Source organism: Pseudaquabacterium terrae (assembly GCF_013266755.1).
GTDB classification, from domain to species: domain Bacteria; phylum Pseudomonadota; class Gammaproteobacteria; order Burkholderiales; family Burkholderiaceae_C; genus Pseudaquabacterium; species Pseudaquabacterium terrae.
On sequence record NZ_JABRWJ010000004.1, the window covers coordinates 337,178 to 747,161 of the forward strand.

Consider the following 409,984-nt stretch of genomic DNA (forward strand, 5'->3'; position numbering starts at 1 on the left):
CGCTCGAGGGCGGTAACCCGCGCCACTGGTGGCTGCTGCGCTCGTCGCACGACCTCGGCGAACGGCTGGAGCTCGACCTCACCTGGCGCGGCGTCGCCGAGCGGCCGGCGAGCGGCGTGCCCTCGTACCACGCGCTCGCGCTGCGCCTGGGCTGGCAGGTGACGCCGGCGGTCGAGCTGTCGGTCGGCCTGCGCCAGCTGTCATCGGGCGGCCACGCCGAGTTCGGCGCGCTCGCCACGCGCGCGGAGTTCGAGCGCGATGCCTACCTGAAGGCGGAGTGGCGGTTCTGAATCCTTGGCCGCCTCATTCGCATGTCATGAGGCCGCGGCCAGCCGCCAGCGCGGCAGGCGCGCGGTGGTGATCGCGCGCAGCACCCATTCCGCCGGCCCGTAGGCGTGGCGCTGCAGCCACCAGCGGCTGAAGACGGCCTGCACCGCGATGATCGCCGGCACCAGCGCCAGCACGGCCGGTGGCGGCAGGCGATCGATCAGCCGCAGGCCGTAGCCGGTGAAGATGAGGCCGAGCACGACCGACTGGCCGAGGTAGTTGCTCAGCGCCATGCGGCCCAGCGGCGCCAGCCACTGCTCGATGCGCTGCCCGCGCGGGGTCTGGAACAGCGCCAGCGCCCCCGCCACGTAGGCGGCAGTGAGCAGCGGCCCGGTCAACAGGCTCAGGCCGAGTGCCACGAAGTCCGCGCCCAGGCCCGGCGCGGTGGTCCGGGCCCAGGCGTAGACCAGCGCGCCGGAGAGCCCGAGCGGCCAGCCGAAGATCACGATCCGGCGCACCGCCGGCCAGGCCAGCGCGGGCTGCGACAACACACCGCTGCGGCCCGCCGCAAAGCCGACCAGAAAGGCCGCCAGCGCGCCGGGCGCCTGCAACAGCAGCAGGGTCAGCGCCGACTGCCGCCACTGCGTCAGGTAGTAGCGCAGCGTGGCGGCCGCATCGCCGCCGAGGCCCGCCAGCCGGGTCCGCACGATGCTGTCGTCGGCCGGCAGCGCGACGCCGATCGCGACGATCGCGGCCCCCGCCAGCAACCACAGCATGGCGCTGGCGACGACCAGCGTCACGGCGATGCGCAGCGCGCGCCGCGGCGGCCAGTCGCGCCACGCCAGCAGCACGAGGCCGAGCAGGCCGTACAGCAGCAGGATGTCGCCGTCGAAGAGCAGCAGGCCGTGCAGCAGACCCAGCAGCAGCAGTCCGCCCTGGCGGCGCAGCAGACGCGGCTCGAACGCCGCACCGGCGCGCGCGGCCGCGCTCATCTGCAGCGTGAAGCTGACGCCGAACAGGAAGGCGAACAGCAGGTAGAACTTGGTCTCGAACAGCAGCGTGACCGAGAATCGCACCGCCTGGTCCAGCGGCGCGCCGAACGCGGGGTTCGGCGCGAAGGTGCCGAACCAGGAATCGGCGAAGGCGCCGATGTTGACCGCCAGGATGCCCAGCAGCGCGAAGCCGCGCAGCGCATCGACGTGGCGGAGTCGGTCAGGTTCTGGCGGGTCGTTCGGCAATGTGGGGCGCAGCCTACCAGCGCTCTCCGTAGCGCGCCTTCGTCGCGACGATGCAGGTGTCCTTCGTGTCGCCGGTCATCTGGCTGCACTTTTCCATCGCCAGCTTGTATTCGGCCTTCGCGCGGGCGGACTCGGCATCCTCGACGGCGACCGTCACGCGCTTGGCGAGCTTGACGTCGGCCTGCTCCTTGTCGCGCGCGGTCTTCGCTTCGCGCACGCACAGGGCCTTGGCATCGCCGGCGAGGTCGTCGCAGCGCTCCTTGGCGAGTTCATAACGCGCCTTGTACTGGGCCTCGAGCAGCCTGGTCTCGTCGCGCGCCGAGCCGGTGTAGTTGTATTCGAGCTGCGCCAGCGCGACCGCCTCGCGGCCCTTGGCCTGCTCGACGCAGATCTCGCGCGCGTTGCCGGTGAGCGCGCCGCACTTGTCGCGCTCGGCCTTGTAGGTCGCCTTGATATCGGTCTTTGCGCCGTCGTACGCACCACGCGTGAAGTTTGCCGCCTGTGCGGCACCGGCCAGGCCGAACAGCGCCGCCAGGCAGGACAGGGTCAACAATCGGTTCATGGAAAGCTCCTTGGAGCGCACGTGAGGAGCTTTCAGTGTTGAACCGCGCGCTCAGCGCGCAGTAGCAGCGACGGCCGTTTCCTGCTGTAGGCCCGGGCCTACAGTCGGCGGCGCCAGCAGCACGTGCACGCTGGCCGCCGGCAGCGTGGCGAGCTCGATGACCTCGTCGAGCGCAATCCGCCGCGCCTGCGGCTCCCGCGCCAGCGCGGCGCTGCAGGCGGCCTCGCCGTTGCAGACGATGAAGCGGTGCCAGCGCCCGGCCTCGTCGCGCAGCGCGACGCTGGCCTCGGGCCAGTGCGGCGGCAGGCACGGCGCGAAGCGCACGCGACCGTTGGCCGGCACCACGCCGCAGATCGATTCGACCGCCGCGCGCAGCAGCCAGCCGGCCGAGCCCGTGTACCAGCTCCAGCCGCCGCGGCCGCGATACGGCGGCTGGCTGTAGACGTCGCCGGCCATCACATAGGGTTCGATCGCATAGGCCGCCGCGCGGCCCGGGTCGGCGCTGCGATGCGCCGGGCTCAGGCCCGCGAAGACCTGCCACGCGGCCTCGGCCTGGCCGAGCCGGGCCAGCGCCATCAACGCCCACACCGCGCCGTGGTTGTACTGGCCGCCGTTCTCGCGCACGCCCGGCGGGTAGGACTGGATGTAGCCCGCCGGCGGCGCCGCTCGCTGCAGCGGCGGGTCGAGCAGGCGCGCCAAGCCGGCGTGCTCGTCGAACAGCAGCGCCTGCGCCGACGCCATCGCCTGCTGCGCGCGCTGCGGATCGCCGGCGCCGCTCAGCACGGCCCAGGCCTGCGCGATCAGGTCGATGCGGCACTCGCTGTTCGCCGCCGAGCCGAGCGGGCTGCCGTCGTCGAAGAAGCCGCGCCGGTACCACTGGCCGTCCCAGCCCGCGTCGTCGAGCGCGCGCTGCCAGCCTTCGCGTGCGCTGCGCCAGGAGGCGACGCGCGTCTCGTCGCCGCGCTCGGCGGCCAGCGGCGTGAAGGCCTCGATCACCATGCACAGGAACCAGCCCATCCACACCGATTCGCCGCGACCCTGGTCGCCGACGCGGTTCATGCCGTCGTTCCAGTCGCCGGTGCCGAAGAGGGGCAGGCCGTGCGCGCCGCTTTGCAGGCTGCGGTCGATGGCGCGGGCGCCGTGCTCGTACAGGCTCGCGGTGTCGGCGCTGACCTGCGGCGTCTCGTACAGGTCCTCGGCGCCTTCGGGCACCTGGCCGCCGACCAGGAAGGGCGCGCGCACGTCGAGCAGCGTGGCGTCGCCGCTGCGCTCGACGTACAGCGCGATCGCCAGCGGCAGCCACAGCCTATCGTCCGAAAAGTGCGTCCGCACGCCGGCGCCGCCGGGCTCGTGCCACCAGTGCTGCACGTCGCCGGCGGCGAACTGGCGTGCGGCGCAGGCGCGGATCTGCTGCGCCAGCAGCGCGGGCGCCCGTGTCACCAGCGCCATCGCGTCCTGCAGCTGGTCGCGGAAGCCGAAGGCGCCGCTGGCCTGGTAGTAGCCGGCGCGCGCCCACATCCGGCAGCCCAGCGTCTGGTAGCCGAGCCAGTGGTTGACCAGCGCGTCGAAGCGGTGGTCCGGCGTGCGCACGCGGATGCCGCCGAGCAGCGCCGGCCATTGAGCGCGCTGGCGCGCCAGGCGTTCCGCCGGGTCGACCGCGCAGGCCTCCTCGAGCAGCGCGTGCGCGGCCATCGGATGCGCGGCATGGCCGATCAGCAGCGTCAGCCGCGCTTCGCCGCCGGACGGCGGCGTCAGCAGGCAGCTGAGCGCGGCGCAGGGGTCGAGCCCGGTGCCGCCGCGCCGGCCGAGCCGCGCCGGCAGCATCATCCGCCCGGCCGGATCGAAGAACTCGCGCCGGTCGCAGGTCCAGTCCTCGGCCAGCGGGCGCACGGTCGGTCCATCGGCCGAATGTTCGTGGTCGGCATCGTCGGGCTGCGTCGGCCGCCACGCGACGAAGGCGGTGGCATTGCCGAAGCCGCCCAGGTGATCGAGCTGCGTTGCCTGCAGAGCAGTCATTGGCTCGGGCTCGGGCAGGCCGGCGCCCTGCGGGCCCAGCTGCAGCGCATCGCTGCGCGTCACGACCGACAGCCGCTCCGCCCGCGCACTGCCCATCTGCCACTCGAGCAGCGCCACCAGCCGCAGCCGTCGCGGCTTGCCGGCGCTGGCGCGCACCTGCACCTGCACCTGCTTGACCGCCTGCGCGACATCGACGCACCAGGTCAGCGTGATCTCCAGCCCGTCGATCGACTGCTGCATGCGCGTGAAGCCGATGCCGTGCGTGACCTGGCGTGCGCCACCACCGGCGGCCAGCGCGCGGCCGAGCGGCCAGACCTGGCCGCGATCGAGGTCGTGCAGCAGCAGCCACTCGGCGGCCGGGTCGGTCAGCGGATCGTTGGCCCAGCCGGTCAGCTGGTGCATGCGGCTGTTGCCGGCCCAGGTGTAGCCGCCGCCGGCCTCGGTCACCTGGCAGCCGAACTGCGCATTGGCCAGCACGTTGACCCAGGGCCGCGCCGGGTGCCGCGCGGCCTCGACGCCGAACGTGAAGTCCCCATGCTCGGCATCGAAGCGGCCTTCGGGCAGATGGCCGGCGGGTGCCGCGAGGCCGCTGGCCGCGGCCGCGGACACAGGCGGCGGCGGCGCATCGGCGGCCGACGGTGCCGGCAGCAGCGGCTGCACCGGCCAGCGCGGGATCGTGCTGCGCTGCAGGCGGTCGCGGCGGTAGTCGTCCTGCACGCGGTCGAGCTGCTGAGCCAGCGTGCGGCCGTCGGCCTGCAGGCGCAGCCGCGCCAGCGTCAGCAGCGTGTGGCGCTCGTCGGCGCTGAGCTCCTGGTCCTTCAGCACGTGCAGCGTCGCGCGGCGGTCGGCGGGGATGTGCTCGTCCTGCAGCGCCAGGTGACGCTCGCGCAGCACCTGCAGCTGCTGCTGCACCGGCGACAGGTAGGACGGCGGCTCGGCATTGATGACCACCAGGTCGAGCCCGAGGCCGGCAGCCGTCCACAGGCGCAGCGCCTTCTTCAGGCTCTGCACCATGCCAAGGCCCGGCTCGCCGATGATCGTGACCAGCAGGATCGGGCGGTCGCCCGAGATGCCTAACCGCCAAAGCAGGCGGCGATCGCAGCGCGGTGCGGCGGCGGTGGCGATGCGGTGGGCGGCCGGCAGGTCGCGCGTGCCGTGCGCGGTCAGCAGGGTGTTCAGCCGCAGCACGGCGATCCAGGTGTCGGCATCGAAGCCGAGCTCGCGCAGCCGGATGCCGGCCATCGTGTGCGACATGCTCGACGCGCGCTGCAGGTGGCTGGCCTGGCGGTACTTGTCGACCAGCGCGCCGAGCTGGTCCAGGTCGTGCGACGCGGCGGCGCAGAAGGTCAGCCGCGTCGTCGCACCGGGGTTGAGCTTCAGCCGCACCGAGATCATCGCCAGCGGATCGAGCCCGGTGTCCAGCGGCACGCCGGGCAGCGGCAGATTCGCATCGGCCGCGGCGTCGGCCGCGGCATCGTCACCGGCCGGGGCGGTCGCGGTGGCCACGGGGGGCGCGTCCGCTTCCGCCAGCACGCGACCGGGGAAGGTGCCGCGCGGCGCTGCTGCCTGGCCGTAGCGGCCGAGCCACGGGCCGCGGTCGGCGGCGGCCTCGACCCCCTCGACCGCGCCTTCGGCCAGCGCCAGGAAGAACACCGCCTGCACCACCGGCTCGTCGTGCAGGCGCGGGCGGCGGCGCAGGTACAGCGCATGCTCGGCCGCGTCCCAGCGCGCCTGCAGGAACAGGTTGGAGAACGCCGGATGCGCCTCGTCGCCGCGCTGCGGCGCCAGCGTCGGCTCGGCGGCCCAGGCCAGCGTCAGCGTGATCGGCTGCGAGCCGGCGTTGGTCAGCTCGACCTGGCGCATCTCGCAGTCGTCCTCCGGGCTGACCCAGACGGTGCAGCGTGAATGCAGGTCGGGCCACTGCGTGTCGAAGACGACGCGGTCCGGCTGCATCCGGCAGTGATAACGCGCATCCCGATCGGGTGCCGGATGGGCCGTCAGCGAATGCAGCGGCTTGCTGCGCCGCTGCACGAAGAAGAAGCTGCCGTGCGCGGGTCGCAGCAGGTCGTCGCGCCAGCGCGTCAGGCCGACGCCCTGCCAGCTGCTCCAGCCGCCGCCGTGGCTGCGCAACGCGACGGCGTGGCGGCCGTTGGTCAACAGCTGCGTCGCCGGCAGCGCATCGTCCAGCGGCTTGCTGTCCTGCATCAGGTGGGCGCTGCGCGGCCGCCGCGGCGGCGGCACCGGCGCCGGATCGGCGAGCACCGCGACCTCGCGCGGCGCGCGCTCGTGCAGCAGCGGCGCGACCGCGCGCAGGTGCGGATCGCTCATCGCCCAGCGGCGCGCGATGCCGCGCGTCAGCACGTCGGCGATGGCGATCAGGCCCATCGCCTGGTGGTGCGCCATGTACGCGTCCACCTCGACCATCGTGCTGCCGGCGGCCTGGCGCTGCGGCGTGTAGTCCAGCGCTTCGAGGAAGCCGAAGGCGCGCCGCGCGCCGAGCTGCTGCAGCGCCTGCAGGTTGGCGATCGCCGCCTGCGGCGCCACCAGCAGCGCGAGTGCGGTGGCGTAGGGCGCAATGACGCGTTCATCGTGCGGCGTGCGGCGCAGCGCGAGCCGCGGCACGCCTTGCGGGCCGTACTGGAAGGCCAGCGTGTGGTCCTGGCCGGCGATCGCCGATTCGGAGATGCCCCACGGCGTGCCACGTTCGCGCGCTTCGGCCATCTGCTCGGCGACCGCGCTGCGCGTGACCTGGTGCAGCACGCTGCCGACCGGTTCGTCCAGCACCAGCGAGGGCATCAGGTACTCGAACATCGAGCCCGACCAGGACTTCAGGCCGACCTCGGTGCCGTGGGCGAAGAACGGCCGCCCGAGCGCCGACCAATGCGCCGACGGCACGTCGCCCTTGGCGATCGCCACCAGGCTGGTCAGCCGCGCCTCGCTGGCCAGCAGGTCGTAGTGGTTGTCGTCGAGCTGCCCGGCATCGGCGCGGTAGCCGATGTGCAGCAGCTTGCGCTGCGGATCGAACAGCATCGCGTAGTCCGGCGCCAGCGCGAGGGTGCGCGCCCGCTCGGCCAGCGCCAGCAGCTGCGCGCGCAACGCAGCGCTGTCGGCCACCAGCAGGTCACGCAAGGCCGATTCGAGCGACGCCACATGGTCGTGCAGCCGCCACATCGAATCGTTGACGGCGCCGTCGGCGTCGCCGAGGCGCAGTTGATCGAGCTCGGCGCGCGCCTGCCGCACCTGCGCCTGCACGGCCTGCGCGCTGGCCTCGTCGATCGGCCAGTCGCGCGCATCGGCGCCCAGCGCCGCCACCGCGCGCAGCATCGGCGAGCCGGCCAGCACCGGCTGCAGCGCGGTCGCGCGCTGCGCCGAGCCGCGCAGAGCGGTGCGCAGCGCGGCGCTGTTGTCGGGCGCGGCGGCAGCTTCTTCGCAGGCCCGCGCCACCGCCAGCAGGTGCGCCGAGCAGTTGCCGCTGTCGACCGCCGAGACGTAGGCCGGCGGCAGCACGGCGAGCGTGCGGCTGTCGATCCAGTTGTAGAAGTGGCCGCGGTGGCGCGGCAGCCGCTCCAGCGTGTTCAGCGTCGCATCGATCCGCTCGGCCATCTCGACCGTGCCGATGAAGCCGAGCGTGCGCACGCAGGCGGTTGCCAGCAGGTACAGCCCGATGTTGGTCGGCGAGGTGCGGTGGGCGACCATCTGGGTCGGCACCATCTGCACGTTGTCCGGCGGCAGGTGGTTGTCCTCGACGCCGACGTGGCGCTCGTAGAAGCGCCAGCTGTCACGCGCCAGCCCCTGCAGGTATTGCCGCTCCTCCGGTTGCAGCGCCTCGTGCGGCGGCCGCGGCCGGCTGGCGAGCCAGGTCCACAGCGGCGACGCGGCCCACAATCCGAGCAGCGCACAGGCGGCCGGCCACTGCACCGGCGCGCCGGCCAGGTGCAGCAGCGCCAGGCCCAGCAGCAGCAGCGCCGCGGCCAGCGGCTCGCGCGCATGCGCCTGCAGCAGCGGGTCCAGCCGCGTGCGTGCCGCCGCCTGCGCATCGGCGGCGGTGGTCCACTGCAGCAGGTGGCGCCGGCTGACCCACTGGCGCCACAGCGCGCGGCCGATCGCATCGGCGTACATCATGCCCAGCTGCAGCAGCTGCGCGAGGTGCCAGCCGACGATGCCGGCGACGCGCACGACGTCGGCGCCGGCGCGATAGTAGAAGAGCTTCAGCGCGATGTCGTCGCGGCTCGGCGCCAGCCCGGCCAGCGCACCGAGCAGCGGCCCGGCGCCGAAGGCCGCGGCGACGATACCCAGCGTCCAGCCCAGCGGCAGCACGCCGCTGGCCAGCACCAGCAGCACCAGCGCCAGGCTCTGCGGCACGACCAGCGAGCGGCGCAGGTTGTCGATCATCTTCCAGCGGCTGATCAGCGGCATGTCGATCTCGCCGGCCGAGCGCAGGAACGGCAACAACTGCCAATCGCCACGGGTCCAGCGGTGCAGGCGTGCCGCTGCCGCGTCGGCATGCACCGGCGCATCCTCGACCACCGTGACGTCGCTCAGCCCCGCGCAGCGCGCGATGCAGCCTTCGAGCAGGTCGTGGCTCAGCACCTGGTTCTCGGGCAGCCGGCCGAGCAGCGTCCAGCGCAGCGCCTGCACGTTCAGCAGGCCCTTGCCGGTGAAGCTGCCTTCGCCGAAGACGTCCTGGTAGACCTCGGAGCTGGCGGCGCTGTAGGGGTCGATACCGCACTGGCCGCTGAAGATCGTGTGGTAGGCCGTGACGAAGCCGGGCGCCGGCAGCGGCGTGACGACGTGCGGCTGCAGGATGCCGTAGCCGGCGACGACGCGCCGCGTGCGCATGTCGATGCGCGGCCGGTTCAGCGGATGCGCGGCGACGCCGACCAGCGCGCGCAGCCGGCCCGGCGGCAGCACGGTGTCGCTGTCGAGCGTGACCACGTGCTGCACGCCGGCCGCCGGCAGCGACAGCGCACCGAGCGGCACGAAGGGCCGGAAGTCCGGCTCGGCCAGCGCACGCACCAGCTGCTCGAGCTTGCCGCGCTTGCGTTCCCAGCCGATGCAGCGCTGCTCGCACTCGCTCCACTGGCGTGTGCGGTGCAGCAGCAGGAAGCGCAGCGGTGCGCCGTCGGGCGCCGGGTGGCGCCGGTTCAGCGCCTCGATGGCCCGCTGCGCGGCTTCGAGCTGCGAGGCGTCGGTCGGCAGGCTCGCTTCATCGGCATCGGCCCAGTCGGTCAGCAGCGCGAACTGGGCCTCGGCCTCGGGATTGGCGAGGTAGTGCTGCTCGAGCTGCGCGACCAGCGCGGCCGCTGCGCGTTCGCTGCTCAGCAGCGAGGGGATCACCACCAGCACGCGTTCTTCGGCCGGAATGCCGCCGGCGAACGCCAGCCGCGGCAGCTTCTGCGGCTGCACCGATTCGCTGATCAGCCGATTGGTCAGCGCGACCACCGCCTCGCCGATCGGGCCGAGCAGCAGCAGCGCGGTCGCCAGCAGCAGCCAGCCGGACGCCGCCGGCGGCGCCAGCTGCACCAGCAATCCGGCGGTGATGGCGATCGCCAGCAGCGCCAGGCCCGGCAGGTAGACCGCGGTGGCCAGGCGCCGGAACGCGCGGCTGCCGCGGCGCGGCCACCAGCGCGGCTTCAGGCCCAGGCCGGCGCGCAGATCGTGCTCGCCGGCACCGCCCCACCAGTGCATCGGCGCCGCGCCGGGGTCGGCCGCGTCTTTCGTGCGTTGGGTCAGCTCGAGCAGGGTCTTGGCGACCGCGGTTTCGGACAAGCCCGATTCGCGCGCCAGGCGCTCGACGGCGTGCAGCGTTTCGTCCTGCGTGTCCTCGCGCTCGGCCGCATGCACCGGCGCCGACTGCAGGATCTGCATCACCGTGCTGGTGCGGGCGAACAGGCCACGCCAGTCGAGCCGGTCGACATGGCGCAGCGTGGTGATCGCGTTGCGGATGCTCTGCTGGTCCTCGGTGGCTTCGCTCTGCTGGCGCGACAGCGCGCCGGCCGGGTCGTGCAGCCGCAGCGCGAGCCAGGCGGTGAGCTCGCGGCACTGCGAAGGCGGCAGCTCGTCGCGGCGCTGCTCGATCGTCAGCAGGAAGGCATCGGCCACGCCACGTGCCGAGGCCAGCCGCTCCAGCCGCTCCAGCTGCAGCGTGTTGCGCGCGGTGTCCGGCTGGTCGACCCATTGGTGCGCGGCGTCCCGCGCGGCCTGCAGCGTCGCGCTGCGCTCGGCCAGCCGGCGCAGGTTCTCGACCAGCACGACGCGCAAGGTCGTCGGCAGCGCCCACAGCTCGGCCAGGGTCAGCGCGCGCTCGGACTGGTAGGCGCGCAGATAGGCCTCGAGCAGCTCGGCGTCGAAACCCGCATCAGTGTGCGCGACCCAGGCCCAGGCGACGCCGTAGACCCGCGGCAGCCCGGGCAGCGGCTCGTCGCGCAGGCGCGGCAGCAGGCGGAAGAAGTTACGCGGCAGGCCGCGCCGGATCGCGTGCAGCTGCTCGTCGATCAGCGCGGCGTTGTCCAGCAGCCAGAGCGCCGCAGGCCCGAGGTGGTGGCCTTCGCGGGCGTGGCGTTCGAGCAGTGCGCGGGCGCGCCGCAGCACCGCGATGTTGTCTTCGAGCCGCGGGAAGAAGCCGGCGCCGGCGGCCGAGCCCCGCACCACCTCGTGCGTGCGGGCGAGGCTGCGGCCATGCTGCTCGAAGCGCGCCAGGCCGAACAGCACCGAACGGATCGGCGGTTCGAGGCGCCCGGCCTGGGTCGACAGCAGGCCGAGGTCGTCCAGCCCCGCTGGGAGCGCCGGCGGCGACCCGGTCGCAGTCAATTGATCGCCCGCGCTAGATCCAGCCGCAGGCCGCGGACAACAGCAGCACGGCGGCGGCCACGGTGGTCACGAAGCGGGGCGCCATCTGCCGGTGCACGCGTTCGGCGACGAGGGCGGCGGAGAACCACCGCCCCTGGGCGGCGCGGCAATGCTGCAGGTGGCGCCGCAGCCCGGCGGCGTGCTCACGCAGCATGCGATTGGGGGTGATCAAGGGATTGTGAGGAAAGGTGTTGTTCACGGCATTCGCGCGGTTCGTAAGTTCGATGGAAGAGGCGCCGAGGGCGCGCCGCAGCGCGCCGGGGGAGGATGCCTGCCGGGTCAGCGCGACACCGGCTCCAGAGCGTCGACCGCCACCGCAGCCAGCTTGACGCTCCCGGCTTCGATGTCGGCCACATGCGGGGGCTGCAGGCTGGCAAACGCCAGCGAAGCCGTCGCGACCAGGGCGTAGAGCACGAGGGGCAGGCGTTTCATGGTGCGTTCCCGATGTTGTTGGTTCGTTGGGATTCACTCTACGGAAGCGGCGCCTCCCAGTCGTTCGGACGCGTGCGCGAGGGCCTGTGGGCCCTGTCCTACATCGGGAGCAATCTCGGGGCCCGCGATCAGCTCGCCGGCACGCCCGCCACGCGTTCCGCCAGGCGCCACAAGGCCAGCCGGTGCGCATCGACCAGCTGTTCGGCCTCCGGGCCGGCGCTGGCCACCGAGATGTCGGCCTGCTCGACCTTGGGCGCCTGCTGCCCACGCGGATCGACGATGGTCCAGCGTGCGCGCAGGCGCACCGTGCGGCGGTCGGGCGTCGCTTCGAAGGCCAGCAGCTCGACCCGCACCTGGCGCGTGATCACGATGCCCGGCGGCAGCGGATTGCTCCAGACGCGGTCGGCACCGAGCAGCGATGCCAGGTCGTGGCGCAGCAGGCGCGGTACCGCCTCGTGCAGCGGCTCGGCCCAGCGGTGGCCCGTCAGCGGGCGCAGGCCGGCGCTGCCCTGCGGCAGCAGCACCGCGTCGCGGTCCAGGTAGTCGGGCAGGTGCACCGGCCCCATCAGCTGCCAGGTCCAGCCCGAGGGCACGCTGACCGGGCCGACGTCGACCGGCGCGCTGACCGGCAGCCGGTACATGACATTCGGCGCCGCCGGCCGGCTGGTGCAGCCGCACAGGGCCAGGCCGACGGTCGCGGCGAGCAGCAGGGGGGTGGGCGGTTTCATCGGCGGTGACCTCCTCAGGACGGGCGCGACGCGCCGAGCGCCACGCTGGGCGCAGCACTGTCGTCGTCGCTGATATTGCGGCCTTCGCCGCGGCGCCCGCGCAGCAGCGACTGCGGGTTGCGTTCGAGCATCTCGGCCAGCTCGCGCACCGCGCGCGCGGCGCGCGACATGTCGTGCAGCGCGCGCCCGGCGTCCTGCACCAGCGCCCCGTCCTCGCCGGCGTGCTGGCGCAGCGCGGCGGCGGTGCGGGCGAGCTCGGCGGCCGCGCGGTGCAGGTCGCGCATCAGGGGCGAGTCCTCGGCGACCAGCGCGCCCACGCGATCCGACGTGCCCCTGATGCGATCGGCGGTATTGCCGACGCGCTCGGCCGCGCCGCCGACCAGGCCGAGCGCGCGCCGCGTCTCGGCCAGCGCGGCTTCGGCGGATTCGGCCATCGGCGCGATGCGCTGGTCGAGCCGGCCGGTGATGCGCTTGACGCTGGCGGTGATGTCGACGACGTTGTCCAGCGCCAGTTTCAGCTGCGGCCCGGCGACCACCGAACGCGCCGACGCGGCGATCGCCGACACGTCGTCGAGCAGCTGGCGCAGGTCCATGCCTTCGAGCTGGCCCTTGAGCGCCTGGATCGCGGTCGCGGTGGTCGGGATCTCGGTCGCGCCGCGCATGCCGCCGCGCAGATTGGCAGGGCGTTGCGGCCGCAGGTCGAGATCGACGTAGAGCTGGCCGGTCAGCAGGCTCTGCAACGACAGTTGCGCGCGCAGGCCGCGCGCGACCAGCGACGAAATGGTCTGGCTGCCGCGCGGCGCCGCCGGCCGCGCGCCGCTGGCCGCGGCGGCGCCGTTCTGGTCGAGACCGCGGATGATCTCCGGCTCGATCTCGGCGACGACCGGGATCCAGAAGTTGTCGGCCTTGGCGTCGTAGTCGAGGCCGATCGAGGTCACGCTGCCCAGCCGCACGCCTCGAAAGACCACCGGCGCGCCGACCTGCAGGCCGTAGATCGACCCGCTGAAGTGCATCACCGCGCGTTCCTTGCGGGTGAAGAAGCCGCCGCCGCCGGCGGCGATCACGCCGGCGATCACCAGCACGATGCCGCCGATCACGAAGGCGCCGATCAAGGTGGCGCTACCCTTCTTCGAGCTCATGCCGCCACCTCCTCGCGCTTCTCGGCCGGATGCGTGCGCCGGAGGAAGCGCTTGACCTCCTCGGGCCCCGACTCGAGCAGCGTCTGCGGTGCATCGAGGGCGGTCATCGTCTTGCGCTCGGCATCCAGGAACAGCGCGCGGTCGGCGACGGCGAAGATGCTCTCGAGCTCGTGGCTGACGAGCACGACGCTGCGCTGGTGCTCGTCGCGCAGGTTGACGATCAGCTCGTCGAGCAGCGCGGAGGTCAGCGGATCGAGCCCGGCGGAAGGCTCGTCGAGGTACAGCAGCGGCGGGTCGAGCGCCAGCGCGCGGGCGATCGCCGCGCGTTTCTTCTGCCCGCCGGACAAGGCCGACGGCTCGGCATCGAACTGCTCGGCCAGGCCGACCAGCGCCAGGCACTCGCGTGCGCGGGCGGCGCGGTCCTGCGTCTTTTGGGCGTCATCGGCGAAGAGCTCGAGCGGCAGCATGACGTTCTCGCCGACGGTCATCGAGCTCCACAGCGCGCCGGCCTGGAACATCACGCCGAAGCGGCGGCGCAGCAGCGCCTCGCGCTCGGGCGGGGCGCCGAGCAGGTCCTGCTCGCCGTCGGCGTCGATGTAGCGCACCGTGCCCGCCGCCGGCGCCAGCAGGCCGATCAGGTGGCGCAGCAGCGTGCTCTTGCCGCAGCCGCTGCCGCCGATGATCGCCAGCACCTCGCCGCGGCGCACGTCGAACGTCAGGTCGCGCTGGATCAGCTTGTCGCCGTAGGCCATCGTCAGGCCTTCGACGCGCACGAGAGTCGGCGCAGCGTCCATCACCAGCCCAGCCGCTGCAACGCGACGGTCAACAGCGACGCCGCGATCACGATCCAGACGATCGCCTGCACCACCGAGGTGGTGACCGCCGCGCCGACCGCCTGCGCGCTGCGCCCGGCATGCAGGCCCTGGCGGCAGCCGGCCAGCCCGACCAGCACGGCATACACCGTGCCCTTGCCGAGGCCGACGAGCACGTGGCGCATCTCGAGCGCCTTGATGCTCTTGTGCAGGTATTCGGTCGGCGCGACATCGAAGATGCCGACTGCCACCGCCCAGCCGGCGAGCATCGCGACGACCGCGGCGTACGCGGTCAGCAGCGGCGCGACCAGCGCGAGCGCCAGAACGCGCGGCAGCACCAGGTGCTGCATCGGGTCGACGCCGAGCGCGCGCAGCGCATCGATTTCTTCGTTGGCTTGCATGCTGCCCAGCTGTGCAGCAAATGCCGCGCCGATGCGGCCGGAGAGGATCACGCCGGTCATCAGCGCGGCGACTTCGCGCACCGCGCCGATCGTGACCAGGTCGGCGATGAAGGCCTGCGCGCCGAAGCGCTGCAGCTGCACCGCCCCCATGTACGCGAGGATCACGCCGATCAGTCCGCTGACCAGCGAGACGATAGGCACGCTGCGCGGCCCGGACTGGTCGAGTTGCCAGACCAGGTCGCGCCAGCGCATGTGGCGGGGGCCGCGGCCGCGCAGCCAGCGGCCGCTGGCGAGCAGCAGCTCGCCGAAGAACTCCAGGCTCAGGCGCGCGCCTGCGGCGTGCGCCGTGAACCAGACGCCGGCGCGATGGAGCATGCCATCGGCCGGCGCGGTTGCAGCAGTGGCAGCGGCGATCAGCCGCGCACTTCGAGCCGGTTGTCGACGCTCGTGACGCCCTTGACGGCGCTGGCGAGCTGCGTGGCGCGCTCGCGCGCCGCCGTCGTCGGTGCGGTGCCCTTCAGCGACACGGCGCCGTTGGCGGTGTCGACGTCGATGCGCAGCGCGCTCAGCGACGGGTCGCGTGCCAGTGCGGCGTTGACGCTGGCCGTGATGCTCGCATCGGCGACCTTGTCGGCAACGACTGCGCCGGCGTTCTCGACCTTCTGGGCGGCCTTGTCGGCAGCCGCCTCGATGTTCGCCTTGGCCTCGGCGCTCTCCTGCTTGACCTCGGCCTTGGCCTGCTCGGTCTTCTGCTCGGCCTTGGCGATCGTCGAGTCGATCTGCTGGCCGACCGTGCGCTGATCGTCCTGCTTGTTGCAGGCGACCAGGGCAAGCGCAGCGGCGGTGACGGCCAGCAGTTTCGTGGCGTGGATGGGGAGAAGGTGTGTCATGGTGAGTGCTCTTTCGTCGAGGGATGTAGGGCCCCCTGGGTTGGGGTTGCGCCTTTCGGCACTGGACGGGAAGCGAGCGGACTAGCCGCGTCGAATCCATGGACAGCCTAGGTGGCGCGATCGAGCGCCCGTATCGGTGCCGGGCGGGTTTGGCTGTCGGACGATGCCGACACGTCGTCGACCGTCAGCTCGAGCTCAGGCTCGGTCTCGATCGACACGGCGGGCATTGCCGCGACCGGCCGTGGCGGCGGCGCGGGGGGCGGCATCGGCGCCGCGGCGGTGGTCTGCGGCGCGGGCGCGGGGACGGGGGCAGGCGGGGTCACGGGCGCGGCCGCCGGCGCGCGCTCGCGATCGTTGACGCGACTCACCATCGTCATCAGGAAGCCCGCAATCATGGCCTGCGTCGATGGGCGCGACAGCTGTGCCATCAGCGAACGGCCGGCCCAACGCGGCAGCGCGCGCGCACGGCGGCGCAGGAAGGCCCAGCGCCACGGCGCGAGGGCCACCAGCGCGGCGCCCATGCCGGCGGCGATGGCGACGGTGGCGATCGGATGGCGGCGCACCAGCGGCAGCGCCGCGGCGCGCAGCTCCTCGGCGACCGCGACGGTCGGCTCGCGCCACGGCAGGTCGTGCCACCAGGACTCGACGCCGCCCAGCGCCATGCCGGCCAGCGGCGCCATGCGCAGCTTGCGGCGCAGGCTGCGCCACAGCGCGCGCAGCCGGCGTGGCAGCCACGCGTCGTGGTCCAGCAGGCCGGGTGAATCGTCATGCGGGGGCAGCAGCGCGGTGGCGAGGCGTGCGCGCGACGCAGCCAGGCGGACCAGTGCGCTCGAGACGCGCTCGGCGGGCGCAACGATGAGGTCGTCGCTCATTGCCGCCTCACGTCGCCAGCGCTTCGCGCAGCAAGGCCGTGTCGGCCGCGACCTGCTGGCGCAGCTGCACGAACTTCGGCGTCGAGGGCTTTGTGCGCATCCGCAGCCAGCAGCCCAGCGCGGCGATCAGCGGCACGGCCGGCACGGCCAGCAGCACCCAGGGCAGCGGCATCTCGCGCAACGGCAGGGCCGCGAGCAGCAGGGCCGCGACGCCGCTGAATATCAGCCCCAGCAGCGCCAGCAGCGCCGCCAGGCCGCCCAGCAGCGTGCGCTGGCGCAGCCCCTGCGCCGCTTCGGAGGCTTCGGCCGAGGCCAGCTCGGCATAGGCGGCAACGTGCTCGGCCAGGAGCTCTGGCTGCGTCGCCAGCAACTTCAACATCGGATGGACCATGGTGCCCCTCGTCATGTTCGTTCGTTGCTCGTGCGAACGCGCGACCGGAACTCGGCCGCGCGTTCTGGGTGCCCGCCCCGCAGGGGACCCGGGCAGTGCGCCTCGGTAGGAACCCCGGTGAACCGCGGCGGCGCACGGCCGCGGCCACGGATTCAAGCGCTCAGTGCGAGCGGCGCCGCATCGCCCAGCCGACGAGCAGCGCCACGGCGGCGCCGGTCGCCGCGGCGATCAGCACCGACTTGACCGGCTCGTCCTTGATGTAGCCGACGGTCTTGTCGCCGGCCTGGTGCGCGCGGTCGCGCACGCCGACGCTGGCTTCACGCGCGCGATCCATGCCACGGCGGGTCAGCTCCTCGACCTGGGCCGCAGCCGTCTTGAAGGCGTTGGGCACCGATTCGCGCAGGCGATCGACGTTCGACTGCAGCGAGTCGAGCGCCTCGTTGGCGACGCGCCGGGTGCTGCCGATGGCCTCGTCGGCGCCCTTGGCGGCGCCGGAAGCCAATTCGTCCATCGTGCCGGTGGACAGTGCGGTCTTGCTGATGGTCATGGCGGTTGTTCCTGTAGGTGGTTGCTTGGGGTGCCGGTTCTTCGACCGGCGCGTCAGGTCTTGCGGACCAGGCCCATCACGAAGGCCGCGACGGCCATGATCACGAAGACGAAGAACAGGATCTTGGCGATGCCGGCGGCGCCGGCGGCAATGCCACCGAAGCCGAACAGCGCCGCAATCAGCGCGATGACGAAAAAGACGATGGCGTAATGCAGCATCTCGGTCTCCTGGGTGGTGTCGCAGCGAGCGGTGCCACGATGGACTCGACTGTAGGCAGGCCTCCCCACACGGCCGGCAGGCACACACCGCTTGATGCTGTCGGCGGCATCGGTGCCGCGCTGTAGGAAGCGGCCTACGCGCTTTGCGCGGCCGCTGGCCTAGACTGTCCTGCACCCCTCGAGCCCAGGAGACCGCAATGATCCGGATCGCCATCGTCGACGACCACGCGATCGTTCGCGCCGGCCTGCGCCAGTACTTGTCCGAGCAGGTCGACCTGCGCGTCACCGGCGAAGCCGCCAACGGCCGCGAGGCGCTCGACCTGGTGCGCCAGGGCGAGGTCGACGTGATCGTGATGGACCTGTCGATGCCCGATCACGGCGGCGTCGATGCGCTGGCGGCGATCAAGGCGCGTGAACCCGACCTGCCGGTGCTGATCCTGAGCGGCTTTCCGGAAGCCCACTACGCGACGACGCTGCTGAAGCAGGGTGCGAGCGGCTACCTGAACAAGGAGTGCGATCCGGAGGAGATCGTCACCGCGATCCGCACCGTTTTCCGCGGCCGGCGCTACATCACGCCGGCGGTGGCCGAGCTGCTGGCCGACAGCCTGGCCGGCGACAAGGACAAGCTGCCGCACGAGCTGCTGTCCGAACGCGAGCTGCAGGTCTTCCTGCGGCTGGCCAAGGGCGAGACGATCGGCCACATGGCCGACAGCATGTCGCTGTCGATCAAGACCGTGAGCACCTACCGCACGCGGGTGATGGAGAAGCTCAAGCTCTCGTCGAACAGCGACCTGACCTACTACGCGCTGAAGAACGGGCTGATCCAGTAGCGTCTGAAAGACGCGGCCACCGGCTGCCCGAATGCGATCTCAGTGGCCGCCCGGCGTCGCCGGCTTCGCGGCGGCATTGCGCGTCTGCGCTTCCCACTGCCTGGCCGCCTCGACCAGCGTCGCGAAGGCCGCGCCGTCGTCCAGCAGCGCCTGCTTCACGTGCTTGTCCAGCGGCGCCTCGATGCCGGTCTCGTCGAGCGGCATGCGGTCGATGCGCAGCGATTTCAGCACGCGGGAGATCTCGGCCGCGGCGTGCGCCGGCGTCTGCAGCAGCACCAGGCGCTTGCTCTTGTGCGGGTTGTTCGGCACGTGGCACGAATCGCACTGGCCCTCGCGCAGCCGCAGCGCGAGCTTGCGGTAGGCGTCGTCGAGGTTCGCGAGGTGCGGGTTGTCGGCGGCGAACAGGCCGTCGAACAGCGTCATCTTCGGCTGCGTGCGGCCGGCCGCATCGGCCCACATCCAGCGGCCGTCGAAGTTCGTCGGCGCCGGCACCGGCGCGTGGCGCGCCAGCGCCGGCTGGCTTCCGTGCACGGTGAACTGCGCGGCGGTGATGCGCGACTTCAGCGGCTGCCACCACAGCAGCACCTCGTTGGCCGCCTGGTACATCGACCACTTCTCGGCCTCGTGCCAGAACGGGTACGGGAACAGCCCCGGCTGCAGCCGGTTGCGGAACGCCGTGCGCAGCCGGATGCGGTACATCTTCTCGTCGGCTACCCATTCGACGCTGTGCTCGCCGTTGAACATGAACAGCGGCAGGTACATGCCGGTCAGCGCATCGGGCGCGAACTGCGTCAGCGAGGCGTCGGCCAGGCGGATCTTGGGATCGCGCTGGCGGCCCCACAGCACACGCGCCTCGGGGCTGGCGCCGGTGAGCTGCTCGCGCAGCGCCGAGTCGCCGAAGAGCGCCTGGCGGCAGCCGTTCAGCGCGGCCTCGTCACCGGGCTCGGCCAGCGGGCAGCGCGCGGCGAATTCGTCGGCCAGCCGCTGCGCGATCTGGCGCACGCGCTGCGTCATCGCTTCGTCGGGTGCCGCTGCGGCCGGGTTCGCCGGCGCGATTGCGGGGCTCAGTGCGGAAGCAGCGAGCAACAGCGCGGCTGCGCCTCGCCGCAAGGGGCGCTTGCTGGGGGTCATGGGGTCCTCCCTCCGGAGTCTCTCTAACCGACGATGTGACCGTGGCGGTTGATCACCACCATGTCGACGTACTGCGATCCGTGCATGCCGTGCTCGGCGCCGAAGTTGACGCGGTAGCCGCCGAGGTCGGTCTGCAGCCGGGCCAGCGCATCGCGCATCGACGCGCGCGTCGGCTTGCCGCCGCGCTGCGCGGCGCGCGCGGCGTCCACCGCGACGCGGCCGGCGATGTAGCCCTCGAGCGTCGTGATGCCGAGCTTGGCGCCGCCGCCGAAGGCCGCGAGGTCCTGCCGGCATTGGTTGACGACCGCCAGTCCGAGCGCATTGGGCCGCGGCACGACCAGGCTCATCACGATGCTGCGGCCGGCCAGCGCGATGCCGTCGACCAGTTCCTGGCCGGCGAACGACGATGCGAAGCACATGCCGTTGAAGCCGGCCGCCGACAGCTCCTCGACCATGCGCAGGATCGGCCCGGCATTGGTCGTGAACATCAGGCCGTCGAGCTTCGCCGCGGCCAGTTGCTGCACCTGCGGCGCGAAGCTCTTGGCATTGCGGTCGACGCCCACCGTCACCGCCGGCTGCACGCGCGCGGCCTGCAGTGCCTGCTGCATCGCCTCGAGATTGGCCTTCGAGGTGTCCTGCAGGTGCACGTAGCCGACGCGCTTCATGCCGAAGTCGCGCACGTAGGCGACCATGCGGCGGTATTCGGTGTCGTAGCCGGCGCGCACGTGCGAGATGCCGGCCGCCGACGCAAGGCGGATGCCCATGTTGCCGCTGGCGGTGCCGAGCAGCGGAATCTGCGCGTTCTGCACCAGCGGGAGCGCGGCCTCGGCGATCGCGCCGCTGGTCAGGCCGACCAGCGCCGCCGCGCCGTCGTCGATCAGCTGCTTGACGTTGGCGACGCCGCGGTCGCGCACGCCGCCGTCGTCGAGCGTCTGCAACTCGAACTGCAGCGCGCGCGGGCCGTCGCGCTGGCTCTCGGCGCGGTTGGCGGCCTGCAGCGCGGCGAGGATGCCGGCGCGCACGTCCTGGCCGTAGCGCTGCTGTCCGCCGGACAGCGACGCCGATTGGCCCAGCCGCACGACGGCGCCGCCGCCGCTGCCCGTGAGGGTGGCCGCGTGCAGCGGACCGAGGGCCGCCAGGCCGGTGACACCGCCCAGGCCTGCCAGCAGCGAACGTCGAAACATCGTCATCGCGGCCTCCTGCTTCAACCGACCAGCCGGCCGTAACGGTCGACCGCGATCAGGTCGACGTAGCGCGAGCCGTGCGGCGTGCCGGCGAACTCGACGCGGTAGCCGCCCAAGTCGGCGCGCAGGCCGGCGATCACCTCGCGGAGGCGGCTGCGGCCGATGCTGCCGCTCTTGTGCGCGGCCAGCGACGCCTGCACGGCGGTGCGGCCGGCGATGTAACCCTCGAGCGTGGTGATGCCCATGCGCGCGCCGGCCACCTGCGCGATGTCGCGCTGGCATTGCGCGACGACGCTGACGCCCATGGCGGTCGGCCGCGGCACGACCATGCTCATCACGCAGCTCTGGCGCTTGGCGGTCAGCGCGTCGATCAGGTCCTGACCCGCAAAGGACGTGGCATAGAACAGCCCCGGGAACTTGGCCCGGTGCATGTGGTCGATGATCTTCGCGATCGGCGCGGCGTTGGCGGTGAACAGCACGCAATCGGGGCGCGCGGCGAGCAGCTCGTTGGCCGGGCCCTCGAACGAGGTGGCGTTGCGGTCGATCGTCAGCGACAGGGCCGGCTTCACGTTCATCGTCGCCAGCGCCAGCGTCATCGCCTGCAGGTTGGCCTGCGAGGTGTCGGCCAGCGTCACGATGGCCACGCGCGTCAGGCCGAAGTCCTTCGCGTAGCTGACCATGCGCATGTACTCGGCGTCGTAGCCGGCGCGCACGTGGTAGGCGGCGCCGGCCTTCGGCGAGCGGATGCCCATGTTGCCGCTGGCGGTGCCGAGCAGCGCGATCTGCGCATCCTCGATCACCGGCAGGCAGGCCTCGGCGCCGGCGCCGCTGGTCAGGCCGATGATCGCGGCCGCGCCCGACTCGGTCAGGTTCAGCACGTTCTGCAGGCAGCGGCTGCGCACGCCGCCATCGTCCAGCGTCTGCAGCTCGAAGCGCAGGCCGGTGCTGGCGGCGTTGGCATTGGCGGCAGCGAAGGCGGCGGCGATGCCGTCGCGCACGTCCTTGCCGTAGCTGGCCTGGCCGCCGGACAGCGACGCCGACTGGCCGAACTTGAGGGTCCGCGCCTCGGGTGCTGCGGCGGCGATGCCGCTGAAGCCCAACCCGGTCGAAACGCCCGCCAGTGCGGCGAGCCCGAATTGCCTGCGGTGCATGAAGCACCTCCCTCGCTGATGTCAACGCCAGCTCGGCGTGTGATCCGGTTTTCGACCGGCCGGCGAAAAGGCTTGAGGGTTCGCTAACCATTGGTTGACGTGGATACCGCCGGTTGCAGATTGCGTGGCTTTGATGTTGAAAACGCCGCCTTGGAACGGCGATCACCGGACGGCTCGTGAGGCGTTGGCGATGCGCCGGGTGCGGGGTTCTCGATCAACCGGCAACAACCTGTCACGAGTTGCGCCCACGCGAGTGCATCGCGCCGCGGGCGCAACCCCCAAGCTTGTCGGCCAGCGCAGCCGGCTGGGCGCCCGCGCGGTTTCTAGAATCCGCCCCGGCCGGACGCACACCGCTCGTCCCGCAAACCCCGGGGGAAGTTCGTCCAGATGAACCAGGCCTTCGCCGCCGTGATGGACCTGATGTCCAGCGGCTTCGACACCACGCGGCGTCTCTATCACCTGAAGGGTGATGGAGCGCTTGCGGAACTGCTGGTCGAAGCCTGGTGCCAGCGCGAGGCACTGAACACGCCGTGGCGCATGGAGTTGAGCGCGCTCGCCCTGCGCGCCGATCTCGACCTCGACGACATGCTCGGCCGCCGCCTCGACCTGCGCACCACGCTGTCCGACGGCGGCGAGCTGCTGCGCTCGGGCCTCGTCACCGAGGCCCGGGCCGAGGAATCCGACGGCGGTTTTGCGCGTTATCGACTGGTGATCGAGCCCTGGCTCGCGCTGCTGGCGCACAGCCGGCGCAGCCAGGTCTGGCAGGAGAAGACGCTGGTCGAGATCGTCGAGAGCGTCTTCGCGCGTTATGCCGCGCGCGCATCGTGGCGCTGGGCCGCTTGTGTCGACGCCCACCTCGCGGCCAGCGCCTTCGCCGGCAGCGGCGGGCTGCGCAGCTACTGCGTGCAGTACCGCGAGACCGATCTGCAGTTCGTGCAGCGGCTGCTGGCCGAGGAGGGCCTGGTCTACCGCTTCGAATTCGACGACGCGGCGCCGGACGGCCAGACGCTGGTGATCCTGGCCGACTCGGTCGACCCGGCGGCCTGCCCGGAGGATCGCTGCAGCGAAAGCGCACTCGGTGGCCAGGGCATCCGCTTCCACCGCGATGCGCAGGTCGAGGACCAGGACACGATCCAGGCGCTCGGCGCGCTGCGGCAACTGCCGGTGGCGCAGGCCACTGCCATGGCCTGGGATTACAAGGGCAAGCGGGTCGTGGCTGCCAGCGTGCCGACGCTGGGCAGCGTCGGCGGCGACAATGCGCCGCGGCTCGAGGCCTTCGACGCCGCGGGTGCCTACGCCTTCGCCACGGCGCCCCAAGCCGAGCGGGCCCAGGTGCTGGTGCAACAAGCCCACGAAGCGCGCCACAAGACCTGGCTCGGCCGCGGCACGGTGCGCTCGTTCAGCCCCGGCACGCACTTCACGCTGACCGAATCCGCGCTCGACGTGCTGGCCGCTCTCGCTGGCGACGCCGGCGCCGGCAAGCGCTTCCTGCTGCTCGACACGATCCACGCCGGCATCAACAACCTGCCCAAGGACGGCAACGCGCAGATCGTCAAGGCGCTGGGCGAAGGCGGCGCCGGGCTGCTGGCCGACTGGGTGCCCGACGAGGTGAAGCAGCAGGCGGCGGCTTCAGGCTATGGCAACGCCTTCGAGGCGATCCGCGCCGGCGTGCCGTGGCGGCCGCTGCTCGCCGATGACACCGGCCGGCGCCTGAATCCCAAGCCCACCGTCGACGGTCCGCTGGTTGCCACCGTCGTCGGCCCCGCGGGCCACGAGATCCACATGGATGCGCTGGGCCGCATCCGCATCTGCCACGACTTCCAGAGGCAACCGGGTCAGGGCCCCGACACCAGCGATTCGAGCACCTGGGTGCGCGTGCTTCAGCGCCACGCCGGCGCCGGCATGGGCCTGCAGTTCATCCCGCGCATCGGCCAGCAGGTGCTGGTCGACTTCGTCGACGGCGACATCGACCGGCCGCTGGTGATCGGCGCGCTGTACGACGGCCGCGGCGAGGCGGGCGTGCCGTTGACGCCGGGCGGCAAGCCGGGTGCGTCGGACAGCGCGGTCTTCGCGCAGTCCAGCGACCACCGGCCGAGCGCGCAAGGCAACCTGTCGGGCGGCCACGGTCCCGCGTGGCACGGCGCCAGCGCCGGCGATGCGACTCCAGACGGCGGCCAGCGCAACGCCGCCGCCTTGTCGGGCTGGAAGACGCAGGAGTTCGGCGCGATCGGCTTCAACCAGCTCGTCTTCGACGACAGCAACAGCCAGCTGCGCGTGCAGCTCGCGACGACGCAGCACGCCACGCAGTTGAACCTCGGCCACCTGATCCACCAGGCCGACAACCACCGCGGCAGCTTCCGCGGCTCAGGCTTCGAATTGCGCAGCGATGCCTACGGCGCGATCCGCGGCGGTGCGGGCGTCGCGCTCAGCACGTACGGCGAAGCGCTGCCGCAGCCGGCCGGCGACCTGGCCGCGGCGATCGCGCTGGCCAGGCAGCTGGAGCAATGCGGCGAGACGATGAGCAAGGCGGCGAAGCTGCACCAGACGGTGCAGATGGCCGCTCACATCGGCAGCCAGGCATCGGGCAAGAGCCTGGTCGACGACCAGGCCGCGCCGCTGGCGGCATTGCGCAAGATCCTCTCGGGCATGGTCGATCCGCAGGCGCTGGAACGCGCCAGCGCCGATGCCGCAGCGAAGAACATCGCCGCGGGCGACGGCAAGCTGCCCCACACCACCGACCCGGTGATCGCGATTGCCGCGAAGGCCGGGCTCGCGGTCACCGCGGGCCAGGACCTGCAGATGAGCGCCGGCGAAATCATTGCCACGATGAGCGGGCAGGACACGCACTGGGCCGCGGGCGGCAACGCCCGCCTGCACACCGGGCAAGCCATCGGCATGCTCGCCGGTGCGGTCGGGCCGGGCAAGGAAGCCGCCGGCAAGGGGCTGACTCTGATCGCGGCCAAGAAGGACATCGAGATCCAGGCGCAATCGGATCGTTTGCAGCTCGCCGCGCACCAGGACGTGCTGGTCGAGTCCGAGCGCGCACACGTTCATTTCGCGGCGGCGAAGAAGATCAGCCTGTCGGTCGCCGGCGGCGCCAACATCACGATCGAGGGAGGGAACATCGTCGTGCAGTGCCCGGGGACGATCACGGTGCTGGCGGGGCACAAGAGTTTTGTGGGGCCGAGCTCGGTGTCGTATCAGTTGCCGCGCATGCCCAAGGCACCGCTCGCGTTCAAGAGCCGCTACCCGTTCTCCAAATAGCAGACCGCTCGGGCGCCGAGCCCTCCGCGCAAGCCCTTCGATGATCATCAGTCCCCCCTTCCTGCTGCCGCGCAACGCCAACGAAACCGACGACCAGTGGCTGGAGCGATGCATGCCGGGCGGTCAGCCGGGCGACGGGGCGTTTCCGCTCAGCTTCAACCTCGGATGGCATGGGGGCATGCATCTGAGCGCGCCGGGCGACGGAACCACGCACGAGCCGGTGCGGGCGATCGCCGACGGCACGGTCGTCTACCGGCGCCTGCCGACGCCGTTGCCGCCCGGGCCGCTGCCGGAGGGGCATCCACTCGCCTATGGCGGCGGTTGGACCGACGATGGCGTCGTCGTCATCCGGCACGACACCGAAATCGGCGAAGGAGCCAACGCCAGCGTCCGCTACTTCTCGATCTACATGCACCTGCGCGAAATCGATGCACGGGTTTCCGATGCGGCTGGACGCAATGCGATCTATCGCAAGGACGTCATCGGCCAGGCAGGACAGATCAGTGGCGGAACCGACCCGCAGATCCACTTCGAAATCGTCTGCGACGACGACAACCTGCGCAAGCTCGTCGGGCGCGCGGCGGGCGATCTGCCGACCGCAGCCGACGGCCGCACCGACGCGGTCTACGGCGAGATGTACTTCCTGCTGCCGGCCGGAACGCCGGTGTTCGCCGATCGTCCGCTGCCGCAATTCGCCCAGGCGATGGTGCAGCCGCCGACGCCCGCGGGCCAGCCTCAGCCGGCGCCACAGCCGCTGCAGCCGGCGCATATCAGCACCGAGGTGCTGATCATCGGCATGCGCCATGCGGGTGGCAGCCGCCTCGGCGCCGGCGGAGGTCTCGGAGACGCCTGGTTCACGACGCAGCGCCTGGATGGCAGCACGATCGGTGCTGCATTGCAGGAACGGGATGCCGAATACGGCCTGTACAGCAGTGCCATGGCCATTCGGGATGCCTATCCCGCCAACGGGCGGCCCGCTCCGAGTGCGGTGGTCGAGATGCTTCGATTCGGGCGGGTGATGGGGCCCGACGCCCTGAATCCGGCAGACCTGCCGCATTGGCGCCAGGTTCGTCACGACGGCGGCGGCGTCGGCTGGGTGAACCTCAATGCCCCGGGCATCCGAAAGTTCAGCGATGCGGATTTCCCGCACTGGAAGCGCTGGACGCTGGTGGACGACAGCGCGGATCGCGACAGTCGCTGCGACTCGACGACGGTCCGAGGCTGGCTCGATGCCTCGGGTGACGGGCAAGTCGACCCCGCCGAGGCCATGTCGCGCTTGTCCGACGTGGACGTTGCGCCCCGCCTTGCCCGGACCATCTGCAAGACCGCCACCGAATGGAATGCCGCCACCGTCGAGCCGCGATGGGGCTGGTTGAGAACCCGCACCGTCGAGAATCCGCAACCGCTGTCCGATGAGGAATTCGCGGCACTGCGGGCCCACATCGGTGCGCTCGCCTTCTGGCCGGGGGGAATGGGTCTTCCGGAGGCGCACTGGCACTTCCAGCCGCGGGAATTCGTGCGATGGTTCAGGCGCTGCGGATGGATGAGCGTCAACGAGCAATTGCAGCTCATTCCGGTGAACATCATCCGGCAGTCCGGTGCCAACCACCACTGGGAACAGCCGGCACTCGGCCCGGCCCGGACCACGATGGCCACCTATGGCGTCGAATTGAACAAGGCGCTGCGCAAGTTCGTCATCGAAGGTCCGCAACGTCGAGCGGCGTTCTTCGGCAACGCGACTCAGGAGACGCGCTGGTGGGCGGACATGCGCGAGAGCGGGGGCGCCACGCCCAATCTGCACAATGGATGGTATGGACGCGGATTCCTGCAACTGACGAACCCGAATGGGAACTTGAACAACGGCAACAACAACTACTATCGATACTTCAAGTTCCGTGGTCGTGTGCCGGCGATTCCGGCGGGGCCGCAGGAGCTTGCCTGGCGCGACCAGGTCGCGACGAATGCGCACGACGCCGCACACAGCGCCGCGGCGTACTGGATCTGGCCGAGCGGACCCAAGAGCAGCTCCAACGAGTATGCCGACGCGAACGCCGTCAACGAGAGAAGAGCGGTGCAGATCGGCGGCACCACGCGCGTGTGGTATTTCAATGCCGGTTTCCGCCGCGCCGCCGCGTCGGTGAACCTGCCTGCGGCCATTCAGAATCCCAATCTCGGATTCAATGGTTTCGTCGACCGGTCCACCGCGTTCGTCAATGCACTCATGGTGCTGGATGATCGCCCGGCATTCCAGACTGCTGCGGGTGGCGTGACCTACGATCCTGAAGGATACGTGCGGAGGCGGCCGTGACGCGATGGTTGCCGCTGTGCAGCGTGTTCCTCGCGCTGGCCGTCGGATCCCCGCCCGCCGGGTCCGGCACCGAGGGCTCGCGGCGATCGGTGGCCGGGCCGTTCAGCTTCGAGGCGAGTCCGGGTTCGGCATCGGGAAACCTGCGGGTGCGCGTCGTGCGCGCGCCGGGAGCACAGGGGGTCTTCGATGACGATGTCTCGACAGGCGTCGAGGAGGAGGAGCTGCGTTCATGGCTGCGTCGACCCGGAGCGATCCGGCAGGCTGTGGCCGTGGCAGACAGTGATGCTGTCGTCGTGGATGACTACAACTTCGATGGTTGGCCGGACTTCAGCGTTCTGGCCTCCGTCGGCAACGTTCAGATCAATCGACACGTCTATCTCTACGATCCGGCGGCAAGCACTTTCAAGCTGCACGAGGCCCTCGGCGAAGTCGCCTGCCTGCGTGTGGATCGATCGAGAAAGCGGCTCGTGGGCGCCTGCTTCCACTCGAGTGCCGCCAACAACTGGACAACGGAGTACGCCTTCGTCGCGGGACGGCTTCGGCCGCTCGTGCGAAAGGGAACGGACTATCGTTCGCAGGGCGAGCGGACCTTGCTCTTTACCTTCCGCTCCACCTATTCCGGCTCCGACGAGTCGGTGACCGTGCTGTCCTGCGTCGAGGAGACGACGTCGTCGTCCGGCGCAGTCGTTCGTCGAAAGTTGGTCACCAGCGCCTGTGCGCAGTGAATCCATGCCGGACGCCATCACGCGCCGGCTGCCGCGGGCTCAATGTTCCGCCAGCTCCGCGCAGTAATCCAGCATCTCTTCCAGCTCCGCCGACTTGTCGAACACCCGCTCGGCGCCCATCGCCAGGCAGCGCCGGCGCATGTCGGGCGTCGCGTAGTTGCTCAGCACGACGAGCCGTGTCGCCGGGCACAGCTCGCGCGCTCGAGCGAGCACGCCCAGGCCGGTGCCGGACTTCAGGAAGATGTCGACGATCATCAGGTCGCATTCTTCGCCGGGCGTGCGCATCCATTGCACTGCGGCGGGCTCGTCCTCGGCGCTGCCGATGACTTCCACCGCGAGCATTTCCTCGAGCGTGGCGATCAGGTTCTGGCGGATCACCGCGTTGTCTTCGACGAGGAAGCAGCGCAGCGGGGCGTCGCCGGCGCCGGCGCCGTGCCGCGGTTCAATCATTTGCGGGCCGTTCATGGCTAGCCTCTCCTGGCTTTCGAAGGGTTCGGTGCGGGACGGGTGCTGGCGCTGAGTTGCTCGCTCAAGGCGCGGCAGCCGGCGATCGCGGAACGCGCGTCGTCGTCGCCGGCGTCGATCAGCGGCAGCAACCCGGCCAGCGGATTCAGCATGGCCAGCAGCACCGAGGGCACGAGCCGGCGCACCAGCGGGCCCTTCTCGAGGCTGACCTTCGGATCGGCGAACGTGCCGTCGATGTGCAGCGGCGTGCGCAGCGCGACCGGGCTCATGTCCTTGGGCTCGACGCGCGCGACGAGCGCCAGCCGCTCGGTGGCCAGCGACATCGCGCCGTCGCCGTAGATCGTCGAATCGGTCGTGTCGACGATCAATACCTTCGGATCGACGCGGCCGTCGGCGATGTGCAGGTCGGCGGCGCCGCAGGTCACCGGCAGCGGCTTGTCGCCGCGGATCATCACGCCCAGCGCCTGGGCGATGTCGATGCCGGCGCCTTCGACGACCAGGTGCGAGATCGTGCCGCGTGTCCAGTGCAGCACCGCGCGGCCGTCGGCCGAGGCCAGGAATTCGGCGGTGGAGCGGCCCTGGCCGCGCAGGTCGATGCGGCCGCCGAGCAGGCCCGTCACGTAGGGTGGCTGGCCTTCCTTGCGCGTCATGCGCAGCCAGCGTTCCATCACCAGCCCGCTGGCGACCAGGTTGGCCTGCCAGTCGGCGACGGACTTGCGGCCGTCGACCTGCAGCGTGCCGCGCAGGCGACCGGCGGCCCATTGCGCATCGATCTCCTGGATGCGCAGCACGCCGTCCTGCAGCACCAGCCGGCCGCGCAAAGGTTTCAGCGCAATGAGCTTGTCGCCGCCGGGCTCGAGCCGGTCGAGGTCGATGCGCACGTCGGCGTTCATCATCTTCAGCGACGGCAGGTCGAAGCTGCGGTCGGGCAGCACGCGGCCCTTGGCGCGCACGGCGGCCTTCACACCCGGCGTCGCGCCGACCGCCGGTCCGAGGTCCGCCAGCCACAGCAGCGGGCCGTTCAGCCGGCCGACCAGGCGCGGCAGCGCGTCGGGCGGGCGGTCGAAGTCGAATTCGCCCGCCAGGATGCTGCGGCCGACCTGCGCGCGGTGAACGACGCTGTGCCAGCGCGTGCCCTCGTGGCGCAGGTTGCCGTTCATCGAGAAGGCGCCGGTGGTCGGCAGCGTGATGCTGAAGGGCTTGCCGACCTCGGCCAGCGACGGGCCGGCCACCTCGTAGCTGCCGCTGAGCTTCAGCCGGCCGAGCAGGTCGCTGGCCAGGCCATCGAAGCGCAGGCGGCTGGGGCCGGCTTGCACCTGCAGTTGCACCGGCACCGGTGCGCTGTTCGGATCGGCCGACAGCCCGGCCAGCGCCGAGCCGGCGCGCAGGCTGACGCGCAGCGGATGGTCGTGGTAGCGACCCTCGCCGCGGCCGACCAGGCCGGCGCCCGTTGCCGACGCGCTCTCATCGAGCGAGGCCTGCGCATCGATCACCAGCTGCAGCGGGGCGTCGTTGAGGTACAGCGTGCCGTTGCGCAGCGTCAGGCGCTCGAAGTGAACGCCGTTGAACTTCGGTTGCACGTTGCCGTCGCGGGCCTGCTGCGGGCCGAAGTGCCAGCTCGCGGCGCCGTCCGCACGGCGTTCGAGTTGCAGCTGCAGCCGTTCGCTGGTCAACGATTCGACCTGCAGCGGCTCGCCCCTGCGCAGCGCCAGCAGGTCGCTCCAGCGCAGCCGCAGCTTCGCGTCGTGCGCCACCGTCATCGGCTGGCGCGTGCTCCACGGCGGGTTGTCGATCTGCAGCCGCTTCGCGTCGAGTCGCACGCTGCCGAGCAGCCGCAGCCGGAACGGATCCGGCGTTGCATCGCCCGGGGCGAAACTGACCGGTCGTTCCAGGCGCTTGGACAACCAGCGTTCGGCCGGTTGCTGCAGGAAGGGCCAGCCCGCCCATTCGCACCACGCCACGGCCGCCAGCAGCACCAGCGGCAGGGCGATCAAGGTCCAGAGCAGCGGGTGCTTCGGACGATGGAGATGCAGGCGGTGCATGGGTGAATGCTGACGCGTTTGATGGCTGGAACCCATCGGCGAGCAACGGTGCCGGCTGTGGGTCAGCTCCTACGCTGGCTGCTCTTGCTGCAAGGCGCGCCGGCAATGGCAAACCGTGCAGCCCGGGTGAGGACTGCACGGCAAGGTGGGGAGCGGCACGGGGTCGGACTCAGGGGCGGAAGGAGGAGTCGCGAACGCCGTTGCGCCAGCGTTCGAGCTGGCGTTCCGCTTCATCGCGGGCGATGCCGTAACGCTCCTGGATGCGGCCGCTGAGTTGTTCGCGCCGGCCGTCGATCATGTCGAGGTCATCGTCGGTGAGCTTGCCCCACTGCTCGCGGATCCGGCCTTTCAGCTGTTTCCAGTTGCCTTCGATGCGTTCCCAATTCATGACGATTCCTTTGGCTCGGCGCGCGCCACGCTGCGGCGTTCACAGCGTCACGGACGCACGGCGATCTCGTTCTTGACGCGCTTGACGCCCTTGACATCGCGCGCAATGCGCTCGGCATCGGACTTTTCGGTGGCGTTCTTCGCGAAGCCGGACAGCATGACCTCGCCGTTCAGCGTTTCGACCTTGATCGAGGCCGCGTCGACCGACTTGGCTTCGACGAACTTGGCCTTCACCTGCGTGGTGATCGCGGCGTCGTCGATGTACTCGCCGACGGTTTCCTGGCCACGCGTGACCGCGCAACCGGGCAGCACCAACAGTGCGGCAAGCGAGGTCGCAGCGGCGACAACGAGGGTACGTGCAAACATGGTCGACTCCTTCAGGGTGGTTGGTTCGGCGGCGAGCGTTGTCTGCAATTCCGCGGCTCGCAACCGTGGCTTCAGTCTAGGAATCGCGCAGGTGAGAGGCCCATCGGAGAAGCGTCCGCGTTGTTGTAGGACGGTTGCGCATGGCGACGTCGTGCGCTCATTAGGCCCCCTTGGCCCTGCGGGCCGTCCCCCACGGACACGAAGGGGCCGCTTCGCGTCCCTTGGGGAGCGAGCGCCTTCGGAGCGGCCGGGCGGCGCTCATCGCTTGTCACCGAAGTCACCACCAGTTTTCGAACAGCCGCGCCAATGTCTCCTTGGCGCGTTGCAGTGGCGAACGCCGGGCCCACGACTCCGGCGTGATCTTCTGAGAGGCTTCGAGGTCGCGCCGGAACATGCGCGTCATCGCGTCGCCGACGTCCTCGCCGATGACCACCGCATTGACTTCGTTGTTGCTGACGAAGCTGCGCCAGTCCATGTTGCTCGAGCCGACCGTCGAGACGACGCCGTCGATCACCGCGGTCTTCGCATGCAGCACCGCGTCCTGCAGCTCGAACAGCTTGACGCCCGAAGCGAGCAGCCGGTGGTAGTAGCTGCGGCCGGCGTGCAGCACCGGCGAGAAGTCGCTGACCGAGGGCAGCACCAGCTGCACGTCGACGCCGCGCTCGGCGGCCTCGCAGAGCGCGTCGATCATGTCGCGGCCGGGTGCGAAATAGGCCATCGTCAGGTACACGCTCTTCTGCGACGCGTCGATCGCCGTCAGCAGCAGGGCGTAGATGCGGTTGAACGGATCGGTCGGGCTCGACGGCACGACGCGCACCACCTGCCCGCCGGCCGCCTGCTGCGGCGGCCTGGCCTTCGCGGGCATCGGCTGCAGGCTCGGCAACGCGTCGCGGCAGTTCTGGTGGGCCCAGGTGTCGCGCACCAGGTCGTCGAAGGCGGCGGCAGCGGGCCCGCGCACCTGCACGGTGGTGTCGCGCCAGCCGTCCTCGTGCACCTGCTTGGAGCCCCGCTCGCGGCCGAACGAGCCGGACGAGTAGGTCGCGCTGATATTGATGCCGCCGGCGAACGCCACGCTGCGGTCGACGACCAGGATCTTGCGGTGGTCGCGGTGCGTGATGTCCCAGTAGCCCATGCGCCGCTTGGTCGGATTGATCGGGTTGAATTCGCACACCGCGACGCCGGCCTGGCCCAGCGTATCGAAGTAGCGCTGGTCGGTGCGTATCGAGCCGACCGCGTCGTAGATCAGCGCGACCTTGACACCCTGGGCCACCTTGCGCGCCAGCAGCGCCGACAGCCGTTGCGCGATGGCCGCGTCCTCGATGATGTAGCTCTCGAGCAGGACGGTCTGCTTCGCCGCGTCGATGGCCGCGAACATCGCCTCGAAGGTCTCCGGGCCGTCGATCAGCAGCTTGACCTCGTTGCCGGCGTACAGGTCGACCTCGCCGAAGGTCGACATCGCGGCCAGGTGGCGTTGCACCAGCGACGCGCTGCCCTGCTCACCGACGCGCCGCAGCAGCTGCTCCCGCTCGGCAGGCGCCAGCCGGCCGCGGTGGCCGATCACCGAGACTTCGCGTGCCATCGCCTGCATGGTCTGGGTCCGGTCATCGAGCACCAGCGGCATGTCGGCGCGCGGCAGCGGCGGCGCAATCGCGCAGGCGCCCAGGCTGGCCGCCAGCGCGCCGGCGGCCAGCCCGGCGTAAGGCGGGTGCGGCGGGTGGGGCAGCCTCGGCAGCCGCCTGAAACGGACGAAGCGCCCATCCATGTCGTGGTCCTAGCCGGCCGGGGCCGCGTCAATCAGATGTTGGAGGCGGGTCAGCATGGTCATCCCTTTCGTGGCGTGACGGCGCCTGTGGGTCGGGCTTTTCGAGGCTTTCGCGCCACTCTAGGAGGCACGGTCGCGGGGCTGCATCGGCCTCTGGCACGTCCACGTGTAGGACGATGTGCCGTGCGCTGCCGCTGTCGGAGTCGGCCGACACGGCCTCGGCGCTGCAACCGACCCGCGCGCGCGGCGCCCCGCCGACAGCTGCGCCGCCGGCGCCGGTCTAAGGTCGATGGACCACGCCGGCCCGCTGGCCGCATCAAAAGGAGTCGTGATGAATATTTCGAACACCCCTCGACGCGCGCTGGCCGCGCTGCTGCTGGGCGTTGTCGCGGTGGCCCCCGTCTGGTCCGCCGGCAAGCAGCGTTCGGCGAGCTCGGAGATCGAAGCCACCTTCCACCACGAGCGCGACAAGTGCATGAGTGGCCGTTCGCACCAGGACCGCGCCACCTGCCTGCGCGAAGCGCATGCCGCCTACGCCGAGGCCCGTGCGGGCAAGCTCGGCAGCACCGACGATGCCACGCTGCGCCGCAACGCGCTCGCGCGCTGCGAGCGCCAGCCGGCGGCCGAACGCCCCGCCTGCGAGCGGCTGGCGTCGGGTGAAGGTACCCGGGCCGGCAGCGTCGAGGGCGGCGGCGTGATCAAGGAACTGGTCACTCGCACGGTCGAGCCGCAACCGGCGACGACCACGCTGCGCTGAACGCACCCAGCGAACCCAGGCGCCGCGGCCGGATCAGGTCGCGGCGCTCTTTCGGCTCGCACGCGCCGCAGCCGACAACTCAAGCAATCAACTGGTCGCGCAGGCGCCGGATCTGGTCGTGGTTGCGCGTCACGCCTTCGAGGTGGCGGCGCACGGCCACGTGCACATCGGCAGGCAGCGGCTCGGCGATCGCATCGGCATAGCGGCGCAGGGCGATGTCTTCGCCGCGCTCGGCTTCCTCGAGGATCGCCTCGTCCTCGACGCTGGCCAGTCGCGCGCGCGCGGCGACCCAGCCGCGGTGCATCGCGCCGCTGATGCTGCCCTGGGTCTCGGGCTCGCCGCCGTACTGCCGCACCAGCGCCTGCAACTCCAGCGCGGCCTGCTGGCACTCGTCGGCGCGGCGCTGCAGCAGCGTGCGCAGGGTGGGTGAACGTGCTTGCTCGGCGCAGGTGCGAAAACCCAGCTCCCCGTCCTTGCTTGTCTCGATCAACGTGTTCAGCACGTCGATCAGCTCTTCGTTGTCCATGGCTCGCCCTTTGATCGCTTATGTAAAGCGCGTAGCAAGCGGGGTGCCCGCGCTGCGGCGCAGCAAGGCGAGCAATTGCCGCTCGGCGCGGCGCAGCGGCGGCGTCGCGCGCCCGACGGCGCCGACCCAGGGCGCCTCGAGCAGCGCGGCGCGGCGTTGTGCATCGGGCAGCGTTGCCGCGGCGAGCTCCAGCACGCGCGGATGGATGTAGGCCTTGCGGCAGACGGCGGCGGTGTTGCCGAGGCGGCGCGCCACCGCGGCGACGATCTCGGTGGCGCTGCGCGGCTGCGGCGCGCCAGCGGTTTCGCGCGCGCCGGCCTCGCAGGCCTGCAGCAGCAGCTCCAGCGCCTGCACGCTGGCATGCCAGGTGCGAAAGTCCTTGGCCGTGATACGCAGGCCGGCGGCCTCGGCCAGGTAGGCGTTGACCTCGGCCGAGCCGATGGGGTGCAACGTGCCGTCGGCTTCCTGGTACTGGAACAGCTCCTGCCCCGGCAGCTCGCGGCAGCGCCGCACCACGCGGGCAATGCGCGCGTCGTCGAGCTCGCACTCGTGCAGCACGCCACCCTTGCCGCGAAAGCGCAGGCGCAGCGCGCTGCCGGCGACGTCGGCGTGGCTGCTGCGCAGCGTCGTCAGGCCGTAGGAGCCGTTGTCGCGGGCATAGGCCTCGTTGCCGACGCGCAGGCAGGTCGTGTCGAGCAGCCGCACCAGTGTCGCCAGCACCACCTGGCGCGTCGGTGCGCCCCGCGCGGCGCGCAGGTCGCGCTGCACGCGGCGCCGCACGCGCGCCAGTGCCGGGCCGATGTGGCGCAGCTGGTCGAACTTGGTCGCCCCGCGCTCGGCCTGCCACAGCGGGTGGTAGCGGTACTGCTTGCGGCCGCGCGCATCGCGGCCTGTGGCCTGCAAATGGCCCTGCGGCAGCGGGCAGATCCACACCGCGGCATACGCGGGTGGCACCGCGAGGCGGCGGATGCGCTGCAGCGTGGGTGCGTCGCGCACCGGCGCACCCTGCGCATCGACATAGGCGAAACCCCGGCCGCGCCGTCGGCGGCGGATCCCCGGCACGCCGTCGTTGACCCACACCAGGCCGGCGGGCAGCTCGGTGCGATCGGGGCCGTTCGCCATGGCTCCGAAGTTGGCAAGGCCTGTGCCTGCCCGCAGCGGGCAGCGCGAACCCCGCGTCGCCGGCGCGCCATCCGGATTCGCCCCGGACTTGCCTTGCGTCACGCCCTGTTGCAGAGTCGGCGCATGCGGCGCAGAACCTTGCGCCGTTCCGCCGCGTGAACGAGGGACCATGGGCCATGCGCTGATCGTCGATGACGACGCGGATGCCGCGACGATGCTCGCGGCGCTGGTGGCTGACGAGCGCTTTTCGGTCGCCACCGCCCACTCGCTGGCCGAGGCGCGGCGCCAGATCGCCATGCATCCGCCCGACATCGTGCTGCTCGATCTGAAGCTGCCCGACGGCAGCGGCATGGAACTGTTCGACGACCCCCAGCTGACGCAGCGCTCGGAGATCGTGCTGGTCACCGGCCATGCGAGCCTGGAGTCGTCGATCCAGGCGCTGCGGCTCGGCGCGGCCGATTACCTGATCAAGCCGATCACGCTGAAACACCTGCGTGGCGTGCTGTCGCGGGTGACGCCGCCCGCCAAGCTGCGCGCCGAGGTCGACGACATGACGGCGGAGCTCGCGGCGACCGGCCATTTCGGCGGCTTGTGGGGTCGATCGGGTGTGATGCGGCGCGTCTACCAGCAGATCTCGCGCGTTGCCGGCACGGGGGTCACGGTGCTGATCACCGGCGAAAGCGGCACCGGCAAGGAAGTCGTCGCGCAGACGGTGCACGACCTGTCGCGGCGCCGCAAGCGGCCGTTCCTGGCCGTCAACTGCGGCGCGATCTCGCCCAACCTGATCGAGAGCGAGATCTTCGGCCACGAAAAAGGCAGCTTCACCGGCGCCGACCGCCAGCACCAGGGCTTCTTCGAGCGCGCCCACGGCGGCACGCTGTTCCTCGACGAGATCACCGAGATGCCGATGGAGCTGCAGGTCAAGCTGCTGCGCGTGCTGGAAACCGGCACCTACCTGCGCGTGGGCTCGACGACGACGCAGGAGGCCGACGTGCGGGTGATCGCGGCGAGCAACCGGCCGCCGCAGCAGGCGGTGGAGGCGGGCAAGCTGCGCGAGGACCTCCTGTACCGGCTCAACGTGTTCCCGATCGAGCTGCCGCCGCTGGCGCAGCGCGCGGAGGACATTCCGCTGCTGGCCGAGCACTTCCTGCAGCAGGTCAGCGAGCGCGAGGGGGAGCACAAGCGCTTCGCGCCGGCGGCGATCACCAAGCTGGTGGCCTACCGCTGGCCGGGCAACGTGCGCGAGCTGCGCAACGTCGTGCAGCGCGCCTACGTGATGGCCGAGGGCGCGGTGATCGACGACGACTGGCTGCCGAGCAACGGGCCGGGCAACGGCCCGCCGGTGTTCCGCAGCGCCGCCCCTGCCGACAGCCACACCGGCAGGCCGCCGGTCGAGGAGGCGCTCGCCGCCGAGCCCGGTGCACCGACCCACGCCCACGCGCCCCCGGCCGACGCGCTGGTGCTGCCGATGGGCACCACGCTCGCCGAGGCCGAGCGCCGGCTGATCCTGGCGACGCTGCGCCACCACCAGCACCACAAGGAGCGCACCGCGGCCGCGCTCGGCGTCAGCCTGAAGACGCTGTACAACCGCTTGAAGGAATATGCCGCCGACCCGGCGGCCGACGGCGAGGGCGCACCCCCCCAGGCATAACACTTGCCGCGTTGACAGGTCATCCCGCGCCGTGAGGGCGCGCCCACGAGGATCGCCTGTCATGACTGCCCCCATCGACACCCCCGAGCGCACCGCCGACAAGCAGCGCGAGATCCAGGACCGCCAGGAACGCCTTGACGGCGCGGCGCTGCTCGACAAGCCCGGTCGCGAAGCCGAGCTGCAGCCGCAGCCGCGCTTCGAAGCGCGCGAGTACCGCGGCAGCGACAAGCTCAAGGACCGTGTCGCGGTGATCACCGGCGGCGACTCCGGCATCGGCCGCGCGGTGGCCGTGCTGTTTGCACGTGAGGGCGCCGACGTCGCCATCGTCTACCTCGAGGAACACGACGACGCCCACGAGACGCAGCGCAGCGTCGAGGCCGAAGGCCGGCGCTGCATCCTGCTGCCCGGCGACGTCAAGAGCATGGCCTTCTGCCAGCAGGCGGTGGCCAAGACGATCGAGGCGTTCGGCCGGCTCGACGTCCTGGTGAACAACGCCGCCTTCCAGGAGCACGCCGAGTCGCTGGTCGAGCTCACCGACGACCGGCTCGACGAGACGATGCGCACCAACGTCTACGGCTACTTCCACATGGCGCAGGCGGCGCTGCCGCACCTGGGCCCGGGCGCGTCGATCATCAACACCGGCTCGGTGGTCGGGCTGCAGGGCAGCGCGCACCTGCTGGACTATGCGGCGACCAAGGGCGCGATCCATGCGTTCACGAAGGCGCTGGCGAGCAACCTGATCGAGCGCGGCATCCGTGTCAATGCCGTCGCGCCCGGACCGGTGTGGACGCCGCTGAACCCGGCCGACAAGCCGGCCGACAGGATCGAGGACTTCGGCAAGAAGACCGACATGAAGCGCGCCGCTCAGCCGGACGAGATCTCGCCGGCCTATGTGTTTCTGGCGGCACCGTCGTGCGCCGCGTACATCACCGGCATCGTCCTGCCGATCACCGGCAGCGTCGGCGCCATATGAGGGCCCGCTGCTCGGCCCGCTTCCCTTCGATGACGTCAGGCCCCCGGCTGCGCATGCGGCTTCTTCGTCGACGGCACGTCCGTCCCGTGGCTGCCGAGCACGGTGATCTCGCCGTCGCTCTCGAGCTGCGCGAGCTTGACGTCCTCGATCCGTTCGTAGCCCTTGGCGCGCAGCTTCGAGTCGAGCTCCTCGCGGGTGATCAGCTCGCGGCGCAGGTTCTGGCGCATCAGCTTGCCGTTCTGCACCAGCGGCATCGCCCGCGGCTCGACCAGCTTGCGCACGAACGCCGAGCGGTAGCTGGCCCAGTCGAACGCGTAGTTCCAGGCCGCGATCGTCGCCACCAGGATGATGCCGTCGGTGATGGTCTGGTAGCTGCCGGCCATCGCGTTCTGCGCCGCGTCGGCGATCAGCACCAGCAGCAGCACGTCGGCGATGGCGATCGAGCCGACGTCGCGCCGCAGCACGCAGCGGAACAGCAGGAACAGGAACCAGTACATCGCGGTGCCGCGCACGATCATCTCGAGGGGATTCGTCTCGATGCGAAACAGGTCGATCAAGGTGTCCATGCGGCGCTCCAGGCAAGCCGCGTGCCGCCGCCGGCGCCGCTGGAACCGGACGCCGACGACAGCTCGGTGGCCGGCGAGGAAGACCCCGGCAGCGCCGACGACCTGCCTTCGCTGCCACCGCCACCGCCCGCGCCGGCCCCCGCCAAGCCGGCCGCCCAGCCGCCCACCGCCTGAAACCTCGATGACGACCTTGACCACCACCGCGCAGCTGGCGCTGCTGAACCGGCTGATCGCCACCTGCAAGGACGGCGAGCACGACTACCGCTTCTGCGCCGAGCTCGCCCAGGCGCCGGTGCTGCGCACGCTGATGCAGCGCCGCGCCACCGAGTGCCGTGACGCGGCCGCCGAGCTTCAGCACGCGCTGCGTGCGCTCGGCGCCGTGGCCGCGGAGGACGGCACGCTCGGCGGCACGCTGCACCGCGCGTGGATCGGCCTGCGGCGCGTCTTCAGCCTCGAGCACGACTACGCGCTGATCGACGAATGCGAGCGCGACGACGCGCAGGCGCTGCAGCACTACCGCGCCGCGCTGCAGCGGCCGCTGCCCGAGGGCGTGCAGCCGATGGTGGTGGCGCAGTACGAGCGCACGGCGCGCGGCCACGCGCAGGCGCGCCTGCTGTGCGACCAGTTGCGCCACGGTGACTAGAGACGCGGAGCGGCTTGACACCCGGCAACGCGCCCGCCAGCCTCGGCCTGTCATGAACGACGGGCCCCAGCGCGTGCACGGCTTGCCGAATCGATGGTTCGACGGGTGGCGCCGCGCCGCGGCCTGGCGCGGTCTGACCGTGTCGCTGCGCAGTTACCTGGTCGCGCTGATGCTGCTGGCGACGGTGCCGATCGCGGCGCTGATGTCGCTGTTGATCCTCGACGACGTGCGCGCCGGCGATCGCCGGCTGCAGCAGGAGCTCGAGCGCCACGCCGGCGCGCTGGCGCTGGCGATCGAACGCGAGCTGGAGTCGTCGATCGAGTCGCTGCAGACGCTGGGCCAGACCGAGGCGCTGCGCCAGTGGGAGATGCGGCCGCTGCCGTCCGCCGGCGCCGACTGGGCGCGGCTGCGTTCGAGCTGGAGCCGGCTCGTCGTGCGGGCGCCGGGCGGACAGGCGCTCTACGACTCCGCCGGTCCGGACAGCGGGCCGCCCGGCGATCCGGCCGCGTTCGCGCGCGTGCTGCAGACCCGCACGGTGCAGGTCTCGCCGCTGCTGACCGAGCCGCGCACGGGCCGCCCGGCGACGCTGATCCTGGTGCCGGTGGTGACCGAGGGCCAGCCGCGCCAGGTGCTCACCGCGTGGATCGACGCCGCCCACTGGGTCGAGCTGCTGCAGCGCGCCGGCGCCCCGCCGGACGGCTACAGCGCGCTCTACGACAGCCGCCAGCAGCTGATCGCCAGCAGCGGGCAGGCCGCGGCCGCCCACGCGCCGCTGAGCGGCTGGGCCCGGCAGGCTTCCGGTGTGCAGCGCAGCCAGCAGGTCGATGGTGTCGCGCTGACCGCCTGGCAGCGCCTGCCGCTGGCCGACTGGGGCATCGTCGTCGGCCACGCCACCGCGGCCGCCGAAGCGGCGCAGCGCCGCACGATCCTGGCGACGGTGGCGACGGCGGCCGCCTGCCTGCTGCTGGGTGTCGCGCTGGCACTGGCGCTGGCGGGCCGCATCACGCGGCCGCTGCAGGCGCTGGCGCGCCGCGGCGCGCGCAGGCCGGCTGACGAGCCCTCCGGCCACTGGCCCGACAGCGGCTCGCATTCGCTGCTGCCGGTGCGCGAGATCACGCTGCTGACCGAGGCCGTGCAGCGCGCCGAGCAGGACCAGCAGCAGGCGCGGGCGCGGCTGCAGAACCAGGCCGACGAGTTCCAGACCCTGTTCGCCAGCAGCCCGATCGGGCTGGCACTGGCCCAGGACGCGCGCTGCGACGCGGTGCTGCACAACGCCGAGATGGAGCGGCTGCTCGGGCCGGCGCATGCGCCGGGCGAAGGCGCGGTGCGCGTGCTGCACCGCGGCGCGCCGCTGCAGCGCGCCGAGCTGCCGCTGCAGCGCGCCGCGGCCAGCGGCCAGCCGGTGGCGCCGGTGGAGCTCGAGCTGATCGACGCCGCGGGCGTGGCGCGCCACGCGATTGCCCAGGCGGTGCCGCTGCTCGATGCCGACGGCCGTCCGCGCGGCGCGATCGCGGCGCTGACCGACATCACCGCGCGCAAGGCCAGCGAGGCGCTGGTTGCCGATGCCGATCGCCGGCTGCGCGAGAACCTGCGCCTGATGGAGCTGGCGCAGGAGGCCGGCAACGTCGGCTTCTTCGTCTACCGCTTCGACTCGCACGAGGCCTCGTGGACGCCAGGCCATGCGCGGCTGTTTGCGCTCGACGACCCGTCGGGGCGCTCGATCGAGGTCTCGCTCGACGGATGGCTGCAGCGCATCCATGCCGACGACCGGGCGCCGCTGGAGCAGGCGCTGCGGCGCATGCTGGCGGCCACGCAGACGCAGGAGACGCTCGAATTCCGCGTCGTCGCCGGCAGCGCCGCGCCGCGCTGGCTGTCCTCGCGCATGCAGGCCAGCTACGACGCCGCGGGCCGGCCGCTGCAGGTCGTCGGCGTGACGGTCGACATCAGCGACCAGAAGGCCGCCGAGCAGGCCGCCGTCGCGCTCAACGAGCGTGAGCAGCGCGCCCGCCATGCTGCCGAAGCCGCGAACCGCGCCAAGGACGAGTTCCTCGCGATGTTCGGCCACGAGCTGCGCAACCCGCTGTCGGGCATCGCCTCGGCGATCGAGGTGCTGAACCAGGCGCCGAACGACTCGCCGCTGGCCGTCAGCGCGCGCGAGGTCATCGCCCGCCAGACACGCCACCTGACGCACCTGATGGACGACCTGCTCGACGTCGGCCGCGTCGTCTCCGGCAAGGTGCTGCTGACGCGCAAGGCCTTCGACCTGGCCGCGCTGGTGCAGCGCCTGGTCGACGGCCTGAAGATCACCGGCGAGGCGGCCGGCCACCAGCTGCACACCTCGCTCGAGACGGTGTGGGTCAAGGCCGATGCGACGCGCATCGCACAGGTGGCGAGCAACCTGCTGACCAACGCGCTGAAGTACACGCCGGCCGGCCGGTCGATCGACGTCATCGTGCAGGCGCAGCCGGCCTCAGGCGAACGCGGGCCGCAGGCGCTGCTGCAGGTGCGCGACGAGGGCGACGGCATCGCTTCGGAGCTGCTGCCGCACATCTTCGACCTCTTCGTGCAGGGCGAGCGCACGCTGGATCGGCGCGCCGGCGGGCTGGGGATCGGGCTGACGCTGGTGCGGCGCCTGGTCGAGCAGCACGGCGGCCGCGTGACTGCGGAGTCGTCGCCGCGGGGCAGCGTGTTCAGCGTCTGGCTCGACGCCGTGCCGGCGCACGCGGAAGCGCAGCCCGCAGGCCAGCTGCCAGCGCCGCAGCGACGCCGCGTGCTGATCATCGAGGACAACGCCGATGCCGCGAACTCGCTGCGCGCGCTGCTCGAGCTCGACGGCCACCAGGTCGAGATCGCCGTCGACGGGCCGGGCGGGCTGCAGGCGCTGCTGGCGCAGCGGCCGGACGCTGCGGTGGTCGACATCGGCCTGCCGGGGCTCAACGGCTTCGACCTGGCGCGCGAGAGCCGCGGCGCCGGCTATGCCGGAATGATGGTCGCGCTGACCGGCTACGGGCAGGGCACCGACATCAAGCGCGCGCTCAAGTCAGGCTTCGATGCGCACCTGGTCAAGCCGCTCGATGCGGAGCGGCTGCGGCGGCTGCTGGTCGAAGGCCCGGGGTTCGGTTGAAGTCCGCGGGCCGGTCATGTAGATGATGTGCAGCGTGGGCGGCGCGTACGGGGGCTCCTGGACGGGTGATGGCGGCTGCACGTCCGGCGGTTCGTCGACCGGCGCGTGGGCCGGATCGATGATCGCGGGCGGCGGTGGCGGTGCCGGCGGGATTTCGGGATTCGGGGTGCTCGGAACGGGCATTGATCGCACTTCCGGTCAGCGGCCGACGGCCTTTTCGAGCTGTTCCTTGCTCATCTTCGAGCGGCCCTTGACGCCCTTGTCCTTGGCTTCGGCGTAGAGCGGGTCACGCGTGCGGCCGGCCGCGCCGCTGTGCGAGCGCAGGCCGCCGCGACGCGCCGACGAGATGTCCTCGATCGACGTGCGGCTGGCTTCCTTGGCCTCGCCGTGGCGGGCGCGTTCCTTGTTGACGGTGCGGGCGGCGATCTCTTCGGCAGTGTCTTCGCTGCGGCCGCTCTTCTTCAGCCCTTGCTTGATGTGCTCGTACTGGCGTTCGCGCTTCGCGCTCCAGGTGTTCTGCGGCATGACGGAGGTCCTTTTCGGGGCTCGGGAGCCCGTGGGGACCCGGTCGGCGGCAAGCGACATGCCCGCCGGCAGGCCCTGCCTACGGTGATGTCGGACAGCACTGACACGCCAAAGTCCCCGGCTCCGGCTCGGCCGCGACGGGGTGCGGCCTAAGGTGCGCCCCAGACCCCTCACGACAGGAGGACTCCGATGAGTCACCGCACCAACCCGCACCGCAAGCCGGGATCGTCCGCCGCAGCCAACCCGCGCGCCGCCAAGTCCGAACGCAAGGACAAGCCGCAAGACAAGCCGGGCAAGCCGGGCGCGGGCAGCTCGCCCGCCCGCGAGGCCTCACGCGAAACGACGCCGCGCGCCAGCCCGTCGCCGCGCGACACCGCCGCCGGCAATGATTCGGACGCGCTGCAGGGCGAAGGCAACTACACCGCGGCGCGCCGCTACGACGAAGACGTGCGCGACTTCGTCTCCAGCGGTCGCGTCGAAGAGGCCGCTCGCGGCGCCGCGCCGCGCAACGCCGACGAGGAGCGCGCGATGGGCCAGGCCGAGGAGGCCGGCCGCGCGCATGCCAAGGAAGAGGACCCGAGCGTGCCGCGCGACTACCGGCGCTGACCAGACCCCCGGCCGGCAGCGCTTGCGGCAAGAACTGCCGGCCCGATACGAGAACCCCGCAAGAACCCCGCCGAATCGCTGCTTGTGCTTGGTACGAGCATTGCATTCGAGCCTGTTTGAGACGTTCCTCGATGCAACGTCTTTCCGAACCGGAGAACCCATGACCACCATGGACTTTCGCGTCGAACACCGGCAGCAGCAGACGCTGTCGCCCCGGCTGCAGCACGCGGTGCGCCTGCTGCAGATGTCGTCGCTCGATTTTGCGCAGGTCGTGCACGAAGTGCTCGGCCGCAACCCCTTCCTCGAAGACGAAGCGCTGATGTCGGACGGCTCGAACGGCACTGCCGCTGCGCCGGCCGATGAGACCGCTGGGGCGGACGCCGGGCTCGACGAGCGGATGGCGACCGCCGGTGCCGCCGACCAGGCGCTCGAGATGCCCGCCGGCGCCGCCGGCGAGGACGAGCGCGAGTCCTGGCAGGGCGATGGCAGCAGCCGGCTGCGCCGCGCCGACGACGGCGAGATGAGCGCGATGGAAATGCTCGCGTCGGAGCCGTCGCTGCAGGCCGAGCTGCATGCCCAGGTCGACCTGCTGCCGCTCGATTCGCGCGACCGGACGCTGGCCAAGTCGGTGATCGAGTCGCTCGACGACGACGGCTACCTGCGCACGCCGCTGGACGAGCTGGCGCGGCTGGTCGAGCTCGATCCGCCGGCCTCGCTGGCCGAGCTGCAGATCGCGCTGCGCCACGTGCAGGCGCTGGAGCCGGCCGGTGTCGCCGCGCGTGATGTCGCCGAATGCCTGAAGCTGCAGCTGCCGCTGATCGAATGCGAGGCGACGCGGCAGATCGCCGAAGTGATCGTCACCGAGCACCTGAGCGCATTGGCCTCGCGCGACATCAATGGCCTGGCGCGCGCGCTGAACCGCCCGGTGGCCGAGGTGGAGGCGGTGTGCGAGCGCATTCGCCGGCTCGACCCGCGCCCGGGCTGGCGCTGCGGTGCCTCGCAGGTGCAGTACGTCGTGCCCGACGTCATCGTCAAGAAGATTCGCGGCGACTGGACCGTGCAGCTGAACCCGGCCATCGTGCCGAAGGTGCGGCTCAACGAGTCGTATGCCGAGCTGTTCCAGCGCCACCGCTGCAGCGACCATGGCGAGCTGGCCGCCCACCTGCAGGAAGCGCGCTGGACGCTGCGCAATGTCGAGCAGCGCTTCGCGACCATCGTGCTGGTGGCGCAGGCGATCGTGCGGCGCCAGCAGCATTTCCTCGAGTTCGGCCCGATGGCGATGAAGCCGCTCGGGCTGCGCGAGATCGCCGACGAGGTGGGCCTGCACGAATCCACCGTTTCCCGGGTCACCAACAACAAGTTCATGACCACGCCGCTGGGCGTGTTCGAGTTGAAGTACTTCTTCTCGCGGGCGCTGGTGTGTCCGAGCGGCCACGCCTGTTCGGGCACCGCGATACGCGGCCTCATCAAGGACATGATCACCGCCGAGTCGTCGCACGATCCGCTGTCCGATGCAGAGATCGCGCGCCAGCTGGCCCGCCAGGGCTTGAAGGTCGCGCGCCGTACCGTCACCAAATACCGCCAGCTCCTGCGCATCGATGCCGTGGAGCGGCGCCGCAAACATGCTTGAAACCCGCACCCCCGTGATTCCGCACCAGGTCGAGCCCGGGCACGACCCTCATCCGCAGCCGCCGACCGATCCGGGCCACCGGCCCGATCCGCCGAAGAAGCACCCCGACACCGGCCCGCGCGAGCGGCCTGAAGGGCCGCGCAGCCAGGCCAAGAGCGGCCACGCCGTCTGAGTTGGCCTGATCAGGCCGCGGCGGCGCGCCGCACGTACAGGTTGTCCCACGCCTGCTGCTCGACCAGCGTGAAGCCGTGGCGCGCATAGAAGTGGTTCGAACGGCTGTCGCGCAGCGCGCCGACGTGCAGGTCGCGCTGCCGCGCATCGGCCTCGGCGAACAGGGCGGCGAGCACTGCGGCACCGAGGCCGGCGCCTTGCGCGTCAGGATGGATGTAGAGGTGGTCGAGCAGCCAGTGGCCGTCCGGCCGCTCGCGCAACACGACGAAGCCGACGCGGCCCTGCGCCGTGCGCACGTGCCGCGTGCAGCCGGCATCGAAGCGGTCGAGCAGGCGCCGGCGCGCGCGTTCGGGGTCGAAGCGGCCGAGGTGCTCGAGGCTCTCGCGCATCGCGGCCACCCGCAGCGCTGCCAGCGCGTCGGCATCGCCGGCGGCGGCGGGTTCGAACTCGAAAACGCTCACTTCGCCCACCGCGTCGCGGCGCCGGCGATGCGCCGCAGCAGCCACTTCGGCGTCGCGCGGCCGCCGATGGTCGCCGCGAGGTTGGCGGCGCCCGGCACCTTGATCACCTGGCCGCGCTGGCAGGCGCGCCAGCCGTCGCGCGCGACGCGCATCACGTCGCCGACGACGAAGCTCGGCAGCCGCGCCAGCGTCGGGTTGCCCTCGACGGCGCTGCTCAGCATGCCGGTGGCGGTGATGCCGGGGCACAGCGCGGTGATCGTGACGCCGCTGCCGGCCAGCTCCTCGGCCAGCGATTCGGTCAGCGACAGCACGAAGGCTTTCGTCGCCGCGTAGGTGGCCAGCGTCGGCACCGGCTGGAAGGCGGCGATCGACGCGACGTTGAGCACGCGGCCATGGCCGCGCTTGACCATCGGCGGCAGCAGCTCGGCGAGCAGGCCGGTCAGCGCGCCGATGTTCAGGTCGATCAGCGCCTGGTGGCGCTCGGCCTTGGTCTCGGCGAAGGGCGCGTTCTCGAGGATGCCGGCGTTGTTGACCAGCACGTCGACGCTGATGCGGCGGCGCTTCAGCTCGGCCACCAGCGCCGCCGCGGCGCCCGGGCGGCCGAGGTCGGCCGGCAGCACGCGCACCGGCACGCCGTGCTCGGCGCCGAGCTCATCGGCCAGCGCCTGCAGCTTGTCGGCGCTGCGCGCCACCAGCACCAGCGCGCAGCCGTCGGCCGCGGCGCAATGGGCGATCGCCTCGCCGATGCCGCCGGAAGCGCCGGTGATCAGCACCGTGTCTCGGCGCGGTTTGTCGGTGGTGGCCATGCTCGTCTCCTCCTCGGTCGAGGCGGGCAGGTTAACGCAGCGGCAGCACCACCCGCCACAGGCACGCCGCGCGCGCCGGATCGTCGGCATCGCTGACCAGGCAGGCCCACAGCCGCCGGCCATCGGCCTGCACCGCGATGCCTTCGATCTTGTCGTGGCCGGCGAGGCGCCACTGCGTCCCCAGCCGGCCCTGCGCATTCACGAGGCCGATCACCGAGCCGGCGCAGGCGCCATCGAGGTAGGGGTCGTCGGTGTCCTCGGCCGCCGCGGTGTAGGCCCAGCCGCCGCCGGGCAGCGCGGCGGCGTCGGTGAAGCCGAGCGCCAGGCCATCGAGCCGGCCGAGGTCGTAGCGCACCTCGTCGAGCGGGGCCAGCGTGTGAATGCGGCCGTCGAGCAGCGCGCGCAGGTCGTGCGCGCGGTAGTGCAGCGCGGCGTTCGGCGAGCCGGCCTGCGTGCCGCGCTGCAGCAGCACGAAGGATTCACCGAGCAGCAGCGCGCCTTCGAGGTTGAGGTCGGCGTAGCGTTCGCGCAGCGGTGCGATCAGGCCGGACAGGTCGATCACTTCGGCGGCACCGGCGGGCGCGCCCGCACGATCCAGGCGCAGCAGCGCGCCGCGTTCACGCTGCGGCCGCGAGCCCGAACCCCATGCCAGCAGTGCGCCGTGCGGCGCCGCGCCCCAGGGCGGCAGCTGCAGCAGCGCTTCGCAATCCGGCTTCACGCGCTTGCGCTCGGTGGCATCGGCCGGCAGTGCGCCCTCGAACAGCGGCAGCAGCCGGCCCGGCGCGCTGGCGTCGTCGAACACCGCCAGGTGGTGCTCGTCATCGGCGACGACGAAGACGCGGCCGGCATGGCAGACCAGCCCGCTGGCCGCGCTGACATGCGGCTGCGCGCGCGGATGCGTGGCGGCGTCGAGCGTCAGCGCGCGCAGCAGCTGCGGCTTCAGCGCGGCCGTGGCGCGCCGCTGATCAGCGCCCATCGCGGCGTTCGGTCGGGCGCGGAATCAGCGCCAGGATCACCAGCGCGATCAGCGTCGCGGCCACCGCGGTGGTGTCGCGGCCCATGCCGCAGGCAATGCCGATCGCCGCCGTCATCCACACGCCCGCCGCGGTGGTCAAGCCTTGCACCTGGTCCTGATCCTGGGCGGGCGGGCCCTCTCGTGACGCATGCTTGATGATCGCGCCGGCGCCGAGGAAGCCGATGCCGGTGACGATGCCCTGGACCACGCGGCTCAGGTCGGCCAGCGGCATGCCGGCCTGCAGCGGCACCAGCACCAGCATCGCCGCGCCGATCGCCACCAGCATGTGCGTGCGCACGCCGGCTGCCTTGCCTTGCCTTTCGCGCTCGTAGCCCAGCAGGCCGCCGAGCAGTGCCGCGAGCAGCAGGCGCACCAGCAGTTGCGTCAGGTGGGCGATGTCCGCCAGGTCGGAGAACTCGGATCGCAGGGTGGCGATCACCGTGTCGAAGACGGTCATGCAAGGCCTTTCGTGGCGCGGGGCGTGGCACGGCGCTTGCCGCGCCGTGAGTCTCGCGCAACCTTCGGGAGGCAACCGCCATGCCGCGCCCTCATGCACCGCCGCCCAGGGTGGCCGCGCCGCCTCCGGATCCCTTTCCGCCGCCCCCACCACCCCCCCCCCCCCCGCCTGAGCTGCGCGCCGCCGGGTCGAGCGCGTCGACCAGGTAGTCGACGAAGGCGCGCAGGCGCAGCGGCATGTGGCGCTGCGCCGGGTAGAGGATCGAGAACGGCCGCGAGCGCCCGCCGAAGGGCTGCAGCACTTCGACCAGCGTGCCCTGCCGCAGGTCTTGCTCGACGATGAAGCGGTAGGTCTGCGCCAGGCCGGCGCCGGCGCGTGCCAGCGTGCAGGTGCCGAGGATGTCATCGGTGCAGGTGGTGCCGCCCTGCGTCGCGGTCTCGACGTCGCGGCCGCCGTCGCGGAACTCCCAGGGCACCAACTGGCCCGAGCTCGGCAGCCGGAACTGGATGCAGTCGTGCTGCGCCAGGTCGTCCAGCGTTTGTGGCCGCCCCTGCCGGCGCAGGTAGGCGGGGCTGCCGACGACGACCAGGTCGGCATCCATCAGCTTGCGCGCGATCAGCCCCGAGTCCGGCTGCGCCCGTGCGCGGATCGCCATGTCCAGCCCCTCGGCGGTGAAGTCGACGTTGCGGTTGCTCAGCTGCACCTCGATCTGCAGCTTCGGATAACGCGCACGAAACGCGGGCAGCAGCGGCAGCACGCGGTAGTGGCCGAAGGTCGTCGGCAGGCTGATGCGCAGCAGGCCCGCCGGCTCGGCCTGCTGCCCGGTGAGCGCGCGCTCGGCGTCGAGCAGCTGGTTCAGCGCCTGCTTGCATTGCACGAAGTAGGCGAGGCCACCGTCGGTCAATCGCACCTTGCGCGTGCTGCGCACGAACAGGCGCACCTGCAGCCGCTCTTCCAGCCGGGCCATCGACCGGCTGACGGCCGCCGGCGTCAGCCCGGCCTGCCTGGCCGCGGCGGTGAAGCTCTCGAGCTCCGCCGACAGGCAGAACAGCTCGATGCTGCCCAGCATCACCTCGCCGAATTGCCGCGCCATGGATTACGCTGTGTAATTTCAGATGATAGATTGGTTCAGTTTATCAACATGAAGATCATCAATAAGCTGTCGCTCATCGACCCACCAGACCCCCAAGGACGCGGACATGAGCACCGACATCACGATCGTCTTCCACAGCGGCTACGGCCACACGCAGAAGGTGGCGCAGGCCATCGCCGAGGGCAGCGGCGGCACGCTGCTGGCCGTCGACCAGCAGGGCAACCTGCCCGCCGGCGGCTGGGCGCAGCTGGGCGCCTCGCGCGCCATCGTCTTCGGCTCGCCGACCTACATGGGCAACGTCAGCTGGCAGTTCAAGAAGTTCATCGACGCCAGCTCCGAGGTGTGGATGAAGCAGGGCTGGAAGAACAAGCTCGCCGCCGCCTTCACCAACAGCGCCGGCATCAACGGCGACAAGCTGTCTGCCCTGTACACCTTGTTCACGCTGTCGCAGCAGCAGGGCATGCTGTGGGTCGGCACCGGCATGATGCCGAGCAACAGCAAGGCCGCTGTGCGCAGCGATGTCAACTACCTGGCCGCGTTCTCCGGGCTGATGACGGCGACGCCGGCCGACGCGTCGACCGACGAGATGGTCGACGGCGACCTGGCAACGGCGCGCCTGTTCGGCGAGCGCATCGCGCAGGTCGTGCGCGGCATCACGCTCGGCTGAAAGACATGGACACGCCCACGACCGAATTCGACGCCGTCGCCGCGGTGATCCAGCTGTACTTCGACGGCCTGCATCACAGCGACACCGCGCGTCTGCGCCGCGTCTTTCATCCGCTGGCACGTTACTACTGCGCCACCGACGGCACGCTGCTGCACCTGTCGATGGACGAGTACTTTCCGGTCGTCGACCAGCGCCCGTCGCCGGCCAGCCGCGGCCTCGTGCGCAGCGATCGCCTCCTGGCAATCGAGTTCGCCGGGCCGGTGACGGCCTTCGTCAAGGCCGAGTGCTCGATCGCGCCGAAGGACTTCATCGACTTGCTGACGCTGGTCAAGCTCGACGGCCGCTGGCAGATCGTCGCCAAGGTCTTCCACTACACGCTCGACGCCGCGGGATGAGGCGGGCGGCGCTACAGCGTGCGCAGCTCCGACTTGACGTACCACGACCCGATCTGCACGCCGTTCCATTGCAGCGCCACATGCGGGCCTTGCACGGCCGGGCTGAGCGCCAGTGGCCTGAACAGGCCCACGCACTCGCCGCCCGCGTCGCGCACGCTGTCGTAGGCGACGCCCCAGCTGCCCAGCGCGCGCAACCGGGCACCCATCGCCTGCGATGCGGCGTAGCTGTCGGGGTCGTAGACCGCGGGCAGCTTCGAGACCAGCCCGCGCAGGTCGTGCAGCGGCTGCTTCACCGTCGCCTTGTAGCAGCGCATGTCGATCTCGATCGGCGGCTCGCGGGTGGCGGCGAGGAAGCGCGCCTGGTGAAAGCTGACCTCGCGCACCGCGGTCTCGAGCGACCTGCCGGCGTAGTACACGCCATGGCTGCCGTCGCTGAAGCGCGAGCCCATCGGGTTGAGGTGGGTGAACGCGGCCATGACTGCGCTGCTGCCGGGGCCGCTCATGCGCTCGCCGGGCGGCACCAGCGAGATTTCGCCCACCTCCTGGCGCAGGCGCGGATTGGTGAGGGCCTCGATGGCATAGACCACTTCCAGGTCCAACGGATCGGCCACGCGCTCGAACAGGCCGATCGGCGGAAAGCGGCTGGGAATGAGGCGGTGGGTGGCGCCCCAATCGAGCTCGACGACCGGTACGTTCTTCGGACTCAAGCGCCGCCGCCGCGCACGGCATCGAGGTACTGGCGCACCTGGAACAGATCGGCCACGCGGCCGCCGAGCATGCGCGCCAGCGCCGGGCTGCCACCGAACAGCGGCGCGTCGTTGGGCTTGCGCAGCCAGGCATCGGCGCGCTCAGGCACCGGGAACAGCACGTGCAAGGCGGAGTAGATGCCGAAGACGTAGCTCAGCCGTTCGAGCGTGGCGGCGTCGAGCCGGGCGGGGTAGTCGCCGGCGCGCCAGGCGTAGAGGGTGGAGCGCTGAACGCCGAGCAGGGTCTGCTCTTCGGCGGCCGTCAGCGCCCAGGCCTTGCTGATGTTGAAGAAGGTGCGCAAGGCGGCGCCGGCTGCAGCAGCGGAATCGAGGGCCGGGGGCCTGGCGGGGGCGTGGACAGCTTGCGGCATGCGTGGACTCTAGTCCACGAGTGGAATCGATTCAAGAATTTTCCGATTATGGACACGCCGGCAGGGGCAGCGCCGGTCTCGCCACGGCCAGGCGCTGCGCGAAGAAGCGGAGGATCTCGTCGCGCGCGGCGAGGGTCGGCTGGCCGGCTTCATCGACGAGGTGGGCGGTGACGACGCTGTGCGGAAAGTCGACGAACTGGCGGAAGAAGGGCGCGGTGTCCGGATTGGCCGCGTCGTCCGGCAGCACGCGCGCGACGAAGCGTGGGCCGAGCGCCTCGGAATAGGCGGCGAAACGCTGCGCGGTGCAGATGCGGTCGCCCTCGAATCGGTAGGCCAGCACCGTCAGGTCGTCGCGCTCGAGGCGCGCGCGCACGGCGGCCAGCTCGTCGGGCGGGCTTTCGAGGGCAGCGGGCTGGTCCAGCGGCAGCGAGGGCTGCGACAGCACCGGCGCCAGCACCGTGGGCTCGAGCATCATCGACAGCGCGAAGTTGCCGCTGAAGCACATGCCGATCGCGCCGACGCCGGGACCGCCGCACTCGCCGTGCGCGAAGCGCGCCAACGCGCGCAGCCACTGCGTCACCGGGCTGGCGCGGTCGGCCGCGAAGGCGCGGAACTCGGCGCTGACGCAGACCCGCTTGAACACCGCGCCGCCTTCGCCCGCCTGCGGCACCGCGCCGTCGCGACCGAACAGCGAGGGCATCCAGACGGTGAAGCCGGCATCGCGCACCCAGCGCGCGAAACGCGCGACCTGCGGGCTGATGCCGGGCATCTCGGTCATGACGATCACGCCCGGCCCGCGGCCGGCGACGTGCACGCGCTTGCTCACGCCGTCGAGCGTGATGTCGCGTGGCTCGAAATCGTCGAGCGGATCGTCCTGATTCATCGGGCGCTGCGGCATCGCGAGGACTCCTGTGCAGGGGGTTGGACGGCGCCGACTCTAGGCCGGTGCCGTCCGCCGATGAAGCGGCAGAAACGACTCGTTCCGGGCTGAATCGGACAGCTACCATCGCGCGATGAAGACCGTCTGGATCCTGGTGCCCGACGGCGTGATGGACTCGAGCCTGGCCATCACGCTCGACGTGCTGCGCACCGCGCAGGCGATCGCCGCGCGCACCCGGGGCGTGGGGCAGTTCCAGTTCCGCGTGCTCGGCGCGCGCGCGCAGGTGCGGACCGGTTGCGGGCTGCGGCTGCGCACCGACGCGACCTTTCGCCAGGCCGAACGCGAGGGCGCCACGCCGCAGTGGGTCATCGTGCCGGCGCTGGGCGAGTACGGTGCGCGGCTGGCCGCGCACCTGTCGCAGCCCGATGCGTTGCAGGCGCAGCGGCTGCTGCGCGCGCTGGCGGCGCGCAAGCTGCGCAGCCTGCGCATCGGCGCCTCGTGCGCATCGGTGTTCCTGCTCGCCGAGGCCGGCCTGCTGGCGCAGCGCAGCGCGACGACGACCTGGTGGCTGGCGGCGGACTTTCGCGCCCGTTATCCGGACGTCATCCTCGACGAGCGCCGCATGGTCGTGCCCGACGGCCCGCTCGTGACCGCCGGCTCGGCCTTCTCGCAGCTCGACCTGATGCTCGCGGTGCTCGGCGACCTGGTCGGCGTGCGCATCGCTGATCTGTGCGCGCGCTACCTGCTGATCGACCGCCGCCCGTCCCAGGCCCGCTACATGATCGCCGCGCACGCGCAGCAGCACGATCCGGTGATCGGCGCCGCCGAGCGCTGGATCGACGAGCACCTCACCGAGCCGATGACGGTGCGCGCGCTGGCGCAAGCCGCGGCGATGAGCGAGAAGACCTTCTCGCGCCGGGTGCAGGCGGCCACCGGCCTGTCGCCGATCAGGCTGATCCAGCGCCGCCGGCTGATGATGGCCACGCACCTGATCGAGACCACGAAGACGCCGATCGAGCAGGTCGCCGCGCAGGTCGGCTACCGCGACAGCACGACGCTGCGGCGGCTGATCCGGCGCGATCTGGACACCAGCCCGAGCGGGCTGCGGTAGGCCGCGCGGCGACACCGGTCCGTCACCTCAAGCCTTTTGAGGGAAGAGGAGTTTGTGTTGCACGCGCGACCTCTCGAACGCGTTGCTGGCCTGCATGTCTGCGATGACCTTGTCCAGGTTCTCGTAGTCGAAGGCAGCGGTCCAGTCATGAATCCACTGCATCGCATCGAGATAGGAACCTGGATTGCCTTCGCGCGTAAGGACGCGAAGGCAGTCCAGGTACTCTTCTCGAAAGAGTGTCGGGACGATGATTCGGCAGCTGCTGACGACCGAGAGTTCAGCGTTCATCACGAGCCGGGCAAGCCGTCCGTTGCCGTCGGTGAAGGGGTGGACCTCGGATACGAGGAACATCACCATCAGAGCTCTGGCCGTGCCTGCGGGCACGGTAGGCAGGAGCTTGGAGCCTTCGACCAACGTGCCACGTACCAATCGCGGCGCAACGAACTCGGTATTGCCGGCGCGATTGGCCAAGGTCTTGAACTCGCCGGGTCCGACCTCTGGTCTCGCCTTCATCTGGTCGGCATGTCGCTCGCGCAGTTGGTTCAGGACAGGTTCACCAGAGCCGAGCGTCTGGTTGGCCCAGCCGGCGTTCAGTGCTTGGCGGAACACGCCGATGATGTCGTGCGAATCCTTCGGCCGCTCGGTGATTGGCTTGCCTTCCAGGACGAAGCCGCGAGCCTCGTTGACATCGAACTCGGTGCCCTCTATGAAGTTGCTGAAGTACGACTCGAGGAAAGCGAAGTTCACGCGCCCCAGCTCGCTCTTCGTCACCGCTGCAGGCTGCTTCAGCGGCACGGAGCGAAGCTCTGCGGCCAACTTTTCAAACAACGCGAGGCGGTTGGCGTCGTAGGGGATGTTGGCCACCATCGCCTTGCCGGCGGGGGTGGACATCTCTGCCTTTCTCGTTCCCAGCACTGCACCGATGAGGCCATCGAGGATGGCGAGCTCGCGCTCCAGGCGCAGCGTCGGCGCAAGCGCACGGGCTTGGTCACGCAGGGTGTTGAGCGCCTCCGCGCCGCGCGCCTCACAAGTGACGATGAGACGCCTTTCGACTTCTGCTTTCCCAACAGACTTCATCACCTTGCCACGGGAGACGGTCAGGTTTTCCAGCAGGACCCGAGGTGTCGAGGGGAAGTACAGCTCCCTTCCCATCATGGGAGAGTCGCCTTGTGCAGGTCCGTGCCCATCGAGCAGCTGGACGGTCATGCCAGGCAGCTCGATCCTCTTGGTGTATGAGTACGTGAGGTACATCGTGCCGTCGCTTGGTACGCCGCCATGGAATGCGCTCCGGGGACCGATGACTGCCTTGGGGTACAGAGCGGCCAAGACGCGGATACGTTCGCGTGCAATCAGGGCCGGCCATGCCACCTCCGGAAGGCTCGTAGCCACCCCGGGGGCGATGCGTTTCAAGGAACCATCCCGCAACCGGCGTTGCGTCGCTCTGATCTCTGCCGGAGAGAGCTCCGCATACAAGAGGAGAGACGTGTCGGTTGTCGGCATTTTTTGAACTATGGGAATGTCGACCCGTGCGCTGTCGCTAAATTCTATTTTAGTTTGACATTTGTCGCTATATTTTTAAGATGCGCAAATTGCGGGGGTAGGCGGCGGCGAGTCTTCGTCGTCCTTTTTGATTGTTTGGCCTTGATGGATCGGTGAATTGTCGTCTCAAGTGTAGTTTTGATGGTGATTCGTCGTTAATTTTGTATTTTGTTTGGTTGCCGCCGCGGATCGAACTGGCAGATCACCGATCGAGCGGCGGCTCGGCAGGAGCGTCGCTTGGCACCAGCGCCGGCGCGCATCCCACCAGGATGCGCAGCAGCGCATCGGTGTCGACGGGCTTGACCAGGTGGTGGTCGAAGCCGGCCTGCCGCGCCGCTTCCTTGTCGGCGCGCTGGCCCCAGCCGGTGGCGGCGATCAGCGTCACCGCGGCGGTGCCGGCGTCGGCGCGCAGGCGGCGTGCGACGTCGTAGCCGTTGAGCCCGGGCATGCCGATGTCGAGGATCGCGACGTCCGGTGGTGCCGCCGTGGCGGCCTGCAGCGCGGCGGCGCCGTCGTGCACCACCGTGACCTCGTGCCCGAGGCCTTGCAGCCAGCGCTGCAGGCTGGCGGCGAAATCGACGTTGTCGTCGGCCAGCAGCAGCCGCAGCGGCTCGCCGGCGGCCGGCGGCGCGGTGAGCGCCAGCTGCGCCGCGGCGCTCTCGGCGCGCTTGAGCGGCAGCCGCACGCGCACCGTCGAGCCGTGGCCCAGGCCGGCGCTTTCCAGCGTGATCTCGCCGCCGTGCAGCTGCACCAGCTGGCGCGCCAGCGTCAGCCCGATGCCGAGGCCGGCGTTGCCGCGCTCGAGGCGCTTGTTGGCCTGCTCGAAGAGCTCGAAGACCCGCTGCTGCATCGCCGGCTCGACGCCGATGCCGGTGTCGCGCACGGCAACCTCGACCTCGCTGCCGCTCTCTTCGAGTGTTACGTCGATCTGCCCGCCGGCGGGCGTGTAGCGGCAGGCGTTGTTCAACAGGTTCGAGAACACCTGCGACAGCCGTGCCGCATCGCCATGCATCGTGCAGGGGTGCGGCGGCAGCTGCGCCGCGAGCCTCAGCTGGTGCTGGCGCGCCAGCGGCTCGGCCAGCTCGATCGCCGCGCGCAGCACGGCGACCAGGTCGATGCGCTCGGCATGCAGCGAGAGCTTGCCGGTCGTCACGCGCGAGACGTCGAGCAGGTCGTCGATCAGCCGCACCATCTGGCGCAGCTGGCGTTCGAGGATGGTGTGCGCCAGCTCGCGCGTCGCGGCGTCGGCGCTCGGGCTGCGCAGCAGCGCCGCGGCATTGGCGATCGGCGCCAGCGGGTTGCGCAGCTCGTGCGCCAGCGTCGCGAGGAATTCGTCCTTGCGCCGGTCGGCCTGCCGCAGCTCGGCCTCGGCGGCCTGGCGCTCGCCCATCTCGCGTTCGAGCTCGCCGGTGCGCTCGGCCACCTCGTCGAGCATCGCGTTGAAGGCCTGCACCAGCAGCGCGATGTCGCGCACCGGCGCGTCGGGCGCGCGCAAGGTCCAGTCGCGCCGCTCCATCACCTGCTGGGCCACCTCGGCGACTGCGGCCAGCGGCTCCGTGATGCCGCGCTGCAGGCGGCGGAACAGGGCCTGCGCGAGCAGCAGGCTGATGGCCATCACGCCGGCCAGGATCAGCGCCAGAGTCGTCGCCTTGGCCCAGACGTCATGCGCCGCGCGCAGGTAGACGCTGCCCACGCGCTCGCGCTCGTGCTCCACCGGATAGACGACCTCGATCGTCCTGCTCAGCAGGCGGTGTACGCCGGCGCCGCCCGCCTCGGGCTGCAGCGGCACCGGCTCGTCGGCCGATGCGGTGTAGGTGGCGAAGGGCCGGCCATCGGCGCCGAACACCGCGGCGGCGCGGATGCGCGGCTGCTGCTTCAGCAGCGCGAGGTTCTGCTGCGCCACGCGCGGGTCGTCGAAGACCAGCGCCGCGGCGCTGGTCTTGGCCACCAGGTCGGCCTGCGTCTGCAGGTCGTCGATGAAGGCGCGCCGGTAGGTGGTCATCTCGTACAGCAGCATCCCCGCCGCGCTGAGCACCAGCGCGACCGCGGTCGTGAGCATGGAGACGCGCGAGAACTGCCCGCGCAGCGTGGGGGACCTCATCGGTGCGCGATCCTGGCACGCCGCGCGCCTGGCTGACCAGCGCCGCGCGGCAAGCCCGTCATGGGCATGCGGCTTGCCGCGATGCCGATCGGACTCTTCGACCCGCTCACCGTGATGCCTGCCCCTCGTCCCCGCCTGCCCGTTGTCGCCGGGCTGCTCGTGCTGCTGCCCGCGCTCTGCGGCGCGGCGAGCGCGCCGGCCGCGCTGGCGCCGGCCGACCGCGAAGCCGCGCGCATCCTCGGCACGGCGTCGCCGCAGGTGCGGCTGGTCGACGCGCGCATCCGCGCACGCGCCGACAACGCCGGCCGGCCGTTCGCGATCATCGACAAGTCGCAGGCGCGGCTCTTCGTCTACGACGCCGGCGGCCGCCTGCAAGGCGTGGCGCCGGTGCTGCTGGGCCTGGCGCGCGGCGATCACTCGGTGCCCGGCATAGGAGAGCGGCCGATCGAGCGCGTGCGGCCGCACGAGCGCACGACGCCGGCCGGCCGCTTCGCCGCGCGGCCCGGCCGCAACGCGGGTGGCGAGGACGTGGTCTGGGTCGACTACGCGTCAGCGGTGTCGATGCACCGGCTGCGCGCCACCGATGCCAGCGAGCATCGGCCGCAGCGCCTGGCGACACCGTCGCCGGCCGACAACCGCATCTCCTACGGCTGCATCAACATGCCGCCCGCATTCTTCGACCACGTCGTGCGGCCGCTGTTCGCGCGCGGGCCCGCGGCCGGTGGCGTGGTCTACGTGCTGCCGGAGACGCGCACGCCGAACGCGGTGTTCCGCGAGCTGTTCGAGGCGCCGGATGCGGCGGGCCGCAGCAGCGCGGCGATCGATGCGCGCGCGGCAAGCCGCCTGCAGCTCGCACGCCGGGCGTCCTGAACGCCTGACTCCGGAAGCGCTGCGGGGCGCCCCGGTCGGGAGCGCCCCGCAACACCGCGTCATGGCGGGGTCAGTTGCGGTCCGCGCGCGGTTCCAGCGACGAATCGGTGGACGACGAGCCCATCGTGCTCGAGCTGGTGCTCGGGCTGGTCGATGAACTGGACGGGGTGGCGGCCGAGTCGGTCGACGGGCTCGAGCCGGTGCTGCCCATCGTGCCGGAGCTCGGGCTGGTGGTGCTCGGGCCGCCCGGCGTCGTTGCCGTCGTGCTCGGGCTCGTGCTGGTGGTCGAGCTCGGTGCCGGGGCGGCGGCCGACTCCGGCGCTGCCGCGGTCGAGCTGGTGCTCGGGGAGGCGCTCGTCGACGACGATTGCGAATAGACGGCGGCACCGCTCAGGCAGGCTGCTGCGGCGGCGATGCTCAACCAGGTGAAACGCTTGCTCATGTGTGAACTCCGGTGATTTGAGTAACTAACGAACCACGCGTCCCGAAAAAAGAGGCGCTGGTGATGCGTTGGCCGGCAATGCGCATGCCCATGGACGTTAGGAACCGTCACCGGAATCGGCCGCGTACTCCTTCAGGCGGTTGTAGAGCGTCTTCAAGCTGATGCCCAGCGCCGCCGCGGTACGCTCCTTGTGCTGCCGGTAGTGCTGCAGCGTTGCCATGATCAGCAGCCGCTCGGCATCGGCGAGCGACGTGCCGAGCGGCACGACGACGGCCGGGGCGTCGGCCGTCGCGTGGACCGCGGCCGGCAGGCCGGCGGCACCTTCAGCGAGTGGCGGCAGCAACGCAGCTTCGGCCTCGGGCTCTCGCTCGGCCAGCGGCCCGGGGAGAACCGGCATGTCGAGCGGCACCTCGGCAGGCATCACGGCAGGCATCGCAACGGGCGGCGCCGCGGCCCGCACCGTGCCGGGCGGATCGCTCGGCAGCCAGTCGTCGTCGATCACCGCGCTCTCAGCCATCACGTAGGCGCGTTGCACGACGTTGCGCAGCTCGCGCACGTTGCCCGGCCAGCGGTAGGCCACCAGCTTGGTGATCGCCGCCGGCGCGAAGCGCTTGCGCTCCCCCTCGCGCTCGCCGACCTGCTGCAGGAAGTGCTCGGCCAGCAGCGGAATGTCCTCCGCGCGCTGCGCCAGCGGCGGCAGCTCGATCGGGAACACGTTGAGCCGGTACAGCAGGTCCTCGCGCAGCTTGCCCGCCTCCACCGCCTGCTGCGGCGGCCGGTTGCTCGCCGCGATCACCCGCACGTCGGCCTCCTGCGTCGTCGTCGAGCCCACGCGCAGGTAGGTGCCGGTTTCCAGCACGCGCAGCAGCTTGACCTGCAGCTCCATCGGCATCTCGGTGATCTCGTCGAGGAACAGCGTGCCGCCGTGGGCGCGCTCGAAGAAGCCCTGGTGCTGGCGGTCGGCGCCGGTGAAGCTGCCCTTTTCGTGGCCGAAGATCTCGCTTTCGATCAGGTTGGGCGAGATCGCGCCGCAGTTGACGGCCAGGAACGGCCGCTTGCGCCGCCGCGACAGGTCGTGCACCGTCTGCGCGACGACTTCCTTGCCGGTGCCGCTTTCGCCGGTGATGAACACGGTGACGCCGGTGCCGGCGACGCGCGAGATCTGCTGGTAGACGCGGCGCATCGGCAGCGAGCGGCCCCACAGCGCACCGAAGTGGCCCTGCTTGGCAACCTCGGCCGTCAGCCCTTCGACCTCGGCCAGCAGCGCCGACGGCGGCGTCACCCGCGACAGCACGCCTTCGAGCTGCTTCAGGTGCACCGGCTTGACGAGGTAATCGGCCGCGCCGAGCCGCAGCGCCTGGATCGATGACTCGAGGCTGGCGTGGCCGGTGACCAGCACGATCTCCGAGCGCTGCGTCAGCTGCGTGTCGGCGAACAGATCCATGCCGCTGCCGTCGGGCAGCTTCAGGTCGAGCAGCACGATGTCGGGCGGATGCAGCAGGATTTGCCGCCGCGCTTCGCTCAGGTTGCGGGCGGTCGCGACGCTGAAGTTCTGGCCGGCGACCAGCGCGGCCAGCATCGTTGCGGCGTCGGCATCGTCGTCGACGATCAGCGCATGGCGCGTCGCCGGCGGCGGTGCAGCCTTCGCGGTTGGGCGGGAAGCGGTGGTAGGAGGTGACAAGGCGGACATTCGTTGGCGTCAATGGAATGGGCGGGACCGAGTGTCCTGGCCGGAGGGTCAGAGCCTACGCGGTCACCCTGGCTTGCGCGGCATTGCCATGCTGCAGAAACATTTGTTGCGGCTCGGCGTCCATTTGCAACGCGGCGCGCGCATTGCAGAAACACGACGGTTGCATTGCCCGTCGCGCCAGCGGCGCGCCGTGGCCCATGCCGGGCGCCCGTCGCGCGGGCGCTGGCGGCATTCCTAATGTCCGATCGGTGCGTCCTCGTCAGCGGGCTCGGTCTCGTCGGCCGCCTCGGCGGCCAACAACAGCTCCTCGGCCGGCGGTTCGCTGTCCGGTGCCGGGCGGGCGGGCAGTCCGGCCACGGCTTGCGAACGAGCCCAGGCGAGGACACGTTCGGCGGCTTGCAGTACTCGCGGATCCACTGCGATCTCCTTGGTCGATGGCTGCCCGGTGAACAGGCTTTGCAGCGCTGGCGGCAAGCGCTGTGCCCGCGCCGGGCACGCCGCTTGCCTCGTCGCGCCGCATGAACATCCCGCAGCGCCCCCCGACGTCGGCCAATCCGTATCGCCCGCAGGTGCTGCTCGAGCCACCGTGGCGGCTGGCGTACTGGACGCGCGTGCTCGACAGCGACGAAGACGAGCTGCGGCGTGTCGTCGACGAGGTCGGCTGCCAGGCGCAGCGCGTCTGCGCCCGGTTGTGGGAGCTGCGCCAGTCGGCGAGCTGATCGAACCGAGCCGCCGCTCAACCGACGACGCCCGACGCGGCCGAGCCCGGCAGCGCCGGGGGCCGCAGCCCGAGCGGCTTGTTTTCCGGCGCCGGCGAAGGTGCCGGGGGCAGGCCGGCCGGGCGATCGCAGCCGGCCATGACCAGCAAGGCCAGCGCGATCCAGCGCCGGCGCCATGCATCGTCAGCACGCATTGCAACCTCCGTACGGGACGCGGTCATCCGATGGAGCACGCGGCATGCCCGCGCCGCAGGACGGGCGCTGCAAACACTGCTGCAAAGCCTGCACCGGCGACGGCCTCGACCGAAGACCGCACGAACCGCGAGGCACACCGATTGCCGCAACGCGCCACGTTCATCCAGCAGGGGACCGACATGTCGATCCATCCGACGGGCGCGCAGCACACGGCGGCGCCCGATGCGCTGCGAGCGCTGCAGGCCGACCACCGCGAGATCGAGACGCTGTTCCAGCAGTACGCCGCACTGGTCAAGGCCGACGCGCCGGACCCGCAGCGCGAGGAGCTCGCCGGGCGCATCTGCACGCTGCTGGTGGCCCATGCCGGCGTCGAGGAAGAGATCCTGTACCCGGCCGCGCGCAGCGTGCTCGACCGGCAGGACCCGGTCGACCGCGCCGAAGTCGAACACCAGGCGCTCGACGAGCTGGTCGGCAAGATCCTGGCGATGTCGGCCGACGACCCGCTGTACGACGCGACGGTGCAGGTGCTCGACGACTACGTGCGGCATCACGTCGCCGAGGAAGAGCAGCGCCTGTTCCCGCTGCTGCGCGAGACCGAGCTCGATGTCGCCGCGCTCGGCCGCGAGATCGAGCGCCGCAAGCAGGAGCTGCTGACGACGCTCGAGGTGGCGCTCGAGGGATAACGCGTCGGGGACGCGTCCCGCACCCGATGGAGCCCGCCGATGGCCCGGACCGTCGCCGACCAGCTGGTCCAACGCCTCGCCGAATGGGGCGTGCACCGCATCTTCGGCTATCCCGGTGACGGCATCACCGGCCTGACCGCGGCGATTCACCGCGCCGGGCCCGAGCAGATGCAGTTCGTGCAGGCGCGGCACGAGGAGATGGCGGCCTTCATGGCCTGCGGCCACGCCAAGTACAGCGGCACCGTGGGCGTGTGCATCGCGACCTCCGGGCCGGGGGCGATCCACCTGCTCAACGGCCTGTACGACGCGCGCATGGACCACCAGCCGGTGGTGGCGATCGTCGGCCAGCAGGCGCGCTCGGCGCTCGGCGGCGACTACCAGCAGGAGGTCGACCTGCTGAGCCTGTTCAAGGACGTGGCCAGCGAATTCGTGCAGCAGATCAGCGTTCCGGCCCAGCTGCGCCACGTCGTCGACCGTGCGCTGCGCATCGCGCTGGACCGCCGCTGCGTGACCTGCATCATCGTGCCCAACGACGTGCAGGAATTGCCGGCGCTCACCGAGCTGCCGCACCAGCATGCGGTGCTGCATTCGGGCATCGGCCTGCAGTCCAACGGCGCGCTGCCCGATGCGGCCTCGCTGCACGCCGCGGCCGAGGTGCTGAATGCCGGCGAGCGGGTCGCGATCCTGGTCGGCGCCGGCGCGCTGCAGGCCACCGACGAGGTGCTGGCGGTGGCCGAGCGCCTGGGCGCCGGCATCGCCAAATCCCTGCTGGGCAAGGCCGTGGTGCCCGACGATCTGCCCTACGTCACCGGCGTGGCCGGCCTGGTCGGCACCGCGCCGAGCGCCGACATGATGCAGCACTGCGACACGCTGCTGATGATCGGCAGCCACTTCCCGTACACCGAGTTCCTGCCCGCCGAAGGCCAGGCGCGCGGCGTGCAGATCGACCGCGACGGCCGCCGCCTCGGCTTGCGTTTTCCGATGGAGGTCAACCTGGTCGGCGACAGCGCCGCGACGCTGCGCGAGCTGCTGCCGCTGTTGAAGCTCAAGACCGACCGGCGCTGGGCCGAGCGCATCGCGCAGCAGGTGCACACCTGGTGGCGCGTGCTCGAGAACCGCGCCCACACGCCGGCCGAGCCGGTCAATCCGCAGCGCGTGTTCTGGGAGCTCTCGCCGCGGCTGCCGGACGATTGCATGCTGAGCTGCGACACCGGCACCGCCGCGGTCTGGTTTGCGCGTGACCTGAAGCTCAGGCGCGGCATGCTGGCCTCGCTGTCGGGCGGGCTGGCGTCGATGGGCAATGCGCTGCCGTATGCGATCGCCGCCAAGTACGCCCATCCGTCGCGGCCGGCGATCGCGCTGGTCGGCGACGGCGCGATGCAGATGAACGGTCTCAATGCGCTGCTGACGATCGCCAAGGTGTGGCGCGAATGGCGCGATCCGCGGCTGGTCGTGCTGGTGCTCGACAACCACGACCTGAACTTGGTCACCTGGGAACAGCGCGCCGCCGGGCAGCCGAAGTTCGAGGCCTCGCAGCGCTTGCCGGAGTTTCCGTACGCCGCTTATGCGCGGCTGATCGGGCTCGAGGGCATCGAGGTCGACCGCCCCGACGACATCGGCCAGGCCTGGGACGCGGCGCTGCGCTGCAGGCGGCCGGTGCTGCTGGAAATTGAAACCGATCCCAACGTGCCGCCGACGCCGCCGCAGGTCGGGGCCGAGCAGTTTCGCGCTTATGCAGCGGCCTTGCTGCGCGGCGATCCCGAGGGCTTGAAGTCGGTGATCGGCGCCGCGCGCGACTGGTGGGCCGCGCTGGTGCCGGCGAGTCACCACGTGCCGCCGCGGCCGCGCGTGCGATGACAACCGGTTACGGCGACACACCCCGCATGGGCACACCCTTTGCCCTTGGGGTCGGACGCACTCTGTGCCAACCGACCGAGCATCCATGTCCGACAGCCCGCCCACCCGCTCCGATGCCGCCCGCCTGCCGACCGGCCTGCGCATGCCGGCGATCGACTACCGGCCGCTGGCGCCGCTGTCACAGGTCGACAGCGACTGGAGCACGCTGGACAGCGGGATGACCCCGCTCGCCGACGAATCGAGCCCGCCCTGGCTCGGCCTGCAGCTGCCGGAAAGCGTCAGTGCCTGGGGCCACTTCGAATGCCGCGCGTCGCTGCAGGCGCTGACCTCGTCGGCGGCGTTTCGCCACGCCGGCCAGCGCACGCCGGTGCAGGTGCGCTTCGCGCGCTGCGGCGATGCCGCGGCGGCCGACAGTGCGCGCGGTGCGCGGCGCTTCGTCGTGCGCTTCGGCGCCGAGCCCGGCGGCACGCCGGGCTGGCCGCTGCCGGGCTGCAGCCTGCCGCTGGCGCCGGACACCCCCACCTCGCTGACGCCGCCGGCCGACAGCGCGCCGCTCGCGCCGTGGCTGTGGCTGATGAGCGACCGCGCGCTGCCGCGCAGCTACCGGATGATGCAGGGCTTCGGCATGCAGACCTTCCGGCTCGAGCATGCCAGCGGCGAGGCGGTCTATGCGCGCTTCCACTGGCTGCCGGCGGCCGGCACGCACGCGCTGGCCGCCGACGAGGCCGACCAGCTGGCGCGGGCCGATCCGCAGTTCCTGCGCCATGACCTGGCCGAAGCGATCGTCGCCGGCGCCTTCCCGCGCTGGCAGCTCGCGCTGCAGGTCTTCGGCGAACGCCAGGCCAACAGCTTCGACTTCGACCCCTTCGATACGAGCCGGATGCTGCCGGAGGACCGCGTGCCGCTGCGCGGGATCGGCTGGCTGGTGCTGAACCGGCTGGCCCACGACGACGAGGCCGATGCCGAGCTCGAAACGCTGGCCGACCCGGCCGAGGCCGACGGCGACGACACAGCCGCCGTCACCGGCATCGTGCCCTGCCACAGCCTGCCGCCGAGCCCGGCCGAGCGCATGCGCCGGGACCTGATCCAGGCGCGCTTGTTCTGGCGCAGCCAGAGCCGCGTCGAGCAGACGCACCTGATCGCCGCCTGCCGCGCGGCGATCGGGCCGACGGCACCCGCGCCGCCGCGCAGCCACCTGCTGGAGCGGCTGGCTGAAGTCGATCCGGCGCTGGCCAGCGCGCTGTCCGGCGCCAGCATGCGGCGCAGCGGCGCGCTGCTGCGCGGTGAGCCCGGCGCGGCATCGCATCCGGCGACCCAGGTGCAGCCGTCCTCGACCCTGTCGCTGCTGGCGCGGCCCGGCGAGCGCAGCGTGCGCATGCGCCGCATCGCGATGCTGCTGGCCGACGGCTACGAAACGCACAGCCTGCGCGCGGTGCAGCGCGCTCTGAGCGCGGCCGGTGCGCAGGTGCAATGCGTCGGCCCGCGCGCCGGCGCGGTGTGGTCGGCGGGCGGCGATTACACGTCGGTCGAGCTGAGCATCGACCTGGCGCCGTCGGCGCTGTGGGATGCCGTCGTGCTGCCCGAGGGCAGCCGCGCGCAAGCCGCGCTGGCGCGCTCGGACGATGCGCGCCGCTTCATCCTCGCGCAGTACCGCCACGGCAAGCCGATCCTGCAGCTCGGGCCGGGCAACGGCCTGCTGGTGCGCCTGGGCATTCCGCGCGCGCTGCCCGACGGCCGCGTCGATACCTCGCTGGTGCTGCGGCCGCAAGGCGATGTCGACGCTGCGAACCTCACGCGGCGCCAGATCAGCGCCTTCCTCGAAGCCTTGTCGCTGCCGCGGCGCTTCGATCGCGTGCCCGAGCCGGCGCCGCTGATTCCGGTGCGCTACCCGCGCTACTACGCGCGCTGAACGGCCCGGCCGAGGAGGCGCCCGATGCGACCCTCCGAAGCCTGGGGCCTGCTGCGCGAGGCGGTGAACGCCTGGATCGAGGACCACGTGCCGAGCATGGGCGCGGCGCTGGCCTACTACACCGTGTTCTCGATCGCGCCGATGCTGCTGATCGCCATCGCGGTCGCAGGCCTGGTGTTCGGCGTCGATGCGGCGCGCGGCGAAATCGTCGCGCAGCTGCGCGGACTGATGGGCGAGGAGGGCGCACGCGCGATCGAGGCGCTGGTCAAGAGCGCTGCCAAGCCGGTCGAGGGCCTCACCGCGACCGTCGTGGCAGCGCTGATGCTGCTGGTCGGCGCGACCACCGTCTTCGTCGAGCTGCAGAGCGCGCTCGACCGCATCTGGCGGGCGCCGGTGCAGCGCCACGAGGGCATCCTGGCGCTGCTGCGCTCGCGTTTGCTGTCCTTCGGCATGGTGATGGGCGTCGGCTTCCTGCTCACCGTTTCGCTGGTGCTGTCGGCCGCCGTCGCCGTGCTGGGCAAGTTCTGGGGCGCCCACCTCGGCGGCTGGCTGCTGGTGGCCGAGGCGCTGAACTTCGTGGTCGGGCTGGCGCTGGTGACGCTGATGTTCGGGCTGATCTACAAGATCATGCCGCGCGTGCCGGTGCGCTGGCGCGACGTCTGGATCGGCGCCGCCTTCACCGCCGTGCTGTTCGTGATCGGCAAGGCCCTGATTGGGCTGTACATCGGCCGCAGCGGCATCGCCTCGGGCTTCGGCGCCGCCGGCTCGCTGGTCGTGCTGCTGCTGTGGGTCTACTACTCGGCGCAGATCTTCCTGCTCGGTGCGGAATTCACGCGCATGGTGGCGCGCCGGCGCGCTCACCTGGCCATCCGGCGCGAGCCCGCTCAAAGCGGCATGCGCGCGTCGAGCTCGTAGCCGGTCTGCGGCGGGTGGTCCATGAAGTCGATCACCAGCATGCGCTGCGCTGCCCACGCGACGACCATGGCCAGCTCATCCTGCTGGATCGGCTTGTGCAGGAACAGGTCGAAGCCGGCGACGCGACAGCGCGCTTCGTCGGCCGGATCGGTCGATGCGGTGCAGCAGACGAACAGCGTGGCCGGGTGGACCAGCTCGAGGCGGCGGGCTTCGAGCAGCGCCTCGCAGCCGTCGAGGCCCGGCATGCGCAGGTCGATCACCGCCGCCGCCGGTTTGAACACCTGCATCTGATGCAGGCCGACCTCGGCGCCGAAGGCGACCACGGTCCTGGCGCCGCTCATTTCGAACAGCCCCGCCAGTGCCACCGCCGAATCGGGATCGTCGTCGACGATCAGGATGCGTGGGCACGGGTCGTGATCGGCACCGTCATGCATGGCGAGGTTCCCGACGTGTCAAAACGAAACGACGCGGGCAAGCCGCGTGCCTGCCGCCTGCCCGCGTCGCGCCGGGGGGAGCGCTGTCAGCTGGCGGCCCGCGCTTCGTCGCGCAGGCGCTTGATCTGGTCGTGGTTGCGCTTGACACCTTCGGACTGGCGCAGCACCAGCGCGCGCACGTCTTCCGGCAGGTCTTCCTGCAGCGCCTTGCGGTAGCGGTTGACCGCCAGGTCTTCGCCGCGCTCGCATTCCTCGAGGATCGCCTCGTTGTCGAAGTCGGTGAGCTTGGTGCGCATCGCGACCCAGCCGCGGTGCAGCGCGCCGCCGATGCTGCCGCTTTGCTGCGGCTTGCCGCCGAAGCGGGTGACGTGCACCTGCAGCTCGTCGATGGCCTGCTTGCATTCGTCGGCACGGGCGAGCAGGAGCGTGCGCAGCGCATCGGTGCGCGCGTATTCGGCCGACGTGCGGAAGCCGTACTCGCCGTCCTTGCTGGTTTCGATCAAGTCGTTCAGAACGTCGATGACGTCGTCGTTGTCCATGGTCTCTTCCTTTCGCCTGGCAGGCTGAAGTGGAACGGTCCGGAACGCATTCCGGGTGCCCTCGGATGGGCAGTCGGCGTGCCCAGGCGCGGTCGTCGCCCGCCTGCGCTGCGTCAGGCGGCGCAGGGCCGCTCCCAAGCCGCCTGAGCGCCCCTTGGGGGCCGCGAACGAAGTGAGCTGGGGGCCGGCATGACGGCGGCGCAGGGCCGCTCCCAAGCCGCCTGAGCGCCCCTCGGGGGCCGCGAACGAAGTGAGCTGGGGGCCGACATGACGTCAGACGGTGCTGCGCAGCCGTTCGTGCAGCTCGTGCAGCCGTTCGCGATCGTGGCGGATGGTCTCGCACTGGGCCTCGATCAGCGTGTGCACGCTGTCGGGCAGGGTCGCGCGCAGCAGGCTGTCGAAATGCAGCTCGGCGCAGGTATCGATGCGTTCGCAGGACTCGATCAGCACCAGGTCCGGCTGGCCGCTCAAGGCGCAGCGCACGGCCGCCCAGCTCAGCCGCAGATCGCCGGCGGCGGTGCCGCCTTCGCGTGGCAGGCCGCCGTGCTGCGTCATCTGCTGCTGCAGGTGCATCGCCGCGCGGCGGCTGTCGAGCGCCCGCCGCTGCAGCATCACGTGCAGCGCGAAGCTGCGCGAGCGCCGCGCGCCGTAGGCGAAGGTGGCCTCGCTGTCCTTGCACAAGCCGATCAGGCCGTTCAGCGTTTCGCGAATGTCGACCAGCATCATGGGAGCCCCCTTGAAGGACGTGCGGCTGCGCTGCCGCAGGAGCATTCGGCGGGCCTGGGCCGTGTAAACGCGGCGGGCATGTGGATTGCCTGACGCGGGGTTGGACGCTGCGGGAGGGCATGCGTGAACTCGAATGACCCGCGGGCCGCTTGCGGCCATCGCCCATGAGGATCCTGTTGACCGGCGCGACCGGTTTCATCGGCAGCCGGCTGCTGGCCGCGCTGCAATTGCGCGGCCACGAGGTCTGGTGCGCCGGCCGGCGAGCGCCGCCGCTGACGATCGGCTTCCTGCCGATCGATTTCAGCCGCGCGCTGGCCAAGGACGACTGGCTGCCGCTGGTGCGCGACGCCGATGTCGTGATCAACACCGTCGGCCTGTTCCGCGAGCACGGCACGCAGAGCTTCGAGCGGCTGCACGAGCAGGCGCCATGCGCGCTCTTCGATGCCTGTGTCGAGGCCGGCGTGCCGCGGGTCGTGCAGCTGTCGGCGCTCGGTGTCGAGCGGCGGCGCAGCGCCTACCAGCGCAGCAAGCACACGGCCGACGCCTACCTGCTGGCCTTGCCGCTGGACGGCATCGTCGTGCAGCCGTCGCTGGTCTTCGGCGCCGACGGCGCGAGCTCCGCACGCTTGCTGACGCTGGCGGCGATGCCGCTGCTGCCACTGCCGGCCGGCGGCGGCCAGCCGGTGCAGCCGGTGCACGTCGACGATGTCGTCGAGGCCCTGTGCGCGCTGGTCGAGGCGCCGGCGGTGCCGGGCGCCGGCCGCACCGTGCCGCTGGTCGGCCCGCGGCCGCTGAGCCTGCGCCGCTACCTGCTGATGCTGCGCGGCGCGCTCGGCCTGAAGCCGACGCTGGCGCTGCGCGTGCCGGCCTGGCTGGTGACGCTGGCCGCCTGCTGGGGCGAGGTGCGCGGCCAGGCGCTGCTCGACCGCGGCGCGTGGACGATGTTGCAGCAAGGCAGCGTCGGCCCGGCGGTCGCGATCCACTGGCTGCTCGGCCAGCCGCCGCGCGAGGCCGGCGATTTCCTGATCGGCGAGCCGCTGGCCGCGCTGCGCCTGCAGGCGCGGCTGGGTTGGCTGCTGCCGCTGCTGCGGCTGGCGCTGGCAATGGTGTGGATCGTCACCGGCCTGCTGTCCTTGGGCCTGTTCCCGCGCGACGAGAGCTACGCGCTGCTCGCCGACACCGGCATCGCCACCGCCGTGCAGCCGCTGCTGCTGTTCGGCGCGGCCGGGCTCGACCTCGCCTTCGGGCTGGCCACGCTGTGGCCGCCGAACAGTGCACGCTGGCGCGCCCGGCTGTGGCTCGCGCAGATGGCGTTCATCGGCAGCACCATGCTGATCATCGCGATGCGGCTGCCGGCGTTCTTGCTGCATCCCTTCGGCCCCTTGCTGAAGAATTTGCCGATGCTCGCGATCCTGGTGCTGCTGTACCTGCACGAGCGCGACTCGGGCGCGCCGACCGGGCGCGCCGCGCCCGCCTGAAGCGGTGCAAAAGGGGTGGGGTGCCGGCCTCGCGAGCCCCACGGCACGGATCCCATCGGTCTTCCGAATATGGCAAGCACAGCAGCGAGGCTGCAGGTCGACTGGGCTAGGCTGTCGTGCAGCGTCGGTGTGCGATTCGTCGGACGATGGTGGTCGGGAGGTCAGGAAGCCGGCACGTGAGCGACAGGGCAACGGGCGTGCCCACGCGCGCGGCCGCGACCTAGCGAGCGAAAGGTGCGGCGCAGGCACGCCGCCTGCAGAGAGCGGCGCGAGGAGCCCGCGATGAGCGCCAATGTCACCGAAGCCGAAGCCGACGACGAGACCCGCGGCGTTGCGCGATTCCTGCGCGACCGTTCGCTGCGCCTGGTCACCGCCGAGTCCTGCACCGGCGGCCTGATCGCCGCGATGCTGGCCGACCTGCCGGGGGCCGGCGAGATCCTCGACAGCGCCTTCGTGGTCTATTCGCCGCAGGCCAAGCAGAGCGTGCTCGGCGTGCGCAAGCACACCATCGACAGCTTCAACCTGACCAGCGAAGCGGTCGCGCGCGAGATGGCGCTGGGCGCGCTGCGCATCGCGCAGGTCAACCTGTCGATCGCCAACACCGGCGTCGCGGACCCGGTCGATCCGCGCATTCCCGCGGGCACGCAATGCTTCGCCTGGATCTTCCGCTTCGGCGACATCGACGACGCCGTGTACACCGAAACCAAGCGCTTCGAGGGCGACCGCACGCGGGTGCGGCGCGAGGCGGCGCGCTACGCGCTGCGGCGCATCGCCCACTACTGTGCGCAGACCGATCGGCGGCGCTAGAGGCTCCTGAGGCTCCTCCGGCGCGTCTGGCAGCGCGGCACACCGATTGCCGAACGACGGTCCCGAAGATGGACACGTTGGCCAGCCTCAGCACCACGCCGCCGCGGCCGGCGCCACCGGGCATCGGCCGGCCGCGCCGCATCGGCATCTTCCGTGCGCGCAAGCTCGGCGACCTGCTGTGCGCGACGCCCGCACTGCGGGCCATCGCCGCCGCGTGGCCGGGCGCAGAGCGGGTGCTGATCGGCCTGCCGTGGGCGCGGCCACTGGCCGAGCGATGGCCGACGGTCGACCGCTTCATCGAGTTTCCCGGCTGGCCCGGCCTGCCCGAATGCCCGCCGGAGCTGGGCGCGCTGCCGGCCTTCCTGCAGGCGATGCAGGCCGAGCGCTTCGATCTGCTGCTGCAGCTGCACGGCAGCGATGGCCGCGTCAATCCGCTGCTCGCCGCCTGCGGCGCGATGCAGCTGGCCGGCTTCGCTGCGGCCGACGAGGCGGTGCTCGATCCGGCGCTGGGGGTGCGCTGGCCCGAGCAGGGCAGCCAGGCCGAACGGCTGCTCGCGCTGACCGATCACCTCGGCCTGCCGCGGGCCGGCACGGCGCTGGACTTTCCGCTGCGCGGGGCCGACCGTGATGCGCTGCGCCGCTGCTGGCCGGCGGTCGACGAGCCGCAGCCCTATGTTTGCGTGCACCCGGGCGCGCGGCTGCCGACGCGGCGCTGGCCGGTCGCCTCGTTCGCCGCGCTCGCCGACCGCATTGCCGCGCGCGGCTGGCGCGTCGTGCTGGCCGGCTCGGCCGCCGAGACGCGGCTGACCGACGCGGTGCGCGACGCGATGCAGCAGCCGGCCGTCGACCTGGCCGGCCGCACCGACCTGTGGACGCTGGGCGCGCTGATCCAGCGCGCGGCGCTGCTGGTGTGCAACGACACCGGCGTCTCGCACATCGCCGCCGCGCTCGACACGCCGAGCGTCATCGTCAGCTGCGGCGCCGACGCGGCACGCCTGGCGCCGGCCGATGCGCGGCGCCAGGTCGTGCTGTGGCAGCCGGCGGCGTGCCGGCCGTGCCAGCACGCGCACTGCCCGGTCGGCCACGGCTGTGCCACCGGGCTGGCGGTGCCGGTCGTCGATCGCGCGGTGCGCCAGCAGCTGGGCGTCGCGGCCTGAGCCTGCGCACGGCACGCCGTTTGCCCTTCCGATGGATCCCCTCCGACAGACGAACTTGGGAGCCTGACACCATGGCCAACGAATTCCCGACCCAGACCTCGAACCCGACCACGACCCCGACCGGCAGCAACACGGGCGTCAGCCGCAGCACCGGGCCCCTCGGTTCGCCGACGATCACGCCGGCCGCGGGCGTTGCACCGAGCGGCCTGCAGAGCACGGCTTCGGCCAAGCCGATCGGCGCCGATGGCACGCCAGGCGGCGCGACCCCGGCCACCGGCGACGCCACCACCGAGCGCACGCTCGAGCGTGCGGTCAAGGCGACGCACGAAGCGGTCGACCGCGCGGCCGGCTCGGTCGAACAGGCTGCCGACAAGCTGCGCACGAGCATGGACAAGCTCAATTCGCTTGAGCAAGAATGGGCCGAGACCTTGCGCACGCGCGTGCGCGAGCATCCGCTGGCCAGCTGTGCCGCGGCACTGGCGGTCGGCCTGATGATCGGCCGCATCAGCGCACCGTCGCGTCACGACCGCCGGGAGTAACGGAGTCCACAGATGAGCAAGCTGCCGCACCGGCCGGGTCCGGATCCGGACCCGGGCCCGCAACCGCCGCCGGCGCCCGATCCGGGCGAGCGGCTGGAGCACGGCTCGACGCCGGTGGTGCCGGAAGACCTCGAGTCGCTCGAGGACGACGCACTGCAGCACCGCCACAAGCGCGAGCCGGCCTGAACAAGCGCGAGCCGGCCTGAACGAGCGCGAGCCGGCGTGAAATCGTCCGGCCGGATCGCCCGGCCGGACTCCCACTCTGATCAGCCCGGCGCCGCGCCCAATCGCGCGGCCGCAGGGTAGACCGCAACGGGCGGGGCCTGCATCACGGCGGCTTCTTCTTCCCGCTGCGCCAGCGCCTGCGTGATCTGCTGGTGCACCATCAGCGCGGTGCGGTCCCACGAGTGGGTCGACACGGTCGTCAGCATCTCCATCACGCGGCGGCTGCGCTCGCGCCGGGTTTCGGCGAGCGTCGCTTCGCAGGCGGCAATGAAGTCGGCGCAGCCGTGCGCCGTGCGCACCACGCTGCCGTACATCAGCACGACATCGGGCAGCGGCGTGCTGACCACCGGCTTCTCGCCGGCCAGGTACTCGAGCGTCTTGGTCGGACTGATCAGGCGTGTCGCGTCATTCAGCGCATAGGGCATCAGGCAGAGGTCCCAGCCGGCCATCAGGTAGGGCAGGCGGCCATAGGGCTGCAGCCCGAGCCAGTGGATGTTCGGCCGCTGCGGCAGCGCGGCGGCGTCGATGCCGATCACCGGGCCGGCCATCACGATCTGCCAGGCCGGCCGCGCGTCGGCCAGGTGGGCGAGCAGCCCGAGGTCGAGCCGCTCGTCGATGACGCCGAAGAAGCCCAGCCGCGGCCGCGGCAGCGCCTGCTGCAGCTCGTCGGCCTGAGCCGCCTGCGGGTCGGCGGGGTCGAGCCCCGCGGGCGAGAAATGCGACGCGTCGACGGCGTCGGGCAGGCATTGCACGTGCGCGTGGCGGCGGCGGCGCGACTCGTACAGCGCCGGCCCGCCGGTGAACACCAGATCGGCCCGCGCCAGCAACTGGTCTTCGAGCCGCCCGAGCTCCGGCGGCGCACCGTCGAGGGCGGCCAGATCGTCCATGCAGTCGTAGATCACCAGGCGCGGCGCCAGCGCCTCGGCCAGCGGCAGCGCGAGCGGCGTCGTCAGCCAGACCAGCGCATCGCGCAGCCCGTGCTCGCGCGCCGCAGCGGCCAGCAGCGCCGGCAGTTTCGGCTTGCCGGCGTCGGGCGCTTCGAGGAAGCCGCCGGGCTCGGCCAGCTGCGGCGCCAGCACGGTGACGCCCGGCGCCACGTGCCGCACCGCCAGCCGGCCGATGCCGTCGCCGGCCTGCGGTTCTTCGATGAACCGGATGTCGTAGTGCGCTGCCAGGCGCGTCATCAGGTGCCGGGGGCGCTGGCGTACGAACGACCAGCGCAGGTGGGAAAAGACGACCAGCGGTGTCATGGGGGCCTCGTTATGGCTGCAGTGCAGCGAGGCAATCGATGTGCCGAGCGACACCCTTGTTTGCAGGTTCCGGGCACGCCGTTTGCCACCTGCGCAATCCTGGAAGGAACCGCCCCATGAGCCTGTCTGCCACCCCCACCGCGACCGTCCAGCCGGCCGTCGTCGCCAGCTCCTTGCTCGCCCGCGGGCCGACCGCGGACGCGCCACCGGTCCAGGCGCCGCCGCCGTCGATCGTGCGCGCGCCCGCCAAGGCGCCGTCGATCGCGCGGTCGATGGCGGCGATGCGTGCCGACCTGATCGTGCAGTACCAGGCCGGCGAGCCGGAGCAGCGTTCGGTCGAGCTGCGTTTCTGGGGCGAGCAGCAGCAGCTGATGGCGCACAGCCGCGGCCCGCGTGAGCACGACAGCGAGACCCGGCTGCTGCCGCTGACGCACGACGGCAAGCGCTCGGCGGTGGTGACCGCGCTGCGCGGCCTGGCCGCGCTGTATTTCGGCCCCACCGGCCTGTTGCCGCGCATCATCGGCGACCCGGACTGGACCACTGCCACGCTGACGCTGCAGTCCGACAGCAGCGACGATGCGCAGGTGCTGTTGCAGGTGAACCTGCGCATCGACGGCCCCAACGGGCTGCGCGCGCACGTGCGCCACTCGATGCCCGACGTGGCGCAGGCGGGCCCCGTGTCGCTGATCCTGCGACCGGGTGATGCGGATCCGCTGCACGCGCTGCTGCGCGTCGGCTTCGGCACGGCACCCTGGCAGCTCCCGACATGATCTTCTGAAGAAAACGACGCGCCCGCCGGGCCCGAGGCCGGCCCGTGCCCGCTGTCGCCCCGTCAGCCGGGCAGCAGCTTCAGCACCGCTTCGGCCTCGATTGGCTTGACCAGGTGAGCGTCGAAGCCGGCGGCGCGCGCGCGCTGGCGGTCTTCGTCCTGGCCCCAGCCGGTGCAGGCGATCAGCAGCACGCGCTCGCCCCAGGGTTGCGCGCGCAGGCGGCGGCAGACCTCGTAGCCGTTCAGGTCCGGCATGCCGATGTCGATCACCGCGACATCCGGCCGCCATGCTTCAGCGGCCTCCAGGCCGCTCGAGCCATCGAAGGCGCTGCGCACTTCGTGGCCGTTGAGCGCCAGCACCATCGCCAGCGTGCGCGCGGCATCGGCGTTGTCGTCGATCACCAGGATGCGCAGTCCGTGCGCCGCTGCCGCCGGCAGGCCGCCCGGCATGGTCTCGGCGGGCCGGTCGGCCGCGTGGTGCACGATCGGCAGCCAGACGATGAACTCGCTGCCGCGGCCGCGGCCCTCACTGCGCGCCTCGATGCGCCCGCCGTGCAGCTCGACCAGCCCGCGCGCCAGCGACAGCCCGATGCCCAGGCCGCCGTGCGAGCGCTCGAGCGAGGGCTCGAGCTGCGCGAACATGTCGAAGACCTGCGGCAGTTGCGAGGGATCGATGCCGATGCCGTTGTCCTTGACCCGGATCGCCACCTCGTCGCCTTCGCGCGCGACGGCGAGCCGGATCTCGCCGCTCGAGTCGGTGTACTTCGCGGCGTTGTTCAGCAGGTTGGCGAAGACCTGCGTCAGCCGCGTCAGGTCGCCGTACAACGGCAGCGCTTCGCTCGGCACCTCGAGCTGCAGCGTCTGGTGGTGCTGCTCGATCAGCGGCCGCGTCGTCTCCACCGCCTGCTCGATCGCCTGCTGCAGCAGGATGCGGCGGCGCCGCAGCTCGATGCGGTTGCGCGTGACGCGGCTGACATCGAGCAGGTCCTCGAGCAGGTGCGTCATCTGCACCACCTGGCGCTCGATGATGTCGCGGCACCAGGCCACCTGGTCGGGTGCATCGGCGCGCTGGCGCAGCACGCCCACCGCATTGCGGATCGGCGCCAGCGGATTGCGCAGCTCGTGCGCCAGCGTGGCGATGAAATCGTCCTTGCGGCGGTCGGCGACCTTCAGCGATTGTTCGCTGGCGTGCAGCTCGTCGATCAGGCGCGTGCGCTCGAGCATCGCCGAGACCTGGTCGCACACCGTCTGGATGACCTGCAGGTCACCCTCGCGCAAGCGCTGGCGCGTCGTCGACACGAAGGCCGCGACGCCGATCACCGCGCCGCCCGCCAGCAGCGGGAATCCAGCAAAGCACTGCGCCCCTTCGGCCTGCAGGTGGTGGGCCTCCGTCATCGGGCTGTCCTGCAATTGCTCGACGATCAGCGGCGTGCGCTGGCGCACGATCAGCCCGCACAGGCTGCCGTCGACCGGAACCTCGTTCAAGGGCCCGCGGCGCTCGGGGGGCAGGCCGTGGCAGCCGACCAGCGCCAGCCTGTCGGGGTTCGCGCCGCGGCTGTAGTTCAGGTAGATCTCGCTGCCGATCGCCAGCCGCACGCGGTCGAACAGCTCGTGCTGCGTTTGCGGCGCGCGGTGGTCGCCCATGATCAGCGACTGGCCGGCCTGTGACAGCAGGTCGAGCTGGCGCAGCCGCTGGTGCAGCGCGCGCTCGCCGCGTTTGCGATCGGTGATGTCGCGCGCGATCAGCGACGAACCGATGACCTGGCGGTTGTCGTCGAGGATCGGCGACAGGCTCATCGACACCGGCAGGCGGTGCCCGTCCTCGCGCCGGCGCTCGGATTCGACATGCGACAGCCGCTCGCCCGTGCGCAGCCGCTGCAGCAGGCGCAGCTCTTCGCCGCGGCGCTCCGGCGGCACCAGATCGTCCATCGTGCGGCCGATGATCTCGCGCGCCGGCACGCCGAACAGCCGCTCGGCGCCTTCGTTCCAGGCCGTGACGCGGCCTTGCAGGTCGCGGCCGATGATCGCGTCCTCCGACGAGTCGACGATCGCTGCCAGCCGCGCGCCGCGCTCGCGCATCGCCATGCGCTCGGTGGTGTCGATCAGCGCGGCACGGCACTGCGACTGGCCGGTGCCGTCGTCGGCGACCAGCGCGATCTGCAGGTCGACGAAGCGCAGCGCGCCGTTGCCCACGCGCAGCCTCAGCTCGGCCAGCTGCGCGCCGACGCCGCGCAGCAGCGTCGAATAGGCCCGGTGGTAGGCCGGCCGGTCCACCGGCTCGATCAGCTCGACGAAGTGCAGCCGCAACAGCTGCTCGATCGTGCGGTCGAGCAGCGCCGCCGCGCGCCCGTTGGCCTCGACGATGCGGCCGTCGAGCTCGAACGTCAGGTAGGCGACCGGCGCATGCTCGAAGAGACCGAGGTAACGATCGCGCGAGGCTTCGAGCGCGACCTGCGCCTGCCGCAGCTGCTCGTTCTGCATCTCGAGCTCGATCTGGTGCACGCCGAGCTCATGCACCAGCTGCGCGATGTCCGCCGGCTCCAGCTTCGTGATGCGCCGGCGCAGCAATTCGGCAACGCGGCTCTCGGCTTGCACGCGCAACTCGTCGAGCGCCGCGGGCAGCGACTCGGAGGCGGTGCCGGGCAGCTCGTTCATGCGGCGCTTGGTCGTGTTCCGGGACTAGCGCGGCAAGGCGGGCGCCCCGTTGCCGTGCGGGAGATTGAAGGACAGCGCGAGCAGCGAGCTCGGCTGGCCGTCGCCGTCGCGGATCGCGCTGATGCGCTCGTGCGTGGCCACGCGGCTGCCGTTCTTGCGCACGCAGCGCTTGTCGAGCTGGAAGTCGGGTCCGCCCTTGATCAGTTTGTCCACCTGGGCCTGCAGCGCCGGCAGGTCCTCGGGATCGGTGACGTCGCGCAGCCGGCGCTGCAGCAGTTCGTCGCGCGTGTAGCCCAGCGCCTCGCACAAGCGGTCGTTGACGAACAGGAAGCGGCCGTCGAGATCCATCTCGCTGACGCCGGCAAAGGCCTGGTTGATGAAGACATTCAGGCGCGCTTCGCTCTTGCGCAGCGCCTGGTCGATCTTCTTGCGCTCGCTGATGTCGATCAGCGTGACCACCGCACCCTCGATCAGGTTCTCCATCGTGCGGTAGGGCCGGATGCGCATCAGATACCACATGCCGGCCTTGATCTGGATCTCGGCTTCCTTGGGCACCAGCGTGTCGAGCACCTGGCGGATGTCCTCGACCATGTGGTCGTAGCGCACCAGGTTGTTGACGACGTGCTCGAGCGGCCGGCCGATGTCCGACGCGATCAGGTTGATCACCTGCGTGGTCGACGGCGTGAAGCGCGCGATGCGCAGCTGGTGGTCGACGAACAGCGTGCCGACGCCGGTGCCGGCGAGCAGGTTGTTCATGTCGCTGTTGGCGCGCGAGAGGTCGGCCACCTTGTCCTGCAGCTCGGCATTGACGGTCGACAGCTCTTCGTTGACCGACTGCAGCTCTTCCTTCGAGGTCTCGAGCTCCTCGTTGGTCGACTGCAGCTCCTCATTGACCGATTGCATCTCCTCGTTGGTCGACTTCAGCTCCTCGTTGGTGGTTTCCATCTCCTCGAGCGTGGTCTGCAGGTACTCGTCCTTCGCGCGCAGCTCCTGCTCCAGCGCGGTGACGCGGTCGTCCTGGTCGGTCTCGCCGGGGCCGGCCGCGCGCTGGTCCTGCTCAGGTGTTTCCTCCAGGATCACCAGGTAGACCACCGAGGCCGTGCTGCCGGCGCCGATGTCGACCGGCCGCACGACCAGCCTGGCGTTGATGGGGTGGCCGTTGGCCTGCACGCGCAGCCCGTCGTAGGTGACCGCGGTCTTGTGCGCGACCACCTTGTGCAGCGCGATCGTCAGCTCGCGGCGCAGGCCGTCGCGGGCCATCGACAGCACGTTCATCGCCGCATCGCCGGCGGCGGGCTCGAGGAACTGGCCGGTGCGGCCGCGGATGTGCAGGATCTGGCCGCGGCTGTTGACCAGCACACAGGCCTGCGCGTAGTGCGACAGCAGCGCCTGCTCGGTGATGCGACGCAGGTTGCCGATCTCCGCGTCGGCGGTCGGCTGCGCGACCACGCGGCGGTCGTTGTGGTCGAACAGCGGCGGCACGAAGTCGACCAAGGCCGGCCGCGCCGCGCCGGACTCGGTGGCCAGCCGGTGGTAAAGCTTCCACTTGCGGTCGACGACGGAAAACAGCCGCGCGCTCTCGCCCACCGTCTCCGAGCTGCCGAGAAACAGCGCGCCGCCCGGCACCAGCGCGTAGTGGAACAGCGGGATCAGCTTCTTCTGCACCTCGGCGTTCAGGTAGATCAGCAGATTGCGGCAGCTGATCAGGTCGAGCTTCGAGAACGGCGGGTCCTTGATCACGTCCTGCGCCGAGAACACCAGCAGGTCGCGGATGTGCTTCTGGATGCGGTAGGTGCCGCGCTGCGGGTCGTGCGTGAAGAACTGGTTCAGACGGTCCGGGGTGATGTCGTCGGCGATGCTGGCCGGGAACACGCCGGCGCGCGCCTGCTCGATCGCGAGGGTGTCGATGTCGGTCGCGAAGACCTGGACCTTGAACGAGCGCTTGAGCTCGATCATCGCCTCGTACAGCAGCATGGCGATCGAATACGCCTCCTCGCCGGTCGAGCAGGCGCAGACCCAGACGCGCACCGTGTCGTGCGCCGACTTGTCGGCCACGATGCGCGGAATCACCTTCTCCTCGAGCAGCTTGAAGGCCTCGGGGTCGCGGAAGAAGTTGGTGACGCCTATCAGCAGGTCGCGGAACAGCGCCTCGACCTCCTGTGGGTTCTCGCGCGCATGGTGCAGGTAGTCCTCGGGCTGCTCGATCTGGTGCAGCGCCATGCGGCGCTCCATGCGCCGGATCAGCGTGGTTTCCTTGTACTGCGAGAAGTCGTGGCCGGTCTTCGCGCGCAGCAGCACGCAGACCTTCTTCAGCACCCCCTCGCGCGACGGCGGCGCGACGGCGCGGCGCTGGAGGTCGAAGGCATGGCGCGCATAGGCGATCAGCTGCTGCGCCATCTCGGCCGGCGGCAGCACGCAGTCGACCATGCCGGTGGCGATCGCGCTGCGCGGCATGCCGTCGTATTCGGTCGACTCGGGCGCCTGCGCGATCACCAGGCCGCCTTCGCCCTTCACCGCGCGCAGGCCGAGCGTGCCGTCGCTGCCGGTGCCGGACATCACGATGCAGATCGCGCGCTCGCGCTGCGCGGTGGCCAGCGAGCGGAAGAAGTGGTCGACCGTCAGCCTCAAGCCGCGCGGCTCATGGTGCTGGGTCAGCCACAGCGCGCCGTCGGAGAAGGTCAGGTCGTGGTTCGGCGGAATGATGTAGGTGCAGTCGGGCTGCACCTTCAGGCCGTTGGCGGCCTCGACCACGTCCATCCGGGTATAGCGGCGGATCAGGTCGGCCAGGATGCTCTTGTGGTCCGGCGACAGGTGCTGGACGATCACGAAGGCCATGCCGGTCTGGCCGCTGTCCGGCATGCCGGCGAAAAAGGCCTCGAAGGCCGCCAAGCCACCGGCCGAGGCGCCGATGCCGACTACCGGGAAGGCTGTCGACGGCGGCGGGGCGGGCGCTTCGGGCGCAGCTTCGACCGGCGAGGCAGCGGGTTCGACGGTGGTGGGGTCGGACACTCAGGCTCCCTCGGGACACGTGCGGCAGACGAGGCCGAATGTTAGGCCTTGGCCGCAGCACCGAGCGGAGGGTTTGCGCGGAGGCCGCGCCGGGCGTCCGCTCAGGACGTGTCAGGACGTGTTCACCACCGGTCCGGGAGTCGGCGTCTGGGTGCCGCGCACGGCGGGAATGCCGCCGCCTTCGCCCTCCCAGGTCTGCAGCGGCTCGGGCTTGGCGCGGCTCTTCTCGCGCAGCCGGCGCTGGTGGCAGGTTCTCAGGTCCATCCACATCAGCGCGAGGGCGCCGAACAAGGCCAGCCCGAGCAGGCTCGGCCGGTGGGATGCGTGGGCGTGCGTACTGAACATCGTGTCGCCTCCTGGCCACGGGCTGTGACCCGTGTTGCCGGGCATTCGGCAATCGGCATGCCGGGTTGCGCGGCATGCGGATTGCCGGCCCCGCCTTCTCAGGATGCTTTCGAAAGGCCCGCCATGCCCCGCGCCATCTGGAAAGGTGCGATCAGCTTCGGACTCGTGCATGTGCCGGTGGCGCTGTACCCGGCGTCGTCGGAATCGGGCATCGACTTCGACTGGCTCGACAAGCGCAGCCTCGACCCGGTGGGCTACAAGCGCATCAACAAGCGCACCGGCAAGGAGATCGAGAAAGACGACATCGTGCGCGGCGTGCAGGTCGAAGGCAGTGGCGACTACGTGCTGCTGTCCGACGACGAGATCGCCGCCGCCTATCCGAAGACGATGCAGACCATCGCCATCGAGCGCTTCGTGCGTGCCGACGAGGTGCCTTTCGTGCACCTGGAGAAGCCGTACTACCTGGAGCCCTCGGGACGCGGCGCCGACAAGGTCTACGCGCTGCTGCGCGAGGCGATGCTCGAAGAGAAGGTGATCGGCATCGCGCGCGTGGTGATGCATTCGAAGGAGCACCTCGCGGCGCTGATCCCGACCGGCCCGGCGCTGATGCTGAACACGCTGCGCTGGGTCGAGGAGATCCGGCCCTGGGACGAGCTGTCGCTGCCGCCCGAAGGACGCGGCGCCGCGAAGTTGAAGCCCGCCGAGCTGGAGATGGCCGCCAAGCTGGTGCACGACATGACCGGCCGCTGGAAGGCCGAGGAATTCAAGGACCAGTTCGCGGCCGAGATCCACGCGCTCGTCAAGGAGCGCCAGCAGGCCGGCAAGACGCACGTGATCGAGGCGCGCGAGGAGGCGCCCGAGACCAGCGCCACGGTGATCGACCTGGCCGAGCTGCTCAAGCGCAGCCTGGGCGAGCGCAAGGCGCCGGCGCGGGCGACAAAGGCCGAGGCCCGGGCCAAGACCGACGCTCCCGCCAAGAAGGCCAAGGTCGCCGAGAAGGCCGCCGCCAAGGCGCCGCGCCGCGCGCCGGCGGCCCGCAAACGGGCCTGAGCGACTTCAGGCCGCCGCTTCCTCCGCCGCCGTTGCCGCGGCATCGAAGCCGAGCCGCTTCATCGCCGCGGTGAGCCCCTGGCGGCTGGCGAAGAAGCCGTCCCACGGGTCGCGCGTCCAGCTGCGAACGTGCTCGGCGGCATCGGCGAGGGTCCAGTGCGCCCCGCTTTCCAGCGTGTCCAGCCGCTCCCATGACACCGGCATCGAGACGCCGAGCCCGGGCCGCGCGCGCGCCGAGAAGGCCACCGCCGTCGTCGCGGCAAGACCGTTGCGCAGGTAGTCGACGTAGATGCGGCCGACGCGGTTGGCCGGCCCGCTGGTGGCGACGAAGCGCTCCGGGAAGGTCCGCGCCAGGTGGCGCACCAGCAGGCGAGAGAAGCCGCGCACGACATCGGCCGGCCAGCGCGCGGCGATCGGCACGACGATGTGCAGCCCCTTGCCGCCGCTGGTCTTCAGCCACGAGCGCAGGCCCAGCCCGTCGAGCGCCGAATGCACCTCCAGCGCCGCGTCGCGCACCTGCGGCCACGCAACACCTTCGCCGGGGTCGAGGTCCAGCACCATGCGGTTGGGCAGGTCGACGCGGCGGCTGGCGGCGTTCCAGCCGTGGAACTCGACGACGTTCATCTGCACCGCGCCGACCAGCGCCTCGGCGCTGGTGATCTCCATCAGCGGCTCGTGGCCGGGCCACAGCACGGGGTCGAGCACGCGCAGCCCCGGTATGCGCAGCGTGCCGGCGTGGCGCTGGAAGAAGCGCTCGCCGTCGACGCCCTGCGGTGCGCGCAGCAGCGCCACCGGCCGGCCGCGCAGGTGCGGCAGCAGGTGCTCGGCGATGGCCTCGTAGTAGCGCACCAGGTCGAGCTTGCTGGCGCCGCTGGCCGCGTCGATGACCCGCTCCGGATGCGTGATAGGGATGCCGGCGATCACCGGCGCGCCGTTGTCGCCGCTGCCCGCAGGCGGCGGACCGGCCGGCGGTGCGGCCGGTGGCGGGTTCACATGGTGACCGAGCGCGCCGACTGCGGTGGCGGCGGCGCCGTCGAGCGTGGCTCCCGCAGCGAGCAGCGGCGGTTCGCGGTGCACCTGGCGCGGCGGCTTGTCGCGCCGCAGTCCCTGGTACACCGCATGGCGCACCAGTCCTTCGGGCGTCCATGCGCTGAAGCTGACCTCGGCGACCAGGCGCGGCCGCACCCAGTGCGGCCGGCCGCTGGCACCGCCGCGCGGATGGTGGCGCGTCTCGTCGCCGTCGAAGGGCGAGTGGCCGGTCTGGATCGCGGCGAGCTTGCGGCGCAGTTCGATGGCAGTCGTCAGGTCGAAGCCGGTGCCCACCCGCCCGGCCTGCAGCAGCCGGCCGTGCTCGTCGTAGTGGCCGAGCAGCAGGCTGCCGATGGCCTGCGCCGAATCGGCGCGGTCGGTGAAGCCACCGATCACGAACTCCTGGCGCAGCAGGCATTTCAGCTTCAGCCAGCTGTCGCTGCGGCGGCCGACGTAAGGCGCGTCCTGGCGCTTGGCGATCACGCCTTCGAGGCCCTCGGCGCAGGCGCGGCGCAGGGCGGACGGCAAGTCCTTGCCGAGGTCGGCGCTGAAGCGCACGCGGCTGTCGCCGCTGGATGCGTCGAGCAGGCCTTGCAGGCGGGCGCGGCGTTCACGCAGCGGCAGCGCGCGCAGGTCGGCGCCGTCGAGCCAGGGCGCGTCGAACAGCCAGTAGACGATCGGGTCGCTGTGTTCGCCGGGCCGCCCGTGCAGGCAGTCGATCGCCTCTTGCAGGCGATCGAAGTCGGCGTGGCCGCCGTCGCCGGGCACGACGATCTCGCCGTCGAGCCAGCTGCCGTGCGGTGCGAGCGCGCCGACGGTCTGCGCCAGCCTGCCCAGGCGTGCGGTCCAGTCCTGACCGCTGCGGGTCAGCAGGCGCACCGCGCCGTTTTCGTCGATGTGGGCGAGCAGCCGGTAGCCGTCGTACTTGGTCTCGGCGCGCCAGTCGCCGCCGACCGGCAGCCGCGTGCTGGCCAGCGCCAGCTGCGGCGACAGCTGCGTCGGCACGGCGGGGTGCTGGCGCCGGCGCGCCTCGCGCAACTCGTCGAGGTCTTCGAGCTTCGGCGGCAGCGGCCGCGGCGTGATGCGCGGCAGCGGTTCACCGCGGTCGAGGCGCGCGTGTGCGCGGTCGGGGAGGCGCGCCTGCGCGAGATCCGGGAGCCGCGCCTGCGCGCGGTCGGCATCTGCGGCGGCGCCGAATTCGCCGTGCGCCGGAACAACGTTCTGAAGGTCTGCCACGTTGCTTTAGCGCCGCGCGTGCGCCGTCTCGTGGCGGACCATCCGCTCTTCCTCGGTGCCCGAGGGGCTTTGCGAGTCGAGGCCGCGGTCGGGCGACTCGGCCACCTGCGGCAGGTCGTCGGGGTGCTCGATCAGCTCCTCGATGATGAAGCGGCCGTAGTACTGGCCCCGCTCGGCGCGCCAGGCGTGCGCGGTGTCGGCGATCTGCTGCGCCTGCTCCTGCCCCGGCGCCGCGACCAGCAGCCAATGGCGGCCCATCTCGGCCGCCGCGCGATGCGCCTTGCTCAGGTTGATCTCCTGGCCGATCGCGGCGAAGCCGCTGGCGGCCGCCATCTCCTTGTCGATCTGCTCGATCATCTGCCGCGGCGTGTACATCACGATGTCGGCGAGCGGCACGCCCAGGCGCTCGATCGCCTCGGCCGCACCTTCGAGATCACGCAGGTTGGCGAACTGGATCAACACATGCCCGACCGGTTTGAAAACACCGAAACTGGTCGGAGGGGACTGCTTGTCCATGATGAAAGGGTCCGCGAATGGCAGTGGTGGTTCGGCGTCTGGCAAGGGGCGTGCCCAAACCTTGCGCCAGGCCTGGGAACGGCACTTGCCGCCGCGCCGCACGATCCACGCCCGGGGCCACCCCATGCTGCAATTCGTCCACCTCTACGTCTTTCCCGGCTTCGCCGACTGGGAGCCGGCCTTTGCCACCGCCGGCATCCAGTCACCGCAATACCAGCGCGAGCCCGGCCGCTTCGAAGTGCGCACGGTGGCCACCGGCAGCGGCATCGTGCGCTCGATGGGCGGGCTGGCGCTGCTGCCGGACCTGGCCCTGTCGCAGCTGAAGGATGCCGACAGCGCGCTGCTGATCCTGCCCGGCGGCGACGGCTGGGAAGACCCGGAGCGGCACGCCGAGGCGCTCGATCGCGCCGGCGAGTTCCTCGATCGCGGCATCCCGGTCGCCGCGATCTGCGGCGCCACCGCCGGCCTGGCGCGGCGCGGCTGGCTCGATGCGCGGGCCCATACCAGCAATGCCCCGGCGTACCTGAACGGCACGGGCTACGCCGGCGCGGCGCACTACCGCGACGAGCCCGCGGTCAGCGAGGGCGGCCTGATCACTGCCGGCGGCATGGCGCCGGTCGAATTCGCGCGCGAGATCTTCAGCCAGCTCGAGCTGTACGAGCCGGCGGCGCTCGAGGCCTGGTTCAATCTCTTCAAGACCGGCAAGTCCGAGTACTTTGCGCGCTTGCAGCGCGCGGCGGAGACGCCGGTCCCCGGCTGACGCGTCAACCCCGCGGCACGTTCGGCGTGCCGCCGCGCGGCCGCCGCAGGCCCGCGCGCTCGTCGGGATCGTCGCGCTCGTAGTCGTCGCGCGGGCGCTCGTCGGGCGCCTCGCTGGTCGGGTCGATCCGCGGCGGCGGCGGCTTCGGCGACGGTGCGCCGTGCGGATTCGCTTCGGTGGGGGTCTTCGGCTTCATCGCAGCATCTCCTCGGGTCGGGCGGCCGGCTTCGGTGCCGGCGCGGGTCGGGTCTCCGGCGGCTCGCGCAGCACCCGCGCGATCGCCGCGTTCAACGCCGCGCTCAGGTCCTGGCGCGACGGCTCGTGCGCCGCATGCCACACCGCCAGCTCGACGGTGGGCTTTGGGCCGACGGAGGTCAGCAGCAGCTCCGGCGCCGGCGTGTCGAGCACGCGCGGCTGCTCACGCGCCGCGGCGACCAGCCGTTCGCGCAGGCGGCCCAGATCGGTGTCGCCGGCCAGCTCGACCGCGAGCCGCAGCCGCACCGGCCGGTCGAGGTAGCCGAGGTTGGTGACGTTGTCGGTGATGAAGCGCTGGTTCGGCACCAGCACCGCGACGTTGTCCGGGGTGACGATGGTCGTGCGCCGCGCGCCGATCTCGCGCACCACGCCGCTGACCCCGGCCAGCTCGATCGGATCGCCGACCTTGATCGGCCGCTCGAGCATGATGATCATGCCGCTGATGAAGTTGCTGATGATGTTCTGCAACCCGAAGCCGACGCCGACACCCACCGCGCCGGCGACGACGCCGAGCGCGGTCAGCCGGATGCCGGCGTTCTGCAGGATCAGCGCGAAGCCGAGCACCAGCACCAGGTAACGCATGACCGACGCGACCGCTTCGCGGGTGCCCAGGTCCATGCTCTGGAAGTGGCGCAGCGCGCGGTTGGCCAGCCATTGGCGCAGCCACGACGACAGCCACACCAGCGCGGCGGCGAACAGCACGACGCGCAGCAGCGTGCCGGCCGTGATCGAGGTCTCGCCGATGCGAAAAAGCACCCGCTCGAACCATTGGGTAAAGGAGTCCATCCGCGGCATCGGGCAAGGCCGGGGCCTGGCGCTAAAGCAGTTCGATGGGCATTGCGCTTGCCTCGTCGCTGCCGTCGGCGATTGAAGCGCCGGCTTTCCACAAACATCCAGGAGAAAGACATGCCTGACCAGAACCGTGATCAGCAGAAGGACCAAGCGCAAAAGCAAGGCAACCAGGCCGGCCAGGGCCAGGGCCAGCAGGGCCAGCAGGACCAGAGCCAGACCCGCCAGAAGCAGGACAAGGGACAAGGCGGCATGGCGCGCGACGACCAGGACCAGAACCGCAGCCGCGACGAGAGCGACGACAGCAGCCAGGGCAACCAGGCGAGCAACAAGCAGCAGCAGGGCGGCCAGGGCGGCCAACAAGGCGGCCAACGCGGTCGGCAAAGCTGACGCGTTAGAACGTTCCCTTCACCCCGGGAACGTCGTTTGCACTCGGTAGGCCGCAGGCCTGCCGGCGCGGCGGCATTCCCGGGGTGTCGTGTGAATGAAGCGGACGTCTTGTCGAGCGACGCACAGCGTCCGGGCGGCCCTGCCTGCAGTGCGCAGGCGCGGCTGCCGACCTACCAGGAACTGCTCGACGAGACCTTGGAGAACACCTTCCCCGCCAGCGATCCGATCGCCGCCGGCGCCGCGATGCACGCGTGCGAGCCGCGCACGACCGCGCGCGATCAATTCGACTGGACGCTGGGGCATGGCATCGCTGAGCCGGGCTGCGCCGAGCGATCGGCGCCGCAGCCCGCGCTGATCGCCGATCCGGCCTGCGGGCCGATCGCGCCACCGACGCTGACGGCGCTGTTTGCCCCGCTGTTGCCGCGGCCCGGGCGCGCCACGCCGCCGCTGCCCGACGTGCTGCCGGCGATTCCACACGGCCCCTGCGAGATCGAGCAGACCTCCGACGCGGCGACCGTGCGCTGGCAGCAGGACGGCCGGCCGCATGCGATGGTGCTGTCGCTCGGCGACTTGCAGCAGTTGATGGCCCGCGGCTTCATCCGTCGCGCCGACGCTGCGTAACAGGCGCGGCAATTTTTGCCGCAAGCGGCCCGCGGGCACGCCGTTTGCACTTTGTCTTTGGTGCCCTTCTCCAGGAGACATCCCATGACCCAGGTTTTGACCGTGATGACACGCGGCGTGCGTTCACTGAAGCCGAGCGACACGCTGGTGATGGCCGCGCAGGCGATGGAAGAGCTCGACGTCGGCGTGATCCCGGTGTGCCAGGACGACCAGCTGGTCGGTGTGGTCACCGATCGCGACATCGTGTTGCGCGCCGTCGCGCAAGGCCGGGCGGCCGACAAGACCGCGCTGTCCGAGGTGATGAGCCAGGACCTGTCCTGCTGCTACGAGGACCAGACGGTCGACGAGGTGCTGACGCAGATGCGCGGCGCGCAGATCCGGCGCGTGCCGGTGCTCGATCGCAACCGGCACCTGGTCGGCATGGTCACGCTCGGTGACGTGGCGGTGCGCTGCCACCAGGACAGCGAGGCCGGTGAGGCCCTGGAGGCGATCTCGCAGCCGTCGGCGCCGGATCGTTCCGGCCAGTCGCAAGCCAGCGGCGCGGCCGGCGGCGGCAATTCGACCGGAATGCCGCGTCGCGGCACGCATTGATGCCTCACCTTGCGCTGCGTCAGCTCCTGACCGCGACAAGCGAGAACTCCCGACGCGATGGGCGGTTGAGTGCGGGGGCCCAGCTGCCGAAAACAGCTGCATGCCTCCCTTCACCCACCCTCGTCGCGCGCCGTGACCCCGCCCGCATCGCTGCTGCCGGCCGCTCGCGAGATCGAGCGCGGCACGATCCTCGTCCTGACGCTCGACCTGCGCCAGCGCATCCGCTATTGCAGCCCGGCCATGGCGCAGGCGACCGGCTTTGCGCCGCACGAACTGGTCCGCGAGCCGTTGCAGCGCTTGCGCCATCCCGACATGCCGATGCGCGTGATGCGCGAGCTGTGGGAGGCGCTGGAAGCGGGGGTGGCCTGGGTTGCACCGTTCAAGCTGGCCTGCAAGGACGGCGGCCACTGCTGGGCGCGTGCGAGCTTCGCGCCGGTGGTCGATCGCCACGGCGGGCTGTCGATCGTTGTCGTGCTGACGCGCCCGGGTGCGATCCACGTGCGCGGCGCCGAGGCGCTGTACGCCGCGATGCGCAACCGCACCACGGCCTGGCTCGAAACGCTGGCCGCGCACCGCCGCGAGCTGCCCGACGTGCTGCGCTGGTAGCGCGGCGCGGCGCGGGGCCGCTCGGCCTTTCGCCTATGCTGCGCTGATGTCCGCGACCCTCCCGCCTCTGGCATTGCACGCACCGTCCGACGGCGAGGCTTCGGGCGCTGCGGCGTCGGCGTTCGTGGCCGCGCCGGCGCCACCGGACGACGCGCGCTTCCGGCGCCTCGTCGAAGGCGTGGTCGACTACGCGATCCTGATGCTCGACCGCGAGGGCCGCGTGATGACCTGGAACGTCGGCGCCGAGCGCATCAAGGGCTGGCGCGCCGACGAGATCATCGGCCGCAGCTTCGAGACTTTCTATCCGCCCGAGCAGATCGCCGCGGGCTGGCCGCAGGAAGAGCTGCGCCGTGCCGCCGCCGACGGCCGCTTCGAGGACGAAGGCTGGCGCGTGCGCAAGGACGGCACGCGCTTCTGGGCCAGCGTCGTGATCACCGCGCTGCGCGACGACGCCGGCGCGCTGCAGGGCTTCTCGAAGGTCTCGCGCGACCTGAGCGAACGCCGCCGCCAGCAGGAGGCGCTGCGGCAGAGCGAAGAGCAGTTGCGCCTGATGGTCGAATCGGTCAAGGACTACGCGATCTTCATGCTCGACCCGGAAGGCCGCGTGCTGAGCTGGAATGCCGGCGCGGCGCAGATCAAGGGCTACACCGCCGACGAGGTGCTGCTGCGCGACTTCTCGATGTTCTTCACCGCCGCCGACGTCGCGGCGGGCAAGCCGGCGCAGGAGCTGCGAACCGCCTACCGCGAGGGCCGCGCCGAGACCGAGGGCTGGCGCGTGCGCAAGGACGGCAGCCTGTTCTGGGCCAACGTGGTCATCACGACGGTGCGCGCCGCCGACGGCGAGCTGCGCGGCTTCGCCAAGGTCACCCGCGACCTGACGTCGCAGCGCCGGCTGCTCGAGCTCGAGCACGCCAGCCAGCGCACCAACGAGTTCATCGCCATGCTGGCGCACGAGCTGCGCAATCCGCTGGCGCCGATCCGCAACGCGGCCAACGTGCTGCAGCTGCAGCCCGCGCTGCCGGCCGCGGCGCTGCCGATGTGCCAGATCATCGAGCGCCAGATCGGCCACATGACGCGCCTGGTCGACGACCTGCTCGACGTCGGCCGCATCGTCAACGGCAAGATCGTCGTCGAGCGCGTGCCGCTCGACTACCGCGACGTCGTGCTGGCCTCGCTGGAGGCAGTGCGGCCGCTGGCCGACGCGCGGCGCCAGCTGTTGCTGCTGGGCGCGCTGCCGCCGCAGCTGCCGATGGTCGGCGATGCGACGCGGCTGGCGCAGGCGCTGCAGAACCTGCTGCACAACGCGGTGCGCTACACGCACGATGGCGGCGAGATCCGGCTGCTCGTGCGCGTCGAAGGCGCGAGTTGCGTGACCACGGTGAGCGACAACGGTGCGGGCATCGCGCCGGCCGCGCTGCACCGCATCTTCGATCTCTTTCACCAGGAGCCGAGCGACGAACGCCAGCCGTCGCAAAGCGGCCTGGGCATCGGGCTGAGCCTGGCGCGCTCGCTGATCGAGCACCACGGCGGCATGCTCAGCGCGCACAGCGCGGGCCTCGGCCGCGGCAGCACGTTCACGATGCTGCTGCCGCTGCGTGGCAACGACGGCACGGCCGACGCCGAACTCGCTGCCACGCCGCTGCCGGTGGCGTCCGCGCGGCGCGTGCTGGTGGTCGACGACAACCGCGACGCCACCGACACGATGCTGCGTTTCCTGCAGCTGCTCGGCCACCCGGCGCGCGGCGCCTACGATGGCGACGAGGCGCTGGCGATTGCCGAGCAGTTCAAGCCCGAGCTGGTGCTGCTCGACCTGAACATGCCGGGCGGCGACGGCTTCTCGGTGCTGCGCCGGCTGCGCACGCTGGACGGTGCGCCGGCCTTCATCGCCGCGATGACCGGCTACGGCCAGCCGAGTGATCGCCGCACGACGCACGAAGCCGGCTTCCAGGCGCACCTGACGAAGCCGGTCGGCGCCGAGCAACTGCTCGAGGTGCTGCGTAACGCCGCCGAAGAGAGTTACCGCACGCAGCAGCCCGGCACCGGTCAGCGCGGCGCGCCGTAGCCCTGCAGCAGCCGCCGGTGGCGGTGCGCGAATACCGCGCGGTACACCGGCAGCAAAGCCCAAGCCAGCCCCGGCACGCGGCTGTCGACGGTGACCCGGTCGGTCAGCAGGCAGCCGCGCGGCGTCGCGCCGGTGGAGCGTTCGTGGCGCCAGCGGCGGTGGGTCCACGAGGTCGATTCCTCGACGAAGCCGCCGGCCGGATCGATCGCCTGCAACTGCAGCGCATGGCGGTCGACCGGCAGCCAGCCGAACAGCAGCACCCAGCTGCGAAACAGCACGCGCCCGGTCTGCCAGGCCTCGAGCGGGCCGTCGCGCCAGGCCGGCGGCGCGGTCATGTGCACCAGCGGATTCAGCTCGTCGTTCACCGCCCGCATCGACATGCCGGACCAGAAGCGGTCCGGCGCGATCGCCAGCTCCGACTGCATCGTGAACTGCGGCATCAGGCGTACAGCATCAGGCGTACCACAGCGCAGCGAAGAAGTGGCAGGTGCTGCCGCCGATCACGAACAGGTGCCAGACGAAGTGGGCGTAGCGCAGCTTCGAATCGAGCAGGAACAGCACCGCACCGACGGTGTACGACACGCCGCCGGCGACCAGCCAGGCCAGGCCCGCCGGATCCATGCGTTCGATCAGCGGCACCGCCGCGACCAGCGCGACCCAGCCCATCGCGACGTACAGGCCGGTCGACCATAGCGGATGCTTCAGCCGGTCGAAGAGCTTGGCCGCGACGCCGAGCGCGGCCGCGCCCCAGACGATGCCGAACAGCGTCCAGCCCCAGGCGCCGCGCAGCACGCCGAGCACGAAGGGCATGTAGCTGCCGGCGATGAACAGGTAGATCGACGCGTGGTCGAGCCGGTTGAGCCAGCGCTTCGCGGTGCCGGCCGGCAGCGCGTGGTACAGCGTCGACACGAGGTACAGCACGATCGCCGTGCCGGCGAACAGGCTCGCGGCGACGATATCGGCCGCGCCGCCGCGCAGCGCGGCATGGTGCACGAGGATCGGCAGCGAGGCGACGGCCAGCAGGAAGCCGACGCCGTGGCTCAAGGCATTGGCGAGCTCCTCGCCGAAGGTCTGGTCACGAGCGTTCATGGGCCGGGATCGTAGACGATCGACCGTGACGATTACCTCGCAGGTCATCGCCACGCGCTTGCCGCGCGGCTACAAACGCGGCCATGCGCCTTTTCATCTCCGCCACGCTGATCCTCGCCGCCCTGGTGCACCTGCTGCCGCTGGCCGGCGTGCTGGGCTCGGCCCAGTTGAACACGCTGTACGGCATCCCGATCGCCGAGCCGAACCTCGAGCTGCTGATGCGACACCGCGCGGTGCTGTTCGGGCTGCTCGGCGGCTTGCTGCTGCTCGCCGCCTTCCGGCCGACGCTGCAGCCGGCGGCCTTCATCGCCGGCCTGGTCAGCGTCGGCTCGTTCCTGCTGCTCGCGCTGCTGGTCGGTGAGATCAATCCCTTGCTGCGGCGGGTGGTGATCGTCGATGCGGTCGCGCTGGTACTGTTGCTGGCCGGTGCGGCCGCCCGGTGGCAGGTGAATGCCCAGCTCGCGAAGTAAGCGTCAGTCGGAATCCTTCAGCCACAGCGCCGAGAAGTCCATCCAGCCGTTCGGCCCGAGCTGAACGCCGGCCAGCGCCGCGCTGGCGTGCACGCCTTGCCATTCGTGGGACAGCGGCAGCAGCCAGCCCTCGCCGACCAGCCAGTGGCCGGTGCTTTCGATCAGCGCGGCGCGCTGCGCGGCATCGGGCGTGCGCTGCACTGCGTGCAGCCGGCGATCGAGCGCCGTGGCCGCGGCCGGCGCCAGCGCGCGGCGCAGCATGCGATTGCTGCCCCACCACTCGTGGCAGCCGTAGTCGCGGTCGTCGTGCAGCACCTCGCTGCACAGCACCAGGTCGGCCTCGTGCCACCAGTCGTCCAGGCGCTCGAAGGCCGCATGGTCGAGCAGCCGCCGTTCGAGCTGCACGCCGGCTTCGCCGAGGCGCCGTTGCAGCGCGTCGCCCAGCGCGCGCAGGCCGGGCAGCGCGAGGCTGACGAGGACCCGCCGGCTGCCGCGCGGCCACGGGCAACGGGCGCGGCCGGCCAGCGGCACGGCCGGCCAGTCCGGCAGCAGCGCATGCGCCGGCAGGCGCTGCGGATCGCCGGCGCCGACCAGCGGCGGCGAGGCGAGGAAACACGCCCAGTCGCGCCGCGCCGCGCCGGTCAGCGCGCGCCGCCCCGCAGGCGTCAGCAGGTAGGTGCAGGCCGATTGCAGGCGGCCTCCCGGCGTCGGCGCCGTCACGCCGGGCTCGAGGTCGAAGGCGCCGGCGCCGCCGCTGATGAACCACAGCTCGAGGCGCTGAATCAGCGGCCGCTCGCGGTAGTGCTGCTCGTTGGCGACGAGGCCCAGGCGCAGCGGGTTGTGGCGCTCGACGCGGAACGCGCCGCTGCCGATCGGCAGGCGGGCGAAGTCGGCGCGGCGGCGGCGCGGCACGATCGACGCGTTGGCGGTGGCCAGGCGCTGCGGCCAGAGCTGGTCTTCGTCGCCGAGCTCGAAGCTGATCGACTCGGCACCGTGCAGCTCGATCGCCCGCAGGTGCCGGTACTGCCGCTGCCACGGGTTCGGCTGGTCGCGCAGTCGCAGCACGCTGGCCGCGACGTCGGCCGCTTCGAGCGGCGTGCCGTCGTGGAAACGCAGTCCCGGCCGCAGCCAGAAGCGCCAGCGTCGCGCGCCGGCGGCGCTTTCCCAGTGATGGGCGAGCGCCGGCACCACCTGCTGCCGCGTGCCATCGAAGCCGACCAGGCGCTCGAACACCTGGCGCACGACGTGGGCCTCGAGGCTGCTGAAGACGAGCAGCGGATCGAGCGTCGTCAGCGGCCGGGCCACCGCCATGCGCAGCAGGCGTTGGGGCGGCGACGCGCCGAGGAACTCCGGCAGCCGCGCCATGAGCCGCTCGCGCTGCGCCGGCTTCAGCCGCGCGAAGGCCTGCTCGAGCTCGCCGCGGCCGACCAGCTGCAGCAGCTCGTCGAGCTGCAGCTGCTGCGGCTCGCGCAGCCACTCGAGCGTGGAGCGGTGGCCGCGGCCGCGCCCGGGCTGCCAGTGCAGCCAGCCTTCGGCCTGCATCTTGCGCAGCCGCATGCGCGCATTGCGCTCGCTGCAGCCGAGCAGCGCGGCGATCGCCGGCAGGCCGGGTTGCCGCGAACCGAGCTGCCGGTGCAGCAGCGCGTATTGCGCCTTGAGTTGCATCGCCGAACGCCCCTCGATAAAAGAGGAAGTGATTGTGCTGCCGCGCATCCATTTTCAGCATCCGCCTTGTTGGCCACACTGCCGGCATGCAACACGGTCCCTTGCCGTCCCCGATGCGCCAGCTGCTGGCGCTCTCGACCCTGATGACGCTGGCGCGCGCGTTGACGACGCCGGTGCTGGTGCTGAGCCTGGCGCAGCAGCTGCGGCTGGGGCTGCCGGCGATCGGCATGCTGCTCGGCGCCGTGCTGGTGGTCGCGACGCTGTGCGGCCTCTACGGCGGTCACCTGGTCGACCGCTGGCGCCCGCGCCGGCTGCTGATCGGCGCCGCCGCGCTGATCGCTGCCGGGCTCGCGCTGCTGCCGGCGGCGCGCGCGCCGGCGCCGGCGCTGGTTGCGCTGCTGCTGTCGGAGACGGCGTTCGGCGTCTTCGGCATCGCCGTCAAGGCCGCGCTGTCCGACGGCTTGCCCGCCGCGGCGCGCGCCCGCGGATTCTCGCTGCGCTACACGCTGACGAACCTGGCTTTCGCGGTCGGGCCGTTCATCGGCAGCGCGCTCGCCGGCCGGCATGCCGCGGCGCCGTTCTGGGCCGCGGCGATGCTGGCCGCGTCACTGCTGCCGTGGCTGGCGTGGCTGCGACTGCGGGACATCGCCGCCGACGGCGCGCCCGCCGGCGCGCCGGGCTTCGTGCAGACGCTGGCGCTGCTCGGCGGCGATCGGGCGCTGGTGCTGTTCACGCTCGGCTGCCTGCTGGGCTGCGTCGTCCATGGCCGCTTCTCGGACTACCTGGCGCTGGTGCTGCTGGGCCAGCGGCCGGCGGCCGAGGTGATGCAGTGGATGTCGGCGCTGATCGCCTGCAACGCGCTCGCCGTGGTGCTGCTGCAGCTGCCGATCGGACAGCGCATTCAGCGCCGCCATGCCGGCCGCTGGATCGCGCTCGGCTCGCTGCTGCTCGCCGCCGGGCTGGCCGGCTTCTGGCACGCGGCGAGCCTCGCCGGCTGGTGCCTCGCGATGCTGGTCTTCACGCTCGGCGAGATCATCATCGTGCCGGCCGAGATGCTGGTGGTCGATGCGATCGCCCCGGCCGCGTACAAAGGCAGCTACTTCGCCGCCCACCACCTGGCACAGCTGGGCAGCGCGGCGAGCCCGGCGCTGTGTGCGCTGGTGCTGGCGCACGGCGCGCCGGGCGGCCTGTTCGGCCTGCTGATCGCGCTCGCGCTGCTCGGCGCGCTGCTGGTCGCGGCCAGCGGCGCCGCGCGCGTCACGTTCAGGGCTGCGCGTGCCAGTGATCGTGCCGCTCGCGCCGTTCCTGCCGGTAGTTGGTCACCTCGAGGCGGATGCCGTCGGGGTCGGTGAGGAAGGTCGCGGTGTAGTCGGGCGCGTACTGCGGATAGGTGTCGGCATCGCTCGCCGCGATGCCGGCCGCCTGCAGCTGCTGGGCCAGCGCCTGCACCTCGGCGATCGAGTCGACGCGCAGGCACAGGTGGTGCAGCCCCGGCGCGTAGGGCTGGTGCGGCGTGGCCTGCCGCGCCGGCCGCAGCACGATGCCGAACAGCCGGTTGTAGTACTGCACGTGCGGGTCGCCGCCGATCTCGAAGCGGTTCTTGCGAAAGCCCAGCGCTTCCAGCAGCAGGCGGTCGTAGAAGGCCTCGGAGCGGGAGAGCTCCGAGACCGTCAGATAGATGTGATCGATGCCGGTCACTTCAGCCATTGGGACACTCCGCGCGCCGTGGATGGGCGCGCAGTGTCTCACCGCGGGCTGGCGCGGCTCGGGCGGCGTCAGGCCGGCCGGTGTGCGACCGGCTCGCCGGCCGGGAACAGCTTGAGCGTCAGCTCGCGCCGGTTCAGCTTCACCAGGTCGAGCGGGCAATCGTCGATCACCACCTGCGCCACCGCCGTCGTCAGCGCCTTGCGCAGCAGGCCGAGGAAGCGCGGTGCCGCGGCGATGCGCAGCGCGGTGAAGCGACCCTTCTGGTGCGCTTCGGCCAGCCATTGCGCGACGCGGTTCGCGAACAGCGCGGCCTCCTGGTGCAGCGCGGTCTCGCCGGCCGATGCGGTGATGTTGCCGCCCGAGCGCAGGTCACCGCCGGCGCGCCGGCCGTAGGCGTCGCGGCGCAGGTCGGCGTCGTCGGCGCGCGAGCCGGCATCGGTCAGCAGCTCGATCTCCTCGAGGTCCTGGCCGTGCCCGGGCAGCGCCAGGACGCGGGCGAAGGCTTCGTCGGCGGTCAGGACCCAGAGCTTGCCGGGCGCCGGCACGTCGCCCCTCTGGTCATGTGCGCGATCGTCAGCGCTGCGGTAGTCCGCTTTCGGTCTCTGTTGCAGGCTCATAGGCCACCTCTTGCCGGCTTGGACCCGGGTGAGTTCCCTGGACGGTCCTTGCCCTGGTCGGCCGAGCGTTCGGCCTGGCGTGCGCGGCTGCGGGCGGCTTCGTCGGCGGCGATCGCGTCGGCGCTCGGGTCCTCGGCGGTCTCGGCGTCGTAGGTGCGGCCGACTTCGTCCTTGCCTTCCTGTTCCTTGGCCGCGTCGCGGCGTTCGTTGATCGGCTTTCCAGGCCCCGAGGGGCGGTTCGCTTGAGTCATCACAATGCTCCGTTGTCCGTGTCAGTGCCGTCGGCCGGCAAGGCCCATGCCCGCGCGGTTCAGCCCGCCGCGCTGACGCGCCAGATGGTGTTGCCGACGTCGTCGGCCACCAGCAGTGCGCCGCGCTTGTCGATGGCCACGCCAACCGGCCGGCCCTGCGCCTGGCCTTCGGGGCCGAGGAAGCCGGTCAGCACGTCCTGCGGCGGGCCGCTCGGCTTGCCGGCGCTGAAGGGCACGAAGACCACCTTGTAGCCCGAGGGCGGCTTGCGATTCCACGAGCCGTGCAGGCCGACGAACATGCCGCTGCGCCACGGCGCCGGCAGCGCGCTGGCATCGGTGCCGACCACCAGGCCGAGCGGCGCGACGTGCGAGCCGAGCGCGTAGTCGGGCTTGATCGCCTTGGCCACCAGGTCCGGACGCGGCGGCTGCGGGCGCGCGTCGACGACGCTGCCGAAGTAGCTGTACGGCCAGCCGTAGAAGCCGCCGTCGCGCACCGAGGTGAGGTAGTCGGGGACCAGGTCGTTGCCGAGCTCGTCGCGCTCGTTGACGACGGTCCACAGCATGCCGGTCGACGGGTCCCAGGCCAGGCCGTTCGGATTGCGCAGGCCGCTCGCGTACAGGCGCTTGGCTCCGGTGCGCGGATCGATCTCCCAGATCGCCGCGCGGCCTTCCTCGACGCCCAAGCCGTGCTCGGCGACGTTGCTGTTCGAGCCGACGGTGGCGTAGAGCTTGCTGCCGTCGCGGCTGGCGATGATGTTCTTGGTCCAGTGGTGGTTGTGCGGGCCGCCGGGCAGGTCGGCCACCTTGGTGCCGGTGGTGCCGATGCTCGTCGCGCCGGGCGTGTACGCGAAGCGCATCACCGCATCGGCGTTGGCGACGTACAGGTCGTTGCCGACCAGCGCCATGCCGAACGGCGAGAACAGGTTGGACAGCAGCACCGTGCGGGTCTCGGCAACGCCGTCGCCATCGGCATCGCGCAGCAGCGTGATGCGGTTGGCACTCGGCACCGCCGAGCCGGCCTTGGCCATCGCCTTCTTCATGAACCACGACTTGATCTTGCCGAAGCCTTGCGGCTTGGGCGCGCCTTCGCCCTTCGGCGGCGCGGCCGATTCGGCGACCAGCACGTCGCCATTGGGCAGCACGTGCAGCCAGCGCGGATGGGCCAGGCCGGTGGCGAAGGCCTGCACCTGCGTGCCACTGGCAGCCACCGGCTTCGCGCCGGCCGGCCAGCCGGTGGCCTCGGCGATCTTGACCGTCGGGATCAGCGATTTCTCCGGCGGCGGCAGCGTTGGGTCCGGCCCGACACCGGCCGATTCGGGCAGCTTGGCCACGCCGCTGCAGGCGCCGATCAGGGTGGCCACCGCGGCGGTGGCGACGAGGGTGGGGCGCAGTTTCATCGGGACCTCCTGAACTGTGACGGGCGACCACGCCACCCGCACGCGCGGCAGGTGACGTGCCTGCGGACCGGCGCCGTCACTGCAGCGTGCCGAGGTAGGCCACGATGTCGCGCGCATCGGCCTCGCGCAGCTCGAGCGCGGGCATCGTCGTCTGCGCATCGGCATGCCGCGGATCGATGATCCAGCGCAGCATTTCGTCCGGCGTGTTTGGCCGCCGGCCGGCGATGGTCTGCCGCCGCGCCAGGCCGGCCAGCGGCGGGCCGACGTGCACGTCGGAGCCGGTGACGCCGGGAATGCGGTGGCAGGCGGTGCAGGCGTGCTGCGTCAGCGCGATGCGGCCGCGCGCCGCATCGGCGCGAAAGCCCTCGGGCAGGCCCTCGCGGCGCGGCGCCGGACAGCTGGCAGCGGCGGTATCGGCCAGCGCGGTGAACTCCGCCGCCGTCAGCGCCGGCAGCCGCTGCATGAAGGCCACCAGCGCCCACAGCTCGGCCTCGTCGAGCCGGTATTGCCAGGCCGGCATGCCGCTCATGCGGATGCCGTTGCGCGTGATCCAGTACAGCTCGGCGGCGTTCCAATGCTGGGGCGCGTCGACCAGCGGCCCCGGCAGCGGCTGCATGCTGCGGCCGATCGGCGCCTGCGCGCGGCCCGGCGCGCCGTGGCACTGCAGGCAGTGGTCGCGAAAACAGGCGGCACCGCGCAGCACGCGCGCCGGGTTGTCCAGCGGCGGCACCTCGATCGCCGCAGCGCGGCGCTTGACGCTGCGGTGCATCGTCAGCTCCATCAGCGAATGCACGGCTTGCGTGTGCGGCACGTTGGCGGCAATGTCGTAGAGGCCGAGCCAGACCACCAGCGCGCCCGCGGCCGTGCCCGCCGCCAGCAGCGTGGCGACGGCGATCAGCGCGGCAAGCGGGCGGCCGATGCGCATCGTGGGGTGTCCTCATCGGCGTTGCAGCAAACAGCCGGCCCGCCGCTTGCCGGGCTGGCAGCGCGACATCCCTGCGAAAGGTCTCGCCGTGTTCCGATTCGGCCTCCCGCTGCTGCTGCTGGTCGCGTTCAGCCTTGCCGGCTGCGGCGAGCGCGGCACGCTTGACGCGGCCCGCGGCGACGCCGAGCGCGGCCGGCTGCTCGTCGCGCGCTACCACTGTGGCCACTGCCATGCGGTGCCCGGCGTGCCGGCGGCGCGCGGGCTCGCCGGGCCGGACCTCGCGTCGTACGCGCGCCGCAGCTACATCGCCGGCCGCTGGCCGAACGAGCCGGCGCGGCTGGCGAGCTGGATCGCCGAGCCGCAGGCGCTGGCACCCGACACGCCGATGCCGAACCTCGGCGTGTCGGCCACCGATGCGCGCGACATCGTGGCCTACCTGGCGACATTGCGATGACGATCGAATCGGTGCTGCGGCCTGCCGGCCCGGCCGCGGCGGCCGGTGCCGAGACCGGCTGGGTGCTGATCGTCGGCAGCGCGCTGGTGCTGATGCTGGTCGGCGCGCTGCTGGCCTGGGCGCTGCTGCGCCGGCGCGCCGCGGGCGAGCAGCACGACGAGCGGCGCCTGGTGCGCCGCTGGGTGATCGGCGGCGGGCTCGCGTTTCCGGCGCTGACGATGCTGGCGCTGTTCGCCTACGCGACGGCGCGCGAGCGCGCGTGGAATCCGCTGCGCACGGCCGACGAGCCGGTGATCACCGTGACCGCGCACCTGTGGTGGTGGCAGGTGCAGCATCGCGACCCGGCGCGCGGCATCGATGTCACGCTGGCCAACGAGCTGCACATTCCCGCTGGCCGGCCGGTGACGATCGGACTGGCCAGCGCCGACGTGATCCACGCGCTGTGGCTGCCGTCGCTGGCGGGCAAGGTCGACGCGATCCCGGGCCGCGTGCTGCAGCTGCGGCTGCAGGCCGACCGGCCCGGCCGCTGGCAGGGCCGCTGCGCCGAGTTCTGCGGCGAGCAGCATGCGCGCATGGGGCTGGTGCTGGTGGCGCACGCGCCGGACGACTACGCACGCTGGCTCGCCGCGCAGGCGCGGCCGGCCGCCGTGGCCGACGAAACGCTGGCGCAGCAGGGCTGGCGGCTCTTCATGCAGCAGCGCTGCAACAGCTGCCATGCGCTGCGCGGGCTCACCGAGTCGCCGTCGATCACCGCGCCGGACCTGACGCATGTCGGCTCGCGGCTGACGATCGGCGCCGGCGCGCGGCCGCTGGACCGGGCCGCGCTGGCCGCGTGGATTGCTGACCCGCAGCAGTGGAAACCGGGGGTGCGCATGCCCTCGTATGGCGACCGGTTGAGTGCGGGCGAGCTCGACGCCTTGGCCGCGTTCCTGGAGCGTTTGCAGTGAATGCGCCCCAGCGCCCACCCGGCATCGATGCCCTGCCCATCGACGATCCCACGCTGCCGAACGCGCTGCCGCGTCCGCCCGACGAGCTGCCGGCGCTCGAGCGCGCCTGGCAGCGCCCGCGCGGCTGGCGCCGGTTGACCGCTGTCAACAACACCCAGGTCGGTCTCTACTACATCGCCACCGCATTGCTGTTCTTCGTGCTCGCCGGCGTGCTGGCGCTGGTGATGCGCGCGCAACTCGCGTGGCCGGGGCAGGCGCTGGTGTCGCCCGCGCTCTACAACCAGCTCTTCACGATGCACGGCACGGTGATGATGTTCCTGTTCGCCGTGCCGGTGGTCGAGGCGATCGCCGTCTACCTGCTGCCCGGCATGCTCGGCGCGCGCGACCTGCCGTTTCCGCGCCTGTCGGCCTACGCCTATTGGGCCTATGCGGTCGGCGGGCTGGCCTTCTTCTGCACGCTGTTCTTCGGGGTCGCGCCGGACGGCGGCTGGTTCATGAATCCGCCGTTGACCAGCGGCGAACACTCGCCGGGCTTGGGCGCCGACTTCTGGCTGCTCGGCATCGGCTTCATCGAGATCTCGGCGATCGCCGGCGCGATCGAGCTGCTGATCGGCATCCTGATGACGCGGGCACCGGGCATGACGCTCGGCCGCATGCCGGTGTTCGGCTGGGCGATGCTGGTCGTCGGCGCGATGATCCTGTTCGCGTTCCCGGCGGTGATCGCCGGCACCTTGCTGCTGGAGCTCGAGCGTGCGTTCGACTGGCCGATCTTCACGGCCGCGCGCGGCGGCGATCCGCTGCTGTGGCAGCACCTGTTCTGGTTCTTCGGCCACCCGGAGGTCTACATCATCTTCCTGCCGGCGGCCGGGCTGGTGTCGATGATGATCCCGGCCTTGAGCCGCACGCCGCTGGTCGCTTACCGCGCGGTGGTGTGGGCGCTGGTGGCGGTGGGCGTGTTGAGCTTCGCGCTGTGGGCGCATCACATGTTCACCGCGGGCTTAAGCGGCGCGGCGCTGCTGTGGGTCTCGGCCGCCAGCCTCGCCATTGCCGTGCCGACCGGCGTGCAGGTCTTCGCGTGGCTGGCGACGCTGTGGCGCGGCCGCCCGCGTCTGAACGGCGCGATGCCGTACCTGATCGCCTTCCTGCTGACCTTCGTCGCCGGCGGCCTGACCGGCGTGATGCTCGCGGTGCTGCCCTTCGATCGCCAGGCGCACGACACGCATTTCGTCGTCGCGCACCTGCATTACGTGCTGATCGGCGGCATGGTCTTCCCGGTCTTCGCGGCCTTGGTGCACTGGGGTCCGCTGATCAACGGCCATGCGCTGAACGAGCGGATGCTGCGCTGGTCCTGCGCGCTGATGTTCTTCGGTTTCCACGCGGCGTTCTTCCCGCTGCACGTCGTCGGTCTGCTCGGCATGCCGCGGCGCATCGCCACCTATGACGCCGGTTTCGGCTGGGCCGGCTGGAACCTGGCGTCGACGATCGGCGCCTTCGTCTTCGCGGCGGGCGTGCTGCTGTTCTTCATCGAGGCCGCGCACACCTGGCGCAAGCCGGAGCAGCCGCACGGCGACCCGTGGCAGGGCGGCACGCTGGAGTGGCTGCCGTCGGAGGACTACGGCATGCGCAGCATCCCGCAGGTGAGCGCTCGCGAGCCGCTGTGGCAGCGGCCGGCGCTCAAAAGCGAGGTCGAGGCCGGCCGGCATTGGTTGCCCGGCACCGCGACCGGCGGCCGCGAGGCGCTGGTCACGCACTGGCGGCGCGCGCTGCCGCAGCACCTGCTGGTGCTGACCGGCGACAGCTGGTGGCCGTTCATCGCGGCCGTCGGCACAGCCGGCTTCTTCCTGCTGCTGACGGTGCAATGGGTGATCACCGCGAGCCTGTGCGGCGTGGTCGCGGTCGCCGCGACGCTGCGCTGGCTGTGGGACACCGACCGGGCGCCGGCCGGCGCGCAGGTGCGCGTCGCGCGCGACGTGATGCTGCCGGTGGGCGCGCGCGGCGCGGCGTCGCACTCGTGGTGGGCGACCTGGCTGGTGCTGCTGGTCGATGCGACGATCTTCGCGTCGCTGGCCTTCGCGCATCTGCATGTCGCGATGCGCGCCGAGGTCTGCCCGCCGCCCGGCGCGCGGCTGCCGGGCTCCGGATGGGCGTGGGCGGCCGCCGCGCTGTGGGGGGTGTCGGCCGCGGCGATCGTGCTCGGCTGGCGCCGGCCGGTCGACATGCTGCGGCGCCGCTCGCTGGTCTGGCCGAGTCTTTCGATTGTTATCGGATGCTTGGCCGCGCTGGCCGCCTTCGCGCTCGACCTGCTCGGCCATCAGGCTGCCGGCCTCGAGCCGCGCAGCAACGCCTGGAGCGCGACGGTCGCAGCGCTGCTCGGCTGGCAGGGCTTTCATGCAGCGCTGCTGCTGGTGATGGCCGGCTACCTGCTGGCGCGCTGGTGGCGCGGGCAGGGCGCACCGGGTCCGGTTGCCACGCGTGACAACGTGGCGCTGTTCTGGCTCTACGTGGCAGCGCAGGGCGCGCTGACCGGCGCGCTGGTGCAACTGCTGCCGCGGGTGCTCGGCTGATCAGTCGACCACGCCGTCGCCGCGCATCAACCGCCCGATGCTGAAGCGCCCCGCGCCCAGCAGCGCGACGGCGACCGCGCCGAACAGCATCAGGCCCTGCAGCTCGATCGCCCAGCCGCCCTGCGGACCGAGGGTGAAGATCTGGTGCGCGTGCGCGAGGCCGATCGCGAACAGCATGTTGATCGCTACCAGCAGCGCGGACACCCGCGTCCACGCGCCGGCGATCATCAGCAGCGGCGCCAGCACCTCGCCGATGTAGGCGCCATAGGCCAGCACGCCCGGCAGGCCGGCCTGTTGCAGCATGCCCGGCATGCCGCCCAGGCCGTGGCGCACTTTCGCGATGCCGTGCAGCAGCACCAGCACGCCGACCGTCAGGCGCAGTACCAGCTTGCCGGCGTCGTCGAAATCGCGGCGCAGTTCGCGGCCCTGCATGTCAACCCGTGACGAGATTGAGGATGTTGCCATCGGGATCCTTGAACCACGCGACGCGCATGTCGCCGCCGCCGTAGATGTCGCCCTGGCGTTCGAGCCCGGGCATGTCGTAGTGCTCGAAGCGCACGCCCTTGGCCTTCAGCGCCGCGACCTCGTCGTCGAGCGCGTCGCCGACGACCCAGGTCACCGCGGTGGCCTGGTTCGTGCCCGCGTATTTCGAACGGTAGACGTTGACCACCGTGTCGCCGCTGCGGTAGCTGACGAGCTCGTCGCCTTCGCTGTCGACCGGCTGCAGGCCGAGCACGCCTTCGTAGAAGCGCCGCGCATGGTCGATGTCATGAACGGCCAGGTTGGCAATCGCGCGATGGGTGTTGAGCATGACGGCTCCTCGGCGTGAACGGCAGATCGTACGCCCGGCAAGCGCCGTGCCCATCGCGCCTACACGGTGGCGGCGGTCAACCGTTGCAGCGCCTGAGAGATCGACGCCAGGTCGCGCGGCCGGATCAGGCGCTCGCGCTCGAGGCCGTCACGCAGCAGGATCAAGGTCGGCCACAGCTTGATGTTGTAGGAGCGGCCGAGCGGCCGGCCCGGGCCATCCTCGATCTTCAGATGGCGCAGGCCGGGATGGGCCTTCATCGCATTGGCCAGCGCCGGCTGGATGCCGCGGCAGATGCCGCACCAGGGGGCGCCGAATTCCAGCAAGGTGGCGCCCGGCAGCGCGTCGACCTCGGTGCGGGCGGGTTCCTTGGCGGCGTAGTCGGGGGTCATCATGGTGGTCTGCGGTCCTTGGAGTGATCCTGGATGGATTGCGCGCCGGTGCCGCGGGTTCCCCAGGCTCACTGACGTTGTTGTGCCGCGATCCAGCGCTCGACATGCGCTTCGAGCGCCGACAGCGGCACCGAGCCGGTCGCCAGCACCGCATCGTTGAAGTCGCGCAGGTCGAAGCGCGGGCCCAGTGCGGCCTGGGCGCGCTGGCGCAGTGCCAGGATCTTCAGCTGGCCGATCTTGTAGGCCAGCGCCTGGCCGGGGTTGTCGATGTAGCGGTCGACCTCGTTGACGATGTCCTGCTCGGTCTTCGGCGCGTTGTCGCGGAAATAGGCGAGCGCCTGCTCACGCGTCCAGCCGCGGGCATGCAGGCCGGTGTCGATCACCAGCCTCACGGCGCGCCACATCTCGTAGGTCAGTTGGCCGAAGCGGTCGTAGGGGTCGTCGTACAGGCCCATCTCGTGGCCGAGCTGCTCGGCATACAGACCCCAGCCTTCGGCATAGGCGACGAAGTACGCGGTGCGGCGGAAGGTCGGCGCATCGGGCAGCTCGAGGCCGCGCGCGAACTGGAAGTGATGGCCCGGCACCGCCTCGTGCAATGACAGCGGCAGCATCTCCCAGGTCGGCCGCGTCTCGGGCTTGTAGAGATTGACGTAGTAGTAGCCCGGGCGCGAGCCGTCGGCCGCGCCGGCCTGGTAGTAGGCGGTGGTGGTGTCCGGCGCGAGGTTGTCGGGAATCGGCCGCACGCCATAGGGCAGCCGCGGCTGCAGACGAAACACCTTGACCAGCTCCGGATCGATGCGCTTGGCGAGCGCGCGGTACGCGTTCAGCAGCTCGGGGCCCGAGCGATGGAAGAAGCGCGCATCGGTGCGCAGGAAGGTGAAGAACTCGGCCAGCGTGCCGCGAAAGCCGGTCTCGGTCTTCAGTGCCTCCATCGCCGCGCGCAGCCGCGCCACTTCCTTCAGGCCGATGGCGTGGATCTCGTCGGCGCCGAGCGGCGTGCTGGTGTAGTAGCGGGCGAGGAAGTCGTAGTACGCACGGCCGGCGGGCAGGGCGGAGACGGCGACCGTCGCGCGCGTGCGCGGCAGGTACTCGGTCTCGAAGTGGCGCGCGAGGCGGCGGTAGGCCGGCACCAGCTGCGCGCGGATCAGCGCCTGCGCTTCGGCCTGCAGCGCGGCGCGCTCGGCCGCGGCAATCGCCGGGCCGATGCGCGTGAATGGGCGGTAGAACGGGCTCTTCGCCGGGTCGTCGACGATCTGCGCGGCGATCTGCGCCGGCACGCGGTTCATCAGCACGCGCGGCGGCAGCTCGCCGGCCGCGACGCCTTCGCGCATCAGCGCGATCGTCTGGTCGATCAGCCGGGGCATCGCGGCGATGCGCGCCAGCCATTGCCGGTAGTGCGCGGCCGTCGCGAACGGCATGGTTTCGGCGATGACATCCGCCGTCTGCACGCCGCCGCGGTGGCTGATCGGCTGCAGGTATTCGCGGAAGGGCTGGCGCTCGACCGCATGGCGCAGCAGCCATTCGAAGCTGTCGTGGTGCAGCTGGTCGGCCGGCGCCAGCGCGGCGCGATCGATGCCGCGCAGCCGCTGCAGCGCCGCGCGGTCGGCGGCCGCGCGCGCGGCGATCGCCGCGGGGCTGAAGTCGGTCCAGCGGTCGTCATAACGCGTGTCGCCCTGGTAGCTGGCGGTTTCCGGGCTGTCGCGCAGGCTGCGTTCCCACTCGTCGGCGAAGAGCGCGGGCAGCGCGCGGGCGGCGGGGTGGCGTGCGGCCTCGGTGGCCGTGGCCGGCACGGGCGTGGCGGCGAACGACGGTCCGCAGACGAGCAAGGTGGCGAGCAAGGTGGCCGGCAGCACGCGCAGGCGGGTCAAGGCGGGTCCCTCGTGATCACGAAACAAAACCGCGAGCTTACGTCGCCCGGCGAAAATGGCCGCCACCATGCCGATCATCCTCGAAGCCCCCGGCCAGCCCGACGTGCTGGCCCTCATCGAAGCCCTCGACGCCTACCAGAAGCCGCTGTATCCGGCGGAGTCGCACCACGGCATCGACCTGAACGCGCTGTCGCAGCCGAACGTGTTGTTCGCCGTCGTGCGCGACGACACCGGCCGCGCCGTCGGTTGCGGCGGGATCGCGCTCGAGCGCGACTACGGCGAGCTCAAGCGCATGTTCGTCGACCCGCAGCAGCGCGGCAAAGGCCTGGCCAAGGCGCTGCTCGCCTTTCTCGAGGCCGAGGCGATGCAGCGCGGCTGCCGGCTGTTCACGCTGGAAACCGGCTACCTGCAGGACGATGCGCTGGGGCTGTATGCACGCGCCGGTTATGAACGCTGCGGGCCATTCGGCGATTACGCCGAGGATCCGAACAGCGTGTTCATGCGCAAGGCGGTGGGCTAGCGGTTTTGCTGATGGGGCGAAGATCGCCTGGGGAGTCCGGTTGACCGCCGATGGGTCAGGCCGCGGCCGGGAGCTCGACGATTTGCAGACCGTTCCCGCAGGGGTCCTGGAAGGTTGCAAGCACGCCGCCCCAGAACTGCTTTTCAGGGGCGCCGGTGAAGCGGACACCGAGGGCCAGCAGCTCCTGGTGCTTCGCGGATGCGTCTTGAACCTTGAACGACAGGCCTGTGAAGCGCCCGACAAGGGCCCTGTCTTCTTCAGGCGCGTCGTCGGCCACGGACTCGACGACAAGGTCTGCGCTTCCGGACTCGAAAACGCAGTAGCCGTGCTGAGCACCGTCCGCCTTGATGGGCAGACCCAGGATCTGCCCATAGAAGCGCTTGGCGGCAACGATGTCCCGGACGAAAACGCGTGCGGCGCTCAGTTCCATGTCGGTTCCTTGGTCAATTGGGTTTCAGGCTGCTGTGCTCGCATGAAGGAGCCTGACGAAGAAGGGAATGATGGCCACCTTGGCGAGAGCCAGGTAGCCAACCATCAATACATAGGCAAGAAGGCGAGGGAGCCTGTTGCGCAGAAGATGCGGCGGAAAGAGGAACGGCCAGAGAGCAGGAAGTACCACCGCACAAGACACGGCCAATACCAATCCGATCGCTGGATTGAAAGCCCAAGACGCGGCTGCAACACAGGCACAGGCGGCAGCCAGTACGAAACCCCAACGAGCATTGCGACGTAGCGGGATGCCGAGCGTCTTGGGTTGGATTTCCATGGGCATTCAGTCGCAGTGTGTGATCTCGCCTACTCGCCGCCGCCGATCCGCACCCTGAACCGCGTGCCGCGCCAGGCCCACGCTAGCACGAAGAAGAACGCCGTGAAGATCGCGCCGGCCCACCACTCGGTGATGTTCTCGACCGCGTCCTTGACGTCCGGGCCGCTCCACGCCAGCGGCAGCAGCAGGTGCGCGAGGCCGAGCAGCGGCAGCAGGGCGCACAGCGTGACGAGGCTGCGGCTGATGCGGCGCTGCAGCGGCACGCCGTGCAGGCGGCGATGCATCTGGTCGCTGACGATCAGCATGCCGATGCAGGTGAACCCGAAGTAGAAGGCGATGCCGTAGCGGCGCATCCAGCGGTAGCCCTCGCCCTCGGTGCCGAGGAAGCTGCCGTACAGCACGAGGAAGACGCCGGCCGCGATGCCCAGCGCCGGCAACGTGCGCAGCGCGCGCTCGGGGCCGCCGCCGATGCCGCGCAGCCACTGCGGGCAGGCCATCCAGACCAGCGCCTGCAGCACCGCCGCCGGCAGCAGCAGTGCGCGGAACAGGATGTTCGGCAGCCCGTGCCGCGCGGCACGGCTGATCGACGTGCAGCCGTCGATGAACGGATTGCAGTCGGGCACCAGGCCCAGCGCCACCGACAGCCGCAAGGCGATCAGCGTGGCGACGAGCGGCAGCGCGCCGGCCAGCAGCGCCAGCGGCCAAAGTGAGCGTCCCGCGGCAGCGGGCATCGTCGCCTCAGTCGGCGCCGGGCCGTTTCCAAGCCGACTGAGCGCCCAGGGATCCCGCAAGGGATCCTTCGGATCCCAGGGGCCGCGAACCAAGTGAGCTGGGGGCTGACATCAGTTCGGCAACTCGGCCAGCGCCTTCTTCACCGCCGGCCGCTCGTTCATGCGTGCGCGGTGCGCCAGCAGCCGCGGCAAGGTCGAGGTGTCGACGCCGTCGCCTTCGAGCCAGCCGGCGATCGTGTACAGGTAGGCGTCGGCGGCGCTGTAGCGCTCGCCCAGAACCCACGGGCCGTCGAGCCGGCGCTCGATCAGCTCGGCGCAGGCGCGCATCGTCTGCGGTACCTTGCGCTGCATCGCCTCGATCGCCGCGGCGTCGTCGACCCAGCGCGCGCCGCGCCGCTTGTGCGCATGGGCCACGTGCATCGTCGAGGCGAGGTAGCTGTTGAACTCCTGCATCTGCGCGAAGCGGAACGGATCGTCCAGCGGCGCGAGTCGGGCCTCGGGGAAGCGCTGGGCGATGAAGGCCAGCAGTGCCGGCGTCTCGGTCAGCACGCCGTCCTCGGTGACCAGCGCCGGCACGCGCCCCTTCGGGTTCAGCTTCAGGTACTCGGCGCTTTGCTGCTGCTGCGCGCCGAAGTCGAGCTTGGCCAGCGTGAAGTCGGCGCCGGCCTCGTGCAGCGTGATGTGGGTGGCCAGCGCGCAGGTGGCCGGGGCGGTGTAGAAGGTCCAGCGGGACATTGCGAGCGCTCCATGGAAGAGCTGCGCAGTATCCCGCCAAGCCGGCGTGCCGGGCCGCCGACGCGGCTATCGCGCCGGCAGCAGGTCGTCATGCGACGCTCAGTTCGCGCGGCGCGCCACCGTCGTCGACACCGGCTCGACGCCGCGGTAGGCCAGCGGCGCCGCTTCACGCCGGGTCAGCCCGGTTTCGCCGGCGACCACCACGTCACCGCTGCGCACGGCCTCGGCAAACTCGGCCTTGACCTGCGCCCGCGTCTTCGCGACGGCGGTGGCGGCCAGCGGCGCGGCCGGCTGGTCGGCCCGGTGGCCGAACTCGCCGGCAGCCACCAGCGTGCCGCTGCGCACGGCACGTGCGACCTCGGCCTGCACCTGGCTGCGCGTGACGCTGCTGAAGCCCGGCTGCGAATTCTTTTGCGCCAGACCGAACTCGCCAGCGGTCGGCAGCTCGCCGTTGCGCTGGGCCTGCAGCACTTCGGCCTGCACCTGCTGCCGCGTCCTTGGCGCGTTGGCATCCTGGGCCTGGACCTGGGTTGCCGCAGCGAGGGCCAGCATCAGCAGCGTGGCTTGGGGGGTGATCGTCATCCGCTTCATGTGTCGCTCCTTTGAGGTGATGGAGCGAACGATAGAAAGTTGCCGCCGGCAGGAGGCTTTCGGCCGGATTACAAATCCGTCATCCGGGATTTCCCTGCCCCCCTATCATTCATGCCATGCGCGTGCTGATCGTCGAGGATGAACCGAAGACCGCGGCCTACATCAAGAAGGGCCTGACCGAGCACGCTTTCGTCGTCGACGTGGCCGGCAATGGCCTCGACGGGCTGCACCTGGCGACCACCGGCACCTACGACCTGGTGCTGCTCGACGTGATGCTGCCCGGCGCCGACGGCTGGACGGTGCTGCAGGCGCTGCGCCAGCAGCGCGACACGCCGGTGTTCTTCATCAGCGCGCGCGACGAGGTGGCCGACCGCGTCAAGGGCCTCGAGCTCGGCGCCGACGACTACCTCGTCAAGCCCTTCGCGTTCTCCGAGCTGCTGGCGCGCATCCGCACGATCCTGCGCCGCGGCGCGGCGAAGGTCGATCCGGTGGTGCAGATCGCCGACCTGCGCATCGATGTCGTGCGCCGCCGCGTCAGCCGCGCCGGCCAGCGCGTCGAGCTGACGGCCAAGGAATACGCGCTGCTCGACTACTTCGTCCGCCATGCCGGCGAGGTCGTTTCGCGCACGCTGATCGCCGAGCACGTCTGGGACATGCATTTCGACAGCGATACCAACGTCGTCGACGTCGCGGTGCGGCGGCTGCGCGCCAAGCTCGACGATCCGTTCGAGCAGAAGCTGATCCACACCGTGCGCGGCGTCGGTTACCTGTTCGAGGCGCGCGGCGGCGCCGAGGGCGACAGTGGCAGTGGGGAATGGGGATGAGCCCCCGCCCGGCCGCTCCGAAGGGGGCTCGCACCGCAGTGCGCAGCACGGAGGTTTTCCGATGATTCCCTGGCTGCACCGTCGGGTGCATGCGCTGCGCAGCTCGATGACCGCGCAGATCGGCCTCGCGATCACGCTGATCTCGGTGCTGCTGGTCGCCGGCTGCGGCTACGCGGTGATGCGCATGACGCGCGAGCAGCTGCGCGAAGGCGGCGAGGTGCTGATGCTCGCCAACCTGGCCTTCCTGCACGAGGACCTGGCGGTGGCGCAGTACGACACCGATCGTGTCGCGCAGCGCCTCGTCAACCGCATCGAGACCCAGCTGGGCAGCCTGCACGTCGCGTTGCTCGACGACCGGCATCGGCTGATCGCCGCCTCCGACTGGTTCGACGTGCCGCTGGACGTGCTGCCGAAGAGCGCGCTGTCGACCAACGAGATCCCGCCCGGCATCACGCACGGCAAGCTGCGCTGGCTGCAGCAGCTGTACGGCCCGCTGACGCAGGTCTGGACGACGCCCGATGGCCGCATGTACCGCCTGCTGGTGGCCGAGGTGCCGGTGCCCGAAGGCCACGCCCGCGCTGCCCTCGGGCCGCTGCGCGTGGCGCTGGCGCTGGAGGTGACGCAGACGCGTGATGCGGTGCTGCTGGGCTGGAAGGTGTTCTTCGGTGCGCTGGTTGCCAGCGTCATCGCGGCCAGCGTGCTCGGCATGCTGATCGCGCAGCGCATCGTGATCGCGGCGCGCCGGCTCGGCACGGCGGCCAGCCGCATCAGCGCCCGTGCGCTGCACGAGCGCCTGCCGCTGGACGACGCGCCGCGCGAGCTGCAGGAGTCGGGGCTCGCGTTCAACCGCATGCTCGACCGGCTGGAGGGCGCGTTCAAGCGCCTGTCGGAGTTCTCGTCGGACCTCGCGCACGACCTGCGCACGCCGATCAACAACCTGCTCGGCGAGGCGCAGGTCACGCTGTCGAAGCCGCGCAGCGCCGAGGAATACCGCGCGGTGCTCGAGTCGGCGGTCGAGGACTACGAACGCATCTCGCGCCTGATCGAGAACATGCTGTTCATCGCCCGGGCCGAGGATGCGCGCGCCTCGCTGCAGTGCGAATGGATCGAGCTGCGCCAGGCCTCCGAGCGCGTGCGCGACTACTTCGAGCCGCTGGCCGACGAGCGCGGCATCACGATGGCCTGCGAGCTGCATTGCGCGCCGACCACGCCGACGCGCGTGTGGGCCGACAAGACGCTGCTGATCCGCGCCTTGGGCAATCTGATGACCAATGCGCTGCGCCATGCGACGCCGGGCAGCGACGTGCGCCTGTCGGCCACGCCGTACGACGACGGCGCCTGCCTGGTCGAGGTCTGCAACGAGGGCCCGCCGATCGAAGCGAACGAACAGGCGCGCATCTTCGAGCGCCTGTACCGCATCGACCCCTCGCGCGAAGGCTCGGCCACCGGCTCGGGCCTGGGCCTGGCGATCGTCAAGTCGATCATGGACCTGCACGGCGGCCGCGCCACGGTGACCAGCGGCGTCGGCCAGCGCACGGTCTTCGGCCTGTGGTTCCCGGGGCCGCCGCGCACCGGTGACGCCGCGGCGGCCGAAGCCGCGCCGCGCAGCCGCGAAGTCGAGCAGACGCTGGGTCTGTAGATTTTTTGAGCGTGCGGCATCGGCGACACACGCCATGCCGAATCCGGGGGAGGGGTGCGAGCACCGACGCACCGGTTGCGACGCCGCGGGCGACAGCCCGGCGCGTGCTTCCTACGCTGCAGTCTGTCCGGAGATGGACATGCACGCATCAACCTCCCACAGGAAAGTCATGAAGCACATCGCAGCTTTCGCTCTGCTCGCCACCGCCGCCGTCGCGGCCAGCGCCCAATCCAACGTCACGCTGTTCGGCGTCGTCGACGTCGCCGCCCGCCACGTCAAGAACGGCGACAACACCTTGCGTTCGCTCAGCGGCAACGGCCTGAACAGCAGCCGGCTGGGCTTTCGCGGCGTCGAGGACCTGGGCGGCGGCCTGAAGGCCGGGTTCTGGCTCGAACACGGTTTCAACGTCGACACCGGCACGCAGTCCGATGCAGCGCGCTTCTGGAATCGCCGCTCGACCGTCAGCCTCTCCGGCGGCTTCGGCGAGCTGCGCCTCGGCCGCGACTTCACGCCGACCTACACCGGCTTCGCCGACTACGACGTCTTCGGCACCAACGGCGTCGCCGATGCCGGCAAGTTCAACTCGGTGCTCGGCACCAACGCCGACACCGCGACGCGCTCGGACAACGAGGTCAGCTACTTCACGCCGGGCAACCTCGGCGGCTTCCGCGCGCAGGTGTCGTTCGCGCCGAGCGAGAAGGTGGCCGGCAAGAAGTACATGGGCGGCCGTGTCGCCTATGGCGCCGGTCCGCTGGACGTGTCGCTCGCTTATGGCCAGACGACGGTGACGCCGAGCGCCGGCGAGGACAAGTACAAGTTCGTCGTGCTCGGCGGCTCGTACGACTTCGGCGTCGCCAAGCTCACCGGCTACGTCAGCCAGGCCGAGTTCGCGAACCTCGAGATGCAGGTGGCGAACATCGGCGTGCAGGTGCCGCTGGGCCAGGGCATCCTGCGCGCGTCGTACATCCGTGCCGATGCGTCGGGCCGCACCGCCGCCGGCGCCAACACCGAGAACAACGACGCCAACCAGATCGCGCTCGGCTACGTCTACAACCTGTCGAAGCGCACCGCCCTGTACACCACGGTGGCGCGCGTCAACAACAAGGCCGGCGCGACCTTCGTCGTCTCCGGCGGCCCGGCACTGCCGAGCCCGAACAACGGCAAGGACTCCACCGGCGTCGACTTCGGCCTGCGCCACAGCTTCTAAGCACCCGCTCGAAGCACTCTCCCGAAAAGGGGCCGCGTCCGCACCGGGCGCGGCCCCTTTCTTCGTTGACGCGCCCTTTGAGAATTAGCATCATGGCGCTGCACTGACGCGCAGATGACGGCGCCGTCATGTGACCGCCACCTTCGCGTAAACCCTAGCTTCTTATCGTTCGACGCAAGCGCTCTTTCGGGGTCCCGATGCCAGCACGGCTGTGCATTCGGCGTCCCGGACGTGCCGCACCCGCCACACGAACGACAGGAGTGACGCATGCGTCGTCAGGACATTCAATTGCTCGCCTTGGCCCGCCAGGGCGACGCCGCCGCGCGCCGCGAAGTCGGCCGCCGCTACCTGCTGGGGGCCGACGGTTTTCCGCGCCACGTCGCCAGCGGGCTGGAGTACCTGCAACGCGACGACCCGGCAGCCGCTCGCATCATTGCCGAGAGCCTGCCGCTGGCCGAGCTGCTGCTGCAGCAGCTGGAGCCGGCGCTGGAACGCGCGGCGCAGGCGGGCAGTGCGCTGGCGCAATCCAGGCTCGCCGCCTGGCACGCGCTGCGTGATGGCAGCGACCCGTCGCCGTGGCAACGCTCGGCCGACGCGGCCGATCTGCAATTGCCCGCGGTGGCCTTGCTCGCCGCGCGCCACGCGCTGGCCACCGCGCCGCTCGCGCAGCTCGCGCGTTGCCTGAATACCGCGTTCGCGCTGGCCGGCGAGGGTGACGATGCCGCGCGGGCCGGCGAGTTGGCGGCGCTGGTGGTCGAGGCGGTCAAGCGCGCCGAGGCCGAGCAGCATCCGCTCGACGGCATCGCGCCGCAGGCGCTGCTGGACAGCCTGGAGCAGCGCGCGATGCAGAACGACCGCGTCGCCGCGTATGCACTCGGCCGCGGCCTGTGCGGCATCGACTGCGCCGCGTTCGGTCCGGAAGTTTTCGCCGACCACCAGAACATGCGCCGCGGCGCCGCCTTCCTGCTGCGCGCCGCCGATGCCGGCCAGGACGAGGCCTGGCTGCACCTGTACCGCCTGCATGCCGACCATCGCCTGTCGGTGGCCAATCCGCAGATGGCGCGTTTCTTCCTCGAGAAGGCCGCGACCCGCGGTCAGGCCGAGGCGCAGCGCAAGCTCGGCGCGCTGCTGCTGCGCGAAGCCACCGCGCTGCCCGAATCCGAGCAGGCGATCCACTGGCTGCACCTGGCGGCCGCGCAAGGCGATGCGCCGGCGCGCGAGCTGCTCGATTCGCTGGTGCTGCCGGTGCCGCACAGCGACGAGGATGCGACGACGGCGATCGAGCAGGTCCGCCGCAGCGATCCGTGGCTGGCGATCCGCCTGCAACTGGCGCGCGTGTTCGGGCTGACGCGGCTCGAAGCCTTGTCGGTCGACCCGGCCGAAGGCCTGCGCCCCTGGGGCCTGGTGGTCGGCCGCAATCCGTTCATCACGCAAGCCCGGCTCGCCGCGCCGCGCGCGATTCCGGCGCTGTCGGCCGCCGCGCTCGACGCGGCGCGCCAGGCGGCCTCGTTCTTCGGCCAGGCACGCGCCGATGCGCAGGGCGCCGAGGGTGACTTGCGCAAGCGCTCGGCGCGCCTGCGCCGCGCCTTCGAACGCCTCGGCCTCGACGACTCGATGTTCTTTGCCGAAGCCACCTCGATGACGCTGGAAGCGCTGCGGCTGGGGCCGAAGTGGGCCTTCCGCGCGCGCCAGCCGCTGCGTTTGGCGCTGGCAGCCTGAGTTCGGTCCACCCGCCGCGGGTGGTGGTACCGTTGCTCCCCCAAGGCAGGCCTTCGGCGATCCCGCGGCCTGTCGTTTCGAAAACAGGGGAATCCATGGCCACCAACCGCCCCGCTGTGCTCGACCTGATCGGCAACACGCCGCTGGTTCGCATCACGCGTTTCGACACCGGCAGCTGCGAGCTCTACCTGAAGCTCGAATCGCAGAATCCCGGCGGCTCGATCAAGGACCGCATCGGCCTGGCGATGATCGAGGCCGCCGAGCGCGACGGGCGGCTCAGCGAAGGCGGCACCGTCGTCGAGGCCACCGCCGGCAACACCGGCCTCGGGCTCGCGCTGGTGGCGCGCGCCAAGGGTTACCGTGTCGTGCTCGTCGTGCCGGACAAGATGTCGGCCGAGAAGGTGCTGCACCTGAAGGCGCTGGGCGCCGAGGTGCACATCACCCGCAGCGACGTCGGCAAGGGCCACCCCGACTACTACCAGGACCTGGCCGCGCGCCTGACCCGCGATATCCCCGGCGCCTTCTTCGCCGACCAGTTCAACAATCCCGCGAATCCGTTGGCGCACGAGACCGGCACGGCGCCCGAGCTGTGGCAGCAGATGGGCCACGACATCGATGCGATCTCGGTCGGCGTCGGCTCCGGCGGCACGCTGACCGGGCTGACGCGCTTCTTCCGCCAGGTGCAGCCGAAGCTCGAATTCGTGCTCGCCGATCCCACCGGCTCGATCCTCTGCGACGTGGTTCGCACCGGAAAACACGGCGAGGCCGGCTCGTGGGCCGTCGAAGGCATCGGCGAAGATTTCATCCCCAGCATCGCCGACCTGACCGGCGTCAAGCGCGCCTATTCGATCGACGATGCCGAGAGCTTCGACACCGCGCGCCAGCTGCTCAAGCGCGAGGGGCTGCTCGGCGGCTCGTCCACCGGGACGCTGCTGGCCGCGGCGCTGCGGTATTGCCGCGAGCAGACGACGCCCAAGCGCGTCGTCAGCTTCGTCGTCGACACCGGCACGCGCTACCTGAGCAAGGTCTACAACGACGCCTGGATGGTCGACCAGGGCCTGCTCGAACGCAAACATTACGGCGACCTGCGCGACATCGTCTCGCGCCGCGCCGAGGACGGCAGCGTCGTCAGCGTCGGCCCCGACGACACGCTGCTGACAGCGTTTCAACGAATGCGCCAGGCCGACATCTCGCAGCTGCCGGTGCTCGAGGGCGGCCAGCTCGCCGGCGTGATCGACGAGAGCGATCTGTTGCTCAAGGTGCACGACGCCGCGGCCCACTTCCGCGATCCCGTGCGCCAGGCGATGACCAAGAAGCCGCAGACGCTGAAGCCCGCCGCGACGCTGCGCGAGCTCGAAGCGGTGCTCGACAGCGGCCTCGTCGCGATCGTCGCCGACGAGCGCGGCTTTCACGGCCTGATCACGCGCTTCGACCTGCTGAACCACCTGCGGCGCACGCTGACCTGACCCTCACCCGAAGGCCTTCCATGAGCACCGATTCCAAGCACCGCTTCGCCACGCGCGCGATCCACGCCGGCCAGTCGCCCGACCCGTCGACAGGCGCCGTGATGCCGCCGATCTACGCCACCTCGACCTATCGGCAGTCGAGCCCCGGCGTGCACCAGGGCCTGGACTACGGCCGCAGCCACAACCCGACGCGCTGGGCCTGGGAACGCAACGTCGCCGACCTCGAAGGCGGCGCGGCGGCCTTCGCCTTCGCCTCGGGCATGGCCGCCAGCGCCACGGTGCTGGAGCTGCTGCCGGCCGGCGCGCACGTGGTCTGCGGCGACGACCTGTACGGCGGCAGCTTCCGCCTCTTCGACAAGGTGCGCCGCCACAGCGCCGGCCTGAGCTTCAGCTACGTCGACATGGGGCAGCCGGAGAACCTGCGCGCGGCGATCACGCCGCAGACCAGGCTGCTGTGGGTCGAGACGCCGACCAATCCGCTGCTGAAGCTGGCCGACCTGCGCGCGCTGGCCGAGGTTGCCCGCGCGCACGATCTGATCTCGGTGGCCGACAACACCTTCGCGAGCCCCTTCAACCAGCGCCCGCTGGAGCTCGGCTTCGACATCGTCGTGCACTCGGCGACCAAGTACCTCAATGGCCATTCGGACGTCATCGGCGGCGTCGCGATCGTCGGCCGCGACGACCGGCTGCAGCCGATCCGCGAGCGCCTGGGCTTTTTGCAGAACGCCGTCGGCGCGATCGCCGGGCCTTTCGACAGCTTCCTCGCGCTGCGCGGATTGAAGACGCTGGCGCTGCGCATCGAGCGCCACAACCGCAATGCACTCGACCTGGCGTCATGGCTGGAGCGCCAGCCGCAGGTGGCGCGCGTGCACTACCCCGGGCTGCCGTCGCATCCGCAGCATGCGTTGGCGAAAGCGCAGATGCACGCCACCGGTGGTGGTTACGGCGGCATGATCTCGATGGACCTGCGCACCGACCTCGCCGGCGCGAAGCGTTTTCTCGAAGCGGTGCAGGTCTTCACGCTGGCCGAGAGCCTGGGTGGCGTCGAAAGCCTGATCGAGCACCCTGCCATCATGACCCACGCCACGATCCCGCCGGAGACCCGTGCGCAGCTCGGCATCGGCGATGCGCTGGTGCGGCTGTCGGTCGGCATCGAGGACGTCGTGGACCTGCGCGAGGACCTGGCGCAGGCATTGGCGACGATCTAGCGTTCGAAAGACGCGGCCATGGCGGACGGAGGCCGGTGCTACAGCGCTGCCCACGCATCGAGCAGCAAGGTCTCGATGTCGTGCACCGGGCGCCCGGTCGCGCGTGCCACCGCCGCGCGGTACGGCGGCATGTTGGTGCATTCGAGCACGATGTGCGTCAGCTGTGGATGCCGCGCGACGAGCTGCCGCGCCGCGGTGACCACGTCCTGCTCGGCCTGCTGAACGTCGAGCACGCTGTCGTTCGACAGGATGCGGCGCTGGAACTCGCAGCCCGGCTCGACCCCTTGCACCGGCGTGCCGGCCGGAACGCGCGCCGCATCGAGCAGCGCGGGCGTCAACGATGCCGCATCGATCGTGACGATGCCCGGCCGAGGAAAGTGCGCGGCCTGCAGCAGGCTGGACGTGATCACCGGCACGGCGACCGCGTCTGACAGCAGGTCCTGGTACGAGGCCAGGAAGCCGCAGCTCGTCGACAGCATCGCGGCGCCGTCGCGCGCCAGCGCTTGCGCGGCATCGACGAAGGGTTGCAGCAGGGCCGGATCGGCGTCCTTCACGATGCGCTGTGGCGACGCGCCCGCCACGGTGACGAAGCGCACCGGGATGCCGGCGCGCTGCCAGGTCTGCGGGTTCCCGATGTCGCCGACCGGCCGCGGGAAGCGCGTGTCGAGCATCAGGATGCCGAGGAACGCGGCAACGCTGCTCACGCGTTCGCGCGGTACCACGCCGCGGCCTGCCCGCGTGACGCGAGCGTCAGTTTGTCGAGGATGTTCGCGACGTGACGCTTGACCGTGTGCGGGCTCAGGTCGAGCGCGCGGGCGATCAGCTTGTTGCTGTCGCCCGCGGCCACGCGCTCCAGCACCTCGAGCTCGCGGCTGCTCAGGACGCTGGCTGCACTGCTCACTGGCGTGCCGGCACTCGGTTCTGTGGGCGGCGCGACAGCGGCCAGACGGCGCAGCCAGCCTTCGAGCTCGCCTCGGTCGGCCTCATCGAGCTGCCCGCGCCAATCGTGCGCGCCCAGTAGCGCGGCCACCGGCCGCGCGAACAGCGTCGAGCCGGCAGCGCCCCGCAGCGCCCGCGCGTGCAATCCGGCCAGCGGTGCAGCCGCCTCACGCAGGCGGCCGGCGCGCAGGCACGCGGCGGCGAGGAACAGCCGCGTCGGCGCATCGAGGCGCGTGCGGATCAAGCCGGTGTCATCGGCCACGGCACGCTGCCACGAGGTGATGGCGGCCTCGGCGTCGCCACGCAGCCACGCGGCGTGGCCCCGGGCGATGTCAATCACGATGTTGTGCAGGCCGGGCAGCGCGCTGTCGACGGGCGTCGACTCCAGCACCGCGAGTTGCTCGCGCAGCGCATCGGCGTCGGCGACCGCGGCGGCGCAGCCGGCGATGTAGTTCGCGACGATCCATCGCGCGCGGTGGCCCTGGCCTGTCGACGGCCCTTGCAGCAACTGCTGCATGGCCTCGCGCGTGGCGACGGCGTCGCCGCTGGCGGCTTCGATCTGCAGCTGCAGCACGGAGGCCAGCGCATTCACGGCGGTCGGCTCGGCCAGCCAGCGCAGCTCCTGCCGCGTGGCGCCGAGCGCGTCGCGTGCACCGGCGATGTCACCCTGCACGATCAGGCGATGCCAGCCGCGTGTGATCAGCGCCATCGCCTTCAGTGTCAACGGCTGCTCGCCGCTGACGCGCAAGGCACCGTCGATCCAGCGCTCGAGCAGCGGGCCCATGCCCGGGATGTGCACGCCGACGGTGCCGAGGTTGCCCTGGTACCACAGATGCGGCTCGTTGCTGCGCTCCAGGTGCTGCAGCGTGACCGCATAACGCTGGCGGGCCTCGTCGAAACGCCCTTCGTCGATGGCGGCCCACGCCAGCGCCACGCCGGTCACCACGTGCGGTGCCGGTGCGCGGGCGCGCAGGTTCTCGACGCCCAGTTCGCGCAGGCCGCGGCGGCTCAGGAAGTTGAGCGCGATCGCGCGGTAGCCGAGCCCCATGTCGGCGACCTCGATGTCGCCCGAGCGCTGGCCCAGCGCCTCGGCCGCCCGCGCCGACGCGTCCATCGTCGCAAAGTCCCCCTGCGCCCAGGCCAGCAGGCATTGCGAGAGATTCCAGGCCGCCAGGTCGTCACGCGTGGTGGCATCGAACAAGGCGAGCATCGCGCGCGCGGTGGGCAGCGCAGCGGCGGTGATCCACGCCGGCGTGGCGGTCAGCAGCACCTGCGCGGCACCGGCCGCGTCACCGGCGCGCAGCAGCAGCGTGATGGCACGCACCGGGTCGGTCTCGCCGGCCGCCGCCCGGCGCAGCAGCTGCGGCAGCGCAGCGGGCCGCTCCAGCGTCAGGCGTTGCTCGAGCGCGGCGCGAAACAGGTCGTGCAGCTTGAGGGTGCGCTCCTGGGCTTCGAGCGGGGTGACGAACAGGCCCATCGCCTCGACGCGGTCGAGCAGGCGCGCGGCATCGGGCCGGCCGGTGACGGCGGCCGCGCGCGCCACCGTGAGCTCCGGCAGCACGCAGGCCTGCAGCAGAAAGTCGCGCAGCTCGGCATCGAGCGTGTCGATCACCTCCTCGGTCAGGAAGTCGTTGAACGCCCGTTCACTGCCGATCGAAGCACCGCTGCGGTCGACGTGCAGCGCCAGCTGCACGCCGGCAGCCCAGCCTTCGGTGCGCGCGAGCAGCGCATCGAGCCGCTCTGGGGCCGCGCCGGCCGCAGCCACCCACGCGGCGAGCTCCTCACGCGTCCAGCGCAGCGTGTCCTGCCGGAATTCGGACAGGTCGCCGGCGGCGCGCCAGCGCGGCAGCGCCAGCGGCGGGTCATGGCGCGTCAGGATCGCCACCGTCCAGCGCGGACCGAGCCGGTCGATGAGGGCATCCAGGAAGCGGTGCACGTCTTCGTCGTGGCTGCGGTGCAGATCGTCGATGACGATCACGCCATGCGGCACGTCGGCGGCTTCGAGCGCATTGATCAGCTCGACGGTGAAGCGCGCGCGGCCGCTCGTTTCGCCCGCGCCGGCCACCAGGGCCTCGGGGGCCGTGCGCCACGGCAAGTCGTGGGGCTCGAGCGCGGCCACCAGGCACTCCAGCAGCCGCGGCAGGTCATCGTCGGCATCGACCGACACCCAGGCCAGCGCCACGCCGGCCGGCCAGTCCTGCAGCTGCTGCGCCATCAGCGCGCTCTTGCCGTAGCCGGCGGGCGCGCTGACCAGCACCAGGCGCTGCGTGGCCAGTGCGTCGCGCAGCGGGCCGTCGATGCGCGGTCGCGGCAGCAGCACGCGGCCGCGGGGCCGCGGCGGCTGGATCTTGGTGCGGGCGAAGGTCATCAGCGCGCGATCCTACGCGGGTGCGGTGACGCTTTGAGCTCTGCTGCTGCCGAGCGATGGCAGGCCGCGATGGACGAAGGCTATCGAGCCCATTTGCCAATTGCTGCACTGAGAACCCTGATCGCGCACTACGCTTGCGGCAACGCGCTCGGTGGCACCCCGCCTTCAGTCCAGCGCATAACGCGAGAGGAGATCAGCAGCATGAGTAACGAATCGAAGTGCCCGGTCGCACACCGCCCGAAGCAGACCCGCACCAATGCCCATTGGTGGCCGGACCAGTTGAATCTCGGCATGCTGAACCAGCACTCCGAGCTGTCGGACCCGATGGTCGAGGACTTCGACTACGCGGCCGAATTCCAGACGCTGCAGCTCGACGCCGTGATCGTCGACCTGCACGCCCTGATGACCGATTCGCAGGACTGGTGGCCGGCCGACTATGGTCACTACGGCCCGTTCTTCATCCGCATGGCGTGGCATGCCGCGGGCACCTACCGCATCTTCGACGGGCGCGGTGGTGCGCGCTCGGGCGAGCAGCGCTTCGCGCCGCTGAACAGCTGGCCCGACAACGGCAACCTCGACAAGGCGCGCCGGCTGCTCTGGCCGATCAAGCAGAAGTACGGCCGCAAGCTGTCGTGGGCGGACCTGATGATCCTGGCCGGCAACGTGGCGCTGGAGTCGATGGGCTTCAAGACCTTCGGCTTCGGCGGTGGCCGCGAGGATATCTGGGAGCCGCAGCCGATCGACTGGGGCCCCGAATCGACCTGGCTCGGCGACGAGCGCTACAGCGGCGAACGCGAGCTGGCGAACCCGCTGGCCGCCGTGCAGATGGGCCTGATCTACGTCAACCCGGAAGGCCCCAACGGCAAGCCCGATCCGCACGGCTCGGCGCATGACATCCGCGAGACCTTCGCCCGCATGGCGATGGACGACGAGGAGACCGTCGCGCTGGTCGCCGGCGGCCACACCTTCGGCAAGTGCCATGGCGCGGGCGAGGCGCATCACGTCGGCGCCGAGCCCGAAGGCGCGAACATCGAGGAGCTGGGCCTCGGCTGGAAGAGCGCGTTCGAGAGCGGCATCGGCGCGCACACCATCACCAGCGGACTGGAGGGTGCCTGGACGCCGAACCCGATCCAATGGGACAACGGCTACTTCGAAACCCTGTTCGGCCACGAATGGGAGCTGACGAAGAGCCCCGCCGGCGCCCAGCAATGGAAGCCCAAGGGCGACAGCGGCGCCGGCACCGTGCCCGACGCGCATGTGCCGGGCAAGCGCCACGCGCCGATGATGACCACCGCCGACCTGGCGCTGCGCACCGATCCCATCTACGAGAAGATCTCGCGCCGCTTCATGCAGGACCCACAAGCCTTCGCCGACGCGTTCTCGCGCGCCTGGTTCAAGCTGACGCATCGCGACATGGGGCCGAAGGTTCGCTATCTCGGCTCGCTGGTGCCGAAGGAAGACCTGATCTGGCAGGACCCGATTCCGGCCGTCGATCATGCGCTGATCGACGAGGCCGACATCGGCGCGCTCAAGGCGAGACTGCTCGATGCCGGCGTGGAGCCACGGCAGCTGATCAAGACCGCCTGGGCATCGGCATCCACCTTCCGCGGCACCGACATGCGCGGCGGCGCCAACGGCGCGCGCATCCGTCTCGCGCCGCAGAAGGACTGGGCGGCGAACGAGCCGGCGGAGTTGGCGCAGGTGCTGGCGAAGCTCGAATCGGTACAGCAGCAATTCAATGCCTCGCAACGGGGCGGCAAGAAAGTCTCGCTGGCCGACCTGATCGTGCTGGGCGGCTGCGCCGCCGTCGAGGCCGCCGCGCGCCTAGCGGGCCACGACATCACGGTGCCGTTCACGCCGGGGCGCACGGATGCGTCGGCGGAGCAGACCGACGCCGATTCATTCCGCGTGCTGGAGCCGGCGGCCGATGGTTTTCGCAGTTATGTCCGCGCGGACACCGAGGCGAGTGCCGCCACCGCGCTGATCGACCGCGCCAGCCTGCTCACGCTGACCGCACCGGAAATGACAGTGCTGGTCGGCGGGCTGCGCGCGCTCGACGCCAACGTCGGCCACGCGCCGCACGGCATCTTCACGCGGCGCCCCGGCAGCCTGACGCCGGACTTCTTCGTCAACCTGCTGGACATGCGCACCGCATGGCAGCGTTCGGAATCGGTGCCCGGCCTCTTCGAGGGGCGCGATCGCAAGACAAGTGAGCTGCGCTGGACCGCCACGCTGGCCGACCTGGTCTTCGGCTCGAACGCACAGCTGCGCGCGCTGGCGGAGGTGTACGCTTCCAGTGACGGCGAAGCGCACTTCGTGCGCGACTTCGTCGCCGCGTGGGTCAAGGTGATGAACCTGGACCGCTTCGATCTCAGGGGTCGCACGGTGGTCTGAGCGCCTGCTCCTCCGGTGGGGAAGGGCCCGGAACGAAACTTGCCCCGAGCCTTTCCCCTGTCATGGATTGGAGAATGAAATGGCAAGCAAGAACACGATCTGCCTCTGGTACGACGGCACGGCCCAGGATGCCGCGCGGTTCTACGCCGAGACGTTTCCGAACAGCGCGGTGGGCGCGATCCACCGCGCACCCGGCGACTATCCCTCCGGCAAGCAGGGCGATGTGCTGACCGTCGAGTTCACGGTGATAGGCATCCCCTGCCTCGGCCTGAACGGCGGCCCGACCTTCAAGCACAACGAGGCCTTCTCGTTCCAGGTCGCGACCGACGACCAGGCCGAGACCGACCGCTTGTGGAATGCGATCGTCGGCAACGGCGGGCAGGAAAGCGCGTGCGGCTGGTGCAAGGACAAGTGGGGCCTGTCGTGGCAGATCACGCCACGCGCCCTCACGGCCGCGATCACCGATCCTGACCGCGCGGCCGCCAAGCGCGCCTTCGAAGCGATGATGCAGATGAAGAAGATCGACATCGCTGCGATCGAGGCGGCTCGGCGCGGCTGACCCTCGAGTGGGGCGCTCTCCCAAGCCCCCACAGTGGGGCGACCTTCACCCGGTCCTAGCGGGCATACTCCGCGGCCATGGATCGCCGTCATGTCATCGCCGCTGCGCTCGCCTTCGCCGCGAGCGCCGTCCCCGCCCAACAATGGCCTCCGCAGTCGAGTTCCGTCGACAAGATCGCGCTGTACGTGCTGCCGACCGACGGCGTGCCCGAGCAGATCGCCGCGAACATCGCCCGGGCGCTGACGAAGGACACCGGGCTGTGGGTGAAGTCTTCCACCGGGGTGCCGTCGGGCGCCATCGAGCCATTCGCCGGCACCCATCAGTACCCGGCCGAGGACTACATCGCACTGGCCGGCCCGGTCTCCGCGCGGCTGCCCGATACCTCCGTCCGCACCTACTTCATCGTCCTGACCGACCGCGACATCAACGCCCGTTCGCAGAACTTCCGCTTCCAGTACTCGTTCCATGCGCCGATGGCGCGCACGTCGGTGCTGTCGGTGGCGCGGCTGCTGCACGACAAGGACGGATCGCCGGCGCCGGTGGAGGTGGTCGGACTTCGAGTGCAGAAGATGCTGATGCGCATCGTCGGCGAAATGAAGCTCGGCTGGAAGCGTACGAATGATCCGACCGATCTGATGTACGCCCCGATCATGTCCATCGACGACATCGATCGAATGAGCCTGGTGCACTCGGTCGAGCGGCGAAAGCCGTTGCAATGATGCTCATCGTTGCCGCCGACAACCAGGAGAAGTCGTGAAACTGATCGGCATGCTCGACTCGCCCTTCGTCCGGCGCGTGGCCATCTCGCTGCAGCTGCTCGGCCAGCGCTTCGAGCACCAGTCGGTGTCCGTCTTCCGCGGCTTTGCCGACTTCCAGCGCATCAATCCCGGGCCAGTGAGCCCGATGCAGCAGCGGATCGTTCAGATCCGGAGCCAGTACAGCTTCTGAAGCCGCCCGGGTGATGCGTCTCACGCGTGGTGGTCAACCACTGCGCGCACCAACCTTGCCGCCGGCCCCACCAGCTCGGGCAGCCGGGCAACGCGGTCCTGTTCGACCGCTTCGAGCACCCATTCGTGGATCGCGCCGACGATGGCCACCGCCATCGCGCGCGGCAGGCTGCCGCCGGTCACCTCGACGATCAGCTCGGCGATGTGCTGCGTGGTGCGCCGCCGCGCGGCGAGGCCATCCGGCCCGAGCGCGATGATGTCGATGAACAGCGTGCGCAGCAGCGGCGGGTTGCAGGCCAGCGTCTCGAAATATGCCTTCAGCGAGTGCTCGACCTGCTGGTGCCAGTCGCGATGCGGATCGATCGCCGTGCGCAGCACCTCCAGCGATTGCCGGCTCGCCGCCTCGTACAGGGCGATCAGGCATTCGGCCTTGTCGGCGAAGTGCTCGTAGAAGCTGCGCTTGGAGACGCGCGCTTCGGCGGCGAGGTCGGCGATCGTCACCGCCGCATACCCCTTGCCGGCGACGGCATGCGCCATCGCATCGAGCAGGCGGCGGCGGTGGTCGGTGAGCGGGGCGGCGAGATCGGACGTCATCAGCGTGATACGTTGCAGCCGGCATTGAATCACAGCGAGCACGCGCGCTTGACAGCCGGGGCGACGATGTTGATGATGCGCGCACTGGTACTCGGCAGTACCAAGGAGACGAGACGATGACCGAGCTGGTGGTTCGCCGCCTGTTGATCGACCTCGAGGCACCGCTGGCGCGCCACTGGAACGGCGGCGATGCGTTTCGCACCGCGTTCTTCAATGCGCTGTCGATGAGCTTCCCGAGCGGCGAGCAGTTCTTCATCGATTCGGTGCGCGCCGGCATCCGGGCGCTGCCGGCCGACCGGCGCGCGGCCTTCGAGGCCGAAGCCAAGGGCTTCATCGGCCAGGAGGCGACGCACCGGCGCATCCACGCCCTCTTCAACAACCACCTCGCGCGCCAGGGCCTCATCAACCACTGGGAGCCGCGGGCGCTGGCCCGCATCCGCCAGCTCGACAGCGCAGAGGTGCGCACGCACCTGGCGGTGACCGCCGCCACCGAGCACTTCACCGCGATCCTCGCCGAGTACCTGCTGACCAGCGACACGCCGCTGCGCGGTGCCGAGCAGCGGCTGGCGACGATGTGGCGCTGGCATGCCAGCGAGGAGTCGGAGCACCGCAGCACCGCGTTCGATCTCTACCGCGCGCTCGACGGCAACGAGTACTGGCGCGCGCGCGTCTTCAAGGCGGTGACCTGGATCTTCATCACCGATGCGCTGCGCCAGACGCTGCACAACCTGTGGCGCGACGGCAGCTGGTGGCGGCCCTCGACCTGGGTCAGCGGCGTTCGATTGCTGTTCGGCCGCGATGGGCTGGTGCGCCGGCTGCGCGGGCCGTGGAAGGCCTATCTGCGCGAAGACTTCCACCCGTCGCAGCAGGACGACCGGCCAGCGCTCGACTGGCTGCGCGACAACACACAGGTCTGGCGACCGGTATAGGGCCTGTCAACGCTACGGGCGGCCGAGCAGCCGCTGCCGCATCCGCGCCGAACGCGCGAAGAAGGCGTCGTCGAGCAGCAGGCCGGCGATCACCAGGTCCGAGCGCTGCTGCGTGCCGGGCAGCCGCAGGTAGCTGCGCAGCAGCCCCTCGCGTTCGAAGCCGAGCTTGGCGGCGACCCGCTGCGCCTCGGTGTTCTCGGGGTAGAAGTGGGCGCTGAGCCGTTCGAGCTTCAGCGGTCCGGCGGCGAACTCGAGCACCAGGTGCGCCGCCTCCGGGGCCAGCCAGCGGCTGGCTCGCGGCAGCACGCCGATCAGGAACTCGCCGCGCCGGTGGTTGAACGCGATGTCGACCAGGCTGACGATGCCGGCCGGGCCGGCGTGGTCGTGGATCGTCCAGTGCAGGGCCCGGCTGTCGCCGACCAGCGCCGATCGCTCGCGCACCAGCGTCGCGCGCAGTGCCTCGTCGCCGGCCGGCAGCGGCGCAGCGAGGCGGTTGAAGCGCGCCATGAACTCGGCATCGGCCCAGCAGCGCCGCACGAAGGCCGCATCGTCGGGGCCGCGACGCTCGAGCCGCGCGCGCGGCCCTTCGAGCGGCTGCCACCACACCGGCGCGTGCTGCCACGCGAGGAAGGCGAGCTGCTCGTTCGGCGCGTCGCGCAGCCGGCTCGCCAACAGCGCACGGGCTTCGTCGATGCGGCCGCTGCCGCGCAGCGCGGCCGCTTCGGCGGCGATGGCAGTCATGTGCATGCTGGAGCATGATAGGGAAGGCGCCCGCGCAGGCGTGGTGACAGCCATCACACGCTACACCCAGGCTTCGAGCAGCTCGCGCAGCTGCGCGTGGGTGTAGGGCTTGGTCAGGTAGCCGTCCATGCCGGCGGCCAGCGCGCGCTGCGCGTCCTCGGCCAGCGCGTTGGCGGTCAGCGCCAGCACCGGCAGCCGCTGCAGCCCGAGCCGGGCTTCGCGCTCGCGGATGCGCTGCGTCGCGGAGTACCCGTCGAGCACCGGCATCTGGCAGTCCATCAGCACCAGGTCGACCCGCTCGGTCTCGAGCAGGTCGAGCGCTGCCGCGCCGTTGTCGGCATGCAGCACGACCAGGCCCATCGCCTGCAGCATCTCCTGCGCGATCAGCCGGTTGACCGGGTTGTCCTCGGCCAGCAGCACGGTGCCTTGCAGCGGCAGCTCGGCCGCGGGATCGAACGCGCCGTACGCGGAGTCGCTCGCCGGCAGCCCGATCTCGTCGACCGTCGGGGCCGGCGCCTCCGGCAACGACAGCGTGAAGCGGAACATCGCGCCTTCACCCGGCGTGCTGTGCACGCGGATGTGGCCACCCATCTCCTGAACGATGCGCTGGCTGATCGACAGGCCCAGGCCCGTGCCGCCATGGCGGCTGCGCGTGCCGTCGACCTGGTAGAACGGGTCGAAGAGCCGGTCGAGCCGGTCCGGCGCGATGCCGATGCCGCTGTCGCTGACTTCGAAGCCGATGCCGCGCGGGCGCCGCAGTACGCGCAGCTCGACGCGGCCGCGCTCGGTGAACTTGATTGCATTGCCGATCAGGTTCGACAGCACCTGCTTGAGCCGCTGGCCATCGGCGATCACCCGGTCGGGCACGCCGCTGTCGAGCCGCAGCTCGAGCGCCAGGCCGCGCTTCTCGGCATTCGGCCGGAACAGCGCGACCACCGACACCAGCAGCGCATGCAGCGACATCGGCACCGGCTTCAGCGTGAACTTGCCGGCCTCGATCTTCGACTGGTCGAGCAGGTCGTTGAGCAGCGCCATCAGCGTCGCGCCCGACGACGACGCGATGCGCGCGAGCCGGCGCTGGCGCACGCTCAAGCCCGAGCGGTGCAGCAGCTCCAGCGCGCCCAGCACGCCGTTCATCGGCGTGCGAATCTCGTGGCTCATCGTCGCCAGGAATTCGGTCTTCGCGCGGCTGGCCGATTCGGCCGCGTCCTTTGCGCGTTGCAGCCGTGCGTTGACGGCGTCGACCTCGAGGCGGTGGCGGATCGAACGCGTCGCGACCTCGTTGTAGCTGCGCGCCGCGCGGTGCAGCGCCAGCGCATAGATCGCCGACAGCGCGGCCATCGGCAGCGAGCGCACCACGTCGACCACCAGGCTGACGACGATCAGCGCGCCGATCTGCGGCAGCACCAGCAGCAGGTAGGCCCGCCCGGCGAGCGACATGAACAGCGCGGCCAGCGACACCGAGCCGGCGACGATCATCAGCAGCAGCGTGGCCGGCACGCCCTGCAGGCGCGGGTAGATCACCACGACGCCGAGCGCCCAGATGGCGCCCGACAGCAGCGCGTTGAGCTCGAGCTCGGTCGTCGCGCGGTCGACGTCGGCGCTGCTCAGCGCCCGCTCGCCGCCGTAGCGCCGGGTCAGCAGCAGGCGCCACAGGCCGACCGCCGGGCCGCACACGCCGATCAGCAGCGCGACCCACGGGCCGCTCACTTCGAGTGCCAGGTACAGCAGGTACAGCGCCGCGGCGATCTGCCCCGGCACGCTGCCGGCGGCGCCGTGCAGCGACAGCCGCAGCAGCTCGCGCCGGGCCAGGGCGGCGGGGGAGGGCGCTTCGTTCATCGCTGCTCCGCCGCCTGAGCGCGCCTTGGAACGGATCAGTCCCGCGTGGCTGTCCGGCCGCCGGGCGCTGGCCGCGTGCGGTAGACCTGGATCGGCACCGCGGCCGCCTGCTGCAGTACGTTGCGCTTCATGCGGCCGACGACGTGCATCTCACAGGGCTTGCAGTCGAAGCGCAGCGTCAGCGTCTCGTCGCCGTGGCGGATCGTCAGCGGCTCGGCGCGCACGGTGCCCTGCACGCCGGTGACGCCCTTGGCCTGCTTCGGGCACAGGCTCAGGGAGTAGCGCACGCAATGCTTGGTGATCATCAGGCTGACGTCGCCGAGCGCCTCGTGGCTCTCGTACGCGGCCTCGATCACCTTGACGCCGTGGCGCGCATAGAAGTCGCGCGCACGGTGGTTGTAGACGTTGGCGAGGTAGCTCAGCGTGTCGTCGGGGAAGGGCACCGGCGGCTCGACAGGCAGCGCCGGCTGCAGGCGCTCGCGCGCGGCGTCGCGCGCCGCTTCGAGCGCGGCCACCGCATCGCGCCGCAGCGCGTTGACGGCCGCCGCGGGCAGGAACCACGGCCGCTCGAGCGCCAGCTCGACGTCGCGCGGCGCGAAGATCGTCGCGCCGAGCTTGCCCAGGTGCTCGCGCAGCTGGCTCAGCGCGCGCTCGGGCTGCTGCGCCGGCTGGTACGCGTGCGCCAGCGTCGCCTGGCCGACGTGGCCGTGCTCGTCGGTCAGCGTCAGCTGCAGGCCGCCGGCGGACTCGGTGAGTCGCAGGTCGACGGCGATGCGCCGCTCGGACGACTTGCGGTCCATCCTGCGGTCCCAGGCGGCATCGCGGTTGCGGTACAGCGCGCGGCCGGGTTTCAGGTCCTTCAGCTCGGCGGTGCTTTCGTTCGGGAACACACGCCACCGGCCGCGCGCTTCGTCGAGGGGCCGCGCGACGTTGACTTGCACGCCGCACAGCTCCTGCTGCAGGTCCCACCAGGTCAGGCCGTCGCCGTTGTTCGGCGCATCGGCGCCATCGGCGAGTTGCAGGTCGAGGTGGTCGGGGCCGATGCGCAGCACTTCGCCCAGCGGCAGGCCGGCGTGCTTGGGCGTATCGAAGGCGCCGATGTCGTCCTTGCGACCGCCGACGAAGTAGTCCGTCGCGCTGCGGTTGAAGTTGCGATCCGGGTCGGGCGTGAAGAGGAAGGTGGTGCGGCCGGACGAGGCGCGCGTGAACGGGGTGCTGCCTGCGGCAGCGGGCGCGCTGTCGCCATCGATCAGCGCGTCGAACAGTTGCCGATAGTGCGCGGTGACGTTCTTGACGTAGCCCAGGTCCTTGTAGCGGCCTTCGATCTTGAAGCTGCGGATGCCGGCGTCGACCAGCGCGCGCAGGTTGGCGCTCTGGTTGTTGTCCTTGAGGGACAGCACGTGCTTGTCGTGCGCGACGATGCGGCCGGCCGAGTCGGTCACGGTGTACGGCAGCCGGCATTCCTGCGAGCAGTTGCCGCGGTTGGCGCTGCGGCCGGTGTGGGCGTGGCTGATGAAGCACTGGCCCGAGTACGCGACGCACAGCGCGCCGTGGATGAAGAATTCGAGCGTGGCCTGCTGCACCTCGGCGCGGATGGCGCGAATCTGTTCCAGCGAGAGCTCGCGCGCCAGCACCATCTGCGCAAAGCCGACGTCCTGCAGGAAGCGGGCCTTCTCGGGCGTGCGGATGTCGGTCTGGGTGCTGGCGTGCAGCTGGATCGGCGGCAGGTCGAGCTCGAGCAGGCCCATGTCCTGCACGATCAGCGCGTCGGCGCCGGCCTCGTACAGCTGCCAGGCCATGCGTCGCGCCGGCTCCAGCTCGTCGTCGCGCAGGATGGTGTTCAGCGTGACGAAGATCTTCGCGTGGTAGCGGTGCGCGTGGCGCACCAGGCGTTCGATGTCGGCCACGGTGTTGCCGGCATTGACGCGGGCGCCGAAATCGGGGCCGCCGATGTAGATGGCATCGGCGCCGTGGTCGATCGCCGCGATGCCGATGTCGGCATCGCGCGCCGGCGACAGCAGTTCGATGGAATGGCGCAGGTCAGGCATGGCGCCTCCCTTGTGGGCAACCCGCGATTTTAGGCGGGAGCGGGTTCCCGGCGCGCCGCGATCAGGTATTCAGCAGCTTCGCCGACGCGGCGTCGAAGGCCGCCTTCAATTCGGCATAACTGCGCGTCACCGGGAATTGCGGGAATTGCGCGACGATCGCCTCGGGCGGATGGATGAAGAACCCGGCATCGGCGGCGCTCAGCATGCCGGTGTCGTTGTACGAATCGCCGGCGGCCAAAACCTGGAAGTTCAGCCCCTTCAGCGCCTCGACCGCGCGGCGCTTCTGGTCGGGCTGGCGCAGTTGGTAGTCGCGCACGAAGCCGGCGTCGTCGATCACCAGCTTGTGGCAGAAAAGCGTCGGCCGGCCGAGCTGGCGCATCAGCGGGTCGGCGAATTCGTAGAAGGTGTCCGACAGGATGATGACCTGGAAGCGGCTGCGCAGCTCGTCGAGGAAGTCCTTCGCGCCATCCATCGGCGCCATGCCGCCGATCACGCCGTGGATGTCGGCCAGCTTCAGCCCGTGCTGCTCGAGCAGGGCGATGCGGTAGCGCATCAGCTTGTCGTAGTCGGGCTCCTCGCGCGTGGTGCGCCGGAATTCGGCGATGCCGGTGCGTTCGGCGAAGGCGATCCAGATCTCGGGAATCAGCACGCCTTCGAGGTCGAGGCAGATCACTTGCATGGGCGTCGGAACTCCAGGGGAATCGGGGGCGTGAACGGCTGCGCATCGTACCGCAGCGCCCTCGGGGCTTCCCCCGGGGCCGCACGCTGGACAAGACCCGGGCCGGCGCGGTCTACTCCGCGCACCGGGAGCAGAACGACAGCCTGCACGGGAGCGTGCAATGGTCAGCAAGTTGGGCCGGTGGTCGGCGGTGGCGCTGGGGTGGATGCTGGTCGCGCTGGCCGTGGCGCAGGAGCGGGTGGCGGTCGATGCGCAGAACGCGCCTTTCATGTACGCCGATGGCGAGCGCGCGGCCGGGGTCTACCCGGCGCTGCTGCAGGCCGGCTTTCACCACATCGGCGTGGCCGTGCGCATCGAGGCGCTGCCGTGGTCGCGCGCGCTGGCGGGGCTGGACCAGGCCGAGCTCGGCGTCGGCGGCATCTACAAGAACAGCGAACGGGTGCAGAAGTACGACTACAGCGCGCCGATCTTCGTCGAGAAACTCGTGCTCTACGTGCGGCGCGACAAGCGGCTCGTCTTCACCGGCATGCAGGACCTGGCGGGCCTGCGCATCGGCGTGATTCGCGGCTGGAGCTACGGCGATGCGTTCGACCTGGCGCGCCGCGCCGGTCGCGTCGAGACCGAGGAGGTGGCCAGCGATGCGCAGAACTTCAGCAAGCTCGAGTCGAAGCGGCTGGATGCGATCGTCGCCGTCGAGCAGGCTGGCACCGCGCAGCTGGCCAGCGGCCACTACCCCTCGGTGATCGCGTTGCAGACGCCGCTGGCGGTCAACCCGACGCACCTGGCCTTCCACAAGTCGGCCGACAAACGGGCCCTGCTCGCCCGCTTCGACAGTGCGATCGAGGCGATGCGCCGCTCGGGCGAGCATGACCGGCTGGTCGGTCGCGCGCTGCTGAAGCAGCCCTGATGCGCTGGCTGCCGCTGCGACAGGGACTGCTGCACGGCAACGGCCTGGCGCGCCGGGTGCTGGTGTATGTCGTGCTGTTCAGCTCGGCGATCACCGGGCTGATCACCGCCGCCGAGCTCTACGCCGGCTACCGGCGCGACCTGCGGGCGATCGACAGCGCGTTCGAATTCGTCGGCGCGAACTACCTGCCGTCGCTGACCAACAGCGTCTGGAACGTCGACGACATCCAGGTGCAGAGCCAGCTCGATGCGCTGGTCAGCCTGCCCGACGTCGAGTACATCGCGATCCTGGAGGATGGCCACACGCGCTGGCATGCGGGCCGGGCGGTGTCGCTGCGCACGCGCGAGATGACGGTGCCGCTGGTGCGCGGCTCGGCGGGCGTCGCCCAGGCGATCGGCCAGCTGCGCATCGTCGCCAGCGTCGACCGCGTGCTGGGCCGCGTCTGGGCGCGGCTGGCCGAGGTGCTGCTGGCCAACGCGGTCAAGACGATGCTGGTCGCCGGCTTCCTGCTGGTGTGCTTCCAGGTGCTGGTGACGCAGCACCTGGCCAAGGTGGCCCGCTTCCTGCGCAGCGTCGACCTGCAGGACCCGGCACTGCAGGCACGGCCGCTCGAGCTCGATCGCCGCCAGCACGGCCGCTGGCGGCCGGACATCCTCGACACCGTGGTCGAGGCCACCAACAGCCTGCTGCGCTCCCTGTTCGAGGTGCGCCAGCGGCTCGTGCTGTCGCAGGCCGAGCTCGCCGACAGCGAGGCGCAGCTGCGCATGGGGCTGGAGGCGGCCGGCGCCGGGCTGTGGGACTGGGACATCGCGAATGCGCGGCTCTACCTCGGGCCTGACTGCCTGCGCATCCTCGGCCGCGAGGCCTCGGCCGAGGCCGCCGGCCCGCGCCAGCACGACTACGCCTACTGGGAAGCGCAGATCCATCCCGAGGACCTGCAGCCGGCGCGCGCCGCGGTGCGCCGGCATTTCGAGGACCGGCGCATCGAAGCGCGCTTCACCGTCGAGGTGCGCATGCGCAATGACGCCGGCGAATGGCGCTGGATGGCCTGGCGCGGCCGGCTCGTCGAGCGCGATGCCCGCGGCGTGCCGCAGCGCGCGATGGGCACGTTGGCCGACATCCACCAGCGCAAGCAGGCCGAGTCCGCGGTGCTGGAGGTCAACCGCCAGCTCGAGGCGCGCGTGCGGGAGCGCACGCAGGCGCTGGAGCAGGCGCGCGACGAGGCCGAACGCGCGAGCCAGGCGAAGAGCGAGTTCCTGTCGCGCATGAGCCATGAGCTGCGCACGCCGATGAACGCGATCCTCGGCTTCGCGCAGCTGCTGAACCTGTCCGGTGCCGATGCCAAGCTGCAGCGCTGGTCGGGCGAGATCCAGCATGCCGGCGAGCACCTGCTGAAGCTGATCGACGAGCTGCTCGACCTGTCGCGCATCGAGGTCGGCAAGCTGCAGGTGCACCTCGACCCGGTGCGGCTCGCGCCGCTGCTGAACGAGACCGTGGGCATCGTGCAGGCGGCGCTGCCGCGGCAGAAGGTGCAGTTCGAGCTGCAGCTGGAGCCCACGCTGCCGGCGGTCTCGGCCGATCCGCTGCGGCTGAAGCAGATCCTCGTCAACCTGCTGTCGAACGCCGTCAAGTACACGCCCGGCGGCGGCCGCATCGTGATCGGCGCGCAGGGCCGGCCCGACGGCCGCGTGCGCGTGTCGGTCACCGACCAGGGCCTGGGCATTCCGCAGGACATGCTCGACCGGCTGTTCCAGCCCTTCGAGCGGCTGGGGCGCGAGGAGACCTCGATCGAGGGCACCGGCGTCGGGCTGTCGCTGAGCAAGCGACTGGCCGAGCTGATGGGCTGCGAGCTGGGTGTGAATTCGGTCGAGGGACGCGGCTCGACCTTCTGGATCGACCTGCTGCCGGCGGCGCCGGGGGTTGACCTGCCGGTGGAAGAAGTGGCGGCAGCGGCGACGCGTGAGCCGCAGCGCGCGATGCGCGTGCTTTACGTCGAGGACAACCCGACCAACCGCGTGCTGATGCAGGCCTTCTTCCAGACCCAGCCGGCCTGGGAGCTCACGTTGGCCGAAGACGGCGAGAGGGGGCTGCGCGCCGCGCACGCCGAGGCGCCGGACGCGATCCTGCTCGATCTGCACCTGCCCGGCATCGACGGCTACGAGGTGCTGCGCGCGCTGCGCGAGGCGCCGGACACGGCCGGCATCCCGGTGATCGCGCTGACCGCCGATGCCAAGCCGGACGAGCGTGAGCGCGGGCTGCTCGCCGGCTTCGTGCAGTACATCACCAAGCCGGTGAAGTTCGGCGAGCTGGCCTCGGCGCTCGATCGCCTGGCCGCTGAAATGGAACCTTAGCTCGCCGCCGACACGTCCACCGCGACGCCCGACAGCACCGCATTGCCCGACAGCGGATCGAACAGCGCCTCGTCGAGCACCACGTTGAGGTTGGCGCCCGGGCGTTCGGCGGCGACGCCCAGCCGCGCGCCCTGCAGGTCGTGGCCCCAGCCGTGCGGCAGGCTGACGACGCCGCGCATCATCGCCTCGCTGACGTGCACCGGCACGGTGATCGTGCGGCCGTCGCGGCGCACCTCGGCGAGCGCGCCGTCGGCCAGGCCCAGGCGCTGCGCATCGTGCGGATGGACCAGCAGCGTGCAGCGCAGCGGACCCTTGGCGAGGATCGGCAGGTTGTGCATCCAGCTGTTGTTCGAACGCAGCTCGCGGCGGCCGATGATGGCCATCGCCGGGGCAGCAGTCTCGAGATCGGCCAGCGCGCGCGGCAGGTCGGCGAGCAGCGGCGCGGGCGCCAGCTCGACCATCCCGCTGGGCGTGCGCAGCATCTCGGGCAGCCGCGGCTGCAATTCGCCCAAGTCGATGCCGCCGGGCGCGTCGGCGACCTTCGCGAGGTTGAGGCCCTCCGGCTTCAGGCCGAAGGCGTCGCCGTAGGGCCCGGCGCGCAGCGACAGGTCGATCAGCCGATCGGGTCCCTGCCAGCGCTGCACGGCGGCCATCACGGCGTCGGTCTGGTCACCGGCCACCTTGCGCACCTCGTCGGCCGCCAGCTGATCGTCGAGCGCTTGCAGATCGGCGTTCGCACCCAGCCCCTTGACGATCGCCAGCAGCCGCAGCAGGTTCTGCCATTCGGCCGGCTGGCCGGCCGCGGGCGTGAACACCGGCGCGCTGTAGCGCGCGTGGTTGCGCCAGCTCATCTGCGGGAAGGCGACGTCGTAGTGGCTGTCCTCGAGCGGCGAGACACCCGGCAGCACGACGTCGGCGTGGCGCGAGGTCTCGTTCAAATAGATGTCGAGGCTGACCATGAAGTCCAGCGAATCGAGCGCTTGCGACAGCCGCGGCCCGTTCGGCGCCGACAGCACCGGGTTGCTGGCGATCGTGATCAGCGCGCGTACCTGGCCGGCGCCGGGCGTCTCGATCTCCTCGGCCAGCTTGACCATCGGCAGCTCGCCGAAGACCTCGGGCGCGCCGCTGACGCGGCTCGAGTGCCGCCCGGTGACCACGCCGCGGCCGCGGCCGGGCGTGCCGGTGGTGTTGGCGCCGAACGCGGCGGGTTTCGAGAACATCGCGCCGCCCGGTTCGTCGAGGTGGCCGGTGACGATGTTCAGCGCATCGATCAGCCATTGCGACAGCGTGCCGAAGCTCTGCGTGCAGGTGCCGATGCGGCCGTAGACGGCAGCGCGCTCGGCGGCGGCGAGCTCACGCGCCAGGCCGCGGATGGTGTCCGCCGGGATGCCGCAGCGTTCGGCGGCGCGCTCGGGCGTGAAGGGCGCCACCGCGTCGCGCAGCAGGTCCAGCCCGGCGACCAGCGGCTCGAGCCGGCCGAGCCGCACCAGGCCTTCGGCGAACAGCGTGTTGAGCATCGCCGCCAGCAGGTGCACGTCGGTGCCGGGGCGGATGAAGTGGTGCGCGTCGGCGACCTCCGCGGTCTCGGTGCGCCGCGGGTCGATCACGACCAGCTTGCCGCCGCGCGCGCGCATCGCCTTGGCCTTGCCGCGGAAGTCGGGCACCGTCCACAGGCTGCCGTTGCTGGCCACCGGGTTGGCGCCGAGCACCAGCAGGAAATCGGTGCGGGTGATGTCCGGCACGGCGATCGAGAACAGCGTGCCGAACATCAGCCCGGCTTGCAGGTGCTTGGGCATCTGGTCGAGCGTGCTGGCCGAGTACAGGTTCTTCGAGCCGACGGCGCGCGCCAGCCGCGCAAAATACAGCAGCAGCCCGGCCTTGTGCGCCGCCGGGTTGCCCACCGTCAGCGCCAGCGCGTCGCGGCCGTGCGCGGCGAGGATCGGCGACAGCCGGCGCTCGATCTCGGCGAAGGCCTCGTCCCAGCTCACCGGCACGTGCTGGCCGTTGCGCTTGATCAGCGGCTGGCGCAGGCGGTCAGGGTCTTCGTGCAGGTCTTTCAGCGCGACGGCCTTCGGGCAGATGAAGCCGTGGCTGAAGACGTCGTCGTCCTTGCCGCGGATCGAGACGATCTTCGGGCCTTCGGTGCGCACTTCGAGGCCGCAGCAGGCCTCGCAGAGCGGGCAGATGCGGTAATGGGTCTGGGCGGTGGTCATCGGGCGGTTCTCCGGCGTTGGCGGACCTTATGCCGTGGGCACAGGTCCGTCCGTCACACAGGCGACGGTAGCCGTCGCGGCGAGGGATAGCGATGACCTGGGAGGTAAAGCCCGGTCAGCAGGCAGGCCAGCCAGGCTAGTCGCCGGCAAGCACCACGGTCTGCTTGCGCGTGCGGCCGCTGCGCCACAGCGTCAGATTCACGCTGTCGCCGGGCTGGCGCTTTTCCAGCAGCGTCAGCATGTCGTCGAGGTTGTGCACCGGCTCGTCGTTGATCGCCGTGATCACGTCGCCGGCGATGATGCTGCCGTCGGCCGCGCGCGCAAAGGCCTGCAGGCCGGCCTTGTCCGCCGGGCTGCGCGGCGTGATCTGCAGCAGCGCGACGCCTTCGGGCAGGCGCAGGGCGCGATGGAGCTGTTCCGACGCTGCGGCAATGCCCAGCGCCGGCCGGCTGATGCGGCCGTCGCGGATCAGCCGCGGCACGATGCGGTTGACTTCGTCGACCGGAATCGCGAAACCGATGCCGGCGCTGGCCCCCGACGGGCTGTAGATGGCTGTGTTGACCCCGATCAGCCGCCCCGCGGAATCGAGCAGCGGACCGCCGGAATTGCCCGGGTTGATGGCCGCATCGGTCTGGATCACGCCGCGGATCGTGCGTTGGTTTGCCGAGTCGATCTCGCGGTTCAGCGCGCTGACGATGCCGGTCGTCAGCGTCTGGTCGAGGCCGAAGGGGTTGCCGATCGCATAGACCCGCTGCCCGACCTGCAGATCGCGGCTGCTGCCGATCGCAATCGGGTGCAGCTTGTCGCGCGGCAGGCTGATCTTCAGCACCGCGAGATCGCGATCGGGGAAGGCGCCGACCAGCGTCGCCTTGTGCGTCGACTGGTCGGCCAGCGTCACGCGCGCGGCATCGCCGCCCTGGATCACGTGGAAGTTGGTGACGACGTGGCCCTGCATGTCCCAGACGAAGCCGGTGCCGGTGCCGCGCGGCACCTGCTGCACGCTGCGCGAGAAGAAGTCGCGCGCGACTTCCAGCGTCGTGATGTGCACGACCGCGGGCGAGACGCGCTTGAAGACCTCGATGTTGGCGAGCTCGTCGGCGCCCAGCGGGCCGCGCGGCGTCAGCGCACGCGACGGGGGATCGCTGCGCGCGCCGGGCGCTTCACGCTGCGCCGCGGCCGCGCCGGCCGCGAGCGACGCGGCCAGCGCAGCCAGCCAGGGGAGGGCCATGCGCCGCACGCTCAACTCACGATGTAGGCCGCCGCCGCCGTCGCGATCAGCGTGCCTTCGTCGTTGACCAGCCGCATCTGCGTCGAGCCGACGCGGCCGCCCAGGCGCATCACCTCGGCGCTGGCGACGAAGTGCCGGCCCATGCCCTGGCGCAGGAAATCGACGCGCAGGTCGATCGTGCCCATCTTGACGAAGCGATGCATCACCTGCTCGACATCGTCGGCCGCATGCTTGTCGGCGATCGCCAGCATCAGCGCGCAGCCGCCCATCGCGTCGAGCGTGGCGGAAATCACGCCGCCGTGCAGCCGGCCGTAGTGGTAATGCCCGACCAGCTCCGGCCGCATCTCGAAGCCCACCAGAAATTGCGGCCGCAACTGCTGCACCTTCAGGCCGAGGACCTGGTTGAACGTGATCTTGTGCTCGACGAGCGCGATCAGCTCGGCGTCGAGCCGGGCCTGCTCGGCGTCGCTGCGGCGGTCCAGGGTGGCGGCTTGGGTCATGGGCGCAGAGCATAGCCGCGCAGTGCGAACGACCCGGCGCTCAAGCCGCGGCCCGGGCTGCCGAAAGCACCAGGATGAATCGCCTTACCCCCCATGCATTCCTGGTCGTGCTGGCCGGCATCGGCTGGGCATGCGCCTTCGCGGCGGTCGGCCTCGGCTTGTTCGCCGACGTGCCGGACCATGCACCGATCGCCATCGTCTTCGGCGCCTTCGGCTTCGTCGGCGGCGCCGCCAGCACCGCGCTGCGCATCGCCTTCGAACACCACCTGCCGATCGAATTGGCGGCGCGGCTGCGCGGGCGCGGCGGCGAAGCGGCCGATGCCGACGGCTCGGCGCCGGCCACCGTGTCGCCGGCGCCCAGCGCGTTCGGGGCCTGAAGCGAGATGAAGAACCACGCAGAAGAGGGAGCCTTCCGATGATCCAGGTGCAGATTGCCGCGACGCTCGAGCGCAGCGGTGTGTCCGCCGTGCGCTGGGTGCTGGTCGACCCGGACGAATCCGCACGCACCGCGCCGGCGGAGCCGGCCCAGCGCGTGCGGTCCGAACCGGAGCCGGTGTCTCCGCGGCCGGGCCGCACGGTGCACCGCGCCAGCCTCGGCGTGCGCGTGGCGTCAGCCGTGGTGCTGCTGAGCGCGCTCGGCGGCGCGTGGAGCGTGGCCTCGGCACTGCAGCCGGCGGCCGCGCCGGCGCGCCCCGCGGCGACGCGCTGACGAGGAGCCGTGATGGACATCCGACCCGAGAGCCGCCTGCCCTGGGACGACGAGCAGGAACTGCTCGGCCTGCGCGTGCGCGCCTTCTTCTTCGATCCGGCGACCGTCGGCGCCCGCCATGACTGGATCGATCGCGCGCTGCCGGTACTGACGCCGGTGCGGCCGACGACGCTGCATGCCGCCGGCGAGCGCGGCCAGTACGCGGTGGCCGAGTTGATCGCGCATCCCGATGCGGTGTTCGAGCACGGCAACGGCCTGATCTGCCTGCTCGACCGCAGCGAGGATCAGCGCGACCACGACCCGGCGACCTGGCCGAACGGGGTGCGCGGCGACGCGCTGGTGCAGGCGGTGGTCGCCGCGGTCGCGGTGGCCGGCCAGCGCCAGACACCGACCGTTGCGCTGCTGCGCTGTCACAACGTGCTGTACCAGATCGATCCGAGCCCGGCGGCGCTGGAGTGCATCGCCACCAGCATCGTGCCCGCCAAGCGTTATTGCGGCGCCGAAGGCTCGATCAGCGTGCAGCAGCTGGCTGCCTACTGCGAACCGCGGCTGCGCAACCTGCCGGCCGGTGGCGCGGTGCTGACGCGCAGTCAGTGCGACATCGGATTCGCCGACACGACGCCATCGGTGGCCGGCATCGCCGAGGCCTGACCTTCTTCGAGCGCCCAGCCTTCGGTGGCCTGGGCAGCGCTGTGCCAGCGCTGGCTGGGGCCGAGCAGGCCGCGGCGCGCGGCGCGCTGCAGCAGCCGCTCGCACGCGGCGGCGTCGAGCAGCGTGGCCAGCCGCGCCCAGCGGCGCTGCACCAGCGCATCGCGCCATGCGTTGACCATCGCCGCGCGCATCGCGTCGCCACCCAGCACCGGCCCGGCGGCCAGCCGCCGCGCCAGCATCGTGTGCATGAAGACCTGGAACGCGTGGCGAACCTCGCTCGACGGCATCAGCGCGGCCAGCGCAACCAGCCGGCGCGCATAACCGGCCTGGCAGAACTGCAGCGTCAGCATCACCTGCAGCGCCTGCACCGGATTGAGCACGCGCACGCGGTTCGGCGGCAGCACGAGCAGCGGCAGCGCGGCGGCCTCGGCGTGGGGCAGCGGCGTGGCGAAGCTCGCCAGCACCGCGAGGCGGCGCCACTCGTCGCCATCGAGGCCGTGGAACAGCGCTTGTTCGCCAGCGTCGATGCGTTGGGCATAGGCCAGCGCCGCGGCGCAGTCATGGCCGACCAGCGCCTGGCGCGCCGCGCCCGACAGCATCGCCAGGTTGCCGGCCGCGTAGGCGGCGCGGCCGTTCAGCCGTTCGATGACGGCATCGGCAGGCCCCTCGTCGCCGCGGCCGAGCGGCTGCAGCGTCACCGGGCAGGCGGTCACCTCGAGCTGGGCGAGGAAGTTCGGTGTGACCTGCACGCCCTCGAAGGCCTGGCCGCGCTGCCACGCCGCCAGCCGCAGCTGCAGCCAGCGCCGCACGGCGGGGCTTGGCCGCAAGGTGCGGCTGCCGAAGCCGGCGCGGCCGGCGCTCCAGCCCTGGCGCACGGGGTTGTCGGCATGCAGGTGGGCCACCGGCGGCGTCAGCCGGTAGTGCGCGAAGTCCCAGCCGATCTCGAACGCGGTGTGATCGGTGCCCGCCGGGCGCTGCGGACGGCCGGGCGCGCGCAGCGCGGCAGGGGTGGCGCCGGGCGCAGCGGCGGGCGTGTCGAACAGGAAGGCAGCTTGCGACATGGCGGACCTCTCGGTGTCGGCGCCGAGACGGCCTCGGCAGGACGCAGTGTGGAAGTCGGGTGGCTCAAGACGTGAGCCACTGCCGCAGGAATATTTCTGCGTGGTCGCGGGCCGGTGGCTCAGCCTTTGAGCCACCGCCCTGCTAACCCAGGCTACAGTCGGGCATGACGCATGCGGCGCGCCTGTACAAGATCGAGAGCCTGATCCGACAGCGGGGGCATGTCAGCATGGCCGTGCTGTGCGACGAGCTGGAGGTGTCGCGCGCGACGCTGAAGCGTGATCTCGAGTACCTGCGCGACCAGATGGGCGCCCCGATCGAGTACGACCGCGATGCCAACGGCTACCGCTTCGGCGCCGAGTACCGCGGCCAGAAGCACGAATTGCCGGGGCTGTGGTTCAGCGAGCGCGAGTTGTACTCGCTGCTGATGGCACACCAGCTGCTCAGCGAGCTCGACAGCGAAGGCCTGCTGTCGCGCCACCTGCAGCCGCTGCTCGACCGCATCCACGAGCTGCTCGGCCCGGAGGGCGAAACCCAGTCGCGCGCGCTGATGCGGCGCGTGAAGATCGTCGGCGCGCTGAAGCGGCCGGTGGCCAGCGAATTCTTCGAGCGCGTCGGCGAAGCGCTGCTGCGCCGGCGCCGCCTGCACATGCGCTACCAGACGCGCGGCCGCGGCGGCGCCAGCAGCGAGCGCGAGGTCTCGCCGCAGCGGCTGGTGCACTACAAGAACACCTGGTACCTCGACGCCTGGTGCCACACCCGAGAGAAGCTGCTGCGCTTCGCGCTCGACGCGATGCAGCAGGCGCGCGTGCTCGACGCGCGCGCCAAGGACGTCGCGATGAAGCAGGTCGAGGCCGAGATGGACGCCGGCTACGGCATCTATGCCGGCGGCACGCGGCAATGGGCGACGCTGCAGTTCTCGCCGCAGGCGGCGCCCTGGATCAGCCGCGAGGAGTGGCATCCCGAGCAGCAGGGCCGCTGGCTCGACGACGGCGCCTACGAGCTGAAGCTGCCCTACGTCGACGAGACCGAGCTGGTGATGGACCTGCTGCGCCAGGGCGAGCAGGTGCGCGTGCTGGCGCCGGCAGCGCTGCAGCAGGCGGTGCGGCGGCGGCTCGAAGCCGCGGCGCGCCAGTACCTGGCGAATCACAACGAGGAGACGCCCGCATGACGAGCCCCCACTACCACGTCGATCCCGATGTCCGGCGCGCCGGCACGCTGGATGCCGCGTTCTACCGTGAGCCGTCGGCGTACGCCGCGTCGCTGGAGCGGGTCTTCGCGCGCAGCTGGCAATGGATCGGCGACCTGCGCGACGTCGCCGGCGCCGGCACGCTGGCGCCGCGCTGGCTGCTGCCGGGCAGCCTCGACGAGCCGCTGCTGCTATCGCGTGATGCGAGCGGCCAGCTGCGCTGCCTGTCGAACGTCTGCACGCACCGCGGCAACCTGCTGGTGCACGAATGCACGCACGCCGAGCAGATACGCTGCGGCTACCACTCGCGGCGTTTCGACATGGCCGGCCGGATGACCTTCATGCCGGAGTTCCAGCAGGCCGAATGTTTCCCGTCGGACAACGATCATCTGGTGCAGGTGCCGTTCGAGGACTGGCACGGGCTGGGGTTCGCGAGCGTCGCGCCGGCAGCGCCGCTGGCCGAGGTCTTCGGCGAGATGCAGGCGCGCGTCGGCTGGATGCCGATCGCCGATTTCCGCCACGACCCCGCGCGGGACCGCGAGTTCGTCTTCGATGCGCATTGGGCGCTGTACGTCGAGAACTACCTCGAGGGCCTGCACATCCCGTTCCTGCACGCCGGGCTGATGCAGACGCTGGCCTTCAACGAGTACAGCTACGAGCTCGGGCGCTACGCCAACCTGCAGCTGGCGCTGGCCAAGCCCGGCGAACCGGCGTTCGAGCTGCCGGACGGCAGCATCGACGCCGGCAAGGCGGTCGCCGCCTACTACTGGTGGGTGTTCCCGAACCTGATGCTGAACTTCTACCCGTGGGGCCTGTCGCTGAACCAGGTGCAGCCGCTTGGGGCCGCGCGTACGCGCGTCGTCTTCCGCAGCTACGTCTGGGACCCGGCCAAGCTCGGCAGCGGCGCCGGCGGCGACCTCGATCGTGTCGAGATGGAGGACGAGGCGGTCGTCGTGCAGGTGCAGCGCGGCGTGCGCTCGCGCTTCTACCGCGGCGGGCGCTATTCGCCGACGCGCGAGCACGGCGTGCACCAGTTCCACCGGCTGCTGGCCGAGCACATGGCGACCTAGGATCGGCAGAGGTCGTGAAGACGCTGTTGATCGTCTACCACACGATGACCGGCGGCACGCGGCAGATGGCGCAGGCCGCGGCGGCAGGCGCGCGCGAAGAAACCGTGACGGTGGTCGTGCAGACGGCCGCCGAGACGCAGCCCGAACACCTGCTCGCCGCGGACGGCTATGTCTTCGCGACGCCGGAGAACCTGGCATCGATGGCCGGGCTGATGAAGGACTTCTTCGACCGCTGCTATTACCCGGCGCTCGACCGCCTGAACGGCCGGCCGTACGCGGCGCTGATCTGCGCCGGCAGCGATGGGCAGAATGCGCTGCGCCAGCTCGAACGCATCGCGCTGGGTTGGCGGCTGAAGCCGGCCGCGCCGGGGCTGATCGTCTGCACGCATGCGCAGACGCCCGAACGCATCCTGGCGCCGAAAGTCATCGGCCCCGAGGACCTGGCGCGCTGCCGAGAGATCGGCACCGCGCTGGCCGCCGGGCTGGCGCTGGGCATCTTCTGACAACACGCCAAGAGGGAGGACACGATGAGTTATGCCGCCTTGAAGAAACACGCCGCATCGCTGCCGGGCGCGACCGAGGACATCAAGTGGGGCTGCGACTGGGTCGCCTCGGTCGGCGGCAAGATGTTCCTGGTCGGTGGTCCGGAGCCGGGGCCGTGGGACGGTTGTTCGTTCAAGGTCGACGAGCATCGCTTCCTCGAGCTCACCGACGTGCCCGGCTTCATCCCGGCGCCCTACCTGGCGCGCGTCAAGTGGGTCAAGCTGCAGGACCCGAAGGCGCTGCCGCTGGCGGACCTCAAGGCGCTGGTCGAACGCTCGCATGCACTGGTGCTCGGCGGCCTGTCGAAGAAGCTGCAGCGCGAGATCCTCCACGGCATCGACTAAAGTGGCCGCAACTCTGCAGCGCAGGCTCCGCGCCGAGAGACAGATCGAGGGAGGATTCCAATGAGATCGATCAACGTGATCCGGTGGGCACTCGGCGTGGCCTTGCTGGTGCTCGCTGGCTGGATGTTTCGGGAAACGCCGCTGCTGCGCGACCTGCTGCGTCCGGTGCAGTCCAGCGGCGTCGGCCAGTGGGTCGACAAGCAGGTGTCAGACGTCCAGGCCGCTGGCCGCGACGCAGTGGGGAGCCGAGCGAGCCCGCAACGCGGCAGCAGCCTGCGCAAGTGCGTCAGCGGTGCGGAGGTGATCTACACCAACGCTGACTGCCCGGCGGGCAGTCAGCGGCATGAGGTCAGCGGCGGCTCGGTGACGGTGCTGCCGGCCCAGCCGGCCCGGCCCGCGGTGTCAGACGCCGCCGCCTCGCGCACGCCGCTGTCGGAGCTCGCCGGCAAGCCCGGCGAGCCGACGCTGAAGGAAAAGCACCTGGATCGAATTCAATGATCGCCGGCTACGGGGAGTCCGGCGCTCGGCCGGCATCGGGTCTGCGGGCGATGTTCAGCGGGGGGTGGGCGCGGGGCGGAAAGCTGTCCGCGGTCCGGTTCATGGCAGCGCATTGGCGCGGCGAATTGCCCTTGTGGCTGAGCTTCTGGATCAACTGCGCGCTGCTCGGCCTGCTCGGCAGCGTCGCGGCGGGTGCGGCGGCGACCTGGGTCGACGTGACGGCCGGACCGGTGCGGCTGGCCGCCATCGCCGTCTTGATCGTCTGGCCGCTGGCGTTGGTGCTGCAGGGCTGGGGACTCGTCGGCGCGTGGCGCAGCGCCGACGCGTGGACGGCGCAAGGCGGGCCGCTGCGCGTGGCGCATGCCTGCAGCGTCGCCGTCGTGCTGGCTGCCTCTGCCACGCTGACCTCGACGGTGCTGAACTTCATCCCGCGGCTGAAGGCACTCGGGCAGATGGCGGTGGGCATCGACCCGGCCGGCCAGGTGGTGGCCACGCTGTCGGCGGACGGGCGGCGCCTGCGGCTGCAAGGTCCGCTGGGCATCGGCGATGGCGCGCGGGTCAAGCAACAGCTGGCGCTCGCGCCGCGCGTGCGGCTGCTGGAGCTCGACTCACGCGGCGGGCGCTTTCACGAGGCCCAGGCGATCGCCGATGCAGTGCGCGGGCAAGGCTGGACGATCCGCGTCACCGGCGCTTGCAGCGACGCCTGCACGCTGGTCCTGATGGCCGGCGGTGTCCGGCAGATCCTGCCAGGAGCGCAGGTGGTGATTCGGCGCGCGCCGCCGGCCGTCTTCAATCCGCTGTTCGCAAGGCTTGCCAGGCACCGGCTCGCCGAGCTGTACCGGCACGCCGGACTGCCCGACGGCTTCGTCCGCAAGGCCCTGGCGTTGCCGCCGACGCACGCCTGGCGCCCGGCGGCGGATGAGCTGGCCGCGGGCGGCATCGTCAGCGCCGCATCGCATCCGCTGGACGTCGCGGTGCCGATGTTGCGGGACGCGTCGTCGCGCGAATTCGCCGAGGCGCTGAACACCAACCCGGTCTGGCAGGTGCTGGAGCGGCGTTATCCCCGATCGATCGCGGCTGCCGCCGAGCGCATGCGTGTCGCCCGCGACGGTGGGGCGGAGCTCGACGCCGTGATGGCAGCCGGGCAGGGGGTGGTCGAGGAGCTGCTTGCGAAGCTGCTGTTCAACGCCGGATCGCCGCTGCGCGAGCATTTCGTCGATCTGTTGGCGCAGCAGCTCGACGCTGCGCGTGAAGGCGGCGTTGCCAGCTGCCACCGCGTGCTGGCCGGAGATACGGTCGCGCGCCGTGCATTGCCGGCCGAGCTGGCCGTGCGCGAGGCGGCGTGGCTGGTCGATGCCGCGGCGGAGCCGCTGCGCCAGACCGCCATGCGCAGTCCCAGCGCGCTGGAGATCGAGGTCATCCGCCGCTCGCTCGGCGGCCACGCGCCGGCGCTGCTGAGCAGCCTGCGGCATCCGCCCGACGCCGGCCCACGCCATTGCGAGCGCATCGCCGCGCTGCTTGCCGAGCTGCCCCGCCTGCCGCACGGCGAGCGCCGGCTCGCGATCCGGCTGATCTTCGAGCGGCCCTGATGTCGCTCACCCTGCCGGCCAGCATCGACGTCGCCGGCTTCGACGCGCTGCACGACGATGTCGCGCGCTGGCGCGGCCTGATCGCATCGATCGGCGCGGGTTACTCCGCGAGTCCGGTCGAGGCCGCCGGTGCCGGCACGGTGCTGGTCGGCCTGGTCGGACAGGACCTCGTCGTCAAGCTCTACCCGCCGTTCCTGCGCGACCATTTCGAGTTCGAGGCTGCCGTGCTGGAGCGGCTGCAGGGCCGCCTGAGCGTGCCGACCCCGCAGCTGGTCGATCGCAGCGAGCACGACGGCTGGCCCTTTCTCGTGATGACGCAGCTGGCGGGCGAACCGCTGGACGCTGCGTGGCCCTCGTTGAGCGAAGCGGCGCGATGCCGCGTGCTCGAATCGATCGGCCGGGTGGCGGCCGAAGTGCATGCGCTGGCACCGGACGGGCTGGCTGCGCTGGCGCCGGCCTGGGATCACTTCGTGCAGCGGCAACGCGCCGGCTGCCTGCGGCGACAGCAGCGCACCGGTCTGCCGGCACACCTGCTGGCGCAGCTCGAGCCCTTCGTCGACGGCGCGCTGCCCGAAGGCCCGCCGGTGATCCTGACCGGCGAGTACACGCCGATGAACCTGTTGCTGCAACGGCGCGAAACGCGCCTGGCCGGCATGTTCGACTTCGGCGACGGCCTGCTCGGCCCGGCGCGCTACGACTGGCTCGGGCCGCTGTGCTTCCTGGCGGCCGGACAGCGCGAGCGCTGCGATGCGTTTCTGGCCGGCTACGGCGCACCGGCCGGCCGCGACTGGCGGCTGCCGCTGTTGCGTTTGCTGCTGCTGCACCGCTACAGCAACCTGCCGGGGCAGATCGCGCAGCCGGGCTGGCAGGCGGCGCCGAGCTTCGAGGCCCTGGCCGAGCTGATCTGGCCATAGCCCGACCGGACGGCGCGTCTTCAGCCGGTGTTTCCGCGGTACCAGTTCATCTTGCGCCGCGGCAACAGGTAGTCCAGCTCGTCCTCGCTGCGCTCCTGCATGCGCAGCGCCTTGTCGACCTTCAGCTGCTGCGCGGTCTCGGGGTCGGCCAGGTCGAGGATCAGCGCTTCGCGGCGCGGCGTGTCGGGGTCGTAGATCAGCACCTGCGGGCACAGCCGCGCCGAGGGCGGTGCGGTGGCGACGACGACGCCGATGCGCTGGTCCGACAGCTGCACCAGCGTGCCCGGCGGGTAGATGCCCATCGTGCGGATGAAGCTCTGCAGCAGCAGCTCGTCGAATGCGCTCTTCTCGCGCGCCCACATCACGCCGAGCGCCTCGAAGGGCGACACCGCGGTGCGCGGGTCGACCGGATTGGCCAGGTTGTCGAAGCGGTTGGCGATGGCGACGATCTTCGCCGCGCGCGACATCTGCGCCAGCTTGGTGCCCTGCGGGAAGCCGCTGCCATCCTCGCGCACATGGTGGTACAGCGCGACCTCTGCAATGGCCGGCGGCAGCTGCGCGCCGACGGCGGCCATCGCATTGAGCCGCTCGAAACCGGCGCGCGCGTGCGTCTGGAACACCGCCTCCTCGTGCCGGTTGCGCGCCGGGTTGCGCAGGATCGACGGGTTGATGCTGTGGTGGCCGATGTCGTGCAGCATCGCGGCGGTGGCGATCAGCTGGATCTCGCCTTCAGGCAGCTCCAGCTGCTTGGCCAGCAGCAGCGACAAGGTCATCACCGACAGCGCGTGCGCCACCTCGCCCTGGCTCTTGGCCTTGTCGGCGATCAGGATGATGGCCGAGTCGGGGTCGGCCAGCAGCGAGCGCGCCGATTCGGCCGCCACCTCGCGCACCACGCGCACGCTCTCGGCCGGCCGCGCGTCGAACTGCTTGAAGGCGCCGGCGGTCTGCTCGGTGGCCGACATGTACTGCTTCTGCACGATGTCGAGCTTGGCGCGCATGTCGGCCATCACCTTCGCGCGCTGCGCCTTCGCGGCGCGCTGCGCTTCCTGGCGCTGGCGCACGAGGGTCAGCTCGAGCTGCTGCGCCTCGTCGGGCGCCGGGTCGGCGGCCTTCGGCGGCGCGGCCGGCATCACCTTCGAACGCTTGGCGTCGGCGAACACGGCGACGCCGAGCGCCATGATCTCGCGCACCTGGTCCTCGCTGGTCACCAGGAAGCTCGAGCTGAGGAACGGGTGGTCGAGCCACGACAGGGGGATGCGCACGTAGACGCCGACGCGCACCTGCGACGCCTCGATCGGCAGCTCGCCGGGTTTGGCCTGCGGCTTGTTCACATGGTCTCCTGGCTGCTGGCGGGCTCGAGCGCGGCACGCTGGCGCAGCAGCGTCTCGAGGCAGTGTTCGCGGATGCCGTAGAAGCGCTTGACCTCGTCGATCTGTTGCAGCAGCGGCGCGCGCGGCTTCGGGCTGGCGCGGCGCACCGCGAGGATCATCTTGTTCTTGTTGGTGTGTTCCAGCGAGATGAACTCGAACACCTGCGTGTCGTAGCCGCAGGCTTCGAGCCACAGCGCGCGCAGGCCATCGGTCAGCATCTCGGCCTGCTGGCCGAGGTGCACGCCGTGCTGCAGGATCGGCTTCAACGGGTGCGGCTGCAGCAGCTGCGGGCGGATCTGCTTGTGGCAGCAGGGCGAGCACAGGATGATGTCGGCGCCGCCGCGCAGGCCGAGGTCGATCGCCAGGTCGGTGGCCGTGTCGCAGGCATGCAGCGCGATCATCACGTTCAGCGGCTGCGGCTGCCAGTGGCGCAGGTCGCCCTGCTCGAAGCGAAGGCCTTGCAGGCCGAGCCGCGCCGCAGCGTGATTGCCCAGCTGCACCATGTCCGGCCGCAGCTCGACGCCGGTGACTTGCGCCTCGATGCCGCGCTGCGCGCGCAGCCAGTCGTGGATCGCGAAGGTCAGATAACCCTTGCCGCTGCCGAAGTCGACGACGCGCAGCTGCCGCGCGTCCTTCAGCGGCGACGCGTCGAGCGCATGCGCGAAGACTTCGACGAACTTGTTGATCTGCTTCCACTTGCGCGCCATCGCCGGTACCAGCTGCTGCGCGCCGCTGGTGACGCCGAGCTCGGCGAGGAAGGGGCGATCGAGCGTCAGCCAGCGTGTCTTCTCGCGGTTGTGCGTGGCGGGCGACGGCGCTTCGGCGGCGACGTTGGCTGCGCGGCGGTGCAGGCCGGCCTTGCCGCGCTGCGTGATCACCAGCTCGATCTCTTCATCGGTGGCGTGCAGGTGGGCATGGCGAAAGGCCTGCTCGCCGAGCAGGCCCTGCAGCAGGGCCGGCACGTCGGCGAGCGCATGGTTCTTCGTGATGTCCTTGGTCGCATGGCGGTGGACGAGCTGCAGGTGCGGCTGCTCGCGCAGCATCACGCGGCGCATCAGCACGCGCTGCAGGTCGGCCTCGGGACCGCGGTACTTGGCCAGCGAGCCCTTGACGAAGCGCTCGGCGCCGAGTGCTGCCGTCACCAGCTGAATGAACTGCTGTGTGGCATCGACGTCGGTCGTCGGATCGGAATCGGGCTTCATGGCTGGCGTGGCCGGGTGGGGCGCTTCATTGTCGCCTTCGCCGGCGGCGGCGCGAGCAGCGCATCGAACACGCGGTTCAGGACATCGCGCAACGCTGCCTGCGCCGCGCCGCCGTCATGCCGCGCGCGCCAATGCACCAGCGCATTCATCGCACCATTCAGCGCCGCCGCCAGCGCTTCGGCGCGCAGCGTTGCCGCGGCGCCTTGCGGCCGCAGGATGTGCAGCACCGCTTCGCGCAGCTGCTGGAAGCCGTGGCGATCATCGAGCGCCTGCCACTCGGCGGCGCCCAGCACCGAGGGCGCGTCGATCAGCAGCACCTGGCGCGCGCCCGGCTGCGAGACCGCATCGATCCACGCCAGCGAGCCGGCGATCAGCTGGCGCGCCGGATCGGCGATGCCGGTGGTCGCGGCCTCGATCGCTGCGGCCAGCTCGGCATGCACGTCTTCGCAGACTGCGGCGAACAAGTCCTTCTTGTCGCGGAAGTGGTGGTACAGCGCGCCGCGCGTCAGCCCGGTCGCGGCGAGCAGGCCCTCGGTGGAGGTCTTGCCGTAGCCGTCGCGCTCGAAGAGGCGCCGCGCCTCGGCGACCAGCCTGGCGCGCGACTGCTGGCCTTGTTCGATGCGGCGATTGCCGCGGTCGGGCGGAAGGGTATTTGACATACCGACTGTACGTATCTAATCTTTGAGCAGACATACAGTCTGTATGCAGACAAGCCTGCCCGTCAAGCCAAGGAGACCGCGATGTCACGCCTGCAATCGTCCTATCCGCTGATCACCACGCCCCGGCATTTCGCCTGCCGCGATTTCTACGTCCGCCACTTCGGCTTCGAGGTCGGCTTCGAGGCGAGCTGGTTCATCTTGCTGACGCAGCCGCCCGGCGACGGCAGCATCGCGCTGGCCTTCATGCATCCGGAGCACCCGTCGTCGCCGCCGGGACCGGACGTGTTCGATGGGCGCGGCATGCTGCTGACGCTGCAGGTCGACGATGCTGAAGCCGAGAGCCGGCGCCTCGCGGCCGCCGGCGTTCCGATCAGTTATGCGCTGCACCGCGAGCGCTGGGGCCAGTTGCGCTTCCAGGTGATCGATCCGGCGGGGCTGGTGCTCGACATCGTCGAGCAGGTCGAGCCCGACGCCGGCTTCTGGGAGGCCTGGCCGGCACCGGTGATCTAGCCGTGCCGGCTTTTCACTGCCGCTGTCTGCGGTGTTACAGCGCCGGCTTGAAACTGCCGGGGGCGGGTGCTAGGCTGTATGTTCATACAGCATTGGCTGAACGCCGCAGCGTCCCTCGGGCCGGTGCTGTGGCGAACTCATCCGTCGGCCCGCACGAAAGCACCTGACATGACGAAGACGAAGAAGGTTCCTGCGATTCCTCCCGGCTATTCGAGCATCACGCCGTACCTGACGATCAAGGGCGCCGCCGAGGCGATCGACTTCTACAAGAAGGCGTTCAACGCCGAGGAAGTGATGCGCATGAACATGCCCGATGGCTTGGTCGGCCATGCCGAGATCCGCATCGGCGGCTCGGTGATCATGCTGCACGACGAGAACCCGCAGTGGAAGGCGCTGAGCCCGAAGACGATCGGCGACTCGGCCAGCGCGATCATGTTGTACGTGCCCGATTGCGACACGGTGTTTCAACGCGCGGTCGCCAACGGCGCCACGGTGACGATGCCCGTCGAAGACCAGTTCTACGGCGACCGCTGCGGCAACGTGACCGATCCGTTCGGCCACAAGTGGTGTATCGCGACGCACATCGAGGACGTCGAGCCCGACGAGATCGCGCGACGGGCGAAGAAGAAGTTCGCTGAAATGGCGAAGTCCTAACGAAGACCGAGCAGCGCGCGAGCCTCCTGCGGGCTCGCGACGCCGCGGCCGGCGCTGCGCGCGCAGCGCGCCAGCTCCTCGATCATCACGCCATTGCCGCGCGCCCGTTCGCCGCCGGGCAGGTAAAAGCTGTCCTCGAGCCCGGTGCGCAGCATGCCGCCGAGTTCGGCGACGCGCTGGTGCACCGGCCAGATCTCGGCGCGGCCGATCAGCGTGGCCTGCCAGACGGCACCGGTGGCCACGTACTTCGGCAGCAAGGCCAGCAGCTCGGCATCGCAGGGCATGCCGGAGGCGACGCCCATCACGAAGTTGTATTCCGGCACTCCGGTGAACATCCCGGCCTTCAAGTACATGCCGACCGAGCGCACGATGCCGACGTCGAAACATTCGAATTCCGGGTGCGTGCCGGTCTCGGCCATCACGTCGAGCATCGCCTGCACCTTCGACACCGGGTTGTCGAAGACCATCGGCGGCCAGGCCCACTGGCCGTCTTCCTTCAGCTTCAGGTAGTTCAGGCTGCCGGCATTGCAGGCGGCGATCTCGGGCTTGACGCGCCGGATGCAGGCCACCGGCCCCGAGATGTCCCTGCCGACGACGCCGGTGGTCAGGTTGATGATCACGCCGGGGCAGGCCTCGCGGATCGCGTCGATGATGGCTTCGGCGAGGTCCGGATCCCAGCTCGGCAGGTGGCCCTGGCCCGCGCCCTGCTGGCGCAGGTGCACGTGCATGATGGCCGCGCCGGCATGGAAGGCGTCGCGCGCCTCGGCCGCCATCTGCGCCGGCGTCACCGGCACCGGGTGCTGCTGCGGGTTGGTCAGCACGCCGGTCAGCGCGCAGGTCAGGATGGCCGTGTCTTGAGTCATGCTGCTTGCTCCAGCGGCGAGAGTTCCACCAGCAAGGCACCGGCGGCGACGGCGTCGCGCGGCGCGACATGCACGGCCGCAACGGTGCCGGCGGTGCCGGCGTACAACCACATTTCCATTTTCATCGCCTCGACACTGGCCAGCGGCTGGCCCGATTCGACGCGGTCGCCGGCGCGCACCAGCAATTGCGCGACCAGCCCCGCCACCGGCGCGCAGGCGCGGCGCGGATCGTCGGCATCGTCTGGCACCGGAATGGCCGACGGCTCCTCGAAGCGGAACACCGCGCCATCGCGCACCAGGTGCAGCACGGCCGGCGCGTTCGACGAGCGCGGCGGCTGCTCGACGGCGAGCCAGCGGCGGCGCACGCCGTCGTGTTCGATGACCACTTGCCGATCGCTGCGCGAGATCAGCCGCAGTGTGTGCCCCTGGCCCTGCATCGTGATCACCGCGGCGCCCGCCAGCGGCTGCACGCGCAGGCGCCGCTGTTCGCCGTCGCACTGCAGCGACAGCTCCCAGCTCGCGGTGCCGATGGGGCGGTAGGCGGCGTTCGTGCTATCACTCGAAGAACGCAGCAGTGCGGCGACGAGCCAGGCATCCGCGTCCGGCTGCGGCCGTTCGAGCAGCGGTTCGCCCTGCGCGGCCCAGTCGTCGATCAGCGTCGTGTGCAAACGCGCCTCGGCAAACGCCGGGTGGCGCAGCAGGTCGCGCAGGAATCGGCCGTTGTTCAGCGGGCCGACCAGCGGCGCGTCTTCCAGCGCGGCGGCCAGGCGCCGGATCGCGTCGGCCCGGTCGCGGCCATGCACGATGATCTTGGCGACCATCGCGTCGTAGTACGGCCCGATGTCATCACCCTCGGCAATGCCGGCATCGATGCGCAGCGACGGCGGCAGCGCACCGACCGGATTCGCCGCACGCAATGCCGCGTCCGGCCGCCAGTGCAGCACGCGGCCGGTCTGCGGCGAGAAGCCGCGGTACGGATCCTCCGCGTACAGCCGCGCCTCGATCGCGTGGCCGCGCAGCACGATGTCGGGCTGCGCCAGCGGCAGCGGCTGACCGGCCGCAACGCGCAATTGCCACTCGACGAGGTCGAGTCCGGTCACGCATTCGGTGACCGGATGCTCGACCTGCAGCCGCGTGTTCATCTCGAGGAAGTAGTGCCGCCGCTCGGCGTCGACGATGAATTCCACCGTGCCGGCGCCGACATAGCCCACCGCCAGCGCGGCGGCCACGGCATCGGCGCCCATGCGCGCGCGCAGCGCTTCGTCGACGATCGGCGACGGCGCTTCCTCGATCACCTTCTGGCGCCGGCGCTGCGCAGTGCAGTCGCGCTCGCCCAGGTGCACCGCGTGGCCGTGCTGGTCGGCGAAGACCTGGATCTCGATGTGGCGGCCGTGCTCGATCAGGCGCTCCAGCATCAGCCGGTCGTCGCCGAAGGCGCTCTCGGCTTCGCGCCGCGCGCCGGCGAGGGCCGCGTCGAGCTCGATGGCCGATCCCACCAGCCGCATGCCGCGGCCACCGCCGCCGGCCACCGCCTTGACCAGCAGCGGGAAGCCGAGCGCCCCGGCCTCGTGCCGCAGCCGTTCGTCGGACTGCTCGTCGCCGAGGTAACCCGGCGCGCAGGGCACGCCGGCTTCGAGCATGCGCCGCTTGGCGCGCGCCTTGTGGCCCATCGCCTCGATCGCCGCCGGCGGCGGGCCGATGAAGACGAGGCCGGCCTCGGCGCAGGCCTGGGCGAAGTCGGCGCGTTCGGACAGGAAGCCATAACCCGGATGAAGAGCGTCCGCGCCGGTGGCACGGGCGGCCGCCAATACCGCGTCGAAACGCAGGTAGGAGTCGGCCGCCGGTGCCGGGCCGAGGCGCACCGCCTCGTCGGCCTGCAGCACGTGCGGCGCCTGCGCATCGGCGTCGCTGTAGACAGCCACCGTTCGGTAGCCGAGCGCGCGCGCGGTGCGCATGATGCGGCATGCGATCTCGCCACGATTGGCAATCAGGATCTTCGAAAAGCTCACTTCGGCGCCCACGACGGCTTGCGCTTCTGGATGAAGGCGCGCGTGCCTTCCTGGCCCTCGGGGCTCTGCAATGCGTTGGAGAACACGGCTGCGGCTTCGGCCACCAGCGATGCCGGCCGCTCGAAGCGGGCTTTGGCAATCAGCCGTTTCGTAGCAGCCAGCGCGCCGGGCGCACATTGCAGGATCTCGTCGAGCGTGCGGGCCAGCGCAATCTCCAGCTCGGCCGGGCCGTGCACCTCGTGCACCAGCCGCAATGTCAGCGCAGCATGTGCGCCGAGCCGCGCCCCGGTGACGGCCAGTCGCCTGGCTTCCGAATAGCCCAGCCGCTCGACCAGGAACGACGCGACCTGCGCCGGCACGACGCCGAGCGAGGTCTCCGGCAGCCGGAATTGCGCCGTTGGCGAGGCCAGCACGACGTCGGCGACGCAGGCCAGGCCGAAGCCGCCGCCCATCACCGTGCCTTCGGCGATCACCACCAGCGCGAGGCCGGTGCCGGCGTAGGCGACACACAGCTCGCCGAACGCGGCATTGACGGCGGCCAGCGGATCCCGATTCGCAGCGTTGGCATCGAGTGGGCGCATGCGTGCCGCCGCCATGTCCTTGATGTCGCCGCCGGAGCAGAAATGCCCGCCGGCGCCGCGCAGCACGATCACTCGCGCATCACCGCTGGCCTCGGCATCGGCCAGCACCGCGCGCAGTTCCTGCACCATCTGCAGCGACATCGCGTTGCGGCAGTCCGGCCGGTTCAGCGTCACCAGCCAGACGCCGCGCGCATGGCTGCTGACATGGCCATGGGCGAGCGGCGCGTCGCGCGCGACGAGCAGGGTTTCGAACAAGGCGCTCAATGCGAACCCTTCGGCAGCGTGCCCTCGAGCTTGCAGATGATGCCCAGCATCACCTCGTCCGTTCCGCCGCCGATCGAGCCGAGGCGGTTGTCGCGGTAGGCGATCGACACCGGGTTGTCCCAGGTGAAGCCCATGCCGCCCCAATACTGCAGGCAGCTGTCGGCGACCTCGCGCGAGAGCCGGCCGACCTTGAGTTTGGCCATCGAGGCGAGCTTGGTGACATCCGCGCCGCCGACGTAGAGCTCGATCGCCTTCCAGGTCAACGCGCGCAGCGCCTCGATCTCGGTGCGCAATTCGGCGAGGCGGAAATGCACGACCTGGTTGTCGAGCACGCTTTTGCCGAAGGCCTTTCGCTCGCGCGTGTATTCGATCGTCGCGTCGAGGATGCGGTCGAGCCCGCGCAGCCCCGACGCGGCGGCCCACAGCCGCTCTTCCTGGAACTGCATCATCTGGAACATGAAGCCCATGCCCTCCTGGCCGACGACGTTGCGCTTCGGGACCTGCACGTTGTCGAAGAAGAGCTGCGCGGTGTCCGACGAGTTCATGCCGATCTTCTTGATCTTCTGCTTGCTGATGCCGCGCGCATCCATCGGCACCATGATCAGGCTCTTGTTCTTGTGCACCGGGCCGTCGCTGGTGTTCGCAAGCAGGCAGCACCAGTCGGCCTGCAGGCCGTTGGTGATCCACATCTTGCTGCCGTTGATGACGTAGTCGCCATCGACGGTCTTGGCCGTGGTCTTGACCGCTGCGACGTCCGAGCCGCCGCCGGGCTCGCTGACGGCGATGCAGCCGACCGCATCACCGGCGATCGCCGGCACCAGGAACTCGCGCTTCAATTCCTCGGAGCCGAAGCGCGCCAGCGCCGGCGTGCACATGTCGGTCTGCACGCCGACTGACATCGGCACGCCGCCGCAATGGCAATTGCCCATCGCCTCGGCCATCACCATCGAATACGAGAAGTCGAGTCCCAGTCCGCCGTATTCCTCTGGGTACTTGATGCCCAGCATGCCGAGCGCGCCGAGCTTCTTGAAGACCTCGTGCGCCGGATAGATCTCGGCCGCTTCCCATTCGGGCACGTGCGGATTGATTTCCTTCTCGACGAATCGAGTCACGGTGTCGGCGATCTGGCGGTGTTCCGGGGTCAGTTTCATGGCGAGGTCTCCTAGAGTCTGGCCACGCCGAAGGCATTCGGGCGCAGCGTTCGTTGTTCCGATTCAGCGGCCAGCTGCAGGCACAGCGCCAGCACACGGCGGGTATCGCGCGGGTCGATGATCCCGTCGTCCCACAAGCGCGCGGTGCCGAACAGCACATTGGATTCCCGATCGATGCGCTGGCGCAACTGGTCGCTCATCGCCTTCAGCGCATCGTCGTTGACGGGCGTGCCGCCGCGTTCGAGCTTTCCGCGGCTGACGATGTCCATCACCATCGCCGCCTGCGCGCCGCCCATCACCGCGACGCGGGCCGACGGCCAGCTGAAGATGAAACGCGGATCGAAGCCGCGGCCGCACATGCCGTAGTTGCCGGCGCCGAAGCTGCCGCCGACGACGATGGTGAACTTCGGCACCCGTGCATTGGCGACGGCCTGGATCATCTTGCTGCCGTGCTTGATCGCGCCGGCGCGTTCGGCCTCGCGGCCGACCATGTAGCCGGTGGTGTTCTGCAGGAACACGAGCGGCGTGCCGCTCTGGTCGCACAGCTGGATGAACTGGCCGGCCTTGGTCGAGCCGTTGGGCTGGATCGGGCCGTTGTTGCCGAGGATGCCGACCAGGTGGCCGTCGATGCGCGCGTGGCCGCAGACGGTGTCCGGCGCGTACAGCGTCTTGAATTCGAGGAAGTCCGAACCGTCGACGAGGCGCGCGATCAGCTCGCGCACGTCGTAGGGCTCGCGGTCGTCGCTGGGCACGATGCCCATCAGCTCCTCGGCGTCGAAGAGCGGCGCGGGCGCGCTGCCGGCGGCCGGCGCCGTGTCCCAGCGCAGCTTGTCGATGAGCTCGCGCGCCAGCGCGATAGCGTGCGCGTCGTTCTCGCTCAAGTATTCGCCCAGGCCGGTGGTCTCGGCATGCAGCATCGCGCCGCCGAGCTCGTCGTCGGTGGCGTCCTCGCCGATCGCGGCCTTCACCAGCGGCGGGCCGGCGAGGAAGATGCTCGAGCGGTCGCGCACCAGGATCACGTAGTCCGACAGCCCGGGCAGGTAGGCGCCGCCGGCGGTCGACGAGCCGTGCACGACGGCGATCTGCGCAATGCCGGCGGCCGACAGCCGCGCCTGGTTGGCGAAGGCGCGGCCGCCTTCGACGAACATCTCGGCCTGGTACATCAGGTTCGCCCCGCCGGACTCGACCAGCGCGATCAGCGGCAGCTTGTTCTCCAGCGCGATCTGCTGGATGCGCAGCGCCTTGCGCAGGCCCATCGGCGCGACGGTGCCGCCTTTCAGCGCCGCATCGTTGGCCGACACCAGCACGCGCTTGCCGGCGACCAGCCCGATGCCGGCGATCGAGCCGCCGCCCAGCACGCTCTTCTTGCCATCGTCGTCGTGCATGCCCAATCCCGCGAGCGATGACAGCTCGAGGAAGGACGAGCCGCGGTCGAGCAAGCGCGCGACCCGTTCACGCGGCAGCAGCTGGCCGCGGCGCTCGAACTTGTCGGCCTTCGAGGCCGATTCGGCGACGACCTGCGCTTCGAGGCGGCGCACTTCGGCCAGGCGCTCGGCCATGCGTTCGGCATTGGCCTGGAACGCCGCGGAGCGGACATTGATTCGGCTGTGCAGTGCGGGCATTACTTGAGCACTTCGGGCATCACGGCACGATGGAAGCCATTGAACGGCACGCTGCGATCGTGATCGAGCGACGGAAAGCCCGGCGAGCCGAGCCCGGCGCCGCCATCGATCTGCAAGGTGACGCCGGTGATGAATGCGGCTGCGGGCGACAGCAGGAAGACGATCGCCGCGCTGACCTCGGCCTCCATCGCCAGGCGCCGCAGCGGCACGTGGTTCTTCAGCTTCGGGATCAGCGCGCGCGCGGCGCCGCTGTAGCTGTCCATGCCGCTGGAAGCGACCCAGCCCGGCGCGACGGCATTGACCCGCACGCCGGCGTGCGCCCATTCGTAGGCCGCGCTCATCGTCAGGTTGGCCATGCCTGCGCGCGCGGCGCCGGTGTGCGCCATGCCGGGCATGCCGAGCTTGTAGTCGGCGGTCATGTTGACGATGTTGCCGCCGTGCGCCTGCATGCACTGCGTGAAGAGCTCCCGCATCATCAGGAAGCCGCCGGTCAGGTTGTTGGTGACGACGGCGTCGAAGCCCTTCTTGTTGATCGCCATCAGCGGCGCCGGGAACTGGCCGCCGGCGTTGTTGACGAGGCCGGCGATGGCGCCGGCTTCGAGCGCCGCGGCGACGTTCGCCTTCACCGCCTCTTCATCGCGGATGTCGAAGGCGCGCCACTCGCAGCGGCCGCCGTCCTCGGCGATCTCGGCGGTGACCCGCTCGAGCTTGTCCTGCGTCCGTCCGCTGATCAGCACGTGTGCGCCCAGTGCGGCCAGCTCATGCGCGACGCAGCGGCCGATGCCCGACCCGCCCCCGGTGACCCAGAAACGCTGGCCTTCGAACAGGCCGGGGCGGAACACGCTGTGATAGCGAGCAGGCACCTTGTCTCCTTGTAGATCCGTCAGGGGTCGTGGCGCATTGGAGCGGAGGGTGACGTTAACGTCAACCTGGTATCGCATGGGGGATTACGCGGATGTTCGCGGCACCTCGCCGCCTTAGCATGCCCCGCAGCGCGCCATCCGGCGCTTGGCTCAATCAAGCAACTGGAGAATCCATGGACCTCGCCACCGCCACCGAAACGCTGCGCAGCAAGGTGGGCGATTCGAGCGGCCTGAATGCCGTGCTGAAGTTCGACACCGGCGCCGACGGCGTCATCGTCATCGACGCCAAGGCGGTGCCGAACACCGTCGACAACACCGATCGCGAGGCCGACTGCACCGTCGCGATCTCGATGGCCAATCTGGGCGACCTGCTCAGCGGCGAGCTCGAGCCGACCACCGGTTTCATGACCGGCAAGTTCAAGGTCTCTGGCGACATGAGCGTCGCGCTGAAGCTGCAACGGGTGGTCTGACGTGGTCCTCGGCACCGCCCAGGAAGTCGTCGCGGCGCACCGCGACGAGGGCGCGGCCGAGCTCTTCGGCATCACCGAGCTGTGCCGCGAATTCGGCATTTCGGCGCGCGCGATCCGCTTCTACGAGGACAAGGGCCTGCTGCTGCCGCGGCGCATCAACGGCACGCGCGTCTACACGCGGCGTGACCGCGCGCGGCTGGCGCTGATCCTGCGCGCCAAGGGCCTGGGCTCGTCGCTGTCCGAGATCAAGCACTACCTCGACCTGTACGGCACGCACGGCGAGGGCCGCACGCAGCAGCTGAAGTACGTGCGTGACCGCACCGACGCGGCGATCGCGGAGCTGGAGCGCAAGCGCACGGCGATCGACGCGACGCTGGCAGAGCTGCGCCTGATCAACCAGACGGTGCGGACGGCACTGGGCTCGCGGGGCTGAGCGACCGGCAACTACAAACACGGCAACGAGCGGCTGGCGTCCGACCATCCGCGCTTGTCGCCGCCAGGAGAGTGTGATGACCGATGCATTCATCTTCGACCACCTGCGCACGCCGCGCGGCAAGGGCAAGAAGGACGGCAGCCTGCACCAGGCGACGCCGGTGTGGCTGCTGCGCACGCTGCTGCAGGCGCTGCAACGCCGCCACGACCTGGACACCGCGCTGGTCGACGACGTCGTGCTCGGCTGCGTGACGCCGATCGGCGAGCAGGGCGCCGACATCGCGCGCACCGCGGTGCTCGATGCCGGCTGGTCGGAGACGACGGCGGGCGTCACGCTGAGCCGCTTCTGCGCCTCGGGGCTCGAAGCGGTGAACCTGGCGGCCGCGAAGGTGATGAGCGGGCTCGAGGACATGGTCGTCGCCGGCGGCGTCGAATCGATGAGCCGCTGGCCGATGGGCAGCGACGGCGGCGCGTGGGTGATGGACCCCCGCGTCAATCAGGCGCTAGGGTTCATTCCGCAAGGCATCAGCGCCGACCTGATCGCGACCCTCGAAGGCTGGACGCGTGACGATGTCGATGCCTTCGCCGTGCGCTCGCACCGGCTGGCGGCCGCGGCGCGCGCCGACGGCAGATTCAAGAACGCGATCGTGCCCGTCACCGACATCGCGGGCCTGACGATGCTGGCCGAGGACGAGACGATCCGCGCGAACGCGACGCTCGAAGCGCTGGCCAGGCTGGAGCCCTCGTTCGCGATGATCGGGCAGATGGGTTTCGATGCGACGGCGCTGCGCAAGTACACGACCGTCGAGCGCATCCGCCATGTGCACCACGCCGGCAACTCGTCGGGAATCGTCGATGGCGCGGCACTGATGCTGCTGGGCTCGAAGGAGGCCGGCGCGAAGGCCGGGCTGAAGCCGCGCGCCCGCGTGCGCAGCATGGCGGTCACCGGCTCCGAGCCGACGATCATGCTGACCGGCCCGGCGCCAGCCTGCCAGAAGGCGCTGAAGAAGGCCGGGATGCGCGCGCAGGACATTCACCTGTGGGAAGTCAACGAGGCTTTCGCGGTGGTGCCGATGAAGGCGGCGCGCGTGCTCGACATCGACCCCGAGCGCATCAACGTCAACGGCGGCTCGATCGCGATGGGGCATCCACTCGGCGCCACCGGCTGCATCATCCTCGGCACGCTGCTCGACGAGCTGGAGCGCCGAAGCTTGAGCACCGGCTGCGCGACGCTGTGCGTCGGCGGCGGCATGGGCATCGCGACGATCATCGAAAGGGTCTGAACATGGCGGACGCGCTCACTTTGGATGTTGGCCCCGACGGCATCGCCGTCGCCACGATGAACCTGGCCGGGCGGCCGATGAACGTCGTCAACGACGAGCTGATGCTGCCGCTGGCGGCCATCGCCGAGCGGCTGCACACCGATGCCACGATCAAGGGCCTGGTGCTGACGTCGGGCAAGGCCGACTTCTGCGCCGGCGGCGACATCGACATGATCTCGAAGCTCGAGTCGGCGCAACAGGCCTTCGACGCGACGATGCAGATGAAGGCGGTGCTGCGCAGGCTGGAGACCGCGGGCAAGCCGGTGGTCGCCGCGATCAACGGCCATGCGCTCGGCGGCGGGCTCGAGATTGCGCTGGCCTGCCACGCGCGTTTCGTGCTGAACGACCCGAAGCTCAAGCTCGGGCAACCCGAGGTCAAGCTCGGCCTGCTGCCCGGTGGCGGCGGCACGGTGCGGCTGCCGCGGCTGATCGGCATTCAGGCGGCGCTGCAGTTGATGGCCGAAGGCAACGACGTGTCGCCAGGCAAGGCGCAGGGCCTGGGCCTGGTCACAGACCTCGCCGCCGACCGCGACGAGCTGATCGCCAAGGCGCGCGCCTGGTGTCTCGCCAATCCGAAGGCGAAGCAGCCTTGGGACCAGCCGAAATTCCGCTTCCCCGGCGGCGATTCACGTTCGCCGGCGGTCGTGCAGATGCTCGCGATCGGGCCGTCGATCGCCTCCGCGAAGAGCTGGGGCAACTACCCCGCGATCCAGCACATCATGAGCTGCGTGTTCGAGGGTGGCTTGCTGGACTTCGATGCGGCCAGCGCCGTCGAATCACGCTATTTCGCGGCCTGCGTGATGTCGCCCGAATCGCGCAACCTGATCGGCACGCTGTGGTACCAGCTCAACGCGATCAAGAAGGGCGCGTCGCGGCCGGCGGGCATTCCGTCGGCGAAGGTGATGAAGCTCGGCATCCTCGGCGCCGGGATGATGGGCGCGGGCATCGCGTACGTCTCGGCGAAGGCCGGCATCGACGTGGTGCTGCTCGACACCTCTCAAGACGCCGCCGAGCGCGGCAAGGCCTACTCGCAGGGCCTGCTCGATGCCGCGGTGAAGAAGGGCCGCAGCAGCACCGAGAAGCGCGACGCGCTGCTGGCGAAGATCGCCCCGACCACACGCTACGAGGACCTGGCCGGCTGCGACCTGGTGATCGAAGCGGTGTTCGAGGACCGCGCGATCAAGGCCGACGTGACCAAGCTTGCGGAGGCGCAGATCGGCGCGTCAGCGGTGTTCGCATCGAACACCTCGACCTTGCCGATCACCGGCCTGGCGCAGGCCAGCGCGCGGCCCGCGAACTTCATCGGCCTGCACTTCTTCTCGCCGGTCGACAAGATGCCGCTGGTCGAGATCATCGTCGGCGCGCAGACCGCGCCGGAAACACTGGCGCGTGGCTTCGACTATGTCTTGCAGATCGGCAAGACCCCGATCGTCGTCAACGACTCGCGCGGCTTCTACACCAGCCGCGTCTTCGGCACCTACGTGATGGAAGGCATCGCGATGCTGAAGGAGGGCGTGCATCCGCGCAGCATCGAGGTCGCCGGCTTGCAGGCCGGCATGCCGATGCCGCCGCTGGCCTTGCAGGACGAGGTGTCCTTGAGCCTCGGCTTGCATGTTGCCGATCAGACGAAGAAGGACCTGGCGGCCGAAGGCAAGCCCTTCACCGAGCATCCGGGCTTGAGCGTGGTCCGCCAGCTGTGCGAGATCGGCCGCATCGGCAAGAAGGCGGGACAAGGCTTCTACGACTGGCCCGCGGAAAAGGGCGGCGAGAAATCGCTGTGGCCCGAGCTGACGAGGCTCTACCCGACGGCCGCACAACAACCCGGGCAGCGCGAGCTGATCGACCGGCTGCTGTTCGCCCAGGCCAACGAGGCCGCGCGCTGCTACGAAGAGGGTGTGCTGCGCTCGGTGGCCGATGCCAACATCGGATCGATCTTCGGCTGGGGTTTCGCGCCGTTCCAGGGCGGCGCGCTGCAGTACATCAATGCGATGGGTGCGAAGCGCTTCGTCGAACGCGCGCGCGAGCTGGCCGCGTTGCACGGTGCCCGCTTCGAGCCGGCGAAAGTGATTGTCGCGATGGCCGAAAGGGGCGGCCAGTTCGCCGACTGACATGCCCGACTTCCGCACGCTGACGATCCACCCCGATGCGCAGAACCCGCGCATCGCCCGGCTGACCTTGAACCGCCCTGAGCGGCTGAACGCGATCGACGAAGCGATGCCCGGCGAGATCCGCGCCGCGGTCGACTGGGCGGTGGCGAACGACGACGTGCACGTGATCGTGGTGCAGGGCGCCGGCAAGGGCTTCTGCGGCGGCTACGACCTGAGCCAGTTCGCGCAAGGTCAGATCGACCACCCGTGCCAGCAGGAGCGCGCGCCGTGGGACCCGATGGTCGACTACGCGGTGATGAAGCGCTACACCGAGGACTTCATGAGCCTGTGGCGTTGCCCGAAGCCGACGATCGCGCAGGTGCATGGTGCCGCGGTGGCCGGCGGCAGCGACATCGCGCTGTGCTGCGACCTGCTGGTGATGGCCGACGACGCGCGCATCGGCTACATGCCGACGCGCGTCTGGGGTTGCCCGACGACGGCGATGTGGACCTACCGGCTCGGCGCCACGCGCGCGAAGCAGCTGATGTTCACCGGCGACGTGATCGACGGCCGCACCGCCGCCGCGTGGGGGCTGGCGAACGAAGCGGTGCCCGCCGATCAGCTCGATGCCGCCGTGCGGCGCCTGGCCGAACGCATCGCCGGCGTGCCGCGCAGCCACCTGGCGATGCACAAGCTGGTGGCCAACCAGGTGCTGCTGACGATGGGGCTGGAGCAGACGCAACAGCTCGCGACGCTGTTCGACGGCATCACCCGCCACAACCCGGAGGGCCTGTGGTTCCGGCGTTATGCGCAGGCCGAAGGCTTCAAGGCCGCGGTGCAATGGCGCGACAGCGGGCAGCCGATTCCCGAAGGCGACGACGCGCGGCGCCGTATCACCGAATTGGAGCGGCAGCTGGCCGAAGCGCGCGCCGCGGCCGGTCAGGGCAGCGCGCGGCCGTCCTTGTAGCGCCGCGCCGCATCCCGCGCGTCGGCGTCGCCGCCGACCGGCTCGACCACGAAGCTCGCGGCATTCGCGCCGTCGACCGGCTGGCCCTTCCAGTAGACGCGCCGCGCATCGCACGCATACCCGCGCTCGAGCACCTTGAAGCTCGCCGGGTCGGCGCCGCGGATGGGGCGACTGACCACCGCCGGCGGACTGCGGCCGTGGTCGTGGTCCGCGTACCAGACGCGCTTCGCGTCGCGTGCGTGGTGCAGGTCCAGCGCCGCGAAGCTCGCTCCGTCGCTGCCGTCGACGGGCGTGCGCAGGTAGTAGCCGCTGCGCTTGTCGCGCGCCCAGCCGTCGTCGAGCACCTCCAGGCTGGCGACATCGCGCACCGCGAACGGCTCGCCCTCGAACCAGGCCTGCCGGTCATCGCGTGCATAACCGCCGGTCAGCAGCTGGAAGCGCGCCGGATCGGCACCTTCGAGCACGCGGATGCGCACGCGCCGCGTCGTGAAGTAGTCCTGCGAGACGCGGTAGGTGTCGGCCTGGAAGACACGCTGCGCGTCGCGCGCATGGTGTTCGTCGAGCGCCTCGAAGGTCGCCGGATCGGCATCGGCCAGCGGCGTCGCGCGGAAGAAGGCCTGCGCCGGCGACTTCGCGAAGCGCCGGTTCAGCACGGTCAGCGTCGCGACGCGCCCGTCGCCGACGGGCTCATCGTCGAACGTCCAGACGCCGTTCTTGCGCTGGTAGGGCTCGCGGCTGTCGCAGCCGAACAGCCAGGCGAACAGTCCCATCGCGAGTGTCCTGCGGTGCATCGATAGGGCGACGTGGGTGGTCCGGTTCAGGCGCGCCGTCGCGCCCTCGCCTTGTCCGCGTAGCGTGCAGGCGGCTCGTGCGCCGCAACGCCGGACTCGGGGCCGATCCATTGCACGTGCGCCGCGAGCTGCTGCGCTTCGGCCAATGCGACGAGGCCGCGGTCGAGGGTCACCAGCGCTGCCTTCTGTTCGGCCGCCAGCCCGAGCAGGTAGGCATCCGTGACCTGCCGATGGCCGACGACGAGCGGCGAGCGCAGTGCGCCGAAACGCGCCGCACCGTGGCGGTCGGCCCAGAACGTGTGCCCCGGATGCTGCAGCGTCTCATCGAGCAGGGCCAGCGCGGCACGCGGCGAGGCGTCCGGGCCGCCGATCGCGGGCATGGCGGCGAGCCGGATGAATCCGAGCTGCGTCACGGTGCAACTGGCCCATTCGAAGTCGCCCTGGCGCCGCAGCCATGACTGCACTGGCGCATGGTGCACATGCGCTTCATGGGTCAACGCGATCAGCACATTGACGTCGAGCAGCGCAGGGCGGCTCAAACCTCGTCCTCGAGCAGGCGCTGCACGAGTTCGGTCGTGATGGGCGCCTGGCCGGCAACCGCCGGCCGAACCGGAAAGCCGTTGCGACGCGTGCGCTGCGCCGCGATTGGCGTGCGTGCGCCGCTCAGGATCAGGTCCGAGACGACGCGCCCGAGCGACTCCCCGCGATGCGCCGCGAGCTGGCGGACCAGTGCGAGCGCGGTCGGATCAAGGTCCAGTGTGGTGCGCATGATGTCGTGATGCTGTGATGCGTTCGCATCATACTCGCCGAAGGCGGCAGTCGAGGTACGGACCTGCGATGGTTGCGGGGTTTGCTGGCCTCCCCCAACCGCCCCGGGTGGACCCGGATTGCGGGGTCCGACCCCCGGGCTAGCATGGCCTGCACCCCTTGCACAGGAGGCCCGGCCATGAACGAGCGTGATCTGCGTGCCTTGATCGAGGACGTGCGCGAAGGCCGCCTGGCGCGGCGCGGCTTCATCCAGCGTCTGGTGTGGTGCGGCCTGACCGCGCCGATGGCCGCGCAGCTGCTGATGCATGCCGGCATCGCGAATGCACAGCCGACGCTGCCGTACAAGCCGACCAAGCGCGGCGGCGGCGGTGCGCTGAAGCTGTTGTGGTGGCAAGGCGCGACGCTGCTGAACCCGCACTTCGCGGTCGGCACGAAGGACCAGGAAGGCTGCCGGATCTTCTACGAGCCGCTCGGCGCCTGGGACCCGGACGGCAACCTGATCCCGGTGCTCGCGGCCGAAGTCCCGTCGCGCGAGAACGGCGGCTTGAGCGCCGACGGCAAGTCGGTCACCTGGAAGCTCAAGCGCAACGTGCAGTGGCACGACGGCCAGCCGTTCACCGCCGACGACTGCATCTTCAACTGGCAGTACGTGACCGACCCCGGCACCGCCGCGGTGACGGTCGGCCCGTACCGCGACGTCACGGTCGAAAAGATCGATTCGCACAGCTTCCGCGTGATCTTCCAGAAGCCGACGCCGTTCTGGGCCGACCCCTTCGTCGCCACCGTCGGCATGATGATCCCGAAGCACCTGTTCGCCCCGTTCATCGGCGCCAAGTCGCGCGAGGCGCCGAACAACCTGAAGCCCGTTGGTACCGGCCCGTACCGCTTCGTCGACTTCAAGCCCGGCGACATGGTGCGCGGCGAATTGAACCCGAACTACCACATGCCGAACCGGCCGTACTTCGATTCGATCGAGATGAAGGGCGGCGGCGACGCCAGCTCCGCCGCACGCGCGGTGCTGCAGACCGCCGAATACGACTATGCGTGGAACCTGCAGGTCGAGGACGAGGTCCTCAAGCGCATGGAAGCCGCCGGCAAGGGCAAGGCGGTGATCACGCCCGGCGGCAACATCGAGTTCATCCAGCTCAACTGGGCCGATCCCAATACCGAGGTCGAGGGCGAGCGCGCGAACCCGAAGTCGCGCCATCCGATCTTCGCGGAGGCCGCGGTGCGCCAGGCAATGGCGCTGCTGGTCGATCGCAATGGCGTTCAGGAGTTCATCTACGGCCGCACCGGCGTGGCGACCGGCAATTTCCTCAACAACCCGTCGCGCTTCCGCTCGCCCAACACGAAGTGGGAGTTCAACGTCGACAAGGCCAATGCGCTGCTCGAGGGCGCGGGCTGGAAGAAGGGCGCCGACGGCATCCGCGAAAAGGGCGGCAAGAAGCTGAAGTTCCTCTACCAGACCTCGATCAACGCGCCGCGGCAGAAGACGCAGCAGGTCGTCAAGCAGGCGGCGCAGAAGGCGGGCATCGACCTGGAGCTGAAGTCGGTCACCGCGTCGGTGTTCTTCTCGTCGGACGTCGCGAACCCGGACACCTACGGCAAGTTCTGGGCCGATATCCAGATGTACACGACGACGATGACGCAGCCCGACCCCGAACGCTTCATGGACCAGTACGCGTCGTGGGAAGCCTCGTCCAAGGCGAACAAGTGGCAGGGACGCAATATCACGCGCTGGCAGAACGCCGAGTACGACAAGGTCTACAAGGACGCGCAGGCGGAGCTCGATCCGGTCAAGCGCGCGGCGATGTTCATCCGGTTGAACGACCTGCCCTGCAACGACAACCACGTCATCCCGGTGGTCTACCGGCCGCGCGTGTCGGGCGTCGTGCACAGGCTCACCGCCTACCTTTCCGGGTGGGACAACGACCTCTGGGCGCTGCCGCACTGGTACCGCGAGACCTCGCCGGCGTGAGGCCTGTGCAAAGCCCGTGAGCAGCCTCGCAGCGAGCGCCTGACGTGAGCACCTGACGTGGGCAACTACCTGCTGCGCCGGCTGCTGCTCGCGGTGCCGAGCGTGCTGGGCATCAGCGTCGTGCTGTTCACGGTGCTCGCGCTGGCGCCGGGCGATCCTTTCGAGGAGCTGGCGACCAATCCGAACGTGCCGGCCGAGGTGCGGCAGATGCTGCGCGCGAAGTTCGGCCTCGACGATCCGGTCTGGCAGCGCTACTTTCGCTGGCTCGCGGCGATGCTGCAGGGCGATTGGGGCTTTTCGTTCATCAGCCGCGTCGACGTCGACACTCTGATCCTGCAGCGCGTGCCGGTCACGCTGGCGGTGATCGGCGCATCGCAATTGCTCGCGCTGTCGATCGCGCTGCCGGTGGGCATCATCTCCGCGACGCGGCCGTATTCGATCTTCGACCAGATCGCCAATACGCTGGCCTTCGTCGGCTTCTCGCTGCCCACCTTCTTCACCGGCATCCTGCTGATCCTGCTGTTTTCCATCACGCTCGACTGGCTGCCCTTCGTCTACCGCGCGGACATCTCGGCCACCGGCTGGCAGTGGTGGTGGGAGCACATCCGGCAGGCGATCATGCCGGTGACGGTGTTGGGGCTGTTCCAGGGCGCGAGCTGGACGCGTTACGTGCGCTCGGCGGTGCTCGACGTGATCCGCCTCGACCACGTGACCACCGCGCGCAGCAAGGGCCTGGCCGAGCGGACCGTCGTGATGAAGCACGTCGTGCGCAACGCGCTGATCCCGGTGGTCACGCTGGTCGCGCTGCAGATGCCGGCGGTCTTCGGCGGCGCGATCGTCACCGAGCAGATCTTCCGCATCCCGGGCATCGGCTCGCTGCTGATCGACGCGATCCTGCGCAACGACACGCCGGTGATCATGGCCGTGACCTTCGTGTTCGCGTGCCTGGTGATCCTGTTCAACCTGATCGCGGACCTGCTGTATGGCTGGCTCGACCCTCGAATCAGCTACCGCTAGTGCCGGTGGCGGCGCCGCCGAGGCCGGCCTGGCGCGCGTGCTGGCAGCGGCCGATGTGCAGGCCGCCGTGCCGGCGCCTGCAGCGGCATCCGGCGCCGCGCGCCGGCGCAGCGTCTCGCCCTGGGCCGAAGCCTGGCGGCGCTTCCGCCGCCACAAGCTGGCGATGATCAGCCTGGTCGTGCTGACGCTGATGGTGCTGCTGGTGCTGTTCGGCCCGCTGGTCTGGCGCGTGCCGATCAACGACATCGACTTCCGGGCGCGCCTGGCGACCCCGTCGTGGACGCATCCGTTCGGCACCGACGACCTCGGCCAGGACCTGTTCGCGCGTTTGCTCTACGGCGGCCGCATTTCGCTGGCGGTGGGCTTCGCGGCGATGCTGATGGCGATCGTCGTCGGCGTCGTGATCGGTGCCGTCGCCGGCATCTCGCGCGGCAGCGTCGACGCGGCGCTGATGTGGCTGACGGACCTGTTCCTGTCGCTGCCGCAGCTGCCGCTGCTGCTGCTGATGATCTACCTGTTCCGCGACGCGCTGAAGGCCGCCTTCGGCCCCGAGGTCGGCATGTTCATGCTGATCGTGCTGGTGATCGGCGGCTTTCGGTGGATGCCGGTGGCGCGGCTGGTGCGCGCGCAGTTCTTCTCGCTGCGCGAGAAGGAGTTCGTCGAGGCCGCGCGCGCGCTCGGCGCGTCGACGACGCGGCAGGTCGTGCGCCACATCCTGCCGAACTCGCTGGGGCCGGTGATCGTCGCCGGCACGATCGACGTCGCCGCGGCGATCATCGCCGAGTCGACGCTGTCTTTCCTCGGCCTCGGCTTCCCGCCCGATATCCCGACCTGGGGCCGCATCCTGTACGACAGCAAGGAGCACCTGGACATCGCGCCGCACTGGGCGCTGTTTCCCGGCACCGCGATCTTTCTCGCGGTGCTGACGATCAACTACATCGGCGACGGACTGCGGGACGCGCTCGATCCGCGCCGGGTCTTATAACGCGCAAAGACGATGTCACTGCTCGAGATCCAGGGCCTGAAGACGCACTTCAAGACCGACGACGGCTGGCTGCATGCGGTCGACGGCGTCGACCTGAGCGTCGACCGCGGCGAGACGGTGTGCGTCGTCGGCGAATCGGGTTGCGGCAAGTCGGTCACCGCGATGACGGTGCTGAAGCTGGTGCCGATGCCGCCGGGTCGCATCGTCGCCGGGCGCATCCTGTGGCAGGGCCAGGACCTGGTGCCGCTGACGAACGACCAGATGCGCCGCATCCGGGCGCGCGAGATCGCCATCGTCTTCCAGGAGCCGATGACCGCGCTCAACCCGGTGTACACCATCGGCGACCAGATCGCCGAGGTGCTGCGGCTGCACGAGGGCCTGTCGCGCCGCGCCGCGTTCGACCGCGCGACCGAGCTGCTGCGCCTGGTGCACATCCCGACGCCCGAGCAGCGCGTGCGCGACTACCCGCACCAGTTCTCCGGCGGCATGCGCCAGCGCGTGATGATCGCGATGGCGCTCGCGTGCCGGCCCAAGCTTCTCATTGCCGACGAGCCGACGACCGCATTGGACGTGACGATCCAGGCGCAGATTCTGGAGCTGCTGCTGGAACTGAAATCGAAGTTCGGCATGGCGATCCTGCTGATCACGCATGCGATGGGCGTCGTCGCCGAGACCGCGCAACGCGTCGTCGTGATGTACGCCGGCAAGGTGGTCGAGGAGGCGCGCGTCGCCCAGCTCTTCGGCCGGCCGCTGCATCCGTACACGCGCGGGCTGATCCGCTCGATCCCGCGCATCGACACCGCCGCGGTGCACAAGCAGCGGCTGGAGGTGATCGCCGGCGTGGTGCCGAAGCTGATCGACCCGGCCCCCGGTTGCCGCTTCGCGCCGCGCTGCAGGTACGCGACGCCGGAGTGCACGCTCGACACGCCGCCGCTGACGGAAGTGCTGCCCGGGCACAAGGTTGCGTGCATCCATTGGAACAAGCTGGCATGACGATCGCCGACGCCGCTGCTGCTCCCGTACCCGCCGCCGCAACGGCGCCGCTGCTGCGCGTCAACGACCTCGTCAAGCACTTCGGCATCCGCGCCGGACTGTTCAAGCGCCAGACCGAGCGCGTGCATGCGGTCGACGGCGTCAGCTTCGAGCTCGCGGCCGGCGAGACGCTGGGCGTGGTCGGCGAATCAGGCTGCGGCAAATCGACCACCGGCCGCTGCATCCTGCGGCTGATCGAGCCGACGTCGGGCGAGGTGTGGTTCGAGGGCCGCAATACGCTGGCGCTCGACAAGGACCAGCTGCGCGCCTTGACGCGCGACATGCAGATCATCTTCCAGGACCCGTATGCGTCGTTGAACCCGCGCATGACGGTCGGATCGATCATCGGCGAGGCGCTGATCATCCACAAGCTGACGCGCACGCCGCGCGAATACGAGGACCGCATCGTCGAATTGCTCGAGACGGTGGGCTTGAGTGCCGATCATATGCGGCGTTATCCGCACGAATTCTCGGGCGGCCAGCGCCAGCGCATCGGCATCGCGCGGGCGCTGGCTGTCAGCCCGAAGCTGATCGTCTGCGACGAGGCGGTGTCGGCGCTCGACGTGTCGATCCAGGCCCAGGTCATCAACCTGCTCGAGGACCTGCAGCGCCAATTCGGCCTGACCTACCTGTTCATCGCCCACGACCTGTCGGTGGTCGAGCACATCAGCACCCGCGTCGCGGTGATGTACCTGGGCCGCATCGTCGAGATCGCGCCGGCGAACAAGCTCTACACGCAGCCGCTGCATCCGTACACCGAAGCGCTGCTGTCGGCGGTGCCGATCCCCGACCCGCAAGTCAGGCGCAAGCGCATCATGCTGCAGGGCGACGTGCCGAGCCCCATCCATCCGCCCAGCGGCTGCAGCTTCCACACCCGCTGCCCGATCCGCCAGCTGCCGCTGTGCTCGACCGAGACGCCGGAACTCAAGCGCAGTGCCGAGGGGCACTGGGTGTCGTGCCACCTGCGCGGCTAGCGCCTAGAAGACAACTTGAGCGGCCGTGCAGGCTCGACCCACCGCCTCCTGGCGGAAACGTTCGCGGTAGCGGCTGCGCAGCTCGTCGATGCGCGCCGAGGCGCCGGCATCGTCGTCCGGCAGCAGCAGCACCAGCACGCGGCTCGGCTCGCGCTCGACGTGGCCGGCGGCATTGCGCCATTGGCCCTGCGCCGGCAACACGGTCAGCCCCTGCGGAAAACGCGGCGTGACCTCGCCGTCGACGAACGCCTGCCAGTCGCCGGCACTCACTTCGCCGCCGCCGGGAATCGCGAACCCGAAGAACAGCTCGCAGCGCTGCCAGCCGGCGCGCGGCAACGGCGTCGCGCAGCCGCCGAGCAGCGCGGCGAGGATCAACACCAGGAGCGATCGCTTCATGAGGCCGACATGATGCGCGCAACATCGCAGCTCAGCACGCAGAAGGCGGTCACGCCGGCGACGAGGCCGATCGATTGCAGCGCGCGCGAGGCAATCCAGCGGTCCAGCCGTCCGGCCAGCACCGGCCCCGCGCCGGCGAGCAGCAGGTTGAGCCACATCGGCAGCGTGATCAGCGCCAGCAGCACGTCGGCGCTCGCCGGGTTGGTGCTGCGCAGCAGCTGCGGCGACGCGGTGCAGGCGATCAGCCCGGCCGCCGGCAGCGCGGCCAGCAGCAGGCAGGGGCGGGCGAACGATTGCAGCGCGGCGCGCGCTTCGGCGGCGAGGCGGGCAGCGAAGGGCAGGGTGTTCATGCCCGCATCGTCCGGCGCGGCGGTTTCATGCGCGCTTCTTCGGCGGCCGGACGGGTTTCAATCGTTACCATCGCGCAGCCCCGAATTCCTCGCATGACCCCTGCTGCCCGTTTCGACCGACTCGATGCCCTGCGCGGTGCCGCCATCATCTGGATGGCCGCCTTCCACCTGGCCTTCGACCTGAACCACTTCAAGCTGCTGCACCCGCCGCACAACTTCTACAGCGATCCGCTGTGGACGCTGCAGCGCACGGCGATCGTCAGCAGCTTCCTGTTCTGCGCCGGCCTGAGCCAGGCGGTGGCCCTTCACCAGGGGCAGAGCGGCGGCCGCTTCTGGCGACGCTGGCTGCAGATCTTCGATTGCGCGGTGCTGGTCTCGGCCGGCTCGGCGCTGATGTTCCCGAACAGCTGGATCAGCTTCGGCGTGCTGCACGGCATCGCGGTGATGCTGGTGCTGGTGCGCTGGATGGCGCCGCTGAAGGGCTGGTTGTGGCCGATCGGGGCGATCGTGATCGCGCTGCCCCAGTTCGTGGCGCACCCGTTCTTCGACAGCCGCTGGACCAACTGGATCGGCCTCGCCACGACCAAGCCGATCACCGAAGACTACGTGCCGGTGCTGCCGTGGCTGGGCGTGATGTGCTTCGGCCTGGCGGCAGGGCAGTGGCTGCTCGTGCATCGGCCGGCTTGGCTGCAAGGGGCACTCGTCTCGCCGCTCAAGCCGCTGGCCGCGCTCGGCCGCTGGTCGCTGAGCTTCTACATGCTGCACCAGCCGATCCTGATCGGCATGATCATGGCCTACCTACACTGGATGCAATGACCTACCCCAAGCTCACTTCGTTCGCGGCCCCCGAGGGGCGCTCAGTGCCCTACGGGCGGCCGGGCGAGCACTGATGAACTCACCCCGAATCCTGTTCGGCTTCCACGCCGTCACCGTGCGGCTGAAGACCGCCCCCGAGTCGATCGTCGAGATCCACGTCGAAACGGCGCGGCGCGATGCGCGCATGCGCCAGTTCGTCGAGCGGGCCGAAGAGGCCGGCGCGAAGCTGGTCGACAGCGACGATGCGCGCCTGACCGGCCTGGCCGGCAGCCCGCGCCACCAGGGCGTCGTCGCGCGGGTGATGCCGATCAAGGCGAAACACTCGCTGGACGACGTGCTCGACGAGGTCAACGGCGCTCCGCTGCTGCTGGTGCTCGACGGCGTGACCGATCCGCACAACCTCGGCGCCTGCCTGCGCGTGGCCGACGGTGCCGGGGTGAATGCCGTCGTCGCGCCGAAGGATCATGCGGTGGGCCTGAATGCGACCGTCGCCAAGGTCGCCAGCGGCGCCGCCGAGACGGTGCCCTACCTGATGGTCACCAACCTCGCGCGCACGCTGAACGAGCTGAAGGAGCGCGACATCCGCATCGTCGGTTTCAGCGACGACGCCGAGCGCACGCTCTACGACGTCGACTTGAGCGGCCCGGTCGCGCTGGTGCTCGGCGCCGAAGGCCCCGGCATGCGCCAGCTGACGCGCAAGACCTGCGACGAGCTGGTGCGCATCCCGATGTTCGGTGCGGTCGAGAGCCTGAACGTCTCGGTCGCCGCCGGCGTGTGCTTGTACGAGGCATGCCGCCAACGCCTGAAATGAGCGGCCACGGCGCGCCGATCGACGAGCTGCGTGAACGCCTGCGCGGCGCCGGATCGATCTGCGTGCTGACCGGCGCCGGCATGAGCGCCGAAAGCGGCATCGCCACCTTCCGCGACGCGCTGACCGGCCTGTGGTCGCGCTTCGACCCTGCGCAGCTGGCCAGCGAGGAGGGCTTTCGCGCCGACCCGGCGCTGGTCTGGGGCTGGTACGCCGCGCGCCGCGACGGCGTGCGCCGTGCCGCGCCGAATGCCGGCCACGTGGCGCTCGGCGCCTTCGCGCGCCGCCATCCGGGCCGCCTGACGGTGGTCAGCCAGAACGTCGACGACCTGCACCAGCGCGCCGGCAATGCCGGCACGATCCGGCTGCATGGCGACATCCTCGAAGACCGCTGGCTCGAAGCCTGCAAGCGCCGGCCGGCCTGCGACACCCTCACGGCGACGCCCGGCACGCCGCCGCGCTGCGCCGAATGCGGCAACTTCGTGCGTCCGGGCGTCGTCTGGTTCGGCGAGATGCTCCCGGCCGGTGCGCTCGAAGCCGCCGACGCGGCCGCCGAACGCTGCGACGTGATGCTCGTCGTCGGCACGTCCGGCGCCGTGTGGCCAGCCGCCGGGCTCGCCGGCCGGGCACGCCGCGGCGGGGCGCACGTCGTGATCGTCAACCCCCAACCGAGCGAGATCGACGACGAGGCCCACACGGTGCTGCGCGGCACTGCGGCGCAGCTGCTGCCGGCGCTGCTCGACGGCCTCTGACGCCTACACTTTGGCACCGCTGAAATCACCGAGCACACCATGCCCGTCATCGCCGTCGCCCACCCGCTGGTCCGCCACAAGATCGGCCTGCTGCGTGAAGCCAACATCTCGACCAAGAAATTCCGCGAGCTGACGCACGAGCTGGCGCGCCTGCTGGCCTACGAGGCGACGGCCGACTTCCCGCTCGAGCGCACGACCATCGAATGCTGGAGCGGCCCGGTCGAGATCGACCAGATTGCAGGACGCAAGGTGACGATCGTGCCGATCCTGCGCGCGGGCTTAGGCATGCTCGACGGCGTGCTCGACCTGGTGCCGAACGCCAAGATCAGCGTCGTCGGCCTGTCGCGCGACCACGAGACGCTGCAGCCGGTGCACTACTTCGAGAAGTTCGTCGGCCACCTGGAAGAGCGCACGGCGATCATCGTCGACCCGATGCTGGCCACCGCCGGCTCGATGATCGCGACCGTCGACCTGCTGAAGAAGCGTGGCTGCCAGGACATCCGCGCGCTGGTGCTGGTCGCCGCGCCCGAAGGTATCGAGGCACTGAACGCCGCCCATCCCGACGTGCGCTGCTGGGCCGCGGCGATCGACAGCCACCTCAACGAGATCGGCTACATCATCCCGGGCCTGGGCGACGCCGGCGACAAGATCTTCGGCACCAAGGACGACGACACCAAGTAGGGCCGCGCGCTTCTGTACCATCGCGGCCGTTCTCAATTGCCCGCTTTTCGGGCGCAGGAGTGAATTCACCATGGGCATGGATGTCGTCGACTACGAGATCAAGGGTTCGGAGATGCAGTTCGTCGAGGTCGAGCTCGACCCCGGCGAGGCCGCGGTCGGCGAGGCCGGCAGCATGTTCTTCATGGATGCCGGCATCGGCATGGACACGGTGTTCGGTGATGGCTCGCAAAGCGGTGGCGGCGGCTTCTTCGGCAAGCTGCTGGGTGCCGGCAAGCGCCTGATCACCGGCGAATCGCTGTTCACCACCGTCTACACCAACAACGTGAACCAGAAGCAGCGCGTCGCCTTCGGCGCGCCGTACCCCGGCAAGATCCTGCCGATGGACCTGAAGCAGCTCGGCGGCATGCTGATCTGCCAGAAGGACTCGTTCCTGTGCGCCGCACGCGGCGTGTCGCTGGGCATCGCGCTGCAGCAGAAGCTGTCGGTCGGCTTCTTCGGCGGCGAAGGCTTCATCATGCAGAAGCTCGAGGGCGACGGCCTGGCCTTCGTGCATGCCGGCGGCACCGTCGTGCGGCGCGAGCTGCACCCGGGGCAGGTGCTGATGGTCGACACCGGCTGCGTCGTCGCCTACACGCCGAACGTCAATTTCGAGATCCAGTACGTCGGCAAGATCAAGACGGCGCTGTTCGGTGGCGAGGGCCTGTTCTTCGCCAAGATGACCGGCCCGGGCACGATCTGGCTGCAGAGCCTGCCGTTCTCTCGCCTGGCGAGCCGAGTCTTTGCCGCAGCGCCGCAGGGCGGCGGCCGCGGCCGCGACGAAGGTTCGCTGCTGGGCGGCGTTGCCACCGGCGGTTTGCTGGGCGGAATTCTCGGCGGCGGCGACGACGATTGACCAGGATCGACCCGCAGGCGGGCGCGCGAGCCTAAACTCGCGGGCTCGCTCGTCTGGTCCGGTAGGTTGGTCGTGAGTTCCTCGAATCCCCTGCGGCGCGCTCGCGCCGCGGCGGCGCTGCTCGGCGCTGCCATCGTCTCGCTGGTGCCCCAGCTCGCCTTCGCGGATGTCATGCCGGCGAAGGGCCCGATCTTCGTGCTCAACTCGATGGACGCCAGCGTCAGCGTCGTCGATCCGGTGAGCTTCGCCGAGCGCAAGCGCATCCCGACGGGCAAGGAGCCGCACCACCTGTACCTGACGCCGGACAAGAAGAGCCTGATCGTCGCCAACGCGATGAGCAATTCGCTGACCTTCATCGATCCGGTCACCGCCGAGGTGCAGCGCACGGTCAACGACATCGACGACCCGTACCACCTGCGCTTCTCGCCCGACATGAAGTGGTTGATCACCGCGGCGAACCGGCTCGACCACATCGATCTGTACCGCTGGCAGCCGCAGGACGCCGCGCAGCCGCTGAAGCTGGTCAAGCGCATCCCGGCGTCGAAGACGCCGAGCCACCTGGCGATCGATTCGAAGAGCCGCCTGCTGTACGTCTCGCTGCAGGACAGCGACGAACTGATGGCGATCGACCTGCAGACGATGGCGCCGCGCTGGACGATCAAGATCGGCAAGATGCCGGCCGACGTCTACCTGACGCCGGACGACAGGCACCTGCTGGTCGGCCTGACCGGCGACCGTCATGTCGAGGTCTACGACGTCTCCGGCGCGAAGCCGACGCTGGCCAAGCGCATCGAGACCGGCGAGGGCGCGCATGCCTTCCGCGCGCGCGGCGATGGCCGCCAGGTCTTCGTGACCAACCGCGTCGCCAACACCGTCAGCGTGATCGACCTGCAGTCGCTGGCCGTCGTCGGCCAGGTGCCGGTGCCGGGCGGGCCCGACTGCGCCGAGCTGATGGCCGACGGCCGCACGCTGCTGGTCGGCTCGCGCTGGGCGCGCAAGTTGAGCTTCGTCGACATCGACAGCCGCAAGGTCGTGCGGCAGGTCCAGGTGGGCCGCTCGCCGCATGGCGTGTGGACACTGGACCATGCGCCGCGCTGATCGCATCGTCTGGTTGCTGGCGCTGATGGCCACCGGTGTCGCTCCGGCGGCCGCGACCAGCTGTGCCAAACCGGTGTACTTGACCTTCGACACCGGCCACATGGGCATCGCGCCACTGGTCGCCGACGTGCTGCAGCGCCAGAAGATCCAGGTCACCTTCTTCCTCGCCGACGAGCGCACGCAGGATGGCGGCAGCAGCCTCGATGACACCCAGGCGGCGTGGTGGAAGGCGCGCGCCGCCGAAGGCCATGCCTTCGGCTCGCACACGATGAGCCACCTGCGCTGGCTGGCCGACCGGCCCGGCGGCCGCTTCGAGATGCGGCCGGACGCCGGCCCGCACGCGGGCAAGCGCGTCACCGTCGACACGGCAACCTACTGCGCCGAGATCGCCGCACCCGCCGAGCGCTTCAAGGCGATCACCGGGCGGGTGATGCTGCCGCTGTACCGCGCACCGGGTGGCAAGACCTCGCCGAAGCTGCTGCAGGCGGCAAGCTCCTGCGGCTGGACGCATGTCGGCTGGTCGGACGCCGGTTTCCTCGGCGATGAGCTGCCGAGCGATCGCCATCCGAATGCGTCATTGCTGAAGCAGGCCCTGGCGCGCATCCAGCCCGGTGACATCCTGCTCGCGCACCTGGGCATCTGGTCGCGCCAGGACCCCTGGGCGCCGACGGTGCTGGAACCGCTGATCGAAGGCCTCAAGGCGCGTGGCCTGTGCTTCGCGACACTGCGTGAACACCCGCGCTACGGAGCTGCGCGATGAGCGGGTCCCCGGCCGAATGGTTTGACGACGCGCAGCAGGTGCTGTTCGAAGCCGTCGTGCAACCGCTGATGTTCCGCTTCGACCTGAGCGGCGTGCTCGAGCAGGGGTACGAAGGCACCGGCTGGCTGCTGGTCGGCCTGCTGCAGCTGGTCGTGATGCTGACCCTGATGCGCGCCTTCGAGCGCTGGCGCCCGGTCGAAGCGGTGACCGACCGGCCGGCGGTGCGCACCGACATCGTCTACACGCTGATCCATCGGCTCGGCGTCTTCCGGCTGCTGACCTTCTTCGCGATCGATCCGCTGTGGGACGCGCTGGCCGCCGAAGGCCGGATGCTCGGCCTGCGCCCGCTCGACCTCGACCGCCTCTGGCCCGGCATCACCGACATCGCGATCGTCAGCTTCCTGGTCTACCTCGTCGTCTTCGACTTCGTCGACTACTGGCTGCACCGTGCACAGCATCGTTTCGGCTGGTGGTGGCAGCTGCATGCGCTGCACCACAGCCAGCGCCAGATGACGCTGTGGTCGGACAACCGCAACCACGTGCTCGACGACGTGCTGCGCGACAGCCTGTTCGCGCTGCTGGCGCTGGCGATCGGCGTGCCGCCGGGGCAGTACGTCGCGCTGGTCGCGCTGACGCAGCTGGTCGAGAGCTTCTCGCATGCCAACGTGCGGCTCGATTTCGGCTGGCTCGGCAGCCGGCTGCTGGTCGGCCCGCGCTTCCATCGGCTGCACCACGGCATCGGCATCGGCCACGAATCGGCCGGCGCCGGCACGCTCGGCGGCCACAACTTCGCGGTACTGTTCCCGGTCTGGGACCTGCTCTTCGGCACCGCGCGCTACGACGGGCTCGACCACCCGACCGGCATCCGCGACCAGCTGCCGGAGGCTGGAGCCCGCGACTACGGCCGCGGCTTCTGGGCCCAGCAATGGCTCGGCATGAAGCGGCTCGTCGGCAAGGCCTGAGCAGGCCCCGAGACGCCTGCGGCGTCGCCCCCCGAGGGGGTCTCAGCCGACCGGGGGACCCGGATCGGCTGAGCGAGCGGCTATCCTCCACCGCGATGAAAGAACTGCTCGACGCCTTCTGGCGCGCCGCGGCCTACTGCCTGCACCCCAAGGTCATCGGCCTGTCGGCGCTGCCGCTGCTGGTGTGCGCGGCGATCGCGCTCGGCCTCGGCTGGTTCTACTGGGAGGCGGCGCTGCAGGCGGTGCGCGCAACGCTGGAGAGCTGGCGCCTGGTCGATACCGCGCTGCACTGGGTCGAGACGCTGGTCGGCAGCTCGTTCCGCACCGTGCTCGCGCCGCTGATCGTCGTCGTGCTCGCGTTGCCCGCGGTGGTCGTGCTGTCGCTGCTGCTGGTCGCGCTGCTGATGACGCCGGCCATCGTCGGGCTGATCGGCGCCCGGCGCTTCCCGGCGCTCGAGCGGCGCCAGGGCGCCAGCGTGCTGGTCGGCTTCAGCTGGTCGCTGGTCAGCAGCGTGCTGGCGCTGGCGGCGCTGCTCGTCACGCTGCCGCTGTGGCTGATCCCGCCGCTGATCCTGATCCTGCCGCCGCTGATCTGGGGCTGGCTGGCCTACCGCGTGATGAGCTTCGACGTGCTGGCCGAGCATGCCGATCCGACCGAGCGGCGGCTGCTGATGCGGCGCCACCGCGGGCCGCTGCTGGCGATCGGGCTGGTCACCGGCTACCTGGGCGCCGCGCCGTCGCTGCTGTGGGCCTTCAGCGTCGGCACGCTGATCTTTGCGCCGCTGCTGGTGGTGATCTCGATCTGGCTGTACACGCTGGTGTTCGCCTTCAGCACGCTGTGGTTTGCCCATTACTGTCTCGCCGCGCTGGCCCGCTTGCGTGCCGAAGCGCAGGCCGCAGTGGAACCACCAGCGCCCCAAATGAGTGCAATTGAAGGTTCATCGGTTGCACCTAATTAGTGCTGCCAATTGAGCCATTATGGTGCGTAGAGAGGCTGACGCCCGGAGCGAGGGATCACCCTGAGCCCGGCATGCTTTCTGCTACATTCCAGTGCGTCTTTGAGGGGGCAATCCCCTCGCCAAGAAGAATCGCACCATTCATTCCCCCTACACGCGTTCTGCTAGGAGAACCCTCTGATGGCCAAGACCGTCGCCGACGTGATGTCGATGGTGAAGGAAAACGAAGTCAAGTTCGTCGACTTCCGTTTCACCGACACCCGCGGCAAGGAACAACATGTGACCGTGCCGGTGTCGCATTTCGATGAAGACAAGTTCGCGTCGGGTCATGCCTTCGACGGTTCGTCGATCGCCGGCTGGAAGGGCATCGAAGCATCGGACATGCTGCTGATGCCGGATCCGAACACCGCCAACGTCGACCCGTTCTTCGAAGAGCCGACGCTGATCCTGTCGTGCGACGTGCTCGAGCCGGGCGACGGCAAGCCCTACGAGCGTGATCCGCGCTCGCTGGCCAAGCGCGCCGAGGCGTACCTGAAGTCCTCCGGCATCGGCGACGCCGCCTTCTTCGGCCCCGAGCCCGAGTTCTTCATCTTCGACCAGGTGCAGTGGAACGTCGACATGAGCGGCGCTTCCTACAAGATCACCTCCGAAGAGGCGCCCTGGTCCACCGGCGCCACCTTCGAAGGCGGCAACATGGGCCACCGTCCGGCCGTCAAGGGCGGCTACTTCCCGGTGCCGCCGGTCGACAGCTTCCAGGACATGCGCTCGGAGATGTGCCTGATCCTCGAGCAGCTGGGCATCCCGGTCGAAGTCCACCATCACGAAGTCGCGGCCCCGGGCCAGTGCGAGATCGGCACCAAGTTCTCGACGCTGGTCGAGCGCGCCGACTGGCTGATGCTGCAGAAGTACGTGATCCACAACGTCGCGCACGCCTATGGCAAGACCGCGACCTTCATGCCCAAGCCCGTCGTCGGCGACAACGGCAGCGGCATGCACGTGCACCAGTCGGTGTGGAAGGACGGCAAGAACCTGTTCTCCGGCGACGGCTACGGCGGCCTGTCGGACTTCGCGCTGTACTACATCGGCGGCATCATCAAGCACGCCCGCGCGCTGAACGCCATCACCAACCCCGGCACCAACAGCTACAAGCGCCTGGTGCCCGGCTTCGAAGCCCCGGTGAAGCTGGCCTACTCGGCGCGCAACCGCTCGGCGTCGATCCGCATTCCGTATGTCGCGAACCCGAAGGGCCGCCGCATCGAAGTGCGCTTCCCGGACCCGACCTGCAACCCGTACCTCGCCTTCGCCGCGATGCTGATGGCCGGCCTCGACGGCGTCGAGAACAAGATCCATCCGGGCGAAGCCGCCACGAAGGATCTGTACCACCTGCCGCCGGAAGAAGACGCGAAGATCCCGACCGTCTGCCACAGCCTCGACCAGGCGCTCGAGTACCTGGACAAGGACCGCGCGTTCCTGACCAAGGGCGGCGTGTTCACCGATGCGTACCTGGACGCCTACATCGAGCTGAAGATGCAGGAAGTGACCCGCTTCCGCATGACCACGCATCCGCTCGAGTTCGACATGTACTACAGCCTGTAATCACCTTTCGAGGTGATGCGTTGGAAAGGGGCGGCGGCAAGCCGCCCCTTTTACTTTGCTGGGGGACAATGCCGTGCAGACCGGAGACGAGCCATGAAACGCAGGCTGTTCGACATCGGGATGCTGCTGGCCGCGTGTTCGGCCGCACACGCCCAGACCCCGAGTGCATCCACGCCCCCGCCTCAGCAAGGCGGATCGGCCGCGGTCTACCGCTGCCCCGGCCCGCCGGTGCTCTACACCGACGCGCTGACCGTCAAGGAAGCCAACGAGCGCGGCTGCAAGCTGATCGAAGGCACGCCGATCACGATCGTGCAGATGCCCAAGGCGCGCCCGGCCCCGCCGGCCAACGCAGGCGCCTCACGCCCCGGAGACAGCAAGGTCGACCCGACCGCGCAGCGCCAGCGCGACAGCGACGCCCGCCGCATCCTCGAAGGCGAGTTGAAGCGCGAGGAAGACAAGCTCGCCACCCTCAAGCGCGAATACAACAACGGTGAGCCCGAGCGTCAGGGCAACGAGCGCAACTACCAGACCTACCTCGACCGCGTCGCCGGGCTGAAGGCCAGCATCACGCGCAGCGAAAGCGACGTGGCGGCGTTGAAGCGCGAGCTGGCGAAGCTGCAGTGAGCCCGCCGGGCCGCCCCAAGGGCGAACTCCCCCTTGGGGGGACGGCGCGCAGCGCCAAGGGGGCCGCATGAGCCCGGGCGCCGAGTCCGGGTCCGGCGACGCCGCGCGCTACGAGGCGCTCGACCTGCTCGCGACGATGGTCGCGATCGTCGGCGACAACGGCCGGCCGCTGTACGTCAACGCGATGCTCGAGACCGTCTCCGGGCTGTCGCGCAAGGCCTTGCTGCGCACCAGCCTGTTCGACTGGTTCGTCGAATCACCGCAGCTGCGCGAGACGCTGACCGCCGTGCTGCGCAACGAGATCGCCACCGGCCGCTTCGACGGCACGCTGCGCCGCGCGCATCTGGCCGCCAACGATCTGCTGCCGGTGCACGTGATCGTCACGCAGATCGAGCAGCGCAGCGACCGCGTGCTGATCGAAATGCTGGAGATCGAGCAGCAGACCCGGCAGGACCGCGAGGAACGCGCGATCGGCCAGGTGCAGGCCAACAAGGAGCTGATCCGCAACCTGGCGCACGAGATCAAGAACCCGCTCGGCGGCATCCGCGGCGCGGCGCAGCTGCTGCAGATGGAGCTCAACTCGCGGGAGCTCACCGAGTACACCAGCGTCATCATCAACGAGGCCGACCGCCTGCAGGCGCTGGTCGACCGGCTGCTGGCGCCGCACCGCCGGCCGCACGTGGTCGTCGACGTCAACATCCACGAGGTCTGCGAGCGCGTGCGCGCGCTGATCCTGGCCGAGTTCCCGCAGGGCCTGGCGCTCAAGCGCGACTACGACACCTCGATCCCCGACTTCCGCGGCGACCGCGAGCAGCTGATCCAGGCGGTGCTGAACATCGCGCAGAACGCCGCGCTGGCGCTCGGCGAGCGCATCGGCGCCGGCGATGCGCGCATCGTGCTGCGCACGCGCGTCGCGCGCCAGGTCACGATCGGCAAGCAGCGTTTTCGACTGGCATTGGAATTGCATATCGAGGACAACGGACCGGGCGTGCCCGAGGACATCCGCGATCGCATCTTCTACCCGCTGGTATCGGGGCGCGAAGGCGGTTCGGGCCTCGGGCTCACGCTGGCGCAAACCTATGTCCAGCAGCACTTGGGACTGATCGAATGCGACAGCGAACCGGGCCGGACCGTGTTCAAGATCGTGATACCGCTGCCCTGACGTCGGGGATGCAGCATCGAGGAAGACAGGCCGCCGCCGCATGAAACCCATCTGGATCGTTGACGACGACCAATCCATCCGATTCGTGCTCGAGAAGGCGCTGCAGCGCGAGCAGTTCTCGGTCCGCAGCTTCTCCAACCCGCGCGACGTGCTGCTCGCGCTCGACGACGACGAGCCGCAGGTGCTGGTCAGCGACATCCGCATGCCCGGCGGTTCGGGCATCGACCTGCTGGTCAAGGTCAAGCAGCGTCATCCCGGGCTGCCGGTGATCATCATGACCGCGTACTCCGACCTGGACAGCGCCGTCTCGGCTTTCCAGGGCGGTGCCTTCGAGTACCTGCCCAAGCCCTTCGACCTGACCAAGGCGATCGAGCTGATCCGCCGCGCCGTCGAGGAAAGCCTGCGCGAGGAGGTGCGCGACGCCGCGGCCTCCGAGATGCCGGAGATGCTCGGCCAGGCGCCGGCGATGCAGGACGTGTTCCGCGCGATCGGGCGGCTGTCGCAGAGCAACGTCACGGTGCTGATCACCGGCGAGTCGGGCTCGGGCAAGGAGCTGGTCGCGCGCGCGCTGCACAAGCACAGCCCGCGCGGCGATGCCGGCGCCAACGGGCCCTTCATCGCCATCAACACTGCGGCGATCCCCAAGGACCTGCTGGAGAGCGAGCTGTTCGGCCACGAGCGCGGCGCCTTCACCGGCGCGCAGACGATGCGCCGCGGCCGCTTCGAGCAGGCCGACGGCGGCACGCTGTTCCTCGACGAAATCGGCGACATGCCGTTCGACCTGCAGACGCGGCTGTTGCGCGTGCTGTCGGACGGGCAGTTCTACCGCGTCGGCGGGCACCAGCCGCTAAAGGCCAATGTACGCGTCATCGCGGCGACCCACCAGAACCTCGAGCAGCGCGTGCGCGAAGGCGGCTTCCGCGAGGACTTGTTCCACCGGCTGAACGTGATCCGGCTGCGCCTGCCGCCGCTGCGCGAGCGGCGCGAGGACGTGCCGTCGCTGACGCGCTTCTTCCTCGCCAAGAGCGCGAAGGAGCTCGGCGTCGAAGCCAAGCGCATCACCGATGCCGCGCTCGAGCGGCTGGTGGCGTTCGACTTCCCCGGCAACGTGCGCCAGCTCGAGAACGTCTGCCATTGGCTGACGGTGATGGCGCCGGCGCAGGTGATCGAGCCGAAGGACCTGCCGCCCGAGCTGCTCGGCGGCGAGCCGCGGCCACTGCCCGGCAGCGACGTCGTCTCGGCGTCGGCGATCGCGCCGCTGGCGACGGCGATCGCACCGCCGAGCGCCGTCGCGCCGAGCCTGCCGCCGCTGGGGGGGCTGGTGGCTTCGGCGGTGGTTCAGGCCGCCGCCGGCGGCGGCTGGCTGCTCGATCTGCAGCGCGAGGCGCGCCGCCTGCTCGAGACCGGCGACCCGGAAGTCTGGGAAACGCTGACGCGCCAGTTCGAGGCGCAGCTGATCCAGACCGCGCTCGACGTCACGCGCGGCCGCCGCATCGAGGCCGCGCACAAGCTCGGCATCGGCCGCAACACGATCACGCGCAAGATCCAGGAGCTGGGACTCGACCGTTGAGGGCGGACCCTCTCGCCGGCTACAGGCGGGAGGGCGGGTCGTCCCAATCCTTGCTGGACAGCGGCATCGATCCGGTCCAGCTGCGTTCGACCTCGTCGAACTCCGAGTGCGAGGCGTCCATCACCTCCATCGGGGCCAGCGGCGCCGGCGAGGTGATGCTGCGGGCGACGTTGCGCAGCGCGATCGCCTCGACCAGCCGCGTTCGCAGCGCGCGCAGCGCATCACGCGGCTCGTCGGACTGCAGCTGCTCCAGCTGCTCGAGCCCGCGCTGCAGCACGTTGACCGACAGCCGCAGCAGTGCGCGCGAGCCATGCCGGCGCAGCGAGCGCTCGATGTGCGCCAGGTGCGGCATCAGCCGGCGCAGGCCCGGCCGCTCGCGCATCAGCGCGCGCAACGAGCGGTGCGCAGTGCGCAGCGCCTGGCCGCGGCTCTCGACGATTGTCGGCGTCGGCAGCAGCGTCGAGCTGGCCGGCACCAGCGTCGTGCCGCTGTCCGGGGGGAACAGCCGCGTGCGCAGCCAGTGCAAGGGGCTGAGCCGGAAGCGGCGCGGCGGTGTCGGCAGCGGTGGATGAACCTGCGTCGCGATCAACGCGTCGGTCAGGTAGCTCGACGATGCATCCCTCATGGTCTTGCGCGGGCGGTGTTCTTCAGACGGTGGGTTGCGTGCGGCCGGCGGTGGACCGGACCGGCAGGAGGCGGCGATGATGCCATGTACCCCGGGGAAACGGGGAGGGCGCTTACCCCGGTGCTCGGGTATCGCGGCTCACCCGCCGAGCTCGACGATCACCGGCGCGTGGTCGCTCGGACGCTCGTTCTTCCGAGGCAGCTTGTCGATGCGGCAGGCCACGACCCGCGGTTTCAGCGCCTCGCTAACCAGGATGTGGTCGATGCGCAATCCCTGATTCTTTCGGAACGCCAGGTTGCGGTAATCCCACCAGCTCCACAGCTTCGGCGGCTGCTCGAAGAGGCGGAACGCGTCGTGCAGGCCGAGCCCGAGCAGCGCGCGGAAGTGGGTGCGCTCCTCGTCGGTGCAGTGGATCTGGCCGGCCCAGAGCACCGGGTCGTGCACGTCGCAGTCCGCGGGCGCGATGTTGAAGTCGCCGAGCAGCACCAGCTTCGGGTGCTCTTCGAGCTCCTCGCGCAGCCACTCGCGCAGCGCGTCGAGCCAGCGCATCTTGTAGGCGAACTTGTCGCTGCCCGGCGCCTGGCCGTTCGGAAAGTAGGCGCCGACGATGCGCAGGCCCGCCGCGCTGCCGGCGATCAAGCGCGCCTGCTCGTCGTCGAAACCCGGGATGTTGCGCATCACCGCCTCGGCGGCCTGGCCGCGCGACAGCAGCGCGACGCCGTTGTAGGTGCGCTGGCCGAACCACTGCGCGTGCCAGCCGGCCTCGCTCAGCTCGGCCTGCGGGAACTTGTCGTCGGTGAGCTTGGTTTCCTGCAGCACGACGAGGTCGGGCTTTTCGGTGTCGAGCCAGCTCAGCAGCTGCGGCAGGCGGACGGCGAGCGAATTGACGTTCCAGGTGGCGATCTTCAAGCGGGCCTCGGCTTCGGATGAGCCCGCATTGTCGGGGGCCGAGCCAGCGGTCGGGATCAGGCGGCGACGAAGCGCAGCCGTGTGATCTCCGACGGCGCGCCCAGGCGCAGCGGCGGGCCCCAATAGCCGGTGCCGCGGCTGACGTAGATCCACATCGAGCCGAGCCGATGCAGCCCGGCGGTGAAGGGCTGCTGCAGCGGCACGAAGAAGTTGAAGGGCCAGATCTGGCCGCCGTGCGTGTGGCCGGACAGCTGCGCGTCGAAGCCGGCCTCGGCGGCGGCCGCCGCGCTGCGCGGTTGGTGGGCGAGCAGCACGCGCAAGGCGGCGTCGGCCGGCGCACCGGCCAGCGCGCGCCGCGGGTCGCTGCGCTCGCGGGGGTCGAAGTGGTGGGCGCTGTGGTCGGTCACGCCGGCCAGCACCAGGCGCGCGTCGCCGCGCTCGATCAGCACGTGTTCGTTGTTCAGCACGCGCAGGCCGAGCGTGCGCAGCTGCGCGATCCATTCGTCCGCGCCGCTGTAGTACTCGTGGTTGCCGGTGACGAAGAAGGCGCCTTCGCGTGCGCGCAGGCCGGCCAGCGGCGCGACGTCGTCGCGCAGATCGGCGACGCGCCCGTCGACCAGGTCGCCGGTGATCGCCACCGCATCGGCGTCGAGGCGGTTGACGGTGTCGACGATCGCCTGCAGGTAGGCGCGCTTGACGGTCGGGCCGACGTGGATGTCGCTGATCTGCGCGATCGTGAAGCCGTGCAGCGCCGCCGGCAGCCCGGCGATCGGCACGTCGACGTGACGCACTCGGGCCGTGCGCCGCGCCCCGGCCAGCCCCCAGGCCAGCGCCAGCGCGGCCAGCACCGGCACCGCCACTGCGGTCGGCGCCGCGAGCGGCGGCAGCGCGAAGGGCCAGGCCGCCAGCAGCACCAGGTCGCGCAGCAGCGTCAGCACCAGCAGGATCGCGAACAGGCCGAGCGCCAGCATGCCGACCCAGGTCCAGCGGTCGGCCACGCTGCGGTCGCGCACGCGCCGGCCGGCGAAGGCCACCGGGATCAGCGACGCGGTGGTCAGCAGCAGCGCGACGAAGCCGGCGACCGCCAGCGGCGCCGGCAGCTGCGGCGCGATGCGCCAGCCGATGTAGACGTGCAGCAGCGCCAGCAGCCAGAGTCCGAGCATCGGCTGCAGATGGTGGCGCCGGGCCGCGGATTCAAGCGCGTGCGGTGGCGGCGGGGGATGCCGCCTCGTCGACGATCGGCCCCTTGCCGCTCCAGCGGTCGAGTGCGAGGTAGATCACCGGCGTGATGTACAGCGTCACCGCCTGCGAGACGATCAGCCCGCCCACGACCGCCAGGCCGAGCGGCTGGCGCAGCTCGGCGCCGGCACCGATGCCGAGTGCGATCGGCAGCGCGCCCATCAGCGCGGCCAGCGTCGTCATCATGATCGGCCGCAGCCGCAGCAGGCAGGCCTGGCGGATCGCCTCGTGCGGCGGAAGGCCCTGGTGGCGCTGCGCGTCGAGCGCGAAGTCGATCATCATGATCGCGTTCTTCTTGACGATGCCGATCAGCATCAGGATGCCGATCGTGGCGATCAGCGTCAGGTCCATGCGGAACAGCGTCAAGGTCAGCAGCGCGCCGACCACCGCCGAGGGCAGGCCGGCGAGGATCGTCAGCGGATGGATGTAGCTCTCGTAGAGCACGCCCAGCAGCAGGTAGATCACCAGCACCGCGACGATCAGCAGCACCGCCTGGCCGCCCTGCGTGTCCTGGAACACCGCGGCGTCGCCGCCGTAGCTGGTGACGATGGTCGGCGGCAGCTTCATCTCGGTGACGAAGCCTTCGAGCCGCTTGGTGGCGTCGCCCAGCGCGACGCCGGGAGCCAGGTTGAACGCCAGCGTGATCGCCTGCAGCTGCCCCTGGTGATTGATGGCGGTCGGCCCGATCGTGCGCTCGACGCTGGCAAAGGCCGACAGCGGCACCAGCGCGCCGCCCTTGCCGCGCATGTAGAGCCGGCTGAACGCGTCCTCGAACTGGCGATCGGCCTCGGCGGCTTCCATGATCACCTGGTAGCTGTTGGCCGGGCCGTAGATGGTGGCCACCTGGCGTTCGCCGAAGGCGGTGTAGAGGGTGCTGCGCAGGTCGGCCATCGAGACGCCGAGCAGCTCGGCGCGGTCGCGGTCGATCGTCAGCGAGGCCTGCAGCCCGCGCAGCTGCGAATCGCTGGTGACATCGCGGAACAGCGGGTCGCGGCCCATGCGATCGGACAGCCGCGTGGCCCAGTCGTTCAGCGCACCGGCGCTGACGCTCTGCAGCGTGTACTGGTAGCGGCTCTTGCCCGCGCGCCCGCCGAGCTGCAGGTTCTGCACCGGCCGCATGTAGACCGCGACGCCGGGCACCGCGCGCACCTGCCGCCGCAGGCGGTCGACGACTTCCGTCATGCCCGGACGTTCGGAGCGGGCTTTGAGCGAGACGAAGGCGCGGCCGGTGTTCTGCGCATTGGCGCCGAAGCCGCCACCGCCGACGCGCGTGCCGACCGCCTCCACCGCCGGGTCGCCGCGCAGGATGGTGCCGACGCGCTCGGTCAGCGCTTCCATCGCCGGGAACGAGATGTCCTCGCCAGCCTCGACGGTGACCTGCAGCTGGCCGATGTCCTCCTCGGGGAAGAAGCCCTTCGGGATCGTCACGAACAGCACGCCGGTGAGCACGAAGCTGGCGATGGCGATGGCGCCGATGAACCAGCGGTGCGCGAGCGACCAGTCCAGCGTGCGGGCATAGCCGTTCTGCAGCGCGAGGAAGCCGCGCTCGAAGGTCCGGCCGAGGGCGGACTCTTCGTGCGCTTCGTGGTGGCGCAGGAAGCGGCTGGCCAGCATCGGCACCAGGGTCAGCGAGACCAGCGCCGAGACCAGGATCGACAGCCCGACGATGACCGCGAACTCGTGGAACAGCAGGCCGATCACGCCCGGCATGAAGAAGATCGGGATCAGCACCGCGACCAGCGAGATCGAGATCGACATGATCGTGAAGGCCATCTCGCGCGCGCCCTTCAGCGCCGCCTGGAACGGCGCCATGCCGGCCTCGATGTGGCGCACGATGTTCTCGAGCATCACGATCGCGTCGTCGACGACCAGGCCGACGGCCAGCGTCAGCCCCAGCAGCGAGATGTTGTTCAGGCTGTAGCCGAGCGGATACAGCAGCGACACCGCGCCGATCAGCGAGATCGGCAGCGACAGCGCCGGGATCAGCGTCGCCGCGGCGCGGCGCAGGAACAGGAAGATCACCAGCACCACCAGCACGATGGTGCCGACCAGCGTCAGGTTGACGTCGTGCAGCGCCTCGCGGATCGACTTCGAGCGGTCGTTCAGCGTGGAGATCGACACCGAGTCGGGCAACTGCTCCCGGAAGCGCGGCAGCGTCTGCAGCACGCGGTCGACGACCTGCACGGTGTTGGCATCGGGCTGGCGCTGGATCGCCAGCGTCACGCTCGGCTCGCCGGCGAAGGTCGACGAATTCTTCAGCGTGTCGAAGCTGTCCTGCACGTCGGCGACGTCGCGCAGGCGCACCGGATTGCCGTCGCGCGTGGCGACGATGATCTTGCCGAACTCGGCCGCGGTGGCCAGCTGGCGATTGGCCTGCACGGTCAGCGTCTGCTGCGGGCCTTCGAGCACGCCGACGGGGGTGTTGGGGTTGGCGGCGGCGACGGCGGCGCGCAATTCATCCAGCGCGAGGTTGCGTTCGGACAGTGCCTGCGGCCGCACCCGTATCCGCACCGCATAGCGCTTCTGCCCAAAGATGGCTACCTGGGCCACCCCGGTGATCGTCGACAGCGTCGGTGCGATCAGGTTCTCCGCATACTCGTTGAGCTCGGCCATGCCCATCGACGGCGACTGCAGCGCCACCAGCAGCACCGGCGCGTCGGCCGGGTTGACCTTGCGGTACGAGGGCGGGCTGGTCATCTCCGTGGGCAGCGAACGCTGCGCGCGGAAGAGGGCGGCCTGCACGTCGACCGCGGCGGCGTCGATGTTGCGCGAGGCCTCGAATTCCAGCGTGATCGAGGTGCTGCCTTGCGCGCTGGTCGAGCTGATCGTCGACAGGCCGGCGATGGTCGAGAACTGCTTTTCCAGCGGCAGCGCGACCGAGCTGGCCATCGTCTCCGGCGACGCGCCGGGCAGGTTGGCACTGACCTGCACCACCGGCGTGTCGTAGCGCGGCAGCGCGGCCACCGGGATGTCCTTCAGTGCCACCAGGCCGGCCATCACGACCGCAATGTTCAGCAGCACCGTCATCACCGGACGGCGGATGAAGAGGTCGGTGAAGCTCATGGGCTGGTCCCCCCGGTTGCCGCCGCCGGCGGCGCCACCGTTGCACCCGGCGCGGAGGCGCCTTGCGCACCCGAGGCCCCGCGGCCCGGCCGGCCAGCGCCGCGTGCCTCGCCACCGGCGGCCTGGTACGGCGTCGCGCGCACCTTGCTGCCGGGCCGCAGGTTCTGCTTGCCGTCGACGACGACCTTGTCGCCCGCCTGCAAGCCTTCCACGACGACCATCTCGCCGGCCGGCATGCGCGTCTGCACCGGCCGCATCTCGACGCTCTCGTCGGCCTTGACGACGTACACCGAGCGCTCGTTGCCGCGGATGATCAGCGCTGCCTGCGGGATCACCAGCGCACCCGCCATCGTGCGCGTGGTCATGCGCACGGTGACGTACTGGCCGGGCCAGAACTGCTGCTGCGCATTCGGCAGCGCCGCCTTGACGCGGATGCTGCCGGTGGTGGTGTCGACCGCGTTGTCGACGAACACCACCTTGCCGCGCTGCGGCGTGGCCGCGGCGCGGCCCGAATCCGCGGCACCGGGCACCAGCACCGAGACCTCGGCGCCATCGTCACGCGCGGCGCCGCCGGCGGCCTTCAGCAGCGCGGCGAGCTGGCCCTCGGGCACGTTGAAGTTGACGCCGATCGGATCGATCTGGTTGATGTTGACCAGCACCGCGCCGCCCGGCTGCACCAGCGCGCCGCGGTGCACGTTGACGGCGCCGGCGCGGCCGCTCAGCGGCGCGCTGATGGTGCCGAAGCCGACGCCGACATCGGCCGCGCGCACGGCCGCCAGCGAGGCGGCGACGGCGGCCTTCTGCGATTCGAAGTTCGCCCGCGTCGTGTCGGCAGCGCTCTGCGCGATGAAGTTCTGATCGCGCAGCTCCTGCGCGCGCTTCCACTGGCGCTCGAGGTCACCGAGCGTCGCCTGGTCGCGCAGCAGCTGGGCACGCGCCTTGTCGAGGTTCGCGCGTTCGGCGCGGTGATCGAGCCGGAACAGCGGCTGGCCGCGGCGCACGAATTCGCCATCGCGCACCAGCACCTCGGCGATCGTGCCGGACAGCTGCGGCCGCACGTCGACGGTGTCGAGCGCGACGACCGTGCCGGCGGCTTCGACGGTCACCGGCACGTCGCGCTTGTGCACCGCGAAGACGCTGACGGTGGTGGCCGGGCGGGCCGGTGCCGAGCCGGCGGCTGAGGCACCGGCGGGCGCTTCGGCGCCCTGGCCACCGCAAGCGGCGAGGCCGAGCGCGACAGCGCACGCGGCCAACAGAAACCCAACGGCACGGCTTGTTGTTGTCATGGCGGCATTCAGGCGTGAGTGCACCGGCATTCACATGTCGGAACGCGGCCAATCTAGCAGAGCGGTCCCTGGCGCTTATTGCTCCTTCGTTGCTGTGCGAGCGGGGTGATAGCCGTGGGCCCGCGTCAGATATGCGCGATCGCCAGGCCGCCGAGCACCAGGCCGAGCCCGGCGACGCCGAACATGCCCCACTCGAGCCACTTGCGGCGCGTCAGCAGCGCGATCGCCGCCAGCGCGATCGAGATCTGCAGCGCGGTGGTCGCCTGGGCCCAGCGGTGATGCAGGTGCAACTCGGCATCGGAGCGCTGGTCCCAGCCGGTCGATTCGGCTTCGAGCTTCTTGGCCTCGACCATGATCTCGGCCTTCTCCTTCTTGTAGCGCTCGACCTCCTGCTGGTAACCCGGCTTCCTGTCGTCGGCGACGATCGCCACCGCCAGCTCGGCCATGTTCTGTTTGCTGCTCTTGGCCTGGTAGAAGTTCCACTGGTTCGACGCTTCGGTCTTCTTGATCGCCGCGTTGTTCTTGAACAGGCCCGCATTCGCCTGTGTCGCGCCGCCCATGTACGAGAACAGCGCGCCGACGGTGGCCAGGATCGCTGTCATCACCGCGATCTGGCCGGAAAAGCTGTCCTTGTCGGCGTGCTGCGCCGCATGTTCGACTTCGTGGTCGTGCGGACCGTGGACGTGGAAACCGTGACCGGACATGGGCAAATCCTCCTCGGGAAAAGGGCGTGGAAAGGGAAAGCCGCGCTTTCAGCGCCGGCTGTGCGAAGTCAGCCGCGCATACGGCAGCGAGGCGCTGACACCGGGCGTGCGCTGCGGGCCGGCGGCCTTGCGCGCGCGGCGCTCGCTGCCGTCGGCCTCGGTGCTGTCGCCGCTGCCCTGGCGCCGCATCGAGACGCCGACCGCCAGGATGTCGATCACCAGCAGGTGCAGCACGCGGCTGACCATCGGCAGCTGCGTCGTGACGTCCTCCGGGTGGTCGACGATCAGCGCGATGTCGGCCTTCTTGGCCAGCGGCGACTGGCTGGCGGTGATCGCCACCACCGTCGCGCCGCGTTCACGCGCGGTGTCGGCAACCTCGAGCAGTTCGGCGATGCGGCCGGTGCTGCTGATCAGCACCGCGACGTCGCCCGGCTTCAGCACCGCGGCGGCCAGCACCATCAGCCGCGCATCGGTGCAGGCATTGCTCGAGATGCCGAAGCGCATGAACTTGTACTGCGCATCGAGCGCCACCGGCCCGTAGTGGCCGACGGCGTGGAAGTCGACGCGCGGCGCGGCGTTCAGCAGCTCGATCGTGCGCTCGATCGTGTCGCGGTTCAGTTGGTCGCGCAGCTGCAGGATCGCCGACGCGGTGTTGCCGAGTACTTTGGCGCCCAGCTCGACGGTTGAGTCGTCGCCGGTGACCTGCGTGTGCGTCACCGGCACCGTGCCCGAGAGCCCCGAGGCGAGCCGCAGCTTGAAGTCCGACAGCCCTTCGCAGCCGAGTGAGCGGCAGAAGCGGATCACCGTCGGCTGGCTGACGGCGGCGGCGCGCGCGATGTCGGCGATCGGGTCGTTCAGCGCCGAGCGCGGATGCTCGAGCACGTGTTCGGCGACGCGCCGCTCGGCCGGCGACAGCGCCTCGAGCCCGCGCCGGATCTGCTCCAGGATCGCCGACTTCGGCGTCGTCTCCAGCGTGCGCAGTTGCGCCTGCAGGATCGCCGACGCGCCGGCGAAGGTCGCGTCGTCGGCGGTAATCACGTAGGTCGGGATGCCGCGCAGGTAGTCGCTGAAGCGGCCCTTGTCCTCGAAGCGGCGGCGAAAGGGTGAGCGATCGAAATACGCCCCCAGGCGCGGCACGATGCCGCCGCCGATATAGACGCCACTCAGTGCGCCCAGCGTCACCGCGAGGTTGGCCGCCGCGGTGCCGAGCATGGCGCAGAAGGCCTCGATCGCCGAGGCGCAGAGCGGATCGCTGCCTTCGAGGCCGCGGTGCGTGATCTCCGGCGCCGGCAGGGTGCCGTCCTTGCGGCCCGCATCGGCGGCGAGCGCGCGGTAGATCAGCTCGAGGCCGGGGCCGGACAGCAGCCGCTCGAAGGACACGTGCTCGAACTGCTGCCAGGCGAAACGCAGGATCGTGATCTCACGCTCGTCGTGCGGCGCGAAGCTGGTGTGGCCGCCCTCGGTGCCGAGCGCGACCCAGCCGTTCTGCGCCGGAATCAACCCCGAGACACCGAGACCTGAGCCGGCGCCCAGCACGCCGATGACGCTGCCTTCGCGTGCCAGCCCGCCGCCGACCTGGCGCCGCTCGCTCTCGGCCAGGCCCGGCACGGCCATCGCCAGCGCGGTGAAGTCGTTGACGACGACCAGCGTCTCCAGCCCGAGCCGCTCGCGCATCTGCTCGATCGAGAATTGCCAGTGGTAATTCGTCATCCGCACCTCGTCGCCTTCGACGGGGTTGGCGATCGCCACCGCGGCATGCTGGATGCGCTCGGCCGGCAGCGACTTCAGGTAGGCGCTGACGGCGGCGTGGAAGTCTGCATGCTCGGCGCAGCGCAGCGACGCCGCCTGCTCGAAGCGGCCGGGCGCCGTCTCGAGCGCGAAGCGGGCGTAGGTGCCGCCGATGTCGGCGATCAGGCGGGGGCTGTCGTAGCGGCTCACGAGGTCCTTCGGAGGCGGCCGGGGGGCGGCGAATGCGGCGGCGTATTGTGCGGGAGCGCTGCCGCCGGCCAGAGCGATCTGATCGCCAATGTAGTAGGGTTAGATAGAACTTGCCTTGATTATGTAGTTTTGCTACCTTTCGCGCCCATGGACGAGAGGGAGAGTCGAGCTTGATCGAGGACCGTATGGCGAATGGCCGGCCCTGGCTGGTGGCGGATATCGGTGGAACCAATGCCCGCTTCGGCTGGGTGGACGATGGCGGCGCAGTCGACCAGATCCACAAGCTGGCGGCGGCCGACTACGCCGGGCCGGCTGAAGCCGTCCAGGCCTACCTGGTGCTGGTGCAGCAGGCGCTCGGCGCGGCTTATCGGCCGCCGCGCCGCGCTGCCTTCGCGCTGGCGACGGCGCTCGATGGCGACGAGGTCATGCTGACCAACAGCCATTGGCGCTTCTCGCGCGCCGCGCTGCAGGCGGCGCTGGGGCTCGACGTGCTGCTGCTGCTGAACGACTTCGAGGCGCTGGCCTTGTCGCTGCCGCGGCTGGGGCCGACGCAGTGGCGGGTGTTCGGCGCGCCGCAACCGCAGCCGCGCGGCACGCTGGCGGTGATCGGTCCCGGCACCGGGCTCGGCGTCGGCGGCGTCACGCAGACGGCGCTTGGCTGGGTCGCGCTGCCCGGCGAGGGCGGGCATGCGACGCTGGCACCGGCCGATGACTTCGAGAGTGCGCTGCTGCAGCACGTCCGCGGCCGATTCGAGCACGTCTCGGCCGAGCGCCTGCTGTCGGGCATCGGGCTGCCGGAGCTGCATGACGCGGTCGCCGCGGTGCTCGGCCAACCTGCCGGTGCGCCGCTGGCGGCCGAGGCCATCGTCGAGCGGGCGCTGGCCGGCGGCGATGCCGTGTGTGAACGCACCATCGACGCCTTCTGCGCGCTGCTCGGCGGCTTTGCCGGCAACGTCGCGCTGACGCTGGGCGCGCGCGGTGGCGTCTACATCGGCGGCGGCATCGTGCCGCGGCTCGGCGAGCGCTTCTTCGGATCGCGCTTTCGCGAGCGCTTCGAGGCCAAGGGGCGCTTCCGCGCCTACCTCGAGCCGATCCCGACCGCGCTGATCACCGACACGCTGGCAGCGCTCAGCGGTGCGGCGCTGGCGATCGAGCAGCTGGAAACCTAGGCACTACGCATCTTGCCTTTGGAGCGGTAGTTCAACTACAAGTACCAGGCCCGTCGGTCGCAGGGCGACGTCCGACGGGCCTGTCTCATTTCCCTCTGAGCAAGGGTGCTTTTCAAGCGACAGGCGGTGGCCCGAGCGCAACACCTAGGGTTTACACAAGGCGGATTGAATAGGTAGTTTTGGTACAAATCCGTCCGACGACGAGGGTCCCCGGTGCGGACCGCCACTGCGGCAGGTGGCGTGTCCGAGTGCAAGCCGGGCAGGTGATGGGTTGAGTAGCAAGGAGACATCCGGTGAAGAGTTCGATCGACAAGCAGCGCGGCATGCCGCGCCTTCCGTCCTCCGGCCTGAGCGCTTCGGCCGTGGCCGCCGCGCTGCTGTGTGCGGCCGCCGCCGCGCAGGCGCAGCAGGCGACGCCGCCGGCCGGCGACAACATGACGGTCACGGTGACCGGCATCCGCCGCGGCATCGAGAGCGCCATCGCGGTCAAGAAGAACTCCGACTCGATCGTCGAGTCGGTGTCGGCCGAGGACATCGGCAAGCTGCCCGACATCAGCATCGCCGAATCAATCGGTCGCCTGCCCGGCCTGTCGGCGCAGCGTGTCGGCGGGCGCGCGCAGGTGATCAGCGTGCGCGGCCTGTCGCCGGACTTCGCCACCACGCTGCTCAACGGCCGTGAGCTGGTGAGCACCGGCGACAACCGCAGCGTCGAGTTCGACCAGTACCCGTCGGAGCTGTTGTCCGGCGTGCTGGTCTACAAGACGCCGGACGCCGGCCTGGTCGGCCAGGGCCTGTCGGGCACCATCGACATGCAGACCGCGCGCCCGCTGAGCTTCAGCAACCGCGTGATCGCGCTGAACGCGCGCGGCCAGCGCAACTCGATCGGGTCGGCGGCCAACGCGAAGGCCACCGGCAACCGCTTCAGTGCCAGCTACATCGACCAGTTCGCCGACAAGAAGGTCGGCCTGGCCATCGGCTTTGCGCACCAGGAAACGCCGGTGCAGGAGAACCAGGTCGGCCTGTACGAACCGTGGAAGGTGGCCGACCGCCCCGGCGTGCCGAGCGGCACGTTCGTCTCCGACGGCATCAAGGCACTGCGCCGCACCGGCAAGACCGAGCGCGACGGCGTGATGGCGACGCTGGAGATCCGGCCGTCGAAGTCGTGGGTCAGCATCGTCGACGCGTTCGCGTCGAAGGCCACGCAGGAGGACACGGCCAACCAGTTCGAGGTGAACCTGCAGTACAACGGCGCCTTCCCGTGCAGCCCCGCGTGCACCTGGACGCAGACGACGGTCAACGACAACCACACGCAGACCGGCGGCACGATCACCAACGTCTTCCCGCTGGTGCGCGGCATGTACAACAAGCGCGAGGACAAGATCCATGCGCTGGGCTGGAACAACCGCTTCAGCTTCGACGGCGGCGCGAGCGTGGTCGCCGACCTCAACTACTCGAAGGCCAAGCGCGACGAGCTGAGCCTGGAGAACAACAGCCAGCTGAACCCGGCCGCCGGCACCTACTTCGACACGATGAAGCTCGCCTTCAACAGCGGCGACTTCTCCAAGATGACGACGGCGCTGCGCTACGACGATCCGAGCAAGCTGTTCCTGCGCGGCACGATCTACGGCTCGGGCTACGGCAAGGTGCCGAAGGTCGAGGACGAGCTCACCGGCGTCAAGCTCACCGCCAACCTGCCGCTGGCGTCGCCGATGGTGGGCCTGGTTTCGGATGTCGACGTCGGCGTCAACTACGCCGACCGATCAAAGCAGAAGCGCCAGCCCGAGGGCAACATCAACGTCGGTGCGCAGGGCGACACGACGATCGCATCCGACCTGCAATACGGTCTGGTCGACCTCGGCTTCGCAGGCCTCGGCAACATCCCGTCGTGGAACGTGCCGGGGGCGGTCGCGCGCTACATGACCTTCAACCCGACCGACACCGAGAACTACCTGATCTCGAAGGCGTGGAACGTCGACGAGAAGACGGCCACCGCGTTCGCGCGCGCCAACATCGACGGCACGCTCGCCGGCTTGGCCGTGCGCGGCAACTTCGGCCTGCAGGTGGTGCGCACCGAGCAATCGTCCACCGCACGCTACTTCGACAACTCCGCGCCGGCGGGCAGCCAGGTGAAGCCGATCGACGACGGCAAGACGGTCACCGACGTGCTGCCGAGCCTGAACCTCGCGTTCTCGCTCGGTGGCGATCAGACGCTGCGCCTGGCCCTCGCGCGCCAGATGGCGCGCCCGCGCGTCGACCAGCTGCGCGCGTCGCTGGAGTTCGGCATCGACCGCGCCACCGGCAACCCGGGCGCCACCGGCGGCAATGCGCGGCTCGACCCGTGGCGCGCGAACGCGCTGGACATCTCGTACGAGAAGTACTTCGGCAACCGCGCCTACGTGGCGGCGGCGGCGTTCTACAAGGACCTGCGCAGCTACATCTACACGCAGGCCAACCACAGCTACGACTTCTCGCGCTTCATCGCCGGCTACCAGGCCTGCGACACCTGCCCGCCGGCCAAGCCGACCGGCACCTACACCGCGCCGTACAACGGCCAGGGCGGCAAGCTCAAGGGCGCCGAGCTGTCGGCATCCTTGCCGCTGAACCTGATCACCCCGGCACTGAACGGCTTCGGCGTCGTCGCCAGCGCCAGCTTCAACAGCAGCAACATCCAGGTCAAGGATCCGGAGAGCGAGAGCAGCGTCGGCGGCGGGTTCATCACCTTGCCGGGCCTGTCCAAGCGCGTCTACAACCTGACCGCCTACTACGAACGCGCCGGCTTCGAAGCGCGGGTCAGCCAGCGCAAGCGCTCGGACTTCATCGGCGAGATCGGCAACTTCGCCGGCAACCGCACGCTGCGCTACGTGGTGGGCGAAAGCATCGTCGACCTGCAGTTGGGCTACACCTTCCAGGACGGGCCGGCCAAGGGACTGGGCCTGCTGTTCCAGGTCAACAACCTGAACGACGACGCCTACCAGACCTATGCCGGCACCAAGGACCGGCCGCTCGAGCACATCAAGTGGGGCCGCACGCTGCTGTTCGGCGCCAACTACAAGTTCTGAGGCAGTACATCGTCGCGCCACTCGCTGGCGCCTGAAGTGAGCGTCAACCCCTCCGAGCTGAAAGGCCGGAGGGGTTTTGTTCGTCTGCGCGTTTCCCCTGATGATCGGTGAGCCCACTTCACGCAAAGTGGTATTTCAAGACGTCTTACTGGTCATTGAAGTGGTTGTAACCACTTGCGCGGCCCCCGGGCATGTCTCCGGAAGGCGTCTTGTCGTGCGCTGCCGCGCAAGCGGGAGCGCATCGGGATGACCACTTCAAGGGGAGTACCGCCACATGCCTTCGAACAAGGCGCAGCTGCCACGGCTGCGCAGGCTCTTTGCGCTCTCGCTGCTGACGGTCGCGGCCGCGGCCAGCCACGCGGCCTATCCGGCCTGGGCGCCGGACACCTACTACGCCGCCGGCACGATCGTCAGCTACAACGGCCGCCTGTACAAGGCGCTGGTCTCGCAGACCGACCACAGCGGCACCGGCTGGAACCCGACCGTGCCGTCGCTGTGGTCCGACCAGGGGCCCGACACCGGAAGCCCGCCGCCACCGCCACCTCCGCCGCCGTCACCCAATCCCCCGCCGCCGCCGCCGCCGCCGCCGCCGGCACCGCCTCCAGGTAATACCACTTGGAATGCCAGTACCGCGTACTCCGGCGGTGCCGTCGTCAGCGTCAACGGCGTCAGTTACCGGGCCAACTGGTGGACGCAGGGTCAGAACCCATCGACCAACAACGGCGCGGCGGGGTCCGGACAACCGTGGACGATCGTGGGCACTGCGCCGCCACCCCCGCCTCCGCCGCCCCCTCCGCCGCCACCCCCGCCTCCGCCGCCCCCCGGGCCGCCTCCGCCGCCGCCCCCGCCGCCGCCCCCGCCGCCGCCCCCACCCAGTGGCGGCCTGACGGATCCTGCTGCGCGGTCGGCCAACCAGTCGGCGCGCGCCTTCACCGGCTACTACCCGAGCTGGAGCGACAACTGGTTCGATGCCACGGGCAAGGACCTGAACGCGGTGTTCAACGCCAGCCAGCTGGCGCGCATCCCGGCCAACTACACCCACGTCGTGGTCGCGTTCGCGCGGCCGAATGCGCAGTGGGGCGGCCTCGCGGCGAACAGCTGGTCAGGCACCGGCATCGACTTCAACTCGCGTCCGTCCGACATCAAGCGCGCGATCGACGTGCTGCATGCCCGCAACATCAAGGTGGTGCTCGCCGTCGGCGGCGCGACCTACAACGACTGGGCGGGACTGGCGGCCGAGGGCCATGCCGGGAGCGGGCCGACGATCAACGCCTTGGCGTCGATGCTGACGGAGCTCGGCTTCGACGGCCTCGACGTCGACTACGAGATCGAGGGGCTCGACGGCTACGCGGGGGCCGTCAAGGCGCTGCGCCGCGCGGTGGATATCGCGGGTGGAGGGCGAATCCTGTCCGTTGCAGCATGGTCGACGGGTGCCGATTGCACCGCGGCGACGATCAACGATGCGCAATGCAGCGGCCTGCCGGTGTCGTACTGGGGCGGCAAGGCCGGTCTGGAGCGCCAGCTGGTGCGCAGCTACCCGGCGTTGGCCGCCTCGTTCAACCTCGTGAACATCATGAGCTACGACGCGCGCTTCGAGCACTACGACGGGCCGACCGCCTGGCGTCAGTACCGCGCGCTGTTCCCGTCGAGCACGATCGTCTCGATCGGCCTGGAGACCTCGCCCGAAGGCTGGTCCGGCGCGAACCTGGTGATCAACAACGCCGACGCACAGTGCACCGGCTCGGTGAACCTGCAGAACTCGTACGGCGTGAACATCAACCAGCCGTACTCGGTCGAGCGTTACGTCGGCTCGGTGATCACCAGCACCGCGCCTAACCGCAATCCGCGCGACGGGGCGATGCTGTGGTCGATCCTGAAAACGGCGAACGGCAACTGCGGCAGCGCGGCGCTGGCCTCGCCGGGCACGATCGGCAAGAAGAACGCCCAGCTGCTCGGCGTCACCGACGACCCGGCGCTGCAGGGCACACCGTGGAAGTGATGGGCCGCTGAAGTGCAAACGCCGCCGCGGTGCGCCGCGGCGGCGTATTTCTATCATGCATTCAGAGCGGCAGCAGGTAGTGGTCGGCGAGCAGCAGGCCGAAGAGGCCGAACAGGTGGACGATCGAGAAGCGGAAGGTCGGCATCGCCTGCCGCACGTCGCGCTTCAACGCCCACGCATGCCAGATGAAGCGCAGGCCCAGCGGCAGCGCGCCGGCCAGGTACAGCCAGCTGCTCATGCCGATCGCATTGGGCAGCAAAGTGAGCGGCAGCAGCGCGATCGTGTACTGCAGCACGCGCTTCTGCGTGAACGGGATGCCGTGCACCACCGGCAGCATCGGGATGTCGGCCTTCGCGTAGTCGGCACAGCGGTGGATCGCCAGGGCCCAGAAGTGCGGCGGCGTCCAGACCAGGATGATCAGGAACAGCACCAGCGCGCCCGGGTCGACCTGGCCCGTCACCGCGACCCAGCCCAGCAGCGGCGGCGCGGCACCGGCGGCGCCGCCGATGACGATGTTCTGCGGCGTCGCGCGTTTCAGGTACAGGCTGTAGACCACCGCGTAGCCGAGCAGCGAGGCGAAGGTCAGCAGCGCGCACAGCAGGTTGGTGAAATGCAGCAGCAGCGCCATGCCGGCCGCGCCTATTGCCGCGGCGAAAGCCAGCACCTGGACCGCGCCGAGCGCGCCGCTGGGCAGCGGCCGCAGCCGGGTGCGCGCCATCAGCGCGTCGATGCGCCGGTCGACCAGGTGGTTGATCGCCGCCGCCGAACCGGCGACCAGCGCGACGCCCAGCGTGCCGAACAGGAACAGCGGCAGCGGCACCGGCCCGCTGGTGGCGAGCAGCATGCCGACCAGCACCGTGAAGCTCATCAGCGCGACGACGCGCGGCTTCGTCAGCTCGACATAGCGGTGCCAGAGGCGGCGCTGCCGGGTGCGGGGCAGCGGCGAGGGCGTCGCGAGTTCGGCGCTTTGCTCCATCGGGCGGTCAGCGGAAGAAGAGCAGCCGCGACAGGTGCGTGTAGCCGCCTTCCGAGGCCATCAAGCCGACCAGCACCAGCAAGGCGCCGGGCGGCAGCAGGATCGCGCAGATCAGCGCCATGCGTTCCCAGGCCATGTGCATGAAGATCGCGACGATCAGCCCGGCCTTCAGCATCATGAACAGCAGGATCAGTCCCCAGCGCAGCAGGCCCTGCAGGTGGAAGTAGTCCACCATGTACGAGAAGGCGCTGAGCACGAACAGCAGCGCCCAGATCTTCAGGTACAGCCCGATCGGGTGCTGTTGTGTGGCATGGCCTGCGGCCTGACCTGTTGCATGGCCTGCGGCGTGGCCTGTTGCATGGCCTGCGGCGTGGCCTGTTGCATGGCCTGCGGCGTGGCCTGTCGCATGGCCTGCGGCCTGGGGCGCCGCGGCGCCCGGGCTCGTTGTTTCGGTGTGCATGTGCCCCCCGATCACCAGAGATAGAAGAACGCGAAGATGAACACCCACACCAGGTCCACGAAGTGCCAGTACAGGCCGATCACTTCGACGATCTGGTAGTTGGCCTTGCGGTCGTAGTCGCCGCGCACCAGCTTGCGTGCGAACAGCAGCAGCAGGATCACGCCGCCGGTCACGTGCAGGCCGTGGAAGCCGGTGATCATGAAGAAGGCCGAGCCGAACTGCGCGGCGCCCATCGGGTTGCCCCAGGGCCGCACGCCTTCGGAGATCAGCTTGCTCCACTCGAAGGCCTGCATGCCGACGAAGAGCGCGCCGAAAGCCGCGGTGACGACCATCAGGATCGCGGCCGTGCGCTTGTCGCGGCCGTAGGCGTAGTTGACCGCCATCGCCATCGTGCCGCTGCTGGTGATCAGCACGAAGGTCATGATCGCGATCAGCAGCAAGGGGATGTTGGCGCCGCCGACATGCAGCGCGAACACCTCGCTCGGATTCGGCCAGGGCACGGTGGTCGACACGCGCACCGTCATGTAGCCGGTCAGGAACGAGCCGAAGATGAAGGTGTCCGACAGCAGGAAGATCCACATCATCGCCTTGCCCCACGAGACGTGGAAGGCCTGGCGGTCGGAGGCCCAGTCGGCGATGAAGCCGCGCAGGCCGGGCACGGCATGGCGGCCGTGACCGGTGGCGTGCGCGGGTGGCGTGGCAGGGGTTGGCGCGGACATCGGTTTGTCGCCCGGCGTAGGGATCGGCAATGCACTCATCTCGGCGCCTCGATGCCGCAGATGTAGCGCACGAACTCGGGCGTCAGGGTGCCGAGCGCGGCGTACAGCAGCAACCAGACGGCGAGCAGGAAATGCCAGTAGCGGGCGCACAGGTGGATGCGGACCGCGGCGGCCGCGGCGCGCTCGGCGAGCACGCGGCGGTCCGGCGCGGCGCCCGGGGCGAGCTTCGGTGGGCCGATGTCACGTGTGGCCAGGCTCCAGGCGATCAGCCCGCCGAGCACGTGCAGCCCGTGCAGCGCCGTCAGCACGTAGAAGAAGCTCGCTGCAGGGTTGCCGGTCAGCGTGACGCGGGCCGATTGCAGCACCGACCAGGCCCACAGCTGCGCGCCGAGAAAGGCCATCGCGCAGAGCCCGCCGGCCCACAGCAGCGCGGTGGTGCGTGCCGCTTCGTCACGGCGGGCACTGCCGGCGGCCGCCTGCATCAGCAGGCTGCCGCCGATCAGCAAGCCGGTGCTCAACCACAGCTGGCCTGGCATGGCGATCGACGACCAGTCCGGGCTGACCATGCGCATCATGTAGGCCGCCAGGAACAGGCCGAACAGCGTGCTCGCGACGCCGATGAAGACCCACAGACCGATGCCGGCCGCCTGCAGCGGCGGTACGGGCGGAGCCTGCAGTTCCTGGGGCTCGATCACCGCCGTGCTCATGTGCTGGCCTTCGGGTGATGCGTGGCGTACGACGCGTCGGGCTCCTGGCCACCCGCTTCAGCCGGCGCGTTCTGCGCGATGAAATCCTGCGGCGCGCCGGGCACGTTGTACGCATACGCCCAGCGGTGCACCGACGGCAGTTTCGCGCCCCAGTTCAGGTGCTTCGGCGGCGTGTCCGGCGTGAACCATTCGAGCGACGCGGCGCGCCACGGATTGGGGTCGGCCTTGCGGCCGCGGAAGGCGCTGTAGACGAGATTGAAGACGAACACCATCTGCATCACGCCGACGAAGAGCGCGACGACCGTGATGAAGACATTCAGCTGGTGCGCCGACGCCGGGATGAACTGGTAGTCGGCGTAGTTGTGATAACGCCGCGGCATGCCGAGCACGCCGAGGTAGTGCATCGGGAAATAGATCAGGTAGGTGCCGAGGAAGGTGCACCAGAAGTGCAGGTGGCCGAGGCGGTCGTCGAGCATGCGGCCGGTGATCTTCGGGAACCAGTGGTAGATGGCGCCGAAGACGACCAGCAGCGGCGCGACGCCCATCACCATGTGGAAGTGCGCGACGACGAAGTAGGTGCCCGACAGCGGGATGTCGACGCTGACATTGCCGAGGAACAGGCCCGTCAGGCCGCCGGCGAGGAAGGTCAGGATGAAGGCCAGCGTGAACAGCATCGGCACCGTCAGGTGGATATCACCACGCCAGAGCGTCAGCACCCAGTTGTAGACCTTGATCGCGGTGGGCACCGCGATGATCAGCGTGCTGGTCGCGAAGAAGAAGCCGAACCAGGGGTTCATGCCGGCGACGAACATGTGGTGCGCCCAGACGACGAAGCTCAGCGCGCCGATCACGACGATCGCCCAGACCATCGTGCGGTAGCCGAAGATCGCCTTGCGCGCATGCACGCTGATCAGGTCGGACACGATGCCGAAGGCCGGCAGCGCGACGATGTAGACCTCGGGGTGGCCGAAGAACCAGAACAGGTGCTGGAACAGCAGCGGGCTGCCGCCACGGTAGCCCGTGACCTGGCCCATCGAGACCAGCGCCGGCATGAAGAAGCTGGTGCCCAGCGTCTTGTCGAACAGCATCATCACGCCGCTGACGAAGAGTGCCGGGAAGGCCAGCAGCGCGAGCACGGTGGCCGTGAAAATACCCCACACGGTGAGCGGCATGCGCAGCAGCGTCATGCCCCGGCAGCGCGCCTGCAGCACGGTGGTCACGTAGTTCAGGCCGCCCATCGTCGTCGCGACGATGAAGATCACCAGCGACACGAGCATCAGGATGATGCCCCAGTCGTGCCCTGGCGTGCCGGGCAGCACGGCGGCCGGTGGATACAGCGTCCAGCCCGCGCCGGTGGGGCCGCCGGGCACGAAGAAGCTCGCGCACAGCACGATCACGCTGAGCAGGTAGACCCAGAAGCTCAGCATGTTCATGTACGGGAACACCATGTCCCGCGCGCCGATCATCAAGGGGATCATGTAGTTGCCGAAGCCGCCCAGGAACAGCGCCGTGAGCAGGTAGATCACCATGATCATCCCGTGCATCGTCACGTACTGGTAGTAGCGCTCCGGGGTGATGAACTCGAACACGCCGGGGAACCCGATCTGCAGCCGCATCAGGTTCGACAGCGCCAGGCCGATCAGCCCGACGAGGATCGCGACGCAGCCGTACTGCACGGCGATGACCTTGTGGTCCTGGCTCCAGACGTACTTCGTGAAGAAGGTGCGCGGTTCGTCGTGATGCTCCTCCTCCTCGAGCTCTTCGGCGGAGTGAACGTCGATGTCGGCCATGCTGGCGCCTCTATGCCCTTCAGGGGCGCTGGGATTTGATGTGCGCGACCAGCGCGTCGACCTCTTCGTCGCTGAGGTCGATCTTCGGCATCACCGGCGGGAAGCCCTTGATGCTGCGCGCGGTCGGTTCCTTGATGAAGTCGCGCAGGAAGGTGTCGTCGACACGCACCGTCGTGCCGTCGTCGAGGCTCTCCATCTTGCCGTGCAGACCCTTCCAGGTCGGCCCGACGCCGGCGCTGCCGTCGACGGAATGGCAGGCGACGCAGCCGCGCGCCTGCGCGACTTCCTTGCCGCGCGCGGCCAGCACGTCGCCCCCGGCAGCCGTCGGCGCCGGCGGCGCCATCGACTCGGCAAAGCCGGGGTGCGTTTTCAGCCAGGCCTGGAAGGCGGCATCGTCCTCGACGATCACGAAGCCGCGCATCGCCGGGTGGCCGACGCCGCACAACTGCGCGCACATCGCCTCGTACTTGCCGGCCTTGGTCGGCGTGAACCAGAAGTGGCTGACCTGGCCCGGCACGATGTTCATGCGGGCGCGGAACTGCGGCACGAAGTAGTCGTGCAGCACGTCGTGCGAGCGCAGCAGCACCTTCACCGGCCGGTTCAGCGGCAGGTGCATCTCGTTGCCGGTGACCACCGTGTCGTCGCGCCCGGCCGGGTCGGCCGGATCGATCGCGAACGGGTTGCTGCCGGTGTAGAAGCGGGCGTCGCTGCCGCCGAGCTTGCCGTCGGGGCCGGGGAAGCGGTAGCGCCACTGCCACTGCTGGCCGAGCACCTCGACGATCATCGCGTCGCCGGGCGGCTGCACGTAGTCGGCGTAGACCTTCAGGCCCGGCGCCAGCAGCGCGATGATGCCGACGGTCGTGATGCCGATCAGCCAGCGCTCGACCTTGTGGTTCTCCGGCTCGTAGGCGCCGCGGTGGCCCTGGCGATGCCGAAACTTCACCAGCGCATAGACGACGAAGAGATTGATGACGACGAAAAAGATGCCGGTGACCACGATCGTGATCGTCAGCGTGTCATCCATCGCCTTCCAGTTGGAGGCCAGCGGCGTGAGCCACCAGGGCGTCACCAGGTGAAACACCACCGAGGCGACGACGATCAGGAGCAGTACCAGCGCGATCACCATCCGGAAGGCTCTCCTCGACGCGGCCGGGGCGTGGAAAGAAACGCGGTGCTAGCTGCCGGCGTCGGAGGTCCGGGCCAGCTTCCAGTACAACACCGCGGCGATCACGCCAAAAGCCAGTTGTGCCACCAGCGTGCCCCAGCCCCGCAGTTCCGCGAACCACGGGAAGACCTGCGACATCGCATGGAAATTGAACAGGTACATCGCGAAACCGAATATCGCGCCGATCGCCTGGATCACGCCGAGGCTGGTCTCGTAGTGGAAGCCGGCGATCAACGCGCCCAGCGCCAGCCCGAAGGCGATGCCGATCACGTAGTGCACGACCAGCGCGATCGTCACGACACCGAGGTCGAAGGGCAGGATGGCGGGCTTGAGGATGTCGGGGCCGAGCACCAGCGCAGCCACCAGGTGCGGAATGCGCCAGGGGCCGGCGGGGCCCATCGTCGCTTCCCACAGCAGTTCCAGCACCATCAGCACGGCGCCGGCGGCGAAGCCGGCAACGGCCGCCGCTTTCCAGTCCGGGGCGCGGCGCTCCCAGGCGTGGGACATCTGCAGTTCCATGAGCACCTCCATCAAAACTCGGCGCGGCGACGGCTGTTGAAGCAACCGTGTCGCGCCGATGAGGGGTCCCAGGTCGGCCGCAGATCGATGCCTGCGGCCCGGCCGGAGGGCCGATCAGATCTCTACGGGAAGGCCAGCACGTTCGACTCGACGCCTTCCAGGTGGGCTTCCGGATGCAGCGCCTGCAGCCGAGCCTCGATCTCCTGGACGCGCGAGCTCGACACGTCGACCATCAGCAGGATCTGGCCCTGCTCGATCATCGGCGTGAAGCGCTTCAGCCGCTGGCTCGGCACCGAGATGCCGATCATGCTGGCCGACCAGGCACCGAAGCCCGCGCCCAGCATGCCCAGCACCGCCGCCAGCCCCCACTGTGGCGCATCGCCGATGATGGGGAAGTAGATCGCCGCGATCACGCCGATCAGCGAACCGGCCGAACCACCGACGACGAGACCCATCTCTGCGGCCCGAATCACGTCGGAGGTCTGCAGCACGTTGGCCTGATGCAGCCCCGTCATGTCGGCGTCCTCGCGGGCGACGAAGTGGATGTGTCGCTCGCTGATACGCGCCAGCAACAGATCGTCCATTGTCCGCCTGGCGCTGGCCAGGTCGGGCAACAACCAATAGATCCTTCTGCGCATGCCGCCTCCTTTAAGTTGGAGCAAATGCAGTGCAATGGACAAGGCGTTTCTACACCCGATCATGGTCTTCAGGCAATGGGGCCCCCTCGTATGCGGGCCGAGTGCGGACCCGCGTGGGCACTGCCAGCGCCGATGTGCAGCGGCCGATCAGGCCGCTGCCGTAACCGGTCGAAACGTGATATTTGGTACGCGCGTAGGCGCGCGTCTTACCACCGCTCAGCGCGTCGGGCTGCCGCGGATCACCCCTTGACCCCACCCGAGGTCAGGCCCGAGACGATCCAGCGTTGTGCGGCGAGGAACACCAGCGTGATCGGCAAGCCCGACAGCACGGCCGCCGCCGCGAAATCGCCCCACAGGTACTTCTGGTCGTAGAGGTAGAACTTCGAGCCGACCGCCAGCGTCAGGTTCGGCTCCTCGCGCAGCAGCACCGAGGCGACCGGGTATTCGATGATCGTGCCGATGAAGGCCAATACGAAGACCACCATCAGGATCGGCACGGCCATCGGCAGCAGCACGTGCCGGAACGCCTGCCAGTGCGTGGCGCCGTCGACCTTCGCGTTCTCCTCGATCTCGGTCGGGATCGTCTCGAAGTAGCCCTTGATGGTCCAGATGTGCATCGCGACGCCGCCCAGGTAGGCGACGATCAGGCCGGCATGCGTCTCGATGCCCAGCCACGGCACGTACTGGCCGATGCCTTCGAAGATCGCGTAGATCGCGACCAGCGCCACGGCGACCGGGAACATCTGCAGCAGCAGCATGCTGTTCAGCAGCGGCGTCTTGAACTTGAAGCGCATGCGCGCAAAGGCATAGGCGGCGGTCGTCGAGATCGCGACGATCAGGAAGGCGGCGATCGTCGCCACCTTGATCGAATTCCACAGCCATAGCAGCACCGGGAAGGGCGGATCGATGCGCACGCCGTCCTTCGTGACGTGGGCAATGCCGAGCGCCAGCTTCCAGTGCTCGAAGCTGATCTCGGTCGGGATCAGCGAGCCGTGGGCGAAATTGCCCGGTCGCAATGAAATCGAGATCACCGCGAGCAAAGGGAACAGCGTGACGCCGATCAGCAGCCACAGCCCGATGTGTGCGCCGATGATGCGCCAGCGCTGGCTCTTGCCGGTGACGATGGCCATGTCAGTGCCGCCCGGCCGCCCGAAGGCACTGACGCGCCCCCACGGGGGGCAGCGAACAACGTGAGCGTGGGGGCCTCATTTCAGTCCTTCGACTTCGTCAATTTGAGGTTCAGCAGCGACATCAACGCCACCATGAAGAAGATCAGCGTGGAGATCGCTGCGGCCAGGCCGAAATTCGCACCCGCATCGGTGAATGCGATGCGATAGGTGTACGACACCAGGATGTCGGTCGTGCCCGCCGGCAGCTTGGTATTGAGGTAATCGGGCCGGCCGTCCGTCAACAACGCAATCAACACGAAGTTGTTGAAGTTGAATGCAAAGGCCGAGATCAGCAGCGGCGTCAGCGGCCGCACGATCAGCGGCGCGGTGATGCGGAAGAAGTTGGTCAGCGGCTTGGCGCCGGCGATCGCCGAGGCTTCGTACAGGTCGGCCGGAATCGATTTGATCAGGCCGGTGCACAACACCATGATGTACGGGTAGCCGAGCCAGGTGTTGACGATCAGGATCATCGTGCGGGCGAGCAGCGGGTCGGCGAACCAGTCGGGCCGAATGCCGAACACCGCGTCGAGGATGGCGTTGATCTCGCCGAAGTTCTGGTTGAACAAGCCCTTGAAGACGAGGATCGAGATGAAGCCGGGTATCGCGTAGGGCAGGAACAGCAGCGTGCGGTACAGCGTGCGAAAGCGAAGCGCCTCCCAGTTCAGCAGCACCGCCAGCGTCATGCCGATCAGCGTCGTGAACAGCACCGTCAGGCCGGCCAGCATCACGGTCCAGATGAAGATCGAGACGAAGGGACCGCGGAAGTCGGCATCGAGCAGCATCCGCGTGTAGTTGCTGAAGCCGACGCCGACCTGGAAGCCCGGTTGCAGCCGATTGCCCGCCCCGTCCTCGAAGAAGCCGGTGTCGCGGTTCGGGCGGTAGACGTTGCCGGCCGCGCGCTCGGACAACGAGCCGTCGCTGCCGGCCTGCCATTGCGGATGGAAGGGGGCGAATTCGCGCACGCCGGCGTAATGAAGAAGCGTGCCGTCCGGCAGCGTGAGCTTCAGCGCCATCAGCGCGTCGCGCTGGCGCAGCAGCTCGCGCAGCGGCAAGGCGGCCGAAGGCGAGGGGGCATCGGCCGCCAGCGGCTGCAGCGCCACCGGCTTGTCGATGCTGACCTTCAAAGTGAGCGGCTGAGAGATGAATCGCTGCTCGCGCTGCTGCAGCAGCAGGCGGAATGCCTCACCTTCGGAATGCAGCGTGTAGTCGTAGGTCTTCGCCTCGTCGAAGCGGCCCTGCTCCAGCAGATAGGCACGCGAGCGCGCTTCGGTCAGCAGATGGGTCGACGAGTAGTTCGTGAAGCCGATCTGCATCGTGTAGAGCAGCGGAAAGGCGACGAACAGCAGCATGCCGGCGACGCCGGGAAACAGGTAGCGGCCGGCCAGCGTGCGCGCCGAGGCATAGACGTAGAGCGCGCTGCCGCCGAGCGCCAGCACGCCGACCGCCCACATCGGCTGGCCGGCGGCGAGCATGCTGAAGGCCAGCCACAGCAACACCAATGTCAGCAGGCCGACGACGAGCGATTTGATGATGCGGCGCTGCATGGTCATTTCACCTGCATGCGCGCGGCCGCACCATCGAGCGCCTCTTTGGGCGACTGCCGGCCATTGGTGATGGCTTCGAGCGCCGCATCCATTGCCGGAAAGAAGCGCTGCGTCTCCGGGATGTTCGGAATCGGCTCGCCGCGGCGCGCGTTTTCCATCGTCGCGCGGATGTTCGGGTCGGCCGACAACTCGGCGAAGTAGGCCTTGTTCGCCGGCGTGCCCAGCGGCACGTCGGCGGAGATGGTCTTCAGGTGCTCGACCTTCAGCACGTACTCTTCGAGGAACAGGCGCGCCAGGTCCTTGACCTTGCTCGGCGCGGCGATCATGCAGCCGAGCACGCCGACGAAAGGCTTGGCCGGATGGCCGCCGACCGACGGGATCGGCGCGACGCCGAACTGAATGCCCGCCTTGCGCGGGTTGTCCCAGCCCCAGGGGCCGCTGATCATCATCGCCACCTGGCCGCGCGCGAACTGCGTTTCCATCTCCGCATATCGCGCGCCACGCGGCATGTGGCCGCCTTCGATCAGCTTCGCCAGCATCTGCGCGCCGGCCAGCGCGCCGGGGGCGTTGACGCCGACGGTCTTCGGGTCGTAGTCGCCTTGCGGCGTGCGGCCGAAGATATAGCCGCCGCCGGCCGCGAGCATCGGCCAGCTGAAGAAGGACTTGTTGTAGTCCCACAGGATCGCGTGCTTGCCGTCTTTCGCGAGCTGCTTGTCGAGGGCGATCACTTCTTCGAAGCTCGCCGGCGGCGTCTTGACCAGCGCTTTGTTGTAGACCAGCCCGATCGCCTCGATCGCCAGCGGATAGCCCCAGACCTGGCCGCGGTAGGTGAAGGCGGCCCAGGCCGACTCCTCGATCTGCTCGCGCACGGTCTTCGGCGCGGTGACCGGCACGATCAGCCCGGACTTGGCCCATTCGCCGGCGCGGTCGTGCGGCCAGCAGAAGATGTCCGGCCCCTTGCCGGCGCCCGCGGCGGCCTGGAACTTGTCGGGCGCGCCTTCGGGATGCTGCACGACAACCTGCACGCCGCTGTCGCGCGTGAAGATGTCGCCGACCTTCTGCAGGCCGTTGTAGCCTTTGTCGCCGTTGATCCAGACCAGCAGCTTCAGCGGCGCGGCCGCGGCGCTGGTCGCGAGCAGTCCGGCCGCGAGGGCGGCGGCGAAACGCTTGCCGCCCATCAAGCGGCCTCTTGCCGCGCCGGCGCCGCCAGCCGATGGAACGCCTGCCCCTGGGCATCGAAGAGGTAGCACCACTCGGGCGGCACGCCGAGCGTCAGCGCCTGGCCGCTCCGGATCGGCGTGCGGCCGTCGAGCTGGCAGGTCAGCGGCTCTTCCGTGCCCGGGTAGTCGCAGTAGGCCTGCGTGCTGCTGCCCAGCGCCTCGACGAAGGTGACATGGGCGTGCAGCGGGTTGGCGCGCTCGGCGCTGGTCGTGAAGTGCTCCGGCCGCACGCCGAGCGTCACCGGCGCGCCCGGCTGCGCTCGCGCGGCATCCACGGCACAGTGCATCACGTCGCCGTTGGTCAGTCGCACCTCGGCGCCGCGCGCGTCGCCGCGCAGCAGCTCGCCGCGCAGGAAGTTCATCTTCGGCGAGCCGATGAAGCCGGCGACGAACAGGTTGTCCGGCTGCTCGTACAGCTGCAGCGGCGAGCCGATCTGCTCGATGCGCCCGGCCGACAGCACGACGATGCGGTCGGCCAGCGTCATCGCCTCGACCTGGTCGTGGGTGACGTAGACCATCGTCGTCTTCAGCTCCTCGTGGAGCTTGGCGAACTCGTAGCGCATCTTCACGCGCAGCGCGGCATCCAGGTTCGACAGCGGCTCATCGAACAGGAAGACTTCCGGCTTGCGCACGATCGCGCGGCCGATCGCCACGCGCTGGCGCTGGCCGCCGGACAGCGCCTTCGGCTTGCGGTCGAGCAGATGGTCGATGTGCAGGATCTTCGCGGCCTGCTCGACCGAGCGCTTGATCTCCTGCTTCGGCACCTTGGCCAACTGCAGCCCGAACGCCATGTTGTCGAACAGGTTCATGTGCGGGTACAGCGCGTAGGACTGGAAGACCATCGCGATGCCGCGCTCGGCCGGCGGCACGTCGTTGACCACGCGGCCGCCGATCGCCAGCGTGCCGCCGGTGATGTCCTCCAGCCCGGCGATCGTGCGCAGCAGCGTCGACTTGCCGCACCCCGACGGGCCGACGAAGACCATGAACTCGCCGTCCTTCACGTGCAGATCGATGTCACGCAGGACCTGCACCTCGCCATAGGCCTTCTGAACCTGGACCAGCTTGACGTCTGCCACCTCGGAACCTCCTCGATGTAGATAATATACAGACGAAACGTCGGCGTTTCCATCTGGATCCGCAATGAGATTCGGGTTACAAAGTCAATAAAAACAACTAGTTATGAGTCAATTGGTGAAATCCAGATGTAGCGCAACTACATATGTTGTCCCATCTCTGGCGATACTGCGTGCAGTGCATCGAACCGGGGCCGCTCGTGATCGTCATCCTGCGCCAATCAGCATGGCCGCCGCGTCGGGCGCACGGCCCGTTCAGCGTCGACCGTACCATCTGACCCTCCTCCATCGACCGGATCGGCGCGCAGCATGCTCAGCGATCACGAGGTGAATGCCCTGGTGGCCGCGCGCCACCCGGATCCGTTCGCCGTGCTCGGGCTGCATGCCGATGGACGCCGCGGCCTGGTGCTGCGCGCGCTGCTGCCGCAGGCGGCCGAGGTGGTGGTGCTCGATGCCGCCAGCGGCCAGCCGGTGGCCGCACTGCAGCGCAGCCATCCCGACGGCCTGTGGCTGGCCACGCTGCCGGGCCGCCGCGAGCGCTTCGACTACCGGCTGCGCGTGCGCTGGTCCGACGGCAGCGAAGGCCACTACGCCGATGCCTACGCGTACGGGCCGCTGCTGACCGATGCCGACCTGCACTACCTCGGCGAGGGCAAGCACCTGCGGCCGTACGAGGTGCTGGGCGCGCATCCGATGACGCTGGGCGAAGGCGTGCATGCGGTCAGCGGCGTGCGCTTCGCGGTCTGGGCACCGAACGGCCGGCGCATCAGCGTCGTCGGCGACTTCAACGGCTGGGACGGGCGGCGCCACGTGATGCGATCGCGCGGCGGCTCGGGCATCTGGGAGATCTTCGTGCCGCATGCGCACGAAGGGGACCGGTACAAGTTCGAGATCGTGGACCGGCAAGGACATCTGCTGCCGCTGAAGTGCGACCCCTTCGCACACGCCGCGCAGCTGCGGCCAGAGACTGCCAGCCAGGTCGCCGCGCTGCCACCCGCGAAGCCGCTGCCGCCCGGCCGCGCCGAGGCCAATGCGCGGACCGCGCCGCTGTCGATCTACGAGGTGCACCTCGGCTCGTGGCGCCGCCATCCGGACGGCCGTTTCCACGACTGGGACACGCTGGCCGCGGCGCTGCCGGCGTATGTGGCGGAGCAGGGCTTCACGCACATCGAGCTGATGCCGATCACCGAGCATCCGTTCGATGGCTCGTGGGGCTACCAGACGCTGGGCCTCTTCGCGCCGACCTCGCGCTTCGGCGGGCCGGCCGGCTTCGAGCGCTTCGTCGCCGCCTGCCACGCGCAAGGCGTCGGCGTGCTGCTCGACTGGGTGCCGGCGCATTTCCCGAGCGACGAGCACGGCCTGGCGCAATTCGACGGCACGCCGCTCTATGAGTACGCCGACCCGCGCGAAGGCCTGCACCAGGACTGGGACACGCTGATCTACAACTTCGGCCGCCACGAGGTGCGCAATTTCCTGATCGGCAGCGCGCTGTACTGGATCGAGCGCTTCGGCGTCGACGGCCTGCGCGTCGACGCGGTGGCCTCGATGCTCTACCGCGACTACAGCCGCGAGCACGGCGAATGGGTGCCGAACGTGCACGGCGGACGCGAGAACCTCGAAGCGATTGCGCTGCTGAAGCGCAGCAACGAAGTGATCGGCGCCGAATGCCCGGGCGCGATCACGTTGGCCGAGGAATCGACGGCGTTTCCCGGCGTCTCGGCACCGACCTTCGCCGGCGGCCTCGGCTTCCACTACAAGTGGAACATGGGCTGGATGCACGACACGCTGAAGTACATGGCCGAAGATCCGCTGCACCGGCGCTGGCACCACGACAAGATGCGCTTCGGCCTGATCTACGCGTTCAGCGAGAACTTCGTGCTGCCGCTGTCGCACGACGAGGTGGTGCACGGCAAGGGCTCGATGCTCGGCCGCATGCCGGGCGACGAGTGGCAGCAGTTCGCGAACCTGCGCGCCTACTACGGCTTCATGTGGGGCCACCCTGGCAAGAAGCTGCTGTTCATGGGCCAGGAGTTCGCGCAGCGCAGCGAATGGAACCACGACCTCGAGCTGCCGTGGGGGTTGCTGGGCGACCAGCGCCACGCCGGCGTGCAGCGACTGGTGCGCGACCTGAACCGGCTGTATCGCGAGCAGCCGGCGCTGCACCGCTTCGACCACGATGCGGCCGGCTTCGAATGGATTGCCGTGGACGAGGCCGAGACCTCCGTCTTCGCCTGGTTGCGGCGCGACGATGCCGGCAACATCGCGCTGGTGGTCTGCAACTTCACACCGGTACCGCGCGAAGGCTACCGGCTCGGCGTGCCGGCCGGCATCGGCCAATGGCGCGAGGCGCTGAACACGGATTCGGCCTGGTACGGCGGCAGCAACGTCGGCAATGGCTTGCATTCACTGCGCACCGATGGCCAGGCGGCCCATGGCCGCTCGCAATCGGTGCTATTGACCTTGCCGCCGCTGGCGACCTTGATCTTGTTGCCTGCCTGAGATGAAGCATCCCGAAATACACGACAGGTTGGAGCGGCAAAGCCGGGCGCGGGCTGCGCGGCCCGGGCGAGATGGCGGTCGGCCCTGGGGGGCCGACTACCCTGCGCTGCTCGCGGACGCGGGATGGGCGGACAACTCGGCCCCGAGTACAGGGCCTCAGACACGTCCGCCCAGCTCCCTGCGGTCGCCGACCCGCGCCCGCTGCGCTGCTCGGCGCTCATCTCTGAATGCCCGGGCCGCTCAGCCCGCACCCGGCTTTGCAGAACCAATGAGGTTTGCGGAGGCAGTGGAGACCGAGGCATGCGCCCGGTGTGCCCGCCGCCGGCTTTGCCGCTCCGACCGTCGCAAGCCAAACCCCTGACATGACCGTCTTCAAACTGCCCGATGCGATTCAGCCCGGCCGCGCCGAGCCGATGGGCTCGCTCGCCCGTGACGGCGGCGTCAACTTCGCCGTGTTCTCCGAGCACGCGCAGCGCATCGAGCTGTGTGTCTTCGACGTCGACGGCGTGCGCGAGCTGCGCCGCTACGAGTTGGGCGGCCCGCACGACGGCGTGTTCCACGGCTTCCTGCCCGGCGTCGGGCCGGGGCTGGTCTATGGGCTGCGCGCGCACGGGCCGTACCAGCCCGAGGCCGGCCACCGCTTCAACCGCGCCAAGCTGCTGCTCGATCCGTGTGCGCGCGAGATCGTGGGCCGCCTGGCCTGGGCGCCGGAGCTGCACGGCTACACGCTCGGCCATCCCGACGGCACGCGTTCGCTCGATGCGCGCGACAGCGCGCCGGCGATGCTGAAAGCACGCGTCGCGCCGCCGCCCGTCGAAGCGCCGGGCTGCTTCAATGCGCCGCGCGTCGCGCCGGTGGACATGGTGCTGTACGAGGTGCACGTCAAGGGCTTCACGCAGCAGCACCCGGAGATACCACCCGAATTACGCGGCACCTATGCCGGCCTGGCGCATCCGGCGGCGATCGCGCATTTCAAGGCGCTCGGCGTCACGACGTTGTCGCTGCTGCCGGTGCACTACCACCTCGACGAGCCGGCGCTGGTGGCGCGCGGGCTGGTCAACTACTGGGGCTACAACACGATCGGCTTCTGCTGCCCCGATCCACGCTTCGCGCAGGCGCCGCACGACCCGACCGCGGTCAACCGCGAGTTCCGCGGCATGGTCGCCGCACTGCACGACGCCGGCCTCGAAGTCGTGCTCGATGTCGTCTACAACCACACGCCCGAGGGCGACGAGACCGGCACCACGCTGAGCTTTCGCGGCCTCGACAACGCCGCCTGGTACCGCCTGGCGCCCGACGACAGGAGCCGCTGCGAGAACCTGACCGGCTGCGGCAACACTGTCAACGTCGCGCATCCGCGCGTCGCGCAGTTCGTGCTCGATTCGCTGCGCTGCTGGGTGCACGAGTTCGGCGTCGACGGCTTCCGCTTCGACCTGGCGCCGGTGCTCGGCCGCACCCGCCATGGCTTCGATCCGCACGCCGGCTTCTTCACCGCGCTGCGCCAGGACCCGGTGCTGGCGCGTGCGCACCTGATCGCCGAGCCCTGGGACGCGGCCTACGACGGTTATCAGGTCGGCCGCTTCCCGGGCCGCTTCATGGAGTGGAACGACAAGTTCCGCGACAGCGTGCGCCGCTACTGGCTCGGCGGCGCGGTCGGCCGCGGCGAGCTGGCGCGGCGCTTCACCGCGTCGAGCGACCTGTTCCACCACGGCGCGCGCCGGCCCAGCGCATCGATCAACTACATCGCCGTGCACGATGGCTTCACGCTCGCCGACATCACGAGCTATTCGACCAAGCACAACCTCGCCAACGGCGAAGGCAACCGCGACGGCCGCGACGGGGAGCCTTGCGCGAACTTCGGCGTCGAAGGGCCGAGCGACGACTTGGGCGTCATCGCGACGCGAGCACGCGTGCGCCGCGCGATGATGGCCACGCTCCTGCTGGCGCAGGGCACGCCGATGCTGTGTGCCGGCGACGAGATCGGCAACAGCCAGCAGGGCAACAACAACGCCTATTGCCAGGACTCGCCGCTGACCTGGCTCGACTGGACCGAGGCCGAGCGCGGCATGCAGGCCTTCGTCGGCGAGCTGCTCGCGCTGCGGCGGCAGGAACCGGCGCTGCACCACGACCGCTGGTTCCGCGCCCCGCCGGCCGCGCGCGGCGAGCGCAGCCTGGCCTGGCTGACGCCGGGCGGGCGCGAGATGAACGTCGCCGATTGGCACGACACCGCGCACCCGGCCTTCGCCTGCCAGATCCTGACCTCGCCGATGGACCCGATCGGTCCCACCGGCAGCGCGCGGCTGCTGCTGGCCTTCAATCCCGAGCCGCGGCCGCAGCCCTTTGCCTTGCCGTCGGGGCTGTGGCAGGTGGCGATCGATTCCAGCGGTGAGCTGCCGAGCGGCAGCGACCTGCCGGCCGTGGCCATCGTCACCGTGCCGGCCCGGGCCTTGCTCGTGTTGCGCAGCAACGGCCATTGATCAACGACGAGACCCCACGAGGGCGAGCATCGAATGAACCTGCATCAACGCGCGGCCGGTGTGCTGCTGCACCCCACCTCGCTGCCCGGACCGCACGGCATCGGCGATTTCGGGCCCGAGGCGCGGCATTTCGTCGATTGGCTGGCGAGCGCCGGCCAGTCGCTGTGGCAATGGCTGCCGGTGGCGCCGATCGGCCCGGGCAACTCGCCGTACCAGAGCGTCTCGGCCTTTGCCGGCAGCCCGCTGATGGTGGCGCTGGAGCCGCTGGTCGAACGGGGATGGTTGTCTGCGCCGATGTTGCCGGCGAGTGGTTTTGAAGCCCACGAGGTCGATTTCTGCCACGTCGTGCCGTGGCGGCTGCAGCAGCTGCGCGCCGCGGCGCATGGCTTCTTCACCCGCGCCGAGGACGACGATCGCCTGGGCTTCGCGGCGTATTGCGATGCCCAGGCCTATTGGCTCGACGACTACGCGCTCTTCATGGCGCTGGAGACCGCGCACGGCGGCCGGCCGTGGTGGGAGTGGGATGCGCAGCTGAAGCAGCGCTATCCGGAAGCACTGACGGCGGCGCGCACGACGCAGGCGGCGGAGATCCGCTTCTGGCAGTTCGTGCAATGGTGCTTCGACGAACAGGCCGCGTCCTTGAAGCGCTATGCGAACGAACGCGGCGTGCACATCATGGGCGACCTGCCGATCTTCGTCGCCCACCACAGTGCCGATTGCTGGGCACGGCCGGACCTGTACGAGCTGGATGCGGCGTACCAGCCGACGGTGGTGGCCGGCGTGCCGCCCGATGAGCTCGGGCCGCTGGGCCAGCGCTGGGGCAATCCGCTGTACCGCTGGGACAGAATGGCCGCCGAGGACTGGGCCTGGTGGACCGCGCGGGTGCACCGTGCGCTCGACCATGCCGACGTGTTTCGCATCGACCACTTCCGCGGCTTCGCTGGTTATTACGAGATCCCGGCCGACAGCCCGACGGCGCAGCAGGGCCGCTGGCGGCCGGGGCCCGGCCAGTCGCTGTTCGACGCGATCCAGCGCCGCCTGGGCGAGCTGCCGATCGTTGCCGAGGACTTGGGCTACATCACGCCCGACGTCGTCGCCCTGCGCGACGGCTGCGACTTCCCCGGCATGAAGATCCTGCAGTTCGCCTTCGGCGGCAATCCGGCGCACGAATTCCTGCCGCACAACTACCCGCGCCACTGCGTCGTCTACACCGGCACGCACGACAACGACACGGTGCACGGCTGGTGGGCGCAAGCCAAGCCGCACGAGCGCGACTTCGCCGGCAGCTACCTCGCCTGCAGCAGCGCCGACGTGCACTGGGCGATGATCCGCGCCGCGCACAACTCGGTGGCCGACATCTCGGTATGCCCGCTCCAGGACGTGCTCGGCCTCGGCAGCGAGCACCGCATGAACACGCCCGGCACGATGGGCGACGCCAACTGGTCCTGGCGCTTCGGCTGGGACATGGTCGGCGCCGAGCCGGGTCGCGTGCTGCGGCTGATCACGTCGACCAGCGGCCGCATCCCGAGCGAAGCCACGCCGCAGGAGCCGCCCGCGGTCGACTACTTCCCGCTGCCCTGACGGCATCAACCCGGAACCCCATGCGCCACGTCCTGACGCTGTTGCTGCTGCTGTGCTCGATCGGCGCTCGCGCCGCCGCGCCGGTGGTCGAACGCATCGACCCGCCGTTCTGGTGGGCCGGCATGAAGAACCCGCGGCTGCAGCTGATGCTGTACGGCCCGCGCATCGCCGACGCGAAGGCGCAGCTGCGCGCGCCGGGTGTGCAGCTGATCGGCCAGCGCCGCGGCGACAGCCCGAACGTGCTGTTCGTCGAGCTGCAGCTGGCGCCGGGCGTCAAGTCAGGCCGCTTCGATATCGTGTTATCAGATCGGGCCGGCACCGTGACTCGCCACGGCTACGAGCTGCGCGAACGCCGTGCCGGCTCGGGCGCACGCTCAGGCTTCAGCGCCCGCGACGTGATCCTGAACCTGGTGCCCGACCGCTTCGCCAACGGCGACCCGGCCAACGACGACGTGCCCGGCTACCCAGACCCGGCGAACCGCGCCGACCTGGGCGCCGGCCGCCACGGCGGCGACATCGCCGGCATCGTGCAGCACCTGGACTACATCGCGGGCCTGGGCTACACGATGCTCTGGCCGACGCCTCTGCTGGAGAACAAGCAGCCGAAATACTCGTACCACGGCTACGCGATCACCGACGGCTACAAGGTCGACCCGCGCTTCGGCAGCAACGACGACTATCGCCGCCTCGCACAGGCCGCGCGCGAGCGCGGCCTCGGCGTGATCCAGGACATCGTGCTGAATCACATCGGCTCCGGCCACCACTGGTTGGCCGACCTGCCGACCAAGGACTGGCTGACGATGGACGGCCGTTACGTGCCGACGCGCCATGCGCGCACCGCCGTCAGCGACCCGTATGCCGCGCCGTCGGACCGCGAGAACTTCATGCGCGGCTGGTTCATCGCCGACATGCCGGACCTGAACCAGCGCCAGCCGCTGCTCGCGACCTGGCTGATCCAGAACACGATCTGGTGGATCGAGTACGCCGAGCTGGCCGGCGTGCGCGCCGACACCTGGGGTTATTCGGACCGCGACTTCCTCGCCAAATGGACGAAGGCGGTGCTTGCCGAATATCCGAAGCTGAACATCGTCGGCGAGGAGTGGAGCGGCAATCCGGTCGTCGTCTCGTACTGGCAGCGCGGCAAGAAGAACCCGGACGGCTACGTCTCGCAGCTGCCGGCGCTGATGGACTTTCCGCTGCACTACGTGCTGCGGCGCGCGCTGGCGTCGGACGAAAGCTGGAACGGCGGCCTCAACGAGCTGTACGAGGGGCTGATCAACGACAAGCTCTATCCCGAGCCGCACAACATGGTGCTGTTCGAGGGCAACCACGACGTGCCGCGCCTGTTCAGCGTGTTCGACGAGGATGTCGCGCTGACCAAGATGGCGCTGGCCTACGTGCTGACGATGCGCGGCATCCCGCAGCTGTACTACGGCACCGAAGTGCTGATGACGAGCCCGAAGCAGCGCGACGATGGCGCGACGCGGCAGGACTTTCCCGGCGGCTGGGCCGGCGATGCGGTCAACGCGCGCACCGGCGCGGGCCTGAGCGAAGCGCAGCGCGAGGTGCAGGCCTTCGTACGCACGCTGATGAACTGGCGCAAGACCGCGGGCGTGATCCACACCGGCAAGCTGATGCACTACGCGCCGGAGAACGGCACCTATGCCTTCTTCCGCTATGACGGGTCGCGCAAGGTGATGGTGGTGTTCAACAAGAACAAGACCGAGACGGCGCTGGACACCCGGCGCTTCGCCGAGGTGCTGACAGGCCAGGTGAGCGGCAGCGATGTGATCAGCGGGCGCCGCTTCGATCTGGCGTCGAGCGTGACGCTGCCGCCGCGTTCGGTGCTGGTGCTCGAGCTGCGCTGACGATCTTCAGGCGGCGATCGGGCGGTTGTAGGCGATGAACACGGGGTCGCGCGTCCAGCCCAGCGATTCGTAGAGCGACTGCGCCGCCAGGTTGGTGCGCGCCGTCGTCAGGTCCATGCGCACCATGCCATCGGTGTGCGCCTGGCGCTCCGCCGCCAGCAGCAGCTGCCGGCCGGTGCCGGTCTTGCGGGCGTCGGGCATCACGAACAGGTCGGACAGGATGTAGACCGGTGCGGCGCTGATCGAGCAGAACGTGGGATAGAGCTGGCAGAAGCCGAGGCCGCGTCCTTGCGCGTCCTCGGCCAGGAGGAGCACCGATTCGCTCTTCCGCAAGCGCGCGGCGATGAAGGCACGTGCCGCGGCCCGGTCAGGCGCCTGTTCGTAGAACTGGCGATAGGCGTCGAACAGCGCGGCCAGCGTGTCCAGATCGGGCAGGGCGGCGCGGCGGAGGGTGATCGTGGTCATGCGCGAGACGATGGGACGGTGGGGCCGAAAGGGCGCGCATCGTAACGGCATCCCGGCCCGCGCCGAACGTCAATCGGGTTTCAGCGGCAGGCAGATGTCCGTCAGCAGGTCGGCCGGCGCGGTGTCGCGCGGATTGTTCAGGTACTCCTCGACCACCGGCGCATCGGCTGCGTCGTGGCCGGATTGCGGCAGCCAGGTGCCGAAGAGCCAGCGGTAGGCCGCGTTCATCGAGGCGTACGGCCCGCGGTGGCGCAGCACCGCATACGGACCGGCCGTCATGCGCGCGTGCTGCAGCGGCGCCGGCGGCGCATCCATCGGCACGCTGCCGGCGACACCGGCCTGCGAGCGCAGCGCGGCGGCTTCGACCGCGCTCGGGTCGTCGAGGTACAGCGCCAGCGAGCGCATGCCCGGGCGTAGCAGCCCACGCGCACCGAGGCAGCCGTACAGCAGATCGAAGGCCTGGCCGATCTGCATGTACGAGCCGCGGTGGTTCGCCACGACCAGCTCGAGCGCGGGCAGGTGACGAATGTCCACCTCGGCCGCGGAATGCCCGCCGTCGGCCTGCGCGATCGCCTGGCGGAAGGTCGCGTGGTCGCCGGCCGCGCGGTAACGCGCTGGCGGCAGGCGGTAGACCGACTTGAAGATGCGGGTGAACGATTGCAGGTTCGGATAGCCCGCGTGTCTTGCGATGCGCTCGACCGGCAGCGCGGTGTTCGCCAGCTCGCCGGCGGCGCGGTGCAGGCGCAGCCGCTTGACGGTGGCCGCCAGCGTCTCGCCGTAGATCGCGTGGTAGATGCGGTGCCAGTGGTACGGCGACAGGCAGGCCACGTCGGCCAGGCGCATCAGGTCCAGCGGTTCGTCGAGGCGCGCGTGCACGTGCTCGATCACGCGCTGCAGGCGCGCTTCGTAGCGTGCGAGCGAAGCCGGGTCAGCGCAGGCCGACATGGATGTGGATGCGGCCATCGGTGCGGTAGCGTTCATGGTCGCAAACATAACGCCTCGGCAAACCTTGCTGCTGCCAGATCGTGCGCCAGGTCTCGCCGACGCGCTCGGGATGCCCGCGCTCGACCTCGAACACGGCGCAGCGTACGGCCGGCACGTCGACCTGGATCAGGCCTTCGGGCGGCACGGCATCGGCGGTCACCGGCGCGCCGATGACGAAGGTGTACTCGCCGTCGTTGTCGCGGCCGGCATGCTCGAAGTGCGTGTACAGCGCGATGACGTCGTCGGACAGCTTGCCCGGAATGCGCGCCAGCAGTTCGTCGCGGTAGAAGCGCTGCCAGTGCGCGGGGATGGTTTCGAAGGCCTCGGCATTGGTCGTGCGCAGGGCCAAGCCGATCACGGTGAACGGTTCGCTGTGCTGGGTCTGGAACATCGGTGCTCCCGGTGGGTTGAACAGGTGCAGCGATCCTTTCACCAAGCCGTTTGACAAGTCTTGCGGAGTTGCGCTCAGCCGTTGGCGACGATCAGGCGCAGCGAGCCGTCGAACTCCGCCTGCGTGCGCAAGACGCCGTGGCGTGCATCCCAACGGCCGCTGCGCAGATCTTCGCCCAGCGAGCGTTCGAAGCGTTCGACGACGGCCGGCTCGACGAAGCTCCAGGCCGAGCAGGCGAGCCGCGCGGCACGGTCGAGCAGCATCTCGGGGCGGCCGTAGTAGGCCTCGCCGAAACCGTCGCTGCAATCGAGCGGGATCGGCACGTCCTCGACCCGCACCGCGCCGCCGAGGCCTTCGACCAGCGTCTCGATGCGCGGATAGCGGCGCGCTTCGACGGCCAGCGCCTCGGGCGCGTACTCGGCGAGCCAGAAGCGGTCCAGCGCGTCGGGGTCGCAGCTGAGCACGACCACCGGGCCACGCGTCACGCGCCGCAGCTCGGCCAGGCCGGCGCGCAGGTCGCGCCACTGGTGCACCGTGAAGCTGGCCATCGCGGCGTCGAACGTGCCGTCGGCGAACGGCAGCGCCTCGGCGACCGCATCGATCGCCGGCGGCAAGTGCCGCGGCCGCTGCGCGCGCATCGCGGCAGACGGCTCGACGGCGGTCAGCTGCAGATCGGTCGGCTCGTACGAACCGGCACCGGCGCCGACGTTCAACACCGTGCGCGCGCCGCCCAGCGCCTGGCGGATGCGCGCGGCGATGCGTGGTTCGGGGCGGCGGTAGCGCGCATATCCGTCGCCGATGCGGCCGTAATCGGCATCGCCGGCGCTGCCGTCGGTGTGGCGGGTCATGACCCGCATGCTAGTTCACCGCTGCCCGAGCATCGAGAACGCTATCACCATCATCATCGCCACCGGCGCAGCGGCCGCTAGCATGCGCTGAAGGAGAAGCAGCGGCATGCAGGTGAAATTCAGTGAACAGGGTAGTCGATCGAGGAAGGGGCGAATCGTCGCGCTGGCCTCGTCGATGTTGCTGGTCGGCGCCGCGATGGCGGGCCCCTGCCGTCCGGGCGTCTACAGCGACAGCGCAGACGCGTTCGTGGTGATCGGTGGGCCGGCGTCAAAACCTGCATCGGGGCAACGCTACCTGTTCCCTGATGGACGTCGCGGCGTGACAGGCACTGCGGGATCGCCGGTGGTCTGCGATGCCGACGTCGCGACGGTCACGCTGCCGGACGGGACGACGCGCCGATGGCCGCGTGGCGAGACCCGCGAGACGGACGCGACCTTCGTCAGCGCCGCCACCGAGCTGGTGGGGCGCCTGGTCGAGCCGGCGGGCGAGCCCGATCCGAAGCGACCGCTGGTGGTCATGGTGCACGGCTCGGAAAAGACGGCGGCCATCGGCAGCGTCTATGCCTACGCGCTGGTGGGGCAGGGCATCTCGGTCTTCGTCTACGACAAGCGCGGCACCGGCGCTTCCGGCGGCGACTACACGCAGAACTTCGAGCTGCTGGCCGACGATGCCGCGGCGGCGATCAGGCAGGCACGGCAGATGGCGGCGGGCAGCTTCGGCCGCGCGGGATTCTTCGGCGGCAGCCAGGGCGGCTGGGTCGCCCCGCTGGCCGCCACCCGCTCGCCGGCCGACTTCGTCGCCGTGGGCTTCGGCCTGGTCGTTTCCCCGATCGAGGAGGATCGCGAGCAATTGCTCGACGAGGCGAGGCAGATGAAGCTGGACGCCTCCGCCGTGAAGCAGGTGGAGCAATTGTCGCGAGCGACGGCGACGCTCGTGCGATCGCACTTCGCCCAGGGCCACGAAGCGCTCGCCCGCGTCCGGCGCGACATCGGCGAAGCCGCTTGGGGCCAGAAGATCAAGGGCGAACACAGCGGCGACATGCTGCGCATGAGCGAGGCCGACCTGCGGCGAGTCGGCCGGGCGCGATTCGACAACCTGGAGCTGATCTGGGATTACGACGCGTCGGCGACGCTGCAGCGGCTGAAGGTGCCGCTGCTGTGGGTGCTGGCCGGCGAGGACCGTGAAGCGCCGATCGCCGCGACGCGAGCGATCCTGTCGCGGCTGGTGGCGGCCGGCAAACCGGTGGACGCGTACACATTTCCGGAGACCGATCACGGCATGGTCGAGTTTCGGGTGAATGCGGATGGGTCGCGGACGGCGACGCGGATCACCGATGGGTATTTGCGGCTGCTGGGGGACTGGATGAAGGAGGGGGTTCGGGATGGCTATGGGCGTGGGGTAAAAGTGAGGTGACAATGCCCGCCGCCAAATCCACCCTCCAAGCCGACGCCGCCCCGAAGCTGTTCAAGAGCGCTAAAACCTTCGAGACCTGGCTGAAGAAGAACCACGCCACCTGCGATGGCCTCTGGCTCAAGATCGCGAAGCGGGGCGCCGACGAACCCAGCGTCACTTACCCCGAGGCGGTGGAAGTCGCACTCTGCTGGGGCTGGATCGACGGCCAGAAGAAGGGCCTCGACGACCAGCATTTCCTCCAACGCTTCACGCCGCGGCGCGCGCGCAGCGTCTGGTCGAAGATCAACGTCGACAAGGTCGCGGCGCTCATCGAGGCGGGTCGAATGCAGGCGCCGGGCTACGCGCAGATCGAGGCCGCCAAGGCTGACGGACGCTGGGCGCAGGCCTACGACGGCGCACGCACGTCCGCGGTGCCCGAGGACCTGCACGCTGCGCTGGAAGCCGAGCCGAGGGCCAAGGCCTTCTTTGCAACGATCAATGCGGCCAATCGCTACGCGGTACTGTGGCGCATCCAGACGGCCGTGAAAGCCGAGACGCGCGCCAGGCGCATCGCCCAGCTCGTGGAGATGCTCGCGCGCGGCGAGGTCATCCACATCTTCAAGCCCAGGGCCAAGGCATGAGGGCGAGGCTCGCGCGTGGTCTCCCGGGCTGCATCTGATGCGGCGCGGACACGAGGTTTCACCGGACCTCACCGGCGCCCCCGGCACTTCCTTTCGAAGCAACTTGAGCGAACGGCCGCTGCCACGATAAGTTGCCGCTCCAGGTCCATCGCCTTGACCGGCCGCTGCACAGCAGTCACCGGTCACTCGACTGTGGCCGGTCAGGTCGACGGCTCGCCAACGACTCCCTGCGCCCGAGGCGCTCGGCCGTACCCGACCCGTTGCCGCCGTACGAAATGTCGAACTGCTGTCCTTGAAGGAGCCGCTCGGGCTCCCCTTTAGCCTTCTTTAGCCTGTCTTCCCCGACTGTTCGGCTCAGGGCTTCGCTGCCTTCTTTGCATCCCGTTCCGCCGTCGCCTTCTCGGCCGCTTTCTGCTTCGCGAACTGGCGCACGCCTTCGGCGATGTCCTTCGGGAGGTACACGTACTTGACCACCTCATCGAGGATCTCGGGATGCAGGAAGAACGGCGAGTTGCCTGCTTCCCAGTCCGGTCGCATCTTCACGCCCTTGCGTCGTGACGGACCGAAGAACAGGTTGTTCCAGATCACTGCTTCACGCGCCGGGTGATCCTTCTTTTCGATAATCTTTTCCAGGATGCCTCCCATAACGCACGTCCCCTTTTCGTGCTTCGCCTTCGCCCGATGAACGCGATCAAGCTCGTGGGTAAGCAAGTCGGTGAGCAGATTCGCTGCAATGCCCAGTTCCAGCGCCTAGGCAATCTCAGCGCGGAGACGAACCCGCCCCGCTGACCGTCTGACTGTCAGCTTCCGGGCACGTCGGCCGCCTCTCGGTCCCGGCCATGAGCTGCCGGACGCGTCCCCGCTCGCAAGCCGCCATTCATCTTCGGCATCCCGCCCCTTTCTGCCGTTCAGCGCAAGTCCGGGCTACGAACAGACATTCCTAACCATGCGGCAAGACAGACCTTCGAGTCAGTGAGCTACCTGATGTACCTCCCGGCTGCGACGCTCGTAACGCCATACGGCGCTCGACAGGCAACGAAGTGATAGCCATGGTGCACACTGTGCAACTATCGGGCGTCATCGATGCGTTGGCCCTCTCTCAACCTCCGTCTCCATGCGATGAAGCCAGCATCGCGCATTCGTGCAGCGCGCCGTGCGCGGCGGTAGCCTGAGCACGACCCGATGGAACTACGTCAGCTACGCTACTTCGTCCGGATCGTCGAGCTAGGCAGCATGGGCCGCGCCGCGTTGGATCTGGGCGTTGGCACGCCGGCGCTGAGCCAGCAGATCAGCCGCCTCGAGGGCGAGTTGTCGACGCGGCTGCTGCAGCGCACGACCACCGGTGTGCTCCCGACCGATGCGGGACTGGCCTTCTTCCGCCAGGCGCAGCTCGCGATCCGCCATGCCGATGCCGCCGCCCAGGCGGCACGGCAGGCGCGGCTGGCAGGGCATGTCAGCATCGGGCTTGCTCCGTCCACATCGGGCGTGCTCGCGCTTCCGCTGCTGGAGGCAATGCGCGAGCGCTATCCGGACGTAAGGCTGCGCCTGGTCGAGAGCCTGTCGGGCAACCTCGCGAACTTGCTCAACGCGCGGCACCTGGACCTGGCCGTGCTGTTCGAGACCGATGGCGCTCGGCGCTGGAGCGTGCTGCCGCTGCTCGACGAACGGCTGTTCGTGATCGGCCGGCGTGGCCTGCCGGGCATGCCCACCGGCCGCAGCGTGCGCATTTCGCGGCTGGCCAGCCTGCCGCTGGTTCTGCCCAGTGGCACGCACGGGCTGCGCGCAATCCTCGACGCCGCCTTCGCACGCGAGCGTTGTGCGCCCCATGTCGTGCTCGAGATCGACGGCCTGGCGGTGCTGATGGACGCGGTGCGGGCCGGATTGGCGGCGACCATCCAGCCCGGCGCCGCGACGGTGCGCCTGCCGGCCGACGAGATGGCCCGCATCGAACTGGCGGGCAGCGCGCGGCGGCGCAACCTGTTGGCCAGCCTCTCCGACGACGAGCTGTCGCCGGCCGCGCTGGCAGCGCGCGTGGTGCTTCGCAGCGTGGCCGCCGGGCTGGTCGCGCAGCAGCGCTGGCCCGGCGCGACCCTTCACGAACCCTGAACACCGCTTGCCCTGGAGCCGTCTACCGGCTCAACGCGAGCGTCCCTACAGTGCGTCTCCATGCGAAGAGGAGACGATCAGATGCTCGACGTGCTGGTGATCGGCGGCGGGAATGCTGCGTTGTGTGCTGCACTGATGGCGAGCGAGGCCGGCGCGTCGGTGATGCTGCTTGAGGCCGCGCCACGCGAATGGCGCGGCGGCAATTCGCAGCACACGCGCAATCTGCGCTGCATGCACGACGCGCCGCAGGATGTGCTGGTCGATGCCTACCCCGAAGAGGAGTATTGGCAAGACCTGCTGAAGGTGACCGGCGGCATCACCAACGAAGCACTTGCGCGCCTGACAATCCGCGCTTCGTCGAACTGCCGCGATTGGATGCGCAAGCACGGCGTGCACTTCCAGCCGCCGCTGTCGGGAGCCCTGCATGTGGCACGCACCAACGCATTCTTCATGGGCGGTGGCAAGGCTCTGGTCAACGCCTACTTTCGCAGTGCCGAGAAACTGGGCGTGCAGATCCGCTATGACACGCCGGTGGTGTCGGTCGAACTCGACGGAGACCGCTTCGTCGCCGCCTGCACTGTCAGCGGCGAGCGGATCGAGGCCAGAAGCTGTGTGTTGGCTGCCGGCGGCTTCGAATCCAATCGCGATTGGCTGCGCGAGGCCTGGGGCCAGAACGGGCGCGGCGAGTGGCCCTCCGACAACTTCCTGATCCGCGGCACGCGATTCAACCAAGGCGTGCTGCTCAAATCCATGATGGAGGCCGGCGCCGATTCGATTGGCGATCCGACGCAGGCGCACATGGTGGCGATCGACGCGCGCGCGCCGCTGTACGACGGCGGCATCTGCACGCGGATCGACTGTGTCTCGCTCGGCGTCGTCGTCAATCGCGAAGCGCAGCGCTTCTACGACGAGGGCGAGGACTTCTGGCCCAAGCGCTATGCGATCTGGGGCCGTCTGGTGGCACAGCAACCCGGCCAGATCGGCTACTCGATCATCGACCAGAAGGCGATCGGCCGCTTCATGCCCCCGGTCTTTGCCGGCGTCACGGCGAACACGCTGGCGGAACTGGCCAGCAGGCTGGGTCTGCCCGAGCGGGCTTTCGTGCACACCGTGGAGGCCTACAACGCCGCCTGCCGTCCCGGCAGTTTCGACCATACGGCACTGGACGACTGCCGCACCGAGGGGCTGACACCCGCCAAGACCCATTGGGCACGGCCGATCGATACGCCGCCCTACTACGGCTACGCGCTCAAGCCCGGCGTCACCTTCACCTACCTGGGCCTCAAGGTCAACGACAAGTCCGCCGTGCACTTCGGTGGCCGCCCCAGCCCCAATCTCTTCGTCGCCGGCGAAATGATGGCCGGCAACGTGCTCGGTCAGGGTTACACGGCAGGGGTCGGCATGTCGATCGGCACCGCATTCGGCCGCATCGCCGGTACGCAAGCGGCATTGGCTGCACGCAAGGAGTTCGAACATGCAGCAGTTTGAGTCATTGGCCCGCGAAGCGGTGCCGCTTGCCGCCGGCAGCCGCACGGTCATACCGATCCTCAGCGCCCCTGAGACCGAGGTCGGCCGCCAGATGCAGATCTGCAATGCCTGCCGCTACTGCGAGGGCTTTTGCGCGGTGTTCCCGGCGATGACGCGGCGGCTGGAGTTCGGCAAGGCCGACATCCACTTCCTGGCCAACCTGTGCCACAACTGCGGCGCCTGCCTGCATGCGTGCCAGTACGCGCCGCCGCACGAGTTTGCTGTGAACGTGCCGAAGGCGATGGCCCAGGTGCGTGGCCAGACCTATGTCGACTATGCGTGGCCACCGGCCCTGGGCGCGCTGTACCAGCGCAACGGCCTGATGCTGTCGCTGGCATTGGCGACGGGCCTGGCACTGTTCCTGATCCTGGCCGTGGCCGTCAACGGCACGTTGTGGGGCGGACAGCTCGGCGGCAACTTCTACAACCTGTTCCCTCACAACCTTCTGGTCGGCTTGTTCGCGCCGGTGTTCCTGTTCGCAGCCCTGGCCTTGGCGATGGGGGTGCGCGGCTTCTGGCGAGACGTCAAGCCTGCCACCAGCGGCGCACCGGTGAGTGGACCAGCGGCTGCGGAGGCCACGGACGCGGTGCTGCGCCTGAAGTACCTCGACGGTGGCCATGGTGCGGGCTGCAACAACGACGACGACGCCTTCACCCTCGCGCGCCGGCGCTTCCACCACTTCACCTTCTATGGCTTCCTGATGTGCTTTGCGGCAACCAGCGTGGCGACGATCTACCACTACGCGTTCGGCTGGACGGCGCCCTACGAACTGCCCAGCCTGCCCAAGCTGCTCGGCGCGGTCGGCGGTGTGAGCCTGATGATCGGCACGGCAGGCCTGTGGCATCTGAACCGCCGGCGCCATCCCATGCATGGCGACGCCTTACAAAGACCGATGGACCTGGGCTTCATTGCCTTGCTGTTCCTCACCAGCGCCAGCGGGCTGGCACTCTGGCTGGGCCGCGGCACGCCCGCCCTGGCCGTGCTGCTGTGCCTGCACCTGGGCGCCGTGATGGCCTTGTTCGCCACGCTGCCCTACGGCAAGTTTGGGCACGGCATCTTCCGCAGCGCGGCCCTGTTGCGGCATGCGATCGAAAAGCGCCAGCCCAACACGATCGGTCTGGCGGCCGATTGAAGACCAATCACAACACCCTTTCCGGAGATCCGCGATGAATATTTCCCACCTGCTGCGCGCTACGACGCTGGCTTTCGCTGCGCTGTTGCTGAGCAGCCCCAGCCATGCACAGGACTTCCCACCCAAGAAGCCGGTCACGCTGATCGTAGGCTTTGCCGCCGGCGGCGCGGCCGATGCGGCGGCCCGTCTGATCGCCAAGAAACTGGGCGAGAACATCGGGCAAACCGTTGTCGTCGACAACAGGGCCGGCGCCGGCGGCAACATCGCGCACCAGCAGGTGGCCAACGGCCCGGGCGACGGCACGATGCTCCTGTTCGGCTCGATCGGCCCGCTGACCATCGCCCCGCATGTGATGAAGGTCAGCTACGACCCGTTCAAGGATCTTGCGCCGGTGTCGGGTGGCGTCAATTTCCCAAACTTGCTGGTGGTCCACAAAGGCGTGGGCGTGAAGACGCTGGCCGAGTTCGTCGCCTTGGCAAAGAAGAAGGCGGGTGCCGTCGACTTCGCGTCTACCGGCGCGGGCTCCGCATCCCATCTGGCGGGCGAACTCTTCAGCCAGCGCGCCGGGATCGACATGGTTCACGTGCCCTACAAAGGTGGCGCGCCGGCCCTGCAGGACCTGCTGGGCGAACGCATCGCATGCTATTTCTCGGCGCCACCCACTGCGCTGCCGCACGTGGAGGCCGGAAAGCTCGTCCCGCTGGCCACCACGGGTCCGACGCGCCCGGCATACATGCCCAACATCCCGACGGTCGCGGAGTCCGGCTACCCCGGCTTCGAGGCGCTGAACTGGTATGCCTTCGTGGCACCGGGCAAGACGCCCACGCCGATTCTCGATCGCTGGAACGTCGAGATCGTGAAGGCTCTCAACGACCCGAGCGTGAAGGACGCGCTGAACAAGCACGGCCTGACCCCGCAGCCCACTACGCGCGCCGAGTTGACGGCCTTCATGAAGAAAGAAGACGCGAAGTGGAGCGCCGTCGTACGGGAACGCAAGATCACGGCCAACTGAAGCGGACCTGAGGGCCTGGTCTGATCAATCGCGGCTTCCATGTCGGCCCCGAGGTCAGCGATGCCGACCACAGTTTCCGATTCGATCTGCGCACCCGCCAACTGGCCGTGCAAGCCCTTTGCACGCACTCGGGCCGAACATGAACCGCCGCACGGGCGCAGAAGACGCATCAACTCAGCTGCCCGTATCAGCATCACCGCTGACGCAGCTGAATGCCGGGCACCCCGGATGTCAGCTCGAGCAGGTGGACGTGCACCGCTTAGGGGTCCGTAGTGCAGCTTCACCGTCCGCTATCCGGCCCATCCGCCACAGGCAGCAATGAGCCGGTACTTGCCTTCAGCGACGGGCGGCTGATGCAGATGGTGGCCGACAGCAGCGGGTCGGCACCGCGAGTTCGCGCGGCCTGGAGCAGGCATCGACACTGTGAGGCCCGCCCAGTCGCCGCCTGAGATCGCTCGGTTCACGGTCGCGCGGGTGAGCCGGACGTCAGGGTGTTCGCGCTGGCTGGCTGGGCCCCTGGAGCGATCTCCTCACCGAAAGGTCAGATCGCCAGGTGTGTAGAGCAATCCGCGCTCGCTCAGACTCCGATGGCTCTGCCCGCCAGTGCGGCACAGGTCGCCGACAAACCCCTGCCGTCTCGGATTGCCCGCGTAGCCCCAGGCACCGGTTGCTGCGTCGAGCCAGTAGCTGCCACTAGGGATGAAGGTGCACTGCATCCGGTCCAGGACGAGCAACTGCTGCGGGTTCATGAGTCGGCCGTTGACGAAGACCTTGCGCTGAGCTTGCACAGCACCGGCGGCGAGCATCAGGCCAGCCGCGAACACTGCCGTGGTCACGATCCGAGTGAACGTCATGCCGATCTCCAGAAAGGCCTTGAACATGAGTTGCAGGGATGCTGCGGCTCAGCCCAGTTGATTGCGCATGCGCTGCGCGCGATCGCGCGGCGCTGGGTGGGTGGACAGCCAGTTCGAGCCGCCGCCGGACAGCTTGTCCAACTTTTCGAGGGCCGTAACAGCGGCGCGGCGGTCGTACTGGCGGCGCGAGAGGAACTGCATCGCGTAGTCGTCCGCTTCATTCTCGTTGCCTTGCGAGTGCTGTGCGCGAACCACCTTCACGAAGAGCTCACCGAGCTCCGACTGCGCCAGTGCTCCCGCCTTGCCGCCGGCAGCCGCAGCGGCTTGCTGCAGGGCGCCCGAACTCAGCGCGAGCTGCATGCGCTTGCGCGAGTGACCGGCCTGCACATGGCCGATCTCGTGGCCGATGACGTACCGGACCTCGTCGTCGGTCATCATGTCCATCAGGCCGCTGTAGAAGCGGATGGAGCCGTCGGCGGTGGCGAAGGCGTTGACGTCCTTGGTCAGGTAGACCTTGTAGTTGAGGTCCAGGCCCTGGTCATCGCGGCACTGTCGGGTCAGTGCGGCGAGGCGGCGGGCGTACGGGTCGTTTGCGGGCGCGATCGGCGCGCGCGCGTCCATTTGCTCGACCATGCGGCGCGACTGTGCACGCATCTCGTCGTCGGTAATGCTGTTGGCGCTGACGAGGCCCTGGGCGGCGCCCAACGCCTTGCCCAGATCGAAAGCAAAGCATTGCGGCGCCAGAGCGGCAGCCGGCAGCAGCAACAGGGATTGGCGGCGTGTGATCATCGTGCAACTCCGAAGGTGCTTTTGCGACGTTCGTCCGGCGGGGCATCTGGCCGGTTGCAAGCGCCTCAAACGTGACTCTGCCAAGCAGTTCGTGGCAGCGTCCGATGAACCACCGGCTTGGCCGCCCGATGCCCACAGGCGCAACAATGCGCCGTGCTGCCGAGGGCGCGGGAGTGGCTCAAGTCATGTCCGGCCGCGGCACACGCGTCGGCATGTCCCCGGAACGCGCGGAGCGGCATTCCTTCACGATTTGCCGCACGTCCGGACTGCGGCGACTACACAGCTTTATGCGAGTGGCGGCAAGGTGGCCGGAACCATGACGACTGCTCGCGGCCGCCAATGACAGCACCCGCTGCATAGCGGTCTTTGAGCATCCCGAACATCCACGAGCGATTGCCCGGCCTAGACTCGCCGCATGGGGCTCTTGACCTTCAGCATCAACCTCACCCTGGACGGCTGCGTCGACCACCAGGAGGGAATCGCCGACGACGAGACACACGCCTTCTTCACCGGCCTCATGGACGAGGTCGGGGCGATGCTGTGGGGCCGCGTCACCTACGAGATGATGGAGAGCCACTGGCCGGCGGTCGCCCGCGGCGACGAGGAAGCGCCGCCGGCGATGCGCGAGTGGGCGCTCAAGCTGGAGGCCAAGCCGAAGTACGTGGTGTCGTCGACGCGAAAGGACTTCCCGTGGACCAACAGCCACCACGTCGCCGGCGACCTGCGTACGGGCGTGCAGAAGCTCAAGGACGCGACCCCGGCCGGCGTGCTGCTCGGTAGCGGCAAGCTCGCGACCGAGTTGGACCGGCTGGATCTGATCGACGAGTACAGGTTCCTCGTCCATCCCAGGATCGCCGGCCACGGCCCGACCCTGTACCAGAGCGGGCTGTCCAGCACACGACGGCTCGAGCTGGTCTCGGCGAAGCCGCTGCGCAGCGGTGCGGTCGCGATGCACTACCTGCGCGCGCGCTGACTCAGGCAGCAGGCTCAGCGCAGCGCGCTGCGTTCGTCGATCGCCTCGGCGAAGCGCTCGATGTCGCCGAGCTCGTTGTAGACCTGTGTTGCCACGCGGGCCCACAGGCGCCCGCCGCGGGCGAAGACGGCGAGCTCGATGCGGCGCTCGAAAAGCAGCCAGTCCTTCAGGCGCTCGGCCCCGGCGCGGTCGCTGCCGAGTTGCGCCGGCAGTGGCACTGCGGCCATGCAGCCCACCATGGTTTCGGGTGTGATCCAGGGCAGCCCCCAGCGTTCGGCGAGCATCTGGGCCGCATGCCATGCGAGGCCGTGGTTGTGGTCGCGCATCGCCTCGGTGCCGAGAAAGTCGGTGATGAATGCGATGCCGTCGGGTGCACACAGAAAGGGTGTCGGGTCTCGCGTGCCGGTCCATTCGAACTCCTGGTGCCAGCCGACATCGAGCCCCCAGGAAATCACGTTCGGGTGCAGGCCCGCTCGCCGGCCTGGTGCCGCCCACAGCACGCCGCAGGCACGCGGTGCGAAGGCCCACTTGTGCAGGTTGGCCACGTACCAGTCGACGCCGAGCATCGGGATGTCGACGTGGATCGCTCCCGGCGCGTGGGCGCCGTCGGCCAGCACCGGCACGCCCTGCTCGCGACACAGCGCCGCCATCTGCGCGAGCGGCATCAAGAGCGCCGTCTCCGAGCTGATGTGGTCGAGGATGGCGATGCGGGTGCGCGCCGTGAGGGCCGCTGCAAGCGCCGAGACGCAGGTCGATGGATCGGCGACCGGGAAGGCGAGCGGCACCGTCACCACCTGCGCACGCTGCTCGCGTGCGACGAAGTCCGCGGTGCGAGCGACTGCACCGTAGGCGCTGTCGAACAGCACGATCTCGTCGCCGGGCTGCAGGCGCAACGAGCGCAGCACCGCGTTGACGCCGCTGCTGGCGTTGTCGACGAACACGATGTCGTCGCCACGCGCGCCGAGAAATGCGCCGACCTGGTCGGCGGCGCTTCGAAGCAAGGTCGGCTGCGAGGGGGGCTGCGCCTCGAGGCTCATCAGCTCGCGGCCCAGAAAGCGCGCCGGGTGGCGTTCGATGGTGTCGCGCAGCGCCTGCTGCGCCGCCATGACACGCCTGGGAGTGACACCGAAGGTGCCGTGGTTGAGGTAAACGTCGGCCGGGTCGAGGGCCCAGTGCTGAAGCATTTCACGTCCGAAGCGCAATCCAGAATCCCCCGCAGCGACTTGATCGGAGCACGGACTGACAAGCCATCCGCGGCCGCCAGCGTGGCTTTCAGCTACGCCTTGGCGCGGGCTGAGGATATGGCAGACACCGGTGCCGCGAAGAAGACATCCAAGGCCGGAAACTGCGCCCGCTCGCGCAGGCAATCCCACAGGAAGATCGCCAGACCGATGTCCCCCGTCCACAGCGAATGGCGCAACCGGCCGAAGCGGGCGGTCTCGTCCTCGAACTGGGCGATCGCGTGCATTGCAAACGCGCGGGCCCGCTCGCGCCAGCGCGCGTCACGCGTGCGCGCGAGCAGCACCAGGAACGCGTAGGCATTGCCGGCCGTGCCGTGGCACAGGTTGGAGCCCTTGGCGAGCGGGCCCGCGGCCCATGTGGCCTCGCCAGCCTCGGTCAGGAGCGCATCGAGCGCGCGGCCCGGCAGATCTGCCACCACAGCAGTCGTTCGCGCAGCCGTTGCGCGATGCGGCGGAAGAGGGCGGCCCAGCGCGCGTCGCCGCTCGCGCCGTGCATCATCGCGGCGGCCAACAGCGAGCCGGGCGAGCCCCACATCAGTTCGCGCGCCGGATGATCGATGTTGCGCTCGATCAGCGCGGCGATCGTGTCGGCACGCGCGGCCGTCGGCGCGTGGCCCCAGGCCATCATCTCGAATGGCAGATCGCCCATGAGCCAGCTGCTGGTGTTGTCGCCGGGCATGTCGGCCAAAGCGGCGCGGTTGCGTTCGCGCAGCGGCTCGAGGTAGCGCGCGAACGACGGGCAGTCGGCGGCGCCGGCCGCGCGCAGCCAGTCCAGCGCCCAGATCACGCCAGCCGCGCCGTCGTAGAGGTTGGTGACCGGCGCGTGCAGCATCGGCGTGTTCCGAGGGGTTGGCGACGGATCATCCTACGTTCGGTCTCTTCAGCGTCGCGAGCGGACGCTGCCCGTCAGCGCTCCTTCCTCAACACCCGCCACGACTGCGGCCCGAGAGCAAAGTGCAGCCGCCCGTCCGCATCGGCCTGCGCACGCGCCCCGCCGGCCGGGTATTCGCTGGCGAAACGCGCGTTCGCGCCGAGCCCGTCGACGCGGATCGTCGCGGCGCTCTTGCCGTAGTTGATCAGCACCAGCGTGCGCTCGGCATCGGTGGCGCGTTGGAAAGCGACGACGAGGCCGTTGACCTGCGGCGCTTCGTAGCGGCCCTGGGCGATCGAGGGCAGCGTGTTGCGCAGCGCGAGCAGCGTCTTGTAGTGCGCCAGCAGCGACGCGGGGTCGGCCTGTTGCGCGGCGACGTTGTGCGTCGCGACGTTGTCCGATGCCGGGCGGAACGGCTTGACGCCCGGCCGCGTGAAGCCGCCGCCGGTGGCGGCATCGGCGGTCCAGCTCATCGGCGTGCGCAGCGGCTCGTCCGCCTGCAGCGCGGCGACGCCGGCCATGCCGATCTCCTCGCCGTAATAGATGAAGGGCGTGCCCGGCAGCAGCAGGTAGGTGGCGGCGGCGAGCCGGTAGGCCGCATCGTCGCCGCCGAGCTGGTCGCGCAGCCGCTTGCCGGCGAAGATGTCGTGGTTCGACAGCATCGTCGCCATCGTCGGCGGGGCACTCGTGAAGTACGCGGCCACCTGGGCGAGCGCCTCGAGCTTGCCGCGTGCGGCATCGATGATCGGGTGCTCCAGGCCGAAGGCGAAGGCACTGCCGCAGGCGTCGCGGCCGGCCCAGCGCTGCGGGCTGGCGGTGGCTTCGCAGACCAGCCAGCGGCCGGGATAGTGCTGGTCCATCAGCGCGCGGATGCCGCGCATCAGCGCCGCGCTCTCGGGCTGGTCGTTCCAGTCCTTCGCGCTGTTCTCGATCAGGTGCGGCACCGCGTCGAAGCGGAAGCCGTCGAGGCCGCGGTTGAGCCAGAAGCGCAGGCTGTCGTGGTGGTAGGCCAGCGCTGCCGGGTCGCGCAGATTGAAGTCCGGCATGTGCGGGCCGAAGGTCGCGTAGTAGTGGTGTCCGCCGGCCGGGTACCACGGGTTCTTGCCCCAGACGTCCCAGCCGGCCGGCGCCTCGGGCTGCCACAGGAACCAGTCGCGCTGCGCGCTGCCGGCGGAGGCGGCCGCGTCGCGAAAGGCCGGGTGCTCGCGCGCCGCGTGGTTGATCACGTAGTCCATGATCACGCCGATGCCGCGTGCATGCGCCTCGCGGATCAGCGCGTCGAAGTCGGCCAGCGTGCCGTAGGCCGGCTCGAGGCCGCGGAAGTCGGTCACCGCATAACCGTGGTCGTGGTCGGCGCTGCGGGTGATCGGCATCAGCCAGATGCCCTTGATGCCGAGCTCCTGCAGGTACGGCAGCGATGCCGTCAACCCGCGCAGGTCGCCGATGCCGTCGCCGTCGCTGTCGCGCCAGGCGCGCACGAAGATCTCCATGAAGGCGCCGTGCTGCCAGCCGGCGGGCAGCGCGCTGCCGGGGTCGCGCTCGGGGACCGGGCGGCGGTCGAAGGGGATCGGGTCGGCAGCGGGCAGCAGCGCGCAGGCGGTGAGCAGCGCAGCGCTGGCGGCGGCTGCGGCGAGCCTTGCAAGTCGGAGCATCGAATCAATGTAGTTTGAATACATCTGACAAGGCAATCAGGGTTTGTCGCAGAGCTTAAAAGCGTAGTTTTGTTTCTGTACCATGCGGCGCGTGAAGTCGCTTGCCTGCACTCTGATCGCCACCCTGATGCTGCCTGCTGCGCTGGCCGCGCAGCCGAGTCTTGCCGACTGTGACAGCCCGGCATTCGAGACCGTGTTGCGGCCGGCTGCTGCGCTTGCGGCCCACGGCGGCAAGCAGCCGCAGGCGGTCTGGCTGTCGGCGCGGCTGCTGCAGTGGCCCCAGGTCGAGCAGGCGCCCGGCGCGCGCTTCAGGCTCTATCACGCCAAAGACGCGTCACTGATCGCCGCCGCCGGTCAACCCGTGCAGGGTGCCGACGGCGCCGTCGCGCTGACGATCGCAGCCGTGCCGCCGGCGCTGGCCCAGCGCTTCCGCCACGTCGGCGCCGGCCTCGTGCTGCAGGCCGAGGCCGACGTGGCCACGCTGCGCCGCCTGCAGCGCGAACAGCTGCTGCTGGTGCACGAGGACGAGCAGGGCCGCGTACTGCGCACGACGCTGCTGCAGGCCGCCGCCGCGCTCGACGAGCTGTTCGCCGGCGCCGCATCGGCCGGCCCGCTCGGCGCGACACCGCAGCGCGGCTTCACCGACATCCGCCTCTGGGCGCCGACCGCGCAGCAGGTCGCCCTGTGCCTGTACGACCGCGCCGACGGCCCGGCGGCTCGCCTCGCGCCCTTGCACGGCGACGAGAGCACCGGCGTCTGGTCGACCCGCCTGAGCGGCCCCGTGCGCAGCCGCTTCTACCGCTACCTCGTCGACGTGCACGTGCCCGGCATCGGCCGGGTGCGCAACCGCGTCACCGATCCGTACGCGCTCGCGCTGGGCGCGGATTCGCAGCGCGCGTGGATCGCCGACCTCGACGCGCCCACGCTGAAGCCGCCCGGCTGGGACCGCCACCGCACGCCGGCGACCGTGCGGGCGCCGACCGACCTGGTGATCTACGAGCTCCACGTGCGCGACTTCTCGGCCGGCGATGCCAGCGTCTCGGCGGCGAACCGCGGCAAGTACCTCGCCTTCACCGAACGCCGCTCGAAGGGCATGCAGCACCTCGCGGCGCTCGCACAAGCCGGCATCACCGACCTGCACCTGCTGCCGGTGTTCGACCTCGCCACCGTGCCCGAGGCAGGCTGCACCTCGCCGCCGGCGCACGCGCTGCAAGGCCCGCCCGACGGCGTGCAGCAGCAGGTCGCCGTGATGGCCGGTGCCGCGACCGACTGCTTCAACTGGGGCTACGACCCCTGGCACTACACCGTGCCCGAAGGCAGTTACGCCAGCAGCGCCGCCGATCCGGCCAGCCGCATCGTCGAATTCCGCCGCATGGTGATGGCGCTGCACGCGGCCGGCCTGCGCGTCGGCATGGACGTGGTCTACAACCACACCGCCGCCGCCGGCCAGCATCCGAAATCGGTGCTCGACCGCATCGTGCCCGGCTACTACCACCGGCTCGACGCCAACGGCCAAGTCGAGCGCTCGACCTGCTGCGACAACACGGCCACCGAGCACCGGATGATGGCCAAGCTGATGATCGATTCGGTGCTGACCTGGGCCCGGTCCTACCGCATCGACTCGTTCCGCTTCGACCTGATGGGCCACCAGCCGAAGGCGGCGATGCTCGAGCTGAAGGCCCAGTTGAAAGCCACGCTCGGCCGCGAGATCCCGTTGATCGGCGAAGGCTGGAACTTCGGCGAGGTGGCCGACGGCGCGCGTTTCGAGCAGGCCTCGCAGCTGTCGCTCAACGGCAGCGGCATCGGTACCTTCAGCGACCGGGCGCGCGATGCCTTGCGTGGCCGCGGCGGCCTGCACGCGCAGGGCTGGCTGAACGGCCAGCACGCCGACCCGCATCCGCTCGCGCCGCCGGCCACGCGTGACGACCTGATGCGCGCCGCCGACCTGGCGCGGGTCGGCCTGGCCGGCTCGATCCGGGGTTATCGCCTGACAACGCACGACGGCCTCGCGCAGCCGCTGGAGCGCATCGCCTACGGCAGCCAGCCGGCGGGTTATGTCGCCGAGCCGGCCGAGGTCGTCAACTACGTCGAGAACCACGACAACGCGACCTTGTTCGACGATGCCGCGGCCAAGCTGCCGCCCGGCACTTCGCGCATCGATCGCGCCCGGGTGCAGGTGCTGGGCGCCGCGGTGAACGCCTTCAGCCAGGGCATCGCGTACTTCCACGCCGGCCAGGACATGCTGCGCAGCAAGTCGATGGACGCCAACAGCTATGACTCGGGCGACTGGTTCAACCGCCTCGACTGGACGTATCGCGACAACGGCTTCGGCGCCGGCCTGCCGCCCGAGCAGGACAACGGCAAGGCCTGGCCGCTGATCAAGCCGCTGCTCGCCGATGCATCGATCAAGCCCGGCCCGGCGGAGATCGCCTGGACGCGCGACGCCTTCCGCGACCTGCTGGCGATCCGCCGCTCGTCGACGCTGTTCCGCCTGCGCACGGCCGCCGACATCGAGGCGCGCCTGCGCTTGCCGAACACCGGTCCGCAGCAACTGCCGACCGTGATCGCCGGGCACCTGCACGGGCAGGGCTACCCCGGCGCGGTCTTCCGCGAGGTCCTGTACTTCGTCAACGCCGACCAGCAGCCGCAGACGCTGGCGATCGACGCGGCGCAGGGCCGGCCCTTCGAGCTGCACCCGGTGCACCGCGCGCCGCGCGCCGCCGAGCGCCGCGCGCGCACCGAGGCGCGGTTCGACCGCGACAGCGGCCGCTTCACGCTGCCGCCGCGCAGCGCGATCGTCTGGGTGCTTCACTGAGACGGCACGCCGCGATCGAATTCACGAAATTCGGGGCGCATTCCGGGGAAATCCCGAGCTAGGATCATCGGCCCCGTAACGGCCGGTAAGCGCTGTGTCCGCGCCGCCGTTTCGACGGGTCCCCCCGACCGATGATGTCCGTGCAACCGCTGACCGCCACCGACATGGCCGCCTTCGTGCTGGCCGTGCTCGCCGTGCTTTACGGCGCGATGTGGGTGCGCGACCGCGAACCGGGCATGCCGTGGCTGTGCGTGAGCTTCGCGCTCGCCGCGGTCTGGTACGCCGGCAGCGAACAGCACCTGCCGACCGGTGCCTACATCGTCGAGCCCGCCCAGCGCGCCACTGCCGCGGTGATCCTGCTCAGCACGATGACGATGACCATCGGCCTGGTGCGCTACCTCGGGCGGCTGACACGGCTGCGCCGCGCGGTGCTCGCGCTGCTGCTGTTGCCGGGCGCGCTGGTGCTGGTCGGCTACATGGGCGGCGTGCCGGTGCTGCGCTCGGTCAGCAACGCCGCGGCGGTGCTCGGTTACGCCGGTTGCGCGCTGATGGCGTTCCGGGCCGCGCGCCGCGAGCCCGGCGCCGGCCACGGCATCATCGGCATCGCGGTGCTGATGATCCCGGTGATCCTCGCGCTGCTGGTCGCGCTGAAGGCCGACCTGCGCATGCTGCGCTACCTGGGCGTGCTGCCGGTGCTGTTCTTCGGCCTGACCTTGCTGACGGTCAGCCTGCTGCGCCGCCGCCGCGCGCTCGAAGCCGAAGTGCGCCGCCGCGCCCTCGCCGAAGCCGAATTGATGCAGCTGAATGCGACGCTCGAGCAGCGCGTGGCCGAGCGCACCTTCGACCTGGCGCAGCTGGTCGGCGGCCTGGAGAGCTTCAACCGCAGCATCTCGCACGACCTGCGCGGCCCGCTCGGCGGCATCGAGGGCCTGGCGCGGCTGGCGCATGAAGCGCTGGAAGACAAGGGCGATGTCTCGGTCGCGCGCCGCGTGCTGCCGGCGATCGCCGCGCAGGCCGAGACCTCGACGCGCCTGGTCGGTGCGCTGCTCGACCTGGCCCGCGTCGGCGACATCGTGCTGCAGCGCCGGCGTTTCTCGCTCGACACGATCGTGCGCGAGGTGATCGAGCAGCTGGCCGCGGCCCAGCCCACGCAGGCGCTGCCGGCGATCGAGCTCGGCACGCTGCCGCAGGTCGACGGCGACCCCGACCTGCTGCGGCCGGTGCTGACGAACCTGATCTCGAACGCGATCAAGTTCAGCCGCGAACAGCCGGCACCGCGCATCGAGGTCACGGCCGAGCTGCGCGGCGGCGAGCACGTGGTGCGCGTGGCGGACAACGGCGCGGGCTTCGACAGCAGCGCGGCGCAGCAGATCTTCGAGCCCTTCCGCCGCCTGCACGGCCGGCGCTTCGAAGGCACCGGCGTCGGCCTGAGCATCGTGCGCCGCGCCGTCGAGCGGCATGGCGGCCGCGTCTGGGCCCAGGCCGCGCCGGGGCAGGGCGCGACCTTCTACTTCAGCCTGCCGCTCGCGGCCTGAACAGAATCTATCGAATGCGCTTACCCCGCAGCGCGGGATCGCCGGCCGGATAGCGCAGGTCCAGCCGCTCCAGCTCCCGCTTGAGCAGCAGCGCGATCATCAGGTTGCGGTGCGTCTTCGAGTCCGCCGGCACGATGGTCCACGGCGCCCAGCGCGTGCCGGTGGCGGCGATCGCGGCCGCGTAGGCTTTCTGATAGTCGTTCCAGCGCCGGCGCACCACCAGGTCGTCGGCATTGAACTTCCAGCGCTTGTCCGGATCGTCGAGCCGCGCCTGCAGCCGGCGCCGCTGCTCGTCCTTCGACAGGTGCAGCATGAACTTGCAGATCACCGTGCCGGTCTCGTGCAGCATGCGTTCGAAGTCGTTGATCTGCCGGTAGCGCAGCGCGGTGTCCGCCGGCGCCAGCGTGCCCTGCACCACCGGCACCAGCACGTCCTCGTAGTGGCTGCGGTTGAAGACGACGATCTCGCCGGCGCCCGGCACGGCCTGGTGGATGCGCCACCACGGATCGTGTGCGCGCTCCGCGTCGGACGGCGCCTTCCAGCTGACGCAGCGCACGCCCAGCGGGCTCATGCGGCCGAAGACATGGCGCAGCGTGCCGTCCTTGCCGCTGGTGTCCAGGCCTTGCAGCACCACCAGCAGCTTGTAGCGGCGATCGGCATACAGCCGGTCCTGCAGCGCATCGAGCTCGACCGCCAGCGCCTCGACCTGCGCCTTGTCGCGATCGCCATCCCCGCTGGACAGCGGCTTGGCGGACGGATCGATCGCCGCCAGCGCGAAGCGCCGCGACGGCGCGGCATGGCGATAAGGCGCGATCAGCGTGTCGAATTTCGAAGGCTTGGGCATGTCGGCTCCGGGGCGCGGGCTGCAGCCCCGGGAGGATGGCACGCCGGGCGCCCCGATGGCTCCCGATCCGACCGAAGCCGCGCAAGCCGAGGGCGCCGGGCGTCAAGCGCGCTGCGGCTTGAGCGTCGTCTGCCATAGCGAAGCGCCGTTCAGGTCGCGCAGCTGCACGGTGAGCGCGCCGCTGCGGGCTTCGATCTGCACCTCGCCGAAGAACTGCAGTCCGGCCGAGGGCGGCAGGTTGACCTGACCGGCCGGCGGCGCCTTGACGAATTCGACCTTCGGACCGAACGTGTCGTCGAGCGCATTCGGTCCGAAGCTGCCGGCGTGCAGCGGGCCGCTGACGAACTCCCAGAAGGGCTCGAAGTCCTGGAAGCGGGCGCGGTTCGGGTGATAGTGGTGCGCGGCGGTGTAGTGCACGTCGGCCGTCAGCCAGACGGTGTTGCGGATGCGCTCGCGCTTGATGAACTGCAGCAGCTCGGCGATCTCCAGCTCGCGGCCGAGCGCCGGGCCGTCGCCGTTGGCCACGGCCTCGAAGCGCGCGCGGCCCTCGGCATCCTTGCCGTCGCCGACGACCAGGCCGAGCGGCATGTCGGCCGCGATCACCTTCCACAGCGCACGGCTGCGCTTGAGCCCGTCGCGCAGCCACTCGAGCTGCGCGGCGCCGAGGAAGGGCGTGTCGGCATCGGCGCGCTCCTGGCGGTTGTGCGTGTTGCGACCGCGGTAGCTGCGCATGTCGATCACGAAGACATCGAGCAGCGGGCCCCAGCCGATGCGGCGATACACGCGCTCTTCTTCCTGCTGTGCAAACCAGCGCATCGGCGCGTTCTCGAGGAAGGCGCGGGTGGCGCGCGCGGTCAGCAGCGGCACGTTCTTCTCGCTGTAGCGCGCGTCGGCGGACAAGTCCTTCGAGCCCGACCAGTTGTTGGTGACTTCGTGGTCGTCCCACTGCCACAGCTGCATCACTTCGGAATTGAAGCGCCGCACATGCGCATCGAGCTGGTTGTAGCGGTAGTTGCCGCGGAACTCCTTCAGCGTCTCGGCGACCTTGCTCTTCTCCTCGGTGACGAGGTTCTTCCAGACGCCGTCGTCACCCACTTTCACCTCGGCCTGGATCGGACCGTCGGCATAGATGGTGTCGCCGCTGTGCAGGAAGAAGTCCGGGTTGAGCTTTCTCATCGCCTCGTAGATCTTCATGCCGCCGAAGGCCTCGGAAATGCCCCAGCCCTGGCCCGCGGTGTCGCCGGACCAGACGAAGCGCACGTCGCTGCGCGCCGCCGGCGCGGTGCGGAAATGGCCGGCCATCGGCTCGGACAGCGCACCGCTCGCGCTGTCTTCCCACTGCACGCGGTAGAAGATGTCCTGCCCCGGCGGCAGGCCGGTCAGGTCGATGCGCGCCGAGTGGTCGGTGACCTCCAGCGCGTGCGGACCGCGCAGGCGGCGCGGCGCGGCGAAGCTCGCGGTCGTCGCCCATTCGACCCACAAACGCGCCGGCCGGTCGCAGCGCGCCCAGACGATGCCGCGATCGCCGGTGACGTCGCCGCTCTGCACGCCGGACGGGAAGCCCGGGCGCGCACTGTCGCGCGTGATCGTCGCGGGGGCCTGGGCCTGCGCAAGGATCGACGGCAGGCCGGTGGCGGCGCCGGCGATCAGGAGGTGGCGGCGGGGCAGCAGCAGCGGCATGGCGGGTCCTGGGGTGTCGAGCATGGCGGGGTCTTGCATGCTGCGCAGGCACGGTGACGCGGGCGTGTCAGCCATGGATCACCTGCTCCTCTTCATTCCGCTTCTCCACAGGGATCGTCCTTGGCCAGGATGAAATGGTGGATCACTCCCGCAAGGGCAGGAAGGTGCGCACGGTGTACGGTTGGAATCCCGGTCCACTGGTGTCCGTTGCAACGACTTCAACCCCTTGCCTGCCTCCGTCGTGGATCCACGAGAACCGGCATCCGGCATGAAACCCGCTCAACGTGATGACCTGCCCGCGAATGAGGCGAATGGAGTCGTTTCTGACGCTGAAGTTGTCTGGCGATGACTCGGTCAGGACTGTTTCACCGTCGACGCGATATCGACTGAGAACAACGTCCTGGTCCGATAGTGACGTCACCGATCCCGCTCCATTCGCGCCGCGTCCGAATCGGAGGGTGGCGCCACTCCCATCAACAACAATTTCCTTGAGCCAGCACCCGCGAACGTCAGCGTACTGCTGAGCCGAGCCGGACTGCGCTACGAGGAGTGCAAGGGCGAGGATGACGGGCTTGAGCATGGGGCAGTGACCTGGGTGATTGGCGCCGCGTGAGACATCGAGATGGACGCGTGTGAAGGGCATCGGTGCTGTCTTCATCCTCATCACTTCGGCGCTGTCCCGCCGCCTTCGACCAGTGCGATCCGGCGCCGCAGTCGCTGCGCATCGGCACTGTCACCGGCCTGCTCGGCGCGCTGCAGAGCAAGCTTGAGCCAGGCCATCAGCGGCCGCCGCCAGCCCTGCGCCGACGCGGTGTCGATCGCCACGCCGAAGACAGCCGGATGCGCGCGTGCGCCGCGCAGCAGCACGCCGGCGGCGACCAGGCGCGACAGCGGATCCTCGATCTTCAGCAGCGCCGCGGCATCACCCGGGCCGGCGCCTGCCGTCGCGGCCAGCGCCCGCTGCGGCTCGGGCAACAGCGCGACATTCGCCGGCGCGATGCGCGCCGACAGGTAGTCGGCATAAGCGCGCTCCGGCGCGGCGGCATCAGGTTCGAGCGCCTGATACGCCGGGCATTCGTCGAAATCCAGGCTCGCGACCTGCGCCGCGCAGCGCAGCAGCTCGGCGCGCGCCAGCAGCTCGGGCCGGCCGGTGCGCGCGATCTCGGCGCGCACGCGCTGCAGCTCCTGCGCTTCGATGCGCACCTCGCCGCCAAAGTACGCGTCCAGATAGCGCTCCATCGCCGAGCGGGCGTTCATCTGCCAGTCCGGCGGCGGCGGGCCGCTGGCGCAGGCGGCGAGCATGAACAGTGCGGCAGCGGCGACAACGGATCTCATGGCAGCTTGATCTCCGTCTGCCGCGCGAACGGCCAGCGGCGGTTCACCTCGTTGACCAGCTGCTCGACCTTGCGCAGGCTGCTTTCGACCTCGGCGCGCAGAGCGCCCAGGTCGGCGGTGGCGACCTTGGCATTGCCGGCCACGACCTGTGCGTCGGCGAGCACGGCATCGACCTTCTTCAGGCTGCTGCGCGCCTCGCCGAGCAGCTGGTTCAGCTCGCGCACCGACGCGCGCACGTCGCGCGCCAGGCCGTCGTCGCCGAACAGCTGCTGGTCGGCGCGGGCGGTCAGGCCGTCGAGCCGCGCCAGCAAGGCGTTGGCGCGGTCGACCGTGACGATCAGCTTCTTCGCGTCCGCGTCGTTGCCGAGCAGCGCACCGAGCGCGCCCTGCGGCGCGTTCAGGCGCGCGGTCATCGTCTGCAGGCTGTCGAGGCTCTTCTGCAGCGCGGAGTCGCTGGCGCTCAGCCGGTTCAGGTTCTGCATCAGCTCCTTGGCCGAGGCGATCACCTGCGGGATCTCGGCCGTGGCATCGCCGATCAGCACGTTGCGTACGGCACCCGGCGGCAGAGGCGGATCGGTCAGGATGCCGCTGTAGGCGCGGATCGCCGTGTTGCCGACGAGGCCGCGCACCAGCGTGAAGACGCTGGTCGTGCGCAGCCAGTGCGCATCCTTCCTGGGCACGTCGACGAGGATGCGGGCATTGCCGTCGGTCGCCAGCTCGATGCGGCGCACCCGGCCGATCGGGAATCCGGAGAACGTCAGGTCCATGCCGACGACGACACCTTCGGAATCGGTGGCCACGAGCACCAGTTCCTGCGTCGGCTCGAAGGCGCCGCGCGCGGCCATCACGTACAGCACCGTGCCGGTGATCAGCGCGAGCAGCAGCAACAGCAGCGCCGTTGCCTTGACCTCGACGTTGGCCACCGGCGGCGGGTCTTCCGCCGCCAGCGGCACGGACTGCGGCGCGTTTTCCGGTGCCGGCGGCACCGGCGCGGGCGGCGGCGCTTCGGCGGGTGAGGGCGGCGGCGCTTCCATCAGTAGTAGTTGACCATCAGCGAGCCGAGCTCGATCAGCACCATCACCGCCAGCATGCGGATCAGCCCGCGCAACTCAGGGCCGGCGCGGGTGCGGCGGGCCGGCGCGTCGGCCATCGCCGAGGCCAGCGGCATCAGCGCGACGGCCAGGCTGAACAGCAGCGTCTTCAGCACGAAGACCAGCGCGACGGTGGGGCTCAGCACATGGCCGACGGTGCGGCTGTAGCCGGCCAGCCCCCACGGCGAGAAGCCATGCGCGACGAGATAGGCCAGCACCAGCGCGGTGACGCCACTGGCCGCAGCCAGCATCCACACCGCGAACACGCCGGCCAGTGCGCGCGGCAGCAGCTCGTGCCGCAACGGGTCGCGCCCGGCCGCCTGCAGCGCCGCGAACCGGCCGCTGCGGCGCAGCGCGACGATCTCGGTGCCCGCCGGCAGCGCGAAGCGCACCGCGACGAAGAAGGCCGCGGCCAGCGGAATCAGCTCGAGCACCAGCACGCGGATCAACATCTCGAGCGCATAGCGTGACAGGCCGTAGCTGATCGCGGTGACGAGCACGATGCGCGTGATCACCAGCGTCGCCAGCGCCGCGACCAGCGTGAACCAGGCGAGCGCCGCGCTGGTGCCGGCGACCAGGTGCTGCGCCAGCGCGCGGCGTTGCTCGCCGCCGCGGTAGCTGGCGGGGCTGGCGGCCAGCGTCAACATCAACGTCGAGAACTGCACGACGCGCCACCAGCCGGCGAACCAGCGCGTGAACGGCGCGCTGGCGCGGTGGGCGAACAGGGCAGCGCGGGGCATCGCGCGATGATAGGTGCGGCTCGATCGCTGCCCCGTGAGGCATTGTTCGACAAGCTCAGGGCTTGCGCGCTTGCGCCGCGCGTTCCTTCAGCACCGCATCGCGGTCCGCGAAGCTCACGACCATGCCGGCGCAGCGCTTGTTCATGGTGTTGATCCGGCCATTGAGCTCAGCCTGTTCTTCGTTGAGTTGCCGCCCCAGGAGATTGAGCTCGGCGACACGGTTGTTCAGCGCGTCCATCCGCGCATTGAAGGCGTCGACCGCGGCCTGGTCGCTGGTGTCGACCTTCGGCTGCTCGGCGACCAGGGCCTGCATGTTGTCCTGGAATCGCTTCATCTCGATGTTGTGATCGCGCATGCGCTGATTCAGCGACGCCTGCTGCGGCTTGATCTTGTCCTCCTCCTGCAGGCAGGCGCGGAGTTCGTCGCGCGTCGATACGCGGGGCTTCGGCGCCGGTTGGGCGAGGGCGGTGGCGGCGCTGCTCAGCAGCAGGCAGGCACAGGTGGTGCGGAAGAGGATCATGGGTTCAAGGTCGAGCAGCAGCCTGGTGAAGCAAACTAGCGTCCCCAATGGATCGCGCCGCCCCACGGCAGCGGCAGCGAGCGGTACGGTGCCATGTCGAGGGCGAAGCGTTGCAGGCGGTTGCGATCGTCGTAGTGCAGTTGCACCTCGATCGTGTCGTCGCGGTAGATCCGGCAGATGCGGTTGCGCACCGGCACTTCGGCTTGGATCAGCGGACCGGAGCCGCAGGACCGCAGGAAGCGCGGCTTGCCGCGCCGGCAGTCGTCGGCGCTGATGACCGACACCGGCACGCCGCGCTCGGCGAACAAGGCGCGGGCCGCGTTCGGTGTCGAGACGAGGCGGGGCTGGTGCTCGAACTCGTTCGACAAGCCTTCGAGCTCGGCGCTGCATTCGCCATTGGTGAATACCGGCGGCAGCAGCAGCAGCCAGATGGCGGCGACGATGGCGAGCAAGCGGATCACGATGTCAGCCCGCCGCCTGCAGCGCGGCGAACGCTTCCTTCAGCCGCCGCAGCAGCGGCGCGTTCAGCGTGCGCGTGTGGCGGTTCCAGCGCCGCATCGATTGTTCGATCTCCGCGTGCAGCCGGATCGCCAGGCCGCGGTCGCCGGTCTGCGCCGCCCAGATCGCGAATTCGGCGCGGGCTTCGAAGCTGCCGAAGCGCTCGACCGCCGATTGCAGCTCGGCGCGCGCTTCGCTGGCGTGGCCGGCGTCGCCGAGCGCACGCGCCAGCAGCAGCGCCAGCGCCTCGGCGCGGAAGCCGGCATCGGCGGCGCGGATCGTGCGCAGGTGCCGCACGGTCTGCTCCGGCTTGCCCGCGGCGAGCGCGGCGCGCGCCGCGCCGAAGCGGATCTCGTGGTCGCCGGCGAAGGGGCCGTGCAGGCAGGCTGCGTAGGCCTGCAAGGCCTCGTCCGTCGCGCCCGCTTCGAGCAGCGCGGCGGCCAGGCGCATCTGGTTCTGCGCGGTCGGCGTGTCCTCGAAATCGGCGCGCGCGGCGCGCAGCTCACGCGTGGGATCGAGCGCCTTCACCGCGCCGCGAACTGCCTTGCGCGCGCCGCGCTCGAGCCGTGAATCGGGCAGGTAGACCGCGACGAAATAGACGATGCTGCCGAGCAGCGGGAACGAGAACAGGATGAACAGCCAGTAGGTCTGCTGGCCGCTGCGCACCGCGTGCACCGCGAAGCACAACGCGACCAGCACATGCAGGCCGAGTCCGATGAACGGCATGGAGTCCTCCCTCTAGACTTCTACGCGCGGGTCTTTGAAAACTGCCCGGCAGGCGCGTAGTTTAGGCACGCGCCGCGCGCGAATGCCCCATCAAATGCGGGATGGTCTCATCCGACCGAGGGAGACGTGCGGCGCCGATAACGCACGAAGGCGAAGTCGAAGGCATTCGGCGGCGCGGCGTGGTGCAGCGCGCGCGCGGTCTCGGTGAACTGCGCGCGGTCCCAGGGCGGGAAGTGCACGTCACCGTCGAAGTCGGCGTCCAGCTCGGTCAACAGGAGCTCGTCGGCGATCGGCAGCGCGGCGGCATACAGCTCGCTGCCGCCGATCACGAAGAGCCGCGGCACCGCGCCGGCTGCCGCGATCGCTTCGTCGAGCCCGTGCACGACGACGGCGCCCGATGCCGACCAGCCGCGCTGCCGCGTCACGACGATGTTGGTGCGGCCCGGCAGCGGGCGGAAGCGCTCGGGCAGCGAGTCCCAGGTCTTGCGGCCCATGATCACCGGATGCCCACTGGTCTGCTCGCGCAAGTAGCGCATGTCCTCGGGCAGCCGCCACAGCAGCCGGTTGCCGTCGCCGATCACGCCGTTGCGGGCGACCGCGGCGATCAGCGCGATCTCGGGTTTCGGCGCCGCCATCACACCGCCACCGGCGCCTTGATCGCCGGATGGTGCTGGTACTCGCGCAGCTCGAAGTCCTCGTACTCGTAGTCGAAGATCGACGCCGGCTTGCGACGCAGGCGCATCAGCGGATACGGATAAGGCGTGCGCGCCAGCTGCGCCTGCACCTGCTCGACGTGGTTGTCGTAGATGTGGCAGTCGCCGCCGGTCCAGACGAAGTCGCCGAGCGCCAGATCGCACTGCTGCGCGAGCATCTGCGTCAGCAGCGCGTAGCTGGCGATGTTGAAGGGCACGCCGAGGAAGATGTCGGCGCTGCGTTGATAGAGCTGGCAGCTGAGTTTGCCGTCGGCGACGTAGAACTGGAACAGCGCATGGCAGGGCATCAGCGCCATCTTCGACAGCTCGCCGACGTTCCACGCGCTGACGATGATGCGGCGCGAATCGGGGTTCGTCTTCAGCTGCTTGATCACCTCGGCGATCTGGTCGATGTGGCCGCCGTCAGGGGTCGGCCACGAGCGCCATTGCACGCCGTAGACCGGCCCGAGGTCGCCGTCTTCGCGCGCCCACTCGTCCCAGATCGTCACGCCGCGCTCCTGCAGCCAGCGCGCATTGCCGTCGCCGCGCAGGAACCACAGCAGCTCGAGGATGATGGACTTCAGGTGCACCTTCTTCGTCGTGACCAGCGGGAAGCCTTCGTTCAGGTCGAAGCGCAGCTGATGGCCGAATACGCTGCGCGTGCCGGTGCCGGTGCGGTCGGACTTCGGCGTGCCATGGAAGAAGACATGGCGCATGAAGTCTTCGTATTGGTGGCGGACGGGGCGGGCGGGCGGCATGTCCATGTCGATGTCAAAAGCCGGAAAAGAGGAAGTCGAGCGCGTCGTCGATCGCCTGACGCTGGTCACGCAGGGAGGCGACCGGGCGGCGCAGCAGGTTGAGCGGGGTGGTGCCGAGGTTCGGAACGTCTGCGAATACGGCGGTGCCTTCGATGACGAATTCGGGATTCAGACGCTGCGTCGGCGGGAGCTTCGGGTTGACCTTGCGCAGCGGCACGACCACGCGCGTGGACAGACCGCTCAGGTGGTCGGCCTGCACGTCGAGCCAGAACGGCGTGTGGTGCTTCTCATCCCGGATCGGCGTCGCGTAGACATCGAAGCGGGCCATCAGCGCGATGACTCCGGTTCCTTCGCGCGCTGCTCCTCCAGGTACCGTTGGATGCGCTGCGAGAACGTGCCTTCGCGCTCGATGCGGGCGTTGTAATCCGCGATGGCCTGCGCGTTGTCCTCTTGCCAACGTTCGCGGTATTGCCGAAGGACCTCTTCGGTGAGCAGGGCATCGACGGTTTGGGAAATGTTCAGGCCCATATCCTTGGCCATGTCGAGTACCTTGGCATTGAGCGACAGGTTGATGGGCCGCTTGGGCGCCTCGCGGATGCTGCGCATGTTCGATCTCCACGAAACTTGTGCATGGATTATGCGCCAGCCTCCTGCGTGTCCGGCGCCTCCAACCCGAACTGCATCGCCGCCAGCCGCGCATACAGCCCGCCGCGCGCCACCAGTTCGTCGTGCGTGCCGCTGTCGACGATGCGCCCGCCATCAAGCACGACGATGCGGTCGGCCTTCAGCACCGTGGCCAGGCGGTGGGCGATGACGATGGTCGTGCGGTGGGCCATCGCCGCTTCGAGGGCGGCCTGCACCATGCGCTCGCTCTCGGCGTCGAGCGCGCTGGTGGCTTCGTCGAGCAGCAGCAGCGGCGGGTTCTTCAGGATCGCGCGGGCGATGCTGATGCGCTGGCGCTGGCCGCCCGACAGGCGCACGCCGCGCTCGCCGAGGAAGGTGTCGTAGCCCTCGGGCAGCGCGCTGATGAAGTCGTGCGCGAAGGCGGCCTTGGCGGCGGCGATGACCTCCGCATCGCTCGCCTCGGGCCGGCCGTAGCGGATGTTTTCCAGCGCGCTGGTCGAGAACACGGTGCTGTCCTGCGGCACGATGCCGATGCGCGTGCGCAGCTCGGCCAGCGCGAGCTCGCGCACCGGCACGCCGTCGATCTTCACGACGCCGGCCTGTGCGTCGTAGTAGCGCAGCAGCAGCTGCAGCACGGTGCTCTTGCCGGCGCCGCTCGGGCCGACCAGCGCGACGGTTTCGCCCGGCGCGACGTGGAGGTTCAGATCCGCCAGCGCCGCATGCTGCGGCCGTGACGGGTAGTGGAAGCGCACGCTGTTGAGCTCGACGCGCGAGCCGCCGGCCGCCGGCGGCAGCGGCCGCGGCCGCGCCGGGTCGGCCACCGGCGAGCGGGCGGCGAGCAGCTCCATCAGCCGCTCGGTCGCGCCGGCGGCGCGCAGCAGGTCGCCGTAGACCTCGGACAACACCGCCACCGAGCCGACCAGGATGATCACGTAGACCACCGTCTGACCGAGGTGGCCGGCGGAGATGCGGCCGGCCATCACCGCCTGCGTGCCCTGGTACACGCCCCACAGCAGCGCGCCGAAGATCGAGCTGATGATGAAGGCGATCAGCAGCGCGCGAACGCGGGTGCGCTTGCGCGCCGTCTCGAAGGCGCTCTCGGTCGCGCGGTCGAAGCGTGCCGCTTCGCGGTCTTCCTGCACGTAGCCCTGCACGACGGGAATCGCGTTCAGTACCTCGGCGGCGATGGCGCTCGAATCGGCGACGCGGTCCTGGCTGGCGCGGCTCAACTTGCGCACCCGCTGGCCGAAGTAGATGCTCGGCAGCACCACCAGCACCAGGATCCCCAGCACCTGCGTCATCACGTAGGGATGGGTGATCACCAGCATCGCCAGCGCGCCGATGCCCATCACCGTGTTGCGCAGGCCCATGCTCAGGCTGGAGCCGACGACGGTCTGCACCAGCGTCGTGTCGGTCGTCAGCCGGCTCAGCACCTCGCCGGTGGCGTTGGTCTCGAAGAACTCGGGGCTCTGCCGCAGCACGTGGGCGTAGACGGCATTGCGCAGGTCGGCGGTGACGCGCTCGCCGATCCAGCTGACCATGTAGAAGCGCAGCGCCGAAAACAGCCCGAGCGCGATGCCGACCGCGAACAGCGCGGCGAAATGCCCGCGCAGCGCCATCACCCGCGCGCCCGGATCGGCGGCGACGAGGCCGGTGTCGATCAGCGACTTCAGCGCCAGCGGGAACACCAGCGTCGTCGCGGCGGCGAGCACCAGGAACAGCAGCGCCAGGCCGATGCGGCCGCGGTAGGGGCGTAGGAAAGGCAGCAGCCCGGAGAGCGATTTGGGGGTCGCGGCTTTCGCGCGCTCGGAGGAAGCGGCAGTCATCGCACGAGTGTAGGGGCCGATTTCTGCAGATAACCCCAGCCGAAGCTAGCCTATTCAAATAATGCCGAGACAAACATTGCTTAGGCAAGCATATTCAAGCCCCATGGCCCCGACGAAGCCCCCGAAGCCGACAACGTTCTACAACCCCGAGACGCTGCGCGCCGACAACAGCATCGGCCTGCTGACCAAACGTGCGCAGCAGTCGATCCTGCTGGCGGTCGACCGCCGGCTCGCGCCGCACGACCTGACGCACGCGCAATGGGTGCCGCTGTACAAGCTGGCCAAGGGCGACTGCTCGACGATGGCCGAGCTGGCGCGTGACGTCGCGCTCGACCCCGGTGCGATGACCCGCGCGCTCGACCGGCTCGAGACCAAGGGGCTGCTCAAGCGCGTGCGCTCCGAAGATGACCGCCGCGTGATCAAGCTCGAGCTGACCGCCGAGGGGGAAGAAGTCGCGCACCTGGTGCCGGCCGTGCTGGCCGAAGTGTTCAACGCCCACCTCGCCGGCTTCACCAAGGCCGAGTGGTCGACGCTGGTCGGGCTGCTGCAGCGGCTGGTCGCCAACGGCGATGCGCTGCGCGAGGCGAAGGAGGAATGATGGCCCCGCCGCTGACCCGACCCGCGCTGCAGACCGGCGGCGTGGCGCTGTTCGCGCTGATCTCGGCGCTGGTCGTCGTGCTGCTGGGCGGCTGCGCGAGCCTAGGACCGGCGGTTGAGCCGATCGCACGGCATGGCCCGGCGCAAGCCGGGCTTGATCAGGGAGCCGCGGTGCCGACGGTGAATGCCGCGTGGTGGCGCGAATTCAACGATCCGACGCTGAACGACCTGATCGACCGTGCGCTCGCCGGCCAGCCCGGGCTGCAGGCCGCGGCCGCGCGCGTCGCGCATGCCGGCGCGGCGCTGGCCGCGAGCCGCGCCGCGTTGGCCCCGCAGCTCGGCCTGGCCGCTGACATCACGCGTCAGCACTTCACCGAGCGCGGCCTGGTGCCGCCGCCGATCGCCGGCAGCGAGCGCACCAGCGCGACGCTGCAGGTGACCGGCCAGTGGGAGCTCGATTTCTTCGGCCGCCACCAGGTCGCGCTGCAGGCCGCGCTCGGCCAGCAGCGCGCCGCGCAGGCCGAGCTCGGCGCCGCGCGGGTGCTGCTGGTCTCGCGCATCGCGCTGGGTCATGTCGGCCTGGCGCGGCTGGTCAGCCAGCAGCAGATTGCCCGCAGCGCGCTGCAGCAACGCGAGGCGATGCTCGGGCTGACGCGCCAGCGCGTGGCCGGCGGCATGGACACGCAGGTCGAACTGCGCCAGGCCGAGAGCGCGGTGCCCGAGGTGCGCCAGCAGATCGAGGCGCTGGCCGAGCAGATCGCGCTGGCGCGGCATCAACTGGCGGTGCTGAGCGGCCAGCCGCCGCAGGCGCTGGCGGCATTGACGCCGACGCTGCAGCCGTTGCCGGTCGACGCGCTGCCCGAGCGCCTGCCGGCCGACCTGCTCGGCCGCCGCGCCGACGTGGTCGCCGCGCGCTGGCGCATCGAAGCAGCGACACAGGACGTGCAGGGCGCCCGCGCCGCCTTCTATCCGGACATCGACCTGCTCGGCTTCGCCGGCTTGAGCGCGCTCGGCCTCGACCGCCTGTTGTCGCCGGGCAGCCTCAACCTCGGCGTCGGCCCGGCGCTGCGGCTGCCGATCTTCGACGGCGGCCGGCTGCGCGCGCAACTGAAGGGCCGCGAGGCCGAGCTCGACGCTGCCATCGCCGCCTACAACGGCGCCGTGCTCGACGCCGCGCGCGAGGCCGCCGATGCGATCGTGTCGCTGCGCTCGATCGAACGCCAGCAGGCCGAGCAGGCCCAGGCGCAGGCCGCCGCCGAGAGCGCCTACGACTTCGCGCAGCAGCGCTACCGCGCCGGCCTCGGCACCTACCTCACCGTGCTCAGTGCCGAAACCAGCGTGCTCGCGCAGCGCCGCCTTGGCGCCGACCTGAAGGCACGCGCGCTCGAGAGCCGCATCGGGTTGATGAGGGCCCTCGGCGGCGGCTGGCAAGCCGACGGCGACCTCACCAGGGTCAGCGGCGGCTGGCACGACGACGAACTCCTGAAGACGGCCCAACGATGAACTCTCCCGTCCCCGTGCCGGCCGCCGCGCCGGCCACCCGCCGCAAGGCGCTCGCCGTCGTCGGCACGCTGGTCGCGCTCGGTGCGATCGCCGCCGGCGCCTGGTGGGCGCTCGTCGCGAGCCGCATCGAGCACACCGACAACGCTTACGTGCAAGGCCATGTCGTTCAGATAACGCCCCAGGTCAACGGCACCGTGATCGCGATCCAGGCCGACGACACCGATGTGGTGAAGGCCGGCCAGGCGCTGGTGCGGCTCGATCCGGCCGATGCGCAGCTGGCACTCGAGCAGGCCGAGGCCCAGCTCGGCCAGGCGGTGCGGGAGGTGCGCACGATGTACGCGAACAACGCGACGCTGGCTGCACAGGTCGCGTTGCGCGATGCCGAAATCGACCGCGCGCAGGCCGACTTGGCGCGGGCGCATGACGACGTCGCGCGGCGCACGCCGCTGGTGGCCTCGGGGGCCGTCGGCCAGGAGGAGTTCGCGCATGCCAAGGCCCAGCTCGCGGCGGCCCAGAGCGCGTTGGCGGCCACCCGTTCGGCCGCCGCCGCGGCGCGCCAGGCGCTGGCGTCGAACCAGGTGATGACCGCCGGCACCGCGATCGAGCAGCATCCGGGCGTGCAGCGCGCCGCGGGGCGTGTGCGCGAAGCGTGGCTGGCGCTGAAGCGCACGGAGCTGAAGGCGCCGCTCGACGGCGTGGTCGCCCGCCGCAGCGTGCAGCTCGGCCAGCGAGTGGCCGCCGGCGCGCCGCTGATGACGGTGGTCGCGCTCGACCAGCTCTGGGTCGACGCGAACTTCAAGGAAAGCCAGCTGCGCAAGCTGCGCATCGGCCAGCCGGCGCGGCTGGTCGCCGACGTGTACGGCGAGAAGGTCGCGTTCCGCGGCCGCATCGCGGGCCTGGGCGCCGGCACCGGCGCCGCCTTCGCGCTGCTGCCGGCGCAGAACGCCACCGGCAACTGGATCAAGGTGGTGCAGCGGGTGCCGGTGCGCATCGTGCTGGAGCCGGCCGACCTGGCCGCGCATCCGCTGCGCGTCGGGTTGTCGATGGCGGTCGAGGTCGACGTCAGCGAGGGCGGTGGCGCAGCGCTGGCGAACACGGCGCCCTCGGCGCCGGCACCGGCGACGCAGCGCACGACGGTCTTCGACGCCCTCGCCGGCGAAGCCGAGGCCGAGGTCAAGCGCATCGTCAAGGCGAACCTCGGCAGCGCCATCACGGTGCAGTGATGACGCCGTCCACGGCACCGCCGCCGCCCCTCACCGGCGGCAAGCTGGCCCTCGGCACACTGGCGCTGTCGCTGGCCACGTTCATGAACGTGCTCGATTCGTCGATCGCCAACGTGTCGATCCCGGCGATCGCCGGCGACCTGGGCGCGAGCCCGTCGCAAGGCACCTGGGTCATCACCAGCTTCGGCGTCGCCAACGCGATCTCGGTGCCGCTGACCGGCTGGCTGACGCAGCGCTTCGGCGCGGTGCGGCTGTTCACCACCAGCGTGCTGCTGTTCGTGCTGGCGTCGTGGCTGTGCGGGCTGGCCCCGTCGCTCGAGCTGCTGATCGCGGCGCGCGTGCTGCAGGGCTTGGTTGCCGGGCCGATGATCCCGCTGTCGCAGACGCTGCTGCTGTCCAGCTACCCGCGTGAAAAAGCCGGCTCGGCGCTGGCGCTGTGGGGCGTCACGACGCTGGTCGCGCCGGTGGTCGGGCCGCTGCTCGGCGGCTGGATCACCGACAACATCGCCTGGCCGTGGATCTTCTACATCAACGTGCCGGTCGGCCTGCTGGCGGCGCTCGTGGCCTGGACCATCTATGCCGAGCGCGAGACCGCGACCAGAAGCCTGCCGATCGATCGCATCGGCCTGGCGCTGCTGGTGGTCGGCGTCGGCTCGCTGCAGCTGATGCTCGACAAGGGCAAGGAGCTCGACTGGTTCGCTTCGCCGCTGATCGTCGCGCTGGCGGTCGCCGCGGTGGTCGGCATCGTGCTGCTGGTGGTGTGGGAGCTGACCGACGCGCATCCGGTGGTCGACCTGCGGCTGTTCGCCGGGCGCAACTTCGCGTTCGGCACGCTGGCGATGTCGGTGGCCTACGGTATCTTCTTCGGCAACGTCGTGCTGCTGCCCTTGTGGCTGCAGCAGCACATGGGCTACACGGCAACGGCCGCAGGCATGGCGCTGGCGCCGGTCGGCATCCTCGCGATCCTGTTCACGCCGCTGGTCGGCCGCAAGGTCGCCGCATGGGATCCGCGCTGGATGGCGGCCGCGGCCTTCGTCGGCTTCGCCGGCGTGCTGTGGCTGCGCTCGGGCTTCACGCCGCAGACCGACCTCCCGCACATCCTGCTGCCCACCGTGCTGCAGGGCGCGGCGATGGCTTTCTTCTTCATCCCGCTGACGACCTTGAGCCTGGCCGGCCTGCCGCCGGAGCGTTTGGCCTCGGCCGCGGGCCTGTCGAACTTCGTGCGCATCACCGCCGGCGCGATGGGCACCTCGATCGCGACCACGCTGTGGGAGGCGCGCGCCGCGCTGCACCATGCGCGGCTGACCGAACGGCTGGCGCTGGGCGACCAGCCGCTGGCCGCGGCGAGCGAACAGCTGCGCCAGCTGGGGTTGACGCCGGAGCAGGCGTCGGCGCAGATCAACCGGATGGTCGACCAGCAGGCCTTCACGCGCGCGGCCGACGATGTCTTCCTGGTCTCGTCGCTGCTGTTCCTCGGGCTGCTCGGCTTGTTGTGGCCGATGCGCCGGCCGCGCGCGCTGGCTGCGGCGGCGGCGGAGGCCGGCGCCGCGCACTGATCGAGAGGGAGGGAGCGGCGGTCGGTCTATAAGATCGACCGCATGCACACACCGCAGGCGACCGGCCACTGGCAGCTGCGCCTGCTGGGCGGGCTCGAGGCGCGCAATGGCGAGCTGCACATCACGCGCTTCGTCAGCCGGCCCACGGCGCTGCTGCTGGTGCGGCTGGCGCTGTGGCCGCAGCGCATGCATGCGCGCGAGGAGCTGGTCGACCTGCTGTGGCCGGACGCGCCGCTGGATGCCGGCCGCAACCGGCTGCGCCAGGCGCTGGCCGCGTTGAAACGCATGCTGGAGCCGCCCGGCAGCGACGCGCCGCCGGTGATCCTGGCCGACCGGCAGAGCCTGCGCATCAACACGGCGGCGCTGAGCTGCGACGTGCAGGCCTTCGAAACCGCGCTGCGCGAGGGCCGTTTCGACGCGGCGCGCGCGCTGTACCAGGGTGAGCTGCTGCCGGGCTTCTACGACGAGTGGGTGCACGAGGAGCGCGGCCGGCTCGCGGCGCTGGCCGAACGCCTGGCCGCGGCGCCGGCGCTGCCGGCCCCTTCGGCCCCTTCGGCGCCCGTGGCCGCGCCGCCGATCGCAACGCTGCCCCCGGTCGAGACCGCCGAGCCGCCGAGTTACCTGACCCGCCTGTTCGGTCGCGACGCCGAGCTGGCGCAGCTGCCGGGCTTGCTACGCGAGCATCGGCTCGTCACACTGTGCGGCCCCGGCGGCTGCGGCAAGACGCGGCTGGCGACCGAGCTGCTGCAGCGCCTGCGTGCGGCGCCCGACGGCGGCGGCTTCGACCTGCTGGCCTTCGTGCCGCTGGCCGAATGCAGCGATGCCGACGCGCTGCGCTCGCAATTGCGCGTCTCGCTGCAGCTGCCGCCGCCGCAGCGCGAGGCGGCCGATCCGCTGGCCACCGCGCTCGCCGGCCGGCGCGTGCTGCTGGTGCTGGACAACGCCGAGCAACTGGTCAGCGCGCCGGTGCTCGAGCTGATCGAAGGCTGGCTCGGCCGGCTGCCGGGGCTGCACCTGCTGGTGACGTCGCGCCGCGTGCTCGGTCTGCCGGGCGAGCGCGAGAAGGTGCTGCCGCCGCTGCCGCTGCCGCGCGAGGGCAGCGATGCGGCCGCGTTGCGGGCCAACCCCGGCATCGCGCTGTTCATCGACCGCGCCCGCGCGCTGCGGCCCGACTTCCAGGTGCCCGAGCGCCAGCTCGCCGCCTTGCTCGCGCTGTGCCGCGCGCTCGACGGCCTGCCCTTGGCGATCGAGCTGGCCGCAGCGCGCAGCCGCGCCTTCTCGATCGCCGAGATGCACGCGGCGTTGACGCGCCCGTTCGAATTGCTGCAGCGCACCGGCGCGGCCGCGCGCGGCCGGCGCCACGATTCGCTGCAGGCCGCGATCGACTGGAGCTGGCGTCTGCTCGATCCGGCGCAGCAGGCGCTGCTGGCGGCGCTGGCCGTGTTCCGCGGCGGCTGGACCGCCGACGACGCGCAGGCCGTCTGCCCGGTCGACGATGCGCGCGCCCGCCTTGAAGCGCTGGTGGCGGATTCGCTGCTGACCGTCGAGGCCCCACCGGACGAGGATGCGGACGAGGGCGCTGCGGACAAGCCGCCCGCGCTGCGTTTCCAGATGCTCGAGGGCATCCGTGCCTTCGTGCTCGAGCGTTTGCCCGAGGAACAGCGGCCGGCGCTGCGCGCAGCGCACCGCGCGCACTTCGCCGCGCGCACCGAGGCGCTGCGTGCCGCCGACCGCGTGCTCGACGACGCCGACCTGCCGAACATCGCCGAAGCGCTGCGCAGCGCGGTCGACGACGGCGTGCCGGGTGAAGCGCTGGCGCTCGCGCTGGCGCTGAGCACGCACTGGAACAGCCAGGGCATTGCGCCGGAGCTGCTGGCGCTGCTCGACCGTGCGTTCGACGCGCTGCCGTTGGACGCCGAGCCGGCTGCGCCGGCGGCCGAGGGGGCGGCGCCGGCGGCGCTGATGCTGGCCATGCTGCACCTGACCGCCGGCCACGGCCAGCAGGCGCGCGGCCGTGCGGCCCAGGCGCTGCAAGCCGCGGGCAGCCGGCCCGCGCTGCGCGGCCAGGCACTGTGCGCACGCGTGCGCATCGCGTTCGAGCTCGACCGGCAGGGCAGCGGCCTCGAGGCGGCGCTCGACGAAGCCGCCGCACTGGCCCAGCGGGCCGGGGCGCCCGCGCTCAGCGCCGAGGTGATCGGCTTGCGCGGCATGCTGCTGCTGCGCCACGGTGACGACCCGTTGCGCGCCGACCAGTTGTTGCTGGAAGCGACGGCGCGTCATCGTGCGCTCGGGCAAGGGCGCGAAGCGCGGCGGCTGCAGTTCGAACGCGCCTGCTGCCTGGTGCGGCAACGGCGCTGGCACGAGGCGCTGATCGAAGCGCAGGTCTGCGAAGCCGCGTACCGCGACGCCGGCGATCGCCACCAGCGGCTGTCGGCCATCAATCTGCAAGGCGTGCTGCATGCCGAGCTGCGCCAATGGCCCGACGCGTTGCGCGCCTACCGCCGCTGCGCGCAGGCGGCCTGGGCTCTGCACAACCACTACTGGCTGGCCTATGCGCTGTGGAATCACGGCCGCAACCTGGCACGGCTGCGCCGGCCGGAAACCGCGGCGCTGCTGATGGCGTTCAGCCAGCGCTTCTGGGCCACGCACTTCGGCACCATCGACCGCGATGACCTGCGTTACGTGCGACGGGTGCGGCGGCTCGCCGAATGCCAGCTCGGCCGCGCCGCGACGGCCATCGCCTGGCAGCGCGGCGAGGCGCTGACGCTGCCGCAGGCCATCGGCCTGGCCTTGGCCGAATCGGAGCCGTTTGCCGGGCAAACCCCCTGAACTGCGCTACCAGGGCGATGCAATTCTCACGCTCGTGCAAGGTCGGTTTGTGGTCGAATTGAACGACCATGAGTGCCCCCCGAACCGCTGCCGTGCCGACATCGGCCGCCTCGTCCGTCGCATCGCCGTCGGGCCTTGACTGGCAGCGCTGGGTGCGCCGCATCGGGCCGCTGAAGCTCGCACTGGTGGTCTTGCCGGTGTCGCTGCTGCTCGCCGCGCTGACCGGCGCCGCGCTGGCTGCCATCACCGGCGCATCGATCGCCACCCTCGCGCTCCTCGGTAGCGCGAGCGCCTTGCCGGCGGTGCTGGTCGCCGCCGCACTGTTCTGGCGCGCCGGGCCGGGCGCCGTGCCGGCCTTGCCGGAGATCGATGTCGCTGCCACGCGTGATGCGCTGACCGGCGCCTTCACGCAACGCCATTTCGTCGCCGCGACCGACCGCGAATGGGCGCGCATCCGCCGCCACGGCGAAGACGCCGCGCTGCTGATGGTCGATGTCGACCACTTCCGCGCGCTGAATGACAAGCAAGGCCCGGCCTGCGGCGATGCGGCACTGGTCGAGATCACCCGCCTCGCGTCCGCGACGCTGCGCCAGTACGACCTGCTCGCGCGCTTCGGCGGCGGCGTGCTGGTGGTCTATCTCCCGCACACCGATCCGATCGGCGCACTCGATGTCGCCGAGCGCATCCGCGAACGCGTCGCCGGTTATCGCCTGACCTGGGAAAGCCAATCGATCGGCGTCACCGTCAGCATCGGGGTCGCCGCCGTCGGCGCGGACCATGCCGCGCTCGATGCCGTCATTGCGGATGCCGGCACCGCATTGCGCGAAGCAAAAGCCGCCGGCCGCAACTGCGTGCGCGCCGCACCGGTGCAACCGCGCCGCCAGCCGGCGCCGGGGGCGTCGATCGGCGACCGCCGCGCCAAGGGCCCGATCTGATCGGGACTGATCAGCCCAGCTTCAGCGGGGTCTTGCGGCCCGTCATTTCCAGGTAGCCCAGGCCGATCTCGCGGCCGTCGCGCTCGCGCAGCGCCGACAAGCCTTCCCAATAGATCGCGCCGGTGCTGGCGCTGCTGTCGAGCTCCTGCGCCTCGAACAAGGCCTCGAGCTCGAACGCGCCGGCCGGCGTCGTGATCGCCCACCGCACCGGGTAGCGGGCGCCGGTCGCCGGGCTGGTCCATTCGCGCAGCGGCTGGAACTGCACCTCGTCCGGCGTGAAGACGCGCACCGCGCCGCCGGCCGGGCGGTGGCTGCCGCCGGCCCACACCACGCTGCCGTCGCGGCGGCGCAGCACGAAGGCCGTCAAGGCACCACCGTCGTGCAGGTTGATGCCGATCCAGTCCCAGCCGACGGCGCCCGGCGCCAGCAGCTCGTTGCTCCACTCGTGATCGAGCCAGCCGCGGCCGGCGAGCGTGCTGCTGCGGCCGTCGAGCGCCAGCTGCGCCTGCACCGCGAGCTGCGGCTGCGTGTAGTAGTGGCTGGCCTGCTGCGGCTGCGGCCCCTTTCGGGAATGGCCGTGCTGCCCTTGCAGCAGCACGGCTTGCGTCGGCGCCAGCACGAGTTGCAACGTGAAACCGGCTTCCGCCGCCGGCAGCCGCGCGCTGTAGCGGCCGTCGGCGCCACGCACGAACGACCAGGCCCCGAGCACGACATCGGTGTCGTGCGCGGCAGCGTGCACCTCGGGCTGCGACGGATCGCCCGACCAGCGCGACAGACGCTGCGCATCGCGGTGCCGGCGTGCTGCCACGTCCGACACGGCCGCATGCGCGAACAGCAGCTGGCGCGGCGCAAAGCGCCCGGGCAGCTCGGCGGCCAGCCCCGTGCGGCTGCGGAAGAAGGTCAGCTGCCAGCCGACCGGCGCGGCCTGCGGGTCGGGGCGCAGCCAGCCGGTGGCGTACCACCATTCGATGCGCGTGCCGCTGTGTGCACCGTGGTCACGGGGGAAGACGAGCGCGCGCTGGGAGACCGTGTCGTCATTGGCATCGGCGCGAGCAACTTCGACGCGACCGAGCGCCGCCGCGGCCAGCGCCTGCAGCGCCATCCGGCGCCGGGGGCTCACCAGTCCTCCTTCACCGCCAGCACCGCCTGCCGCGACGCCGCCCGCCGCGCGCTGAATGCCGCCGTCAGCGCGCCGGCCAGCAGCACCGCACCCGCCAGCAGCGCGAGCGGCAGCGCCGGCAACGTCATCGACATCGTCCAGTGAAAACTCTGCGGGTTGACGACGTGCACCAGCACGACGGCGATCGCCAGCCCGAGCCCGATGCCGACCGCGCAGCCGGCCACCAGCCAGGCCAGCGTCTCGAGCGTCACCAGCCCGATCACCTGGGCGCGCGTCAGCCCCAGGTGCGCCAGCAGGCCGAACTCCTTGCGCCGCGCCAGCACCTGCGCCGACAGGCTGGCCGCGACGCCGACCAGGCCGACGCCGATCGCCACCGCCTGCAGGTAGCGCGTCACCGCGAAGCTGCGGTCGAAGATCGACAGCGACATCCGCCGCAGTTGCGCGGTACTGGCGATGTCGATCGGCAGCGCGGCGCCGGCGCGCTCGCGCAGCGCCGCGTCGACCGCCGCCGGCGCCGCGCCGGGCGCGAGCGAGAGCGACAGCTCGTTCAGCCCGGCGTCGCCGGTCAAGCGCCGGTAGTCGTCGAGCGCAATGGCCACCGCGCCGAACTGGCGCGCGTAGTCGCGCCAGATCCCGCGCACCAGCAGCGGCGGCCGCGCGGCGGCGTCGACGCCGGGCAGGGGCAGCGTGATGCGCTGGCCGACCGACCAGCCGTACAGCGCCGCCGCCGGCTCGCTCAGGTAGATCGACGTGATGCCGGGCTGCGCCGGAATCAGCGTGCCGACCAGCGGCAACACCGTGGCCGGATCGGCCAGCGGCCGCGCGACCAGCGTGACCGACGGCCGGTGCGGATCGAGCTGCATCGGCCGGTGGCGCGCCACCTGCACCCGCGCGACGCCGGGCACCGAGGCCGCCGCGGCGACGAAGTCCGGCGGCAGCAAGGCCTGCTCGGCGGCGCTGCTGCTCTGCGCGGTGCGCAGGTACAGGTCGGCCGGCAGGATCTGCTCCAGCCAGCCCGAGACGGCCTCGCGGAAGCTGGCGACCATCACCGTCAGCGCCACCGACAGCGCCAGGCTCGCGACGACGCCGGCGACGGTGGCGCTGGCCGTCTGACGGGCGAAGCGGGCGCGGCGCCAGGCCAGCAGCATGAGCGCGGTGCGCGGCTGCGCGTGGCGTTGGATCAGCGCCTGCACGGCCGCCGGCACCAGTGCGACGCCACCGCCGAGCAGCAGCGCGACCGAGGCATAGGCGGCCAGCGGCAGTCCGCCGATCGGCGGCGCCAGCGCCAGCAGGCCACCGCCGCCCAGGGCCGCGAGACCCGGCCAGACCGGCGGTGCGGCCCCGGTCGGACCGCCGAAGCCCTTCAACGCCTGCGCCGGCGCCAGCTGCTCGGCGCGCCGCGCCGGCCACCAGGCGCCGCCGACCGTCGCCATGACGCCGAGCGCGCCGCACGCGGCGAGCATCGGCCACGGCCACGCCAGCCGCGGCACCGTGCCCGGGAAGTAGCCGCCGCCGAGATCGCCGCCCAGCAAGCGCAGCGCGCCCCAGGCCAGCAGCGCGCCGGCGCCCAGGCCCAGCAGGCTGCCGACGAGCCCCAGCAGCGCGCTCTCGGCGAGCACCAGCCGCCGGCGTTCGCGCGCGGCGAGCCCGAGCACGCCAAGCAGCGCGAACGACGGCGTGCGCTGCGCGACCGACAGCGAGACCACCGAATAGACCAGGAAGCCGCCGACCAGCAGCGCGACCAGCGCCAGCACGCCGAGGTTGACGCGGTAGGCGAGCGACAGGTTCGACAGCCGCTGCACCGCATCGTCGGCCGCGCCGACGCGTACTTCAGGCGTCAGCGTCAACGCCTGCAGCCAGGCCGCGCGGTCGACGCCTTGCACCAGCTTCAGGTCGATGCGGGAGAGGCGCCCCGCGCGCTGGAAACCGTGCTGCGCGGCGGCGATGTCGAGCACGATCAGCGGCGTGCTGCCGGCGGCGACGCTGCCCGCCACGCGCAGCCGCCGCCACCCGCCGGCCGATTGCAGCTCGATCTGGTCGCCCGCGCGCAGCTGCAGCCGCGCCATCGCCGCCGGGTTCGGCCAGGCGAGGCCGGGGTCGAGCAGCATCGCGGCGCCGCGCTCGGGCGCCGAGGCCGGCTGCGGCAGCAGCATCGGCGCGATCGCGGCGACGCGCAGCGCATCGATGCCGACGATCCGCACCGGTACTGGCACCGGCGCCGGCGCGGCGGCCGCGCTGGCCCCACTGGCCGCACTGGCCGCACTGGCCGCACTGGCCGCACTGTCGATGCGGCGCGCCTGGCTGTCGAGCTCCAGCACCGGGCTGGCGACGGCAACCTGTTCGTCGCGCGCGAGTCTCGCGATCCAGCCGTCGTCGAAACCCTGCGAACTTGACGCGGCGAGCACCACGTCCGGCTCGCCATTGACCGTGCGCACGGCCTGCGCGAACTCGGTCAACGCCGAATGGTTGATCATCTGCACCGAGCCGGCCAGCGCGACGCCGAGCGCCACCGCCAGCAGCGCGACGCCGTGGCGCCACGGATGGTGGCGCCATTCGGCCCATGACAGCGTGAGCAGCGGCAGCAGCTTCATGTCGCGGCTTCGATGCCGGTGGCGGTCAGCCGCAGCACGCGGTCGGCGCGCGCCGCGGCGGCGGCCGAATGCGTGACCAGCAGGCACGCCGCGCCCTCGGCACGCACCTGCGCCGTCAGCACGTCGAGCATGCGCTCGGCGGTCGCCGGGTCGAGGTTGCCGGTCGGCTCGTCGGCCAGGATCAGCAGCGGCCGGTGCACGAGAGCCCGCGCCAGCGCCACGCGCTGCAACTGCCCGCCGGACAGCTGCGCCGGGCTGCGCGCGCCCAGGCCGCCGAGCCCGACCGACTGCAGCAGCCGTTCGACCCGCGCGCCATCGTTCCTACCCAGCAAAAGCAGCGGCAGCGCGACGTTCTCGGCCACCGACAGGTGCGGCAGCAGGTGGAAGGCCTGGAATACGAAGCCGAGCTTCTCGCGCCGCAGCCTCGCGCGCTCGGGCTCCGGCAGCGCGAGCACCGGCGCGCCGTCGAGCAGCACCTCGCCGCCATCGGCCTCGTCGAGCCCGGCAATGCAGTTCAGCAGCGTCGACTTGCCGACCCCCGATTCGCCGAGCATCGCGACGAATTCGCCGCGTTCGAGATGCAGCGAGACATCGCGGAAGACGGGCGTCTCGGCGTAGGCCTTGGCGAGGGCGCGGATCTGCAGCATGTCAGCGGTCCGTTGTGCTCGGCGCCGTACCGCGCATGCACAGACAGAGCGAGCCAAGGCCACGGGGTACCCGCTGCCGCTCGTGTCCCCCGGTCGCTTCGCTCCCTCCTCCTCTTACCTCGCTGCAGCGGGCACCCCATGTCCTTGGCAACGGTACCGCGGTGGCGTGCGAAGAATCAATTCCAGGGCCGTGCCCGATCAGGACGGCAGGGTGCCCTGTGGAGCGAGGTAAGAGGAGGAGGGAGCGGAGCGACCGGGGGAGTGAGCCCGGACACAAACAGTCCAGTGGACTGTTTGTGCCTGGCGAACGCCAGGGCCTCTGGCCCTGGCCGGCGCAACAGGGCACCCTGGCGGCCTGATCTCGCTGAGACTTCAATAGCAATGGCAGCAATGGGCCGCGAGCACCCCCTCGGCGGAACAACGCCGCAGGCGGGCGGATCGAGGCTGGGAGCGCCATCATCCGAATTCAGGCAGCTGCGCGCGCAGCGGAGCCAGCAGGTCGCCGCCCGAGTCGCAGGCGATCGTCTCGCGCTGCATCGAGCGCAGCCAGGTCAGCTGGCGCTTGGCGAGCTGGCGCGTCGCGGCGATGCCTTGTTCGCGCAGGGGGCCGAGCGCGTCGTTATCGAGCGCCTCCCAGGCCTGGCGGTAGCCGACGCAGCGCATCGAAGGCAGCCGGGGGTGCAGATCGCCGCGCGCGCGCAGCGCGCGCACTTCGTCGATCAAGCCGGCAGCGAGCATGGCATCGAAGCGCTCGGCGATGCGGCGGTGCAGCCAGGCGCGCGACACCGGCTCGAGCGCGACGAGGCGCAGCGGCAGCCCGGCGCTGGTCGCCTGGCCGTGGTGGTCTGACAGCGGGCGGCCGCTCAGCTGCCAGACTTCGAGCGCGCGCTGGATGCGCTGCGCGTCGTTGGGTGCCAGGCGCGCGGCTGTCGTCGGGTCGATGCGTCGCAGCTCTTCGTGCAGCGCCGGCCAGCCTTCGGCGGCCGCGCGCGCTTCGAGCGCTGCGCGCACAGCGGGATCCGCCGGCGGCAGCGCATCGAGGCCATCGATCAGTGCCTTGAAGTACAGCATCGTGCCGCCGACCAGCAGCGCGAGCCGGCCGCGGGCATTGATCTCGGCGATCAGCCGGCGCGCATCGGCGGCGAACTGCGCAGCCGAGTAGGCATCGGTCGGCTCGAGAATATCGATCAAATGGTGCGGCACCTGCGCGCGCTCCGCGGCGCTCGGCTTCGCGGTGCCGATGTCCATGCCGCGATAGACCAGCGCCGAATCGACGCTGACGATCTCCAGCGGGAGCACGGCGGCCAGCTGCATCGCCAGCGCACTCTTGCCCGACGCGGTCGGGCCGGCGAGGGCGAGGGCATGCAGCGCCGTCACACGGCCACCCGCGCCGGATCACCGTGCCGGCGCACCAGCGTCCAGACGACCAGCACCGCGCCCGCCGCGCCGCTGCCGATGCCGATCGCCAAGGGCCGCAGCGTGCCGTCGAGCGCATGGCCGAGCCACAGGCCGATGCCGAAGGCGGCGAGCGCCAGCACGCAGCCGGCAAGCGCCGCCGCCAGCCCGGCCGAGCGCGGGAACGGCCCGACCGCACCGGCCTGGCCGCAGGGCTGGTGCACGCCGTGGCCGAGCGCATACAGCCAGGTCGGCAGCATCACCGCCCAGACGGCGCGGTGGTCGGTCGACGCCAGCACGGCCATGCCGAGCGCGCTGGCGATCGAGAAGCCGCTGCCGCGCAGGACGGTGCCGACGAGGCCATGGCGCGGCAGCCAGCGGCGGCAGAAGAAGGTGCCAGTGATGTACGCGAGCGAGGTGGTGCACATCACGAGTCCGGCCTGCAGCGGCGCGAGTCCGAGCACGCGGATCAGGATGAAGCCCGAGCCGGCGAGGAAGACGAACAGGCCCGCATAGGTGCAGGCGACCAGCAGCGACCAGGCGCGGAAGGTCGGGTGGCCGAGGATGCGGCCGGCCTGCGCGAGCAGCGGCCCGAGGCGCGTTGCGGCCGGATCGCGGCTGCGCAGCGTCTCCGGCAGCCGCCACGCGATGAGCGCCCACAGCAGCAGCCCGATCACGCCCATCGCGACCAGCGTCGCGCGCCAGCCGGAGGCGGCCACCAGCAGCCCGCCGCTCAACGGGCTGGCGATCGCGATCACGCCGAGCCCGGACAGCGCGCGCGCCATCACCAGCGCACCCTCGTGCGGCTGGTACAGGTCGCGCAGCATCGCCCGCGCGCAGACCACCGGCACCGACAGCGCCGCGCCCTGCACGATGCGCCAGCCGATCACCTGCGTGATGTCGCCGCCGAGCGCCGCGCCGGCCGAGGCCAGCGTGTACAGCCCGAGTCCGGCCAGCAGCACCGGCCGCCGGCCGAAGCGGTCGGCGACCGGCCCCCAGACCAGCTGCGCGAGGCCGAACGCGAGGATCAGCGCCGACATCGTCAACTGCACCGGCGCGACCGGCGCCTGCAGGTCGCTGCCCATCGCGGGCAAGGCCGGCAGCACCAGGTCGGTCGTCAGCGGCTGCAAGCCCAGCAGCAGCGCCAGCGTCCAGGCGGCGGCGAGCGGGGACAGCGGCGCACGGACCGTCCTATCAGACAAAACGCTCGTCCGGGCGGAGGTAGCGCCATTGGCCGACGGGCAGCTTGCCGAGCACGACGCTGCCGATGCGCACGCGCTTCAGGCCGGTCACCTTCAGGCCGACCAGCTCGCACATGCGGCGGATCTGGCGCTTGCGCCCCTCGCGCAGCACGAAGCGCAGCTGGTCCTCGTTGGCCCAGCTGACGCGCGCCGGCTTCAGCGCCTTGTCGTCGAGCGACAGGCCGTGCTGCAGCAGCGCCAGCTTCTCCGGCGCCCAGGCCGGCAGCGGCTGCACGCGCACCAGGTATTCCTTCTCGGCGCGGCTGTCCTCGCCGATCAGCAGCTTGGCGATGCGGCCGTCCTGCGTCAGCACCAGCAAACCGGTCGAGTCGATGTCCAGCCGGCCGGCCGGCGCGAGGCCACGCTGCTGGCCGGGATGGAAGCGCTGCGGCGCCTTGTCCTCGCGCCAGCGGTTGGTCGCGGTGAACAGCACGCTGGCCGGCTCGTACCCATCCTCGGCCTGGCCCGAGACGTAGCCCATCGGCTTGTGCAGCAGCACGGTGACGCGCTGCGCCTGCTGCTGGCGCGCGGCCGGATCGATCTCCACCACCACGTCGGGCTGCACGCGCTGGCCGAGCACCGCCGGCACGCCGCCGACCTTGACCCAGCCGGCCTCGATCCATTCGTCGGCCTCGCGGCGCGAGGCCAGCCCACGCTCGGCGAGCAGCTTGGACAGCCGCATGCCTTCGGCAGACGGATCTTTGTTGTCGGATTGATTCATCGTCTTCTTCAACGTCCGCGCAGGAACAAGCCGTCGAGCTCCTTGACGGTGACCTGGCGCCAGGTCGGCCGGCCGTGGTTGCACTGGTCGGCGCGCTCGGTGCGCTCCATGTCGCGCAGCAGCGCGTTCATCTCGGCCAAAGTGAGCGTCCGGTTGGCGCGCACCGCGCCGTGGCAGGCCATCGTCGCCAGCAGCTCGTCGCGGGCGCGCTGCACCGCGCGCGAGGCGCCGACCTCGGCCAGCTCGGCCAGCACTGCGCGTGCCAATGCGACCGGGTCGGCATCGGGCAGCGCGGCGGGGCGTGCGCGCACCGCGAGCACGCCCGGCGCGAGCGGCGCGACGTCGAGGCCGAGCGCGGCCAGCCCGTCGGCTTGCGCCTCGGCGGTCGCCCACTCGTCGCCGGTGGCGGCGAAGGTGGCGGGGATCAGCAGCGGCTGCGCGGTGAGCGCGCTGTCGCCCTGCGCCGCCTTCAGGCGCTCGTAGACGATGCGTTCGTGCGCCGCATGCATGTCGACGATCACCAGGCCGTGGCGGTTCTCGGCCAGGATGTAGGCGCCGGCCAGCTGGGCGAGCGCGCGGCCGAGCGGCCAGGCCTCGGCGTCCGACGCAGCTGCCGCCGGCGCGTCGGTGGCCGGGGCAGCAGCGCCCGGCGGCGCATCGAGCACCGCCGCCGCGGCGCCCGCCGGACCGACGTTCCAGCGCGGCGCCGGTTCCTCGGCGCGCAGCCAGGCCAGCTCCTGCAGGCCGAGGCCGCGCTGCTCGCCGCCGACGATCGGCCGCCACGCCGGCGTGGCCAGCGCAGGGGGCGGCTCGACGGCGCTGCCGTCCAGCGGCGCGCGTGACGCGGCCAGCACCGCTTCGATCGCATGGCGCACGGCCTGGTGGATCTCGCGGCCATCGCGAAAGCGCACCTCGATCTTCGTCGGATGCACGTTGACGTCGACGCGCTGCGGATCGATCTCGAGGAACAGCACGTAGCTCGGCTGGCGCTGGCCGTGCAGTACGTCTTCGTAGGCGCTGCGCGCACCGTGCGCGATCAGCCGGTCGCGCACGAAGCGGCCGTTGACGTAGACGTACTGCTGATCGGCGCGCGCGCGCGCCGCGTCCGGCAGGCCGGCGCGGCCGGTCAAGCGCAGCGGGCCGGCACCGGCCTGCAGCAGGCGGCTTTGCGCGATGAAGTCGGCACCGAGCACGTCGGCGATGCGCTGTTCGGCCGCGGCCGGCCGCCATTGTTCGATCAGCTTGCCGTCGTGCCAGATCGCGAAGCCGACCTCCGGCCGCGCCAGTGCATGGCGGCGCACCGCGTCGACGCAATGCGCGAGCTCGGTGGCGTCGGTCTTCAGGAACTTGCGCCGCGCCGGCGTCGCGAAGAAGAGCTCGCGCACCTCGACGCTGGTGCCGCGCGCACGCGCTGCCGGCTGCAGCTCGCCGCTGCGCGCGTCGAGCCGGTGCGCGTGCGCGGCGCCGTCGCAGCGGCTGGCGATCGACACTTCAGCGATCGAGGCGATCGCCGCCAGCGCCTCGCCGCGAAAACCCATCGTCGCGACTGATTCCAGCTCGGCCAGGTTGGCGATCTTGCTCGTCGCATGGCGCTTCAGCGCCAACGGCAGTTGCTCGGCCGGGATGCCGCACCCATCGTCCTCGACCAGGATGCTGCGCACGCCACCGGCGGCCAGCCGCACGGTGACCTGCGTGGCGCCGGCGTCGAGCGCGTTGTCGACCAACTCGCGCACGACAGAGGCCGGCCGCTCGACCACCTCGCCGGCGGCGATCTGGCTCACCAGTTCGTCGGGCAATTCGCGGATCGGGCGGCGGGTCGCGGTCATCGGGCCGGATTATCGGCGCCGCGATAATGCCGCCCGATGGAACTGCTGATGACCCTCGTCGACTTCGTGCTGCATGTCGACCGCCACCTGCGCGTCTTCGTCGAAGCCTACGGTTCTTGGGTCTACCTGCTGCTTTTCCTGATCATCTTCGTCGAGACCGGTCTCGTCGTGATGCCCTTCCTGCCGGGCGATTCGCTGCTCTTCGTGGTCGGTGCGCTGGCCGGGATGGGGATGATCAGCTACCCGGGGGTGATGCTGCTGATGACGGCCGCGGCGATCGCCGGCAACCAGACCAACTACGCGATCGGCCGCCGCATCGGCGACAAGGTGTTCTCGTGGGAGCAGTCGCGCTGGTTCAACAAGCGCGCCTTCGACCGCGCGCATGCCTTCTACGAGCAGTACGGCGGCATCACGATCGTGCTGGCGCGCTTCATGCCGTTCGTGCGGACCTTCGCCCCCTTCGTCGCCGGTGTCGCGAAGATGACGCGCAGCAAGTTCACGTTCTACGATGTCAGCGGCGGCACGCTGTGGGTCGTCAGCCTGGTCACCGCGGGCTACCTGTTCGGCAACATGCCGTGGGTGCAGCGCAACCTGTCGAACATCATCTGGGCGATGATCGTGATTCCGGGGGTCATCGTGCTGATCGGCGCGTTGAAGACCAGGCGCAAGCAGCCGGCCGTCTGAGCCTCACCCGCGAGGATCGCTACAAGGCGCGGTTACGCGAGGATCGCTACAAGGCGCGGTTACGCGCGAGAGGCGGATTGCGCGCGAAGTAGCGCCGGATGCCGGTGAACAGCGCCTCGACCAGCTTGTCCTGGTAACCCTCGTCGCGCAGCTTGGCTTCTTCGCCGGGATTGGTGATGAAACCGGTCTCGACCAGGATGCTCGGGATGTCGGGCGCCTTCAGCACCGCGAAGCCGGCCTGCTCGACCTGGCGCTTGTGCAGCGCGCCGACGCGGCCGATGCGTTCGAGCACTTCGCGGCCGATCACCAGGCTGTCGCGGATCTGCGCAGTGGTGCTCATGTCGACCATCGCGCGCAGCACCTGCGCATCCTTCACCGCGGTGTTGGCGCCGCCGACCAGGTCGGCGCCGTTCTCCTTCTGCGCCAGCCAGCGCGCCGCGCTGCTGGTGGCGCCCGACTCCGACAGCGCGAACACCGAAGCACCCTTGGCCTGCGGCGTGAAGAAGGCGTCGGCATGGATCGAGACGAAGAGGTCGGCCTGCACGCGTCGCGCCTTGCGCACGCGCTCGTGCAGCGGCACGAAGAAGTCGGCGTCCCGCGTCAGCATCGCGCGCATGCCGGGCACGCTGTTCAGGCGCTCGCGCAGCTTGCTGGCAATCTGCAGCACGACGTCCTTCTCGCGCAGCCCGCTGGGGCCGATCGCCCCCGGATCCTCGCCACCGTGGCCGGGGTCGAGCGCGATGACGATCAGCCGGTCGATGCGGCGCTGCTCGTCGGCCGGCAGCGTCGCGACGGCCGGCGGGGTGGGCGCCGGTGGCAGCGCCGGAGCCGATGCGGTCGGCCCGGGGCCGGGCGCCGAGGCCGCGCTGCGCGGCTGCTCGAGCTTGCCGATGAACTCGCCGAGCGCGTCGTTCATGCTCTTCGCGGCCTGCGCTTCGGCGCGCTCGCGGTCGCGGATCAGCTCGAGCAGCGGGTCGTGCTGCTGCGTCGGGTGCAGGTCGAAGACCAGGCGGTGCCGGTAGGCGGCCACCGGCGGCAGGCTCAGCTGCTGCGGCGCGACCGGCTGCTTCAGGTCGACCACCAGGCGCACCACGCGTGGCTGGTTCTGACCGATGCGCACGCCGGCGATGTAGGGGTCGTCGGCGCGTACCTTGCCGACCAGCTCGCGCAGCGCCGGGCTGAGCTCGAGCTGCTCGATGTCGATCACCAGCCGTGGCGGCGAATCGGCGACGAAGTGCCGCGCCGCGAGCGCGACGTCGGACTCGATCGTCACGCGGCTGTAGTCGTTGGCCGGCCAGACGCGCACGCCGACGATGCTCGCCGCGCCCCAGGCCAGGTCGCGGCCGGCCAGCAGCAGCACCAGCGTGCCGAAACGCTGCAGTGCAACACGTCGAGGGAGGGGCGGTGGCAGCTCAGCCATGCAGCAGCTCAACGCCGCGCGGCGTCATTGCGTCGACATGCACGTCGCGACTGTCATCGTCGCGCACGGCGATCTGAAAGCGCAGGTCGGGCATCGGCAACAGTCCGGCGGCATGGTCCGGCCACTCGGCAATCTTCAGGCCCGGTGCGGCCAGCACGTCACGCAGGCCGGCGTCCAGGCCCTCGCGCGGATCGCTGAAGCGATAGAAGTCGAAGTGAGCGGCCAGCGCGCCTCCCGGCAGTTCGTAGGGCTCCATCACCGCGTAGGTCGGGCTCTTGATGCGGCCGCTGACGCCCAGCGCGCGCAGCAGGTGGCGCACGAAGGTGGTCTTGCCGGCACCGAGCGGGCCGTGCAGCTCGATCAGCGCCTCGTGGATACCGGCGCGCGCGGCCAGGATTTGCGCGAACGCTGCGCAGGAGGCCTCGTCGGCCCAATGCAGGCGCCGCGTTTCTAGAATGAGCGAATGCGCGAGGGTCACGTCACAGAGCGGGAAGAGCCGGCGGCGGCGGGGGGTGCGCTCGATGCGGCCGGGCTGCTCGAGCGGCTGCGCACCTGGGGACACGAGCTCGGATTCTCCCAGATCGGTGTGGCCGGCATCGACCTGCACGAGGCCGAGGCCGGGCTGCAGGCCTGGCTGGCCGCGGGCTTTCACGGCAGCATGCACTACATGCAGGCCCATGGCCTGAAGCGGGCGCGGCCGGCCGAGCTGGTGCCCGGCACGTTGCGCGTGATCACCGCGCGTTTGGACTACCTGCCGCGCGATACGCCGCAGGGCTGGCAGGCGATCGGCTTCGAGCGCTTGCGCGAGGCACAGCTCGGCAATGTCTCGATCTATGCCCGCGGCCGCGACTACCACAAGGTGCTGCGCCAGCGGCTGCAGAAGCTGGCCGATCGATTGCAGGAAGCGGTCGGCCCGTTCGGTCACCGCGTCTTCACCGATTCGGCACCGGTTCTCGAGGTCGAGCTGGCGCAGCGCAGCGGCCTCGGCTGGCGCGGCAAGCACACGCTGGTGCTGTCGCGCGAGGGCGGCTCGATGTTCTTCCTCGGCGAGATCTACGTCGACTTAGGCCTGCCGCTCACACCGCCGGGCGGCGCGCACTGCGGCCAGTGCAGTGCCTGCATCGACGTCTGCCCGACCCGGGCGATCGTCGCGCCGTACCGGCTCGATGCGCGGCGCTGCCTGTCGTACCTGACGATCGAGCAGGACGGCCCGATCCCGATCGAATTCCGCGCCGCGCTCGGCAACCGCATCTACGGCTGCGACGACTGCCAGCTCATCTGCCCGTGGAACAAGTACGCACAGCGCAGCACGCTGCCCGACTTCGACCGCCGCGAGGCGCTGGCCGAGCCGACGCTGCTCGCGCTGTGGGCCTGGAGCGAGGCCGACTTCCTGCGCCACACCGAGGGCAGCGCGATCCGCCGCATCGGCCATGCGCGCTGGCGCCGCAACCTGGCGGTGGCGCTCGGCAACGCCTGGCGGGACAGCGGCGACCGGCGCGTGGCGCAGGCCCTCGACGCGGCGCGCGGCGAAGCTTCGCCGCTGCTGCGTGAGCACATCGAGTGGGCGCTCACGCAGCGCAGCGACGCATGAGGCGGTGCATCCGCGCGGCGGTCCTCGCGGCCTGCCTGTGCGCATTGGGCGAGGTCTCCGCGCAGCCCACCGGCGTCGACCGCAGCGGCTTCGATGCCAGGACCCGTGTGCAGGACGACCTGTTCCGCGCCGTCAACGGTGGCTGGCTCGATGCGACCGAGATGCCGCCGGACAAGCCCGTGCTCGGCAGCTTTGTCGTGCTGCGCGATCTGTCGGACGAGCGCGTGCGTGCGATCGCCGAAGGCCTCGTCGACCGCCCGCCCGAGGGCGACGCCGATGCAGCGCGCATCGCCGCCTTCTGGCGCGCCTACACCGACACCGCGACGCTGGAGCGGCGCGGGTTGAAAGCGGTGCAGCCGCTGTTCGAGCAGATCGATCGCCTCGACACGCCGGGCGCGCTGCTGGCCTGGTTGGGCGCGCACCAGGCGGTGATCGAGGGGCCGTTGATGCTGCGGATACGGCCCGATGCGCGCGAGCCGTCGATGCAGCGGGTGCACCTGATGCAAGGCGGCCTGGGTCTGCCGGATCGCGACTACTACCTGCTGCCGGACGAACGTTATGCGCAGGCGCGCGCGGCCTATCGCCATCATCTGCAGACGCTGTTCCTGCTCGCCGGCAGCCCCGAGCCGGCGCTGTGGGCGCGGCAGGTCTTCGCGCTCGAGCAGCAGCTCGCGGCGCGCCAGGTCGACCGGGTCACGAACCGTGATCCGAAGCAGGCCTACAACCCGATGTCGCTGGCCCAGTTGCGTGCCGCGGCGCCCGGCGTGGCCTGGGGCGCGCTGTTCGACGCCGCGGGGCTCGAGGACGTCGAGCCGCTGGTCGTGGCGCAGCCGGGTTACGTCGTCGGCCTCGCGGCGCTGCTGGCCGAAGCGCCGATCGTGCATTGGCAGCGCTACCTGAAGGCGCATCTGCTCGACGAGGCGAGCGAGGTGCTGCCGGCGGCTTTTCGCGAGGCGCGTTTCGTGTTCCGCGACTCGGTGCTGCGCGGCACCACCGCGCAGCGGCCGCGCTGGCAGCAGGCGGTCGGCGCGCTGAATGCCGCGCTGGGCGAGGCGGTCGGCCGGCGCTACGTCGCGCTGCACTACCCACCGGGGCACCAGGCGCGCATGCAGGCGATGGTGCAGCATCTGCTGCGGGCCTTCGACGAATCGATCGGCGAGCTGCGCTGGATGTCGGCCGCGACGAAGGCGCAGGCGCGCGACAAGCTGGCGAAGATGCAGGTCAAGATCGGCCACCCACAGCGCTGGCGCGACGACAGCGGGCTCGAGCTGAAGCCCGACGACGCCTTCGGCAACCGGCTGCGCGTGATCCGCCACGAGTGGCAGCGCCAGGTCGCGCGCGCCGGCCGGCCGGTGCTGCGCGACGAGTGGAGCACGACGCCGCAGACGGTCAACGCCTTCTACTCGTCGCCGCGCAACGAGATCGTCTTTCCGGCCGCCGTGCTGCAGCCGCCGTTCTTCGATCCGCAGGCCGACGATGCGCAGAACTACGGCGCCATCGGCGCGATCATCGGCCACGAGATCAGCCACGGCTTCGACGACCGCGGCAGCCAGTTCGATGGCGAGGGCCGGCTTCGCAACTGGTGGACGGCGGAGGATCGCGCGGCCTTCGATGCACTCGGGGCGCGGCTGGTCGCGCAATACGGCGCCTACGAGCCGCTGGCGGGCAAGCGCATCAACGGCCGCTTGACGCTCGGCGAGAACATCGCCGACCTGTCGGGTTTGCAGGTCGCGTACAAGGCCTGGCAGCGCTCGCTCGATGGCGCGCCGGCGCCGGTGATCGACGGGCTGAGCGGGGCGCAGCGCTTCTTCGTCGGCTGGTCACGCGCCTGGCGCGGCAAGCTGCGGGCCGAGGCCGAGCTGCTGCGGCTGACGACCGACCCGCATTCGCCGCCGCGCTATCGCGCGAATGGCGTGGCGATCAATCACGATGCCTTCCACGAGGCCTTCGGGACCCGGCCGGGCGATGGGATGTTCAAGCCGGAGGCGGAACGCATCCGTCTCTGGTGAATCTGAGGGCTACTGCTCGGCGAACGCGCGCTCGATGACGAAGTCCCCCGGCGTCGAGGTGTTGCCTTCCTTGAAGCCGCGGCCTTCGAGCAGGTGCTTCAGGTCGCGCAGCATCCCGGGGCTGCCGCAGATCATCACCCGGTCCTGCGTTGCGTCGAGCGCCGGCAGGCCGAGGTCGCTGGTCAGCTTGCCGGTCTCGATCAGCTCGGTCACGCGGCCCATGTTCTTGTAGGTCTCGCGCGTGACGGTCGGGTAGTAGCGCAGCTGGCTGGTGACCATCTCGCCCAGGAACTCGTGGTTCGGCAAGTGTTCGACGACGAGGTCGTGGTAGGCCAGTTCGTCGACCTGGCGCACGCCGTGCACCAGCACCACCTGCTCGAACTTCTCGTAGGTGGCCGGGTCGCGGATGATGCTCATGAAGGGCGCCAGGCCGGTGCCGGTGGACATCAGGTACAGCCGACGCCCGGGCACCAGGTAGTCGATCACCAGCGTGCCGGTCGGCTTGCGGCCGACGATGATCGTGTCGCCGACCTGGATGTGCTGCAGCCGCGAGGTCAGCGGGCCGTCGGGCACCTTGATGCTGAGGAACTCGAGGTGCTCCTCGTAGTTCGCGCTGACGATCGAGTAGGCGCGCAGCAACGGCTTGTTGTTGACGCGCAGCCCGATCATCGTGAAATGGCCGTTCGAGAAGCGCAGCGACTGGTCGCGCGTGGTCGTGAAGGTGAACAGGCGGTCGGTCCAGTGGTGGACGCTCAGCACACGCTCTTCGTTGAAGGCACTCATGGGTCTTGCTCGACAGTTGCTCGGGAAATGATGCGCCGCGGCGGTTCAGCAGTCCGTCACGGGTGCGACATCGGGTGGATACTGATTTTCATGTAGTGGAGACTACATGAAATTACGTCCGCGGCGGAATGCGTTATTCTGCCCCGAACCCAGGGTTGTCCCTGACCAGGAGGACTTTCCGCATGAGCCGTCAATCGATCGCCGCCATCCTGTTGGCCGGCTTCACAGCGCTGGCATCGGCGCAAGGCACGCTGAAGATCGGCGAGGTCAACAGCTACAAGGTGCAGCCCGCCTTCCTCGAGCCGTACAAGAAGGGCATGGAGCTGGCGGTCGAGGAGATCAACGCCGCCGGCGGCGTCAACGGCCGCAAGATCCAGCTGATCACGCGTGACGACAACGGCACGCCCGGCGATGCGGTGCGCGCCGCCGAGGAGCTGGTGTCGCGCGAGCAGGTGGATGTGCTGGCGGGCGGTTTCCTGTCGAACATCGGCCTGGCGCTCGCCGACTTCGCGAAGCAGAAGAAGTTCTTCTACCTCGCCTCCGAGCCGCTGACCGACAAGATCGTCTGGGGCAACGGCAACAAGTACACCTTCCGCCTGCGCCCGTCGACCTACATGCAATCGGCGATGCTGGCGCCCGAGGCGGCCAAGCTGAAGAAGAAGCGCTGGGCCGTGGTCTATCCGAACTACGAGTACGGCCAGTCGTCGGTCGCCACCTTCAAACAATTGCTGAAGGCCGCGCAGCCGGATGTCGAGTTCGTCGCCGAGCAGGCGCCGCCGCTGGGCAAGCTCGATGCCGGCAGCGTCGTGCAGGCGCTGGCCGATGCCAAGCCCGACGCGATCTTCAACGTGCTGTTCGGCGCCGACCTGGCCAAGTTCGTGCGCGAGGGCAATACGCGCGGCCTGTTCCAGGGCCGCGAGGTCGTCAGCATGCTGACCGGCGAGCCCGAGTACCTCGATCCGCTGAAGGACGAGACGCCCAATGGCTGGATCGTCACCGGCTACCCGTGGTACGGCATCCAGACGCCCGAGCACAAGGCCTTCTTCCTCGCCTACCACCGCAAGTACAACGACTACCCGCGCCTGGGCTCGGTGGTCGGCTACACGACGATCAAGTCGATCGCCGCCGGCGTCGCGAAGGCCAAGAGCAGCGAGACCGAGAAGCTGATCGCCGCCTTCCGCGGGCTGACGATCGACACGCCGTTCGGCAAGGCGACCTACCGCGCCGAGGACCACCAGTCGACGATGGGTGCCTACGTCGGCAAGACCAAGAACGACAAGGGCAAGGGCACGATGGTCGACTACGTCTACCTCGACGGCGCGAAGTACCAGCCGACGAACGACGAAGTCAAGAAGCTGCGTCCCGCGAATTGATCAACCCCTGACGAGGAGGTCGAAGCGATGGTTCCCATTCAACGCCGCGCGCTGCTGGGCGCGCTCTCGCTCGCCGCGCTGCCCACCTGGGCGGCCGCGAAGCTCAAGCCCGGCGCGAACAGCGCGCTGATCGTCGTCGATGTGCAGAACTGCTTCGTCACCGGCGGCACGCTGCCGGTGGCCAAGGGTGAAGAGGTGGTGCCGGTGATCAACCGCATTGCCGCGGGCTTTCAGAACATCGTCGTCACGCAGGACTGGCACACGCCGGGCCATGCGTCCTTCGCCAGCGCGCACGCCGGCAAGAAGCCCTTCGAGACGACGACGCTGAAGTACGGCCAGCAGGTGCTGTGGCCCGACCACTGCGTGCAGGGCAGCGACGACGCGGCGCTGCACAAGGACTTGAAACTGCCGACTGCGCAGCTGATCATCCGCAAGGGCTACAACAAGGCGGTCGACAGCTACTCGGCCTTCGAGGAGGCCGACCACAAGACGCCGACCGGCCTGGCCGGCTACCTGAAGGCGCGCGGCATCAAGACGGTGTTCGTCTCCGGCCTGGCGACCGACTTCTGCGTCGCGTGGACGGCGATGGATGCGCGCAAGCACGGCTTCGAGGCCTACGTCATCGAGGACGCGAGCCGCGGCATCGACCTGAACGGCTCGCTCGCCGCGGCGTGGAAGGCGATGGCCGCCAAGGGCGTCAAGCGCATCCAGTCGAGCGATCTCGACATCGCTTGACCGGCGGCGCCTCAAAGCGCGATGCGGCACGCGGGCTGTGGCTCGGCGTGCTGGCGATGGCGATGTTCGGGCTGACGCTGCCAATGACGCAGCTGGCGGTCGGCAGCGCGGCGGCGCCGCAGCTGTCGCCGCTGTTCGTCACCTCGGCGCGTGCGGTGGTTGCCGCGGGTCTGTCGGCGCTGCTGCTGTGGACGACACGCGCGCCGTGGCCGCGGCGCGCGCACTGGCCGGCATTGGCCATCGCCGCGCTCGGCAACGCGATCGGTTATCCGCTGCTGCTGGCCTGGTCGCTGCGCCATGTCAGCAGCGCGCATGCAGCGGTGATCACCGCGCTGGCGCCGCTGTTGACGGCGGTGGCGGCGGCGATCGTGATGCGCCAGCGGGCGCGGCTCGGCTTCTGGGGCTGCGCGCTCGCGGGTTGCGCGCTGGTGGTTGCCTACTCGCTGCTGCGCGCTGCGGGCAGCGGCAACGCGGGGCTCGCGCCCGGCGCGGTCGACGCGGTGCTGTTCGTCGCCGTGCTCGCGGCATCGATCGGTTATGTCTACGGCGCGCGCGTCACGCCCGAGCTCGGCGCCGAACGGGTGATCTGCTGGGTCACGCTGGTCGCGTTGCCGGTCACGCTGCCGGTTGCGCTGCTGAACTGGCCGGCGCAGCCGGTGGCGGCAAGCGCGTGGGTCGGCTTCGGCTACGTCAGCCTGTTCTCGATGTGGATCGGCTTCTTCGCCTGGTACCGCGCACTGGCGATCGGCGGGGCCTTGCGCGTCAGCCAGGTGCAACTGCTGCAGCCGTTCTTCGCGATGGGTTTCGCCTGGCCGCTGCTCGGCGAACGCATCGAGCTGCAGAGCCTGGGCTTCGCGATCGCCGTGATCGCCACCGTGTGGCTGGGCCGGCGCTTCAGCGCAAGCCCGAGCCCGGCGCGAACCGTGCGCTGATCGCCGGCGGTTGCCCCGGCCCCGCAGCCATGCTGAAGGGGCCGGGTCCGCTTCTCCTTCCCTCTCCCCCCTGTGCCGAACCGGACGACCTGGCGCAACTATCGCCGCCGCCGCCTCAGCCGACCATCCGACAAATGCCCGGCCATGCTCCGGAATGCGTATCCGACAAACGTCGGGTCACGCCTGGTCCCGTCCTTCTTATGATCGGCTCATGACAACACCGGCTCCCCGGTCCATCCTGCTGCTGGAGGACATGGCGATGGTGCGCGGCGGCATGAAGGCGCTGATCCAGCTCGCCGAGCCGCGCGCGCAGGTGCTCGAAGCCGCGGGCCACGACGAGGCGGTGGCGCTGCTCGATGCCCGCGACGTCGACTTCGCCTTCCTCGATGTCGACCTGCGCGATGCACGGCACACCGGCCTCGACGTGCTGCGGCATCTGCGCAGCCGCGGCCGCCCGACGCTCGCGATCATGCTGTCGGCGATCTCCGACCGCGCCACGGTGATGGCGTGCATCGATGCCGGCGCCTGCGGCTACATCCTGAAGGACATGGAAGAGAGCGCGTTCGAGCCGTTCCGCGCAGAGGACGTGTTCCGCAACGCGATCGAGACGGTGCTGCGCGGCTGCCTGTACCTGCCGGCCTCGGTGCTCGGACGCGGCGGCTTCGTACCGGCCGCGCCGCTCGCGCGCCCGGTGGTCGGCGCATCCGAGCTCGGGCTGACGCCGCGGCAATGCGAGGTGCTGTTCTACATCTGCCAGGGGCTGCAGAACAAGGCGATCGCCGACCGCATGGGCATCGCCGAGGGCACGGTGCGCAAGGACTACGTGACCGCGATCTACCAGTGCTTCGGCGTCCGTCGGCGCACCGAGCTGATCGTCGAGATCTCACGCCGCGGCATCGTCGTCGCCGCGCCGGGCGCGCGCGAGCAGGCCCTGCAGTGACGTGATCACGCGCGCCGCATCGGCGTGCGGCGGCAGCAGGTCCATCGGCAGCGCGTGGCCGTATTCGGCCTGCACGATCGCGGCGGCCGCGGCCGGCTCGAGCTCGTGCGGATCGACCAGCAGCAGCTCCGCTTCGTACGGCATCTCCTTCAGCAGCGCCGCCAGCTCGGCCGCCGCGGCCGCTTCGCACAGGTGGCCGGCGCGCGACAGGTCCGCGACCAGCGACTCGCGCGCGGTCGACGCGGCCATCACCACGATCACGCTGGACGCGCCGGCACCGCGCTCCATCGGCGCCGGCTCGGGCAGCGGCGGCGCCTGGCTGAGCGGCACATCGATCGAGAACCGCGTGCCGTGGCCCAGCGCGGACGTGACGACGAGCTGATGCTCCGACAGCGTCGCGATCATCGCGTTGACGATCGACAGCCCGAGCCCGACGCCGCGCTGCGGATCGTGCGTCGCGCGACCGGCCTGGAAGAACGGGCGGAAGACTCGGGCCAGGTCGTCCTCGGCGATGCCGATGCCGTTGTCGACGACGTCGATCCGCACCCGCGTCGGCAGCCGCACCAGCCCGATGACGACGCGGCGGCCTTCGCCCTTGGCCGGGTCGGAATACTTGATCGCGTTGTAGACCAGGTTCTCGAGGATGCGGCGCGCGAACGTGCGGTCGCTTCGCACCGGGGCCGGCCGCTCGCAGCGCAGCAGCCGCACGCTGACCGACGTGCGCGCCGCGGTGCCCGCCGCCAGCCAGGCGATCGCGCGCACCAGCTCGGCGAGGTCGAAGTGCTCGTAGCTCGGCACGCGCTCGGCCGCTTCGAGCGTCGACAGCTCGAGCACCGCGGCGAAGGTCGCGCGGGTCTCGTTCGCCGCGGCTTTCGCGGCGGCCAGCAGCGCGTGCACGTCGGCATCGCCGCCGCTGCGGGCGCCGGCGCTGGCGGCGTCGAGGTAGTTGCCCAGCGCCTGCATCGGCTGGCGCAGGTCGTGCGCCGCCTCGGCGAGGAACTTCGACTTGGCGCGGTTGGCCTGCAGCGCGGCGCTGCGTTCGCGCTCCTTCTGCAGCACCAGCAGCTCGGTCGCCTGCTCGACATCGCGCCGCGCATGCCGCTCGTCATCGACAGCGCGCTCGAGCAGGCCCTCGCGCGTGAAGCGCTCGCGTTCGTACAGCTCCAGCCGCACGCAGATGCTGTGGCAGATCAGCAGCAGCGGGATCGTCGACAGTGTCCACAACGGATCGACGGTCTCGGACAGCACGTTGAACAGCGCCAGCTGGGCGAGGATCACCGCGCCGGAGACCGCGGCCGGCCGCGACAGGATGTGCGTGAACGCGAACAGGCCGATCACGATGACGAAGCCGCCGGGATAGTAGGCGCTGTAGCCGTCAGGGTAGGGCACGACGACCAGCGCCATCGCGAACTCCACTGCCGTCATCGACAGCCCGCCGAGCAGCATCGCGATCGTCCAGGCACGCTCGTCGCGCAGCCGGCCGGCGAACGAGGTCGCGAGCACCGCCAGCACCAGTGCCGCGACGACGAGCCGCAACGTGATGGCCGTCGGTCCATGCGGGAAGTCATCGAGCTCCAGGGGCAGGAAGGCCATCCAGACGGCGAACGCGAAAATCAGCGTGACCTGGCGGAACGGTGCGAAGTGCTCGCAATGCTGTTGCAGGAAGCGGCGTTCGGTCTCGCCCACGAAGCGGCGCGGGAACAGCAGCGTCGTCGCTGCGGCGCGCAGGACCGGGTGGCGTGGCGGGTGCATCAGCGCAGCATGCCCAGCACCGCCAGCGCTGTCGGCAGGCCGAACATGCCGATCAGCGTCGACACCGTGACGAGGCCGGCGACGTAACTGCCATGCCCGCCCATGCGCGTGGCCAGCACGTAGGCGCTGCTGGCGGTGGGCAGCGCGGCAAACGCCACCAGCACCGCCTGCTGGCCGACGGGCAGGTTCAGCCCGAGCGCCAGGGCGATCGCCAGCGCCGGCAGCAGCGCATGGCGGATGACCATCAGGGCCGCCGCGAGGCCCGGTCCCTCGCGCAAGGCGCCGAAACGCAGGCCGGCGCCGACGGCCATCAGCCCCAGCGGCAGCGCCGCGCCGCCGATGCGGTTCAGCGTGATCGAGGCGATCTCCGGCAACTGCAGCCCGGCCAGGTTCGCGGCCAGCCCGGCGACGGTGGCGAGGATCAGCGGATTGCGCGCCAGCTCGCGCAGGTAACCATGGCCGCCGGCGCGCGCCAGCGGCCACACGGCGGCGATGTTGCACAAGGGCACGCACAGCGACACCAGCAGCGCCTGCCAGGCCAGCCCTTGCGCGCCGGCCAGGCGCTCGGCCAACGCCAGGCCGACGTAGGAGTTGAAGCGGAAGGCGGTCTGCGCGCCCGAGGCGTGCAGGTGCGCATTCACCCCCGGCACGGCGCGCAGCGCGTAGGCCAGCACGATGCCGGCGCCGACCACCGCGACGCCGGCGCCGCCGAAGGTCAGCGCGGTGCCGGGATTCAGCGGGTTGCGGACGATTGCATTGAACAGCAGCGCCGGGAACAGCAGGTAGTAGACGAGGCGCTCGGTGCCGTCCCAGACCGGCCGGTCGAGCAGCGTGTAGCGGCAGATCAGGTAGCCGCAGACGATCAGCGCGAAATCGGGCAGCAGCACCAGCAGGTCGGGCATCGATACAGTGTGCCAGTGCGTTTCAGTGTCTCCCTGACCTGTCGGCGAACGCCGCCCGCGGCGCGTTGTCGAACCTTGATGAACCCCAACAACCACTCCTTGCGCCGCCTCCTTTCCATCACCACCCTGGTGCTGGCCTGCAGCGCGGCCGCCGCGGCGCCGCAGACCCAGGTCGGCGGCGTGCGCTTCGCCCCCGATCTGCAACTCGCCGGCCAGGCCCTGTCGCTCAACGGCGCCGGCCTGCGTGCGCACCCGATGCTCAAGGGCTTCGCCGCTGCGCTCTACCTCGGTCAGCGCACCAGCGATCCACGCCACGTGGTGGCGCAACCGGGGCCCAAACGCCTGCAGATCCGCATGCTGCTCGACGTGCCGGCCGAGGAATTCGTCAAGGCCTTCCACAAGGGCGTCCAGCGCAACACGCCGGCGCCGGAGCAGCCGAATCTCACCGAGCGCATGGCCCGCTTCGACGGCCTGCTGCGGCCACTCGGCAAGGTCCGCAAGGGCGACCTGGTGAACCTGGACTTCGTGCCGGGCCAGGGTTTGCTGTTCAGCCACAACGGCAAGCTGCTCGGACCGGCGATTCCCGGCGAGGACCTCTACGGCGCGCTGCTGCGCATCTTCGTCGGCGAACGGCCGGTGGATCCGCAGCTGAAGGCCGGGTTGCTCGGTACGGCGGCCTGAAGCGCGGCGCTGCAGAATCGGCGCCATTCCCTTCGACGACACGAAAGACGAGCGTCCATGAAAACTCTCAGCAAGACCCTCGCGCTGCTGGCGCTCGCCGCCACCCCGCTGGCCGCGCTGGCCCAGGCCTATCCGAACAAGCCGGTCAAGCTCGTCGTGCCCTTCGCCCCTGGCGGCACCACCGACATCATTGCCCGCACGCTGGCGCAGGGCATCCAGCCGGCGCTCGGCCAGACGCTGATCGTCGAGAACAAGTCCGGCGGCGGCGGCGTGCTCGGCGCGACCGAAACCGCGCGTGCCGCGCCCGACGGTTATTCGCTCGGCATGGCCACCGTCTCGACGACCGCCGCGAACCCGGCGATCAACCCGAAGATCCCGTACGACCCGCTGGTCGACTTCACGCCGATCATCAACATCGCCGCGACGCCCAACGTCATCGCCGTGCACCCGTCGTTCCCGGCCAAGGACTACGCCAGCTTCATCGCCGAGCTGCAGAAGAACCCCGGCAAGTACAGCTACGCCAGCTCGGGCACCGGCGGCATCGGGCACCTGCAGATGGAGCTCTTCAAGAGCATGTCGAAGACCTTCATCACGCACATCCCGTACCGCGGCGCCGGCCCGGCACTGAACGACACCGTGGCCGGCCAGGTGCCGATCATCTTCGACAACCTGCCCTCGGCGCTGCCCTTCATCAAGGACGGGCGGCTGATCCCGATCGTCGTTGCCGCGCCGCAGCGGCTGACGGTGCTGCCGAACATCCCGACCTTCGCCGAGGTGAAGCTGCCGCCCGTCAACCGCATGGCCTACTACGGCATCTACGGCCCGAAGGGGCTGCCGAAGGAGGTGGTCGACAAGGTGCATGCGGCGGTCAAGAAGACGCTGGAATTGCCGGACGTCAAGAAGCGCATCGAGGACACCGGCTCGCTGATCGTCGCCAACACGCCGGCCGAGTTCGCCGAGCAGATCAAGGGCGAGCTGGTGACCTACAAGAAGGTCGTGCAGCTGCAGCGCCTGACGCTGGACTGAAGGCCGAACCCCCCGGCTGTCGATGGAGCCGCTGCAGGCCCGCAGCTTCGGCGAAAGCCGCGCATCGATCGATCGTTTCGTCGATGCCTTGTGGATCGAGGACGGCCTGGCGCGCCTGACGCTCGAGGCCTACCGGCGCGACCTGAACCTCTACGCGCAATGGCTGGCGGGCGAGGGCGGCGGCCGCTGCCTGGACGCCAGCACCGAGGTCGACCTGCTCGGCTACATCGCCGCACGCCATGCCGAATCGCGCGCGACGACGGCGAACCGCCGGCTCACCGTCTTCAAGCGTTATTTCCGCTGGGCGGTGCGCGAGCGGCTGGTCAAGGCCGACCCGACGATGCGGCTGGGCAGCGCGCGCCAGCCGATGCGCGTGCCGAAGACGCTGTCCGAAGCGCAGGTCGAGGCGCTGCTCGGCGCGCCCGATGTCGAGGACATGCTGGGCCTGCGCGACCGCGCGATGCTCGAGCTGATGTACGCCTCGGGCCTGCGCGTGTCCGAGCTGGTCGAGCTGAAGACCGTGCGGCTCGGCCTCAATGAGGGCATCGTCAGCGTGCTCGGCAAGGGCAGCAAGGAGCGGCTGGTGCCCTTCGGCGCCGAGGCCCATGCGTGGATCGAGCGCTACCTCGCCAAGGGGCGGTCGGCGATCCTGAAGGGCCGGCACAGCGAGGCGCTCTTCGTCACCGCGCGCGGCGGGGCGATGACGCGGCAGATGTTCTGGATCCTGGTCAAGCGCCACGCGCTGGCTGCCGGCATCCATGCGCCCCTGTCGCCGCACACGCTGCGCCACGCCTTCGCGACGCATCTGCTGAACCACGGCGCCGACCTGCGTGCCGTGCAGCTGCTGCTCGGCCATGCCGACATCTCGACGACGACGATCTACACCCACGTCGCGCGCGAGCGGCTGCGGCAGCTGCATGCGCAGCACCATCCGCGCGGATAACGGGTTAGCACATCGGCCGTCAATACTGGCCCTCAGTTCACCGGCAGCGGCGCCGCCGGCTTGACCTCTTCCATGCAGATCATCGAGCGCACGTCGGCGATGCCCGGTGTCTGCATCAGCCGGTCGGTCAGGAACTGCGACAGGCTCTTCAGGTCCGGCGCCACCACCTTCAGCAGGTAGTCGTAGTCGCCCGAGACGGTGTGGCACTCGAGGATCTGCGTGAAGCTGCGGATCGTCGCCTCGATCTCGCGCACGCGGTCGAACTTGCCGCCGTCGATGTTCAGGCTGACGTAGGCGGTGACCTGGTAGCCGAGCTTGTCGCCCTGCACCAGCGCGCGGTAGCCGCGGATGACGCCGCGCTCTTCCAGCGCGCGCACCCGGCGCAGGCACTGCGGTGCGGACAGGTGCACCTTGGCCGCCAGGTCGACGTTCGACATCCGGCCGTCGGCCTGGAGGAACGAAAGGATCTTGCGATCGATGCTGTCGAGTGCTCCGTGCATCACTAATGCCCCAGACTGGATGAAAGATTATTGCGTATCTGACCGCATTGATGCATCAAGTGGCAAGCATCTTGCATTGCCGCCTGCCTACCATCGCGCACTGTTGTCGGGGCACTGCAGTCGATCGGTGGGTCGGTGGATTGCGGTGGGGCCGGGGGTACGATGAAAAACCATGGATCACAGCTTCGTCTCGGCGTTCGTGCTGTTGCTGCTCGTGCTGGATCCGTTCGGCAGCCTGCCGATCTTCATCTCGGTGTTGAGCGGCGTGCCGCCGGAGCGCCGGCGCCGCGTCGCGGTGCGCGAGGTGGTGATCGCCTTCGTCGTGCTGCTCGGGTTCATGGTCGCCGGCCAGGGTTTTCTCGCGCTGATGCGACTGTCGGAGCGCTCGCTCGAAGTGGCCGGCGGCGTGATCCTGCTGATCATCGCGATCCGCATGATCTTCGCGGGCGGCGAGGATGTCTATGCAAGCGACGGCCAGCGCGAGCCGCTGATCTTTCCGCTCGCGGTGCCGCTGCTGGCCGGGCCGTCGGCGATGGCCACCGTGCTGCTGCTGGCCTCGCGCCAGCCCGACCGCATGTGGCACTGGGTCGGCGCGCTGACCCTGGCGATGGGTGTCTCCGGCGTCGTGCTGCTGGCGGCCGATCGCATCCGGCATTGGCTGGGCGCATCGATGGTCTCGGCGATCGAGAAGCTGATGGGCCTGGTGCTGACCGCGATCGCCGTCGAAATGATTCTTGCCGGGCTCAAGCGCTATTTTTTCGACAACGCATGAAACGGATTTCCGCGTGATTCTCTGATGCGCCACTCCTAGAATCCGCCCCCAGCCGCAAACGGGCTATCCCTATCGTTTTCCCTCATCACGAAGTACCGCGAAAGGTTCTCACGCCATGAAGCTGCTGAAGTCGCTGACCCGACGTGCCCTGTTCACCGCCGCCCTGATCGGCGTGGCGGCCGGGGCCCAGGCCCGTTCGTTCGAAGACATCAAGAAGGACGGCAAGATCGTCATCGCGACCGAAGGCCAGTTCGCGCCGTTCAACTTCTTCCAGGGCGCGAAACTCACCGGCTTCGAGGTCGAGGTGGCCGAAGCGGTCGCCGCGAAGATGGGGCTGAAGGTCGAATGGAAGGCGCTGTCCTTCGACGCGCTGCTGACCGGCCTGCGCCAGGACCGCTGGGACATGGTGATCGCCTCGCACGGCATCACCGAAGAGCGCGCCAAGGCCGTGACCTTCACCGAGCCGCACTACTGCTCGGGCGGCGTGATCATCACGAAGAATCCGGCGATCAAGACCGCCAAGGACCTGGCGGGCAAGGTGATCGCGGTGCAGACCGGCACGACCTACCAGGAGAACGTCAAGAAGGTCAGCGCGGTCAAGGAGATCAAGAACTTCCCGCAGGACACCGATGCGCGTGCCGCACTGGCCTCCGATCGTGTCGACGCCTGGGTCACCGACCGCTTCGTCGCGTTGAATTCGCTGCAGGCGAATCCCGCGGCCGGCCTGAAGATGGGCGACTTCCTGTTCATCGAGCGCATTGCGTCGGCGGTCGCCAAGGGCAATACCGGCCTGGCCGGCGAGATCAACAAGGGGCTGGCCGCGATCCTGGCCGACGGCAGCTACGCGGCGATTTCGAAGAAGTACTTCAACGACGACATCCGGTGTAAGTAGAGACCCCCCCGGAGCGGCCTGGCGGCCGCTTCCCCCCAGGGGGCAACGCCAGCGGCCCGGCAGAGCCGGTTCCGCGGCGTTCGCTTGATATTGCCGGCGCTTCGCGCGGCATTTGATTCCCGCTGTAGGAGCCACTGATCGTGGACCGAATGCTTTCCATTTGGCCGGCCGGATGGTCGCGCCAAGCGCGCAGCAGTGCGACGATGTTGTCGGCATCGCTGCTGCTGTTGCTGATTCTCTGGTTGATTCCGATTCCGCTCGCGTGGGCGCCGGATCCGATCGGCAACAACGCGCAGTTGTTTGCCGAGGGCACGCGGGTCACGGTGCAATTGACGGTGGTGTCCGGATTGATCGGCGTGGTGCTCGGGGTGATGGCGGCATTGGGCAAGGTGTCGCGCTTTGCACCGCTGCGCTGGATTGCCGGCTTCTACATCTGGGTGATGCGCGGCACGCCGCTGCTGGTGCAGGTGCTGTTCGTCTATTTCGCGCTGCCGGAGGTGCACCCGCTGCTGCGCATGAATGAGTTCACCGCGGCCTGCGTGGCGCTCGCCTTGAACGTCGGCGCCTACAACGCCGAGGCGATCCGCTCGGGGCTGCTGGCGGTGCCGAAGGGGCAGATCGAGGCGGCGCGTTCGCTCGGGCTGAACCGCTGGTACACGTTCATCGACGTGACCTTTCCGCAGGCGTTCAAGATTTCGCTGCCGCCACTGGTCAACAACATCGTCGCGCTGCTGAAGGATTCGTCGCTGGCCTTCACGATCGGCGTCGTCGAATTGACGAATGCCGGCTCGCAGGTCAAGAGCACCTCGTTCCAGGCGGTGCCGGTGTTCATCGCCACCGCCGTCATTTACCTGGTGCTGACGACGGTGATGACACAGATCTCCGATGCGGTCGAACGCCGCTTCGACATCGAGGGGAAGCTGGGATGAACGCGCCGCTCATTTCGGTCGACAAGGTCAACAAGCACTTCGGCCCGCACCATGTGCTGCACGACGTGACCACGCATTTCGATGCCGGCAAGGTCACGGTGATCCTCGGCGCCTCGGGCTCGGGCAAGAGCACGCTGCTGCGCATGTTGAATCGCCTGGAGACGCACGACTCGGGCCGCATCGTCGTCGACGGCATCGAGGTCAACGACGACCACAAGGCGCTGGACAAGCTGCGCGCCGAGGTCGGCATGGTGTTCCAGCAGTTCAACCTGTTCCCGCACCTGACGGTGCTGGACAACGTGACGCTGGCGCCGAGGCGCGTGCGCAAGATGGACCGTGCGGCGGCCGAGGCCAGGGCGCTGGAGTTGATCGAGCGTGTGGGCTTGAGCGCTCACTCGCACAAGCATCCGTTTCAACTCTCGGGCGGCCAGCAGCAGCGCGTGGCGATCGCGCGCAGCCTGGCCATGCAGCCCAAGGTGCTGCTGTTCGACGAGCCGACCTCGGCCCTCGACCCCGAGATGGTCAAGGAAGTGCTCGACGTGATGAAGGGCCTCGCGAAGAGCGGCATGACGATGCTCGTCGTGACCCACGAGATGGGCTTTGCGCGCGAGGTCGCCGACCGCGTGCTGTTCCTCGACAAGGGCTGCATCGCCGCCGATGCGCCGCCCGCCCAATTCTTCGGCGCCCAGGCCAACGAGCGGATCCGCGCGTTCCTGGGCCAGATCGTGCACTGACCCATAAAAACCCCGTCGCTTCTGACAAGGAGAAGGTGAAGATGAAGCTCCAACCCACGCTGATCGGCCTGGCGGCCTCGTTGCTGGTCCTGGGCACTGCGCCCGCGCTGGCCCAATCGAATGCGGTGCTCGACGAGCTGCGCGAAGAAATCCGCAAGCTGCGCGCCGAAGTCAATGAACTGAAGAAGCAGAAGGCCGCCGAGGCCAAGCCCGCCGACGCGAGCGGCTGGGGCGATCGCATCGAGCAGCTCGAGATCAAGAGCAAGGATGCGGTCGTGCTCGGCGACATCGGCGGCAGCTTCCGGCTGCCGGGCTCGGAGACGTCGCTGCGGTTCTATGGCTTTGCCGAGGCGCATGCGATTCACGATATTCGCGAGCCGGGTCCGAGCGACCTGTTCACCGACCTGATGTTCCAGCCGCTGCGCAACTCGGGCACGCAAAAGGGCAAGACCAAGCTGACTGCCTCCACATCGCGCTTCGGCTTCGAGTCGTCGACGCCGACCGGCGTGGGCAGCTTCAACACCAAGGTCGAGGCCGACTTCTATTCGTACGGCAGCGGCAACCGCAACCGCCTGCGCCTGCGCCATGCCTACGGCGAATACGCCGGCTTCCTGGTCGGCCAGACCTGGTCGACCTTCATGGACCTGGACAACCTGCCGGAGACGGTCGACTTCAACGGCCCGATCGGTGCGCCGTTCTCGCGCCGCACGATGATCCGCTACACCTACAACAACCCGCAGTTCGCCAAGCTGACCTTCGCGATCGAGGATCCGGAAGACCAGTTCGGCGGTGGCAGCGCGAACGAGCGCATGCCGCAGTTCGTTGCCCGCTTCGACAAGAGCTTCGACTGGGGCGCGATCAACGTGCGCGGGCTGGCGCACGAGAAGCGCTCGGGCGGCGACACCAAGCGCGGCGGCGGACTCGGTGTCGGCATGAGCTTCAAGCTCGGCGACAGCGACCTGCTGATGGGCCAGTGGGCGCGCGTCGACGGCGACATCGACCAGATGTACGGCAGCAACGGCTACGACATCGATGCCGACACCGGTGCGCTCACCTTCGACAAGAACAAGGGCTTCGTGCTCGGCTGGGCGCACACCTACAGCGGCCAGCTGCGCGGCACGGTGGCCTTCGGCCGCAACGATGCCGACCGCGCCACCGCGCTGGCCGACAACAAGCGCCTGCAACAGCTCTTCGTCAATGTGATCTATTCGCCGATCAAGAACATCGAGCTCGGCGCCGAGGTGATCCTCGGCGAGCGCCGCACCTTTGCCGGCGACAAGGGCCAGATGCGCCGTGTCGACCTGATGGGGCGTTACAGCTTCTGACGGCTCAAGGCCGCCGGGCCGTGCTCGGCGGCAGCTTGGTCCACGGCAGGTCCGCCGGGTCGGCCGCCATCGGCCCCGGCGCCTTCGCGACCAGGATGCTGGCCGCGATCGGCGCGAAGGCCGCGCGGAAGTGCACCGAGCTCTTGACGACGATCAGCGCCATCTCGGCCGGCTCGATGCCGAGGAAGCGGCACAGGTCGAGATCGAGCAGCTGGCACTTCGCGCTGGACAGCAGCACCTGCACGCCGTCAACCTCGATCCGCGCGCACGGGCCCAGCCGCACCGTGTTGCCGGCGGTCATCGGACCGTGCAACGCGATCGTGCCGTCGCTGAGCGCACGGACGATCACTTCGCGCGTCAGCGGGTCATCGGTCGGGCGGCCGTCGTAGCCGGCGACCGAGCGGCCGAGCGACAGCGTCAATCGTGCACCGGCGCCGGCCGCATGCGCCGCCGCGGCGGCTTCCGGGTCGACCAGCAGTCCGAGCGCAATGCGGCCCGGATGGCGCTGCCCGGACCTTTCGGCGAGCAGCGCGTGCAGCATGCCGGTCGTGTTGCTGTCGCCGCCGGCGCCGGGGTTGTCCTGCGTGTCGGCGATCACGACCGGCGCAATGGCAGCTTCAGCACGCTGCAATGCTTCGCGCACCGCCTCGCGCGGCCCGAGCAATTGCAGCGCGAAATCCGCGCGCCGCGCGCTCACCGCGTCGGCCAGCGCCCGCACGCCGCGCTGCACGGCCTGCGCATCGCTGCCGTGGCCGAACACCACCGGCCCGCAATCGGCGATGTCGGCGGCCGGGAAGCCCATCGCGAACTCGAGCTGCACGCCGTGCTCGGCTTCCAGGGCCGGCAGCAGGCGCATCAGCCCGGCGGCGGGTTCGAGCAGCGTGCACTGCGTGTTCAGCGGCAGCAGGAACGGCAGGCGCTGTGAGCGCGTGTGCAGCGTCGGCGCGTCCGGCGCCAGCAACTGCGCCAGCGTCTCGGCCGCGCGCCGTGCGCATTCGTGCATGTCGATGTGCGGGTAGGTGCGATAGACGGCGAAGGCATTCGCCTGCCGCAGCATGCGTTCGCTGACGTTGGCATGCAGGTCCAGCGTTGCGACGATCGGCAACTGCGGGCCGACCACGCCGCGGATGCGTTCGAGCAGCTCGCCCTCGGCATCGTCCAGGTGCTCGGCGACCGCCGCGCCGTGCAGGTCGAGGAAGATGCCGTCGATCGTGCCGGCGGCTGCGCGCAGGTCCTCGAGCAGCGGGCCGGCGATGCGCTCGAACGCGTCCTCGGTGACCTGCGCCGACGGTGTCGCGCCGGCCCACACCGACGGCAGCAGGGTCCAGCCGCGTTCACGTGCCGTGGTGATGAAGCCGGCCAGCGGCAGGCTGCCCGGCGCGATCAGATCGACCATCGCATCGCCGCGGGCGAAGGCCGGGTACGACGAGCCGCGGTTGAAGGCCGCCCAGTCGGCCTTCGACGGCGCGAAGGTGTTCGTCTCATGCTGGAAGCCGGCGATGAAAATGCGGGTCATGGAGGGGCCTGGGTGAGGTAGTCGATCTCGGCCTGCGTGAAGCCGGCGGCGCGCCGCGCGTCGAGGTTGTAGGGGCCTTTGAGCCGCGGGGCGCCATGGCGCTTCAGCAGCTCGGGATACAGCGCCACCGGGTCGAGCCCGTCGCGCACGCACAGCCAACGGTACCAGCGGTTGCCGATCGCCACGTGGCCGACCTCGTCGCGCAGGATGATGTCGAGGATCTGAACCGCGCGCGGGTCGCCGGCCTTCGCCAGCTTGGCCTGGATCGGCGGCGTTGCGTCGAGCCCCCTGGCTTCCAAAGTACGCGGCACCAGCGCCATGCGCGCGACGATGTCGTGCTTCGTGCTGTCGGTCATGCGCCACAGGCCGTCGTGGGCGTCGAAGTCGCCGTAGTCATGGCCGAGCGTGCGCAGATGCTCGCGCAGCAGCGTGAAGTGCAGGGCCTCCTCGCCGGCGACCTGCAGCCAGTCGCGGTAGAAATCGTCGGGCATGCCGGCGAAGCGCCACACCGCGTCGAGTGCGAGGTTGATCGCGTTGAACTCGATGTGCGCGATCGCATGCAGCAGCGCGGCGCGACCGGCGAGCGTGAACGGCGAGCGGCGCGGCACCTGGTCGGCGCCGACGAGCCGCGGGCGCGCCGGCCGGCCCGGCAACGCGGCCTCGTCGGTGTGCAGCTCGGCGGCCGCGTCGATCAGCAGCTCGCCGGCCTGGCCGGCGCGCAGCAGCCCGCGCGCCGCATCGGCCTTGGCCGCGGGGTCGTCGATCAGGAGCACCTGCAAGGCGCTGGGGCGGAGCTGCATCCCTAAAATGATACTTTTGTGAAGGCTCGATCAATGGCGATCTACCAACTCGGGGACCGGCTTCCCCGCATCGCTCCGAGTGCCTGGGTGGCCGACAGCGCGCAGGTGATCGGCGACGTGGCGCTGGCCGAGGATGCCAGCATCTGGTACGGCGCGGTACTGCGCGGCGACAACGACCTGATCACGGTCGGTGCGCGCAGCAACGTGCAGGAGAACAGCGTGCTGCACACCGACAGCGGCATCCGGCTGACGATCGGCGCCGACGTGACGGTCGGCCACCAGGTGATGCTGCACGGCTGCACCATCGGCGACGGCTCGCTGATTGGCATCCAGAGCGTGATCCTCAACGGCGCGCGCATCGGCCGCAACTGCCTGGTCGGCGCCGGCGCGGTGATCACCGAAGGCAAGGAGTTTCCCGACGGCGTGCTGATCTTCGGCGCACCGGCCAAGGTGGTGCGCGAGCTGACGCCCGAGCAGATTCAGCACCTGCGCTTCAGCGCCGCGCACTACGTCGAGCAGCAGCGCCGTCACCGCAGCGTGCTGAAACGGATCGATGTCTGATGAATCAGCTGCACAAGTTCATCTTCGAAGGGCTGCCGGTGCGCGGCATGCTGGTGCGCCTGGAAGGCGGCTGGCGCGAGCTGCTGGCGCGCCGCACCAGCCGTGACGACGGCGGCCATGCCTTTCCGGCGCCGGTGCGCATGCTGCTGGGCGAGATGGCGGCGGCGAGCTGCCTGATGCAATCGAACCTGAAGTTCAACGGCGCGCTGATCCTGCAGGTCTTCGGCGACGGGCCGGTCAAGCTGGCGGTGGCCGAAGCGCAGCCCGACCTGACGTTCCGCGCCACCGCCAAGGTGATCGGCCCGGTGCCGTCGACCGCGCAGCTCGAGGTGATGCTCAACGTGCACGGCAAGGGCCGCTGCGCGATCACGCTCGACCCGAAGGACCGGCTGCCGGGCCAGCAGCCGTATCAAGGCGTCGTGCCGCTGCACGGTGACCACCGCGAGCCGCTGCAGAAGCTGTCCGAGGTGCTGGAGCACTACATGCTGCAGTCCGAGCAGCTCGACACCAAGCTCGTGCTGGCGGCCAACGACGAGGTCGCCACCGGCCTGCTGGTGCAGCGCCTGCCGATGGCCGGCCAGGCGAACCTGGCCGGCGGCGCGCCGATTCAGCGCGACGAAGACCAGATCGGGCGCAACGAGGACTACAACCGCATCGCACTGCTGGCCGGCACGCTGACGCCCGAGGAGCTGCTGACGCTCGAGCCGGAGGTGGTGCTGCGGCGACTGTTCTGGCAGGAGCAGCTGGTGCGCTTCGAGCCGCAGGCGCCGCGCTTCGCCTGCAGCTGCTCGCGCCTGCGCGTGGCCGGCATGCTGCGCGGGCTCGGCCGCGAGGAGATCGATTCGATCGTCGCCGAGCGCGGCCATGTCGAGATCGGCTGCGACTTCTGCGGCCAGCAATACCACTTCGACCCGGTCGACGTCGGCGAGCTGTTCACGCCCGGGCGTGACCAGCCGCCGGCGAGCTCGGTGGTGCAGTAGTTGTCCGTGTCGTGAATTGGTGCGCATCGCGCGGCTCAAGCCTGCCGCGCAGGTGCCGAGAGAGGGGGCTCCCCTCACTCTTGTCGCCACGGACCTTCACCCTCATGACCTTACGCCATGCCCTCATTTCGCTCGGTGCGGTTGCACTGCTCGCCGGCTGCGCCGGGACGAATTTCAAGCGACCCGACCAGGCTGCACTGAAACTCGGCAGTTCCACCACCGCGGACGTCGTGGCCGCGATGGGCGAGCCGTCGCGGACCGGCGAGCTGACGAAGAATGGCAGCCAGATCAAGCGCATGTCGTATTCCTACGCGACGACCATGGGCGTGGGCCTCTATGCCGGCGTCATTCCGGCCCGCTCGATGACCTTTTCCACCGCCGACGGCAAGTTGGTGGGGCAGCAGTACCTGAGCTCGTTCAATGAGGACGGCACGGATTTCGACGACAGCAAGGTGCCGCAGATCGTCAAGGGCACGACGACGCGCAGCGACGTGGTGGCCCTGCTCGGCCGATCGACCGGCGAATCGGTCTATCCGTTGAGCAAGAACCCCGGCGAACAGGCCATCAGCTACTTGTACGTCCACCTCAGGAAGCAGTTCCTGGGCGCCAGCAAGCTGTACACCAAGTCGCTCACCGTCTCGTTCGACGCGCGTGACGTCGTCAGCGACGTCGAATTCAGCGTCAGCGGCGAGAAGTAGAACCGGCCTCAGTGGGCTTCGCCGATCACCGCATCGGCGTAGACCTGCTTCGTGCCGCCGCCGCTGATCACTTCGGCGACGACGCGAACGGTGCGCCCCACCGGCGTGCGCGCGTTCGCGCAGGCGCGGGCGACGCCGTGCAGGCCGCCCTGGTGGACGTACTGCTCGCTCGCCGCGGCCTGCGCGCGCCAGACCTCGTCCGGCCCGCTGCGCAGGCTGACGGCACCGAACGCGATGCCGGCCGGCAACGTGCCTTCGAGCATCAGCAGCCGCACCGGCACGATGAAGTTCTGGCAGGGCGACTTCGGGTCGAAGATGCCCGGCATGCTGTTGATGAAGGGCTCGGCTTCGAGCTTGGCGACCTGACCGGCGCCCAGCGGCAGCCGCTCGGTCGGGCCACTGGCCTCCGGCTCGCTGTTGCCGCCGCCGCCGCACGCGGCGAGGCCGAGCGGTGCTAGCAACGAAAAGACGCGTAGGGCATGGCGCATCGCAGCCTCCATGAAGTCGGTCATTGCCGCTTACTTTAGTCGTCTGCCGGCAGACTTTCCACACGGCGACGCAAGGCATGCTCGCAGTCCGGGGCATCGCAGTGTTCGCAGCTCCACCGCCACGGCGGCTCGGCCGCCTCGCGTGCCTCGAGCCGGGTGAACAGGCCACGCCGCGGTGCATCGAGCCTGCGCAGCAGCGGCGTGATCGCGTCGAGCGCCGCGTCGAGCCGCGCTTCGCCCTGGCCGCCGATCAGCGACCACGGCAGCTGCGCGTCGATCAGCAGCCGGCGCAGCAGCGCGTCGACCGGCTCGCGCACGTGCGGGCCGTCGCGCTGGTGGCCATCGGCGATCCACGGCAGGTCGAGCGCCGTCAGCAGCGTCAGCGCGCAGCCGCGCTGCCAGGCCAGCGCCGCCGCGTGCAGCGAGCAGTCATCGAACAGGTGTTCGCTGTAGACACTGGTCGCCAGCGGGGTCGTATCGGCCAGGACCAGCGCATGGTTCTCGGCCGCTACGTCGATGCGCCGCGCCTGTTCGGCGGCGATCGCCGCCTGCTCGTCGCGGCGCGGCGTGCGGCCGGCGGCGTCGCACCATTCGCGCAGCGTCTCGGGCACCCAGGTGACGGCCAGCCCGGTGTGCAGCGCCAGCCGTTCGGCCAGGCTGCGCGCCAGCCAGGTCTTGCCGGTGCTCTCGGCGCCGAGGATGGCGATGCGCAGGCCGGGTGCGTTCATCGCGCCGCCTAGCCAACGCCGGCAAAGCTGCGCAGCCCGTCGACATCCAGCACCGTCAGGCCGCGCGTCTGCAGTTGCACCAGCCCGGCTTCGCTCAGGTGCTTGAGCGCCAGGTTCACGCGCTGGCGCGACAGCCCGCACAGCAGGCCGATCTCGGCCTGGCGCAGGTCGACGAACGGCGAAGGGCTCGGGTACAGGTCGGGATGGAAGAGGGCGGCCAGGCAGCGCGCGACCTGCGCATCGGCGTCGAGCAGGCGGCCGTACTCGAGCATGCCGATGAACAGGCTCAGGCGCGCGTTCATCAGGTTCTGCAGATAGTGGTTGAACGGCAGGCTGGTCTGGCGCAGCCACTCGAAGGTGGCGTGCGGCACCAGCATCAGCCGGCTCGGCCTCAGCGCGATCACGTCGTAGCGGCGCGCTTCGCGCTTGATCAGCGAGCCTTCGCCGAACCAGGCCGCGGTGCTGACGCCGCTCAAGGTCGACACGCGGCCGTCGGCCGAGGTCACCGACATCTTCAGCAGGCCTTCGGCCAGGCCCATCCAGTGCGTCGCCGGCTCGCCCATGCGGGCGACGTAGCCCTGCGCCGGAATGCGGCGTTCGCTGGTCGTCGCGGCGACTCGGTCGAACTCGGCAGCCGTCAGCAGGCGGCCCCAGGTCGAGGCTTCGATGATGCGGGTGACGGAATTCATGCTTCGGGGACGCGACGGCCGCGTCCAAGGGTATGCACGGACCCGCGCAGTGGCGAGCTGTCGTCGCGAAGACAGGGGCCGGCCTGGCGCGCCCCTAGTCTGACGGCACGGTCAGGCATTCTAGGAGACGACATCATGGTTGCAGCGCGTGGCAGGTGCAGATGGGCGATCGGCCTGGTGGCCCTGATGGGGGCCCTTGCGGCCAGCGCGCAGCCGGTAGCCGGCGAGCTGCTGATCGGGCAGTCCGCCGCCTTCACCGGCCCGCTCGGCGAGCTCGGCCTCGAGGCGCGCCGTGGCGCCGAGCTGTGCCTGGCGCAGATCAACGCCCAGGGCGGCGTGTTCGGCCGCCAGCTGCGCCTGAAGACGATCGACGACGCCTACGATCCGGCGCGCACCGAAGCCAACGTGCGCCAGCTGATCGAGCAGGACCAGGTGTTTGCGCTGCTCGGCGTGATGGGCACGCCGAACAACGAGAAGGTGCTGCCGCTGATCGCCGAGCGCCGCGTGCCCTTCGTCGCCCCCTTGACCGGCGCGACGACGATCCGCCGCGCCGAGTACGACAGCGTCTTCCACGTGCGCGCCAGCTACGGCGACGAGGCGCGCAAGATCGCGAAGCACCTGGCGACGATCGGCACGACGAAGGTCGCGGTGATCCACCAGAACAACAACTTCGGGCGCGACGTGCTGGCCGCATTCGAGGCCGCGCTGGCCGAGCGGCAGCTGAAGCCGCTGGCGGTGGCGACGGTCGAGAACACCGGCGCCGATGCCGCCGCGGCGGTGGCCACGGTGCTGAAGACCGAGGCCAATGCGGTGGTCCTGGCGACGGCCGGCAAGCCGACCGTCGAGTCGATCCGCGCGCTGAACGCCGGCCGCAAGGGGCTGCCGATGTACGCGCTGTCGGTGATGGGCACGCGCGGTGCGCTGAAGGCGCTGGGCGCGGATGGCGTCGGCGTCGTCGTCAGCCAGGTGATGCCGTTTCCCTGGAATGCGGCGCTGCCGCTGGTGCGCGAGTACCAGCAGGCGATGGCCGCGCAGGGTGTCACCGAGTACTCGTACCTCGGGCTCGAAGGCTGCCTGAACGCGCGCGTGCTGGCCGAGGGCCTGCGCCGCGCCGGGCCGAATCCATCGCGCGAGAAGCTGCTCGCCGCGCTGGCCGGCATGAAGCAGTTCGAGATCGGCAAGCTGGCGCTCGGCTACGGCAGGAGCCCGTACGTCGCGTCGAGCTACGTCGAGCTGTCGATCATCGCGCCGGGCGAGCGTTTCAGACGTTAGGACGCAGCAGTCGGTTCCAGGCGCGCCAGCCGACCAGCGCCATCACCGCGAACAGCGCGTACAGCAGCACCGTCAGCCACAGGCCCTTGATGGCGAACAGGCCGACGCTGAAGACATTGACCGCCACCCACACCGGCCAGTTCTCGACCAGCTTGCGGCCGAGCAGGAACTGGCCGGCCAAGCTGCCGACGGTGGGCAGCGCGTCGAGGTAGGGCACGGTGCTGTCGGTGGCGTGCTGCAGCAGCAGGCCGAGCAGCGGCCAGGCGGCGAGCGTCGCGGCCGCGAGCTGCCAGCGCGGGGCGCGGCTCAGCGCGTGCACGCGCAGCGGCTCGCCGTGCGCACCGGTGCCGCGCAGCCATTGCCACCAACCCCAGCCGGCGACGGTGATGAATACCAATTGCAGCCCGGCCTCGCCGTACAGCTTGCTGTGGGCGAACAGCAGCCCGTACATCGCCGAGCTCAGCATCGCCAGCGGCCAGGCGAGCGGATTCACGCGCCAGTTGCACACGACCATCCACACCGCCAGCACGCAGGCCACGATCTCGAGCCAGGTGACCGGGCTGCCCCAGAGCTGGAAGGCCTCGGTGAACAGCAGGTTCAACGGCGCGTCACTTGCACGAAGATCTCGTCGGGCTTGACCATGCCGAGCTCGCTGCGCGCGCGGTCCTCGACCATCTCGAGCCCCTGGCGCAGATCCTCGACCTCGGCCACCAGCCGCGCATTGCGCTGGCGTTGCGCCTCGTTCTGGCGCAGCTGTGCGTCGAGCTGGCCCTGCAGCCGCAGCGCATAGGGCTTGCCGCCGTCACCGAACCACAGCTCTGCATGCACGAGTGCCAGCAGCACCAGCAGCGCAAGCGTGAGCAGTCGCATCGGGACGGCGCAGCCTTGGGATCAGCGCAGGTTGTAGAACGCCGCGCGGCCGGGGTAGACGGCGATGTCGCCCAGGTCTTCCTCGATGCGCAGCAGCTGGTTGTACTTGGCCATGCGGTCCGAGCGCGACAGCGAGCCGGTCTTGATCTGGCCGGCGTTGGTGCCGACCGCGATGTCGGCGATCGTCGAATCCTCGGTTTCGCCTGAGCGGTGGCTGATCACCGAGGTGTAGCCGGCGCGCTTGGCCATCTCGATCGCCGCAAAGGTTTCGCTGAGCGTGCCGATCTGGTTGATCTTGATCAGGATCGAGTTCGCGATGCGCTTGTCGATGCCTTCCTTCAGGATCTTGGTGTTGGTGACGAACAGGTCGTCGCCGACCAACTGCACCTTCGAGCCCAGGCGCTCGGTCAGGTGCTTCCAGCCGTCCCAGTCGCTTTCGCCCATGCCGTCTTCGATGCTGATGATCGGGTACTTGTCGACCCAGGTCGCCAGGATGTCCGCCCAGGCCGGCGCGGCGAGCTTGAGGCCGCCTTCACCTTCCAGCACGTACTGGCCGTCCTTGAAGAACTCGCTGGCCGCGCAATCGAGCCCGAGGGCGATCTGCTCGCCTGCCGTGTAGCCGGCCTTGTCGATCGCCTCGAGGATCATCTGGATGGCCGCTTCATGGTTCTCGACGCTCGGCGCAAAGCCGCCTTCGTCGCCGACCGCGGTGCTCATGCCCTTGGCATCGATGATCTTCTTCAGCGCATGGAAGACCTCGGCGCCATAACGCAGCGCTTCCCGGAACGACGGCGCGCCGACCGGGATGATCATCAGCTCCTGCAGATCCAGGTTGTTGTTGGCATGCGCGCCTCCATTGACGACGTTCATCATCGGCACCGGCATCTGCATGCCGCCCGAGCCGCCGAAGTAGCGGTACAGCGGCAGGCCCGATTCCTCGGCGGCCGCGCGGGCCACCGCCATCGAGACCGCCAGCGTCGCATTGGCGCCGAGCCGGCCCTTGTTGTCGGTGCCGTCGAGGTCGATCAGCGTCTTGTCGAGGAAGGCCTGCTCCGACGCATCGAGGCCGAGCACCGCTTCGCTGATCTCGGTGTTGACGTGCTCGACGGCCTTCAGCACGCCCTTGCCGAGGTAACGCGCCTTGTCGCCGTCACGCAGCTCGATCGCCTCGCGGCTGCCGGTGGATGCGCCCGAGGGCACGGCCGCGCGGCCCATGGTGCCGCTTTCCAGCAGCACGTCGCATTCGACGGTGGGGTTGCCGCGGCTGTCGAGGATTTCTCGGCCGACGATGTCGACGATGGCACTCATTCAAGGGTCTCCTGGAAAGGGGGATTCGGACGGGCGCGCATTGTTGCCTGCAAGGCGTTACATGCGGGCGTCAATCGGGGGACATCGGGGCGTGGGGGTCACGCCGGCACGCCGTCGACGACGATCATGCGCATCACGCCGGCGCCTTCGCGCAGCGTGCGTGCGTGGCTGTAGGTCTCGCTGGCATAGAAGGCCTTCGCGGTGGCGCGGTCCTTGAACTTCAGCAGCACCAGGCGGCTCGGCGTCCACGGGCCTTCGAGCACTTCGAACTCGCCGCCGCGCACCAACACCTCGGCGCCGTGCTCCTGCATCGCCTTCGTACTCCATTCGCGGTATTTCGCCATCTTGTCGGCGTCGGTCACGGTCACGTCGGCGATGATGTAGGCGGCCATTCTTTTCCTGAGTTAGCAGCTGAAGTCGTTTTCCAGCAGCGGCTGGGTCTTGATGACGCGGTCGAGCGCGACGAGCTGCTCGAGCAGCGCGCGCATGTGCTTCAGCGGCACCGCGTTCGGCCCGTCGGACAGCGCGTTGGCCGGGTCCGGGTGGGTTTCCATGAACAGGCCCGCGATGCCGACGGCGACCGCTGCGCGCGACAGCACCGGCACGAACTCGCGCTGGCCGCCGGAGCTGGTGCCTTGGCCGCCCGGCAGCTGCACCGAATGCGTGGCGTCGAAGACCACCGGCGCGCCGGTCTCGCGCATGATCGCGAGCGACCGCATGTCGGAGACCAGGTTGTTGTAGCCGAAGCTCGCGCCGCGTTCGCAGGCCAGGAAGCGGTCTTCGCTCAAGCCCGCTTCCTTCGCCGCGGCACGTGCCTTGGCGATCACGTTCTTCATGTCGTGCGGCGCGAGGAACTGGCCCTTCTTGATGTTGACCGGCTTGCCGCACTTCGCCACCGCGTGGATGAAGTCGGTCTGCCGGCACAGGAAGGCGGGCGTCTGCAGTACATCGACGACCTCGGCCACAGCTGCAATCTCGTCTTCGCTGTGCACGTCGGTGAGCACCGGCACGCCGAGCTGCTTCTTCACCTCGCCGAGGATGCGCAGGCCTTGCTCCATGCCGGGGCCGCGGAAGGTGGTGCCGCTGGAGCGGTTGGCCTTGTCGTAGCTCGACTTGAAGATGAACGGGATGCCGAGGCTCCCGGTGATTTCCTTCAGCCGCCCGGCGACATCGATCTGCAATTGTTCGGACTCGACGACGCAGGGGCCGGCGATCAGGAAGAACGGCCGGTCCAGCCCGACCTCGAAGCCACAGAGTTTCATGCTGCCGCGCGCTCCAGCGGCGCCGCGCTGCGCCGCGCCTGGCGATCGAGGGCCGCCTGGATGTAGCTGATGAACAGCGGGTGCCCGTCCCACGGCGTGCTCTTGAACTCGGGGTGGAACTGCACGCCGACGAACCACGGGTGCTGCGTCTGCGGCAGCTCGACGATCTCGGTGAGTTGCTCGCGTTGCGTGATCGCCGAGATCAGCAGCCCGGCCTGCTGCAGCCGCTCGAGGTAGTGCTCGTTCGCCTCGTAGCGGTGGCGGTGGCGCTCGGTGACGACGCTGCCGTAGATGCGGTGCGCCAGCGTGCCGGACTTGACGTCCGAGCTCTGCGCGCCCAGGCGCATCGTGCCACCGAGGTCGGAATTGGCATGCCGCTTCTGGATCGTGCCGTCGCGGTCCTGCCATTCGTCGATCAGTGCGATCACCGGATGCGGCGTCTGCGGCTCGAACTCGGTGGAATTGGCGTCGGCCAGGCCCGCCACATGGCGCGCGTACTCGATCGTCGCCACCTGCATGCCCAGGCAGATGCCGAGGTAGGGCACGCCGTGCTCGCGCGCGTATTGGGCGGCGCAGATCTTGCCCTCGATGCCGCGCTTGCCGAAGCCGCCCGGCACCAGGATCGCGTCGAAGCGCTCGAGCTGCGCGGCGGTCTGGGGATTCAGCGTCTCGGAGTCGACGTACTCGATGCACACGCGGGCATGGTGGTGGATGCCGGCGTGGCGCAGCGCTTCGTTGAGCGACTTGTACGAGTCCGACAGGTCGGTGTACTTGCCGCACATCGCGATCGTCACCTCGGCCTGCGGGTGCATCACCTCGTGCACCAGGTGGTCCCAGCGGCGCAGGTCGGCCGGGCGGGTCAAGAGCTGCAGCTTCATGCAGATCAGCTCGTCCATGCCCTGCTCGTGCAGCAGGCGCGGCACCTTGTAGATCGTGTCGACGTCCCACATGCTGATCACGCCGTGGGCGGCGACGTTGGTGAAGAGGGAAATCTTCTCGCGCTCGTCGGACGGCACCTCGCGGTCGGCGCGGCACAGCAGCACGTCGGGCTGGATGCCGATCTCGCGCAGCTTCTGCACCGTGTGCTGCGTCGGCTTGGTCTTCAGCTCGCCGGCGGCGGCGATGTAGGGCACGTAGGTCAGGTGCACGAAGGCGGTGTGCTGCGGCCCGAGCTTCAGGCTCATCTGGCGCACCGCTTCGAGGAAGGGCAGCGATTCGATGTCGCCGACCGTGCCGCCGATCTCGACGATCGCGACGTCGACGTTCTCGGCCCCGCGGCGCACGAATTCCTGGATCTCGTTGGTGACGTGCGGGATCACCTGCACCGTCTTGCCGAGGTAGTCGCCGCGGCGCTCCTTCTCGAGCACGCTCTTGTAGACCTGGCCGGCGGTGAAATTGTTGTTGCGCCGCATCCGCGTGGTGATGAAGCGCTCATAGTGGCCGAGGTCGAGATCCGTCTCGGCGCCGTCGTCGGTGACGAACACCTCGCCGTGCTGGAACGGGCTCATCGTGCCCGGATCGACGTTGAGGTAGGGGTCCAGCTTGATCAGGGTGACCTTCAGGCCGCGCGATTCGAGGATCGCTGCCAGCGAGGCCGAAGCGATGCCCTTGCCGAGGGAGGACACCACACCGCCGGTGACGAAGACGTACTTGGTCATGTCATGCCGCATTCGCCGACCGTCGCTGGTCCGGACGCAAGAATGCTCTGGTGGTAAAGCGCGATTATAGGTGTGGGTGCTCAGCGCTCCGTCGCCATTCCCGCCAGCAATTCCAGCACCAGCGCCGCCGTCTCGGCCGGTTTTTCCATCGGGTACAGGTGGCTGCCCTCGATCCAGCGAAAGCGCTCGCCGGCCAGCGCGCGCGCGGCGCCGAGCCCGCCCTGGCGGATTTCGCTGGAGCGCGTGCCGGCGACGAAGGCCACCGGGCAGCGCGGCGGGTGGCGCCGCAGCAGCGTGCCGAGCTGGTGCGGCAGCGTGTCGTAGATGCGCGTCTCGACCGCGCGGTCGAAAGCCAGCACCGTCTTGCCGCTGTGGTGCCGCGTGCCGGTCGCGACGTAGTCGGCCAGCACCTGCGGGTCCCAGCGCGCGAACACCGGCTTGGCGCCGTAGTGCTCGGCGACCGCGCGGCGCGAGGGCCATTCCTCGCGCCGCATGCGCGAGACGCGGCCCGGCGAAAAGCGCGGCATCAGGCCGGTGAGCTTCGCGACGCGCACGTAATGTGCGCGCCAGCCGGTGATCACCGGGCTGTCGAGCAGCACCAGCCCGCGCACCAGCTCGGGCCGCCGGCAGGCCGCCAGCAGGCTGACCAGCCCGCCGAGCGAATGGCCGACCAGGTACGCCGGCGCGCGCACTTCGGTCTCGATGAAGTCCACCAGCTGGTCGCGCAGCCGCGGCCAGTTGCTGGTCACCGGGAAACGCGGGTCGTGGCCGAACTTCTCGAGCGCCTGCACGCGCCAGCCGGCCGCGCGCCAGGCCTTGAACAGCTGCTGGTAGGTGCCGGCGGGAAAGCCGTTGGCATGCGAGAAGACCAGGGTCGGGGCCATGGGAAACGGGGGAACGGGCGACTAGGCGGGTCGAGCAGTGTGCCTTGCGCGCCACAACCAGCGCCCGCTGGGGTAAGTCCGGGCCTGCATGATCGCGTCACGCCGGCTCGCCCGGCGTCGCGGCCGTGACCCGGCGTGACCGGCGGTGACATTCGCGCGGCGCATGTCGCGCGCCCTCGCACCCGCGCGAACTGCCGCTTCAGACGCCACCCGGGCCGCTGCCTAGATTGGCTGGCTTCACGAATTCGAGGAGCCTGCCATGACCTTCCGCTCGCGCATCACCGCCCGCGCATCCCGCGCGGCCTGCCTCGGCCTCGCGGCCACCGTGCCGGCGACGCTGCTGGCGCAGCAGCAAGCGCCGGCGACGCCGCAGCGCGTCGAGATCACCGGCTCGTCGATCAAGCGCATCGACGGCGAGACGGCGCTGCCGGTGCAGGTGATCGACCGCAAGGCGATCGAGCGGTCCGGCGTGCTGAACGTCGAGCAGCTGCTGCAGCAGGTCAGCGCGGCGGCGAGCTCGGGCGGCTTGACGAGCTCGTCGGCCTCGGGCGCGACGACCGGTGGCATCTCGGCGATCTCGCTGCGCGGGCTGACCTCGCTGCGCACGCTGGTGCTGATCAATGGCCGCCGCATCGCGCCCTACGGCGTCGGCTTCACCGGCGATTCGGTCTCGGTCGACGTCAACAGCATCCCGCTGGCGGCGATCGAGCGCGTCGAGGTGCTGAAGGACGGCGCCTCGGCCGTCTACGGCTCCGATGCGGTGGCCGGCGTCGTCAACTTCATCCTGCGCAACGAGGTGCGCGGCGGCGAGCTGGCGCTGACCGCCGGCGACACGACCCAGGGTGGCGCGTCGTCGAAGCGCGCATCGGCGTTGTGGGGCTTCGGCGATCTCGGCAGCGACCGCTTCAACATCATGGCGATGGCCTCGTTCAACAAGGAGGGCGGCCTGCGCGGCGCCGACCGCGACTTCGCGCGCTCGGGCATCAACGTCGAGCACGGCAACGACACCTCGTCGGGCAATACCTTCCCGGCCAACATCGTGCTGCTCGACGACTCGGGCCGCACGCGCAACCCGGCGGTCGGCGTCTGCCCGGGGCCGTATTCGGTGGTCGACCCGCTGAACAACCCGCAGAACATCTGCCGCTACGACCCGTCGCCGCAGGTCACGCTGCTGCCGGCGAGCGAGCGCGCGAGCCTGTTCGTCGCCGGCAAGTTCGCGCTGACGCCGGACATCGAGCTCTTCGGCGAAGCCTCGTACAACAAGAACAAGATCCGTACCGTGATCCAGCCGGTGCCGATCTCGGACCAGTTCGCGCTGCCCGGCAACCATCCGCTGTTCAACGTCGCGCCGTACAACGGCTTCTCGACGATCCAGCTCAGCCCCGCCGCGCTGCACTACCCGACCGCCTACGTCCGCAGCGTGATCGGCCCGACCGCGGAGCTGCCCGACATCCTGGTGCGCTGGCGCGCCAACCTGAGCGGCGACCGCGACATCACCGACACCTCGACCGCACCGCGGCTGGCCTTCGGCGTGCGCGGCGCGGTGGCCGGGTGGGACTTCGATGCCGCGGCGCTGCACAGCCAGAGCAAGGTCAAGGAGACGGTCAACGACGGCTATCCGTCGCTGTCGCGCATCCTGCCGCTGCTCAACAGCGGCGTCGTCAACTTCTGGGGCGACAACACGCCGGAGGTCACCGCGCAGATCCGCGCGGCCAACTTCACCGGCGCCGCGTTCGAGACCACCTCGACGCTGCAAAGCCTGCAGGCCAAGGCCTCGCGCGAGCTGACGAAGCTGCCCGGCGGCCCACTGGCGATCGCGCTCGGTGCCGAAACGCGGCGCGAGAAGTACCTGTTCGATCCGAGCCCGACGATCCAGACCGGGGACATCTCGGGTTATGGCGGCAACTTCCTCGTCACCGACCGCGAGCGAATGGTCAAGGCGGTGTTCGGCGAGTTGAGCGTGCCGATCGTCAAGGGCCTGGAAGCCACCGCCGCGGTGCGCTGGGACGACTACGAAGGCGTCGGCAGCTCGACCACACCGAGCATGAACCTGCGCTGGCGGCCGCTGCCCAGCCTGATGCTGCGCGGCTCGGCCGGCAAGGGCTTCCGCGCGCCGAGCCTGCAGGACCTGTACCTGCCGAACACGCTGACGGTGACGCCGCCCGGGCTGTCCGACCCGCTGCGCTGCCCGACCACCGGCAGCGGCAACGACTGCCAGACGCAGTTCTCGACCACGATTGGCGGCAATGCCGCGCTGCAGCCGGAGAAGTCGAAGAACGCGACGCTGGGCATCGTGCTCGAGCCGACCGCCAACAGCTCGGTGACCATCGACTGGTTCAAGATCGACCTGAAGGACACCATCGTCAACGGCGTGCCGGCGGCGGTGATCCTTGCCGACCCGGTGAAGTACGCCTACCTGATCACGCGCGGGCCGGTCGAGGCCGCATTCCCGCAGCTGCCGGGGCCGATCACCGCGATCTCGGGCACCAACATCAACCTCGGCGAGACGCGCCTGTCCGGCATCGACATCGATGGCCGCCTGAGCATTCCGATGGGCGACGCGGGGCGCCTGAACCTGTCGGCCAACGGCACCTACTTCATCAAGTACGACACGCAGAACGTCGACGGCACGTTCACCGGCAACGTCGACACGGTGAATGCCGCGACGGGCGGCGTGATCCCACGCTGGAAGCACACGTTGAGCGCGAGCTGGTCACTCGGTGCCTGGGATGCGACGCTGGTGCAGCACTACCAGAAGAAGTACACCGACCTGCCGAGCACCGTCAGCGGCGAGACGCCGAAGGTCGGCGCCTACCAGACCTTCGACCTGCAGGTGGCCTACAGCGGCATCAAGAATCTGCGCGTCACGCTGGGCGTGCGCAACCTGCTCGACAAGGACCCGCCGTACACCAATGCCGGAGGGCAGGTGTCGTTCCAGGGCGGTTATGACCCACAGTACGCCGACCCGCGCGGGCGCTTCGTCTACGCCGGCCTGCGCTACGAGTTCAAGTAAGTGATGTCGCCCCTGCAGCCCTGCGGGCTGATCCCCCGAGGGGATCAGTCCGACCGGGGGACCCGGATCGGACCGGGCGCCACCGCCGCGCAGTGCAGGCGGTAGCCGCGCCCACGCACGCTCTCGATCTCGAGCTCGGCCATGCCGAGCTCGGCGAGGCGGCGCCGCAGCCGATGCACGTAGACGTCGATCGAACGCGCGTTCAGCGTGCTGTCCGTGCGGGCGACGCGCGCCTCGAGCGAGGCGCGCGGCACCAGGCGTCCGACCTGCGCGGCCAGGCACTGCAGCAGCGCGAACTGGCCTTCGGTGAAGCCGACGCGGCGCGTGCCGCGGCACAGCTCGCGCTGCAGCGGGTCGAGCGTCCAGCCGGCCAGCGCCGGGTCCGCGGCCGGGCCGGTGGAAGCGAACGGGGCGGCCGGTGCTTCCGCCACGACGCGCGAGCGCAACTGCGCGACCAGGTGCGCGCGCAGCAGCCGCGGCGACAGCGGCTGCACCAGGTACTCCGCCGCGCCATGCTCGAGCGCGACGATCGCATCGACTTCGCTCGCGGTCTCGCTCAGCACCAGCAGCGGGCAGCCGGCGGCGACGTGCAGGCCGGCCAGGCCCAGCGCCAGCGTCGGCGTCAGCACGCAGGCGTCGATCACCAGCGCATCGAACTGCATGTTGCTGCAAGCGGCATGCGCGCCATCGAGATCGCTGACCGCGGCGCAGCGCAGGCCCACCTGGCCGAGCAGCTCGGCGGTGGCGCGTTCGGGCCGCGCCGCCGGGCCGACGAAGAGCACCAGCGACGGCGCACGCAGGCTGCCGTCGAAGTGCGAGAACGGGGCATGCGGCGCGGCCAGCGGACCGGCGGCATGGCGCAGGTGCGGCAAGGCGGGATCGTCGCGAATCATCGTGCGGGGATCATTCCGAGCGGGCCGCTGCGCCGCAAGGGCCAATTCGGGGCGGCGGCGCCGGCCATTGCGGGGGCTTGAAGGTCGCTCATCGGCGCAGCGGTACCGCGATCAATTGCGGCGCCTTCAGCGTCGCCGGCTCGCGCAGGCTGCCGTCGGCCTGGTAGCGCGCAACCTGCGAATTGGCGATCGTCACCAGCGTCACGCCCGCGATCGTGCCGGTCGTCGGCTCGTCGAAATCCGGATGGTGGTGCGACTGCAGCACGGTGATGCCGCCGATGCGCCGGCCCGCGTCGGCCAGGTGGATGCGGATCACGCGGCCGGCAATGGTCACGTTCTGCACGCCGACGAGATCGCCGTCGTGCCAGTACAGGCCATCGATGCCGCCGGTGACCACCTGGTCGGGCTGCGGCAGCCGCTGAAAGCTGCCGTCGGCCGGATTCACACGCGCGATGCCGGTCGACAGCGTGACGAACAGGCTGCCGTCGGGCGCGACGGCGATGCCATTGGCCCCGAGCAGCGCGCCGCGCTGGCCGAAGGGCTCGAGCAGCGTCGCGCCCGGCGCGGCGCGGAGCAGGCTGCCGCTGGCCGAATCGGTGGCGAAGAGGGTGCCGTCGGGCGCCGCGACGACGTCGTTGAGCTGCTGCGCGGCCGGCGCGTCGAGGCGCTGCACGCGGCGCGGATCGTTCAGCGGATAGCGCAGCACCGCGTTGCGCAGCGCCGTCTTGCCGCTGTCTTCGAAGGCGTTGGTACTGACCGCCAGCAGCACGCGCCGTTTCGCATCGACATGCAGGCCGAGCACCGCATCGAGCCGGTCGCCGGGCCGCGAGAAGTCGCGCGCGCGGCCGCGGGCGTCGACCACGACGATCTTGTGCCGCGCCACGCTGCCGATGAAAAAGCGCTTCGTCTCGGCGTCGTGGGCGATGCCCTCGGGAATCAGCGCCGGATCGGCGAGGTGCAAAGCGCGCGGCGCATCGGGCGTGCGCGGCTCGTCGGCGGACAGCTGCTCGCGCAGCGCGCTGAATTCGGCGTCCTGCCACAGCGCATCGAAACCCATGCCGGCGGTCGGCACGATGCCCAGTCGCCGGCCTGTCAGGCTTCGCAGCGCGGCGAGCGCGTCGTTGCGGCGGTCCAGCCGCGCCAGCGTCATGGCTTGGTAGTAGACGAGCACGCCGTCGCCCGGCCGCTGCGTGCGCAGTGCCTCGATGCGGGCGAGCTGCGCGCGCAGCGGTGCCTGCGGGTCGTCGGCCACCGGCTGGGCGGCGGCGCCGGCGACCAGGCAGGCTGCGAGCCAGGCGGCGGCGAGGCGGGGCAGGTGTCGGTGCATCGGCGCGCAGCCTAACGCCGCGCGGCCGCGCGGGCGCCGCCGTTGGTTCCCGGGATTCCGTCGTTCGTCGCATGCCGGGCGGCGGCGCGCGGGGGCCTGCCTACAGTGCTCCGATCGAACGAAGAAGAACGGGACTCGCGTGGTCAAGCAGGTGGCGGGGGTCTTCATCCAGTCGCTGCGAGGCGACGACGCGCCGGCCAGCGTCGCGCAGCGCGTGCGCGTCTACCGCACGGTGCTCGACGGCGTGCGCAGCGGCACGCTGCGTCCCGGCACGCGGCTGCCATCGGCGCGCCGGCTGGCGGCCGATTGCGCGGTCTCGCGCGGCGCGGTCGACGAGGCCTTCGAACAGCTGAAGAGCGAAGGCTTCATCGAGCGCCGCGTCGGCGACGGCAGCTACGTCGCCGACCCGCTGCCGGTGCTGGTCAAGCCATCCCCGGCCCTGGAGCGGCCGATCAGCGCCGCCGCACAACGCGTCATCGAGCGCTTTGCGCCGCACCTCGGGCAGTGGTCGCGGCTGGAGGTGCCGACGGAGCTGTTCGCGCTGCCGGCACTGCATCCGCGCAACGTGCCGACGCAGGACTTCCCGCTCGACACCTGGCGCCGGCTGATGCAGCGGGCGTGGAGCGAGCCGTACCGCAAGCACCTGAACTACGGCCCGTCGGCCGGGCTGCCGTCGCTGCGCGAATCCATCGTCAGGCACCTGGCGCTGACGCGCGGCGTGCACTGCAGCGCACGCCAGGTGCTGATCCTCAACAGCCCGATGCAGGCGCTGGAGCTGATCGCGCGCGTGCTGCTCGAGCCGGGCGACAAGGTGTGGCTGGAAGACCCCGGCCATGCCAGCCTGCCGGTGCTGTTCGACGTGCTGCACGCCAAGGCGGTCGGCGTGCCCTGCGACGAACTGGGCTTCGACGTCGCCCACGGCCGCGCCCACGCGCCGGATGCGCGCGCGGTCTACCTGCATCCGCTCGGCCAGTACCCGCTGGGCGTGCGCACGAGCCGCGAGCGCGGCGCCGAGCTGCTGGCCTGGGCGGAGCGCCAAGGCTCCTGGATCCTCGAGGGCAACTACAACACCGAGCTGGTGCACGACGGCGTGCCGCCGCCGGCCCTGCACACGCAGGACCGCCATGGCTGCGTGCTGCTGGTCGGCACCTTCGAAGGCGTGCTGTTCCCGTCGCTGCGCATCGCCTACCTGGTGGTGCCCGAGCACCTGGCCGACACCTTCACGGCCATGCGCGGCCTGCTCGGCGAGCATGCGCACGTCGCGACGCAGCTCGCGCTCACCGCCTTCATCGACGAAGGCCACATGAGCGCGCACCTGCACGAGCTGCGCCAGCGCTGCCGCGCGCGCCGCGCCGCACTGCAGCAGGCCGTGGCCCACCACCTGCCGCACTGGGCCACGCTGGGCCCGACGGCCGAGGGCGTGCATGCGGCGCTGCACTTCCCGGCCGAGGTGCCGGATGTCGACGTGTTCCGGCTGATCCGCAAGCAAGGCGTCGGCGCGACGCCGCTGTCGACGATCTGCTGGCACGCGCGCGGCTTGAACGGCCTGGCGCTGGGTTACGGCGGGGCCGACGAAGCGATCATCGACGGCGCGCTGCGGGTGATCGGCCAGGCGCTGCGCAACGTGCGCGCGGGCCTGGCGGTGTCGAAGCCGGCGGCAACGGGTCAGTGCGCGCCGGCCGCCGCCGCCGTGCCGTCGGCCAGCGGCGCCAGCAGGTAGCCGCAGTTGCGGATCGTGCGGATGCGCTGCGCGCCGTCGCCGCGGTCGCCGAGCTTGGCGCGCAGCCGGTAGACGCGGCTGTCGATCGAGCGATCAGGGCCGCTGTCGACCAGGCCGCGCAGCTCGCGCAGCAGCTCGCGCCGCGTCACCACCTGGCCGGCGCGCAGCGCCAGCCGCCACAGCAGCTCGAACTCGCCCTCGGTCAGGTCGAGCGGGCGCTCGTCCTGCAGCGCGCAGCGCTCGCGCCAGCGCAGCACCAGGCGGCCGACGCGCAACTCGTCCGGCGGCGCGAGCGGCGCTGCCGCGACGCCCAGCCGCGCGCCGCGCCGCCACAGCGCGCGCAGCCGCGCCGCCGCGACCGCCGCGTCGAGGGCGGCATCGAAGACATCGTCGGCACCCATCTCGAGCGCCAGCACGTGGTCGAGGTCGCGCAGCGCGCGGCAGGCGACGACGATCGGCACAGCGGGCTGTCGCGCGGCCAGCGCACGCAGCGGGCCCAACTGGCGGGCCACGCCGTGCACCAGGTGCAGCACCAGCGCGTCCGGTGCCGGCGCCGCGGGCCCGCCGCCGTCGCCCAGCACCCAGTCGCACACCCGCAGCCCTTCAGCGGCCAGCGCGCCGCGCCACGCCGCCGCGGCTGCCGCATCGTCGCTGGCCAGCCCGATGCAGCGACCCGGGGGGCCGGTGGCGTCGATGCTGGAAACCGTTCCGGCCATCGTTGCGTACATGGTCACGGTGTAGCGTTCGCCCCGCGGGCTCGCAAGGGCCAATCCGGCGTTGGTCAGCGCGCCAATCGGCGCGACTTTGTGCACTCGTGGCGCCGGCGCATCGCACGACAAAAGGCATGCCGAGGCCGATAACCCGGTCGATATAATTTTTATCGCTTGTTGCAGCCTTTCCACATGGCTGCGCTGGAAAGAGCAAAAGAGCGTGATCGCAAACCGGCTCGTGTCCCTGTTGTGTCTGGCTCTTGTGCTCGCCGCGCGCCCGGCGGCGGCGCAGGCCGACTGCGCGGCCGTCACCGACCAGGCGATGGCCGCCGACCTGCGCGCCGCGACGGCCCAGGCGCAGCGCGCCGAGCTCGCCGAGCAGGCCCGGCTGTCCGAAGCGGCGATCGGCCTGTGGCGCCAGGCGGTCGACGCGTGCAGCGGCCGCTCGCGCGAACGGGCGCAGCGCAACCTGGCCGATTCGCAGCAGGCACGCCTGACGATCCAGGACCAGCAGGGCGGCAGCGAGCAGTGCATGGCGTCGCAGAAGGACGCCACCGCGCTGCAGGAGCTGGCCGAACGCGCGCGCAGCGAGCAGCGCTGGCCGGATGCCGCGGTGCTGTTCCGCAAGGCCGAGAGCACCTGGGACCTGGCGGCCGAGCGCTGCGCCGGGTCGCAGCAGCGGCTCGCGCTGCTGCGGCGCGAGCAGACCGCGCTGGCCTCGCAGGCCGCGCGCGAGCGCGGCAGCGCTGCTGCCGCCGTGCCGGCTCCCACCAGCGTGCCGGCGCGGCCGGCCGAGGCACCGCCGGCCGGGCGCATGAGCCCTCCGGGCGGCGCCGCACCGATCGCCGCGGTGCTGCCGGCGGTGGCCGCTCCGGTCGACCTGACATTGACCGGCGGCACGCGCATCGTCGGCACCTTCGGCGCCGACCCCGGCGGGCAGACCTACAGCGGGCGCGGCCGCATCATCTGGTCCAGCGGTGACCAGTACGAGGGCACCGTGGTCGCCGGGCAGCGCCAGGGGCACGGCGAATTCATCTGGCGCAACGGCCAGCGCTACAAGGGCGTCTGGATCAACGACCGGCCCGAAGGCGACGGCGTGCTGCGTTTCGCCAACGGCAACGTCTACGAAGGCGCGGTGGTCGACGGCCAGCCGCACGGCACCGGCAAGATGGTCTTCAGCTCGGGCGACCAGTACACCGGCCAGTTCACCCGCGGCGAGCCCGACGGCCAGGGCGTCTACCTGTGGGTCAACGGCCAGCGCTACGACGGGCCGTGGGTCGACGGCAAGGCCACCGGCTACGCCAGCGTCAAGTTCGCCAACGGCAACCTCTACGAAGGCGAGGTCGTCGACGGCCTGCCGCAGGGCGACGGCCGCATCGTCTTCGCCTCCGGCGACGTCTACCGCGGCCAGTTCTCGCGCGGCCTGCCCGACGGGGAAGGCATCTACCGCTGGAAGAACGGCGACCAGTACATCGGCCAGTGGCGCACCGGCCTGAAGGAAGGCCAGGGCCAGCTGCTGTGGAGCAATGGCGACCGCTGGGAAGGGGAGTTCCGCGCCGATGCGCAGACCGAGCGCGGCACGCTGACGCGCCGCAAGCAGTAGCTCAGGCCGCGCCGAAGCGGATCAGCCGGCGCGCCAGCGCCTGCTCCCAGCGCTTGTGCGCGAACTCGGCGGCCTCGGGCAGCTCGGCCTCGCTGCACCAGCGCCATTGCGCGATCCCGGCGCCCGGCTGCGGATCGGCGTGTACCTCGGCGAGGCAATGCACGACGACGTGCCAGTTGCGCTCGCCGACCGGAAACGACTCGACATCGACGACCCGCGGCATCACGTCGTCATAACCCAGGCGCGACAGCTCGCGCGCGGCGACCTCGAGCGGGTCCTCGCCGTAGGCAGCCTCCGGCGCCGGGATCCACCAGCCGGGCTTGTCCGGATTCGGCGGCGTGTCGTAGCGCACGATCAGCAGCCGTCCGGCACGGCGGACGCCGACGTAGCTGATCAGCTTCAACAGCCCTTGCGGGGTCTCGATGGCCATGGTGCGGTCCCTGCGGTTCGAAGTCCGCTTTCTGGTCCAGCGCCTGCCGAAGCGCCATCCCTAACTCGCGAAGGCCGCGGGCACGGTGCAGCTTCAGCGCTCGGCACGACGCCACGCGCGGTACTCGTGGCCCCACAGCCACAGGTTCAGTGCGCGCACCTGGCCGTCCAGGCCTTGGTCGAAATGCACTCTGCCGCCAAGGGCTTCGCGCAGCACCATGGTCCCGTCGCCATCCGGGAACAGCTCGAAACGCCGCGGCGAGCCGGCGCGCAGGAAAAGCCGGCCGTCCTCGTGCACCACCTGCAGGTCCAGGCCGTCGAGCCACTCGTAGCGGCCGATGTAGGGGCGCGCATCGGCCGGGTCCAGCGCCATCGGCGGCGCCAGGCGCGGCGGCTTCGGATCGGCAAGCGGCTGACGCGGATCGAGCAGGTGCAATCCGATGTCGCTGACGGCGTTCAACGTGTTCGCGTTGGCCAGCACGACGATGCCGGTGCGCGTTGCGGCCTGGAATCCGACGAAGCTGACGTAGCCGCCGGTGCGTCCCGGATGCCAGGCGATGTCGCCGCCATCGTTGGGCACCAGCATCCATCCGAGCCCGATGTGCCTGGACGGCGGGATGCCGCCGGGCCGGCGGGTCTCGAGCATGGCCTTCATGGCCGGCGCCAGCGCGGACTCGCGCAGGCCGACGAAGGCCTCCAGGAATGTCAGCAGATCATCGGCATTCGAGCGCAGGAAGCCCGAGGCGGGCAGCTCCGCGGACGTCCAGCGATCCACCGGTGTCAGCGCCCAGCTGTGCCCGGCCGCCATCGCACGCGCCGGCGCGGCGACGCCGTTGTCGTCGGTGTCGGCCATGCCGAGCGGACCGGTGATGCGCTCGCGCAGCAGCGCCGGATAGGAGCGTCGCGCGCGCTGGGACAGCGCATGTCCCAGCAGGCCGACGCCGGCGTTCGAGTATTCGTAGCGTTCGCCGGGTGCCTGCGGCAGAGCGTGCGCGGCCAGCAGCGCGACGAGGCGGTCGATGCCGTAGTCGCCATGCGGATTGCCGAAGTCGCGCGGCTTCAGGTTCGCCGGCCGGTTCGGCAGGCCCGACGTCTGCGTCGCCAGGTCGACGAGTCGGATCGGCCGGCCTTCGCGGCTCGGCACGCTGACCTGCGAAGGCAGCAGGTCCGCGACCGGTGCGTCCAGCACCACCTCGCCCCGCCGCACCATGTCGGCCAGCAGCAGCGAGGTGAAGACCTTGGTGACCGAGCCGATCTCGAACAGCGTCTTGCCGTCCGGCGCGCGTGGGTCGTCGGCCGACAGCCGCCCGACGCCGACGATGCGCCGGCCCGCCGGCGTCACGATGCCCACCACCATGCCGGTGGCGTGGCGCGCCTGCACGATGCGGCCGGCAAGGATCTGCCGGATCCGCTCGTCGTCGGGCGGTGCGGCGGCTACGGCGCCGGCGGCCGCAACGCCGAGCACGGCCGCGGCAAACCGGCGGAGCCAGCAGCGGCCAGGCTTGGTGCGCACCGGATGCGGCGTCGCGTCAGCGCACGTCAGACGATGCGCTCGCCGGGGTGGTTGATCTTGCGCATCGGCTCATAACGCCTGGAAGGCGCGAGCAGCGGGTGCTCGGTGTCGCCGCCGTCCCAGCGCGGATCGTCGATGCCTTCGAACACTTCGCGCAGGCGCTGGCCCCAGGTGCTGTGGATCATCTGGAAGTACGGGTTGCGGTCGTCGATGCAGACGTGGTCGCTGCTTTCGAGGCGGCCCTCCTGGTAGACCAGCAGGTCCAGCGGCAGGCCCACCGACAGGTTGGACTTCAGCGTCGAGTCCATCGACACCAGCGCGCACTTGGCGGCTTCGTCCAGCGGCGTGGTCGGCGTCAGCACGCGGTCGAGGATCGGCTTGCCGTACTTGCTCTCGCCGATCTGGAAGAAGCAGGTCTCGCGCGTCGCCTCGATGAAGTTGCCGGCCGAGTAGACCAGGAACATGCGCATGGCCTCGCCCTTGATCTGGCCGCCGAAGATCATCGACGCATTGAAATCGACGCCGGTGGCCTTCAGCGATGGGCCGTCCTGGTCGTAGACGCGGCGCACCGCCGCACCGAGCACGCGCGTGGCGTCGAACATGCTGTCGGCGTTCCAGATCGTCAGCGCCGGCTGCTCCGGGCCGCGATCGATCTTCTCGACCTGCAGGATCTCGCGCACCGACTGGCTGATGCTCAGGTTGCCGGCCGACAGCATCACCATGAAACGGTCGCCCGGCTTCTCGTAGATCATCATCTTGCGATAGGTGCTGATCTGGTCCATGCCGGCGTTGGTGCGCGAGTCGGACAGGAAGACGAGGCCGGCGTTGAGGCGGATGCCGATGCAATAGGTCATGACGCGTGGGCTTTCTGCAGGGACTTCAGACGGTACAGCGCTTCGAGCGCTTCGCGCGGGGTCAGCGCATCGGGATCGATGGTCGCCAGCGCCGTCTCGATGCCCGAGGGCTCGGGCGCGGCGGCGGGTGTCGGCGGCGCGGCGAACAGGTCGACCTGTGCATCGCCGCTGATCGCCTGCGCCTCCAGCGCCTCGAGCGTCGCGCGCGCCTGGCGCAGCAGCGTGCCCGGCATGCCGGCCAGCCGCGCCACCTGCACGCCGTAGCTGCGGCTCGCCGGCCCGGCCTCGATCGCATGCAGGAAGACGATGTCGTGCCCGCTCTCGACGGCCGAGACGTGCACGTTCAGCGCGCGCTCGTGGCGCACCGGGAATTCGGTGAGCTCGAAGTAGTGGGTCGCGAACAGCGTGAACGCGCGGTTCTTGTCATGCAGATGGGCAGCGATCGCGCTCGCCAGCGCGAGCCCGTCGAAGGTGCTGGTGCCGCGGCCGATCTCGTCCATCAGCACCAGCGACTGTTCGGTCGCGCCATGCACGATCGCCGCGGCCTCGGTCATCTCGAGCATGAAGGTCGATTGCGCGTTGGCCAGGTCGTCGGCGGCGCCGATGCGGGTGTGGATCGCATCGATCGGCCCGAGCCGGCAGGCTGCTGCCGGCACGAAGGCGCCGATCGACGCCAGCAACACGATCAGCGCGACCTGTCGCATGTAGGTGCTCTTGCCGCCCATGTTCGGGCCGGTGATCACCAGCATGCGCGTGCGCGCATCGAGCCGGCAATCGTTGGCGATGAAGTCCGGCCCGCCGGTCTCGGCCAGCCGCGCCTGCACCACCGGGTGGCGGCCCTGGTCGATCTCGATGCACGGGTGGCCGACGAACTGCGGCCGGCACCACTGCAGCGTCACGGCGCGCTCGGCGAGGGCCGCAAGGGCATCCAGCGCCGCCAGCGATCGCGCCAGCGCGCCGAGCGCCGGCAGGTGCGCCTGCAGTGCATCGAGCAATTGTTCGTAGAGCCACTTCTCGCGCGCCAGCGAACGCTCCTGCGCCGACAGCGCCTTGTCCTCGAAGGCCTTCAGCTCCGGCGTGATGAAGCGCTCGGCGTTCTTCAGCGTCTGGCGGCGCTGGTAGTCGGCGGGCACGCGATCGAGCCCCGAGCTGGTGACCTCGATGTAGAAGCCGTGCACGCGGTTGTATTGCACGCGCAGGTTGGTGATGCCGGTGCGTGCCCGTTCGCGCGCTTCGAGGTCGACCAGGAAGGCATCGCAGTTCTGCGCGATGCCGCGCAGCTCGTCGAGCTCGGCATCGCAGCCGCTGGCGATCACGCCGCCGTCGCGCAGCAGCACCGCGGGTTCGTCGGCGATGCAGCGCACCAGCAGCGCGGCGAGCTCGGGCGGCGGCGAGAGCGCCTCGTGCAGGCGCACGAGCAGCACACCTGCATCGGAACCCTGCGGCGCCGCGGCGCTGAGCGCCGGCAGCGCCTGCAGCGTGCTGCGCAGCCCGGCCAGCTCACGCGGACGCACCTGGCGCAGCGCCAGCCGCGCGGTGATGCGCTCGACATCGCTGATGTGGCGCAGCGCGTCGCGCAGCGGCTCGAAGCCGTGGCCGATCAGCGCCGCGATCGCGTCGTGCCGCTGCAGCGCGGTGCTGCGATCACGCAGCGGATGGGTCAGCCAATGGCGCAGTGCGCGGCTGCCCATGCCGCTCCTGCAGGTGTCGATCAACGACAGCAGCGTCGGCGCGTCCTCGCCGCGCAGCGTCTGCGTCAGCTCGAGGTTGCGGTGCGTGGCCGGCGGCAGCTCGATCAGCTCGTTCGCACGCGCGGCCTGCAGCGACGTGACATGCGCCAGCGCCTGGCCCTGCGTGTGCTCGGCGAAGCTCAGCAGCGCGGCGGCGGCGGACTGCGCGACGCTCAGGTCCTGCGCGTTGAAGCCCTGCAGCGACGCGACCTTCAGCAGCCCCGTCAGCTTGCGCAGGCCGAGCGCGGTGTCGAACTGCCAGTCCGGCCGCGCCGTGCGCGCGGCGCGGTGCTGCAGGATCGCCGGCGGCAGCGCGTTCGCGGCGTCCTTCTGCGGCAGCAGCAGCTCGGCGGGATCGAGCCGCGCGAGCCAGCCGCCGAGCTCCTTGTCGCCGCATTCGGTCATGCCGAGTTGTCCGCTCGACAGCCCGAGCCAGGCCAGGCCCCAGGTCGCGCGCACTTTGATCAGTGCCAGCAGCAGCGTGTCGGCGCGTTCGTTCAGCAGCTCGGTGTCGGTGACGGTGCCGGGGGTCACCACCCGCACCACCTTGCGCTCGACCGGCCCCTTGGCGGTTGCGACATCGCCGACCTGCTCGGCGAGCGCCACGGCCTCGCCGAGCTTGATCAAGCGCGCCAGGTAGCTCTCGACCGAGTGCACCGGCACGCCGGCCATCACCACCGGCTCGCCGGCGCTCTGGCCGCGGCTGGTCAGCGTGATGTCGAGCAGCCGGTTGCCCTTGCGAGCGTCGTCGTAGAACAGCTCGTAGAAATCGCCCATCCGGTAGAAGACGAGCGTGTCGGGGTAGTCGGCCTTGATGCGCAGGTACTGCTGCATCATCGGCGTATGGGCGCTTAGGGGCGCCTCGCCGCTTCCTGGGTCTTGAGCCGCGTTTGCGCGTAACTCATTGATCTGCAAAATATTTCTTTCTATCGACCTTCGCTGAACGGTCTCAGCGACACCTCATCTCACCTCAAAGCACTTGCCGTTTTGGCGTAGCATTTCGACCCTGCCGGCGAGAATGTTACGCCTTGGCGTAACATCCCCTGCTCATGCACAGTGTGTGCGTGATCGAGTTCGACGCCCGCGCTGCGAAGGCCTTGAAGGCCGGTGAGCATCTTACGTTTGATGCCGCCCCCGGCCTGCGGCTGGTGGCCCGGGTCTCCTGTCGAACCTGGATCTACCGCTACAAATCGCCCGTGGACGGCGGCATGCGGCAGGTGCGCCTCGGCAGCTGGCCGAGCATGTCGGCGATCGCGGCGGCCGCCGAGTGGGAGCGACTGCGAGGGATCCGCGGCGACGGTCGGGATGCGGCGGACGAGAAGCGCTCAGAGCGGCGCGCCGCCGCGCTGGCGCGGGAGAAGGCGCGAGAGGCTCGCAAGACGGCGGTGTTCACGGTTCGGAAGCTGTGCAACCACTTCCTCGAGCGCTACCGCCAGTCGGTCTCCGCGACGACATACGCCGAAGCGAAGCGCCTGTTCGACCGCGAACTCGATGACATCGCGAACGTTGCTGCAGGAGAGCTCACGAGGGCGCAGGCCTACGGCCTGATCGACGGCATGCGTGGCCGTCCCGTCGTAGCGAAGATGCTTCGTCAGCAGCTCGGGGCAGCCTGGGACCAGGCGATCGACGCCGGCAAGCTGCCCTCCGATGCGCCCAACTGGTGGCGCTTAGTCCTTCGAGGAAAGCTCCCCAGCAAGGGCAGGACCATCGGTGGCGTCACCCAGGGTGTGACCAAGCGAGTACTGTCCGACGCGGAGGTCCAGCAACTGCTGAGGTGGATGCCCAACTTCACGCGCGACATCGAGGACGCGCTGACGCTGTACCTCTGGACATGCTGCCGCGGGGCGGAGATCGTGGCGATGGAGCGCACCGAGCTCTCCCGCGAGGCCGACGACCTCTGGTGGACCATCCCCAAAGCCAAGCTCAAGATGGCGCGGAATCCGTTGACCGTGGACCTGCGTGTGCCGCTGGTCGGAAGGGCGCGGGCGATCGTCGAGCGCCGGCTCGATTCCCATCCTGGCCGGTGGCTGTTTCCGAGCGTCGGTCGCAGCGGACACATCGAACAGAAGGCGCTCGGCGTCGCCGTGTGGATGCACATGCCGTACAGCCAGACACGCCCGGAATGGGTCCGGCCCCGGTTACCTGTCACGCACTGGGCGCCGCACGACTTGCGCCGCACCGGTCGAACGATGCTTGCGGCCCTGGGCTGCCCCAATGAAGTCGGAGAGGCGATTCTTGGCCACCTGCCTCCCGGGATCATCGGCGTCTACAACCGGCACCAGTACGACAGTGAACGGCTCGAGTGGCTCAGGAGGCTGTCGACGCATCTGGACCATCTGGCGGCCGCTTGAGGCGTAGTCGGTCTGAACCGAAAGGCCGTCGATTCTTGGACGGCAGGGCGAGGGGGTTGCTACTGGTCCGTCGGGACGAGCTCGATCACGTATCCATCCAGTGGAATCCGGCGGACACTGCCGGTCTTGGGCGAGTACAGGATGATCAAGTTGGGAGTTTCGAAGACGACTCGCCCAGCGTATTCCGCTTCCTTGTCCTTGAAGACGCGCACGCAATAAGCCCGCTTCTGGGCACTCGGGTCCGGCGCGAGCGAGCGGCGCGCGGCCCTGTCCGCACTGGATAACACCGGGGCGCATGCCGTTGGCTCAATCACGTATTCATCGATGTACTTCGCACCGGCCGCCATTCCGATCATTGGGACGAACATGAGCAGTGCAAAGGCGAACAACGCAAGAAGCACGGCGCCCCAGATCAGAAGCGGACCGGCAACGACGGTTGCAACGCCGTACGCGACGAGGGCCAAGCTGCGACCAAGAAGCGACTTGGGTCGCACCACTTCGCGACTGCGCCGAAGGTAGGCTCGAATCTTGTTTTCGGCGCGACGTGTCGTGTTGCCGAATCTTCCTGCCATGGCGCACCAACCGGCTACGGCGGCGGCCATCGCAAGCGGGCCGATGAGCAGGAACGACGAGTACGCCATCACTTGGCGATAAGCGGACCACAGCGTCGCAGCGTCGAACAATTCAGAACCCTGGCGTAGCGCGTGGAGCGCTGCAAGCTTGGAGAACAAGATGAGGTCGAATGCGTTGGAGAAGGTGAGGCCGTTCGGCAACCCGAGCCGGATGTCGGCGGCCAAGGAAACACCGTAGCCGAGTAGCGCCGCTATGGTCGGAATGCCACCGACTATCATTGCCAGCAGCGGTAGCCCGGCACCCTTGGCGGCGCCAGTCGCGCCGCCATCCGGCAAGCGTCCAGTGGCGGCCGTCGAATTGCGGCCGCTTTCATCCATAGGCGGCGTTTGATCCATGGCATCTCTACGCATTGCAACTCCTCCGCGTGATGTCCACCAATCCGTCCATCGCGTCGATCGATGACTGCGCGGTGCACCGGGGCACCGTTGTGGTGGATCAAGTCTATTGCCGAAAGTGATCGTCATCAGGGATCACCCCACGTTCGAGGGAACGAGCGCTGCGCTGCTCAACGACGCGGACCTTTGAGTGGAAGAGCCCTTTCTGGCTCTTCCAAGCTCAAGTCGCTTCAGCGATCTGCCGCATGGCTCGGGCGACGAACCGCTGGCCGCTCGGATCTTTACGCCTTCCACGCGTCCCTCAAGCGAAGGTTTGCGCAAGTCGAAGAGCGTGTCGATACGCTGGTACCGCCCGTGGAGGAAGTCCGCACGCCGAGGGTCTTCGATAGCCTGGCAGCCGCCGGGCCGCGGCGGCGGCTCCCTCAGCAGCAGGGACAGTACCGAGCCGCGCCGCTGCGAAGGCGACTACGATGCCCCCACATCGGAGTTCGTCCCGTGAATGGGTCCTTGCCTGAGGCCGCGGCGCGCGGCCGCATCCTCATCGTCGACGACAGCCCGGCGGACCTGGAGTTCCTCGTCCGCACGCTGGGCGAGGCCGGCCACATTCCTTGCCCGGCGAACGCGGCGCAGCTGGCGCTGATGTTCCTCGAAGAAAACGTGCCCGACCTGATCCTGCTCGACATGCGCCTGCCCGATCTGGACGGGCGGGAGCTGTGCCGCCGCCTCAAGGCGGAACCGCGCACGCAGCGGGTGCCGGTGATCTTCGTCAGCGGCATGCAGCAAGTGGCCGACAAGGTGCAGGCGTTCGCCGCCGGCGCCGTCGACTACATCTCCAAGCCGTATCACGCCGACGAGGCGCTCGCACGCATCCGCACGCATCTGGCGATGCACCGGCTGGAGATCGCGCTGGAGGAGCGGATCGAAGCCCATGTGCAGGCGCAGGCGCGTGCCGAGTCGGCCAGCCAGGCCAAGAGCCGTTTCCTGGCCAGCATGAGCCATGAGCTGCGCACGCCGCTGAACGCCATCCTGGGCTATGCGCAGCTGCTGCGGCGCGAACCCGCGTCCGGCGACTGGCAGCGCCGGGCCCTGGACACCATCCACGACAGCGGCGAGCACCTGCTGGCCCTGATCAACGACATCCTCGATCTCGCGCGCATCGAGGCGGGCAAGCTCGAGCTCCAGCCCGCCCCGGTAACGCTCGCTTCCGTGTTGCGCTTCGTTGCCGGAACGGTCGAGTTGCGCGCGCAGCAAAAGGGTCTGCGGTTTCGGTGCGAGCTCGACCCGACGCTGCCGGAGGCCGTGGTCGTCGACGAGCGGGTGCTGCGGCAGGTGCTCTTGAACCTGCTCGGCAACGCGGTGAAGTTCACGGTCGAAGGCGGCTTCACGCTGCGTGCCACGCAGCGGCCGCAAGGGCCGGGCGCGGATGGTGTCGCGACGATCGTGTTCGAGGTCGAGGACAGCGGCCCCGGCATCGCCGCGAGCGACATCGAACGCATCTTCGAGCCCTTCGAGCAGGCCGGCGAGAAAAGCCAGCGCGCCGCCGGTACCGGCCTGGGCCTGGCGATCAGCCGACGGCTGCTGGAAGCCATGGACAGCGCGCTGGAGGTGTCGAGCGAGCCGGGCCGCGGCAGCCGCTTTTCGTTCACGCTCTCCCTGCCCATCGCGCAGGCCCAGCAAGCCGCCAAGCCGAAGACAGCCGCCATATCGGGTTACGAAGGGCCACGGCGGCGGATTCTGCTCGTCGACGACGTTCCGGCCAGCCGTTCGATGGCGGCGAGCATGTTGTCGCTCGTCGGCCTTCGCGCGCTGGAGGCGTCGCACGGTTTCGAGGCGTTCGAGCAGCTGCTTGCGGAGCCCGTGGACCTGGCGATCGTCGACGTCGTGCCCACCGGCACAGGGCTCGACACGATCCGGCGCTGGCGCGCCGATCCGGCGACCGCAACGCTGCCGCTGATCGCGTCGTCCGCCAACCCCTTCGAAGGCGACCGCCGCAGCGCGCTCGAGGCCGGAGCCGATGCCTTCCTCGCCAAGCCGCTCAACTTCACGACGCTGCTCGAGCAGATCGGCACGCTGCTGAAGCTGCGCTGGGTTCGCGGTTGACGCGGCGCACGACGGGCGACGGCCGGCGGCGCACCGGTCACGTGTCGAGCAGCTCGATCATCTGTGCGTACCGGAAGCGTTGGGCCAGCTGCCGCAGTTGGCGGGCCTGCGCCGCATTCGTCGCCTCGATGTTGGTGACCTCGCGCTCGATGGCCGGAATGTCCAGCGCCTGCAGCGCTGCGCGAAGGCGGGCGCGATGCTGCTCGGCCAGCGGGGTTTCCGGCGCGGCGTCCACCGGCGCCGCGGGAAGGGCGGACTCGTCGTAGACGAAGCGCAAGTCGAGCGCTTTGGCCATCGCCTGCAGCAGCAGCTCTTCATCGATCGGCTTGGTCAGCACCTCGACGCAACCAGCCGCGCGGGCATCGTCGCGCTGCCAGTCGAAACTGCTGGCGCTGACGGCGATGATCGGGGGCGACTCTGCGCTCGAGCGCTTGATCTGCCGTGCCGCCTCGTCGCCGTTGAGCACCGGCATGCGCATGTCCATGATGACGAGATGCGGGCGCCACTCGGCTGCGATCGTGACCGCCTGTTGCCCATCGCTGGCCTCGCGCAATGCGAAGCCGAGCGGGGCCAGCAGTTCCACGAGCAGCCGGCGGGCCTCTTCCTTGTCGTCGGCGATCAGCACGCGCGGTGCCGGTGGACCGCCGGCAATGGCGATCGGCCGCCGCGCGATGTGCTGCGCCACTGTTCCGCTGGACGGCTGCACGACCGGCGCTTCGATTTCGAACTGCGCCGTCGTGCCGCGGCCGAGCTCGCTGCGAAGCACCAGTTCGCCGCCCATCAACGCGACGTAGCGGCGGGTAAGCGCCAGCCCGATGCCGGTGCCTTCGCTCGCCTGTCGACCGGCTTCTCCCTGAACGAAGGCTTCGCCGAGCCGGGCCAGTTCCTCGGCAGCGATGCCCACGCCGGTGTCTTCCACCGCGAAGCCAAGCCGGCAGGTCGACTCGTCGTTCGACCACTGGACGGGCGCGGCACGCAGCACCACGCTGCCGCGCTGGGTGAACTTCATTGCATTGCCGACCAGGTTGATCAGCACCTGGCGCAGCTTGACGGCGTCCGCGCGCACGATCGCCGGCAGGCCGGGCACCGCCTGCACTTGCCAGGCGATCGCCTTGTCGCCGGCCGCGAGCCGGAACATCGAGCGCACCTCTTCCAGCAGCGGGCCGAGGGGGCACTCCTGGAGGTTGAGGTGGATCTCGCCGGCTTCGATCTTGGCCAAGTCGAGCACTTCGTCGATGACGACGTGCAGGTGTTCGCCGCTCTTGTGCACGATCTCCAGATCGCTGCGCACGGAGGGCGGCAGCCCGGGGTTGCGCTGCAGCAAACGCGTGAACCCGAGGATGGTGTTCAGCGGCGAGCGCAGCTCATGGCTGACGTTCGCGAGGAAGGCGCTCTTCGCCCGATTGGCGGATGCTTCGGCGGCAGCCAGGGCTTCGGCATGCTGCGCGTGGAGCAGGGCGTTCGCTTCCCGGCGGCGCAGGAACAGCGCGAGAGCACTGAACACGGCGACGCTCAACGCCAACGCGAGGGCCAACGCGAAGCGGCGCGTGGCCTCGCGTTCCTGCTGCACCCGCATCAGGGCCACGTCCTTGTCCTTCAGCGCGACGTCGAAGCGAACGTTCAGCTCGTCGACGCGCGCCGCATCCGCGGCGGCCGCGACGCGCCGGGTGGCTCCTTGCAGCGCGACCATCTCGTCATAGGCCTGCCGATGGTTGCCGAGCCGGGCGAATACCTTGGCTGCCGCAGCGTGGTACAGCGCGGCCTGGCTGGCATCTCCGTGCGGCGCGACGAGCCGCTCGGCCTCGTGCAGCGCGTCGATGCCGGCCATCGGCTGGCCGACCTCGACCAGCGCCCGCGAACGCGCGAGATGAAGGCGCAGCAGGAACGGTCGGTCCGGCAGCCGCGCGGCTTGGGCGCGGGACAGCGCCGTGTCGAGCTCCTTCAGCGCCGGGGCGGGTTGGTGCTGCTCGAGGTGCAGCTCGCCGAGCGACAGCCCGACGCGCACGCGCAGGTTGTCCATGCGCAACCCCTCGGCCAGCTCGGCCGCGCGCTTGAACGATGCCACGGCCTCGTCGTGCTTGCCGCGTCGCTGGTACACCAGTGCGGTTGAACGATGCAGCTCGAACAGCGTGCGCCGAAACGTCGGGTCGGCCAACGCAAGGGCCCGCTCCAGCAAGGCCAGCGCGGCTACCTCGTCGTCGGGCGACGGATTCAACGCGGTGCGCACGTTGGCCAGCTCGCTGAGAACGCGGGCCATCTGGTGGCGATCGTCGAGGCGCTCGTAGATCGCGAACGCCTTGCTCAGCGCGTCGGCCGCATCCGACTGGCGCCCGAAGGCGTTGGCGGCGACGCCGCGGCTGGCCAGGATCGCGGCCTGGCAATCGGCGAGGTGGTGCTCGGTGGCCAGCGCCGAGACTTCCGTATGGATGCGTTGCGCCTCCTCGTAGCGCTGCTCGAAGAGCCGCCGCTGCATGCGCAGCCGCAGAAACCAGCACAAGGCGTCAGGCTCTGCGAGCCGGCGCGCAAGCGGTTCGGCTCGTTCGACCGCCCGATGGTGGTCTGCCAGCCGTGAGCTGGCGAGGGTTCCGAGGCTCAACCGGCGCAGCGCGTTCACCTGGTCGGCCAACGTGCCGTTGCGCTCGGCCTCGGTCACATCGGTCTCGGCACGCTGCGTGTAGCCGATCGGATCCTGCTCGGCGGCCGCGAACTGCTCGCGCCAGCTCGGCTGAGCAACGGCGAGGCCGCAGGCGAGCATGAACGTGGCAGTCCCCAGGCGGGGCTTCCACTTCGCCACACGGCTTTTTTCGCAGCGCACCGCCGGACGCTAGCACGCCTGACCGGATTCTCAACACTTCTCAGGCACCCCGAGCCGTGGGCTCGCCGAGTCGAGATGACGGGCCATACTTCATCGGCCCGCAGGGTGATCCCGATGAACGATCGTCAACCGCCGCCCCCTGTCGCGCCAGCGAGCGCCGCCCTGTTGCTCGATCGCGCCGCCGAGGCGATCGCCCGCGGCGATCACCGGCAAAGCCTGGCGGACTCGGCACAGGCGCTGACCGCCCTGGCGCCGGAAGATGCGCCAGGTCGCGCGGCAGCGCTGCGCATGATGGCGCTGAACCGTACGCGCCTCGGCGAGAACGAGCCGGCGGTGTCCGCGGCCACCCAGGCGCTGGCGCTGTACCACGAGCTGGAGGACCGCGCCGGCCAGTCGGACACGCTGTCCACCTTGTCGATCGCGTACCACCAGCTGGGGCTGTACAGGGATGCGCTCGACGCCGGCGTGCAGGCGCAGGCCGCGGCGCGCGAAGCGGGCGACCTGCGCCTGGAGTGCTGGGCCCTGCTGCGCATCGGCATGGCCTACGAGCGGCTCGACGATCCGGCGCTGTCGGCGGCCCACCTGCGCGAGTCGCTGGCGCTGGCCCGCGTGCATGGCGGCGACGAGGAGGTCTTCGCCGCGCAGGTCAATCTGTCGGCCAACCTGCTGGGCCAGGCCGACCACCACCGCGACGCGGGCCACGACGCCGCGGCGGCCGCGGCGCTCGACGCGGGACGCGAATTCGCCACGCAGGCGCTGGCCCGGGCACGCGAGTCCGGCAACGTGCATCGCCAACTGGTGGCGATGCTCAATCTCGTCGGCGCGCTGCGGGGCAGCCGGGACACGGCCGCTGCGTCGGCGCTGCTCGACGACTGCCAAAGGCTCGCCCGGCAGCACGGCTTCCGGCCGATCGAGCTGATCGCAGCGTTCGAGCTCGCGCGCCTCGCGCAGCGCCGCGGCCAGCACAAACCCGCGCTGGACCGGCTCGCCGAGTTGCAGCCCCAGGTCCTCGCCGCGGGCGACGCCGAGCTGCGCCGCGAATTCGAGTACGCGATGTACCTGGCCAACAAGCATCTGCGCCGCTACCACCGCGCGCTCTTGCACCTGGAGCGGCATGCGAAGCTGGACCGCGAACAGCTGGTGCAACGCGCGGAGGCGCAGGCGCGCGTGCTGCTCGAACGCATCGAATTCGAACAGACCAAGCGCGAGCTCGACCAGGCGCGCACCGACATGCAGGCCGAGCGCGCGCGGTCGACGGAGTTGGAGGCGGCGCAGCAGCGCCTGCAGGCTGAAGCCGAAGCGATGGCGCGCGCCGCCGGCGAAGATGCCTTGACGCGCCTGCCCAATCGGCGGGCCGTGGAGGAGACGCTGCCGCAGCTGTTGAGCGCGAGCGAAGACGCGGGCACGCCGCTGTCGCTGGCCATGCTCGACGTCGACCATTTCAAGCGCGTCAACGATCAACACGGTCATGGCATCGGCGACGCCGTGCTCGCCGCGCTGGGCGACCTGCTGCGCGTGCAGACGCGCGCATCGGACCTGGTGGCGCGTGTCGGCGGCGAGGAGTTTCTCTTCGTGCTGCCGGGCGCAACGCTGGCGCAAGCGGCGGCCACCTGCGAGCGGTTGCGCCTCGCCGTCGCGGGGTACGCCTGGCCGACGGTGGCGCCGGGCCTCGCGGTGACGATCAGCGTCGGGCTCGCTATCCGGCGGCCCGGCGAAAGCGCGCCGGAGCTCATGAAACGCGCGGACGAGGCGCTCTATCGGGCCAAGCACGGCGGCCGCAACCGGGTCGCGGTCGACGAGGTAGTACCGGCGCCCTGAGCGTTCCCACAAGCGGGCTCGATCAGGCGGGCAATGCGCTTTGTTGTGGATTCCCTCATTCTGCGCACCGCATACTCGCCCGACGCTCTCGACCACACCAATCAGATTGCGATGTTGTTTCCCCCGACGATGCGTCTGGCTGTGGCCAGCTCGAACATGAAACGGCCGTGCGCCGAATGCGCGTGCATGGACGCCTGCGCGCAGCGGGAGCGGCCGTGAACCTTCAGCGCGTGCGGTCTTTCAGCGAGATGGGCGCATGCGTGCGGGAGCACCTGAAGGTTCCCGCGTGCGAAGCCGGGGCCTGGCGGCTCGTGGTGTTGGCGGGCGCGGCATCGGCGCCTCGCGCGTCACTCGCGCAAGCGCTGACGGTGTTGCACGAGCTGGCCAACACACGCGTGCCCAAGGTGCTGTGCGCCGGGCAACCCGGTGATCGCGTGGCCGCCGAAATCGGCGAACGGGCGGTAGAGCTGGGTTTCCGCCTGGTCCCGCCGGTACGCCCCGCCGACCTGCTCCCCTTCGGGCTCGTCGTGGTGCTCGCCGAGGAGGCGGAGCTGGCGGGATGGCACGCTGCGATCACGGCGCGCGAGCGCGCAAAAGCGATCGTCACGGTCGATGACGTCGTCATGCGCGATGCCGCTGCCGCAAGACGGCTGGCGGGTGCATTGCCGGCCGATCGATTGCTCGCGCTGTGGCCCGAACCGGAGCTGGAAGCGTCGGCACTCGACGAGGAACGCCTTGTCGCACCGGCGCCGGCCAAGGAACCGCCGGCCATCGTGGTGGCCCCGCACATGCGCTACTCGTCTCTCGAGGCGGTGAACGGCGAGGTCGAGCGGTGTGCGACCGTGCGCTCGCCCGGCGAGGTGGCGGCACAGGTGCATGCGGCGCTGCGCGGCGGCGTGCCGCGGCTCGTGATCGTCGGCGACCGCAAGAACGACGCTCGCTCGTCCCCTGCCGCGATGGCGCTCGTTCTGGCGGTCCTGACGGCCTGCGCCGCACGGCCCGGTCGGCGCACGCTGATGATTCAGCGCGCACCGCAGGTGGTGCGAGCGATGGTGACCGATCTGCGGCCGGACGAGCTGCGCATGGGGCGGCGCCCCTCAGGCACGGGCATCGTTGTCGATCCGCCGCCCGGCCTCGGGCCGACGAGCCTGATCGTCTGGTACGCGCTGCGCAAGGGCTACGAGGTGCTCGGTCACGACAAGCGCGGCCCCTGCGGGCCTGTCGATCCCGAGCTGGGTGCCACGCGGGAGGGTGCGATGGCCGGGCAAATCGCCACGGCGCTCGATGCGTCGGATGTCGTCGTTGCCGTGGCCGACTGGTGCCATGCGGCCGCGTTGCGCGCCGCGCTCGGCTCGCGCTCGCCCGATGCGGCCGTGCTCAGCGTCGTGCAGCCGATCAGGGCGGACAGCGAGCACGCGGCGCATCTCGTGCCGCGCCTGAGCTGGCTGCTCGCCACGGCGGAGGCCGTGAAGCTGCGGCCGCAACCGCAGCTGGAGTCTCAGCCGGTAGATGCGGCGGGGCTGATGCGGGAGGCGCAGCGGGTGCAGTGAAGGGTCGACGGCCAGATGCCGCGGCCACGTGCCGGCTACCGTCCGGCGGAGGTCGGCTGCACAGCCTGCGTGGCGATCGTGCGCAGCCGCTGGTATTCGAAGCGTGCCGCCAAAGCCGCCAAGCCATGCCCGAGATTCTCGTCGCGCACGGTCATCGCTTCGATGGCCTGCTCGATCGCACTGACGTCCAGCCGGCCCAGCGCGTCGGAGAGTGCCTGTCGCAGCGTGCCGGGCAGTGCGGTCAACGAGGCCTGCAGGCGGTCGTCTTTGACTTCGGGCTCGGGAGGCGGCATGTCGTCCTCGTAGGCATAGCTGATCCGCAGGTGCCGTGCGATCAGCTCCAGCAGCGCCTCCTCGTGGAAGGGCTTGCGCATGAAGTCGTCGCAGCCGCACGCCAGAACGGCCTGCCGCTCTTCCTCGAAATTGCTGGCCGTCAGCGCCACGATCACGATGCCCGAGCCGCCGCGTTCGGCCTTGATGCGCCGGGTGGCCTCGCGCCCGTCCATCACCGGCATGCGCATGTCCATGCATACCAGGTGCGGCGCCCATTGCGCGCACGCTTCGACGGCCTGCAGGCCATTGGCCGCTTCGCGCACCTCGAAACCCAAAGGCTCGAGCAGCCGCGCCAGCAATTGCCGGCCGTGCGGCTTGTCGTCGACCACCAGCACGCGCTGCGGCGGCGTGTTCGGCGCCAGGCGCGCGACGCGGCGCTGGGCGCTGATATCGCCGGCCTCGACCACCTGCAGCGGCAGCGTGATGGCGGCGGTGGTGCCCTCGTGGGGCACGCTGGTGAGCATGAGCTCACCGCCCATCAAGGCCACATAGCTGCGGCTGATGGCCAGGCCGAGCCCCGTGCCTTCGGCCGCGCGGCGGCCGGCACCTGCCTGGACGAAGGCCTCGCCCAGGCGCTGCAAGTCATCGCCGTCGATACCCACGCCCGAGTCGATGACGGCAAATTTCAGCCGCCGCGCCGCGCATTCGACACGCAGCCGCACGCGGCCACGCTCGGTGAACTTGATCGCATTGCCCAGCAGGTTGATCAGCACCTGGCGCAGCTTGATCGCGTCGGCCAGCACCCACTGCGGCGTGTCGCGGTCGATCGACACCTCGAGCGCCAGGCCCTTTTGCCGGGCCGACAGGGAGAACATGGCCCGCAGCTCGTCGAGCATCGCCATCAGGTCGACGGCGAGCAGCTGAAGCGTGAGCTGGCCGGCGGCCGCCTTTGACGCTTCGAGCACCTCGTTGATCAAGCGGTGCAGGTGCTCGCCGCTGCTGCGCACGATCTCCAGGTCGTGGCGCGCGCGTTCGCTGAGCGACGGCTCGCGCTGCAGCAGCCGGGTGAATCCGAGCAAGGCGTTGAGCGGTGAGCGCAGTTCGTGGCTCATGTTGGCGACGAACTCGCTCTTGGCCGTGTTGGCCGCTGCTTCGGCATCGGCGCGGCGCGCCTCCAGCGCGGCGAGCTCGCGGTGATGCTGCGCCTCGGCGCGAGCGCGCTCGGTCTGGTGGTGCACCTGCATGACCGTCGCGAGGTCCTCTGCCTGCCGCGTTGCCATGGCCTCGCGAGCGGCCGTCGCGCGCCGCTCGCACACCAGCGCCCGGGCCAGGTCGCCGACCGCCTCGTAATCGCGTGACAGCGCGGCCAGCCATTCGGGCGAAGCGGTGCGAGCCGCCGCGGCGGCTTCGGATGCGAGCGCGGCTTCGAGCCAGTGGATGGCCGCGCTCGGCGCCGGCGAGCCAGCGGGAACCGGCAGGGCATGCTTGCGCGCGATCTCCGCATAGGCGCTCAGGCAGTCGGAACGATGAACGCTCGACGAGGAACCCGCGTGCGTGCCCGGCGCGAGCGCTTGCTCGATCGCCGCCACCGCCTCGCCGGGCCGGCCGAGCTCGGACAGCGCCCGGGCCTGCCCCGTCAGGCCCTCCATGACCACGATCGGGCTGTCCAGGTGCTGTCCCACGCGCACCAGCTCCACATGCCAGCGAAGGGCCTCTGGGTGGTCGCCCTGCGCTCGCGCCAGCTGACCCGCCTCGTTGCACACGATGGACCAGTTGCGGTTGTTGCGGGCCGTCGACAGCTCGATCGCCTCGGCCAGCATCTCCTTGGCCGCATCGAAGCGGCCGAGCCTGCGAAAGCCGCAGGCGACCATGCTGAGCGTGGTGCCGATCACCCATGACCGTTCGGTGGTGCGCGCGTGCGCCAGCGCACGCTGCCCCCACTCCAGGCCGAGGTCGGGGCGGTTGAGCGTGTTGAACGCAGTCACCAGATTGCTCGAGATCTCCGCGGCGATCAGCGCGTGACCGATGCGCTGCGCCCATTCGTAGGCCGCTTGGTAGTGGGGAACGGAGTCAGCGCCGGATGCGCCCGACTGCGACGCCCAGGTGGCCAGGCACCGCTCCGCCATCAGGCACACGGCCGGATCGTCATGGGCCGTGCAGGCCTCGACCGCGGCGCCCCAGCGCAGCCTGGCCGCGGCGGGATCGACGAAGCCGGCCTCGCGCGCCAGCATCATGTCGACCAGGCGCTGGCGAACCGCTTCGCCGGCGCGCTCGAAGCAGCGCCGGGCTTCCTCGCGCGCCGCATTTCGCAGCGACACGTCCCCGCCGTATTCCGCGACCAAGGCAGCCACCAGGTGGGCGTCACCCATGCCCACCGCATCGTCGGCCGCCTCGAAGCGCCGCCGCGCCTGCGCCACCAGCGCGCGGGCCGCCGCCAGGTCCTGGGCCGCGGCTTTCGCTTCGGCCCGCACCAGCATCAATCGACCATCGAGCGCGGCATATTGCACATCGTCGGATGGCCGTCGGTCGGCGAGCAGCGCCTGCGCCTCTTCGACTCGAACGGCTGCGCGTTGCAGGTTCCAGCGCTCGTACCACGCCGAGCGCGTCAGCAGTGCCGCGAGCGGGAAGCCCTGCGTGGCCGGCCGCTGCGCGGCCAGGGCCGCGACGGCATCGGCCGAGCCGAAATACTCGATGTCCATTCCGCCACTCCCATCAAGTGGAGCTCACGTCAGCACGCCAGCGTGCGGCCCGGATGCAGCCGTTCCCAAGTCGCGGTGACCACCCGCTCGGCAGCGGCCACGGCACGCGCCATGTCATCGGACAGCGCCGTGTCATTGCGCGACAGCGTGTCGCGCTGTGCGCTCGACAGCGCCGCGGCCGACTCGCGCAACGATTCGATGATCGCCCGCGCCAACGCGCCGCTGCGGTCACGGGCGAGCAGGCGCTTCATGCGCACGACGTCCTCCTCGGTCACGAGCTGAATGGGCATGGTTCTTCTCAATGGCGTTGCGACATGCTAGGGCCGCTGTGATCGATATCGCATCGCGGCGTGATGGTTGTTGAACGTTGAGCTTCGTTGAGCCCTGCGGCCGGGGCTTACCCATAGACTGCCCCGACTCTCCACGCATATTCAGGAAAGCCCAGGATGAACAGGAACACCGCGACGCTGATGCGCGACCTCGTTACCGAGGTGCTCGACCTCGTCAATTCCGAGCGGACGTTCACCGATATTCACATCGAGCAGGATGCCCCGGTTCGCATCAAGACGCCGCGCGAATGGCAGACGCTGGGCGAGCCAGTGCTGTTCGAGGAGATGCAGGAACTGCTCAACAGCATCGACTACGAATGGGAGAACCGCCTGCGCAATGGGGCGATCGACCATCCGGTGGTGCTGACGAAGGCGCGGCTGCGTTGCAATGTCTATCGCACCTGCGGCGGCAAGAAAGTGGTGGTCGCAATCCGGCGCCTGCCGTTGCTGCCGCTGCCGCTGGACAAGACGGGGCTGCCGCTCTACATCAAGTCGATGTGCGAAGCGGCCAAGGGACTGGTGCTGGTGACCGGCTCCACCGGCGCCGGCAAGACGACGAGCACGGCCTCGATGCTCGACTACCTCAATGCCACCCGCAGCGCGCACATCGTCACGATCGAGCAGCCGATCGAATACATGATGACAGAGCGAAAGTCGCTCGTGTCGCAGAAGGAAGTGGGCAGCGACGTCGTCAGCTTCTCCGCCGGTCTGCGCGAGGCGCTGCGCCAACGCCCGGACGTGATCATGGTCGGCGAAGTGCGCGACGCCGAGACCGCCGAGACGGTGCTGCATGCAGCGGAGTCCGGTCATCTCGTGTTCGCCACGCTGCACACCTCCAGCGCGATCGGCGCGATCAACAAGCTGCTGTCGTTCTTTCCGATGGAGCAACGCCTGCAGCGGTCGCAGGCGCTGGCGGACGCCCTGGTGGGCGTGGTGTGCCAGTGCCTGGTGCCGACCGAGCGCGGCGAGTCCTTCGCGCTGGCCAGCGAGCTGATGTTCAACAACAACCGCCAGGTGTCGCAGTTCATCGCCGCGCCGGAAAAGGCGCATCTGCTCGGGGAATTCATGCGGCGCAAGGACGACAACATGTCGCGCACCCTCAACGACGACCTCGCCCGTCTGGTCGCGGCGGGAACCGTGGCGGCGCGCGATGCGCTGCGTGCGTCGTATGACCGGGCCGAGCTGCAGGACATGATTGCGCGGCCGCGCTGAAGCTTGCGCTTTGGCGAAGTTTCCATGAGCAGCGTCAATCGCATCGGCAGCCTCAGCCCGTTCATTCCGGTCCAACCGGTCACGCGGGTCGCGCCGAATCAAGGGAAGTCCGGTCGTGACGGCCGGGGGAACACCGCGCCCCAGCCCCAGGAGTTGGCCGCAACGGGCGACCTGTCTCGCCTGCCCGAACACCTGCGCTTGCAGGGCGCTTCCGCGGCGCCGCAACTGAGCCTGCCGCCATCGACCAGGCCAGCCCTCGATCCGGCGCGCGCAGCGGCGGCGCCGATCCCGGCCCCGGTGCTCGCCCGGCAGCAGCCGCCTGCCGGCAAGAAGCAAGGCTCGAAGAAGACGAAGCGCCGTCAGGCACCGCCGCAGCCCAGCTACCTCAAGCTGGCGCGCCGCGGGCGCTGAACCAGAGGGTGTAGGCCGGGGCGACATACGCCGTCGGCCATCTTCAAAACGCTGGCTTGGGCCTTTGTGGTCGATGCCCGGGTCTCTTCGGCCCGAAGGCGCCAGTGGCGAAGTGCGAAGCGCTCACCAACCGCGCTCGTTAGCCCGGTTCAGTGCCCCCAACAGCAGCTGGGCTGTGATGGCCTGGTCCATCACTTTGGAAATCTGGGCGGCCGACGGCTCTTGCCGGTGCCATTCTTTCGTGCCGGACTGGATGAGGTGATCCTTGACATCCTGGTTCGCATAGAAGTTCTGCAGGCTTTCGACATGGTCGCGTAGATGGGCGGGCACGGAAGCGAGATCGCTGGCCTTGATGCTCGCCTCCAGCGTCGTCGCAATGCGGCGAAGGGCGCCATTGTTTTCACCCAGCAGTATTCCGTTCCCGGAAGACAGCTTGCTCTGGACGTCCGACAGGTCGATATCAGACAGCTTGCCCGATTTCTCCAGGAGGATTTCCGTCGCGATCTTGGTGCGCTCGACATTGACTTTCGCGAGGTTCGCGGCGTCTATTTCAGCGGCCGTGAGGCTGGGGCCGCCCAACTTTCCTATCTGCTGCTTCGCACTGCTTGCCGCTGTCTTGAAGAAGCCCCCGAGATTCTTGGCAAATTGCTTCGCCGAGTTGGCCTTGCTCGAGCCATTGGACTCCAAGGACACTTCCGTCGGTGCGGTCGACGTCGTGGAGATCGTCGAATTGGTCGAGATGGTGGACGCGTTGGATGCAGTGGACGCGATCGATGACATCGAATCCTGCCGAATCGGCGTTGGCCGTGGTTTCACCCGGTCGTGTCTCTTGAGCCCGGGGCCATTTGACAGGAATTGCGGTTCCGTTTGCTGAGGCCCGGCGGCGGAGGGGAATGCAGGCGCGCCCTGCGGTTCCGCCTGCTGAACCTGGGTCCGGTAGCTCGCCGGATCGGGCATCCTCATCGTCCCGAAGCCCTGGCCCCCTTGCGACATCGCCTGCGATATTGCCTGCAGTTGCCCCAGGGTCATTCTTTGTTGGGGCGGAAGACTGGCCGAGGTGTTGACCCGCCCGGGCAAGCCGGGGCCGGGTTGTCCGGTCAGGAGGTGCTTGGGTGGCCTGGGTGGCTTGGCTGGCGGCGCACCCAAGTCGGTCGCTCCAGTCGGCGCCGGACCAACTCTCCAATTGTTGTTGTTGTTGATGCTGTTACCCATTTCGATGTCCCCTCAGCCAGAACGCGCTGCCGCGATGTTGCGCTGCAACAGGCCGGCGCTCGCCGCGCCCGCCGCGCCCTCAGGCCTGCATCACCACGGCCCGGTGCGAATCCGCCATCTCGATCCCGCTGACGCGGTGCCCATGGGCATGCCGCACCTCGCATTGCTCCAGCCGGTAGCCCTGGGCGTAGGTCGTGCGGATCACGACGCCGCGCTCGGGGCTCAGGCCGATCTTGCGGCGCAGCTTGTAGACGTGCTGCTCGATGGCGCGGCCGGCGATGTCCTTGTCGGCGCCCCAGATCGCCAGGCTGATGGCCTCGCGCGACAGGCGCGCACCGGCGTTGGAGAACAGCAGCCAGGCGAGCGCGAACTCGCGCGGCGTCAGCGTCACCGGGACGCCGCGGTCCATCAGCGTGCCGGCGCGCTTGTCGAGCACGAAGCCGGCAACCTCGGCGCGGGTGCGGCCGGCGTCGGAGGCGCCGCTGCGGCGCAGCACGGCCTTCACGCGGGCGATCAATTCTTGATGATCGAAAGGCCTGGCGATGCAGTCATCGGCCCCGGCTTCCAGCGCATCCGCCACCCGCTGCGCGTCCCAGCGCGAGGACAGCAGCAACACCGGCACCGTCTCGCCGATGCGCGAGCGCAGCCACGACAGCACACCGGCTTCCATCGCCGAGTCGTTGCCGACGTCGACGATCACGAGGTCGATGCCGCCGCGATGGCGCAGGGCCCGCATCAGCGCGATCTCATGGCGGAAGAGCTCGTAGTCGAGACCGTGCCGTACCAGCAGCTCCGGGAGCTCGGCGGCGAGAAACTCATTGCGGATACAGCATGCGATGTTCATTGCTCGGCGCCTTGTGGAAATCGTTGAGGATGTGCTCTCTCTGCACAACCTGTGCCAGCCTCTTCACCGGGGGAGCGGGCCATCAAACATTGCGGGTCTGCAAGCTCAAGGGCCGGGGAGCCTTGCAGGCGTGCATCAGGAGGGCTGAACCAGCTGGCCCATGCCGACGCTCAGCGGCTGGCGCACCGGCGAGCCGGCCAGCAGCATCGGCAGCGCCGCGGCGGGCGCCGGCCGCGCGAAGTAGTAGCCCTGGCACTGGTCGCAGCCCAGCCGGCGCAGGATGTCGAGCTGCTCGGCCGTTTCCACGCCCTCGGCGACCGTGGTCAGCCCCAGGTTCTTGGCGAGCTGGATGATCCCCGCGACGATCGTCTCGACCTTGCGGTCGTGCACGATGCTGCGCACGAAGCTCTGGTCGATCTTCAGCTTGCAGACGGGTAGCTCGCGCAGGTAGCTCAGGCTCGAGTAGCCGGTGCCGAAGTCGTCCACCGCCAGCCCTACGCCGCTGGCGGCCAGCGCATGCATCTTCGCGAGCGCGTCGTCCATGTTCTCCACCAGCGTGCTCTCGGTGATCTCGAACTCGATCAGTCGCGGGTCGATGCGCGCTGCGTCCAGCGTGCCGAGGATCGAGTGGACGAACTCCGGCTGGCCGAACTCGCGCGGCGAGAGGTTCACTGCCATGGGCACCGGGCGATGCCCGGCATCGCGCCAGGCGCACATCTGGCGGCATGCCTCGAGGAAGGTCCAGCGGCCCAGCGACACGATGAGCCCGCTGGATTCGGCGACCGGAATGAAGTGCGAAGGCGGGATCCACTCGCCGTCGTCGGTGCGCCAGCGCAGCAGCGCCTCCAGCCCGCACACATCCATGCGGCACAGGTCGACCAAGGGCTGGTAGTGCAGCTCGAACCGGCTTTGCTCGACCGCCGCGCGCAGCCGGTCCTCGAACACCAGGTCGCGCTGCTCGTCGGCCCGCCATTTCGCCAGCTCGTCGTGCAGGCGCAGGGCCGAATGCTTGATGTGCATGGTCGCCTCCGCCAAGCGGCGGCGCGACCGGCGCGCCGCCGCGCGGGCCCGTTCGCGCTCGGTGACCTCTTCGACGATCCACAGTGCGCGAGGACTGCCGGTTGCGGCGGCCAGATGGTGCCCCGTCCCGCGCAGCCACAGCTCGCTGCCATCGTCGCGCACCAGGTGCTTTTCCGCGCTGTGCGCTCCTTCGCAGCCGCACAGGGCAGGCGCGTGGAACAGCGGCATGCGCCGGCCGACGAGGGTGCCGTGGCCGCTGCCGATGAGGCGTTCCAGCCTGCTATTGCAGCGCTCGACGATTCCCGCGTCCGTTACCACCGCCACGCCGACCGCTGCGTTGTCGAACAGCGCGCCGGCGAGGATTTTGTCGTTCAGGTTCATCAATGGGAGCCTCCGCTCGAATGCGTTTGCCCCGAACGAACGCATGGAGCGTGCCATGCCGCGTGCCGCGCCGCGACGGCCGGAGGGAGCGGGCGAACCGGACATTCGGAATTGCGAGACCTGCGCGCGGAGGTCTTGCAATTGCGCAAGGCATCGGGTCCGCAATGCTCACCGAATGGTGAGCTTTCGGTGAGGTTTCCCTCAATCAATTCAGCTTGCTTCTCTCTGTGGGACTGGGTGCAATCGAGCGACGAAGCCGCCGATGGCACGGTTGCTGCTTTTAGGCCGCAGACCTGAGCCTGAAAGGACATTCCGTGAGGTTGCTTTCGATGAAAAGTGCATTCAATGTCGTCGTGGTCCTGGCCGCATGCGCGTTCGCCGCGCAGGTGTGCCACGCCTCCGATGGCGCCAAGCCCGCGAGTACCGAACCTGCCACGACGCAGTGGACCATCGCGACCAGCGACGCCACCGTGAAGTCGGCCATTGCCCGTTGGGCCAAGACCGCCGGCTGGCAGCTGGTGTGGGAGCTGCCGGTGGACTACTCGATCGGCGCGAACGCCACGCTCAATGGCAGCTTCGAAGAAGCCGTGGAGACGGTGGTTCGCAGCATGCAGGGCGCCGAGACGCCGATGAAGGCCGTCTTCTATCGCGGCAACAACGTGCTGCGCATCGTCGCGAAAGGAATGCAATGAAATCCTCATTCAAGCTCACGAGTGTGCTCGTGGCCGCCATGCTGGTCAGCGGCTGCGCGGGACTCGCCGAGCGCATCGAGCGCGTCATCGACGACAGCGTCTTGCGCGCGGGCGGACTGAAGGCTCAGGCCGCCGCTCCGGTCGCAACGCTTGCCGCGGCGCCTGCCGCAGCGTCCGCGTCCGCTGCCGCTGCAACCACTCCGCCGGTCGCTCGTGAAGAGGGGCTGTGGATCGCGCGCAGCGCCATTCGCATGGAGCCGGTCGAGAACCTGCCGCCGGTCTTCCTGCAGCCCGCCACCTTCGATCGCACGGTGTCTTCGCTGAGCGAGTTCGCCGAGCGCATCACCTTGCGTGCCGGACTGGCCGTGCGGGTGACGCCGGACGCGCAGACGGCTTCGCAGCGCACGCTGCAGGGCGAGTCGGCCGCACGGCCGGCCACACCGGCCGGCGCAGCGCCGTCGCTGTCGCCGACGCCGGCCCCCGCTCGCAACGGCGCCAACGGCCAGAACGGAACGCGGTTGGCCTATTCCGGTGGTCCGCTCAAGGGCCTGCTCGACATGGCAGCGGCGCGCTTCGGCGTGTCGTGGCGCCCGATGGATGGCGGCGTGCAGTTCTATTACACCGATACGCGCTCATTCCAGATCCGCGCCATTCCCGGCGATGCATCGCTGAGCGCTGCGGTGGGCAATACCTCGTCGGCTGCCGGCGGCGGCGGCACGGGCAATGCGCCTGCCGCCCAGCGCAACAGCCAGCAGAACATCGCGGTGTCGTCGCGGCTGTCGGTCTTCGAGAGTATCGAGAAGTCGGTCCTGAGCATGTTGTCGACCGAGGGCAAGGCCAGTGCCTCGCCGGCGACCGGCACGATTTCGGTGACCGATACGCCGCATGTGCTCGAGCGCGTCGCGAAGTTCCTCGAAGAAGAGAACCGGTCGCTGTCGCGCCAGGTGATGATCGACGTGACCGTGCTCGCGGTGAGCAAGGACGATCTCGACGACTACGGCATCAAGTGGGACATCGTCTATGGCGACCTGTCCCGCCGCTTCGGCATCCAGAACACCTATTCCCCGCAGTCCGGCAGCGGTTCGTTCTCGGCCGCGGTGCTCAATACCGCGACCAGCAAGCTGGCCGGCTCGAGCCTGATGCTCACTGCGCTGTCGAGCCAAGGCAGGGTGCGGCGCGAGACCTCCGCATCGGTGGCAACGCTGAACAACCAGCCGGTGCCGGTGCAGGTGGCCACGCAGACCACCTACCTGCGGTCCACGTCGACCTCGCAGGCCGTCAACGCCGGCACCACGACGACGCTGGAGCCCGGCACGATCACGTCGGGATTCAACATGACGATCCTGCCGCACGTGCTGTCCAACGGTACCGTGCTGCTGCAGTTCGGCACCGACATCTCGTCGCTGCGCACGATCCGCACCGTCACCAGCAACGGCACGACGATCGAGACGCCCGAAGTCGATACGCGCAACTTCCTGCAGCGCGTGGCGATGAAGTCCGGCGACACGCTGGTGATCAGCGGCTTCGAGCAGACCGACGACAACGTCGATCGCAAGGGCGTCGGCGATCCCAAGATGATCCTGTTCGGCGGCGGCGTGAAGGCGAAGGCGAACAAGGAAGTGATCGTCATTCTTGTCACGCCGATCGCCGTCGGCGGCGCCTGAGCGGCGGAGGTCAAACGCATGTCCGCTCAGATCGTCCAGATCGGCAAGGACAGGTTCATCTGCGGCCTGTTCTGGCAGTCGCTGTCGCGTCCGCGCGAGTTGAACAAGGAAGCCGTCGAACTCGGGCGGCGCATGAAGTTCGACCTGTTCGTCATCCTGCGGGATTACGGCACGGTCCAGGCCGGCTACGCGAACGCCATCGATGGTGCGAAGAGCGGGGTGTATTCGCTCGGCTCGGCCGTCGCCAAGGGTGTGGCGCTCGAAGGCGCGCATTACGAGGGCAAGCGCGAAGCAGTCGCGAGCTGGCTTGCCGCCGTCAAGGTCGGCGAGGACAAGTACGCCTACTTCGCGGTGCGCGACCACTGCTTCCTGCCCAACGGCGACTTCGCGGGCAGCAAGCAGGAAGTCATCGACAGGCTGACGTCGGACTATGCGCTCGGCGGGTGGAACGTCGTCTTCGGCGACGAGGAACTGCGCGAGATCGGCTTCCACAATTTCCAGGCCCGCGGCGTCGGCGATTTCCTGCCGCGTGGACGCGGCGGTGCCGTGCGCGTGCATCGCTGGTGGCGCATGCGCCCCCTCGTGGCGCCGCGCTGGGCGATCGCGGCAACCATCGGCGGCGTGGCCAGCGTGGTCGCGCTCGCCGCGCTCTGGGTCCAATACACCGATCGTCGGGCGGCACTCGAGAAGGCCGTGGTGCAGCAGGCCAGTCGCGTCGTCCCATCGGCCCACGCGGCGCCGCCGCCGCCGCATCCCTGGCCCGGGCAGCCGCTGCCGGCGGACTTCGTGCGCGCCTGCACCGCTGCGTTCGCGCACTTCTCGCCCGGCGGCTGGCCCATCGACAGCTACGACTGCAACGGCAACCTGGCGACCCATGCCTGGAAGCGTGGCAACTCGTTCGTCGAGTACCTGCGCCAGGCGGTGCCCGAAGCGGCGGTCGACCTCGAAGGCAACGGCGCCACGCTGGCGCGGCCGCTGTCGACCACGGCCTCCGGGCGCGACGAACCCCTGTTGCTCGCCAAGGACGTGTTGGCGCAAGTGGTCTCTTCGCTTCAGATGCTCGGGCTCAAGCCGCAGCTCACGCTCGTGCCGCCGCCGCCCCCGCCGCCCGCCCCCCAGGGCGCCGCACTGGCGCCCGCGCCACTGCCACCGTCGCTGCCGGACTGGCAGACGTTCCGCCTGAGCGTGAACACCGGCGGGCTTGCGCCGAGTGAAGTGGTGGCTGTGCTGCAGCAGCCGGGCGTTCGCCTCGGCCGGCTCTTGTTCAACGGGACCGAATGGTCCATCGAAGGAGTGATCTATGCCAAATAGCTGTTGGGGCGCCCTCGTGGCGTGCCTGCTTGCCCATGGAGCGGTTTCGGCCGCTCCGCCCGCTGCCGACGAACTGGCGCGCATCGAATCCGAGACCGCGGTGCTGAAGGCGCGCGCACGAAAGGTCGACGTGCAGGCTCAGATCGCCGGCCGGCAGGCCGAGATCGCGACGCGCGAGGCCGAGACGAAGCGGGCGGTGAACGGCACCACGGGCGAGCGGCCGGTGCTGTACGCCGTCGAAGGCATCGGCAGCGTGCTGTTCGCGACGCTCGAGCTGTCCAACCAGAAGATGATCGACGTCCGTGCCGGCGACATGCTGGCCGATGGTTCGCGCGTCGTCTCGATCCGGCCAAATGAAGTCGTGCTGGAGACAGCGCGCAAGGATCGCATTCGCCTCACGGGCACCGGACGCGCCGGCGCCGAGTTCGCGCCGCTCCCGTCGGCCATGCCCGCCATGCCTGGATTGCCGGCCGTGCCCCCGCTGCCGGCCCTGCGCCCGTAAACATCGTGGTGGTTCACATGAAGCCAGAGGCGCTCGCTTCCGCCATGTCCGTCGCGGCGATCACGCTCGAGGACGTGAAGGGCGGTGCGATGTACGGCGTCAAGGCGGTCAGCGCGGAAGGCGACCTGCGAGCCAGTGCCGAGGAGGCCAAGCTGCTGTGCCTGCTCTCCGACGGGCGCCTGCTCATCGCGCCGGGGCACGGGATGAACCCGCATGTGCTGTCGTTCTGCGCGCGCCTGGATCGGCTGGGCCAGCCGTATCGCCCGCTGCCGGCCACCTTCGAGGTGATCGCGCATTTGCGCGACATCGGGGGCGGCGAGCGCGGCCCGCGCGTGGACCACACGAAGATGCAGGTGACGGCCAAGGAGCTGCTCACCCGCGCCTGCAACGACCGCGCGTCGGACATCCACATCCGCGTGCGTCGCAACGGCACGGAAATCTACTTCCGCATCCACAACGACCTGGTGCGCGTGATGAGCCACACGCGCGAATACGGCGAGCGCCTGCTGGCCACGCTGTACGCGGCGATGACCACCGTTTCCGACAACGCGTACAAGCCCAACGAGCGGCAGGACGCGAGCATCGGCGACCGCGACAAGCTGCCCAACAACCTGCACGGCGTGCGCATTGCCACGGCGCCGACCAACGAGGGCAACCTCATGGTGATGCGCCTGCTCTACAACGACGCGGGCGATGACGTCGATCTGCAGCCGCTGGGTTACTCCAGCGACCACGCGGCCATGTTGAAGGTGCTGCAGGACCAGCCCATCGGCATGAACATCATCAGCGGGCCCACCGGCTCCGGCAAGTCGACGACGCTGCAGCGCGTGCTCACGGGTCAGCTGCTGGCGTCCAAAGGCACGCTGCATGTCATCACGGTGGAAGACCCCATCGAGTACCCGATTCCGGGTGCCGTTCAGACGCCGGTGACCAATGCGCCGACCGAGGACGAGCGCTCGCGCCTTTTCTCCGCGGCCATCTCCAACGCGATGCGGCTGGACCCGGACACCATCATGATCGGCGAGGTGCGCGACCGCGCTTCGGCGCAGAGCGCATTGCGCGCCGCGATGACCGGTCACCAGGTGTGGACCACGGTGCACGCGAACAACGCGATCGCCATCGTCGACCGCCTGGTCGACCTCGGCCTGCCGCTGCCGATGGTGGCCGACCCCTCGGTGGTCACCGGCCTCATCAGCCAGCGGCTGGTCAAGGTGTTGTGCCCGGCCTGCAAGCAGCCGCTGCTCGGCAACGAGCGCCAATTGCCCGACGACGTGCTGGGCCGCGTCAAGCGGGCGGTCGGTCCGGCCATCGGCGGCGTGCACATCGCCGGGCCCGGCTGCGACCGCTGCCGCGGCTACGGCACCGCCGGCCGCACCTGCATCGTCGAGGTCGTCACGCCCGACGCGCAGTTCTTCGAATACATCCGTTCCGGGCAGAAGCTGCTGGCCATGGAGTACTGGCTCTCCGAGCAGCAGGGCGCGACCCTGCTGGACCACGCCATCGTCAAGGTGGCCGCCGGCACCGTCGACCCGCGCATGGCCGAGAAGGCCGTGGGCCACCTGACGCGGAACACGCTCGCACCGCGCGTCGACAGCCGCTATGCGGCCCTGGAGAGCATCAATGCGCATTGAAATCGAACGGCGCTTCGCGCGCCTGCAATTCGGCGGGCAGGTGCGCGTGCGCCTGTACCGCAAGATCGCCACGATGCTCGCCAACGGGATGTCGCTGCTCAGGATTCTCGAGGAGCTGCATCGCCGCGCGTCGGACGACGGGCGCAAGCCCGGCGACTCGATGGCCATCGTGCTCGATGACTGGCGCCGTTCGGTGCAGAACGGGCGCATGCTGTCGGAGGCGATGCACGACTGGGTGCCGCCTTCCGAGGCCATGATCGTGATGGCGGGCGAGCAATCCGGCCGCCTCGAAAAGGCACTCTCGGCGGTGGTCAGCGTGGTCGACGCTTCGTCGCGCATCCGCACGGCCATCGTGGGCGGCTTGGTGTACCCCGCGGTCGTGCTCGTGCTGGTGATGGTGTACCTGTACCTGTTCGGCACGCGGGTCATTCCGGAATTCGCGCGAATCGCCGATCCGAGGACCTGGCGCGGCGCCGCGTATTCGCTGCACGTGATGTCCGAGATCGTGCAGACATGGATGCCCTGGATCGCGCTGGGCCTCGTCGCGACGGTGGTCGGCGTGTTGATCGCGATGCCGCGCTGGAACGGCAGGGTTCGCGAGGTGTTCGATCGCGTGCCGCCCTTTTCGATCTATCGCCTGGTGGTCGGCAGCGGTTTCCTGATGGCGTTCTCCGCGCTGCAGGACGCAGGCATGACGGTCGAGAAGTGTCTGGTGCGCTTGAACGCGATGGCCGACCCCTGGCTGCGCCAGCGGCTGGAGGGCGCGCTGCTCGGCGTCAAGTCGGGCCTGAACTGCGGCGAGGCACTGCGCAATGCGGGCTACGGCTTTCCTTCGGAAGAAATCGTCGACGACTTGTGCATCTACGCGGAGTTGCGTGGGTTTTCGGCTGCGCTGCAGCTTCTGGCGGACGAATGGATGGCCCGGGGCGTGGTCACCATTTCAACGCAGATGCGCGTGCTCAATGGGTTCTCGATCGCCACGCTGGCGATCGTGATCGGGTGGCTGGTGTCCGGGTTCTTCGGCATTCAGCAGGAGATCGCGGCATCGACGCGCGCGATTCGTTAGTACTTTCTTCAGTTCACTTCACTTCATTCAAGAGGAATCGAGTCATGAAAAGCAATCGCACTGCCAAGGTATCCATCGTCCGCGCCGCGCAGCGGGGCGCTTCGCTGCTGGAATCGATCGCCTTCCTGGGCATCGCGGCCATCGTCATCCTCGGCGCGGTCGCATTGCTGCTGGGCGGCTTCAGCAGCGCCAACTCCAATCGCGCCGAGACGGAAGTCAACGCCATTCGCACCGGTGTGAAGCGGCTCTTCATGGGCCAGAGCGCGTCGTACGGCACGGCGAACATGAATGCCACGCTGATCAATGCCAAGGTGTTCCCCACGTCGCTGTCGATGGACACGGGGACGAACGCGGTGAACAACGCGTGGAACGGCGCGGTCACCGTGGTCGGTGCGACGCAGAACTTCCTGATCACCTACGCGGCCGTGCCGAAGTCGGTGTGCATCGACCTCGTGGCCGCCGGCGGCGACTGGATCGGCGTGAAGGTCAACGGCGGCGCGAGCTTGACGATGCCGGTGACCCCCACCGCGGCAACCACCGCTTGCAACGCCGCGGCCAACTCGATCGAGTGGACCGGCAACTGAACCGGACGTTCGGACCAAAGATTGCAGGAGACGTGCCATGTGGCCCTTGGTCATAGTGATCTCGATGGCCTCTGCCATCGGGTGTTTGTTGCTCGCCGGTCAGGGATCGCGTGAACCGGCGCAGCAGCAAGTGGTGGGAGAAGATCTGGCGCTCAACATGGCGGTGTACCGCACGCTGGTGGTGGAGTACGCGCGGGCGCATCCGACGTTCACCGGGTCGGTGGGCCATGGCGTGCTGCCCGAGCCGTCGTGGTACAGGCGCAGCAGCACGTGGAAAAACCAGGTCCGTGGCGACGGCACGATCGTCATCTACGGGGCGCCAGCGGCAACGGCCGGCCTGACCACCCAGATCGCCGAGTTGTCGTCGTACTCCATCAATGCAGGCGAAGCTCGCGTGCCGTCGAGCGGCGGGACGGCCACGTTGTGGACGCCGCGCTTCGGCGACACCGGGCTGCAGCTGCCTGGTGTGCCCGCCGGTGCGACCGTCTGGATCGGACGTCTTTGAGGATCACATGAACGAACGAACCATGGGGCGCCGCAGTCGCGGCTTTACCCTGATCGAAATCCTCGCGGCGCTGGCGATCGGCGCGCTGATGACCGCCGGCCTGGTGAAGCTGCTGCTGTCCTCGATCGAGGACACCCGCGGCACGCAGGCCGCGCTGCACCAGGGGCGCGTCACCGCGGCCGCGCAGCGCTACATCACCACCAAGCGCGACGTGCTGTTGGCCTCGGCCACGGCCGTCGCGCCGGCGCGGGTCACGGTCGCCGACTTGAAGACCGCCGGCTTCCTGTCGACGAGCCTTCAGGCGACCAACGCCTTCGGACAAACACCCTGCGTGCTGGTGCTGCAGCCGTCGGCCGGCGTGCTGGAGGCGCTGGTCGTGACCGAAGGCGGCGTGGCGGTACCGCAGAAGGACCTGGCCCTGGTGGCCGCCAACGCTGGGGAGGGCAGCGGCTACATCGCCTACGGCGCACCCACCGTGGCGCAAGGCGCGTTCGGCTCGTGGAGTCTGTCGACGGCCGCGCTGAGCAAATACCTCGCCAGCAATTGCACGGGGACCGTCGCCGCCGCGGGCCGGCTGGCCTCCGCGATCTTCTTCGTGGATGGCAGCAACGCGGCGTCCGACTTCGTCTACCGTGCCGCGGTGCCGGGGCACCCGGAGCTCAACCGCATGAGCACGCCGCTGCACATGGCGGCAGTCGCCGTCGCTGACACTTCCGATGCGCGCTGTGTCGCGGCGGACGTGACGACGCAGGGCCGCATCGCCGTCGATGCCACGGGCCGCGTGTTGAGCTGCCAGGCCGGCGTATGGCGCAAGCAGGGCTCCGCGTGGTGGAAGGACCCGGTGGCCAATCATGTCGATCTGCCGGCTTCCGACAACGTCACCGGTGACGTGCGAATGGTCACTGCACTGTCGCGTGCATTCACCTGGACCGGTACGGCATGGGTGGCGCTGAGCGTGGACGAGAACGGCAACCTGACGGTGCCCGGCACCGTCACGGCCAATGCCGTCGACACCGGCACCGTGCAACTGAACACCGTCGTCGTAAGGGAAACCCCCTGCGCGAGCGCCGGCCTGATCGCGCGCGACGCGGCCGGCCTGCCGCTGGTGTGCACGGGCGGTGTCTGGCGCAGCACGCAGGACGAGTTGGTCGGGGCTACCGTGTTCCAGCAGGACTACAACGACAAGCCTGCCCACGGCACCAAGGATTTCTATGCCATCGATCTGAGGACGCTTCCGGGTCCGCGGCCGCTCTTCATCACCGGGTACTCCTACTGCGACACCACCGGCAGCTCACGCGCGCTGGCCGTGGCCGAACCCTTCGACGCCGGCGGTGGCCGCCTCGGCTATTCCGGTGGCTGCGGAGCCATCAGCGATGCCGGGGGCAGCCGGGTGTTCACCAAAGGCGTCATTCCACTGGTGAAGCTGCCTGCGAATGCCGTCTTCATTCGCGTGTACATGGAGCCGGGCACGGCGGACCCGGACCATTCGTGGATGAGGCTGCAGATCAAGGCCAGCCAGTGACGGGCGGGCCGCTCTGCGGCGGCAGTCGTCCCCTCCGGCCATGGAATCCCGTGCGGTGATGATGAAACTCAGCAGTGCCTCTACTGCCAACCCGACGTCCCCTGCAAACGAGGGCGTGGACGCCCAAGCGGACTCGCGCCGCGCCAGTACCTCGAGCCGGGCCTCCACCGCCGCGCCGTTGCCGCCCGGCGGCCTGAAGGCCCGGCTCAAGGACAAGCAGGTTCGCGCCGAGGCGCTGGGCCATTGCGCGACCGAACTGCACGCACACAAGACTGCATCCGGCTACCAGCACACGAACGCCAAGACCGGTCCGGCCCGGGCGATCGGCAAGCTGAAGAACTTGGCTGCGGCCGCATTCCAGTCGAAGCCCGACTATCAACAGCGTGAAGCCGCCAGGTTCCTCGCGCACGTCGTCGATGGCGCGATTCCGGGTAAGGTGATCAGGCCCGATCCCGTCGATTCGACCTATACGCAGTACCAGGCGACGATCAATCACCACCACGTCCAGGTGTCCTTGAAGAACACCGACAGCGGTGTTCACGTCTTGCCGCCCGACTATCACGCCGACCCGCCGCTCGTGCTGGCGACCCAGAACCTTCAGCAGAAGAAGAACTGGACGGTGCGTTATGGCGCTGAGACGGCGCTTTCGGCGCAGAGGCAGACGGCCGTGCTGAGCCGCACCGATCCGAAGACTGCCGCGCAGGCCTTCGAACACTACCTGCTGACCAACCTGCCGCAAGGTTCGGATATTCTGGACAGCGACGTGCAGAAGGGCGTCAACCTCCTGATCGAGCAGCACCCGGACGCGGTGATGAAGTCGCTCAGGACGAACGTACTGCCGAACGCGGACGGGAGGGGCGTGCTGGAATCGTTGCGGGTCTTCTGCAACGGCACTGGCACGACCAAGGTGTTGAATTGCGAGGAGATCAAGGCCCTGCCGCTGGAGGATCGCGATGCGGCGCTGATCATGGCCTATCGGGTCTTGTACAAGCCCTTGAACCGCATGCAGCGCAGCCACCGGCCGGAGCGCGATGCAGTGCATGACCTGGTGGTCCGCATCAACGACGCGCTGAAGAAGTTGCCCCGCCATGAGGGAGAGGGATTCATCATGCGCCGCATAGACGTTCCGCAGCGCGTCATCGACGAGTACGTCGCTCTCGTAGGGAAGACCTACGGCGAAAAGATGTTCTTGAGCTGCACGACCAACGAAGACGTGTTGAAGAAGTACCCCGGCAACGTCGATTTCTACATCAAATCCACGAACGGGCGGGACCTCGGCCCCCTGTCCCCGCACAATGAGGTGCTGGTGCCGGCGAACAGCTGGCAGAACATCGACAAGGTGGAGCTCGGACGGGCACCCGGCGGTCGGCGCACCGCCAAGGTCTGGATGACGGAGGTGCCGCCGCCGCTGTTCAACTCCGGGGCGGCATCCTCGAAGTCACCTCAGTGACTCGGTCATAGATGGCGCCCACACCATCGAGTCGTAGCATGGTCTGAGGCTCAACAATGTTGAGAGGCGCTCCTCGCCGGCCGGCGAGACGCCGAAATCCAGTGCATGCAGCTCTGTCCGCTTTCCAGCGTCAGGCAACGGCTCACCCTCGGTGCACCGCTGCCGTTCAACGTTCGCAATGCCGATCGAACATTGCTGCTGGCGCGCGGGCAGGTCATCCGTTGCGAAAACCAGATGCAGGCCCTGTTCGAACGAGGCGCGCTGGTCGACCTCGACGATCTGCCGCCGCGCGGGCCCGATCCGGCTTCTTGCCCGCGCGAAGCCCTCGTCGAGTTGTGGGATCGCACTGTCGACCGCCTCGGACGAATCCTCAAGAGCTCGGTCCATGCCGACTTCCTGGCCGCGTTGAACGAATCGGCTGCCCCGTTGATCGCGCTGATCGAGCGTGACCCTGACCTCGCGATCTTCCAGATCGTGCGGCACGAGTCCGCCGGCCGTACGCATCCCGGCGTGGCGCACAGCGTGCACACGGCGATCGCGGTGCGCCTGGCGGGCCAGCGGCTCGGATGGGATGCCCACATGCTGCGCAGCTCGTTTCGCGCCGCGCTGACGATGAACCTGTCGATCCTCGAGCTCGAAGGCCGGCTGGCGACCCAGGCGACGCCATTGAATGCCGCGCAGCGCGAGGCGATCGACATGCATCCGCTGCGCAGCGCGGAGATTCTGCAGTCGGCGGGCATCACCGATGCCATATGGCTTGGCGCGGTGGCACAGCATCACGAGGTCGACGGCGGCACGGGCTATCCGCGTCGATTGCACAGCGTCCACGAAGCCGCGGCGCTGGTACGCCGCGCGGATGCCTACACCACGATGCTGAGCGCGCGTGCGGCGATGAAGCCTCAGGATGCCGCCCGGGCGCTGTACCTCGACGAACAGGGGCACCCGATGGCCGCCGCGCTGGTCAAGGAGTTTGGCATCTACCCGCCCGGCTGCTGCGTCCGTTTGGCCAGCGGCGAGATGGGGATCGTGGTCAAGCGCGGTCCGGCGAGCAACACGCCGATCGTTGCGATCGTGGTCAATCGCCTCGGCGAGCCGTTGCTGGCACCGGTGCGGCGCAGTACCGCGAAGCCTGAGCTGGCGATCGTCGACGTGGTGGCCGAATCGCGCCTGAAGGTGCGCGTATCGCGCGAACAGCTGGCGCTGCTCGGCGGCGATTGAGCATGGCCTTGCGAAAGCCCGTGCGGGCGAAGGCCGAGGCCGATTCGCGAAGCGCTGGCCGGCCCCCGGCGTTTCGCCTCGCAGCGCACGGCTTCGGCTGCGGCCAGCCGCAACTGAGCTAGCCTGCAACACTGGTCCCGATATGCCGAGCCTTCACCACCGCCCTGCACCCGCGGCCACCGCGGAAGACGAGTTGAGCGAGTCGCTGGCGCGCGCCATCGACGCGTGCTACGCCGCCATGTTCAAGGCGCGGCTGCTGCCGCAAGCGATCCTGCACGGCATGGAGGAGCACTTGGCGGCGCTCGAGCACTTGCGGCAGGTGCCCGGATTCGCAGCGCTGCGCGCACGCCATCCGGGGCTGGCCCGCTTCGATGAGCTGCAGAAGGGCCTGGAATTCCGGACGCTGCCGCCGCCGCGCTGGCAGGGCGAATGGCCGGCGCGGCGGCGGCCTCGCCCTGATGACCTGGCCGGGTCGATCGATGAGCGCATGCGCAGCGCGCGCGCATGTGGGCTGCTGCCGCAGGCGATCCTGCACGTGATGCAGGAGGACGTCTACGTCCTGCAGGATCTGAGCATCGACCCGCGCTTCGAAGACTTTTGCCGCGACTATCCGGAGATGCTGCGCTTCGCGCGACTCGCGGAGTGCCTGGCGTGGTGAGCCGGTGCACGAGGATGCCTCGGTAGAAACACCGTGGCTCCCTCGACCGCTCGTTGCGGCGCGTCGGGCATCATCGGGAACCTGCTCGACATGCTGGAGCAGCCCCCATGAACATCGAGTTCTACGGAACCGCGCAAGCGGTCGCTGCCCTCGAGGTGCAGCGCGAAGCCGCCGAAGGCGCGGCACGGGCCACGCTGCTCACGCGGCTGGCGTGGTATCTGCGCTGGAATCCCGTGCGATCGAGCCGGCTGGCCGATGAAGCGCAGGCGCTGCTGGCGCTCGACGCGACGCTCGACAAGGCCCAGCGCATCGACATCGAAGCCCGGCTGGCGTGCGTGCGCGCCGAGGCCAGATTTGCGTTCGGCGAATTGGAGGCCGCCGCCGAGCTGGCCGCTCTCGCGCGGCAGCGCTTCGAAGAAGTCGACGATTTCGCGGGTGTGGGCGATGCCTGCGTGATCGAGGCGAAGCTCTTCGGCTTCGCCGGCGATGTGGTGCGACGCGATGGAGCCCGTGAATCGGCCTTGCGCAGCTACCGGCGTGCCGGCGATGCGCTGCGCAGCGGGATCGCCGAACTCATTCTGGCTGGGGCGGAAGGAGGCGTCACCGACCGCGGTGCGGGGATGGAAGGCTGGCGTTCCGCAGTCGACGCTGCGCAAGCATCCGACGACCTGTTGTTGCGGATGCTGGTGCAGCAGTGGCGCGGCACCCATGCGTGGGACGCCGACCCCGGCCGTTGCGTGGCCCACTTTCAGGCGGCCTACGAGTTGGCAGTGCAAATGGGCCAGGAGGCCTTCGCATCCAGGAGCGCGCGCAACGTCGCCGCTGCCAACAACAACCACAATGGCGACCGCGCTTCGTCGCTCGAATGGGTGCAGCGCTCGTTGATGCACGCCCGCATGACCGAGAGCCCTGCGACGCTGCTGCTGCCGCTCACCTCGCTCGCATTGGGGCTCGGTGACATGGACCGGCTCGACGCCGCACGGGAGGTGGTGCGCGAAGCTGCCGCCATCGGTTCGGCCGTGCCCAATTCCGCCAACTGGATGAACCTCTGCAGCGTGGCAGGCGACATCGCCATGAGGGTGGGCGACCATGCGGACGCCTTGCACTGGCACACCGAGCAGGTGAGAGTGGCGCGGCTGCTGAAGATGTCGCAAGACCTCAGCGCCGGTTTGTCCGATCAGGCGCGGGCCCTGTCCGAGCTGGGCCGCCGCGACGAGGCCGTGGCTGCCATGGAAGAGTCCCTCACCCATTGCGACGAACACGTCGTGCTCGCGCAGGGGCTCGCCCGCTATGCGGCGATCGCGCGCAAGCACGGCCTGCCTGTTCCGCCGGGCTCGTCGGCACCGAACGCGGCCATCCACTACCTCGAAGCCGCGCTTGCCGTCGAGGCCGCTATTCCCGGCCGGACTGCATCGCCCGAAGCGCTCGTGGCGCTGTCGCGCGACTACGAAGCGGTGGGCGACCTGAAGCGGGCGCTCGACTGCGAGCGGCGGGCGGCCGCGGCGCGTGAAGTGTCTGCCGGCAAGAAGGCGGCCGACATGGCAACGACGCTGCAGGTCCAGCACCAGACCGAGCGCGCGCATGCCGAGGCGGCGCACCAGCGCAAGCTGGCCGAGCTGGAAGCGCGCCGCGCCGATGCCGAAGCAGCGGCCAACCACGCCAAGAGCGAGTTCCTGGCCAACATGAGCCACGAGCTGCGTTCGCCGCTGAACGCGATGCTGGGCTTCAGCCGGCTGCTGCAGCGCGAGGCATCGCTGACCGAGCGCGCGCGGCGCGACCTGGGCATCGTGTTGAAGAGCGGCGAGCACCTGTACACCCTGATCAACGAGGTGCTGGAGCTGTCCAAGAGCGGCGCGGGCCGGCTCACGCTGCAGACCCGTGCCGTCGACCTGTACGCCCTGCTCGACGAGCTGCAGGCAATGTTCTCGCTGTCGGCAATCCAGAAAGGGCTGGCGCTCGAAGTCGCCGCGGACCCCGCCGTGCCGCAGGCCGTGGAAGCCGACGCGATCAAGCTGCGCCAAGTCCTGATCAACCTGCTGAGCAACGCGATGAAGTTCACCGAGCGCGGCAGGGTGCGGCTGCACGTCGACGCGGTGCCGCAGGGGCTGAGCTTCAGCGTCACCGACACCGGCGTGGGGATCGAGGCCGGCGAGCTGCAACAGCTGGGCGAGGCATTCGTGCAGGCGCGCGCGGGCCGCCGCGCCGCGGAAGGCACGGGGCTCGGCCTGGCGCTGAGCCGGCGCTACGTGGAGCTGATGGGCGGCAAGCTGGTCCTCGCGAGCCGGCCCGGACACGGCACCACCGTGAGCTTCACGCTCGCGCTGCAGCGGGCGGAGGTGGCCAGCATGCCTTCGCGCACGCCGGCTCCCGGCCGCGTGCTCGGCCTGGCGCCGGGCACGCCGCGACTGCGCGTGCTGGCGGTGGACGACAACGCCGAGGGCCGGCAGTTGCTGGTGCGGCTGCTCGAGCCCCTGGGCTTCGAGCTGCGCGAGGCGGCCAACGGGCTGGAGGCGGTGCAGCTGTGCGACGAGTGGCCGCCGCACCTGGTGTGGATGGACATGCGCATGCCCGTGCTCGACGGCCTGGAAGCCACCCGGCGCATCAAGGCCGCGCACCCGGCCATCGTCGTCATCGCGCTCACCGCCAGCAGCTTCGAGGAGGACCGCGATCAGATGCTGGCCACCGGCTGCGACGACTTCCTGCGCAAGCCCTTCGCCGAAGCCGCGCTGCTGGAGACGATCGGCCGGCATCTGCATGTGGAGTTCGTTCGGGAAGAGGGCGCCGCGGCCGCAGCCGACGAGACCCTCGGCGAGCTGAGCGCACCGCAGCGCGAATCGCTGAAGCGCGCGCTGCAGCAGCTGGACATGGACGAGATCGAGCGCAGCGTGCAAGCGATCCGCGCGGCCGACCAGGGCATCGCCAACCGCCTCGCGCTGCTCATCGAGCAGTTCCGCTATCGCGAAGTGATCGAGCTGCTGGAGAAACAGGCCTGAACACACTGGCACCGAGGCCGCCTCTTGAATATCATCGCCGGTCTGGGAGTCCCCGTCGTGGCCCGCGCAGGCACGCGACAGACGTCACCACGGGAGACCCGGGATGACGCGAGAGCTGCTGATGGCGCCGTTGCCCGAATTGGCACGGCTGCTGGCGAGTTCCGACCTGACCAACCTGCTCGTCATCGCGCTGCCGCCGGGCGGCCTGGTGCCGGCGATGCGGCTGTCGGGCCTGCTGGGGGCACCGGTCGACGTGCTGCTGGTGCAAGACACAGGGCCGGATTCCGAGCTGGCGCCGGCCGAGCGCAGCGGCCGCTGGCCGATGCTGGCGGGCCGCTCGATCGTGCTGGTCGATGACGGCAGCGCCGATGCGGCGGCCCTTGCCGCGGCGCTGGCCGCCCTGCGTGCGATGGGAGCCGTGCGGCTGATCGTCGCGGTGGCGGAGCCGCCCCCGATCGCGCCGGCGCAGCATCCGCCGTTGACGCTCACTTCACGCGTCAGGCTCGTGGAACGTCCAGCCGCAGCACACTCGAAGGAGACCATTGCATGAACGACCGCTACTCCGGCGCGACGACGCCGGCGGACACCGATGCCGCCGCCACGGCCGCCGCCTGCGACAGGTGATCCTCACCCGCCCCAATACCGATCAGGAGGGTCCTTCCCCCGGGTCGAGCTTTGCCGCGCGCAGCCTTAGCCGCTCCATCTTTGCGGCGCGCGCGGCCTCGTCAGCCTCCTCAATCGGCTGATCGGCCAAGTCACGCCGAGCCTGCAAGATATCGTCGTAGGTGGCATCGGCCGGCGGATCATCCGGGAACTCGTCGGACCCCGGCTCGCCGGTCGGGGAGGCCCTGCGGGGCGGCGATCCGGACTTTTGCAACACCGTGGTCAATGCGCCGCAGAAGTCATCGCCTATCAGCAGGGCGACCGGCTCCGCGCCCTTGTCGTCCGCATTGGCCGGGGGAACCACGATCGGGGCGCCGCCGCGGCGCGCAGTGACCATGAATACCGCCAGGTTGCGCTTGTACTTCTCGTTGATGCGGTCCACCAGGTCCTTGATCTTGTCATCGGTGAGCTCCCCTTCGGTGAGGCCCAGTTCCGCATCGTCGAGGAAAACCTTGGCCTCTTCCATGTGGTCCAGCTCGTACTTCGTGGTCGCGTGCTGGATCAGTGAAATGACCGTGGCCTCGGCGGCGTCCTCGCCCTCGTTGCGCGCCGCCACCACGCCCTCCAGTTCCAGGTCTCGCACGAGCTGCGCAAAGTCTTCTTCCGGGTCGCTGATGAGCGAGTCGGTTTCTTTCTCTTCCGGGAAGAAACTCGGCACCTCGAGCGTGTCGGTGGGCGCTTGGAACCCGCCCGTGGACGGCGAGCCCTGCTCGAGCCGAACCATGAGCTTCAGCACCGACTCCACGGCGTCCTCGGCGCCTGCGGGATTGGGTCGAACCGAAGGCGTGATGCCTTCGATAATCTTCTTCGGATTTCGCAAGGCACTGGCCAGCGTCCCCTCGGCCGGCAGGGTGCCGAACGGCTTGATCTGCGTAGGCATCTTGTACTGTGCGTGCCTGAACGCGCCCGGACGCACAAGGGTGCGCCAGCCCTCGCCGGTCTTGGCGTTCTCGGCTGTCTTCACGCGCGCGGCCGAGAACCTGTTCACGTCGCGTGTCACCGAAATGAGCTTGACGAATGCGTCGAAGACCGGCCGGCCCCTCTTCGGGTCTTCGAAGTAGGCCACCCGCTGCTCGGGAGTCTCCAGCTTCTTGATCTCGGCCTTGACCTTCGCCCAATCGATGACGTCGGCCGGCGGGGGGCTCGCCCGGTTGAGGCGCCCGCCGGCGTTGTCCAGGGCCGTGGTCTTGGAGAACATCTCGCCCACCGCCTGCGCGTCCCTCGCGAGGGACCGCGGAGGGCCGCCCCGCACGATGGGTTCGAGCACCTTGCCCGGCTTGTAGTGCATCGTCTCGTTGGCGACCTCGGCATAGCGCTTGAGCGTGTCGGTGGCGAAATAGCGGAAGAATTCGTTTTCCAGCTTGCCCTTCGCCGGCAGTGCCGCTCCGCCGTCGGCGGTGGCATCGCGGAACGCGAGATAGTCGTCGATCAAGGCCGGGATCGTCGCCCCGTTGCCGAAGTATTGGGTACGCAGGAAGGGGTTCTCCGCGAACACCTGCTGCAGGGACTTCTCCTGCGCCATCAGGGACGTGAGCTGCGAATGATCGGTCGCCTTCGCCGGCCCCTTCCCCTTTGCGTCCTCCGGCACCGCCGTCTCGCGCACGAGCTCGACGTAGGCATCGAGCACCGCGCGGCCCTTCGCCGGGTTGGTGAAGTAGGCCATCCTCTGCTCGGGGGTCTTCAGCGCCTGGATCTCGGCCTTCGTCGCCTCCCATGTGACGCCGTCCAACTTCGCATTGACCGCCTGCGTCCGCGCCGCGTCGGCCGGGCCCTCGCCGCCACCACCGGGCGCAAGGTGCTGGTCGATCGCACCCGTGATCAGGTCCGGGTTGCCGAAGTATTTGGCCAGCAGGTCGGGGCTCGCGTCGAACAGCTGCGGCAGCGTCTTTTCCAGCTCCAGCGCTCCCGTCAGCTTCGGATGCTGCATCAGCGCGTAGCCGAGGTCGGTCCCCATGACCTCCCAGGCGTGCGAGGTGGCCGCATCGGTGACCTGCAGGCCGGCGGACAGCCCGGTGCCCAGCGGAATCTTCGGGAACGAAATATCGAGGTCCAGGTTCTTGTTGGACAGCAATTTCCAGTACTGCAGGCGGCAGCCCTCCGTCCCCGGTGGCCGGCGGATCTTGATGACGAGGTTCAAGCCGGCGGTGGCCGGTATTGCCATGCTCTGCACCTGGCGCGCCACGTCCTCCAGCTGCGGTTGGAGGGTCTCGACCTTGGTGCCGGGGTAAGCCGCCTGCACCGCCTGCTTCACCACCGCGAACAGCGCCGCTCCCGTCAGCGGGTCTCCCTTGAGGGGGAACTTCCACTGCATGTACTGGCCGATGCGGCACGGGTTCGAATGGGTGGTCGCATTCATGAGCTCGACCTGAACGCCGATGCCGGCCGCCAGGCCGCTGCCGACGAAGCTCATCGGCTTCATCGTGCCCCCCGCCTCCTGGGCCACGCCCTCGGCGGCGTTGAGCTTCGCGCCGCCGGTCATGTTCGCCTTGAAGCCCAGCGTGTGCTTCTTGGCAACGGTGCGGTCGATGATGGAGGCATCGCTGCGGACCAGGGTGTCGCGGTCGTACGGCAAGTAGCAGTTCTTGTCCATGATGCCGTGCGCATAGTTGAACGCGGCGTTGGCGTTGGCCAGCAGTCGGCGATCGTGGTGATCCGGGATTCCTTTCAACTCCATCTGCCGGTTCAGTACCCACAGGTGCGCGCTGCTGAGCCCGAGCGCCAGGCCGATCGCATCGAAACTCTGCGCCAGGAACTCCTCCGGCTGTTCCAGTACCTCCTCCAGGAAGCCCTGGTAATTCCCGCCCCAGATCAGTTTATTGAGGTTCCAGAAGCTCTCCTCTTGCCATTTCCTCAGCGACTGCTGCGCGTGCTCCGGCAGGTCCTCGCCCTTCGTCGCCAGGCACGGGCCTTCCTTGCCGAGCGTGATGGCGAGCTCCGCCAGGCCTAGGCAGGCGGCGCCGACCAGATGCACCTTCTCCATGCTCGGCCGAGCGATGGTGGCTTGCAGTTGGGCGGGCACCGCATTGCCATAGAAATGCGATTGCGCGTCCAGCGCGGCCTTCAGGCCCGGTGGAGGCGGAATCTTCATGCCCGGCTTGGTTGTCGTCTTGCCGCTGAACTCATGTCTTAGCGCGGCGTACAGGTGCGCCACGGGTGGCTTCATGTGGCCGGGCGCATCGTCCAGTTGCGCGTCGACGTCGGTGTAGATCCTCATCGGGTCGCGCGGGTCCTTGTGCTGCGACGGATCCAGCATTTCGTAGGATGCCGCCGCGTGCCGCAAGTGATAGCTCGCGAAGCTGTACTTGACGCCACCCTGGGCGCCCAGGTCCTGCTTGAGGTTGCCGCCCCATTTGCCGATGCCCGTGAGGCGCGGCGTCTCGGCGGTGACCTCGATGTATGCCTGGCGGACGGGAAATTCGGTGCGGCCCGCCGGCTCCGATACCGGATTGGAGAGATCCAGCGGGCTTCTGATCGGCAAGTCCTTCTTGGCATGCATGGCCTGCTCGGCCGACGTGGCTCCCCGGGGAAACGAGCCGTCCAGGAGCTGCGTCCACTGTGTGCCGGTGTTGAGCTTTTCATCCAGGCTGGCGGCCAGCACGTGCAGATGAGTGGTGTTGTAGCCCTTTTCCAGCTTGGCCTTGGTCAGGAACGTCGGCGCGCCGGGCTCGGGCGTATAAGGCCGCCCCAATAGCTTGCCCACCGCGCGCTGGAGTGTCTGCACGGCCTTTCTCGCTTTGAGCGCCTTGGGCCCCGCGCTGGGGGGGATCAATTTGTTGAACAGCGACTTGTTGGCCTCGCGGTTCACGCGCATCTTGACCACTTCCTTGGGATCGCCGTGCTCGTAGTAGTCGCCCACGATCCCGCCGGCCTTGACCGACACCATTCCGAGAAACTTGGCCTTGCCGCCGACGTCCTTCGTAACGATCAGGTCGGTGTCGGTGTCGTCGTCTCCCGCCATCGTGTTGGTCCGGACTCCGCTGGCGGTGATCGCCACGCCATGGGTGCTGCCGCCCAGCGTGAATCCGGTGGAGGTGACGACGCCGGCGCCGCTGCGCTTGCTCGCGAAGCCCTGGGCCACGCCCTCCACGTTCTTCACTTCCTTGTGGGCGTAGTCGTCCTGCAGGTGGGTGGCGGCGGCCCCCACCAACTGCCGCTTGACCTCTTTCAGCGTCTTTCCCAAGTCGCGAAAGATCTCGCCCTCGCGGAACCAAGGCGGAACGGTTACCCAATACAACGGGCCGGCGGCGGCCCCTCGCAGCGCCCAGCACGCTTTGTCAGCGCTTTCTGCCGCCTTGGCGAAGCCATGGCGGAGGGCTATCAACAACTTGGCCTGCTCGGCCGCCACGGCCGCCTTCGGGTTCTCCGCGTAGGCCTTCGCAGCCTTCTCTGCTGCTTTCGCAGCCTTCGCGGCGGCTTTCTCGTCCACCAGGGGCGGCGTGCTGGCCTTCGAGTCAAATTCAAGGGGGGGGGGCGAGCCGGTCTGCGAGTCCCGCTCAGGGGGCGTGCTGCCAGGCGTCTTGTTCAAAAGGATGTCGGCCGCCATCAGGGACGGCGAGGCGACCAGCGCGAGGAGCTTGTCGAGATCGCCCATCAGCGTCTCCAGGGCCTCCCTCTGGTGCTTCCAGGGCCCCCCGGCCTTCAGGTCGGCTTTCTCTGCGGCCTTCGCAGCCTTCGCGGCGGCCTTCGCGTCCAGCTTGGGGGGCGTGCTGCCATTCAAGTCCGCTTCCGGGGGGGACGTGCTGCCATTCAAGTCCGCTTCCGGGGGGGGGGGCGTGCTGGCCTTCGAGTCCAACTCGAGGCGGGGGAGCGAGCCGGTCTCCGAGTCCCGCTCAGGGGGCGTGCTGGACATCGAGTCCGCGCTGGCGGGCGTGTCGCCAGGCTGCTTCGTGTCGGACCTGTTGGCATTCCGTTTCAAGGTTTTCGCCGTCGGCAGCATCTCCTTCATGCTTTGCAGCAACACGGTCATGGCCTCGCGGTCCACGCGGCCGGTGTGCGGATCGATCACGGGGCGGATTCCGTCTGCGGAATCCGTGGAACCCTTCGACGAACTCACGATTCGAGTTACGGACGCCTGATCGAGCACCTTTGCTTTGTCTTCCTTGTAGAGGCGGTATTCCAACAGCCCGTCCGCGCCGCCGGTGCCTACCTCCGGCGGGTTGAAGCCCCCCCCGGGAGCCTCCCCGCCGGCTGCGGTTCCGGCAAAGTTGCTGGCTATCCGTGAGGGGTGTATGGACCCCCCCCCGAGCCCTGCGGGCGGGTTGCCCGCATTACTGGGCTGCCGCGTCTTCGGCGACCGCTTCGTGTCCTGCGAGCCCCTGGTGTTGGTGTAGCCGCCGACCCCGGCCCCGCTGATCCTACTTCCCGGCACGGTCTGCTCCTTGACGACGCTTGCCGCGCTGAGCGCGAGGTTGCACAGTGCGACCAGCGTGCCGAAAGGCCTGATGGCGCTTGCAGCGGACTCTAGTCAGCAGGCGGCGGCGCCGAGGCGCGCGATGCGAAGCGCCGGGGGTGCTACGCGAAGCAGATCGTCATCGCCCGGCCACCGGCGCCTCGGCTCGCTGCTCGAGCAAGTCGAGAACTTCGCGGTAGCGGAACTGATCGATCAGCGGCGCCAGGCGGTTGGCGATCGGCGGGTTGGCCACGCGAATGGCCTCCATGGTGTGCTCGATGGCGTCGGCGTCCAGGCGCTCCAGCGCGGCCCTCAGCGCAGCGCGCTCGGCCTCGGGCAACTCGCCAACCTCCGCTTCCGCGGTGTTGGCGTTCGCGCCGGCATCGGCTTCGTAGACGAACTCCACCTTCAGATGCCGGCGCATGGCCTCCAGCAGCGTCGCCTCGCTGAACGGCTTGCGCAGGAAGTCGTTGCAGCCGGCGGCCAGCATGCGCTGGCGATCCTCCTCGAAGCTGCTGGCCGTCAGCGCGATCACCACGATCGATCCGGCATTCGGCGCGGCCTTGATGCGCCGCGTCGCCTCGAGCCCGTCGATCACGGGCATGCGCATGTCCATCCACACCAGGTGCGGCGACCATTCCTGGCAGATTCGCACCGCGGCGAGGCCGTCGGCCGCTTCGCGCACCTCGAAACCCAGCGGCTCGAGCAAGCGCACCAGCAGCTGCCGGCTGTCGGCGGTGTCGTCGACGGCGAGCACGCGCAACGGCGGGGTTCCGGGCGCCAGGCGGGCGACGTGGCGCGCCGCCAGCGGGCTTTCGGCCGGCAGGCTGCCGGGCTCGGCGGGCTGCAGCGGCAGCGTGAACTCGGCGGTCGTCCCTTCGTTCGGCCGGCTCTGCAGGGTCAGCTCGCCGCCCATCAGCTCCACGTACCGCCGGCTCAGGGCCAAGCCGAGCCCCGTGCCTTCGGCGGCGCGGCGGCCCGCGCTGGCCTGGACGAAGGCCTCGCCCAGCCGCTGCAGCTCGTTGGCTTCGATGCCCACGCCGGAGTCGGCCACGCTGAACCGCACTCCTTGCGGTACTTGCTCGACCCGCAGCCGCACGCTGCCGTGCTCGGTGAACTTGATCGCGTTGCTCAGCAGGTTGATCAGGACCTGGCGCAGCTTCATCGCATCGGCCTGCACGCGCGCGGGGATCGCTTCGTCCAGGCCGACCTCGAGCGTCAGGCCCTTGTGGGCCGCCGTCAGCGAGAACATCGCCTTCAGCTCGTCGACCATGGCGCGGGGCTCGAACACGCGGGCCTGGAGCGTGAGCCGGCCTGCGCCGGCCTTGGACAGCTCCAGCACTTCGTGGATCAGGCGGTACAGGTGCTCGCCGCTGCTCAGCACCACACCCAGGTCGCGCCGGCCGCGCTCGCTCAACGAGGGCTCGCTGCGCAGCAGCCGGCTGAAGCCCAGCATCGCGTTCAGCGGCGAGCGCAGCTCATGGCTCATGTTGGCCAGGAACTCGCTCTTGGCCTGGACCGCCGCGGCCAGCTCGCGGCCATGCGCCACTTCCGCCCGCGCCGCCGCGGCTCGTTTGCGAAGGTACAGCGCGATTCCGCCCAGCACCGTCACCGACAGCGCGAAGGCCAGCATCCACATGGTCTGGCGAGCCCGCAGCAACGCATTGTCGGCATCCTTCAGCTCGCCCTGGAACCGCGCATGCAATTCGACGGCTCGCCGCCGGTTCTCGTCGGCGTGGGAACTGCGCTCCATTTCGCGCAGCTCGGCCATGGCCTGATACGCCTGCGCATGCGCGCCGAGCGACGCCAGCACGGCGGCCGATCGAGCGTGGTACTCGATGGCGTCGGCCGGCAGCGCGCCGTTCCGGTCGAGCTTGCCGCGGGCGGTGTCCAGGGCCTCGAGCGCCGCTTGCCTGCGCCCCAGCGCCATCAGCACCTCGGCGCGCGACAGCTGGATCCGGTAGCCCGGTGCGCTTTCGTTGCTGGCGGGGTCCTCCGCCACGCGGTCGAGCAGGGCAATGGCCTCCTCGAAGCGCCTTTCGTGCCGCAGCAGCCGCGTGCGCCAGCCGTCGCGCCAGTCGACCGGCTCGTCGCGCGGCCGCAACGCGATGCTCTCGTCATACAGGCGCCTGATGAGCGCGAAGTCGTTGCGCGACAACGCGATCCTGCTCAGCGCGTTCAGCGTGTTGACGTGGTCGACCTTGTTCAACCCCAGCTTGAGCGCGCGGTTGAAGTAGTCCACCGCCCGGTCGACCGCCCCCGTGTCGCTGGCGTTCCGAAGGTGGTAGCGACCCAATTGCGCGAGCACCGAGGCCATGCCGAACGTATCGCGCTGCTTTTCGTAGAGCGCATGGGCCTGCTGGCTCGCTGCCAGCGCCTCGGCCATGCGTCCCGCCGTGTCGTGCATGCCCCCCTTGCGCTGGTAGAGCCCGGCGGCCATCGTCACCAGGCCATGCCGGTCGGCCAGGGCGATCGCTTCGTCGAGCAACACCAGCGCCCGGTCCCGATCGCCATTCGCCTCGACCGTCAGGGCGCGGTAGGCGAGGAATTCGCACACGGCGTCCATGTCGCCGACTTCGCGCGCGAGCGGCAGGCCGAGCTGCAGGTCGGCCTCCATCGCCGGAACATCGACCTTGAAAGCGTTGGCGTAGGCGCGCTTGCGCAGCGCCAGCAGTTGCGCTGCCTTGTCGCCTGTGCGCTGCGCCTGCTGCAGCTCGTTGTGAGACTCCCGGATGACGGCGCCGGCATCGCGCGCCACGTTGTCCGTCAGCTGCGGCCTATCGAGCAGGACGGCGTGCACCGCCTGCGGCACCGGGATGCACAGCAGGCCCACGATGAGTGGGCGCACCCACAGGCCGACGAAAGACTGCATACGCGAGAACGACCCCGTCGCCATCACGCGCAACACTGGCCCGCAGTCACGCGGGTGTCAAGTGGTGGAATTTCGCTGCAGTGGAACCCCGAGGTCCATGCGACGTGCGACGATGAACGCTCGGCATTGCAGGTGGAAGTTGTTGTCCGCGACCACAGTCACACGCCTTCTCCCTCTTCTGCTTTCTTTTCTTCCTTCTTTCTGTCCTCCTCCTTGAGCTGCTCCTTCTCGAAGTCCCTCATGTCCTCCATCATCTTCTGGCCGACGAACTCGACCATGGTCTTGATCACGTCCTCCGCGCCCGGCTCTGCGGGCGCTTGCGAAGACACCTCGGGTTCGCTCGGCGGCTGCGTGGTTGGGGGCTTGAACGCAGGTGTTGCGTTGGCAGCTGGTTTCAGCGCCGAAAGGGCGACCCGCGGACGCGAGGATGCAGACTGCATCGGCGGCGCACCGGCTGGCCGCTGCAGCGACTGCAGCGGCGAGCCGGTGGCTGGCAGGGCCGGGGTGAAGTGGGGCTGGGACGGCGTGGTTTGCGGGCTGACCGTGGGCGTGCCAACGCGTGATGGGGAGAACGAGACAGGGTTGCCCATGGAGAGTCCATTAGCCCGGTAAAGACCTGGTGCCATCATCGGCCGCCAGGCTTGCGCTCCAGGGCTAGAGTTGCGAAGGCCTGACCGCCGTTGCGAAGGTCTTCGAGGCGGCCGGCCCGATCAGGGGACCCGGCTGGCGCCGGCCGGGGCCACGTGCAGCAGCGCAGTCACCGCCGCCAACAGGTCGTCGAAGTCGACCGGCTTGGGCAGGAACCGGTCGGCCCCGGCCTCCAGCGCTTTCCTCACGTCGGCTTCATAGCTGCTCGCCGACACCGCGATGATCGGCAGCGAAGCCGTCTCCGGTGACTGCCGCAGCTGCTTGATCGCCTCCAGCCCGCCGCCGAACGGCATCAGGATGTCCATGACCACCAGGTCAGGCTTGTTCGAACGGACCATGTCGACGGCCTCGAGGCCGTCGCCGGCCTCTATCGTGTCGAAGCCGGCCAGCGCAAGCGCCCTTGCCGCCACGTCGCGGTTGACCCACACGTCGTCCACCACCAACACCGACTTGCGGGGGCCCGCGTAGCGGTCGCGAGGCATGGGCCGGATGATCTGCACGGGGGTTTGGCCGGTGGCGCACGACAGCTGCAAGTCGAACCAGAAGCGGCTGCCCTTGCCCAGCGCGCTTTCCAGCAGCAGGTCGCCGCCCATCGCCTCGACGATGCGCTTGGAAATCGCGAGGCCCAGCCCGGTGCCGCCGGCCTGCTGGCTTGTCGGCCCCGCCTGCTCGAACGCCCGGAACAGCCGCTGCGCATCCTCGGGCGAGATGCCCGGGCCGGTGTCCTCCACCGAGAAGCGCACGGTCACGGTGTCGGCATCGTCGGTGGGCAGCGCTTGCACGCGCAGACGCACTTCGCCACGCGCCGTGAACTTCACTGCGTTGCCCAGCAGGTTGAGCAGCACCTGGCTCAGCCGTTTCTCGTCCACCATCACCATGGCCGGCAGCTCGTCCATCTCGCAGCTGAAGGCCAGCCCCTTGGGCTCGGCCCGCACGCGGATGGCGTCGGTCACGAAGTGCAGGTTCAGCGACAGGCTCGCCGGCGCGGGAACGAGCTGCAGCCGGCCGGCCTCGATCCGGGCCAGGTCGAGGATGTCGTCGATGAGGTGCAACAGGTGCTCGCCGCTGTCGCGCACGGCATCGACAGCGCGATGCTGGCGGGCGTCGAGCGCTTCATCCATCTGCAGGATCTGCGCATAGCCCAGGATCGCGTTGAGCGGCGTGCGCAGCTCATGGCTCATGCTGGCGAGGAACTGGCTCTTCGCCCGGCTCGCCTCCTCGGCGCGCTCCTTGGCCTCGGTCAGGCTTGCCGCAAGGCGGCGCAGCGCCAGGTGCGTCTCGATGCGCGCGAGCGCCTCTTCCTCCTGCAGCGGCTTGATGATGTAGTCGACGGCGCCGACCGAGAAGGCCCGCACCCGGTCGAGCACGCCGCTTTCGCCGCTGACGAAGATCACCGGCACGTCACGCGTGGCGGCGTTGGCCTTCAGCTGGCGGCAGATCTCGTAGCCGTCGGTGTCGACCAGGTGCACGTCGAGCAGGATCAGATCGGGCAGGGTCTCGCGCAGGAAGGCGAACGCAAGGCGCGCATCCGTCGTGGCATGCGGCGTGTAGCCGTGGCCCCGCAGCATCCGCACCATGAACTGGAGATCGTTCGCGCTGTCGTCGACTACCAGGATGCGGCCACCCGACTGCCTGACGCCTGAGGATTCCACAGTCAGCACTCCTCTTGCTCCCCCAGGAGCGTGTCTCGATCGTATTCCCTTTTTGCCGCGCCACGGGCTTGCGAGGATCGTTGAGGATTCGGCGTAGAAGTGCGGCCCGATCGTCCGGTACGCTGACGTTTCGGCGCGAGATGCGGGTCCCCACAATGGCGCTGTTCTCCGCAATCAGATCTTGCCCCAAGGAAATACGGAACATGCTCCGCAGTCTTCGACCTGATGTCCGCGAGCGCCGGTCGTCCGCCACCAGCTGGAAGCGCGACGTCACGCTGTTCGCGCTGATGTTGATCACGCTGGTCATCGCCATCGCCGGCAGCTCCGGCGGGCTGCTGTGGCTGCACCTGCGCGAGAGCTCCGCCGCCGAAATCGAATGGACCGTCAAGCTCCGCTCCGCAAGTGACGCACGCCAGGCCACCGTCGAGGTCGATCGCCTGCTGATGAAGACCATCGCGCTGAAGGAAGCCGGTGCCGTGCGCGCCGCCGCGGTGGCGTCGATTGCGGCCGCCACCAAGGTGGAGGAAGCGATCAATGCGCTGGTGGCCGTGATGCCCGACGATGCCGCGCCGCGCGAGATGGCCACGGCGGTGGACGAGGCCAAGGCGCCGCGCATGCGCGTGATCGCGCTCGCGCGCCGCAACAATGCGGACGGTGCCATCGAGGCGCTGGCCGCCATCGACCCGACGCTGCGCCGCATCGACGAAATGTCCAGCGCACTGCTGACGCGGCTGTACCAGCAGCGTGAAGAGGCAGCGAGCGCGCAGCAGCGCAGGTTCACCCAGCTGCTGTACGCGCTCGGTGGCGCCGCCGCGGGCGGCACTGCGCTCGGGCTGCTGTTCTATGCGGTGCTGATGCGCCGGCTCAAGCGCGTCGACCAGATCGAGCATCTGCTCGTCGAAGTGCAGCAGGGCTCGCGGCAGCTGGCCGACGACGGCGGCAAGCTCGAGGAGCTGAACCTCGAGCTGCGCCAGGCGACCGACGCGCTCGGCGCGTCGGTGGGGCGATTCCGCGAATCGTTCGGGGCGATGGAAGGCGAGTCCGGCCAGGCGGTCAACCAGATCGGCGTGATCGCCAAGTCGTGCGATGCATCGGCGAGTACCTCTCGCGAGCAGGCGAGCCACGCGGCCGCCATGGCACGGCACATCAGCACCACGGCGCAAGAGATGTCGACGCTGCGCATGGTAACTCTGGATCTGAGCGGCAGCCAGCGCCAGATCGCGGATTTCACCGACCGCATCGCACGCATTGCCGCCACTACGCGGCTGCTGTCGATGAATGCCGCCGTCGAGGCCGCGCGTGCCGGCGATGCCGGACGGGGCTTCAACGTGGTGGCGCAGTCGATCCGCCAGCTGTCGGACGACACGCAGGCCGCGGCCAGCGAGATCCGTCGTACCAATGAGCACATCGCGGCACAGCTCGCATTGACCATCCAGGCCGTGGAGCGCACAGGCACGCACATGAGAGTGTGCACCGACGAAGCCAGCGTACTCCAGGAATCCGCTGGTCACAACTGCCGATTGGTAACCGGCGTGGCCGAGCAACTGTCGATGTTCCACGACGTGCTCGACCGGCAGGCGCGGCGCGTGCGCGATCTCGAAGGCGACGTGGCGGTACTCGACCGCAGTTTCGAAGTCGGCAGCCGACAGGCGCAGCGTTTGGACGAGACGGCAGGGTCGCTGAATCAGGTGTCGTCGGCCATGCAATCACGGCTGACATCCATGGCATGACCGGCCTATAGTCGGTCCCCGCGAGCTTGCAACCATTCGTGGAGTGAAACGATGAAGCGAACTTCCAAGCTGGCCATGGCGCTCGGCGCCGGCCTCGTTACCGTGGCGCTTGCAGCGTATGCCGCCGAGCATGTCGTGACGCAGAAGGGCAAGGCGTTCTCGATGAAGAAGCTGTCCGTCAAGGTCGGCGACACCATCAAGTTCGTCAACGAGGACCCGTTCCAGCACAACATCTTCTCGCTGTCCGAAGCGAAGAGCTTCGACGCGGGCTCGTTCGGCCAGGGCCAGTCCCGCTCGGTGACTTTCGACAAGCCCGGCACCGTCGAGGTCGAGTGCGCCGTGCATCCGGACATGCGCATGGTGGTCGAGGTCACCAAGTGACGGCCCATGCGAGGGCGTTCGCACTGGTCGTGCTGCTGCTCAGCAGCCCGCTGCACGCCCAGGAGCCCGCGGCAAGCAAGCCGCAGCCGGCCGTCTCGGCGCAGGGCGCGCTGCTTCCGCGCGACAGCAAGGACGCAGCGGTGTTCCGCGGCGGCCTCGTCTTCGCCAACTATTGCGTCACTTGCCACGGCATCAATGCCGACGGCAATGGCCGCGCCGCTCGTCTCTACAACCCGCGGCCCGCGAACCTGCGCGCCAGCGACAAGAACAACGCCTATATCGGGCTGATCATCAAGCTCGGGGGGGAGGCCATGGGCCGCTCGCAGTTCATGCCGCCCTGGGGCGCCGAGCTCACCGAGGAGCAGATGAGCGACCTGGTCGCCTATATCCGCTCGAACAATGTCAATCCCGCTGCCAACCCGTAAGAAGGAGAACGCCATGCGACTGCATCGAATCTTCACCGCCCTTTCCATCGTCCTGTCCGCCGCAGGTGCGCTCGCCGCGGAGCCGGCGATGAGCCCGACCAAGGACGACATGAAGTGGCTGCTGCCCAAGGTGGCGCCCGCGCCCGCGGACAACAAGCCCACACCGGCGCGCGTCGAACTGGGCAAGATGCTGTTCTTCGATCCGCGGCTGTCCTCGGAGAAGAACCTCTCGTGCGCAAGCTGCCACAGCCCGCTGTTCGGCTGGTCCGACGGGCTGCCCACCGCCAAGGGCTTCAAGAGCAAGGTGCTGGGCCGCGCGTCGCCCACCGTGGTGAATTCCGCCTTCACCTCGCTGCAGATGTGGGACGGCCGCCGCGCCTCGCTCGAAGACCAGGCCATGGGCCCGATGGAGTCGATGGACGAGATGGCCATGGACCTGTCGGCATTGTTCAAGTGGCTGAACAGCAGCCCGCAATACAAGGCCGCATTCGACAAGGCCTATCCCGGCGAGGCGATCGACAAGACGACCACCTCCAAGGCCATCGCGGCGTACGAGCGCACCATCATCAGCGCCGACTCGCCGTTCGACCGCTGGCTGCGCGGCGACAAGAAGGCGATGACGACGCAGCAGGTGCGCGGCTTCCGCCTGTTCAATGATCCGAACAAGGGCAACTGCATGGCGTGCCACTCGGCGCCGAACTTCACCGATGGCGGCTTCCACAACGTCGGCCTCGCGGCCTACGGCAAGGAGAACCCCGACGTCGGCCGCTTCGCGATCAAGGCGCTGCCCTCGATGAAGGGAGCGTTCAAGACGCCGACGCTGCGCGACATCGCGCTCACGGCGCCGTACTTCCACGACGGCTCCGCGGCCACGCTGATGGAGGTGATGGAGCACTACAACAAGGGCGGCATCACGAAGACCGACTTGTCGCCGAACATGAAGCCGCTCAATCTGAGCGATAGCGAAATGAAGGACATCGTGTCGTTCATGGAAGCGCTGACCACGCCGCCGAAGGCCGTTTCGCTGCCCGTGCTGCCGCCGAATTGAGCTGCTCGGCAGAGCAGGGGAGGGATCGATGCGAATCGCGCCGAGCGAGATCACCCCGGAGTCCGTTTACCTCGACCGCCGCCGCCTGTTGACGGGCGGCGCAGCGCTGCTGGCCGGCGGGCTGGCGCGCGCGGATGACGACAAGCCCACCAGCTGGGACGTCATCACGAGCTACAACAACTTCTACGAGTACTCGCCCGACAAGCACGCCGTGGCCGAGCTGGCGAAGAACCTGAGGCCGCGTCCGTGGGCCGTGACGATCGAAGGCGAGGTGGCGCGGCCGCGCACTTTGGATGTTGACGAGCTCGCCCGCGAGTTCGGCGTGCAGCAGCGCATCTACCGGCTGCGCTGCGTCGAAGGCTGGTCGATGGTCATCCCGTGGGACGGCTTCCCGCTGGCTGAGCTCTTGAAGCAGGCGCAGCCCACCTCGCGCGCCCGCTACGTGAAGTTCGTGACCCTGCACGATCCGGCGCGCTTCTACGGCCAGCGCCGGCCCACGCTGCCGTGGCCCTACACCGAAGGGCTGACCATCGCGGAAGCGATGCACCCGCTCACGCTGCTGGCCACCGGCCTCTACGGCAAGGCGTTGCCGCCGCAGAACGGCGCGCCGCTGCGCCTGGTGGTGCCGTGGAAGTACGGCTACAAGAGCATCAAGTCCATCGTCGCGATCCGATTGCAGGAAGAGCAGCCCGCCACCACGTGGGCGCAGGCGGCGCCGGGAGACTATGGCTTCTGGGCCAACGTCAATCCGCGCGTGGCACTGGCGCGTGGCACGCAGTCGCGCGAGAACCGGGTCGGCGAGTTGCGCAAGCGCGAGACGCTGTTGTTCAACGGCTATGCCGAGCAGGTGGCGCATCTGTATGCCGGGATGGACGTCGACAAGCTTCGTTAAGGTCTTCGTGCTCGCGCTGCCGGCCATCGTGTTCTTCGCACGCGACTGGGCCGGCCCGGCCGGCATCAACCCGCTGGAGCGCCTGGTTCGCGAGCCGGGCTGGTGGGCGTTGACCTTCCTGCTGGCGACGCTGGCAATCACGCCGCTGCGCCACGCCGGCGTGCGCGTGGCCAAGTGGTGCGGCACCCGGTGGGGCCGGCGGCTCGCCGACTGGAACTGGCTGGTGCGCCTGCGTCGCTGGCTCGGGTTGGCGAGCTTTGCTTATGCGCTCGCGCACGTCGCGGTCTACGCGACGCTGGATCTCGGCCTGCAGTGGCGTGAATTCGTGGCCGACTTGCGCGCCAAGCCCTTCATGGTCGCGGGCCTGGCGGCCTTCGTGCTGCTGATACCGCTGGCGGTCACCTCCACCGACGCCTGGATGCGGCGCCTGAAGCGCAACTGGAAGCGCCTGCACTGGCTGGTGTACCCGGCGGGCGTGCTGGCCGTGCTGCACTTCGTGTGGCTCAGCAAGCCCGGGGTGTTGCAGCCCTATGCGTATGCGCTCGCGCTCGGCGTTCTGCTCGGCTGGCGCGTGGTCGTGCACTGGTGCTCGGGCAAGTCCCCCTTCTGGAACCAGGAGGTGCGGCGCGTCGTCGACCATGGTAACGTGCCCATCGCCAGCTCACGAGACCAGGACCCATGCTGTTGACCAAGGAGGCTGCGGTAAGTGTCGTTGTCATCGATGACGACGACGGCTTTCGCGAGGTGCTCTGCAGGGCGCTCACGGCCGCCAGCTTCGATGTCGTCGCATTCGACCGCGCGGACGTGGCGCTGCGCAGCTTGAAGACCACGCTGCCGCACGTGGTGCTGGTCGATCTGTACCTCGCGGGCGTCTCCGGACTCGATGTGCTGGCCCAGGTACGCGAGCTCGATCCGGACGTGCCCGTCGTGCTGATGACCGCCCAAGGCGAAGTCCGCACCGCCATCGAGGCGATGAAAGGCGGCGCCTACGATTTCATCGAGAAGCCCTTCGGATTCGAGCAGGCCGCCATGCTGCTGCGCCGCGCAGGCGAGCGGCGCAAGCTGGTGCTCGAGAACCGCATGCTCAAGGACCAGTTGGTCTTCGGCTCGGGGCTCGAGCGCATCCTCGTCGGCGCGAGCCCGGCGATGCACCGGCTGCGCGAGATGCTGCTGCGCATCGCCCCCACGCCGGCGAACGTGATCCTGCTCGGCGAGACGGGCACCGGCAAGGAACTCGTCTCGCGCTGCCTGCACGAGTTCAGCGGGCGCCAGGGGCGCTTCGTCGCGCTGAATTGCGCGGCGGTGCCGGAGAGCTTGTTCGAGAGCGAGCTCTTCGGTCACGAGGCCGGCGCATTCACCGGCGCGGGCAAGCAGCGCATCGGCAAGATCGAGTACGCCAACGGCGGCACGCTGCTGCTCGACGAGATCGAGGCCATGCCCATGCACCTGCAGGTCAAGATCCTGCGGGTCCTGCAGGAACGCGAGGTCGAGCGCCTGGGCAGCAACAAGCCGCTGCCGATCAACGTGCGCACCATTGCGGCGACCAAGGTCGACCTGAAGGCGCTGAGCGAGGAGGGCAAGTTCAGGGCCGACCTGTACTACCGGCTCAATGTCGCCACGCTGCGCATTCCGGCGCTGCGCGAGCGGCGCGAAGACGTGCCCTCGCTGTTCCGCCACTTCCTGCATGACGTCGCGCTGCGCATGGGCCAGGAGGCAGTTGAAGTACCGCCGGATCTGCAACAGCGCTTGTTGACGCACGAATGGCCCGGCAACGTGCGCGAGTTGCGCAATGCGGCCGAGCAGTTCCAGTTCGGCATTCCGCTGTCGCTCGATGGCGGCACGTTGCCGGACGACACCGGCGCATCGCTGGACGACCTGGTCGCCCAGTTCGAGAAGATGATCATCGAGAACGTGCTGCGCCGCCACCAGGGCAACGCCAATGCCGCCTGCGCGGAGCTGAAGATCAACTACTCGATGCTGTACCGCCGGATGAAGCAGTACAACATCGAGCTGGGCGACTACCGCGAGCCCTGACCGGGCCGCGCGCTCAGCTCAGTCCCAGGTGTAAACGTCATCATCTTCCGGACTGGACACGGCGTCGTGTTCGTAGGCCTGCCGCGTCAAGTCAGCGGTGTGTTCTCCTGAGTGATGGCCCATGTGAATTCCGCCAGCGGGTGCTCCTGGCCGGCTGGCAAAGGCGGCGGGGGTGGCGAAGCCGTTTGCGAGTTGCCCGCCCCGACGCTGTGCGTCGAAGGGGCGGCGGAGTTGATCGACTGTGCATCGCCGTTCAACGCTGCGGTCGCGGCAACCGCGGGATTCGGGCGCAGGCTGTAGCGCGTGCCGGGAATCGCAATGTCCACGTTGCCCTTGATCACCTTCAGGCCGAAGGTTTCGGGCTCGAAGCAGCTGCCGACCACCTTCCGGAACGGGTAAATGGGGGGGTGGAAGGTTTGCTCCTCGCCGAAAAAGACCTTCTTGCCAAACACCTTCATGGCACTGCGAACGTCCGTCTTCGGTTTCTTCGGTCCGCAGACATAGCCGACGTCGATATTGCGATTGCTCAGTTCAGCCTTCAGTCTTTCGAGATAGTCGGTTTTCGCGATGCTACAAGCCTGCAGCTTGAGGACGCCGACCTGCTTCAGGCCCGCCTGGGCCAAGGTATTGGCCAAGACGTCGGGCTCGATGATCGAGGCCTCATCCCACGTGTATTCCACCCTGGTTAGCAAGGTCAACGCGGTTAACGGGGTCTTGGTCGTGGCAGGTGCGTCCGCCGCGTCCGGCTTTACGAGCACGAGCCCCTGCTTACGCCCATGCGAGTGAATGTCGAGTCGGCTGGCCAGGGTCAGTTGCGACAGCGCCTGATTGTTCTGCTGAAGGTTCGTGCCGAACGCCTTCGCAGGATTGGCAGGCGCCATGACGTGAAACTTGTTCTGATCGGGCACCTTCCTGTCGATGGCCTGGACCCGGGCAGCCGTGTGGACGACCCAGTCGCCGTCTTCAAGGGAAACGACATATCGATCCCGGGCCTGCCATTTGGGCAGGATGACCGTTCCCGGCGCATCGGCCGAAGTCGTGGCCCCCGGCGTCGCCGCGGGCGCCAGTTTTGCGGCGCCCGGCAACTGCGTGGTGACCGGCGCGTCCGTGAGCGGCCCGGCTGGCGCAGGGTTTCGGAGAACAAGCTTCGGGGATTTCGACGATCCATCCGGCCGGGGCTTGAGGATCGGATCGCGCGCGTGGGTTTTCGCCTGCGCCTGCAACTTTTCCAGGACGTCGCCGCGGCGCAGGCAAACGGAGGTATTCGGAGCAATCTTCAAAGGCATGGTTTCGGCTTCGACCTTCTGCGGTGGCTCAAGCGATCAAGAGGCTTCGGCCCGCTCCGCCTTCCGGGACATGGCAACCTTGCGGGCCACCGAGACTTCCTCTCATTCCTCGTCTCGACCCGGGCAGTCTCGATGCTCAAGCCACTTTCCGGCCACCGGAAGGCGAAGTCGATCGCGGTTTCGCGAACCGCGACGCGACTGGGGAGATGGTGCCTGCCGTGCGCCGACAGCTGCAGCGCCAGCGCGTCGCCCGTCGGCCAGCCGCACGGCGCCGGGCGCGAAGCCAGGCATGCCCATGCGAACGCAACTTCGCCAAAGCATCCGTCTCTGCGCTTCCGGACCGATCCGCGCCGCGTGCGTGCCGATATGCCCATTACAGCGTATCGAAGGAAGCGGGCGCATGAACACATCTGTCGTGCACGAGGATGCCTTTCTCTTCAGTGCGGGCCACGTCGTTCGCACCCGGAGTGCATCGCTGGCGCTGGTGCGCGGGCACACCTCCGAATGGAGCCTGCTGCAGCGCCACTGCCGCGGCGACTTCGGCGAGCTGAGCCCGGCCGACCGCGCCAGAAACCAGGAGTCGCTGGGCAATGGCGGCCCGATCATGTCGGCCTACCGCGTTGCCGGCATGACGCTGTGGATCATCACCGAGCCGTACTGGTCGACGACCACCGTGCTGCTGCCCGAGGAATTCGATCAGTGTTTTCCGTCCGGCCTGGTCGCGGGCCGGATTGGAGCAAGCGCCCGGGCATGACCGACGAAGAGCAGGCGGCCGGGGCGAAGTCGCCTTGCGGCCCGGCCGGCTTCGCGTCGCCGCAGAGCGTTTCGCATCGCCCGAGGCGGGCGGGCGCAGGATCGTCACCATCAGGCATCGCATGCTCACCGCATATTCGAAATCCCCGACATGACTCGATTCAAGATTCGTCTTCCTTTCGGATACCCGACGGACCCGGCCAGGCAGCCCGACACGAATGCGTCGCTGCTCCAGAGGGTGCGGCACGGAGGCTTGCGCTCCCCTCTGCGGCCGCGAAATGACGCGCCTCAGCCGGACGCGCCTCAGCCGGACGCGCCTCAGCCGCACGCGGCTCCGCGGCCCGCACGTCAGCCATTACCCCAGTTGCCAACGAACGATGAAGGCTTCGACGTCGCCGTCAGGCGACAGATCGTCAAGAGCGAACTCAAGAGCGAACTGGATGCCCTTCCGCCGCTGCGTTTTGCCAAGTTCGCGATCGTCACGCGCCACCAGGTGCATGAGCGCGAGAACGAACTGAACGTACAGGAAGAGCGCGTGCACGAGCAGCAACTCCATGAACGCCAGACGGAGCTGCAAACCATCGCCCAGATGCAGCCGGTGACCAATCCGACTTTCGGCATCGCCGTGCCGACGGCCGCGATCCTGCAGCAGCAGGCCACTGAGCGCCGCGCCGAGGCCGATGCACTGAGAGGGGCTCGCCAGCCCAACGCCGTCACCGGGCAGGACATGCCTGTCTTGGGCTACCTGCACGCCCGCGCTTCGCAGAACCTGTTCCAAGTGGCCCAGGAGACCATCGAAGGTCTGAGTGGCGGGCAGAGGACGCAGGAAAGGGTGCCGCAGGCCTTGTTCATGGGCCGAGGCAACGTGCCGCGCGATGTGGAGTTGAGTTCTGGCGGGTCATATGTCGCGCAAAAATGCGCAAGGCGCAGCCATGACGTTCTCATGGCGGGTTTGGGCGGGATCTTGAATCGTGCGACCGCTGCTGCGCCACCCCCGTTCACACGCACGGACGAGCGCCTCATGGCCTGTTGGTCGCCGGGATTCACGCAGAACCTCGCAGCGCACTTCCCCAATCCCGCCATGCAGACCATGGCCGCTTCGCTCATTGCCGGTGCGGCCAGTGCTATTTACTTTGGCGCAGGGAATTGTGGGGAACACTCCCGGATCGTTCTGCACCTGCACACCGAGGTCACCGACGGGAGCGCCTCTGTACGGATGGCGGCCAACCAGGGCGACCACGAGTGGGGCGAGATCCTCCGGCAGGCCCCCCATCTGGACGACGAGGACATCATCCCGGACGGGTGGACGCGCTCGCAGGCGATCATTCGAAGCGACTCGCGCTTCGGCAGCAGACCGACGCAAACGGTGTTCCAGTGCGAAAGCGCTGCGGCCAGGCAGTGGATGGCGCGAGAGGTGAACCTGATGGTGGCTCGGCTGAGGAATGATCCCATCATCGACGAATTGACCCAAGCCACTGCCAACACGGCAAGGCAGCGGTTCGCCGAGGGGAGGAACACCACGGTGGCACGCGTGCCGTCGGCACTGAGCGCCGGTTTCATCGCCGGCGCCATCGCGGGCACGGTTCCCAGGCCTTCGCGTGGCGGAATCCAGCCGGTCGTGGCGCCGGACCTGCGAACGGCCATACATGCGGCAGGCGCCGCAAGATTGAAGGGCGCCACCGTGAGCGACGCGACAGCGGACGGGATGATCGACGCGATCACGGCCGCCCGGGACGCGCTGCTGGCCGCCAACGCGCCGGACGGCCCCGGTTCGCAGGGGCAGCGATAGGAAGGCGTGCGGCGGCTCCCGAATCTCGGCCCCGGCGCCTCTCAAGCTATCGGCCTGTTCCTTGCCCTTGCCCATGTCGAGATCCTGCGGTTCATGGTCGGGCTTCGATGTCGATCTTGTTGCTGCATTGCTCGATGATGGCGTTGAGCGCTCCGAGCGACGCGCCGGAATGCTTGAAGGTGCGTGCCTTGTTCAGCAACTGGCAGGCGTCAATGACTCGGGTACCTTGCTCGCGTCCCGCGTCAACTGATTCCTGCGTAAGTAGGAATTCTTGAGACAGACTGGAGCGCGAAGCTATCAATTCCTTCGAGCGCAGGAATATCCGGACGCAAGCTGCCTGCTACAAACAATTCTGATCGGCCCTTTCCTTGCCCTTGCCCCTATCAGGACCCTGCGGCTCATGGTCGGGCTTCAATTGCAGGAGGTAGCGGTTGGTCGAGGTGGCGGACACGCGGCTGCGCGACACGAGGCCGGCTTCGAGCCCCATGTCGACATGGGACGAAACCATCTCCGAGATCGAGATCTTCTCGGGGATCCAGCTGTCGTCCGCATTGAGCACTTGCACCAGCCGTTGCTCGACGGCCTCCGCGCGGGCCGTCTAGATGCGTTGCGCCAGCGATAACTTCGCTTGTACGCGGCCATTCTCGATGGTCAGCCGGACTTGGCCCTGTGAACCACTGAGGTCGATGTCCATGTTCGCGCTGGCGCCGGTCAACACCGCCGGCATCCGCACCGACTTCAAGGCGGTCTCCCCCTGCAGGTCGAGTTGGGCGACCGCCGTGCCGGCGAGCGTGCCGCGGGCCGACAGCGTGGTGCGCGAATCGCGAGAAGACGTCTCCGACGTGGTGTGGCCCTTCTCGCGCCGCTGGGTGAGCGAGCGGGCCCAATCGACCCCGGCGCTCAGGAAGGGGCCGAAGGTCGTGGGCTTGACCGCGACGCGAGCGCCGGCGCCGACGCCGCCGCCGGTGCGGCGCTTCTGGTTGTGCGTGCCGACCGCGATGACGGCCACCTCCTCGTTGATGAAGGCGGCGGAGAAGCGTTCCCAGAACTCGGCGCCCGACGGGGTGCGGGTTTGCGGTCGTGATTGAAGACTCAGGAAGTCGATGACCCGCTCGGCCACGTCGCGGCCGTCTTTCACGGTCTTCGAGACGCGGATCGACACGCCGCTGCCCTCGCTGTTGTCGCGCGTGTGCCGGAGAACGGCGGCGGCCCCTGCCGCCAGCACGGACTTCGCCGCCTGCGCCATCTCGATACCGGCCGTGGCCGCCACGCCGAACATCTTGGCGCTGCGCTTCTCGGTGCCCAGGAAGATGTCGCTGCCGATCGTGGTGGTGCCGATGCGCACCGTGGCGCGGCGACCCTTGGTATAGCGGCTCACCGGACCGACGTTGACGCCCACCTCCGCCAGGGGCGTTGCCAGGTTGAACATCAGGCCGCCCTGCATGCCGCGCTGCCGTTCATGGCTGAACTGCACGCCCTCGGTCTGCAGCGCCAGGTGGCAGATGTCGCGCAGCTCGTCGTAGCCGCCGTCGGACTTCAGGTGTGCAGAAGTGCCGCGGGCGTGGGCGCGCGCGTGTTCGATGTGGTCGCGGAACGTATCCAGGAACCCGGCTCCGAGTTGCAGCGGATCGTTCTCCTTTTCTTTCTTGCCCATGCTCTTGGTGGCCCAGTCCTCCAACGTGGTGAGGCTGAGCTTGGAGGAGAAGGCCTTTGTGTAGACCGATTCCGGCACCTGGTGACCGGCTTGGGCCAGTTGCGCGCGAATCTGGCGTTGAGCAGCGCGGTCGAGCTTGAAGCTCTTGCGCGGCGATTCTTCGGCGGCCCACGCTTCGACGATCGCGAGCCGCACGCGCAGTTCATGCTGCGCGGCCGCCGGCCCATCCGTACTCGTGGGCCGTTGCTCGGTCTCGCTGCGCAAGGCCGCGCCCAGGACCTCCAGTGCGTTCTTGAGCTCCTTTCCGAAGGCGGCTTGCTCCCTGTGCAGCTCCTTCAGCTCGGCGCCCATGGTGCCCAGGCGTGCGCCCTCGAAGGGCGACAGGTTCTTGGCCGGAACGCTTTGAACGATTCCGGTCAGCCATTGGCTCGTTCGCGCCCAGAATCCGGTGCCGCCCTCGACGGCGCGCTGCATCCACTCGGTGCCCTTGTGCATGCGGTTCACGGCAGCATTGAAGTCGGTGCCGGGTCCGCTTTCGCGGAAGCCGTTGCGCCAGGCCATGTGCCCGGCGATGCCCTGGGCGCCGAGCGGGGGGACCCGTCGAGGTCGGCGCAGGCGCTCAGCAAGGTGCGGCAGGCCAGCACGTCGGCCGCTTCGGTGGAGCCCAGCCTCGGTGCTCGCTGCACCCGCCGCTGCCCGGCATAGGCCGTGAAGTCGGCAATGCCGAGCGCGCTGTCGGCCGGCGGCCCGACGCCCATCTTCATCAGCTGGTCGGTGGCTTGCAGCGCGAACTTGTATTCCTCGTAGCATCCATTCTGGGCGGCCGCGTGGCCACGGTGGTCCTTCATCGCCCACAGCATGTCGTACGACAGGTCGCACGATGCCAGCGCGCGCAAGGCATTGTTGGCATCGCGCTGCCGGTGCAAGGGGCCCGTGACAGCGTCGGCCTTGATCGCTTCCCAGGCCACGTGGGCGCGCTGCAGGTCGGTGCCCACGCCGGCGCGCAGCCCGAGCGCGACGTGCCAGGCCGCCTGACGCGCCTGGTCGGGCCGCTGCGCGATCCCATTGAATTCCGCCAGCAATTGCTGACCGAGCGAGGGCGTGTGCGGCGCTGCCAGGGCGAAGCAGGCATCGATGGCGGCGGCGCAGGCCGCGTCGCTGACCAGCGGATCGGCCGGCAGGGCCGACGTGGGTGCCTTCGATGTGCCGGTGACGAGCTTGTTGCCGGCCTTTTCCATCTTGCCGTTCAGTCGCTCCACGCGTTGGTCGCTCAGCGGCTGCATCGGCCCCAGGTCGCAGTCGCCGGCCGTTCGCCGGCGGGCGCCAGCGTCATTGCGAAGGAATTTGCGTCTTCACGGCCTCCAGAAACGCTTTCGAGCGCTTGTCGTCGACAAGCATGTCCACCGTCGCGCCGTCGTAGCGCAAGCTCCGGTGGAGAGCCGTGGTCACGGTGCCGTTCCAGGAGGCAGCGAGCTGGGGGTTGTCCCGTTGCAGTGCGACGTAGGCTTCAGCAGCATGCGTGAGCAGCTCGCGCCGCATGAGGGAGTCGCTGTTGGGCCCCACGATTTCCTGGCGAAGCCTGCGTGAAAGCGCCTTGCCCAGATTCGTGTCGCCGGCCGCTCCCTTGATGACCTCATGTGCATTCGCCACGAGCGACTCCAGGGCTGGTTTGCCAAGAAGGGATCTTTCCAGCGATTTCTGAAAAGCTCCGGCTTGGCCCGTTCCCGCCATGGCTTTGATGCCTTCGGCCACCAGCGCGCCGAACGGCTGCGGCAGGCTGGCAGGATCGGCATCCGCCGCTTGGCAGAGTGCCTTCCAGGCCTTCATCCGATCGCCAATCGTGGCGTCCTTCTTTGCGAAGTTGTCGGCGTGCTTGACCAGTTCGGGATCCGGCGCAGTCGGGGTCGCCGTGCCGTCCGGCTTGGTGGCGGCTTGAGCGGCCTTCAGATCCCGCGCAAAGGGGGTATCCGGGCCAGGGGGAACGGCCCACTCGAGCGCCTCGGGATTCATCGAGCGAGTTTGCTTGTTTCCCTCCGGGCATTGCGGGCCGCGGGTGCGCTCCAGTATTGCGCGCGCGGCGTTGACGTCGAGCCGCATCCCGTCCGGAGACTGAAAAGAGTAGACCTGGTTCGTCCCGTCCGCTGTCTGATGAGCCAGGAACTGGTTCGGCAGCTTCGGGGCGGAGGCGCGCAGGCGGCTTCCATCCGATGACGTCCGGCGAGCGTTAATCGGCTGTTCCGGAACGGAACTCGGCGAGGGCGTTGCGGGCACGCTTTCGGCTCGCTCGGTCGGGCGAGTGGGGCTCGCAGTGAGCCAGGAGGACAGGTACTGCATCATTTGGTGGCTCCTCTACGAGCGGTCAACTCGGCGAGTTCCGACATCGCCCAGCCCATTCGCAATGGAGCTCGAAGATACGGGGGTCCTGGGCTCCTGCCGCCGCCCTTGCGAAAAGCCTGGTGGAAAAGCGAAGTTGCGCTTCCAACCGGTACCCCGCCGAGAGCTGGAAGAACCTGCCGGGCCGTGATTCCGCTCCAGCAAACCGGGGCCTGGCCGGCCGGGCCTTAGCCGGCACCACAGATCTGGACGAGTTGCTTCCGGGACACGCGTACGCGCAGGCTTGATTCCGGAATCACGCCGGTGATGGCGTTCCCGGCGGCGTCAGTGGCCCGCCGCACGGGGGCGAGCAGCGGCTCGCCGCGCCGATTCACCACCGTGGCAACGATGGGGGTGTTGCTCGCCGGACCGCGCTTGACTACCAAGCCGGCCTCTCCGCTGGCGAGCCGCACACAGCAGCCGGGCGGAAAGATCCCGAATTCCTTGACCAGCGCGGCCACCATGGGATGCCCCCGCTCCTCGACATAGAGCGCACGCGCCATCTGGTGCGGCCGCAAGGCGCTGCGCGTCACGCGCGTGCTGAGGCGGGCCGTGAACACGTCCGCATAACGGACCAGCGTGCCCGCCGCGCCGACCTGCTGCAGCATGGCCGGATAGCCGCGGCCACCCGGTACCTCGTGATGCTGCGCCACGGCTTCGAGCCAGACTTTGTCCGTGACGCCGGCGCTCCGGAGCATCCGGGCGCTTCGATGCGGATGGCTGTCGATGGACTCGCGCTGTGTCGGCGTGAGCCCCGCGGCCTGCGCTGCCAGCCGCCCCTGCAAGTCCAGCACGGAGAGGTTCATCGTCAGCGCGGCGCGGAACGCACTGGCGACCGCGCTGCGGTCCCACCCCAGCCGTTCGGCCGCCAGCCGCGTGGCGATGGCGCAGTGCACGCTGTGCGAGGCGCCATACTGTGCGGGATCGACCCGTCCCTGCCGCACGATGCGGAAGATGGCCAGGTCCGGATCGCGATCGATCAGTGCCCACAGCGAAGCCGACGCCGCTTGCAGCGCTGGAAGGAAATCGACGTGGACCGAGCTCTCGAGAACGCGCCCGAGATTCGTGAAGGTCCTGTCCCACAGGCCGACCAGCGCCTCGCGCCGGCAGCTCGCCGGATCGTCCGCCTGCTGCGGCGGATCGTCCAGGTCGACCAGCGCGCCGCGCTCGAGCAGCGCGAGCATCTGCTCCTCCGACCGCACGAGCTGGCCCCGCGCGAGCAGCAGCTCGCGGTTTGCATTGCGCACGTTGAAGGGAAGTGGCGCGCCGATCGCGATGCGCTGATGGACGCTGGAAAGGGGGCGGACGCGCATGTCGCAGATTTCGGCGCCCGCGTGCGCGGCTTGCGGGGGCCGGGCCGGAACGAGAAACAATTTGAGGATCTGAAGCCGGGGGGCGGTTCTTCGCCGTTTCGCCCGCTGCACGCGCGCCCCTGGTGGCGCTGAACGGCTGCGGCGGACGTTACAACCGATATCCCGCCGAGAGCTGGAAGAACCTGCCACGGCTCGTATAGAGCTCCGCAAAGCCCTGGTTCGAGAAAGCGAAGTTGGTGGCATTGGTCGCGCTGAACGGCGGCATCCGGTCGAACAGGTTCTTGACGGCCGCCGAGAGCGTCAGCTTGCCGAAGCCGCTGTACGAGGCCGTCAAGTCCCATTCATCGTGCGCGCCGACCCGGCGGCGCCCTTCCGGCGGCAGCGCGGCGAGGCTCTGCCGGGTCTGCGCGTCCCAGAATCCGGCCACCGAACGGAGCTGGCTTTGCACGGTCCAGGGGCCCGTCTCGAAGCTGGCCGACAGGGTGGCGCGCCAACGCGGGTTGATGTACATGCCGGCGTATTCGATCCAAGGCGAGCCCGGTGTGGCACGCGTGGTGTTCTTCGCGTAGTAGGTCGCGGCAGCACGCAGCAGCACCGTGCCGGCCGGGGTGCCGCGAAGCCGCAGCTGGGAATCCAGGTCGGCGCCTCTGACCTTCTGCTCGCCGATGTTCTGCAGGTTCGTGAAAATGCGCAGCCGCCCACTGGGGAGGCGCTCGAAGAGACCTCTCTCGATCGCTTGTTCGATGCTCGGCAGCCCGATGGCGTCGTGCTTGTGGATCTGCCAGAAGTCCACGCTCGCCGTGGCATCGCCAGCCACGCCGACGAGTCCGGCGTTGATCGTCTTGCCCTTCTCGGGGTCGAGTTGCGGATTCGCTCCCAGCACGAAGGAGGCCGGGAAGCCGGCGCAGCCGGACCCCAGACCTGCCGCGCGGCATTGCGTCTCCGACAAGATCCCCGTGCTCTCGGTGCTGCTGGCGAAGAGCTGTTTCAGCGTGGGCGTCCTGAACGACTCGGTGTACGAGGCGCGCATCGTGAGCGCCGGCAACAACTGCCATGTCGCCGCGGCCTTCGAGCTGACGGCACTGACGGTGTCGTATTTGTCGTAGCGAGCGGCCAACTGCCCTTCCAGGGTCTTCGTCACCGGCAGCTGCAGCTCGGCGAAGAGCGCTTTCGCATCGCGTTCCCCTTCCACGGCGGAAAGGCTGCCGCTGCCGGCGATCAGGCCCTTCACATACAGCGGGTCGGGTCGATCGCTCATGGTCTCGCGCCAGACGTTGAACCCCACGGCATACCGGCTCGTCCCGCCGCCCAGCGCGAATGCGTCCGCCGCGATCTTGCCGTCGACCATATCCAGCACCGTCGTGGCGTTGCGCACGGGTGACAACTTCAAGCTCTCGATCAGCGCGGGGTCGTTCGTCAGGACCGTGGGATCGATGGCGCCGGACCGCACGGCGGCGTCCAGGCTCGCGCGGTCGAACACGTTGCGCTCGCGCACTACGACGCGTGCCTTGCCATGACTCAGGCCCACGTCCCAGTCGAGGCTGCCGCGGCTGCCCTGCAAACCGACCTCGACGTCCACGAAGTCGTTCGTGCGGTCGCTCGCTCTCGGTCCGCCCTGCATGAAGCGCCCCGTATAGCGCAGGCCGCTCGGGTGCGGGAACAGGTCGGGTAGCGGATGCAGGTCGAAGTGGTTCTCGTTGTGCGCCCCGATCAGCCTGACGTGCGCGGTCACGCCGTCGCTCACGCGCAGCGTGCCCGCCAGGAGGCCGCCGAGCCGGTCGGCGTCGTTGTAGGCGGTGATGAAGTTGGCATTGAAGTCGTAGCGGCACAGCCCGCCCGACAGGCGCTCGGGCGGGCAGGGCCGCACCTGCTGGCCGCTGAAGGCATTGCCCGCGGCATTGAGGAAGTTGCCCTCGAGCACGCTGGTGAGCCGGTTGTCCAGGTTGAAGCCCGGGATCGGGCCGAAGCGGCGAAAGTCGGCCGACCGGGAAATGTCGCGCTGGGTGCGCAGCAACGGGTCGCGGGTGAAGGCGTCCAGCGCCACCATCAGGTTGAAGCCGTCCTCAGCGAGCCTGCCGAAGCCGGCCGTGATGCTGGCCTGCCGCTCGGCCGCGTCGCCGCGGCTCGACTCGCCGATGGTGACCCGCAGGTCGACACCCACGTAGTCCTTGCGCAGGATGAAGTTGACGACGCCCGCCGTGGCATCGGCGCCATAGATGGCCGAGCCGCCGTCCTTCAGGATTTCGATACGGTCGATGGCGCTGACGGGGATCTGGTTGATGTCGAAGGCCGTGGCGCCGCCGCCGGTGTCTGCCAGCGGATTGACCGGCACACGGCGCCCGTTCAAAAGGACCAGGACGTCCGACGTATTGGTCCCGCGCATCGCCAGGAAGGCCGTTCCGTTCGCGGCCGCCACGTTGGAGGTGATCTCGCCCTGGTCGAACCGGTCGAAGGCCGGCAGGCTCTTCATGAGCTCGTTGATCGAGGTGGCGCCCGAACGCCGGATCTGCTCGCGCGTGACGACCTCGAGCGGCGAAGCCGAATCCTGATCGGTGCGCCGGATCGACGAGCCGGTGATCTCGACCCTCTGCGGCTCCTCGGCCGCTGTAGCGGGCATCGACGCCGCCAGCATGCCCGACACCAGGCCCGTGGCCATCGCGACGGCGGTCCGACGAGATCCGGTCATGCTCGCCTCCTGCAACCAGCGGGGGCTCACTCTGGACCGCCCAGGCAGGCGTCGCAAGCGGGGAAACTCCGCGCTGGGTTTTTGCGCATCTCAACTTTCACCGATTGACATTCGCAAGGCACGGGGGGAATGCTCTCGCGATGGCATTACTGACTCGCCTTCTGTTGGCCGTTCTCCTGCTCGTTACGGCGCGGGCCGCCGTCGCCGACGAGGCCTTGCGTGAAATACTGAAGGCCGTCGACTACAGCCCGGCCCAGGCGCTGCGTGATGGCGAAGAAGCGCTCCGCCGCGCGCAGCAGAGCGGGGACAAGGCAAAGCAGCTCCATGCGATGCGCCTCATCACCCAGGCTCACCAGTACATTGGAACACCCGAAACCTGGGATGAGGTGAATCAAGGTGCCGCGCTGGCGAAAGAGCTCGGTGACCTGAACGGACTGTGCTGGTACATGGAGCGGCAAGCCTGGCGGTGGTGGTTCCTGGAGCGTGACGAGAACCGGATGAACAAGGTTTTCGAAGAAGTGGAATCGATGGCGAAAGAGCACCATCTCGATTCCTGCCTGGCGTGGCGGTACATCAACAAGTCTTATGGCTCTTACAAGGTCGGCCGCAGCGCGGAACACATGGGCTTGCTTTCCAAGGCCCATGCGCTGTTCGAAGCGCAACGGGATACGTTCGGAATAGCGACGACGCTTGCACAGATCGGCCACGCGTACGGCGGGCCCGATGCGAACCAGGAAGATCAAGCGACGGCTGCCGACTACTATCAGCGGTCGCTCGCGCTGATCGATGCCAGCGTCTATCGGTCATTTGCATTGGAAACGAGCAGGGCTCTTGGCCTGACGTATCACCGCCGCCAGGACCTGCGCAATGCCCGGCCGCTGCTGGAAAAGTCGTTGGCCATCGCCCTGGAAATGGGCGTCCCCGCACGGGTGGCCGTCAGCCAATTCAATTTGGGAACGCTGGCGAAAGACGCGCAACGCCCGGAAGAAGCGCTCGGATACTTTGACCAGGCGCTCAGATTCTTCGAGAAGATCTCCCCGCCCGATCGATATTTCGTTGCCACCGTGCTGGGCCGTGCCGAGGTCCTGGCGCGCATGGGACGCAGGAGCGAAGCACTGGAGGCCCTGTCACGGCTCAAGGCTCATTTCAGCCAGGCCGAAGAAAACCTGGTGACTGAAGTCTTCTACTATCCCCGGGCCGCTGAAGTTTACGCCCAGCTCGGCGAATACGACGAAGCCTATCGCGCGATGAAAGTGCTGCGGGAAAGGGAGCGCCGCCATGGCGAGCAGGCCAACACCAAGCTGGCCGACGAGCTCAAGGTGCGTTTCCAGGTGCAATTGAAGGAATCCGAGAACGAGCTGCTACGTGCCCGGCAAAAGGAAGCGGAGGCGCAGCAGAAGGAATCGGAGGCGCGCCGGCTGACGCTGGTCCTGGCGCTGGCTCTCGCGATATTGCTTCTGGGCAGCCTGGCGCTGTATTTGCGCCGCCGTGCCGCGGTCGCGAAGGTCGAGGCGTCGCACCACAAGGAGCTGGCTGAAGCATCCGCCGCGGCGAACACTGCCAAGAGCATGTTCCTGGCCAACATGAGTCACGAGCTGCGCTCGCCATTGAACGCCATCCTGGGATTCTCACGCTTGCTGGTGAACAAACCCGGACTGCCCGCGGACGTCGGGGAAGACTTGGGCATCATCATGAAGAGCGGCGAACACCTGTATTCGCTGATCAATCAGGTGCTCGATCTCGCGAAGATCGAAGCCGGCCGCACGACGCTCAGTGAAACCAGCTTCGACTTGTACGAGCTGCTGGACGAATTGGAGGACACGTTCACGCTGATCGCGAAGGAAAAGGGCTTGCAGCTGATCGTCGACATCAATCCCGAGACGCCGCAATATGCGCGGACCGATGCGGTGAAGCTGCGGCAGGTGTTGATCAATCTCTTGTCCAATGCATTCAAGTTCACGAAGGCGGGTGGCGTCACGCTCCAGATCGGCGCAAGCCGGGTGATCAGGCTGCCGGGTGTGAAGGGCGCATCCAGTTGTACCCTGATGGTGTCGGTCAGCGACACCGGCCCGGGCATTGCCGAGGACGAGTTGCGCCAACTGGGCCAGGCCTTCTTGCAAGCGCAGGCCGGCCGGCAGGCCAAGGAAGGAACGGGCCTGGGCCTGGCGATCAGTCGCAACTTCGTGCACTTGATGGGCGGCGAGCTCCAGGTAACGAGCGAGGTCGGGCGCGGAACCACGTTCCGGTTCGACATTCCCGTGGGCATCGCGGCTGCTGAGGAGGTCAGCAGCGCCAGGCACGCGTCGAGTCGCCGCGTGGTGGCGCTGGCGCCGGGACAACCGGCTTATCGGGTGCTGGTGGTCGACGATCGCCAGGAGAGTCGCCAGCTGCTCAACAGGCTGCTGTCGCCGCTCGGCTTCGAAGTGCGCGAAGCAGGCAACGGCAAGGAAGCGATCGAGGTCTGGGAGGCGTGGCAACCGCAGCTGATCTGCATGGACATGCGCATGCCGGTCATGGACGGCCGCGAGGCCACGCAGAGGATAAAAGCCACGCCGCAAGGAAAGGCCACCGTCATCATCGCGCTGACGGCGAGCAGCTTCGAAGAGGAACGGGAGCAGCTTCTTGCCGTCGGCTGTGACGAGTTCCTGCGCAAGCCGTTTCGTGACGAGGTGCTGTTCGAAGTGATGCAAAAGCACCTGGGTGTGAAATTCCTCTACGAGGAAGCGCGCGCCGCCGCCGTGACCGACGCACCCGATGCGGCCAGCATGGCGGCATTGCCGGTCGAGCTGCGAGACGACCTGAGCGAGGCGCTGACGCGACTGGACGATGAAGCCATCGAGCGCACGATCGACAAGATCCGCCATCACGATGCAGGCCTCGCGCAGGCGCTCGCCGCGCTGGCCAAGCGCTTTCAGTACGCTCGAATGCTCGCGCTGTTGCAAACCTCAAGCGAGGGCAGGTGAGGCGCTCACGAGGTCAGATCGTTCTTGCCGCCGTTCTTGATCATCTTGGCCAGTCCCTCGATGGCTTTTGACCGGCCCTGCTTGCGCATCACGTCGAGCATCGCCACTGCCGCGCTGGCGGCTACCACGTAGATCACGCCGCGTTCGCCATTGGGGCGAACGAAGCGGGCCATGAAGGTCTGCATGAAGGCCCTCCCTCATCACCTTTCAGGCCGGCCGCTCAGCAGAGGTTCTTGAGGGATTCTCCGCGGTTCTTGAACATCTTGGCCAGTCCCTCCATCGCTGCCGTCTGCCCCCCCATCAGGCCTCTGTCCATCGCGTCGATGCCCGTTTGCAGGGACTGCTGGTTCATGAGGTCCTTGAGGCGGCTTAGCGCGTCGTCGGCCGACGCAGCCGTGCCGGAGGCGTGGTCCAACAGTGCCTCGCTCAGCTGGGCGCCGGCCGCGTGCTGGGCCGGCCTCACGGAAGGGCTGTGAGTGCCGGGGTCGGAAGCGGGCTTCTCGAGGTTAACCGGGTCCTGGTGGGGAACGCCGGCACCATCGGCCGGATCGATGTGTCCAGCTGGCGTGCGTTCGTCCTTGCCCAGCGGCTCGACCGTGATGGTCTTTGCCGGGGGCTCGAGCGTGATGGTCTTTTCCGGCGGCGCGTTGATGGTTTCCCCTCCGCCGGGGTCCATCGGCAGGCCAAAGAGCTTGGCCCCCATTTCAGCGACCCGGTTGCGGTCCAGTTTGCCCACATTGCGCAGCGTGCGCTGGGGACCGTCGGCGCCACTGAGCTTGGCTTCGAGGGCAGCGATGCGCTGGGAGTCCAGCTTGTTCGGCTTGCCCAGCGCGGGCTTGGGATCGTTGGCGCTCGCGTCCGGCTTGGCATCGCGCTTGACATGCGCGTTGGAGGGGGCGTTCTCGAGCGCATGCGTATCGCCGGACGATGGCGCGCCGCCGAGCTTGGCTTCGAGGTCGGCGATACGCGTGGACTTCAGCTTGTCCGGCTGGCGCAGCTCGGGCTTGGGATCGTTGAACCGCGCGTCCGCCTTGGAGTCGCGATCGGCGTGCGCACTCTTGCCGTCGTCCTTGACCTCGTGGCGGTCGTCGAACGGGTCGTCCAGCGCCGAGGAATCGCCGCTCTTGGCCGCGTGTGAACCGCCTGCCTGCGGGCCGTCGTGCTCGCCGCGAAACCAGGCGTCGTAGTCGTCATCGTCGCCGCTGTCGTCGATCTCGCCGCCGGTCCCGGTCTCCCCGCGCTCCGCTCGGCCGAGCAGCAGGCTCGCGAGCTCCTGAAGCTTCTGCTTGGCGATGTCGTCGGCGGACGACGCGCCACCCGCCTGGCCGTCGTGCTCGCCGCGAAACCAGGCGTCGTAGTCGTCATCGTCGTCGTCGATGTTGCCGCCGGTGCCGGTCTCCCCGCGCTCGGCGCGTTCGAGCAGCAGCTGCGCGAGCTCCTCGAGCTTCTGCTGGGCGACGTCATGGGCGGACGATTTGCCGTCAGCGGCACCCGCGGTGTCCGCGGAGCCGCCGTTCTCGAGTGGGTGCGCACCGCCGGACGACGGCGCGCCGCCGAGCTTGGCGGCGAGCGTATCGACAAGCGTGCGGTCCAGGCTGCGCCGCTCGGGCAGCGCGGGCTTGGGATCGTTGTACCGCGCGTCCGGCGCCGGCTTTGCGGTGGCCTGCCCTGGGCCCTTCGGGGCCGGGGTCGTCTCGGCGCCTGTGGGTGCGGCGCCGCTGAGCAGACTCTGGATCTTCGCAGCCGTCTGCGCGACGTGGCTGCCGCCGCGAGGCCCTTCGGGCGATGCCGAACCGGCCGCCGGCGTGCCTTGGCCGAGGCCTTGGAAGAAGGCCACCCGGTCCGCGACGCGGCCTTGCGGCGGCATTGCGTTGCGCGGGGGCGCGCCGGTCGTCCTCGAGGCGTTCCCGGTAAGCCCCGTGCTGCTCAGCTGCGAAGGCGTCTGCCGCTCGCGCGCGGGCGAGTCCTGGACCTTCGCATGCCCGAGGCCGCCGGCGGGCCCGACGCCCTTCATAACGATGGGCCTCACCATGGCTACCCCGGGCCGCCCTTCGGCGAGCCCGGCCGCTCGGCGCCACGGGGCTTCACGACTTGATCCACACGTACTCCCCGCTCGCGATGCCGACGAACATGTCCTCGTGGGCGCTGGACATGTTGTCGCGCCAGTAGCGGCCGTGCTCGGTGTAGTGACCGAAGGTGTCGGCGAGCCAGGCGCCGTCGACGTCGTCGGACATCGGCACGCGTACGATCAGCAGCACGCCGCCGGTCTCGGGATTCACGGCCATCTGGGCCTGATCCTGCGCGTAGACCGTGAGATTGGACTCGAGCATCAACTGGAAGATGCGCATCGTGCGCCCCGAGGTGACGATGCCGAAGTTGAAGTTCAGGTACATCGCACCGGGGTCGTTTTCGAAGTTGGCCACCAGCACTTCGAAGCCGTCGACTTCCAGGCAGCCGCGCTCGAGCACGAGCTCGGGGTCGGGCAGTTGCAGCGCCCCGCACAGGTCGGTGACGAGGTCTGCGAATCGTTCTGCGCTCACGCGTCGTCCTTTCGTTGTCTCATCCCAGCCCGCGCGTCATTTGCGCGAGCCGCAACCGCGATGTCGCATCCGCGAGCTGCGTGGGGGTGCGCGGTCGCGTGCAATTGAGCACTTTCAAGAGCAACATCAGCCGCGCATTCTGTGCAGGCTCGGAGTCGTCTCGCGGCGGTCGGCCGGGGGTGTGCTGCAGCTCATCGCTGACCTCCATCAGCATCAGCTTCACGTCGCCCACCGTCAGCGACTCCACGTCGGCCGGAAGACGCTCCAGGCACGCACGCGACGCTGCAAGCGTCGATGATGCCGTCTGTGCCTGCCCCGCCGCCGCCGGGTTGTGCGCCACCGACATCAGCACCGAGGTGTAGGCCCGCAGCAGTTGCTTGGCGTCCCGGGGCGCGGCGAAGGAGGGGCCGAACAGCGCGGCCGCACCGGGCGCCCGGCTGGCCGACAGCTGCATCGCCGTCTTCTTCTCGGCGCCCGGCGCTCGCGCCGGGCCGACCCGCACTTCCATCGGCGGCCGCGGCTTGCCGTCCCAGGTCTCGCGCTTCCAGCGCACCAATCGCTCCAGCGACGCTTCGCGTTGGCCGGCACCGGCGTCCGATTGGTCGGCCATGTCCTGCTGGTCGTCGCCGGCCTGGGTTTTCATCCTGCCCTTGCCAAGGTCCAGGCCGCCGTCGTCACCGTCGGTGTCGACCTTGTTGTTGTCGTTGGTCGCGCCATCGAGCTCGGCCGACTGCTGCGCCGCGGCGGCCGTCTGCACCGGGCGCCGCTGCTGCGGCTGCGGCCGCGGCTGGATGCGATTGTTCGCGTTCGGCATCGGGCGCTGCGTCTGCGCCTGGTTGGCCGGCGACCCGTGCCGGACCACGAGGTTGCCGTGCTGCACCGGCCTTTCGGCCTGGGCCGGCGCCTTCTGTTGCTGCGGGGCGGTGGGCTGGGTCGTGCCCGAGCCGTGGACTCGATTCATGGCGTCGTGAACAGGACTGCGAGAACGGATTCGGAAAAGCGCAGCAGCGTCGAGCCGGCCCAGGGCGCGGTGACGAACACCGTCACGGTGACGGCGAGCAGCTTGATGCCTTGCGAGATGGCGGAATCCTGCAAGGAGGTGACGGCCTGGAAGAACGAAATGGCCAGGCCCACGACGGCCGACACGACCGTCGCCGGTAGCGCCAGCACCAGGCACAGCATCAGCGCCTGCGAGGTGAGTTGGAGGATGTGGTCGTAGCCCATGCGCAAGCCCCGTCAGCGGTAGGTCAGCACCAGCCCGTGCACCAGCTTGGTCCAGCCGTCGAGCACGACGAACAGGAGCAGCTTGAACGGAATGGCGACGTTGGTCGGCGTCACCTGCGACAGGCCCATTGCCAGCAGCACGTTGGCGATGACGAGGTCGACGACGATGAAGGCCAGGTACAGCAGGAAGCCGATGCGGAAGGCCTCGGACAGCTCGGTGAGCAAGAACGACGGGGCCAGCACCAGCAGGTCCGTCTTCTGCAGCAGCTTGGCCTGCTCGGGCGGCCAGATCTGCGTCGCGCTGCGCAGGAAGAACTCCTTCTCGCGCGCGTCGGAGTGCTTGTCGAGGAACTTGCGGAAGGGTTCGCGGGCGGCGTCGGCGGCGCGCAGGATCTGCTGCGTCGCCGTGGGTTGCCCCGGGATGCTGGTGGCGCCCATTGCGTGCGAGGCCTCCATCAAAACCGGCGACATGATGTAGCACGACAGGATGATCGCGATGCCGTTGAGCACCATGTTCGGCGGCGTCTGCTGCACGCCCATCGCGTTGCGCAACAGGCCCAGCACGATCACGATCTTGGTGTACGACGACACGATCATCGCGGCGAACGGCAGCACCGCCATCGCCCCCATCACGAGGAACAGCGATACCGGGTCGATCTGGGTCAACGGGTTCATGGCGAGGCCTTCCTTCAGTCCTCGCCCACCTGCCCCGCGGGCAGTCCCATGCGCACGATGCGCACGCCCATCTGGTCGCCCACGGCCACCAGCTGCCCATGCCCCACGGTCTGGCCGTGGCAGACCAGGCGAACCACCGCCGCGACCACGGGCCGGTCCAGCTCGATCACGTAGCCCGGCCGAATGCTCGCCAGTTCCGCCAGGCTCACGCGAGCGCTGTCGATCTCGAAGGACACCGGAACCTGGAGCTCGTCGATCGTGTTCTGCTCGGGCGTTTGCTGCGCGTCGTCTGCGAGACTCGGCGCGGCCTGCGCCACGAACGAGTCGCCGTTTTCCAGCCGCGTCGGGACTTGCATCGTCATGCCTCTTCCAAAAATGAATCGGTAGGCCGGCGCGCGGCGGCCGGCAGGGTCGAGCAGCACGGTGTCGCCGGTGCCCAGGCCGGCCAGCAGCTCGGCGGGCAGCACGCGCTGCATCAGCACGATCCGACCCGGCAGCCGCAGCTGCGCCAAGGCCGGCAGCGCACCGGCCGGCGCCCGCGCCAAGCCCTGGCGAAGCTGCGAGGCCAGCTGCGTCTGCACGCGCTGCAATCCCACCGCGGCTTGCGGCGAACCGATGACGGTGACCGGCGGCAGGGAGCTCTTCGACGGCGCGATGCGCGCGCGCCGCGTCACGCGCAGCGAGCCCAGCAGCGGTGCCAGCGCACCGCACCAGTCGCTCAGCAGAACGCTCGCCACCGCACAGGCGCACTCGTCGTCGTCCATCGCCAGGGCCATGTCGAGCGCCGGCCATTGCTTGCTGTCGAGCACCAGCTCGAACAGGCCCTGCGCGGACTCCACTTCGAGCGTCGTGTCGGCCGCTGCCAGGCTGCGCTGCCCGAAGGCGAGCCGGGTCCGCAGCAGCGCGTGCATCCAGCGCTGGAAGCGTGCATCGAAGGCCAGCCGGCTGATGCGGGCGGTCTCGGTGTCCACGGCTTCCAGCCGGCCGGCAATCGCGGCGGCGGGGTCGTCGGCGGGTGAGTCGGTGGGCGTCGTCATGGGCATGCTCGATGACGTGACGGTAACTGCGGGCCGCACGACGACGGCGTGTGAAAGCGAAGGAACAGCCGGTGCGGCGAAGGTCGCACCACGGGGGCCACTTCGTGTGGCCGGTGCCCGCTTCGCACGCGCGGCAATCGCGGCGGGCCGGTGTTCACAGAATGAAGCCCTGACACGTGCGAAAAGTTCGACGGCCATGCTCAAGAAACTCGCCCAGAACCTCCGCCCCGGGGGACAAGGCGGCGGCAATGCCGGCGCGCAGCAGGATGCTGGCAACCGCCCCCAGGCCAGGCAGGACGGGCCGCAAGGCTTGGCCCCACGTCGACCGCAGAACATTCAGGAGCTGCACCCAGGACGTGGGCGCGCTAATCGTCGACGCCCTCATGGCGGGCCCCGCCAGCCAACGCGAGCAGGCTTCGGGCCTGTGGCGCCGCGGTGGCCTGGGCAACCTGCGCAACCTGGAGAAGGCCATTCCGCAATTCAAGCCCGTGGCGGTCAACGCCGCGGCGAAAAGCCGGGCATTGACGGAGGTGATTCACAACATCACGACACACGGCCAGCGCTCCGGCACCGAGTTCACGAAGCTGGGCTTTCCCGCCGCTTACCCCGCTCGCATGGCACTGTCCCAGCTCGAGCTGGCCTTGTCGGGCCGCCCCATTCCCGGCTTGGCCGACGCCAGGCACGCACGCTTGCTCACTTCAACCCGCCTCACCGCGGAGTTGTCCCAGGCCGCGCGGCCTTTGTCGACGACAACACACGCCGCGACGCAACAGCTTGCGGCGGCGATCCAGGCCCTGCGGACCGCGGTGGGTCAGCGGATGGACGCGTTGGGCGGCGGGGCCGCAGTCGATCCCATCCTCGCGCAGGCGGACGCGAGGCTACGTGACTTGCAGGATCTCTCGAACGGGCTCACGAACCGGGCGCAGGACATCCACCGTTCTGCGGCAAGTGCCCGATGGGAAATGCTGCGCGTCGGGCCAGCCGGGCGGCCGAACGCGGCTCTGACGCAGAAGCTGGAGACGGAGCTTGCCAGCGCCCGCGGCTCGCTCGCACGAATGAAGTTGGAAGCGCGTACGGCCGGCAACCTCGCAGCGGCGATCGCTACCAGTGGAACGCTTACCGGTTTGGTCCAGATGGCCCGTGCCGCAGGGGCACCCGGCGCTGCGGCAGCGCAGGCGGCCCTGCAGGCGGCGCACCAGGCGGCGCAGGCAGCTCAGCAGGCCGCCGGCGCGCCGCTGCCTCGGAACGGGCTGAGGGCGCCCGAAGTGAACGCGTTGGAGGACTTCATCGGTACGATCCCCCAGTTGCGGTCACGCATCCGCGCAGGCAAGGACGACCAGTTCGAGGCCGTTGAGATGGCGAGGGCGTTGGTGAAGGAGCTGACGCCGCTGCTGCCGCCGGCCGTCCTGAACCGTCTCACCACGAAGGCCGCCGAGCTGGTGCACCAGGTCCGCGACACGCCGCACCGGCATACGGTCCTGCACGAAGCCCGGCAGGCGGCCGACAGGCTTGTCCACAAACTTGGACCAGACACCCGGCAATTCCCGATCGTGATGATTCCAATCTTGGCTGTTTCCACGCCGTTTCTGGCTGCAAGAGTGGCAAGCGTGGCGATCGCCAACTCGGTCAAGGAGGACAAGACGAGCAACAAGGCGATCAAGCTTCTGACGGAGCTGATTGCCAAGATCGATCGTCGCGAGGTGAACGACGAGGCCATGAATGCCGCCATTCGTGTGCTGGTGGAGGCGCCGGACGAGCGCTCCCTGAAGCTTCGGACGCTCTGCCGGGTCATGGTGGCCAGGGCCCGCCCGAACCAGTGCCGGACGATGGACAACCAGTTGCTCCTGGCCAACAAGCCGTTGCTGCGGGCCATGGTCCCCTGACCGCTGCGCGGCTCCAGCGCAGCCCGCGTCCTCACATGAGATCGATGTCGATCTCGCGCGCGTAGGGCATGGCCTTCTCCAGCATCGGAAACAGGCGTTCCCGATGGCGTGACACCAACTGCAGGCTGTACGCCGACTGCGTGTGAAAGCGCAGCAGCAGCCGGTGCGGCGAAAGCTTCAGGAACAGCTCGGTCTCCGGCAGCACCGCGGGATCGAGCGGAATGGTCACCTGCCAGTCGGTGAACGACGGGTCGGCCTTGCGGCACAGCGCGGCAATGCGCTTGGCCAGGTCCAGGTCCCAGTCCTCCGGTGGGCCGAAATCCCCGCCCTTGCTCTCGCCGTCGCGCGCGTCCTGCCGCGGCAGCGGGTAGGGCGGGATCGGCAAAGGCAGCGGCTGCTCCGAGGCGCCGGTCCCCTCGTGCGCCTCGTCCGGCTCGGCGACGGCCTCGACCGGCGCCGACGCGGCGGGCGCGGCCGGCGCCGCGGCAAGCGGCGGCGCGGCCGGTGCCGGGGCCGGCGCGGCCGGGGCGGGGGACGGTTGCGGCAACGAGGTGAGGGGCCGGCTCTCGGCGACGGTGCGCGCGACCACGCCTGCCAGCACGCGCTGGAAGCGGTCCGCCTGCAGCGACTGCGGCGCCGCGACGCGCGATGCCGCGGTCGCCGGCAGCGGCGGCCCTTCGATGATCCGGCGCGGCCGGCGGACGTCGTCGGTCATGGTGGCCCCCTGCGGCACTGCGCGCCAGTCCCCCCGAGAAGGGTGAGTCCGGCGGCGGTCACAGGCTCACCCGGCCCACCGGCCGCAGCTCGACCAGGCTGCCCAGCTCCTGGAACGAATACACGTGCAGCCACTCGATGCGCGGCTCGATCATCTTGCGCACGTAGCGGCGGATGTCCATCGAGCACACGATCGCCAGGCCGTGGGGCGACTGTTCCTTGACGATCTGCACCACGTGCTCGCTGATCGCCATCGTCTGCTCGGGCGGCATCGCGAGGAAGTTGCCGGCCGGAGTGGGCTTGATGCACTGGCGGATGCCCTGCTCCAGGTGCGGGTCGAGCAGGATGGCGTGAACGAAGTTCTGGCCTGCGCTGGCCTCGAATGCCAGGTACCGGCCGAGGTCGCCGCGTACATATTCCGTTAGCAGCAGCATGTCCTTTTCCTTCGGACCCCAGGCGATCAGGCTCTCGAAGATGGTGCGCACGTTGCGGATCGGCACCTGCTCCTCGAGCAGGCGCCGCAGCACCTCGGCGATGCGCTGCAGCGGCAGGATCTTCTGCACCTCCGCCACCAGGCCGGGGTAATCGTTCACGGCACGCTCGATCACCCACTGCACTTCCTGCACGCCCATGAACATGTGGGCGTACTGCTTCAGCAGCGTCATCACCTGGCGCGCCATCACCTGGTCCAGGTCCAGCACATTGGCACGCTCTTCGTCGGGAATGGGCGTCTCGATCGGCAGCCATAGCGACTGCTCCTGGCCGAGCACCCAGCCGTGCTGCTGCGCCTTCGCAGCGAGCGGCGACTGCGGATTGGTCAGATGCAAGAGCCGGCCCGGCACCGTGACTTCGCGGATCGGCACGTCGTTGAGCAATACGTCGAAGCGCATGCCCTTCATATCGCGCTCGACCCACATCGACACGCCGGGAAAGGGCAGGCCCAGCAGCGCCTGCAGGCGCCTGCGCTCGGTCTCCATCGCCTCGTCCAGCCGGTCGGCCTCCAGCAGCAGCGCCATCTCGTTGGACATGCGCACCGCCAGCGGCTTGGCAAAATTCGGCGGGTCCAGCCGGATCGACGGCGGCTCGCCCTTGGCGCCTTCGCGCTGCATCGCGGCAATCGGCTTGGAGATGACCACCGCCTCGTCCTTGCGGCGCTTCTTCGCGAGCGCGTTGCCGCCGAACAGCAGGCCCGCCGCCAGCAGCACGAACGGGACGACCGGGAAACCCGGCACCAGGGCGAAGCCGAGGGTCATGCCCGCGGCGAGCTGCATCGAGCGCGCATTGCCGGTGAGCTGGGTGACGATCTCCTGGCCGACCGACTTGGGCTTCTTCTCCGACTCGTCGGGCACGCGCGTGATCAGCACGCCGGCGCCCACGCAGATGAACAGCGAGGAGATCTGCGAGACCATCGCATCGCCGACCGACAGCACCGCGAATCGGTTGGCGGCCTCGCCAGCGGTCATGCCGTGGTACATGATGCCCACGATGATGCCGGCCACCAGGTTGATCATTGTGATGATGAGGCCCGCGATGGTGTCGCCCTTGACGAACTTCATCGCGCCGTCCATGCCGCCGTGCATCTGGCTTTCCATCGCCAGATGCGCGCGCTTGCGCTTGGCCTCGTCGCCGGTGATGATGCCCGCGCGCAGGTCGGCGTCGATCGACATCTGCTTGCCCGGCATCGCATCCAGCGTGAAGCGCGCGCCGACCTCGGCCACCCGCTCCGAGCCCTTGGAGATCACGATGAACTGCACCACCGTGATGATCATGAACACCACGATGCCCACCACCAGGTTGCCGCCGACCACGAGCTGGCCGAAGGCCTCGATCAGGTGCCCGGCATCGGCATGCAGCAGGATCGACTTGGTCGATGCGATGTTCAGCGACAGCCGGAACAGCGTCGTGAACAGCAGCAGCGTCGGGAACGACGACAGCGCGATGATGTTCGGAATGAACAGCGTGGTCATCAGCAGCAGCACGCTGACGGTGATGTTCACCGCCAGCAGCGTGTCGATCGCCGCCATGGGCAGCGGCAGCACCATCAGCCCGACGATGGCCACCACCAAAAGGGCCATCATGATGTCGTTGGACATCGAACCGCGTCCCGGGTTGTAGCCTGCGGCCATGCATTACTCCTTTGAATTCGTTGCTGAGGCGCTCGGCATCGCGCCGGTCAGCCCATTCGAGAACTGGCCTACGATCGCCACCCAGCGCAGCACGGCGGCCACGGCGTCGAACAGCGGCTCCGGGATGGAGTCGTCGATCGCCACCTTGTACAAGGCGCGCGCCAGCGGCGGGTTGCTGACCATCGGAATGTGGTGCTTCTCGGCCAGCGCGCGGATCACCGCCGCCTCTTCGTCCATGCCCTTGCACACCACGACGGGCAGCGGCGTGTGGCCGGGCTTGAAGTACAGCGCCACCGCGTAGTGCGTGGGATTGGTCACCACCACCGAGGCGCCGGGCACCTTCTGCTGCGGCGCCGAATTGGCCATTTCATGCGCGATCTGCTTGCGCTGGCCTTTCATCTGCGGGTCGCCTTCGGACTCTTTGTATTCGCGCTTGATCTCGTCCTTGCTCATCTTCTGGTCGCGGATGAACATCCATTTCTGGATCGCCCAGTCGACCGGGCCCATGATGACGAACACGATGCACGCCGCGGTGAAGAGCTTGAGGATGGCGGTCATCGCGATCTGCACGATGTCCGCCGGCGATTGCATGCTCGCGCCCACCAGCAGCGGGAACAGGCCGATGATGATGTTGTAGAGCACCGCGCCGAAGGCGATGGTCTTGCCCAGCATCTTGATGAACTCGATGACCGATTTCAGCGAGAACACCTTCTTGATGCCCGAGGCCGGATTGACCTTGTCGAAGTTGGGCGTTATCGACTCGAACGAAATGACGACGCCGGTCTGCGCGAAGGCCGCGATGAAGCCCACCATCACCGACGCGGCGAGGAAGGGAAAGATCATCCACAGCCCCTCCACCGCCATGTCCTGGATCAGCGCCACCATGTCATGGTTGGTTTTGACCTGCCAGCCGTATTTGTCGACGATGTCGAACAGCTTCAGCAGGTGCGGTGCCGCGAAACCGCCGCATGCGGACAGCAGCACCGTGCTGGTGATCATGCCGGCCGCGGCATTGACGTCCTGGCTTTTCGGGCCCTGGCCCTTCTTTTTGGCGTCGTCGAGCTTCTTCTCTGTCGGCTCTTCGGTTTTCTCGTCGGACATGCGCTGCGTCCTCCGAGCGCTTCAGACGTACCAGAGCTTGGGCGCGGGGATCTCGCGGCCAAGCATGTGAAGGTCGCAGTGCACGTCCGGCGCGCGGATCACGCCCGGCAGGCGGCCCCACGATTGAAAACCCATGCTGCGGAACAGCGCGAGGCTGGGCCCGTTGTCCTCGCGGATGCACGCGATCAGCCGGTCCAGGCCCAGCGCGGGCGCCGCGACGAAGGCTCGTTCGACGAGCTGGCGCGCCACGCCGTGCCGGCGCCAGCTGGCGCGGACCAGGATGCCGAGCTCGGCCGTGGTGGCGCAGCCGGGCCGATCGGCAAAGCCGAGAAAGCTCAGCCAGCCGATCGGCACTCCGCGCGACATCGCCAGCCACAGCGGACGCGCCGCCCGGTGGTGGGCGACGATCCAATGCGCGGCGGCTTCCTCGGCGATCATCTCGCCGGGCCGCTCCAATCCTTCGTTATGAAGGCTGACCAGCGTCGCGGCATCGGCGACCTTGCTGTTGCGCACCCCCAGCCGCAGGGCGCGCAGCGAGTCGTGCGCAACAGCACAGGGCGGCGACAGGGCGAGATCCATCGTCGTTTCCTCAACCCTGCGTGCCGTGACCGGGCCGTTGTTGGGCGGCGAGCGGCGGCACCAGCAGCGCCGCGAGGCGCCGGGGCTCGACCTCGAGGTCGTTGACCGGCCCCTGCTTGCGCATCACGTCGAGCATCGCCACTGCCGCGCTGGCGGCTACCACGTAAATCACGCCGCGTTCGCCATTGGGGCGAACGAAACGCGCCATGAAGGTCTGCATGAAGGCGCCCTCCTTCTTTGCCTTTCAGGCCGGCCGCTCAGCAGAGGTTCTTGAGGGATTCTCCGCGGTTCTTGAACATCTTGGCCAGTCCCTCCATCGCTGCCGTTATTCCCGCCATCAGGCCTCTGTCCATCGCGTCGATGCCCGTTTGCAGGGACTGCTGGTTCATGATGTTCTTGAGGGACTGCATGGCGCTATCGCCTACGACAGCATTCGCCTGGGCGCTGCCCAGCATCTGGCCCATGGCCTGGGCGTTGACGGAGGCGCCTTCAGTCGTGGGCACGCCCTTGTGAGGTACAAACGGGTTCTGGAGCCGAGTACGCTGCGTGGAGTCGTTGTTGGTGCGTGTATTGAGGTCCGGATTGCCTTTGTTTTGTTTGGGGGGTTTGGTTTTCAGCAGCTCTGGAGACGGGGTAGACGGCAGGCCAGTGGTCTGGCCGGTCTTGCCGATGTTGTTCATAGGTACTCCATGGGTGGGCGGTTGATGCTCGAGCCCATCATGGCTCGCGCTGACGTCTAGGGTATCGGAGCGCTGATTCAGGTCGGCGTCCGTTTGGCGAATCGAGGTGTCGGCATGCGAAGCAGTGCCGTCGTGGTTGGTGGGCGGCGGCGCATTGCCTCCAGGCACGCCAGTGCCCTGTTCTTCGCCCGTGAGCCGGCACAACGCGTTGTCCAGCTTTCTTTGCTTGGCTTCGCTAAGCCCTGACCCGTACAGGACGTCGGTCGCTGCATCCAGCACAGCCATGTTCATTTCCCCCGGTTTCATGCTGCCCAGCACGTCGGTGAGGAAATCCAGGGCCTGGCTGGAGGTCTTGTCCTGTTGGGCCATCGCGCCGGCGAGTAAGCCTATGACGCCGGGGGCCCCGGCTACCGCATGGATGCCGACGGCCAGCCCGGCGATCGGGTTCTGTTTCGTGAGGTTCACAAGTGGCCTGGCAAGCTTCTTAGCCTCCGCCTTCAGCGAGTGCGTGTGGGCGTGGCTCTCCACCTGCGACGACATGCCCATTACCTCCAGCGCCATTGCGTTCTTGCTCTCGGCGTTCAAGGTTGGGGCTATATCCGAGTAGATGTATTGCGCCATCTTCAGGCCAGCCAGTTGCAGATCCTTGTCGGCCCTGACGTCAGACTTGAGTTTGGGCACGTTGGCGACGAAGAGCTGCAGCGTGTCGAACTCAGTGGTCAGCTTGTCTGAGCCGGGTATACCGCTCATGGCGCTGCGCAAAGCATTGAACACTTCGGCCTTGGTCCCGCGGCTGTCCTTTGCAAGCAGTTTGCCGATGCCTTCGTTCAGCATGGTCTCGGCGGTCTTCGGGTTGTCGGAAACCGCTGGAGCTCTCGGCCCAAGAGGGCTCCGCCCACGCGGGCGCTGGGTCTGCTCGTTGCTGGTGCGGGTCTCGACGTCCGAGGTGCCTTTGTGCCTGGTTTTCTGTGGCACAAGAGGCGTCTGGCCCTCGAACTGGCCAGGTGAAATCACATCGAGCAGGTGTGGGGGAGGGGTCTGGCTGATCTTGTTCATGGCGCACTCCGTCAATGATCCTGTTGGCGCGCCAGCCCATCACGACACGCGCGTATGTCAAGGATGTCCCGGAGCGAATTCACGGCGCCGCACGCTGGCGAACCCAGGTGTCATCATGCGAAGCGCTCCCGGCGCAACGCCCGCCCGCAAGCCCGCTGCCGAGGGTTGTTGAGGTTTGCGCAGAGGAGTGGTGAGAATCTTCGACCCGCGTCTCCCGCACATTGGTCCCCATTGCGGAAGCTGATGCGGAGATCGAAATGCTGCTACTTGCTCTCACCTGCGAACGGGCTTGCCCCGGCGATGAGAACATCCGGGCTCTGTTGATGAAGGGTGACCTCAACCTCGCGCTGCGCTACGGCATGGCCGCGATGGAACGGGCGGCCCAGGCGCGCGACGCGGTGCGCCAGGCCGCCCTGGGCCAGATCGTCGGCCGGGCGATGCTCGCCGCCGGCCGCGCCGAGGAAGCCGAGGAGGCGTTCCAGGACATCCTCAAGTGCTACGAAGCCATCTCCCGCAATGCCGTGCGCTGGCATGCCTCGCTCGACCAGGCCGCGATCGCGATGTACTCGCAGAAGTGGGGCCGCGCCGCCGAGTCCGCCAACCTGGTGGCCGACGACGAGTCGGCGCCCGCCGAGGTGCGCGTCGAAGCGATGGCCATGCTGGCGGTCTCGCTGCACCGCATGGGCGAGCACCGCCGCGCGCTGAGCACGCTGGGCGAGGCGGCGATCCGCGCCGAGGAAGCGCAGCTGCCGGCCGCCGCGGAGCTGGTGCAGCTGCTGCGGCTGGAGCTGATCGCGCGCTTCCGCTTCGAAATTCGTGAAGGATTGGGCGACTACGCGCTGCTCGTGGCCGAGGGCCCGACCGACCAGCGCGATGCGCCCGCGCTGTGCGCCGCACTGGAGCAGGCGGCTGCTGGCCTCGACGGCGACCGCGACCTGCTGGCCCAGGGCCTGCGCGCGCTGGCGCGGCTGTTGTCGGACGACATCGCCACGCCCTCGGGCGTCGCGCAGCAGCGCCAGGCGCTGAAGTGGCTGCAGGACAGGGGCTTCGGGGCTGCCGCCCAGGATGCGCTGCGCATGGATACCGTGCTGGCGCTGCTGTCGCACGATGCCGCGGGTCCGGCGGCCGACCTGCTGGGACCGCTGGCTTTCAACGACCAGGCCGCGCAGCGCCACCGCCTGGCGCTGGAGCTCAAGTACTGCAGCTCGCGCCTGCACGCGCTGGGCGGGCGCCAGGGCGAGGCGCTGCGCGCCTACAAGGAATTCGCCAAGGAGGCGCTGTACCGCAGCACGCGCGAGCGTTCGCACCTGCCGCATTCGCGTTTCCTGGAAAGGCAGGCGATGGCCGAGAAGGACGACGCCACCATGCTGCGCCTGCCGATGCGCTACCGCCATGCCTACCGCTTCATCGTCGAGCGGCTCGATGACCGCAAGCTGTCGATCAAGCAGGTTGCCGCGCACATCGACGTCACCGAGCGCGCCCTGCAGATGGCGTTCCGCACCTACGTGGGCATGACGCCCGCGCAGCTGATCCGCCACATGCGCATGGAAGGCATCCGCAGCGAGCTGCGCGACGGCGGCGGCCGCGCCAGCGTGCTGAAGACCGCTGCCCGCTGGGGCATGAGCAACCGGTCGACGCTGGCGCACGCCTACCGCCAGCAGTTCGCCGAGACGCCCACGGCCACGCTGCGCAACGTGGCTTGAAAACACAGGACAACCAGATGACCGACGAAAAGAGTGTCGTGGCAGACAAGGACGTGCAGGCCGAGAAGTTCGGGTTGGAGGTGATGGTCGACGAATACGCGTGCGCCGTCGCCGACCAGCAGGCGCCCCCCACGGGCGTGGAGGCGACGCGGCGCTTCTACAAGCGCTATGCACTGCGGCAGGAGGCCATGGCCGGTGTCGGCGAAGAGCCCGCCTGCGGCAAGGGCTGCTCGTATTGCTGCCACACCCGCGTGTCGGCGCCGGCGCAGGAGGTGTTCGTGCTGGCCGACGCCATCGGCCGCCTGCCGCCCGAGCGTGCGGCGGAAGTGCGCGCGCGCGTGTCCGCGAATGCGGCGCGAGCCGAAGGCATGGATGCGGCCACCCATTCGCGCACGCCGATGCCTTGCGCCTTCCTCGATGAGCAGGGCGCATGCTCCGTCTACGACGACCGGCCGTCCAATTGCCGGCGTTACCACTCGCTGTCGAAGGCCGACTGCGAAAAGTCCTTTTCGCGGCCGGAGGATTTGACCAGCCGCATCCGCCTGAACACCTCGCTGCTCGTGGCGAACGTGTCGAGCTACCTGGGCTACCGCAAGGTCCTGGTGGAGTCGGCCGTGGACACCAGCTTCTTCGAACTGAACAGCGCGCTGCGCGAAGCGCTGGCCGATCCCGAGGCTTGCCGCGAGCGCTTCGACGCGGGCCAGCCGGCGTTCACGGATGCCACCGTCTGCGTGCCCAATGGCACGATGATCTGAGGTGCTGGACCCGACCAGCCCGCTGCCGCGCGCTGGGGCCGCGCCGCTGCGAGACAACACCGGCGGCGCGGACCCGGCGCCCAGCCCTGACGCGACCGTCACCCGCGCCGTCGTCGCACAGGTGACGCAGAGCCCGCTGCCGCGCGGCAGCGCGCGGCATGCCGGCACCGAGATCTGGAGCGCGGTGACGCAGAGCGTGCGCACCCTCGCCGCCGTCGAGGCCGCCGACCATTCGTCCGCGTCGGAACAGGTGGACTCGGCCGGCGACGACGCACCGGGCGACGCGGACGAGGTCGATGCCGAGGCGGCGCGCCGCCTGCGCGAGGCCCAGCGCAGGCGCGCCGCCGAGAGCGAGGAAGCGCGCGACGCGGACGAGCCCAGCGCACCCAAGCTCGAAAAGCCGCACGTGCCCAAGCCCCTGAAGCCGCTGGTGCCCGCGGCAAAACCCTTCGTGCCGGCGGACGCCAAGCCCGATCCAGCGCCCGCGCGGCGGAAACGGCCCGCGCCGGCCGGTCCCGTCGTCGCCGCGACGGTGGTCCACGTCGTTCGGGTAGGCCGCCCCGGAAGCCGCTCGGGCCACGGCTCGGTGCTGCTGCGAACCATCTTCGCGGCGGTCCTGCTGGCCGGCCTGGCCGCGATCGTGCTGCCCGGCTCTCCGGGCGCGGGGCAGGGTACAGGGCCGGGAACGGCGGAGGGAACCGGGCACGGGACGGGGCAGGGCACCGGGCAGGCAAAGGGGCAGGGAACGGGGCAGGCCGCGAAAGGCGCTGCTGCGCAGGACTCGGCGGGCTGCCGGCCCGCGGCGGGCAACTGCGCGAAGCACTGACGCGCGGCTGGGGCGTTAGGGGGCTATCCCCGTTACGCGCCAAGGCACCAGCAGGTGTAATGCGACGCTGGGGAGGAGACCCAAGGCGCACGAGACGCCACCGTAAAGGACGGCCTATGAACGGGGTTCGGTACGCGGTGGTTCTGGCAGCGCTGCTGCCCACGTTGACGGCAACGGCGCAAGACGATGTCCGCCCGGCCGACCCGGTGGTGATCACCGGCACGGCCTTCCGGCGCCTGGCACAGGAGACGGGCCTGCCCGTCACCGTGATCCAGGCGCGCGAGTGGCGCCGAGCCGGCATCACCAGCGCCGAGGCGCTGGTGCGCTCCATTTCCGCCGACCAGGGCCTGGTCGGCATCAGCGCAGCGGTCGGCAGCTTTCACGCCGGGCGTTCCGAGGCCGGCCTGCGCGGGCTGGGCGGCAACCGCACGCTGGTGCTGCTGGACAGCCGGCGCCTGCCGAACCATCCCTACACCAGCGCCGCCCCCGACTTGAGCGCCATCCCCTTCGCGGCGCTCGAGCGCGTGGAGGTCCTGCGCGACGGCGCGTCGGCCATCTATGGCAGCGATGCGATCGGCGGCGTCATCAATTTCGTCACCCGCGGGGACTGGCGTGGCGTGGAAGCATCGGCGTCCTGGCGCAGGCCGCTGCAGGGAGGCGGTGGCGACGAGCAGCGCGTGACGCTGGCCGCGGGCTGGACCGACCCGCAGGATCGCTATGGCCTGCTGGGCGTTCTGGACGAGCGGCGCCAGCAGGCGCTGCCCGCTTCGGAGCGCGACTTCGCCGCCAGTGGCGTGAACCTCGAGCACGGCGCCATCAAGAGCAGCGGCATCACGTTTCCGGCCAACGTGTCGCAGCCGGGCACCAACGTGTCGGCCAACCCCTATTTCCCCGCTTGCCGGCCGCCCGACTCGTTCTCGCTGGTGCCAACCTTCGGGCAGACCTGCCGCGACGACTTCGCGCTGTCGTCCAACCTCATCCCGCGCAACCGGCAAGTGACACTGCTCGGCCGCGCAAGCATGAAGTTTTCACCCGAGCATGCCGCATCGCTCGCCTATCTGCGGGTGAACACCGAGACCGAGCTGAGCAACGCGGCATTTCCGTTGAGCGGCCTGTCGATGACGCCCGCCAGCCCCTTCTATCCCGGCGCGGGCATCACGCCCGCCGTGGCCGGCCTGAACCCGGCGCGCGACATCAGCCTGACCTGGCGCACCACCGCGGCGGGAAAGCGAGTGCAGGAGCCCATCTCGGTGGCGCAGCGCCTGGTGCTGGCCTTCGACGGAGCGCTGGGCGGGTGGAATTACAACGCCGGCCTCTTCGCCTCGGGCCACGACACGGACGAGTTCTACCGCAACGGCTTCGTGCGCTTCACGCCGATCCTTCGCGCCGTGCGTGACGGCAGCCCGGTGTTCCTGAATCCTTTCGGCGATCCCACGCCCGAGCAGGCGGCCGTGATCGAAGCCGCGCAGATCCGCGGCCGGGTGATCGAGGCGCGCGGCCGCATGAACGGCGCCGATGCGCGCATCACCGGCAAGCTCGCCGAAACCGCCCATGGTCCCGTGCTGCTCGCGGTGGGCGCGGAGGCGCGGCGCGAGACCTACCGCCAGACCTTCGACACGCCCCTGTTCAACGAGGCCTTCGGGCTGCCGCCCACGGTGGATCTCTCGGTCGCCGGCAGCCGCCGCGCCTGGGCGCTGTTCGCCGAGGTCGACCTGCCGCTGGCCAAGGCGCTGTCGGCGCAGGCGGCCCTGCGCCAAGATCGCTACAGCGACGCCGGCTCGACCCTCAATCCGAAGCTCGCACTGCGCTACAAGCCCGGCGACGCGTGGCTGCTGCGCGCATCGGCCAACCGCGGCTTCCGCGCGCCCACGCTGTACGAGCTGAACCAGCCGCAGCGCATCGCGCCCGGCCCCGGGCTCTTCAACGACCCGGTGCTGTGCCCGGGCGGCACCGTCGCGCCCGGCGGCGTGGCCGCGCGCGATTGCCGCCAGCAATTCAACCTGCGCACCGCCGGCAACCCGAACCTGAAGCCCGAGACCGCGCGCGCGTTCTCGCTCGGCTTCGTCGTCGAGCCTTCGGCCGCTTGGAGCGCTTCGCTCGACTGGTGGCAGATCGACCTGCGGGACCAGGTCGGCGCGCTGCCGGCCACGCCGTTGTTCGCCGACCCCGTGCGCTACGCCGACCGGTTCGTGCGCTGCGGACAGCTCTCGGCTGCAGCAGCCAACGCCATCGCGGCCTGCCGCGGCGCGGGCGGCACGGTGGACGCCCGGGCGCTGGCCTACCTGGAGGGCAGCAACGACAACCTCGGCCGCATCCAGACTCGGGGTCTCGACGTGGAGCTCAAGGCCCGCATCAGCGACACGCCGCTGGGCCGGCTCAGCGTGGGCCTGCTGGGCACTTATGTGGATCGCTATCGGTTCCAAAGGGAGCGCGATGGCGTGTTCGTCGATGCGCTCGGCCGCGTGACCGACTCGACCATCGTGCTGCGCTGGCAGCACACCTTGTCGCTGCGCCTGGATCGCGGCCCGTGGGCGGCGACGGTCGTCAACCGGTACAAGACGCACTACGAAGACCAGAACCTGCCGTCGGCGCTGCTGTCGCCGAGCTATCGCAACCGGGTCGACGAGTATTCGCTGTGGGACCTGGTGCTGAGCCGGCAGGCCGGCCAGAACTGGCAGATCTCGATGGGCGTGCGCAACGTGTTCGACACCGACCCGCCGTTCAGCAACCAGAACTTCCTGGCGCTGGCCAATTACGAGCCGCGGCTCACCGATCCGCTGGGGCGCTCGATATTTCTGTCCGTGCGCTATGCGCAGTGACGTATCCTGCTAAAGAGCCGGGGTTTCGAGCTGCGGCATTCTTGCGAGCTCTATGGTGGCCAATGGGCCCAGCTGATTGTTGCGCAGCGACAGTTTCTTGATCGACCTGCTGTCGGCAATGGCTGCTACGCCGGCGTCGGTGATTCCGTTCCCTTCGAGATCCAGATTGACGAGCGTGGGGATCCGTGCGAGTTCCGCCAGTTCGGCGGGGTCGTTGATGCGGTTCCTGGCAAGGGCCAGCGTGGCGATGGTGGCGTTGGTCCCGAATTCCGTCGGAATATATTGGAGATCGTTGTTGCTCAGGTTCAGTGTGGTGATCGTGCGGCTGCGGGCAAGTATCGCGGCGCCCAGATCGCCCAAGGCATTGTCCGCGAGATTCAAGTCAGTGATCGTCGGGCTGCCTAGAAGTGCCCGCGCACCGTCTGGCCCGACCCCGTTGTCGCAAAGGTTCAGCTTGACGAGGGAAGTGCTCGTCGAAAAGGCCTGCGCGCCGCGGTCGGCCAGTCTGTTGCCTTGAATATTCAACTCCCTGAGCGAGGGCATGCCTGCGATCCGATGTGAGACGAGATTACCGATCAGATTGTTGCTCAGGTTCAGCGTGACGAGTGAGGCCCCGGCTTCGCCGGTCGCGATGGCCTGTGCGCCGACGTTGGTAAGGTAGTTGCCCTCGAGGTTCAAATTCTTGAGCGAACCCATCGTCGCGAGCACTTGTGCCGCCAACGGGCCGAGGTCACCGCGGGCCAGGTTCAGTGTGGTGATCGAGGTACTGGCTGCGATGGCCTGAACCCCTCCATGGTCGATTCGGGAATCGGAGAGATTCAGCGTGGTGAGCTTCGGAAGTCCCACAATGCTCGTGAGACCTGGTGTGCCGATGGTCTGGTTGCCGCTCAAGTCCAGCGACGTGAGATTGCGGCAGTTCGCGATCGCGTGAGCCGCTGCATCGTCCACAATCGCGCCGTGTGCCTTGATCGAGCTAAGGTTGGGCAGGGCAGCGGCCAATTGCTGCCAAGCGCCGGCTTCGAGCGTTGCATTGGAGATGTTCAGTTCGGTCACGGAAGGCGGAAGTCGGGCGATATCCGCGGCTGTGAAGATGCGGCCAGTCGCGTCCCCGGTCAAGTGAACCGAATTGAGGCCGTTGACGCTCAGGTGCTGCATGGCCTGAGTGTTGGCGTCAGTGACCGCCAGGTCTGCCGGCCTCACTTTCACGCTTTGAATGGCGGCTGCGCCGACGTAGGCGGCGGTCTTGCTCAGCAGCCGGAGATTCGTCTTGTCGCCGACATTCAGGTTCGATGCGATCTCGACCCACGCGTCAGCGGCAACGGTCGTCATGAAGTCCCGCTTGGCGACGCCGGGAGGCTTGACGACGACGTTCGGCGGAGGGTTGACGTCGACGTTCGGAGGTGGGGTGACAACGACTTGGGGTGGAGGATTGCCGGCGACGTTCGGCGGAGGGTTGACGACGGGGGGGACCAACGGAGGGTTGTTCAGAGTGTTGTTGTCGGGGAGTACGGGCACGTTCGGCGGCGGGTTTTGCGGGGCGCGGTGCCCGGTTCCGCGGGTCCGGATCTTGAAGGGCAGCTCGTCCAACATCGCCTGGGTCGTCGACATTTGCACGCCGGCGTGGGCCTTCTTGCCCGGCTCATGCAACGTGAACGTCTTGTTGGTGAAAGGAATACCGAATTTGATCTTGAATGTCATGGTGTACTCGCCCGCGCCGCCGTGCGTCATGTGCATGAGCCGCCAGTGTCGTGCGGCCGACGGTGTTTGATGCCGAAGGCAGCCGAAGCGCAGGCGAAGGAAACGAAGCGCCCGTACCAAGGCAGCGCCATGGCGTGTTCGTCGATTCGCTCGGCACTAGCCCGGAAATTTCACGCTACCCCCGTGAAAGCGAGGACGGCATTGCCCCTGGAATGCCCGTTTGTCGAGGTGCTGAATCTTGACGAAGGGCGGAGGCAATGCCGAATCCAGAATGTACCG

The 409,984-nt window shown here is 69.7% G+C and carries 370 protein-coding genes and 1 pseudogene (1 of these 371 only partly in view); 170 read left to right on the forward strand and 201 right to left on the reverse strand.

Annotated elements, in window-relative coordinates:
* Positions 1-290, forward strand: the final stretch of a protein-coding gene (locus HLB44_RS14155; protein WP_173123505.1) for a TOL_0244 family TonB-dependent receptor. The gene continues 1,624 nt to the left of window position 1, outside the view; the window shows 290 of its 1,914 coding nt (coding positions 1,625-1,914); its start codon lies off the left edge, out of view; its stop codon occupies positions 288-290.
* Positions 291-314: 24 nt separating this feature from the next.
* Here the strand turns inward: HLB44_RS14155 and HLB44_RS14160 are convergent, their stop codons facing one another.
* From HLB44_RS14160 to HLB44_RS14225, 14 genes are all read right to left on the reverse strand, one after another.
* Positions 315-1,505, reverse strand: coding sequence for a DUF418 domain-containing protein (locus HLB44_RS14160; RefSeq protein WP_173123507.1), 1,191 nt, complete (start codon positions 1,503-1,505; stop codon positions 315-317).
* 13 nt (positions 1,506-1,518) lie between these two features.
* Entirely contained in the window at positions 1,519-2,067 is a 549-nt protein-coding gene (locus HLB44_RS14165) for a hypothetical protein (protein WP_173123509.1), read from the reverse strand.
* Between the two features lie 51 nt (positions 2,068-2,118).
* Positions 2,119-10,893, reverse strand: a complete 8,775-nt coding sequence (locus tag HLB44_RS14170; protein WP_173123511.1) for a GH36-type glycosyl hydrolase domain-containing protein — start codon at positions 10,891-10,893, stop codon at positions 2,119-2,121.
* A 13-nt stretch (positions 10,894-10,906) separates the two neighbouring features.
* Positions 10,907-11,104, reverse strand: a complete 198-nt coding sequence (locus tag HLB44_RS14175; RefSeq protein WP_173123513.1) for a hypothetical protein — start codon at positions 11,102-11,104, stop codon at positions 10,907-10,909.
* A 107-nt stretch (positions 11,105-11,211) separates the two neighbouring features.
* Entirely contained in the window at positions 11,212-11,364 is a 153-nt protein-coding gene (locus HLB44_RS14180) for a hypothetical protein (protein ID WP_173123515.1), read from the reverse strand.
* A gap of 128 nt (positions 11,365-11,492) precedes the next feature.
* A complete protein-coding gene (locus tag HLB44_RS14185) occupies positions 11,493-12,092 on the reverse strand; it encodes a PqiC family protein (protein ID WP_173123517.1) in 600 nt (199 codons plus the stop codon).
* Positions 12,093-12,106: 14 nt separating this feature from the next.
* Positions 12,107-13,231: an MlaD family protein gene (locus HLB44_RS14190; RefSeq protein ID WP_173123519.1), complete on the reverse strand. Its 1,125-nt coding sequence runs from the start codon at positions 13,229-13,231 to the stop codon at positions 12,107-12,109.
* Positions 13,228-14,025: an ABC transporter ATP-binding protein gene (locus HLB44_RS14195; RefSeq protein WP_173123521.1), complete on the reverse strand. Its 798-nt coding sequence runs from the start codon at positions 14,023-14,025 to the stop codon at positions 13,228-13,230. Before HLB44_RS14195 ends, HLB44_RS14190 begins: the two co-directional genes overlap by 4 nt.
* Positions 14,025-14,819, reverse strand: a complete 795-nt coding sequence (locus HLB44_RS14200) for an MlaE family ABC transporter permease (RefSeq protein WP_173123523.1) — start codon at positions 14,817-14,819, stop codon at positions 14,025-14,027. Before HLB44_RS14200 ends, HLB44_RS14195 begins: the two co-directional genes overlap by 1 nt.
* A gap of 38 nt (positions 14,820-14,857) precedes the next feature.
* On the reverse strand, positions 14,858-15,334 hold the full coding sequence (locus HLB44_RS14205; RefSeq protein WP_173123525.1) for a BON domain-containing protein: 477 nt from the start codon (positions 15,332-15,334) through the stop codon (positions 14,858-14,860).
* A 107-nt stretch (positions 15,335-15,441) separates the two neighbouring features.
* Positions 15,442-16,206: a hypothetical protein gene (locus tag HLB44_RS14210; RefSeq protein WP_173123527.1), complete on the reverse strand. Its 765-nt coding sequence runs from the start codon at positions 16,204-16,206 to the stop codon at positions 15,442-15,444.
* A gap of 7 nt (positions 16,207-16,213) precedes the next feature.
* Positions 16,214-16,597, reverse strand: coding sequence for a phage holin family protein (locus tag HLB44_RS14215; protein WP_173123529.1), 384 nt, complete (start codon positions 16,595-16,597; stop codon positions 16,214-16,216).
* A gap of 160 nt (positions 16,598-16,757) precedes the next feature.
* Positions 16,758-17,144: a hypothetical protein gene (locus tag HLB44_RS14220; RefSeq protein WP_173123531.1), complete on the reverse strand. Its 387-nt coding sequence runs from the start codon at positions 17,142-17,144 to the stop codon at positions 16,758-16,760.
* Positions 17,145-17,197: 53 nt separating this feature from the next.
* The gene (locus HLB44_RS14225) at positions 17,198-17,362 is read right to left on the reverse strand and encodes a DUF1328 domain-containing protein (RefSeq protein ID WP_173123533.1); all 165 of its coding nucleotides are present in this window, start codon (positions 17,360-17,362) and stop codon (positions 17,198-17,200) included.
* 197 nt (positions 17,363-17,559) lie between these two features.
* On the opposite strand from HLB44_RS14225, the gene HLB44_RS14230 reads away from it, so the two are divergent.
* Positions 17,560-18,192, forward strand: coding sequence for a response regulator (locus tag HLB44_RS14230; protein WP_173123535.1), 633 nt, complete (start codon positions 17,560-17,562; stop codon positions 18,190-18,192).
* Positions 18,193-18,231: 39 nt separating this feature from the next.
* Here HLB44_RS14230 and HLB44_RS14235 read toward each other — a convergent pair whose 3' ends face one another.
* The 3 genes from HLB44_RS14235 to HLB44_RS14245 are packed head-to-tail and all read right to left on the reverse strand — an operon-like array spanning position 18,232 to position 21,658.
* Positions 18,232-19,323: a hypothetical protein gene (locus HLB44_RS14235; RefSeq protein ID WP_173123537.1), complete on the reverse strand. Its 1,092-nt coding sequence runs from the start codon at positions 19,321-19,323 to the stop codon at positions 18,232-18,234.
* Positions 19,324-19,346: 23 nt separating this feature from the next.
* Positions 19,347-20,513, reverse strand: a complete 1,167-nt coding sequence (locus tag HLB44_RS14240; protein ID WP_173123539.1) for an ABC transporter substrate-binding protein — start codon at positions 20,511-20,513, stop codon at positions 19,347-19,349.
* A 14-nt stretch (positions 20,514-20,527) separates the two neighbouring features.
* Positions 20,528-21,658: an ABC transporter substrate-binding protein gene (locus tag HLB44_RS14245; protein ID WP_173123541.1), complete on the reverse strand. Its 1,131-nt coding sequence runs from the start codon at positions 21,656-21,658 to the stop codon at positions 20,528-20,530.
* Between the two features lie 387 nt (positions 21,659-22,045).
* Between HLB44_RS14245 and HLB44_RS14250 the strand changes: the two genes are divergently transcribed.
* From HLB44_RS14250 to HLB44_RS14260, 3 genes are read left to right on the forward strand one after another with little or no spacing between them, the layout of a single operon-like run.
* Complete coding sequence (locus HLB44_RS14250) at positions 22,046-24,922, forward strand: type VI secretion system Vgr family protein (RefSeq protein ID WP_246312257.1); 2,877 nt, start codon at positions 22,046-22,048, stop codon at positions 24,920-24,922.
* Between the two features lie 40 nt (positions 24,923-24,962).
* Complete coding sequence (locus tag HLB44_RS14255; RefSeq protein WP_173123543.1) at positions 24,963-27,230, forward strand: M23 family metallopeptidase; 2,268 nt, start codon at positions 24,963-24,965, stop codon at positions 27,228-27,230.
* The gene (locus HLB44_RS14260) at positions 27,227-27,955 is read left to right on the forward strand and encodes an XAC2610-related protein (RefSeq protein ID WP_173123545.1); all 729 of its coding nucleotides are present in this window, start codon (positions 27,227-27,229) and stop codon (positions 27,953-27,955) included. Before HLB44_RS14255 ends, HLB44_RS14260 begins: the two co-directional genes overlap by 4 nt.
* A gap of 39 nt (positions 27,956-27,994) precedes the next feature.
* On the opposite strand, the gene HLB44_RS14265 is transcribed toward HLB44_RS14260, so the two are convergent.
* The 5 genes from HLB44_RS14265 to HLB44_RS14285 form a co-directional block, all read right to left on the reverse strand.
* Positions 27,995-28,420 (reverse strand): response regulator, encoded by a 426-nt coding sequence (locus tag HLB44_RS14265; RefSeq protein ID WP_246312258.1) that lies wholly within the window; start codon positions 28,418-28,420, stop codon positions 27,995-27,997.
* 2 nt (positions 28,421-28,422) lie between these two features.
* On the reverse strand, positions 28,423-30,462 hold the full coding sequence (locus HLB44_RS14270) for an AsmA family protein (RefSeq protein ID WP_173123547.1): 2,040 nt from the start codon (positions 30,460-30,462) through the stop codon (positions 28,423-28,425).
* Between the two features lie 169 nt (positions 30,463-30,631).
* Positions 30,632-30,850, reverse strand: a complete 219-nt coding sequence (locus HLB44_RS14275) for a CsbD family protein (protein WP_173123549.1) — start codon at positions 30,848-30,850, stop codon at positions 30,632-30,634.
* Positions 30,851-30,897: 47 nt separating this feature from the next.
* Entirely contained in the window at positions 30,898-31,215 is a 318-nt protein-coding gene (locus tag HLB44_RS14280) for a BON domain-containing protein (RefSeq protein WP_173123552.1), read from the reverse strand.
* 277 nt (positions 31,216-31,492) lie between these two features.
* Positions 31,493-32,977 carry a phospholipase D-like domain-containing protein gene (locus HLB44_RS14285; protein ID WP_246312259.1) on the reverse strand — a complete coding sequence of 495 codons (1,485 nt, stop codon included), beginning with the start codon at positions 32,975-32,977 and terminating at the stop codon, positions 31,493-31,495.
* Positions 32,978-33,308: 331 nt separating this feature from the next.
* On the opposite strand from HLB44_RS14285, the gene HLB44_RS14290 reads away from it, so the two are divergent.
* Positions 33,309-33,734 (forward strand): hypothetical protein, encoded by a 426-nt coding sequence (locus HLB44_RS14290; protein ID WP_173123554.1) that lies wholly within the window; start codon positions 33,309-33,311, stop codon positions 33,732-33,734.
* Positions 33,735-33,813: 79 nt separating this feature from the next.
* Here HLB44_RS14290 and HLB44_RS14295 read toward each other — a convergent pair whose 3' ends face one another.
* On the reverse strand, positions 33,814-34,260 hold the full coding sequence (locus HLB44_RS14295; RefSeq protein WP_173123556.1) for a PA2169 family four-helix-bundle protein: 447 nt from the start codon (positions 34,258-34,260) through the stop codon (positions 33,814-33,816).
* 18 nt (positions 34,261-34,278) lie between these two features.
* Entirely contained in the window at positions 34,279-35,382 is a 1,104-nt protein-coding gene (locus HLB44_RS14300) for a DNA topoisomerase IB (RefSeq protein ID WP_173123558.1), read from the reverse strand.
* Between the two features lie 169 nt (positions 35,383-35,551).
* Here HLB44_RS14300 and HLB44_RS14305 point away from each other — a divergent pair, with 169 nt between their 5' ends.
* Entirely contained in the window at positions 35,552-37,033 is a 1,482-nt protein-coding gene (locus tag HLB44_RS14305) for a sigma-54-dependent transcriptional regulator (RefSeq protein ID WP_173123560.1), read from the forward strand.
* A 61-nt stretch (positions 37,034-37,094) separates the two neighbouring features.
* Positions 37,095-38,006, forward strand: a complete 912-nt coding sequence (locus tag HLB44_RS14310) for an SDR family oxidoreductase (RefSeq protein WP_217283657.1) — start codon at positions 37,095-37,097, stop codon at positions 38,004-38,006.
* Between the two features lie 35 nt (positions 38,007-38,041).
* Here the strand turns inward: HLB44_RS14310 and HLB44_RS14315 are convergent, their stop codons facing one another.
* Positions 38,042-38,572: a DUF421 domain-containing protein gene (locus HLB44_RS14315; protein ID WP_173123564.1), complete on the reverse strand. Its 531-nt coding sequence runs from the start codon at positions 38,570-38,572 to the stop codon at positions 38,042-38,044.
* Between the two features lie 21 nt (positions 38,573-38,593).
* On the opposite strand from HLB44_RS14315, the gene HLB44_RS14320 reads away from it, so the two are divergent.
* From HLB44_RS14320 to HLB44_RS14330, 3 genes are read left to right on the forward strand one after another with little or no spacing between them, the layout of a single operon-like run.
* On the forward strand, positions 38,594-38,746 hold the full coding sequence (locus HLB44_RS14320; RefSeq protein WP_173123566.1) for a hypothetical protein: 153 nt from the start codon (positions 38,594-38,596) through the stop codon (positions 38,744-38,746).
* Between the two features lie 7 nt (positions 38,747-38,753).
* A complete protein-coding gene (locus HLB44_RS14325; RefSeq protein WP_173123568.1) occupies positions 38,754-39,215 on the forward strand; it encodes a ferritin-like domain-containing protein in 462 nt (153 codons plus the stop codon).
* Positions 39,216-39,267: 52 nt separating this feature from the next.
* A complete protein-coding gene (locus HLB44_RS14330; RefSeq protein WP_173123570.1) occupies positions 39,268-42,339 on the forward strand; it encodes a hybrid sensor histidine kinase/response regulator in 3,072 nt (1,023 codons plus the stop codon).
* Between the two features lie 198 nt (positions 42,340-42,537).
* On the opposite strand, the gene HLB44_RS14335 is transcribed toward HLB44_RS14330, so the two are convergent.
* Positions 42,538-42,864, reverse strand: a complete 327-nt coding sequence (locus HLB44_RS14335) for a plasmid stabilization protein (RefSeq protein WP_173123572.1) — start codon at positions 42,862-42,864, stop codon at positions 42,538-42,540.
* A 189-nt stretch (positions 42,865-43,053) separates the two neighbouring features.
* Between HLB44_RS14335 and HLB44_RS14340 the strand changes: the two genes are divergently transcribed.
* From HLB44_RS14340 to HLB44_RS14350, 3 genes are all read left to right on the forward strand, one after another.
* Positions 43,054-43,470 (forward strand): hypothetical protein, encoded by a 417-nt coding sequence (locus HLB44_RS14340; protein WP_173123574.1) that lies wholly within the window; start codon positions 43,054-43,056, stop codon positions 43,468-43,470.
* Positions 43,471-43,630: 160 nt separating this feature from the next.
* Positions 43,631-45,100 carry an RNA polymerase factor sigma-54 gene (rpoN, locus tag HLB44_RS14345; protein ID WP_173123576.1) on the forward strand — a complete coding sequence of 490 codons (1,470 nt, stop codon included), beginning with the start codon at positions 43,631-43,633 and terminating at the stop codon, positions 45,098-45,100.
* On the forward strand, positions 45,093-45,272 hold the full coding sequence (locus HLB44_RS14350) for a hypothetical protein (RefSeq protein ID WP_173123578.1): 180 nt from the start codon (positions 45,093-45,095) through the stop codon (positions 45,270-45,272). Before rpoN ends, HLB44_RS14350 begins: the two co-directional genes overlap by 8 nt.
* A 10-nt stretch (positions 45,273-45,282) precedes the next feature.
* On the opposite strand, the gene HLB44_RS14355 is transcribed toward HLB44_RS14350, so the two are convergent.
* The 5 genes from HLB44_RS14355 to HLB44_RS14375 all read right to left on the reverse strand — a co-directional run bounded on the left by HLB44_RS14355 (position 45,283) and on the right by HLB44_RS14375 (position 49,103).
* Positions 45,283-45,732, reverse strand: coding sequence for a GNAT family N-acetyltransferase (locus tag HLB44_RS14355; protein WP_343051325.1), 450 nt, complete (start codon positions 45,730-45,732; stop codon positions 45,283-45,285).
* Positions 45,729-46,538 carry an SDR family NAD(P)-dependent oxidoreductase gene (locus tag HLB44_RS14360; protein WP_173123580.1) on the reverse strand — a complete coding sequence of 270 codons (810 nt, stop codon included), beginning with the start codon at positions 46,536-46,538 and terminating at the stop codon, positions 45,729-45,731. The genes HLB44_RS14355 and HLB44_RS14360 overlap by 4 nt, the downstream gene beginning before the upstream one ends.
* Before the next feature lie 31 nt (positions 46,539-46,569).
* Positions 46,570-47,514: a DUF6929 family protein gene (locus tag HLB44_RS14365; RefSeq protein WP_173123582.1), complete on the reverse strand. Its 945-nt coding sequence runs from the start codon at positions 47,512-47,514 to the stop codon at positions 46,570-46,572.
* Entirely contained in the window at positions 47,504-48,010 is a 507-nt protein-coding gene (locus HLB44_RS14370; protein WP_173123584.1) for an MgtC/SapB family protein, read from the reverse strand. The genes HLB44_RS14365 and HLB44_RS14370 overlap by 11 nt, the downstream gene beginning before the upstream one ends.
* A 91-nt stretch (positions 48,011-48,101) precedes the next feature.
* Positions 48,102-49,103, reverse strand: coding sequence for a LysR family transcriptional regulator (locus HLB44_RS14375; RefSeq protein WP_173123586.1), 1,002 nt, complete (start codon positions 49,101-49,103; stop codon positions 48,102-48,104).
* 106 nt (positions 49,104-49,209) lie between these two features.
* Between HLB44_RS14375 and HLB44_RS14380 the strand changes: the two genes are divergently transcribed.
* Both HLB44_RS14380 and HLB44_RS14385 read left to right on the forward strand, forming a co-directional pair.
* Positions 49,210-49,770 (forward strand): flavodoxin family protein, encoded by a 561-nt coding sequence (locus HLB44_RS14380; RefSeq protein ID WP_173123588.1) that lies wholly within the window; start codon positions 49,210-49,212, stop codon positions 49,768-49,770.
* A 5-nt stretch (positions 49,771-49,775) separates the two neighbouring features.
* Complete coding sequence (locus tag HLB44_RS14385) at positions 49,776-50,165, forward strand: nuclear transport factor 2 family protein (protein ID WP_173123590.1); 390 nt, start codon at positions 49,776-49,778, stop codon at positions 50,163-50,165.
* Between the two features lie 11 nt (positions 50,166-50,176).
* Here HLB44_RS14385 and HLB44_RS14390 read toward each other — a convergent pair whose 3' ends face one another.
* The 3 genes from HLB44_RS14390 to HLB44_RS14400 are packed head-to-tail and all read right to left on the reverse strand — an operon-like array spanning position 50,177 to position 52,180.
* Positions 50,177-50,872 (reverse strand): RES family NAD+ phosphorylase, encoded by a 696-nt coding sequence (locus HLB44_RS14390; RefSeq protein ID WP_173123592.1) that lies wholly within the window; start codon positions 50,870-50,872, stop codon positions 50,177-50,179.
* Positions 50,869-51,282 (reverse strand): MbcA/ParS/Xre antitoxin family protein, encoded by a 414-nt coding sequence (locus HLB44_RS14395; RefSeq protein WP_173123594.1) that lies wholly within the window; start codon positions 51,280-51,282, stop codon positions 50,869-50,871. The genes HLB44_RS14390 and HLB44_RS14395 overlap by 4 nt, the downstream gene beginning before the upstream one ends.
* A 46-nt stretch (positions 51,283-51,328) precedes the next feature.
* Complete coding sequence (locus HLB44_RS14400; protein WP_173123596.1) at positions 51,329-52,180, reverse strand: dienelactone hydrolase family protein; 852 nt, start codon at positions 52,178-52,180, stop codon at positions 51,329-51,331.
* Between the two features lie 115 nt (positions 52,181-52,295).
* Here HLB44_RS14400 and HLB44_RS14405 point away from each other — a divergent pair, with 115 nt between their 5' ends.
* Positions 52,296-53,273 carry a GlxA family transcriptional regulator gene (locus HLB44_RS14405; RefSeq protein ID WP_173123598.1) on the forward strand — a complete coding sequence of 326 codons (978 nt, stop codon included), beginning with the start codon at positions 52,296-52,298 and terminating at the stop codon, positions 53,271-53,273.
* Positions 53,274-53,300: 27 nt separating this feature from the next.
* On the opposite strand, the gene HLB44_RS14410 is transcribed toward HLB44_RS14405, so the two are convergent.
* Both HLB44_RS14410 and HLB44_RS14415 read right to left on the reverse strand, forming a co-directional pair.
* On the reverse strand, positions 53,301-54,479 hold the full coding sequence (locus HLB44_RS14410; protein WP_217283658.1) for a Fic family protein: 1,179 nt from the start codon (positions 54,477-54,479) through the stop codon (positions 53,301-53,303).
* A 535-nt stretch (positions 54,480-55,014) separates the two neighbouring features.
* The gene (locus tag HLB44_RS14415; RefSeq protein ID WP_173123602.1) at positions 55,015-56,913 is read right to left on the reverse strand and encodes a sensor histidine kinase, YfiR-like protein-associated; all 1,899 of its coding nucleotides are present in this window, start codon (positions 56,911-56,913) and stop codon (positions 55,015-55,017) included.
* An 81-nt stretch (positions 56,914-56,994) separates the two neighbouring features.
* Here HLB44_RS14415 and HLB44_RS14420 point away from each other — a divergent pair, with 81 nt between their 5' ends.
* Complete coding sequence (locus tag HLB44_RS14420) at positions 56,995-57,783, forward strand: L,D-transpeptidase family protein (RefSeq protein ID WP_173123604.1); 789 nt, start codon at positions 56,995-56,997, stop codon at positions 57,781-57,783.
* A 107-nt stretch (positions 57,784-57,890) separates the two neighbouring features.
* Positions 57,891-58,160 (forward strand): hypothetical protein, encoded by a 270-nt coding sequence (locus tag HLB44_RS14425; RefSeq protein WP_173123606.1) that lies wholly within the window; start codon positions 57,891-57,893, stop codon positions 58,158-58,160.
* Between the two features lie 162 nt (positions 58,161-58,322).
* Here the strand turns inward: HLB44_RS14425 and HLB44_RS14430 are convergent, their stop codons facing one another.
* Together HLB44_RS14430 and HLB44_RS14435 are read right to left on the reverse strand one after the other, a co-directional pair.
* Positions 58,323-59,915: a sigma-54-dependent transcriptional regulator gene (locus HLB44_RS14430; RefSeq protein WP_173123608.1), complete on the reverse strand. Its 1,593-nt coding sequence runs from the start codon at positions 59,913-59,915 to the stop codon at positions 58,323-58,325.
* Between the two features lie 234 nt (positions 59,916-60,149).
* Positions 60,150-60,332, reverse strand: coding sequence for a hypothetical protein (locus tag HLB44_RS14435; protein ID WP_173123610.1), 183 nt, complete (start codon positions 60,330-60,332; stop codon positions 60,150-60,152).
* 101 nt (positions 60,333-60,433) lie between these two features.
* Between HLB44_RS14435 and HLB44_RS14440 the strand changes: the two genes are divergently transcribed.
* Positions 60,434-60,634, forward strand: a complete 201-nt coding sequence (locus HLB44_RS14440; protein ID WP_173123612.1) for a DUF3606 domain-containing protein — start codon at positions 60,434-60,436, stop codon at positions 60,632-60,634.
* A gap of 17 nt (positions 60,635-60,651) precedes the next feature.
* Here the strand turns inward: HLB44_RS14440 and HLB44_RS14445 are convergent, their stop codons facing one another.
* On the reverse strand, positions 60,652-60,828 hold the full coding sequence (locus tag HLB44_RS14445; protein WP_173123614.1) for a hypothetical protein: 177 nt from the start codon (positions 60,826-60,828) through the stop codon (positions 60,652-60,654).
* A 180-nt stretch (positions 60,829-61,008) separates the two neighbouring features.
* Here HLB44_RS14445 and HLB44_RS14450 point away from each other — a divergent pair, with 180 nt between their 5' ends.
* The 4 genes from HLB44_RS14450 (at position 61,009) to HLB44_RS14465 (ending at position 66,193) form a co-directional block, all read left to right on the forward strand.
* Positions 61,009-61,512, forward strand: coding sequence for a hemerythrin domain-containing protein (locus HLB44_RS14450; RefSeq protein ID WP_173123616.1), 504 nt, complete (start codon positions 61,009-61,011; stop codon positions 61,510-61,512).
* Positions 61,513-61,551: 39 nt separating this feature from the next.
* Positions 61,552-63,369, forward strand: a complete 1,818-nt coding sequence (locus HLB44_RS14455) for a thiamine pyrophosphate-requiring protein (protein WP_173123618.1) — start codon at positions 61,552-61,554, stop codon at positions 63,367-63,369.
* An 85-nt stretch (positions 63,370-63,454) separates the two neighbouring features.
* Positions 63,455-65,278, forward strand: coding sequence for a catalase (locus HLB44_RS14460; protein ID WP_173123621.1), 1,824 nt, complete (start codon positions 63,455-63,457; stop codon positions 65,276-65,278).
* A gap of 24 nt (positions 65,279-65,302) precedes the next feature.
* A complete protein-coding gene (locus HLB44_RS14465) occupies positions 65,303-66,193 on the forward strand; it encodes a YihY/virulence factor BrkB family protein (RefSeq protein ID WP_173123623.1) in 891 nt (296 codons plus the stop codon).
* On the opposite strand, the gene HLB44_RS14470 is transcribed toward HLB44_RS14465, so the two are convergent.
* The 3 genes from HLB44_RS14470 to HLB44_RS14480 form a co-directional block, all read right to left on the reverse strand.
* Positions 66,163-66,627 carry a response regulator gene (locus tag HLB44_RS14470; RefSeq protein ID WP_173123625.1) on the reverse strand — a complete coding sequence of 155 codons (465 nt, stop codon included), beginning with the start codon at positions 66,625-66,627 and terminating at the stop codon, positions 66,163-66,165. The genes HLB44_RS14465 and HLB44_RS14470 overlap by 31 nt on opposite strands.
* Before the next feature lie 86 nt (positions 66,628-66,713).
* Positions 66,714-67,166, reverse strand: a complete 453-nt coding sequence (locus HLB44_RS14475; protein WP_173123627.1) for a PA2169 family four-helix-bundle protein — start codon at positions 67,164-67,166, stop codon at positions 66,714-66,716.
* A 273-nt stretch (positions 67,167-67,439) separates the two neighbouring features.
* Positions 67,440-67,889, reverse strand: a complete 450-nt coding sequence (locus tag HLB44_RS14480; RefSeq protein WP_173123629.1) for a PA2169 family four-helix-bundle protein — start codon at positions 67,887-67,889, stop codon at positions 67,440-67,442.
* Positions 67,890-68,056: 167 nt separating this feature from the next.
* Here HLB44_RS14480 and HLB44_RS14485 point away from each other — a divergent pair, with 167 nt between their 5' ends.
* The 5 genes from HLB44_RS14485 to HLB44_RS14505 all read left to right on the forward strand — a co-directional run bounded on the left by HLB44_RS14485 (position 68,057) and on the right by HLB44_RS14505 (position 72,059).
* Entirely contained in the window at positions 68,057-69,370 is a 1,314-nt protein-coding gene (locus HLB44_RS14485) for an SDR family oxidoreductase (protein WP_173123631.1), read from the forward strand.
* Between the two features lie 282 nt (positions 69,371-69,652).
* Positions 69,653-70,177, forward strand: a complete 525-nt coding sequence (locus HLB44_RS14490) for a CinA family protein (protein ID WP_173123633.1) — start codon at positions 69,653-69,655, stop codon at positions 70,175-70,177.
* 68 nt (positions 70,178-70,245) lie between these two features.
* Positions 70,246-71,334, forward strand: a complete 1,089-nt coding sequence (locus tag HLB44_RS14495) for a glycosyltransferase family 9 protein (protein WP_173123635.1) — start codon at positions 70,246-70,248, stop codon at positions 71,332-71,334.
* Between the two features lie 71 nt (positions 71,335-71,405).
* Positions 71,406-71,873 (forward strand): hypothetical protein, encoded by a 468-nt coding sequence (locus tag HLB44_RS14500; protein ID WP_173123637.1) that lies wholly within the window; start codon positions 71,406-71,408, stop codon positions 71,871-71,873.
* Positions 71,874-71,885: 12 nt separating this feature from the next.
* Entirely contained in the window at positions 71,886-72,059 is a 174-nt protein-coding gene (locus tag HLB44_RS14505; protein ID WP_173123639.1) for a hypothetical protein, read from the forward strand.
* 80 nt (positions 72,060-72,139) lie between these two features.
* On the opposite strand, the gene HLB44_RS14510 is transcribed toward HLB44_RS14505, so the two are convergent.
* Positions 72,140-73,348, reverse strand: a complete 1,209-nt coding sequence (locus HLB44_RS14510; RefSeq protein ID WP_173123641.1) for a glycosyltransferase family protein — start codon at positions 73,346-73,348, stop codon at positions 72,140-72,142.
* A 116-nt stretch (positions 73,349-73,464) separates the two neighbouring features.
* Here HLB44_RS14510 and HLB44_RS14515 point away from each other — a divergent pair, with 116 nt between their 5' ends.
* Entirely contained in the window at positions 73,465-74,118 is a 654-nt protein-coding gene (locus HLB44_RS14515; protein WP_173123643.1) for a hypothetical protein, read from the forward strand.
* A 62-nt stretch (positions 74,119-74,180) separates the two neighbouring features.
* On the opposite strand, the gene HLB44_RS14520 is transcribed toward HLB44_RS14515, so the two are convergent.
* The 3 genes from HLB44_RS14520 to HLB44_RS14530 all read right to left on the reverse strand — a co-directional run bounded on the left by HLB44_RS14520 (position 74,181) and on the right by HLB44_RS14530 (position 80,126).
* Complete coding sequence (locus tag HLB44_RS14520; RefSeq protein WP_173123645.1) at positions 74,181-76,772, reverse strand: PAS domain-containing hybrid sensor histidine kinase/response regulator; 2,592 nt, start codon at positions 76,770-76,772, stop codon at positions 74,181-74,183.
* Positions 76,773-76,796: 24 nt separating this feature from the next.
* Positions 76,797-79,781 (reverse strand): chemotaxis protein CheB, encoded by a 2,985-nt coding sequence (locus HLB44_RS14525; protein WP_217283659.1) that lies wholly within the window; start codon positions 79,779-79,781, stop codon positions 76,797-76,799.
* 111 nt (positions 79,782-79,892) lie between these two features.
* Entirely contained in the window at positions 79,893-80,126 is a 234-nt protein-coding gene (locus tag HLB44_RS14530; protein ID WP_173123647.1) for a hypothetical protein, read from the reverse strand.
* A 123-nt stretch (positions 80,127-80,249) separates the two neighbouring features.
* Between HLB44_RS14530 and ku the strand changes: the two genes are divergently transcribed.
* Positions 80,250-81,176, forward strand: a complete 927-nt coding sequence (ku, locus tag HLB44_RS14535) for a non-homologous end joining protein Ku (RefSeq protein WP_173123649.1) — start codon at positions 80,250-80,252, stop codon at positions 81,174-81,176.
* A 6-nt stretch (positions 81,177-81,182) separates the two neighbouring features.
* On the opposite strand, the gene ligD is transcribed toward ku, so the two are convergent.
* Positions 81,183-83,441, reverse strand: a complete 2,259-nt coding sequence (gene ligD, locus HLB44_RS14540) for a DNA ligase D (RefSeq protein ID WP_173123651.1) — start codon at positions 83,439-83,441, stop codon at positions 81,183-81,185.
* A gap of 6 nt (positions 83,442-83,447) precedes the next feature.
* Positions 83,448-83,903, reverse strand: coding sequence for a hypothetical protein (locus HLB44_RS14545; RefSeq protein WP_343051327.1), 456 nt, complete (start codon positions 83,901-83,903; stop codon positions 83,448-83,450).
* A 178-nt stretch (positions 83,904-84,081) separates the two neighbouring features.
* Between HLB44_RS14545 and HLB44_RS14550 the strand changes: the two genes are divergently transcribed.
* Complete coding sequence (locus tag HLB44_RS14550; RefSeq protein ID WP_173123655.1) at positions 84,082-84,717, forward strand: type 1 glutamine amidotransferase family protein; 636 nt, start codon at positions 84,082-84,084, stop codon at positions 84,715-84,717.
* Between the two features lie 4 nt (positions 84,718-84,721).
* On the opposite strand, the gene HLB44_RS14555 is transcribed toward HLB44_RS14550, so the two are convergent.
* Positions 84,722-84,913 carry a hypothetical protein gene (locus HLB44_RS14555; RefSeq protein WP_173123657.1) on the reverse strand — a complete coding sequence of 64 codons (192 nt, stop codon included), beginning with the start codon at positions 84,911-84,913 and terminating at the stop codon, positions 84,722-84,724.
* Positions 84,910-85,758 carry a mechanosensitive ion channel family protein gene (locus tag HLB44_RS14560; protein ID WP_173123659.1) on the reverse strand — a complete coding sequence of 283 codons (849 nt, stop codon included), beginning with the start codon at positions 85,756-85,758 and terminating at the stop codon, positions 84,910-84,912. The genes HLB44_RS14555 and HLB44_RS14560 overlap by 4 nt, the downstream gene beginning before the upstream one ends.
* Positions 85,759-85,878: 120 nt before the next feature.
* Here HLB44_RS14560 and HLB44_RS14565 point away from each other — a divergent pair, with 120 nt between their 5' ends.
* The 5 genes from HLB44_RS14565 (at position 85,879) to HLB44_RS14585 (ending at position 90,031) form a co-directional block, all read left to right on the forward strand.
* A complete protein-coding gene (locus HLB44_RS14565; protein ID WP_173123661.1) occupies positions 85,879-86,151 on the forward strand; it encodes a hypothetical protein in 273 nt (90 codons plus the stop codon).
* A gap of 108 nt (positions 86,152-86,259) precedes the next feature.
* On the forward strand, positions 86,260-86,772 hold the full coding sequence (locus HLB44_RS14570) for a hypothetical protein (RefSeq protein ID WP_173123663.1): 513 nt from the start codon (positions 86,260-86,262) through the stop codon (positions 86,770-86,772).
* Positions 86,773-86,856: 84 nt separating this feature from the next.
* Positions 86,857-87,363 (forward strand): CBS domain-containing protein, encoded by a 507-nt coding sequence (locus tag HLB44_RS14575; protein ID WP_173123665.1) that lies wholly within the window; start codon positions 86,857-86,859, stop codon positions 87,361-87,363.
* A 132-nt stretch (positions 87,364-87,495) separates the two neighbouring features.
* A complete protein-coding gene (locus HLB44_RS14580; protein WP_173123667.1) occupies positions 87,496-87,969 on the forward strand; it encodes a PAS domain-containing protein in 474 nt (157 codons plus the stop codon).
* A gap of 46 nt (positions 87,970-88,015) precedes the next feature.
* Positions 88,016-90,031, forward strand: a complete 2,016-nt coding sequence (locus HLB44_RS14585; protein WP_173123670.1) for a PAS domain-containing hybrid sensor histidine kinase/response regulator — start codon at positions 88,016-88,018, stop codon at positions 90,029-90,031.
* On the opposite strand, the gene HLB44_RS14590 is transcribed toward HLB44_RS14585, so the two are convergent.
* A complete protein-coding gene (locus HLB44_RS14590; protein ID WP_173123672.1) occupies positions 90,013-90,471 on the reverse strand; it encodes a hypothetical protein in 459 nt (152 codons plus the stop codon). The two genes, HLB44_RS14585 and HLB44_RS14590, sit on opposite strands and share 19 nt — an antisense overlap.
* Positions 90,472-90,484: 13 nt before the next feature.
* Positions 90,485-91,120, reverse strand: a complete 636-nt coding sequence (trhA, locus tag HLB44_RS14595) for a PAQR family membrane homeostasis protein TrhA (protein ID WP_246312260.1) — start codon at positions 91,118-91,120, stop codon at positions 90,485-90,487.
* A gap of 83 nt (positions 91,121-91,203) precedes the next feature.
* Between trhA and HLB44_RS14600 the strand changes: the two genes are divergently transcribed.
* The gene (locus HLB44_RS14600) at positions 91,204-91,590 is read left to right on the forward strand and encodes a phosphopantetheine adenylyltransferase (RefSeq protein WP_173123676.1); all 387 of its coding nucleotides are present in this window, start codon (positions 91,204-91,206) and stop codon (positions 91,588-91,590) included.
* A gap of 3 nt (positions 91,591-91,593) precedes the next feature.
* On the opposite strand, the gene HLB44_RS14605 is transcribed toward HLB44_RS14600, so the two are convergent.
* Positions 91,594-93,255, reverse strand: a complete 1,662-nt coding sequence (locus tag HLB44_RS14605; protein WP_173123678.1) for an ABC transporter substrate-binding protein — start codon at positions 93,253-93,255, stop codon at positions 91,594-91,596.
* An 86-nt stretch (positions 93,256-93,341) separates the two neighbouring features.
* On the opposite strand from HLB44_RS14605, the gene HLB44_RS14610 reads away from it, so the two are divergent.
* Complete coding sequence (locus HLB44_RS14610; protein ID WP_173123680.1) at positions 93,342-94,607, forward strand: MFS transporter; 1,266 nt, start codon at positions 93,342-93,344, stop codon at positions 94,605-94,607.
* Here HLB44_RS14610 and HLB44_RS14615 read toward each other — a convergent pair.
* The 5 genes from HLB44_RS14615 to HLB44_RS14635 form a co-directional block, all read right to left on the reverse strand.
* Positions 94,519-94,962 (reverse strand): VOC family protein, encoded by a 444-nt coding sequence (locus HLB44_RS14615; protein ID WP_173123682.1) that lies wholly within the window; start codon positions 94,960-94,962, stop codon positions 94,519-94,521. The genes HLB44_RS14610 and HLB44_RS14615 overlap by 89 nt on opposite strands.
* A 68-nt stretch (positions 94,963-95,030) precedes the next feature.
* Positions 95,031-95,507: a host attachment protein gene (locus HLB44_RS14620; RefSeq protein ID WP_343051328.1), complete on the reverse strand. Its 477-nt coding sequence runs from the start codon at positions 95,505-95,507 to the stop codon at positions 95,031-95,033.
* A 68-nt stretch (positions 95,508-95,575) separates the two neighbouring features.
* Positions 95,576-95,830, reverse strand: a complete 255-nt coding sequence (locus tag HLB44_RS14625) for a hypothetical protein (protein WP_173123686.1) — start codon at positions 95,828-95,830, stop codon at positions 95,576-95,578.
* Positions 95,831-95,889: 59 nt separating this feature from the next.
* Positions 95,890-97,227: a PQQ-dependent sugar dehydrogenase gene (locus tag HLB44_RS14630; RefSeq protein WP_173123688.1), complete on the reverse strand. Its 1,338-nt coding sequence runs from the start codon at positions 97,225-97,227 to the stop codon at positions 95,890-95,892.
* 76 nt (positions 97,228-97,303) lie between these two features.
* Positions 97,304-98,152 (reverse strand): c-type cytochrome, encoded by an 849-nt coding sequence (locus HLB44_RS14635; protein ID WP_173123690.1) that lies wholly within the window; start codon positions 98,150-98,152, stop codon positions 97,304-97,306.
* Positions 98,153-98,240: 88 nt separating this feature from the next.
* On the opposite strand from HLB44_RS14635, the gene HLB44_RS14640 reads away from it, so the two are divergent.
* Genes HLB44_RS14640 through HLB44_RS14650 form a run of 3 tightly spaced genes read left to right on the forward strand, consistent with a single transcriptional unit; the run spans position 98,241 to position 102,117 of the window.
* Positions 98,241-98,606, forward strand: coding sequence for a c-type cytochrome (locus HLB44_RS14640; RefSeq protein WP_343051330.1), 366 nt, complete (start codon positions 98,241-98,243; stop codon positions 98,604-98,606).
* Positions 98,603-99,553, forward strand: a complete 951-nt coding sequence (locus HLB44_RS14645) for a cytochrome c oxidase subunit II (RefSeq protein ID WP_173123694.1) — start codon at positions 98,603-98,605, stop codon at positions 99,551-99,553. Before HLB44_RS14640 ends, HLB44_RS14645 begins: the two co-directional genes overlap by 4 nt.
* The gene (locus HLB44_RS14650) at positions 99,550-102,117 is read left to right on the forward strand and encodes a cbb3-type cytochrome c oxidase subunit I (protein ID WP_343051331.1); all 2,568 of its coding nucleotides are present in this window, start codon (positions 99,550-99,552) and stop codon (positions 102,115-102,117) included. The genes HLB44_RS14645 and HLB44_RS14650 overlap by 4 nt, the downstream gene beginning before the upstream one ends.
* On the opposite strand, the gene HLB44_RS14655 is transcribed toward HLB44_RS14650, so the two are convergent.
* The 4 genes from HLB44_RS14655 to HLB44_RS14670 form a co-directional block, all read right to left on the reverse strand.
* Positions 102,118-102,549 carry a DoxX family protein gene (locus HLB44_RS14655; protein ID WP_246312261.1) on the reverse strand — a complete coding sequence of 144 codons (432 nt, stop codon included), beginning with the start codon at positions 102,547-102,549 and terminating at the stop codon, positions 102,118-102,120.
* 1 nt (position 102,550) lies between these two features.
* Entirely contained in the window at positions 102,551-102,928 is a 378-nt protein-coding gene (locus HLB44_RS14660) for a VOC family protein (RefSeq protein ID WP_173123698.1), read from the reverse strand.
* Between the two features lie 59 nt (positions 102,929-102,987).
* Positions 102,988-103,317: a thioredoxin family protein gene (locus HLB44_RS14665; RefSeq protein ID WP_173124257.1), complete on the reverse strand. Its 330-nt coding sequence runs from the start codon at positions 103,315-103,317 to the stop codon at positions 102,988-102,990.
* A 68-nt stretch (positions 103,318-103,385) separates the two neighbouring features.
* Positions 103,386-105,185 (reverse strand): DUF885 domain-containing protein, encoded by a 1,800-nt coding sequence (locus HLB44_RS14670; protein ID WP_217283660.1) that lies wholly within the window; start codon positions 105,183-105,185, stop codon positions 103,386-103,388.
* A gap of 67 nt (positions 105,186-105,252) precedes the next feature.
* Here HLB44_RS14670 and HLB44_RS14675 point away from each other — a divergent pair, with 67 nt between their 5' ends.
* Positions 105,253-105,705 carry a GNAT family N-acetyltransferase gene (locus HLB44_RS14675; protein WP_173123701.1) on the forward strand — a complete coding sequence of 151 codons (453 nt, stop codon included), beginning with the start codon at positions 105,253-105,255 and terminating at the stop codon, positions 105,703-105,705.
* Between the two features lie 55 nt (positions 105,706-105,760).
* Here the strand turns inward: HLB44_RS14675 and HLB44_RS14680 are convergent, their stop codons facing one another.
* From HLB44_RS14680 to HLB44_RS14700, 5 genes are all read right to left on the reverse strand, one after another.
* Positions 105,761-106,135 carry a VOC family protein gene (locus HLB44_RS14680; RefSeq protein ID WP_173123704.1) on the reverse strand — a complete coding sequence of 125 codons (375 nt, stop codon included), beginning with the start codon at positions 106,133-106,135 and terminating at the stop codon, positions 105,761-105,763.
* A gap of 24 nt (positions 106,136-106,159) precedes the next feature.
* On the reverse strand, positions 106,160-106,471 hold the full coding sequence (locus HLB44_RS14685) for a hypothetical protein (RefSeq protein ID WP_173123707.1): 312 nt from the start codon (positions 106,469-106,471) through the stop codon (positions 106,160-106,162).
* Positions 106,472-106,500: 29 nt separating this feature from the next.
* The gene (locus HLB44_RS14690) at positions 106,501-107,202 is read right to left on the reverse strand and encodes a hypothetical protein (protein ID WP_173123709.1); all 702 of its coding nucleotides are present in this window, start codon (positions 107,200-107,202) and stop codon (positions 106,501-106,503) included.
* A 111-nt stretch (positions 107,203-107,313) separates the two neighbouring features.
* A complete protein-coding gene (locus HLB44_RS14695; protein WP_173123711.1) occupies positions 107,314-107,937 on the reverse strand; it encodes a glutathione S-transferase family protein in 624 nt (207 codons plus the stop codon).
* Between the two features lie 99 nt (positions 107,938-108,036).
* Positions 108,037-108,528 (reverse strand): DUF4148 domain-containing protein, encoded by a 492-nt coding sequence (locus HLB44_RS14700; protein WP_173123713.1) that lies wholly within the window; start codon positions 108,526-108,528, stop codon positions 108,037-108,039.
* A 116-nt stretch (positions 108,529-108,644) separates the two neighbouring features.
* Between HLB44_RS14700 and HLB44_RS14705 the strand changes: the two genes are divergently transcribed.
* The 6 genes from HLB44_RS14705 to HLB44_RS14730 all read left to right on the forward strand — a co-directional run bounded on the left by HLB44_RS14705 (position 108,645) and on the right by HLB44_RS14730 (position 116,591).
* Positions 108,645-109,352 carry a heavy metal response regulator transcription factor gene (locus HLB44_RS14705; protein WP_173123715.1) on the forward strand — a complete coding sequence of 236 codons (708 nt, stop codon included), beginning with the start codon at positions 108,645-108,647 and terminating at the stop codon, positions 109,350-109,352.
* Between the two features lie 61 nt (positions 109,353-109,413).
* The gene (locus tag HLB44_RS14710) at positions 109,414-110,991 is read left to right on the forward strand and encodes a heavy metal sensor histidine kinase (RefSeq protein ID WP_173123717.1); all 1,578 of its coding nucleotides are present in this window, start codon (positions 109,414-109,416) and stop codon (positions 110,989-110,991) included.
* A 169-nt stretch (positions 110,992-111,160) separates the two neighbouring features.
* Complete coding sequence (locus tag HLB44_RS14715) at positions 111,161-112,198, forward strand: porin (RefSeq protein ID WP_246312262.1); 1,038 nt, start codon at positions 111,161-111,163, stop codon at positions 112,196-112,198.
* Positions 112,199-112,465: 267 nt separating this feature from the next.
* Positions 112,466-113,917, forward strand: coding sequence for a hypothetical protein (locus tag HLB44_RS14720; protein ID WP_173123721.1), 1,452 nt, complete (start codon positions 112,466-112,468; stop codon positions 113,915-113,917).
* A gap of 95 nt (positions 113,918-114,012) precedes the next feature.
* Entirely contained in the window at positions 114,013-115,383 is a 1,371-nt protein-coding gene (locus HLB44_RS14725) for a pyridoxal-phosphate dependent enzyme (protein ID WP_173123723.1), read from the forward strand.
* A 20-nt stretch (positions 115,384-115,403) separates the two neighbouring features.
* Positions 115,404-116,591 (forward strand): trans-sulfuration enzyme family protein, encoded by a 1,188-nt coding sequence (locus tag HLB44_RS14730; protein ID WP_173123725.1) that lies wholly within the window; start codon positions 115,404-115,406, stop codon positions 116,589-116,591.
* Positions 116,592-116,629: 38 nt separating this feature from the next.
* On the opposite strand, the gene HLB44_RS14735 is transcribed toward HLB44_RS14730, so the two are convergent.
* On the reverse strand, positions 116,630-117,295 hold the full coding sequence (locus HLB44_RS14735) for an aspartate/glutamate racemase family protein (protein WP_343051332.1): 666 nt from the start codon (positions 117,293-117,295) through the stop codon (positions 116,630-116,632).
* Complete coding sequence (locus HLB44_RS14740) at positions 117,292-119,898, reverse strand: winged helix-turn-helix domain-containing protein (protein WP_173123727.1); 2,607 nt, start codon at positions 119,896-119,898, stop codon at positions 117,292-117,294. Before HLB44_RS14740 ends, HLB44_RS14735 begins: the two co-directional genes overlap by 4 nt.
* 201 nt (positions 119,899-120,099) lie before the next feature.
* Between HLB44_RS14740 and katG the strand changes: the two genes are divergently transcribed.
* The 4 genes and pseudogenes from katG to HLB44_RS14760 form a co-directional block, all read left to right on the forward strand.
* Positions 120,100-122,292 (forward strand): catalase/peroxidase HPI, encoded by a 2,193-nt coding sequence (gene katG, locus HLB44_RS14745; RefSeq protein WP_173123729.1) that lies wholly within the window; start codon positions 120,100-120,102, stop codon positions 122,290-122,292.
* 79 nt (positions 122,293-122,371) lie between these two features.
* Positions 122,372-122,851 (forward strand): VOC family protein, encoded by a 480-nt coding sequence (locus HLB44_RS14750; RefSeq protein WP_173123731.1) that lies wholly within the window; start codon positions 122,372-122,374, stop codon positions 122,849-122,851.
* A 185-nt stretch (positions 122,852-123,036) separates the two neighbouring features.
* Positions 123,037-123,570: a hypothetical protein gene (locus tag HLB44_RS14755; protein WP_173123733.1), complete on the forward strand. Its 534-nt coding sequence runs from the start codon at positions 123,037-123,039 to the stop codon at positions 123,568-123,570.
* A gap of 34 nt (positions 123,571-123,604) precedes the next feature.
* Positions 123,605-123,754, forward strand: a pseudogene (locus HLB44_RS14760) (glutathione S-transferase N-terminal domain-containing protein); the annotation flags it as partial.
* Positions 123,755-123,819: 65 nt separating this feature from the next.
* Here HLB44_RS14760 and HLB44_RS14765 read toward each other — a convergent pair.
* Entirely contained in the window at positions 123,820-124,392 is a 573-nt protein-coding gene (locus HLB44_RS14765) for a TetR/AcrR family transcriptional regulator (protein ID WP_173123735.1), read from the reverse strand.
* A 116-nt stretch (positions 124,393-124,508) separates the two neighbouring features.
* On the opposite strand from HLB44_RS14765, the gene HLB44_RS14770 reads away from it, so the two are divergent.
* Complete coding sequence (locus HLB44_RS14770) at positions 124,509-125,321, forward strand: metal-dependent hydrolase (RefSeq protein WP_173123737.1); 813 nt, start codon at positions 124,509-124,511, stop codon at positions 125,319-125,321.
* A 12-nt stretch (positions 125,322-125,333) separates the two neighbouring features.
* On the opposite strand, the gene HLB44_RS14775 is transcribed toward HLB44_RS14770, so the two are convergent.
* From HLB44_RS14775 to thrH, 4 genes are all read right to left on the reverse strand, one after another.
* On the reverse strand, positions 125,334-126,062 hold the full coding sequence (locus HLB44_RS14775) for a GNAT family N-acetyltransferase (RefSeq protein ID WP_173123739.1): 729 nt from the start codon (positions 126,060-126,062) through the stop codon (positions 125,334-125,336).
* Between the two features lie 60 nt (positions 126,063-126,122).
* Positions 126,123-127,901: an ATP-binding protein gene (locus HLB44_RS14780; RefSeq protein ID WP_173123741.1), complete on the reverse strand. Its 1,779-nt coding sequence runs from the start codon at positions 127,899-127,901 to the stop codon at positions 126,123-126,125.
* 35 nt (positions 127,902-127,936) lie between these two features.
* Positions 127,937-129,949, reverse strand: a complete 2,013-nt coding sequence (locus tag HLB44_RS14785; RefSeq protein WP_173123743.1) for a peptidase U32 family protein — start codon at positions 129,947-129,949, stop codon at positions 127,937-127,939.
* Positions 129,950-130,010: 61 nt separating this feature from the next.
* Complete coding sequence (thrH, locus tag HLB44_RS14790) at positions 130,011-130,628, reverse strand: bifunctional phosphoserine phosphatase/homoserine phosphotransferase ThrH (RefSeq protein WP_173123745.1); 618 nt, start codon at positions 130,626-130,628, stop codon at positions 130,011-130,013.
* Positions 130,629-130,788: 160 nt separating this feature from the next.
* Between thrH and HLB44_RS14795 the strand changes: the two genes are divergently transcribed.
* Both HLB44_RS14795 and HLB44_RS14800 read left to right on the forward strand, forming a co-directional pair.
* Complete coding sequence (locus HLB44_RS14795; RefSeq protein WP_173123747.1) at positions 130,789-131,535, forward strand: substrate-binding periplasmic protein; 747 nt, start codon at positions 130,789-130,791, stop codon at positions 131,533-131,535.
* Positions 131,535-133,886, forward strand: coding sequence for an ATP-binding protein (locus HLB44_RS14800; RefSeq protein ID WP_173123749.1), 2,352 nt, complete (start codon positions 131,535-131,537; stop codon positions 133,884-133,886). Before HLB44_RS14795 ends, HLB44_RS14800 begins: the two co-directional genes overlap by 1 nt.
* Here HLB44_RS14800 and HLB44_RS14805 read toward each other — a convergent pair.
* The 3 genes from HLB44_RS14805 to HLB44_RS14815 all read right to left on the reverse strand — a co-directional run bounded on the left by HLB44_RS14805 (position 133,883) and on the right by HLB44_RS14815 (position 137,827).
* The gene (locus tag HLB44_RS14805; protein ID WP_173123751.1) at positions 133,883-136,099 is read right to left on the reverse strand and encodes a molybdopterin-dependent oxidoreductase; all 2,217 of its coding nucleotides are present in this window, start codon (positions 136,097-136,099) and stop codon (positions 133,883-133,885) included. The two genes, HLB44_RS14800 and HLB44_RS14805, sit on opposite strands and share 4 nt — an antisense overlap.
* 136 nt (positions 136,100-136,235) lie before the next feature.
* The gene (locus tag HLB44_RS14810) at positions 136,236-137,327 is read right to left on the reverse strand and encodes a S1C family serine protease (RefSeq protein WP_173123753.1); all 1,092 of its coding nucleotides are present in this window, start codon (positions 137,325-137,327) and stop codon (positions 136,236-136,238) included.
* A gap of 11 nt (positions 137,328-137,338) precedes the next feature.
* Complete coding sequence (locus HLB44_RS14815; protein WP_173123755.1) at positions 137,339-137,827, reverse strand: thioesterase family protein; 489 nt, start codon at positions 137,825-137,827, stop codon at positions 137,339-137,341.
* A 74-nt stretch (positions 137,828-137,901) separates the two neighbouring features.
* Between HLB44_RS14815 and HLB44_RS14820 the strand changes: the two genes are divergently transcribed.
* From HLB44_RS14820 to HLB44_RS14830, 3 genes are read left to right on the forward strand one after another with little or no spacing between them, the layout of a single operon-like run.
* Complete coding sequence (locus HLB44_RS14820; protein ID WP_173123757.1) at positions 137,902-138,204, forward strand: hypothetical protein; 303 nt, start codon at positions 137,902-137,904, stop codon at positions 138,202-138,204.
* A 38-nt stretch (positions 138,205-138,242) separates the two neighbouring features.
* The gene (locus tag HLB44_RS14825) at positions 138,243-138,536 is read left to right on the forward strand and encodes a hypothetical protein (protein ID WP_173123759.1); all 294 of its coding nucleotides are present in this window, start codon (positions 138,243-138,245) and stop codon (positions 138,534-138,536) included.
* A 12-nt stretch (positions 138,537-138,548) separates the two neighbouring features.
* Positions 138,549-139,187, forward strand: coding sequence for a hypothetical protein (locus HLB44_RS14830; RefSeq protein WP_173123761.1), 639 nt, complete (start codon positions 138,549-138,551; stop codon positions 139,185-139,187).
* Here HLB44_RS14830 and HLB44_RS14835 read toward each other — a convergent pair.
* Positions 139,127-140,248 carry a hypothetical protein gene (locus tag HLB44_RS14835; protein ID WP_173123763.1) on the reverse strand — a complete coding sequence of 374 codons (1,122 nt, stop codon included), beginning with the start codon at positions 140,246-140,248 and terminating at the stop codon, positions 139,127-139,129. The two genes, HLB44_RS14830 and HLB44_RS14835, sit on opposite strands and share 61 nt — an antisense overlap.
* Positions 140,249-140,412: 164 nt before the next feature.
* On the opposite strand from HLB44_RS14835, the gene HLB44_RS14840 reads away from it, so the two are divergent.
* The 7 genes from HLB44_RS14840 to HLB44_RS14870 all read left to right on the forward strand — a co-directional run bounded on the left by HLB44_RS14840 (position 140,413) and on the right by HLB44_RS14870 (position 146,393).
* A complete protein-coding gene (locus HLB44_RS14840) occupies positions 140,413-141,417 on the forward strand; it encodes a helix-turn-helix transcriptional regulator (protein WP_173123765.1) in 1,005 nt (334 codons plus the stop codon).
* The gene (locus tag HLB44_RS14845; protein WP_173123767.1) at positions 141,414-142,505 is read left to right on the forward strand and encodes an aromatic ring-hydroxylating oxygenase subunit alpha; all 1,092 of its coding nucleotides are present in this window, start codon (positions 141,414-141,416) and stop codon (positions 142,503-142,505) included. The genes HLB44_RS14840 and HLB44_RS14845 overlap by 4 nt, the downstream gene beginning before the upstream one ends.
* A 14-nt stretch (positions 142,506-142,519) precedes the next feature.
* Entirely contained in the window at positions 142,520-143,008 is a 489-nt protein-coding gene (locus HLB44_RS14850) for an NAD(P)H-dependent oxidoreductase (protein WP_173123769.1), read from the forward strand.
* A 24-nt stretch (positions 143,009-143,032) separates the two neighbouring features.
* Positions 143,033-143,392: an MmcQ/YjbR family DNA-binding protein gene (locus HLB44_RS14855; RefSeq protein ID WP_173123771.1), complete on the forward strand. Its 360-nt coding sequence runs from the start codon at positions 143,033-143,035 to the stop codon at positions 143,390-143,392.
* 60 nt (positions 143,393-143,452) lie between these two features.
* Positions 143,453-143,890: a hypothetical protein gene (locus tag HLB44_RS14860; RefSeq protein ID WP_173123773.1), complete on the forward strand. Its 438-nt coding sequence runs from the start codon at positions 143,453-143,455 to the stop codon at positions 143,888-143,890.
* A 101-nt stretch (positions 143,891-143,991) separates the two neighbouring features.
* Positions 143,992-145,479 carry a hypothetical protein gene (locus HLB44_RS14865; RefSeq protein ID WP_173123775.1) on the forward strand — a complete coding sequence of 496 codons (1,488 nt, stop codon included), beginning with the start codon at positions 143,992-143,994 and terminating at the stop codon, positions 145,477-145,479.
* A complete protein-coding gene (locus tag HLB44_RS14870; RefSeq protein ID WP_173123777.1) occupies positions 145,479-146,393 on the forward strand; it encodes a phosphotransferase family protein in 915 nt (304 codons plus the stop codon). Before HLB44_RS14865 ends, HLB44_RS14870 begins: the two co-directional genes overlap by 1 nt.
* Positions 146,394-146,413: 20 nt before the next feature.
* Here HLB44_RS14870 and HLB44_RS14875 read toward each other — a convergent pair whose 3' ends face one another.
* From HLB44_RS14875 to HLB44_RS14885, 3 genes are read right to left on the reverse strand one after another with little or no spacing between them, the layout of a single operon-like run.
* Positions 146,414-147,724 carry a DUF3391 domain-containing protein gene (locus HLB44_RS14875; RefSeq protein WP_173123779.1) on the reverse strand — a complete coding sequence of 437 codons (1,311 nt, stop codon included), beginning with the start codon at positions 147,722-147,724 and terminating at the stop codon, positions 146,414-146,416.
* A complete protein-coding gene (locus tag HLB44_RS14880; protein ID WP_173123781.1) occupies positions 147,721-148,965 on the reverse strand; it encodes a class I SAM-dependent methyltransferase in 1,245 nt (414 codons plus the stop codon). Before HLB44_RS14880 ends, HLB44_RS14875 begins: the two co-directional genes overlap by 4 nt.
* Positions 148,962-149,624, reverse strand: coding sequence for a TetR/AcrR family transcriptional regulator (locus HLB44_RS14885; RefSeq protein ID WP_173123783.1), 663 nt, complete (start codon positions 149,622-149,624; stop codon positions 148,962-148,964). Before HLB44_RS14885 ends, HLB44_RS14880 begins: the two co-directional genes overlap by 4 nt.
* An 81-nt stretch (positions 149,625-149,705) precedes the next feature.
* Between HLB44_RS14885 and HLB44_RS14890 the strand changes: the two genes are divergently transcribed.
* Positions 149,706-150,134 (forward strand): VOC family protein, encoded by a 429-nt coding sequence (locus HLB44_RS14890; RefSeq protein ID WP_173123785.1) that lies wholly within the window; start codon positions 149,706-149,708, stop codon positions 150,132-150,134.
* Positions 150,135-150,302: 168 nt separating this feature from the next.
* Positions 150,303-150,788 (forward strand): VOC family protein, encoded by a 486-nt coding sequence (locus HLB44_RS14895; protein ID WP_173123787.1) that lies wholly within the window; start codon positions 150,303-150,305, stop codon positions 150,786-150,788.
* On the opposite strand, the gene HLB44_RS14900 is transcribed toward HLB44_RS14895, so the two are convergent.
* The 6 genes from HLB44_RS14900 to HLB44_RS14925 are packed head-to-tail and all read right to left on the reverse strand — an operon-like array spanning position 150,785 to position 158,141.
* Entirely contained in the window at positions 150,785-151,651 is an 867-nt protein-coding gene (locus HLB44_RS14900) for a beta-keto acid cleavage family enzyme (RefSeq protein ID WP_173123789.1), read from the reverse strand. The genes HLB44_RS14895 and HLB44_RS14900 overlap by 4 nt on opposite strands.
* The gene (locus HLB44_RS14905; RefSeq protein ID WP_246312296.1) at positions 151,648-153,606 is read right to left on the reverse strand and encodes an ATP-binding protein; all 1,959 of its coding nucleotides are present in this window, start codon (positions 153,604-153,606) and stop codon (positions 151,648-151,650) included. Before HLB44_RS14905 ends, HLB44_RS14900 begins: the two co-directional genes overlap by 4 nt.
* Before the next feature lie 50 nt (positions 153,607-153,656).
* Positions 153,657-154,505: an enoyl-CoA hydratase/isomerase family protein gene (locus HLB44_RS14910; RefSeq protein ID WP_173123793.1), complete on the reverse strand. Its 849-nt coding sequence runs from the start codon at positions 154,503-154,505 to the stop codon at positions 153,657-153,659.
* Positions 154,502-155,656, reverse strand: a complete 1,155-nt coding sequence (locus HLB44_RS14915; protein ID WP_173123795.1) for an acyl-CoA dehydrogenase family protein — start codon at positions 155,654-155,656, stop codon at positions 154,502-154,504. The genes HLB44_RS14910 and HLB44_RS14915 overlap by 4 nt, the downstream gene beginning before the upstream one ends.
* Before the next feature lie 11 nt (positions 155,657-155,667).
* Positions 155,668-157,278 (reverse strand): acyl-CoA carboxylase subunit beta, encoded by a 1,611-nt coding sequence (locus HLB44_RS14920; protein ID WP_173123797.1) that lies wholly within the window; start codon positions 157,276-157,278, stop codon positions 155,668-155,670.
* Entirely contained in the window at positions 157,278-158,141 is an 864-nt protein-coding gene (locus HLB44_RS14925; RefSeq protein ID WP_343051334.1) for an SDR family oxidoreductase, read from the reverse strand. Before HLB44_RS14925 ends, HLB44_RS14920 begins: the two co-directional genes overlap by 1 nt.
* A 173-nt stretch (positions 158,142-158,314) precedes the next feature.
* On the opposite strand from HLB44_RS14925, the gene HLB44_RS14930 reads away from it, so the two are divergent.
* The 5 genes from HLB44_RS14930 (at position 158,315) to HLB44_RS14950 (ending at position 163,419) form a co-directional block, all read left to right on the forward strand.
* Positions 158,315-158,611, forward strand: a complete 297-nt coding sequence (locus tag HLB44_RS14930; RefSeq protein WP_173123801.1) for an SCP2 sterol-binding domain-containing protein — start codon at positions 158,315-158,317, stop codon at positions 158,609-158,611.
* A 1-nt stretch (position 158,612) separates the two neighbouring features.
* Positions 158,613-159,044, forward strand: a complete 432-nt coding sequence (locus tag HLB44_RS14935) for a MerR family transcriptional regulator (protein ID WP_343051335.1) — start codon at positions 158,613-158,615, stop codon at positions 159,042-159,044.
* A gap of 76 nt (positions 159,045-159,120) precedes the next feature.
* On the forward strand, positions 159,121-160,326 hold the full coding sequence (locus HLB44_RS14940; RefSeq protein WP_173123803.1) for an acetyl-CoA C-acetyltransferase: 1,206 nt from the start codon (positions 159,121-159,123) through the stop codon (positions 160,324-160,326).
* A gap of 2 nt (positions 160,327-160,328) precedes the next feature.
* Positions 160,329-162,473 (forward strand): 3-hydroxyacyl-CoA dehydrogenase NAD-binding domain-containing protein, encoded by a 2,145-nt coding sequence (locus HLB44_RS14945; RefSeq protein WP_173123805.1) that lies wholly within the window; start codon positions 160,329-160,331, stop codon positions 162,471-162,473.
* A gap of 1 nt (position 162,474) precedes the next feature.
* On the forward strand, positions 162,475-163,419 hold the full coding sequence (locus HLB44_RS14950; RefSeq protein ID WP_173123807.1) for a crotonase/enoyl-CoA hydratase family protein: 945 nt from the start codon (positions 162,475-162,477) through the stop codon (positions 163,417-163,419).
* Here HLB44_RS14950 and HLB44_RS14955 read toward each other — a convergent pair.
* Genes HLB44_RS14955 through HLB44_RS14965 form a run of 3 tightly spaced genes read right to left on the reverse strand, consistent with a single transcriptional unit; the run spans position 163,392 to position 164,979 of the window.
* The gene (locus HLB44_RS14955) at positions 163,392-164,189 is read right to left on the reverse strand and encodes a DKNYY domain-containing protein (protein ID WP_173123809.1); all 798 of its coding nucleotides are present in this window, start codon (positions 164,187-164,189) and stop codon (positions 163,392-163,394) included. The two genes, HLB44_RS14950 and HLB44_RS14955, sit on opposite strands and share 28 nt — an antisense overlap.
* A gap of 47 nt (positions 164,190-164,236) precedes the next feature.
* Complete coding sequence (locus tag HLB44_RS14960) at positions 164,237-164,749, reverse strand: TA system VapC family ribonuclease toxin (protein WP_173123811.1); 513 nt, start codon at positions 164,747-164,749, stop codon at positions 164,237-164,239.
* Positions 164,746-164,979: a hypothetical protein gene (locus HLB44_RS14965; protein WP_173123813.1), complete on the reverse strand. Its 234-nt coding sequence runs from the start codon at positions 164,977-164,979 to the stop codon at positions 164,746-164,748. The genes HLB44_RS14960 and HLB44_RS14965 overlap by 4 nt, the downstream gene beginning before the upstream one ends.
* A gap of 177 nt (positions 164,980-165,156) precedes the next feature.
* Here HLB44_RS14965 and HLB44_RS14970 point away from each other — a divergent pair, with 177 nt between their 5' ends.
* Genes HLB44_RS14970 through HLB44_RS14990 form a run of 5 tightly spaced genes read left to right on the forward strand, consistent with a single transcriptional unit; the run spans position 165,157 to position 170,964 of the window.
* Positions 165,157-166,956 carry a peptide ABC transporter substrate-binding protein gene (locus tag HLB44_RS14970; RefSeq protein WP_173123815.1) on the forward strand — a complete coding sequence of 600 codons (1,800 nt, stop codon included), beginning with the start codon at positions 165,157-165,159 and terminating at the stop codon, positions 166,954-166,956.
* A gap of 57 nt (positions 166,957-167,013) precedes the next feature.
* The gene (locus tag HLB44_RS14975) at positions 167,014-167,973 is read left to right on the forward strand and encodes an ABC transporter permease subunit (RefSeq protein ID WP_173123817.1); all 960 of its coding nucleotides are present in this window, start codon (positions 167,014-167,016) and stop codon (positions 167,971-167,973) included.
* Positions 167,939-168,958: an ABC transporter permease gene (locus HLB44_RS14980; protein ID WP_173123819.1), complete on the forward strand. Its 1,020-nt coding sequence runs from the start codon at positions 167,939-167,941 to the stop codon at positions 168,956-168,958. The genes HLB44_RS14975 and HLB44_RS14980 overlap by 35 nt, the downstream gene beginning before the upstream one ends.
* 12 nt (positions 168,959-168,970) lie before the next feature.
* Positions 168,971-169,951 (forward strand): ABC transporter ATP-binding protein, encoded by a 981-nt coding sequence (locus tag HLB44_RS14985; protein WP_173123821.1) that lies wholly within the window; start codon positions 168,971-168,973, stop codon positions 169,949-169,951.
* Positions 169,948-170,964: an ABC transporter ATP-binding protein gene (locus HLB44_RS14990; RefSeq protein ID WP_173123823.1), complete on the forward strand. Its 1,017-nt coding sequence runs from the start codon at positions 169,948-169,950 to the stop codon at positions 170,962-170,964. Before HLB44_RS14985 ends, HLB44_RS14990 begins: the two co-directional genes overlap by 4 nt.
* A 3-nt stretch (positions 170,965-170,967) precedes the next feature.
* Here the strand turns inward: HLB44_RS14990 and HLB44_RS14995 are convergent, their stop codons facing one another.
* Positions 170,968-171,360: a DUF3574 domain-containing protein gene (locus tag HLB44_RS14995; protein ID WP_173123825.1), complete on the reverse strand. Its 393-nt coding sequence runs from the start codon at positions 171,358-171,360 to the stop codon at positions 170,968-170,970.
* Positions 171,357-171,710, reverse strand: coding sequence for a hypothetical protein (locus tag HLB44_RS15000; protein ID WP_173123827.1), 354 nt, complete (start codon positions 171,708-171,710; stop codon positions 171,357-171,359). Before HLB44_RS15000 ends, HLB44_RS14995 begins: the two co-directional genes overlap by 4 nt.
* Before the next feature lie 93 nt (positions 171,711-171,803).
* Here HLB44_RS15000 and HLB44_RS15005 point away from each other — a divergent pair, with 93 nt between their 5' ends.
* The 13 genes from HLB44_RS15005 (at position 171,804) to ntrC (ending at position 184,387) form a co-directional block, all read left to right on the forward strand.
* Positions 171,804-172,526: an acetyltransferase domain-containing protein gene (locus tag HLB44_RS15005; protein ID WP_173123829.1), complete on the forward strand. Its 723-nt coding sequence runs from the start codon at positions 171,804-171,806 to the stop codon at positions 172,524-172,526.
* Positions 172,527-172,599: 73 nt separating this feature from the next.
* The gene (gene rlmB / locus HLB44_RS15010; RefSeq protein ID WP_173123831.1) at positions 172,600-173,337 is read left to right on the forward strand and encodes a 23S rRNA (guanosine(2251)-2'-O)-methyltransferase RlmB; all 738 of its coding nucleotides are present in this window, start codon (positions 172,600-172,602) and stop codon (positions 173,335-173,337) included.
* Positions 173,334-174,086 carry an SIR2 family NAD-dependent protein deacylase gene (locus tag HLB44_RS15015; RefSeq protein ID WP_246312263.1) on the forward strand — a complete coding sequence of 251 codons (753 nt, stop codon included), beginning with the start codon at positions 173,334-173,336 and terminating at the stop codon, positions 174,084-174,086. Before rlmB ends, HLB44_RS15015 begins: the two co-directional genes overlap by 4 nt.
* 39 nt (positions 174,087-174,125) lie before the next feature.
* Positions 174,126-174,767, forward strand: a complete 642-nt coding sequence (gene upp, locus HLB44_RS15020) for a uracil phosphoribosyltransferase (RefSeq protein WP_173123835.1) — start codon at positions 174,126-174,128, stop codon at positions 174,765-174,767.
* Between the two features lie 70 nt (positions 174,768-174,837).
* Positions 174,838-175,659 carry a TIGR00266 family protein gene (locus HLB44_RS15025; RefSeq protein WP_173123837.1) on the forward strand — a complete coding sequence of 274 codons (822 nt, stop codon included), beginning with the start codon at positions 174,838-174,840 and terminating at the stop codon, positions 175,657-175,659.
* A gap of 132 nt (positions 175,660-175,791) precedes the next feature.
* Positions 175,792-176,757, forward strand: coding sequence for a YncE family protein (locus tag HLB44_RS15030; RefSeq protein WP_343051345.1), 966 nt, complete (start codon positions 175,792-175,794; stop codon positions 176,755-176,757).
* Positions 176,744-177,517 (forward strand): polysaccharide deacetylase family protein, encoded by a 774-nt coding sequence (locus HLB44_RS15035; protein WP_246312264.1) that lies wholly within the window; start codon positions 176,744-176,746, stop codon positions 177,515-177,517. Before HLB44_RS15030 ends, HLB44_RS15035 begins: the two co-directional genes overlap by 14 nt.
* On the forward strand, positions 177,514-178,479 hold the full coding sequence (locus HLB44_RS15040; RefSeq protein ID WP_173123839.1) for a sterol desaturase family protein: 966 nt from the start codon (positions 177,514-177,516) through the stop codon (positions 178,477-178,479). Before HLB44_RS15035 ends, HLB44_RS15040 begins: the two co-directional genes overlap by 4 nt.
* Positions 178,480-178,574: 95 nt before the next feature.
* Positions 178,575-179,438, forward strand: a complete 864-nt coding sequence (locus HLB44_RS15045) for an EI24 domain-containing protein (RefSeq protein WP_173123841.1) — start codon at positions 178,575-178,577, stop codon at positions 179,436-179,438.
* A 177-nt stretch (positions 179,439-179,615) separates the two neighbouring features.
* A complete protein-coding gene (gene glnA / locus HLB44_RS15050) occupies positions 179,616-181,031 on the forward strand; it encodes a type I glutamate--ammonia ligase (RefSeq protein WP_173123843.1) in 1,416 nt (471 codons plus the stop codon).
* A gap of 93 nt (positions 181,032-181,124) precedes the next feature.
* The gene (locus HLB44_RS15055) at positions 181,125-181,655 is read left to right on the forward strand and encodes a hypothetical protein (protein WP_246312265.1); all 531 of its coding nucleotides are present in this window, start codon (positions 181,125-181,127) and stop codon (positions 181,653-181,655) included.
* Between the two features lie 67 nt (positions 181,656-181,722).
* Entirely contained in the window at positions 181,723-182,817 is a 1,095-nt protein-coding gene (gene glnL / locus HLB44_RS15060; RefSeq protein ID WP_173123845.1) for a nitrogen regulation protein NR(II), read from the forward strand.
* Between the two features lie 40 nt (positions 182,818-182,857).
* Positions 182,858-184,387: a nitrogen regulation protein NR(I) gene (gene ntrC, locus HLB44_RS15065; protein WP_173123847.1), complete on the forward strand. Its 1,530-nt coding sequence runs from the start codon at positions 182,858-182,860 to the stop codon at positions 184,385-184,387.
* A 19-nt stretch (positions 184,388-184,406) separates the two neighbouring features.
* On the opposite strand, the gene HLB44_RS15070 is transcribed toward ntrC, so the two are convergent.
* From HLB44_RS15070 to HLB44_RS15100, 7 genes are all read right to left on the reverse strand, one after another.
* Positions 184,407-185,012, reverse strand: coding sequence for a hypothetical protein (locus HLB44_RS15070; protein WP_173123849.1), 606 nt, complete (start codon positions 185,010-185,012; stop codon positions 184,407-184,409).
* 138 nt (positions 185,013-185,150) lie between these two features.
* Entirely contained in the window at positions 185,151-185,921 is a 771-nt protein-coding gene (gene xth, locus HLB44_RS15075; protein ID WP_173123851.1) for an exodeoxyribonuclease III, read from the reverse strand.
* 56 nt (positions 185,922-185,977) lie between these two features.
* Positions 185,978-187,084: a metallophosphoesterase gene (locus tag HLB44_RS15080; protein ID WP_173123853.1), complete on the reverse strand. Its 1,107-nt coding sequence runs from the start codon at positions 187,082-187,084 to the stop codon at positions 185,978-185,980.
* Positions 187,085-187,115: 31 nt separating this feature from the next.
* The gene (locus HLB44_RS15085; protein ID WP_173123855.1) at positions 187,116-190,223 is read right to left on the reverse strand and encodes an efflux RND transporter permease subunit; all 3,108 of its coding nucleotides are present in this window, start codon (positions 190,221-190,223) and stop codon (positions 187,116-187,118) included.
* Positions 190,220-191,476 (reverse strand): efflux RND transporter periplasmic adaptor subunit, encoded by a 1,257-nt coding sequence (locus HLB44_RS15090; RefSeq protein WP_173123857.1) that lies wholly within the window; start codon positions 191,474-191,476, stop codon positions 190,220-190,222. The genes HLB44_RS15085 and HLB44_RS15090 overlap by 4 nt, the downstream gene beginning before the upstream one ends.
* Positions 191,477-191,634: 158 nt before the next feature.
* Positions 191,635-192,213 carry a DUF4337 domain-containing protein gene (locus tag HLB44_RS15095; RefSeq protein WP_173123858.1) on the reverse strand — a complete coding sequence of 193 codons (579 nt, stop codon included), beginning with the start codon at positions 192,211-192,213 and terminating at the stop codon, positions 191,635-191,637.
* Between the two features lie 48 nt (positions 192,214-192,261).
* Complete coding sequence (locus tag HLB44_RS15100; protein WP_173123860.1) at positions 192,262-194,151, reverse strand: glucokinase; 1,890 nt, start codon at positions 194,149-194,151, stop codon at positions 192,262-192,264.
* A gap of 170 nt (positions 194,152-194,321) precedes the next feature.
* On the opposite strand from HLB44_RS15100, the gene glk reads away from it, so the two are divergent.
* The 3 genes from glk (at position 194,322) to HLB44_RS15115 (ending at position 200,378) form a co-directional block, all read left to right on the forward strand.
* Positions 194,322-195,320 carry a glucokinase gene (glk, locus tag HLB44_RS15105; protein WP_246312266.1) on the forward strand — a complete coding sequence of 333 codons (999 nt, stop codon included), beginning with the start codon at positions 194,322-194,324 and terminating at the stop codon, positions 195,318-195,320.
* Positions 195,321-195,613: 293 nt separating this feature from the next.
* Positions 195,614-198,379, forward strand: coding sequence for a TonB-dependent receptor (locus HLB44_RS15110; RefSeq protein WP_343051336.1), 2,766 nt, complete (start codon positions 195,614-195,616; stop codon positions 198,377-198,379).
* 274 nt (positions 198,380-198,653) lie between these two features.
* Complete coding sequence (locus tag HLB44_RS15115; RefSeq protein WP_173123862.1) at positions 198,654-200,378, forward strand: carbohydrate-binding protein; 1,725 nt, start codon at positions 198,654-198,656, stop codon at positions 200,376-200,378.
* A 61-nt stretch (positions 200,379-200,439) separates the two neighbouring features.
* On the opposite strand, the gene cyoE is transcribed toward HLB44_RS15115, so the two are convergent.
* From cyoE to HLB44_RS15175, 12 genes are all read right to left on the reverse strand, one after another.
* Positions 200,440-201,354, reverse strand: coding sequence for a heme o synthase (gene cyoE, locus HLB44_RS15120; protein ID WP_173123864.1), 915 nt, complete (start codon positions 201,352-201,354; stop codon positions 200,440-200,442).
* A gap of 7 nt (positions 201,355-201,361) precedes the next feature.
* Positions 201,362-201,646: a cytochrome C oxidase subunit IV family protein gene (locus tag HLB44_RS37260; RefSeq protein WP_343051346.1), complete on the reverse strand. Its 285-nt coding sequence runs from the start codon at positions 201,644-201,646 to the stop codon at positions 201,362-201,364.
* 179 nt (positions 201,647-201,825) lie between these two features.
* Entirely contained in the window at positions 201,826-202,533 is a 708-nt protein-coding gene (locus tag HLB44_RS15130) for a heme-copper oxidase subunit III family protein (protein WP_173123867.1), read from the reverse strand.
* A 35-nt stretch (positions 202,534-202,568) separates the two neighbouring features.
* Positions 202,569-203,240, reverse strand: coding sequence for a cytochrome c oxidase subunit 3 family protein (locus HLB44_RS15135; protein ID WP_173123869.1), 672 nt, complete (start codon positions 203,238-203,240; stop codon positions 202,569-202,571).
* Positions 203,237-205,030 carry a cytochrome c oxidase subunit I gene (locus tag HLB44_RS15140; protein ID WP_173123871.1) on the reverse strand — a complete coding sequence of 598 codons (1,794 nt, stop codon included), beginning with the start codon at positions 205,028-205,030 and terminating at the stop codon, positions 203,237-203,239. Before HLB44_RS15140 ends, HLB44_RS15135 begins: the two co-directional genes overlap by 4 nt.
* Positions 205,031-205,049: 19 nt before the next feature.
* A complete protein-coding gene (locus HLB44_RS15145; protein WP_173123873.1) occupies positions 205,050-206,156 on the reverse strand; it encodes a cytochrome c oxidase subunit II in 1,107 nt (368 codons plus the stop codon).
* A gap of 48 nt (positions 206,157-206,204) precedes the next feature.
* Positions 206,205-206,714 carry a hypothetical protein gene (locus tag HLB44_RS15150; protein ID WP_173123875.1) on the reverse strand — a complete coding sequence of 170 codons (510 nt, stop codon included), beginning with the start codon at positions 206,712-206,714 and terminating at the stop codon, positions 206,205-206,207.
* A gap of 122 nt (positions 206,715-206,836) precedes the next feature.
* Positions 206,837-207,352 carry a DUF1269 domain-containing protein gene (locus HLB44_RS15155; RefSeq protein ID WP_173124272.1) on the reverse strand — a complete coding sequence of 172 codons (516 nt, stop codon included), beginning with the start codon at positions 207,350-207,352 and terminating at the stop codon, positions 206,837-206,839.
* Positions 207,353-207,591: 239 nt separating this feature from the next.
* Positions 207,592-208,482, reverse strand: a complete 891-nt coding sequence (gene malG / locus HLB44_RS15160; protein WP_173123877.1) for a maltose ABC transporter permease MalG — start codon at positions 208,480-208,482, stop codon at positions 207,592-207,594.
* A gap of 80 nt (positions 208,483-208,562) precedes the next feature.
* Positions 208,563-210,065, reverse strand: coding sequence for a maltose ABC transporter permease MalF (gene malF, locus HLB44_RS15165; protein ID WP_246312267.1), 1,503 nt, complete (start codon positions 210,063-210,065; stop codon positions 208,563-208,565).
* Between the two features lie 2 nt (positions 210,066-210,067).
* Positions 210,068-211,243, reverse strand: coding sequence for a maltose/maltodextrin ABC transporter substrate-binding protein MalE (gene malE / locus HLB44_RS15170; RefSeq protein WP_173123881.1), 1,176 nt, complete (start codon positions 211,241-211,243; stop codon positions 210,068-210,070).
* Entirely contained in the window at positions 211,243-212,361 is a 1,119-nt protein-coding gene (locus HLB44_RS15175) for a sn-glycerol-3-phosphate ABC transporter ATP-binding protein UgpC (protein ID WP_173123883.1), read from the reverse strand. The genes malE and HLB44_RS15175 overlap by 1 nt, the downstream gene beginning before the upstream one ends.
* Positions 212,362-212,667: 306 nt before the next feature.
* Between HLB44_RS15175 and glgB the strand changes: the two genes are divergently transcribed.
* From glgB to HLB44_RS15195, 4 genes are all read left to right on the forward strand, one after another.
* Positions 212,668-214,857 carry a 1,4-alpha-glucan branching protein GlgB gene (glgB, locus tag HLB44_RS15180; RefSeq protein WP_173123885.1) on the forward strand — a complete coding sequence of 730 codons (2,190 nt, stop codon included), beginning with the start codon at positions 212,668-212,670 and terminating at the stop codon, positions 214,855-214,857.
* A gap of 362 nt (positions 214,858-215,219) precedes the next feature.
* Positions 215,220-217,334 carry a glycogen debranching protein GlgX gene (gene glgX, locus HLB44_RS15185; RefSeq protein ID WP_173123887.1) on the forward strand — a complete coding sequence of 705 codons (2,115 nt, stop codon included), beginning with the start codon at positions 215,220-215,222 and terminating at the stop codon, positions 217,332-217,334.
* 33 nt (positions 217,335-217,367) lie between these two features.
* Positions 217,368-218,915 (forward strand): 4-alpha-glucanotransferase, encoded by a 1,548-nt coding sequence (gene malQ, locus HLB44_RS15190; protein ID WP_173123889.1) that lies wholly within the window; start codon positions 217,368-217,370, stop codon positions 218,913-218,915.
* A 20-nt stretch (positions 218,916-218,935) separates the two neighbouring features.
* The gene (locus HLB44_RS15195; RefSeq protein ID WP_173123891.1) at positions 218,936-220,783 is read left to right on the forward strand and encodes a glycoside hydrolase family 13 protein; all 1,848 of its coding nucleotides are present in this window, start codon (positions 218,936-218,938) and stop codon (positions 220,781-220,783) included.
* Positions 220,784-220,789: 6 nt separating this feature from the next.
* Here HLB44_RS15195 and HLB44_RS15200 read toward each other — a convergent pair whose 3' ends face one another.
* From HLB44_RS15200 to HLB44_RS15215, 4 genes are all read right to left on the reverse strand, one after another.
* Positions 220,790-221,248 (reverse strand): GNAT family N-acetyltransferase, encoded by a 459-nt coding sequence (locus tag HLB44_RS15200; RefSeq protein WP_173123893.1) that lies wholly within the window; start codon positions 221,246-221,248, stop codon positions 220,790-220,792.
* Between the two features lie 69 nt (positions 221,249-221,317).
* Entirely contained in the window at positions 221,318-222,193 is an 876-nt protein-coding gene (locus HLB44_RS15205; protein WP_173123895.1) for an AraC family transcriptional regulator, read from the reverse strand.
* Positions 222,177-222,623 (reverse strand): GyrI-like domain-containing protein, encoded by a 447-nt coding sequence (locus tag HLB44_RS15210; protein ID WP_173123897.1) that lies wholly within the window; start codon positions 222,621-222,623, stop codon positions 222,177-222,179. The genes HLB44_RS15205 and HLB44_RS15210 overlap by 17 nt, the downstream gene beginning before the upstream one ends.
* Before the next feature lie 74 nt (positions 222,624-222,697).
* Positions 222,698-223,471, reverse strand: a complete 774-nt coding sequence (locus HLB44_RS15215; protein WP_173123899.1) for a class I SAM-dependent methyltransferase — start codon at positions 223,469-223,471, stop codon at positions 222,698-222,700.
* A gap of 106 nt (positions 223,472-223,577) precedes the next feature.
* Here HLB44_RS15215 and HLB44_RS15220 point away from each other — a divergent pair, with 106 nt between their 5' ends.
* Both HLB44_RS15220 and HLB44_RS15225 read left to right on the forward strand, forming a co-directional pair.
* Complete coding sequence (locus HLB44_RS15220) at positions 223,578-224,885, forward strand: alpha/beta hydrolase family protein (protein ID WP_217283662.1); 1,308 nt, start codon at positions 223,578-223,580, stop codon at positions 224,883-224,885.
* A gap of 2 nt (positions 224,886-224,887) precedes the next feature.
* A complete protein-coding gene (locus tag HLB44_RS15225) occupies positions 224,888-225,505 on the forward strand; it encodes a YdeI/OmpD-associated family protein (protein ID WP_173123901.1) in 618 nt (205 codons plus the stop codon).
* Positions 225,506-225,859: 354 nt separating this feature from the next.
* Here HLB44_RS15225 and HLB44_RS15230 read toward each other — a convergent pair whose 3' ends face one another.
* Positions 225,860-226,150, reverse strand: a complete 291-nt coding sequence (locus HLB44_RS15230; protein WP_173123903.1) for a hypothetical protein — start codon at positions 226,148-226,150, stop codon at positions 225,860-225,862.
* Between the two features lie 537 nt (positions 226,151-226,687).
* Between HLB44_RS15230 and HLB44_RS15235 the strand changes: the two genes are divergently transcribed.
* The 4 genes from HLB44_RS15235 (at position 226,688) to HLB44_RS15250 (ending at position 231,282) form a co-directional block, all read left to right on the forward strand.
* Complete coding sequence (locus tag HLB44_RS15235; RefSeq protein WP_173123905.1) at positions 226,688-227,611, forward strand: LysR family transcriptional regulator; 924 nt, start codon at positions 226,688-226,690, stop codon at positions 227,609-227,611.
* An 81-nt stretch (positions 227,612-227,692) separates the two neighbouring features.
* Positions 227,693-229,099, forward strand: a complete 1,407-nt coding sequence (tcuA, locus tag HLB44_RS15240; RefSeq protein WP_173123907.1) for an FAD-dependent tricarballylate dehydrogenase TcuA — start codon at positions 227,693-227,695, stop codon at positions 229,097-229,099.
* Entirely contained in the window at positions 229,086-230,270 is a 1,185-nt protein-coding gene (gene tcuB, locus HLB44_RS15245) for a tricarballylate utilization 4Fe-4S protein TcuB (RefSeq protein WP_173123909.1), read from the forward strand. Before tcuA ends, tcuB begins: the two co-directional genes overlap by 14 nt.
* A gap of 34 nt (positions 230,271-230,304) precedes the next feature.
* Positions 230,305-231,282, forward strand: coding sequence for a Bug family tripartite tricarboxylate transporter substrate binding protein (locus HLB44_RS15250; RefSeq protein WP_173123911.1), 978 nt, complete (start codon positions 230,305-230,307; stop codon positions 231,280-231,282).
* Between the two features lie 530 nt (positions 231,283-231,812).
* Here HLB44_RS15250 and HLB44_RS15255 read toward each other — a convergent pair.
* Together HLB44_RS15255 and HLB44_RS15260 are read right to left on the reverse strand one after the other, a co-directional pair.
* A complete protein-coding gene (locus HLB44_RS15255) occupies positions 231,813-232,163 on the reverse strand; it encodes a hypothetical protein (RefSeq protein WP_173123913.1) in 351 nt (116 codons plus the stop codon).
* A 21-nt stretch (positions 232,164-232,184) separates the two neighbouring features.
* Positions 232,185-232,925: a M48 family metalloprotease gene (locus tag HLB44_RS15260; protein ID WP_173123915.1), complete on the reverse strand. Its 741-nt coding sequence runs from the start codon at positions 232,923-232,925 to the stop codon at positions 232,185-232,187.
* A 415-nt stretch (positions 232,926-233,340) separates the two neighbouring features.
* Between HLB44_RS15260 and HLB44_RS15265 the strand changes: the two genes are divergently transcribed.
* Positions 233,341-233,898 carry a dihydrofolate reductase family protein gene (locus tag HLB44_RS15265; RefSeq protein ID WP_173123917.1) on the forward strand — a complete coding sequence of 186 codons (558 nt, stop codon included), beginning with the start codon at positions 233,341-233,343 and terminating at the stop codon, positions 233,896-233,898.
* Positions 233,899-233,912: 14 nt separating this feature from the next.
* Here HLB44_RS15265 and HLB44_RS15270 read toward each other — a convergent pair whose 3' ends face one another.
* The 4 genes from HLB44_RS15270 to HLB44_RS15285 all read right to left on the reverse strand — a co-directional run bounded on the left by HLB44_RS15270 (position 233,913) and on the right by HLB44_RS15285 (position 237,662).
* Positions 233,913-235,082: an aminotransferase class V-fold PLP-dependent enzyme gene (locus HLB44_RS15270; protein WP_173123919.1), complete on the reverse strand. Its 1,170-nt coding sequence runs from the start codon at positions 235,080-235,082 to the stop codon at positions 233,913-233,915.
* A 92-nt stretch (positions 235,083-235,174) separates the two neighbouring features.
* Entirely contained in the window at positions 235,175-235,555 is a 381-nt protein-coding gene (locus HLB44_RS15275) for a lanthionine synthetase LanC family protein (RefSeq protein ID WP_173123921.1), read from the reverse strand.
* Positions 235,516-235,971: a glycoside hydrolase family protein gene (locus HLB44_RS15280; RefSeq protein ID WP_173123923.1), complete on the reverse strand. Its 456-nt coding sequence runs from the start codon at positions 235,969-235,971 to the stop codon at positions 235,516-235,518. Before HLB44_RS15280 ends, HLB44_RS15275 begins: the two co-directional genes overlap by 40 nt.
* 74 nt (positions 235,972-236,045) lie before the next feature.
* On the reverse strand, positions 236,046-237,662 hold the full coding sequence (locus tag HLB44_RS15285) for an alpha-amylase family glycosyl hydrolase (protein ID WP_173123925.1): 1,617 nt from the start codon (positions 237,660-237,662) through the stop codon (positions 236,046-236,048).
* Between the two features lie 127 nt (positions 237,663-237,789).
* Between HLB44_RS15285 and HLB44_RS15290 the strand changes: the two genes are divergently transcribed.
* The gene (locus tag HLB44_RS15290) at positions 237,790-240,477 is read left to right on the forward strand and encodes an alpha-1,6-glucosidase domain-containing protein (RefSeq protein ID WP_246312268.1); all 2,688 of its coding nucleotides are present in this window, start codon (positions 237,790-237,792) and stop codon (positions 240,475-240,477) included.
* Between the two features lie 140 nt (positions 240,478-240,617).
* On the forward strand, positions 240,618-242,012 hold the full coding sequence (locus HLB44_RS15295; RefSeq protein ID WP_173123929.1) for an ATP-binding protein: 1,395 nt from the start codon (positions 240,618-240,620) through the stop codon (positions 242,010-242,012).
* A 7-nt stretch (positions 242,013-242,019) separates the two neighbouring features.
* On the opposite strand, the gene HLB44_RS15300 is transcribed toward HLB44_RS15295, so the two are convergent.
* From HLB44_RS15300 to HLB44_RS15365, 14 genes are all read right to left on the reverse strand, one after another.
* A complete protein-coding gene (locus tag HLB44_RS15300) occupies positions 242,020-242,856 on the reverse strand; it encodes a PPK2 family polyphosphate kinase (protein ID WP_173123931.1) in 837 nt (278 codons plus the stop codon).
* 102 nt (positions 242,857-242,958) lie between these two features.
* Positions 242,959-244,536 (reverse strand): alkaline phosphatase D family protein, encoded by a 1,578-nt coding sequence (locus HLB44_RS15305; RefSeq protein ID WP_173123933.1) that lies wholly within the window; start codon positions 244,534-244,536, stop codon positions 242,959-242,961.
* 142 nt (positions 244,537-244,678) lie between these two features.
* On the reverse strand, positions 244,679-245,116 hold the full coding sequence (locus HLB44_RS15310; RefSeq protein ID WP_173123935.1) for a hypothetical protein: 438 nt from the start codon (positions 245,114-245,116) through the stop codon (positions 244,679-244,681).
* Positions 245,117-245,199: 83 nt separating this feature from the next.
* The gene (locus HLB44_RS15315) at positions 245,200-245,871 is read right to left on the reverse strand and encodes a hypothetical protein (RefSeq protein ID WP_173123937.1); all 672 of its coding nucleotides are present in this window, start codon (positions 245,869-245,871) and stop codon (positions 245,200-245,202) included.
* The gene (locus HLB44_RS15320) at positions 245,868-246,905 is read right to left on the reverse strand and encodes an MlaD family protein (protein ID WP_173123939.1); all 1,038 of its coding nucleotides are present in this window, start codon (positions 246,903-246,905) and stop codon (positions 245,868-245,870) included. Before HLB44_RS15320 ends, HLB44_RS15315 begins: the two co-directional genes overlap by 4 nt.
* Positions 246,905-247,702, reverse strand: a complete 798-nt coding sequence (locus HLB44_RS15325) for an MlaE family ABC transporter permease (RefSeq protein WP_173123941.1) — start codon at positions 247,700-247,702, stop codon at positions 246,905-246,907. The genes HLB44_RS15320 and HLB44_RS15325 overlap by 1 nt, the downstream gene beginning before the upstream one ends.
* A 55-nt stretch (positions 247,703-247,757) precedes the next feature.
* Positions 247,758-248,288 carry a hypothetical protein gene (locus HLB44_RS15330; protein ID WP_173123943.1) on the reverse strand — a complete coding sequence of 177 codons (531 nt, stop codon included), beginning with the start codon at positions 248,286-248,288 and terminating at the stop codon, positions 247,758-247,760.
* Positions 248,258-248,683: a hypothetical protein gene (locus HLB44_RS15335; RefSeq protein WP_173123945.1), complete on the reverse strand. Its 426-nt coding sequence runs from the start codon at positions 248,681-248,683 to the stop codon at positions 248,258-248,260. The genes HLB44_RS15330 and HLB44_RS15335 overlap by 31 nt, the downstream gene beginning before the upstream one ends.
* A gap of 4 nt (positions 248,684-248,687) precedes the next feature.
* A complete protein-coding gene (locus tag HLB44_RS15340; protein ID WP_173123947.1) occupies positions 248,688-249,446 on the reverse strand; it encodes a hypothetical protein in 759 nt (252 codons plus the stop codon).
* A 107-nt stretch (positions 249,447-249,553) separates the two neighbouring features.
* Positions 249,554-250,081 carry a dihydrofolate reductase gene (locus tag HLB44_RS15345; protein WP_173123949.1) on the reverse strand — a complete coding sequence of 176 codons (528 nt, stop codon included), beginning with the start codon at positions 250,079-250,081 and terminating at the stop codon, positions 249,554-249,556.
* Positions 250,081-250,902 carry a thymidylate synthase gene (locus HLB44_RS15350; protein ID WP_173123951.1) on the reverse strand — a complete coding sequence of 274 codons (822 nt, stop codon included), beginning with the start codon at positions 250,900-250,902 and terminating at the stop codon, positions 250,081-250,083. The genes HLB44_RS15345 and HLB44_RS15350 overlap by 1 nt, the downstream gene beginning before the upstream one ends.
* A gap of 7 nt (positions 250,903-250,909) precedes the next feature.
* On the reverse strand, positions 250,910-251,224 hold the full coding sequence (locus tag HLB44_RS15355; RefSeq protein WP_173123953.1) for a CcdB family protein: 315 nt from the start codon (positions 251,222-251,224) through the stop codon (positions 250,910-250,912).
* Positions 251,224-251,502 (reverse strand): type II toxin-antitoxin system CcdA family antitoxin, encoded by a 279-nt coding sequence (locus tag HLB44_RS15360; RefSeq protein WP_173123955.1) that lies wholly within the window; start codon positions 251,500-251,502, stop codon positions 251,224-251,226. Before HLB44_RS15360 ends, HLB44_RS15355 begins: the two co-directional genes overlap by 1 nt.
* 29 nt (positions 251,503-251,531) lie before the next feature.
* Positions 251,532-253,346, reverse strand: a complete 1,815-nt coding sequence (locus HLB44_RS15365; RefSeq protein WP_173123957.1) for an ABC transporter transmembrane domain-containing protein — start codon at positions 253,344-253,346, stop codon at positions 251,532-251,534.
* Positions 253,347-253,449: 103 nt separating this feature from the next.
* Here HLB44_RS15365 and HLB44_RS15370 point away from each other — a divergent pair, with 103 nt between their 5' ends.
* The 6 genes from HLB44_RS15370 to HLB44_RS15395 all read left to right on the forward strand — a co-directional run bounded on the left by HLB44_RS15370 (position 253,450) and on the right by HLB44_RS15395 (position 261,989).
* On the forward strand, positions 253,450-253,944 hold the full coding sequence (locus tag HLB44_RS15370; RefSeq protein WP_173123959.1) for a MarR family winged helix-turn-helix transcriptional regulator: 495 nt from the start codon (positions 253,450-253,452) through the stop codon (positions 253,942-253,944).
* Positions 253,941-255,446 carry an efflux transporter outer membrane subunit gene (locus HLB44_RS15375; RefSeq protein WP_173123961.1) on the forward strand — a complete coding sequence of 502 codons (1,506 nt, stop codon included), beginning with the start codon at positions 253,941-253,943 and terminating at the stop codon, positions 255,444-255,446. Before HLB44_RS15370 ends, HLB44_RS15375 begins: the two co-directional genes overlap by 4 nt.
* Complete coding sequence (locus HLB44_RS15380) at positions 255,443-256,669, forward strand: HlyD/EmrA/EmrK family protein (RefSeq protein WP_173123963.1); 1,227 nt, start codon at positions 255,443-255,445, stop codon at positions 256,667-256,669. The genes HLB44_RS15375 and HLB44_RS15380 overlap by 4 nt, the downstream gene beginning before the upstream one ends.
* Positions 256,669-258,225 (forward strand): DHA2 family efflux MFS transporter permease subunit, encoded by a 1,557-nt coding sequence (locus tag HLB44_RS15385; RefSeq protein WP_173123965.1) that lies wholly within the window; start codon positions 256,669-256,671, stop codon positions 258,223-258,225. The genes HLB44_RS15380 and HLB44_RS15385 overlap by 1 nt, the downstream gene beginning before the upstream one ends.
* Before the next feature lie 42 nt (positions 258,226-258,267).
* On the forward strand, positions 258,268-261,054 hold the full coding sequence (locus tag HLB44_RS15390; RefSeq protein WP_173123967.1) for an ATP-binding protein: 2,787 nt from the start codon (positions 258,268-258,270) through the stop codon (positions 261,052-261,054).
* 68 nt (positions 261,055-261,122) lie between these two features.
* Positions 261,123-261,989 (forward strand): GGDEF domain-containing protein, encoded by an 867-nt coding sequence (locus HLB44_RS15395; protein ID WP_173123969.1) that lies wholly within the window; start codon positions 261,123-261,125, stop codon positions 261,987-261,989.
* A gap of 10 nt (positions 261,990-261,999) precedes the next feature.
* On the opposite strand, the gene HLB44_RS15400 is transcribed toward HLB44_RS15395, so the two are convergent.
* The 7 genes from HLB44_RS15400 to mutL form a co-directional block, all read right to left on the reverse strand.
* On the reverse strand, positions 262,000-263,091 hold the full coding sequence (locus HLB44_RS15400) for a lipocalin-like domain-containing protein (RefSeq protein WP_173124276.1): 1,092 nt from the start codon (positions 263,089-263,091) through the stop codon (positions 262,000-262,002).
* A 14-nt stretch (positions 263,092-263,105) separates the two neighbouring features.
* Complete coding sequence (locus tag HLB44_RS15405) at positions 263,106-265,700, reverse strand: FtsX-like permease family protein (protein WP_173123971.1); 2,595 nt, start codon at positions 265,698-265,700, stop codon at positions 263,106-263,108.
* On the reverse strand, positions 265,697-266,347 hold the full coding sequence (locus tag HLB44_RS15410; protein ID WP_173123973.1) for an ABC transporter ATP-binding protein: 651 nt from the start codon (positions 266,345-266,347) through the stop codon (positions 265,697-265,699). Before HLB44_RS15410 ends, HLB44_RS15405 begins: the two co-directional genes overlap by 4 nt.
* Before the next feature lie 456 nt (positions 266,348-266,803).
* Positions 266,804-267,724, reverse strand: a complete 921-nt coding sequence (gene miaA, locus HLB44_RS15415) for a tRNA (adenosine(37)-N6)-dimethylallyltransferase MiaA (protein WP_173123975.1) — start codon at positions 267,722-267,724, stop codon at positions 266,804-266,806.
* Positions 267,721-268,944, reverse strand: coding sequence for a multidrug effflux MFS transporter (locus HLB44_RS15420; protein ID WP_173123977.1), 1,224 nt, complete (start codon positions 268,942-268,944; stop codon positions 267,721-267,723). Before HLB44_RS15420 ends, miaA begins: the two co-directional genes overlap by 4 nt.
* A complete protein-coding gene (locus HLB44_RS15425; protein ID WP_173123979.1) occupies positions 268,937-269,704 on the reverse strand; it encodes a pseudouridine synthase in 768 nt (255 codons plus the stop codon). Before HLB44_RS15425 ends, HLB44_RS15420 begins: the two co-directional genes overlap by 8 nt.
* Positions 269,705-269,712: 8 nt before the next feature.
* The gene (gene mutL / locus HLB44_RS15430; RefSeq protein WP_173123981.1) at positions 269,713-271,530 is read right to left on the reverse strand and encodes a DNA mismatch repair endonuclease MutL; all 1,818 of its coding nucleotides are present in this window, start codon (positions 271,528-271,530) and stop codon (positions 269,713-269,715) included.
* 36 nt (positions 271,531-271,566) lie between these two features.
* Here mutL and HLB44_RS15435 point away from each other — a divergent pair, with 36 nt between their 5' ends.
* Positions 271,567-272,214: a DedA family protein gene (locus HLB44_RS15435; RefSeq protein WP_173123983.1), complete on the forward strand. Its 648-nt coding sequence runs from the start codon at positions 271,567-271,569 to the stop codon at positions 272,212-272,214.
* 46 nt (positions 272,215-272,260) lie between these two features.
* Here HLB44_RS15435 and HLB44_RS15440 read toward each other — a convergent pair whose 3' ends face one another.
* Together HLB44_RS15440 and tsaE are read right to left on the reverse strand one after the other, a co-directional pair.
* Entirely contained in the window at positions 272,261-273,634 is a 1,374-nt protein-coding gene (locus HLB44_RS15440; protein WP_173123985.1) for an N-acetylmuramoyl-L-alanine amidase, read from the reverse strand.
* Complete coding sequence (gene tsaE / locus HLB44_RS15445) at positions 273,627-274,112, reverse strand: tRNA (adenosine(37)-N6)-threonylcarbamoyltransferase complex ATPase subunit type 1 TsaE (RefSeq protein ID WP_343051341.1); 486 nt, start codon at positions 274,110-274,112, stop codon at positions 273,627-273,629. The genes HLB44_RS15440 and tsaE overlap by 8 nt, the downstream gene beginning before the upstream one ends.
* Between tsaE and queG the strand changes: the two genes are divergently transcribed.
* Positions 274,098-275,225, forward strand: a complete 1,128-nt coding sequence (gene queG / locus HLB44_RS15450; RefSeq protein WP_173123987.1) for a tRNA epoxyqueuosine(34) reductase QueG — start codon at positions 274,098-274,100, stop codon at positions 275,223-275,225. The two genes, tsaE and queG, sit on opposite strands and share 15 nt — an antisense overlap.
* On the forward strand, positions 275,222-277,234 hold the full coding sequence (locus HLB44_RS15455) for a M13 family metallopeptidase (protein ID WP_173123989.1): 2,013 nt from the start codon (positions 275,222-275,224) through the stop codon (positions 277,232-277,234). Before queG ends, HLB44_RS15455 begins: the two co-directional genes overlap by 4 nt.
* 9 nt (positions 277,235-277,243) lie before the next feature.
* Here the strand turns inward: HLB44_RS15455 and HLB44_RS15460 are convergent, their stop codons facing one another.
* Positions 277,244-278,017: a ferredoxin--NADP reductase gene (locus HLB44_RS15460; protein ID WP_173123991.1), complete on the reverse strand. Its 774-nt coding sequence runs from the start codon at positions 278,015-278,017 to the stop codon at positions 277,244-277,246.
* 182 nt (positions 278,018-278,199) lie between these two features.
* On the opposite strand from HLB44_RS15460, the gene HLB44_RS15465 reads away from it, so the two are divergent.
* From HLB44_RS15465 to HLB44_RS15480, 4 genes are all read left to right on the forward strand, one after another.
* A complete protein-coding gene (locus tag HLB44_RS15465) occupies positions 278,200-279,390 on the forward strand; it encodes an ABC transporter substrate-binding protein (RefSeq protein ID WP_173123993.1) in 1,191 nt (396 codons plus the stop codon).
* 27 nt (positions 279,391-279,417) lie between these two features.
* Positions 279,418-280,125 carry a bifunctional nicotinamidase/pyrazinamidase gene (gene pncA / locus HLB44_RS15470; protein WP_173123995.1) on the forward strand — a complete coding sequence of 236 codons (708 nt, stop codon included), beginning with the start codon at positions 279,418-279,420 and terminating at the stop codon, positions 280,123-280,125.
* Positions 280,122-281,057: a DMT family transporter gene (locus HLB44_RS15475; protein ID WP_173123997.1), complete on the forward strand. Its 936-nt coding sequence runs from the start codon at positions 280,122-280,124 to the stop codon at positions 281,055-281,057. Before pncA ends, HLB44_RS15475 begins: the two co-directional genes overlap by 4 nt.
* Positions 281,058-281,268: 211 nt before the next feature.
* Positions 281,269-281,997 (forward strand): response regulator, encoded by a 729-nt coding sequence (locus tag HLB44_RS15480; protein WP_173123999.1) that lies wholly within the window; start codon positions 281,269-281,271, stop codon positions 281,995-281,997.
* Here the strand turns inward: HLB44_RS15480 and HLB44_RS15485 are convergent.
* Together HLB44_RS15485 and HLB44_RS15490 are read right to left on the reverse strand one after the other, a co-directional pair.
* The gene (locus tag HLB44_RS15485; protein WP_173124001.1) at positions 281,941-283,749 is read right to left on the reverse strand and encodes a sensor histidine kinase; all 1,809 of its coding nucleotides are present in this window, start codon (positions 283,747-283,749) and stop codon (positions 281,941-281,943) included. The genes HLB44_RS15480 and HLB44_RS15485 overlap by 57 nt on opposite strands.
* Positions 283,749-284,651, reverse strand: a complete 903-nt coding sequence (locus HLB44_RS15490; protein WP_173124003.1) for an AEC family transporter — start codon at positions 284,649-284,651, stop codon at positions 283,749-283,751. The genes HLB44_RS15485 and HLB44_RS15490 overlap by 1 nt, the downstream gene beginning before the upstream one ends.
* A 99-nt stretch (positions 284,652-284,750) precedes the next feature.
* On the opposite strand from HLB44_RS15490, the gene HLB44_RS15495 reads away from it, so the two are divergent.
* Genes HLB44_RS15495 through xerD form a run of 3 tightly spaced genes read left to right on the forward strand, consistent with a single transcriptional unit; the run spans position 284,751 to position 287,301 of the window.
* Entirely contained in the window at positions 284,751-285,332 is a 582-nt protein-coding gene (locus HLB44_RS15495) for a chalcone isomerase family protein (RefSeq protein ID WP_173124005.1), read from the forward strand.
* 57 nt (positions 285,333-285,389) lie between these two features.
* On the forward strand, positions 285,390-286,358 hold the full coding sequence (locus HLB44_RS15500; RefSeq protein WP_173124007.1) for a tripartite tricarboxylate transporter substrate binding protein BugE: 969 nt from the start codon (positions 285,390-285,392) through the stop codon (positions 286,356-286,358).
* A 22-nt stretch (positions 286,359-286,380) separates the two neighbouring features.
* The gene (gene xerD / locus HLB44_RS15505; RefSeq protein ID WP_173124009.1) at positions 286,381-287,301 is read left to right on the forward strand and encodes a site-specific tyrosine recombinase XerD; all 921 of its coding nucleotides are present in this window, start codon (positions 286,381-286,383) and stop codon (positions 287,299-287,301) included.
* A gap of 32 nt (positions 287,302-287,333) precedes the next feature.
* Here xerD and HLB44_RS15510 read toward each other — a convergent pair whose 3' ends face one another.
* On the reverse strand, positions 287,334-287,801 hold the full coding sequence (locus HLB44_RS15510; RefSeq protein ID WP_173124011.1) for an Lrp/AsnC family transcriptional regulator: 468 nt from the start codon (positions 287,799-287,801) through the stop codon (positions 287,334-287,336).
* 172 nt (positions 287,802-287,973) lie between these two features.
* On the opposite strand from HLB44_RS15510, the gene HLB44_RS15515 reads away from it, so the two are divergent.
* The 5 genes from HLB44_RS15515 to HLB44_RS15535 all read left to right on the forward strand — a co-directional run bounded on the left by HLB44_RS15515 (position 287,974) and on the right by HLB44_RS15535 (position 292,453).
* Positions 287,974-288,573, forward strand: coding sequence for a MarC family protein (locus HLB44_RS15515; RefSeq protein WP_173124013.1), 600 nt, complete (start codon positions 287,974-287,976; stop codon positions 288,571-288,573).
* Between the two features lie 115 nt (positions 288,574-288,688).
* Positions 288,689-289,465, forward strand: coding sequence for an ABC transporter substrate-binding protein (locus tag HLB44_RS15520; RefSeq protein WP_173124015.1), 777 nt, complete (start codon positions 288,689-288,691; stop codon positions 289,463-289,465).
* Between the two features lie 203 nt (positions 289,466-289,668).
* Positions 289,669-290,394 carry an amino acid ABC transporter permease gene (locus HLB44_RS15525; protein WP_425500806.1) on the forward strand — a complete coding sequence of 242 codons (726 nt, stop codon included), beginning with the start codon at positions 289,669-289,671 and terminating at the stop codon, positions 290,392-290,394.
* Positions 290,391-291,128 (forward strand): amino acid ABC transporter ATP-binding protein, encoded by a 738-nt coding sequence (locus HLB44_RS15530; RefSeq protein ID WP_173124019.1) that lies wholly within the window; start codon positions 290,391-290,393, stop codon positions 291,126-291,128. Before HLB44_RS15525 ends, HLB44_RS15530 begins: the two co-directional genes overlap by 4 nt.
* Before the next feature lie 41 nt (positions 291,129-291,169).
* On the forward strand, positions 291,170-292,453 hold the full coding sequence (locus HLB44_RS15535; RefSeq protein ID WP_173124021.1) for a DcaP family trimeric outer membrane transporter: 1,284 nt from the start codon (positions 291,170-291,172) through the stop codon (positions 292,451-292,453).
* 4 nt (positions 292,454-292,457) lie between these two features.
* Here the strand turns inward: HLB44_RS15535 and HLB44_RS15540 are convergent, their stop codons facing one another.
* A complete protein-coding gene (locus HLB44_RS15540) occupies positions 292,458-293,969 on the reverse strand; it encodes a M81 family metallopeptidase (protein ID WP_173124023.1) in 1,512 nt (503 codons plus the stop codon).
* On the reverse strand, positions 293,966-294,769 hold the full coding sequence (locus HLB44_RS15545) for a ferritin-like domain-containing protein (protein WP_173124025.1): 804 nt from the start codon (positions 294,767-294,769) through the stop codon (positions 293,966-293,968). Before HLB44_RS15545 ends, HLB44_RS15540 begins: the two co-directional genes overlap by 4 nt.
* Positions 294,770-294,802: 33 nt before the next feature.
* On the opposite strand from HLB44_RS15545, the gene HLB44_RS15550 reads away from it, so the two are divergent.
* The 3 genes from HLB44_RS15550 (at position 294,803) to HLB44_RS15560 (ending at position 297,008) form a co-directional block, all read left to right on the forward strand.
* Entirely contained in the window at positions 294,803-295,330 is a 528-nt protein-coding gene (locus HLB44_RS15550) for a gamma carbonic anhydrase family protein (RefSeq protein WP_173124027.1), read from the forward strand.
* On the forward strand, positions 295,330-296,310 hold the full coding sequence (gene hslO / locus HLB44_RS15555; RefSeq protein WP_173124028.1) for an Hsp33 family molecular chaperone HslO: 981 nt from the start codon (positions 295,330-295,332) through the stop codon (positions 296,308-296,310). Before HLB44_RS15550 ends, hslO begins: the two co-directional genes overlap by 1 nt.
* Before the next feature lie 80 nt (positions 296,311-296,390).
* A complete protein-coding gene (locus tag HLB44_RS15560) occupies positions 296,391-297,008 on the forward strand; it encodes a hypothetical protein (protein ID WP_173124030.1) in 618 nt (205 codons plus the stop codon).
* A gap of 8 nt (positions 297,009-297,016) precedes the next feature.
* On the opposite strand, the gene HLB44_RS15565 is transcribed toward HLB44_RS15560, so the two are convergent.
* The 3 genes from HLB44_RS15565 to HLB44_RS15575 are packed head-to-tail and all read right to left on the reverse strand — an operon-like array spanning position 297,017 to position 298,913.
* Positions 297,017-297,520, reverse strand: coding sequence for a hypothetical protein (locus HLB44_RS15565; protein WP_173124032.1), 504 nt, complete (start codon positions 297,518-297,520; stop codon positions 297,017-297,019).
* 11 nt (positions 297,521-297,531) lie between these two features.
* A complete protein-coding gene (locus HLB44_RS15570; RefSeq protein ID WP_173124034.1) occupies positions 297,532-298,224 on the reverse strand; it encodes an AAA family ATPase in 693 nt (230 codons plus the stop codon).
* A gap of 8 nt (positions 298,225-298,232) precedes the next feature.
* A complete protein-coding gene (locus HLB44_RS15575) occupies positions 298,233-298,913 on the reverse strand; it encodes a Crp/Fnr family transcriptional regulator (RefSeq protein ID WP_173124036.1) in 681 nt (226 codons plus the stop codon).
* Between the two features lie 135 nt (positions 298,914-299,048).
* On the opposite strand from HLB44_RS15575, the gene HLB44_RS15580 reads away from it, so the two are divergent.
* Entirely contained in the window at positions 299,049-300,185 is a 1,137-nt protein-coding gene (locus tag HLB44_RS15580) for an ABC transporter substrate-binding protein (protein ID WP_173124038.1), read from the forward strand.
* Here the strand turns inward: HLB44_RS15580 and pnuC are convergent.
* The 7 genes from pnuC to HLB44_RS15615 form a co-directional block, all read right to left on the reverse strand.
* A complete protein-coding gene (gene pnuC / locus HLB44_RS15585) occupies positions 300,175-300,786 on the reverse strand; it encodes a nicotinamide riboside transporter PnuC (protein WP_246312270.1) in 612 nt (203 codons plus the stop codon). The two genes, HLB44_RS15580 and pnuC, sit on opposite strands and share 11 nt — an antisense overlap.
* On the reverse strand, positions 300,783-301,055 hold the full coding sequence (gene ftsB / locus HLB44_RS15590; protein ID WP_173124040.1) for a cell division protein FtsB: 273 nt from the start codon (positions 301,053-301,055) through the stop codon (positions 300,783-300,785). Before ftsB ends, pnuC begins: the two co-directional genes overlap by 4 nt.
* 21 nt (positions 301,056-301,076) lie before the next feature.
* The gene (eno, locus tag HLB44_RS15595) at positions 301,077-302,363 is read right to left on the reverse strand and encodes a phosphopyruvate hydratase (protein WP_173124042.1); all 1,287 of its coding nucleotides are present in this window, start codon (positions 302,361-302,363) and stop codon (positions 301,077-301,079) included.
* A 98-nt stretch (positions 302,364-302,461) separates the two neighbouring features.
* On the reverse strand, positions 302,462-302,755 hold the full coding sequence (locus HLB44_RS15600; RefSeq protein WP_173124044.1) for a DUF1330 domain-containing protein: 294 nt from the start codon (positions 302,753-302,755) through the stop codon (positions 302,462-302,464).
* 12 nt (positions 302,756-302,767) lie between these two features.
* Entirely contained in the window at positions 302,768-303,625 is an 858-nt protein-coding gene (gene kdsA / locus HLB44_RS15605; protein WP_173124046.1) for a 3-deoxy-8-phosphooctulonate synthase, read from the reverse strand.
* Positions 303,622-305,283, reverse strand: a complete 1,662-nt coding sequence (pyrG, locus tag HLB44_RS15610) for a CTP synthase (protein WP_173124048.1) — start codon at positions 305,281-305,283, stop codon at positions 303,622-303,624. The genes kdsA and pyrG overlap by 4 nt, the downstream gene beginning before the upstream one ends.
* A gap of 80 nt (positions 305,284-305,363) precedes the next feature.
* Positions 305,364-306,167: an alpha/beta fold hydrolase gene (locus HLB44_RS15615; protein ID WP_173124050.1), complete on the reverse strand. Its 804-nt coding sequence runs from the start codon at positions 306,165-306,167 to the stop codon at positions 305,364-305,366.
* Positions 306,168-306,426: 259 nt separating this feature from the next.
* Between HLB44_RS15615 and HLB44_RS15620 the strand changes: the two genes are divergently transcribed.
* The gene (locus tag HLB44_RS15620; protein WP_173124052.1) at positions 306,427-309,180 is read left to right on the forward strand and encodes a TonB-dependent receptor; all 2,754 of its coding nucleotides are present in this window, start codon (positions 306,427-306,429) and stop codon (positions 309,178-309,180) included.
* 44 nt (positions 309,181-309,224) lie between these two features.
* Here HLB44_RS15620 and HLB44_RS15625 read toward each other — a convergent pair whose 3' ends face one another.
* Both HLB44_RS15625 and HLB44_RS15630 read right to left on the reverse strand, forming a co-directional pair.
* Positions 309,225-310,073: a response regulator transcription factor gene (locus tag HLB44_RS15625; RefSeq protein WP_173124054.1), complete on the reverse strand. Its 849-nt coding sequence runs from the start codon at positions 310,071-310,073 to the stop codon at positions 309,225-309,227.
* Positions 310,074-310,161: 88 nt separating this feature from the next.
* Positions 310,162-311,400 (reverse strand): SMP-30/gluconolactonase/LRE family protein, encoded by a 1,239-nt coding sequence (locus HLB44_RS15630; protein ID WP_173124056.1) that lies wholly within the window; start codon positions 311,398-311,400, stop codon positions 310,162-310,164.
* A gap of 139 nt (positions 311,401-311,539) precedes the next feature.
* Here HLB44_RS15630 and HLB44_RS15635 point away from each other — a divergent pair, with 139 nt between their 5' ends.
* Complete coding sequence (locus HLB44_RS15635; RefSeq protein WP_173124057.1) at positions 311,540-313,120, forward strand: aminotransferase class I/II-fold pyridoxal phosphate-dependent enzyme; 1,581 nt, start codon at positions 311,540-311,542, stop codon at positions 313,118-313,120.
* On the opposite strand, the gene HLB44_RS15640 is transcribed toward HLB44_RS15635, so the two are convergent.
* A complete protein-coding gene (locus HLB44_RS15640; protein ID WP_173124059.1) occupies positions 313,066-313,848 on the reverse strand; it encodes a winged helix-turn-helix domain-containing protein in 783 nt (260 codons plus the stop codon). The two genes, HLB44_RS15635 and HLB44_RS15640, sit on opposite strands and share 55 nt — an antisense overlap.
* A gap of 220 nt (positions 313,849-314,068) precedes the next feature.
* Here HLB44_RS15640 and HLB44_RS15645 point away from each other — a divergent pair, with 220 nt between their 5' ends.
* Positions 314,069-315,433 (forward strand): MORN repeat-containing protein, encoded by a 1,365-nt coding sequence (locus HLB44_RS15645; protein ID WP_173124061.1) that lies wholly within the window; start codon positions 314,069-314,071, stop codon positions 315,431-315,433.
* A 1-nt stretch (position 315,434) separates the two neighbouring features.
* Here HLB44_RS15645 and HLB44_RS15650 read toward each other — a convergent pair whose 3' ends face one another.
* The 4 genes from HLB44_RS15650 to mutS form a co-directional block, all read right to left on the reverse strand.
* The gene (locus HLB44_RS15650) at positions 315,435-315,863 is read right to left on the reverse strand and encodes an NUDIX hydrolase (protein WP_173124063.1); all 429 of its coding nucleotides are present in this window, start codon (positions 315,861-315,863) and stop codon (positions 315,435-315,437) included.
* Between the two features lie 93 nt (positions 315,864-315,956).
* The gene (locus tag HLB44_RS15655; RefSeq protein ID WP_173124065.1) at positions 315,957-317,375 is read right to left on the reverse strand and encodes a serine hydrolase; all 1,419 of its coding nucleotides are present in this window, start codon (positions 317,373-317,375) and stop codon (positions 315,957-315,959) included.
* A 26-nt stretch (positions 317,376-317,401) separates the two neighbouring features.
* Complete coding sequence (locus tag HLB44_RS15660) at positions 317,402-318,229, reverse strand: proteasome-type protease (RefSeq protein WP_173124067.1); 828 nt, start codon at positions 318,227-318,229, stop codon at positions 317,402-317,404.
* Positions 318,226-320,796, reverse strand: a complete 2,571-nt coding sequence (gene mutS / locus HLB44_RS15665) for a DNA mismatch repair protein MutS (RefSeq protein ID WP_173124069.1) — start codon at positions 320,794-320,796, stop codon at positions 318,226-318,228. Before mutS ends, HLB44_RS15660 begins: the two co-directional genes overlap by 4 nt.
* A 230-nt stretch (positions 320,797-321,026) precedes the next feature.
* On the opposite strand from mutS, the gene HLB44_RS15670 reads away from it, so the two are divergent.
* The gene (locus tag HLB44_RS15670) at positions 321,027-322,310 is read left to right on the forward strand and encodes a tyrosine-type recombinase/integrase (protein ID WP_173124282.1); all 1,284 of its coding nucleotides are present in this window, start codon (positions 321,027-321,029) and stop codon (positions 322,308-322,310) included.
* 59 nt (positions 322,311-322,369) lie between these two features.
* Here the strand turns inward: HLB44_RS15670 and HLB44_RS15675 are convergent, their stop codons facing one another.
* Positions 322,370-323,278, reverse strand: a complete 909-nt coding sequence (locus tag HLB44_RS15675; protein WP_173124071.1) for a hypothetical protein — start codon at positions 323,276-323,278, stop codon at positions 322,370-322,372.
* A 354-nt stretch (positions 323,279-323,632) separates the two neighbouring features.
* Between HLB44_RS15675 and HLB44_RS15680 the strand changes: the two genes are divergently transcribed.
* Entirely contained in the window at positions 323,633-325,378 is a 1,746-nt protein-coding gene (locus HLB44_RS15680) for a response regulator (RefSeq protein ID WP_173124073.1), read from the forward strand.
* A gap of 37 nt (positions 325,379-325,415) precedes the next feature.
* Here HLB44_RS15680 and HLB44_RS15685 read toward each other — a convergent pair whose 3' ends face one another.
* On the reverse strand, positions 325,416-328,133 hold the full coding sequence (locus HLB44_RS15685; protein ID WP_173124075.1) for an ATP-binding response regulator: 2,718 nt from the start codon (positions 328,131-328,133) through the stop codon (positions 325,416-325,418).
* 174 nt (positions 328,134-328,307) lie between these two features.
* On the opposite strand from HLB44_RS15685, the gene HLB44_RS15690 reads away from it, so the two are divergent.
* Entirely contained in the window at positions 328,308-330,011 is a 1,704-nt protein-coding gene (locus HLB44_RS15690; RefSeq protein WP_173124077.1) for a GGDEF domain-containing protein, read from the forward strand.
* A gap of 215 nt (positions 330,012-330,226) precedes the next feature.
* Positions 330,227-331,561 carry a hypothetical protein gene (locus HLB44_RS15695; protein WP_173124079.1) on the forward strand — a complete coding sequence of 445 codons (1,335 nt, stop codon included), beginning with the start codon at positions 330,227-330,229 and terminating at the stop codon, positions 331,559-331,561.
* Positions 331,562-331,596: 35 nt separating this feature from the next.
* On the opposite strand, the gene HLB44_RS15700 is transcribed toward HLB44_RS15695, so the two are convergent.
* On the reverse strand, positions 331,597-334,533 hold the full coding sequence (locus HLB44_RS15700) for an ATP-binding protein (protein WP_173124081.1): 2,937 nt from the start codon (positions 334,531-334,533) through the stop codon (positions 331,597-331,599).
* Positions 334,534-334,562: 29 nt separating this feature from the next.
* Positions 334,563-334,823, reverse strand: coding sequence for a hypothetical protein (locus HLB44_RS15705; RefSeq protein ID WP_173124083.1), 261 nt, complete (start codon positions 334,821-334,823; stop codon positions 334,563-334,565).
* 156 nt (positions 334,824-334,979) lie between these two features.
* Between HLB44_RS15705 and HLB44_RS15710 the strand changes: the two genes are divergently transcribed.
* On the forward strand, positions 334,980-336,074 hold the full coding sequence (locus HLB44_RS15710) for a type IV pilus twitching motility protein PilT (protein WP_173124085.1): 1,095 nt from the start codon (positions 334,980-334,982) through the stop codon (positions 336,072-336,074).
* A gap of 24 nt (positions 336,075-336,098) precedes the next feature.
* A complete protein-coding gene (locus HLB44_RS15715) occupies positions 336,099-336,485 on the forward strand; it encodes a hypothetical protein (RefSeq protein ID WP_173124087.1) in 387 nt (128 codons plus the stop codon).
* A 123-nt stretch (positions 336,486-336,608) separates the two neighbouring features.
* Here the strand turns inward: HLB44_RS15715 and HLB44_RS15720 are convergent, their stop codons facing one another.
* The 3 genes from HLB44_RS15720 to HLB44_RS15730 form a co-directional block, all read right to left on the reverse strand.
* Complete coding sequence (locus HLB44_RS15720; RefSeq protein ID WP_173124089.1) at positions 336,609-337,697, reverse strand: hypothetical protein; 1,089 nt, start codon at positions 337,695-337,697, stop codon at positions 336,609-336,611.
* Between the two features lie 79 nt (positions 337,698-337,776).
* Positions 337,777-338,541 carry a response regulator transcription factor gene (locus HLB44_RS15725; protein ID WP_173124091.1) on the reverse strand — a complete coding sequence of 255 codons (765 nt, stop codon included), beginning with the start codon at positions 338,539-338,541 and terminating at the stop codon, positions 337,777-337,779.
* Between the two features lie 135 nt (positions 338,542-338,676).
* Entirely contained in the window at positions 338,677-340,107 is a 1,431-nt protein-coding gene (locus tag HLB44_RS15730; protein WP_173124093.1) for a sensor domain-containing protein, read from the reverse strand.
* A 164-nt stretch (positions 340,108-340,271) separates the two neighbouring features.
* Between HLB44_RS15730 and HLB44_RS15735 the strand changes: the two genes are divergently transcribed.
* The 10 genes from HLB44_RS15735 to HLB44_RS15780 are packed head-to-tail and all read left to right on the forward strand — an operon-like array spanning position 340,272 to position 350,869.
* The gene (locus tag HLB44_RS15735) at positions 340,272-340,634 is read left to right on the forward strand and encodes a toxin co-regulated pilus biosynthesis Q family protein (RefSeq protein WP_173124095.1); all 363 of its coding nucleotides are present in this window, start codon (positions 340,272-340,274) and stop codon (positions 340,632-340,634) included.
* A 38-nt stretch (positions 340,635-340,672) separates the two neighbouring features.
* Positions 340,673-342,298 (forward strand): PilN family type IVB pilus formation outer membrane protein, encoded by a 1,626-nt coding sequence (gene pilN / locus HLB44_RS15740; RefSeq protein WP_246312308.1) that lies wholly within the window; start codon positions 340,673-340,675, stop codon positions 342,296-342,298.
* A gap of 18 nt (positions 342,299-342,316) precedes the next feature.
* Entirely contained in the window at positions 342,317-343,609 is a 1,293-nt protein-coding gene (gene pilO2 / locus HLB44_RS15745) for a type 4b pilus protein PilO2 (protein WP_173124099.1), read from the forward strand.
* Between the two features lie 16 nt (positions 343,610-343,625).
* Positions 343,626-344,111, forward strand: coding sequence for a type IV pilus biogenesis protein PilP (pilP, locus tag HLB44_RS15750; protein ID WP_173124101.1), 486 nt, complete (start codon positions 343,626-343,628; stop codon positions 344,109-344,111).
* A 44-nt stretch (positions 344,112-344,155) separates the two neighbouring features.
* Positions 344,156-345,742: a GspE/PulE family protein gene (locus HLB44_RS15755; RefSeq protein ID WP_246312272.1), complete on the forward strand. Its 1,587-nt coding sequence runs from the start codon at positions 344,156-344,158 to the stop codon at positions 345,740-345,742.
* Complete coding sequence (locus tag HLB44_RS15760) at positions 345,732-346,808, forward strand: type II secretion system F family protein (protein WP_173124105.1); 1,077 nt, start codon at positions 345,732-345,734, stop codon at positions 346,806-346,808. The genes HLB44_RS15755 and HLB44_RS15760 overlap by 11 nt, the downstream gene beginning before the upstream one ends.
* A 44-nt stretch (positions 346,809-346,852) precedes the next feature.
* Positions 346,853-347,392: a type 4 pilus major pilin gene (locus HLB44_RS15765; protein ID WP_246312273.1), complete on the forward strand. Its 540-nt coding sequence runs from the start codon at positions 346,853-346,855 to the stop codon at positions 347,390-347,392.
* Positions 347,393-347,429: 37 nt separating this feature from the next.
* Positions 347,430-347,897: a type IV pilus biogenesis protein PilM gene (gene pilM / locus HLB44_RS15770; protein ID WP_173124107.1), complete on the forward strand. Its 468-nt coding sequence runs from the start codon at positions 347,430-347,432 to the stop codon at positions 347,895-347,897.
* On the forward strand, positions 347,857-349,419 hold the full coding sequence (pilV, locus tag HLB44_RS15775) for a shufflon system plasmid conjugative transfer pilus tip adhesin PilV (protein ID WP_173124109.1): 1,563 nt from the start codon (positions 347,857-347,859) through the stop codon (positions 349,417-349,419). The genes pilM and pilV overlap by 41 nt, the downstream gene beginning before the upstream one ends.
* Positions 349,420-349,459: 40 nt before the next feature.
* Complete coding sequence (locus HLB44_RS15780; RefSeq protein WP_173124111.1) at positions 349,460-350,869, forward strand: hypothetical protein; 1,410 nt, start codon at positions 349,460-349,462, stop codon at positions 350,867-350,869.
* Here HLB44_RS15780 and HLB44_RS15785 read toward each other — a convergent pair.
* The gene (locus HLB44_RS15785; RefSeq protein ID WP_173124113.1) at positions 350,858-351,571 is read right to left on the reverse strand and encodes a hypothetical protein; all 714 of its coding nucleotides are present in this window, start codon (positions 351,569-351,571) and stop codon (positions 350,858-350,860) included. The genes HLB44_RS15780 and HLB44_RS15785 overlap by 12 nt on opposite strands.
* On the opposite strand from HLB44_RS15785, the gene HLB44_RS15790 reads away from it, so the two are divergent.
* The 4 genes from HLB44_RS15790 (at position 351,566) to HLB44_RS15805 (ending at position 356,288) form a co-directional block, all read left to right on the forward strand.
* Complete coding sequence (locus HLB44_RS15790) at positions 351,566-352,087, forward strand: HD-GYP domain-containing protein (RefSeq protein WP_173124115.1); 522 nt, start codon at positions 351,566-351,568, stop codon at positions 352,085-352,087. The two genes, HLB44_RS15785 and HLB44_RS15790, sit on opposite strands and share 6 nt — an antisense overlap.
* Positions 352,088-352,229: 142 nt before the next feature.
* Positions 352,230-352,745, forward strand: a complete 516-nt coding sequence (locus HLB44_RS15795) for a hypothetical protein (protein WP_173124117.1) — start codon at positions 352,230-352,232, stop codon at positions 352,743-352,745.
* A 107-nt stretch (positions 352,746-352,852) separates the two neighbouring features.
* Positions 352,853-355,738 carry an ATP-binding response regulator gene (locus HLB44_RS15800; RefSeq protein ID WP_173124119.1) on the forward strand — a complete coding sequence of 962 codons (2,886 nt, stop codon included), beginning with the start codon at positions 352,853-352,855 and terminating at the stop codon, positions 355,736-355,738.
* A 103-nt stretch (positions 355,739-355,841) separates the two neighbouring features.
* Positions 355,842-356,288, forward strand: a complete 447-nt coding sequence (locus HLB44_RS15805) for a phosphoribosyltransferase (RefSeq protein WP_173124121.1) — start codon at positions 355,842-355,844, stop codon at positions 356,286-356,288.
* A 96-nt stretch (positions 356,289-356,384) separates the two neighbouring features.
* Here HLB44_RS15805 and HLB44_RS15810 read toward each other — a convergent pair whose 3' ends face one another.
* The 4 genes from HLB44_RS15810 to HLB44_RS15825 all read right to left on the reverse strand — a co-directional run bounded on the left by HLB44_RS15810 (position 356,385) and on the right by HLB44_RS15825 (position 367,118).
* A complete protein-coding gene (locus HLB44_RS15810; RefSeq protein ID WP_173124123.1) occupies positions 356,385-361,520 on the reverse strand; it encodes a hypothetical protein in 5,136 nt (1,711 codons plus the stop codon).
* Positions 361,521-361,929: 409 nt separating this feature from the next.
* Positions 361,930-364,662, reverse strand: a complete 2,733-nt coding sequence (locus tag HLB44_RS15815) for an ATP-binding response regulator (RefSeq protein WP_173124125.1) — start codon at positions 364,660-364,662, stop codon at positions 361,930-361,932.
* 158 nt (positions 364,663-364,820) lie between these two features.
* Positions 364,821-365,252, reverse strand: coding sequence for a hypothetical protein (locus HLB44_RS15820; protein WP_173124127.1), 432 nt, complete (start codon positions 365,250-365,252; stop codon positions 364,821-364,823).
* A 120-nt stretch (positions 365,253-365,372) separates the two neighbouring features.
* Positions 365,373-367,118 (reverse strand): response regulator, encoded by a 1,746-nt coding sequence (locus tag HLB44_RS15825; RefSeq protein WP_173124129.1) that lies wholly within the window; start codon positions 367,116-367,118, stop codon positions 365,373-365,375.
* Here HLB44_RS15825 and HLB44_RS15830 point away from each other — a divergent pair.
* The 7 genes from HLB44_RS15830 to HLB44_RS15860 are packed head-to-tail and all read left to right on the forward strand — an operon-like array spanning position 367,118 to position 373,472.
* Positions 367,118-368,692: a methyl-accepting chemotaxis protein gene (locus tag HLB44_RS15830; RefSeq protein WP_173124131.1), complete on the forward strand. Its 1,575-nt coding sequence runs from the start codon at positions 367,118-367,120 to the stop codon at positions 368,690-368,692. The genes HLB44_RS15825 and HLB44_RS15830 overlap by 1 nt on opposite strands.
* 51 nt (positions 368,693-368,743) lie before the next feature.
* A complete protein-coding gene (locus HLB44_RS15835) occupies positions 368,744-369,073 on the forward strand; it encodes a cupredoxin domain-containing protein (RefSeq protein WP_173124133.1) in 330 nt (109 codons plus the stop codon).
* 29 nt (positions 369,074-369,102) lie between these two features.
* Positions 369,103-369,498: a c-type cytochrome gene (locus HLB44_RS15840; protein WP_217283665.1), complete on the forward strand. Its 396-nt coding sequence runs from the start codon at positions 369,103-369,105 to the stop codon at positions 369,496-369,498.
* Positions 369,499-369,511: 13 nt separating this feature from the next.
* On the forward strand, positions 369,512-370,546 hold the full coding sequence (locus tag HLB44_RS15845; protein ID WP_173124135.1) for a cytochrome-c peroxidase: 1,035 nt from the start codon (positions 369,512-369,514) through the stop codon (positions 370,544-370,546).
* 28 nt (positions 370,547-370,574) lie between these two features.
* Positions 370,575-371,438 (forward strand): protein-methionine-sulfoxide reductase catalytic subunit MsrP, encoded by an 864-nt coding sequence (gene msrP / locus HLB44_RS15850; protein WP_173124137.1) that lies wholly within the window; start codon positions 370,575-370,577, stop codon positions 371,436-371,438.
* Positions 371,407-372,126: a protein-methionine-sulfoxide reductase heme-binding subunit MsrQ gene (locus HLB44_RS15855; protein WP_173124139.1), complete on the forward strand. Its 720-nt coding sequence runs from the start codon at positions 371,407-371,409 to the stop codon at positions 372,124-372,126. The genes msrP and HLB44_RS15855 overlap by 32 nt, the downstream gene beginning before the upstream one ends.
* The gene (locus HLB44_RS15860) at positions 372,117-373,472 is read left to right on the forward strand and encodes a sigma-54-dependent transcriptional regulator (RefSeq protein ID WP_173124141.1); all 1,356 of its coding nucleotides are present in this window, start codon (positions 372,117-372,119) and stop codon (positions 373,470-373,472) included. Before HLB44_RS15855 ends, HLB44_RS15860 begins: the two co-directional genes overlap by 10 nt.
* A gap of 86 nt (positions 373,473-373,558) precedes the next feature.
* On the opposite strand, the gene HLB44_RS15865 is transcribed toward HLB44_RS15860, so the two are convergent.
* Positions 373,559-374,758, reverse strand: a complete 1,200-nt coding sequence (locus HLB44_RS15865; protein ID WP_173124143.1) for a hypothetical protein — start codon at positions 374,756-374,758, stop codon at positions 373,559-373,561.
* Positions 374,759-375,158: 400 nt separating this feature from the next.
* On the opposite strand from HLB44_RS15865, the gene HLB44_RS15870 reads away from it, so the two are divergent.
* Positions 375,159-375,512: a hypothetical protein gene (locus tag HLB44_RS15870; protein WP_173124145.1), complete on the forward strand. Its 354-nt coding sequence runs from the start codon at positions 375,159-375,161 to the stop codon at positions 375,510-375,512.
* Positions 375,513-375,875: 363 nt separating this feature from the next.
* A complete protein-coding gene (locus tag HLB44_RS15875; protein WP_173124147.1) occupies positions 375,876-377,300 on the forward strand; it encodes a hypothetical protein in 1,425 nt (474 codons plus the stop codon).
* A gap of 340 nt (positions 377,301-377,640) precedes the next feature.
* Here the strand turns inward: HLB44_RS15875 and HLB44_RS15880 are convergent, their stop codons facing one another.
* The 6 genes from HLB44_RS15880 to HLB44_RS15905 form a co-directional block, all read right to left on the reverse strand.
* Positions 377,641-377,865: a hypothetical protein gene (locus HLB44_RS15880; RefSeq protein ID WP_173124149.1), complete on the reverse strand. Its 225-nt coding sequence runs from the start codon at positions 377,863-377,865 to the stop codon at positions 377,641-377,643.
* Between the two features lie 33 nt (positions 377,866-377,898).
* A complete protein-coding gene (locus HLB44_RS15885; RefSeq protein WP_173124151.1) occupies positions 377,899-379,515 on the reverse strand; it encodes a hypothetical protein in 1,617 nt (538 codons plus the stop codon).
* Positions 379,455-380,213 carry a hypothetical protein gene (locus HLB44_RS15890; RefSeq protein ID WP_173124153.1) on the reverse strand — a complete coding sequence of 253 codons (759 nt, stop codon included), beginning with the start codon at positions 380,211-380,213 and terminating at the stop codon, positions 379,455-379,457. Before HLB44_RS15890 ends, HLB44_RS15885 begins: the two co-directional genes overlap by 61 nt.
* Positions 380,214-380,283: 70 nt before the next feature.
* Positions 380,284-381,291 (reverse strand): hypothetical protein, encoded by a 1,008-nt coding sequence (locus HLB44_RS15895; protein WP_173124156.1) that lies wholly within the window; start codon positions 381,289-381,291, stop codon positions 380,284-380,286.
* Positions 381,292-381,515: 224 nt separating this feature from the next.
* Positions 381,516-382,640, reverse strand: coding sequence for an HD-GYP domain-containing protein (locus tag HLB44_RS15900; RefSeq protein WP_173124158.1), 1,125 nt, complete (start codon positions 382,638-382,640; stop codon positions 381,516-381,518).
* Between the two features lie 148 nt (positions 382,641-382,788).
* Positions 382,789-385,326 carry a TonB-dependent receptor plug domain-containing protein gene (locus tag HLB44_RS15905; RefSeq protein ID WP_173124160.1) on the reverse strand — a complete coding sequence of 846 codons (2,538 nt, stop codon included), beginning with the start codon at positions 385,324-385,326 and terminating at the stop codon, positions 382,789-382,791.
* A 140-nt stretch (positions 385,327-385,466) separates the two neighbouring features.
* Here HLB44_RS15905 and HLB44_RS15910 point away from each other — a divergent pair, with 140 nt between their 5' ends.
* Positions 385,467-388,289 (forward strand): hybrid sensor histidine kinase/response regulator, encoded by a 2,823-nt coding sequence (locus HLB44_RS15910; RefSeq protein ID WP_173124162.1) that lies wholly within the window; start codon positions 385,467-385,469, stop codon positions 388,287-388,289.
* A 5-nt stretch (positions 388,290-388,294) separates the two neighbouring features.
* On the opposite strand, the gene HLB44_RS15915 is transcribed toward HLB44_RS15910, so the two are convergent.
* From HLB44_RS15915 to sctQ, 7 genes are all read right to left on the reverse strand, one after another.
* On the reverse strand, positions 388,295-388,474 hold the full coding sequence (locus tag HLB44_RS15915; RefSeq protein WP_173124164.1) for a hypothetical protein: 180 nt from the start codon (positions 388,472-388,474) through the stop codon (positions 388,295-388,297).
* A gap of 35 nt (positions 388,475-388,509) precedes the next feature.
* Positions 388,510-390,303, reverse strand: coding sequence for a hypothetical protein (locus tag HLB44_RS15920; RefSeq protein WP_173124166.1), 1,794 nt, complete (start codon positions 390,301-390,303; stop codon positions 388,510-388,512).
* A gap of 70 nt (positions 390,304-390,373) precedes the next feature.
* Positions 390,374-390,829 carry a type III secretion system chaperone family protein gene (locus HLB44_RS15925; RefSeq protein ID WP_173124168.1) on the reverse strand — a complete coding sequence of 152 codons (456 nt, stop codon included), beginning with the start codon at positions 390,827-390,829 and terminating at the stop codon, positions 390,374-390,376.
* 19 nt (positions 390,830-390,848) lie between these two features.
* Complete coding sequence (locus HLB44_RS15930; protein WP_173124170.1) at positions 390,849-391,586, reverse strand: hypothetical protein; 738 nt, start codon at positions 391,584-391,586, stop codon at positions 390,849-390,851.
* A 200-nt stretch (positions 391,587-391,786) separates the two neighbouring features.
* Entirely contained in the window at positions 391,787-392,053 is a 267-nt protein-coding gene (gene sctS / locus HLB44_RS15935; protein WP_173124172.1) for a type III secretion system export apparatus subunit SctS, read from the reverse strand.
* A 12-nt stretch (positions 392,054-392,065) separates the two neighbouring features.
* Entirely contained in the window at positions 392,066-392,728 is a 663-nt protein-coding gene (sctR, locus tag HLB44_RS15940) for a type III secretion system export apparatus subunit SctR (RefSeq protein WP_173124174.1), read from the reverse strand.
* A 14-nt stretch (positions 392,729-392,742) separates the two neighbouring features.
* Positions 392,743-393,765 (reverse strand): type III secretion system cytoplasmic ring protein SctQ, encoded by a 1,023-nt coding sequence (gene sctQ, locus HLB44_RS15945; RefSeq protein WP_173124176.1) that lies wholly within the window; start codon positions 393,763-393,765, stop codon positions 392,743-392,745.
* A gap of 383 nt (positions 393,766-394,148) precedes the next feature.
* Between sctQ and HLB44_RS15950 the strand changes: the two genes are divergently transcribed.
* A complete protein-coding gene (locus HLB44_RS15950) occupies positions 394,149-395,648 on the forward strand; it encodes a hypothetical protein (RefSeq protein ID WP_173124178.1) in 1,500 nt (499 codons plus the stop codon).
* A gap of 31 nt (positions 395,649-395,679) precedes the next feature.
* On the opposite strand, the gene HLB44_RS15955 is transcribed toward HLB44_RS15950, so the two are convergent.
* Genes HLB44_RS15955 through HLB44_RS15980 form a run of 6 tightly spaced genes read right to left on the reverse strand, consistent with a single transcriptional unit; the run spans position 395,680 to position 401,904 of the window.
* Positions 395,680-396,363 carry a type III secretion HpaP family protein gene (locus HLB44_RS15955; protein ID WP_173124180.1) on the reverse strand — a complete coding sequence of 228 codons (684 nt, stop codon included), beginning with the start codon at positions 396,361-396,363 and terminating at the stop codon, positions 395,680-395,682.
* A gap of 58 nt (positions 396,364-396,421) precedes the next feature.
* Positions 396,422-398,488, reverse strand: a complete 2,067-nt coding sequence (gene sctV / locus HLB44_RS15960) for a type III secretion system export apparatus subunit SctV (RefSeq protein ID WP_173124182.1) — start codon at positions 398,486-398,488, stop codon at positions 396,422-396,424.
* 3 nt (positions 398,489-398,491) lie between these two features.
* Positions 398,492-399,589 carry a type III secretion system export apparatus subunit SctU gene (sctU, locus tag HLB44_RS15965; RefSeq protein WP_173124184.1) on the reverse strand — a complete coding sequence of 366 codons (1,098 nt, stop codon included), beginning with the start codon at positions 399,587-399,589 and terminating at the stop codon, positions 398,492-398,494.
* Positions 399,590-399,610: 21 nt separating this feature from the next.
* Positions 399,611-400,168, reverse strand: a complete 558-nt coding sequence (locus HLB44_RS15970) for a GNAT family N-acetyltransferase (RefSeq protein ID WP_173124186.1) — start codon at positions 400,166-400,168, stop codon at positions 399,611-399,613.
* Between the two features lie 10 nt (positions 400,169-400,178).
* The gene (locus HLB44_RS15975; RefSeq protein WP_173124188.1) at positions 400,179-400,388 is read right to left on the reverse strand and encodes a hypothetical protein; all 210 of its coding nucleotides are present in this window, start codon (positions 400,386-400,388) and stop codon (positions 400,179-400,181) included.
* Between the two features lie 37 nt (positions 400,389-400,425).
* Complete coding sequence (locus HLB44_RS15980; protein ID WP_173124190.1) at positions 400,426-401,904, reverse strand: hypothetical protein; 1,479 nt, start codon at positions 401,902-401,904, stop codon at positions 400,426-400,428.
* Between the two features lie 323 nt (positions 401,905-402,227).
* Between HLB44_RS15980 and HLB44_RS15985 the strand changes: the two genes are divergently transcribed.
* The 4 genes from HLB44_RS15985 (at position 402,228) to HLB44_RS16000 (ending at position 408,007) form a co-directional block, all read left to right on the forward strand.
* Complete coding sequence (locus HLB44_RS15985) at positions 402,228-403,607, forward strand: helix-turn-helix transcriptional regulator (protein WP_173124192.1); 1,380 nt, start codon at positions 402,228-402,230, stop codon at positions 403,605-403,607.
* Between the two features lie 17 nt (positions 403,608-403,624).
* Positions 403,625-404,362: a YkgJ family cysteine cluster protein gene (locus tag HLB44_RS15990; protein WP_173124194.1), complete on the forward strand. Its 738-nt coding sequence runs from the start codon at positions 403,625-403,627 to the stop codon at positions 404,360-404,362.
* Position 404,363: 1 nt separating this feature from the next.
* Positions 404,364-405,188, forward strand: coding sequence for a prolipoprotein diacylglyceryl transferase (locus HLB44_RS15995; RefSeq protein ID WP_173124196.1), 825 nt, complete (start codon positions 404,364-404,366; stop codon positions 405,186-405,188).
* 116 nt (positions 405,189-405,304) lie between these two features.
* Complete coding sequence (locus tag HLB44_RS16000; protein ID WP_173124198.1) at positions 405,305-408,007, forward strand: TonB-dependent receptor plug domain-containing protein; 2,703 nt, start codon at positions 405,305-405,307, stop codon at positions 408,005-408,007.
* Between the two features lie 9 nt (positions 408,008-408,016).
* On the opposite strand, the gene HLB44_RS16005 is transcribed toward HLB44_RS16000, so the two are convergent.
* Entirely contained in the window at positions 408,017-409,741 is a 1,725-nt protein-coding gene (locus HLB44_RS16005) for a leucine-rich repeat domain-containing protein (RefSeq protein WP_173124200.1), read from the reverse strand.
* Between the last annotated feature and the right edge of the window lie 243 nt (positions 409,742-409,984).

Bases quoted from the DNA above. Each gene is read 5' to 3' on its own strand.
- HLB44_RS14235 (WP_173123537.1), bottom strand. From the start codon at position 19,323: ATGACCCCCAGCAAGCGCCCCTTGCGGCGAGGCGCAGCCGCGCTGTTG.
- eno (WP_173124042.1), bottom strand. From the start codon at position 302,363: ATGAGTGCCATCGTCGACATCGTCGGCCGAGAAATCCTCGACAGCCGC.
- HLB44_RS14325 (WP_173123568.1), top strand. From the start codon at position 38,754: ATGACGACCTTGACCACCACCGCGCAGCTGGCGCTGCTGAACCGGCTG.
- HLB44_RS14420 (WP_173123604.1), top strand. From the start codon at position 56,995: ATGCCGATCGGACTCTTCGACCCGCTCACCGTGATGCCTGCCCCTCGT.
- HLB44_RS14980 (WP_173123819.1), top strand. From the start codon at position 167,939: ATGGCTGGCTCGACCCTCGAATCAGCTACCGCTAGTGCCGGTGGCGGC.
- HLB44_RS14210 (WP_173123527.1), bottom strand. From the start codon at position 16,206: ATGAGCGACGACCTCATCGTTGCGCCCGCCGAGCGCGTCTCGAGCGCA.
- HLB44_RS15725 (WP_173124091.1), bottom strand. From the start codon at position 338,541: ATGAACATCGCATGCTGTATCCGCAATGAGTTTCTCGCCGCCGAGCTC.
- HLB44_RS14880 (WP_173123781.1), bottom strand. From the start codon at position 148,965: ATGAAGCCCGATTCCGATCCGACGACCGACGTCGATGCCACACAGCAG.
- upp (WP_173123835.1), top strand. From the start codon at position 174,126: ATGCCCGTCATCGCCGTCGCCCACCCGCTGGTCCGCCACAAGATCGGC.
- HLB44_RS15520 (WP_173124015.1), top strand. From the start codon at position 288,689: ATGAAGCTGCTGAAGTCGCTGACCCGACGTGCCCTGTTCACCGCCGCC.
- HLB44_RS14900 (WP_173123789.1), bottom strand. From the start codon at position 151,651: ATGACTCAAGACACGGCCATCCTGACCTGCGCGCTGACCGGCGTGCTG.
- HLB44_RS14675 (WP_173123701.1), top strand. From the start codon at position 105,253: ATGCCGATCATCCTCGAAGCCCCCGGCCAGCCCGACGTGCTGGCCCTC.
- HLB44_RS15885 (WP_173124151.1), bottom strand. From the start codon at position 379,515: ATGGCCTGGCGCAACGGCTTCCGCGAAAGCGGACCCGGCACCGACTTC.
- HLB44_RS14365 (WP_173123582.1), bottom strand. From the start codon at position 47,514: ATGGGCGCTGATCAGCGGCGCGCCACGGCCGCGCTGAAGCCGCAGCTG.
- HLB44_RS14720 (WP_173123721.1), top strand. From the start codon at position 112,466: ATGCGTCGTCAGGACATTCAATTGCTCGCCTTGGCCCGCCAGGGCGAC.
- HLB44_RS14815 (WP_173123755.1), bottom strand. From the start codon at position 137,827: ATGACCCAAGCCGCCACCCTGGACCGCCGCAGCGACGCCGAGCAGGCC.
- HLB44_RS15765 (WP_246312273.1), top strand. From the start codon at position 346,853: ATGAAAAGCAATCGCACTGCCAAGGTATCCATCGTCCGCGCCGCGCAG.
- HLB44_RS16005 (WP_173124200.1), bottom strand. From the start codon at position 409,741: ATGCACATGACGCACGGCGGCGCGGGCGAGTACACCATGACATTCAAG.
- HLB44_RS15675 (WP_173124071.1), bottom strand. From the start codon at position 323,278: ATGGATCAAACGCCGCCTATGGATGAAAGCGGCCGCAATTCGACGGCC.
- HLB44_RS15215 (WP_173123899.1), bottom strand. From the start codon at position 223,471: ATGACCCGCCACACCGACGGCAGCGCCGGCGATGCCGATTACGGCCGC.
- HLB44_RS14520 (WP_173123645.1), bottom strand. From the start codon at position 76,772: ATGAACGAGCTGCCCGGCACCGCCTCCGAGTCGCTGCCCGCGGCGCTC.
- HLB44_RS14400 (WP_173123596.1), bottom strand. From the start codon at position 52,180: ATGCCGCAGCGCCCGATGAATCAGGACGATCCGCTCGACGATTTCGAG.
- HLB44_RS14440 (WP_173123612.1), top strand. From the start codon at position 60,434: ATGAACATCCCGCAGCGCCCCCCGACGTCGGCCAATCCGTATCGCCCG.
- xerD (WP_173124009.1), top strand. From the start codon at position 286,381: ATGGAGCCGCTGCAGGCCCGCAGCTTCGGCGAAAGCCGCGCATCGATC.
- HLB44_RS14630 (WP_173123688.1), bottom strand. From the start codon at position 97,227: ATGAAACTGCGCCCCACCCTCGTCGCCACCGCCGCGGTGGCCACCCTG.
- HLB44_RS15040 (WP_173123839.1), top strand. From the start codon at position 177,514: ATGAGCGGGTCCCCGGCCGAATGGTTTGACGACGCGCAGCAGGTGCTG.
- HLB44_RS15225 (WP_173123901.1), top strand. From the start codon at position 224,888: ATGCCCGCCGCCAAATCCACCCTCCAAGCCGACGCCGCCCCGAAGCTG.
- HLB44_RS14485 (WP_173123631.1), top strand. From the start codon at position 68,057: ATGAGGATCCTGTTGACCGGCGCGACCGGTTTCATCGGCAGCCGGCTG.
- HLB44_RS15650 (WP_173124063.1), bottom strand. From the start codon at position 315,863: ATGGCCATCGAGACCCCGCAAGGGCTGTTGAAGCTGATCAGCTACGTC.
- HLB44_RS15000 (WP_173123827.1), bottom strand. From the start codon at position 171,710: ATGAACACCCTGCCCTTCGCTGCCCGCCTCGCCGCCGAAGCGCGCGCC.
- HLB44_RS15600 (WP_173124044.1), bottom strand. From the start codon at position 302,755: ATGGCCGCCTACATCATCGCCGACGTGACCGTGACCGACGCCGACAAG.
- HLB44_RS15460 (WP_173123991.1), bottom strand. From the start codon at position 278,017: ATGAGTGCCTTCAACGAAGAGCGTGTGCTGAGCGTCCACCACTGGACC.
- HLB44_RS15155 (WP_173124272.1), bottom strand. From the start codon at position 207,352: ATGCGCAGAAGGATCTATTGGTTGTTGCCCGACCTGGCCAGCGCCAGG.
- HLB44_RS14575 (WP_173123665.1), top strand. From the start codon at position 86,857: ATGACCCAGGTTTTGACCGTGATGACACGCGGCGTGCGTTCACTGAAG.
- HLB44_RS14515 (WP_173123643.1), top strand. From the start codon at position 73,465: ATGAGCCTGTCTGCCACCCCCACCGCGACCGTCCAGCCGGCCGTCGTC.
- HLB44_RS14970 (WP_173123815.1), top strand. From the start codon at position 165,157: ATGAACGAGCGTGATCTGCGTGCCTTGATCGAGGACGTGCGCGAAGGC.
- HLB44_RS15270 (WP_173123919.1), bottom strand. From the start codon at position 235,082: ATGCTTCAGCACTGGGCCCTCGACCCGGCCGACGTTTACCTCAACCAC.
- HLB44_RS15355 (WP_173123953.1), bottom strand. From the start codon at position 251,224: ATGGCCCGCTTCGATGTCTACGCGACGCCGATCCGGGATGAGAAGCAC.
- HLB44_RS15345 (WP_173123949.1), bottom strand. From the start codon at position 250,081: ATGGCGGCGCCGAAACCCGAGATCGCGCTGATCGCCGCGGTCGCCCGC.
- HLB44_RS14705 (WP_173123715.1), top strand. From the start codon at position 108,645: ATGCGCGTGCTGATCGTCGAGGATGAACCGAAGACCGCGGCCTACATC.
- HLB44_RS14585 (WP_173123670.1), top strand. From the start codon at position 88,016: ATGTCCGCGACCCTCCCGCCTCTGGCATTGCACGCACCGTCCGACGGC.
- HLB44_RS14680 (WP_173123704.1), bottom strand. From the start codon at position 106,135: ATGGAACTGAGCGCCGCACGCGTTTTCGTCCGGGACATCGTTGCCGCC.
- HLB44_RS15070 (WP_173123849.1), bottom strand. From the start codon at position 185,012: ATGAGGGATGCATCGTCGAGCTACCTGACCGACGCGTTGATCGCGACG.
- HLB44_RS15710 (WP_173124085.1), top strand. From the start codon at position 334,980: ATGAACAGGAACACCGCGACGCTGATGCGCGACCTCGTTACCGAGGTG.
- cyoE (WP_173123864.1), bottom strand. From the start codon at position 201,354: ATGGAGCAAAGCGCCGAACTCGCGACGCCCTCGCCGCTGCCCCGCACC.
- glnL (WP_173123845.1), top strand. From the start codon at position 181,723: ATGAGCCCGGGCGCCGAGTCCGGGTCCGGCGACGCCGCGCGCTACGAG.
- HLB44_RS15490 (WP_173124003.1), bottom strand. From the start codon at position 284,651: ATGCCCGACCTGCTGGTGCTGCTGCCCGATTTCGCGCTGATCGTCTGC.
- HLB44_RS15370 (WP_173123959.1), top strand. From the start codon at position 253,450: ATGGCCCCGACGAAGCCCCCGAAGCCGACAACGTTCTACAACCCCGAG.
- pilN (WP_246312308.1), top strand. From the start codon at position 340,673: ATGCTGGTCAGCGGCTGCGCGGGACTCGCCGAGCGCATCGAGCGCGTC.
- HLB44_RS15315 (WP_173123937.1), bottom strand. From the start codon at position 245,871: ATGAGATCCGTTGTCGCCGCTGCCGCACTGTTCATGCTCGCCGCCTGC.
- HLB44_RS14190 (WP_173123519.1), bottom strand. From the start codon at position 13,231: ATGAGCTCGAAGAAGGGTAGCGCCACCTTGATCGGCGCCTTCGTGATC.
- HLB44_RS15895 (WP_173124156.1), bottom strand. From the start codon at position 381,291: ATGATGCAGTACCTGTCCTCCTGGCTCACTGCGAGCCCCACTCGCCCG.
- HLB44_RS14165 (WP_173123509.1), bottom strand. From the start codon at position 2,067: ATGAACCGATTGTTGACCCTGTCCTGCCTGGCGGCGCTGTTCGGCCTG.
- HLB44_RS14490 (WP_173123633.1), top strand. From the start codon at position 69,653: ATGAGCGCCAATGTCACCGAAGCCGAAGCCGACGACGAGACCCGCGGC.
- HLB44_RS15325 (WP_173123941.1), bottom strand. From the start codon at position 247,702: ATGCCCCGCGCTGCCCTGTTCGCCCACCGCGCCAGCGCGCCGTTCACG.
- HLB44_RS15015 (WP_246312263.1), top strand. From the start codon at position 173,334: ATGAGCGGCCACGGCGCGCCGATCGACGAGCTGCGTGAACGCCTGCGC.
- HLB44_RS14895 (WP_173123787.1), top strand. From the start codon at position 150,303: ATGACGAAGACGAAGAAGGTTCCTGCGATTCCTCCCGGCTATTCGAGC.
- HLB44_RS14600 (WP_173123676.1), top strand. From the start codon at position 91,204: ATGCGCCTTTTCATCTCCGCCACGCTGATCCTCGCCGCCCTGGTGCAC.
- msrP (WP_173124137.1), top strand. From the start codon at position 370,575: ATGCGAATCGCGCCGAGCGAGATCACCCCGGAGTCCGTTTACCTCGAC.
- HLB44_RS16000 (WP_173124198.1), top strand. From the start codon at position 405,305: ATGAACGGGGTTCGGTACGCGGTGGTTCTGGCAGCGCTGCTGCCCACG.
- HLB44_RS14810 (WP_173123753.1), bottom strand. From the start codon at position 137,327: ATGGCCCTCCCCTGGCTGGCTGCGCTGGCCGCGTCGCTCGCGGCCGGC.
- HLB44_RS14395 (WP_173123594.1), bottom strand. From the start codon at position 51,282: ATGCCGCAAGCTGTCCACGCCCCCGCCAGGCCCCCGGCCCTCGATTCC.
- HLB44_RS14750 (WP_173123731.1), top strand. From the start codon at position 122,372: ATGGCAAGCAAGAACACGATCTGCCTCTGGTACGACGGCACGGCCCAG.
- HLB44_RS14215 (WP_173123529.1), bottom strand. From the start codon at position 16,597: ATGGTCCATCCGATGTTGAAGTTGCTGGCGACGCAGCCAGAGCTCCTG.
- HLB44_RS14265 (WP_246312258.1), bottom strand. From the start codon at position 28,420: ATGAACGGCCCGCAAATGATTGAACCGCGGCACGGCGCCGGCGCCGGC.
- HLB44_RS15715 (WP_173124087.1), top strand. From the start codon at position 336,099: ATGAGCAGCGTCAATCGCATCGGCAGCCTCAGCCCGTTCATTCCGGTC.
- HLB44_RS15905 (WP_173124160.1), bottom strand. From the start codon at position 385,326: ATGACCGGATCTCGTCGGACCGCCGTCGCGATGGCCACGGGCCTGGTG.
- HLB44_RS15515 (WP_173124013.1), top strand. From the start codon at position 287,974: ATGGATCACAGCTTCGTCTCGGCGTTCGTGCTGTTGCTGCTCGTGCTG.
- HLB44_RS15830 (WP_173124131.1), top strand. From the start codon at position 367,118: ATGGCGCTGTTCTCCGCAATCAGATCTTGCCCCAAGGAAATACGGAAC.
- HLB44_RS14685 (WP_173123707.1), bottom strand. From the start codon at position 106,471: ATGGAAATCCAACCCAAGACGCTCGGCATCCCGCTACGTCGCAATGCT.
- thrH (WP_173123745.1), bottom strand. From the start codon at position 130,628: ATGCAAGTGATCTGCCTCGACCTCGAAGGCGTGCTGATTCCCGAGATC.
- HLB44_RS15260 (WP_173123915.1), bottom strand. From the start codon at position 232,925: ATGATCACACGCCGCCAATCCCTGTTGCTGCTGCCGGCTGCCGCTCTG.
- HLB44_RS14275 (WP_173123549.1), bottom strand. From the start codon at position 30,850: ATGAATTGGGAACGCATCGAAGGCAACTGGAAACAGCTGAAAGGCCGG.
- HLB44_RS14785 (WP_173123743.1), bottom strand. From the start codon at position 129,949: ATGCCTGACCTGCGCCATTCCATCGAACTGCTGTCGCCGGCGCGCGAT.
- HLB44_RS14280 (WP_173123552.1), bottom strand. From the start codon at position 31,215: ATGTTTGCACGTACCCTCGTTGTCGCCGCTGCGACCTCGCTTGCCGCA.
- HLB44_RS15280 (WP_173123923.1), bottom strand. From the start codon at position 235,971: ATGCTGCACGCGCCGGTCACCAACCTCTACGACGGCGCGGCTGGCGTG.
- HLB44_RS14990 (WP_173123823.1), top strand. From the start codon at position 169,948: ATGACGATCGCCGACGCCGCTGCTGCTCCCGTACCCGCCGCCGCAACG.
- HLB44_RS15970 (WP_173124186.1), bottom strand. From the start codon at position 400,168: ATGGATCTCGCCCTGTCGCCGCCCTGTGCTGTTGCGCACGACTCGCTG.
- HLB44_RS14335 (WP_173123572.1), bottom strand. From the start codon at position 42,864: ATGCCGCAGAACACCTGGAGCGCGAAGCGCGAACGCCAGTACGAGCAC.
- HLB44_RS15705 (WP_173124083.1), bottom strand. From the start codon at position 334,823: ATGCCCATTCAGCTCGTGACCGAGGAGGACGTCGTGCGCATGAAGCGC.
- HLB44_RS14945 (WP_173123805.1), top strand. From the start codon at position 160,329: ATGGCGGACGCGCTCACTTTGGATGTTGGCCCCGACGGCATCGCCGTC.
- HLB44_RS15580 (WP_173124038.1), top strand. From the start codon at position 299,049: ATGGTTGCAGCGCGTGGCAGGTGCAGATGGGCGATCGGCCTGGTGGCC.
- HLB44_RS15535 (WP_173124021.1), top strand. From the start codon at position 291,170: ATGAAGCTCCAACCCACGCTGATCGGCCTGGCGGCCTCGTTGCTGGTC.
- HLB44_RS14370 (WP_173123584.1), bottom strand. From the start codon at position 48,010: ATGACCGTCTTCGACACGGTGATCGCCACCCTGCGATCCGAGTTCTCC.
- HLB44_RS15575 (WP_173124036.1), bottom strand. From the start codon at position 298,913: ATGAATTCCGTCACCCGCATCATCGAAGCCTCGACCTGGGGCCGCCTG.
- HLB44_RS14655 (WP_246312261.1), bottom strand. From the start codon at position 102,549: ATGCAGGGCCGCGAACTGCGCCGCGATTTCGACGACGCCGGCAAGCTG.
- HLB44_RS15565 (WP_173124032.1), bottom strand. From the start codon at position 297,520: ATGACCGACTTCATGGAGGCTGCGATGCGCCATGCCCTACGCGTCTTT.
- HLB44_RS14950 (WP_173123807.1), top strand. From the start codon at position 162,475: ATGCCCGACTTCCGCACGCTGACGATCCACCCCGATGCGCAGAACCCG.
- HLB44_RS15375 (WP_173123961.1), top strand. From the start codon at position 253,941: ATGATGGCCCCGCCGCTGACCCGACCCGCGCTGCAGACCGGCGGCGTG.
- HLB44_RS14495 (WP_173123635.1), top strand. From the start codon at position 70,246: ATGGACACGTTGGCCAGCCTCAGCACCACGCCGCCGCGGCCGGCGCCA.
- HLB44_RS15350 (WP_173123951.1), bottom strand. From the start codon at position 250,902: ATGGACATGCCGCCCGCCCGCCCCGTCCGCCACCAATACGAAGACTTC.
- HLB44_RS14220 (WP_173123531.1), bottom strand. From the start codon at position 17,144: ATGACCATCAGCAAGACCGCACTGTCCACCGGCACGATGGACGAATTG.
- HLB44_RS15625 (WP_173124054.1), bottom strand. From the start codon at position 310,073: ATGATTCGCGACGATCCCGCCTTGCCGCACCTGCGCCATGCCGCCGGT.
- HLB44_RS14505 (WP_173123639.1), top strand. From the start codon at position 71,886: ATGAGCAAGCTGCCGCACCGGCCGGGTCCGGATCCGGACCCGGGCCCG.
- tcuB (WP_173123909.1), top strand. From the start codon at position 229,086: ATGCAGCAGTTTGAGTCATTGGCCCGCGAAGCGGTGCCGCTTGCCGCC.
- HLB44_RS14225 (WP_173123533.1), bottom strand. From the start codon at position 17,362: ATGCTGCATTACGCCATCGTCTTTTTCGTCATCGCGCTGATTGCGGCG.
- HLB44_RS15910 (WP_173124162.1), top strand. From the start codon at position 385,467: ATGGCATTACTGACTCGCCTTCTGTTGGCCGTTCTCCTGCTCGTTACG.
- HLB44_RS15900 (WP_173124158.1), bottom strand. From the start codon at position 382,640: ATGCGCGTCCGCCCCCTTTCCAGCGTCCATCAGCGCATCGCGATCGGC.
- HLB44_RS15095 (WP_173123858.1), bottom strand. From the start codon at position 192,213: ATGTCCGGTCACGGTTTCCACGTCCACGGTCCGCACGACCACGAAGTC.
- HLB44_RS15255 (WP_173123913.1), bottom strand. From the start codon at position 232,163: ATGTTCAAGGCCTTTCTGGAGATCGGCATGACGTTCACTCGGATCGTG.
- HLB44_RS15395 (WP_173123969.1), top strand. From the start codon at position 261,123: ATGAGTGCCCCCCGAACCGCTGCCGTGCCGACATCGGCCGCCTCGTCC.
- HLB44_RS15440 (WP_173123985.1), bottom strand. From the start codon at position 273,634: ATGGCTGAGCTGCCACCGCCCCTCCCTCGACGTGTTGCACTGCAGCGT.
- ftsB (WP_173124040.1), bottom strand. From the start codon at position 301,055: ATGCGACTGCTCACGCTTGCGCTGCTGGTGCTGCTGGCACTCGTGCAT.
- HLB44_RS14310 (WP_217283657.1), top strand. From the start codon at position 37,095: ATGACTGCCCCCATCGACACCCCCGAGCGCACCGCCGACAAGCAGCGC.
- HLB44_RS14375 (WP_173123586.1), bottom strand. From the start codon at position 49,103: ATGGCGCGGCAATTCGGCGAGGTGATGCTGGGCAGCATCGAGCTGTTC.
- HLB44_RS14185 (WP_173123517.1), bottom strand. From the start codon at position 12,092: ATGAAACCGCCCACCCCCCTGCTGCTCGCCGCGACCGTCGGCCTGGCC.
- HLB44_RS15700 (WP_173124081.1), bottom strand. From the start codon at position 334,533: ATGGACATCGAGTATTTCGGCTCGGCCGATGCCGTCGCGGCCCTGGCC.
- HLB44_RS14560 (WP_173123659.1), bottom strand. From the start codon at position 85,758: ATGGACTCCTTTACCCAATGGTTCGAGCGGGTGCTTTTTCGCATCGGC.
- HLB44_RS15525 (WP_425500806.1), top strand. From the start codon at position 289,669: ATGTTGTCGGCATCGCTGCTGCTGTTGCTGATTCTCTGGTTGATTCCG.
- HLB44_RS14700 (WP_173123713.1), bottom strand. From the start codon at position 108,528: ATGAAGCGGATGACGATCACCCCCCAAGCCACGCTGCTGATGCTGGCC.
- HLB44_RS15845 (WP_173124135.1), top strand. From the start codon at position 369,512: ATGCGACTGCATCGAATCTTCACCGCCCTTTCCATCGTCCTGTCCGCC.
- HLB44_RS14710 (WP_173123717.1), top strand. From the start codon at position 109,414: ATGATTCCCTGGCTGCACCGTCGGGTGCATGCGCTGCGCAGCTCGATG.
- HLB44_RS15805 (WP_173124121.1), top strand. From the start codon at position 355,842: ATGACGCGAGAGCTGCTGATGGCGCCGTTGCCCGAATTGGCACGGCTG.
- rpoN (WP_173123576.1), top strand. From the start codon at position 43,631: ATGACCACCATGGACTTTCGCGTCGAACACCGGCAGCAGCAGACGCTG.
- HLB44_RS15340 (WP_173123947.1), bottom strand. From the start codon at position 249,446: ATGCCGTTCATCGGACTCGGCCTGCATGTGCTGGTCGCGTTGTGCTTC.
- HLB44_RS15140 (WP_173123871.1), bottom strand. From the start codon at position 205,030: ATGGCCGACATCGACGTTCACTCCGCCGAAGAGCTCGAGGAGGAGGAG.
- HLB44_RS15755 (WP_246312272.1), top strand. From the start codon at position 344,156: ATGTCCGTCGCGGCGATCACGCTCGAGGACGTGAAGGGCGGTGCGATG.
- HLB44_RS14865 (WP_173123775.1), top strand. From the start codon at position 143,992: ATGGCAGCGCATTGGCGCGGCGAATTGCCCTTGTGGCTGAGCTTCTGG.
- HLB44_RS15310 (WP_173123935.1), bottom strand. From the start codon at position 245,116: ATGCTCAAGCCCGTCATCCTCGCCCTTGCACTCCTCGTAGCGCAGTCC.
- HLB44_RS15510 (WP_173124011.1), bottom strand. From the start codon at position 287,801: ATGCACGGAGCACTCGACAGCATCGATCGCAAGATCCTTTCGTTCCTC.
- HLB44_RS14590 (WP_173123672.1), bottom strand. From the start codon at position 90,471: ATGCCGCAGTTCACGATGCAGTCGGAGCTGGCGATCGCGCCGGACCGC.
- HLB44_RS14255 (WP_173123543.1), top strand. From the start codon at position 24,963: ATGATCATCAGTCCCCCCTTCCTGCTGCCGCGCAACGCCAACGAAACC.
- HLB44_RS15250 (WP_173123911.1), top strand. From the start codon at position 230,305: ATGAATATTTCCCACCTGCTGCGCGCTACGACGCTGGCTTTCGCTGCG.
- pilO2 (WP_173124099.1), top strand. From the start codon at position 342,317: ATGTCCGCTCAGATCGTCCAGATCGGCAAGGACAGGTTCATCTGCGGC.
- HLB44_RS15390 (WP_173123967.1), top strand. From the start codon at position 258,268: ATGCACACACCGCAGGCGACCGGCCACTGGCAGCTGCGCCTGCTGGGC.
- HLB44_RS14765 (WP_173123735.1), bottom strand. From the start codon at position 124,392: ATGACGTCCGATCTCGCCGCCCCGCTCACCGACCACCGCCGCCGCCTG.
- HLB44_RS15305 (WP_173123933.1), bottom strand. From the start codon at position 244,536: ATGCCGCTGCTGCTGCCCCGCCGCCACCTCCTGATCGCCGGCGCCGCC.
- HLB44_RS15640 (WP_173124059.1), bottom strand. From the start codon at position 313,848: ATGTACGCAACGATGGCCGGAACGGTTTCCAGCATCGACGCCACCGGC.
- HLB44_RS15795 (WP_173124117.1), top strand. From the start codon at position 352,230: ATGCCGAGCCTTCACCACCGCCCTGCACCCGCGGCCACCGCGGAAGAC.
- HLB44_RS15320 (WP_173123939.1), bottom strand. From the start codon at position 246,905: ATGGAAGCGCCGCCGCCCTCACCCGCCGAAGCGCCGCCGCCCGCGCCG.
- katG (WP_173123729.1), top strand. From the start codon at position 120,100: ATGAGTAACGAATCGAAGTGCCCGGTCGCACACCGCCCGAAGCAGACC.
- HLB44_RS14715 (WP_246312262.1), top strand. From the start codon at position 111,161: ATGAAGCACATCGCAGCTTTCGCTCTGCTCGCCACCGCCGCCGTCGCG.
- HLB44_RS14930 (WP_173123801.1), top strand. From the start codon at position 158,315: ATGGACCTCGCCACCGCCACCGAAACGCTGCGCAGCAAGGTGGGCGAT.
- HLB44_RS14230 (WP_173123535.1), top strand. From the start codon at position 17,560: ATGATCCGGATCGCCATCGTCGACGACCACGCGATCGTTCGCGCCGGC.
- HLB44_RS14660 (WP_173123698.1), bottom strand. From the start codon at position 102,928: ATGCTCAACACCCATCGCGCGATTGCCAACCTGGCCGTTCATGACATC.
- HLB44_RS15550 (WP_173124027.1), top strand. From the start codon at position 294,803: ATGGCGATCTACCAACTCGGGGACCGGCTTCCCCGCATCGCTCCGAGT.
- sctQ (WP_173124176.1), bottom strand. From the start codon at position 393,765: ATGACGACGCCCACCGACTCACCCGCCGACGACCCCGCCGCCGCGATT.
- sctR (WP_173124174.1), bottom strand. From the start codon at position 392,728: ATGAACCCGTTGACCCAGATCGACCCGGTATCGCTGTTCCTCGTGATG.
- HLB44_RS15620 (WP_173124052.1), top strand. From the start codon at position 306,427: ATGACCTTCCGCTCGCGCATCACCGCCCGCGCATCCCGCGCGGCCTGC.
- HLB44_RS14955 (WP_173123809.1), bottom strand. From the start codon at position 164,189: ATGGGACTGTTCGCCTGGCTGTTCGGCTGCGACAGCCGCGAGCCCTAC.
- HLB44_RS15865 (WP_173124143.1), bottom strand. From the start codon at position 374,758: ATGCCTTTGAAGATTGCTCCGAATACCTCCGTTTGCCTGCGCCGCGGC.
- HLB44_RS14820 (WP_173123757.1), top strand. From the start codon at position 137,902: ATGAATCGCCTTACCCCCCATGCATTCCTGGTCGTGCTGGCCGGCATC.
- HLB44_RS14295 (WP_173123556.1), bottom strand. From the start codon at position 34,260: ATGGACAACGAAGAGCTGATCGACGTGCTGAACACGTTGATCGAGACA.
- HLB44_RS15835 (WP_173124133.1), top strand. From the start codon at position 368,744: ATGAAGCGAACTTCCAAGCTGGCCATGGCGCTCGGCGCCGGCCTCGTT.
- pncA (WP_173123995.1), top strand. From the start codon at position 279,418: ATGGTTCCCATTCAACGCCGCGCGCTGCTGGGCGCGCTCTCGCTCGCC.
- HLB44_RS14770 (WP_173123737.1), top strand. From the start codon at position 124,509: ATGACCGAGCTGGTGGTTCGCCGCCTGTTGATCGACCTCGAGGCACCG.
- HLB44_RS14780 (WP_173123741.1), bottom strand. From the start codon at position 127,901: ATGAACGAAGCGCCCTCCCCCGCCGCCCTGGCCCGGCGCGAGCTGCTG.
- HLB44_RS15005 (WP_173123829.1), top strand. From the start codon at position 171,804: ATGACCCCTGCTGCCCGTTTCGACCGACTCGATGCCCTGCGCGGTGCC.
- HLB44_RS14305 (WP_173123560.1), top strand. From the start codon at position 35,552: ATGGGCCATGCGCTGATCGTCGATGACGACGCGGATGCCGCGACGATG.
- HLB44_RS15785 (WP_173124113.1), bottom strand. From the start codon at position 351,571: ATGCATGTCGATCGCCTCGCGCTGCGCGGCATTCAATGGCGTCGCCTG.
- HLB44_RS15220 (WP_217283662.1), top strand. From the start codon at position 223,578: ATGCAGGTGAAATTCAGTGAACAGGGTAGTCGATCGAGGAAGGGGCGA.
- HLB44_RS14180 (WP_173123515.1), bottom strand. From the start codon at position 11,364: ATGAAACGCCTGCCCCTCGTGCTCTACGCCCTGGTCGCGACGGCTTCG.
- HLB44_RS15055 (WP_246312265.1), top strand. From the start codon at position 181,125: ATGAAACGCAGGCTGTTCGACATCGGGATGCTGCTGGCCGCGTGTTCG.
- HLB44_RS15285 (WP_173123925.1), bottom strand. From the start codon at position 237,662: ATGCTCCGACTTGCAAGGCTCGCCGCAGCCGCCGCCAGCGCTGCGCTG.
- HLB44_RS15435 (WP_173123983.1), top strand. From the start codon at position 271,567: ATGGAACTGCTGATGACCCTCGTCGACTTCGTGCTGCATGTCGACCGC.
- HLB44_RS14475 (WP_173123627.1), bottom strand. From the start codon at position 67,166: ATGGACAACGACGACGTCATCGACGTTCTGAACGACTTGATCGAAACC.
- HLB44_RS14380 (WP_173123588.1), top strand. From the start codon at position 49,210: ATGAGCACCGACATCACGATCGTCTTCCACAGCGGCTACGGCCACACG.
- sctS (WP_173124172.1), bottom strand. From the start codon at position 392,053: ATGGGCTACGACCACATCCTCCAACTCACCTCGCAGGCGCTGATGCTG.
- HLB44_RS14695 (WP_173123711.1), bottom strand. From the start codon at position 107,937: ATGTCCCGCTGGACCTTCTACACCGCCCCGGCCACCTGCGCGCTGGCC.
- malE (WP_173123881.1), bottom strand. From the start codon at position 211,243: ATGGGCGGCAAGCGTTTCGCCGCCGCCCTCGCGGCCGGACTGCTCGCG.
- HLB44_RS14905 (WP_246312296.1), bottom strand. From the start codon at position 153,606: ATGCGCACCGCGCGCGCGCTCGGCTACCGAACGGTGGCTGTCTACAGC.
- HLB44_RS14915 (WP_173123795.1), bottom strand. From the start codon at position 155,656: ATGAAACTGACCCCGGAACACCGCCAGATCGCCGACACCGTGACTCGA.
- queG (WP_173123987.1), top strand. From the start codon at position 274,098: ATGCGCGAGGGTCACGTCACAGAGCGGGAAGAGCCGGCGGCGGCGGGG.
- malF (WP_246312267.1), bottom strand. From the start codon at position 210,065: ATGCAGCGCCGCATCATCAAATCGCTCGTCGTCGGCCTGCTGACATTG.
- HLB44_RS14825 (WP_173123759.1), top strand. From the start codon at position 138,243: ATGATCCAGGTGCAGATTGCCGCGACGCTCGAGCGCAGCGGTGTGTCC.
- HLB44_RS14565 (WP_173123661.1), top strand. From the start codon at position 85,879: ATGCCTGACCAGAACCGTGATCAGCAGAAGGACCAAGCGCAAAAGCAA.
- HLB44_RS14530 (WP_173123647.1), bottom strand. From the start codon at position 80,126: ATGTTCAGTACGCACGCCCACGCATCCCACCGGCCGAGCCTGCTCGGG.
- HLB44_RS15975 (WP_173124188.1), bottom strand. From the start codon at position 400,388: ATGCAGACCTTCATGGCGCGTTTCGTTCGCCCCAATGGCGAACGCGGC.
- HLB44_RS14940 (WP_173123803.1), top strand. From the start codon at position 159,121: ATGACCGATGCATTCATCTTCGACCACCTGCGCACGCCGCGCGGCAAG.
- HLB44_RS14610 (WP_173123680.1), top strand. From the start codon at position 93,342: ATGCAACACGGTCCCTTGCCGTCCCCGATGCGCCAGCTGCTGGCGCTC.
- HLB44_RS14195 (WP_173123521.1), bottom strand. From the start codon at position 14,025: ATGGACGCTGCGCCGACTCTCGTGCGCGTCGAAGGCCTGACGATGGCC.
- HLB44_RS15365 (WP_173123957.1), bottom strand. From the start codon at position 253,346: ATGACTGCCGCTTCCTCCGAGCGCGCGAAAGCCGCGACCCCCAAATCG.
- HLB44_RS14985 (WP_173123821.1), top strand. From the start codon at position 168,971: ATGTCACTGCTCGAGATCCAGGGCCTGAAGACGCACTTCAAGACCGAC.
- HLB44_RS15385 (WP_173123965.1), top strand. From the start codon at position 256,669: ATGACGCCGTCCACGGCACCGCCGCCGCCCCTCACCGGCGGCAAGCTG.
- HLB44_RS14840 (WP_173123765.1), top strand. From the start codon at position 140,413: ATGACGCATGCGGCGCGCCTGTACAAGATCGAGAGCCTGATCCGACAG.
- HLB44_RS15545 (WP_173124025.1), bottom strand. From the start codon at position 294,769: ATGCAGCTCCGCCCCAGCGCCTTGCAGGTGCTCCTGATCGACGACCCC.
- HLB44_RS15920 (WP_173124166.1), bottom strand. From the start codon at position 390,303: ATGAAGGGCGTCGGGCCCGCCGGCGGCCTCGGGCATGCGAAGGTCCAG.
- HLB44_RS14250 (WP_246312257.1), top strand. From the start codon at position 22,046: ATGAACCAGGCCTTCGCCGCCGTGATGGACCTGATGTCCAGCGGCTTC.
- trhA (WP_246312260.1), bottom strand. From the start codon at position 91,120: ATGAACGCTCGTGACCAGACCTTCGGCGAGGAGCTCGCCAATGCCTTG.
- HLB44_RS14340 (WP_173123574.1), top strand. From the start codon at position 43,054: ATGAGTCACCGCACCAACCCGCACCGCAAGCCGGGATCGTCCGCCGCA.
- HLB44_RS15380 (WP_173123963.1), top strand. From the start codon at position 255,443: ATGAACTCTCCCGTCCCCGTGCCGGCCGCCGCGCCGGCCACCCGCCGC.
- HLB44_RS15615 (WP_173124050.1), bottom strand. From the start codon at position 306,167: ATGGCCCCGACCCTGGTCTTCTCGCATGCCAACGGCTTTCCCGCCGGC.
- HLB44_RS15915 (WP_173124164.1), bottom strand. From the start codon at position 388,474: ATGCAGACCTTCATGGCCCGCTTCGTTCGCCCCAATGGCGAACGCGGC.
- HLB44_RS14455 (WP_173123618.1), top strand. From the start codon at position 61,552: ATGGCCCGGACCGTCGCCGACCAGCTGGTCCAACGCCTCGCCGAATGG.
- HLB44_RS15815 (WP_173124125.1), bottom strand. From the start codon at position 364,662: ATGCAGTCTTTCGTCGGCCTGTGGGTGCGCCCACTCATCGTGGGCCTG.
- HLB44_RS15195 (WP_173123891.1), top strand. From the start codon at position 218,936: ATGCGCCACGTCCTGACGCTGTTGCTGCTGCTGTGCTCGATCGGCGCT.
- glgB (WP_173123885.1), top strand. From the start codon at position 212,668: ATGCTCAGCGATCACGAGGTGAATGCCCTGGTGGCCGCGCGCCACCCG.
- HLB44_RS14415 (WP_173123602.1), bottom strand. From the start codon at position 56,913: ATGAGGTCCCCCACGCTGCGCGGGCAGTTCTCGCGCGTCTCCATGCTC.
- HLB44_RS15200 (WP_173123893.1), bottom strand. From the start codon at position 221,248: ATGACCACGATCACCCTCCGCCGCGCCGCCCTGCCCGATCTGGACACG.
- HLB44_RS14690 (WP_173123709.1), bottom strand. From the start codon at position 107,202: ATGCCCGCTGCCGCGGGACGCTCACTTTGGCCGCTGGCGCTGCTGGCC.
- HLB44_RS14315 (WP_173123564.1), bottom strand. From the start codon at position 38,572: ATGGACACCTTGATCGACCTGTTTCGCATCGAGACGAATCCCCTCGAG.
- HLB44_RS15480 (WP_173123999.1), top strand. From the start codon at position 281,269: ATGACAACACCGGCTCCCCGGTCCATCCTGCTGCTGGAGGACATGGCG.
- HLB44_RS15465 (WP_173123993.1), top strand. From the start codon at position 278,200: ATGAGCCGTCAATCGATCGCCGCCATCCTGTTGGCCGGCTTCACAGCG.
- HLB44_RS14550 (WP_173123655.1), top strand. From the start codon at position 84,082: ATGCTGCAATTCGTCCACCTCTACGTCTTTCCCGGCTTCGCCGACTGG.
- HLB44_RS15235 (WP_173123905.1), top strand. From the start codon at position 226,688: ATGGAACTACGTCAGCTACGCTACTTCGTCCGGATCGTCGAGCTAGGC.
- HLB44_RS14730 (WP_173123725.1), top strand. From the start codon at position 115,404: ATGAGCACCGATTCCAAGCACCGCTTCGCCACGCGCGCGATCCACGCC.
- HLB44_RS14460 (WP_173123621.1), top strand. From the start codon at position 63,455: ATGTCCGACAGCCCGCCCACCCGCTCCGATGCCGCCCGCCTGCCGACC.
- HLB44_RS15360 (WP_173123955.1), bottom strand. From the start codon at position 251,502: ATGCGCAGCATCCGCGAGGCGCCCAAGCGGCCCATCAACCTGTCGCTC.
- HLB44_RS15205 (WP_173123895.1), bottom strand. From the start codon at position 222,193: ATGTCGGCCTGCGCTGACCCGGCTTCGCTCGCACGCTACGAAGCGCGC.
- HLB44_RS15025 (WP_173123837.1), top strand. From the start codon at position 174,838: ATGGGCATGGATGTCGTCGACTACGAGATCAAGGGTTCGGAGATGCAG.
- HLB44_RS14500 (WP_173123637.1), top strand. From the start codon at position 71,406: ATGGCCAACGAATTCCCGACCCAGACCTCGAACCCGACCACGACCCCG.
- HLB44_RS14775 (WP_173123739.1), bottom strand. From the start codon at position 126,062: ATGACTGCCATCGCCGCCGAAGCGGCCGCGCTGCGCGGCAGCGGCCGC.
- HLB44_RS14470 (WP_173123625.1), bottom strand. From the start codon at position 66,627: ATGCATGACGGTGCCGATCACGACCCGTGCCCACGCATCCTGATCGTC.
- HLB44_RS15630 (WP_173124056.1), bottom strand. From the start codon at position 311,400: ATGCACCGACACCTGCCCCGCCTCGCCGCCGCCTGGCTCGCAGCCTGC.
- HLB44_RS14795 (WP_173123747.1), top strand. From the start codon at position 130,789: ATGGTCAGCAAGTTGGGCCGGTGGTCGGCGGTGGCGCTGGGGTGGATG.
- pilM (WP_173124107.1), top strand. From the start codon at position 347,430: ATGTGGCCCTTGGTCATAGTGATCTCGATGGCCTCTGCCATCGGGTGT.
- HLB44_RS14240 (WP_173123539.1), bottom strand. From the start codon at position 20,513: ATGACGATGTTTCGACGTTCGCTGCTGGCAGGCCTGGGCGGTGTCACC.
- HLB44_RS14835 (WP_173123763.1), bottom strand. From the start codon at position 140,248: ATGTCGCAAGCTGCCTTCCTGTTCGACACGCCCGCCGCTGCGCCCGGC.
- HLB44_RS14830 (WP_173123761.1), top strand. From the start codon at position 138,549: ATGGACATCCGACCCGAGAGCCGCCTGCCCTGGGACGACGAGCAGGAA.
- HLB44_RS14860 (WP_173123773.1), top strand. From the start codon at position 143,453: ATGAGATCGATCAACGTGATCCGGTGGGCACTCGGCGTGGCCTTGCTG.
- HLB44_RS15425 (WP_173123979.1), bottom strand. From the start codon at position 269,704: ATGAATCAATCCGACAACAAAGATCCGTCTGCCGAAGGCATGCGGCTG.
- HLB44_RS14450 (WP_173123616.1), top strand. From the start codon at position 61,009: ATGTCGATCCATCCGACGGGCGCGCAGCACACGGCGGCGCCCGATGCG.
- HLB44_RS15485 (WP_173124001.1), bottom strand. From the start codon at position 283,749: ATGCACCCGCCACGCCACCCGGTCCTGCGCGCCGCAGCGACGACGCTG.
- HLB44_RS14360 (WP_173123580.1), bottom strand. From the start codon at position 46,538: ATGGCCACCACCGACAAACCGCGCCGAGACACGGTGCTGATCACCGGC.
- malQ (WP_173123889.1), top strand. From the start codon at position 217,368: ATGAACCTGCATCAACGCGCGGCCGGTGTGCTGCTGCACCCCACCTCG.
- HLB44_RS15790 (WP_173124115.1), top strand. From the start codon at position 351,566: ATGCATCCGCTGCGCAGCGCGGAGATTCTGCAGTCGGCGGGCATCACC.
- HLB44_RS15760 (WP_173124105.1), top strand. From the start codon at position 345,732: ATGCGCATTGAAATCGAACGGCGCTTCGCGCGCCTGCAATTCGGCGGG.
- HLB44_RS15780 (WP_173124111.1), top strand. From the start codon at position 349,460: ATGGAATCCCGTGCGGTGATGATGAAACTCAGCAGTGCCTCTACTGCC.
- pyrG (WP_173124048.1), bottom strand. From the start codon at position 305,283: ATGACCAAGTACGTCTTCGTCACCGGCGGTGTGGTGTCCTCCCTCGGC.
- HLB44_RS15210 (WP_173123897.1), bottom strand. From the start codon at position 222,623: ATGTTCCAGACCCAGCACAGCGAACCGTTCACCGTGATCGGCTTGGCC.
- HLB44_RS14885 (WP_173123783.1), bottom strand. From the start codon at position 149,624: ATGTCAAATACCCTTCCGCCCGACCGCGGCAATCGCCGCATCGAACAA.
- kdsA (WP_173124046.1), bottom strand. From the start codon at position 303,625: ATGAAACTCTGTGGCTTCGAGGTCGGGCTGGACCGGCCGTTCTTCCTG.
- HLB44_RS15500 (WP_173124007.1), top strand. From the start codon at position 285,390: ATGAAAACTCTCAGCAAGACCCTCGCGCTGCTGGCGCTCGCCGCCACC.
- HLB44_RS15130 (WP_173123867.1), bottom strand. From the start codon at position 202,533: ATGTCCGCGCCAACCCCTGCCACGCCACCCGCGCACGCCACCGGTCAC.
- HLB44_RS15135 (WP_173123869.1), bottom strand. From the start codon at position 203,240: ATGAGCACGGCGGTGATCGAGCCCCAGGAACTGCAGGCTCCGCCCGTA.
- HLB44_RS14605 (WP_173123678.1), bottom strand. From the start codon at position 93,255: ATGCAACTCAAGGCGCAATACGCGCTGCTGCACCGGCAGCTCGGTTCG.
- HLB44_RS15950 (WP_173124178.1), top strand. From the start codon at position 394,149: ATGGCGGGCCCCGCCAGCCAACGCGAGCAGGCTTCGGGCCTGTGGCGC.
- HLB44_RS15990 (WP_173124194.1), top strand. From the start codon at position 403,625: ATGACCGACGAAAAGAGTGTCGTGGCAGACAAGGACGTGCAGGCCGAG.
- HLB44_RS14740 (WP_173123727.1), bottom strand. From the start codon at position 119,898: ATGACCTTCGCCCGCACCAAGATCCAGCCGCCGCGGCCCCGCGGCCGC.
- HLB44_RS15985 (WP_173124192.1), top strand. From the start codon at position 402,228: ATGAAGGGTGACCTCAACCTCGCGCTGCGCTACGGCATGGCCGCGATG.
- HLB44_RS14615 (WP_173123682.1), bottom strand. From the start codon at position 94,962: ATGGCTGAAGTGACCGGCATCGATCACATCTATCTGACGGTCTCGGAG.
- mutS (WP_173124069.1), bottom strand. From the start codon at position 320,796: ATGATGCAGCAGTACCTGCGCATCAAGGCCGACTACCCCGACACGCTC.
- HLB44_RS14330 (WP_173123570.1), top strand. From the start codon at position 39,268: ATGAACGACGGGCCCCAGCGCGTGCACGGCTTGCCGAATCGATGGTTC.
- ntrC (WP_173123847.1), top strand. From the start codon at position 182,858: ATGAAACCCATCTGGATCGTTGACGACGACCAATCCATCCGATTCGTG.
- HLB44_RS14405 (WP_173123598.1), top strand. From the start codon at position 52,296: ATGAAGACCGTCTGGATCCTGGTGCCCGACGGCGTGATGGACTCGAGC.
- HLB44_RS15860 (WP_173124141.1), top strand. From the start codon at position 372,117: ATGCTGTTGACCAAGGAGGCTGCGGTAAGTGTCGTTGTCATCGATGAC.
- HLB44_RS14800 (WP_173123749.1), top strand. From the start codon at position 131,535: ATGCGCTGGCTGCCGCTGCGACAGGGACTGCTGCACGGCAACGGCCTG.
- glgX (WP_173123887.1), top strand. From the start codon at position 215,220: ATGACCGTCTTCAAACTGCCCGATGCGATTCAGCCCGGCCGCGCCGAG.
- HLB44_RS14555 (WP_173123657.1), bottom strand. From the start codon at position 84,913: ATGAAGCCGAAGACCCCCACCGAAGCGAATCCGCACGGCGCACCGTCG.
- HLB44_RS14805 (WP_173123751.1), bottom strand. From the start codon at position 136,099: ATGACCACCGCCCAGACCCATTACCGCATCTGCCCGCTCTGCGAGGCC.
- HLB44_RS14350 (WP_173123578.1), top strand. From the start codon at position 45,093: ATGCTTGAAACCCGCACCCCCGTGATTCCGCACCAGGTCGAGCCCGGG.
- HLB44_RS15290 (WP_246312268.1), top strand. From the start codon at position 237,790: ATGCTGCCTGCTGCGCTGGCCGCGCAGCCGAGTCTTGCCGACTGTGAC.
- HLB44_RS14245 (WP_173123541.1), bottom strand. From the start codon at position 21,658: ATGCACCGCAGGCAATTCGGGCTCGCCGCACTGGCGGGCGTTTCGACC.
- HLB44_RS15405 (WP_173123971.1), bottom strand. From the start codon at position 265,700: ATGAAGCTGCTGCCGCTGCTCACGCTGTCATGGGCCGAATGGCGCCAC.
- hslO (WP_173124028.1), top strand. From the start codon at position 295,330: ATGAATCAGCTGCACAAGTTCATCTTCGAAGGGCTGCCGGTGCGCGGC.
- HLB44_RS14625 (WP_173123686.1), bottom strand. From the start codon at position 95,830: ATGACTCAAGCGAACCGCCCCTCGGGGCCTGGAAAGCCGATCAACGAA.
- HLB44_RS15045 (WP_173123841.1), top strand. From the start codon at position 178,575: ATGAAAGAACTGCTCGACGCCTTCTGGCGCGCCGCGGCCTACTGCCTG.
- HLB44_RS14510 (WP_173123641.1), bottom strand. From the start codon at position 73,348: ATGACACCGCTGGTCGTCTTTTCCCACCTGCGCTGGTCGTTCGTACGC.
- HLB44_RS14410 (WP_217283658.1), bottom strand. From the start codon at position 54,479: ATGACCGTCCAGCTGCTCGATGGGCACGGACCTGCACAAGGCGACTCT.
- HLB44_RS15080 (WP_173123853.1), bottom strand. From the start codon at position 187,084: ATGCTCGGACTCTGGCTGCTGGCGCTGCTGCACGTCTACATCGGCTGG.
- HLB44_RS15980 (WP_173124190.1), bottom strand. From the start codon at position 401,904: ATGAACAAGATCAGCCAGACCCCTCCCCCACACCTGCTCGATGTGATT.
- HLB44_RS15265 (WP_173123917.1), top strand. From the start codon at position 233,341: ATGGGGCTCTTGACCTTCAGCATCAACCTCACCCTGGACGGCTGCGTC.
- HLB44_RS15115 (WP_173123862.1), top strand. From the start codon at position 198,654: ATGCCTTCGAACAAGGCGCAGCTGCCACGGCTGCGCAGGCTCTTTGCG.
- HLB44_RS15410 (WP_173123973.1), bottom strand. From the start codon at position 266,347: ATGCTGCAGATCCGCGCCCTCGCCAAGGCCTACGCCGAGACGCCCGTC.
- HLB44_RS15035 (WP_246312264.1), top strand. From the start codon at position 176,744: ATGCGCCGCGCTGATCGCATCGTCTGGTTGCTGGCGCTGATGGCCACC.
- HLB44_RS14465 (WP_173123623.1), top strand. From the start codon at position 65,303: ATGCGACCCTCCGAAGCCTGGGGCCTGCTGCGCGAGGCGGTGAACGCC.
- HLB44_RS14205 (WP_173123525.1), bottom strand. From the start codon at position 15,334: ATGACACACCTTCTCCCCATCCACGCCACGAAACTGCTGGCCGTCACC.
- HLB44_RS14635 (WP_173123690.1), bottom strand. From the start codon at position 98,152: ATGCGCATCGGCCGCCCGCTTGCCGCGCTGATCGCCGTCGCCACGCTG.
- HLB44_RS14725 (WP_173123723.1), top strand. From the start codon at position 114,013: ATGGCCACCAACCGCCCCGCTGTGCTCGACCTGATCGGCAACACGCCG.
- HLB44_RS15855 (WP_173124139.1), top strand. From the start codon at position 371,407: ATGCCGGGATGGACGTCGACAAGCTTCGTTAAGGTCTTCGTGCTCGCG.
- HLB44_RS15870 (WP_173124145.1), top strand. From the start codon at position 375,159: ATGAACACATCTGTCGTGCACGAGGATGCCTTTCTCTTCAGTGCGGGC.
- HLB44_RS15530 (WP_173124019.1), top strand. From the start codon at position 290,391: ATGAACGCGCCGCTCATTTCGGTCGACAAGGTCAACAAGCACTTCGGC.
- HLB44_RS15570 (WP_173124034.1), bottom strand. From the start codon at position 298,224: ATGAACGCACCCGGCCTGCGCATCGCCATCCTCGGCGCCGAGAGCACC.
- HLB44_RS14965 (WP_173123813.1), bottom strand. From the start codon at position 164,979: ATGCGCACCACACTGGACCTTGATCCGACCGCGCTCGCACTGGTCCGC.
- HLB44_RS15300 (WP_173123931.1), bottom strand. From the start codon at position 242,856: ATGCCCAAGCCTTCGAAATTCGACACGCTGATCGCGCCTTATCGCCAT.
- mutL (WP_173123981.1), bottom strand. From the start codon at position 271,530: ATGACCGCGACCCGCCGCCCGATCCGCGAATTGCCCGACGAACTGGTG.
- HLB44_RS15540 (WP_173124023.1), bottom strand. From the start codon at position 293,969: ATGACCCGCATTTTCATCGCCGGCTTCCAGCATGAGACGAACACCTTC.
- HLB44_RS14285 (WP_246312259.1), bottom strand. From the start codon at position 32,977: ATGGATGGGCGCTTCGTCCGTTTCAGGCGGCTGCCGAGGCTGCCCCAC.
- HLB44_RS15820 (WP_173124127.1), bottom strand. From the start codon at position 365,252: ATGGGCAACCCTGTCTCGTTCTCCCCATCACGCGTTGGCACGCCCACG.
- HLB44_RS15150 (WP_173123875.1), bottom strand. From the start codon at position 206,714: ATGGAACTGCAGATGTCCCACGCCTGGGAGCGCCGCGCCCCGGACTGG.
- HLB44_RS14270 (WP_173123547.1), bottom strand. From the start codon at position 30,462: ATGCACCGCCTGCATCTCCATCGTCCGAAGCACCCGCTGCTCTGGACC.
- HLB44_RS14300 (WP_173123558.1), bottom strand. From the start codon at position 35,382: ATGGCGAACGGCCCCGATCGCACCGAGCTGCCCGCCGGCCTGGTGTGG.
- tcuA (WP_173123907.1), top strand. From the start codon at position 227,693: ATGCTCGACGTGCTGGTGATCGGCGGCGGGAATGCTGCGTTGTGTGCT.
- HLB44_RS14645 (WP_173123694.1), top strand. From the start codon at position 98,603: ATGACGATCGAATCGGTGCTGCGGCCTGCCGGCCCGGCCGCGGCGGCC.
- HLB44_RS14430 (WP_173123608.1), bottom strand. From the start codon at position 59,915: ATGTCCGCCTTGTCACCTCCTACCACCGCTTCCCGCCCAACCGCGAAG.
- HLB44_RS14870 (WP_173123777.1), top strand. From the start codon at position 145,479: ATGTCGCTCACCCTGCCGGCCAGCATCGACGTCGCCGGCTTCGACGCG.
- HLB44_RS14995 (WP_173123825.1), bottom strand. From the start codon at position 171,360: ATGAAGCGATCGCTCCTGGTGTTGATCCTCGCCGCGCTGCTCGGCGGC.
- HLB44_RS14920 (WP_173123797.1), bottom strand. From the start codon at position 157,278: ATGCCCGCACTGCACAGCCGAATCAATGTCCGCTCCGCGGCGTTCCAG.
- HLB44_RS14890 (WP_173123785.1), top strand. From the start codon at position 149,706: ATGTCACGCCTGCAATCGTCCTATCCGCTGATCACCACGCCCCGGCAT.
- HLB44_RS15735 (WP_173124095.1), top strand. From the start codon at position 340,272: ATGAAAAGTGCATTCAATGTCGTCGTGGTCCTGGCCGCATGCGCGTTC.
- HLB44_RS15690 (WP_173124077.1), top strand. From the start codon at position 328,308: ATGAACGATCGTCAACCGCCGCCCCCTGTCGCGCCAGCGAGCGCCGCC.
- HLB44_RS14385 (WP_173123590.1), top strand. From the start codon at position 49,776: ATGGACACGCCCACGACCGAATTCGACGCCGTCGCCGCGGTGATCCAG.
- HLB44_RS15800 (WP_173124119.1), top strand. From the start codon at position 352,853: ATGAACATCGAGTTCTACGGAACCGCGCAAGCGGTCGCTGCCCTCGAG.
- HLB44_RS14200 (WP_173123523.1), bottom strand. From the start codon at position 14,819: ATGCTCCATCGCGCCGGCGTCTGGTTCACGGCGCACGCCGCAGGCGCG.
- sctV (WP_173124182.1), bottom strand. From the start codon at position 398,488: ATGGCCGCAGGCTACAACCCGGGACGCGGTTCGATGTCCAACGACATC.
- ku (WP_173123649.1), top strand. From the start codon at position 80,250: ATGCCCCGCGCCATCTGGAAAGGTGCGATCAGCTTCGGACTCGTGCAT.
- HLB44_RS15955 (WP_173124180.1), bottom strand. From the start codon at position 396,363: ATGACCGACGACGTCCGCCGGCCGCGCCGGATCATCGAAGGGCCGCCG.
- HLB44_RS14855 (WP_173123771.1), top strand. From the start codon at position 143,033: ATGAGTTATGCCGCCTTGAAGAAACACGCCGCATCGCTGCCGGGCGCG.
- HLB44_RS14665 (WP_173124257.1), bottom strand. From the start codon at position 103,317: ATGACCCCCGACTACGCCGCCAAGGAACCCGCCCGCACCGAGGTCGAC.
- HLB44_RS14480 (WP_173123629.1), bottom strand. From the start codon at position 67,889: ATGCTGGTCGACATTCGCGAAACGCTGAACGGCCTGATCGGCTTGTGC.
- HLB44_RS15685 (WP_173124075.1), bottom strand. From the start codon at position 328,133: ATGCTCGCCTGCGGCCTCGCCGTTGCTCAGCCGAGCTGGCGCGAGCAG.
- malG (WP_173123877.1), bottom strand. From the start codon at position 208,482: ATGGCCATCGTCACCGGCAAGAGCCAGCGCTGGCGCATCATCGGCGCA.
- HLB44_RS14445 (WP_173123614.1), bottom strand. From the start codon at position 60,828: ATGCGTGCTGACGATGCATGGCGCCGGCGCTGGATCGCGCTGGCCTTG.
- HLB44_RS15720 (WP_173124089.1), bottom strand. From the start codon at position 337,697: ATGGGTAACAGCATCAACAACAACAACAATTGGAGAGTTGGTCCGGCG.
- sctU (WP_173124184.1), bottom strand. From the start codon at position 399,589: ATGTCCGACGAGAAAACCGAAGAGCCGACAGAGAAGAAGCTCGACGAC.
- HLB44_RS15085 (WP_173123855.1), bottom strand. From the start codon at position 190,223: ATGAGCTTCACCGACCTCTTCATCCGCCGTCCGGTGATGACGGTGCTG.
- glnA (WP_173123843.1), top strand. From the start codon at position 179,616: ATGGCCAAGACCGTCGCCGACGTGATGTCGATGGTGAAGGAAAACGAA.
- HLB44_RS14290 (WP_173123554.1), top strand. From the start codon at position 33,309: ATGAATATTTCGAACACCCCTCGACGCGCGCTGGCCGCGCTGCTGCTG.
- HLB44_RS15400 (WP_173124276.1), bottom strand. From the start codon at position 263,091: ATGGCGCTGCAGGCGCTGGCCGCGGCGGCGCTCGGTCGCGTCGAAGTT.
- HLB44_RS14845 (WP_173123767.1), top strand. From the start codon at position 141,414: ATGACGAGCCCCCACTACCACGTCGATCCCGATGTCCGGCGCGCCGGC.
- HLB44_RS15455 (WP_173123989.1), top strand. From the start codon at position 275,222: ATGAGGCGGTGCATCCGCGCGGCGGTCCTCGCGGCCTGCCTGTGCGCA.
- rlmB (WP_173123831.1), top strand. From the start codon at position 172,600: ATGAACTCACCCCGAATCCTGTTCGGCTTCCACGCCGTCACCGTGCGG.
- HLB44_RS15660 (WP_173124067.1), bottom strand. From the start codon at position 318,229: ATGACCTATTGCATCGGCATCCGCCTCAACGCCGGCCTCGTCTTCCTG.
- HLB44_RS15230 (WP_173123903.1), bottom strand. From the start codon at position 226,150: ATGGGAGGCATCCTGGAAAAGATTATCGAAAAGAAGGATCACCCGGCG.
- HLB44_RS15145 (WP_173123873.1), bottom strand. From the start codon at position 206,156: ATGGTGATCGCGCTGGTACTGCTCCTGATCGTCGTCGCCTCGGTGGTG.